General features: G+C 59.3%; 349 protein-coding genes, 2 tRNA genes, 1 other RNA gene, 6 pseudogenes and 2 riboswitches. Of the genes and pseudogenes, 192 read left to right on the forward strand and 166 right to left on the reverse strand.

Annotated features, from left to right (window positions below; all coding sequences use genetic code 11):
• Positions 1–174: 174 nt before the first annotated feature.
• Positions 175–1,524 (forward strand): (R)-1-hydroxy-2-aminoethylphosphonate ammonia-lyase, encoded by a 1,350-nt coding sequence (gene pbfA, locus ACR0LZ_RS01940; RefSeq protein WP_480748091.1) that lies wholly within the window; start codon positions 175–177, stop codon positions 1,522–1,524.
• A gap of 74 nt (positions 1,525–1,598) precedes the next feature.
• Here the strand turns inward: pbfA and ACR0LZ_RS01945 are convergent.
• Together ACR0LZ_RS01945 and ACR0LZ_RS01950 are read right to left on the reverse strand one after the other, a co-directional pair.
• Positions 1,599–1,688: transfer RNA gene (locus ACR0LZ_RS01945), tRNA-Ser, on the reverse strand.
• A 69-nt stretch (positions 1,689–1,757) separates the two neighbouring features.
• On the reverse strand, positions 1,758–2,441 hold the full coding sequence (locus ACR0LZ_RS01950; RefSeq protein ID WP_480748092.1) for a phosphoribosyltransferase: 684 nt from the start codon (positions 2,439–2,441) through the stop codon (positions 1,758–1,760).
• A 195-nt stretch (positions 2,442–2,636) separates the two neighbouring features.
• On the opposite strand from ACR0LZ_RS01950, the gene ACR0LZ_RS01955 reads away from it, so the two are divergent.
• From ACR0LZ_RS01955 to ACR0LZ_RS01965, 3 genes are read left to right on the forward strand one after another with little or no spacing between them, the layout of a single operon-like run.
• Positions 2,637–2,837: a YgaP family membrane protein gene (locus ACR0LZ_RS01955; RefSeq protein ID WP_480748093.1), complete on the forward strand. Its 201-nt coding sequence runs from the start codon at positions 2,637–2,639 to the stop codon at positions 2,835–2,837.
• A 51-nt stretch (positions 2,838–2,888) separates the two neighbouring features.
• Positions 2,889–3,869, forward strand: a complete 981-nt coding sequence (locus ACR0LZ_RS01960) for an efflux RND transporter periplasmic adaptor subunit (RefSeq protein WP_480748094.1) — start codon at positions 2,889–2,891, stop codon at positions 3,867–3,869.
• Positions 3,862–7,059, forward strand: a complete 3,198-nt coding sequence (locus ACR0LZ_RS01965) for an efflux RND transporter permease subunit (RefSeq protein WP_480748095.1) — start codon at positions 3,862–3,864, stop codon at positions 7,057–7,059. The genes ACR0LZ_RS01960 and ACR0LZ_RS01965 overlap by 8 nt, the downstream gene beginning before the upstream one ends.
• An 11-nt stretch (positions 7,060–7,070) precedes the next feature.
• On the opposite strand, the gene ACR0LZ_RS01970 is transcribed toward ACR0LZ_RS01965, so the two are convergent.
• The 18 genes from ACR0LZ_RS01970 to ACR0LZ_RS02055 form a co-directional block, all read right to left on the reverse strand.
• Positions 7,071–7,892 (reverse strand): alpha/beta hydrolase, encoded by an 822-nt coding sequence (locus ACR0LZ_RS01970; protein WP_480748096.1) that lies wholly within the window; start codon positions 7,890–7,892, stop codon positions 7,071–7,073.
• Positions 7,893–7,894: 2 nt separating this feature from the next.
• Positions 7,895–8,782 (reverse strand): tryptophan 2,3-dioxygenase, encoded by an 888-nt coding sequence (locus ACR0LZ_RS01975; protein ID WP_480748097.1) that lies wholly within the window; start codon positions 8,780–8,782, stop codon positions 7,895–7,897.
• A 40-nt stretch (positions 8,783–8,822) separates the two neighbouring features.
• A complete protein-coding gene (locus tag ACR0LZ_RS01980) occupies positions 8,823–9,230 on the reverse strand; it encodes a RidA family protein (protein WP_480748098.1) in 408 nt (135 codons plus the stop codon).
• Positions 9,227–9,634, reverse strand: coding sequence for an acyl-CoA thioesterase (locus ACR0LZ_RS01985; protein ID WP_480748099.1), 408 nt, complete (start codon positions 9,632–9,634; stop codon positions 9,227–9,229). Before ACR0LZ_RS01985 ends, ACR0LZ_RS01980 begins: the two co-directional genes overlap by 4 nt.
• A gap of 2 nt (positions 9,635–9,636) precedes the next feature.
• Positions 9,637–10,326, reverse strand: coding sequence for an ABC transporter ATP-binding protein (locus tag ACR0LZ_RS01990; RefSeq protein ID WP_480748100.1), 690 nt, complete (start codon positions 10,324–10,326; stop codon positions 9,637–9,639).
• Positions 10,323–11,072 (reverse strand): ABC transporter ATP-binding protein, encoded by a 750-nt coding sequence (locus ACR0LZ_RS01995; protein WP_480748101.1) that lies wholly within the window; start codon positions 11,070–11,072, stop codon positions 10,323–10,325. Before ACR0LZ_RS01995 ends, ACR0LZ_RS01990 begins: the two co-directional genes overlap by 4 nt.
• A complete protein-coding gene (locus ACR0LZ_RS02000) occupies positions 11,065–12,048 on the reverse strand; it encodes a branched-chain amino acid ABC transporter permease (RefSeq protein WP_480748102.1) in 984 nt (327 codons plus the stop codon). Before ACR0LZ_RS02000 ends, ACR0LZ_RS01995 begins: the two co-directional genes overlap by 8 nt.
• Positions 12,045–12,965: a branched-chain amino acid ABC transporter permease gene (locus ACR0LZ_RS02005; RefSeq protein ID WP_480748103.1), complete on the reverse strand. Its 921-nt coding sequence runs from the start codon at positions 12,963–12,965 to the stop codon at positions 12,045–12,047. Before ACR0LZ_RS02005 ends, ACR0LZ_RS02000 begins: the two co-directional genes overlap by 4 nt.
• A 51-nt stretch (positions 12,966–13,016) precedes the next feature.
• Entirely contained in the window at positions 13,017–14,156 is a 1,140-nt protein-coding gene (locus tag ACR0LZ_RS02010; protein ID WP_480748104.1) for an ABC transporter substrate-binding protein, read from the reverse strand.
• Positions 14,157–14,327: 171 nt separating this feature from the next.
• Positions 14,328–15,950, reverse strand: coding sequence for an AMP-binding protein (locus ACR0LZ_RS02015; protein ID WP_480748105.1), 1,623 nt, complete (start codon positions 15,948–15,950; stop codon positions 14,328–14,330).
• A gap of 1 nt (position 15,951) precedes the next feature.
• Positions 15,952–17,112 (reverse strand): acyl-CoA dehydrogenase family protein, encoded by a 1,161-nt coding sequence (locus ACR0LZ_RS02020; protein WP_480748106.1) that lies wholly within the window; start codon positions 17,110–17,112, stop codon positions 15,952–15,954.
• A gap of 3 nt (positions 17,113–17,115) precedes the next feature.
• Complete coding sequence (locus tag ACR0LZ_RS02025) at positions 17,116–17,916, reverse strand: enoyl-CoA hydratase family protein (RefSeq protein ID WP_480748429.1); 801 nt, start codon at positions 17,914–17,916, stop codon at positions 17,116–17,118.
• A 5-nt stretch (positions 17,917–17,921) separates the two neighbouring features.
• Positions 17,922–18,392, reverse strand: a complete 471-nt coding sequence (locus tag ACR0LZ_RS02030; RefSeq protein ID WP_480748107.1) for a MarR family winged helix-turn-helix transcriptional regulator — start codon at positions 18,390–18,392, stop codon at positions 17,922–17,924.
• Entirely contained in the window at positions 18,389–19,132 is a 744-nt protein-coding gene (locus ACR0LZ_RS02035; RefSeq protein WP_480748108.1) for an SDR family NAD(P)-dependent oxidoreductase, read from the reverse strand. The genes ACR0LZ_RS02030 and ACR0LZ_RS02035 overlap by 4 nt, the downstream gene beginning before the upstream one ends.
• A 218-nt stretch (positions 19,133–19,350) precedes the next feature.
• Positions 19,351–21,951: an adenylate/guanylate cyclase domain-containing protein gene (locus ACR0LZ_RS02040; RefSeq protein WP_480748109.1), complete on the reverse strand. Its 2,601-nt coding sequence runs from the start codon at positions 21,949–21,951 to the stop codon at positions 19,351–19,353.
• 43 nt (positions 21,952–21,994) lie between these two features.
• Entirely contained in the window at positions 21,995–23,272 is a 1,278-nt protein-coding gene (locus ACR0LZ_RS02045; protein ID WP_480748110.1) for a TfuA-like protein, read from the reverse strand.
• Positions 23,260–24,495: a YcaO-like family protein gene (locus ACR0LZ_RS02050; protein ID WP_480748111.1), complete on the reverse strand. Its 1,236-nt coding sequence runs from the start codon at positions 24,493–24,495 to the stop codon at positions 23,260–23,262. The genes ACR0LZ_RS02045 and ACR0LZ_RS02050 overlap by 13 nt, the downstream gene beginning before the upstream one ends.
• Positions 24,496–24,505: 10 nt before the next feature.
• Complete coding sequence (locus tag ACR0LZ_RS02055) at positions 24,506–24,709, reverse strand: hypothetical protein (protein WP_480748112.1); 204 nt, start codon at positions 24,707–24,709, stop codon at positions 24,506–24,508.
• Positions 24,710–24,866: 157 nt separating this feature from the next.
• Here ACR0LZ_RS02055 and ACR0LZ_RS02060 point away from each other — a divergent pair, with 157 nt between their 5' ends.
• Together ACR0LZ_RS02060 and ACR0LZ_RS02065 are read left to right on the forward strand one after the other, a co-directional pair.
• Positions 24,867–25,577, forward strand: a complete 711-nt coding sequence (locus tag ACR0LZ_RS02060; protein ID WP_480748113.1) for an iron-containing redox enzyme family protein — start codon at positions 24,867–24,869, stop codon at positions 25,575–25,577.
• A 52-nt stretch (positions 25,578–25,629) separates the two neighbouring features.
• On the forward strand, positions 25,630–27,861 hold the full coding sequence (locus ACR0LZ_RS02065; protein WP_480748114.1) for a S41 family peptidase: 2,232 nt from the start codon (positions 25,630–25,632) through the stop codon (positions 27,859–27,861).
• Between the two features lie 33 nt (positions 27,862–27,894).
• Here ACR0LZ_RS02065 and ACR0LZ_RS02070 read toward each other — a convergent pair whose 3' ends face one another.
• Entirely contained in the window at positions 27,895–28,656 is a 762-nt protein-coding gene (locus ACR0LZ_RS02070; RefSeq protein ID WP_480748115.1) for a DeoR/GlpR family DNA-binding transcription regulator, read from the reverse strand.
• 183 nt (positions 28,657–28,839) lie between these two features.
• On the opposite strand from ACR0LZ_RS02070, the gene glpD reads away from it, so the two are divergent.
• Positions 28,840–30,456, forward strand: coding sequence for a glycerol-3-phosphate dehydrogenase (gene glpD, locus ACR0LZ_RS02075; RefSeq protein WP_480748116.1), 1,617 nt, complete (start codon positions 28,840–28,842; stop codon positions 30,454–30,456).
• Between the two features lie 45 nt (positions 30,457–30,501).
• Here glpD and ACR0LZ_RS02080 read toward each other — a convergent pair whose 3' ends face one another.
• The 7 genes from ACR0LZ_RS02080 to ACR0LZ_RS02110 all read right to left on the reverse strand — a co-directional run bounded on the left by ACR0LZ_RS02080 (position 30,502) and on the right by ACR0LZ_RS02110 (position 40,698).
• Positions 30,502–33,648, reverse strand: coding sequence for an efflux RND transporter permease subunit (locus tag ACR0LZ_RS02080; RefSeq protein WP_480748117.1), 3,147 nt, complete (start codon positions 33,646–33,648; stop codon positions 30,502–30,504).
• 3 nt (positions 33,649–33,651) lie between these two features.
• Entirely contained in the window at positions 33,652–34,752 is a 1,101-nt protein-coding gene (locus ACR0LZ_RS02085; protein WP_480748118.1) for an efflux RND transporter periplasmic adaptor subunit, read from the reverse strand.
• Positions 34,753–35,068: 316 nt separating this feature from the next.
• Positions 35,069–36,787: a methionine--tRNA ligase gene (gene metG, locus ACR0LZ_RS02090; protein WP_480748119.1), complete on the reverse strand. Its 1,719-nt coding sequence runs from the start codon at positions 36,785–36,787 to the stop codon at positions 35,069–35,071.
• Positions 36,788–36,902: 115 nt separating this feature from the next.
• The gene (locus ACR0LZ_RS02095) at positions 36,903–38,126 is read right to left on the reverse strand and encodes an MFS transporter (protein ID WP_480748120.1); all 1,224 of its coding nucleotides are present in this window, start codon (positions 38,124–38,126) and stop codon (positions 36,903–36,905) included.
• An 81-nt stretch (positions 38,127–38,207) separates the two neighbouring features.
• Positions 38,208–38,807, reverse strand: a complete 600-nt coding sequence (locus ACR0LZ_RS02100) for a YceI family protein (RefSeq protein WP_480748121.1) — start codon at positions 38,805–38,807, stop codon at positions 38,208–38,210.
• A complete protein-coding gene (locus tag ACR0LZ_RS02105) occupies positions 38,804–40,018 on the reverse strand; it encodes an MFS transporter (RefSeq protein WP_480748122.1) in 1,215 nt (404 codons plus the stop codon). Before ACR0LZ_RS02105 ends, ACR0LZ_RS02100 begins: the two co-directional genes overlap by 4 nt.
• Before the next feature lie 59 nt (positions 40,019–40,077).
• The gene (locus tag ACR0LZ_RS02110; protein WP_480748123.1) at positions 40,078–40,698 is read right to left on the reverse strand and encodes an ImuA family protein; all 621 of its coding nucleotides are present in this window, start codon (positions 40,696–40,698) and stop codon (positions 40,078–40,080) included.
• Positions 40,699–40,889: 191 nt separating this feature from the next.
• Here ACR0LZ_RS02110 and ACR0LZ_RS02115 point away from each other — a divergent pair, with 191 nt between their 5' ends.
• The gene (locus ACR0LZ_RS02115; protein ID WP_480748124.1) at positions 40,890–41,813 is read left to right on the forward strand and encodes a sulfotransferase domain-containing protein; all 924 of its coding nucleotides are present in this window, start codon (positions 40,890–40,892) and stop codon (positions 41,811–41,813) included.
• Here ACR0LZ_RS02115 and ACR0LZ_RS02120 read toward each other — a convergent pair.
• Together ACR0LZ_RS02120 and ACR0LZ_RS02125 are read right to left on the reverse strand one after the other, a co-directional pair.
• Positions 41,789–42,553 (reverse strand): ArsR/SmtB family transcription factor, encoded by a 765-nt coding sequence (locus tag ACR0LZ_RS02120; RefSeq protein WP_480748125.1) that lies wholly within the window; start codon positions 42,551–42,553, stop codon positions 41,789–41,791. The two genes, ACR0LZ_RS02115 and ACR0LZ_RS02120, sit on opposite strands and share 25 nt — an antisense overlap.
• A gap of 446 nt (positions 42,554–42,999) precedes the next feature.
• Positions 43,000–43,398: a rhodanese-like domain-containing protein gene (locus ACR0LZ_RS02125; protein WP_480748126.1), complete on the reverse strand. Its 399-nt coding sequence runs from the start codon at positions 43,396–43,398 to the stop codon at positions 43,000–43,002.
• A gap of 113 nt (positions 43,399–43,511) precedes the next feature.
• Between ACR0LZ_RS02125 and ACR0LZ_RS02130 the strand changes: the two genes are divergently transcribed.
• A complete protein-coding gene (locus ACR0LZ_RS02130) occupies positions 43,512–44,558 on the forward strand; it encodes an aldo/keto reductase (protein WP_480748127.1) in 1,047 nt (348 codons plus the stop codon).
• 17 nt (positions 44,559–44,575) lie between these two features.
• Here ACR0LZ_RS02130 and ACR0LZ_RS02135 read toward each other — a convergent pair whose 3' ends face one another.
• The gene (locus ACR0LZ_RS02135) at positions 44,576–45,562 is read right to left on the reverse strand and encodes a GlxA family transcriptional regulator (RefSeq protein ID WP_480748128.1); all 987 of its coding nucleotides are present in this window, start codon (positions 45,560–45,562) and stop codon (positions 44,576–44,578) included.
• A 133-nt stretch (positions 45,563–45,695) separates the two neighbouring features.
• Between ACR0LZ_RS02135 and bcoG the strand changes: the two genes are divergently transcribed.
• The 3 genes from bcoG to ACR0LZ_RS02150 all read left to right on the forward strand — a co-directional run bounded on the left by bcoG (position 45,696) and on the right by ACR0LZ_RS02150 (position 48,920).
• Positions 45,696–46,613 (forward strand): 3-dehydrocarnitine:acetyl-CoA trimethylamine transferase BcoG, encoded by a 918-nt coding sequence (gene bcoG / locus ACR0LZ_RS02140; protein ID WP_480748430.1) that lies wholly within the window; start codon positions 45,696–45,698, stop codon positions 46,611–46,613.
• Between the two features lie 82 nt (positions 46,614–46,695).
• Positions 46,696–48,162, forward strand: coding sequence for a carnitine 3-dehydrogenase (locus tag ACR0LZ_RS02145; RefSeq protein ID WP_480748431.1), 1,467 nt, complete (start codon positions 46,696–46,698; stop codon positions 48,160–48,162).
• Positions 48,159–48,920 (forward strand): SDR family oxidoreductase, encoded by a 762-nt coding sequence (locus ACR0LZ_RS02150; protein WP_480748129.1) that lies wholly within the window; start codon positions 48,159–48,161, stop codon positions 48,918–48,920. Before ACR0LZ_RS02145 ends, ACR0LZ_RS02150 begins: the two co-directional genes overlap by 4 nt.
• A 58-nt stretch (positions 48,921–48,978) precedes the next feature.
• Here ACR0LZ_RS02150 and ACR0LZ_RS02155 read toward each other — a convergent pair whose 3' ends face one another.
• Both ACR0LZ_RS02155 and ACR0LZ_RS02160 read right to left on the reverse strand, forming a co-directional pair.
• Positions 48,979–49,161 carry a hypothetical protein gene (locus ACR0LZ_RS02155; RefSeq protein ID WP_480748130.1) on the reverse strand — a complete coding sequence of 61 codons (183 nt, stop codon included), beginning with the start codon at positions 49,159–49,161 and terminating at the stop codon, positions 48,979–48,981.
• Positions 49,162–49,270: 109 nt separating this feature from the next.
• The gene (locus ACR0LZ_RS02160) at positions 49,271–50,140 is read right to left on the reverse strand and encodes a helix-turn-helix domain-containing protein (protein WP_480748131.1); all 870 of its coding nucleotides are present in this window, start codon (positions 50,138–50,140) and stop codon (positions 49,271–49,273) included.
• Between the two features lie 105 nt (positions 50,141–50,245).
• Here ACR0LZ_RS02160 and ACR0LZ_RS02165 point away from each other — a divergent pair, with 105 nt between their 5' ends.
• Genes ACR0LZ_RS02165 through ACR0LZ_RS02175 form a run of 3 tightly spaced genes read left to right on the forward strand, consistent with a single transcriptional unit; the run spans position 50,246 to position 52,271 of the window.
• The gene (locus ACR0LZ_RS02165) at positions 50,246–50,449 is read left to right on the forward strand and encodes a DUF2061 domain-containing protein (protein WP_480748132.1); all 204 of its coding nucleotides are present in this window, start codon (positions 50,246–50,248) and stop codon (positions 50,447–50,449) included.
• Positions 50,442–51,347, forward strand: coding sequence for a fatty acid desaturase (locus ACR0LZ_RS02170; protein ID WP_480748133.1), 906 nt, complete (start codon positions 50,442–50,444; stop codon positions 51,345–51,347). Before ACR0LZ_RS02165 ends, ACR0LZ_RS02170 begins: the two co-directional genes overlap by 8 nt.
• A 21-nt stretch (positions 51,348–51,368) precedes the next feature.
• Positions 51,369–52,271, forward strand: a complete 903-nt coding sequence (locus ACR0LZ_RS02175; protein ID WP_480748134.1) for an EamA family transporter — start codon at positions 51,369–51,371, stop codon at positions 52,269–52,271.
• A 75-nt stretch (positions 52,272–52,346) separates the two neighbouring features.
• Here the strand turns inward: ACR0LZ_RS02175 and ACR0LZ_RS02180 are convergent, their stop codons facing one another.
• The 3 genes from ACR0LZ_RS02180 to ACR0LZ_RS02190 form a co-directional block, all read right to left on the reverse strand.
• A complete protein-coding gene (locus tag ACR0LZ_RS02180) occupies positions 52,347–53,693 on the reverse strand; it encodes a DEAD/DEAH box helicase (RefSeq protein WP_480748135.1) in 1,347 nt (448 codons plus the stop codon).
• A gap of 183 nt (positions 53,694–53,876) precedes the next feature.
• On the reverse strand, positions 53,877–54,818 hold the full coding sequence (locus tag ACR0LZ_RS02185; protein WP_480748136.1) for a glycosyltransferase family 2 protein: 942 nt from the start codon (positions 54,816–54,818) through the stop codon (positions 53,877–53,879).
• 61 nt (positions 54,819–54,879) lie between these two features.
• Complete coding sequence (locus ACR0LZ_RS02190; RefSeq protein WP_480748137.1) at positions 54,880–56,484, reverse strand: peptide chain release factor 3; 1,605 nt, start codon at positions 56,482–56,484, stop codon at positions 54,880–54,882.
• 109 nt (positions 56,485–56,593) lie between these two features.
• Between ACR0LZ_RS02190 and ACR0LZ_RS02195 the strand changes: the two genes are divergently transcribed.
• The 8 genes from ACR0LZ_RS02195 (at position 56,594) to ACR0LZ_RS02230 (ending at position 64,047) form a co-directional block, all read left to right on the forward strand.
• On the forward strand, positions 56,594–56,956 hold the full coding sequence (locus ACR0LZ_RS02195; RefSeq protein WP_480748138.1) for a nuclear transport factor 2 family protein: 363 nt from the start codon (positions 56,594–56,596) through the stop codon (positions 56,954–56,956).
• A 73-nt stretch (positions 56,957–57,029) separates the two neighbouring features.
• Positions 57,030–57,809, forward strand: coding sequence for an SDR family oxidoreductase (locus ACR0LZ_RS02200; protein ID WP_480748139.1), 780 nt, complete (start codon positions 57,030–57,032; stop codon positions 57,807–57,809).
• Positions 57,810–57,811: 2 nt separating this feature from the next.
• The gene (locus tag ACR0LZ_RS02205) at positions 57,812–58,924 is read left to right on the forward strand and encodes a hypothetical protein (RefSeq protein WP_480748140.1); all 1,113 of its coding nucleotides are present in this window, start codon (positions 57,812–57,814) and stop codon (positions 58,922–58,924) included.
• Positions 58,925–59,029: 105 nt separating this feature from the next.
• Positions 59,030–60,076 (forward strand): methyltransferase domain-containing protein, encoded by a 1,047-nt coding sequence (locus ACR0LZ_RS02210; RefSeq protein ID WP_480748141.1) that lies wholly within the window; start codon positions 59,030–59,032, stop codon positions 60,074–60,076.
• 146 nt (positions 60,077–60,222) lie between these two features.
• Complete coding sequence (locus tag ACR0LZ_RS02215) at positions 60,223–61,242, forward strand: ABC transporter ATP-binding protein (RefSeq protein ID WP_480748432.1); 1,020 nt, start codon at positions 60,223–60,225, stop codon at positions 61,240–61,242.
• A gap of 143 nt (positions 61,243–61,385) precedes the next feature.
• The gene (gene surE / locus ACR0LZ_RS02220) at positions 61,386–62,168 is read left to right on the forward strand and encodes a 5'/3'-nucleotidase SurE (RefSeq protein WP_480748142.1); all 783 of its coding nucleotides are present in this window, start codon (positions 61,386–61,388) and stop codon (positions 62,166–62,168) included.
• On the forward strand, positions 62,165–62,815 hold the full coding sequence (locus tag ACR0LZ_RS02225) for a protein-L-isoaspartate(D-aspartate) O-methyltransferase (RefSeq protein WP_480748143.1): 651 nt from the start codon (positions 62,165–62,167) through the stop codon (positions 62,813–62,815). The genes surE and ACR0LZ_RS02225 overlap by 4 nt, the downstream gene beginning before the upstream one ends.
• 62 nt (positions 62,816–62,877) lie before the next feature.
• Positions 62,878–64,047: a peptidoglycan DD-metalloendopeptidase family protein gene (locus tag ACR0LZ_RS02230; protein ID WP_480748144.1), complete on the forward strand. Its 1,170-nt coding sequence runs from the start codon at positions 62,878–62,880 to the stop codon at positions 64,045–64,047.
• Positions 64,048–64,056: 9 nt separating this feature from the next.
• Here ACR0LZ_RS02230 and ACR0LZ_RS02235 read toward each other — a convergent pair whose 3' ends face one another.
• Together ACR0LZ_RS02235 and ACR0LZ_RS02240 are read right to left on the reverse strand one after the other, a co-directional pair.
• Positions 64,057–64,722: a helix-turn-helix transcriptional regulator gene (locus ACR0LZ_RS02235; RefSeq protein WP_480748145.1), complete on the reverse strand. Its 666-nt coding sequence runs from the start codon at positions 64,720–64,722 to the stop codon at positions 64,057–64,059.
• Between the two features lie 33 nt (positions 64,723–64,755).
• On the reverse strand, positions 64,756–65,061 hold the full coding sequence (locus ACR0LZ_RS02240) for a hypothetical protein (RefSeq protein ID WP_480748146.1): 306 nt from the start codon (positions 65,059–65,061) through the stop codon (positions 64,756–64,758).
• Positions 65,062–65,284: 223 nt separating this feature from the next.
• On the opposite strand from ACR0LZ_RS02240, the gene ACR0LZ_RS02245 reads away from it, so the two are divergent.
• From ACR0LZ_RS02245 to ACR0LZ_RS02260, 4 genes are all read left to right on the forward strand, one after another.
• Positions 65,285–65,500: a twin-arginine translocase TatA/TatE family subunit gene (locus ACR0LZ_RS02245; protein ID WP_480748147.1), complete on the forward strand. Its 216-nt coding sequence runs from the start codon at positions 65,285–65,287 to the stop codon at positions 65,498–65,500.
• 6 nt (positions 65,501–65,506) lie between these two features.
• On the forward strand, positions 65,507–65,980 hold the full coding sequence (gene tatB, locus ACR0LZ_RS02250; RefSeq protein ID WP_480748148.1) for a Sec-independent protein translocase protein TatB: 474 nt from the start codon (positions 65,507–65,509) through the stop codon (positions 65,978–65,980).
• Positions 65,977–66,897, forward strand: a complete 921-nt coding sequence (gene tatC, locus ACR0LZ_RS02255; RefSeq protein WP_480748149.1) for a twin-arginine translocase subunit TatC — start codon at positions 65,977–65,979, stop codon at positions 66,895–66,897. Before tatB ends, tatC begins: the two co-directional genes overlap by 4 nt.
• 117 nt (positions 66,898–67,014) lie before the next feature.
• Positions 67,015–67,857, forward strand: a complete 843-nt coding sequence (locus ACR0LZ_RS02260; protein WP_480748150.1) for an ATP-binding protein — start codon at positions 67,015–67,017, stop codon at positions 67,855–67,857.
• A 68-nt stretch (positions 67,858–67,925) separates the two neighbouring features.
• Here ACR0LZ_RS02260 and ACR0LZ_RS02265 read toward each other — a convergent pair whose 3' ends face one another.
• The 11 genes from ACR0LZ_RS02265 to ACR0LZ_RS02315 all read right to left on the reverse strand — a co-directional run bounded on the left by ACR0LZ_RS02265 (position 67,926) and on the right by ACR0LZ_RS02315 (position 77,186).
• On the reverse strand, positions 67,926–68,570 hold the full coding sequence (locus ACR0LZ_RS02265; RefSeq protein WP_480748151.1) for an SDR family NAD(P)-dependent oxidoreductase: 645 nt from the start codon (positions 68,568–68,570) through the stop codon (positions 67,926–67,928).
• Positions 68,571–68,612: 42 nt separating this feature from the next.
• Entirely contained in the window at positions 68,613–68,858 is a 246-nt protein-coding gene (locus ACR0LZ_RS02270; RefSeq protein WP_480748152.1) for a hypothetical protein, read from the reverse strand.
• Between the two features lie 155 nt (positions 68,859–69,013).
• The gene (gene purF / locus ACR0LZ_RS02275; protein ID WP_480748433.1) at positions 69,014–70,474 is read right to left on the reverse strand and encodes an amidophosphoribosyltransferase; all 1,461 of its coding nucleotides are present in this window, start codon (positions 70,472–70,474) and stop codon (positions 69,014–69,016) included.
• Between the two features lie 179 nt (positions 70,475–70,653).
• Positions 70,654–71,217, reverse strand: a complete 564-nt coding sequence (locus ACR0LZ_RS02280; RefSeq protein ID WP_480748153.1) for a CvpA family protein — start codon at positions 71,215–71,217, stop codon at positions 70,654–70,656.
• A 36-nt stretch (positions 71,218–71,253) separates the two neighbouring features.
• A complete protein-coding gene (gene radA / locus ACR0LZ_RS02285) occupies positions 71,254–72,618 on the reverse strand; it encodes a DNA repair protein RadA (RefSeq protein ID WP_480748434.1) in 1,365 nt (454 codons plus the stop codon).
• A gap of 40 nt (positions 72,619–72,658) precedes the next feature.
• A complete protein-coding gene (locus ACR0LZ_RS02290; RefSeq protein ID WP_480748154.1) occupies positions 72,659–73,093 on the reverse strand; it encodes a paraquat-inducible protein A in 435 nt (144 codons plus the stop codon).
• Between the two features lie 178 nt (positions 73,094–73,271).
• Positions 73,272–73,634, reverse strand: coding sequence for a hypothetical protein (locus tag ACR0LZ_RS02295; RefSeq protein WP_480748155.1), 363 nt, complete (start codon positions 73,632–73,634; stop codon positions 73,272–73,274).
• Between the two features lie 8 nt (positions 73,635–73,642).
• Positions 73,643–74,389: an ABC transporter ATP-binding protein gene (locus ACR0LZ_RS02300; RefSeq protein WP_480748156.1), complete on the reverse strand. Its 747-nt coding sequence runs from the start codon at positions 74,387–74,389 to the stop codon at positions 73,643–73,645.
• On the reverse strand, positions 74,386–75,168 hold the full coding sequence (locus ACR0LZ_RS02305) for an MlaE family ABC transporter permease (RefSeq protein ID WP_480748157.1): 783 nt from the start codon (positions 75,166–75,168) through the stop codon (positions 74,386–74,388). The genes ACR0LZ_RS02300 and ACR0LZ_RS02305 overlap by 4 nt, the downstream gene beginning before the upstream one ends.
• Entirely contained in the window at positions 75,165–76,199 is a 1,035-nt protein-coding gene (gene alr, locus ACR0LZ_RS02310) for an alanine racemase (RefSeq protein WP_480748158.1), read from the reverse strand. The genes ACR0LZ_RS02305 and alr overlap by 4 nt, the downstream gene beginning before the upstream one ends.
• Positions 76,200–76,247: 48 nt before the next feature.
• A complete protein-coding gene (locus ACR0LZ_RS02315) occupies positions 76,248–77,186 on the reverse strand; it encodes an isopenicillin N synthase family dioxygenase (protein ID WP_480748159.1) in 939 nt (312 codons plus the stop codon).
• Positions 77,187–77,440: 254 nt separating this feature from the next.
• Here ACR0LZ_RS02315 and ACR0LZ_RS02320 point away from each other — a divergent pair, with 254 nt between their 5' ends.
• Positions 77,441–77,683: a hypothetical protein gene (locus ACR0LZ_RS02320; protein ID WP_480748160.1), complete on the forward strand. Its 243-nt coding sequence runs from the start codon at positions 77,441–77,443 to the stop codon at positions 77,681–77,683.
• Positions 77,680–79,149, forward strand: a complete 1,470-nt coding sequence (locus ACR0LZ_RS02325; RefSeq protein ID WP_480748161.1) for a flavin-containing monooxygenase — start codon at positions 77,680–77,682, stop codon at positions 79,147–79,149. Before ACR0LZ_RS02320 ends, ACR0LZ_RS02325 begins: the two co-directional genes overlap by 4 nt.
• A 65-nt stretch (positions 79,150–79,214) precedes the next feature.
• Here the strand turns inward: ACR0LZ_RS02325 and ACR0LZ_RS02330 are convergent, their stop codons facing one another.
• From ACR0LZ_RS02330 to pyrC, 3 genes are all read right to left on the reverse strand, one after another.
• Positions 79,215–80,705, reverse strand: coding sequence for a replicative DNA helicase (locus ACR0LZ_RS02330; RefSeq protein ID WP_480748162.1), 1,491 nt, complete (start codon positions 80,703–80,705; stop codon positions 79,215–79,217).
• Between the two features lie 225 nt (positions 80,706–80,930).
• Positions 80,931–81,611: an orotate phosphoribosyltransferase gene (locus tag ACR0LZ_RS02335; RefSeq protein WP_480748163.1), complete on the reverse strand. Its 681-nt coding sequence runs from the start codon at positions 81,609–81,611 to the stop codon at positions 80,931–80,933.
• Positions 81,612–81,681: 70 nt separating this feature from the next.
• Entirely contained in the window at positions 81,682–82,719 is a 1,038-nt protein-coding gene (pyrC, locus tag ACR0LZ_RS02340) for a dihydroorotase (RefSeq protein ID WP_480748164.1), read from the reverse strand.
• Between the two features lie 117 nt (positions 82,720–82,836).
• Between pyrC and ACR0LZ_RS02345 the strand changes: the two genes are divergently transcribed.
• From ACR0LZ_RS02345 to ACR0LZ_RS02355, 3 genes are all read left to right on the forward strand, one after another.
• Positions 82,837–83,274 (forward strand): hypothetical protein, encoded by a 438-nt coding sequence (locus tag ACR0LZ_RS02345; protein ID WP_480748165.1) that lies wholly within the window; start codon positions 82,837–82,839, stop codon positions 83,272–83,274.
• A gap of 106 nt (positions 83,275–83,380) precedes the next feature.
• A complete protein-coding gene (locus ACR0LZ_RS02350; protein WP_480748166.1) occupies positions 83,381–84,289 on the forward strand; it encodes an AAA family ATPase in 909 nt (302 codons plus the stop codon).
• A 46-nt stretch (positions 84,290–84,335) separates the two neighbouring features.
• Entirely contained in the window at positions 84,336–85,592 is a 1,257-nt protein-coding gene (locus tag ACR0LZ_RS02355) for a vWA domain-containing protein (RefSeq protein ID WP_480748167.1), read from the forward strand.
• Between the two features lie 50 nt (positions 85,593–85,642).
• Here ACR0LZ_RS02355 and ACR0LZ_RS02360 read toward each other — a convergent pair whose 3' ends face one another.
• The 11 genes from ACR0LZ_RS02360 to secG all read right to left on the reverse strand — a co-directional run bounded on the left by ACR0LZ_RS02360 (position 85,643) and on the right by secG (position 94,200).
• Entirely contained in the window at positions 85,643–86,449 is an 807-nt protein-coding gene (locus tag ACR0LZ_RS02360; RefSeq protein ID WP_480748168.1) for an ABC transporter permease, read from the reverse strand.
• Positions 86,446–87,333 carry an ABC transporter permease gene (locus ACR0LZ_RS02365; protein WP_480748169.1) on the reverse strand — a complete coding sequence of 296 codons (888 nt, stop codon included), beginning with the start codon at positions 87,331–87,333 and terminating at the stop codon, positions 86,446–86,448. The genes ACR0LZ_RS02360 and ACR0LZ_RS02365 overlap by 4 nt, the downstream gene beginning before the upstream one ends.
• An 83-nt stretch (positions 87,334–87,416) precedes the next feature.
• Complete coding sequence (locus ACR0LZ_RS02370) at positions 87,417–88,163, reverse strand: transporter substrate-binding domain-containing protein (protein ID WP_480748170.1); 747 nt, start codon at positions 88,161–88,163, stop codon at positions 87,417–87,419.
• 32 nt (positions 88,164–88,195) lie between these two features.
• On the reverse strand, positions 88,196–88,972 hold the full coding sequence (locus ACR0LZ_RS02375) for an ABC transporter ATP-binding protein (protein ID WP_480748171.1): 777 nt from the start codon (positions 88,970–88,972) through the stop codon (positions 88,196–88,198).
• A gap of 128 nt (positions 88,973–89,100) precedes the next feature.
• Positions 89,101–89,853, reverse strand: coding sequence for a phosphate/phosphite/phosphonate ABC transporter substrate-binding protein (locus tag ACR0LZ_RS02380; RefSeq protein ID WP_480748172.1), 753 nt, complete (start codon positions 89,851–89,853; stop codon positions 89,101–89,103).
• Positions 89,850–90,287, reverse strand: a complete 438-nt coding sequence (locus ACR0LZ_RS02385) for a tellurite resistance TerB family protein (RefSeq protein ID WP_480748173.1) — start codon at positions 90,285–90,287, stop codon at positions 89,850–89,852. Before ACR0LZ_RS02385 ends, ACR0LZ_RS02380 begins: the two co-directional genes overlap by 4 nt.
• A gap of 20 nt (positions 90,288–90,307) precedes the next feature.
• A complete protein-coding gene (locus ACR0LZ_RS02390) occupies positions 90,308–90,757 on the reverse strand; it encodes a tellurite resistance TerB family protein (protein WP_480748174.1) in 450 nt (149 codons plus the stop codon).
• A gap of 42 nt (positions 90,758–90,799) precedes the next feature.
• Complete coding sequence (locus ACR0LZ_RS02395; RefSeq protein WP_480748175.1) at positions 90,800–91,093, reverse strand: DUF1330 domain-containing protein; 294 nt, start codon at positions 91,091–91,093, stop codon at positions 90,800–90,802.
• Positions 91,094–91,169: 76 nt separating this feature from the next.
• Positions 91,170–91,940, reverse strand: coding sequence for an isocitrate lyase/PEP mutase family protein (locus ACR0LZ_RS02400; RefSeq protein WP_480748176.1), 771 nt, complete (start codon positions 91,938–91,940; stop codon positions 91,170–91,172).
• A 93-nt stretch (positions 91,941–92,033) separates the two neighbouring features.
• Complete coding sequence (locus ACR0LZ_RS02405; protein ID WP_480748177.1) at positions 92,034–93,677, reverse strand: CTP synthase; 1,644 nt, start codon at positions 93,675–93,677, stop codon at positions 92,034–92,036.
• 157 nt (positions 93,678–93,834) lie between these two features.
• Positions 93,835–94,200, reverse strand: coding sequence for a preprotein translocase subunit SecG (secG, locus tag ACR0LZ_RS02410; RefSeq protein WP_480748178.1), 366 nt, complete (start codon positions 94,198–94,200; stop codon positions 93,835–93,837).
• Between the two features lie 149 nt (positions 94,201–94,349).
• Here secG and nthA point away from each other — a divergent pair, with 149 nt between their 5' ends.
• The 5 genes from nthA (at position 94,350) to ACR0LZ_RS02435 (ending at position 97,671) form a co-directional block, all read left to right on the forward strand.
• Complete coding sequence (nthA, locus tag ACR0LZ_RS02415; RefSeq protein ID WP_480748179.1) at positions 94,350–94,964, forward strand: nitrile hydratase subunit alpha; 615 nt, start codon at positions 94,350–94,352, stop codon at positions 94,962–94,964.
• Positions 94,961–95,638: a nitrile hydratase subunit beta gene (gene nthB / locus ACR0LZ_RS02420; RefSeq protein ID WP_480748180.1), complete on the forward strand. Its 678-nt coding sequence runs from the start codon at positions 94,961–94,963 to the stop codon at positions 95,636–95,638. The genes nthA and nthB overlap by 4 nt, the downstream gene beginning before the upstream one ends.
• The gene (locus tag ACR0LZ_RS02425; RefSeq protein ID WP_480748181.1) at positions 95,635–95,970 is read left to right on the forward strand and encodes a nitrile hydratase accessory protein; all 336 of its coding nucleotides are present in this window, start codon (positions 95,635–95,637) and stop codon (positions 95,968–95,970) included. The genes nthB and ACR0LZ_RS02425 overlap by 4 nt, the downstream gene beginning before the upstream one ends.
• 163 nt (positions 95,971–96,133) lie before the next feature.
• Positions 96,134–97,429, forward strand: a complete 1,296-nt coding sequence (locus ACR0LZ_RS02430) for an adenylosuccinate synthase (RefSeq protein WP_480748182.1) — start codon at positions 96,134–96,136, stop codon at positions 97,427–97,429.
• Entirely contained in the window at positions 97,429–97,671 is a 243-nt protein-coding gene (locus ACR0LZ_RS02435; RefSeq protein ID WP_480748183.1) for a DUF2842 domain-containing protein, read from the forward strand. The genes ACR0LZ_RS02430 and ACR0LZ_RS02435 overlap by 1 nt, the downstream gene beginning before the upstream one ends.
• A 76-nt stretch (positions 97,672–97,747) precedes the next feature.
• Here the strand turns inward: ACR0LZ_RS02435 and ACR0LZ_RS02440 are convergent, their stop codons facing one another.
• Complete coding sequence (locus tag ACR0LZ_RS02440; protein WP_480748184.1) at positions 97,748–99,658, reverse strand: hypothetical protein; 1,911 nt, start codon at positions 99,656–99,658, stop codon at positions 97,748–97,750.
• On the opposite strand from ACR0LZ_RS02440, the gene ACR0LZ_RS02445 reads away from it, so the two are divergent.
• Complete coding sequence (locus tag ACR0LZ_RS02445) at positions 99,616–100,488, forward strand: thiamine diphosphokinase (RefSeq protein WP_480748185.1); 873 nt, start codon at positions 99,616–99,618, stop codon at positions 100,486–100,488. The genes ACR0LZ_RS02440 and ACR0LZ_RS02445 overlap by 43 nt on opposite strands.
• On the opposite strand, the gene ACR0LZ_RS02450 is transcribed toward ACR0LZ_RS02445, so the two are convergent.
• The 4 genes from ACR0LZ_RS02450 to ACR0LZ_RS02465 all read right to left on the reverse strand — a co-directional run bounded on the left by ACR0LZ_RS02450 (position 100,433) and on the right by ACR0LZ_RS02465 (position 104,378).
• On the reverse strand, positions 100,433–101,350 hold the full coding sequence (locus ACR0LZ_RS02450; RefSeq protein WP_480748186.1) for a DMT family transporter: 918 nt from the start codon (positions 101,348–101,350) through the stop codon (positions 100,433–100,435). The two genes, ACR0LZ_RS02445 and ACR0LZ_RS02450, sit on opposite strands and share 56 nt — an antisense overlap.
• A 76-nt stretch (positions 101,351–101,426) precedes the next feature.
• On the reverse strand, positions 101,427–102,800 hold the full coding sequence (locus tag ACR0LZ_RS02455; protein WP_480748187.1) for an L-serine ammonia-lyase: 1,374 nt from the start codon (positions 102,798–102,800) through the stop codon (positions 101,427–101,429).
• Positions 102,800–103,501, reverse strand: a complete 702-nt coding sequence (locus tag ACR0LZ_RS02460) for a glutathione S-transferase family protein (protein ID WP_480748188.1) — start codon at positions 103,499–103,501, stop codon at positions 102,800–102,802. The genes ACR0LZ_RS02455 and ACR0LZ_RS02460 overlap by 1 nt, the downstream gene beginning before the upstream one ends.
• Positions 103,502–103,589: 88 nt before the next feature.
• A complete protein-coding gene (locus tag ACR0LZ_RS02465; protein WP_480748189.1) occupies positions 103,590–104,378 on the reverse strand; it encodes a methyltransferase domain-containing protein in 789 nt (262 codons plus the stop codon).
• Positions 104,379–104,504: 126 nt separating this feature from the next.
• On the opposite strand from ACR0LZ_RS02465, the gene rpiA reads away from it, so the two are divergent.
• The 7 genes from rpiA (at position 104,505) to ACR0LZ_RS02500 (ending at position 110,835) form a co-directional block, all read left to right on the forward strand.
• A complete protein-coding gene (gene rpiA / locus ACR0LZ_RS02470; RefSeq protein ID WP_480748190.1) occupies positions 104,505–105,293 on the forward strand; it encodes a ribose-5-phosphate isomerase RpiA in 789 nt (262 codons plus the stop codon).
• Between the two features lie 14 nt (positions 105,294–105,307).
• On the forward strand, positions 105,308–105,523 hold the full coding sequence (locus tag ACR0LZ_RS02475) for a hypothetical protein (protein WP_480748191.1): 216 nt from the start codon (positions 105,308–105,310) through the stop codon (positions 105,521–105,523).
• Positions 105,520–106,878 (forward strand): glutathione-disulfide reductase, encoded by a 1,359-nt coding sequence (gene gor, locus ACR0LZ_RS02480; RefSeq protein WP_480748192.1) that lies wholly within the window; start codon positions 105,520–105,522, stop codon positions 106,876–106,878. The genes ACR0LZ_RS02475 and gor overlap by 4 nt, the downstream gene beginning before the upstream one ends.
• A 72-nt stretch (positions 106,879–106,950) precedes the next feature.
• Positions 106,951–108,099, forward strand: coding sequence for an FtsH protease activity modulator HflK (gene hflK / locus ACR0LZ_RS02485; protein WP_480748193.1), 1,149 nt, complete (start codon positions 106,951–106,953; stop codon positions 108,097–108,099).
• 3 nt (positions 108,100–108,102) lie between these two features.
• Positions 108,103–108,981 (forward strand): protease modulator HflC, encoded by an 879-nt coding sequence (hflC, locus tag ACR0LZ_RS02490; RefSeq protein ID WP_480748194.1) that lies wholly within the window; start codon positions 108,103–108,105, stop codon positions 108,979–108,981.
• Positions 108,981–109,175, forward strand: coding sequence for a DUF2065 domain-containing protein (locus tag ACR0LZ_RS02495; protein WP_480748195.1), 195 nt, complete (start codon positions 108,981–108,983; stop codon positions 109,173–109,175). Before hflC ends, ACR0LZ_RS02495 begins: the two co-directional genes overlap by 1 nt.
• 229 nt (positions 109,176–109,404) lie before the next feature.
• On the forward strand, positions 109,405–110,835 hold the full coding sequence (locus tag ACR0LZ_RS02500; RefSeq protein ID WP_480748435.1) for a Do family serine endopeptidase: 1,431 nt from the start codon (positions 109,405–109,407) through the stop codon (positions 110,833–110,835).
• Between the two features lie 238 nt (positions 110,836–111,073).
• Here the strand turns inward: ACR0LZ_RS02500 and ACR0LZ_RS02505 are convergent, their stop codons facing one another.
• The 6 genes from ACR0LZ_RS02505 to ACR0LZ_RS02530 all read right to left on the reverse strand — a co-directional run bounded on the left by ACR0LZ_RS02505 (position 111,074) and on the right by ACR0LZ_RS02530 (position 116,238).
• Complete coding sequence (locus ACR0LZ_RS02505) at positions 111,074–111,742, reverse strand: Crp/Fnr family transcriptional regulator (protein WP_480748196.1); 669 nt, start codon at positions 111,740–111,742, stop codon at positions 111,074–111,076.
• 130 nt (positions 111,743–111,872) lie between these two features.
• Positions 111,873–112,478: an inner membrane-spanning protein YciB gene (locus ACR0LZ_RS02510; protein WP_480748197.1), complete on the reverse strand. Its 606-nt coding sequence runs from the start codon at positions 112,476–112,478 to the stop codon at positions 111,873–111,875.
• Between the two features lie 15 nt (positions 112,479–112,493).
• On the reverse strand, positions 112,494–113,396 hold the full coding sequence (locus tag ACR0LZ_RS02515; protein WP_480748198.1) for an EamA family transporter: 903 nt from the start codon (positions 113,394–113,396) through the stop codon (positions 112,494–112,496).
• Positions 113,397–113,475: 79 nt separating this feature from the next.
• Positions 113,476–114,621 (reverse strand): signal recognition particle-docking protein FtsY, encoded by a 1,146-nt coding sequence (gene ftsY, locus ACR0LZ_RS02520; RefSeq protein WP_480748199.1) that lies wholly within the window; start codon positions 114,619–114,621, stop codon positions 113,476–113,478.
• 58 nt (positions 114,622–114,679) lie between these two features.
• On the reverse strand, positions 114,680–115,318 hold the full coding sequence (locus tag ACR0LZ_RS02525; RefSeq protein WP_480748200.1) for a lysoplasmalogenase family protein: 639 nt from the start codon (positions 115,316–115,318) through the stop codon (positions 114,680–114,682).
• A 320-nt stretch (positions 115,319–115,638) separates the two neighbouring features.
• The gene (locus ACR0LZ_RS02530) at positions 115,639–116,238 is read right to left on the reverse strand and encodes a TetR/AcrR family transcriptional regulator (RefSeq protein WP_480748201.1); all 600 of its coding nucleotides are present in this window, start codon (positions 116,236–116,238) and stop codon (positions 115,639–115,641) included.
• Positions 116,239–116,369: 131 nt separating this feature from the next.
• Here ACR0LZ_RS02530 and ACR0LZ_RS02535 point away from each other — a divergent pair, with 131 nt between their 5' ends.
• On the forward strand, positions 116,370–116,726 hold the full coding sequence (locus ACR0LZ_RS02535; RefSeq protein ID WP_480748202.1) for a CidA/LrgA family protein: 357 nt from the start codon (positions 116,370–116,372) through the stop codon (positions 116,724–116,726).
• Positions 116,723–117,433, forward strand: a complete 711-nt coding sequence (locus ACR0LZ_RS02540; protein WP_480748203.1) for an LrgB family protein — start codon at positions 116,723–116,725, stop codon at positions 117,431–117,433. The genes ACR0LZ_RS02535 and ACR0LZ_RS02540 overlap by 4 nt, the downstream gene beginning before the upstream one ends.
• Before the next feature lie 112 nt (positions 117,434–117,545).
• Here ACR0LZ_RS02540 and ACR0LZ_RS02545 read toward each other — a convergent pair whose 3' ends face one another.
• Positions 117,546–117,917, reverse strand: coding sequence for an OB-fold nucleic acid binding domain-containing protein (locus ACR0LZ_RS02545; RefSeq protein ID WP_480748204.1), 372 nt, complete (start codon positions 117,915–117,917; stop codon positions 117,546–117,548).
• A gap of 127 nt (positions 117,918–118,044) precedes the next feature.
• Between ACR0LZ_RS02545 and ACR0LZ_RS02550 the strand changes: the two genes are divergently transcribed.
• The 3 genes from ACR0LZ_RS02550 to ACR0LZ_RS02560 all read left to right on the forward strand — a co-directional run bounded on the left by ACR0LZ_RS02550 (position 118,045) and on the right by ACR0LZ_RS02560 (position 119,948).
• Positions 118,045–118,368, forward strand: a complete 324-nt coding sequence (locus ACR0LZ_RS02550) for a 2Fe-2S iron-sulfur cluster-binding protein (protein WP_480748205.1) — start codon at positions 118,045–118,047, stop codon at positions 118,366–118,368.
• Positions 118,368–119,114 (forward strand): FG-GAP repeat domain-containing protein, encoded by a 747-nt coding sequence (locus ACR0LZ_RS02555; protein ID WP_480748206.1) that lies wholly within the window; start codon positions 118,368–118,370, stop codon positions 119,112–119,114. Before ACR0LZ_RS02550 ends, ACR0LZ_RS02555 begins: the two co-directional genes overlap by 1 nt.
• Before the next feature lie 201 nt (positions 119,115–119,315).
• Complete coding sequence (locus ACR0LZ_RS02560) at positions 119,316–119,948, forward strand: cytochrome P460 family protein (RefSeq protein WP_480748207.1); 633 nt, start codon at positions 119,316–119,318, stop codon at positions 119,946–119,948.
• Between the two features lie 69 nt (positions 119,949–120,017).
• Here the strand turns inward: ACR0LZ_RS02560 and purD are convergent, their stop codons facing one another.
• A complete protein-coding gene (gene purD, locus ACR0LZ_RS02565; protein ID WP_480748208.1) occupies positions 120,018–121,280 on the reverse strand; it encodes a phosphoribosylamine--glycine ligase in 1,263 nt (420 codons plus the stop codon).
• Positions 121,281–121,557: 277 nt separating this feature from the next.
• Between purD and ACR0LZ_RS02570 the strand changes: the two genes are divergently transcribed.
• The 3 genes from ACR0LZ_RS02570 (at position 121,558) to ACR0LZ_RS02580 (ending at position 124,286) form a co-directional block, all read left to right on the forward strand.
• Positions 121,558–121,944 (forward strand): lysozyme inhibitor LprI family protein, encoded by a 387-nt coding sequence (locus ACR0LZ_RS02570; protein ID WP_480748209.1) that lies wholly within the window; start codon positions 121,558–121,560, stop codon positions 121,942–121,944.
• 211 nt (positions 121,945–122,155) lie between these two features.
• Positions 122,156–123,640: an exodeoxyribonuclease VII large subunit gene (gene xseA / locus ACR0LZ_RS02575; protein ID WP_480748210.1), complete on the forward strand. Its 1,485-nt coding sequence runs from the start codon at positions 122,156–122,158 to the stop codon at positions 123,638–123,640.
• Positions 123,641–123,644: 4 nt separating this feature from the next.
• A complete protein-coding gene (locus ACR0LZ_RS02580; protein WP_480748211.1) occupies positions 123,645–124,286 on the forward strand; it encodes a glutathione S-transferase family protein in 642 nt (213 codons plus the stop codon).
• Between the two features lie 9 nt (positions 124,287–124,295).
• Here ACR0LZ_RS02580 and ACR0LZ_RS02585 read toward each other — a convergent pair whose 3' ends face one another.
• Together ACR0LZ_RS02585 and ACR0LZ_RS02590 are read right to left on the reverse strand one after the other, a co-directional pair.
• Positions 124,296–124,691: a hypothetical protein gene (locus ACR0LZ_RS02585; protein ID WP_480748212.1), complete on the reverse strand. Its 396-nt coding sequence runs from the start codon at positions 124,689–124,691 to the stop codon at positions 124,296–124,298.
• A gap of 60 nt (positions 124,692–124,751) precedes the next feature.
• Positions 124,752–125,450 (reverse strand): annotated as a pseudogene (locus ACR0LZ_RS02590) (glutathione S-transferase N-terminal domain-containing protein).
• Between the two features lie 136 nt (positions 125,451–125,586).
• Positions 125,587–125,664, forward strand: a riboswitch (SAM riboswitch).
• Positions 125,665–125,725: 61 nt separating this feature from the next.
• On the opposite strand from ACR0LZ_RS02590, the gene metZ reads away from it, so the two are divergent.
• Positions 125,726–126,913, forward strand: coding sequence for an O-succinylhomoserine sulfhydrylase (gene metZ, locus ACR0LZ_RS02595; RefSeq protein WP_480748213.1), 1,188 nt, complete (start codon positions 125,726–125,728; stop codon positions 126,911–126,913).
• Positions 126,914–126,973: 60 nt separating this feature from the next.
• Here the strand turns inward: metZ and ACR0LZ_RS02600 are convergent, their stop codons facing one another.
• Positions 126,974–128,740, reverse strand: coding sequence for an adenylate/guanylate cyclase domain-containing protein (locus ACR0LZ_RS02600; RefSeq protein WP_480748214.1), 1,767 nt, complete (start codon positions 128,738–128,740; stop codon positions 126,974–126,976).
• 84 nt (positions 128,741–128,824) lie between these two features.
• On the reverse strand, positions 128,825–129,610 hold the full coding sequence (locus tag ACR0LZ_RS02605; protein ID WP_480748215.1) for a HalD/BesD family halogenase: 786 nt from the start codon (positions 129,608–129,610) through the stop codon (positions 128,825–128,827).
• Between the two features lie 98 nt (positions 129,611–129,708).
• Here ACR0LZ_RS02605 and ACR0LZ_RS02610 point away from each other — a divergent pair, with 98 nt between their 5' ends.
• From ACR0LZ_RS02610 to ACR0LZ_RS02630, 5 genes are all read left to right on the forward strand, one after another.
• Positions 129,709–130,563, forward strand: a complete 855-nt coding sequence (locus ACR0LZ_RS02610) for a LysR substrate-binding domain-containing protein (RefSeq protein WP_480748216.1) — start codon at positions 129,709–129,711, stop codon at positions 130,561–130,563.
• Between the two features lie 148 nt (positions 130,564–130,711).
• On the forward strand, positions 130,712–131,815 hold the full coding sequence (gene folE2 / locus ACR0LZ_RS02615) for a GTP cyclohydrolase FolE2 (RefSeq protein ID WP_480748217.1): 1,104 nt from the start codon (positions 130,712–130,714) through the stop codon (positions 131,813–131,815).
• Positions 131,816–132,099: 284 nt separating this feature from the next.
• Positions 132,100–132,891, forward strand: a complete 792-nt coding sequence (locus ACR0LZ_RS02620; protein ID WP_480748218.1) for a hypothetical protein — start codon at positions 132,100–132,102, stop codon at positions 132,889–132,891.
• A 52-nt stretch (positions 132,892–132,943) separates the two neighbouring features.
• The gene (locus ACR0LZ_RS02625) at positions 132,944–134,392 is read left to right on the forward strand and encodes a TrkH family potassium uptake protein (protein WP_480748219.1); all 1,449 of its coding nucleotides are present in this window, start codon (positions 132,944–132,946) and stop codon (positions 134,390–134,392) included.
• Positions 134,392–135,966 carry a 5-guanidino-2-oxopentanoate decarboxylase gene (locus ACR0LZ_RS02630; RefSeq protein ID WP_480748220.1) on the forward strand — a complete coding sequence of 525 codons (1,575 nt, stop codon included), beginning with the start codon at positions 134,392–134,394 and terminating at the stop codon, positions 135,964–135,966. Before ACR0LZ_RS02625 ends, ACR0LZ_RS02630 begins: the two co-directional genes overlap by 1 nt.
• Positions 135,967–136,036: 70 nt before the next feature.
• Here the strand turns inward: ACR0LZ_RS02630 and ACR0LZ_RS02635 are convergent, their stop codons facing one another.
• A complete protein-coding gene (locus ACR0LZ_RS02635; protein WP_480748221.1) occupies positions 136,037–137,779 on the reverse strand; it encodes a serine protease in 1,743 nt (580 codons plus the stop codon).
• A 214-nt stretch (positions 137,780–137,993) separates the two neighbouring features.
• On the opposite strand from ACR0LZ_RS02635, the gene ACR0LZ_RS02640 reads away from it, so the two are divergent.
• Entirely contained in the window at positions 137,994–138,923 is a 930-nt protein-coding gene (locus tag ACR0LZ_RS02640) for a glycine--tRNA ligase subunit alpha (RefSeq protein WP_480748222.1), read from the forward strand.
• A gap of 14 nt (positions 138,924–138,937) precedes the next feature.
• Here the strand turns inward: ACR0LZ_RS02640 and ACR0LZ_RS02645 are convergent, their stop codons facing one another.
• The gene (locus tag ACR0LZ_RS02645; protein ID WP_480748223.1) at positions 138,938–139,570 is read right to left on the reverse strand and encodes a MarC family protein; all 633 of its coding nucleotides are present in this window, start codon (positions 139,568–139,570) and stop codon (positions 138,938–138,940) included.
• Positions 139,571–139,661: 91 nt separating this feature from the next.
• On the opposite strand from ACR0LZ_RS02645, the gene ACR0LZ_RS02650 reads away from it, so the two are divergent.
• The 9 genes from ACR0LZ_RS02650 (at position 139,662) to glmM (ending at position 151,913) form a co-directional block, all read left to right on the forward strand.
• Positions 139,662–140,186 carry a DUF6446 family protein gene (locus tag ACR0LZ_RS02650; protein WP_480748224.1) on the forward strand — a complete coding sequence of 175 codons (525 nt, stop codon included), beginning with the start codon at positions 139,662–139,664 and terminating at the stop codon, positions 140,184–140,186.
• 9 nt (positions 140,187–140,195) lie between these two features.
• Positions 140,196–141,392, forward strand: coding sequence for a sodium/glutamate symporter (gltS, locus tag ACR0LZ_RS02655; RefSeq protein ID WP_480748225.1), 1,197 nt, complete (start codon positions 140,196–140,198; stop codon positions 141,390–141,392).
• A 9-nt stretch (positions 141,393–141,401) separates the two neighbouring features.
• Positions 141,402–143,609, forward strand: a complete 2,208-nt coding sequence (gene glyS, locus ACR0LZ_RS02660) for a glycine--tRNA ligase subunit beta (RefSeq protein ID WP_480748226.1) — start codon at positions 141,402–141,404, stop codon at positions 143,607–143,609.
• 87 nt (positions 143,610–143,696) lie between these two features.
• A complete protein-coding gene (locus ACR0LZ_RS02665) occupies positions 143,697–146,237 on the forward strand; it encodes a putative PEP-binding protein (RefSeq protein WP_480748227.1) in 2,541 nt (846 codons plus the stop codon).
• Between the two features lie 187 nt (positions 146,238–146,424).
• Positions 146,425–147,066: a cell wall hydrolase gene (locus ACR0LZ_RS02670; protein ID WP_480748228.1), complete on the forward strand. Its 642-nt coding sequence runs from the start codon at positions 146,425–146,427 to the stop codon at positions 147,064–147,066.
• Between the two features lie 73 nt (positions 147,067–147,139).
• Positions 147,140–148,516, forward strand: a complete 1,377-nt coding sequence (locus ACR0LZ_RS02675; RefSeq protein WP_480748229.1) for a multicopper oxidase family protein — start codon at positions 147,140–147,142, stop codon at positions 148,514–148,516.
• A 103-nt stretch (positions 148,517–148,619) separates the two neighbouring features.
• The gene (locus ACR0LZ_RS02680; RefSeq protein WP_480748230.1) at positions 148,620–149,540 is read left to right on the forward strand and encodes a dihydroneopterin aldolase; all 921 of its coding nucleotides are present in this window, start codon (positions 148,620–148,622) and stop codon (positions 149,538–149,540) included.
• Complete coding sequence (folP, locus tag ACR0LZ_RS02685) at positions 149,537–150,535, forward strand: dihydropteroate synthase (RefSeq protein WP_480748231.1); 999 nt, start codon at positions 149,537–149,539, stop codon at positions 150,533–150,535. Before ACR0LZ_RS02680 ends, folP begins: the two co-directional genes overlap by 4 nt.
• A 31-nt stretch (positions 150,536–150,566) precedes the next feature.
• Positions 150,567–151,913: a phosphoglucosamine mutase gene (gene glmM / locus ACR0LZ_RS02690; protein WP_480748232.1), complete on the forward strand. Its 1,347-nt coding sequence runs from the start codon at positions 150,567–150,569 to the stop codon at positions 151,911–151,913.
• On the opposite strand, the gene ACR0LZ_RS02695 is transcribed toward glmM, so the two are convergent.
• Both ACR0LZ_RS02695 and ilvC read right to left on the reverse strand, forming a co-directional pair.
• A complete protein-coding gene (locus ACR0LZ_RS02695; RefSeq protein WP_480748233.1) occupies positions 151,905–152,828 on the reverse strand; it encodes a DMT family transporter in 924 nt (307 codons plus the stop codon). The two genes, glmM and ACR0LZ_RS02695, sit on opposite strands and share 9 nt — an antisense overlap.
• Before the next feature lie 122 nt (positions 152,829–152,950).
• Positions 152,951–153,973: a ketol-acid reductoisomerase gene (gene ilvC, locus ACR0LZ_RS02700; protein WP_480748234.1), complete on the reverse strand. Its 1,023-nt coding sequence runs from the start codon at positions 153,971–153,973 to the stop codon at positions 152,951–152,953.
• 131 nt (positions 153,974–154,104) lie between these two features.
• Between ilvC and ACR0LZ_RS02705 the strand changes: the two genes are divergently transcribed.
• Positions 154,105–154,560 (forward strand): Lrp/AsnC family transcriptional regulator, encoded by a 456-nt coding sequence (locus ACR0LZ_RS02705; protein WP_480748235.1) that lies wholly within the window; start codon positions 154,105–154,107, stop codon positions 154,558–154,560.
• Complete coding sequence (locus ACR0LZ_RS02710; protein WP_480748236.1) at positions 154,557–155,015, forward strand: Lrp/AsnC family transcriptional regulator; 459 nt, start codon at positions 154,557–154,559, stop codon at positions 155,013–155,015. Before ACR0LZ_RS02705 ends, ACR0LZ_RS02710 begins: the two co-directional genes overlap by 4 nt.
• Positions 155,016–155,021: 6 nt before the next feature.
• Here the strand turns inward: ACR0LZ_RS02710 and ACR0LZ_RS02715 are convergent, their stop codons facing one another.
• Positions 155,022–155,723: a GntR family transcriptional regulator gene (locus tag ACR0LZ_RS02715; RefSeq protein WP_480748237.1), complete on the reverse strand. Its 702-nt coding sequence runs from the start codon at positions 155,721–155,723 to the stop codon at positions 155,022–155,024.
• Positions 155,724–155,989: 266 nt separating this feature from the next.
• Between ACR0LZ_RS02715 and ACR0LZ_RS02720 the strand changes: the two genes are divergently transcribed.
• Positions 155,990–157,117: an aminotransferase class V-fold PLP-dependent enzyme gene (locus ACR0LZ_RS02720; RefSeq protein ID WP_480748238.1), complete on the forward strand. Its 1,128-nt coding sequence runs from the start codon at positions 155,990–155,992 to the stop codon at positions 157,115–157,117.
• 30 nt (positions 157,118–157,147) lie between these two features.
• Here the strand turns inward: ACR0LZ_RS02720 and ACR0LZ_RS02725 are convergent, their stop codons facing one another.
• Both ACR0LZ_RS02725 and ACR0LZ_RS02730 read right to left on the reverse strand, forming a co-directional pair.
• Positions 157,148–158,344 (reverse strand): UbiH/UbiF family hydroxylase, encoded by a 1,197-nt coding sequence (locus ACR0LZ_RS02725; RefSeq protein WP_480748239.1) that lies wholly within the window; start codon positions 158,342–158,344, stop codon positions 157,148–157,150.
• A gap of 79 nt (positions 158,345–158,423) precedes the next feature.
• On the reverse strand, positions 158,424–159,068 hold the full coding sequence (locus ACR0LZ_RS02730) for a pyrimidine 5'-nucleotidase (RefSeq protein ID WP_480748240.1): 645 nt from the start codon (positions 159,066–159,068) through the stop codon (positions 158,424–158,426).
• Positions 159,069–159,163: 95 nt separating this feature from the next.
• On the opposite strand from ACR0LZ_RS02730, the gene ACR0LZ_RS02735 reads away from it, so the two are divergent.
• Entirely contained in the window at positions 159,164–159,814 is a 651-nt protein-coding gene (locus ACR0LZ_RS02735; protein WP_480748241.1) for a GntR family transcriptional regulator, read from the forward strand.
• Positions 159,815–159,817: 3 nt separating this feature from the next.
• Here ACR0LZ_RS02735 and ACR0LZ_RS02740 read toward each other — a convergent pair whose 3' ends face one another.
• Together ACR0LZ_RS02740 and carA are read right to left on the reverse strand one after the other, a co-directional pair.
• Positions 159,818–161,704 (reverse strand): glycosyltransferase, encoded by a 1,887-nt coding sequence (locus ACR0LZ_RS02740; protein WP_480748242.1) that lies wholly within the window; start codon positions 161,702–161,704, stop codon positions 159,818–159,820.
• 81 nt (positions 161,705–161,785) lie between these two features.
• Positions 161,786–162,952: a glutamine-hydrolyzing carbamoyl-phosphate synthase small subunit gene (carA, locus tag ACR0LZ_RS02745; RefSeq protein ID WP_480748243.1), complete on the reverse strand. Its 1,167-nt coding sequence runs from the start codon at positions 162,950–162,952 to the stop codon at positions 161,786–161,788.
• 183 nt (positions 162,953–163,135) lie between these two features.
• Here carA and ACR0LZ_RS02750 point away from each other — a divergent pair, with 183 nt between their 5' ends.
• Complete coding sequence (locus tag ACR0LZ_RS02750) at positions 163,136–163,618, forward strand: GatB/YqeY domain-containing protein (RefSeq protein ID WP_480748244.1); 483 nt, start codon at positions 163,136–163,138, stop codon at positions 163,616–163,618.
• 24 nt (positions 163,619–163,642) lie between these two features.
• On the opposite strand, the gene ACR0LZ_RS02755 is transcribed toward ACR0LZ_RS02750, so the two are convergent.
• Entirely contained in the window at positions 163,643–164,131 is a 489-nt protein-coding gene (locus ACR0LZ_RS02755; protein ID WP_480748245.1) for a DUF2244 domain-containing protein, read from the reverse strand.
• A gap of 56 nt (positions 164,132–164,187) precedes the next feature.
• Positions 164,188–164,787, reverse strand: coding sequence for a DsbA family protein (locus tag ACR0LZ_RS02760; protein WP_480748246.1), 600 nt, complete (start codon positions 164,785–164,787; stop codon positions 164,188–164,190).
• 474 nt (positions 164,788–165,261) lie between these two features.
• Between ACR0LZ_RS02760 and ACR0LZ_RS02765 the strand changes: the two genes are divergently transcribed.
• Both ACR0LZ_RS02765 and ACR0LZ_RS02770 read left to right on the forward strand, forming a co-directional pair.
• Positions 165,262–165,678, forward strand: a complete 417-nt coding sequence (locus ACR0LZ_RS02765; protein WP_480748247.1) for a universal stress protein — start codon at positions 165,262–165,264, stop codon at positions 165,676–165,678.
• A gap of 46 nt (positions 165,679–165,724) precedes the next feature.
• Positions 165,725–167,380 carry a BCCT family transporter gene (locus ACR0LZ_RS02770; protein ID WP_480748248.1) on the forward strand — a complete coding sequence of 552 codons (1,656 nt, stop codon included), beginning with the start codon at positions 165,725–165,727 and terminating at the stop codon, positions 167,378–167,380.
• A gap of 154 nt (positions 167,381–167,534) precedes the next feature.
• Here ACR0LZ_RS02770 and ACR0LZ_RS02775 read toward each other — a convergent pair whose 3' ends face one another.
• On the reverse strand, positions 167,535–168,458 hold the full coding sequence (locus tag ACR0LZ_RS02775) for a LysR substrate-binding domain-containing protein (RefSeq protein ID WP_480748249.1): 924 nt from the start codon (positions 168,456–168,458) through the stop codon (positions 167,535–167,537).
• 113 nt (positions 168,459–168,571) lie between these two features.
• On the opposite strand from ACR0LZ_RS02775, the gene ACR0LZ_RS02780 reads away from it, so the two are divergent.
• Positions 168,572–169,507, forward strand: coding sequence for a DMT family transporter (locus ACR0LZ_RS02780; protein ID WP_480748250.1), 936 nt, complete (start codon positions 168,572–168,574; stop codon positions 169,505–169,507).
• 674 nt (positions 169,508–170,181) lie between these two features.
• On the opposite strand, the gene ACR0LZ_RS02785 is transcribed toward ACR0LZ_RS02780, so the two are convergent.
• A complete protein-coding gene (locus ACR0LZ_RS02785; protein ID WP_480748251.1) occupies positions 170,182–170,823 on the reverse strand; it encodes a TetR/AcrR family transcriptional regulator in 642 nt (213 codons plus the stop codon).
• Positions 170,824–170,981: 158 nt separating this feature from the next.
• Between ACR0LZ_RS02785 and ACR0LZ_RS02790 the strand changes: the two genes are divergently transcribed.
• From ACR0LZ_RS02790 to ACR0LZ_RS02820, 7 genes are all read left to right on the forward strand, one after another.
• Positions 170,982–172,394, forward strand: coding sequence for an aminotransferase (locus tag ACR0LZ_RS02790; protein WP_480748252.1), 1,413 nt, complete (start codon positions 170,982–170,984; stop codon positions 172,392–172,394).
• A 52-nt stretch (positions 172,395–172,446) separates the two neighbouring features.
• Positions 172,447–173,538 (forward strand): extracellular solute-binding protein, encoded by a 1,092-nt coding sequence (locus tag ACR0LZ_RS02795; RefSeq protein ID WP_480748253.1) that lies wholly within the window; start codon positions 172,447–172,449, stop codon positions 173,536–173,538.
• Between the two features lie 124 nt (positions 173,539–173,662).
• A complete protein-coding gene (locus ACR0LZ_RS02800; protein ID WP_480748254.1) occupies positions 173,663–174,829 on the forward strand; it encodes an ABC transporter ATP-binding protein in 1,167 nt (388 codons plus the stop codon).
• A 10-nt stretch (positions 174,830–174,839) separates the two neighbouring features.
• Complete coding sequence (locus ACR0LZ_RS02805) at positions 174,840–175,736, forward strand: ABC transporter permease subunit (RefSeq protein WP_480748255.1); 897 nt, start codon at positions 174,840–174,842, stop codon at positions 175,734–175,736.
• Complete coding sequence (locus ACR0LZ_RS02810; RefSeq protein WP_480748256.1) at positions 175,733–176,554, forward strand: ABC transporter permease subunit; 822 nt, start codon at positions 175,733–175,735, stop codon at positions 176,552–176,554. Before ACR0LZ_RS02805 ends, ACR0LZ_RS02810 begins: the two co-directional genes overlap by 4 nt.
• 41 nt (positions 176,555–176,595) lie before the next feature.
• Entirely contained in the window at positions 176,596–178,011 is a 1,416-nt protein-coding gene (locus tag ACR0LZ_RS02815; protein WP_480748257.1) for an aldehyde dehydrogenase family protein, read from the forward strand.
• Between the two features lie 27 nt (positions 178,012–178,038).
• Positions 178,039–179,391, forward strand: a complete 1,353-nt coding sequence (locus ACR0LZ_RS02820; protein WP_480748258.1) for an NAD(P)/FAD-dependent oxidoreductase — start codon at positions 178,039–178,041, stop codon at positions 179,389–179,391.
• Between the two features lie 581 nt (positions 179,392–179,972).
• Here the strand turns inward: ACR0LZ_RS02820 and ACR0LZ_RS02825 are convergent.
• A pseudogene (locus tag ACR0LZ_RS02825) lies at positions 179,973–180,991 on the reverse strand (IS110 family RNA-guided transposase).
• Between the two features lie 684 nt (positions 180,992–181,675).
• On the opposite strand from ACR0LZ_RS02825, the gene ACR0LZ_RS02830 reads away from it, so the two are divergent.
• A protein-coding gene (locus tag ACR0LZ_RS02830; protein WP_480748259.1) for an IS630 family transposase occupies positions 181,676–182,634 on the forward strand; the annotation gives its coding sequence in 2 pieces (ribosomal slippage) (positions 181,676–182,017 and positions 182,020–182,634; 957 coding nt in all).
• 177 nt (positions 182,635–182,811) lie between these two features.
• Here ACR0LZ_RS02830 and ACR0LZ_RS02835 read toward each other — a convergent pair.
• The gene (locus tag ACR0LZ_RS02835) at positions 182,812–183,429 is read right to left on the reverse strand and encodes a helix-turn-helix domain-containing protein (RefSeq protein ID WP_480748260.1); all 618 of its coding nucleotides are present in this window, start codon (positions 183,427–183,429) and stop codon (positions 182,812–182,814) included.
• Positions 183,430–183,531: 102 nt separating this feature from the next.
• On the opposite strand from ACR0LZ_RS02835, the gene ACR0LZ_RS02840 reads away from it, so the two are divergent.
• From ACR0LZ_RS02840 to ACR0LZ_RS02860, 5 genes are read left to right on the forward strand one after another with little or no spacing between them, the layout of a single operon-like run.
• A complete protein-coding gene (locus ACR0LZ_RS02840) occupies positions 183,532–184,722 on the forward strand; it encodes an LLM class flavin-dependent oxidoreductase (RefSeq protein WP_480748261.1) in 1,191 nt (396 codons plus the stop codon).
• A complete protein-coding gene (locus ACR0LZ_RS02845; RefSeq protein WP_480748262.1) occupies positions 184,715–185,392 on the forward strand; it encodes a glutathione S-transferase family protein in 678 nt (225 codons plus the stop codon). Before ACR0LZ_RS02840 ends, ACR0LZ_RS02845 begins: the two co-directional genes overlap by 8 nt.
• Entirely contained in the window at positions 185,392–185,874 is a 483-nt protein-coding gene (locus tag ACR0LZ_RS02850) for a flavin reductase family protein (RefSeq protein ID WP_480748263.1), read from the forward strand. The genes ACR0LZ_RS02845 and ACR0LZ_RS02850 overlap by 1 nt, the downstream gene beginning before the upstream one ends.
• Positions 185,871–186,767, forward strand: coding sequence for an alpha/beta hydrolase (locus ACR0LZ_RS02855; protein ID WP_480748264.1), 897 nt, complete (start codon positions 185,871–185,873; stop codon positions 186,765–186,767). The genes ACR0LZ_RS02850 and ACR0LZ_RS02855 overlap by 4 nt, the downstream gene beginning before the upstream one ends.
• Positions 186,764–187,138 (forward strand): nuclear transport factor 2 family protein, encoded by a 375-nt coding sequence (locus tag ACR0LZ_RS02860; RefSeq protein WP_480748265.1) that lies wholly within the window; start codon positions 186,764–186,766, stop codon positions 187,136–187,138. Before ACR0LZ_RS02855 ends, ACR0LZ_RS02860 begins: the two co-directional genes overlap by 4 nt.
• A gap of 84 nt (positions 187,139–187,222) precedes the next feature.
• On the opposite strand, the pseudogene ACR0LZ_RS02865 reads toward ACR0LZ_RS02860, so the two are convergent.
• Positions 187,223–187,588: pseudogene (locus ACR0LZ_RS02865) on the reverse strand (sulfatase-like hydrolase/transferase); the annotation flags it as partial.
• A gap of 21 nt (positions 187,589–187,609) precedes the next feature.
• The gene (locus tag ACR0LZ_RS02870; RefSeq protein ID WP_480748266.1) at positions 187,610–187,831 is read right to left on the reverse strand and encodes a hypothetical protein; all 222 of its coding nucleotides are present in this window, start codon (positions 187,829–187,831) and stop codon (positions 187,610–187,612) included.
• 158 nt (positions 187,832–187,989) lie between these two features.
• Here ACR0LZ_RS02870 and ACR0LZ_RS02875 point away from each other — a divergent pair, with 158 nt between their 5' ends.
• The gene (locus ACR0LZ_RS02875) at positions 187,990–188,673 is read left to right on the forward strand and encodes a TetR/AcrR family transcriptional regulator (protein WP_480748267.1); all 684 of its coding nucleotides are present in this window, start codon (positions 187,990–187,992) and stop codon (positions 188,671–188,673) included.
• Between the two features lie 558 nt (positions 188,674–189,231).
• Positions 189,232–189,954, forward strand: coding sequence for an ankyrin repeat domain-containing protein (locus tag ACR0LZ_RS02880; protein WP_480748268.1), 723 nt, complete (start codon positions 189,232–189,234; stop codon positions 189,952–189,954).
• A gap of 458 nt (positions 189,955–190,412) precedes the next feature.
• Here ACR0LZ_RS02880 and ctaD read toward each other — a convergent pair whose 3' ends face one another.
• Both ctaD and ACR0LZ_RS02890 read right to left on the reverse strand, forming a co-directional pair.
• Entirely contained in the window at positions 190,413–192,071 is a 1,659-nt protein-coding gene (ctaD, locus tag ACR0LZ_RS02885; RefSeq protein WP_480748269.1) for a cytochrome c oxidase subunit I, read from the reverse strand.
• 375 nt (positions 192,072–192,446) lie between these two features.
• Positions 192,447–194,333 (reverse strand): adenylate/guanylate cyclase domain-containing protein, encoded by a 1,887-nt coding sequence (locus ACR0LZ_RS02890; RefSeq protein ID WP_480748270.1) that lies wholly within the window; start codon positions 194,331–194,333, stop codon positions 192,447–192,449.
• 513 nt (positions 194,334–194,846) lie between these two features.
• Here ACR0LZ_RS02890 and ACR0LZ_RS02895 point away from each other — a divergent pair.
• Entirely contained in the window at positions 194,847–195,263 is a 417-nt protein-coding gene (locus ACR0LZ_RS02895; RefSeq protein ID WP_480748271.1) for an HIT family protein, read from the forward strand.
• A gap of 80 nt (positions 195,264–195,343) precedes the next feature.
• Positions 195,344–196,264 carry a cation diffusion facilitator family transporter gene (locus ACR0LZ_RS02900; RefSeq protein ID WP_480748272.1) on the forward strand — a complete coding sequence of 307 codons (921 nt, stop codon included), beginning with the start codon at positions 195,344–195,346 and terminating at the stop codon, positions 196,262–196,264.
• Between the two features lie 352 nt (positions 196,265–196,616).
• Here the strand turns inward: ACR0LZ_RS02900 and lipB are convergent, their stop codons facing one another.
• Both lipB and ACR0LZ_RS02910 read right to left on the reverse strand, forming a co-directional pair.
• Positions 196,617–197,300: a lipoyl(octanoyl) transferase LipB gene (lipB, locus tag ACR0LZ_RS02905; RefSeq protein WP_480748273.1), complete on the reverse strand. Its 684-nt coding sequence runs from the start codon at positions 197,298–197,300 to the stop codon at positions 196,617–196,619.
• Positions 197,301–197,345: 45 nt separating this feature from the next.
• Positions 197,346–198,002 carry a DsbA family oxidoreductase gene (locus ACR0LZ_RS02910; protein WP_480748436.1) on the reverse strand — a complete coding sequence of 219 codons (657 nt, stop codon included), beginning with the start codon at positions 198,000–198,002 and terminating at the stop codon, positions 197,346–197,348.
• 142 nt (positions 198,003–198,144) lie between these two features.
• On the opposite strand from ACR0LZ_RS02910, the gene ACR0LZ_RS02915 reads away from it, so the two are divergent.
• The 3 genes from ACR0LZ_RS02915 to tig all read left to right on the forward strand — a co-directional run bounded on the left by ACR0LZ_RS02915 (position 198,145) and on the right by tig (position 201,307).
• Positions 198,145–198,231 (forward strand) — tRNA-Leu (locus ACR0LZ_RS02915).
• 453 nt (positions 198,232–198,684) lie between these two features.
• Positions 198,685–199,785 carry a porin gene (locus ACR0LZ_RS02920; RefSeq protein WP_480748274.1) on the forward strand — a complete coding sequence of 367 codons (1,101 nt, stop codon included), beginning with the start codon at positions 198,685–198,687 and terminating at the stop codon, positions 199,783–199,785.
• Between the two features lie 190 nt (positions 199,786–199,975).
• Positions 199,976–201,307, forward strand: a complete 1,332-nt coding sequence (gene tig, locus ACR0LZ_RS02925; protein WP_480748275.1) for a trigger factor — start codon at positions 199,976–199,978, stop codon at positions 201,305–201,307.
• Positions 201,308–201,693: 386 nt separating this feature from the next.
• Here the strand turns inward: tig and ACR0LZ_RS02930 are convergent, their stop codons facing one another.
• From ACR0LZ_RS02930 to rpsF, 6 genes are all read right to left on the reverse strand, one after another.
• Positions 201,694–202,557 carry an acyl-homoserine-lactone synthase gene (locus ACR0LZ_RS02930; RefSeq protein WP_480748276.1) on the reverse strand — a complete coding sequence of 288 codons (864 nt, stop codon included), beginning with the start codon at positions 202,555–202,557 and terminating at the stop codon, positions 201,694–201,696.
• A 95-nt stretch (positions 202,558–202,652) separates the two neighbouring features.
• Entirely contained in the window at positions 202,653–203,354 is a 702-nt protein-coding gene (locus ACR0LZ_RS02935) for a helix-turn-helix transcriptional regulator (RefSeq protein ID WP_480748277.1), read from the reverse strand.
• Between the two features lie 268 nt (positions 203,355–203,622).
• Complete coding sequence (locus tag ACR0LZ_RS02940) at positions 203,623–204,114, reverse strand: transglycosylase SLT domain-containing protein (RefSeq protein ID WP_480748278.1); 492 nt, start codon at positions 204,112–204,114, stop codon at positions 203,623–203,625.
• A gap of 162 nt (positions 204,115–204,276) precedes the next feature.
• Positions 204,277–204,888, reverse strand: a complete 612-nt coding sequence (gene rplI, locus ACR0LZ_RS02945; RefSeq protein ID WP_480748279.1) for a 50S ribosomal protein L9 — start codon at positions 204,886–204,888, stop codon at positions 204,277–204,279.
• Between the two features lie 13 nt (positions 204,889–204,901).
• Entirely contained in the window at positions 204,902–205,129 is a 228-nt protein-coding gene (gene rpsR, locus ACR0LZ_RS02950; protein ID WP_005608650.1) for a 30S ribosomal protein S18, read from the reverse strand.
• A gap of 28 nt (positions 205,130–205,157) precedes the next feature.
• Positions 205,158–205,511 carry a 30S ribosomal protein S6 gene (rpsF, locus tag ACR0LZ_RS02955; RefSeq protein ID WP_480748280.1) on the reverse strand — a complete coding sequence of 118 codons (354 nt, stop codon included), beginning with the start codon at positions 205,509–205,511 and terminating at the stop codon, positions 205,158–205,160.
• Positions 205,512–205,783: 272 nt separating this feature from the next.
• On the opposite strand from rpsF, the gene ACR0LZ_RS02960 reads away from it, so the two are divergent.
• Both ACR0LZ_RS02960 and ACR0LZ_RS02965 read left to right on the forward strand, forming a co-directional pair.
• The gene (locus ACR0LZ_RS02960; protein ID WP_480748281.1) at positions 205,784–206,302 is read left to right on the forward strand and encodes a hypothetical protein; all 519 of its coding nucleotides are present in this window, start codon (positions 205,784–205,786) and stop codon (positions 206,300–206,302) included.
• A gap of 127 nt (positions 206,303–206,429) precedes the next feature.
• Entirely contained in the window at positions 206,430–207,002 is a 573-nt protein-coding gene (locus tag ACR0LZ_RS02965; protein ID WP_480748282.1) for a YceI family protein, read from the forward strand.
• 81 nt (positions 207,003–207,083) lie between these two features.
• Here ACR0LZ_RS02965 and ACR0LZ_RS02970 read toward each other — a convergent pair whose 3' ends face one another.
• Positions 207,084–208,301, reverse strand: a complete 1,218-nt coding sequence (locus ACR0LZ_RS02970; RefSeq protein ID WP_480748283.1) for a cytochrome b/b6 domain-containing protein — start codon at positions 208,299–208,301, stop codon at positions 207,084–207,086.
• Positions 208,302–208,459: 158 nt separating this feature from the next.
• On the opposite strand from ACR0LZ_RS02970, the gene fabD reads away from it, so the two are divergent.
• The 16 genes and pseudogenes from fabD to ACR0LZ_RS03050 all read left to right on the forward strand — a co-directional run bounded on the left by fabD (position 208,460) and on the right by ACR0LZ_RS03050 (position 226,969).
• A complete protein-coding gene (gene fabD / locus ACR0LZ_RS02975) occupies positions 208,460–209,398 on the forward strand; it encodes an ACP S-malonyltransferase (protein ID WP_480748284.1) in 939 nt (312 codons plus the stop codon).
• Positions 209,399–209,455: 57 nt separating this feature from the next.
• A complete protein-coding gene (gene fabG / locus ACR0LZ_RS02980; protein WP_480748285.1) occupies positions 209,456–210,193 on the forward strand; it encodes a 3-oxoacyl-[acyl-carrier-protein] reductase in 738 nt (245 codons plus the stop codon).
• Positions 210,194–210,398: 205 nt separating this feature from the next.
• Positions 210,399–210,632 carry an acyl carrier protein gene (locus ACR0LZ_RS02985; RefSeq protein WP_480748286.1) on the forward strand — a complete coding sequence of 78 codons (234 nt, stop codon included), beginning with the start codon at positions 210,399–210,401 and terminating at the stop codon, positions 210,630–210,632.
• Positions 210,633–210,775: 143 nt separating this feature from the next.
• Positions 210,776–211,315, forward strand: a complete 540-nt coding sequence (locus tag ACR0LZ_RS02990; RefSeq protein ID WP_480748287.1) for a GNAT family N-acetyltransferase — start codon at positions 210,776–210,778, stop codon at positions 211,313–211,315.
• Between the two features lie 123 nt (positions 211,316–211,438).
• Positions 211,439–212,182, forward strand: coding sequence for a 1-(5-phosphoribosyl)-5-[(5-phosphoribosylamino)methylideneamino]imidazole-4-carboxamide isomerase (locus ACR0LZ_RS02995; protein ID WP_480748288.1), 744 nt, complete (start codon positions 211,439–211,441; stop codon positions 212,180–212,182).
• Positions 212,183–212,518: 336 nt separating this feature from the next.
• The gene (fabF, locus tag ACR0LZ_RS03000; protein WP_480748289.1) at positions 212,519–213,784 is read left to right on the forward strand and encodes a beta-ketoacyl-ACP synthase II; all 1,266 of its coding nucleotides are present in this window, start codon (positions 212,519–212,521) and stop codon (positions 213,782–213,784) included.
• Positions 213,785–214,945: an endolytic transglycosylase MltG gene (gene mltG / locus ACR0LZ_RS03005; protein ID WP_480748290.1), complete on the forward strand. Its 1,161-nt coding sequence runs from the start codon at positions 213,785–213,787 to the stop codon at positions 214,943–214,945. It abuts the gene before it with no gap.
• Between the two features lie 316 nt (positions 214,946–215,261).
• Complete coding sequence (iadA, locus tag ACR0LZ_RS03010; protein WP_480748291.1) at positions 215,262–216,428, forward strand: beta-aspartyl-peptidase; 1,167 nt, start codon at positions 215,262–215,264, stop codon at positions 216,426–216,428.
• Positions 216,429–216,482: 54 nt separating this feature from the next.
• On the forward strand, positions 216,483–217,370 hold the full coding sequence (locus tag ACR0LZ_RS03015; protein ID WP_480748292.1) for a cyanophycinase: 888 nt from the start codon (positions 216,483–216,485) through the stop codon (positions 217,368–217,370).
• Between the two features lie 23 nt (positions 217,371–217,393).
• The gene (gene cphA / locus ACR0LZ_RS03020) at positions 217,394–220,198 is read left to right on the forward strand and encodes a cyanophycin synthetase (RefSeq protein ID WP_480748293.1); all 2,805 of its coding nucleotides are present in this window, start codon (positions 217,394–217,396) and stop codon (positions 220,196–220,198) included.
• Between the two features lie 9 nt (positions 220,199–220,207).
• Complete coding sequence (locus ACR0LZ_RS03025; protein WP_480748294.1) at positions 220,208–221,944, forward strand: Mur ligase family protein; 1,737 nt, start codon at positions 220,208–220,210, stop codon at positions 221,942–221,944.
• Positions 221,945–221,986: 42 nt separating this feature from the next.
• Positions 221,987–222,179: riboswitch (cobalamin riboswitch) on the forward strand.
• A gap of 149 nt (positions 222,180–222,328) precedes the next feature.
• On the forward strand, positions 222,329–223,339 hold the full coding sequence (locus ACR0LZ_RS03030; RefSeq protein WP_480748295.1) for an ABC transporter substrate-binding protein: 1,011 nt from the start codon (positions 222,329–222,331) through the stop codon (positions 223,337–223,339).
• Positions 223,336–224,385, forward strand: a complete 1,050-nt coding sequence (locus tag ACR0LZ_RS03035; RefSeq protein ID WP_480748296.1) for a FecCD family ABC transporter permease — start codon at positions 223,336–223,338, stop codon at positions 224,383–224,385. The genes ACR0LZ_RS03030 and ACR0LZ_RS03035 overlap by 4 nt, the downstream gene beginning before the upstream one ends.
• Positions 224,382–224,892 (forward strand): annotated as a pseudogene (locus ACR0LZ_RS03040) (ABC transporter ATP-binding protein); the annotation flags it as partial. The gene ACR0LZ_RS03035 and the pseudogene ACR0LZ_RS03040, both read left to right, overlap by 4 nt.
• Before the next feature lie 453 nt (positions 224,893–225,345).
• Entirely contained in the window at positions 225,346–225,690 is a 345-nt protein-coding gene (locus ACR0LZ_RS03045; RefSeq protein ID WP_480748297.1) for a hypothetical protein, read from the forward strand.
• On the forward strand, positions 225,599–226,969 hold the full coding sequence (locus ACR0LZ_RS03050; protein ID WP_480748298.1) for a DNA-packaging protein: 1,371 nt from the start codon (positions 225,599–225,601) through the stop codon (positions 226,967–226,969). Before ACR0LZ_RS03045 ends, ACR0LZ_RS03050 begins: the two co-directional genes overlap by 92 nt.
• A 37-nt stretch (positions 226,970–227,006) precedes the next feature.
• On the opposite strand, the gene ACR0LZ_RS03055 is transcribed toward ACR0LZ_RS03050, so the two are convergent.
• The 9 genes from ACR0LZ_RS03055 to ACR0LZ_RS03095 form a co-directional block, all read right to left on the reverse strand.
• Entirely contained in the window at positions 227,007–228,869 is a 1,863-nt protein-coding gene (locus tag ACR0LZ_RS03055) for an adenylate/guanylate cyclase domain-containing protein (RefSeq protein WP_480748299.1), read from the reverse strand.
• A 168-nt stretch (positions 228,870–229,037) separates the two neighbouring features.
• The gene (locus ACR0LZ_RS03060; protein WP_480748300.1) at positions 229,038–230,672 is read right to left on the reverse strand and encodes an acyl-CoA synthetase; all 1,635 of its coding nucleotides are present in this window, start codon (positions 230,670–230,672) and stop codon (positions 229,038–229,040) included.
• 4 nt (positions 230,673–230,676) lie between these two features.
• Positions 230,677–231,462 (reverse strand): enoyl-CoA hydratase, encoded by a 786-nt coding sequence (locus ACR0LZ_RS03065; RefSeq protein ID WP_480748301.1) that lies wholly within the window; start codon positions 231,460–231,462, stop codon positions 230,677–230,679.
• Positions 231,449–231,949 (reverse strand): OsmC family protein, encoded by a 501-nt coding sequence (locus ACR0LZ_RS03070; RefSeq protein ID WP_480748302.1) that lies wholly within the window; start codon positions 231,947–231,949, stop codon positions 231,449–231,451. Before ACR0LZ_RS03070 ends, ACR0LZ_RS03065 begins: the two co-directional genes overlap by 14 nt.
• 24 nt (positions 231,950–231,973) lie before the next feature.
• Positions 231,974–233,116 carry a glycine cleavage T C-terminal barrel domain-containing protein gene (locus ACR0LZ_RS03075; protein WP_480748303.1) on the reverse strand — a complete coding sequence of 381 codons (1,143 nt, stop codon included), beginning with the start codon at positions 233,114–233,116 and terminating at the stop codon, positions 231,974–231,976.
• Positions 233,117–233,263: 147 nt separating this feature from the next.
• Positions 233,264–233,770: an Lrp/AsnC family transcriptional regulator gene (locus tag ACR0LZ_RS03080; protein ID WP_480748304.1), complete on the reverse strand. Its 507-nt coding sequence runs from the start codon at positions 233,768–233,770 to the stop codon at positions 233,264–233,266.
• A gap of 78 nt (positions 233,771–233,848) precedes the next feature.
• Positions 233,849–233,992, reverse strand: a complete 144-nt coding sequence (locus ACR0LZ_RS03085) for a hypothetical protein (protein ID WP_480748305.1) — start codon at positions 233,990–233,992, stop codon at positions 233,849–233,851.
• Positions 233,993–234,056: 64 nt separating this feature from the next.
• Positions 234,057–235,391, reverse strand: a complete 1,335-nt coding sequence (locus tag ACR0LZ_RS03090; RefSeq protein ID WP_480748306.1) for an adenylate/guanylate cyclase domain-containing protein — start codon at positions 235,389–235,391, stop codon at positions 234,057–234,059.
• Between the two features lie 184 nt (positions 235,392–235,575).
• Entirely contained in the window at positions 235,576–235,869 is a 294-nt protein-coding gene (locus tag ACR0LZ_RS03095; RefSeq protein ID WP_480748307.1) for a hypothetical protein, read from the reverse strand.
• Between the two features lie 208 nt (positions 235,870–236,077).
• Between ACR0LZ_RS03095 and ACR0LZ_RS03100 the strand changes: the two genes are divergently transcribed.
• From ACR0LZ_RS03100 to ACR0LZ_RS03175, 16 genes and pseudogenes are all read left to right on the forward strand, one after another.
• Positions 236,078–237,250, forward strand: coding sequence for a phage portal protein (locus ACR0LZ_RS03100; RefSeq protein ID WP_480748308.1), 1,173 nt, complete (start codon positions 236,078–236,080; stop codon positions 237,248–237,250).
• Positions 237,243–237,461, forward strand: a complete 219-nt coding sequence (locus tag ACR0LZ_RS03105; RefSeq protein ID WP_480748309.1) for a GTA head formation protein, RCAP_rcc01685 family — start codon at positions 237,243–237,245, stop codon at positions 237,459–237,461. The genes ACR0LZ_RS03100 and ACR0LZ_RS03105 overlap by 8 nt, the downstream gene beginning before the upstream one ends.
• 26 nt (positions 237,462–237,487) lie before the next feature.
• A complete protein-coding gene (locus ACR0LZ_RS03110; RefSeq protein ID WP_480748310.1) occupies positions 237,488–238,033 on the forward strand; it encodes an HK97 family phage prohead protease in 546 nt (181 codons plus the stop codon).
• A gap of 34 nt (positions 238,034–238,067) precedes the next feature.
• A complete protein-coding gene (locus tag ACR0LZ_RS03115; protein WP_480748311.1) occupies positions 238,068–239,246 on the forward strand; it encodes a phage major capsid protein in 1,179 nt (392 codons plus the stop codon).
• A gap of 170 nt (positions 239,247–239,416) precedes the next feature.
• Positions 239,417–240,016, forward strand: coding sequence for a head-tail connector protein (locus tag ACR0LZ_RS03120; RefSeq protein WP_480748312.1), 600 nt, complete (start codon positions 239,417–239,419; stop codon positions 240,014–240,016).
• A complete protein-coding gene (locus ACR0LZ_RS03125) occupies positions 240,013–240,351 on the forward strand; it encodes a head-tail adaptor protein (RefSeq protein ID WP_480748313.1) in 339 nt (112 codons plus the stop codon). The genes ACR0LZ_RS03120 and ACR0LZ_RS03125 overlap by 4 nt, the downstream gene beginning before the upstream one ends.
• On the forward strand, positions 240,348–240,761 hold the full coding sequence (locus ACR0LZ_RS03130; RefSeq protein ID WP_480748314.1) for a DUF3168 domain-containing protein: 414 nt from the start codon (positions 240,348–240,350) through the stop codon (positions 240,759–240,761). Before ACR0LZ_RS03125 ends, ACR0LZ_RS03130 begins: the two co-directional genes overlap by 4 nt.
• A 25-nt stretch (positions 240,762–240,786) precedes the next feature.
• Positions 240,787–241,200, forward strand: coding sequence for a phage major tail protein, TP901-1 family (locus ACR0LZ_RS03135; RefSeq protein WP_480748315.1), 414 nt, complete (start codon positions 240,787–240,789; stop codon positions 241,198–241,200).
• 4 nt (positions 241,201–241,204) lie between these two features.
• A complete protein-coding gene (locus ACR0LZ_RS03140; protein ID WP_480748316.1) occupies positions 241,205–241,525 on the forward strand; it encodes a gene transfer agent family protein in 321 nt (106 codons plus the stop codon).
• Positions 241,522–241,731: a rcc01693 family protein gene (locus ACR0LZ_RS03145; protein WP_480748317.1), complete on the forward strand. Its 210-nt coding sequence runs from the start codon at positions 241,522–241,524 to the stop codon at positions 241,729–241,731. Before ACR0LZ_RS03140 ends, ACR0LZ_RS03145 begins: the two co-directional genes overlap by 4 nt.
• Complete coding sequence (locus ACR0LZ_RS03150; RefSeq protein ID WP_480748318.1) at positions 241,718–242,380, forward strand: phage tail tape measure protein; 663 nt, start codon at positions 241,718–241,720, stop codon at positions 242,378–242,380. The genes ACR0LZ_RS03145 and ACR0LZ_RS03150 overlap by 14 nt, the downstream gene beginning before the upstream one ends.
• A 16-nt stretch (positions 242,381–242,396) precedes the next feature.
• The gene (locus ACR0LZ_RS03155; RefSeq protein WP_480748319.1) at positions 242,397–243,029 is read left to right on the forward strand and encodes a phage distal tail protein, Rcc01695 family; all 633 of its coding nucleotides are present in this window, start codon (positions 242,397–242,399) and stop codon (positions 243,027–243,029) included.
• Positions 243,029–243,916, forward strand: a complete 888-nt coding sequence (locus ACR0LZ_RS03160) for a DUF2163 domain-containing protein (RefSeq protein ID WP_480748320.1) — start codon at positions 243,029–243,031, stop codon at positions 243,914–243,916. The genes ACR0LZ_RS03155 and ACR0LZ_RS03160 overlap by 1 nt, the downstream gene beginning before the upstream one ends.
• Entirely contained in the window at positions 243,913–244,359 is a 447-nt protein-coding gene (locus tag ACR0LZ_RS03165) for an NlpC/P60 family protein (protein WP_480748321.1), read from the forward strand. The genes ACR0LZ_RS03160 and ACR0LZ_RS03165 overlap by 4 nt, the downstream gene beginning before the upstream one ends.
• Positions 244,360–248,300: pseudogene (locus ACR0LZ_RS03170) on the forward strand (baseplate multidomain protein megatron).
• A gap of 5 nt (positions 248,301–248,305) precedes the next feature.
• On the forward strand, positions 248,306–248,602 hold the full coding sequence (locus tag ACR0LZ_RS03175) for a DUF7742 family protein (protein WP_480748322.1): 297 nt from the start codon (positions 248,306–248,308) through the stop codon (positions 248,600–248,602).
• Here ACR0LZ_RS03175 and ACR0LZ_RS03180 read toward each other — a convergent pair.
• Entirely contained in the window at positions 248,583–248,921 is a 339-nt protein-coding gene (locus ACR0LZ_RS03180) for a TraR/DksA family transcriptional regulator (RefSeq protein WP_480748323.1), read from the reverse strand. The two genes, ACR0LZ_RS03175 and ACR0LZ_RS03180, sit on opposite strands and share 20 nt — an antisense overlap.
• 85 nt (positions 248,922–249,006) lie before the next feature.
• Here ACR0LZ_RS03180 and cysE point away from each other — a divergent pair, with 85 nt between their 5' ends.
• The gene (gene cysE, locus ACR0LZ_RS03185) at positions 249,007–249,816 is read left to right on the forward strand and encodes a serine O-acetyltransferase (RefSeq protein WP_480748324.1); all 810 of its coding nucleotides are present in this window, start codon (positions 249,007–249,009) and stop codon (positions 249,814–249,816) included.
• 50 nt (positions 249,817–249,866) lie between these two features.
• Here cysE and ACR0LZ_RS03190 read toward each other — a convergent pair whose 3' ends face one another.
• A complete protein-coding gene (locus ACR0LZ_RS03190; protein WP_480748325.1) occupies positions 249,867–250,673 on the reverse strand; it encodes a methyltransferase domain-containing protein in 807 nt (268 codons plus the stop codon).
• Between the two features lie 96 nt (positions 250,674–250,769).
• On the opposite strand from ACR0LZ_RS03190, the gene ACR0LZ_RS03195 reads away from it, so the two are divergent.
• Complete coding sequence (locus ACR0LZ_RS03195) at positions 250,770–251,459, forward strand: winged helix-turn-helix transcriptional regulator (RefSeq protein ID WP_480748326.1); 690 nt, start codon at positions 250,770–250,772, stop codon at positions 251,457–251,459.
• Between the two features lie 44 nt (positions 251,460–251,503).
• Here ACR0LZ_RS03195 and ACR0LZ_RS03200 read toward each other — a convergent pair whose 3' ends face one another.
• The 5 genes from ACR0LZ_RS03200 to ACR0LZ_RS03220 all read right to left on the reverse strand — a co-directional run bounded on the left by ACR0LZ_RS03200 (position 251,504) and on the right by ACR0LZ_RS03220 (position 257,031).
• Positions 251,504–252,817 carry a pyruvate dehydrogenase complex dihydrolipoamide acetyltransferase gene (locus ACR0LZ_RS03200; RefSeq protein WP_480748327.1) on the reverse strand — a complete coding sequence of 438 codons (1,314 nt, stop codon included), beginning with the start codon at positions 252,815–252,817 and terminating at the stop codon, positions 251,504–251,506.
• Between the two features lie 14 nt (positions 252,818–252,831).
• Positions 252,832–254,205: a pyruvate dehydrogenase complex E1 component subunit beta gene (locus ACR0LZ_RS03205; protein ID WP_480748328.1), complete on the reverse strand. Its 1,374-nt coding sequence runs from the start codon at positions 254,203–254,205 to the stop codon at positions 252,832–252,834.
• 15 nt (positions 254,206–254,220) lie between these two features.
• Positions 254,221–255,210, reverse strand: a complete 990-nt coding sequence (gene pdhA, locus ACR0LZ_RS03210; protein ID WP_480748329.1) for a pyruvate dehydrogenase (acetyl-transferring) E1 component subunit alpha — start codon at positions 255,208–255,210, stop codon at positions 254,221–254,223.
• A 180-nt stretch (positions 255,211–255,390) separates the two neighbouring features.
• Positions 255,391–255,690 carry an FtsB family cell division protein gene (locus ACR0LZ_RS03215; protein ID WP_480748330.1) on the reverse strand — a complete coding sequence of 100 codons (300 nt, stop codon included), beginning with the start codon at positions 255,688–255,690 and terminating at the stop codon, positions 255,391–255,393.
• 144 nt (positions 255,691–255,834) lie between these two features.
• On the reverse strand, positions 255,835–257,031 hold the full coding sequence (locus ACR0LZ_RS03220) for a phosphoglycerate kinase (RefSeq protein WP_480748331.1): 1,197 nt from the start codon (positions 257,029–257,031) through the stop codon (positions 255,835–255,837).
• Positions 257,032–257,164: 133 nt separating this feature from the next.
• On the opposite strand from ACR0LZ_RS03220, the gene ACR0LZ_RS03225 reads away from it, so the two are divergent.
• The 3 genes from ACR0LZ_RS03225 (at position 257,165) to ACR0LZ_RS03235 (ending at position 259,296) form a co-directional block, all read left to right on the forward strand.
• Positions 257,165–257,671 (forward strand): peptidylprolyl isomerase, encoded by a 507-nt coding sequence (locus ACR0LZ_RS03225; protein WP_480748332.1) that lies wholly within the window; start codon positions 257,165–257,167, stop codon positions 257,669–257,671.
• A complete protein-coding gene (locus ACR0LZ_RS03230) occupies positions 257,664–258,209 on the forward strand; it encodes a peptidylprolyl isomerase (protein WP_480748333.1) in 546 nt (181 codons plus the stop codon). The genes ACR0LZ_RS03225 and ACR0LZ_RS03230 overlap by 8 nt, the downstream gene beginning before the upstream one ends.
• 124 nt (positions 258,210–258,333) lie before the next feature.
• Positions 258,334–259,296, forward strand: a complete 963-nt coding sequence (locus ACR0LZ_RS03235) for a DUF3179 domain-containing protein (protein ID WP_480748334.1) — start codon at positions 258,334–258,336, stop codon at positions 259,294–259,296.
• 12 nt (positions 259,297–259,308) lie between these two features.
• On the opposite strand, the gene ACR0LZ_RS03240 is transcribed toward ACR0LZ_RS03235, so the two are convergent.
• The 6 genes from ACR0LZ_RS03240 to ACR0LZ_RS03265 form a co-directional block, all read right to left on the reverse strand.
• Positions 259,309–259,665: a hypothetical protein gene (locus ACR0LZ_RS03240; protein WP_480748335.1), complete on the reverse strand. Its 357-nt coding sequence runs from the start codon at positions 259,663–259,665 to the stop codon at positions 259,309–259,311.
• A 179-nt stretch (positions 259,666–259,844) separates the two neighbouring features.
• Complete coding sequence (gene aqpZ / locus ACR0LZ_RS03245) at positions 259,845–260,534, reverse strand: aquaporin Z (RefSeq protein WP_480748336.1); 690 nt, start codon at positions 260,532–260,534, stop codon at positions 259,845–259,847.
• Positions 260,535–260,692: 158 nt separating this feature from the next.
• Positions 260,693–261,202 carry a bactofilin family protein gene (locus ACR0LZ_RS03250; protein ID WP_480748337.1) on the reverse strand — a complete coding sequence of 170 codons (510 nt, stop codon included), beginning with the start codon at positions 261,200–261,202 and terminating at the stop codon, positions 260,693–260,695.
• On the reverse strand, positions 261,192–262,520 hold the full coding sequence (locus ACR0LZ_RS03255) for a DUF5930 domain-containing protein (RefSeq protein ID WP_480748338.1): 1,329 nt from the start codon (positions 262,518–262,520) through the stop codon (positions 261,192–261,194). The genes ACR0LZ_RS03250 and ACR0LZ_RS03255 overlap by 11 nt, the downstream gene beginning before the upstream one ends.
• Positions 262,521–262,703: 183 nt before the next feature.
• The gene (locus tag ACR0LZ_RS03260; RefSeq protein ID WP_480748339.1) at positions 262,704–263,558 is read right to left on the reverse strand and encodes a ferritin-like domain-containing protein; all 855 of its coding nucleotides are present in this window, start codon (positions 263,556–263,558) and stop codon (positions 262,704–262,706) included.
• A 21-nt stretch (positions 263,559–263,579) separates the two neighbouring features.
• Entirely contained in the window at positions 263,580–264,044 is a 465-nt protein-coding gene (locus tag ACR0LZ_RS03265; protein WP_480748340.1) for a peroxiredoxin, read from the reverse strand.
• Positions 264,045–264,209: 165 nt separating this feature from the next.
• Between ACR0LZ_RS03265 and ACR0LZ_RS03270 the strand changes: the two genes are divergently transcribed.
• The 4 genes from ACR0LZ_RS03270 (at position 264,210) to ACR0LZ_RS03285 (ending at position 270,668) form a co-directional block, all read left to right on the forward strand.
• The gene (locus ACR0LZ_RS03270) at positions 264,210–267,509 is read left to right on the forward strand and encodes a YhdP family protein (RefSeq protein WP_480748341.1); all 3,300 of its coding nucleotides are present in this window, start codon (positions 264,210–264,212) and stop codon (positions 267,507–267,509) included.
• A 44-nt stretch (positions 267,510–267,553) separates the two neighbouring features.
• The gene (queA, locus tag ACR0LZ_RS03275) at positions 267,554–268,600 is read left to right on the forward strand and encodes a tRNA preQ1(34) S-adenosylmethionine ribosyltransferase-isomerase QueA (protein ID WP_480748342.1); all 1,047 of its coding nucleotides are present in this window, start codon (positions 267,554–267,556) and stop codon (positions 268,598–268,600) included.
• Positions 268,601–268,708: 108 nt separating this feature from the next.
• On the forward strand, positions 268,709–269,980 hold the full coding sequence (locus tag ACR0LZ_RS03280) for an MFS transporter (RefSeq protein ID WP_480748343.1): 1,272 nt from the start codon (positions 268,709–268,711) through the stop codon (positions 269,978–269,980).
• A gap of 109 nt (positions 269,981–270,089) precedes the next feature.
• Positions 270,090–270,668 (forward strand): DUF924 family protein, encoded by a 579-nt coding sequence (locus ACR0LZ_RS03285; RefSeq protein WP_480748344.1) that lies wholly within the window; start codon positions 270,090–270,092, stop codon positions 270,666–270,668.
• Here the strand turns inward: ACR0LZ_RS03285 and ACR0LZ_RS03290 are convergent.
• A complete protein-coding gene (locus ACR0LZ_RS03290; protein ID WP_480748345.1) occupies positions 270,665–271,099 on the reverse strand; it encodes a hypothetical protein in 435 nt (144 codons plus the stop codon). The two genes, ACR0LZ_RS03285 and ACR0LZ_RS03290, sit on opposite strands and share 4 nt — an antisense overlap.
• A gap of 216 nt (positions 271,100–271,315) precedes the next feature.
• Between ACR0LZ_RS03290 and lpdA the strand changes: the two genes are divergently transcribed.
• The 3 genes from lpdA to ACR0LZ_RS03305 all read left to right on the forward strand — a co-directional run bounded on the left by lpdA (position 271,316) and on the right by ACR0LZ_RS03305 (position 276,603).
• Positions 271,316–272,710, forward strand: a complete 1,395-nt coding sequence (gene lpdA, locus ACR0LZ_RS03295; RefSeq protein ID WP_480748346.1) for a dihydrolipoyl dehydrogenase — start codon at positions 271,316–271,318, stop codon at positions 272,708–272,710.
• A 372-nt stretch (positions 272,711–273,082) separates the two neighbouring features.
• Positions 273,083–275,941, forward strand: coding sequence for an excinuclease ABC subunit UvrA (gene uvrA, locus ACR0LZ_RS03300; RefSeq protein WP_480748347.1), 2,859 nt, complete (start codon positions 273,083–273,085; stop codon positions 275,939–275,941).
• 77 nt (positions 275,942–276,018) lie between these two features.
• Entirely contained in the window at positions 276,019–276,603 is a 585-nt protein-coding gene (locus tag ACR0LZ_RS03305; protein WP_480748348.1) for a VOC family protein, read from the forward strand.
• A gap of 2 nt (positions 276,604–276,605) precedes the next feature.
• Here the strand turns inward: ACR0LZ_RS03305 and ACR0LZ_RS03310 are convergent, their stop codons facing one another.
• From ACR0LZ_RS03310 to ACR0LZ_RS03330, 5 genes are all read right to left on the reverse strand, one after another.
• Positions 276,606–277,031, reverse strand: coding sequence for a hypothetical protein (locus ACR0LZ_RS03310; RefSeq protein ID WP_480748349.1), 426 nt, complete (start codon positions 277,029–277,031; stop codon positions 276,606–276,608).
• Between the two features lie 103 nt (positions 277,032–277,134).
• Positions 277,135–278,007: a 3-hydroxyisobutyrate dehydrogenase gene (gene mmsB / locus ACR0LZ_RS03315; protein ID WP_480748350.1), complete on the reverse strand. Its 873-nt coding sequence runs from the start codon at positions 278,005–278,007 to the stop codon at positions 277,135–277,137.
• 3 nt (positions 278,008–278,010) lie between these two features.
• Positions 278,011–279,051 (reverse strand): enoyl-CoA hydratase/isomerase family protein, encoded by a 1,041-nt coding sequence (locus ACR0LZ_RS03320; protein WP_480748351.1) that lies wholly within the window; start codon positions 279,049–279,051, stop codon positions 278,011–278,013.
• A gap of 8 nt (positions 279,052–279,059) precedes the next feature.
• Complete coding sequence (locus tag ACR0LZ_RS03325) at positions 279,060–280,202, reverse strand: acyl-CoA dehydrogenase family protein (RefSeq protein ID WP_480748352.1); 1,143 nt, start codon at positions 280,200–280,202, stop codon at positions 279,060–279,062.
• A 122-nt stretch (positions 280,203–280,324) separates the two neighbouring features.
• Positions 280,325–281,440 carry a carboxylate-amine ligase gene (locus ACR0LZ_RS03330; RefSeq protein WP_480748353.1) on the reverse strand — a complete coding sequence of 372 codons (1,116 nt, stop codon included), beginning with the start codon at positions 281,438–281,440 and terminating at the stop codon, positions 280,325–280,327.
• Positions 281,441–281,611: 171 nt separating this feature from the next.
• On the opposite strand from ACR0LZ_RS03330, the gene ACR0LZ_RS03335 reads away from it, so the two are divergent.
• Positions 281,612–282,448, forward strand: coding sequence for a class I SAM-dependent methyltransferase (locus ACR0LZ_RS03335; protein WP_480748354.1), 837 nt, complete (start codon positions 281,612–281,614; stop codon positions 282,446–282,448).
• Positions 282,449–282,498: 50 nt separating this feature from the next.
• Positions 282,499–282,990 carry a fasciclin domain-containing protein gene (locus ACR0LZ_RS03340; RefSeq protein ID WP_480748355.1) on the forward strand — a complete coding sequence of 164 codons (492 nt, stop codon included), beginning with the start codon at positions 282,499–282,501 and terminating at the stop codon, positions 282,988–282,990.
• Between the two features lie 56 nt (positions 282,991–283,046).
• Here the strand turns inward: ACR0LZ_RS03340 and ACR0LZ_RS03345 are convergent, their stop codons facing one another.
• Positions 283,047–283,643 carry a L,D-transpeptidase gene (locus ACR0LZ_RS03345; RefSeq protein ID WP_480748356.1) on the reverse strand — a complete coding sequence of 199 codons (597 nt, stop codon included), beginning with the start codon at positions 283,641–283,643 and terminating at the stop codon, positions 283,047–283,049.
• Between the two features lie 194 nt (positions 283,644–283,837).
• Positions 283,838–285,337 carry a CoA-acylating methylmalonate-semialdehyde dehydrogenase gene (locus tag ACR0LZ_RS03350; RefSeq protein ID WP_480748357.1) on the reverse strand — a complete coding sequence of 500 codons (1,500 nt, stop codon included), beginning with the start codon at positions 285,335–285,337 and terminating at the stop codon, positions 283,838–283,840.
• Between the two features lie 100 nt (positions 285,338–285,437).
• On the opposite strand from ACR0LZ_RS03350, the gene ACR0LZ_RS03355 reads away from it, so the two are divergent.
• The 3 genes from ACR0LZ_RS03355 to coaD all read left to right on the forward strand — a co-directional run bounded on the left by ACR0LZ_RS03355 (position 285,438) and on the right by coaD (position 287,437).
• Positions 285,438–286,340 (forward strand): LysR family transcriptional regulator, encoded by a 903-nt coding sequence (locus tag ACR0LZ_RS03355; RefSeq protein ID WP_480748358.1) that lies wholly within the window; start codon positions 285,438–285,440, stop codon positions 286,338–286,340.
• A gap of 61 nt (positions 286,341–286,401) precedes the next feature.
• Positions 286,402–286,839 (forward strand): CBS domain-containing protein, encoded by a 438-nt coding sequence (locus tag ACR0LZ_RS03360; RefSeq protein ID WP_480748359.1) that lies wholly within the window; start codon positions 286,402–286,404, stop codon positions 286,837–286,839.
• 106 nt (positions 286,840–286,945) lie between these two features.
• Positions 286,946–287,437, forward strand: coding sequence for a pantetheine-phosphate adenylyltransferase (gene coaD / locus ACR0LZ_RS03365; RefSeq protein WP_480748360.1), 492 nt, complete (start codon positions 286,946–286,948; stop codon positions 287,435–287,437).
• On the opposite strand, the gene gap (ACR0LZ_RS03370) is transcribed toward coaD, so the two are convergent.
• The 3 genes from gap (ACR0LZ_RS03370) to gap (ACR0LZ_RS03380) all read right to left on the reverse strand — a co-directional run bounded on the left by gap (ACR0LZ_RS03370) (position 287,369) and on the right by gap (ACR0LZ_RS03380) (position 289,752).
• A complete protein-coding gene (gap, locus tag ACR0LZ_RS03370; RefSeq protein WP_480748361.1) occupies positions 287,369–288,448 on the reverse strand; it encodes a type I glyceraldehyde-3-phosphate dehydrogenase in 1,080 nt (359 codons plus the stop codon). The genes coaD and gap (ACR0LZ_RS03370) overlap by 69 nt on opposite strands.
• A gap of 82 nt (positions 288,449–288,530) precedes the next feature.
• Complete coding sequence (locus tag ACR0LZ_RS03375) at positions 288,531–288,674, reverse strand: hypothetical protein (RefSeq protein WP_480748362.1); 144 nt, start codon at positions 288,672–288,674, stop codon at positions 288,531–288,533.
• 76 nt (positions 288,675–288,750) lie between these two features.
• The gene (gap, locus tag ACR0LZ_RS03380) at positions 288,751–289,752 is read right to left on the reverse strand and encodes a type I glyceraldehyde-3-phosphate dehydrogenase (protein ID WP_480748363.1); all 1,002 of its coding nucleotides are present in this window, start codon (positions 289,750–289,752) and stop codon (positions 288,751–288,753) included.
• A 183-nt stretch (positions 289,753–289,935) separates the two neighbouring features.
• Between gap (ACR0LZ_RS03380) and ACR0LZ_RS03385 the strand changes: the two genes are divergently transcribed.
• Together ACR0LZ_RS03385 and ACR0LZ_RS03390 are read left to right on the forward strand one after the other, a co-directional pair.
• Positions 289,936–290,886 (forward strand): DUF808 domain-containing protein, encoded by a 951-nt coding sequence (locus ACR0LZ_RS03385; RefSeq protein ID WP_480748364.1) that lies wholly within the window; start codon positions 289,936–289,938, stop codon positions 290,884–290,886.
• Between the two features lie 631 nt (positions 290,887–291,517).
• Complete coding sequence (locus tag ACR0LZ_RS03390; RefSeq protein ID WP_480748365.1) at positions 291,518–292,105, forward strand: hypothetical protein; 588 nt, start codon at positions 291,518–291,520, stop codon at positions 292,103–292,105.
• A 99-nt stretch (positions 292,106–292,204) separates the two neighbouring features.
• Here ACR0LZ_RS03390 and tkt read toward each other — a convergent pair whose 3' ends face one another.
• Positions 292,205–294,226: a transketolase gene (gene tkt, locus ACR0LZ_RS03395; RefSeq protein ID WP_480748366.1), complete on the reverse strand. Its 2,022-nt coding sequence runs from the start codon at positions 294,224–294,226 to the stop codon at positions 292,205–292,207.
• Between the two features lie 235 nt (positions 294,227–294,461).
• Between tkt and ACR0LZ_RS03400 the strand changes: the two genes are divergently transcribed.
• From ACR0LZ_RS03400 to ACR0LZ_RS03410, 3 genes are read left to right on the forward strand one after another with little or no spacing between them, the layout of a single operon-like run.
• Positions 294,462–295,136, forward strand: a complete 675-nt coding sequence (locus ACR0LZ_RS03400) for a hypothetical protein (protein ID WP_480748367.1) — start codon at positions 294,462–294,464, stop codon at positions 295,134–295,136.
• The gene (locus tag ACR0LZ_RS03405; protein ID WP_480748368.1) at positions 295,136–295,531 is read left to right on the forward strand and encodes a cell division protein ZapA; all 396 of its coding nucleotides are present in this window, start codon (positions 295,136–295,138) and stop codon (positions 295,529–295,531) included. The genes ACR0LZ_RS03400 and ACR0LZ_RS03405 overlap by 1 nt, the downstream gene beginning before the upstream one ends.
• Positions 295,528–295,878 carry an MliC family protein gene (locus ACR0LZ_RS03410; RefSeq protein ID WP_480748369.1) on the forward strand — a complete coding sequence of 117 codons (351 nt, stop codon included), beginning with the start codon at positions 295,528–295,530 and terminating at the stop codon, positions 295,876–295,878. The genes ACR0LZ_RS03405 and ACR0LZ_RS03410 overlap by 4 nt, the downstream gene beginning before the upstream one ends.
• Positions 295,879–295,959: 81 nt before the next feature.
• On the opposite strand, the gene grxD is transcribed toward ACR0LZ_RS03410, so the two are convergent.
• The 7 genes from grxD to ACR0LZ_RS03445 all read right to left on the reverse strand — a co-directional run bounded on the left by grxD (position 295,960) and on the right by ACR0LZ_RS03445 (position 304,071).
• Positions 295,960–296,322 carry a Grx4 family monothiol glutaredoxin gene (gene grxD, locus ACR0LZ_RS03415; protein WP_480748370.1) on the reverse strand — a complete coding sequence of 121 codons (363 nt, stop codon included), beginning with the start codon at positions 296,320–296,322 and terminating at the stop codon, positions 295,960–295,962.
• A 33-nt stretch (positions 296,323–296,355) separates the two neighbouring features.
• Entirely contained in the window at positions 296,356–296,589 is a 234-nt protein-coding gene (locus ACR0LZ_RS03420; protein ID WP_480748371.1) for a hypothetical protein, read from the reverse strand.
• Positions 296,590–296,830: 241 nt separating this feature from the next.
• Positions 296,831–297,067, reverse strand: coding sequence for a BolA/IbaG family iron-sulfur metabolism protein (locus tag ACR0LZ_RS03425; protein WP_480748372.1), 237 nt, complete (start codon positions 297,065–297,067; stop codon positions 296,831–296,833).
• 148 nt (positions 297,068–297,215) lie between these two features.
• Positions 297,216–299,375, reverse strand: coding sequence for a phosphoribosylformylglycinamidine synthase subunit PurL (gene purL / locus ACR0LZ_RS03430; RefSeq protein WP_480748373.1), 2,160 nt, complete (start codon positions 299,373–299,375; stop codon positions 297,216–297,218).
• Between the two features lie 88 nt (positions 299,376–299,463).
• Positions 299,464–300,558 carry a BamA/TamA family outer membrane protein gene (locus tag ACR0LZ_RS03435; RefSeq protein ID WP_480748374.1) on the reverse strand — a complete coding sequence of 365 codons (1,095 nt, stop codon included), beginning with the start codon at positions 300,556–300,558 and terminating at the stop codon, positions 299,464–299,466.
• A 61-nt stretch (positions 300,559–300,619) separates the two neighbouring features.
• A complete protein-coding gene (locus ACR0LZ_RS03440; protein ID WP_480748375.1) occupies positions 300,620–302,890 on the reverse strand; it encodes a mechanosensitive ion channel family protein in 2,271 nt (756 codons plus the stop codon).
• A gap of 272 nt (positions 302,891–303,162) precedes the next feature.
• The gene (locus tag ACR0LZ_RS03445) at positions 303,163–304,071 is read right to left on the reverse strand and encodes a LysR family transcriptional regulator (RefSeq protein WP_480748376.1); all 909 of its coding nucleotides are present in this window, start codon (positions 304,069–304,071) and stop codon (positions 303,163–303,165) included.
• Between the two features lie 169 nt (positions 304,072–304,240).
• On the opposite strand from ACR0LZ_RS03445, the gene ACR0LZ_RS03450 reads away from it, so the two are divergent.
• The 11 genes from ACR0LZ_RS03450 (at position 304,241) to ACR0LZ_RS03500 (ending at position 317,256) form a co-directional block, all read left to right on the forward strand.
• Entirely contained in the window at positions 304,241–307,660 is a 3,420-nt protein-coding gene (locus ACR0LZ_RS03450; RefSeq protein ID WP_480748377.1) for an indolepyruvate ferredoxin oxidoreductase family protein, read from the forward strand.
• A 78-nt stretch (positions 307,661–307,738) separates the two neighbouring features.
• Positions 307,739–308,617 carry a lysophospholipid acyltransferase family protein gene (locus ACR0LZ_RS03455; RefSeq protein WP_480748378.1) on the forward strand — a complete coding sequence of 293 codons (879 nt, stop codon included), beginning with the start codon at positions 307,739–307,741 and terminating at the stop codon, positions 308,615–308,617.
• A 7-nt stretch (positions 308,618–308,624) separates the two neighbouring features.
• Positions 308,625–309,434 carry a glutamate racemase gene (locus ACR0LZ_RS03460; RefSeq protein WP_480748379.1) on the forward strand — a complete coding sequence of 270 codons (810 nt, stop codon included), beginning with the start codon at positions 308,625–308,627 and terminating at the stop codon, positions 309,432–309,434.
• A 93-nt stretch (positions 309,435–309,527) separates the two neighbouring features.
• Positions 309,528–310,556 (forward strand): N-acetyl-gamma-glutamyl-phosphate reductase, encoded by a 1,029-nt coding sequence (gene argC, locus ACR0LZ_RS03465; RefSeq protein WP_480748380.1) that lies wholly within the window; start codon positions 309,528–309,530, stop codon positions 310,554–310,556.
• A 7-nt stretch (positions 310,557–310,563) separates the two neighbouring features.
• Complete coding sequence (ccmE, locus tag ACR0LZ_RS03470) at positions 310,564–311,010, forward strand: cytochrome c maturation protein CcmE (RefSeq protein WP_480748381.1); 447 nt, start codon at positions 310,564–310,566, stop codon at positions 311,008–311,010.
• Between the two features lie 120 nt (positions 311,011–311,130).
• Positions 311,131–311,742 carry a holin-associated N-acetylmuramidase gene (locus tag ACR0LZ_RS03475; protein WP_480748382.1) on the forward strand — a complete coding sequence of 204 codons (612 nt, stop codon included), beginning with the start codon at positions 311,131–311,133 and terminating at the stop codon, positions 311,740–311,742.
• Entirely contained in the window at positions 311,733–312,311 is a 579-nt protein-coding gene (locus ACR0LZ_RS03480; RefSeq protein ID WP_480748383.1) for a holin family protein, read from the forward strand. The genes ACR0LZ_RS03475 and ACR0LZ_RS03480 overlap by 10 nt, the downstream gene beginning before the upstream one ends.
• A 75-nt stretch (positions 312,312–312,386) precedes the next feature.
• The gene (locus tag ACR0LZ_RS03485) at positions 312,387–314,351 is read left to right on the forward strand and encodes a heme lyase CcmF/NrfE family subunit (protein WP_480748384.1); all 1,965 of its coding nucleotides are present in this window, start codon (positions 312,387–312,389) and stop codon (positions 314,349–314,351) included.
• Complete coding sequence (locus ACR0LZ_RS03490; protein ID WP_480748385.1) at positions 314,348–314,803, forward strand: cytochrome c-type biogenesis protein; 456 nt, start codon at positions 314,348–314,350, stop codon at positions 314,801–314,803. Before ACR0LZ_RS03485 ends, ACR0LZ_RS03490 begins: the two co-directional genes overlap by 4 nt.
• A gap of 75 nt (positions 314,804–314,878) precedes the next feature.
• On the forward strand, positions 314,879–315,655 hold the full coding sequence (locus tag ACR0LZ_RS03495; protein ID WP_480748386.1) for an enoyl-CoA hydratase-related protein: 777 nt from the start codon (positions 314,879–314,881) through the stop codon (positions 315,653–315,655).
• A gap of 41 nt (positions 315,656–315,696) precedes the next feature.
• Positions 315,697–317,256 (forward strand): trypsin-like peptidase domain-containing protein, encoded by a 1,560-nt coding sequence (locus ACR0LZ_RS03500; RefSeq protein WP_480748387.1) that lies wholly within the window; start codon positions 315,697–315,699, stop codon positions 317,254–317,256.
• Here the strand turns inward: ACR0LZ_RS03500 and bmt are convergent, their stop codons facing one another.
• Positions 317,257–318,273 (reverse strand): betaine--homocysteine S-methyltransferase, encoded by a 1,017-nt coding sequence (bmt, locus tag ACR0LZ_RS03505; protein ID WP_480748388.1) that lies wholly within the window; start codon positions 318,271–318,273, stop codon positions 317,257–317,259.
• A gap of 143 nt (positions 318,274–318,416) precedes the next feature.
• Positions 318,417–318,737 (reverse strand): DUF1476 domain-containing protein, encoded by a 321-nt coding sequence (locus tag ACR0LZ_RS03510; RefSeq protein WP_480748389.1) that lies wholly within the window; start codon positions 318,735–318,737, stop codon positions 318,417–318,419.
• Between the two features lie 161 nt (positions 318,738–318,898).
• On the opposite strand from ACR0LZ_RS03510, the gene purC reads away from it, so the two are divergent.
• The 6 genes from purC (at position 318,899) to ACR0LZ_RS03540 (ending at position 324,863) form a co-directional block, all read left to right on the forward strand.
• Entirely contained in the window at positions 318,899–319,654 is a 756-nt protein-coding gene (purC, locus tag ACR0LZ_RS03515; RefSeq protein ID WP_480748390.1) for a phosphoribosylaminoimidazolesuccinocarboxamide synthase, read from the forward strand.
• 89 nt (positions 319,655–319,743) lie between these two features.
• Positions 319,744–319,974 (forward strand): phosphoribosylformylglycinamidine synthase subunit PurS, encoded by a 231-nt coding sequence (purS, locus tag ACR0LZ_RS03520; RefSeq protein WP_480748391.1) that lies wholly within the window; start codon positions 319,744–319,746, stop codon positions 319,972–319,974.
• A gap of 3 nt (positions 319,975–319,977) precedes the next feature.
• The gene (locus ACR0LZ_RS03525) at positions 319,978–321,021 is read left to right on the forward strand and encodes a zinc-dependent alcohol dehydrogenase family protein (RefSeq protein WP_480748392.1); all 1,044 of its coding nucleotides are present in this window, start codon (positions 319,978–319,980) and stop codon (positions 321,019–321,021) included.
• Positions 321,022–321,032: 11 nt separating this feature from the next.
• A complete protein-coding gene (purQ, locus tag ACR0LZ_RS03530) occupies positions 321,033–321,701 on the forward strand; it encodes a phosphoribosylformylglycinamidine synthase subunit PurQ (protein ID WP_480748393.1) in 669 nt (222 codons plus the stop codon).
• Between the two features lie 36 nt (positions 321,702–321,737).
• Complete coding sequence (locus ACR0LZ_RS03535; protein WP_480748394.1) at positions 321,738–323,516, forward strand: sensor histidine kinase; 1,779 nt, start codon at positions 321,738–321,740, stop codon at positions 323,514–323,516.
• Between the two features lie 12 nt (positions 323,517–323,528).
• On the forward strand, positions 323,529–324,863 hold the full coding sequence (locus tag ACR0LZ_RS03540; RefSeq protein ID WP_480748395.1) for a sigma-54-dependent transcriptional regulator: 1,335 nt from the start codon (positions 323,529–323,531) through the stop codon (positions 324,861–324,863).
• 7 nt (positions 324,864–324,870) lie between these two features.
• Here ACR0LZ_RS03540 and ACR0LZ_RS03545 read toward each other — a convergent pair whose 3' ends face one another.
• Entirely contained in the window at positions 324,871–325,608 is a 738-nt protein-coding gene (locus tag ACR0LZ_RS03545) for an alpha/beta hydrolase (RefSeq protein WP_480748396.1), read from the reverse strand.
• A 465-nt stretch (positions 325,609–326,073) separates the two neighbouring features.
• Between ACR0LZ_RS03545 and ACR0LZ_RS03550 the strand changes: the two genes are divergently transcribed.
• Positions 326,074–328,824 carry an Rne/Rng family ribonuclease gene (locus ACR0LZ_RS03550; protein WP_480748397.1) on the forward strand — a complete coding sequence of 917 codons (2,751 nt, stop codon included), beginning with the start codon at positions 326,074–326,076 and terminating at the stop codon, positions 328,822–328,824.
• Between the two features lie 38 nt (positions 328,825–328,862).
• On the opposite strand, the gene ACR0LZ_RS03555 is transcribed toward ACR0LZ_RS03550, so the two are convergent.
• The gene (locus ACR0LZ_RS03555; RefSeq protein ID WP_480748398.1) at positions 328,863–329,096 is read right to left on the reverse strand and encodes a sulfurtransferase TusA family protein; all 234 of its coding nucleotides are present in this window, start codon (positions 329,094–329,096) and stop codon (positions 328,863–328,865) included.
• Between the two features lie 106 nt (positions 329,097–329,202).
• Here ACR0LZ_RS03555 and ACR0LZ_RS03560 point away from each other — a divergent pair, with 106 nt between their 5' ends.
• The 4 genes from ACR0LZ_RS03560 (at position 329,203) to ACR0LZ_RS03575 (ending at position 333,555) form a co-directional block, all read left to right on the forward strand.
• Positions 329,203–329,955 (forward strand): cytochrome c biogenesis CcdA family protein, encoded by a 753-nt coding sequence (locus ACR0LZ_RS03560; RefSeq protein ID WP_480748399.1) that lies wholly within the window; start codon positions 329,203–329,205, stop codon positions 329,953–329,955.
• Between the two features lie 86 nt (positions 329,956–330,041).
• Positions 330,042–331,256, forward strand: a complete 1,215-nt coding sequence (locus ACR0LZ_RS03565) for a hypothetical protein (protein WP_480748400.1) — start codon at positions 330,042–330,044, stop codon at positions 331,254–331,256.
• Positions 331,253–332,602 carry a cytochrome P450 gene (locus tag ACR0LZ_RS03570; RefSeq protein WP_480748401.1) on the forward strand — a complete coding sequence of 450 codons (1,350 nt, stop codon included), beginning with the start codon at positions 331,253–331,255 and terminating at the stop codon, positions 332,600–332,602. The genes ACR0LZ_RS03565 and ACR0LZ_RS03570 overlap by 4 nt, the downstream gene beginning before the upstream one ends.
• 71 nt (positions 332,603–332,673) lie before the next feature.
• Positions 332,674–333,555 (forward strand): fructose bisphosphate aldolase, encoded by an 882-nt coding sequence (locus ACR0LZ_RS03575; protein WP_480748402.1) that lies wholly within the window; start codon positions 332,674–332,676, stop codon positions 333,553–333,555.
• Between the two features lie 27 nt (positions 333,556–333,582).
• Here the strand turns inward: ACR0LZ_RS03575 and ACR0LZ_RS03580 are convergent, their stop codons facing one another.
• The 4 genes from ACR0LZ_RS03580 to fumC are packed head-to-tail and all read right to left on the reverse strand — an operon-like array spanning position 333,583 to position 336,033.
• On the reverse strand, positions 333,583–334,185 hold the full coding sequence (locus ACR0LZ_RS03580; RefSeq protein WP_480748403.1) for a DNA-3-methyladenine glycosylase I: 603 nt from the start codon (positions 334,183–334,185) through the stop codon (positions 333,583–333,585).
• A gap of 59 nt (positions 334,186–334,244) precedes the next feature.
• Positions 334,245–334,466: a ribbon-helix-helix domain-containing protein gene (locus tag ACR0LZ_RS03585; RefSeq protein WP_267364385.1), complete on the reverse strand. Its 222-nt coding sequence runs from the start codon at positions 334,464–334,466 to the stop codon at positions 334,245–334,247.
• Positions 334,463–334,639, reverse strand: coding sequence for a DUF4169 family protein (locus ACR0LZ_RS03590; protein WP_480748404.1), 177 nt, complete (start codon positions 334,637–334,639; stop codon positions 334,463–334,465). Before ACR0LZ_RS03590 ends, ACR0LZ_RS03585 begins: the two co-directional genes overlap by 4 nt.
• A complete protein-coding gene (gene fumC / locus ACR0LZ_RS03595; RefSeq protein ID WP_480748405.1) occupies positions 334,639–336,033 on the reverse strand; it encodes a class II fumarate hydratase in 1,395 nt (464 codons plus the stop codon). The genes ACR0LZ_RS03590 and fumC overlap by 1 nt, the downstream gene beginning before the upstream one ends.
• A 208-nt stretch (positions 336,034–336,241) precedes the next feature.
• Here fumC and ACR0LZ_RS03600 point away from each other — a divergent pair, with 208 nt between their 5' ends.
• Positions 336,242–336,805, forward strand: coding sequence for a hypothetical protein (locus tag ACR0LZ_RS03600; RefSeq protein ID WP_480748406.1), 564 nt, complete (start codon positions 336,242–336,244; stop codon positions 336,803–336,805).
• Positions 336,806–336,850: 45 nt separating this feature from the next.
• Here the strand turns inward: ACR0LZ_RS03600 and ACR0LZ_RS03605 are convergent, their stop codons facing one another.
• The 8 genes from ACR0LZ_RS03605 to ACR0LZ_RS03640 form a co-directional block, all read right to left on the reverse strand.
• Positions 336,851–337,315, reverse strand: a complete 465-nt coding sequence (locus ACR0LZ_RS03605; RefSeq protein ID WP_480748407.1) for an SspB family protein — start codon at positions 337,313–337,315, stop codon at positions 336,851–336,853.
• 76 nt (positions 337,316–337,391) lie between these two features.
• Positions 337,392–338,642, reverse strand: a complete 1,251-nt coding sequence (gene chrA, locus ACR0LZ_RS03610; RefSeq protein WP_480748408.1) for a chromate efflux transporter — start codon at positions 338,640–338,642, stop codon at positions 337,392–337,394.
• Positions 338,639–339,454: a chromate resistance protein ChrB domain-containing protein gene (locus ACR0LZ_RS03615; RefSeq protein ID WP_480748409.1), complete on the reverse strand. Its 816-nt coding sequence runs from the start codon at positions 339,452–339,454 to the stop codon at positions 338,639–338,641. Before ACR0LZ_RS03615 ends, chrA begins: the two co-directional genes overlap by 4 nt.
• 128 nt (positions 339,455–339,582) lie before the next feature.
• Positions 339,583–340,014 carry an ester cyclase gene (locus ACR0LZ_RS03620; protein WP_480748410.1) on the reverse strand — a complete coding sequence of 144 codons (432 nt, stop codon included), beginning with the start codon at positions 340,012–340,014 and terminating at the stop codon, positions 339,583–339,585.
• A gap of 99 nt (positions 340,015–340,113) precedes the next feature.
• Positions 340,114–340,462, reverse strand: a transfer-messenger RNA (tmRNA) gene (ssrA, locus tag ACR0LZ_RS03625).
• Between the two features lie 54 nt (positions 340,463–340,516).
• Complete coding sequence (locus ACR0LZ_RS03630) at positions 340,517–341,167, reverse strand: hypothetical protein (RefSeq protein WP_480748411.1); 651 nt, start codon at positions 341,165–341,167, stop codon at positions 340,517–340,519.
• A gap of 13 nt (positions 341,168–341,180) precedes the next feature.
• The gene (locus ACR0LZ_RS03635) at positions 341,181–342,581 is read right to left on the reverse strand and encodes a selenium-binding protein SBP56-related protein (RefSeq protein WP_480748412.1); all 1,401 of its coding nucleotides are present in this window, start codon (positions 342,579–342,581) and stop codon (positions 341,181–341,183) included.
• Between the two features lie 130 nt (positions 342,582–342,711).
• Complete coding sequence (locus ACR0LZ_RS03640) at positions 342,712–343,446, reverse strand: FadR/GntR family transcriptional regulator (RefSeq protein WP_480748413.1); 735 nt, start codon at positions 343,444–343,446, stop codon at positions 342,712–342,714.
• Between the two features lie 110 nt (positions 343,447–343,556).
• Between ACR0LZ_RS03640 and ACR0LZ_RS03645 the strand changes: the two genes are divergently transcribed.
• The 16 genes from ACR0LZ_RS03645 to lpxB all read left to right on the forward strand — a co-directional run bounded on the left by ACR0LZ_RS03645 (position 343,557) and on the right by lpxB (position 359,050).
• Positions 343,557–344,294, forward strand: a complete 738-nt coding sequence (locus ACR0LZ_RS03645) for a DUF2182 domain-containing protein (protein WP_480748437.1) — start codon at positions 343,557–343,559, stop codon at positions 344,292–344,294.
• A gap of 12 nt (positions 344,295–344,306) precedes the next feature.
• On the forward strand, positions 344,307–344,993 hold the full coding sequence (locus ACR0LZ_RS03650) for a DUF1326 domain-containing protein (RefSeq protein ID WP_480748414.1): 687 nt from the start codon (positions 344,307–344,309) through the stop codon (positions 344,991–344,993).
• Positions 344,993–345,499: a DinB family protein gene (locus tag ACR0LZ_RS03655; protein ID WP_480748415.1), complete on the forward strand. Its 507-nt coding sequence runs from the start codon at positions 344,993–344,995 to the stop codon at positions 345,497–345,499. Before ACR0LZ_RS03650 ends, ACR0LZ_RS03655 begins: the two co-directional genes overlap by 1 nt.
• A gap of 1 nt (position 345,500) precedes the next feature.
• Complete coding sequence (locus tag ACR0LZ_RS03660) at positions 345,501–346,595, forward strand: dimethylsulfoniopropionate demethylase (protein ID WP_480748416.1); 1,095 nt, start codon at positions 345,501–345,503, stop codon at positions 346,593–346,595.
• A 72-nt stretch (positions 346,596–346,667) separates the two neighbouring features.
• Positions 346,668–347,663, forward strand: a complete 996-nt coding sequence (gene acuI, locus ACR0LZ_RS03665) for an acryloyl-CoA reductase (RefSeq protein WP_480748417.1) — start codon at positions 346,668–346,670, stop codon at positions 347,661–347,663.
• Between the two features lie 181 nt (positions 347,664–347,844).
• Positions 347,845–348,411 carry a ribosome recycling factor gene (gene frr / locus ACR0LZ_RS03670; RefSeq protein WP_480748418.1) on the forward strand — a complete coding sequence of 189 codons (567 nt, stop codon included), beginning with the start codon at positions 347,845–347,847 and terminating at the stop codon, positions 348,409–348,411.
• Positions 348,412–348,419: 8 nt separating this feature from the next.
• Positions 348,420–349,151: an isoprenyl transferase gene (locus ACR0LZ_RS03675; RefSeq protein WP_480748419.1), complete on the forward strand. Its 732-nt coding sequence runs from the start codon at positions 348,420–348,422 to the stop codon at positions 349,149–349,151.
• Positions 349,148–349,930 carry a phosphatidate cytidylyltransferase gene (locus tag ACR0LZ_RS03680; protein ID WP_480748420.1) on the forward strand — a complete coding sequence of 261 codons (783 nt, stop codon included), beginning with the start codon at positions 349,148–349,150 and terminating at the stop codon, positions 349,928–349,930. The genes ACR0LZ_RS03675 and ACR0LZ_RS03680 overlap by 4 nt, the downstream gene beginning before the upstream one ends.
• Positions 349,930–351,102 (forward strand): 1-deoxy-D-xylulose-5-phosphate reductoisomerase, encoded by a 1,173-nt coding sequence (gene dxr, locus ACR0LZ_RS03685; protein WP_480748421.1) that lies wholly within the window; start codon positions 349,930–349,932, stop codon positions 351,100–351,102. The genes ACR0LZ_RS03680 and dxr overlap by 1 nt, the downstream gene beginning before the upstream one ends.
• A 4-nt stretch (positions 351,103–351,106) precedes the next feature.
• Complete coding sequence (gene rseP, locus ACR0LZ_RS03690; RefSeq protein ID WP_480748422.1) at positions 351,107–352,459, forward strand: RIP metalloprotease RseP; 1,353 nt, start codon at positions 351,107–351,109, stop codon at positions 352,457–352,459.
• Positions 352,460–352,813: 354 nt separating this feature from the next.
• Entirely contained in the window at positions 352,814–355,174 is a 2,361-nt protein-coding gene (bamA, locus tag ACR0LZ_RS03695; protein WP_480748423.1) for an outer membrane protein assembly factor BamA, read from the forward strand.
• Between the two features lie 6 nt (positions 355,175–355,180).
• Positions 355,181–355,768: an OmpH/Skp family outer membrane protein gene (locus ACR0LZ_RS03700; RefSeq protein ID WP_480748424.1), complete on the forward strand. Its 588-nt coding sequence runs from the start codon at positions 355,181–355,183 to the stop codon at positions 355,766–355,768.
• A 70-nt stretch (positions 355,769–355,838) separates the two neighbouring features.
• On the forward strand, positions 355,839–356,312 hold the full coding sequence (fabZ, locus tag ACR0LZ_RS03705; RefSeq protein WP_480748425.1) for a 3-hydroxyacyl-ACP dehydratase FabZ: 474 nt from the start codon (positions 355,839–355,841) through the stop codon (positions 356,310–356,312).
• Positions 356,309–357,094 (forward strand): acyl-ACP--UDP-N-acetylglucosamine O-acyltransferase, encoded by a 786-nt coding sequence (gene lpxA, locus ACR0LZ_RS03710; RefSeq protein ID WP_480748426.1) that lies wholly within the window; start codon positions 356,309–356,311, stop codon positions 357,092–357,094. Before fabZ ends, lpxA begins: the two co-directional genes overlap by 4 nt.
• 4 nt (positions 357,095–357,098) lie before the next feature.
• A complete protein-coding gene (locus tag ACR0LZ_RS03715) occupies positions 357,099–357,893 on the forward strand; it encodes an LpxI family protein (protein WP_480748427.1) in 795 nt (264 codons plus the stop codon).
• Positions 357,893–359,050 carry a lipid-A-disaccharide synthase gene (gene lpxB, locus ACR0LZ_RS03720; protein WP_480748428.1) on the forward strand — a complete coding sequence of 386 codons (1,158 nt, stop codon included), beginning with the start codon at positions 357,893–357,895 and terminating at the stop codon, positions 359,048–359,050. Before ACR0LZ_RS03715 ends, lpxB begins: the two co-directional genes overlap by 1 nt.
• Before the next feature lie 128 nt (positions 359,051–359,178).
• Here lpxB and ACR0LZ_RS03725 read toward each other — a convergent pair.
• Positions 359,179–359,538: pseudogene (locus tag ACR0LZ_RS03725) on the reverse strand (DDE-type integrase/transposase/recombinase); the annotation flags it as partial.
• Between the last annotated feature and the right edge of the window lie 211 nt (positions 359,539–359,749).

Consider the following 359,749-nt stretch of genomic DNA (forward strand, 5'->3'; position numbering starts at 1 on the left):
GCGGCATCAAGGACAGCGGAAACGGCGTAAAAGAAGGCGTCATCGAAGCCATGAAGTTCTTCACAAACGTCAAAACATACTCCCTGCCATGGCCAACATGATAAACTGGGAGGTTTAGATTTCCATATTTCCCGGACAGGGAACACTGCAGCATCCAACCAGGCGAGACCCGACATGATCGTTCACACCGAAGGCGAATCGAACCGATCCGACGCGCGAAGGACCTGGTTGGAGAAATCCAATGGCCCGGCCTCTGAATCGCTGTTGCGTAGAGATGCCGAGGTTTTCCTGCACCAAAGCTTGTCCAGCCCCTGCGTCAGTACCATTGTCAAGGCCGAAGGGATCTGGATTGAAGATCTCGAAGCCCGACGCTATATGGATTTCCACGGTAACTCGGTTCACCATATCGGGTACGGTCACCCCCGCTTGGTCGAGGCAATTAAGGCTCAACTGGACGAACTGCCGTTCGCACCGCGACGGTTTACCAATGAGCCGGCCGTGCAACTGGCCGAAAAGCTGGCAGAAATCAGCCCCGGAGATTTGGGAAAGGTTCTGTTTACAACAGGCGGGTCGGACGCAAACGAGGTAGCGCTGAAGATAGCGCGGGCCGCGACGGGCCGATTCAAGACCATCTCGTTTTGGGATGCTTTTCACGGAGCGGGTTTTGGTGCGGCATCGGTTGGTGGCGAAGCCACATTTCGTAGTCATATCGCCGGGCCGTTGCTGTCGGGAGCCGAACACGTCGCCCCATTCGCTTGCTATCGCTGTCCTTACAATCACAGCGGTCCGGACACTTGCGGGTTGGCTTGCGCGCGAATGGTGGAATTCGTTCTGGAACGCGAAGGCGATATCGCTGCGGTTATTGCTGAACCCATGCGCGCTGTTCCCTATGTGCCGCCCGTCGGGTTTTGGAAGGCTGTTCGTGATGCCTGCAACCGCCACGGCGCGCTCTTGATCATGGACGAGATCCCAACCGGTCTTGGGAAAACCGGCAAAATGTTTGCTTTCGAACATGACGAGATCATTCCGGACATCGTCACTTTGGGGAAAGCCCTGGGTGGGGGGATTCTCCCCATCGCGGCCTGTATCGCGCGCCAGGATCTGGATGTTTGTGGTGATTTCGCGATTGGTCATTACACGCATGAGAAGAACCCGGTTACCGCCCGCGCCGCCCTGACCACCATCGAGATTATCGAGGACGAGGGGTTGGTCGAGCGATCGGAAGAGTTGGGAGACTATGCCATCAACCGGCTCAACGAAGAACTGGCCGGTAATCCGATCGTCGGTGATGTCAGGGGGCGTGGCCTGATGTTCGGGATTGAAATCGTTGAGGACAGGACCAGCAAACAACCCGGCAATGCCAAGGCGGAACAGATTTACTATTCCTGTCTGGAAAACGGTGTCAGTTTCAAGATCAGTCAGGGGTGTGTGCTGACGCTGTCGCCGCCATTAGTCATCAGTCGGATTGAGTTGGATCAGGCGCTTGATACCGTATGTCGCGCCATTCGGGCTGTAACCGAATGATAGCAGGCGACGTCGATAGTGCATCGTGACATGGGCTTCAAAGTCTTGGAGTGGTTGGCACTTTGAAAAAAATGTGGCGGAAGCGGTGGGATTCGAACCCACGGTACGCTCTCACGTACGCCGGTTTTCAAGACCGGTAGTTTCAACCACTCACTCACGCTTCCGAACAGGCGTCAGGTAACATGGCCCCGCGGCCTCTTCAAGAACCAGAAGCATCCCGATTGCAGTGTTTTTTACGGTCGTCCGGGCGGTCGTTTTCTGGCTTGGTCCGAGATCAGGCTCGCCTCAATCAGCAGGCGTGTCACTTCTTCATCTGTTGTTTGCTGAAAATCGGAATAGTGCGCGCCCACGGCCCAGAACGGGACAGGAGTGGCAAGACAGACAATATCGTCCACCTTCGAACGCAGGGTGTTGATCACTTCGACGGGCGCGACCGGGACTGCAAGGATGATCGCTTTAGGGGAACGGCGTCGCAATGCCTTGATCGCGACCCTGACAGTTGCGCCGGTCGCGATACCGTCGTCCACAATGATGGCTGTCCGTCCGTCGATCGGAACTTGTTGCCTGCCATCGAGATACTTGGCGCGGCGTCGCCTTATCTCCTCAAGCCGTGCATTGGCCATTTGTTCAACGTCTTCCGGCGTAAGTCCTAGTGCGCGCGCGACTTCGATATTCGTTTCGAATTCGGGGTGATCTCCGTTGACCACTGCTCCAACCGCCAGTTCGGGTTGATCGGGTGCGCCGATCTTGCGCACCATCAGCAGGTCCAGCGGTGCGTGCAATTCTCGCGTGACTTCGATGGCCACCGGTACTCCGCCCCGGGGCAGTGCCAAGATCACCGGATCTGCATAGCCTTTTGCGGCAATTGCCGCGGCAAGGACTTTTCCAGCTTCCGCTCTGTTTTGAAAGCGCTGCACGGCTTTCCCCGCTTAGCGACAAGAAAATGGGTTGCCAGTTCAGTCTACCATGTCAATTGGCTTCTCCGCCATCCTGGTAATTTATTGAGACGTGCCAAAATAAACATTCTCCTTATTGAATGTGATGATGCATTCAATTATGTGAAAGTGATGGACAGGCATGATGCCAATGTCAATTTCAAAGGAATTCACGTCATGACACTCGATCGCACTGTAATGTTGTTCGCCGGACTGATGGTTCTGCTGAGCGTCGTGCTCACGGTTTTCGTATCGCCCTTGTGGATGTGGTTTACCGTATTTATCGGAATAAACATGATCCAGTCCTCGTTTACCGGATTCTGCCCCGCAGCCATGCTGTTCAAGAAGCTGGGCCTAAAGGCTGGTTCGGCGTTCTAGTTGAAATCCACTTAGTTGCGACCGGCCAATAGCAACCAAATGAGGTGCGTAATGAACTTCAAGACCCTCACTGCGTTGTGTCTGACGGCAATTCCTGCCGCGGCCTTTGCCGATGATTCCTTTCCGGTTAAGGCTTTGCCGATTGTTGAATGGAAGGCCGTATTCGGCCAGATCGAAGCCCGCGACCAGATATCTGCGCGGTCCCGCCTGGGCGGCACGATCACACAGCTTTCAGTCAGCGAAGGGGATAGCGTCACCAGCGGACAACAGATCGGTCTGATTGAAGATGAGAAGCTCGCTTTCCGGATACAGACGGTCAGCGGGCGCATCGAAGCGCTGACCGCGCAGCTGGCAAACGCAAATGCCGAGTTGAAACGCGGAGAGGAACTGTTTGAACGCGGCGTTATGTCAAGCCAACAGGTTGATCTGTTACGGACCAGAGTCAGCGTTATGGAAAACGAAATCTCGGCGACGCGTGCCGAAAAGCAGGTGCTGGAACAGCAGACACAAGAAGGCGCGGTGCTTGTTCCGCTCAATGGCGTAGTTCTTGCCGTACCTGTGACCGAAGGGTCGGTCGTTCTGCCTGGGGAAGAGGTAGCCAGGATCGGAGGCGGCGGGCTTTATCTGCGACTGTCCGTCCCAGAACGCCACGCGACTTCGCTGACTGAAGGTGACAAAATTCGCATCGAAGAAAGGGGCAACAGTGTCGGCGGTACGATCGTCAAACTCTATCCCGAAATCGAAAACGGAAGGGTGACCGCTGACGTGGACGTGGAGGGCCTCGAAAGCCGCTACGTCAATGCGCGAGTTCTCGTTCGTCTTCCCGTAGGGGAGAGAATGGGACTCCTGATCCCTGAAGAAGCTGTCAATAACCGCCGTGGATTGGATTTCGTTCGGATCCGGCTGGACGTTGAAGAAGAGATTGACAGAACGGTTGTGATCGGCCGCAAGATATCGATTGATGGCAGGCACATGGCCGAGGTTCTGACTGGCCTGTCAGAAGGCGACATAGTGGTGGTCGGACATGAGTGAGTTCGGCAAGGTGCCGCTCGGGGTTGCGGGCGGATTGACAAGGGCCTTCATTCAGTCGGCCCTGACGCCGCTGATGATCATCGTAGCACTCGTGATGGGGTTTGTGGCGCTTGGGGCTTTGCCGCGCGAGGAAGAGCCGCAAATCTCGGTTCCGCTTGTGGACATTCACGTACAGGCCCCGGGCCTCAAGGCTGATGATGCCGTCAAGCTGATTACCGAACCGTTGGAAACGATTGTCAAAGGCATCAATGACGTCGAACATGTATATTCGACCACCTATGATGATCTCGCGATTGTCTCCGCCAGATTTCTCGTCGGAACCCCAGCAGATGCGGCCATTCTGCGTGTTCATGAAAAGGTACGCGCCAATCTGGACCGCATTCCCTACGGTATTTCCGACCCGTTGATTGTAGGGCGCGGGATCGACGATGTTGCGATCATGACGCTGACACTGACGCCCTCGGAAAGCGGGCAGGGTGTCACGGCAAGTGATCTGACACGTGTTGCTCGTGAATTGAAGGTGGAACTTGCCAAGATCGAAGACGTGGGCCTGACCTATGTCGTCGGCGAAGCTACGGATGCGATCCGGATCGCGCCTGACCCTGACAGGCTTGCCCTCTATGGGGTCACTCTCCAGCAATTGTCCCAAAAAGTGCAGGCCGCTAACCGGTCTTTCCCAACAGGCAATCTGCGGGATCGGGGACAGCAGATAGGATTTGTGGCTGGTCAAACCCTGCAAGCCCCCAAGGACATCTCGGACCTTCTGCTGACCACACGCGACAATCGCCCTGTTTATGTTCGCGATGTCGCCGACGTCAGCTATGTTCCCGATACAACAGACCGGATCGTGGCCAACGTTTCTCGCGGTGCAAACGGGGAAATAACCCGCACGCCTGCCGTGACGCTCGCACTTGCCAAACGCGCCGGGGCAAATGCGGTGGTTGTGGGCGAGGCGATCCTGCACCGGGTGCACCAGCTTGAAGGTGATCTGATCCCAAACAGTGTGCATGTCGAGGTCACGCGCGACTATGGCGATACCGCCAACGAAAAGGCCAACGAGTTATTGTTTCACCTTGGTCTTGCAACGGTATCCATCGTCGGCCTTGTGCTGATCGCGATTGGCTGGCGGGAAAGCATGGTTGTGGCCATCGTGATCCCCGTGACCATTCTGTTGACGCTGTTTTCGGCTTGGATCATGGGCTACACGCTCAACCGGGTGTCTCTTTTCGCGCTCATCTTTTCGATCGGGATCCTGGTCGATGACGCCATTGTCGTGATCGAAAACATCGCGCGCCACTGGGCTATGCCGGATAAGGAAACGCGAGTTTCCAAGGCCATCCGTGCGGTGGCCGAGGTTGGCAACCCCACGATCATCGCAACGTTGACCGTTGTAGCCGCCTTGCTGCCGATGCTGTTCGTTTCGGGTCTGATGGGCCCGTATATGAGCCCGATCCCCGCCAATGCCTCGGCTGCAATGATCTTTTCCTTTTTCGTCGCGGTGATCATAACCCCGTGGTTGATGGTCAAGATCGCCGGCCACGCCCCGGCGCATGCAGGTGAGGAACGCGGCGGTCGGTTGGGGCGTCTTTACGAATCCGTCGCGCGCCCGCTGCTGAAAACCAAAACTCGTGCGGGTTTGTTTCTGCTGGCGACCGCCATCTTGTCTTTCGGATCGCTTGGATTGATCTACACCAAGGACGTGACAGTCAAGCTTTTGCCATTCGACAACAAGTCGGAGCTTTCGGTTGTCATCGACTTGCCGGAAGGCACATCGGTTGAAGCCACGGATGCAGTGGCGCAGGATGTGGCCCGCGCAGTTCTCGAAGTACCTGAGGTCGTCGCGGTCCAGACCCATGCGGCCGATGCCGCGCCGTTCAATTTCAACGGGTTGGTTCGGCACTATTATCTGCGCAAGTCTGCGCATCTTGGCGATGTTCAGATCAACCTGTTGCCGAAACACGACCGTACGCGAACCAGCCATGAGATCGCGCTGGATATCCGTGAACGGATTGCGCAACTGGATGTACCCGTCGGAACCAGTCTGAAAACGGTCGAACCGCCTCCGGGGCCGCCGGTGTTGTCGACGATGCTTGCCGAAATCTATGGCCCTGACGGCCAGACGCGCCGTGCGGTTGCTCAGAAAGTGCGAGATGCTTTCGAAGAGGTTCCGTTTGTCGTCGATGTCGATGACAGTTTCGGAACCCAACCGCGCCGCCTGCGTGCCGTTTTGTCGACCGATCAACTGGAATATTTCGGTGTGCAGGAGCAGGACGTCTTTGACACGCTTGCCATACTCGGCTCCAGCAATACAGTGGGCTATTCGCATCGTGGCGAAGGTCGACCGCCTTTGCCCATCGTGATCGAGCGTGACAAGGCCCACCGGGTCATGGATGAACGTTTCCTGTCCACGCCAGTGCCTGCCAACACATTGCCGGGATCACGCGGGGTGATCGAATTGGGTGACGTGGTGGACATTGTCGACGAACAGGCCTCGTTCCCGATATTTCGGCGCAACGGACGCGCGGCAGAAATGGTTCAGGCCGAATTGGCCGGTGCGTTCGAGGCTCCGATTTATGGTATGTTGGCGGTTGCCGATCTGATCGAGGGGATGGAGTGGGACGAAGGGACAAAGCCGGAAATCCGTTTCAACGGCCAACCCGAAGATGACACACATCCAACCCTGTTGTGGGACGGCGAATGGGAGGTCACCTATGTCACCTTCCGCGACATGGGCGCGGCATTTGCCGTGGCCTTGCTGGGTATTTACATCCTCGTGGTCGGGCAGTTCGGGTCGTTCAAGTTGCCGCTGGTGATCCTGACACCGATCCCGCTGACCTTTGTCGGGATCATGCTGGGGCATTGGTGGTGGAATGCACCGTTCTCTGCCCCGTCAATGATCGGTTTCATTGCACTGGCCGGGATCATTGTACGCAACTCGATCCTGTTGGTGGATTTCATCCGACATGCGGACCCCGAGGGCAAATCGAAGATCGATATTCTTATCGAAGCCGGGTCGATACGCTTTAAACCTATCCTTCTGACAGCCCTGGCCGCGATGATTGGCGCAGTCGTGATCTTGGCCGATCCGATCTTTCAGGGCCTCGCCTTGTCGTTGCTCTTTGGCTTACTGTCCTCGACGCTTTTGACGGTCCTCGTGATCCCCGCGATATACCGCGTCTTTCGGAGTTGAGAGATTGTGCACTACCGCGCCAAAAAGGTTCCCGAATGCAAAATGATATCGAAATGGTGCATCCCCTTTTGCAGGTCAAAACTGACAGAGTGTCCGGCTTTGCGCAAAGCCTCGGCATAGTCGCGGCTTTGACGGATGAACTCGGGTGTGTCACGTTCAGCAACCGTCACCCGGTAATGCGGCCCGATAAGGGGCAGGTTTTGCATTGGTGACAACGCCTGAATTTCTTTATCGGTCAGTTGCAGCGGGTCATTGACGGGGGTCAGCGCAATGGGCTCCAGGTCGAAAACGCCACTAACCAAGATTACGTTTTGAATCATCATACCCGCATTGGCCAAGTCCGCGGCTGCGGATGCCATAACCATCGCCGCCAGATGCCCGCCGGCGCTGTGGCCCGATAGCGTGACGCGCGCAGGGTCAAACCCCAATGGTTCGGAATTCTGTGCCAGCCACATCAACGCCGTACGGCATTCCAAAATCATATCACCCAGTCGGGCGACCGGCGCGAGCGTATAGTTCAGCGTGGCAAAGGCGTGACCCGTTTCGATCAGGGCAGGGGCCATCATCGAAGATTCGTGTTGGCTGAGCGCCTGCCAATAGCCTCCGTGAATGAATATATGCAAAGGAGAGTTGGCTTCTCGTCCGGGAAAATAGTCTAGGACATGGCTTGGCTCTTTCCCATAATCCAGGTTATCCCGAACTGTCAGATCAGCACGGGCCTCGGCACTCAGGGCTGCATAACTGGCCAGATAGGGTGTGATATCCCCGCCGACCATGGCGCTGGGTGAATATTCAAGCGCCAGTTCCTCGCGAGAGAAGCCACGATACAGCACATTCAGGCTCCCTGCCGGTACATCAGTTCTGTCCGCATGTCATAGAGGTCATGGAAGAACTTGAGCTCAAGAGCCTTTCTCAGGAATGCCACGCCACTTGATCCGCCTGTACCCGGCTGCATTCCGATCACCCTCTCAACCGCAGTCGCATGATCGAACCGCCACCTCTGAAACAGCGACTCCACATCCATCAGCTTTTCGGCCAAGGCATAAAGATCCCAGTATTTCTCGGTATTTCGGAATACTTCGACCCAAATCTTCACGATGCGAGGATCACCGGAATAGGGCTGAGAATAGTCCCGATCCAACAGCTCTTGCGGAACGTCGAACCCCTGTCTCGCCAGCATGTGAAGAACTTCGTCATATAGCGAGGGTTTCGTCAGTGCTGCGTACAGCATCTCCATGACGTCCGGGTCATGTTCGTGAACCTTCAGTGTCGAGACGTCCTTGTTGCCAAGAATGAACTCGATCTGGCGGTATCCGTAGCTCTGAAACCCCGAAGAGTTCCCCAACGCGTTCCGGAAGGTCATGTAATCGGCTGGCGTCATGGTCAGCAGGGTATCCCATGCCGAGATCAGTTGTCGCTGGATGGCCTTGATCCTGTCGAGGTTCTTCATTGCCGGGCCAAAGTCGTCCTGTTGCAGGAACCTGCGCACCTCGACCAGCTGATGATGCATGAGTTTGAGCCACAGCTCGCTGACCTGGTGGATGATGATGAACAGCATCTCGTCAGGTTGCGCGGGGTCCTGAAAGGTCTTCTGGATACTCAGCAGCGTCTTGAGTTGAAGAAAGTCGCCATAACTCTTGCGGTGGGTATTGGCAAAGTCGGTGACCAACGTATCTTCGATCCCGCGTTTGAGCAGGCGGTCCTTGTTATCCTCTTGTGCCATCGCAGGCTCTCCTGAATACGGATGCGCGTTTCTTGAATATCTAGTGTTTTTTTGGCGCTAGTTTTGCTGTCGCTTCGATTTCGAGCAGCGCACCATCCTCAACCAGCCCGGCAACGACAACCATTGTCATAGCCGGGAAATGCCGACCCATTATCTTGCGATAGGCTTCACCTACTTCGCGTTGGCGGGCAAGGTACTCCCTTTTGTCCGTCACATACCAGGTGAGCCGGGTAATGTCGGTAACCGCTCCACCAGCGGCGTGCACCACGTCCGCAATGTTTCGCAAAGTCTGTTCCATCTGACCGATGAAATCGTCCGTCTCAAAAACCTGTTCGGCCGTCCATCCGACCTGGCCTCCGACATAGAGTGTGCCGTCGTCGGCCAACGTACCGTTCGCATAGCCCTTGGCGGGCAACCAGCCCTCGGGATGTATCACCTGATTGCTCATGCTGTGCCTCCAATCATCTGGGAAAGCCTGTCACGTACCGCTTGGGGCCATGGGGCCGACTTGTGACCTTGCACATGGACCAACGTTGCTTTTACGCTCATCCGCGCTTCTCCATTGCAGGTTGCGGTCATTGCAAAGCCGAAACTGCTGCGCCCGACCGACACGGGCTGCAATGAAAAATCCAGCATGTCGCCGTGATAACTGGGCGCGTGAAACGTCGATTCGATCTGGACAGTTGGCACACCGGCGTCGAGTTTGTGAAACCCCTCGAACGGATAGTCCAACGCGTCGTAAAAGAACGCCTCGACACAATCGTTGATCATTTCGACGTAGCGGGGATAGAACACGATCCCCGCCGGGTCGCAGTGTTTGAACAGAACCTTTTGTTTCCACTGATACGCCATGGTCACACTCCCAGGTATTTGTCGGTGACATCCGGGGTCAGCGCGCCCATCGCGCCATGCCAGACAGTTTCACCACGTTGCAGGATAACAGCTTCGTCGGCCACTTCCGTTAGTTCCTTCAGCGATTTGTCGATGACCAAGATTGCCAGCCCCGTTTCCCGCTTCAAAGTCGCGATGGCGGCCCAGATTTCCTGTCGCACGATCGGGGCCAGACCTTCGGTCGCTTCGTCGAGGATCAGCAGGCGCGGGTTGGTCATCAGGGCGCGGCCAATTGCAAGCATTTGCTGCTCGCCGCCTGAAAGCGAAGCCGCGGATTGCGACCGCCGCTCCTGCAATCGTGGAAACAGGGCGGATATTCGTTTCATGTCCCAATGACCCGGGCGGGCGGCGGCCGTCAGGTTTTCTTCGACGCTCAGGTTCGGAAAGCACCGCCGACCTTCGGGTACGAGGCCCAGGCCGAGTCTTGCGGCCTTGTGGCTGGGCAAACGGCGCAGGTCGTGGCCGTCGAACATCAACTCGCCGCCAGCAACCGGCAGCATCCGCAGGATCGTTTTGACCGTGGTCGTTTTGCCCATCCCGTTGCGGCCCATCAGTGATATGACTGCACCTTCATTCACCCGTAGGTTGACCTTGAACAGCGCTTGCGACGCACCATAAAAAGCCGAGACATTGGTAAGGCTCAGCAGGCTCATGCATCCTCTCCCAGATACGCGCGGCGCACCTCGGGATGAGCGCGGATTTCGTCGACCGTTCCGGTGGCGATCACTTCGCCATAGACCAGCACGCTGATCCGGTCGGCCAGGGCAAAAACGGCGTCCATATCATGTTCGACCAGCAAAATGGGCGCTTCATGCCGCAACTCGTTTAGAAATCCGGTCAGATGTTTCGATCCACTGGCGCCAAGCCCGGCCATGGGTTCATCCATGATGAAGGCGCGCGGATTGAGGGTTAGAGCCACGGCAACCTCCAACTGCCGGCGCTGCCCATGCGACAGGTCCGAAGTGCGAATGGCCGCATGATCGGACAGGCCGACACGATCCAATGCATGCTCGGCGATGCCACGAAGGGACTTGTCCCTGAGGACCGGGCGAAAGAACCGATAGGGCCTGCCGCTGGCCCCGAGCGCCCCCAGCAGGGCGTTTTGCAGAACCGTGTCCTGCATCGCCAGCGCGGATATCTGAAATGTGCGTCCCAAACCCATTCGCGCGCGCTGAACCGTGCTCAACGCCGTCACATTCTGCCCGAGAAAATGAACCTCTCCGCTATCCGGCTTCAGTCCGCCGGCTATCTGTTTGATCAGGGTGGATTTACCGGCGCCGTTCGGGCCGATCAGGGCGTGGATTTCACCGGGACGCAGATCAAGGCTCACGTCGTCCGATGCCTTGAGCGCCCCAAAGCTCTTGGTGATGCTGCGAACGGACAGGACTGGTTCAGCCATGCTGCGCCTCCTGTCCGGTCAAAGTGCCGATGATGCCGCCGCGCGCGAAAAGAACAACAGTCAGCAAAAGCAGGCCCAGATAGACGTGCCAGAATTCGGACAATCCGCCAAGAACGTGTTCCAGCGCAATGAACAAAGCAGCGCCTGCCACCGGGCCGAACAGCCGGGCCGTGCCGCCAAGTATGATAAAGATCATGATCTCGCCTGAGGTCTGCCAACTGAACATGGTGGGACTGACAAAGCGATTGAGATCGGCAAATAGGGCACCCGCAAGTCCGGTAATCATGCCTGAGATCACAAAAGCGGTCAGACGCAAACGATAGGGCGTTATCCCGATGGTTTCGACTCTTTCCGCCGTTTGACGCGCCGCATTCAATGCCAGACCAAACGGCGATTTCGCAAGCCTTGCAGACAGAAAGAGTGCCGCCGCCAGGATCACATATGCGATCAAAAAGAACTGGATCGGATCCAACGTATTGAGACCGGGGAAATCGTTGCGGACATAGATCGACAACCCGTCTTCGCCGCCATAAGCGGGCCAGCTTATCGCGAAATAGAACAGCATCTGGCCAAAGGCGAGGGTGATCATGATGAAATAGACACCTGTGGTACGCAGGCTAAGAGCGCCGATAACCAGCGCGGCCAGCGCCGAGGCAAACAGCGCCGTCAACCAGATAACTGGCATCGACTTGGTTCCCTCTATCAAAAACGGTGTCTGCATCAGGGGCGAATAGCTTTGGGCATGACTGGCAAGGATGCCCATTGCATACCCGCCGATTCCAAAGAACGCCGCGTGCCCAAGGCTGACCAAGCCCCCCAGCCCCAACGCGATGTTGAGGCCAACACCCGCCAACGCAAGAATGGCCACCCGCGTGGACAGCGTGATCATGAACGGTTCATCCGACACATATGCCCACAGCGGAAACAGCAACAGACCGAGTGCCAGAACTGCGTTGAAGATACTTTCGCGGCTCATGCGCGTGCTCCGTACAGTCCGGTAGGTTTCGCGATCAACACGACCGCCATCAGGATGTAGATCAACATCGATGCCAGTGCCGACCCCACCGAGGTGGCCGAGGCCGGGTCCATGAAAAGCTTGAACGTTGCCGGCAGCAGTACTCCCCCAAGCGTGTCGGTTACGCCGACGAGGATCGAACCGACCAGCGCCCCCTTGATCGACCCGATACCGCCGATGACGATCACGACAAAGGCAAGGATCAACACCGGCTCGCCCATGCCGACCTGAACAGACTGGATTGCTCCGACCAATGCGCCGGCCAATCCGGCCAGCGCCGCACCAAGGGCAAAAACGATGGTGTAAAGCCGGGTGATATCGATGCCAAGTGCCGCGATCATCTCGCGGTCGCTCTCACCGGCACGGATCTGAACGCCAAGCCGCGTGCGCGAGATCAACAGGAACAGGCCGGCCGCAACGATCAGGCCGACGGCGATGATCGTCAGCCGGTAAAGCGGATACTGAATGCCTCCGGGCAGGGTGATCGGGCCGGACAAGGTATCCGGGATGTTGAGGAAAAGGGGAAACGAACCGAACACCCACCGGGTTCCTTCAGAGAAAATCAGGATCAGGGCAAAAGTCGCCAGAACCTGATCGAGGTGATCGCGATTGTACAGCTGCCGGATCACCAGCACCTCCACCAATGCACCGGCAGCTGCGGCCGCAGCAAGGCTGGCCGCCAGTGCGAGCGCAAAACTCCCTGTTGCGGCAGCCGTTGCTGCGGCGGCAAAAGCGCCAATCATGAACAGCGAGCCATGGGCGAGGTTGATAAGCCCCATCACCCCGAACACCAGCGTCAGACCGGCGGCGGTCAGAAAGAGCATCACCCCGAACTGCAAACCATTCAGGATTTGTTCAATCAGCAGAATGAAGGACATTTCGCTATCCTAGAGGGCGGCGCAAGCACAATGCCTTGCGCCGCCGGGATCTTACATTTCGCATTCGGCCGCATAAACGTCGGCGTGATCTTCCAGCGCGACACCCAGGATCTTGTTGGTGAAGACATCACCTTCCTGCACGACTTCGCGAACATAGATGTCCTGAATCGGGTGGTGGTTCGGCCCGAACTTGAAATCGCCGCGCACCGAGTCGAACTCTGCGTCTTCAAGCGCCGCACGGAACGCGTCCTGATCGTTCACGTCCGCTTTGGCCATGGCCGAAAGGATCAGGTTTGCGGTGTCGAACCCCTGCGACGCATAGAGCGAAGGCAGGCGACTATATTCAGCCTGGAAGCTTTCGACAAAGGCTTTGTTGGCGGCATTGTCGATATCCTTGTTCCACTGGCTGGTGTTCTTCACGCCAAGCGCCGCAGCTCCCACCGCCTGAAGGATGCCCTGATCAAAGCTGAAGGCAGGTCCGACGACAGGCAGGTCGACGCCACTGTCAGCGTATTGCTTGAGGAAGGATATTCCCATACCCCCCGGCAGAAAGAAGAACACGCTATCCGCGCCTGATGCCCGGATTTGGGCGATTTCTGCGGCATAGTCGGTTTGACCTAGCTGGGTGTAAACCTCGCCGGCCAGATCGCCACCATACTTGCGCTTGTAGCCCGCCAGCGCATCCTGACCCGCCGGATAGTTGGGCGCAAGGATAAAGCTGTTCTTGTAACCTGTTGATTTTGCATAAGCACCGGCTGCTTCATGCAGGTTGTCGTTTTGCCATGCGACGTTGAAATAGTTCTGGTGACAGCCTTTTCCCGCCAAGGCCGAAGGTCCGGCATTTGGCGACAAATAGAACTTGCCCTGCGCGGTCGCCGACGGCACAACCGCCATCGCCAGGTTCGACCAGATGATTCCGGTCAGGATATCCACCTTGTCGGATTGGATCATCCGGTCGGCCAGTTGCACGGCGATATCCGGCTTTCTCTGGTCATCCTCGATAACGACTTCAATGTCGGAATTGCCGGATTGCTTGACTGCCAGCATGAAACCGTCGCGCACGTCGATACCCAATCCGGCACCGCCGCCGGACAAAGTGGTGATCATTCCGACCTTTACGGGTTCGGCAAAGGCCATGCCAACTGTCAGAGCGGCAGTTGCCGCCGCCAAAAGCAAAGATTTGGTTTTCATTGTCTTCTCCCTGTAAAACAACGTCTCTTGAAGGTGTTGTTGGACGCTTCCTGTTCGGGCTCCCCCGAGTTCCCGCCGCCCCCTTCCAAATGCCGCGGGTTGTTCGTTTGCTTGATCTTCAGCGTCTGGGCCGAAGGCTATCCGGTTTCTCCCAAGGTGCAAGCACGCAGATCATTTTCCGCCCTCACGCAACTGGAATCGCTGAATTTTCCCGGTCGCCGTCTTGGGTAGCGCACCCGTGAATACGATGCTGCGCGGATACTTGTACGGTGCAATCGTCGTCTTGACGTGATCCTGCAACGCCTTGATCGTTGCCTCATCGGGGGCATGGCCTTCGTTCAGAACCACATGCGCCTGAACGATGTTGCCGCGCGCCTCGTCCGGTTTTGCCACCACCGCGCATTCGGATACCGCGGGATGTGATAACAACGCGGCCTCGACCTCGGGACCTGAAATGTTGTAGCCCGAGCTTTGAATCATGTCGTCGTTTCGGGCGGCAAAATGCAGATACCCTTCCGCATCCATGGTAAAGCTGTCGCCGGTAATGTTCCAGCCATCCAGCACATAGTCACTCTGTCGCTCGTCATCGAGATAACGGCAACCGGTCGGGCCGCGCACGGCAAGGCGACCGACTGTTCCGGGTGGAAGTTCGGCCCCGTCATCGTCAATGACTTTCGCTTCGTATCCCGTGACCGGTTTGCCCGTGCAGGCGGGGCGGTGGTCGGAAAACCGATTGGTGACAAAGATATGCAACATCTCGGTCGCGCCGATGCCGTCCAGCATCGGCTTGCCGGTCTTTGCCATCCAGTCGTCGTAAATTGGGGCGGGCAGGGTTTCCCCCGCCGACACCGCCGCTCGCAGGCAGGACAAGTCGGCCCCTTCTTCCATCGCCGCCAACATCGTTCGATAGGCCGTCGGCGCCGTGAAACAGACTGTTGCCTTATAGGTTTGAATGATTTCGATGAGATTCGGGGGCGAGGCGTTTTCCAGCAAGGCCGCCGCCGCACCGAACCGAAGCGGAAAGATCGCCAGCCCTCCGAGACCAAAAGTGAATGCCAATGGAGGAGAGCCGACAAACACGTCTTCTGGCGTGACCTTCAAAACCTCCTTGGCATAGCCGTCCGCGATAATCAGTAAATCGCGATGGAAATGCATCGTGGCCTTGGGCGAGCCGGTGGTTCCAGAAGTGAACCCCAAAAGCGCGACATCGTCCTGGCTGGTCTTGACGGCGTCAAAGTGCACAGGCTTTTCCAACGCCAGCCGGTCCAGTTCGGCGTCGTGATTGGCAGTGCCGTCAAAGCCGACAACGGTTTTCAGATACTTCGATGCCTTGGCGCAAGCGACCAATTCGTCCTTGAGGCGCGTATCGCACAACGCATGCGTGATTTCCGCCTTGTCCACGATTTTTGTCAACTCACCTGTGCGCAACATTGGCATCGTGTTAACGACGACCGCACCGGCCTTGGTCGCGGCCAGCCAGCAGGCCACCATTGCCGGGTTGTTTGCGGAACGGATCAGGATGCGGTTGCCCGGCACAACACCCAGATTCTCGACCAGAACATGAGCGATGCGATTGCTCCAGTCCGTCAACTCCTTGTACGTGCGGCGGCGCCCGTTCCCGATCAGTGCAGTGTGGTCGCCAAACCCCTTTTCCACCATCTGGTCCGTCAACTCGACCGCGGCATTCAGTCGATCCGGATAGTCGAACGCGTCAAGCAGCAGGTCCGGCCATTGATCTGCCGGTGGCAAGTTGTCCCGCGCGAAGGTGTCAATATGGGCAGATGGTCTCAGCATGTCATCCTCCCTGATGCGCGCCAAGGGTTTGCCGCGCGATTACCACGCGCTGCACATCCGATGCGCCCTCATAGATGCGCAGCGCCCGGATTTCGCGGTACAGCTTTTCGACGATTTCCCCCGATTTCACCCCGTCGCCGCCAAAAAGCTGCACGGCCCGGTCGATGACCTGCTGGGCGCGGTCGGTTGAAAACAGCTTGGCCATGGCTGCCTCGCGCGTGATGCGCGGCGCTCCGGAATCCTTGGTCCACGCGGCGCGGTAAACAAGCAGGGCTGCGGCATCCACATCCACGGCCATATCGGCAATGTGGCCTTGCACCATCTGTAAATCCGACAAGGGCGCGCCGCCGATTCTGCGCGCCTGCACTCGGGTCAGGGCTTCGTCGAGTGCGCGGCGGGAAAACCCTAGCGCGGCTGCCGCCACGGTGGAGCGAAACACATCCAAAACCGACATGGCGATCCGGAATCCGTCTCCGGGCGCACCGATCATGGCAGCGGCGGGAATGCGGCATTCCGAAAAGCGCAGAGTAGCAAGGGGATGTGGTGCAATCGTGTGCAGCCGCTCGGACACTTCAAAACCGGGCAGACCGGCGGGCACGACAAAGGCCGACAGTCCTTTGGCACCGGGGGTCTCTCCGGTACGGGCGAACACCGTGTAGACATCGGCGATGCCGCCATTTGAAATCCAGGTTTTTTCTCCGTTCAGAACAAAGTCATTACCGTCACGAGTCGCCGTCATCGTGGAATTGGCGACATCTGACCCCGATTGCGGCTCGGTCAGGGCAAAGGCCGATATCGCCTTGCCCGCTGTTGTCAGTGGCAGCCATTCGGCTTTTTGCTTGGCAGTGCCGAAAAGTGAAATTGCACCTGTTCCCAGCCCTTGCATGGCAAAGGCAAAATCCGCCAGACCATCGTGCCGGGCCAGCGTTTCCCGGATCAAGCACAGGGTTCTGACGTCAAGCGCATCGCCCCCTTGATCTGACGCGGTGTGTTTTAACCAGCCATCCTGACCAAGTGAGGCAACAAGGCTACAGCAGGCTGCATCAGTGTCGAAATGGTCGATCCTCACAAGTTCCTGACCGGCCCACATTTCCAGCGCATCGGCAAGCTTCCGATGCCTCTGGTCAAAAAAAGGCCAGTTCAGAAAGGATCGATCCACCATGACTCAATCCCCCTCGAACACCGGTTTTTCCTTGGCGACGAACGCGGTATAGGCGCGTTCAAAATCGCCGGTTTGCATGCAGATTGCTTGTGCTTGCGCCTCGGCTTCGATGGCCTGTTCAACGGACATCGACCACTCCTGCGCGAGCATTGTCTTGGTCATCATATGCGCAAAATTCGGACCTGCGGCCAAACGGGCCGCCAGGTCCTGTGCCTCTGCCTCCAAATTTCCTGCAGGCACAAGACGATTGAAAAACCCCCAGCGCTCGCCTTCTTCGGCGCTCATGGAACGGCCGGTATACAGCAACTCGGCGGCGCGCCCTTGGCCAATGATCCGGGGCAGGATGGCGCAGGCACCCATGTCGCATCCGGCTAGGCCCACACGGGTAAACAGAAAAGCAGTTTTTGCGTCGGGTGTTCCAATGCGCAGATCGCTTGCCATGGCAATGATGGCACCGGCACCGACACAAATCCCGTCGACGGCGGCAATTACCGGCTTGCCGCAATTCACCATCGCCTTGACCAGATCCCCGGTCATCCGGGTGAATGCCAGCAATTCCTTCATCTTCATCCGGGTTAGCGGCCCAATGATGTCATGGACATCGCCGCCAGAACTGAAATTACCGCCGTTCGACGCAAAGACCACCGCCTTGACGTCATCGGAGTAGGCCAGGTCGCGAAACCAGTCGCGCAATTCGGCATAGCTGTCAAAGGTCAGCGGGTTCTTCCGGTCAGGCCTGTTCAGGGCAACCGTCGCGATGCCATCGGAGATATCACAAAGGAAATGTCTGGTGTCACTTCGCATGTTTGTCATTTGCCCTCGTCCAACGATTTCACCAACGTCTCCAGCTTGGTGCTGAATACCATGGCTTCTTCCGCATCGAGCGTCCCAAGCAGCTCGTCGATCCATCCTTCGTGGGCCGCCGCCTGCGTCGCAAACTCGGCCTCGCCCTTGCGTGTCAGCCGCACCAGTGAGGCGCGCCGGTCGCCCTCGACCGCCACCCGCATGACCAGTCCCTCGTCGACCAGGCGATCCACGATGCCGGTGACGTTGCCGTTCGACACCCGCAACACGCCTGAAAGCTCGCTCATCTTGAGGCCGTTCTTGTGTCTTGACAGAGCAGCCATCACATCGAACCGCGGCAGGGTTGAGTTGAACTCACTGCGCAGTTTTGCGCGCAGATGTGCCTCGACCCCACGTGACATCTTGAGCAAGCGCAACCAAAGTCGCAGGCGTTCCTTGCTTGGCGCTTCGATGGTTCTTGAGGCGGGGCGGGTCATATTTCACCTCCGGATATGGTCATCGTGTGACCGTTGACGCCGCGCGCCGCCTCTGAACACAGCCACAAGGCGGCGGCGGCGACCTCGTCAGTGTTGATGAAACGGTTTTGCGGATTGGAACGTTTCAGGGCGGCTTCGGCCTGTACCCGATCCGCACCGGTTTTTTCCATGATGGTGGCTATTGAACGCTCCAGCAAAGGAGTTGCGACAAACCCGGGGCAGATAGCGTTCGCGGTAATCCCCGATGGTGCAAGTTCCAGAGCCAGAGCACGGGTCAACCCCACGACACCATGCTTGGCCGCGCAATACGCCGAGACATAGGGATATCCTTTCAGGCCAGCGGTCGAAGCTATGGCGATCAAGCGCCCATACCCGGCCTCCTGCATGTCCGGTAGGGCAGCCTGATAGCAGTGGAAAACTCCAGACAGGTTCACATCCAGCACCTGCTGAAAATCGCTACTGGACATCTTCGAAAATGGCTTGCTAGGCGCCGCACCCGCATTGGCTACGACGATCGTGACCTTGCCTTGTTCCTGCCGAGCCACTGCGAACGCCGCCTCGACATCCCCGGGCCGCGTCACGTCGCAGATCTGATAGAAAAGGTTCTGTGCTTTCAGCCTGTCCTCGTTGCGTCCGAGGATCGTCACTTTCGCTCCGGCATCAGCGAACTGACGGGCGCATTCTGCACCAACTCCGGTTCCTCCACCGGTTACGACAACATGAGAGCCAGAGATATGCATTGCGAACCCCAGTTACAGGGTACTTTAGCAACCGGTATTTATTTCAACAATAAAAATTTTGAACTTAAAGTAAAATGATGAAAACAGATAATAAATCAATTCTTTACCCCGGAAATTTGAATTCGCGGTTATCGAGGATTGACCCAGAGGTTCGACAGAACCGTTACGTGATCATCTCCCGGCAATAGCAATTTGCCGGGAGAATCGTCAGCGGTCCATCAACCGTCGTTGCCGGAAGAGCGCGCTTCTTCGCGAATGTTCACCCAGGGAGTGGCAGCACCGGCTTTGGCATACTCGTCATATTTCTCGCGCCCCAGCGCTTCGACAGCTTGCGCAATATAGCCATCAATGTCGGCCTTGTCCGTCGGTTCAAACTTTGCGCCGATCTTGGCCATGTTTGCCTCGACGGCTCCAAGCAGACGCGCCGCCTTCTCGGCGTTTCCATGTTTCATTGCAACGCCTCCATATGCGGCGACGCAAAGGTTGATTACGGGCGGATAATCGAAATCCCGCCCCAGATCGAACGCCTCGCCCAAAAGTGCCAGCGCCTCGTCGGTTTTGCCTTCGGCGATCCGGAAATGCGCGACGTTCTGTTTCAATAGCCCGGGCCAGAATGTGTTTCGTTCCAACGTCAAAAGCTCCAGCGCCTGACCATAGCATTCTTCGGCAGCATCTTTCATGCCTTCCATGCGCGCGCCTTCGCCCATGATAAGCAAACCGAGCGCAGTGAAATAATTGTCGCCTTTGGCCTGCATGTGCTGGATGCAGCCCATGATTGTTTCACTCGGATCTTCGATGTTGCCGGTCGCAGCCCCGCAGATCGCGTGGATCATGGCGGCTTTCTTCGTGGCATCTTCGTCGTTCAATTCAGTAAAGATACGCTCGGCCTTCTGACCGTGAAGGTAAGCCCCTTCGTAATCGCCCGCCATGGCCTTGGTATAGGCAGCGGCCAAATTGATTTTCGCAGCGGCAGCGCTGTCACCCAACTTGGAGGCGAGTTCATCCGTTTTTTTGATCCAGTCAAGGCTTTCCGTAAACTGACCCTGAGATATCCAGTACCAATAGAGTGCGTCTATGAAACGCGCGCAGGTCTCGATGTCCTGACGCCCGAGGGCAATGCGCAAAGCGGCACGAATATTGTCAGCCTCGTCACTCAGCCGTGTGACATGGCGTTTTTGTTCGTGGGTCAGAACATACGCGCCGCAGGTTTTGCAAAGCCGTGCGAACTGATCGATGAACGCAGTTTGCGCCTGTTCCAAGTCACCGTTTTTCTCCAACAACTCCGTGGCGAACTCGCGCACCATATCAAACATTCCGAATCGAGGGGCGCCGTTGGCGACACGTCGATAGAGCAGGTTCTTGGATGTCAGCGATGCCACGGCCTCAAGGACGTCCGCATCAAAATCTGATATTTCCAACAAAGTGTCCTCTGCATCGTCGATGCGGAAGCCACCCGAAAAAACGGATAGGGCCAAAAAGGTCTGCCGTTCCTCCTCGTTCAACAGGCTTTCACTCCATTCGATGGCATTGCGAAGCGTCCGATGACGCCCGGAATCCTGTTGCGAACTGCGCAAAAGCTTCAGTTTCTTGTCCAGCCGCTCCAGAAGCTGTTGCGGCGACAACAAAGACATGCGTGCGGCTGCCAGATTGAGCGCAAGCGGTATTCCTTCAAGTCGGGTAACGATTTTTGCCACCGTCGCCCGGTTGTCGGCGGTAATCTGAAAGTCCGACGTTTCCGCTTGCACCGCCTCTACAAACAGCCGCATGGCACCGCTTGTTTCGGGGGTGGGGTCGCTGGCCTTGGGCAGGCTGAGCGGATCAATGGCATAGATCTTTTCCATTCTCACTCGCAACTCAGCCCGGCTGGTGACGAGAAGGCGCAGATTGGGGCAATCGTCCAACAGATCTGACACGGCGACGGCCGCATCAATGACGTGCTCGAAGGTGTCGAGCACCAAAAGCATGCGGCTGGTGCCGATGAAGGATGCGATATCGAGGCTGATTGGGCGGCCGGGATAGTCACGCACGCCCAGTGCCTGAGCGATACTGGGCAACACCAGTCCCGGGGTATCGAGACCGCTGAAATCGACAAAATACGCGCCGTCTTCGGTGTCGCGCAGCCAAAGCGCGGCAACGCGTTGCGCCAAAGTCGTCTTACCCGTGCCCCCCATGCCCGTAACCGTAACAAGACGATCCGAGGAGTCGTTCAGCAAGCCCATGATCTCGGAAGTTTCCCGATCGCGGCCAACGATCGGGCCGCAGGGTTGAGTGATGTTGGTACGACGTACGTCCAGAGTGCGGAGCGGTGGAAAGTCGATGCAAATCTGCGGATCGACAATGTCAAAAAGTGTTTCGGGATATCGGATCGCTTTCAACCGATGAACACCCAGCGGTCGAACTTTTACGTCCCAGGCCGCGAAATCATCTTGTTCCAGCAATTGATAGACGTTTCGCGACAATACGATCTGTCCACCGTGTCCGGTATCTCCGATGCGCGCGGCCAGATGCAGGTCATAGCCGACAAGTTGTTTTCCCAGCTGCTGTATCGGTCCTTCGTGCAGTCCGATTCTGACACGCAGGTCGATGCCGCGTGGCCACTGTTCCGTTTTTAGTCTGCGCTGAATTTCAATAGCCGCGCCCAAGGCCTGGCGCGGGGTGTCGAACAAGACCAGAAACGAGTCACCCTGCGTACCATCCTCATCGCCGCCAAACGGGGCATAGCATTCCCGAACGATATCCTGGTGGCGCCTGAGAACGGCAGGGTATTCATCGCCAAGCGCCTGCAGCAAAGCCGTTGATGCTTCGATGTCTGTGAACATCATCGTTCTGCTGACGGCATCAGTTCTGTGCTCAGCTTTTTGTTCAATCGCCGCTTGATTCATCGTCGGTTCCGTTCGTCTTGATTTTTCTTTCAACCGCGGCCTTGGCCTGTGCCCATTGCCTTGCCAAGTCCGATACCAAATCGCCAACCGTTGGGGATGCACGGGCCATCAGACAATTCCAATCCTCCGCCCTGTGTTCGGCGGCGATCCGGTATTGCAACAACCTGTGTTCCTCGTCACCCAGCGCACCATCCTCAACCGCTCTCAGAAATTCTGAGACCGCCTTGAAACGGAAACGCTCTGCGTCAATGTCGCCGGAACGGGACACCTGGTCAATCAGGAAACCGGAAAAAGCCATTGCTTGATCAATATGTTTGCATTTGACGTGACGCCAATCGAGTTGCTCAAGGTACTTGGTCCATTTGTCTGGCAGGATTGGGTCAATACTGTGCAATTCTTCAAGCGCATTCCGGTTTTTTCCAAGCCACCGGTTTGCGCGACCGGTCATCAGCAACCACAAAACGAATCCTGCGTCATGTTCGCCAACATCTGGTCCAAGCGCAGACCCCGGCAGGCTGGTTCGCAGATCGTCCAGATCCCTGAACGGAACGCGTGTCGCACGTGGGCGCGTAGCCCAACCGGGGTCCCGTTTCATCAGTCGCGCCACCAGCTTCAACGCGCTGCGGGCATCCTCGCGCTTCGGGTCTTGATCCCTGAGCCAGTCGGACATCCCGGTAGACGGTTCTTGGTTCTGGCTGGCGGCAAAAATGGCGCGCCACGTGCGTTCGGAATAGTGCAGGTTTTGTGCGGCTTGGCAAAGTGCGTTGGCCTCTTGCAGCGAAATGAGGTTCCGGCGAACGGCTCGGCGCAGGGCGATCCGCACGCCGGCCAGTGGCAAGGTCAGAGATGGATAAGGGCGCTCGGGATTGAAGGTCACGGCGACCTCGTCCTCACTGTCGATCAACCCGCGTCGGAACATGCGGAAAATCCGGCCCATGCCGATGGCCCCCAAAGGGACGCAATCCACCGCGCGCAGCGCTCCCATGCTTGCTGCACCAACGACAACTGCTCCGTCCCGCAAAACATCGGCAACTTCGCGCGGCGATACCGCGTCGTTTTGCGAAAACACGCCATCAAGGATGACCATAACAGAGTAGCGTAACATGCGGGCCAAGTGCAGATCACCGCGACGCACAGGCGGTCGCAGCTCGGCATTCGGCAGGATGCGCCGGACTTCCTCAGCGGGGATCGACGGGCCGACAAAGACCAGCGGAGGGGCCGCGGGGGTCGTGAAGTCAGGTGTATCTATACCAGCCATCTCAGATCCCGTCGCGAGACGCGGCTTTGGTCCACCAGAAAAACGCTCAGCCCCGGAACGCAGACCCGAACAACCGCCGCCTGCAAATCACTGCGGGTCAGGTCTGCAAACAAAGCTTGCGAAAACCCGGCAACCTGCAATGCGCCGAGAATGTGAGCCAGATCATCAACCAGATCGTGGCTTTCAAAATTGGGAACGCTGCTCCATGTGCTGAATTCCATAGCCTCAGGGTGAAACGGAAAGGGGCGTTTGCTTTGCGGCATTCTGTTGAAACTGTCTCGCGCGCCTTGAATGCGGGCCAGACGCGACTGAACGGCCTCGGTCAAGGCCCGGGACAGGGCCACACCGGCGTTCGGCGCACAGCCAAGGCCGGGAAACTTCTTTTTTTGCGGTCCCGAAGGCGTCGGATACGACCCATCGATAATGGTGGCGCGAAAAACGGGGATGCGGATGTCCTGAGTAATTTCCTCAAGCTCAACCGACAGCCCTTCTTCCTCGATTTCGCCGATCAGATTCCGACAGGTTTGCGGCAGGTCAGCCTCGGCGGCAATTCTCCGGCACGTCGGCGCCGTGTCTTCTGCTTCGCCATAGAGTTCAAAAAACAGCAGTTGACTGATTGCATCGCGCTCGACCAACTCGCACAGCCCGTGCACGACCGCTTCGAGGAGGGTGTTGCCCGAGGCGAGCCCGTTCGTGTCCGGCAGGTGCAAAAGGCCGTCAACCGGCGGGCAGACCATCATGTCCACAGGAACCAGGACATCACGTGCCGTTTTCAGATCGGTTGCCGCGAGCCAGGTAATTTCACGATCGGGGTCAAATCGGGTGCCAGGTGGAAGAGTAAGAAGCCGAGGGTCCAACGCGTTGGAATTGCATTCCGACAGCTTGGAAAAGCTGGCCCGAATGGCTCCTTGGGGAATCGTTTCCGCTGTGACCCTTTCGCACGCTTCCATGATGGCGCTTGCTTTTGCCGCCGCCTTGCTGCGCCCTTTTCCCATATGCGTGGTCAAATCGCGGGCGAGAGGGGTGACAGCACAATAGACCGGTAACCCAAGGCGATCCAAAGGCGTCAGATCGGCCACCCGTGTTATCGGCAGCGCGGACCTGATCCTGTCACATTTCTCGAGTGTCTGTTCGGCGGTCAAGGTCCTTGGGAAATCAAGCGAGACCTTGACCGAGTTTTCGTGGCCAAAAAGGTGCCGTACGGTCTTGGCGATAGACGGCACTCAAGTAACCTTAAAGCGCGGCCATGCCGCCATCTTCATCACCGTCGGACGAAAACGGCATACCGGTGATCTTGTCCTTGAGTTTGATAATCGCGTCGATTTCTTCTTTCGAGAATTCCTCGTTCAAAATGCGCTTGTGGTCATCTGAAATGTGGCTTGCGTCCTGAACGGCTCCTGCGTTGACCAAGCGATCCAAATTCGAAGATTCGGCCATGACTTCATTCCCCCTCTGTAGGTTTCCGGCGGAATGCCGAAAATTATTAACAAACTCTATGCACGACAAATTATGCCAGCGTGTCAACGAATATTGTTGAATTTCTGCCCTTTCCAGCCGAAACTTAACCAAATGTTTAGAAATTTTGAGGCGAGCAATGAATGAGAATGCTTCTGTCGTAGGCAAACTTTCCAACAGCCAGATCGTTCGCACAAAGATGAAGCTGACCTGCTCTGCCGCGAATGAGGCATTCGCCAGATTCTGGGCGCGGCCAGACCTGCCAGACCTAATTCCGGGTTTTCTTGTCACGCTTCAACAAATCATGCGTGCCACCGTCCCATTGATGGAGGCCGCGCGGGATCGTGCGGCGGAAATGGCCGAGCGTGACGCCTTGTGCCGCCATTTGCGCGACTATTTTGCCAAGCATGTAGGCGAAGAACGTGACCATGATTTATGGGCGCTCGACGATCTCGAAGCGGCGGGGTTTGCACGGGCAGACGTCCTTGACGTTCTGCCGCTTGGCGATGTGGCCTCGATGATGGGGGCGCAATACTATTGGATCCACCATTATCATCCGGTCATGCTGTTGGGTTGCATCGCGCTTTTGGAATCCGCACCCCCCAGTGACCAGTTGATTGACAAGCTTGAACGCGAAAGCGGTTTGCCGAAAGAAGCCTTTCGAACCTATCATTTCCACGGCCGCGTCGATCCGCATCATCGCGACGATCTGGATGAAGCGCTGGATCAGATGCCGCTCAGCCGCCGCCATCTAGGTCTGATAGGTATCAGCGCGACGCATACTGCGAACACGCTTGCGTCGATCGCAGGCCGAATTTCTCCCTCCGACGCCCCTGATCGACGGATCTGAGACGGCATCGCGATTTCGGGGGATCGCGATCCGCAAAATACAGGAGATCACAGTGACCAAGCGCAGCAGTGCGCCGCTTCGAAACCCGATGGTTTTGCGCGGCAGTCCCTATGCCGACGACGCAACGGACCGCGTCGCACAAATCGAAGTTCCGGCGTTGGCGCAAGCTTTGAAAAGCGTTGGCAAAACCTACGCAGTGGGCGAAGCGTTGGCGATGCCGGAAACCGAGCCCCTTTCCACCCGTGACCGGCGCAAGATCATCGATCAGTCCATTCTTGTTCTCAGCGAGCTCTATGTTCATCGGGAACTTAAACGAACCAGGCATGCGGTCGATCCGGTGACGGCTCTGCGTCAGCTCAAACGACGCTGCGACAAGCTGGACGGATACGAATTTCACCTTCACATAATGAAGATATTCAAGGGGTTGCGGGATATTCACACAGCCTATGTGATGCCTCCGCCCTTTTCAAACATGGTGGCGTTCCTGCCATTCCTGCTGGATGCTCACGTCATCGACAGCGACGCACCTGTGCATGGCAAGGTGTGTGAAGTCGAAGACCTCAGCGAAGACAGTTTCGACCCGGATGCCGAGCGTACGGTCATCGTTTCAGGGCTGCTCGCGGATTTCAAACATCCTTATTTCAAGCCCGGCGTCGAAATCCTGAGTTGGAACGGAATGCCGATCCACGAGGCGATCCGACGCATCGGCGAGGAAGAGCAGGGCTCGAACATCTATGCACAATTCGCTCTGGGTCTGCGTCTGATGACGGTCAGGTGGTTCGGTGGCTCGCTTCCGCCCAGCGAGTACTATGTTACGATCGCGTACCGCTATTGGGATGAAGAAGACAAAGAGGTCATTCGCGAAATCCGTTTTCCCTGGCGTGTCATTCTGGACAACGAAGACAAGGGCAGGGTGGCCTCGGTTCAGGCCATGTGGGAATTGAAGAAGAACTTTCAGAACAACTCCACGTCGGACCCCTCGATGGAACACCGCTCGATGTATGAATCGACCGTGCGGAATACTCTGTTCCAACGGCCCAGCGAGATCGACCGCAAGGAACGCATCATCAAGATTCCCGCCGAAATCGAAGGCCTGCCACCCGGCGTGTTCGAAGTGCACAATATCAAGGTCGACCATGGGCCTGACGGGTTCAAGTTCGGCCTTGTCAGGATCGTGCACTTTGATTGCAGCCCAAAGAAATTCGTCGAAGGCTTTCTCAAGATTCTGTTCAGCATTCCACAGACCGGGCTATTGATTGACGTTCGATCAAATCCGGGCGGACAGGTGGTCGCCGCCGAACGGGTCCTGCAATTCCTGACACCACGTGTCATCACGCCGTTGCCTTTTCAGTTTCTGGCAACAACGCTGGTGGAACAGATCGTATGGTCCAGCAAAAGCAAGGCAAAACCTCTCCGGGATTGGCGCAACAGGGTGTCTCCGGCCGTGGACGTCGGCAATATGTTTTCGGGGCAGGAAACGCTGACAGACCCGCAATCTGCCAACGATATCGGGCAGGTCTATTACGGGCCGATTGCGCTGGTCACCAACGCGATTACCTACAGTTCGGGCGACATCTTCGCGGCCAGTTTTCAGGATCACGAAATCGGGCCCGTCATCGGCGTCGACCCCAGCACAGGAGGGGGCGGGGCCAATATGTGGCCGCATCGCCATTGCGTCGATCTGGTTACCCCCGGCGAAACGCTCGACTACCTGCCGCCCGGAAAGGCGCCAGTCGAACCCAAACCGCATTACGCGGTGCGACGCTGCACGAGGGTGGGCAAAAACCAGGGCCTTCCCATTGAAGAGGATGGCGTTCGTCGCGATCATTTCCACAACCTGACTCGCGACGACCTGCTGGGCGGTGACGTCGATCTGATCCGCCATGCCGCCAAGCTGTTGAGCGGGCTGCCTAAGCAGGATTTCGATGTGGGTTTGCGGGTGGATGGTCGGCCCATCGCGCTTGATTCAATCATTCTGGATGTACCGGTCGTTACCGACCAGGTTCAGGTGGAACTCGACGTGGATGTGGGCGAGCGGTACGGAGGGCTGCAGTTCATTCTGTCCGTGGATGGTCGGCCCATAGGGCTACAACTCCCAACGAGCAACCGGACCCGAATGAAGTTCAAGCTTGACACAAACAAAATGGCGGATGTTCGGCTGGATGCCCATGACTTTGACATCGTAAGCGGTCATAGCTCAGGGGTGGCTGCTTCCTTCCGGCGTCGGATCCTCTTTAGGCGGCTGTCGGATGATGTCGACGGTGCGGCGTTGCAAAGCGCCTGACCTGCCCGGGGCTGCCGCCCCGGTCTTGCCGTTCTACCCGCAAATCTCGACCTCAGTCTCCCAGTCCTGGCATTTCTCGGCCAGGGTGGGGGGCAAGGCCTGATCGGTGTAAAACCTGTCGATACACTCCATCGACGCAATGCGCGCAGGGGCAGAGCGTTGGAACTTGGAATGGTCCGCAACCAGAAAGCTCTTTCGCGCCTGCGTAAGGATGGTCTGGCTGACCTTGACCTCCTGAAAGTCGAAATCCAGCAGGTCCCCGTCCATATCCAGAGCCGAGCAGCCAATAACCGCATAGTCGAACTTGAATTGTTCGATCACGGCCACCGTCAGGTTGCCGATCAATCCTCCGTCCGCCCGGCGCAGAACTCCGCCAGCGACGATGATCTGACAATCTGGATTGGCAACCAGAATATTGGCCACGTTCATATTGTTCGTAACCACCATCAGGTTCTTATGGGCCAGCAGCGCCCGCGCGACCGCCTCGGTCGACGTGCCGATATTCAGAAAAATCGACGCGCCGTCCGGAATATCCCGTGCGCATCTTTCGGCAATTCTGGTTTTCGCGTCCTCGTTCAAACCGCGCCGGTCTTCGTATCCGATATTTGACACGCCCGAGTGCAGAACCGCCCCGCCGTGCACGCGGTCAATCTTTCCGGCCTCCGACAACTCGCCAAGGTCGCGACGAATGGTCTGGACCGTAACCCCAAAGCGTTCCGCCAGATCCTCGACCGTAACCCGGCCTTCGGTCCGGGCAATTTCAAGAATATCCGATTGTCTGAACGAAAGGGACATGCTGGGATTCTCGGCTGTTTCCGAACGCACCGTTGAAGGGGGTTGGACTATTCTTGGTGTTTTTGCGTGAACGCATGCGAAAGTCAATCAAGCCAAAACGAAATAAAACGAAAATTAATGTTGACGAAACGAATAACTGGCGCATAGATGCGCGCAAAACCCAGAGCGTGGAGCCACTCCAAAATGCCCGGTCAAAAACCCGAGATTTGTGATCTTTTCATCATCGGTGGCGGTATCAACGGATGCGGCATTGCGCGCGACGCCGCTGGTCGGGGCCTATCGGTCGTGCTTGCGGAAATGAACGATCTGGCCTCCGCTACCTCGTCAGCATCGACCAAGCTGTTTCATGGCGGTTTGCGCTATCTGGAGTATTTCGAAGTGCGCCTTGTGCGCGAGGCCCTGATCGAGCGTGAGACCTTGCTGTCGGCCATGCCTCATATCAGTTGGCCAATGCGCTTTGTCCTGCCGTACCATCCCGATATGCGCTTTGACGCGGAAACTCCGACTTCGCGCATTCTGAATACGGTCATGCCGTGGATGCGCGGCCGGCGGCCAGCCTGGCTGATCCGGCTGGGTCTTTTTCTTTACGATCATCTGGGCGGTCGCAAGGTACTGCCCGGCACACGGCGGCTGGATCTGCGGAATACCCCTGAAGGCCTGCCATTGCAGAAAAAGTTCCGGCACGCCTTTGAATACTCTGATTGTTGGGTCGAAGATGCCCGCCTCGTCGTCCTGAACGCGCGCGACGCCGCGGCGCGTGGCGCGCAAATTCTTGTCCGAAACGAGGTGGTCGCGGCAAGGCGTGACGGCGATTTTTGGACAATCTCGGTCAGAGACAGTAATACGGGAGGCACACGATCATTTCAGGCACGTATGCTGGTCAACGCGGGCGGACCGTGGGTTGGCGATATCATTCAGAATCGCGTCCACACGCAATCGCGTGATGGCGTGCGTCTGGTGCGCGGCAGCCATATCGTGACCCACAGGCTTTACGACCACGACAAATGTTATTTCTTTCAGGGCGAAGACGGGCGCATCATCTTTGCGATCCCGTATGAGACTGACTTCACGCTGATCGGAACCACCGATCAAGACCATGCGGTCCTTTCGGAAAAACCCGTCTGCACCGAAGAAGAGCAGGACTACCTTTGCGCTTTTGCCTCGAAATACTTCAAAACGCCGCTGTCTCGTAAGGATGTCGTCTGGACCTATTCCGGTGTTCGCCCGCTGCATGACGACGGGGCCAGCAGCGCTACGGCGGCGACCCGCGACTATACTCTCAAGGTGGATGACGACGGCGGCGCACCCCTTCTGAACGTGTTCGGGGGCAAGATCACCACCTATCGACGTCTGGCAGAAGGCGCCCTGGAAAAGATCGGCCGCTACTTCCCTGACCTGCCCGGTCCCTGGACAGCCGGGATCGCCCTGCCGGGAGGGGATTTCGCCGTGGGCGGCTTCGATGACCTCGTCGCGCGCCTGTCCTCCGAGTTCAACTTTCTGGATGCATTCTGGGCACGCAGGTTGGTCAGGGCCTACGGCACCGAGGCATGGGACGTACTGGCAGGCGCAACATCGCGTGACGAACTGGGGCAGGACTTTGGTGCGACACTGACCGAACGCGAAGCCGTCTGGTTGATGGACCGCGAATTCGCGCGCAGGGCCGAAGATATCGTGTGGCGCCGCAACAAGCTGGGCCTGCGACTGAACGCGGAACAGATTGCCGTGTTGGACGCATGGATGCTGCAGCGGTGGGGCGTAACCGGAGCAGCGCCAGCCAACCACGTTCCTTCAGCCGGTTGAAGGCGAACGGCGGCAAGGGTGCAACCCCTGCCGTCGCCTCAATGATCAGGCCGTCGGAGGCGTCGCCTCGTCTCCGGGATTGGTGTCTTTCGTGCCTTTGACCCATTCACGCAGGCCCTGCATCACCGCATAAAGCACCGGCACCAAAATCACACCGACGATTGTGGCGGCCAGCATCCCGCCGAAAACCGCAACGCCGATGGCCTTCTGACTGGCGGCTCCGGCGCCATTTGCGGCCAGCAACGGAACGACCCCCAGCAGGAACGACAGCGCCGTCATCATAACCGCGCGGAAACGCTGATGAGCGGCCTCTGCCGCGGCTTCACGGATCGACAGGCCCTTGGCCCGCTGCTCCATCGCGAACTCCACGATCAGAATGCCGTTTTTCGAGGCCAGCCCCACCAGCATGATCATCCCGATCTGCGTATAAAGATTGATGTCGCTGCCCACGATGGCGACCGCCGCCACCGCCCCGAACAATGCCACGATAACGGATAACAGGATTGAGACGGGCATCGTCCAGCTCTCGTACTGTCCCACCAGGAACAGATAGCCGAACAGTACCGCAAGCCCCAGAATGATCACCACCAGATTGCCAGACGCCAATTGCTGTTGCGCCGTTCCCGTCCATTCGAACGCATAGCCCGAGGGCAGGGCGGTCGCCGACTCCTCGGTCATGACCCGGATAGCGTCGCCCGAAGACAATCCCGGCGCCGGCACGGCGGTCACTGTTGCCGAACGGAACAGGTTGTGCCGTTTCAACAGGACAGGCCCCAGGACGTTTTCGACATCAACCAGCGTTCCCAGCGGAACCATCTCTCCTTTGGTCGACCGCACAAAAAGGTTCGAGATATCCTCGACCTTGTCGCGATAGCTTCCTTCGGCCTGGATCATCACCCGATAGACGCGGCCATAAAGGTTGAAATCGTTGACATAGTAGGAACCCAGCTGCGCCTGCATGGTCTGAAATATCTCGGCGACCGAGACCTGCAATGTCTTGGCCTTTTCCCGATCCAGATCGACGAAAAGCTGGGGCACGTTGGCTCGGAACGTGGTGTAGGATTGCGCGATTTCGGGCCGCTGGTTCGCTGAATAAACGAACGACCCGACCGCCGAGGCCAGATCCTGCGCGCTGCCGCCGCCGGTCTGCTGCACCTCCATCTCGACCCCGGCAGACATGCCAAGGCCCTGGATCGGCGGCGGGTTGAAGGCCACGATCGAGGCAGCGGATTCCTGGTTCGCGATGCCCAGGATTTTCCGCAGGATCGCGTTGGCGCTCAGATCCTCCTCCTGCCGGTCGTTCCAGTTGTCGAGGTTCACGATGATCATCGCGCCATTGGCGGTGAGCCCGTTGAGCAACGAAAACCCGTTGACCAGAACAGTGTTGGCCACCCCGTCAAGCTGGCGGAACTGGTCGTTCACACGCGCAGTGACCGTTTCCGTCCGCTCCAGCGTCGCCGCGTCGGGCAGTTGGATATCGACAAACAGATAGCCGTTGTCCTCAAGCGGAATGAACCCTTTCGAGGTGTTCCCCATGATTGCACCCGCACCCAGCGCAATGGCGGCAATGATGCCCAGCGAAATCACGGGAATGCGCAGCAGGCGCCGAACGATGGCGGTATAGCCGCCCCGCATGCCGCCAATGAACCTTTCGAACACCGCCAGCAATCCCGTCGGCGGGCCCGAGCGCGCTTTCAGAACCAACCCGCAGAGGGCAGGGGACAGGGTCAAAGCGTTGATCGACGAAATCACAACAGCGGTCGAAATCGTCACGGCAAACTGCGAATATAGCCGCCCCGATATGCCAGGCATGAACGTCACCGGCACGAATACCGCCAACAAAACCAGTGTGGTGGCGATCACCGGTCCGGTGATCTGGCCCATCGCCTTGCGGGTGGCCTCGGGCGGGCTCAGTCCTTCTTCGGCTATGATGCGTTCGACATTTTCGACCACGACGATGGCATCATCCACGACGATCCCGATGGCCAGAACCAGCGCAAAAAGCGAGATCGTGTTGAGCGACATGCCAAACGCCAGCAGAAACGCAAACGTTCCGATCAGTGAAACCGGGATGGCCACCGCCGGAATGATCGTTGCCCTGAATGAGCCGAGAAAGATGAAAACGACTGAAATCACCAGAATGAAGGTCAGGATCAGGGTCGACACCACGTCGTTCAGAGATTGCTCGACGAAATCCGTCGTCTTGAACGGAATCTCGTATTCCAGATCAGCCGGAAAGGCGCGGGACAGGCGTTCCAGTTCCGCCTCCACCCGTTCCGCGACGGCCAGGGCATTTGCACCGGGGGCCTGATAGATGCCCAGAACGGTCGCGGGAAGCCCCTGATAGTATCCCGACGCGCTGTAGAATTGTGCCCCCAGCTCAACGCGGGCGATGTCCCTGACGCGCACAATGGCACCGGCTTCACCAGTTCTGACAACGATGTTGCCGAACTCTTCGGGGGTGCTCAGCCGCCCCTTCGACTTGATCGTGTATTGAAAGGTCTGCCCCTCCGGGACGGGGGGCGAGCCGATGGAACCGGCCGAGACTTCGATGTTCTGTTCCCGGATTGCGGCAATAAGATCTCCGGGCGTGATCGAAAGCGCCGCCATCTTGTCCGGGTTCATCCACATGCGCATGGCGTATTCAAGATTGGTCAGAACATCGGCCTTGCCCACGCCCTGAATCCGCGCCAGCGCGTCCTTGAGGTTGATCGAGGCATAGTTTGACAGAAACACGCTGTCATAGGTTTCGTTGGGCGATGTCAGCGTGACCGCCATCAGCATGTTGGTCGAGGCCTTTTGCGTGACAACGCCCGACGATGTCACTTCGGCCGGCAACGAGGCGATGGCCTGTGCCACCCGGTTTTGCACGTTGACCGAGGCGATGTCGGGGTCGGTGCCAACTTCGAAAGTGACGTTCAGGGAATATGATCCGTTGTCCGCCGAGGTCGACGTCATATAGATCATGTCGTCCACCCCGTTGACCTGCGCCTCGATCGGCGCCGCAACGGCGTTTTCGACGGTTTCCGCGTTTGCGCCTGTATAGTTGGCGGATACACTCACGACCGGGGGGGTGATGTCGGGAAACTGCGCAACCGGCAGAACCATGTACCCGATGCCCCCCATGATCGTCAGCACCAGCGAAATGACAAGCGCCAGCTTGGGCCGGCTTATGAACAAGGCTGAGAACATCGCTTATTCCCCGCCCGACTCGGATGCCACCACGGCATCGACCGCAACGCCCGGGCGCACCCGCTGCAGGCCTTCGACAATCACGCTTTCGCCTTCGCGCAGGCCATCCAGAACGATGATCGCGCTGCCCACGGTGTCACCGGTGGTGATATAGCGCTGTTCGACCATCTGCTTGTCGTTGACCACCAGAACGAAATCGCCACGCTGGTCCCGTTGCAGGGCCGCCTGTGGAATGAGAGTGCGCAATGTAGGTTCCAGCGCCTGAATACGCACATTCAGGTAAGCGCCATCCACGATCAGGCGAGACGAATTTTCGAATTCCGCGCGAACCAGCACCGCGCCTGTCAGGGGATCGATCCTGTTGTCGATGAAAACGATCCGCCCGGTCTCATCCAGTTCGGACCCGTTTGGAAGATCGACATGGACTTCGGGGCTTTTGGGGTTTTCGCTCAACGTGCCACTGGATTCGTCGAACTTTTCAAGGACATCGACCAGTTGCTTTTCATTCAAAGAGAAGCTGACGTAAATCGGGGCTTCGCGGACCAAGGTGACCAATGGAGGGTTGTTTGGGCCCACGACATCACCCACGCTTGTTGTTACGCGGCCCAGTCGACCGGGAAATGGGGCGCTGATCTTGGTATAACTCAGATCAAGTTCGGCTTGCTGGATCGCTGCCTTGGCCGCCTTGACGGCCGCCTCTGCGACCAGCTCGTTCGCTTTGGCGATGTCGACCTCGGATTCCGGAACAGCCTCGCGCTTCAACAACTCCGATTTCCGTGCCAGATCGACCCTTGCCAGTTCCAGATTGGCATCGGCCTTGTCCAGATCGGCCTTGCGCGACCGCAATGTCGCCTCGTAAAGATCCGGTTCGATTTCGAACAGCAACTCGCCTTTCTCGACCGCCGAACCGTCTTCCACCAACTGCTTTTGCAAAAAGCCGTTAACCCGGGCAACGATGTCGACCTTGTCGATGGCTTCGCCCCGGCCAATGAACTCCGCCTCATCGACGATCTCCTCGCTGTAAGCCGCCGCGATGGAAACTTTTGGTGCTTGTGCCTGTTCGTCCTGTTGCGACAGGGCCGACCCGGCTAGCGCACAAGTCATCAAGGCACCAATCCAAAGGCCTCGTGACGCAGGGCCGCCGTTGGTGAAAGAAAGTGGCGAAGCAAATGGCATTCCGGGGCCTCGTTGTCTGTTCGTTAAAAGTGATAGGATTGCCTGGCACGAGGCCAAGCCGAATAGAATCCATGTCAGGATGACGGCATTCTCGCGATTTCTCAAGTCAACCTTGCCGGACTGATCATTGAAACGTCAGGGAAAACCGGAATCTTGAGGATGACGGCACAAAAAAAGGCCCCGGCACAACGCCGGGGCTCTTATCTCGTTCAGATATGTCGAATGAGACCTTCTGCTAGGCCCGTCAGTCGCGCTGGCCCGAAAAACGGGTCTGCCAATCTTCGCGTTGCTCGTCGGTGATCTTGGCGAACAGAACGTCAGGGACAGCGAACTCGTGGCCTGCAGGTAACGCGGTCAATGCCTGCGCCACGTCTTCGGGCCATGCGGTATCCAGCGTGTTCATGGCCGACAGCATCTTGGCGGCGCTGTGCGGAATGAACGGCGCGCTCAGAACCGCGTAGAGGCGGATCAGGTTCAGCCCCATACGCACCTGCGCGGCCGCCTGTTCCGGGTCCTCCTTGAAGGTCGACCAGGGGGCGGCGGCTTGCAGGTATTCGTTGCCTGCCACCCAGATTGCGCGCAATTCCTGCGCCGACTTGCGGACCTCCATCGCTTCCATATGGCCCTCATAGGCCCGCACGCGCACGGTCAGGTCCGCAATCAACGCCTGTTCGCGCTCGCCATACGCGCCACCTGATGGTACCTCTTCGCCAAATTTCGAGCGGCAGAACTTGGTGATGCGGCTGACGAAATTGCCCAGAACATCCGCCAGATCCTTGTTCACCGACGCCTGAAAGTTCTCCCAGGTGAACTCGCTGTCGCTGCTTTCGGGCGCGTGACTCAACAGCCACCAGCGCCAGTAGTCGGCCGGCAGGATCTCCAGCGCCTGATCCATGAATACACCGCGCCCCTGGCTGGTCGAGAACTGACCACCGTCATAGTTCAGATAGTTAAACGATTTCAGGTGATCGACCAGTTTCCACGGCTCGCCACTCCCGAGGATGGTTGCCGGAAAGCTGAGTGTGTGGAAGGGCACGTTGTCCTTGCCCATGAACTGAACATAGCGCACGTCGTCGGCGCCCTTGTCGGTGCGCCACCAGCGCTCCCAGTCGGCATCCGCCCTGCCATTGGCCTCGGCCCATTCACCCGCACAGGCGATATATTCGATGGGCGCGTCGAACCAGACGTAAAAGACCTTGCCCTCCATGCCCGGCCAGTCCGCATCGCCCTTCCTGACCGGAATACCCCAGTCCAGATCGCGGGTGATGCCGCGATCCTGCAGCCCGTCGCCATCATGCAGCCATTTCTTGGCGATCGAGGTGGTCAGCACCGGCCAGTCGGTTTTGCCGTCGATCCACGCGTCCAGCTGATCCTTCATCGCCGACTGGCGCAGATACAGGTGCTTGGTCTCCCGCACCTCCAGATCGGTCGAGCCGGAAATCGCACTGCGCGGTTCGATCAGATCGGTCGGGTCCAGCTGCTTGGTACAGTTCTCGCACTGGTCGCCGCGTGCGCGCTCATATCCGCAATTGGGGCAGGTGCCCTCGATATAGCGATCAGGCAGGAACCGGCCATCGGCATTGGAATAGACCTGTTTTTCGGTCACCTCGCGGATCAGCCCCGCCTCCGCCAGCTTGCCGGCGAAATGCTGGGTCAGCTTGTGGTTCTGCGGGCTGGAGGAGCGGCCGAAATGATCAAAGCTCAGGCCAAAGCGCTGGGCGATGTCGGATTGAACACCATGCATCTCGGCGCAATACTCCGCAACCGGCTGTCCGGCCTTTGCAGCGGCCAGTTCGGCCGGGGTGCCGTGTTCATCCGTGGCGCACAGGAACATGACCTCATTGCCCCGGCCGCGCTGATAGCGCGCGTAAAGATCGGCAGGCAGTTGCGAGCCGATCAGATTGCCGAGGTGCTTGATCCCGTTGATATAGGGGATCGCCGAGGTGATGAGAATCCGTGCCATAAGTCGTACCCGCGTATCTGTCTGCGCGACCGTCTAACCCATGTAGCCGCCCAGCAAAAGCCCGCATGGCGCAATGGGCGCGTTTCCTGCCCCCGGCACGGCAACCGGCCTGCAGTCATCCGTCTTCGCGTGACCGTTTCAGCAGGCGACCGACCGTAAATGAGGTGCGCGGAGAATAGACATAGTGCGTGCGGTCCTCGGGCGTCGGGCGGGCCCGCATCCGGGTCAGTCCAAATGCAATCAGGAACGCATGACCCAGGGCGACAAATGCAAACAAGGCGCTGGGGCCATAGGCCTCGATCAATGACGACGCCACATAGGGCGCGGCGATTGCCCCCAGAGCATAAAAGAACATCAGCGCAGCCGACAATTCGACACGTTGCTCGGATGTCGCAAAGTCATTCGCGTGCGCGGCCGAAACGGAGAATATCGGAAACGTCGTAAAGCCAAACAAACCGGCGGCAAGCATGACACCCACGGTGCCTGTATCGCTGGCCGCCATCGTGATGCCGCAACTGAAAACGGCGGCGACCGAAAGCCAGATCAGAACCCAACGGCGATCGTATTTGTCGGCAAGCCAGCCCATCGGGTATTGCGCCAGCGCTCCACCAAGGACGAACGAGGCCAGAAAAAAGGCGATCTGGTCGACGCCCAGGCCAACGCCCTGACCGTAAACCGGGCCGACCATCCGGAACGAGGCCGAGCTCAGCGCGGCCACGATCACCCCTGCCACCGCCAATGGCGAACAGTGCCAGGCCAGCTTGGGCCGCAAACGCGGCGCGTCCGGCGTTTCGGGTTGGGTGGCCTTGGTCAATGTCAGTGGCAACAATGCCGCGCAGCACAGGATCGCCAACAGGTTGTACGAAACATAGGACGCCGGCGGCAACACCGCGATGATCAACTGGGCGCTGAGCGACGCGCTCATATCGACAATGCGATAGATGCCGGTGGCGCGTCCACGCGTTTCGTTGGTGACCTTTGCATTCAGCCAGGCCTCGATCACCGTATAGCTGCCTGCAACACACATGCCCGAGGCGATCCGGAGCATGGCCCAGACATTCGGGTTTTGCGTCAGGGTATGCCCCAGTAACCCCATTGCGCCCATTGCGGTAAAGGCAGCGAAGGCGCGGGAATGGCCGACGCTTCCCATCAGGCGCGGCGCCCACCAGCAGCCAATGAAGAACCCAAAGAAATGGGCCGAACCCAAGAGACCGATTTGCTCGGTCGTGAAGTCAAGCGTCAGCCCGGAAATCGCATCAAGCGGGCCGACACCTCCGGTAGAGAGCTGCAACAGGATGACGGACAGAAAAAGGGCGGCAAAAGAAATGATCGTACGCATGGCCCCCCCAACATGACCACTCGGTTTTGCATTGCACGAAGTTTCTCGACTTTATGGTGTCGGTTTTGAACGATGGGAAGACTAGTTCGCGCGCTTGATTGTCGCTTTTATGTCCAGACTCACAATATCCGTCACCAGTTCAGGAAATCCGTCCGCCCCGAATGCGCTGCGGCTGAGTTGCCCAAGCAACTGGATGCTCAATTCGTCCAGATCGTCGGGTGAACTTCCCGCCTGACGATAAAGGTTTGCCTGCAAGGTCACCGGGCGTGTGACGCCGCGCAGGGTCAGGTTGCCCGTGACCCGCGCCCCGTCCGACAGTCTGCCGCCTTTGCCCAGTTCGATCCTTGTCGAAACGAAACGAATGTCTGGATGTTCGGCCGCATTCAGAACCTGTGTGCTCAGCATGGCATTGCGGGCAAATCCGAACATCGTCTTTGCGCCGGTGACATCGACCGTCACGTCAACCTGGCTGCGTGCGAGATTCTGCAGGTCGATCCGGATGTCGGCGGACCGAACCGGCATGGTTCCGAACTGGTTGGTCCCGGCCATGGTGAAATAGAACCCGACCTCCGATTGGCTTGGTTCCAGATCGTATCGTGTCTGGGCTGCAAAGGCGGCGGTGGGTATCATCAGGGCAGATACTGTGAGCAGAAAACTGCGTCGCGAAAGACGCGGTTTCATGCCAGAACCTCTTGCCGCCGTGGGCGCGAGCGCATCAGCAGCATGATCATGATCACGATGTTCAGCCCGTTCCACGCGATTCCGTTGACAAAGGCCAACTGATAGCTTCCGGTCAGATCGTAGATCCAGCCGGACATCCAGCCGCCCAACGCCATGCCCAGGATCGTGACCATCATCACGAAACCCACGCGCGCGCCCGCTTCGCGCGGCGGCATGTATTCGCGCACGATGAGGGCGTAGCTGGGAACGATGCCGCCCTGCGACAGGCCGAACAACGCGCTGACCAGATAAAGCGAAACCAGCCCGTCGTAGGGCAGGAACAGGAACAGGGCGGTGCATTGCAGGACCGATCCAATCAATAACGTTCGGACGCCGCCCAGCTTGTCGGCGACAAGCCCCGAGATGACGCGGCTGACGACGCCGCCCAACAGCATCAGCGACAGCATCTCGGCACCCACGGCCGGGCCATAGCCCAGCCCGACGCAATAGGCGACGATGTGAACCTGCGGCATCGACATGGCAACGCAGCAGCCGATCCCGGCCAACCCCAGCACATATTGCAGCGCCCGTGGCGACAGCCCCGCGCTCTTGGCGTTGAGGCTTGCGGCACTGGCCGCCGTGTCATGGGCATCCAGCGGCAGCGGTTTGCGCAGCAAAAGCGACAGCGGGATCACCACCACCAACGTGATCCCCGCGAGGTTCAGATAAACCTGCTGCCAGCCGTGCTCGGCCAGGGTGCCGGCCAGCAGGGTGGGCCAGATTGCACCCGACAGATAGTTGCCGCTTGCCACCAGCGCCACCGCAATCCCACGCCGCCGGATGAACCAGTGCGATATATCGGCGATCAGGGGGCCAAACCCGATGGCTGTGCCCAACCCCAACAGCACATGCACCAGGGCCAGAATCGTCATCGAAGACGCCAGGGTGGCCAGACCATAGCTGATCGCGCTGAGGATGGCGGCTCCGATCAACGCGCGGGTGACGCCCAGCCTGTCGACCAGTTGCCCCAGCCACATATTGCCCAGCGCAAATCCGATCATGGTCAGCGTGTAAGGCAGCGAGGCTTCGGCCCGCCCGGCGCCGAACTGCGCCTCGATATCCGGCATCACCACGATGACGGCCCACATGCCGACATTGGCCACCGTGGCGATGGCCAGCGTGATCAGCAGTCGGAGCCAGGAATACCGGCTGTCGTGGATCGGGTGTGTCATGCGCGCACGCTAAGGAGCACGTGATCGTTTGACCAGTCACAAGTTTTGTTACCGAACGCTCAACCTGTCGGGGGCTCGGCTCCGATGCGCTCAAGCTTCAGCTCCGCACGCGGTCCGGTCTGCGTGGCCAGCCATGAGACCGGAAGCAGGGCGCGGGCGCGGCGGCGGGTCAGGGTCCAGCGCCGGGTTGTGCCCTGATGTGCGGGGGCCATGTGCCAGCGCGTCTCGATCCCCTGCGCACCGCCCTCGCCGGGGGTCAGCAACAGCCCCAAAGGCGCCCGCCCCATGGCGCCGCCCTGTTCGGCGGCCAGATGCATCCGCCGCACCGGCGTCAGCCCCGGCGCTTCAGGCAGATCGCCGATGACCAGCGGCACCGCGCCACTGCGCAGCGCCTCTTCCATGCACCACAGCAGGTCATCGGCGCGCCCGGGCCGCACGAACAGGAACCGTGCCGGATCGGCGAAGGGCATCATCCCGTCGGGGTTCAGCTGATCGCTCTCCCACGCGGGCGAGATCCATAAAACCGGCCCCTGCATCCGCCCCGCCAGCCACAGGGCAAAGCTGCGCCGGGCCGGGCCGCAGGCCTCGTGCACGCGCGCCAGCGGCAGGGTGATCTGGGGATGCAGGCAAAGCCCCGGCACATCGCGCGCAGGCCTGCGGCTGAGAAGGTGAGTCGGCATGGGAACAGTTTACAGTGTTCCTTGTTTGTTCTCAATCGGGATGATCGTCCCAAAGCGACCTTTTGTTTGCCGGGTACTCAAGCGCGTGTAATCTGGCCCTGTTCCCGGCCAGATTTTCGCATCCCAAAGCGTCAGGAGCGGCAAGATGATGCCAGCACAATCGGATGGCCCGCCGACAGAGAGGTCAAAGAATGAAAGATCCCAGCGACAATGCCACCTCCCCGCGCGGAAACCCGTGGATAGACCACGAAATCCAGAAAAGGATCGCCTGGCGCGACGGGGACGTCGTGATTTCGGTGCCGCCGAAAAGCGGAACCACCTGGACAATGAACATTGTCTATCAGCTGTTCACCGGAGGCACGGCGGAGTTTCGGGACATCTACGAAGAAGTTCCGTGGATCGAACTGCTGGGATATCCCGGCCAGCCACATCAGGAGGTTCTGGAGCGTATCGACGCAATGCCAACCACGCGCCGCCGTGCATTCAAAACGCATTCCGCGCCGCCCAATATCCCCTTCATCGCTCAGGCGGCGGGACGCGACGTGAAATACATCGTGGTCTTTCGCAACCCTGAAGAGGCGCTGGTATCCTTCCGACCGTTCCTCGAAAAATTCTCGGACGACTGGCTCGACCTCTGGCAGCACCCAAGGGGCGCGGTATCCCGCCCGGACTTTCCGTCATTCTATTCCCAGATCATCGACCCGCGCGGAACACAAGGGGCCTTCTTTGGAACACTCGCAGCCTGGTGGCCACTCAGAAACGAGCGCAATGTCCTGCTCATCCACTTTTCCGACATGAAACGGGATCACGAAGGCTCGATCCGAAAAATTTCGGACTTTCTGGGCATCCATCCGAACGAAGATCAATGGTCAGGCATCATGGAATACACATCCTTCGCCTGGATGAAAAAGCACGAGGACAAGTTCGAAGCGCACACCGCTGGCAGGATTCCCATTCTCAAATCAGGTGCCATGATGCGAAAGGGCGAGGTGGGCAAAGCCCGGTCCGATGGCATGACCGATGAAATTTCCGCCCACCTGCGCGCCGTGGGAAACCGCATCTGCCCCGACGCCGCCGCCGTCAACTGGCTTTACAAAGGCGGCGGCATTCCCTGACCGGCAACCTTGGCAGCAGAACCCCGGATCTCGCCCGCAGGCCAAGCCGTTGCCCGCAGGCTCAGGCCGAATTCTACTCTGAACCCGTTACTGCCTTTTGGGGTGATGCTGGTTTTCCCTTGCGCAACATCGCGGCGTATCCAGTCACGCGCGATGAAACTTCGCATGAGTTCAGCACCAAGTGCGCCGCCGAGATGAGGTAGGTTTTCAACCCAATCGGGGCAAAAACTGACACTTCTGCGTGGCCCCCCAAGTACGGCTTGTGCATTCAGCCCAAATTCCACCATCCATTTGATTCCAGCGTCTTCCACCACAGGGCCCGACCCGGACAGCGCCACAAAACCACGCTGCATCAGATTTGCCGCGATGCCACATCCCAAACGCCCCGCGATGTGATCCATGCAAGGCCGGGCATGGACATGAACTTCACGCCAGTCGGGCACGCTCGGTCGGTTTGTCTCGGCGGCACGAACCAGCCCTTCGACGCTCTCCAGCATTTCGGCAACGGTTTCGCTGGCCAACCGAAAAAGGCGGGTTCTGCCTTTCTTGGTGACAGTGACAAGACCCGCCTCCACCAGTTTGGAAAGATGCTCACTGGCCGTGCTGTTCGCGACGCCGGCGATCAAGGCCAATTCTCCGGCGGAAATCGCTTCGTCCGCCTTCAGGGCATACATAAAATTCGCGCGGGCAGGTTCACCCAACAGCGAGCAGATTTCGGCAATCCGGTTAACACCATTCATATTTCGGTCATAACCGAAATATCGTGCCGCAACAAGCTGTATGAATTGGGTGGAACTGAAAGGACCGGACAATGCATTTTGACGATATGGACCTTAAATCGACCTATGGAATGAGCCTTCGACCTCGCGGCCACACGCAAAACCTCAGGCATTCAATTGCTCTGCAGACTTATATTCGAAAGCGCCGCGTTCTTGCTGGCTCAGTGCAAACCGACAGGGCAGATGCCGAAATTCGCCACACAACGAGACTTCGGAAACACCTTGGGCAAGCGGTTCAGCCGCTTTCGAAAATCTTCGGCTTTCGCGCCCTTGGATATCAAAATCCGCACGTCGAAAAGCCATGACTCAGCCTTTCCCGAGTTTGCCTCCTTCTCTTGCGGATAGTCGGCCCAGTACCAATAATTGGCGTTGGGAGTGAGAACCCTGCAATCATTTCCCGTGAGGCCTCACTCTCTGTTTTCGATTGCGCCGCCCTGTTTCACCCATTCGCTGAATCCGCCTTCCAGATGCATCACGGGGTTCAGCCCCATTTCCTGTGCAACCTTGGCGCTGAGCGCAGATCGCCAGGCGCTGGCGCAATAAAAGACATAGGTCTTGTCCTGATTGAAAACCTCCTTGTGATAGGGGCTTTCCGGGTCGATCCAGAATTCCAGCATCCCGCGTGGGCACGAAAACGCGCCGGGGATCTGACCCAGCCGCTGCAACTCGCGGATATCGCGCAGATCGACAAAGACATAGGCCGGATCGTCGTACAGCTCCTTGGCTTGCGCCACCGGCATCGTTTCCACGACCGCATTGGCTTCGGCCAGCAGGGTCTTGATCCCCTTGGTGATATTCTGCGTCATCTCATCCTCCTGCACACCGGCAAAAGCTGGCGGAAATCCGGATCAACCTCAAGGGGCTTGCCCCTCGTGATCGGTCGGTTAGGTTTGCCCGGTGCGAGCAGAGAGGTATCCGGATGAAAATGAACCCGTTGGGCCGTTCTGGGATAAAGGTCAGCGACCTGTGCCTCGGCACCATGACCTTTGGAACCCAGACCCCCGAGGCCGAAGCACATGCGCAAATCGACATGGCCCTGGCCGCAGGTGTGAATTTCATAGACACCGCCGAGATGTATCCAGTCAATCCTGTCACCAAGGAAACCGTTGGCGGCAGCGAGGCGATCATCGGAAACTGGAATGCCGCAAACCCCGGACGCCGAGGAGACTATATTCTGGCCACCAAGCATTCGGGGGCCGGTTTCATGCATGCGCGCGGCGGCGCACCGATCTCGGGACAGACCATTCCCGAGGCGGTCGAAGGCTCGTTGCGACGGCTCAGAACAGACTATATCGACATCTATCAGTTTCACTGGCCGAACCGGGGCAGCTACATGTTCCGGCAGAACTGGAACTACGACCCCTCGCAACAGGATCGCGCATCCACGGTCGCCAACATGGAGGATTGCCTGGAGGCGCTGCAGCGGCAGGTGGACAAGGGCAACATCCGCGCCTTTGGCCTGTCGAACGAAAGCGCGTGGGGCACCGCGCAGTGGCTCAGGATCGCTGCAGAGCGCGGATTGCCCCGCGTCGCATCTGTACAAAATGAATACTCACTGCTCTGCAGGTTGTACGATACGGACATGTCGGAGCTGAGCGTGAACGAAGACGTGGGCCTGATGGCGTTCTCTCCGCTCGGCGCCGGCTTCCTGACCGGCAAGTACCAGGACGGAGTTGTACCATCCGGATCGCGCATGTCGCTCGTTCCTGAGATGGGCGGCAGAAAATCTCCACGCGTACTCGAAGCCGTGGCGGCCTATCTGAACATCGCGAACCGGCACGGCCTCGATCCGGTTCACATGGCGCTGGCGTGGTGCCGGACAAGGCCTTTCATGATGTCGGCGATTTTCGGCGCCACGACGCTGGCGCAACTCGAACACATTCTGAGCGGCGCTGATCTGATATTGCCTGACGACATTTTGGCCGAGATTTCAATGGCTCACCGGGCGAATCCGATGCCTTATTAGCCTCGGCCAACCTGCATTCAGTGATGTGTCGGCTGCGCGCGTTCCTGCCGAAGGTCCCGCGCCGACAGCCCGTGCGCAGTGCGAAAGGCGCGGGCAAAGCTGGATTGCGAAGTGAACCCGGTCGCCAGGGCCACGTCCAGCAGAGACATATCGGTATCCGTTACAAGGCGGCGCGCCTCGGCCAGCCGCAAATGCAGATAGTGATCCTGCGGCGTGGTATCGAGACGCAGGCGGAACTGCTGTTGCAACGTGCGCGGACTTGTACCAAGCGTCGTGGCAATCTCGGCCAGCGCCATAGGTTCGTCCAACGCCGCCTCCATCAACGCATTAGCCTTGGCCGTCAGTGCGTTGTGACGGTGCGGTGTTCCGATTCGACTTTGCGGGCGCGAGGGGCCCGAGGTGCCGTCATAAAGGAACAGGCCAGCGACGCGGGAGGCAAATCGCGCGCCATGGCGTGCGGCAATGATGTGCAGCATCATCTCGATCGCCGGAATGGCCCCGCCCGAGGTCATCCGGTTGCCGGAAATCGCAAAACGATCCGGCAGGACATCGATTTCGGGAAACCGCGATGCGAAGTTCTCGAGGTCTTCCCAGTGGGTCGTAGCGGTGTGGCCGTTCAGCAGGCCGGCCTCGGCCAACAGCCACGGCCCGCCATCGATCCCTGCCATCGCCGCACCGGTCGAGGCGATCCTGCGTAGACCCGCCAAAAGGCTGGGCGTGGCGTGGCGGGCAAGCTGGAATCCGGCCACGACGACCAACAGGTCACACCCCTCAAGGCGCGCCAATGGGATGCCAGGCACCGATAGCGCGCTGGTCAATTGTGCCGGGGCTGGTGTGGCGGTGACATAGTCCCAGTCAAACGCTGGGCGGTCGGCAAGGCGATTGGCCGCCCGCATCGGATCGACGGCGGCGGCAAAGCTGAGCGTGTTGCAGTCATCCAGCACAAGCACCGCCGTCTTCAAAGCGCGATGTTCGGGCTGCAGTATGTTTTTTGCGGATTTCATCAAGTTCGATTCGCATCTTGGCAAGTTGTTTGCACAAGGCTGCGCCAGAGTCGCCTTCGAAAGCAAATCGGAATCCGGGGACAAGCCTGGGGACAACCCGTGGCACAAGCCGGTAAAACTTGGGGAAAACGCAATGCCGCTGGAAATGAACCGCGAAGTCTTCATCACGTGTGCCATCACGGGCTCGGGCGGAACACAGGATCGCAGCCCGCATGTGCCACGTTCACCCAAGCAGATTGCCGACAGCGCGATTGCCGCTGCCAAGGCCGGGGCAGCAGTGGTTCATTGCCACGTGCGCGACCCGGAAACCGGCGCGCCGAGCCGCAAGCTTGAGTTTTACCGTGAGGTCACCGACCGCGTCCGCGACGCCGAGGTTGATGTGGTGCTGAACCTGACCGCCGGCATGGGGGGCGATATCGTCTTTGGCGATGTCGAAAACCCGTTTCCCGTGAACGATTCCGGAACCGATCTGATCGGTGCCAGCGCCCGCGTCGCCCATGTTGCCGAATGCCTGCCCGAGATTTGTACGCTGGATTGCGGTACCATGAACTTTGCCGAGGCAGATTATGTCATGACCAACACGCCCGGCGCGTTGCGTGCGATGGGCAAGATGATGACCGACCTGGGCGTGAAGCCCGAGATCGAGGCCTTTGACACCGGCCATCTTTGGTTTGCCAAGCAACTGGTCAAAGAGGGGGTTCTGGAACCCAACGCTCTGGTCCAACTATGCATGGGCGTACCGTGGGGGGCGCCGGATGATCTGAACACGTTCATGGCGATGGTCAACAATGTGCCGGATGACTGGACATTCTCGGCATTCTCGCTGGGGCGCAACGAGATGGCATATGTTGCAGCAGCCGTTCTGGCAGGCGGCAATGTGCGGGTGGGGCTTGAGGACAACCTGTGGCTGGATAAGGGCGTATTGGCCGAGAACTGGCAGTTGGTCGAGCGCGCTGGTTCGATCATCGAAAATATGGGCGCGCGGGTGATCGGGCCGCAGGAAGTGCGCGAGAAACTGGGGCTGACCAAGCGGGCACCAGTGGCAAAGTAGGCGCTACGTCGGCTTGGGGGCCAGCTCCCAAGCCCCGGAGTATTTTGAAAAAGATGAAGTATGCGTGTTTGGCAGGCAGGAAATCATGAAAACAGCAGCAATCATCGGTGGCGGTGTAATTGGCGGCGGATGGGCCGCGCGGTTTCTGCTCAATGGCTGGAATGTGCGGGTGTTCGATCCGGATCCCGAGGCGGAACGCAAGATTGGTGAGGTCCTGGATAATGCCCGCCGCTCGCTGCCGGGGCTGAGTGATGTACCGCTTCCGCCTGAGGGCAAGCTGAGCTTCCACTCGGACATGGTCGAGGCCGTGCAGGGAGCCAGCTGGATTCAGGAAAGCGTGCCGGAGCGATTGGATCTGAAGCTGAAGGTTTACAAGGGCTTGCAGGAATCCTGCGACCCGGATGCGATCATCGGGTCCTCGACCAGCGGGTTCAAGCCTTCGGAGTTGCAGGAAGATGCAATGCGCCCCGAGCAGATCGTGGTGACGCATCCGTTCAACCCGGTCTACCTGCTGCCACTGATCGAGTTGGTTCCCAGTCCGAAAAACGCACCGGGGCTGATTGCGAAGGCGCAGGACACTTTGCGTTCCGTCGGGTTCTTTCCGCTTCATGTCAAAAAGGAAATAGACGCGCATATCGCTGACCGTTTCCTTGAAGCTGTCTGGCGCGAGGCGTTGTGGCTGGTCAAGGATGGCATCGCCACCACCGAGGAGATCGACGAGGCGATCCGCATGGGGTTCGGTATCCGCTGGGCGCAGATGGGGCTGTTCGAGACCTATCGTGTGGCGGGCGGCGAGGCGGGGATGAAGCATTTCATGGCCCAGTTCGGCCCTTGCCTCAGCTGGCCTTGGACCAAGCTGATGGATGTACCCGAATTCACCGACGAACTGGTCGATCTAATCGCGGGTCAATCCGACGCACAATCGGGCATGCACTCCATTCGCGAACTTGAGCGTATCCGCGACAACAACCTTGTCGGCATGATGCGTGCGCTCAAGGCGCAGAACTGGGGCGCGGGCGCGGTGCTGAACCAACATGACGCGGCACTAAAGCCGGGCGCATTGCCGACACTGGATCAGGCAGATATCAGCCAGCCGATCCTGACATTGGCGCGCGCGGTGCCGCTGGACTGGACCGACTACAACGGGCACATGAACGAAGCACGATACCTGGATGCGTTCAGCGCGGCCTCGGACCGGTTCATGGAGATCATCGGGTGCGATGCCGACTACATCTCTTCAGGTGGTAGCTATTTCACAGCTGAGAGCCACGTCCGTTATCTGGGCGAGGCCCATGCCGGTTCAAAAATCAAGGTGCGCACGCAAATGCTGCTGGGAGCGGGCAAGAAGCTGCACCTGTTCCACAGCATGTATGAGGGCGACATGTTGCTGGCCACGGGTGAAACCTTCCTGCTGCATGTCAGTCTCGAAACCCGGAGGCCCTGTGCGCCTTCGGCCGAGATCGAGGCGGCAATGGCGCGCATCGCGCAGGCGCAAGCCGGGCTGCCCTTTCCGGAAGGGGCGGGGGCCGCAATCCGAGAACCTGTATGAACCAACGTGTCCTGATCACTGCCGGCGCATCGGGAGTTGGGCGCGCGATGGCGGACGCCTTTGCTGGCTCGGGCGCAGAAGTTTGGGTGGCGGACGTGGATGAATCGGCGCTTGCGAAATGTCCCGAAACCTGGCGGCGTACACGGGTCGATGTTTCGGACGAGGCGGAAGTAGCCGCCTTGTTTCGAGCAATCGACACAAAATGGGGTGGGCTGGACGTGCTCTGCGCCAATGCGGGCATCGCCGGACCAACGGCCTTGATTGAAGATGTGCGGCTGGAGGAGTGGCGGGACTGCATGGCCGTCAATCTAGAGGGCGCGTTCCTTTGCGCCAAATATGCGGCTCCCATCCTGAAGCGGCAAGGCAACGGTGTCATTCTGATCACCTCTTCGACAGCCGGACAATACGGTTACCCCAATCGCGCGCCGTATGCGGCGGCAAAATGGGGCGTCATAGGGCTTGGCAAGACACTTGCAATGGAACTGGGGCCATATGGGGCAAGATGTAACGTGATCTGCCCGGGCGCTGTTGAGGGGCCGCGCATGGAAGGCGTTCTGGAGCGCGAGGCGATGGCCAAGGGAATGACACGTGATCAGGTTTATCGTGGCTACGCCTCGGGTACCTCAATGGGCCGTTTCGTCGAAGGGCTTGATGTCGCCAATATGGCTGTATTCCTGGCTTCGGACGCGGCTCGTCTGGTGTCTGGGCAGGTGATCGCGGTTGACGGGCACACCGTTAACCCCGATCCCAAATTGTAGGGCGACATGCTCGACCGGCCCGCGGAGCGGGACGGTCCTTGCTTGACAACTTGGGTGGTCAGCTCTGATTTGGTCCCCGGATCTGCCGGATGGCCTGTCGGACGGCCTCCCAATCCTTGGCCTCGCCCGTTTTTCCTGCTTGCTCACAGGCGCGCATCTTTTGTGCCGCTTCGGCTTCGGCCTTGTCGCCATGCGCCGCGTACAGCGCCCGTGCGTATTCGGCAGTTTGTATTGCGTCCATTCGTCGAATCCTCCGCTTTTTTATCGACCGGTGGGATTTCCATCAGGTTCGCGCCAAGCAAGTATAAGCGAGACCAGAGCATTTTGCACCCAGCAGGAGATCTGAGGCGTTATTGGGAGGCCGAGGCGGCCTGTCGCAACCGCAGTAAATGTGCCGGAAGGTCACGGGCGGTGAGATCTGCCTCACGCACTAATGTGTCGAAATGCCGGGTAAAAAGCTCGATCCGATCTCGGTCACGAAAGGCCATATAGTGACTTCCTGCATAAAAAACGCATAATAACGGCCCGAAAATCGTGACTGGTGCCGAATATAGGCGTTTGGCGTCAAAGAGATAGATGCGCAGTCGCGGGTAAAGCTGCTCGCACAAATCCAAAAGGTGGTCAATCTGTTCCAGTCTGACATCCGCCGGCAATCCGCGATAGTACCCGGTGGCGCGGGCAAAACTGTCAATTTCAAACAGCGGCATCGCGATTTCATAGTCCGACTGCGCGCTGCGCATCCAGGTAAGACGGTCAGCAGAAGCTCCGATTGCCTGATCGGCCGTTCGCCCCAAATGCGGGGCATATTCCCATTCCAGCACGGCACGCGTTTTCAGCATGTCGGGCAATGTGGCGGGGACATACCGAATTTTGTAACCCGCCGCCTGTTGATGCCATTCGAATATCCGTTCGTCGACCAGCGCGCGTGGCGCTTCGGTCATTGATAGTGAGCTGGCCAGCAACTCGGCAGCGCTTTCAGGACGGTCCGACAAGCTGAGCAGCCAGTCTGCTGAAACGCCCAGTGTTTCTGCGCAACTGCCGATGACATGCGCATTCGGCAGGCGTGCGCCGTCATCCGTCAAAAGCTGAGAGACTGTTGATCGATCTACGCCGATGCGTCGGGCCAATCCGCTTTGCGTGACCTGTCTTTCTTCCATGGCCTTGGCCAGCCTCAGCCGAAATTGCGAGGCGCGGTCCCGTTTGTCCATTTTGTCATACATGTGTTGAGAAATATCATAATTGCTGAATTTTGTTAATCATATCCCGAATTCTCATCATGCCCATCCGTAAGTAACAATTCTGTGAAGAAAAAATTGGGGTACGAAATGGAGACGCGAAAGAGATCGGTCGTAAAGGCCGTGATCTGGAATGTGATGGGCTTGGCGACCATGACATTGGTCGGATTGGCCGCAACGGGATCCGCAGCGGTCGGCGGCACTTTGGCAGTGGTGAATACCGCAATCGGCCTGACTATGTATATCCTGTACGAGCGTGTCTGGGCAGGCATCGGGTGGGGGCGCAATGTCTGATTTGCGACCCTCGAACGACGCACCAGAATGGGGAACGTTCTTGTTGATCGTTGCCTGCTATGCGGCATGGTTGGCTGCAGTCTTTTGGCTGGCGAATATCAGTCTTGGGATTGCGATTCCGGTTATGGGGTTGGTCGCGGCGCTGCATTCGTCGCTGACCCATGAAGTCCTTCACGGACATCCTTTCCGTTCTAAGTGGTTGAACGAGGCATTGATGGCTTTGCCACTGACTCTTTGTATTCCCTACAACCGGTTTCGTGACTTGCACTTGGCGCATCACCGTGATTCAAACCTGACCGATCCCTACGACGATCCGGAATCCAACTATCTTGACCCAAAAGTCTGGAACACGCTGCCGACTTGGAAGCGGACTCTTTATTCGGCAAACAACACTCTTTTGGGCAGAATGGTTCTGGGGCCGGCCATCGGCCAGGCCGCGTTTCTTGCGGAGGAATGGCGTGGGGCCATAGGAGGCAACCGGGCGATCTGGATTGCCTGGGGGCTACATCTTCCCGGAGCCGTTGCAGTGCTTTGGATCGCGCTCCTGTCGCCCATGCCGGTGTGGGCCTATCTGATATCGGCCTATATCGGGCTTGGCTTGCTGAAGATACGGACATTTCTGGAACACAGGGCCTATGAAAAGGTTCGTGGCCGTACAGTCGTCATCGAAGATCGTGGGCCGCTGTCATTTCTGTTCCTGAACAACAACCTGCACGTCGTACATCACATGAACCCGAACGCGGCCTGGTATCGGTTACCTGCCCTGTATCACGAGGGAAAAGAACGTTATCTCGCGTGCAACGACAGCTATGTCTATCGGTCGTACGGCGAGGTATTTCGGCGTTATTTCTGGCACGCAAAAGACCCGGTGCCACATCCTCTCTGGCCAAAGCACTGATTTCGTTCCACAAGGGAAGCCATGAGTTTGTGGGTTCCCGTCACGATCGCAGCCGCGCTGTTCCAAACAGTGCGGTTCATGCTGCAAAAATCGTTAAGTACAGTCCGGCTCTCGGTGGCAGGCGCAACCTTTGCCCGGTTCGCCTATTCGGCGCCTTTGGCGGTGCTGGCTTTGATATTGGTTCTTCTCAACACTCCGGCGGAACTGCCACCCCTCGCGGTGCGGTTCTGGATGTTCGTTGCGATTGGAGGGACGGCGCAAATTCTGGCTACGATCTGTGTCGTGGCCCTGTTCAAGCAGCGCAATTTCGCGGTCGGAATCACCTTCAAAAAGACCGAGGTGATCCAGACGGCAATTGTCGGCTTCATCATTCTAGGAGAAGGTGTCTCGGTCGGTGCGCTTGGTGCGATTGCGCTTGGATTGGCAGCTGTTCTGCTGCTGTCCAAGACGCCTGGCGGCGATGGTGCGTGGTGGCGTCATCTGACCAATCGGGCCTCGCAACTTGGGTTAGGCTCCGGGGTGCTGTTTGCCTTCTCCGCAGTCAGCTATCGTGGGGCTTCTTTGCAGTTGGGCGATATTGATCCGTGGTTTCGCGCACTGGTGACCTTGGCAGCCGTGACGTCGTTTCAGATGGTGTCGATGGGGGCTTGGTTGTTTTGGCGCAATCGGGGGGACTTGTTGGCCGTCTGGCAAACCCGCCGGACCGCGGTTTTTGTAGGCTTGACGAGTCTGGGCGGGTCGTTTTGCTGGTTTCTGGCCTTCACCTTGCAGAATGCCGCCTATGTTAAGGCGCTGGGGCAGGTGGAGTTGATATTCAGCCTCTTGGCCTCAAGTCTTTTCTTTCGGGAATCAATCACGTTCAGAGAGATCGCAGGCATCGTATTGCTTTGCCTGTCGATCCTGGTGCTTGTGCTGGTTATCTGATTGCCAGGGAACAGCAGCTTGCAAGTGGTTCAATCAATTGCAAGGCGTTCACAAAACGCCTTGTTACAAATGATCTCACCCTGCGCGGCGTTCCTCAAAGCTCAGTGCGATAAAGCTGGGCAGGTGATCGCCCATCCCGACGACCGCCCGATCGCCGCCTTCGCCGCGATCCCGGCCACGTCCCTTGGGTTCTTTTCCCTTCTTGGGCTCGGTGGGTTTGTCAGCTTTCGCCTTTTTCGGTTCGGATTTGGCGGGTTCCGGCTTGGGTTCGTCCTTCAGCGGGTTCTCCAGGCGCGGAATTTCCTTCTGGATTAACCTTTCGACCGCATCCAAAGCTTTCGCGTCCCGTGGCCCACAAATCGTTACCGCCTTGCCCGCGCGGCCCGCGCGGCCGGTGCGGCCGATACGATGGACGTAATCTTCGGCATGTCCCGGCACGTCGAAATTGAACACATGACTGACAGACGGAATATCAAGCCCGCGTGCTGCCACATCCGATGCGACGAGCAATCGTAGCGAACCATCCCTGAACCCATCCAGTGTTTTGGTACGCTGGGATTGATCCAGGTCGCCGTGGATTGCAGCGGCGTCATAACCGTATTTCTTGAGCGATTTCGCGCAGATGTCGACATCAGTCTTGCGGTTGCAGAAGATGATGGCGTTGGTGCACTTGTCGCCCTCGGCATCGATCAATTTGCGCAGAACCTTGCGTTTTTCACTCGCTTCGCGGTCACGGCGACTGCCTTTGAACATCACCACGCTCTGTTCGATAGTCTCCGACGCCGTAGCCTGCCGGGCAACCTCAACTCGGGTCGGGGCCGACAGGAAGGTATCGGTGATCCGCTCAATCTCGGGCGCCATGGTGGCAGAGAAGAACAATGTCTGGCGGGTAAAAGGGGTTAGCGAAAAGATACGCTCGATGTCCGGGATGAAGCCCATGTCGAGCATCCGGTCGGCCTCGTCCACCACCATGATCTGGACGCCGGTCAAAAGCAGTTTGCCGCGCTCGAAATGATCGAGCAGTCGGCCTGGCGTGGCGATCAGCACATCGACACCACGGTCGATGAGCGCATCCTGTTCCTTGAAGCTGACGCCGCCGATCAGCAGCGCCTTGGTCAACTTCAGGTGCTTGGCGTAGGTGTCGAAGTTTTCGGCCACCTGTGCCGCCAATTCACGCGTCGGGCAAAGTACCAGCGAGCGCGGCATTCGCGCCCGTGCGCGCCCCCGCGCCAAAAGCGTTATCATTGGCAACACGAACCCGGCGGTCTTGCCGGTTCCCGTCTGCGCAATCCCCAACACGTCGCGCCCTTCGAGGGCCGCCGGAATTGCACCGGCTTGAATCGGGGTGGGAGTTTCGTATCCGGCTTCCTCAACAGCTTTGAGGACCTTCGGGTTCAGGTTTAGTTCGTTGAATTTTGTCATATATGTCCGGTTCATGCGGACACTGACCTGGCCCGCGCGTCTGAATACAGCCGGGCCCGGATGGCCATGCGCCCCATGCGCGTTTCGGCATGCGCGGGGACATAACAAAAACGTGGGGCAGGGTCAAATGAAGACGAAGTTAATTGGGTTTTGTCGTATGGAACGCGTTTTTCATTCAACAATTTAGCAGTTGGAAGAAAAGTGTTTCGTGACCTTTTTTTCCAAATCCAATGGGCGGTACTTCAAAAGTCCGCGGGCTTTCAGCCGCTCACGGACGGTTGGATCAGCACCGCTCAATTCATCGAAAAACGCGCGCAAGCCTGGCTCTCCACTTGTGTTTTCGACGGAAGACAGAAGATCATGCATGCTCATACCACCTTGTGATCTGGGAACATTTGGGGACAGTTCCGGCCTGTAAGCACCGCTAGCGAGCCGGTACGGATACCGAGCAATCCATTTTTCCCAAGACCAGGCGTGTTGGTGGCAGAGGTCTATACCGCCCAGTTCTGCCGGGCATACCACACGCTCGCCGTTTTGCAGAAGGTTGTGAATTCTGAATTCGATGTCCTCCAGACCGGTGCGGGCAAAAATCTTTCCTGCAACATGGCTCATGAACCCGCCTTTCACAAAGGCACCGAATTCGGGATAGATCTCGTCGACGAGCCTCTCACGATCCGGTCCCGGCGGAATGAAGGCCTTGTACAAATCTCCGCCACCTGCCAGTGCCTCAACCGGACGCACGCGCGCGCATTGTGTTCCCGAAGGCAGCGCGTCCAACAGATCGTTGATCCTGTTTTCGGCCCAAAGAAACTCATCCACGTCGATATGTGCCAGCCAATCCACATCAGCGCGACGATAAGCGTGAGTAGCGTTCACCGTCTGGCGCACCTGATGCTTCTTCGGTCGGCGGTGTTTGAACTTGGACCAGTGCTTGTCGCCGCAAGAGGTAACGCGCACCTTTGGATGTGCTTTGAGGCGAGAAAAGACTGCGGATTCGGGTGAATCCAGATAGATGAACAGCCGATGAGCGCCCAACTCCAGATGGTGCGCAGCAAAGCGCAGGATGTCTTCCTCATCGGCTTTGATCGTGGAAACAATGCCCCAAGTGATTTCATCCCGAGGCATACCGGCTCCTAAAGAATCTGATGATGCTGCTCATCAATGGCAGGTTAGGACAGGGGCGGACTCAGGTCATCATTTCTTTGGTGGCCGTCAGTTTGACCCCTGGATAGTCGCGCACAACCCGGTCGATGTCCCATTGCAGACGCGTAAGATAAACAATGTCGCCGTCATGGTCATGCGCGATGTGCTGCTTGTTCGCGGCGACCAGCTTTTCGACGGCAGCCTTTTCACCCGACACCCAGCGCGCCGAGGTGAACTGCGATACTTCGAAACGGACCGGCAGGCCGTATTCCAACTCAATCCGGCTGGCCAGGACCTCGAACTGCAGCGCACCGACGACGCCAACGATGAACCCGGACCCGATGGAGGGCTTGAACACCTTGGCGGCACCTTCTTCGGCAAATTGCATCAGCGCCTTTTCCAAATGCTTGGCCTTCATAGGGTCACCCGCCCGCACGCCTTGCAGCAGTTCCGGCGCGAAAGAGGGGATGCCTGTCACCCGGATCGCCTCGCCCTCGGTCAGTGTGTCTCCAATACGCAGCTGGCCGTGGTTCGGGATTCCGATAATGTCGCCTGCCCAGGCCTCCTCGGCGAGCTCCCGGTCTGAGGCCAGGAACAGAACGGGATTTGACACCGCCATCGGCTTCTTTGTGCGCACATGGGTCAGCTTCATGCCGCGCTTGAAATGGCCCGAAGCCATGCGCACAAATGCGACCCGGTCGCGGTGCTTGGGGTCCATATTCGCCTGAACCTTGAAGACAAAACCAGCGACCTTCTTTTCGTCCGGGGACACTTGCCGGGGTTCCGCGGATTGTGGCTGTGGCTCGGGGCCGTAGGAACCAATCCCTTCCATCAACTCTTTGACACCGAACGAGTTTATGGCCGAACCGAACCAGATCGGGGTCATATGCCCTTCAAGCACCGCCTGAGGATCAAGCGCGGGTAGCAATTCGCGCGCCATCTCAACCTCTTCCAGCAACTTTTCAAGCAGATGTGCAGGAACATGTTCCGACAGTTTCGGGTCATCAAGCCCGTTAATTTCAATGCTCTCGGCCACCTTGTTGCGGTCGGCGCGGTCCATCAACTCCAACCGGTCGCGCAGCATGTCGTAACAGCCGATGAAGTCACGCCCCATGCCAATGGGCCAACTGGCCGGAGTGACGTCGATTGCCAGCATTTCCTGAATTTCGTCGATGATTTCGAACGTGTCTCGGCTTTCCCGGTCCATCTTGTTGCAGAAGGTCAGGATGGGCAGATCGCGCAGGCGACAAACCTCGAACAGCTTTTGCGTCTGGCTTTCGACGCCCTTTGCCCCGTCGATCACCATGACCGCCGCGTCCACCGCAGTCAGGGTGCGATATGTATCTTCTGAAAAATCGCTGTGGCCGGGCGTGTCGACCAGGTTGAACCTGAACTTGCCATAGTCAAAGGACATGGCAGAGGCCGAGACGGAAATACCCCGGTCCTTTTCCATCTGCATGAAGTCCGAGCGTGTCCGCCGTGCCTCGCCCTTGGCGCGCACCTGACCGGCCATCTGAATGGCACCCCCGTAAAGCAGGAACTTTTCAGTCAGCGTCGTCTTGCCCGCATCCGGGTGCGAGATGATGGCGAATGTCCGGCGACGGGCAATCTCGGGCGGCAGGGCAGGTTGGTTCGAGGTATCAAGCATGACCGCGCGTATAGGCGGGGAATCCTGCCGAAGCAAGACAAAGGGGCTGGTTCGAATCACTGGCTTGTGGCTATAAGAACATATAGTGAACAAATGACGGAGTATTTCGATGGATTTGAAAGAGATTGCCAATGAATTGGTGGCCGGCTGCCGTGAGAACCGCGCCAAGGAAAATCTTGAGAAATTGTATACGCCGGACGCAGTTTCTGTTGAAGCGGTCGATTACTCAGGCATGGGGCGCGAAATAAAGGGGCGTGACGCGATCCGAGGCAAGCATGAATGGTGGGAAGGCGCGCATGAAGTTTCGGGCGCTTCGGTCAGCGACCCGTTTGTGCACGGCGAAGACCGCTTTGCCGTGATCTTCGAGGTGCAAGGCAAAGTGAAAGAAACTGGCGAGAGCTTTGATATGAAAGAGATTGGTATCTATCACGTCGCCAACGGGAAGATCGTTCGCGAAGAGTTCTTTTACTGATCATTGAACCGTTTCTGGTCTTCTCTTGCTGGCCGGTGCTAGACATGCGGAAATGGCTGATAGGGAGAACCTCATGGATCTGGGAATTCGCGGTAAACGGGCGCTGGTCTGCGCCAGTAGCAAAGGCTTGGGTCTGGGTTGCGCCGAGGCGCTTGCCGCAGCAGGCGTCGAACTGGTCATGAACGCGCGCGGCGCCGAGGCGCTAGAGGCTTCTGCTGCGCGCGTCCGTGCCGAGTTTGGAGTGCAAGTGCGGACCATTGCCTGCGACGTGACCAGACCAGAAGGTCAGAAACAGGTCATCGAATTGGCGCGCGGTGTTGATATTCTTGTCACCAATGCGGGTGGCCCGCCGCCTGGCCTTTGGTCGGATTGGGATCGCGACGATTTTATCAAGGCGTTGGATGCCAACATGCTGGCTCCGATTGCCTTCATGAAGGCGCTTTTGCCGGGGATGATCGAAAACGGATGGGGTAGAGTGGTCAACATCACATCGCAATCTGTGCGCGCACCCATCGCGGTTCTCGGACTGTCGAACGCGGCCCGGACCGGCCTGACTGGTTACGTGGCCGGTACATCCCGGCAAGTTGCGCCACACGGAGTAACCATCAACAATCTGTTGCCCGGCATTCACGCGACAGATCGTGCGGACTCTTTAGATGGCGGCGTCGCGAGCCAGAAAGGGATCAGCGTCGAAGAAGCCCGAGCCGAACGCGCTGCGACCATCCCTGCCCGCCGTTATGGTACGCGGTCAGAGTTCGGCGCGGCCTGCGCGTTTTTGTGTTCGCAGCATGCCGGGTTTATCGTGGGGCAGAATATCCTGCTGGATGGTGGCGCCACCAATCTGACAATGTGAAGATGGCGCAGGGATTTTCGCTCAAGGATCAGCTTTTCAATCTGGAAAAGACCCGCTATCTGGCGGGCCTTTTCGCCCAAGCGGATCTGGATTTTGACGCCTACGCGTTCGAGGCGCGGGTCATGGAGCGATTGCGCGAACTCGAACTCAAGGACCGTATGCACTGGATTGCAGACTGCTTGCGGCATTCGATTCCCGGGAAACTGCCGGCGGTCGCACCGACAATTCTGCGCGCCTTGCCGGCGCCGCTTGATCCGGCCTTGGTAGACGACGATTTCGGCGATTTCATTTTCGCGCCCTTGGGCGAGTGGGTGGCCATGATCGGGATGGAATACCCGGAACAGGCGCTCGATGTTCTGGAAGAGGTGACACAACGGTTTTCGATGGAGTGGGCAATCCGACCATTCCTGAATCGCTGGCCGGACCTTGTTCTGGATCGGGCGTCAGATTGGTGTGATCATTACAGCTATCACGTGCGCCGACTGGCCAGCGAAGGTACGCGTCCGCGACTGCCGTGGGGAGCGGGTATACCGCTGAACCCACGGGATACCTTACCCTTGCTTGACCGCTTGCACTTCGACAGCACGCGCTATGTCACTCGGTCGGTGGCCAACCATCTCAACGACATCGCCCGCACCCACCCGGATCTGGCGATCGCGAGATTGGAACAATGGAGCTCCGAAGAGCGGCAAACACCCGAAGAACTGCGTTGGATGACCTCCCATGCCCTGCGCGGTCTGATCAAAGCGGGGCATCGCGGCGCGATGATGCAACTGGGTTTTGATCCGGAAATACCTCTCGATGTCACGATCAAGGCTCCGACCGCAGCGAAGATCGGGGGAAGCCTTGATTTTTCGGTGCTGATTGATGGCCCCGAAAACCAGCCGGTTCTGGTCGACTATGTCATTCATTTTCTCAGGCCTTCAGGGAAACGCTCCTCCAAGGTTTTCAAGTTGAAACAGGCAGAAATTGGCTCCGGAACTCTGCATTTGAGCAAGTCGCATAAACTCAAGCGGGATGCGACGACCTTCAAGCTGATGCCAGGACTGCACGTGCTGCAAGTGCAGGTCAATGGCAGGATATGCGACGAGGTCGAGTTCGCCCTGATGGCATGATGCACCAGAGTCATTCTCACGGTTGCGTCAGCGGGCCGTTGGTCGGATTGAACCTTTACCGTCACTGAACTAGCTGAGTGCTGAAATCACCATTGGGAGGCAACGATGAAGCACGAGGCGGTTCAGAACTATTACGGCGATGTCCTGAAAGGAAGCGCTGACCTTCAGACAAACGCCTGTTGTACGCCTGACATTGTGCCTGCACATCTCAAGCCAATACTGTCGAAGATCCATGACGAAGTTTTGGCGCGGTACTATGGCTGCGGCCTGATTGCGCCGCTGGACCTTGACGGCATGCGCATCCTGGATCTGGGATGCGGGGCGGGGCGCGATGTCTATGCGTTGTCCGCAATGGTTGGCGAAACCGGGCGCGTGGTTGGTGTGGATATGACGCCCGCTCAGTTGGAGGTGGCCCGGGCACATCAGGATTATCATGCCGAGGCCTTTGGTTATTCAGCCAGCAATGTCGAATTTCATCACGGATATATCGAAAAACTGGACGATCTCGATCTGGCTCCCGGCTCTTTTGACATCATCGTTTCAAATTGCGTGATCAATCTTGCGACCGACAAGGCAGCGGTTCTGCGCGGAGCGCACCGGTTGTTGAAAAACGGGGGCGAGATGTATTTCTCGGATGTCTATGCAGACCGCCGTGTTCCAAGGTCGATGGTAGAAGACGAAGTCCTTTATGGCGAGTGCCTGTCAGGCGCGCTTTATTTGAACGATTTTCTGTCGATGGCAAAGGATGCGGGCTTTGACGATCCGCGCCGTGTCACTCATCGCCCGCTCGCGATTGAAAATTCAGCGCTCGAGGCTCGGGTGGCTCCATTGAAATTCATCTCTGCCACTTATCGCCTGTTCAAACTGCCGGATCTGGAACCGGCCTGCGAAGATTATGGGCAGGCCGTCATCTATAAGGGAACGATCCCGGATGCGCCGCATGAGTTTGCACTCGACGATCATCATCTGATTGAAACGGGTAAGGTCTTTCCCGTGTGCGGCAACACTTGGAAGATGTTGCAAGACACCCGTTTTGCCCGCCACTTCACCTTTATCGGAGATTTCTCGACCCACTACGGCATCTTTGCAGGATGCGGCGGCGACAGCCCGTTCGTGACCGAAGGGCAACCGGCCTCAACCGGGTGCTGCTGATCTCTTGCACCTGAAGGGCGGGGTTGTTATCCCCGCCCGAGCCCGATGAAATTGATCGGGAAAGGCAATGGGGTCCATCGGTGACGGTCAAGGCAGTTCCTCCACGTCTGGAAATCCGCAATATCAAGCGTGCCTTCGGCGGGCGTATGGTGGTGGATGACGTCTCGTTACGTATCAATGCGGGGCAGGTGACCTGTCTCCTCGGGCCTTCGGGATGCGGCAAGTCCACGACATTGCGCATGATCGCCGGGGTCGAGATGCAGGATTCGGGCGAGATCTACGTCGATGGCAAGCTGATCTGTGACACCGTGTTCCGTGTTCCACCCGAGCGGCGCGAGATTGGCCTGATGTTTCAGGATTTTGCGCTGTTCCCGCATTTAAGTGTCGCTGAAAATGTTGCCTTTGGCCTTAAAGGGACAAAAGAGAGAAAACGCGCCCGGGTTGAGGAATTGCTGGCGAAGGTTGATCTGCTGCGGTTTATCGATGGCTTTCCCCATCAACTGTCAGGAGGAGAACAGCAACGCGTCGCGCTTGCACGGGCTTTGGCGCCGCGGCCTCGGATTATGTTGATGGACGAGCCGTTTTCCGGCCTCGACAACCGGTTGCGCGATGGCATTCGAGACGAAACACTCGCCATTCTGAAGGACGAGGACGCAGCAGTGCTGCTGGTCACGCACGAACCGGAAGAGGCGATGCGCATGGCCGATGAAATTGCGCTTATGCGCGGTGGAAAGATTGTTCAGCAAGGCGCCCCGTACAACGTCTATACTCGCCCGATTGACAAAGCTGCCGTATCTTTTTTCAGCGATATCAATGTTCTGAGGGCGCAAGTTAACGGTGCTTTAGCGCAAACGCCTTTCGGTCAGTTCCTTGCCCCCGGCATCCCGGACGGCACCAATGTCGAGATCGTCTTCAGGCCCCAGCACGTCAAGCTTGACTTTGATCGTGGGGGTAAAGGGCCGGTTCCGACCCCCAGCGACGGTGTGGCCGCGCGAGGTGTAGTAGAACGTGCGCGGTTTCTGGGCAACGAAAGCCTTGTCGAGTTTCGGATGGATTATAGCGGGTCTATCCTCAAGGCGACGGTTCCGAACGTGTTTGTACCGCAAATCGGACGTGTGATGTGGCTAACGATCCGGCGTGACCGTTGTTTTGTTTTCCCCGCCTGACGCCGGGCCAACCCAATAGCCTGTTTTGAAACCAGTAGTTTCCGTCCAAGTGGTGCGCTAATGCCGCAGATTGCGACCTGGGATTGCTTGCCGCAATCTGGCACCGCGTCTATCAAGGGCGAAATCGGTTAAGAGATGGCAGGATGCGTATTCTTCTTACAAACGACGACGGCATCAACGCGCCGGGGCTGAGGGTGCTCGAAGCGATCGCTGCGGACTTGGCCGGGGCTTCGGGCGAGGTTTGGGTCGTCGCACCGGCGTTCGAACAATCCGGTGTAGCCCATTGCATCAGCTATACCCATCCGATGATGATTGCCAAAATGGGTGAACGACGCTTTGCGGCAGAGGGGTCTCCGGCAGATTGCGTGCTGGCAGGCCTGCATGACGTGATGAAGGATAGCCCGCCAGATCTGGTTCTGTCGGGTGTGAACAGAGGAAATAATTCGGCTGAAAACGTGCTGTATTCCGGGACTTTGGGCGGTGCGATGGAGGCGGCTTTGCAGGGACTTCCCGCAATTGCCCTGTCGCAATACTTCGGCCCCCGCAATCTGGGGTTGGAAAACACCTTTGAAGTCGCCGAACGTTTTGGTGCCGATATTGTTCGCCGTATTCTGGATGCCTCGCCGGACGAGGATGACGACTACCGACTTTTCTACAACGTAAACTTCCCGCCGGTGCCGGCGAGCGAGGTTTTGGGGTATCGCGTAGTTCGGCAAGGATTTCGCAAGGGAACGAACTTCAGCGTTGAACCCCACAGTTCCCCGTCAGGCAGGCGGTTTTTGTGGATCAAGGGCGGGTATCAGCACAACCCGACAACCCCCGATACCGATGCGGCGGTCAATCTGGAAGGTTATGTTTCGATCACACCCATGCGAGCGGATCTGACTGCGCACGACGCTTTGGAGGCGCTGAAGGCAATCGAATGAGCGGCCCTGATCCAGAAACAAAGATGCAGTTTCTTTTCGCCCTGCGTTCCAAGGGCGTGACGGATGCACGCGTTCTGAATGCCATGGAATCGGTGGATCGAGGGTTGTTTGTCAAAGGGCTGTTCGCGGAACGCGCTTACGACGACACACCGCTGCCGATTACCTGTGGGCAGACTATCAGCCAGCCCTCGGTCGTAGGCCTGATGACGCAGGCCCTGCAGGTGCGCCCACGCGACACGGTTCTCGAAGTCGGCACTGGCTCTGGCTACCAGGCGGCTATTCTCGCCAGGTTGGCGCGCCGGGTGTACACGGTGGAGCGTCACAAACGCCTTGTGGCAGAGGCGGTTGATCTTTTTCGGGACATGGGCCTGTCCAATATTACCGCCATCCTGTCGGATGGATCATTCGGTTTGCCCGAACAGGGACCGTTCGATCGCATTATAGTAACCGCTGCGGCGGAAGACCCGCCCGGCCCGCTCTTGGCGCAGCTCAAGATCGGCGGTATCATGGTGGTGCCGGTGGGACAGTCGGATACGGTTCAAACGCTGATCAAGGTGACCCGCACCGAAACCGGTATGGAATATGACGAATTGCGGCCCGTCCGATTTGTACCTCTGCTTGAGGGGCTTGGCAGGGATGGGGTGTGAAAAAGAGATTTGACAAAACGCCAGACCCCCGGCCAACAGGGGGCGGCATTGAGGATGGCAAGATGAGTGCAGTATTTCGATCGGTCACCGGGCGTCATTTGGCGGCAGCAGCGGCCATGGCAGTACTGGCGGGTTGTGAAGGCCCGCTGGACTATGACCTGAGAGGCCAGGTCGGCGGGTTTAGTACCACACCGGCCGCCCAATCCGTCGGCACTGCCAACCGGCCGGCGCCTGATGCGCGCGGGGTCATCACCTATCCGACTTATCAGGTTGCAGTTGCTCAGCGTGGTGACAGTGTCAGCGAAATCGCGTCGCGGGTAGGCTTGCCTGCTGAGGAACTGGCCCGGTTCAACGGGCTTCAACCTGGTGATACGCTGAGAGAGGGCGAAGTGATCGCGCTGCCCCGAGCGGTTGGTGCTGCACCGGGCGCCGGTGTTGATATCGAAAGCATCGCCGGCAGTGCCATCGACTCCGCGCCAGGCAGTGACACGGTCGAAACCACCACGCTTGCCCCGGCCAAACCCGCACCCGCTGAACCGGTTGCATCAGGCCCTGAGCCCGTGCGCCACAAGGTGAAGCGAGGCGAGACAGCCTATACCATCTCACGGCTCTATCAGGTGCCGGTCGAGGCCTTGGCCGAATGGAACGGGCTTGGCCCCGATTTTGTGGTGCGTGAAGGGCAGTTCCTTCTGATCCCGGTCAAGGATCAACCCGCGCCGAAACGGGCAGCAGAAACCTCGACGACTGCAGTGACGCAACCGGGGCAGGGCTCGCCAACGCCGACACCGCCCAGTGCGACTAAGCCATTGCCGGACGAAGTCGTGGCGCCAAAGACACCTGCCGAACCTGCGGTTCAGACACCGGCACCAAGTGCCGCAAGCAACTCAGCGCTGGCTTTGCCGGTGACCGGGAAGATCATACGCCCCTATAGCAAGGGCAAGAACGAAGGCATCGACATCGCTGCGACGCCGGGCACGGCAGTGACTGCCGCAGAGGCCGGCACCGTGGCTGCGATCACCGCAGATGCTGATCAGGTTCCAATTATCGTGATCCGACACCAAGGGGATTTGCTGACTGTTTACGCCAATGTCGAAGGGATCAGCGTCAAGAAGGGGGATCAGGTAAAACGTGGCCAGAAAATCGCCGCTCTGCGCGGCGGAGACGATGCCTATGTGCATTTCGAGGTGCGCAAAGGTTTCGACTCGGTCGATCCGGACCCATACTTTAAGTAACCGAGCTGCTTACGGTTGAAAATCGCTCAACCGTTTCCCCGGTTCGTCCGAGAAGAGCTCCGGCAACGGGGTGACGCTTTCGATCAGGTCGACGCGAAAGACACGGAAAGCCGAGCGCATCTCGCACCATGCGGTCAGCGTCCAGACGCGTCCCCAGTACTCCATGTGCAGGGGCCGGATGACCCGGTCTGTCAGGGTGTCGTCGATACGGCGATAAGACAGACGCAGTTTTTGCCGCGCCTTGATGGCAGCCCGGATCGGAGTCATTTGCGCCAGCCCCCTTGCCGCATCGGCAAAAGGATAGACTGCAAATTTCCAGGCATCTGCCTCGGCAATGGTCTGGGTTGGCAAAACCGCGTCGATTTTCTCGGCCAGTGATTCTGCCGCAGCTTTCAAGTCGGCATCGGCGGCCTCGGCGACGATTGCCATCCCCAGATTCAATGCTTCCAATTCTGCAGGGGTCAGGTTGAGCGGTGGCAGGGTAATCTGTTCGCGCACTATGTAACCGACTCCGCGCTCGCCTTCGACCGGGATACCCGAGGCGGCCAGCGTGTCCATGTCGCGATAGATCGTGCGGACCGACACTTCCAGTCGGTCCGCGATATCCTGGGCGCGGTACAGTTTTCCGTCGCGCAAGATTTGGATGATATCGAAAAGACGATCAGTGCGGCGCATGAACTTACCCTTGGCGCGCCATGACCTAGATCGTCAAGCGCTCATGTCCCAAAGCACCGTTTCGTGCCGCATCTCGATGGTATCTGGACGAATGGCGGCCATTAGTGCGACGGCGAAATCCTGCTGGGGGAATCTCCTGGCCGCAGTTTGGGCCGATTGAATGTCCTGCCAGACCACATAGTCGGTCCAGCGCCCATCCTCGCCCTGGCTCAATTGACGATGCTTGAATCCGGCTGACGCCCGGACAAAGGCTTCTGAAGATTTGCTAAGGTTTATGAACGCCTCTTCGCTAACCCCATTGGCCAGCGTGAAGGTGACAATTTCAGCGACATGGGTCATGTTAATCTCCTATTTGTTACTGTCGGTAAGGTGGGCCTAGCATCAGGCAACTGACATAAACCTGTCAGTAGATTTCCAGACCTGAACGAAACAGTCATTTTTTTCGTGAAAAGGCGTGTCACCAAGGCTGTCTGTGCTTTCTGTGCGTCGGACACAGGCGTAAAACACCAATCGAAATCATGACGACCGGTGCTCTGGAAACCGGTGAAAGAGGAGTAAGACTATGCTTAACAATATCGGCCTTCCCGGCCTTCTGCTGATCGCGGTTGTGGTGCTGGTGCTGTTTGGCCGTGGCAAGATCAGCTCGCTGATGGGCGAAGTCGGTAAAGGGATCACCGCCTTCAAGAAAGGGGTCAAGGACGGTACCGAAGAGATCGAACAGGACGCCGCCACCGCTGCCAAGGATGTCACGCCCGAGACCGACAAAGACAAGGCATAAGCAACCATGTTTGATCTGGGCTGGACCGAGCTTCTGGTTATCGGCATCGTGGCGCTGATCGTAGTAGGGCCCAAAGACCTGCCTGTCCTGTTCCGCAATGTGGGGCAGTGGGTTGGTAAGGCTCGAGGCATGGCGCGTGAGTTCAGCCGTGCAATGAACGAGGCGGCCGACGAGGCTGGCGTGAGTGAGATATCCAAGGGGATCAAGGCTGCGACCAACCCCGTGAACACGGCGATGGACGGGGTCAAGAAGGCGGCGCAGGACATGGCCTCGGATATTACCTCGGGCATTGATCCGACCAAGTTCGATCCTGACAGCGAGACCGGAAAGCTGGCCGCCGAGCGGGCCGAGCAGGCCAAGAAGATTCAGGCCGCGACCGCCCGTGCCGCAGCCGATCGCAAGGCGCGCGAGGCCGCCGATGCACTGGCCAAGGCCGAAGAAGCCGAGGCGGCGCTCAACACCGAGACAGACAAGACATGAGCAAATCCGACGAGATCGACGACACCTCCGCGCCGCTGATCGAACACCTGACCGAACTGCGCACGCGGCTGATACGTTCCGTTCTGGCCTTTGTGGTCGGCATTATCGTCGCCTTTGCGGTGGCCGAGCCGATCCTGCAGTTTCTGTTGCAGCCGATCGAGGCGACCCTTCGCGAACTTGGCGATCCTTCCCCGACGTTGCAGTACACGTCGCCACAGGAATACCTGTTCACCCTGTTTAGAATATCCATGGTATTCGGGTTCGCCCTGGCATTCCCGGTGATCTCCTACCAGATGTGGCGGTTCGTGGCGCCAGGGTTGTACCGATCGGAAAAAGGCGCATTCCTTCCCTTCCTTGTCGCGTCACCTTTCATGTTCCTGCTCGGGGCAGCCTTTGCCCAATTCGTGGTGACACCACTGGCGATGCAGTTCTTCCTCGGCTTTGCCGATGTCAGTTCGATCTTTGCCAACTTGCTGTCTTCGGCGACGGGTGAAGTGCCGACCGAAGTCGCCGTGGTACCCGAGACATCAGACGGCGTGAAAATCACGTTCTTTGGCAAGGTCAATGAATCCCTCGACATCACGCTGAAGTTTATCCTCGCCTTCGGGCTTTGCTTTCAACTGCCGGTCCTTTTGACGTTAATGGGTAAAGCAGGTCTTGTCAGCGCCGAGGGGCTGGGTGCCGTCCGGAAATACGCGATGATTGGTATTCTGATCCTTGCGGCCTTGGTCACGCCTCCAGATGTGATTACCCAACTGATCCTGTTCACGGTGGTTTACGGCCTGTACGAAGTCTCGATTTTCCTTGTCGCGCGTGTCGAAAAGAAGCGCGAGGCGCAGCTGCGTGCGGACGGCTATTACGACGACGAGGAAGAGGACGATCCCCTGATGGCCGAGTTTGAAGAGGACGGCAAGTAAGCCTCGCTCACTCGACTGGAATGGCGTGCGGGGCAACCCGCGCGCCTTTTTCGGTTCAGATGGCTTGTCGCACTTGCCGGAACATGTTTGAAGCGCCTGATCAGACCGGAGGACCATATGGACAGCCAAGCCCTGAACCGCATTGCCGAAGCCCTGGAACGGATGGCACCCGCACCGCTCGCCGCACCGGACTTCAATGCGGCATCGGCATTTGTCTGGCATGTTGATCCCGATCGGCTGGAACCTGTACCGCATGTCAACAGAGTGGATCTCGACCTGCTTGTTGGCATAAACCGCTCACGCGATACGCTGCTCGACAACACGCGGCGGTTCGCAAAAGGTTTCAAGGCGAACAACGCGCTTTTATGGGGCGCGCGCGGTATGGGCAAATCGAGCCTGGTCAAGGCCGTACACGGCACTTTGCAAGACGATCATCCAGATTTGAAACTGGTCGAACTCCAAAGGGAAGACATGGGTTCGGTCGCACGCCTGCTCAACCACCTGCGCGCCGCGCCGCACCGGTTCATTCTGTTTTGCGATGACTTGTCATTCAGTCATGACGACCAGCACTATAAATCCCTCAAGGCCGTGCTGGATGGTGGTATCGAGGGGCGCCCGGAGAATGTCGTGTTCTATGCTACATCGAACCGCCGCCACCTAATGCCGCGCGACATGATCGAAAACGAACGCTCCAGCGCCATCAACCCGTCAGAGGCAGTCGAGGAAAAGGTGTCGCTCTCGGATCGTTTCGGCCTTTGGCTGGGCTTCCATCCATGCAGTCAGGACGAATACCTTGCCATGATCGACCGCTATTGCAGCGCCTATGGTGTCAGTGTCGGGGCGGAAACACTTCGGGCCGAAGCTATTGAGTGGCAAGCCACACGCGGTGCCCGTTCGGGCCGAGTTGCGTGGCAGTTCTTCGTCGATCTGGCGGGACGTCAGGGCGTCCACATCGCATGACAGGTCGTCTTGGTCCTCACAAGTCTACTCCGGCAACAGCCGGGAATGTGACCCGGAACGAGCCACACTTAGAGCAGAGCCAACAACCGAGTGGCTTCGTCGGAGGGCGATGCCAAGACCGAACGATCTTCTCCGGGAAAAAAACGCGCCCGTAAAGCAGTGGCCATCGGTGCCGGTTCCAAGATCGTCACTTGTGGTCCGGTATTGACGGTTTCTGCGGCCCAGCTGCGCGCCAGGGCAATTTGCGCCGCCTTGGTTGCCCCATAGCTGCCAAAAAACTTCTCGCCTGCACGGCGATCGTCAAAGAATACTGCCTGTCCTGTCTCGCCCAATAGCGGCGCAATATAAGGGATCAGAACCGAAGTGGCCGTGGCGTTGATTGAAACGGATTTGGTCCAGTCCTTGGGATCGACGAAGGGGGCAGGCGTCAGCGGCGCTGCATGGATCGCTGTGTGCAGCCACAAATCCAGCTTGCCCCAACGGTCGTATATCCCCCGGCACAAGGTCGCCATCGCATTCGGATCAGCGATATCCATCGGCGCAAGTGTCGCCGCACCGCCTTTGGCTTGAATTCGATCGTCCAGCTCTTCCAACCCGCCTGTGGTGCGGGCTACGGCGACTATGTGATAGTCCTCGCTGAGCGCTTCGGCAAGTGCGGCTCCCAGTCCGCGCGAAGCCCCGGTGACAAGGGCGATTTTGGTCTTATCGGTCATGTGGGTGGTTTGAACCTCCATGCGGGTATCGTCAAGTCAGGATTAGCTTCCGGGGATGTCGATCCTGCGGGTCTGGCCGCTTTGCCGCAGTACCAGCCCAGAGTTGTCAATGGCGATGACCGTGCCGGTTCCAATCCGGCTGCCGGGTTTGACTTCCTTGGTGCGGCCTGTCGAAAGGCGAACCAGGGCGTGCAGGTTATTGGCGGGGCCGAATACTCCCAGCACGGAAATATCATTCCGTGTTAACGCACCTTTCTGCGTTGCGGCGCTGTCTACCTTGTTGCTCATGGAGTCGGCCCGGTCAGTGAGTGACCGGGGCTGGGTAGTGATTTGGCCACCAAAGCGAAAGAGCCAAGCGTTCGGACTAGCAAAAAAATGCTACTCGCGTGAGCATGAAAAGAAAGGAGCGCAAGCGCTCCTTTACGTTTCTATCCCAGACAAGATCATTCCGCTGCGGGTTGCATCTTGAACCCCTGTTCGATCATGTCCGCGGGGCTCACAGGGTACTCGCCAGAGAAACAGGCGTCGCAATACTGCGGGCATGCCTTGTCGCGTCCACCCGACTGCCCAACGGCTCGGTAAAGACCGTCCAGTGAAATGAACTTGAGGCTGTCGACCGCCAGATGCTTGGTCATTTCCTCTTCGGTCATGGTCGCTGCCAGCAGCTTTTCACGCTGTGGTGTGTCGACACCGTAAAAACAAGGCCAGGCTGTTGGCGGGCTGGCGATCCGGAAATGCACTTCCTTGGCGCCCGCATCCAGGATCATTTCCTTGATCTTGCGGCTGGTCGTGCCACGAACCACCGAGTCGTCCACCAGAATCACCCGTTTGCCCTCGATCAGCGCGCGATTGACGTTCAGCTTGAGCCGCACGCCCATATTTCGGATCTGCTCGGTCGGCTCAATAAAGGTGCGACCCATATATTGGTTGCGAATGATTCCCATTGCATAGGGGATGCCCGATTCCAGCGAAAAGCCGATTGCGGCAGGCGTGCCACTGTCGGGCACCGGGCAAACCAGATCGGCTTCGACCGGACTTTCCTTTGCCAATTCCCGACCGATGGCTTCGCGGGTTTCATAGACCGACCGGCCACCAAGAATGGAATCAGGGCGCGAGAAATAGACGTGCTCGAAAATGCAGAACTTTGGCGGTTGTCGCCGGAATGGAAAGTTGCTTTGGACACCCTTTTCGGCGGTGATCACAACCATCTCGCCCGGTTCGATCTCACGAATGAATTCCGCGCCGATGATGTCCAGTGCACAGGTTTCCGATGCCAGGCACCAGCCGTCACCGATCTTGCCCAGCACCAACGGCCGAACGCCCATCGGATCGCGCACGCCGATCAGCTTGGTCCGTGTCATTGCCACCACTGAAAATGCACCTTCGACCCGGCGCAGGGCGTCTTCCATCCGCTCGGGAATGTTGCGCTGCAGGGAACGCGCCATCAGGTGAATGATGCATTCACTGTCGGACGAAGATTGAAAGATAGAACCGCGTTCAATCAGTTCGCGGCGCAATGCGTTGGCGTTGGTGATGTTACCATTATGGGCAATCGCAGCACCGCCCATGGAAAACTCACCAAAAAACGGCTGCACGTCGCGGATCGCGGTCTGCCCCTTGGACCCGGCCGTCGAATAGCGCACGTGGCCGATCCCCAGTGGTCCGGGCAGGGCTTCCATGATGTCGGCGGATGTGAAGTTGTCGCGGACATACCCGAATCGGCGGACCGAGTTGAAGCCCTGTTCAGGATCGTGGGTGACAATGCCGCCCGCCTCCTGACCGCGATGCTGCAGGGCGTGCAGACCGAGAGCTATGAAGTTGGCAGCATCCTGAACACCGACGACGCCGAATATCCCGCATTCCTCGCGGAGCTTGTCATCGTCAAATGGGTGGGCGGGGGGCATCTGCGGGCTTTGCAAGGCGGGCAGCTCCGATTCCTGTTCCGAGTTGGCCTTCACATAATGCCTCAGACGCCCTGTGTCACCAAAGGATCACGTCCGCGATTTGCCGCAGGTGAAGAAATGAGCGGCCAAAACAAAAAAACCCGGGACTTGCCCGGGCATTTTCAGGAATGGCGGATGAATTACTGCTGCGGGTTGCTGCAGGCCCCGACCAGGTCTTCATATTGCTGGGTGACCCATCCGAGCGCCTGTTCGGGGTTTTGTTCTTCGATCTTGGCGCTGAACTGCGCAAAAACCTCGGCCGAGCGGCTTTCATCGACAATGGTGAAGTTCTGACCGGTCATTACAGTGTCGTAGACAAAGAACGCGATGGCCACCAGGACGATGCCCCGCGCCACGCCAAAGAAGAACCCCAACGCCTGATCCAGCCCGCCCAGAGCCGAACGTTGAACCAGCGAGGAAAAGAGTGGTGTGAATACGCTGACCACGATCAGGGCTACGGCAAAAACCGCTGCGAAAGCGGTAATGACGGACAACTCGCAACTGTCCCGCAGGAATTCGCCCAAAACGGGCACTTCTTTGATCAGCGGCATCGCCTTTGGCGCAAACAGGAAAGCCAGAACAGCAGCTGCGACCCAGCCGACGATGGCGAGCGTTTCGCGCACCAATCCCCGGGAATAGGCCAGCAGCGCTGACAGCACGATGATCAGGGCAACGACCCCGTCGATGATGGTGAAACCTTCCATGGTGTTAGCCTGCTCTTTTCTGCCTCGGGCGCGATACTAGCCTGCTCCGAAGGTTTCGCCAACAAACCCCACCAGATCAGATGGTCGGGTGAGTGTCAGTCCTGCCACAGTGGCCGTTTTGCCACCTGCCGGAGCAATTGCTGACGTGAAACCAAGTTTTTGCGCTTCTTTCAACCTGTTTTCGGTTTGCGGGGCCGGTCTTAGTGCACCTGACAAAGAAATTTCGCCAAAAACGACGGTGTCGGCTGGCAGGGCAGCGTCTTCGCGCGCACTCATCAGCGCTGCGGCAACCGCCAGATCGGCGGCGGGTTCGGAAATCTTCAGCCCGCCCGCGACGTTAAGATAGACATCGAGCCCTGCAAAGGGGATGCCGCAACGCGCCTCAAGCACGGCCAGAATCATCGCCAAACGCCCGCTGTCCCATCCAACAACCGTGCGACGAGGCTGAGAATGGGGCGAAGGGGCGACCAGCGCCTGCAACTCGACCAATACGGGGCGTGTGCCTTCGATCCCGGCAAATACTGCCGAGCCGGGGCTGGGTTTGCCGCGTTCGGACAAAAACAGGGCCGATGGGTTTCTGACCTCGGCCAGCCCCCTGCCTGTCATCTCGAAAACCCCAATCTCGTCCGCTGGACCAAACCGGTTCTTGACCGCACGCAGGATACGGAACTGATGCCCGCGCTCGCCTTCAAAATACAAAACCGTATCGACCATGTGTTCGACCACGCGGGGGCCGGCGATCTGGCCTTCCTTGGTGACGTGACCCACCATGATGATCGATACGCCGTGCCGCTTGGCGAAAGAGGTCAACTCATGCGCTGCCGCGCGGACCTGGCTGACCGAACCGGGGGCGCTGTCGACGTTGTCGGCCCACATGGTCTGGATCGAATCGATGATGGCAAGGCCGGGTTTTTCCGCCTCGAGCGTTGTCAGGATGTCGCGCAGATTGGTCTCAGCGGCCAGTTGCACCGGCGCATCGGCAAGGCCAAGCCGGCGTGCACGCATGCGCACCTGTGCGCTGGCTTCCTCCCCCGAGACATAGATGGTTTTCAAACCCGTTCGGGCGAATCGTGCCGCCGCCTGCAAAAGCAGGGTGGATTTGCCTATTCCTGGATCACCCCCCACCAATATGGCCGAGGCGGGGACCAATCCACCACCCAGAACGCGGTCCAGCTCATCGACGCCACAGATGGTGCGGGGCGGCGGCGTTTCCTCTGCCGCCAGATCGCTCAGCGTGATGGCCCGCCCACGTTTGCCGCCCAACGATTTCGACGCGGGACCGGCGGACAGCGGTACCTCCTGCGCGATGGTGTTCCACTCGCCGCAGGCGTCACAACGGCCCGACCACCGCGAATGGGCCGCGCCGCAACTTGTACAGGTGAAGGTTTTCGTCTTTGCCATGCCGCCCTTGGTGCCCGAGGACGCGCGCCGCATCAAGCCCTCAGGTTGCGCGGCGCTCGGTCAGAAAGCCTAGCACCATCGACGCCAGGATGCAGCCAGTGAACAGGTAAAGCCCCCAGGCCGTTTCTATGGTGGCGTAGGAGATTCCCTTGGCCAGCGTTATGTAAAGCGCGATGAGGAAGATATCGGCCATCGCCAGCTTGCCGAGGATGTTCAGCGCGGGCTGTAGGCGAGGGTCCAGCAGGTTCCACTGGATCAGCGCGGTGCCGATGGTTTTGATGTAGGGGGCTAAGAGAGCGAAGACGGTAACGACGAGGGCCAGAAAAATGTCGGATGTCCACAGCGATTGCAGCCCGGTGATCACGCTGATCTCGCTGAGGCCGAAGATCGGCAGTAGCCCTGCGCGCATCAGTGGAGCGAACCACGCGATGGGGTAGAGGAGCAGGAGCGAAAGGGTGGCGAGGCGGATGAGCATGGCGGCTTGTTTTTGTTGGTTCGCCTAGACTTGCGCGTTTCCTATCAAATTTGAAAGAGGGAAAGGTAACTTGAGCGCATCAGTCGGTCGCAGGGTGAATCGTGTTTTGCACCCGGTAGGAGTATTGGCAAAAAGAAATGGGCTAGCGGCCCTTTTGGACTCGCCCAATACGGATTGATCAAAGAAAGATGACTGCAAACATGACATACCCCGCAACAGCACAAAGCAGCGCTGAAATAGCTGCGTGTAGGCGAAACGAGCTTTGGATAAATGCTTGGAAAATTAGAACCTCGACAGCAATAAATGCGCCTAGTGTCACCAAGTGAAGATGCCACGACATGTGCCGTCGCAGATCGGAACCGCTGGCATTTACGAAGATCAGCAGAGCAAGCCAAAGGAATGTCATGGATGGCAGTGTAGCCAACAATACTCCTGCTTTTCGACTGTCCGGCTCGAGTTGCAATTTCATGCCCAGCCACACTGTTACGGCTGCAGCCACAAAGGGTGAAGCCAATAGAAACAGCGCGATAGAACCTTCCAACGGTCCTATCAACGCACCGCCTCAATCGGCCCTTCCGCCCGCCCGTAAATGAACTGATCCAGATAGGGATCGCCGCTCGTGTCCATCTCGCTCACAGGCCCGGTCCACTGGATCAGCCCGTCATGCAGCATCGCCACGTTGTCGGCAATCGCGCGGACGGAACTCATGTCGTGGGTGATGGTCATCGCGGTGGCGCCCATCTCGGTCACGATCTCACGGATCAGGTCGTTGATGACGCCGGACATGATAGGGTCAAGGCCGGTGGTGGGTTCGTCGAAAAAGATGATCTCGGGCTCTGCCGCAATCGCGCGCGCCAGCCCCACGCGTTTCTGCATGCCGCCTGACAGTTCCGCCGGAAGCCGGTCGGCGACGTCGGATTTCAGGCCCACTCGGCGCAGCTTTTCGATAGCGATTTCGCGCGCCTCGTCCGCCGGGCGTTTCAGCGACCCGCGCAGCAGGCGAAAGGCCACGTTCTGCCAGACGGGCAGAGAATCGAACAAAGCGCCGCCCTGAAACAGCATGCCAAACCTCGCCAGAAACGCATCACGGTCGCCTTCGGTCGCATCGCGCCCATCGACGAAGATCTTGCCGCTGTCGGGCGCAATCAGCCCTAGAATGCATTTCAGCGCCACGGATTTTCCGGTGCCCGATCCGCCGATGATCACCATCGAGGTGCCCTTTGGAATCTCAAGGTTCATTCCTTGTAGAACCCGATTGTCGCCAAAGGCCTTATGAACGTTCTCCATCCGGATCATATCGAGAAAAACACCCCTGTCAGAACGAAGTTGGCGGCAAGGATCAGCACGGCAGCGGCCTCGACCGACCCCTTGGTGGCGCGGCCCACGCCCTGCGCCCCACGGCCCGAGTTCATGCCGTAGTAGCATCCCATCAGCGCCGCGATGACGCCAAAGGCCGCCCCCTTGACCAATGACGAAACAATGTCGCGGGTTTCAAGAAAATCCACGGTATTCTGCAAATAGGCGGCGGCATTGAAGCCCAGATTTTGCGTCGCCACAACATAACCACCAGCGATTCCAATGATGTCTCCGACGCCGACCAGAACTGGCACTGTAATCAGCGCGGCCAACACGCGTGGGGCGGTCAGGTACTTCATCGGATGCGTCGACAGGGTGACCAGCGCATCGATCTGCTCGGTCACTTTCATCGTGGCGATTTCGGCGGCAATCGACGACGTCACGCGAGCCGCGATCATCAGGCCGACCAGAACCGGTCCAAGCTCTCGCACCATGCCGATTGCGACGATCTGGGGTACCACGGCCTCGGCGTTGAAACGTGCACCGCCTGCATAGATCTGCAACGCCAGCGCGCCACCGGTGAAAATCGCGGTCAGGCCGACGACTGGCAGCGACAGCCAGCCGATATTCAGCAGAGCCACACCAAATTCGCGCGGATAATAGGGCGGGCGGAAAATATGCGATATCGCATCAAACGCGAACAGGCCGACCCGCCCGAATGCAGCAAGGACGGTCAAAACTGTTCGACCAAGTCCGGCCAGAAGAGCGAGAGGGTTCATTCCACGTATTTCCGTGCATATCGCGCGCCAAGCGAGGTGAGGATTTCGTAACCGATTGTTCCGGCGATTTTTGCCAGATCATCCACGGTCTGCTGCGCATTCAATATCTGCAGCGCCTCGGGGACGTGGCCTGCGTCGGTGACGTCGATTGTAATCAGGTCCATCGAGATGCGCCCGACGACCGGACAAGGCGTTCCGCAGGCATAGGCCTTGATCCCCCCGCCTGTGGCCCGATGCAGGCCGTCAGCATACCCGGCAGCGACAGTTGCGATCCGCGACGGACGCGTGGCGGTCCAGGCGTTGGCATAGCCCACGGTCTCACCGGGCTGTAAGTGCCGAACCTGCACGACTGGAAGATCGACGGTGACGACTGGTTTTGCCTCGGCAAAGGGCTGGCCACCATATAGACCGACGCCGGGTCGGCAGAAATCGAAATGATAGTCTGACCCCAATAGCAATCCGCCCGTCGCCGCAAGCGACTTGGGAACATTAATTCCTTCCGTCATCTCTCTGAAAACGTGTAATTGCTGCGTGTTCATCGGATGATCTGGCTCATCTGCACAGGCCAGATGCGACATGATCAGAACGGGGTTTCTGGACAGTGCCGTTTCGCGCAACTCAGCCCAATCGGCAGGCTCAAGACCCAGCCGGTTCATGCCGCTGTCCAGTTGGATGCCAAAGGGGTGACCCGACAACGTTTCCATGTGACGCTGGAATTGTTCGGCAGAGTTGAGCATCGGCACAAGATCATAGTCGCGCAGGATATCAGTATCGCCCAGCATATGTCCCGAAAACACGGCAATCAGCGGTCCCGGTCCAAGTGCCTCACGCACCGCCACGCCTTCACCTGCGACGGCGACAAAGAACTTTCGAGCACCGGCCTTGGCCAGCGCGGGTGCAACACGCCGAACACCCAGGCCGTAGGCATCCGCCTTGACCACAGCCGCGGTCTCAACGGTGTTTCTTGCGTCAAGCGCCCGCCAATTATCGGCGAGCGCGGACAGGTCAATGGTCAGACGTGCAGTACTCATGGGCTCCGTTCATGACATCGGGCGCCCGCAGGTCAAGAGGGAAAAGAACTAACTTTGCGCTGGTTTGTGGGCGTCATAGGCCGCTTCCAGTTCCCCGCGCAGAAAATCCGCAAAAAGAAGCGGTTTGTACCGGGGGGTACCGGTCCCCGGCAGGGGTTCGATCACGGTATTGACATGCGGGTCGAAGAAAAACGGGCAGCTGTACCGTTCGCGACCCGAGCGGTTGATCACCCGGTGCGGTGTCGAGAGCAGTCGCCCATTACTCATCCGGTGCAGCATGTCACCGACGTTGACCACAAACGTGCCGGGCCGTGTTGGCACATCCACCCAGTTTCCTGCGGGAGTCATGACTTGCAGGCCGCCCACGTTGTCCTGCGCCAGAAGGGTTAGACAGCCAAAATCCGTATGTGGAGCCGAGCCGAAAAGGTCATCAGGGCTGGCGTCAGGTTGCGGTGGATAGTGCAACAGGCGCAACCAGATGGTCGGGGTTGAAAACGCGTCAAGTATTGAGGTGTCTGTCACACCAGATGCTTGTAGTGCGATCTTCATCAGTCGCCCCCCAAGGGTGGACATGGTGTTGGCATAAGAATTCAAGGTTTCGCGGAATCCTGGCAAATCCGGCCAACGGTTTGGGCCGGATAAATAAACATCGGGGTCGGCAGCCATATCCTCGCGCATCATCATGAAGCTCGCGGATTGATTCGGCTTGGTCACGACGGCCAGCGTCGAATTGACGTCCGTCGACGTATTGATCGGGATATAACCGCGGTGGCTCTGGTCGACCGCAATGGCCATCTTGGCTTCGATCGGCAGCGCGTGAAATTGGCGCGATGCTTCAAAGACTGCTTCAACCAGAGCCGGGTCGACTCCGTGCTCTTCGACATAACCGAAGCCGGTGACGCCATAGGCGGCACGAAAATCGGCAGCGATCTCTGAATCGGGTCGGTCGCCCAGCCGGATGACGGGGATTTCAGTAAATTCTGTCATGGTGTTCTCGCTTTGAGTTTGGATGGAAACAGGGGCGGCGGTGCCCCCGATCTATCCGGCAAAGCGTTTACGGCGGTGTCCGAAGTGGCGCGCCAAGATCTCACGGCGCGGCAAGTTGGGGTATACCTTGGTCATACGCCAATCTGTGAACCATTCTCGGCCCTGAGGTCAAGCGTCGTGTCGTCCGTAACTCGTCTGTACATCAGAAATAGGTTTTATGTTATATTGCTCGTAGGGACATCATGGGGGGCACCATGTCCGCGTTTTTTTGGGCGGGAACCTTTTTGGGGGCCGTCATCGGTTTTTTTCACCTGTTCATCATCGTCTCAGCCCGGTCAAGGTTGGCCGATCCTCAGCCGCTGAAATCTGTCTGGCAGGGGCTTTGGGTCTGGGCGCTGTGGACGATATTTGGCGCGTATATTCTTGCGCTTTGGGTGTTGGGCGCGCTCCTTCTTCTTGGATCACGCATATTCGGTATAGGGCGGGCCGAGCGATGAACCCGGGCAACATCAAAGAAGCGCTGATCATCGGGGCCGGAGTTTCGGGTCTGGCAACGGCCAAATGCCTACAGGAAAAGGGTATTAAATGTACGATCCTTGATCGAAACCCGGAGTTGGGCGGTGTGTGGGCTGATGGGTACTACGATTTCGGAGTACAGGTCCAAAAGGACCTCTATGAGTTTCCGGATTTTCCCTTGTCCGAGTCCGCCTCTCCGTTCACGCCCGGTCCGGAATTTCAGAAATACCTGAGAGACTATTGCGCGCATTACGACATCACGGACCGCCTGCGGCTGGGCACGCGAGTTACGTCTGTTCGCCAGTCTGGTGAGGTGTGGGAGGTCGACACCGACCAGAACGGTCTGTCAAAGACCAGGACGGCAGATCTTTTGGTCATCGCCACCGGCCTCTATTCCGAACAACCGCACATGCCGGTGATCGAAGGGCAGGACGGGTTCAGTGGGGAAATTCTTCATAGTAGCCAGGTCAAGACACTCGACGTGCTCAAAGGCAAACGCGTGGCCGTGGTTGGATATGGCAAAAGCGCAACCGATATCGCAGGATCGGCCACCGACGTTGCTGACAAGGTGCATCTGGTTTTTCGCACAGCACATTGGCCGGTGCCCAGAAATCTGCTGGGGTTGCTGCCATTCAAATGGGGAATGCTGACGCGGCTGGTTGCGGCCCTGATCCCACCCTATGTTCGACCGACGCCAATGGTACGGGCCTTGCATAATGTGGGCTACCCGCTGCCCTGGCTGTTCTGGCGCGTGGTCGAGGTTCTGCTGCGGACACAGCAGGGTTTGGGTATGCGGATTTCAAACGGCAAAAACCTGGTGCCGGATCACCCGGTGGAACTGGATGCGTTCAGCGAAGTCACGATGGTCCCGCGACCCGGCCTTCTGAAAAAAATTCGCAGTGGCGGGATTTCGGCTCACCGCAGCGCGATAGCTCGGTTTGACAGCAATAAACTCGTTCTTGCAGACGGCGAGGCGCTTGACGTCGATTGCGTGGTGTTCGGTACAGGGTGGCGAACAGGGCTGGATCAATTGCCGGATGATCTTCGTACGAGACTTGGGGAAGGGACGGATGGCATTTATCTGTACCGGCATATCCTGCACCCCGATGTTCCAAACTTGGCCTTCGTCGGTCGCGCCTCGTCGTTCATGAGTGTAACCACATTTGCGCTGCAGGCCCGTTGGCTGGCCGAGGTCGCCGCCGGCAATGTCGAACTTCCTTCGTCCCAAGCGATGCAGGGCGCGATCGACGGCCTGCGGCGCTGGAAGCAATCATGGATGCCCGACGGGCCCGCACGCTCGGCAACCTTGCTTTTGTATATGGCCCACTACCATGATGAACTCTTGAACGACCTGGGGCATGATCCGTTGAGGAAAACCGGTTTATTCGCACCGCTCAAAGAACTTCTGGTTCCATATTGCGCCCAAGATTATCGAGACGTCACCTGAGCTTGGAACAGGCGCTCCGTCGTCGGAAAACTGCATTGGAACCGACTACCACATTGTGGGTTGACTCAGTACCCTTCGATCTCTCCGCCCTGCTGCCAGGGTTTGACCAGATTGCCGAAGCGGGTGAATTGTGCTTCGAATGACAGCTCGACTGTGCCAATTGGGCCATGGCGCTGCTTGCCAACAATCAACTCGGCCTTTCCGTGCAGCCGCTCCATCGCGTTTTTCCACTCTTCCATCTTGTCCAACTCGTGATCGCCGGGCTTTTCGCGTTCTTTGTAGTACTCCTCGCGGAAAACGAACATCACGACATCGGCATCCTGCTCGATCGAGCCCGATTCCCGCAGGTCGGACAGTTGCGGGCGTTTGTCGTCCCGGTTTTCCACCTGACGCGAAAGCTGGGACAGCGCGATGACGGGAATGTTCAACTCTTTGGCAATCGCTTTCATGCCCATTGAGATTTCTGCAATCTCGTTCACGCGGTTGTCCGACATGCCCCGGCATAATTGCAGATAGTCGATGACCAGCAGGTCCAGTCCGTGTGTCCGCTTGAGGCGACGCGCGCGCGCCGCCAACTGGGAAATTGGCAATGCAGGTGTGTCATCGATGAAAAGTGGGCAGGCTTCCAGCTCTTTGGCGGCATCCACGAACCGGCGGAATTCGGCCTCGGTCATATCGCCCTGACGTATCTTGTGCGACGAGATCTCGGAGGCCTCGGCCAGAACCCGGCCCGCCAATTGCTCGGCGCTCATTTCCAGTGAAAAGAACCCGACGACGCCGCCATCGACCGCGCCTTGGGAGCCGTCCGACCTGGTTCCGCGCCGATAGGCCTTTGCCACATTGAACGCGATATTGGTTGCCAACGAGGTCTTGCCCATCGAGGGGCGTCCGGCAAGAATGATCAGGTCCGACGGATGCAACCCGCCCAACTGCTTGTCCAGATCGACCAGGCCGGTCGAAATTCCTGCCATTCCGCCACCGCGCTGATAGGCCTCGTTGGTGACGTTGACTGCTTCGGTCACGGCCTTGAGAAAGGACTGGAACCCCTGTTCCGTCTGCCCCTGTTCCGAAAGCTGGTAAAGCGCCTGCTCGGCTTCGACGATCTGTTCTTTCGGCTCGCTCGCCACGTCGACCCGCGCCGCCTTATCCGAGATGTCCCGCCCCAGCCGGATCAACTCACGCCGGATAGCCAGATCATAGATCATCTGCGCATAGTCGCGCACAGCAAAGGCGCTGATCGAGGCACCGGCCAGCTTGACCAGATAGGCTGGTCCGCCCAGTTCCTTGAGGCCCTCATCCTCGGCCATAAAGGATTTCAGTGTCACCGGAGAGGCAAGCGCGTTCTTGGCTATACGTGCTGCGGCCACTTCATAGATGCGTGTGTGCACCGGATCAAAGAAATGCTCGGCCCCGATGATCGAGGCGATGCGGTCATATAGGTCGTTGTTTGTCAGGATCGCGCCCAGCAACTGCTGCTCGGCTTCGATCGAATGCGGCATGGTTTCGGCATTCTGAATCTGTGCCGTTGCCTGCCCGATACTGCTGATCTCGTTCATTCTTGTCCCCGTCGCCTTACCGCCCTGTCTACACGTATGCGCGAGGACTGCGCCATCTGGAAATCCCTGTGGTTAACTCACCGGGAGACCGTGGGATAACTTCGTACAGCAGGGCTTGGTTGTTATTGGGATGGTACATCATGTGGCGCATTAAAGAAAGTACCACAATATTTTGTCCGAGGTAGTACGATTCGGCTTTAATTATCCACATACGGTTCCACCGAGTTACGTCGGTTTGTTGGCCTCCTGCCAGCCGCGCGGGTCATTCAGAAACGCTTCAACTCCGTCCAGAGTTTCGGAATCAAACGCGCCTTGCACCTTGGCTTCAGCCAGCACATCCCACCAAGTGCAAAGGTGATGCAACTTAACGCCATGTTCGCCCAGTGTCTTCTCCGTTTCGGGGAAGATGCCGTAATAGAAAATAACCGCCGTGTGGCCGCAGGTGGCTCCGGTTGCGCGGATCGCGTCGACAAAGCTGAGTTTTGATCCGCCATCGGTGGTCAGATCTTCGACCAGCAACACTCGCTGGCCCTCGCTCATCACACCTTCTATCCGGGCATTGCGACCGTATCCTTTGGGTTTTTTGCGAACATAGGTCATCGGCAGCGCCATACGCTCAGCCACCATGGCTGAAAAGGGAATGCCTGCGGTTTCACCGCCCGCGATGTTGTCAAAGGCCTCGAATCCCGCGTTGCGCATCACGGTAACGGTCAGAAAATCCATCAGCGTAGAGCGAATGCGCGGGTACGAGATCAGCTTGCGGCAATCGATGTAGGTCGGACTTGGCAGGCCACTGGCCAGCGTGAACGGTTCGCGCGCATTGAAATGCACGGCCTTGATCTCCAAAAGCATCCGTGCGGTCAGACGGGCGATTTCGGTGGCGTCGGGAAAGCTAGACGGGATCATACTGTTCAATCCTTGGATCTGGTCAGAGAGGCTGTCCGCCTCCGGCGGGAGCATTTGGGAAAAGATGCAGTCAGTGAACGTGCCAATGCAAAGGAAACCCGGGATCAAACACCGTCACTGGCCCTTCACCGGTTTCGATCTTTGTGGGATAGGCCACCGGCTTCCCCTTGATCAGGGTGATCGTTCCTGTGTTCACCGGCAACCGATAGAAGGCAGGCCCATTCAACGAGGTGAACGCCTCCAGCTTGTCCAATGCGCCTTCGCGATCGAACATCTCGGCCACCAGTGACATCGTGTTGGTGGCGGTGAAGCATCCCGCGCAACCGCAGGCCATTTCTTTGTTTGCATCGGTATGCGGCGCGCTGTCGGTACCCAGAAAAAACCTCTCATCGCCAGATGTGGCGGCGGCGAGCAGGGCAATGCGGTGCTCCTCGCGCTTTGCGACCGGCAGGCAATAGTAGTGCGGCTTGATGCCACCCACGAGAATATGGTTGCGGTTGATGATCAAGTGGTGGGCCGTGATTGTTGCGCCCAGATCCTTTGCGTTTGCCTTGACGTAGTCCACGCCATTCGACGTTGTGATATGCTCCATCACCACGCGTAGTCCGGGCGTCGCCCTACGAATCGGGTCAAGAACGTTTTCGATGAACACCGCCTCTCGGTCGAAAATATCGATCTGTGTGTCCGTGACTTCGCCATGGACGCATAATGGCAAGCCGATCTCGGCCATCCTCTCCAGCACATTGCGGACCTTGTCAAAGTCGCGCACGCCCGAAGCCGAGTTCGTTGTCGCCCCGGCAGGATACAGTTTGACGGCCTTGATCAATCCGTTGGCATAAGCGCTGGTCACGTCCTCTGGGTTGGTATCCTCGGTCAGATAGAGCGTCATCAGAGGCTCGAACGAGATCCCCTCGGGTAGGGCCGCCAGGATTCGGTCGCGATAAGCGGCTGCCTGATTACCAGTTACCACCGGTGGCACAAGGTTGGGCATGATGATCGCACGGGCGAAATGGCGGGCGGTTTCCGGCAGTACGGCCCGCAACATCGCGCCATCGCGCAGGTGGAGATGCCAATCGTCGGGGCGGCGGATCGTGAGGCTTTGTGTCATGGCGCACCCGCTAGCACAGGCGGGGCGGTCGGGAAAGCCCCAGCGGTGAGGGGCGAGGCAATTTGCGCGCTTCTCAGACCGCTGTAGCCCATGCAGGCTAAGGCATCGGGAGTCATCATGAAAAAGACGTTGACGTTCAGACATGTCTATCCGACCGACCCGGATCGGTTGTTCGAACTGGTCACCGACCTCGACACGCTCGAGGCAGTGACCCGGCCGTGGATGCGCTTCGATCATTTGCCATCGGGGCCAGTGCACGAAGGGCAGGTGATCGATGTCGACCTGTCGCTGTTTGGCCTTCTGCCTGCTCGGCCCTATAGGATGGTGGTCACCAAGTGCACGGATGCCGGGCATCAGATGACATCGGACGAAACCGGGATGGGAACGCATCTTGTGCACCGGCTCGAAGTGCATCCCTGCGCCCAAGGCGCGGAGCTTGTGGACATTATCGAGGTGGAAAGCGGATGGGCAGCCCCCATTGTGACGCTCTGGTTGTGTTTGACACATCACTGGAGGCACCACATTCGCATGCGGCTTGTAAGGAGTTCGAAATGAGTGCGCCCCGATTGCCGATCAGCGAAGTTGACATATGTCCTGAAAAACGCGCGACTTGACGCGCCGGACCTGTCGTGACCTGTTGGGCACAATCGGGGGAGAGTGGATGAACAAGCCAGAAACAATCGGTGCGGTGCAGGAATTGCTGGCTGCTCAAGGATATGTCTGTGGGCGGCCGTTGGCTACGGTCGTTTTCCTGGCGCTCAAGCTGGGCCGCCCCTTGTTTTTGGAGGGCGAGGCTGGCGTCGGCAAGACCGAGATTGCCAAGGCGCTCGCCGCAGGGCTGAACCGCCGCCTGATCCGGCTGCAATGTTACGAAGGGTTGGACGCTTCGTCAGCAGTCTATGAGTGGAACTTCCCCGCCCAAATGGTCGCAATCCGAACTGCCGAGGCTTCGGGAGGGGCCGACCGAACGGCCTTGCAAACCGAGTTGTTTTCGGACGAGTTTCTGATCGAACGTCCCCTTCTGCAAGCCATGCGTCCGGATGAACTCGGTTCTCCGGTGTTGCTAATCGACGAATTGGACCGCACAGACGAACCGTTCGAGGCTTTCCTGCTGGAAGCACTGAGCGATTTCCAGGTGACGATTCCGGAACTTGGAACCGTCAAGGCTCCTGAATCGCCTATCGTTATCCTGACATCGAACCGCACCCGCGAAGTTCATGACGCGCTGAAGCGCCGATGCCTATATCACTGGGTGGACTACCCGAGTTTTGAACGCGAAGTCGAGATTTTGCATGCCCGCGCGCCGGAGGCTGCGGAAAACCTGAGTCGTCAGATCGTCGCCTACGTCCAGCAGTTGCGCACCGAAGACCTGTTCAAGAAACCCGGCGTTGCGGAAACGATTGACTGGGCCAAATGCCTTTTGGCGCTGGATGTCCTTGATCTGAGTCCCGAAGTGATCGGTGACACCGTTGGGGCAATATTGAAATATCAGGACGATATCCAGAAACTGCAGGGATCCGAAGCCAAGCGCATTCTCGATCAGGCCAAGGCATCGCTGGAACCGGTCTGATGCCCGACCGGTCAAAACATATCCCGCAAGGCATTGCTGAACGCTGATGGCCGAACAACTTCCGCTGGATATTCCCGACAAGCCGAAGCTGGCGCAGAACATCACGCATTTCGCCCGTGCTCTGCGCAAGGCCGGGCTGCCCATAGGACCTGGCCGAGTGGTTGATGCCATTCGTGCGGTCGAAGCGGCGGGATTTTCGGAAAAGGAAGATTTCTTCTGGACGCTGCACGCCTGCTTCGTAAACCGACCGGAACACCGGGCCGTGTTTGCGCAGGTGTTCCGGCTTTATTGGCGCGATCCGCGATACCTTGAACACATGATGGCGATGATGCTGCCAGCGCTACGCGGCGTGCAGGAGGAACGCAAGGCGGATGCGGGCGCGAAACGCGCTGCCGAGGCCTTGCTGGAAGGTGTGCAGCGCGACCTGCCCGAATCTCAACAAGAGGAAGAGGCGACCGAGATAGAAGTTGACGCCTCGCGCACGGCTTCCAGAGAGGAACGTCTTCGCACATTGGATTTCGAACAGATGAGCACCGAGGAAATCGCTCTGGCCAAGCGCATGCTGGCGCGGCTTTCACTTCCGGTCAAACCCATCTTGTCACGACGGGGGCGGGCCAGCCATTCGGGCAATCGCATCGACCGTGCCCGCACTTTGCGCACAGCCATGCGTCAGGGCGGTGAGTTGCGTGATATTGCACGCCTCAAACCACGTCCGCGTTGGCCCAACCTCGTCGCCCTCTGCGACATTTCCGGATCGATGAGCCAATACAGCCGCATGATCCTGCACTTTCTGCATGCTGTTTCGAACACGCGTGGCGCGGGTTGGGCGCGCGTGCACGCCTTCACATTCGGAACGCGGCTGACCAATATCACTCGTCACCTGCATCAACGCGACGTAGACGCGGCTTTGATGGCAGCGGGCGCAGAGGCGCAGGATTGGGAAGGGGGAACTCGGATCGGAGAATGCCTGCACATATTCAATCGCGACTGGTCGCGCCGGGTCATGGGGCAGGGCGCGGTTGTTCTATTGATAACCGACGGCCTTGACCGCGGTGATCCGGAGCGTCTGGCGCACGAGATGGAGCGCCTCCACCTCTCTTCGCGCCGCTTTATCTGGCTCAACCCGCTTTTGCGCTGGGACGGTTTCGCGCCCAAAGCTCGCGGCGTCGCAGCGATGCTGCCGCATGTGGACAGTTTCCGGGCCGGGCATTCCATAGCGTCGCTGGAAGACCTCGCAACCGCAATTTCGACACCTGAGGACGTAGGAGAAAAAGATCGCCTCTTGACGTCACTGCATGTCTGAAGCCGTTCGCCCAGAAGACCGTTACCCTATTTGACGGCCTTAGAGCACTCCTATCGCGCGAGGTTCAGACGGAACCGCATCTTGGCGCGTTGCCCGTTCGGGAGGTGCCGGTTCAGGCGCTTGTTCACCAGACTGAATGCCCACGATATCAACAGCGTCAGCAAGATGAAATAGAAAGCCAGGATCGGGTAGGCCACGAAGGGGTTGAAAGTTTTGTCGGCAAAATAGCTGGCGTAGTAAAGCGCGTCGCCGCGCTGCTGCCAGGCTGGGAAGGCCGAGAAAAAAACAAGTGTGGTGGCGTGGAACAAAAAGATCGCCTCGTTGGTGTAGGCGGGCCAAGCCAGCCGCAGCATAGTCGGCCACACGATGCGGCGGAAGCGCGGCCAACCGGACATGCCATAGGCATCGGCGGCTTCCAGATCGCCTTTTGGTATCGAGCGCAAAGCGCCGTAGAAGATTTCACCCGAATAAGCTGCGGTGTTCAGAAACAGAACGATCAGCGCCCCCAACCAAGCCGAAGTGAAGTCGTCAAACATCGGATAGCTTTTCTTCAGCGACAGGAAGAAGAAATAGGCAAAGAAGAATTGGATAAAGAGCGGCGAGCCGCGGAACGCGAATATGAACCATTCCGACGGTTTGCGCACCCAGCGGTTGACCGAGCTTTTTCCGACTGCCAGAGCGGTCGCGAGGAAAAAGCCGGTGGTCAGCGCCATAAGGCCGAAATAGATGTTCCAGATCATGCCCGAGCCGATCAAAGTGAAATGCTCACACAGCGTAAAATCACTTTTGGGCAAAAGCCGTTCACCGATACCGATCGACCGCAGGCCATAGTCGTGGATGGTTTGCAGGCAACTCATGCGGTGGTCTCCTTGCGCAGCAGCTCACCGCCGGATGTCGCCTGCCCGTGGGACAGTTTGCGCATCAGCTTTTCGAGGCCGATCTCAGAGACCCGGGTCATACCGAGATAGAAGACCAGCAGGAACAGGAAGTACCACATTCGCCAGTCGCCGTGGGGGTACTGGGTGAATTTTGAGGTCTTTGTGCCGCCGATCTCTCGCGCCCAATAGACGATATCTTCAATCCCCAGCAGAAATAACAGCGGCGTGGCTTTGATCAACACCATCCACAGGTTGCTGAGGCCAGGAAGGGCATAGACCCACATCTGTGGCACCAGAATGCGCCAGAAGGTCTGGCTGCGGCTCATCCCATAGGCCGCAGCGGTTTCCAACTGGGCGTGGGGCACGGCGCGCATACCGCCGAACAGGACATTGGCCGCGAAGGCTCCGAACACAATGGCGAAGGTGATAACGGCCAGAAAAAATCCGTAGGTTTGATGAACCCATTCCGGAGCGGTTCCAAGCGGCAATTTGGCGGCGGGGCAGACCAGAAAATCGTTGCCCTGTCGGATCGCATCGGTCCATTCGGGGCAAAGTATCTGATGGCGTGTCCATTCGAACGCTTGATCCAGCGCGATTACGAAAAACAGGAAGAAGGCGATGTCGGGTACGCCACGTACGACAGCTATGTATCCTTTACCCAGCCAGCTAAGCGGCAGTAGATGCGACCGCGCGGACATAGCGCCGACAAAGCCGAAACTCAGCGCCACGGGCGCGGTGACGGCCAAGAGAGCCAGAACCTTCACGAACGACATATAGAACGACAGGTGCACGCCGTTTGTGAGGTAGCAGGAAAACCAGCGGAACGTGCTGAGCGTTTCGGGATCAGCGCAATAGGAAAACATGAGGCGTCTTTCGATCGTCAAGCCCGGCCAGAAACCGGTGCCGGTTCGGCGCGCCAGGCGCGCCGAACCGTTTGCCGGACGTATTAGTTGGTGACGGTCGTGCCGTCAGTGCCGTAGACAGCGGCGTCTTCGCCGAACCACTTCTTGATCATGGTGTTCAGCGTGCCGTCTTCCTTCATCGAAGTAATCGCCGCGTCAAATTTGCCGCGCAACTCGCCGTCGGATTCACGAAGGCCCATGCCGACGCCTCCGCCCAGCGGAACATCGTCGCCGACGAACATCAGCTCACCGCCTGATTCCTCGACCAGTGGCACCAGATAGTCCTTGTCGGCAAAGACGGCATCGGCCTCGCCGTTGCGGACGGCGGCGATGGTTTCTTCGGGGGTTGCGAACTCGACCAGGGTGGCGCCGCTTTCAGCGACATAACCGGCTTGGATCGTCGCGGTCTGCGCCGCGATCACGCCCGTCAGATCAGCACCTTCGGAGGCAGCGGCAAAGGCCGATGCCGCCGGTGGGATGTAGTTTTGGGTAAAGTCGATAACTTCGTCACGTTCGTCGGTGATCGACATGCCGGCGATAATGGTATCGTAGTTGCCCGAAACAAGGTTCGGGATGATCGAATCCCAGTCGTTCTTGACCCATTCACAGTCCAACTCGGCGCGTTTGCAGAGCTCGTCGCCCAACTCGCGCTCAAATCCGTCAACCTCACCGGCGTCATTGATGAAGTTGTACGGAGGATAGGCACCCTCGGTGCCCATTCGCACTGTGTCGGCCATTGCCATGCCTGCACCCAGAGCTAGGGCTGCGGTGGTCAGAATCAGGTTCTTCATTGGTTACTCCCCAGTTTGTTACTGATTTGAATTTATGCCGCCTGAGTGGCGGAAAGGAAGCCCTGAAGTCGCTCCGATTCAGGGGCTGTAAAGATATCTTCGGGTGAGCCCTCTTCCTCGATAAGGCCCTGATGAAGAAAGACGACATGGCTGGAGATGTCTGCGGCCATCTTCATGTCGTGGGTTACGATGATCATGGTGCGGCCCTCGGCGGCCAGATCCTTGATGACCTTAATGACTTCCTGTTCCAGCTCGGGGTCCAGTGCCGAAGTGGGTTCATCGAACAAAAGCGCCTGCGGCTCCATGCACAACCCACGTGCTATGGCGGCGCGCTGCTGCTGGCCACCTGACAGCTGTGCCGGATAATTGTCGCACTTGTCGCCGATGCCCACTTTGTCAAGATATTTCCGGGCACTGTCCTCGACCTCGTGCCGGTCGCGCCCCAGCACGGTCAGCGGGGCCTCCATCACGTTTTGCAGTATGGTCATATGTGCCCAAAGATTGAATTGCTGGAACACCATGGAAAGATTGGTGCGAATACGCAGCACCTGTTTGGGGTCGGCAGGGCGGCGAGTGTTGCCATTGCCGGTCCAGCGCACCGGTTCGCCGTTGAAGATGATCTCGCCCTCTTGGCTGTCTTCGAGCAGGTTGCAACAACGCAGAAGCGTGGATTTTCCCGATCCCGACGATCCGATCAGTGAAACGACGTCGCCGCGATGCGCGGTGATGTCGACCCCTTTCAGCACTTCGAGTTGTCCAAAGCTTTTGTGAAGGTTCCTGATTTCGATGACGGGGGCTGTACTGGTCACTGTCTGTCCGGTTTTTGTGAGTGGTGTTGGTCCGGTACTAGGGCCGAAATTCCTGAGCATTGCAATGCGCAAATGTAGCAAATGGGGGGGTGATTGCCCGTTTTGATCATAGATAATGCTCGAAACGGTCAGGGTGACCTAGCGAAAACTTCTGGACCCGGAGGTGTTGGAATCGCCAGATATGCCTGGGCCGGGATGTTCACCATCTGCCGCAAATGCAGCAGTTGGCGGTCCGTGTCGGACAGATCGGAGATCGCTGAGCGCACGGCGCGAGCAATGGCTGAAGCGTCTTCTTGATCGGATGTAATGTAGGGCAGCGTTGGGGTTGGCTCCGTGCGATCGACCTCGCGGAGCCTGTACCTGAGGTCGGTGTGCTGTTTCAGCAGTTCCCAGGTCAAGGCATCGAGTGATGCGAAATCTGCTTTTCCTTCGGCGACAGCTTGAGCCGAGCGGGCGTGACCTCCGCTTTCCAAGAGCATTCTGGGGGCCAGACCGAGTTCCGCCAAGTGGGTGACCGCTGCAGCCCAGCCGGATTGCGACAGTGCTTCGTTATAGGCAAAGGTTCCGGTGGTCAGCTGTTCCAGGCTACGTGGGTCATCCTTGCGGGCGACGAACACCGAACAGTAGTGACCAGGGGGGCAACCGGGCAGACCATAATCGGGTGTGCCAACGATCTGCACCCTTCCATGCAACCGGGTTCGATAGGGCATGCCGCAAGTCTGCGAAAATACCATCTCGGGGTCGAGCCAGATATCCCAGAAAACCCGGTCGCGTGTCAGCGTATCGGGGCCTCGGCCAAGGTGTTGGCGAATGAGCGACCAAAACCTGTCATTTGCGGGTTGCAGCGCGGGCAAGTCGTACATGCCCAGCATTGCGGTCATGAACGTTGTGCCTTTTGCCGCGCCAATGCCGAATCAACATCACTAACGCCAAGCAGGCTGGTGACCAGCCGTAACAGCGAGTCTTCTTCGCCGGTGCGCGTTCCGTCTGCCAGAACCACCGACCACATCGCTTCGACCACCGCCTTGCGGTCGTCATAGGGCACGGCTTCCTTGATGGCGCGGGTAAAGCGCACGGTGTCGGGGGCTTGTGCCTCCAGATCCTCTCCCTGGGCGCGCAGGGCAGCGGCCTCGAACGGGGACAGGCCATAGCGACGCGCGGTGATGCGGTCGATCCGGGCCATTTCGGTATCTGCATAGTCGTGGTCGGACCGTGCGATGCGCACCAGCAGGGCCGTCAGCGCCAGACGGGCGTCTTCGGCACCCAGCGGGTCGGGTTGTGGTTGTGTCAGTCGGGAAAGAAAATTGCCAAACATGAGTCGGTTATAGGGTGGGTTTACTGCGGGTCCAAGCGGCTTTGAACGCGCGCGCGGGCCGCCTTGCTGTCATTGAAGCTGAGCCCCATTGCTGCGCGGGCTTCTTCGACGATCTTGATCTCACCTTCCTGGGTCTCGCCATCTGCGAGCACGACTTCCCAAAGCGCGTCCAGGGCGGCCATACGCTCTTGCAGATCGGTGGTTTCACGGATCAGCTTGCCGAATGTGTCTGTATCCGGCGCGGCGGCATGCAGCTTCTCGCAGGTCGCGCGCACCTTTGCGGCCTCGATCGCGTTGTGCTGGTACAGGCGCGCAAGAATTTTATCAATCAACCGGATTTCTTCGACCTGATAGTCGCGGTCCGCTTGTGCCACGCGCACCAGCAAAGCCCCCAGCGCCAGTTCGGCGTCGGGATCGGGCAGCGCCGAGTGTTGGGGGGGGCGAAACGCCTGAAACAACTTCTTCAGCATGGGGGCAGACTATTCCGGTTTGAGAAGGTCGCCAAGCAGGAACTAGACATCATATCCCTTGATGATCACCAGATCGCCGGTCGACACCGGGTCACGCAAAGCCTTGGCATCCTGGTAGCCGACGCTGTCATAGCAGGCCAAAGCATCTTCGTAGGTCGGAAATTCGATAACCACGGTCCTGGCGCGCGCCTGACCTTCGCGCACTTGCCGCTCACCGCCGCGCACCAGAAAACGGGCGCCATATTCGGCAAACGGTGCGGCGTTTGCGGCGATATAGGTCTTGTATGTCTCCATGTCGTCCACATCCACATGGGCGACCCAATATCCCTTGGTCATGGGATTTCCTCCTGCGGTTCACGAGGCAAAGTGCGAAGGAAACCGCAGATTTGCAATACCCTAACGCGGATCAACCCTATGGCCGCAGTGCCGCGCTCGCATTCTCTTGCAGCCAGGCAATCATCTGTCGATAGGGCACCGGACCATAGCTGACACGTGCAACACCTAGTTTCGCCAGTGTCGGCGTATCTGGCGTGCCGGGCAGGGCGATGATGTTGACGGGCAGGTCGATGGTATCACAAAGTCGGGCAATCAGTGCTTCATCCTTCAGGCCGGGGGCAAAGAACCCGCTGGCCCCGGCATCAGCATAGGCTTTGGCGCGTGCAACGGCATCATCCAGCATTGCATTATCATGGTTGTCCGGATGAGCCTTCAGAAAGATATCCGTGCGCGCATTAATGAAGGCAGGAATGCCGGACGCCTCACAGCCTTGGCGCATTGCGGCAACCCGACCCACTTGCGTTTCAATGTCGTACAGGTTTTTTGTTCCGATGATCTGATCTTCGAAATTGAAGCCGATCACGCCGGATTGCAACGCTGCACGAACATTGGTCGTGATCGTTGCCGGATCTTCCGCATATCCGCCTTCGAAATCCAGCGTGACCGGCAGATCGACGGCGTTGACAATGCGGCGGGCATTATCCAGCGCGTCATCCATCGGCACGTTCTGACCGTCGGAAAAACCTTGCGCCATGGCAACCGGAGCACTGCCCGTTGCAATTGCCTTGGCCCCGGCGTCGCGTACTGCAGCAGCGCTGCCCGCGTCCCAGATGTTGTAGAGAATCACCGGGTCGCCCTTGCGATGCAAGGCCGCAAACTGTTCTGCGCGGGTAATCTGAGAGTTCATGACCGATCTCCTGTCTCGTGTCCACAGACAGTGAACCTTGAGACGGGGTATGTCGAACAGGAAAGTCCGACCCGCCCCACACTTTGCGGTGATTTATACCAGCCGTGATGTTTCCTTGGCGGCGCGGACAAAATCCTTGAACAGGGGATGCGGGTCGAAAGGTTTGGATTTCAGTTCGGGATGATACTGAACACCGATGAACCACGGATGATCCGACCATTCGACGATCTCCGGCAGGCGCCCGTCGGGGCTCATTCCCGAGAAATTCAGGCCCGATTTTTCCAACTTTTCCCGATACTTGATGTCCACCTCATAGCGGTGGCGATGGCGTTCCTCGATATTGCGCGCACCATAGACTTCGGCCACCTTGGAGCCTTCTGCCAGAACCGCGTCATAAGCGCCCAGTCGCATTGTACCGCCCTTGTCGTCGCCGACCTTGCGCTCGACCCGGTGATTGCCCTGAACCCACTCCTTGAGGTGATAGACGACGGGTTCGAAACGCTTTTTCCCGGCTTCGTGGTCGAACTCCTCGGACCCGGCCTCGGCAATGCCGGCGACGTTTCGAGCGGCTTCGATCACCGCCATTTGCATGCCCAGGCAGATACCCAGATAAGGTACTTTGTGCTCGCGTGCATATTGTGCGGCTTTGATCTTGCCCTCGGTCCCGCGTTCGCCAAAGCCACCAGGGACGAGGATCGCGTGGAAACCTTCGAGATGGGGTGCTGGGTCTTCGGTGTCGAAAATCTCGGCATCGACCCATTCGATCTTCACCTTCACCCGGTTGGCCATGCCGCCATGGGTCAGCGCCTCGGCAATCGACTTATAGGCGTCTTCGAGCTGAGTGTATTTGCCGACGATGGCGACCTTCACTTCGCCTTCGGCGTTGTGGATGCGGTCGCTGACGTCTTCCCATTTGGCCAGATCGGGTTTCGGGGCCGGGCTGATCTGGAAAGCATCCAGAACCGCCTGATCCAGACCTTCCTTGTGATAGGCCAGCGGTGCGTCATAGATGGTGGACAGGTCCTGCGCCGCAATAACGCTGTCCGGGCGGACGTTGCAGAACAGGGCCAGTTTCTCACGTTCTTTCTGTGGAATCGGCCCTTCCGAGCGGCAGACCAGAATGTCGGGAGCCAGACCGATTGACCGCAGTTCCTTGACCGAGTGCTGGGTCGGCTTGGTTTTCAACTCACCCGACGCTTTAATATAGGGTAGCAGTGTGAGGTGCATAAAGATGCATTGACCGCGCGGTTTGTCCTGGCTGAACTGGCGGATAGCTTCGAAAAATGGCAACCCTTCGATGTCGCCTACGGTGCCGCCGATCTCGCAGAGCATGAAATCGACCTCATCTTCGCCGATGGCGATGAAATCCTTGATCTCGTTGGTGACGTGCGGGATCACTTGAATGGTCTTGCCCAGATAGTCTCCGCGGCGTTCCTTCTCCAGCACGTTGGAATAGATGCGGCCAGAGCTCACTGAATCCGTCTTGCGTGCCGCCACACCAGTGAAACGTTCATAGTGGCCAAGATCCAGATCGGTCTCGGCCCCGTCATCGGTGACGAAAACCTCGCCATGTTCAAATGGCGACATGGTTCCGGGATCGACGTTCAGGTAAGGATCCAGCTTGCGCAAACGCACCGAGTATCCCCGTGCCTGAAGCAAAGCGCCAAGTGCCGCCGACGCCAGGCCCTTGCCGAGCGAAGACACAACACCGCCAGTAATGAAAATAAATCGTGCCATGTTTTTCGGCTGCTCCCGTGTGACGTATTATCAACTGCCCGGCGGTCAAAAAAAACCGCAGCACCACGGGACTTCACATATAAGAGATTCGCGCGCAAAGCGCAAGAGAACCGCAAGATGCTGTGCCGTTCTCTATCGGATTTCTAGGTTTTGTGGATCAGTCGGCTTGCGGGATCAGCGGCGCGTTGTCGCCCTGTGCCGGCGGCAACAGGTCTTCGCCTGCCGGAAGCTCCGGTGTGCTGGGCTGCGATTCTTCCTGCGTAGGAACACCCAGCCGGTCGATGACAGAACTGCCCGAAGATTTCTTGGCCGCGATGATCGTCAGCGTGATCGACGTGACGATAAAGCAGATCGCCAGAATCCATGTCAGCTTGCCCAAGGCAGTTGCCGCCGCGCGGCCCGACATGACGCCGCCACCGCCGCCGCCCATGCCAAGCCCGCCACCTTCGGACCGCTGCATCAAAACGACGGCGATCAGGCCCAAAGCCAAAAGAAGGTGAATGATGAGGACAACGTTTTCCATGGTCTTCCTGTGCGGCGTGGCGTGTATCGCGTGGTATCTATGCAAGTTTGCCCGGAGGGGCAAGGGAGGAGTTTCCATCACGTCCGGTGATGTCGGATATCACACCAAAAGGACTGGACAGAGGCCCTTGCCTCGCGCAGGCTCGGATTATGCCGCATGACGACCACGACCACCCACATGCTCTTTTGCCGCCTGAGCCCGCACTGCGAGTCAAGGCATTGGAAACGATTCTGACCCGCAAGGGGCTGATCGACCCGGCAGCACTCGATGAGATCATAGATACCTATCAGAATCGCATCGGGCCGAAGAACGGCGCGCATGTGGTGGCAAAGGCCTGGAGCGATCCCGTATTCAAGGCTGCGCTGCTTAAGGATGCAACACCGGTCGTTGCCGACCTGGGCTATTTCGGTCGACAGGGCGAGCACATGGTGGTGGTCGAAAATACGCCCACCCGGCACAACATGGTCGTTTGCACCCTGTGCAGTTGCTATCCTTGGCCGCTGCTTGGCATCCCACCGGGATGGTACAAATCCGATGCCTATCGGGCTCGCGCGGTGCGTGAGCCGCGCAAGGTGCTGGCAGATTTCGGTGTAACCCTGCCGCCGGAAACCACCGTCAGGGTTTGGGATTCGACGGCGGAGGTACGCTATCTCGTGCTGCCGATGCGGCCCAAGGGGACTGAGGGGATGGGCGAAGAGGAACTCGCTGCGTTGGTCACTCGTGACAGTATGATCGGCACCGGCCTGGCCAAGGTGCCGTCATGACCCGCGTACATGACATGGGCGGGAGGTTCGGCGACGGCCCAGTAAGACCGGAGGCCGAGGACGCCCCTGTTTTCGCCGAGGATTGGCACGCTCGCGCCTTGGCTGTGACCTTGGCTGCCGGGGCGCTGGGTCAGTGGAACATAGACGTTTCACGCCACGCGCGCGAGAGGTTGTCGCCCAAGGATTACACGCGATTTTCCTACTATGAGAAATGGATCTCTGCGCTGGCCGATCTGCTGGTCGAATCCGGGGTGCTGACCGAGGGCGATCTGCGCGGCGAAGAAAGAGACGCGCCCCACCCGCTGGCAGCCAAGGCATTGAAAGCGCAAGCTGTGGCTGGTGTTCTGGCCAAGGGCGGCCCCGCCGACCGCCCGACCGGGCCTTTGCCAAGGTTCTCGGCAGGTCAGGCGGTACGGGTGCGCATGCCGACCGATAATGCGCTGGTTGCCAGCGGGCACACCCGGTTGCCCAAATACGTGGCCGGGGCGCATGGTTATATCCGAAACGTTCACGGCAATCACGTTCTACCCGACAGCAACGCGCACGGGTTGGGCGAGGCGCCCGAGCCGCTTTATGCCGTGCGCTTTTTTTCCCGCGAGTTGTGGGCGCATCCGGAACACCCCGACGATGAAGTGGTTCTGGACCTGTGGCAAAGCTATCTGGTGCCAGGATGAACGACTGCCCCTCGCATACCGCGCCCGAGCCGGTTTTTGAGGCACCCTGGCACGCGCAGGTCTTTGCGTTGACTGTCGTCATGAACGAGGCCGGACGATTCGCCTGGACCGAGTGGGTAGAGCGCTTTGCGGCTACCCTGAAAAGGCGAGGGTTGACGCAGGAGCTTGACGGCGGTGAAGACTATTTTCGCGCCTGGCTTGAAACGCTTGAGATGTTTCTGGCCGACAGCGGCGTCGCGCAGTTCAGCGAGGTCGCCCGGATGCACACCGCCTGGGAGCAGGCGTACCTGACGACGCCCCACGGCGAACCTGTGCATTTGCCTGTAGAGTGACAAGAGGGGCGTTGCCCCCCGTCGCAGCAAGCCGCGACTCCTCCGGAGTATTTTTGAAAAGGTGAAGAGGTGGCCTGTCCGGTGCGTCGAATTTGCGGTTTCCCTGATCCACGCGCCCCGGTATATGAGCCGGGTTTGGTAGTTCAGCGCAAAAGGACCGGATATGGCCAACGTGGTGGTTGTCGGCGCCCAATGGGGTGACGAGGGTAAAGGCAAAATCGTTGACTGGCTCAGCGAGCGGGCGGACTTGATTGCGCGTTTTCAGGGCGGGCACAATGCTGGTCATACCCTGGTCATTGACGGCAAAGTCTATAAACTGAACGCTTTGCCCTCGGGCGTCGTGCGCGGTGGCAAGCTGAGCGTGATCGGCAATGGCGTGGTGCTGGACCCTTGGCATCTGGTCAAGGAAATCGAGTCGATCCGGGCGCAGGGCGTCGACATCAGCCCCGAGACTCTGATGATCGCCGAAAACACGCCGCTTATCCTGCCAATTCATGGCGAACTGGACCGGGCGCGGGAAGAAGCGGCCTCCAAAGGGACCAAGATTGGCACCACCGGGCGAGGCATCGGGCCTGCCTATGAAGACAAGGTGGGGCGCCGTTCCGTTCGGGTCGCTGATCTGGCTGATGATGCCACGCTTGAAGCGCGGATCGACCGGGCATTGCAACATCACGACCCACTGCGCAAGGGGTTGGGAATAGAACCGGTGGACAGAGACGCGCTGGTCGCGCAGCTCAAAGAGATCGCGCCACAAATACTGCAATACGCCGGTCCGGTGTGGAAGATCATGAACGAACAACGCAAGGCTGGAAAGCGCATCCTGTTCGAAGGTGCGCAAGGTGCGCTGCTTGACATCGATTTCGGCACCTATCCGTTCGTGACTTCGTCGAACGTGATCGCCGGGCAGGCCGCCACGGGTGTGGGCATCGGGCCGGGATCGATCGATTTTGTTCTGGGTATTGTAAAGGCCTATACCACCCGCGTGGGCGAGGGGCCATTCCCGACCGAGCTGGATGACGAGGACGGCAACCGTCTGGGCACCCGGGGGCATGAGTTTGGCACCGTCACCGGGCGAAAGCGTCGCTGTGGCTGGTTCGACGCGGTGCTGGTGCGCCAGACCTGCGCCACCAGCGGCGTCAACGGTATTTCGCTAACGAAGCTGGACGTGCTGGACGGGTTTGAGACGCTGAAGATCTGCGTGGGTTACGAACTGGATGGTGCGCGGCTGGATTATCTGCCGACGGCGGCGGATCAACAGGCGCGCTGTAAGCCGATCTACGAGGAAATGCCGGGCTGGAGCGAATCCACCGAGGGCGCACGCAGCTGGAACGACCTGCCTGCCAATGCCATCAAATACGTCAAACGGGTGGAAGAGCTGATCGAATGCCCTGTGGCGCTGCTTTCAACCAGCCCGGAGCGGGAGGATACCATTCTGGTCACCGACCCGTTTGCCGACTGATGGGTGGGGCCAAGAAGCCGGGCCTCAGCTACAAGGCCCGTCGCCGCTGGTCTTTGATCATCCTGCTGTTGGGCTTGCCGCTTTATATTGTGGCTGTGGTGACAGTGCTGAATTTGTTGGATCGTCCGCCAATCTGGCTGGAACTGTTGGTTTATGTCGGTCTGGGCGTTTTGTGGGCGCTGCCCTTCAAATATGTCTTTCGTGGCGTTGGCCAAGCCGACCCGGACAAGGACAAGCGCTGACAATCGGCCTTTGCCGAACAAACAAAAAAAGGCCGATCAGATGATCGGCCTTTTTGCATTCCTGTTGTTTCAATAGTCAGCCTGCAGCACGCTCATCGCCGGGGCGGAAACCAATCTGGCTGGAGGCAGAGAACCGTCCTCCGCCCGCCTTTTCGATCTTGCCGTCTCGTAACAGCTGACCAAACGAACGCAGGCTGTCTTCGCGATCAAAGGTCGGCAGGTCAAGGGCGCGGACCTTGTTCATCAATTGCGGGCGCGAGAACTGCTCTTGCCCCTCAACAAATGACAGATAGGCCGCAGCCGCTTCAAGCAGTTCGGGCATGGATTGGGCGCCTTGCGCTTCTGCAAAGGCCTTGAATCCTTCACTTTCTTCCCTCTCGAAAGCTTGGGAGGCTATGCTCGATGCGACGTCTTCTGGGGCAAGGTCAATCCGCTGTTCCGCGACCAGTCGCAGCACGCCTGACTCAGCGGACTCCATATTGGCGGACTCCTGCCCGCCGGAGAGGCTCATTTTTTGCTCGGCGGTAGCCAGCAGCCGTGACAGCTCTTCATCCTTGTCGTCGACGTATTCTACCGCGAGTTCGGCGCTTTCTTCGGATAACTCGATGATTCCATCGAAATCGTCCTCCACCGATTGCGCGACCGGAGCTTCACTGGGCGTATTTGTGGTTTCTTCATCGATCGTCGGCGCCACATCGTCAAAACCCAAATCGAGTCCGACCTGTGGTTTGGAGAACAGAAAGCCGTCGATCGGATCGTTCGTCTCTTTCACACCCAGAATTTTGTACCCGGCACTGTTTTCCTGTGCCTCTTTGTGGGCGTCTTCTTCGATCTTTGCCCTGGCGAAGGCTGCGGATATCGCATCGACCGTATTCAAAGCCTCGAGTGGCTTGAATTCGGTGTTTTCGTCCTCGGCGAGATGCCCAGTTTCGGCATCGTGGCGTGAGACCACAGCGCGGATGCGCTGGAGCTTGGCTACGATGCTGTCGGCAACGGGGATGCTCTCTGGCTCATCGGCCGTGGATACGGCATCAGGCCCGGAATGCGTCGCCCGCAGTTCGGGTGCGGGCAAATCTGCGTCATCCGCCACTTCTTCGGTATGATCGAACGATACCGGTGCCTCTGTTTTGGCGGTCTCGTCATCGACTTCTTCCGGTTCAACCGTCAACTCGTTCAAAGCGTCTGCCTCTTCTGACGGGATGACTTCACTAACTTGGTCAACCTGCGACACGGAAACGTCACTTGAAGCGGTTTCGGTTTCCTCTTCAAAAGCAACAGTTGCATCCTGAAGGTCGGTCATATGCTCATCGACCTCGTCCTCGAAGGATACACTCTCATCGACTTCATCCGACCAGGGTTCGATGGCGTCTTGCGCATCCGCCGTCTCCTCAACTTCGTCGGAAAGGGCAGTTTTCTCTTCGGTCACCTCTTCCGGAGACGCCTCCAGCGGGGTCCCTTGGAATTGACCCCAAACCGGCATGTCCTGCGGTTGCTCGTCGGGTCCCTCGACATCAACATGCTCGGGAACATCTTCCAGCGGCGCGGCGCTATGCGCGTCTTCGAAATCGGTATTGTCGGTTGCTTCTCCGACAGGTGCCAATTCTTCGCTTTGCACCTCGTCAATTGTGTTTTCGTCTGACGCTACATCCTGCCGGTCGACGATCCGGTCGTTGCCGAAGGGTGCCTCGTCTTCGCGCGAGGATGTCTCTGCAGACGGCGCAGGTGCGGCCACGCCCGACGCGCGGAGCAGGATGCCGCCGGAATCCTGATGGGCCTCAATATGACGGGCCTTATCGCGTCGCGCGATTTGTGTCAGCATCTCTGGGTCGGGTTGCGGAGGTTCGGACCCGAAATAGCGGTCATCCGCCGCAAGATCCCGAAAGTACTCTGCGATTGCTTTCATGGTCTCAAAGGAATCTTCAAATCCTTCAAGGGTGCATGAGAATGTCCCGTAAGATACGGTTAACACTTTGTTGCTCTGTACCATGCGACGCTCGTCCTCTACATACCAGTTGTCTAGCTTATGTTGCGCCCAGAGCCATTTTCGGCGCAAAACTGTGTAACTCAAGGTATCATTTTGTGGCCGGAATGTGTCGAAAAATCAAAAATAAATCCAGTGGTCACAAAAATGCCGCATTTATCCAAAGTTGCGCGCCGGTTGGTCTTGTAGGAGGGGGCGAAATCGGGGCAAAGGATTTTGCTCTGATGGCTCAAAACGTGGTGCTGGTGGCGGCTGCGGACGGTGGCGCACAAGCGGTAATTGCGAATGACCGGATGCCTGACGCGGTCATAGGCGATTTTGATTCGCTGACACAGTCCGAACTTGGCCGCTTTCCTGCCGATAGATTGTTTCCGGTTCGGGAGCAGGAGAGCACGGATTTTGACAAGGCGCTACGCAACATCGATGCACCTCTGGTTTTGGGAATCGGCTTCCTCGGCGGTAGGGTCGATCACCAGCTTGCGGTTTTCAATACGTTGATTCGAAATGCAGAAAAGCGTTGTATTCTGATCGGCAAACATGAGGTCATCTTTCACGCGCCACCATCGATCCGACTAAAAATCGAACCGGGCAGTATCGTGTCATTGTTTCCTTTACGACAGGTAATGGGGCGCAGCCGGGGTTTGGAATGGCCTATCGGAGGGCTGGTTTTCGAACCGGATGGTAAGATCGGAACCTCCAACAGAGCGTTGTCCGATTTGGTGTTGGAGTTCGACGGCCCGGGCATGCTGATCATGGTGCCGCGTGATTCGCTGGATCAGGTCATGCAGGCGTTTCAGTCGGAGCTGACCGGGCGCTGGCCCGCTCGCGCAGAATGACATAAAGACCTGCGCCGATGGTGATGCAGATTCCGACCGCTGCCAGCCCGTTTGGCAGATCGTGGAAGATGAGCCATCCGATCACCGTCGCAACAGGAATTTCCAGATACTGCATCGGAGCAAGAGTTGCGGACGGGGCATAGCGCAATGACCACGTCATCAGCAGATGCGCCAAAGTTCCCAAAAGCCCGATGGCGATAAGAAGCCATGCGGTTGCAACTGTCGGAGGAAGGGTAAAGGACAATTGTGGCAGTTCAGCAATCGTGCCCGCGATCAATACCGGAGCGACCGCAACTGTCGCCAGCACGCCGGATACTGCTTGTAGTGAAACCGGGTCGGTTTCCTTTGCGATTTGCCGGGTAACAAGCATGAAGAGCGCAAATACCACAGCAACGACAAGCGGCAGAAGGGCGGGCAGGCCAACTGCGGCAAAGCTGGGTTGAATGACGAGAAGTGTGCCGACAAAGCCGACGAAGCAGGCCGCGATCCGGCGCAGGCCAACCTCCTCGTTCAGAACCAATTTTCCCAAGATCAACATGATGAACGGCATTACAAAGGCAATCGCCACAGTCTCTGCCAGAGGCATGAATTGCAGTGCCGTGAACATGGCGGCAATTCCGATGATGTGCAGGCCCGTGCGCATCACGATCAGGCGAAAGACGCGCGCTCGCATGCGCCACGGGCGCCGGGTGGCTACGATTAGTGGTATTAAAACCGCCGCCTGAATCGCAAAGCGGACCAGCAAAAGTTGGCCTATGGGCATCGTCTCTCCCAGCAGTTTGGCAATTGCGTCGCCCATCGGCGCAAGAACGCAGAAACCAAGCATCAGGAGAATGCCAAGAACGGGGCGATCCTGAGTCATGCCGTGCACGCTAGGTCAGGTTTCGGGATTTCAAAAGGGCCAAAAGCCGCCCAATCGGTTTTGGCCCGGCGGCAGCTCAGCAGTTCGGCACGTTGACTGCCAGACCACCCAGCGAGGTCTCCTTGTATTTCTCGTGCATGTCGTGGCCGGTCTGGCGCATGGTTTCGATCGCTGAATCAAGCGGCACAAAGTGCTTGCCATCCCCGCGCAGCGCCAGCGAGGCGGCGGAAACTGCCTTGATCGCCGCTAACCCGTTGCGCTCGATGCAAGGCACCTGCACCAATCCCTTGACCGGATCGCAGGTCATGCCAAGGTGATGTTCGAGGGCGATCTCGGCAGCATTTTCAACCTGCTCAGGCGTACCGCCCATCACGGCGCACAGGCCTGCAGCGGCCATGGCAGAGGCGCTGCCAACCTCTGCCTGACACCCGGCCTCGGCACCTGAGATCGAGGCGTTGTACTTGATCAGCCCGCCGATGGCGGCGGCCGTCAGCAGGAAATCCTCGATATGGGATTCAGAGGCGCCGGGAACGTGATCGAGGTAATAGCGCAGAACGGCGGGCATGGTGCCGGCCGCCCCATTGGTGGGGGCGGTGACGACCTGACCTCCAGCGGCGTTTTCCTCGTTCACCGCCATGGCATAGACGCTCATCCAGTCGTTGATCGTGTGCGGCGCGTTCAGGTTCATACCGCGTTCGGCAATCAGGGCGTCATGGATACCCTTGGCGCGCCGCCGCACGTTCAGGCCGCCCGGCAGGATGCCATCGGTGGCCAACCCGCGCTCTATACAGTTGTTCATCACTTCCCAAAGTCGGGCAGTACCCTTGGCGAAGGAAATCGCACAACCGCGCGCAATTTCGTTGTCGCGCTTCATCTGGGCAATGGTTTTGCCCGACGAGGCAGCCATTTCCAACATTTCAGCTGCGGATTTGAACGGAAATGGCACCGGTGGGCCGTCATTGGTGTCTTTGCCTTGAGCCAGCTCTTCCTCAGTCAGGACAAAGCCGCCGCCGACCGAATAGTAGATCTGCTTCAGGATCACGTCCCCCTGAGCATCGGTCGCCATCAAGATCATGGCGTTGGCGTGGCCCGGCAGGTTGTGGTCATAGTCAAAGACCAGATCGTGCTTGGGGTCGAATTTGAGGGTCGGCAGGCCTTCGGGCGTCACCGAATGGGTTTCGTTGATGGTGGACAGCGCGGCTTCGGCCTTGTCGTTGTCATAAGTATCGGGCACGAACCCGGCCAGCCCCAGAATGGTGGCGCGGTCAGTGGCGTGGCCGACGCCGGTAAAGGCCAACGAGCCGTGCAAAGAGGCCTTGAGGCCCGCGAACTCGAACGGTGAGGCGCGCATCAGGTCCAGAAAGCGCGCGGCGGCGACCATCGGACCCATCGTGTGAGAGGAGGACGGGCCAATGCCCACTTTGAACATGTCGAAGACAGAAAGAAACATCAGGTTGCAGAGCCTTCTGGAGGGGTGGCGTGAACAGGAGAGGTAAAAGGCGTGGCGCCCAATCCCTCGGCCGCGACGGCGGCGCGGGTGGCGGGGCGGATTTCAAGCCCCTGCAGGATACGTTGCAGATGCGGAGTATCAGCAAGGTTGAACCAGCTCTTGTCGCTGCCCTGCGGATACAGGTCCATCCAGCGTAGCAGACAGGCAAGATAATAAGTCAGAACAGAAGGTGTGTCGGGATTCAGCCAGCCAGGTTTGGATCGGGCTTCTGCGTCCAGAATGGCAAGGTGGCGGCGCAGGCGCGGGCGGATGCCCGCGCGCAGGGTCTCAGATGCCGCAGTATCGATATAGGCGTCGGGGTAGAACAGCATGCGCAGGTCGGCATGCAGCGTATTCGACGTAAAGAACAGCCATTTCAGGAACGATGCGCGGTCATCGGCGCCCATCGCCGGGGCAAGCTGGTCGTGCGTTTCCGCAAGCCATAGTAGAATGGCGGCGGTTTCGAACATCGGCCCTTGCGGCGTTTCCAGCACCGGAATCAACCCATTGGGATTCATCGCGCGATAGGCGGCGCTGTCCTGTTCGCGCTGTGCGCGATCTACAAGAACGGTCTCGTAGGGCTGGCCCATCTCTTCCAATACCAGGCGAATGATCAGCGAGGCATTGTCGGGGGCATAGTGCAGGCGATAAGGCATCTTCATCGACGGCAACTTACAGGCGCACGAGGCCGGAGAAACAGCTGATTCCGACGTTTCCCATCGGAAACGCGCATTTCGGCGACATCTTTTGTCAATCGGACCGGGCCGACTTGTGTGCGACACAGACAAAATGCGTGATCGCAAAGAAAAACCGCCCCTGTTCGGCAAGGTTTTCCTGTTCCCGGGCCCAGGCAAGGGCACGGTTTTCCGGCATCGCTCCGGTCTGGGTCGCATAGGCCGTCATCAGTCGAATCATCATGTTCGCCAACCCATCAGGTCTCAGGTCGGTGTCGCAGATCGTGTGGGGCCGTATGACATCGACGGCAAAACCGCATTCCCTCAATTGTGGCGGCAGATGAGCGGGCACATCCAGCCGTGCCAGATGCCCGTCCCAGATGCGGGTCATACGGCCCATCCGTTCAGGATCGTCGCTATGCCAGGCAAGCGTGTCCCAATGCATGTCTCCGATCACCAAACGCCCACCCGGTCGCAACACGCGGTGAAGCTCTCGCAGGGCAGGACGCATATCGGTGAGGTATTCGAAGACCTGAACCGAGACCGCCTTGTCGAACTGCCCATCGCCAAACGGCAGCGCTTCGGCGGCGCCTTCGATGAGGTCCACATTGTCCAGTCCGGCGCAACGGTCGCGCGCGGAACTCAACATATCCTGGCTCTGATCCAGGCCGGTAACGTTTCCGTTTGGCCCAACCGCCCGGGAAAGTTCCATCGTCATCAAACCGTTACCGCAACCGAGATCGAGGATGCGGTCATCGGGTTTCGGTGACACGGCGTCAAAGCTCTCACGCCGCCTGCGAGAAACATCAGCCCCAAGATAGGCGTCATCCAGAATTCGGGCCGTGGCCTCGTCAAATTGCAACATGCGCGTTTCCCCAAGGGTAACCTAGCAAAAATTAGGGCTCCGAGCGAGCAAAGCAGGACAAGCCCCCTCGCACCGCCGCAACTCTTTGCCTATAAGGGCGCAAATTACGCTTTTGGAGTTGCTGCCATGACCAGTGAATTGCCGCCCATCGACAAGGCCAAACTCGTCGCTGCAAGGCGCGCCGCCGAGATGGTCGAGGATGGAATGCGCGTTGGGTTGGGAACCGGATCAACCGCCGCCTGGCTGGTGCGTTGCCTGGGCGAAATGGTGCGCGAGGAAGGTTTGCGGATCAAGGGCGTGCCGACCTCGACCCGGACGGCGCAGCTGGCCCGCGAGGTGGGGATCGAGGTGGTTTCGCTGGATCAGGCCGGTTGGCTGGATCTGACCATCGACGGGGCAGATGAATTCGATGGCGACCTGAATCTGATCAAGGGCGGCGGCGGCGCGCTGCTGCAGGAAAAGATCGTGGCCACGGCCAGCGACCAGATGGTGGTGATCGCCGATGCTGGCAAAGAGGTCGAGGCGCTGGGCGCGTTTCCCCTGCCGGTCGAGGTCATCCCGTTTGGATGGCAGACAACCCGCTCGCTGATCGAGGAAACCTTGGTGGCAATGGATGTTCTGGGTCGTTCGACCTCGCTGCGAATGACCGGCGAGGCGCCGTTCATCACGGACGAAGGCAACCACATTCTGGACCTGCATCTGCAGCGTATCGGAAATGCACGGCAATTGGCGCTGGTTCTGAACCAAATCCCGGGCGTGGTTGAAAACGGGCTTTTCATTGATATCTGTGACAGGGTCGTGATCGGCTATGGCGATGGCCGGGTCGATGTGCGTGACATCAATGAAGGCACGATTGAGCGGGATCGGATGGACTTTGCAGAGACTGAAAACCTGTTTTCCGATCTTGCGGATTGAGCGTAGGAAGAAAAATGGGAAAGTTTCGGATTGTGGGTGCGGCGATTGGTTCCTTGATTGGATTTGCAATTGGAGCAGGAACCGGTTTGGTTGGTGGGGTTTTCACAGCAATTTTCGGCGGTATCGGTGGAATTTTTTTCTTCCCAGCCCTTCTGGGAATACTTGGTCTTTTGGCGGGACCCGATCTTGCGAGTATTGCCGATAAGTTCAAGCTAAGGAAATCAAAATGAGTTTTGACTATGACCTGTTCGTCATCGGCGGCGGCTCGGGCGGGGTGCGTGCGGCACGCGTGGCGGCGGGCGAGACCGGGGCCAGAGTGGCACTGGCCGAGGAAGACCGTTACGGCGGCACCTGCGTGATCCGGGGCTGTGTACCCAAGAAACTGATGGTCTTTGCCAGCGAATACTCCTCCATGGTTGAAGATGCGCAATCCTATGGCTGGAACATTCAGGCCGGTGCCTTTGACTGGAACGCCTTTCACAACAAGCTGGTGGCCGAACTGGATCGGCTGGAAGGCGTCTATCGCAACATTCTGAAGAACAACGGCGTCGAAAGCTTCGATCAGCGTGCCCGCCTGATCGACCCGCACACGGTCGAACTGGCCGACGGCACCCGCAAGACTGCCAAGCATATCCTGATCGCCACGGGCGGTCGCCCGGTGGTGCCCGAATTTCCGGGCTCGGATCTGGCAATCACATCAAACGAGATTTTCCATCTGGAAAAACTGCCGGAAAGCATCCTGATCGTTGGTGGTGGTTATATCGCCTGCGAGTTTGCCGGGATCATGAACGGGATGGGGGTCAAGACAACGCAATTCTATCGCGGTGCACAGATTTTGCGCGGGTTCGACGACGAAGCGCGCGGGCTGATCTGCGAAGAAATGTGTCAGAACGGTGTTGACGTTCACTTGGGCACCAATGTGATCGAGATGGCGAAGGATGGCGATGGGATCCGGGTCAAAGCCACCAATGGCACCGAACAGACCTTCGATGTGGTGATGTACGCTACGGGCCGCGCGCCCAATGCCGATGATCTGGGCCTCGAAGCGTTGGGTGTCGAACGCGGCCGCAAGGGCGAGATCGTGGTCGACGAATATAGTCAGACGGCGGTTCCTTCGATCTATGCCATCGGGGACGTGACTGACCGGGTCAACCTGACTCCGGTGGCGATCCGCGAGGGCATGGCCTTTGTCGAAACCGTGTTCAAGGGTAATCCCACGCCGGTCGATCATGAACTGATTCCGACCGCGATCTTCACCCAGCCCGAGATGGGCACCGTGGGCCTGAGCGAGGAAGAGGCGGCGGCGCAGGAGCCGATTGAGGTCTATGCAACATCGTTCAAGCCGATGCAGCAATCCTTTGCCGGGCGATCGCAGCGGGTTCTGATGAAACTCATCGTGTCCAAGGCAACGCGAAAAGTTCTGGGCTGTCATATCGTGGCTCCGGGCGCGGGCGAGATGATCCAGCTTGCGGGGATCGCCGTAAAGATGGGCGCGACAAAAGAAGATTTCGACCGGACCGTGGCCGTTCACCCGGTCATGGCCGAGGAACTGGTCACGATGCGGCATCCTGTGCGCAGTGCTTGATTTGCACGCGCGCGCATACACGTTACAAGGGACGCCGTGATCACACGGGCCAAAACAAGGGAAAGATAACATATGGCGGGCAACAGCGGTGGCCCCTGGGGGGGCGGAGGCTCCTCGGGTGGCGGAGGAAATCGAGGCAACAACGGTGGCGGGCGACGCCCGCCCGAAGGCGATGGCCCGCAGATCCCCGAGATCGACGAGCTGATGAAAAAAGGCCAGGAGCAGCTGCGCGTGTTGATGGGCGGGCGCGGCGGCGGTGGCCGTGGCGGCAGCGGCAAGGGCGGTGGCGGTGGCGGTGGTCCCGCCCTGACCAAGGGAACGGTTCTGCTGGGCGCTCTTGTGGCGCTTGGCCTATGGGGATTTGCAAGCGCCTATACGGTCAAGCCCGAAGAACAGTCGGTCGAGTTGCTGTTTGGCAAGTTTTCGGGCATCGGCACCGAAGGTCTGAACTTTGCGCCATGGCCGGTGGTCACGGCCGAGGTGATCCCTGTCAAGGTGGAACAGACCGAAACCATCGGCTCGGGCGGTCGCGGCATCGAAGCGGGTCTGATGCTTACCGGGGATGAAAACATCGTCGATATCGATTTTCAGGTGGTCTGGAACATCAACGACCCGGCCGCTTATCTGTTCAATCTGCGCGATCCCCGCCAGACCATTCAGGCGGTGTCTGAATCGGCCATGCGCGAGATCATCGCACAATCCGATCTGGCGCCGATTCTCAACCGTGACCGTGCGATCATCGCCGAACGGTTGGAGGAACTGATTCAGTTGACCCTCGACAGTTACAATTCTGGCATCAATATCGTCCGCGTGAACTTTGACGGCGCCGATCCGCCAGAGCCGGTGAAGGACGCCTTCCGCGAAGTGCAATCGGCGGGGCAGGAGCGTGACCGGCTTGAGAAACAGGCCGATGCCTATGCCAACCGGGTTCTGGCCGGTGCGCGCGGTGAAGCCGCCCAGGTGCTGGAAGAAGCCGAAGGGTATCGCGCCCGCGTCGTCAACGAGGCGCAGGGTGAGGCCAGCCGCTTCAGCGCGGTTTTGGAGGAATACGCCAAGGCACCCGATGTGACCCGAAAGCGCCTCTATCTGGAGCGGATGGAGCAGGTTCTGGGTGATGTGGACAAGATCATCCTCGACGAGAATATAAGCGGACAGGGGCAGGGAGTTGTGCCTTACCTGCCGCTCAACGAGCTGCGTCGCAGCACCGGCGAGGGGAATTAAGTGATGCGAAAATCAACCTTCATACTTCCCGTTCTGGTGATCGCTGTCGTTCTGGTTCTGTCTTCGATCTTCATCGTGGACGAGCGCCAAAAGGCGCTGGTGCTGCAATTCGGTCGAGTGATCGATGTCAAGGAAGAACCGGGGCTGGCCTTCAAGATCCCGCTCATTCAGGAAGTTGTTCGCTATGACGACCGGATCCTGAGCCGCGAGGTCGGACCGCTTGAAGTCACGCCGCTCGACGACCGTCGCCTGGTGGTCGATGCCTTTGCCAGGTATCGCATTGCTGATGTGCGCCAATTCCGTCAGGCGGTTGGTGCCGGCGGCATTGCCACTGCGGAATCGCGTCTCGATTCGATCCTGCGGGCCAAGACGCGCGAGGTTCTGGGTTCGGTCAGTTCGAACGATATCCTGAGTTCAGACCGTGCCGCACTGATGCTACGCATTCGAAACGGTGCCATTTTTGAGGCGCAGGATCTGGGTCTCGAAGTGATCGACGTGCGTTTGAAACGCACCGACTTGCCACAGGCCAACCTGGAAGCCACCTTTGCCCGGATGCGCGCCGAGCGTGAACGCGAAGCTGCCGATGAAGTGGCGCGCGGTGAAGAAGCAGCGCAGCGTATTCGCGCGCAGGCAGATCGGACTGTGGTGGAACTGGTCTCGGATGCGCGCCGCGAATCTGAAATCATCCGTGGTGAGGCCGACGCCGAGCGCAACGGCATTTTTGCCGAAGCTTATGGAAAGGACCCGGAATTCTTCGAGTTTTACCGCTCCCTGTCGGCCTATGAACGCGCCCTGCAAGGTGGCAACAGCTCGATGGTTCTGAGTCCGGATTCAGAGTTCTTCAACTATCTGAAATCGCCCACCGGTAAGGCCGTTCAGTAATGGGCATGGTCCTTCTGGCCCTTGGGCTGGTGTTGATTGTCGAGGGGCTGGCCTATGCGCTGGCCCCTTCGCTTATCGAGCGAATGCTAGAGATGCTGCGCACGTTGCCGGAAAGCGCACGCCGAAATGTCGGTCTGCTATGTGTCGTTACGGGGTTCATTCTGCTGTGGGCCGCGCAACAGATCGGGTACTGAGACCCGCCCAACCTGGGTAAAGGTGAACGGTTGGCTGATAATGGCTCAACTGGCGGTGATTTCCTTGCTTTCCCGAGTTGCGGGCGGAAACAAACTGACTACATTGGACAGTAAGAACGGGCTGCCCATGGGGCGGCCGGATAAAGCGGTGACAAGGAGACCTCCAGTGCAGGCGAAAGCACGCAGTATTTCCCTTAGGAAAGACGATACCCTGATCAAGGTCAGACTCATGTGGCTGGCGTTCCTGGCGACGCTCCTTGTGCTGGCGCAGGCGGTATCGGCGCTGGCAAAACAGGAAAGCCTGGCACCACTGGCCGATCTGGTGAGCCCGGCGGTGGTCAACATCACCACCACCACCCTGATCGAAAGTCAGACCGGCCCGCAGGGCATCGTGCCCGAAGGCTCTCCTTTCGAGGATTTCTTTCGTGAGTTCCAGGACCGCAATGGCGACAACGGCAACCGCCCCCGCCGCAGCAATGCGCTGGGATCTGGGTTCGTGATCTCCGAGGATGGCTATATTGTCACCAACAACCACGTAATTGCCGAGGCCGACGAGATTCTGATCGAGTTCTTTCCCGGCGATGGTCAGCCGCCGCAGGACCTTCCTGCAAAGGTGATTGGAACAGACGAGAAAACCGATATCGCCTTGTTGAAGGTCGAGGCGAAAGGCCCCTTGAAGTTTGTCAAGTTCGGTGACAGCGACACCGCCCGCGTAGGTGATTGGGTGGTGGCGATGGGTAATCCGCTGGGGCAGGGCTTTTCCGTGTCCGCGGGGATTGTCTCGGCCCGAAACCGGGCGCTCAGCGGTTCCTATGACGACTACATCCAGACCGATGCGGCGATCAACCGTGGCAATTCGGGTGGGCCGCTCTTCAACATGGACGGCGAGGTGATCGGCGTGAACACTGCGATCCTGTCGCCCAATGGTGGTTCAATCGGGATTGGGTTTTCCATGGCGTCCAACGTGGTGGTCAAGGTGGTCGACCAGTTGCGCGAATTCGGTGAAACCCGGCGCGGCTGGCTGGGCGTGCGCATTCAGGACGTGACCGAGGACATGGCGGAAGCGATGGGGCTGGACAAGCCCGGCGGCGCGCTGATCAGCGATGTGCCGGACGGTCCCGCGAAAGAAGCCGGGTTGCTGGCAGGGGACGTGATCGTCAATTTCGATGGCGTCGAGGTCGAGGATACTCGGGCGCTGGTTCGGCAGGTAGGCGAAACGACTGTTGGAAAATCCGTTCGCGTTGTGGTGTATCGCGATGGTGCGACCCAGACTGTTCTGGTGACGCTCGGCCGCCGCGAGGATGCCGAACGTCAGGAAAACGGAGAGTCTTCATCCTCCGAAGCGCCGTCGTCTGTCGAGGAGAAAGATATTCTCGGGCTAACCGTGATGCCCTTGACGGACAAGATGCGTGAGGATCTGGGACTTGATGCGGACGCATCAGGGCTTGTCGTGACCAATGTCGACGAAGCGTCGGAAGCCTTTGAAAAAGGATTGCGAGCGGGTGACCTGATCACCGAGGCCGGACAGCAGAAAGTCACGTCGCTTGGCGATCTCGACGCGCGGATCGACGAAGCAAAAGAGGCGGGGCGCAAGTCCCTGCTGCTTCTGGTGCGTCGTGGTGGTGAGCCCAGATTCGTGGCGCTGAGCCTCGCCGACTGATCGCTTTATAGTTTAGAAAACGGCCGGGTTTTGCCCGGCCCTTTTTGTGTCGTCTCCCGATCTGGGAAAAGCGCAAAAGGAAAGAGCCATATGCCGAAGCATATGGCTCTGTTACAGGGAGAGACCGGTACGGACAGACATTGGGGATGATCTTCCGGTCTCGGTACGGTAACCATAATCTGTATATGCTGGGCATGATTTTCCGTATGTGAACCGGATCACACCGTACGGCGAAAAATCAAATCAGATCGGATTCCGCCAGATCGCCAAGCGCCTCGAAATCCCGGATGCGCAATCCGCCGCGGGTTGCCTCGACAATGCCTTCTTTCTTCCAGCTGGACAGAGTTTTTGAGACCGCCTCGCGCGTGGCGCCCACGAATTCGGCCAACTCGCTTTGCGACAGGGCGAGCATTTTGTTGGGGTCGTTCTGCAGATGGGCGAGATGCTGCAGTTTGCGGGCCAGTCGGATAGGCATCGGCAAGAACACCTGTTCGTTCAGCTGAGAATTCATCCAACGCATGCGAAGACCCGCAAGACGGATCATGTCCACCGCAAGTTCGGGATGTGTCTTGATTTGATCCAGCACATCGCTGCTGCGCACGCGCAGAACACGCGACGGTTCAGCCGCCGACACGGTCGCTGTGCGAGGGCCGGGATCGAACAGGGCTATCTCGCCGAACACCTCGCCTGGCCGCATAAGATCCAGGGTCAGCTTGCGCCCGTTCATCGACAGATAGGAAACTTCGAGTGTACCAGAGAGAATGGCGTAAAGTGCATCGCCGTCGTCGCCCTGCTCGAACAGAATATCGCCCCGGTCAAGAACGATTTCCGATGCCTGGGCCGAAAGCATCGCCTTGAGCCGATCAGACGCGTCGGACAGAAACCCGGTGTCAGGAAATGCTGTCATGAAAGGGACTTGCCCCCTGTGTGAGTGAGTGTGGTCAGCTATTTTTCACAGGTTTGGCCGTAAACCAAGTGTTTTATCCGACGGGGAGGTGTTCCTCACCATCGCGTGATGACGCAGTACGGGTGGCGCCTCAATTGCTGTCCGGGTCGTCCATGTAGTTCTGCAACAGGTTGAACTGCATCATCAGAAACGCCATCAGGGCCAGCGGAAAGCCAAAGGTTTCGATCTTTACCCAAAGATCGGTCGACATGGTGCGCCAGACCAGTTCGTTGGCAATGGCCAGACCGGCAAAACCTGCACACAGACGGCGGGTCAGGATCATCCAGCCTTCGGTGCGCATGGGTATCATCTCGTTGAGGATATAGGCAAGGTAGGATTTTCCCTGCAAAAGACCGATGCCCAGCGTGGCCGAGAAAAAACCGTAGACCAGTGTCGTCTTCATTTTGAAGAATCGCTCGTCATTGAACCAAGCGGTCAGCCCGCCAAAGAAAATCACCATGAAAGCGGTAAATATCTGCATCCGGCTGAGCTTGCCGGTGAGATACCAAAGTACACCCATTGCGGCCAACATCAGCGGCACGAACAGTATGGTGGCAACGATAAAGCCGGAATACTCGGTCCCGCCGATCAGGAAACTGTCATCCCGCAGGCGTAGATAGATGAAAAAGAACGCCAGAGGCGGCCCTAGTTCCAGCACCTGTTTCAAAAGCGGGTTGATGTCTTTTTTCTCTGCCATTGCCTGTCCTGTTGCTCAGCCACCCATCTCAACTATCACAGCGCCCGCGGCAATCAATGCCATCAGGGCAATTCGACGAGGCCCAACCGTCTCTTTCAGGACCAGCCAGCCGATCAACGCTGCAAAAACAGTGGAAGTCTCCCGCAATACCGCCGCCTCGCCCACCTTATCGAGCCGGGTGGCCAGCATGATCGCTCCGAATGACAAAAACGCGATGATACCGCCTGCAAAGCCGCGCAGCATCAAGGGGCCGGGGGCGGGGCGGTGGATCATCGCGCGCCACCTGAGAAAGGAGTAGATCGGCATGGTGCATCCGTCGATCATGAAGAACCAGGCCAGGAAAGTGAACGGGTCGGCGGTCGCGCGGATGCCATAGGCGTCGTAGGTGGTGTAAAGCGCCACGAAAAGACCTGTAGTAACCGCCAGAGCCAGTGCCACGGCCAACGTCTCGCGGTTGGTCTCAAGATAGCGCAGGTTATAGCCGGCAAGCCCGAAGATGCCCGAAAGCAGCACCGCGACTCCCAGCCATTGCAGCGGCGAAAACACTTCGCCGAACAACAAATAGGCACCGATCACCGTAAACAGCGGCCCGGTGCCCCGCACCACCGGGTAGACCACAGTATAAGATCCCTTGGTATAGGCCATCGCCTGAAAGATCTTGTAGAGAATGTGGATGAACCAGGCCGTGGCAAAGATCGGCCACATGTGCGGCTCGGGCCAGGGCACGACGAAAAACGCAAATGGTGCCGCCATGAGGCAATAGGAGGCGTCGATCGCCCCACGTGACAGCCACGGGTCGTGGCGGCCTTTTTGAAGCGCGCCGAACACCGCATGCAAAAAGGCAGCCATCAGCGCCAGCCCAAGGGCCAGTTGATGACCGGCTTCGGTGCCTTCGAGTGAGATGAGCCAATCGCTCAAACGTTGACCTTTCGCAGGGCGGTATGGCCGGGGGCTGCCTGCCCCCGGACCCTCGGGAGTATTTTCAAAAAGATGAAGTTCAGGTCCGGGCGAGGCCGGTTAGGGCGGCGGCGAAATCTTCGGGGTCAAACGGCGAGAGGTCGTCGATCTGTTCTCCGACCCCGATGGCGTGGATTGGAAGGCCAAACTTGTCGGCCAGCGCCACCAGAACGCCGCCCTTGGCGGTGCCGTCGAGCTTGGTCATCACCAGCCCCGAGACATCCGCGAGTTTCTGGAAGGTTTCGACCTGGCTCAACGCATTCTGGCCGGTGGTGGCGTCAAGCACCAGCAGCGTATTGTGAGGGGCGGTGTCGTCCTTTTTGCGGATCACTCGAACGATCTTGGCCAGTTCCTCCATCAGGTCGGCGCGGTTCTGCAACCGGCCCGCGGTGTCGATCATCAGAAGGTCGGCGCCGTCCTCCTGTGCCTTTGTCATCGCGTCGAAGGCGAGGCTGGCAGGGTCGGAGCCTTCGGGCGCGGTCAGGACCGGCACACCGGCGCGTTCGCCCCAAACCTGGAGCTGTTCCACGGCGGCGGCGCGGAAAGTGTCGCCGGCGGCGATCACCACCTTCTTTCCGGCGGATTTGAACTGGCTGGCGAGCTTGCCTATGGTGGTGGTCTTGCCCGATCCGTTGACGCCCACCACCAGAACCACCTGCGGGCGTTTCGGATAGATCGGCATGGGTCGCGCCACCGGCTCCATGATGCGGGTAACCTCTTGGGCAAGCAGCATCTTGATTTCATGGGTCGAAAGCTTTTTCCCGAACCGCCCTTCGGCCATATTGGCGGTGACGCGCAGGGCGGTATCGACGCCCATATCCGAAGCGATCAACAGCTCTTCGAGCTGTTCCAGCATGTCGTCGTCAAGTGTGCGGCGTACCACCGTGCGGTCTGATCCGCGCGAAAAAAGACGGCCCAGCAGCCCTTTTTGCGTCTCGGGCGCCGGGTCCTCGGGCGGCGGCGGCGCGGGGACAGGATCGGCGGGCATCGGCGCGGGCGTTTCGACCGGTTGCGGTATGGGGGCAGGTTCCGGCACTTCGGGAACCGGTTGCTGCTCAGGCTCAGGCTCGGGGATCACCGGGTCGGGCGTTTCTTCGCCGCCGTCCTCGACAATCGCGTCCAGCCCCTGTTCGAGCCGCGAGGAGGATTTGAACAGCCGGTCCTTGAGCTTGGATAAAAACGCCATCTTTGGTCTCCGCAGGTGTTCCTTTCACCTAATGCGGATTGGCGGCGGTTGCAAAGGGTCAGACGAAGGCTGTGACAAATCCGGCCTGTGCCCCCCAGTAGAGCGGCCAGACCAGATAGGGCGTTGCCTTCAGCGCCGGGTGATCCTTGGGCAGCAGGAACTTTTCCGTGGCCAGAATGAGGTCCGAGGCGATGAAGGCCAGCGCGGCGGGCAGGGCCAGGCGCAGGGCACCGGTGTCAGGCAGGGCCAGAACGGTGATGCCCATGCCGAGGATGATCGGGATATAGGCCAGAACCGGACCCTTCAGGTCACCTGCACGGGGGGCAAGCAGGGTGGCCATTACGATACCCAGCAGGACCAGCGTCCAGACGATGCCGGGGCTGTTCATGATCCGGGCCACGTCGGTTGCAGGATGGGTCAGGAAAAGCGCGATATAGGCCAGATGCCCGGCTGCAAAAGCGCCGATACCGGTCATGAAGGTCGCATCCGTTTCGCGCGACAGCAAGGCATCACCCAGTGCACAAAGCGCAAGCGCCGCGATCAGCAGCTGAGGTGCGCCAAGGATCAGGGCCAACAGTGCCAGCCCCGCCACCGAGGCGGTCTTGAGGACGGTTCGGGCACCGCTCGCGGGGTTGGTTGTCATCGGCAGATAGACCAACGCGCAGGCGGCGGCGATCCAGAACAGGAGGTGCGGCATGTATGTGTTCCTCGTCGTTCCGGTCAGAGAGGCAAATCCCGGTGCGCGGTTCAACCGGAAAGAGCGGGGGTGACGCGAAGTTATTCGGGTCGATCAGTGTCGATTTTGCGCAGTGTGCCGCGTCGTGAAGGGTTATCAGCGGTAAATTGGTGCAACGGTTTATGTTTGTGCAACGAAGTCTGACTTGGACTGTTTTGAGCCCATTTTGACAGATGCTGCGCGCCGCTCCAATGAACGCTTTCAGTCCGTCGGGTACTTGGCAATCAGGTGATTGACCGTGTCTGATTTCGCAATCCAGGTCACTTCATGCGCGGTGCTTTTCAGTTCCCTGTCAGGGCGCAACGACCTGTGCCTTGGTCGAGAGAGATGGCGTGTGCCGAGTCTTCGGCAATATCGATCCAGTTCTGCTCTCCATGAATCAGGCGCATGACCATTGCTCCCTCAAAGAGAACGACCAGTGTAGCGGCAAGCTTCTCGGGATTCGGATCGCCGACCCTGGACAATGCCTTGGTCAGGGAGTTCTGCAAAATGTTTTTTTGCGCGATCGCGGCTTGCCTGACGGGGTGTCCAGGCGCCCACGCGAGTTCCATCGCCGCGCGGCTGAAGCCCGACCCTCTCCAATCCGGAGAGCTCGACCATTTGCGCAGTTCACCGAATATGGTGCGGATCACGTCCTTTGTTGTCTTGGGCTTGGACCGGAACCATCGCTGGATGTTTCGTTCCGCAAGCTCAACTTGTGCCAACATCACCTCGGCAATCAAATCGTCTTTCGACGGAAAGTGATTGTAAAGAGTTCGCTTCGTGACCCCTGCCGCCTTCGCAATAGCGTCGACACTCGATCGTTCATAGCCTTCACGATAGAAGGCGGCAAATGCGTACTTCAGGATACGTTCGCGGGTTTCAAAGGAGTCTCTGGGCATGCTCCAAAGTATACCGATGAGTAAACCTAAAACACCAACAATTCTGGCATCCTCAAGTTATCGCGAGGCGGCTCTCCCAGGTTCAGTCATGGATGGTCCTTAGAACCGCCTATTGAAGCAAGGTTCTTTCAATGGTCCGTTCAGCCGCAATCATCATCTGTCTTCTTGTTCTTGGTGACGTGATTTCCGAGCAATATTCTCTTCCTTTTCCCGGAGCGGCCCTCGGGTTGGCCATGCTCACGATGATATTCACCGTGCGGGGCGGGCCGGACCCAGGATCCGAAGAGCTGTTTGACTTTGCCGCTCCGTACTTTCCCCTGTTCTTTGTGCCCGCGGCTGTCGGTGTGGTGGCAAGCCTCGATATGCTGTTCGCGTCATGGGTCTACATTGCCATCGCAATCGTTGCCGGAACGGCGGCGACACTTGTTGCAACTGGAATTGTCTTCCAATGTCTTCTCAGACGTGTCGTCGGGGAGGCACGCGTATGACCGAGCTTCTGGACCTGGCCCTTGCTCAACCGCTGTTTGCAATCGGCATTACAATCGCTGCATACGGTGCCGCCGACGCGCTTTGGCAAGTTTCTGGGCGCTCGGCGTTTCTGAACCCGGTTCTGGTCGCCACATGCCTCGTCGCGGCAGTCCTGCTCGTGCTTGAAATACCCTACGGCAACTACCTCCAGAAAGCGGAGCCAATAGATGCGACTCTCTCGCTCCTGATCGTCCTTCTGGCGGTTCCGCTCTTTCGCCAGTTTGGTCTGATCCGGCAGGCTGGTTTGCCTATAGGTATAGCGCTGTTGACGGGTTCGCTCGTCGCTCTTGGAAGCGCTCTGATCTACCCGTTCTTCGACGATGCAGGAGGTATATTACTCGCGACCTTGGCCCCCAAGTCCGCGACGACGGCGGTCGCTGTCGAGATCGTCGTCAAACAAGGCGGCATTCCCGGTCTCACTGCGGTCATTGTGATCTCGACAGGTATCTTCGGCGCTGCGTTCGGACCATCTATTCTGGATGCCTGCCGGATCACCGACGACCGTGCGAAAGGCTTCGCGCTTGGGGTAGCTTCGCATGCAATCGGCACAGCGCGTGCTTTCCAGATGTCCGAAACGGCCGGGGCATTTGCAAGTCTTGGTATGATCCTGAACGCCCTTCTTACCATGCTGTTCGTCCCGCTTGCGCTGGAGATTGCAGCACAATAGGTAATGACGCTATCGCATCACCCACGACATCATTCACACGGGTCTGTCGTGGGTCAGGAAGCCGACACTCGTACTGCCGCAGCGAAAGTTCACTTCGTCCGGCAAAACGAACCTACCCATCCCCTCGCACCAATAGATCCAGCATGCCCGAGATATCCTCGACCTCCTCGGCGATCACGTGGGTTACCGAATGCGCCCGTTGCATCCGGCCCGTCACCCGCAGCAGCCGCCCCGAGATGACCGCGCGGCGGAACTGTTCATAGATCTTGCGCCAGACCACTATATTCACCACGCCGGTCTCGTCCTCGAGCGTAACAAAGATGACGCCCTTGGCCGTGCCCGGTCGCTGCCGCAGGATCACCAGCCCCGCCACCGTCACCCGCGCGCCTTCGGGCGGGTCGTCCAGCCGGGCAGCGGGCAGACAGGCAGGCGGGCGTGGCCAGTCATGGGCAGGGGACGCCTTGGAAGCGGATGAAACGACCATGAGAACAAAAATAGAACATGCGCAAGGAAAGTCCAGACGCGCCGCGAGGGGTCGCAAATGAGGGTGGAAACGTCTAAAGGGCTTGACTAAGGAAGGTTCGGAACATCGCAGAAGGAAGACGCGAGCAATGGCAAAGATCACCTATATCGAGCATGGCGGCACCGAGCACACCGTCGAGGTCGCCAACGGGCTGACCGTGATGGAAGGCGCCCGCGACAACAATATCCCGGGCATCGAAGCCGATTGCGGCGGCGCCTGCGCCTGTTCGACCTGTCACGTCTATGTTCATCCCGACTGGATCGAGAAGATTCCGGCCAAGGACGACATGGAAGAGGACATGCTGGATTTTGCCTATGAACCCGATCCGGCCCGTTCGCGCCTGACCTGCCAGATCAAGGTCACCGACGCGCTGGACGGTCTGGTCGTGCAGATGCCGGAAAAGCAGATCTGATGCGCATTTCGGCCGCAGCAGCGATTCTGGCGCTGTGGCCGTTTTTGCCTGCACAGGCGCAGGTCATCTCGGACGCCACGTATACCCTGCCTACCACGGCCTATCCGCACGGTGTTCTGGGCGACAACCAGGAATGGGGCGCCATTCAAGTCACGGTCAAGCGACAGCGAGGATCCGAAGGATCGCTCCTGACCGGCCATCTGAGCGTGACATACGAAATCGATGCTCAGCCGGAAACGGTTTTCGAAGATATCGAACCGCGCCTTTGGGACGTGACCGGCGATGGTGAACCCGAAGTGGTCGTCGTCGAAAGCCATCAGAACTACGGCGCGCGCCTGCTGATCATAGGGCTGAGCAACGGAAAACCCGACTATCTGGCGGCAACGCCAAATATCGGTACCCGCTTTCGCTGGCTCGCCCCAATCGGCGCCGCCGACCTGGACGGCGACGGCCATGTCGAGATCGCCTATATCGACCGTCCTCACCTGGCCAAAACCCTGCGCATCTGGCGTTATCGCGACGGTATGCTGGAAGAGGTCGCCAGCCTGCCAGGCCTCACCAATCACCGCATCGGCGAGGATTTCATTTCAGGCGGGTTGCGCGATTGCGGGTCTGGCCCAGAGATGATCCTGGCCGATGCAGGCTGGCAGCGAATTATCTCGGTCCGCCACGATGGTGATTGGGTGCGCGATGATCTTGCTCCCTTCAGCAAGGCCAATATCGACCGCGCAATAAGCTGCAAGTAACCCAATTCACAGTCTCCGACCTTGTGTTGCACTATCGTTTCGGCAACCGTGGGGCAGGTCAGATGCCAATTGCTCCCGGCAAATGGGTCACGTGCGCATTTCTGTCGACAGGAAGGAAAACCCGATGCCGGCGAAACTCTCACGATAGTGAAGACACGTTACAGTGGCTTATGTTACCTTTTGCTTGGTTGGATCGTCAGAATGAAAAAAAGCGCCAGACATCCATATGTAAGTTTCAGTTCGATCTGCCTGATTTCCGGGTTGGCGATTTCTACTGCCATTGCGCAGTCTGAAAGTCAGGATGCCCATCTCGCAATCGAAAACCCGGCAGAGCTGTCCAAGGACGAGGCGGAACAGGTTTATCTGGGCCTCATGAAGCGCATGGAAATGGGATACGGCGCTTCGCGACTCGACATTATCGAGAACTATCAGAGGTGGCCCAAATACAATGACGCACCCTTCATGTCCGCGACACATGGACAACGGTTTGTAAACAGCTACGCCAACGAGATCGCGGGCGACTACGGGACGCTGAAAAGCGGTGAGGCGCTGCCTGCCGGGTCGGTTCTGGCTAAAGACAGCATGACCGTCACCACCGAAGACCGCATTTTCCCCGGTGCGCTGTTCGTCATGGAAAAACTGCCCAAAGGCGAAAGCCCTGCGACAGGGGACTGGAGATATGTCATGGTGATGCCGGATGGATCGCTGTTTGGCGACACCACGGGTGACCGCAGTGCCGCTGTGGCTTACTGCCACGATTGCCACATATCGGTGGCGGATCGCGATTTCACCTTCTTTGTTCCAGAAGAATACCGGGTTGGAAATCAACCCTGACCGCTAGGCCCAAGGCCTATGGCGCATCTTTGATACGACGTCAGGGCGCGCGAGCCTGCCGCTGGCGGCTCAGAGCGCCCGCCAGCCGATATCGCGTCGATAAAACCCTTCGGGCCAGTCAATCGCCCCTGCCATGGCATAAGCACGGTCTCGGGCTTCCTGCAGCGACGACCCGCGCGCGGTCACGTTCAACACACGACCCCCGGTTGCCGTAACGGCGCCATCCTTTTCGGTCGTTCCGGCGTGAAAAACCATGTTCATGCTGTCTTCGGGCAGATCCTCCAACCCTCGGATCACCGTGCCTTTCTCGTAAGAACCCGGATAGCCTTCGGCCGCCAACACTATGGTGAGCGCGTGATCGTCTCCCCAGTTCACCCGAGCCTGGGCCAATCGTCCCTCGGCGGCCGCGTGCATCAGGTCCATCGCCTGCGCCCCCAGCCGCATCATCAGCACCTGGCATTCCGGGTCGCCAAAGCGGACGTTGTATTCCACCAGTTTCGGCTGGCCGTCCTTGATCATCAAACCGGCATAGAGAATACCCTGAAACGGCATGCCCCGGCGGGCCATTTCGGCCATGGTCGGGCGCACGATCTCTTCCATCGCACGGGCCTCGACCTCGGCACTCAGGACCGGAGCAGGGGAATATGCACCCATGCCGCCGGTGTTCGGGCCGGTATCACCGTCGCCGACGCGCTTGTGATCCTGCGCGGTGCCGATGGACAGGATGTCGGCGCCGTCGCACAGCACAAAGAGCGAGGCTTCCTCGCCCTCCATGAACTCTTCGATCACCACTTCGGCGCCGGCGCCGCCAAAGGCGCCGCCCAGCATGTCCTCGACCGCCGCGACAGCCGTATCCTCATCCATCGCCACGATCACGCCCTTGCCGGCGGCCAGCCCGTCGGCCTTGACCACGATCGGCGCGCCCTGCTGGTGGATATAGGCAACGGCAGGTTCAACCTGCGTGAACCGGGCATAGCCTGCGGTGGGCGCGCCCGCCGCGTCGCAGATCTCCTTGGTAAAGCTTTTCGACGCCTCCAGTCGCGCCGCCGCCTCGGAAGGGCCAAAGACCAGAATGCCCGCCTCGCGCAGCCGGTCGGCAACACCCACGGCCAGCGGTGCCTCGGGACCCACTATGACGAAATCGATGGCGTTCTCCTCGGCAAAGCTCACCACCGCACCGCCATCCAAGATGTCCAGCGTGGCACAATCGGCGATCTTCGCGATCCCCGCATTGCCGGGCGCCACGATCAGCTTGTCGCATTTGGGGTTTTGCATCACCGCCCAGGCCAGCGCATGTTCGCGCCCGCCGCTGCCAAGAATGAGGATGTTCATAAGACGCGCTCCGCTCTGCCTGACCCTGTCCCGCGCCTTCTAGGGCGAACCTTCGTGCGAAACAACCCGGACCGAAGCGCACACCCGCTCGCTCGGGACGCGCCAGCGCCAAAGACGGCGGCAACGTCACACGATCCCGGAGATGAGCACCCGCAGGGTGGGCAGTCTGCCCACCGCACCTCTCCTGTTTCCCCGGTGTCCATCGTCGCCCCATGACCCCAAGACAGCAGGCCCTTAACCCGCTAACTTGGACCCAGGCACACATAGAGGACCCACCATGCAGAAACTCGCCGCACCGATCGTTCTGGTATATTTTCTTTCATCTTTCGCCTCTGCCGATCCCGCCACTGAATGCGGCGGCGGCAGCCAGGTCGAGACCGGCGCCTGCGTGGCGGACACGCTGGACCGGGTCGATGCGAGTGTCGAGCTCTATCTCGGCTTCGCCATGGCCGCCGCGCAAGAGCTGGACGATGTGACCGGCCGCAAGGTCGCCACCCCGGCACTGACCGCCTCGCAAGACGCCTGGGCGAGCTATCGCGATGCCCATTGCGCATATGTCGGCGCAACCTTCGGCGGTGGCTCGGGGACCGGCATCGGGATCAACTCCTGCCGGATCGAACTTGGCCGCGACCGTGCCAGCGACCTGATGCGCTACACCCAATAACCCCAGAGGACAGGCCCCGTAGGGTGGGCAGTCTGCCCACCTCCGATCCTTCCGATATCGCCACCATCGCCGCCAGCAACTGACGTACAAAACGGTCAATCCCCCTCCGCACCCCAGTACAAAACGGTCAAAGCGCCTCTGTCTCGGGATCCGCTTGGCCTTCTCCGCCGACCCGTCTAATCTGACCTGACAGGCAAATCAGGACACTGACATGGACCTTCTCGACGACCCCCAACCGGGCCAGAACATGCCCGAATTCACCGTCTCCGAGATCTCGGGCGAGGTGAAGCGCGCGCTGGAAAGCAGCTTTGGCCGCATCCGGGTACGGGGCGAGGTCGGGCGCGTATTTCAGGCCCGCTCGGGGCATCTTTATTACGACATCAAGGACGACCGCAACGTACTGGCCTGCACCACATGGAAAGGGCAGGTTGCCAGCCTTTCGGTGGTCCCCGAAGAGGGTCTCGAGGTTGTCGTGACCGGCCGCCTGACCGCCTTTGGCGCCCAGTCGAAATACAACCTCAACGTCGACGAGGTCGCCGTCGCGGGCCAGGGCGCGCTGATGGCACTTTTGGAAAAGCGCAAGAAAACCCTTGAATCCGAAGGGCTGTTCGCACCCGAGCGCAAGAAGCCGCTGCCCTATCTGCCGAACATCATCGGGGTGATCACTTCGCCGCAGGGGGCGGTGATCCGCGACATTCTGCACCGGCTGCGGGATCGGTTTCCGCGCAAGGTGCTGATTTGGCCGGTCGCCGTACAAGGGGCCAACTGCGCCCCCGAGGTTGCCCGCGCCATCAAGGGGTTCAACCAACTGGCGCCCGGCGGCGCGTTGCCTCGGCCCGATCTTATCATTGTGGCTCGTGGTGGTGGATCGATCGAAGACCTTTGGGGCTTCAACGAGGAGATCGTCGCCCGCGCCGCCGCTGCGTCGGACATCCCGCTGATCTCGGCGGTTGGGCATGAAACCGACACCACCCTGATCGACTATGTTTCGGATCGCCGCGCGCCGACCCCGACCGCAGCCGCCGAATTGGCGGTTCCCGTGCGGATGGAGCTTTTGGCCTGGACTGGCGAGCAGGGCGCCCGCCTGTCGCGGGCGACAACGGACGGGGTACAGCGCCGCGCTCAAAGGCTGCGGGACCTGTCGCGCGCACTACCGCGTGCGGATACGTTGCTGGACACCCCCCGCCAACGGCTGGATCAGGTATCGGAACGCCTGCCCAATGCCCTGATCCGGGGGGTTCAGAACCGGCGCGTCAAGCTGCTGGACATGTCGGCGCACCTGCGGCCATCCACGCTGCGCAATTTCGTCTCGTCACGCCGTGACCGGTGGCACAACCTTGCATCGCGCCTGTCGCTGCGCCCCATCGAACGCGAACTCAAAAGCCGCCGCGATGACCTGACTCGCTTGTCCGACCGCCTGAACACGGCGCAGAAAACCCGCATCGATCGGTTGCGCCAAACGCTCGACGCCACTGACCGGCTACGCGAAACACTCAGCTACAAGGCCACGCTCGGGCGCGGATATGCGGTCGTACGCGCCGATGGGGACGTGGTCACAACCCAGGCCGAGGCCGCAAGGCACAGCGTTCTGGAAATCGAATTTGCGGATGGCCGCATGACAACCGGAGCGTCGCCTGTCAAACCGTCGGCGCGAAAACCCAAGCCGGACGCGCCCGATCAGGGCAGCTTGTTCTAGTCTGATGTTGACGATCTGGGGCCGCAGGACTTCTTCGAACGTGCAGGCCCTGATGTGGTGTGTGGGCGAACTTGGCCTTACTTTTGAACGTCATGATCTCGGGCACCGGTTCGGCGGCCTCGACGCCGACAGTTTCACTGCACTGAATCCAAACCGCACCATCCCGGTACTGAAGGATGGCGAAGGTATGCCGATCTGGGAAACCGGAGCGATCCTCCGTTATCTTGCCGCCAAATACGGGAACGAGACCTTCTGGCCCAGTGACCCGTTGCGCAGAGCGACCATCGACCAATGGGCCGAATGGGCCAAAATCAACGTCGCGATGGCGTTTACCGTTCCTGTTTTCTGGCGCGTCGTACGCACGAACAGGAACGACCGAGACCCGGACGCCATTCAGACCGCTGTCCGAACCGTCGAAAAGAAACTGGTCATCGCCGAACATCAGTTGGCCAGCAACGCGTTTCTCGGCGGCGAATCCCTGACACTGGCGGATATCCAGTTCGGCCATGTCCTTTACCGCTACTACGATATTGAAATTGACCGCGCTGATTTACCAAATCTAAAGCGCTACTATCGCGATCTGACGTTGCGGCCTGCCTATCGCGAGCATGTAATGATCAGCTACGACGACTTGCGCGCAACTTGACAAGGCGCGTCAAACCCCGACATCCGGCCCGTAACAGATCATTTCCTCGCCGATATCCTCGGCTTCATACAGTTCGGTCGCCTCGGGATCGCCTTCGAACCGGGCGATCAGGCCGCCGGAGGATTGAGAGAATTCCCAACATTGCGGGTCCAGGCGGTCTTCGTAAACGAAACAGATCTGGCGGCCCTGTTCGTACCAGATGCCTTCCTTGCAATTGCCATCAAGAAACGACCAGATGACGCGGCGATTGGGCAAATACTCCTCGACCCCGTAAGCCACGCCGTCAAAGCCATAAAACAGCGTCTTGCCGCGGGTATAGGCGTCGAATTCCTCGGCGGACATCGGCTCCGCCGCCGGGGCTACTTGACCAAAGACCAGCAAGGGAATCACGAAACGCAACAGCATGACCGAATTGTGTCAGATCGCGTAGGTGATCGCTACTTGCAAAGGCGTGGGGTGGGCGGGCTATCGCCTGAACAGAACACTTTGCGCCTGCTTGTCGCGATGATCGGTGCGCAATTCGATATGCAAGTCCCGGCCCGCCTGCACAGCGGGCCGCGCGCCCACGGTTTCCAGCCAACGGGCGAAATGGGGCTTGTCTTCCAACGTCTGCTGCTGACCTTCCCACAGGCTCGCCCAGCCCCAGATGGACATGTCGGCGATGGAATAGAAATCGCCCGCCACGAATTCATTCCTGGCCAGACGCCGGTCCAGCACGCCATAAAGCCGCGCGACCTCGGCTCGGTAGCGGTCCTTGGCATAGGGCAGGTCCTGCGGCGGATCGAGATAGGGGGCGTATTTCAGGAAGTGATGCGCCTGACCCGCCATCGGGCCAACGCCGCCCATCTGCCACATCAGCCACTCCTCGACCGTGATCCGGTCGCGCTGTATCCTTCCATAGAATCGCCCGGTCTTGCGCGCCAGGTACATCAGGATCGCACCGCTTTCGAAGATCGACACCGGTTCGCCATCCGGCCCATCCGGATCGGTGATCGCGGGCATCCGGTTGTTGGGCGCGATTTTTAGAAATTAAGGGTCGAACTGGCCGCCCGCGCGGATGTCGATCAAGTTGACATTGTATGGCAGCCCCATCTCTTCCAGCGCGATGGAGATTTTCCAGCCGTTGGGCGTGGGCCAATAGTATAGCTCGATCGGGTCCGCCATCCGTCTCCTCCGGGTTAACGGGAGGATGATGAGCTTTTGCCGAAGAACGGCAAGTGGCAAAAGAACAGGTGACAGGACCGTGAGCGCAGTCCGCATCGGACTTGACGCATGGGCAGATCAGGCGTTATGGCATCGCATCGAACAACGTGGCGATTTGTTACCGGATTGCGGGCCACGCTAAACAACACCGCTAAAAGGTCAGGATGAAAGACCCCTTTCGCTTGGCCGCGTCTGGGGTTTTTTGTTTGCCTCTGCCCGAGGCTGAAAGGAATGAGATGAGCGAGAGCTGGAACAAACGCACCCAAGCCGTGCATGGCGGTATTCGCCGCAGTCAGTACAACGAAGTGAGCGAGGCGATCTTCCTCACACAAGGCTTCGTTTATGAGAACGCCGAACAGGCCGAGGCCCGGTTCATCGAATGCGGACCTGACGAGTTCATCTATGCCCGCTACGGCAACCCTACAGTGTCGATGTTCGAACAGCGCATCGCGGCGCTGGAAGGGGCCGAGGATGCCTTTGCCACCGCCTCGGGCATGGCTGCGGTCAACGGTGCGCTGACCTCGATGCTGAAGGCCGGGGATCACATAGTTTCGGCCAAGGCGCTCTTTGGGTCGTGTCTCTATATCGTCGAGAATATTCTGACCCGCTTCGGTGTCGAGGTCAGCTTTGTAGACGGCACCGATCTGGAGCAGTGGAAAGCGGCGATCCGTCCTGACACCAAGGCGGTGTTCTTCGAATCCATGTCGAACCCGACGCTCGAGGTGATCGATATCGCCGGCGTGGCCAAACTGGCTCATGCGGCCGGTGCGGTCGTGATCGTCGACAACGTATTCTCGACCCCGGTTTATTCCCGCGCCATCGAGCAGGGCGCGGATGTCGTCATCTATTCCGCAACCAAGCACATCGACGGGCAGGGGCGGGCGCTGGGCGGTGTGATCATCGGCACCCGCGAGTTCATACGCGGCACGGTCGAACCTTATCTGAAACATACCGGTGGAGCGCTCAGCCCGTTCAATGCGTGGATCATGCTCAAGGGGCTGGAGACCATGGCGCTGCGGGTGAACGCACAGGCCGAGACTGCGCAGAAACTGGCCGAGGCGCTGGAAGGGCACCCGGCGCTGGAACGGACGCTTTATCCTGGCCTGAAAACCCACGCGCAAAACGCACTGGTCCAAAGCCAGTTGGGCGGCAAGGGCGGCACCGTCCTCTCGCTCGACATCAAGGGCGGCAAGGCTGCGGCGTTCCGGTTCCTCAACGCGTTGACCATCCCGGTGATCTCGAACAATCTGGGCGACGCCAAATCCATTGCCACCCACCCGGCGACAACGACGCACCAGAGGTTGAGCGACGCGCAGCGCGACGAGTTGGGCATCACCCCCGGCCTGATCCGTTTTTCGGTTGGGTTGGAGGACGCCGACGATTTGCTGGCGGATCTGCAACAGGCGCTCGACGCTGCGCAATAGCGGGCGGGTCACGGTGACAGAATTATCGCGGGTCGCGCACGGGACCTGTTTGGCCTTGGATCAGGTCTCGCCGGCCCCGGGTTCTTGATCGGGTGATTCCGGGATTCCGGCCTGGCGAAGATAGTCGGACATCAGCTCCAGCAAACCTGTGTTGAAGCTGGGCAGCATCGCTCGGAACTCGGTGATGGAATAGCTCGGCCGCACCCGGATCAATTCTTGCGCAGCGCGCGCCGCCTCGTCTGCCCGACCAGCGGCTGCGTACGCGACGGTCTGGGCGAAATGTGTCCAATGAACCTTGGCATTGGCTCGAACCGCCATTCTTGCGGCGACTATTGCGTCTTCGGGTCTTGCCATCTGGATAAGACAAACGGTTTTCAGCATCAGCGGCATCCAGACGAAAGGGTCCTGCGGGTTCAGGCGCAGTGCCGCCTCGACATACGGCAACGCCTCAGACGCCCGACCCATGGCATTCAACACCTGACCCAGGTTGTAATGGGCAAAGGCCAGGTTCGGGTTCAGTTCGATCGCCCGCTCCAGCGAGGCAATGGCCAGGTCGGGTTGCCCGGACATGCTGAGCAGACGACCGAGCGCCAGATGCGCCATTGCGTCCTGTTCGTCCAACGTGAGCGCGTCCCGGGCCAGTCGAATTCCACGTTCCAGGGTGGCTTCCGGTTCTTCGGAGAACCCCATGGCGATATCGGTGATGCAGACCAATGCCAGTCCCGCGCAGGCCAGCGCAAAATCCGGGTCGTCGTCCAGCGCCCGTTCCAGAAATTTGCGCGCTTCGATGTTGCCGGTACGGGTGGATTGATAGAACAGGTTCATACCACGCTGGTAATTGGTCCAACTGTCCAGGCTGGAGGGCGGTCTTCGCGCTGATCGCGACACTTCCGCCTGACGCACCTGAACATCGACGGTCGAAACGATCATGGCTGAAATCTCATCTTGCAGATCGAACAGGTCTTCCATCGTCCGTTCAAATCGGTCGGCCCAGACGTAAATGCCGGTTTCGGCTTCGATCAGCTGCGCCGTGATCCGCAGGCGATTGCCCGCACGCCGAACCGACCCTTCGACCACGTATCGCACATCCAGTTCCCGTGCGATTTTTCGCACATCCTTATGGGTGCCCTTGTAGGCGAAGGTCGAGTTGCGGGCGATGACGAAAAGCGAACGGAAGCGGCTGAGTTCGGTGATCACATCCTCGACGATACCGTCGGCCAGGAACTCCTGATCGGGATCCGTGGACATGTTGTCGAAGGGTAGGACAGCGATCGAAGGCCGTGTAGTGGCGGCCTTCGCGGCTGGTGCGCTCCCAGTGTTCTCTACCCGCCAGACTTCGACCGGTTCGGGAATGTTCTTGACGGTTTGCGGGCCAAGCGCCGTCAGTTCCGCTTCGATCTTGCCGCGCACTTGGTCATGAACGCTTCGGGAAATGCAAAGACCACCGGGCGGTGCAAGACTTTCCAGACGGGCGGCAATGTTGACGCCATCGCCTAGAATATCGTCCCCGTCGCTCACCACATCGCCCAGATTGATTCCGACCCGAAACCGCATGCGTTTCTCGTCGGGTTGGTCGGCCTCATGCGCGGCAAGCTGGCCCAGCATGTCCATCATGGTACGAACCGCAGACACAGGCGACGGAAATTCGGCCAAAAGACCGTCACCCATGGTCTTGATCAGTCGTCCGCCACCGGCTGACAGTCCAGGCAGGATGATCCTGTCGAACAGGTTGCGCAGCCGCGTCAGCGTGCCTTCTTCGTCCGCGGATATCAGCCGCGAATACCCCGCCAGATCGGCGGCGACGATGGTGGTCAGGCGACGTTGCACGGCTCCTCCGGTCAATCAGGGGCAGGAACCAAGTATGCCTACAACTCGCGTTTCGGCAAGAACACGCGTGATCACGCCGACGGTTCAGCCCACCCGCCCGTAAAAACCGGCGCGCTCGGTTTCGGTAAAAGTCACGCCTGGGCGTTCATAATACGAAAAGACCGCGATGATCCGTTCCCTGTCTCCGCGCACCGGCGTCACGCGATGGGCGGTGTTCTTGCCCTTGAATACGTTCAGTGTTCCGGGACTCAGAGAAATCTCCTTGCTGTCCGGGTCTTCCCCCCGCAACAGCCGCGCGACGCCATCATAGTTGGGGTCGCCCTCGCTGCGCAGGTCGGTGCGGTATTCAAACCCGCCACCCGCCCTTGGGGCCTGTAACAGCAAGGTGGTGGTGAACTCCGAGCGGTCGAAATGCCAGTTGAGCGCCTGACCCTCGCCATAGGACATCACGTTCACCCGCGCCAACGGATCGTCCATCACATGCAGCTCGGGCTTGTCCATCGTCGCGGCCAGGAACAGGGCGAATTCCGGCCATTCATAAAGGCGCAACAGGGGTGAGCCCCCGATCTGATCGGCGCAAAGCGTGCGGTTCGAAGTCTTGAATTGCCGCAACGCGGGATGACCCTCGGGCAGATCCTCGATTGGCTTGAAATAGATGTTGTGCATCCGCTCGTGCAGAAAGGCTTCGCTGGCAAAACGCGGGGTCATCGCATCGACTGCCTGCGCGGCAATCTCCGGTCGCATCAGGCCGTCAAGGTTGAACATACCGTTCGCGGCAAGATCCGCGCGGCAGCGGTCCACCAGCCGTTGCCAGGCCGGGCTATCGGGTTGATCGATGGGAAAGCGGTCCAGATCCAGGATGTCGCGCATGTTCGGTCTCCGGTGATTTCGTGCCAGATTGCCTTGGCCTTGCTTGCTTAGCCACTATAAAATATCTTGGTCAGCATTAGATTTTCTGTAGGCATATCGTGAAACTCCCCCCGTTGAACGCACTCAGGGCCTTTGAATGCGCCGCACGGACCGGCAGCTTTGCCGCTGCGGGCAACGAGCTTGGCGTAACCCCCGCAGCCGTCAGCCTGCAGGTCAGGAACCTCGAAGACTGGCTGGGCCGACAATTGTTTGCCCGCAAGGCGAACCAGATTCGGCTGACGGATGCCGGACGGGACTATTATGCAAACGCCGCCTCGGCCCTGACCGACATTTCGCGCTTCACCGAAGCCCTGACCGAAAGCGATCCCCGGCGGCCACTCACAATTAGCGCCACCCCGGCCTTGGCGGAATTGTGGTTGCCGTCACGGCTCGCCCGGTTTGCCACGCAGCGCCCGGATGTGCCCGTCGCCTTGCGGGTCGAGGCCGAGGAGGTCGATCTGGATCAGCATGGGATCGATGCCCGGCTGAGCTATGGTGGCGAGTTGCCGGACTATAAGATCACACCGCTTTTCTACGATCATTTGATTCCGGTGGCGCGCACGGCATGCGACCCGGCCACCAGCCGCCGCGTGACGGTCAACTGGGGCAGCACCATCGGGTCAGTTCCGGGCTGGTCTGCCTGGTTTTCCGCGGCTGGCCTGTCAACCGGGGCGCAGGCGGGCATCTCTGCGCCCTCTGTCCCTGCCGCGCTGGCACTGGTCGTGGCGGGGGCCGGGGTTGCGCTTTTACCCGAACGAATAATCGACGTGGCGCTGAAAGCAGGGCAGGTCCTGCGCTGCCCGGGACCGGCCCTGGCGATGCCGCGCCCTTACGTGGCGATCACCGCGCACCACAAATCACGCTCGCGCCGCTTGTCGGAATTGCTGACGATCCTGACCCGGGAATCCGGCTGAATCCTGTTCGCAGGACGGTTTCAGTCGCGAAGAGGCGGTTTTTGCACGATTTCCGGTGCGGATCTTGGTAGATCAGCGGGAAAGCACTAGATTGGAACTTGTGGGAAAGTCGTCTATATACTTGACGACCTGACCAGGAAACGCGCCGATGAACATCCACCCTCGCGACATTGACGAGAACCCCAATCGTGAACAGGCCGCCGAAGCGCTGGCACTGTTGCGGAAATGGGTGAAAACCGCCAACGCGGCCGAGATCAGCCAGCTGGACCCGGCGGTTGCCCGTCTGGTGCCCGGTCTGGTGCCGGTGAACTATCCGGCGCTGTCGCGTGACTACCCCGAGGAATTCGCGGTCGACGACGCCTACAAGGCGACGCTGCCCGATCTACAGAACGGGCCGGCCAGCCTGATCCGGGGCGCGAAACAACAGATTCAGCATGTGGGCATCTCGAATTTCCGCCTGCCGATTCGCTTTCACCGCAAGCATGGCGAGGATCTGACGCTGGAAACTTCGGTGACCGGCACCGTCAGCCTTGAGGCCGAGAAAAAGGGCATCAACATGTCCCGGATCATGCGGTCCTTCTACAAGCATGCCGAGCGTACCTTCAGTTTCGAGGTGATCGAGGCGGCTCTGAGCGACTACATGACCGATCTGGACAGCTTCGATGCCCGTATCCAGATGCGGTTTTCCTATCCCGACCGGATCGAAAGCCTGCGTTCGGGCCTGTCGGGTTACCAGTATTACGACATCGCGCTGGAATTGGTCGAACAGGGCGGCGTGCGGCAAAAGATCATCCATCTGGATTACGTCTATTCCTCGACCTGCCCCTGTTCGCTGGAACTCAGTGAACACGCGCGTGCGATGCGCGGGCAACTGGCCACGCCGCATTCGCAGCGCTCGGTGGCGCGGATTTCGGCGGTGGTGGACCCGGACGCCGATTGCCTGTGGTTCGAGGATCTGATTGCGCTGTGCCGTCGTGCGGTGCCGACCGAGACGCAGGTCATGGTCAAGCGCGAGGACGAACAAGCCTTTGCCGAGCTGAACGCCGCCAACCCGATTTTTGTCGAGGATGCCGCGCGCCTTTTTTGCGCCGAACTGCAGGCCGACCACCATATCGGTGATTTTCGGGTGATCGCCAGCCATCAGGAAAGCCTGCACAGTCATGACGCGGTCTCGATCCTGACCGAAGGCTCGACCTTTGCCGCATCCAGCCTCGACCCCAAGCTGTTCAACACTCTCTTCCACGTCGGCTGACCCCGATTGTCCGCATAGCGCGCAACCGGTGATTTTCCGCCGAGTTTCACCCGTTACGCTGCGTCGCGGCAATTAATGCTGCGCATGCGGAAGAAATTGACCTAAGGTCATCCCGTAAGCAACTGCCGTCCCTGTCGGCGGGTTGGTCAAAAGCGGACTAGGCCTTTGATGTACAATACCTTTGTTGGCAAGGCGCGTCACCGCCAGATACCTGTTAACCAGTGGCCTGATTCTCTTTCTTCACCTGCTCCTGCTTGCTTTTTCCTTATAGGAGACACTCTTCAATGAATCCGATTTCCCAACCGTTCGAATATCAAGCCGCCGCGATGCGCTTGGCGGGCTATGTTCTGACAAACAATCTGCGGATCATGCAGATCATGACACGCTCGGCCCTTGATGCACCAATGGCGCAAGTGCGCGCGCTTCAGGCCGCCTCTTCGGTACCATCTTGCCAGGCTCGCACAGAACGCGATGTTCAACCAGAGCCAAAGGCAACTGCCAAAACCTATAGTACCGAAGCCAAACCGACGTTCCAGACAAAACAAGCCGCGCCGATCAACACACAGAAAACACGGAAAGTTTCCGAAGTCGTCCCCAAGACAACAGCGCCAACGCAAGCACCGAAACCAGAGCACGCTTCGGCCCAAAAGGCTCAGGAAGGCGGCGCGCAGGCAGCGGTGGCGCCTGAAACTAGCGTAAAACCCGCAACACCCGATCAGCCGACTGGGCAAGTGCAGAAACCGGTTCAGAAAGAGGCCAAAACAGCTCCGAAATCGATGGTCGCAGATAAGAATCCCGTGGCAACGACACCAGAACCACAGCCTTCACGGGATGAGGCAGCGAATGCCGGTATAGATGGCAAGCCGACGCTGCCGGGTAAAAGCCCCATGGTGTCAGAGGCCAACAGGGCGGACGTAACGACCAAACCCGTGGCGCCCGAGGTATCACCGCCCAAATCTCCACCGGTTCGTTCGGCCTCCACCAAAAAGTCCGCGTCAAAGGCATCGCCCCGCAGAACGCGGAAACCATCACGGCCGCCGACAATGCCGGGACCAAAGCCCAAAACCGACGGTTAGACAGCGGCCTTTGCCTTGACAGTGCCGGAATGACGCGCCAACGCTGCGCGTCATGATTGACCTACGCCCTGTCGGATACGTGATCGGCCTTCTGGTCGCCATTCTTGGCGCGACCATGCTGTTTCCGATGCTTGCCGACCTGATCGAGGGGCGCGGTGAGTGGCATGTGTTTCTCGAAAGCGGGGTCATCACACTGCTTTCGGGCACCGTGCTGGCGCTCAGCTGCGCCAACGGCGTGCGCGAGGGTCTGACGATCCGGCAGACATTTCTGGTCACAACAACCGTCTGGGTCGCCCTGCCGTTCTTCGGGGCGCTGCCGCTGATGTTCGGGGCCACGGAACTGCGTTTCGTGGACGCGTTCTTCGAGGCGATGTCGGGTCTCACCACAACCGGCTCGACAGTAATCGCCGGTCTTGATGATTTGCCGCGCGGAATTCTTTTGTGGCGCGGTATCCTGCAGTGGCTTGGCGGGATCGGGATCATCGTCGTGGCAATGGTGTTCCTGCCCGAACTGCGCGTCGGCGGCATGCAGATCTTCCGTTCGGAAGGGTTTGAAACCATGGGGAAAATCTTGCCGCGCGCGCAAGAGATCGCGGGGCAGATTGCCTATATCTACATTGCTCTGACGGCCATTTGCGCCTTGGTCTACACCACTTTGGGGATGAGCTTTTTTGATGCGCTGGTGCACGCGATGACAACGATTGCCACCGGAGGGTTTTCCAACTACGACGCGTCGTTCGGTACCTTCTCGGGTCCGGCGGAATACGCGGCATCGATCTTCATGATCGTCGCGGCGCTTCCCTTTGTCCGCTACGTCCAACTGGTGAACGGTTCCGCTCAACCCCTTTGGCGCGACAGCCAGATCCGGGCCTTCCTGGCGACCATTGCCGTTCTTGTCATCATCACCACCATTGTCCTGACTAACATCTTCCCCCGTCACATCGAACAGGCCTTCCGCGAGGCGCTGTTCAACATCACCTCGATCATTTCGGGAACGGGATATGCCAGCGTCGATTACATGAACTGGGGCAGTTTCCTGATCGCCGTCTTTTTCTTCATCGGCCTGATCGGCGGCTGCGCCGGATCAACCGCCTGTTCGATCAAGATCTTCCGCTATCAGCTGCTGTTCGCCTCGATCAAGACCCAGATTCAGCGTACCCGGTCGCCCCACGGTATATTCACCCCCCGATATGATGGACGCCCCGTCGGCCCCGATGTCCTCAGCTCGGTCATGAGCTTTTTCGTGTTCTTCGTGGTGTCGATGGGAATCCTGTCCTGGGGGCTGGCACTGACCGGGCTCGACTTCATCACCGCTGTGTCCGGTGCCGCCGCCGCACTGGCCAATATCGGCCCCGGCCTCGGTCCGCAAATCGGCCCCTCGGGCAATTTCGCGGGGCTGAACGACACCGCGAAATGGATGTTGTCCGCCGGGATGCTGATCGGGCGGCTGGAACTTCTGGCCGTTTACGTGATCTTCACCCGCAAATTCTGGAGAAACTGATGAAAAGGCCACTCGGCGCGCAGATATCGCACATGCTCAGGGATCGTGGGGTTGATGTCATCTTTGGTATTCCCGGTGTTCATAATCAGGAAATGTACCGGGGCATCGAAGAGGCCGGCATCACCCATATCCTGACCCGCCACGAACAAGGTGCAGGGTTCATGGCCGACGGCTATGCGCGGGCGACGGGCAGACCGGGGGTGGCTTACGTGATCACCGGGCCGGGCCTGTGCAACATCATGACGCCGATGGGGCAGGGGTATTCGGATTCGGTTCCGATGCTGGTTATCTCCTCCTGCCTTGACGAGGTTTCGGCACGTCGCGGGCAACTGCACCAGATGAAGGATCAAGAGGCGGCGGCGGCCACGGTTTGCGACTGGTCCCATTGCGCCAACTCTCCCCAGGCCGCCTATGGCCTGATCGAACGCGCCTTTGAAGAGTTCGAGATCAATCGCCCGCGGCCCAAGCACATTCAGGTGCCGATCGCCCAGCTGCAGGGTGATGCCGAACCCGCGCCGTTCCCGTTCCAGCCCGCGCTGCGCACCAAGGCGCTCAAGCCCGATGTCGCCCCAGTCATTTCCATGCTGAACACCGCGCGGCGACCCCTGTTCATTCTGGGTGGCGGGACGAAATCGAACCTGTGGCGGCAGATCCTGACACAGCTGGGTGCGGCCTGCTTCACCACATATACCGGACGTGGGTTGGCGGGGGTGGGATATGCGCTCGATTTCGGCGCGACGCTGGCCCGCCCGGGCAGCGCCGAGGTGATCGCATCCGCCGATCTGGTGGTGGCGGTCGGAACCGAACTTGCCGAGGTCGACCTGTGGCGCACCGATCTGGGCCACAAGGCACCGCTGATCCGCGTCGATATCGACACCGAAGTCCTGGCCGACGGCCACCGCGCGGCGGTCAAGCTGCAGGCAGATGGCGAAAGTTTCGCCCGCGCGCTCTGGTCCGAATCCGAGACCCTGAAAACGGCAACCGGTTGGAACGCCCAAGAGGTAGCCGAGACAAAGGCGCGCTGGCGGGCCGAGGTTGACGCCGAACGCCCGGGCATCGTTCGTGTCGCGGATGCGCTCAAGGCCGCCATGCCGGCGGAAACGATGATCTATTCCGACATGACCCAGTTTGCCTATGTGGCCAAGGAAGTGTGGGACATGCCCTATCCCTATCACTGGCACCACCCCACAGGGTTTGGCACATTGGGTTATGCCCTGCCTGCCGGGATCGGCGGCGCGGTCGGTCGGCGCGGCAAGCCGACGGTGGTGATCGCCGGCGACTACGGGTTTCACTATACGATGCAGGAATTGGGCGTGGCGGTCGAACTCGGCCTGCCGCTGCCGATCATCCTGTGGGACAACGGCAAACTGAAAGAGATCGAGGACAGCATGGTGCGGAGTCAGATCGCGCCAAATGCGGTCATCGCCCGCAACCCTGATTTCTGCAAACTGGCCGAAGCCTTTGGCGCTGCTGCGGCCGCCCCCCAAACATTGGACGAGATGCAAACGGCGGTGCGTACCGCGTTCAGGGCCAACGGGCCAACCCTGATCCGTGTGACCCCGGATATCGCCTGATCCACGCAGACAAACTGAAAAAGCCCGCAGCGTGCAAGGCTGCGGGCTTTTGCGTTTCGAAACAAGTGTATCAGTCCCAGCAGCTGACCAGAACCGTCATTCCCAGCGCCCGACGCAGCAACTCGTTCGGCGTGACGCTCTCTGCACCGCTCGCCGCTTGCGGGCTCAGCCCCTTGTCGGCCAGCGCGGTTTCCAGCGCTACGGACGCTGCCGCCAGGCTGACATCGACCGGCAGCGTCTGCCCGGTCTTGGGATCGGGCAGAAGCATGCCCAGAACCGCGCCAGTCTGGTCGAATACCGGCCCTCCGGCATCGCCACTTTGCGCCTCAAGCTCCAGCCGGGACGTTCTAGCGTTGCCATCAAGCCCCCGGATATCGGCCAGCTTGCCATAGGTCAGCGTGGGCGAGCCCAACGCGCCCTCATAGGAAAAGCCCGCCACCGCAACCTCGGATTGCAGGCGCGGCGTGGCGGTCACGAACTGTGCCACCGACATCGGTGCAAGCGTCTCGGTCGGGCGCAGCAGGGCCACGCCAAGACTTGTATCGCCGCCGATGACTTCGGCGACATGATCGTCGTTCAGGGTGATCCGGGCGCAGCCCTCGGTCACTTCGCTCACCGTGGCGACCGTGCCGCTGGCATCGACGAAAAAGCCCGACCGCGACAGCCGGGGCTTGCGGATGTTGAGACCGGCCATCAGGTCGATGCTTTGCCCGTCATCTACGCCCGCGCTGTCCGCAAGCACTCCGCCCAGTCGGGTGAAACTGGCCTTCATGCTTGCCAGAACCCGCGCGCGACGGGCTTCATCCCCGTCAGGCCAGACCAGAGTAAAGCCCTTGATCTGTCCATCCTGCAACCCGGCCTGGGTATAGCTGACGATCCCCTTGCCGCGCCCCTCCAGCGTAAAGCTGTCGCGGCTGAACTCGCGCGGGCCGTCCAGCGGCACGATCTCCAGCGACTGCATGACATCGAATAGGCCGCGCAGTGTCGCCTGATCGCCCTGCTGGCTGATCAGCAAAACCCGCACCCCCAGATCCGAGGCGCTGTCGAAATGCGCAAACGGCGCCTCATAGCGGGAAAATGCAACCGCCTCCAACGGCAGGTCCATCTCGATCCCGGCATCGCGGTCGGCATGGCGCTTCATCCCCACGCTGATCAGCGGCGCATTATAGTCGTCCATCAGGATCTTGCGCTGCTTCGTGGTCAGAACGCCGGTTTCCTGAAACCCGTTACCATATTGCCAGTCCGCCATCGAGCGGCGTGTCCCGGCCCCAAAAGCCCCGTCAATCGCCGAGTTGTAGAACCCGGCGGCCTGCAGGGCGATCTGCAAACCCTTGCGCTCTTCCGCGGTCAAAAGCCGCTCGCTCTGGCGCGCTTCGGCCACGGTTTCATCCGGCAGATCGCTTAGCGACTGCACCGCTGTCTGTGTCTGTTCCGGGCTTTCCACAGGCGCGGTTTGCGTGGCAGGTGCCTGTGCAGAGGCGCCAATCGGCCAGAACTGCTGGCCCAATGCGCCGGGCAGGGCGATGAAACTGTCCTGCGGGATTTGCCCTTCGATGCGATAGACGCGCAGCACCTGTTCTGCGTCGGACCGGGCATAAGGCCCAAGCACGATCGCGTACCAGCCCTGACGCAGCTGGAACCCGTTCACGTCGGCCAGATAGTCCGTATAAACCTGTGCGCGATCCTGCGCCTCGCGCAGGGATGGCAGCGCTTCGATCTGAACCCAGACCGCGTCGTCCTGGCCTTGCTGCGCCACCGCAGCGCCCAATCCAAAGAAAATAAAAACGACCAAAGTCGCGAATGCTCGTATCATTTGTTGTCCCGTGTTCCGTGGGCTTATCGTTGTCAAAGCTTATGCAGGATTTTCCATCAAATGCCATGCCTGCCGCCATTGATCGCCCGGGTGTGGCGGTCGGGCGACAGCACGGGCCGGGTCGGGCGACAAAGGGCCGTTGACGCCCCCCGACCCCTTGCATAGGAAAGGCAAAACCCATTGGAACCGGGTGGACGCACCCAGAAGGACCGCCATGACCGACAAGCCCAACGCGCCGCGCTCTTTTCAGGAGATCATCCTGCGTCTGCAATCCTATTGGGCGTCAAAGGGATGCGCCATCCTGCAACCCTATGACATGGAGGTCGGCGCCGGTACCTTCCACCCGGCCACCACTCTGCGCGCTTTGGGGTCCAAACCCTGGGCTGCTGCCTACGTGCAGCCATCCCGCCGCCCTACTGACGGGCGCTATGGCGAAAACCCGAACCGTTTGCAGCATTACTATCAGTATCAGGTGCTGATCAAACCCAGCCCGCCAAACCTGCAAGAGCTCTATCTCGGTTCTCTGGAAGCCATCGGAATCGACATGGGCCTGCACGACATCCGTTTTGTCGAAGATGACTGGGAAAGCCCCACGCTGGGCGCATGGGGTCTGGGATGGGAGGTCTGGTGCGACGGCATGGAGGTCAGCCAGTTCACCTATTTCCAGCAGGTCGGCGGCCATGACTGCACTCCGGTCTCGGGCGAGCTGACTTATGGTCTGGAACGTCTGGCCATGTACGTGCTGGGCATCGACCACGTGATGGACATGCCCTTCAATGACCCCGACGCGCCCAGCCCGCTCAGCTATGGCGACATCTTCAAACAGACCGAAGAGGAATACGCCCGCTGGAACTTCGACGTGGCCAACACCGAGGTGCTGCTCAGGCATTTCCAAGAGGCCGAGGCCGAATGCGCCGCGATCCTCGCGCAGGACCATGACGATCCCAAAACCGGCAAGCGCATCGTGATGGCGCACCCCGCGTACGACCAGTGCATCAAGGCCAGCCACATCTTCAACCTGCTCGACGCGCGCGGGGTGATCTCGGTCACGGAACGCCAGGCCTATATTGGCCGGGTGCGTGCCCTGGCCAAACAATGCGCCGATGCCTTCGTGCAGACGGAGGCGGGCGGGCAGGCGGCCTGATGGGGTTGCTTCACTCAGGCCAGTCCCGGCAGCAACGCCTTGAGCCCGTCGGTGATCATGCCTATCGCGATGGCGGCAAGGATCATCCCCATGAACCGGCTCATGATCACACGGGCGGTGGTGGACAGGCGTTGCGACAGTGCCGCCGCATTCCAGAACGTCACCGCCAGCAAGGCCACAGCCAACAGAAAGACTGCGACATATCCGATCAGATGCGCGGTGCCCGTGATCTTGTGGGCATAGATGATCAGCGTGGTGATGGTGCCGGGACCGACCAGAATGGGAAAGGCCAGCGGATAAAAGGCCACCGTCTCGGCGTCGGGATAGTCCTGTTTTTCCCCTTTTGTGCCGTGGTGCGAACTGGTTTCGCTTCCGTGCAGCATGTTGAACGCGATATAAAGAACCACCAGACCGCCCGCGACACGGAAATCATCGACGCTGATCCCGAACAGCTTCAGCACCTGCGCCCCAACGGCGGCAAAGCCCGCGCCCAGAATGATGCAATACAGCGCCGTTTTCAGCGCGATCTTGCGCTGATCCGCCACCGAGGCGCCACTGGTCACACTCAGGAAAACCGGCAGGTTGGTGACCGGGTTCATGATGGCAAAAAGCGCACCGAAAAATCCGACGGCAAAACTGGTATCCATGTCCGGCGCTCCCCTCTTATCTGCCGCCGGTCCAAACCTGACCGATTTTTGACTGCCCTGAAAGGGGCGGCCTGACCCAAGGAGTCCGACTATGACGGGAAAGATACTGGTTGCGATCCTTCTGGCGTGCTGTGTCGCGGCGGGTGCGGCGATGTATTATCTGCAGGTCTACGGGTTCTACTACGACGTGGCCGCCCGTCCGGGTCAGGACGTGGAACTGCTGGCCAGTGCCGACGGAATTCCCGTGGCGATCGAGTATACGGATTTCAGCGCGATCGACGCTGACAGCTCTCCGATCCGCTACCGCGCCTGTTTCCGGACAAATCTCAGCCTCGAGGACCTCTCGACGAAATATGCCGCCGTGGACGCCGCCGAACCCCTGACCGCGCCGGGCTGGTTCGACTGTTTCGACGCGGTAGAGATCGGCGTGGCGTTGAAAGACGGCACCGCGCGCGCCTATCTCGGGGCCAAGAACATCCATTTCGGCGTCGACCGCATCGTGGCCATCACCGAAACCGGACAGGGCTATGTCTGGCATGTTCTCAACAATTGTGGGCAAAAGGCCTATGATGGCACGGTGGTGGGCGAAGAATGCCCGTCGCGGCCCGAAGGATAGACGGCGCGCATGGACATACCGGCCTTCATCACCGTCACCCTTGGTTTTGCGGTCTATCTGAGCGGGGCCGCCATCAACGCGCGCTTGGCCGTTCTGCGACGCTACAACATCCCGGAACCGGTGACCGGCGGCCTGCTGGCCTCCGCCCTTTTGCTGGCGCTCTATCTGGCGTCGGGGGTCGAGCTCGGGTTCGATCTGCGCCCGCGCGACTTTCTGTTGGTGCTGTTCTTTGCCGGGATCGGCCTGAATGCGCGGTTTTCCGATCTGGTGGCCGGGGGCAAACCACTGCTTTTTCTGCTGATCATCACCCTCATCTGCATGATCGCGCAGAACCTGATCGGCGTCGCCGGGGCGTGGCTTTTCGGTTTTCCCGCCCGGGCGGGCGTGCTGTTCGGCTCGGCCTCGCTGATCGGCGGGCATGGCACCGCCATCGCATGGGCACCACAGGTGGCCGACCTGACCGGTTTTCAGGGCGCGACCGAACTGGGCGTCGCCGTCGCCACGCTGGGGCTCGTTCTGGCCGCCATCGTTGGCGGCCCGGTGGCAAAATACCTGGTCGAGAAAAACAGTCTGACCTCCTCCGACCCCGATCAGGAACTGACCATCGGCGTATCCGACGAGGGGGGCAGCCATGGCAGGATCGACCACCACGCAATCATGCGGGTTTTGCTGCATCTCAACATCTCCATCGTCCTTGGTTTCTTCGCGCATCAGGCTGTTCAGGCCGCAGGCGTCATGCTGCCGCTTTTCGTGCCTTGCCTGATCATGGCCATCGTCGTGGGAAACCTGCGTACCGCGCTGTTTCCAGACGCACCCCCGGTCACCCGGACGGCTGCCCTTGGCCTGATCTCGGAATTCTCGCTTGGTGCGTTCCTGGCCATGTCGCTGATGAGCCTGCAACTCTGGACCATTGCGGGACAGGGCCTCGCCATCGCCACCATCATGCTGGCCCAGACCGCATTTACCATCGCTTTCGTCATATTTGGCCTCTTCGTCATCATGGGGCGCAGCTATATGGCGGCGGTGCTCGCCTCGGGCTTTGCCGGGTTCTCGCTGGGGGCCACTCCCACCGCGATTGCCAATATGACCGCCGTGACCAAGCAATATGGCCCGTCACCTCTTGCCTTTATCGTGCTCCCCCTTGTATCCGCCTTCTTCGTGGATATCGCCAATGCCATCGTCATCCAGACGATCGTCAATTTCTAAGGACCGACCATGCCCGACCTGCTGATCGAACTGTTTTCCGAGGAAATCCCCGCGCGCATGCAGGCGCGCGCAGGTGAGGATCTGAAAAAGCGGATCACCGATGGTCTGGTCGAGGCCGGTCTGACCTATGCCCATGCCGCAGCGCTGACCACGCCGCGCCGCCTGACATTGGCGGTCGAAGGGCTGTTGACGCAAAGCCCCACTATCCGGGAAGAACGCAAAGGCCCCAAGGTCGGCGCACCCGACAAGGCCGTCGAAGGTTTCCTGCGCGGTGCCGGTATCACCCGCGACCAGCTTGAGGAGCGTGACACCCCCAAGGGCGCGATCTATTTCGCTACCATCGAAAAGCCGGGCCGTCCGGCGGCCGAGATCGTGGCCGAAGTGCTCGAAGCCGCGATCCGCAATTTCCCCTGGCCCAAATCCATGCGCTGGGGCAGTTCCACCCTTCGCTGGGTGCGTCCTCTGCATTCGATCCTGTGCATCCTGACCGACGAGACCGACGCTCAAGTGGTGCCGCTTGAGGTCGAAGGCATCGCATCCGGCAACAGCACCGAAGGTCATCGTTTCATGGCGCCGGGCCGGTTTTCGGTCACTTCCTTCGACGACTATGCCGCCAAGCTCAAGCGCGCCTATGTGATGCTGTCGCCCAGCGAGCGGGCCGAGCATATCTGGAACGACGCCCAGAACCTCGCCTTCGCCGCCGGGCTGGATGTGGTCGAGGACAAGGGCCTGCTGGCCGAGGTCGCGGGGCTGGTCGAATGGCCCGTTGTCCTGATGGGGCAGATCGACGCCGAATTCCTCGACCTGCCACCCGAGGTGCTGCAGACCTCGATGAAAGAACATCAGAAATTCTTCTCGGTCCGCAATCCGAAAACAGGCCGGATTGAACGGTTCATCACCGTCGCCAACCGCGAAACCGCCGACAATGGCGCGACCATTCTGGCGGGCAATCAGAAAGTGCTGTCGGCGCGGCTGGCCGATGCCAAATTCTTCTGGGACAACGACCTGCGCGTGGCCCGGGCGGGCATGGACGAATGGAGCGATGCGCTGGAAAACGTGACCTTCCACAACAAGCTGGGCAGTCAGGGCGACCGCATCCGCCGCATTGCCGCACTGGCCCGCGAGTTGGCGCCCGTGACTGGTGCGGATGCCGATCAGGCCGAAACAGCGGCCAAGCTTGCCAAGGCCGATCTGAGCTCTGAAATGGTCTATGAATTCCCGGAACTTCAAGGGCTTATGGGGCGGTATTACATCGAAGCCGCGGGTCAGGACGCTGCCATCGCCGCCGTGGCGCAGGAGCATTACTCACCGCTCGGCCCCTCGGATGACGTGCCCACCGCACCGCTCTCGGTCACTGTCGCACTGGCAGACAAGCTGGACACGCTGACCGGCTTCTGGGCGATTGACGAAAAGCCCACCGGATCGAAAGACCCGTTTGCCCTGCGCCGGGCGGCGCTGGGGGTTATTCGGTTGGTGCTTGCCAATGATCTTCGCGTTTCGCTGGATCGACATGTCGACGCTCAACTGCTCCGCCACAAATACCACGCCCACGGCGGCGAGACCGCGCTGCGCGACCTGATCGACGAAATCGCCGATCATGGGGTTTTTGGTGCCGCCTTCCAGGCCGTTAAGGAAAAGCTGGGCGACAATGATATCCTGGATCAGGTCGGACGCGAGGTTCCCGATCTGTCTGCGGACCTTCTGTCATTCATCCACGATCGCCTCAAGGTCTTCCTCCGTGATGAGGGCATCCGCCACGACATCATCGACGCCTGTATCGCGATGGACGGCAACGATGACCTCAACCTGCTGGTCAAACGCGCCCGTGCGCTGAACGCGGTGATCGCGACCGAGGATGGCGAGAACCTTGTGCAGGGCTTCAAGCGCGCCAACAATATCCTGACCCAGGCCGAGGAACAGGACGGCGTGGAATATTCCTATGGCGCCGATATCAAGTTCGCCGAGGCCGACAGCGAAAAGGCGCTTTTTGCCGCGCTGACCGGGGCCGAGGCGAAAATCGCCCCCGCCCTCAAGGCCGAGGATTTCCCGGCGGCGATGGCGGCGATGGCGGCCCTGCGCGCGCCGATCGACGCCTTTTTCGAAGAGGTCCAGGTCAACACCGACAACGCGGTCGTTCGCCGCAACCGGCTGAACCTGCTGAACCAGATCCGCCAGGTCTGTTCTTCGGTTGCCGATTTGACCCGGATCGAAGGCTAAGTGACCGGGCGCGCGCCAAGCGCCCGATATCACCCTTGCACCACGGGCAAAGCCGCTTATGCTGCAGGCAAGCGAAAGGATGCCGCAGTGCAGAATAATCCGGACACGACCCTCATCACCCCAGACGCGCCGGTGGCGACAACAACCCATGGTGGACGGGCGAAATGCCTTCAGCGCCTTGTGCGCCTTGATCTGCCGGTGCCGCGCACCGTGGCGTTGTCCTTTGACGCGGTGCACCACATCGCCGAAGGCGAAATGCCCGACATCGCCGCCATTCTGGGACAATTCGACCCGGCGGCGCTGCTGTGCGTCCGACCCAGTTCCGAAGATCCAGACTGGGGCGGGCCGGGGGCCATACTGAACATCGGCATGAACGATGCCCGCTATGTCGATCTGTCCGACACGATGGGGGGCGAGGCGGCGGCCGCGCTTTACCTGCGCTTTGTGCAAAGCTACGCGATCCACGTGGCGCGGCTCGACCCGGACGAGTTCGACAATATCGAGGTCGATGGCCGCGAGGGGCTGCGCCAGTCGTTGCGCGCCTACGAGGAGGAAACCGACGAAAACTTCCCGCAGGACCGGGGCGAGCAACTGGCCGCCGTGCTGCGCTCGATGGCGCGGGCCTGGGATGGCACCACGGCCCGCCTGTTGCGACAGGCCAAGGGTGCGCCGGCGGATGCGGGTCTTGGGCTTGTGGTTCAGGAAATGATCCCCGGCGTCGGTCAGGGTGAATGCGGCTCAGGCGTGTTGCAGCTGATCGATCCGGTGACCGGCCTGTCGCAGATCACCGGCCGCTACCTCAGCCAGTCCCAGGGCCGCGACGCGTTGGGCGAGGGGGTCTCGGCGCTTTATCTCGAAAAGGACCCGCGCGGCCAGTCGCTCCAGGATGTCGCGCCCGAGGCATTTGCCGAGCTGAAAGACCACGCCGCCCTGATGCGCCGGAAACTGCGCGAGGAAATGCAGGTCGAGTTTGTGATCGAGAACGGCCATGTCCACATTCTCGATGGCGTCCGCGTCCAGCGCGGCGCGCGGGCGGCGGTACGCATCGCGGTGCATCTGGCCGAAGACGGCATCATCACCCCGCAAGAGGCGGTGATGCGGATCGATCCGCACTCGGTCAACGAGTTGCTGCACCGGCAGGTCCATCCCGAAACCAAGCGTGATGTGCTGGCAAGCGGCATTGGCGCCAGCCCAGGCGCGGCAACGGGCCGGATCGTCTTCACGGCAACCGAGGCGCAGGCCAGCGCGTCACGGCGCGAACCCTGTATTCTGGTACGCAGCGAAACCTCACCCGAAGACGTGCGCGGCATGCACGCGGCGGTCGCCGTTCTGACCGAAAAGGGTGGCATGACCAGCCACGCGGCGGTGATCGGGCGGGGCATGGGCCTGCCTTGCATCGTCGGGGCCTCAGAGATGCGGTTCCGGATGAAGGAAAAGCAGCTCGTCGCCCCGGACGGGCGCATCTTCAAGACCGGCGATATCCTGACCATCGACGGCAGTTCCGGCCAGGTTCTGGCGGGCGAGCCGGAAATGCTGGAGGCCGAGCAGGACGACTGTTTCCAGACCCTGATGGCCTGGGCCGACACCGAACGTGACATCGGTATCCGGGCCAATGCCGACACACCGCAGGATGCCCAGACCGCGCGCAATTTCAACGCGCAGGGCATCGGCCTGTGCCGGACCGAGCACATGTTCTTTGATCCGGGCCGCCTGACGGTGATGCGCGAAATGATCTTTGCCCAGACCCCGTCAGGGCGTGCGGCAGTGCTGGAACGTCTGCTGCCCATGCAACGTGATGATTTCGTACAGCTTTTCCGTATCATGGAAGGGCAACCGGTGTGTATCCGCCTGTTCGATCCGCCCTTGCACGAGTTTCTGCCCACCACCCGCAGCGGTCAGCGCGAACTGGCCGACGCGCTGGATCTGCCGGTCTCGGACGTCGAACGCCGGGTTGCGGCGATGACCGAATACAATCCCATGCTGGGCCTGCGCGGCGTGCGCCTGGGCGTCACCGTGCCGGAAATCTATGACATGCAGGCCCGCGCCATCTTCGAGGCGACGCTGGAGGCCAGCATGGAGGGTGCGCCGGTGGTACCCGAGGTGATGATCCCGCTGGTCTCTGCCAAGCGCGAGGTGGAACTGGTCAAGGCGCGCATCGATGCCGTGGCTGCGGCCGTGGCCTCGGAACGGGATCAGGAGTTCGACTATCGACTCGGCGTGATGGTGGAAACCCCGCGCGCCTGTCTGCGTGCCGAAGAAATCGCTCCGCATGTCGCGTTTCTGAGCTTCGGCACCAACGATCTGACGCAGATGACCTATGGTTTGTCGCGCGATGACGCGGGCCGGTTCATGTCGGCCTATGTGCGCCAGGGTGTTTTTGTCGAGGACCCGTTTCATGTCCTTGATACGGATGGGGTTGGCGAGCTGCTGCAACTGGGCGCTGAACGCGGTCGCAAAGCGCAACCGGACGTGACGCTTTCGGTCTGTGGTGAACACGGCGGGAACCCCGAATCAATCGCGTTTTGCCGGGCAGCGGGGTTCGACTATGTGTCATGCTCACCCTTCCGGGTGCCGGTCGCTCGGCTGGCTGCCGCTCAACTGGCGATATCCTCCAAACTTGGGGGTTGACAGGCGCATAATACACCAGGTTTAGTGGGGAAAACGTGGACTCTGGGTCACAGAATTTTGCTTGAATGGGCAAGATTCCACTTGCGTTTTTCCCTGAACTGGACCTTCGCCATCAAGTGGGTTATGAGCCTCCTCGCGCCCGCCGGGGGAGGGTATGGCGCTTAAGTGCCTGTGCGAGGTTTTCTGAATGATACGTTTTGTTGCTGCTGCGGCGGTCATGACCGCCTTTTTGTTGCCTACGACATCCAATGCGGAACGTGAGCCGGTCTATTCCGGTGGGTCCGAGGTGGTGAGCCGGAACGAACAACCGGGTCAGAGTTTTCGCGACTATCTGAAGTTTCTGAAGCCGAAAAAGGAAGCGGACCCGATCGAGGTCAGCTATACCCGCGACTGGCTCGACCAGCGACCCAAGGCGACAGGTGGTGAAAGATGGCAGTGCTTGGCCGAGGCTCTGTACTTCGAAGCCCGTGGCGAAAGCGTCAAGGGTCAGTTTGCCGTCGCCGAGGTCATCCTGAACCGCGTGGCGAACGAGCGGTTTCCCGATACGGTGTGTGGCGTCATTCGCCAGGGGACAGGTCGAAAGTACCAGTGCCAGTTCACCTATACATGCGACGGCCACAAGGAAGTGATCGCGGAAAAAGAAGCCTATGAACGTGTGGCCAAGGTCGCCCGTCTGGCGATTGACGGTGTGGCCGATGACATCACCGATGGTGCCACCCACTATCACACCAAGGCGGTCCGCCCGTCCTGGTCGCGCGTCTTCAAGGAAACCGCGCGCGTCGGAGTGCACATTTTCTACCGGCCCAACTACCGCACTGCCAGCAACTGATTGACGCACCCGCGCCGGAACCCTGATGGCAGGGTGCGCGCAAATGCCTATATTGCGGTTCAGGAGGACCGCGATGAAACTCACCCGGCGGCAGGTACTGGCAGCTTCGGCTGCAATGGCGGCGTTTCCCGTTCGCGCAAGGGCGGCTTTGCCCGTTCTCGAAGCGCGCGAGGCAATTCAGCAGATCGCGCCCGACAGCTATGATCCCACGCAGATCTGGGGCTTTGACGGCACCGCGCCGGGGCCGGAAATCCGGGTCAGGCAGGGGGGCCGCGTACAGCGGCGTATCCTCAACTCGTTGCCGCAACCGACCTCGGTTCACTGGCATGGTATCCACATCGACAACGCCATGGATGGGGTGCCGGGCCTGACACAGGACCCCATTCGGCCCGGCGAAAGCTTCGATTACGACTTTACCGTGCCCGACGCCGGAACCTACTGGTATCACGCGCACAATCAGACAGTCGAGCAGGTGGCCAGGGGGCTGCACGGACCGCTGATCGTCGACGAACCGGTTGCCCCGGATATCGACCGGGACCTGACACTGGCGCTGGACGACTGGCGCCTGTCGCCCGAAACCGCGCAGATTACCGAAGATTTCGACAACGGGCATGACCTCAGCCATGCCGGGCGCCTCGGTAACCTTCTGACTGTCAACGGCCGTTTCGATCCGGGTTTCGACATTTCCACCAATGACCGGCTGCGGCTGCGGCTTATCAACGTGGCCAATGCGCGCGTGTTCGATCTTGGGCTCGACGGGCTGGATGGCTGGATCGTGGCGCTTGATGGTATGCCGCTGGATCAGCCGCAACGGGTCAACGGCTCCTTCCCGCTGGCCCCGGCGCAGCGTGTCGACCTGCTTGTCGATGTCACAGCCGAACCCGGCTTGACGGCCAGTCTCGTCAGCATCGAAAGGGACGGGGGTTTTGGTCTGGCCCGGTTCGACGTGCGTGGTCAGAACACTCAGAACCGCCGCAACACACCGGCTCCGCTGCCGCCCAATTCGGTCGGGCAGGGGCTGAGCCTTGACGACGCACCGCTGCACCGGATGGCGATGCAGGGCGGCGCAATGCGCTGGCTGGATCACGCGCAGATCGACGGCGTTGATCTGACAGGTCAGGAACTGGCCGAACTGGGCCGGTTCTGGGCGCTGAACGGACAGGCGGCAAGGCCAGCCGACCCGTTCCTCGACGCCTCGCGCGGCAGTTCGCACCGGATCGAGTTCGTGAACGACACCGCGTTTTTCCATGCCATGCATCTGCATGGCCACCATTTCCGCCTGATCCAGCCCGATGGTTCTTTGGGTCCGTGGCGCGATACGGTTCTGGTTGCGCCCGGCGAAACCCGTCAGGTCGCGCTGATGGCGGACAATCCGGGCGACTGGCTGTTGCATTGCCACATGCTTGGGCACGCGGCTTCTGGTATGATGAGCTGGTTCAGGGTCTCCTGACGACGTATTCTGTCGCTGGTGTGGCGTTTGTGAAGCTGTTATAGGCTGCCGCAACGTCTATCTAGGGCGGACCCGTCCATCGAGCCGAAAAAAGGCCAGATCTATGAGTTCTGAAATCCGCCTCGCATTTGCGCACCCGTCCGAACGCTCCGAAGCCACCGCGCCGCGCGGGCCGCTGGACCGTATCTCGTTGCGTGACCACATCGTCGAGGTCGAGATTGGCGCCTTTCAGGCCGAGCGCGGCACCACCCAGCGCATCTGTTTCAATATCGTGGTCGAGGTCAAACCCCTGACCGGGCCGATTGATGACGATGTCGACCGCATCCTGTCCTATGACCGGGTGACCGAGGCCATCGCACATGAGCTGTCCGCAGAACGCCTAAACCTGCTGGAAACACTGGCCGAGCGTGTAGCGGAACGCATTCTGCTTGAACCTCAGGCCGTAAGGGCCTTTGTCCGCATCGAAAAACTTGATCGTGGCCCCGGCGCATTGGGGGTCGAGATCGTGCGCGGCAAAGACAAGCTCCATCATGACGTCGCCGCCGAGGAACGCCCCCATCCCCGCCTCGTCTTCCTGTCGAACGAGGCGATTTCGTCGCCCAACCTGACGGCATGGATCGACCAGCTGGAACATCGCAGGCGCCCGCTGATCCTGTGCGTCGGGGCCTCGCCACTTGCGGTGCCACAGACCGGGCACGCAATGACCCAGCGCCGGATCGATCTTCTGGCCATCGAACAGAACGCCTGGGTTCTGGCAGCGCGCGATCACCGCTGCGTTGTCGTCTCGACCCGGACCGAACTGGACTGGGCCATGAAGAACGGCCAGATCTGCGTCTGGGCGCCGTCCAAGATCGTGCTCGACGCGGTGGACGGCCCCTCGGCCAAACGCGCTGATGCCGTGGCGCTGTCGGCCTGGTTTGCGGCAACCTTCGAAGCCAGTGAAATGCTGGTGATCGGCGGCAATCTGCCGGAAGAGGCCAGCGTGCCCCTGCGCCAGATTCCGGTGGAGAAGGCCCAACTGTGAGCGACTTCTACCGCCCACTGGTGCAACAGGGCCAGACGCAGCCCGATGGGGCCGTCCCGCTGGCCGGGACGGATATGTGGTTCACCCATGCCGAAAGACTTGACCGAAACGCCCCCGCGTCCGTCATCGAGGCGCGCGCGATCCCGGCGCAGGCACTCGACCGGCTGATCGCGCCCCGTGCCCCGGTCGCCGGTCTGGGTATGGGCCAGCCGCAGATCATGGGGGTCATCAACACCACGCCGGACAGTTTTTCCGATGGAGGGCGGCACGACACCGTCGAAACCGCCCGCGCGGCAGCGCTCGAAATGGTGGCGCATGGGGCAACGCTTCTGGATATTGGCGGCGAATCCACCCGGCCCGGTTCGCAGACCGTGGCCATCGCCGAGGAAATCGCACGCACCGTTCCCATAATCACGGCCATCCGCGCCGAAACGGATACGGCAATCTCGATCGACACCCGCAAGACGGCTGTGGCGCAGGCCGCTGTTGCGGCGGGGGCCACCCTCGTCAATGACGTTTCGGGTTTCGTGTTCGATCCCGATCTCGCGCCCTATTGCGCCGCGCATCAGCTGCCGGTCTGTGTCATGCACATGCAGGGCGATCCGGCGACAATGCAGAACAAGCCACACTATGACAACGTGCTGCTCGACGTGTACGATTTTCTTGAATCTCAGGTCTCCCGACTTGAGGCTCAGGGCCTTTCACGGTCGAACATCGTGGTCGATCCGGGGATCGGCTTTGGCAAGACCGAGGCGCACAACCTGACCCTGCTGCGCAATCTCAGCCTGTTTCACGGTCTGGGCTGCCCGATCCTGTTGGGCGTGTCCCGCAAGGGCTTCATCGGGCGGATCGGCAAGGAACCACGCGCCGACGCCCGCGCACCGGGTTCTATCGCAGTAGCGCTGGCCGGGTTGGCGCAGGGGGTTCAGATAATCCGCGTGCATGACGTCAGGGAAACCGCGCAGGCCTTGCGCCTTTGGGCCGCAGTCCGGTAATCCTGTCGCCAGCAGCTAACGGAGGCACATGATGCGCAAGTTGTTCGGCACCGACGGGGTGCGGGGAACTGCCAATACCTATCCGATGACGGCGGAACTGGCCTTGCGCATGGGCGCGGCGGTGGGGCGGTATTTCCGCCGCGACGCCTCGGGTGTGCACCGGGTCGTGATTGGCAAGGATACCCGCCTGTCGGGTTACATGTTCGAAAACGCGCTGACCGCGGGGCTGACCTCGACCGGCATGAACGTGCTGCTGCTGGGGCCGGTGCCGACACCCGCCGTCGGGCTGATGACCCGCTCGATGCGGGCCGATCTGGGCGTGATGATCTCGGCCAGCCACAACCCGGCCCAGGACAACGGGATCAAGTTTTTCGGCCCCGATGGCTTCAAGCTTTCCGATCAGGCTGAAATCGAAATCGAACGGCTGATCGAAGAAGGTGTGAGGCCGGCGCAGGCGCACAACATCGGCCGCGCGCGCCGGGTCGATGACGCCCGGTTCCGCTATGGCGAGCGGGTGAAATCCTCGCTGCCGCGGGATCTGCGGCTCGACGGCCTGAAAGTGGTGATCGACTGCGCCAACGGCGCGGCTCACCGCACCGCGCCCGAAGTGTTGTGGGAACTTGGGGCCGATGTCATCCCGGTGGGCGTTGCGCCCGACGGCAAGAACATCAACCTGGGCTGCGGCTCCACCCAGCCTCGCGTCGCCGCCGAAACGGTGGTCGCACATGGTGCCGACGTCGGCATTTGTCTTGATGGCGATGCCGACCGTGTTGTCGTCATTGACGAAACTGGCGCGGTGGCCGATGGCGATCAGCTGATGGCGCTGCTCGCCACACGCTGGGCCGCCGAGGGCCAACTCAGCGGCGGCGCGCTTGTGGCGACCGTCATGTCCAACCTTGGCCTCGAACGCCACCTTGGCAGTCAGGGCTTGCGGCTGGAGCGCACCGCCGTGGGCGACCGCTATGTGGTCGAGCGGATGCGCGAAGGCGGCTTCAACCTGGGCGGCGAGCAATCTGGCCATATCGTCATGAGCGATTATGCCACCACCGGCGACGGGTTGATGGCGGGGCTGCATTTCCTGGCCGAAATGGTGGCGTCGGGCCGTCGCGCGTCGGAACTGGCACGTCAGTTCACACCGGTGCCGCAGCTTCTGAAAAACGTGCGCTTTGACGCGGGCCAGACACCCCTGGACCTGCCCGAAGTGCAGCGTGCAATTGCCGATGCCGAAGGGGCGCTGAACGGCAAGGGGCGCCTCTTGATCCGTAAATCCGGCACCGAACCGCTGATCCGCGTGATGGCGGAATGCGAAGACGAGGGCCTGCTGGAGCAAACGGTGGATTCGGTGGTGAACGCGGTTTCGGGGGCGGTCTCAGCCTGACCGCCCGAACAGCCGCCTCAGCGCGCCATACTGGCTGAGGCCGACCCCCGACAGGATCAGCAACAGTGCCCAAATCAGGGTCGGGGGCATTGGCTCCCCCAGAAATACGGCCCCCAGAACAACAGCCCAGACCGGCACCTGATAGTTCGTCAGGCTCATGAAAACCGGCCCGGCGGTGCGCACCACAGTCACCCGCAGGATATTGGCCGCCGCCGTCGGCACCAAACCCAGAAACGCCGCCAGCCACAGCGTGCGCTGATCCGGCAGCACGGGTGGCCCGTCCACCGCCCAGGCCATCGGCACGATCGCCACCGCGCCAATCAGCAACAGAACCGTGGACAGGCCGATCGGATCGACCGGCGGCAACCGCCGCAGCAGGATCGAGGCCACCGCATAACAGGCCGCAGCCGTCAGGCAGGCCAGCCGCCCCGGCAACTCGCGCACATCGCCCGAGCTTTCGAACGCCTGCGACCCGATCAACAGCGCCACCCCGGCAAAACCGATAACAAAGCCCAAGCTGCGCCGCAGGGTCATCCGTTCGCCGGGGACAAAGAAATGCGCCAGCGGGACCACCATCAGCGCGATCGAGGCCATCGAAACCCCGGTAAAGCCCGAGGTGACATATTGCTGCCCCCACGAGATCAATGAAAACGGAATGGCCGAATTGAGCAGGGCGATGCCAATCAGGGAAATCAGGCCCTCCCTGCCCAGCGGTTCGCGGAACAGCCTGCCGCCCAGGGCCTGCCAGACCGTAAGGCTCAGCACCGCGCCAAAACCGATGCGAAAGGCCGCCAGCCAGAATGGCGTCATCTGTTCCAGCACCAGCTCGATGATCAGGAACGTCCCGCCCCAGACAAAACCCAGCGTGGCGACCATCAACCAGCTTTTCGTCGTGATCTCAGGTCGTTGGTCCATAGGCCCCTCAATACTCGAGCGAAACCAGACAGGCGCCGCAATCCCATGTCAACGGATTTCATCTCGCCCGGAAACAAAAAAGGGCGCCGCTGGGCGCCCTTTGTCTTGCGTCGGAACCGTGATCAGTTCTTCGACTTGTCGACCATCTTGCCGGCCGAGATCCACGGCATCATGCCGCGCAGCTTTTCGCCGACCTGTTCGATCTGATGCTCGTCATTGGCCCGGCGCGATGCCTTGATCGTCGGCTGGCCAACCGCATTCTCCAGCATGAAATCGCGGACGAACTTGCCCTGCTGGATGTCGTTCAGAACTTCTTTCATGGCCTTCTTGGTCTGCTCATAGGGCAGGATGCGCGGGCCGGTGACATACTGGCCGTATTCGGCGGTGTTCGAGATCGAGTAATCCATGTTGGCAATGCCGCCTTCATAGATCAGGTCGACGATCAGCTTCACTTCGTGCAGACATTCGAAATAGGCCATCTCGGGGGCATAGCCCGCCTCGACCAGCGTCTCGAAACCGCAGCGGATCAGTTCGACCAGACCACCGCACAGAACCGCCTGTTCGCCGAACAGGTCGGTTTCGCATTCCTCGCGGAAGTTTGTCTCGATGATGCCCGAGCGGCCGCCGCCGATGGCGGAGCAATAGGACAGGCCGGTTTCCAGCGCCTTGCCGGTGGCGTCGGTGTGAACCGCAACCAGACAGGGCACGCCGCCGCCCTTGACATATTCGCCGCGCACGGTGTGGCCGGGGCCCTTGGGCGCCATCATGATGACGTCCACGCCCTCTTTCGGCTCGATCAGGCCGAAATGCACGTTCAGGCCGTGGGCAAACGCGATGGCGGCACCCGGACGGATGTTGTCATGCACGTATTTCTTGTAGGTCTCGGCCTGCAGTTCGTCGGGCATGGTGAACATGATGACGTCGCACCAGGCCGCCGCTTCGGCGATGCCCATCACCTGCAGACCTTCGGCTTCGGCCTTCTTGGCGGATGCCGAGCCTTCGCGCAGCGCGACGACCAGGTTCTTGGCGCCCGAGTCGCGCAGGTTCAGCGCATGGGCGTGGCCCTGGCTGCCATAGCCCAGGATGGCCACTTTCTTGTCCTTGATCAGGTTGATGTCGCAATCGCGATCGTAATAGACGCGCATGATGCCGGTCCTTTCTGTTTCGATTGCTGCGCTTTTACCGCCAGTTTCGGGTATTGGCGAGAGCGCTGGGATTGAGTAATTGTGAAAAAGGCGAAGAACTATTCGTCAAAATACGAGATTGCGAAAGATACATGCTTGACGATATCGACCGCCGGATTCTGCGCCATTATCAGGCCGATCCAAGCCTCTCGACCGCCGAACTGGCCGAGCGCAGCCGCATCACTTCGGGCGTGTGCTGGCGGCGGATCGAAAAGATGCAGGCGGCGGGGATCATCGAGGGGCAGGAGGCGGTGATCGACTGGCGGGCGCTGGGCTATGCGGTCGAGGTCAGCTTGCGCGTCACGCTCGACAAGACCCAGCCACGCGCCTTTGACGAGTTCATCGCAGCGGCGCGGCAGGTACCCGAGGCGATCGAGATCCAGACCTTTCTGGGCCGGGTCGATGTGCGCCTGTCAGTGATCGCCCGCGACATGCCCCATTATCAGCAACTCTATCGCGACCGCATCCTGACCCTGCCGCATATCGCCGATATCGAGGCGCTGATGCATATCGCTCGGGTAAAGCGTGACGAGGTGCTGCCGGTATGATCGAGCTGGACGAAATCGACCGCAAGCTGCTGCGGGCGCTGGCCCAGGACGCCACCCAAAGTGCTGGCGCGCTGGGCCGCCGCCTTGGCCTGTCGCAACCCGCCACATGGCGGCGGATCAGGCGGCTGGAAGAAGCGGGGGTGATCAAGGGCCGCCGTCTGCGCCTGAACGCCGAGGCGCTGGGATTCGGCGTGACGGTGTTTCTGGGTGTCAAACTGGCGCGCAAGGGGCAGGTCAGCCTGGAAGATTTCGAACGCGCCGTCAGCGCCATCCCCGAAGTGCAGACCGTGGAGCATGTGCTGGGGCTCTACGACTATCGTCTGCGCGTCGTGGCGCGGGACCTGTCGGATTTCGAACGCGTCCTGCGGCGGCGGATCATGACGCTGCCCGGCGCCGGCGATGTCGAGGCCAACGTCCTGCTGAGCGAGGAGCGGCTGCCCGGACCGATCGGATAGATGGCCTCAATACTGGCTGCTGATCCTGAACCCTGGATGATGGGTCATCCGGGCAAAGGTCACCGGCGTGCCGTTCAGCCAGGTCATGCGCTCGGTCTGCAGCACCGGTGCGCCGGGCGTGGTGCCCATGAATTCGGCAAGGCGCCCGTCGGTTCCGATGGCGGAAAAGGTGACAGTCGCCTCGGCGAACGGGGCGGCGTTCAGCAGCCACTCATGCGGGCCGGAGCGGCTGAAGTCGGCCTGTTCCACATCGGGCACCGCCGCGATGTTGATCCAGCGTTCTTCCAGTTGAAACGGGCGGTTGTCGGCGTAATGCATGCACAACAGGTGCAGCACCGGGGCATCATTGGGCAAGCCCAGTTGCGAGGCCAGCCAGGCGGGGCTGGTCAGCACTTTCCTCTCCACCAGCGCATATCGGTATTGGGAATTTCGATCTTCGACCGTCTGGCGGGCCAGCGCGATTTCCAGCCGGGCCTGTTTCGCGGGTGATCGCTTGACCCTTGTGCCGCTTTTTCGCTTGCGCTCGACAAACCCCAGTTCGGCCAGTTCCCGCAATGCGCGGTTGACGGTTGCCCGGGCGCAGCCGAACTCTTCGGCCAGTTCCGCTTCCGTCGGCAGGATCGCCCCCTGCGGCCAAATGCGATATTCAATCCTGCGTTTAACTTCATCTCTAATAAGTTGAAAACTAATGCGTTTTTGCGCCGTCACTGGTAACTCCGTACATTCATGTTCTGGCTGCATACATCTGTTCAGAAACACGTCTAAGTGTAAAGGCATGGTGACACTGTATGGTGCCATTTCTGTAATCTCTCGTTATCAAACGTTAATATTTCTTTGCCATCAGGCGGTTATCAAATTGTGGTGACCGTGAAATCGCCCCAGGTGTCGATAATCGCGGTTTTCTGACGAATTCCTGCTTTACCTGTCGTCAGGCCGAGGTCAGAAAAGGGGGACCGCGTCAGAAAGGACAGAACATGCCCGCGCTGCTTGATACCGTTGACCCCGAAGGTCTCGAAGAATTCTCCGTGGTTTTCACCGACCGCTCCCTGAATCACATGTCCGCGACCTTTCAGCAGGTCATGCGGGACATTTCGGCCATGCTGCGCGACGTCTACAATGCCGATGCCGTCGCGGTGATCCCCGGCGGCGGCACCTATGGGATGGAGGCGGTGGCCCGGCAGTTCGCGCGCGGTGCCAACGTTCTGGTGGTGCGCAACGGCTGGTTCTCCTATCGCTGGAGCCAGATTTTCGAAACCGGTGGCCTCACCGCCAGCACGACGGTGATGAAGGCGCGTCAGACCGGCAACGCCACACCGTCTCCCTTTGCCCCCGCACCGATTGAAGAGGTCGTGGCCACCATCCGCGAGCAAAAGCCGGATATCGTCTTTGCCCCGCATGTGGAAACCGCCGCCGGGGTGATTCTTCCGGATGACTACATCACCGCCATGGCGGCCGCGGCGCACGAGGTCGGCGCGCTGATGGTGCTGGATTGCATCGCCTCGGGCTGCGTCTGGGTCGACATGAAGGCTACCGGCGTCGATGTCCTGATCTCGGCCCCGCAAAAGGGCTGGAGCGCCTCGCCCTGTGCCGGTCTCGTGATGCTGTCGGAACGGGCCGAGACCCGGTTGGCCGAGACCACCTCGGACAGTTTCGCCATCGACCTCAGGAAATGGCGCGACATCATGAAAGCCTACGAGGGCGGCGGGCATGCCTATCACGCCACCATGCCCACGGATGCGTTGCGCGCCTTCCGCGACACCATGGCCGAAACCCGCGAATACGGTTTCGACAGGCTGCGCGATGCGCAATGGGCGCTGGGCAACGGCGTGCGGGCGATGCTGAAGGACAAGGGCATCACGTCCGTGGCCGCCGAAGGCTTTGGCGCGCCGGGCGTGGTGGTCAGCTATACCAGCGATCCCGAGGTGCAGAACGGCAGGAAATTCGCCGCGCTGGGCATGCAGATCGCCGCCGGGGTGCCGCTGCAATGTGATGAACCGCAGGGGTTCAGCACCTTCCGCCTCGGCCTGTTCGGCCTCGACAAGCTTTATGACGTCGATGGCACGATCGGTCGGTTGAAACGGGTTCTGGATCAGGTGCTCTGAACGGCTGGCGGGCTTCGACCCGCCCGCGCGTCACCGCACGCCAAGCCCCATCTGCATCAGCGTCTTGCGCACCGGGGCCAGCGAGTAAAGCGCGCTCAGCCCCAGCGCCCGCGCATCCCGCAAGGGGCGCACTTCCATCATCGAGGCGCGGTTCAGCAGGTCGATCCCCCTGACCCTCACCGCGATCTCGTTGTGCCGCGCCTTGTGATAGGCCTCCAGCATGTCCGCGTCGCCCAATCCCTCGGGCCGCGCCTGCGCCAGATCCAGCAGCGACCGCAGATCGCCCAGCGACATGTTCAGCCCCTGCGCTCCGATGGGCGGCACCACATGCGCGGCTTCGGCCATCAGCGCCACCCGCTCACCCGCCAGCCGCTCTGCCGACTGGCTGATGATGGGCCAGATGGTGCGGCGCGAGGCCAGTTTCAGCGGTCCGAACAATCCGCACGACCGCTCGGTCATCGCCGCCTCGAACGCCTCGGGCTTCATCTGCATCAGGTCCAGCGCTTTTGGTCCCCGTTCCATCCAGACGATCGCCGATGACGGCTGGCTCTGCCAGTCCGGCAGCGGCACCAGCGTGAACGGCCCGCCCGAGCGGTGGATCTCGGTCGAGACATTGTCGTGCGGGATAGTGTGGGTCACCGCAAAGGCCAGCGCCTTCTGACCATAGCGGGTGGTGTGAGCGCCAATGCCCGCCGCCTCGCGCATGGGCGAGTTGCGCCCGTCTGCCGCAAGCACCAGCTTGCATGTCACGCGGGCGCCATCGCTCAGGCCGACACGGGCCTCAGCCATCCGGGTGAACAGGCTGGTGGTTGCGGTTCCGGGGCGGAAATCGACATTTGGCAATTCGGTCAACCGGGCCAACATCTCGCGCCTGAGCAGCCAGTTGGGCAGGTTCCACCCGAATGGCTGGTCCGAGATGTCGGCAGCATTGAAATCCCGGACCACGCGGGGTTCGGGCACCTCGCCGCCGGCGTCGACGATGCGCATGATTTGCAGCGGCGCGGCATGCTCGGCCAGTCGCGCCCAAAGCCCGCATTGCTCCAGCAGGCCGCGCGCGGGCTGCAGAAACGCCGTGGTGCGCAGGTCCGACCCTTCGGCGTCGCGCTCTGTCACCGGCAGGGCAGGGTCGACGCAGACCACATCGAATCCGGCGGCACCAAATGCGGCCGCCGCCGTCAGCCCGGCGATGCCGCCACCGGAAATCAGGATGTCACAGCTGGTCTTCATGGCAAAATCTCCGTTCCGGCCGGACCCTAGGCGGTTTCGCAACCCGGTGCCAAGTGACATCCTGTCCCGTGCGCGTGTCTCAGACCAGCCGCGACAGGAACGCGGTCAGATCGTCGGTGTGATGATGGATATGATCTGCCGGATGATGCTCGGGCGCCACATGTACCGTGCGCATCCCCATCTCGTGCGGCGCGGCCAGGTTTCGGGCGTCATCCTCGAACATCGCGGCCTGCGCGGCGTCGATGCCGTCACGGGCGAATATCGCCTCGAACGCCGCCCGCTCGGGCTTGGGCCGGTATCCGGCATGTTCGACGCCATAGATCGCGTCGAACAGCCCGCTCAGCCCGCGCGCCGCCAGCACCCGTTCGGCATAGGGCGCGCTGCCGTTGGTATAGACGATCCGGCGCCCCGGCAGCGACCGGATATGGTTTGCAAGGGCGGTATCCGCCTCCATATGGCTCATGTCGACCTGATGCACCGCAACCAGATAAGGATCGGGGTCCAGGTCATGTTCCGCCATCAGACCGGCCAGCGTGGTGCCGTATTGCCGCCAGTATTGCGACCGCAGCCGGTCTGCCTCGGCCCGGTCCACCCTCAGCGCATCCATGACATATTGCGTCATCAGCACCTCGATCTGGTCGAACAGGCGCATGTGCGGCGGATAAAGGGTGTTGTCCAGATCGAACACCCATTGCGTGACATGAAAGAATGCAGGCTTCACCATGCGTGCCGGTTTAGGCCGGACATGGTCGGATTTCAATCTTGATTGCAGGCACACCCGGCGGATAGACAGGTCCGAACAGGGAGCCAGATGACACCATGAGCCAGAGCCGCCAGTCCAACACCGACGCCTACAGCCTGATCCTCGAAGCGATCGACGTAGGCATCTACAAACCCGGTGACCGTCTGGTCGAAAGCGAACTGGCCGATCGGTTCGGTGTGTCACGCACGCCCATTCGCGAAGCCCTGCAACGGCTGGAAACCCAATCGCTACTGGAACGCGACGGGCGCTCGCTGATCGTGGCCTCGCTGGATCACAATCAGATGGCCGAGCTTTACGTGGTGCGCCGCGAGCTCGAGGGGCTGGCCGCGCGCCTTGCCGCCAAGCATGCCACCGACGAAGAGATCCGGGTACTGCGCGACATGGTTCAGGAGGATGACGCGCTGGTCAACGACCCTTCGGCGCTGTCACGGGCGAACCGGAGGTTTCACGAACAGATCCACCTGGCATCGCACAATCGCTATCTGGTGCAGCAACTGGACCTGGTGCATCGCACCATGGCGTTGATGGCCACCACGTCGCTGGCCGCGCAAGGGCGCGGCGAGGTGGCGCAAAGCGAACACAAGGGCATTGTCGAGGCGATTGCCGCGCGCGACGAGGATGCGGCGCAGCTGGCGCTCAAGGAACATATCTCCATCGCCTTCATGACCCGGCTCAAGCAGGACGCCGACAAGCGCGAGCGTCAATAGGTCTCAACCGGGCACGCATTCCTCTCCGGCTTGTCCGTGCTGGGTCTTGTCCCAGAAATAGGGCTTGATCGCCAGTTCCCACAGCGCCTTGTATGCGGCGATGACGCCGAACGGGAAATACAACACCATCGTCGGTACCCACGGCATCAGGAACCGTCGGCGCTCGGATGACACGGCGGTCAGTCCGACAATCAGGTTGACGGCTTCGGCAAAGATGAAGAACCCGATCATGGCGGTGATGATGCCTGCGGGAAACACCCCGGCCAGCGGATGCGGCAGCCCGAACAGCATCAGCCAGAACGACCACAGAACCGGCGCCAGCAGGAACTGACCCACCGTGCCCAGAAAAAACGCCTGAACCCCCAGAAACCGTTTCAACCCCAGCTCGCCCAACAGCTTGCGCGGCGCGCGCATGTGCACAAGATAGGTCACCATGAACCCTTTCAGCCAGCGCGAGCGTTGGCGAACCCACGGCCAGAGGCGGAAGTTGGCCTCTTCATAGGTCACCGTGTCGAACACTTCGGTCCGGTATCCGGCGCGGCACAGCCGGACGCCCAGATCGGCATCCTCGGTCACGTTATGCGCGTCCCAGCCGCCCAGCGCCTCCAGTGCCTTGCGGCGAAAAAACAGCGTGGTGCCGCCCAGTGGGATCACCAGCCCAAATCGCGCCATGCCAGGCAGGACAACCCGGAACCAGCTGCAATACTCGATGGTGAAACAGCGCGACCGCCAATTGGTGCGCGGATTATAGTAATCCAGTATCCCCTGCAGGCACACCACATCCTCGGGCGCCTGCGCAAAGCGGGCGACCACATGCTCGATCTGGTCCGCGACCGGCGCGTCCTCGGCATCCCAGACCCCCACGATATCGCCTCGGCAGAAATCCAGCGCATAATTCATCGCGCGCGGCTTGGTGGTCAGGCCGTGGCTGTCGGGCACCTCGATCACCCGCATCCACGGCGGCAGCTGTGCCTGTGCCAGTGTGTCCCGGGTGATCCGGTCCTTTTCCTCCAGCACCAGAATGACATCCAGCAGGGTCTTGGGATAGGTCAGCCGGTTCAGGCGCGGGATCAGGTCGCCGACGATTTCACGCTCCTTGTACAGCGGCACCAGAACCGACACGCGCGGCAGCCGGGATTCGGGGCCGGGCCTGTGGCCTGTAGGCTCCGGCGCGTTCACCAGCGCATGCCCGGCCAATTGCCCCAGAATACCTACCACGCGCAGCGCGGTGAACAGGGCCAGCGTCACAACCGCCGCCACTGTCAAGGCGGCGAATGCGGGCAGCGGCGACGCCACCATGACGGCGACCAGCAAAAGCGCGACCAGGACAGATGGCAATCTCGAAACGGCATCCCAGTTGCGGCAGCTTTGCGCAGGTTCGACGCGCGTTTCCGCCGCCTTGGCCAGACTGTCCGCGAACTGGCGCGCAATGGCGCGGTCGATCTCATCTCTCCAGGCCAGAACCGGGATCGCCGTCACACCCGCCGCCGCCAGCCGGGCGCGTGGCGCGTCAAACAGGTCCGGGCGCGCCGTCGCGACCAGTACCAGCGGACCCAGCCGCATCCACGGAACCAGATTGTATTCCAGCCAGAACTCGGTGGGCATCAGCGCACAAAGCGCAGCAGTGGGGGCGGGCGCATCCAGCGCTGCGACCTGCAGACCATATTGCGTTGACAGCGCCGCCAGAACATCGCGCGTTTCCGCAAAACCCTCGGCAATCAGGATTTCCCCGATGGGGGCGTCCAGCCGTTCCTGAAGCGTCAGGGCATGAACAAGCTGGCTTTCGGTGATTGCGCCGCCTTCGACCAGATACCGGCCCAGCGGCTGCCTTGCCCGCGTCCCGGCGACGGGAAGCGCCTCCGACAATCTTTGCAGGTTCTGTTCACTCATTCCTCAACCCCGATGCAGGCGTCAGGCATCAGGGTTGAAGGAACAAGGTTAATGCGCGGTTAAGCTTGTTTTCGCTCGCGCTTATTCTGCGGTCTTGCGGGCAGTCATGGCGGTGGCGAAGCGCTCGAACAGGTAAAAACTGTCCTGCGGACCGGGCGAGGCTTCGGGGTGGTACTGCACCGAATAAACAGGCCGCTCCGCCATGCGGATACCGCAGTTCGAACCGTCGAACAGCGACCGATGGGTTTCGACCACGCCCTCGGGCAGGGTCTGCGCATCCACCGCAAAGCCGTGGTTCATCGAGGTGATCTCGACCTTGCCCGTTTCCAGATCCTTGACCGGATGGTTGGCGCCGTGATGGCCGTGGTTCATCTTGATGGTCTGACCGCCCAGCGCCAGCGCCAGCATCTGATGGCCCAGACAGATGCCGAACACCGGCAGATCGGTGGTGTCCAGGATCTGCTTGATCATCGGCACCGCGTATTCGCCGGTCGCTGCCGGGTCGCCGGGGCCGTTCGACAGGAACACGCCGTCTGGATCATGCGCCAGAACCTCCGCCGCGGTGGCGGTGGCGGGCAGAACGGTGACGTCGCACCCGGCCGAGGCCAGACAGCGCAGGATATTGCGCTTTGCACCGTAATCCAGCGCCACGACCTTGTGCTTGGGCGCTTCCTGACGGGAATAGCCATCGGGCCAGGCCCAGCGCATCTCGTCCCAGCGATAGCTTTGGGCGCAGGTGACCTTCCTGGCCAGGTCCATGCCTTCCAGCCCGGCAAAACCGCGCGCGGCAGCGATCAGCGCCGAGATATCGAACTGACCGTCGGGATCATGCGCCAGCGCCACATGCGGCGCGCCCTGCTGGCGGATCGCGCGGGTCAGGCGGCGGGTGTCGACGCCACCGATGGCGATCCGGCCCCGGCGCTCCAGCCATGTCTTGAGCTCTTCCGCCGCGCGCCAGTTCGACGCCTCGGTCGGGTCCCATTTCACCACCATCCCTTCGGCCACCGGATCGCCGGTCTCGTCATCCTCGGAGTTCACGCCGACATTGCCGATATGCGGAAAGGTAAAGGTCACGATCTGCCCGGCATAAGACGGGTCGGTCATGATCTCCTGATAGCCGGTCATCGCGGTGTTGAAGCACAGCTCGGCCACGGTCTGGCCTGTCGCTCCGAACCCGTGCCCGTAAAACAGCGTTCCATCGGCCAGTGCCAGACATGCGGTGGGCTTGGACGTGGCGTTCTGGGCCATGGCGCGACTCTCCTGCTGGGTAAATCGGCGCATACCTAAGGGTGTTGCGTCGTCGGGTCAAGTCCGTTCAATTTTTGCGGTATTCATAGATTTCAATGGCTTAGCTGTATTCACCCCCTGTTGTCTCATTCATTCTGTTTCTATATGGTCAGAGTTTCGGATCCATGGGGATGGGCAGAACATATGGATATGCGATCAAGGGTGAACACGGCCCTTAAGCAGGCAATGAAGGACAAGGCGACCGACCGATTGTCGACGCTTCGTCTGATCAACGCGGCAATCAAGGACAGGGATATCGCCACGCGCGGCTCGGGCAATGACGAGGCGCAGGGATGTGGTGACGCGGACGTGCTTGAAATCCTTGGGAAAATGACCAAGCAGCGCAAGGAAAGCGCGCGCGCCTATGAAGAGGGCGGGCGACTGGATCTGGCCGAGCGCGAGCGCCAGGAAATCGAGGTGATCGAAGAATTCCTGCCCAAGCAGCTGGACGATGACGAGGTGACACAGGCCATCAATGCCGCGATCACCGCCACCGGCGCGGGTTCGATCCGCGACATGGGCAAGGTCATGGGCGAGCTCAAGGCGCGCTATACCGGCCAGATGGATTTCGGCAAGGTCGGCCCCATGGTCAAGGACCAGCTCTGCGCCTCGAACGGCGATTGCTGACGACCGGCTTGTTCCGGGGCAGGCTCAGCCCCGGTCGCTGCTCAGTTTCACCAGCAGATCGTCGTACAGCGCGACGCGTTCGTCCTCGGACAGAAACGCGCCGATTTCCACCTCGCGCCCGCCGCCTTTCAGGGTGACATAGTTCGGCACCGGTCCGCCGTGCCGGTGCATCTCGGGGCGCGCCCAATAGCGGTTGCAATGCCATTCCTGCGCCCGCCCGCGCGGATTGTGCCGCACCAGCCGGGCCAGGCTGGGCGTCAGGGTCAGCACTTCCAGCATGCGCCGCTGCCGATAGTTCACTTCCAGCGCCAGCCACAGCCCCAGCACCACCAACAGCGTGAACGGCAGCAATCCCCACAACAGAACCGACCCCAGAACCGCCAGCAAAGGGATCAGCCCCATCGCAAAGATGCTCAGGACGATCGCGATCGCACCGCGCGGCGGCAGTGAATTATGCGGCCACAGATGCAGCTCCTGCACCGATTCCGAGTTCTGTTTCCAGCGATAAGGCATACATAAGAAATAGCATTTCAAGCCCGCCAGTCGAGAGCATTCCAGCGCGCCGGGGATCAGGTCACGTGACCCACCCGCGCCCAGGAAAACGCGTCGTCCAGACGGTCGTCGCCCCAGAACAGCTCACCCCGCACAACAAAGCTTGGCGCGCCGAACACGCCGTGCGAAACGGCTGTCTCGGTTTCCCGGTCCAGCGCCGCGACCGCCTCCGGTGCGCGCGCTCGCGCCAGAACCGGCATCGGGTCCTGATCGCAACGGTACAGCGCCTCCGACAGCGCGGCCTCGCTTCCCGCCTCCACGCCGTCCTCGAACCAGATGCGATAGAGGTTTTCGGTGAACCGCTCGCCCCAGCCCTCGGACATGCCCAAAAGCGCGACCTGATTGGCCAGCGCCAGATCCGAGATCGGGTAGGGGGCGGGCAGGTGCGCATGCAGGCCGTACTTGGCGGTCCTGCGCTCGATATCGCGCCACATATAGGCCGATTTGGCCGGTTTACCCGCAAAAGGCACGTTCTGCTGATCGGTCATGACCTTGCGCACATTGAACGGACGCCATCGAACCGTGGCATCGTGTTCCCGGCACCACTCCGGCAGGCGGGTCACCGTCAGAAATGTGTATGTACTTCCAATGGAATACCAAAAATCAATCTCGGGCATGAGCAAACCTCCTGAACGAAGCATGCGGCCAAGGGCAGAATACCCGATTTTCGCCTCTCTGGCTATTTCATGTGCGCCTGCCAAAACCCTGCGCACAGCGAAACCCCGTAGGACGGCATCGCGGTTTTCTGCCGTCACGACCAGCCTGCGCAGGACTGATAGCGACAGAGAGCAAACAAAGGGTTTACACAATCAGCCGGCGACCCGGATGTAAGCCTGATCCCGGCCCGACCGGGAAACGCGAATATATTGTCGCGATATCAATCAGGTATCCGGCGTATCGGCTCGCACAAACAGCCCGTCCATGTCTGCCTTGAACCCGGCTCGGGGGCCGGTTTTTGTCAGACCCGCCCAAGTTGTTCTATGCTTGGGGAATCGGTGGGCCACAAAACCGCCGAATTTGGCAGATGACGCGCGGGCGCCGTTTTCAAAAGCCAAGGTCTCACCCGACCCGCGCAGAAGGGAGAGGAAGACTTGTTCAAGCGAATTATGGCGCCGGTGGATCTGGCGCATATCGAGGGGTTGGCGCCCGCACTGGATTGTGCCGCTGATCTCGCCAAACATTACAACGTGCCCATTTCTTATGTCGGCGTGACGTCCTCGGCGCCAAGCTCTGTTGCGCATAATCCCGCAGAGTTCGGGCAAAAGCTGACAGCCTTTGCGCAAGGCCAGGCCGACAGGCACGGCATCGCCGTCGCCGCGCACCCGGTTGTTTCGCATGATCCTGCCATCGACGTGGATGACGCACTGATCCGGGCCATCGACGACACGGGGTCCGACCTTGTCGTCATGGCCAGCCACGTGCCGAACGTCATCGACTATATCTGGCCGTCGAACGGCGGAAAGCTTGCCGAGCACGCAAAATGCTCCGTGATGGTCATACGCGCTTGAGCGGCATGACCCGGTCACGAAACGAAAGGAACATGGGAGGTCGCACATGACCGACGAAAGCGCCAATCAAGGGATTCCCGCACCCGAAGGGTCATCCCACATCATCGAGACCGATTATGAAATCGGTCAGGACAACATTGAAACGACAATCGGGCCGATCGGGCTCGACATTCACAACCCGGTATTCCTGATTTCGGGCCTGTCCATCGTGGCCTTCGTGGCCTACGCATTGGTGGCACCGACCCAGGCGGGCGACTTTTTCGGCTGGCTGCGGCCTGCGCTGACCTCGACCTTCGATTGGTTTTTCCTGTGGTCGGCCAATATCTTCGTGCTGTTCTGCCTGATGCTGATCGTGACGCCTTATGGCTCGGTCCGCCTTGGCGGCAAGGACGCAACACCGGATTATGGCTATCCGGGCTGGTTCGCGATGCTCTTTGCCGCCGGCATGGGGATCGGCCTGATGTTCTTCGGAGTGCTGGAGCCGGTCTATTATTTCGGCACCCCCTGGGGTGACGAACCGCTTGGGGTCGTGCGCCCCTTCGACGAAAATGGCGTCCTGATCCCGGAAAATGTCGAGGCCGCGCGACGCATGGCGCTTGCGGCGACCTCCTATCACTGGGCGCTGCACCCCTGGGCGATCTACGCGGTGGTTGCACTTGCGCTGGCGCTGTTCACCTATAACAAGGGCCTGCCGCTGACGATCCGGTCGGCCTTCTATCCGATCTTCGGAGAACGCGTCTGGGGCTGGGTGGGGCATATCATCGACACGCTTGCGGTGTTTGCCACGCTCTTTGGTCTCGCCACATCCCTCGGCTTCGGCGCGCAACAGGCCAATGCCGGGCTCGAATACGTGTTCGGTTTCCCCAACAGCGTGACGGTTCAGGTGATCCTGATCATCGTGATCACGCTCGTCGCCCTTGGCTCGGTGCTTCGCGGCCTCGACGGCGGCGTCAAGGTGCTCTCCGAGATCAACATGGTCATCGCGCTTCTGCTGTTGCTGTTCGTGCTGTTCGCCGCCGGAGTGGGGTCGATCGTGTCCGAGTTCGGCAAGGGCGTCGTGGCCTATTTTCAGGAGGTCATCCCGCTGTCGAACCCGCACGGGCGTGAGGACACCGGATACCTGCAGGGCTGGACAGCCTTCTACTGGGCATGGTGGATTTCGTGGTCGCCGTTTGTCGGCATGTTCATCGCCCGCGTCAGCCGTGGCCGCACGGTACGCGAATTCGTGATCTGCGTGCTGCTGATCCCGTCCTTTGTCTGCATGTTCTGGATGGCGGTATTCGGCGGCGCGGCCATCGAACAGGTCATCGCCGACCCGGCCGGCAGCGCCGTCAAGGCCCAGGTGATCGACAGCTATAACCCGCCGTTGTCACTGTTCGCGATGCTGGGAAGCCTGCCGATGGCGGGGATCACCTCGGTCATTGGCATCGTGCTGGTCATCGTGTTCTTTGTCACCTCGTCCGATTCCGGCTCGCTGGTGATCGACACGATCACCGCTGGCGGCAAGATCGACGCCCCGATCCCCCAACGGGTGTTCTGGTGCACGTTCGAGGGCCTGGTTGCCATCGCGCTGCTGATCGGCGGCGGTCTGGGGGCCTTGCAGGCCATGGTCATCTCGACCGGTCTGCCCTTTACCGTCATCCTGCTTCTGATCTGCTGGGCAATCTTCAAGGGGCTGGTGCAAGAGCGACAGTCGCTCTGACGCTGGCACCGCACGCGACAAATTAAGGAAGGCCGCCCGCAAAGGCCGGCCTTTCAGCGCGGGCAGAACCGCGACCGTGTTCCGGAGATCACCAGCCTGACAAAGCAGAGCCCGGATATTGTGGACATGCACGAGGCGCATATTTGATCGGTTGCTACGGTGCGCTCCAAAGTGATGCCGCCACTTCCGCCATCAGCCATTCACGCAAGGCAGAGAGCCCTTGATCATCCTCTTCGCCTTGCCGATGCACAAGGTCGTAACCTCTCCCGGCCGGCAAGCTGATTTGTGGGAACAGTTCCACCAGCCGGCCGGCAGAGACGTCCTCGGCAACCAGCACGCTCCGCCCAAGTGCGACCCCCTCGCCACGCAGCGCCGCCTCAATGGTGAGGCTGCCGTGACTCAATGTCGGTCCCCGACCACGAGCGCCCTCGACCCCGGCGGCGGCAAACCAACGTTCCCAATTTGGCAGACTGCTATCGTCGTGCAGAACGCGGCTCTCGTTCAGCAACGTGCAACCGAGCAGATCCGCCGGGATCGAAAGCCCGCCCATGCGCGCCCGATAGTCGGGGCTGCAGACCGGGCTCATGGTCTCGTCGAGAATCCTCTCTGTCGCGGTGCCCGGATAGTTTCCGGTGCCATAGCGCAGCGCGGCATCCACACGGCCGTCGGACAGATCGATATTCACGTCGCTGACTTCAAGCCGGATATCAACATCCGGCAGCCGCGCCATCAGCCGGTGCAGGCGCGGGGCGAACCACTTGCTGGCAAAAGAGACACTCGTGCTAATCGTCAGCCGCGGGGCGTCGTCCCGTGTGCGCAAGCGTTCTGCTTCGCGGATAAGGTCCGCCAGCGCCCGGCTGACCACCTGATGGAACGCCGCTCCTTCCTCGGTCAAAGCGATGCGCCGCGTCATGCGCCGGAACAGCGCGACGTTCAGATCGTCTTCCAACGACTGGATCTGTCGGCTGATCGCGCCGGGAGTAAGGTTCAACTCCTGCGCCGCCAGCGCCATGCTCAACAGACGACCTGCGGCTTCAAAGGCACGCAGGGTCTGCAAGGGTGGGGGTCGGACGGGCATGGCGGTCTCATGATTGCATTTCCTTCAATCATAGACGTCAAACAATTCGTTTGTCAGCATCAGCCGTCGCATTCAATAAGTGATCTGAGAGCAATCTTTTTCAAGAAACTAACATGACGATCGCCACCCCGGAAACGCCCGCACTGCCGCTTGCGTCCCTCGTCGACCGTCTTTCGCCCCTCAGCGTCGGGGGGATGTTGCTTCTGGCGGTGCTCTGGGGCCTGTCGATCCCGATCACCAAGCTGGGCCTCGACACCATGCCGCCAATAGCGTTCACCGCATTGCGCTTCGCCTTCGCCGTACCATTCCTGTTTCTCTTCGCCATCGGGCGGCACAGGATTCCGCTCACCGCCCTGCCGAAAGTCGCGGCGCTCGGGTTCGTCGGGATCGGGATCGGCAACCTGTCGCAATCCTTCGGCGTCGACGGAACCTCTGCTTCGGTCAGCACCATCGTTTCTGCTACCATCCCGGTCTTTGTCGTTATCCTCGCGGCACTGCGGCTTGGCCAGCCGGTCAACATGGTGCAGCAGTTCGGGCTGGTAGCAGCCTTCGCGGGTGTCGCACTGGTGGCGTTCGGTCAAAATGACGGTGTGGGTGCTGCGGCGCAAACGACCATGACAGGCGTGGCGCTCGTTCTGCTGTCGGCAGTGGCCATAGCCCTGTACTATGTCTGGAGCGTCGAATTGGCGGCGCGCCACGGCACCGTCACGGTCGTGATCTGGAGCACGCTGGCCGGGTTCCTCGCCCTCCTGCCATTCACGGCGTGGGAAGTTGCGACCACCCCCTTCAACGTGACAGCTGTCTCCATCGCCGCGGCAATCTATCTTGGCCTGCTCGTGTCGGCTGTCGGCCTGTTTCTCTGGCTATGGCTCCTGCGCACCGTTCCGGCCCGTGTGGCGGCCAGTGTGCAATTCCTGCAACCGGTATTCGGCGTCGGCGCCTCGGCAGTCATGTTTGGCGACCGTATGGGCCCCTTGTTCATGACCGGGGTCATATTGGTTCTGTCGGGGGTCGGGCTGTCAATCGTCACCGGGCGAAGGACGCGCTAGGGTCATAGCCTCGGGTCGACCCTTTGACCCTTCATTGGGGATTTGGGTCCTGGGCTGCCAACCGCCAAATTGCACTACCAGGCCACACCCAGCAAAGAAAAACCCCGCCGGAGAACCGGCGGGATTTTCTGTCTGTTTCACCTGAAAGGGATCAGTGCGCGTGGCCCTTGTCCCGGTCTGCCTGCTTGGGCAGGATCTCGAACGTGCATTCGGGAAGGGCGGATCCGCGGACAGACCTGCCGGTCGGTCTTCACACTCAAGAGGCTGGTATATGCGGTTTGCGACCGTGTCGCACATCGACTGAGTCGGCGGCTGAGGATTTGCTGTGGGTGGGAACAAGACCATGAGATTGGCTCGAAACCGGCCCTTCAAGCAGGAAGTAACCGACTGAAAGACTCAGATGACGGCAGGGAGCCCAAATTACCGAATGCTGCGCGAGATAGGAAAGGATAGGAAGCGCGAAAAGCCGCTATTGGCCGAAGTGGCTTCGGCCAAACTGGGCATCCAACGCCCACGGGGTTTCGGCGGTGCGACTTCGCCAATGCGGACATTTTGAAGTTTTGGATGATGGAGTTTTGGCGTTAAGATAGGCGTTTGGATATCCATATTGCAGCTCATAATCTCGCTTGTACTGCCCCCTTTTGCAAAAAAGGCGGCCCGCCCGCGCTTTCTGTTCAGAAGTATCCGGGAAAGAATGCGCGGGCAGTGGTCCGGCAGATTTCTACCGCATTTTCCCTGCTGAACTCGTCGGGGTGGGCGTGAAAGTCGGTCCATAACCCTTCCAGTAGCGACATGATGGCCATGGCGACCTTCTCGGGATCGCCTTGGGTGCCGCATATTTCGCACAGAACCTTGCAGCAACTGCGCACATGGTCGTGCAGGTCAGTTCCGCGGGTGTCGGTATAGCCGGTTCCAGGCGCTTGCAAATCAGGTTCGGCGCGAAAGGCAAAGGTCAGCCGGGCACTGCGTCTGTTCAAAACCGCTTCGGAAAAGTCCGTCGCAAACAGCGCCTGCAGACGGGCTGCTGCATCTTCCGGCGTACTGACCTCTTGCGGTGTTTGGCTGGTAAAACTCTGCCAAGCGTCATTGTACTCCTGAGTCATATGAATGGCGAGCGCGCGAATCAGGTTGTCCTTGGACTGGAAGTGCAGGTTGATCATGCCGCGCGACAGGCCTGATTCTTCCTGGATACGGCTGATTGTGGTGCCGCTGACCCCATACTTCAGGATTACGTTAGCGGTTGCATCAAGCAGCACCTCCCGGTGCAGGTCCTTGTCGACCTTCCGCTTTTTCTTTGTTTCTTCTGCATTTGCCATCTGCCTGCCCCTCTTTCGCTGCCGGCTGGCCCGCCGCCGTTCCGGCACTTTGCACGGAATTGCATCAAATTTCCATCGACAATGAACGATCATTCACTTATGCCCTTACTGTATGAACGTTCATTCAAAATGTGTAGCTATTCCGGACAGAGAGCAAGATGACCAAACTTGGAAACGACTTCGAAAACTTCAAAACCTGGGACAAGGAGAATTACTTCCATCCATGGGAAGGGCTGGAAGTCCACGGTCCCGGAAAAGCCGACAGGACGTTCAGCGAGTATGCCGAAGGCATCTATGTCTATGACGAGCACGGCAACAAGGTGATCGACGGGCCGGGCGGCATGTGGTGCATGCAGCTGGGCTACGGCAACACCGAGATCGCTGATGCGATGGCGGCGCAGGCCCGCAAGATGGCCTATTGCTCCCCCTTCTCCGAGGCCACGTCGGTAAGCGCCGAGTTTGCCCACGCAATTGCCGAACGGGCGCCGGGCGATCTCAACCGGGTCTATTTCACCACCGGCGGCTCCACCGCGGTGGATACCGCCATCCGCTTTGTCCACTTCCGCAACAACCTGCTGGGCAAACCGTTAAAGAAGCGGATCATCACCCGGGCGCATGCCTATCACGGCGGCACCTATCTGACAGCCTCGCTCAGCGGCAAGCCGAGCGAGCGCCAGTGGTTCGACACCGACCAGATCATTCCCCATTTCCTGCCAGACGTGAACGCCTTCCGCCGCCCCGCAGGTATGAGCATCGAAGCCTTCCTGGATGAAAAGGTTGCGGATCTGGAAAACGCCATTCTGGAGCTCGGCGCGGACAATGTCGCCGCCTTCATTGCCGAGCCGCTGCTGGGCTCCGGCGGCGTGATCGTGCCGCCCGCGGGTTACCATGGCCGCTGTCTGGAACTCTGCCGCAAATATGACGTGCTCTATATCTCCGACGAGGTCGTCACCGGCTTTGGCCGCCTGGGCCACTGGTTCGCATCGGAGGACCTGTTCGGCATCACCCCCGATATCATCACCTGCGCCAAGGGGTTGACCTCTGGCTATGCGCCGATGGGGGCCGCGATCTTCTCCGACCGGCTGTTCAAGGACATCGAGGGCGATGTGTCCAAGGACGTCTATTTCACCAGCGGCTACACCTATTCCGGCCACCCGGTCTGTGCCGCCGCGGGCCTCAAGAACATCGAGATCTTCGAGCGCGACGGCATCCTGGAACACGTCCGCAAGGTGACCCCGCATTTCCAGAAACGCCTGCAGAAGCTGCTGGAGCTGCCGCTGATCGTGGATGTGCGCGGCATGGGGCTGGTAGGCTGCATCGAATGCACCCTGACTCGCAATGGCAAACCCAGCCCCGAAATCGACGCCACCATCGGTTCAGTGATTGATGCCCGCTGCCAGGAACTGGGCCTGATGGTCCGCCCCTATGGCAACATGGCGATCTTCTCGCCGCCGCTGGTGATCACCGAGGCGCAGATCGACGACATGTTCGACATTCTTACCGAAGGCGTTGAACGCGCGACCCGGGAGCTGCTGGGCCAAGGCCTGGAGCTGGAGACAATGCGGGCCTGAGGCCCGTGCCCCCCAAAAAGAAACGGACAGAACCCCAACACAGGAGGGAACCATGAAGACCAAGCTGACAATCAGCCTGCTGGCCGCAACGGCTGCAATCTGGGGTGCCGCCGCGGCGGCAGAGGGCGAACTGGTGATCTATAACTGGAGCGACTACCTGGATCCGGCGATCATCGAAGCCTTTGAAGCGGAAACCGGCATCGATGTCACCTATGACACCTATGATTCCAACGCCATGCTGGAGACCAAAGTACTGGCGGGCAGCTCCGGCTACGACATCATCGTTCCATCCTCCACCGGCACCGCGCGGCTGATCTCGGCCGGCGTGCTGCAGAAGATCGACAAGTCCAAGATCCCCAACCTGCAGCACGTCTGGCCCAAGATCGCCGGGCTGATCGAGACCTTCGACCCCGGCAACGAATACCTGGTGCCCTACAACTGGTGGACCTTCGGCATCGCCTATAACACCGGCAAGCTGGAGGAGCGGTTGGGCGCCGGCTTTCCCAAGTCCTGGGACCTGCTGTTCGATCCGGAGATTTCCAGCAAGCTGGCCGATTGCAGCGTGATGATCGCAGACTCGCCCACCGACGTGATCGGCGCCGCGCTTATCGACATGGGCGAAGACCCGAATACCAGCGACAAGGACCGGATCACCGCCGCTGGGGAGCATATCGGTGCGATCCGCGGCAATATCGCCCAGATTTCCACCGACGGCATGATCGGCGCCCTGTCCGACGGCGACGCCTGCCTCGGGTTGACCTGGAGCGGCGATGCCTATTGGGCGGCAGACGGCGCCAAAGAAGCCGGCAATGGCGTCACCCTGGAATACATCATCCCGGAGGAAGGCACGCTGCTGGACTTTGACGGCCTTGCCATCCTGGCCGATGCCAAGAACGTGGATGAGGCCCATGCCTTCCTGAACTACCTGATGCAGCCAGCGGTCTCGGCGCAGAACGCCAACTTCATCCGCTACGGCAGCGCCAACCTCACCGCTCAGGCTGAGATCGACCCTGAGCTGATCAGCAACCCCGCCGTCTATCCGACTGAGGCGACGATGGAGATGCTGACAACTCCGTTGCTGCAGGACCGCAAGACCGAGCGTCTCTACACGCGCACCTGGTCAAAGGTCCGCACAGGCCAGTAAGCCCCGGCGCGGCTTCCGAGCCGCGCCATTCCAGCCCTGCTGCGGCCTGGGCCGCGCATCAATTGCCCTGCCGCAGCAAACACTCACATCGCGGCAGGGACTTGCAACAGGGGAACTTGCACCAATGAATTCCCATCATCCGGCCAGTGCCGCCGCCGCGCGGGTCGAACCCACCAGTCCGCAGGCACCCACCCGCCCGCCGCTGATCCGCTTCGAGAATGTAACCAAGACCTTTGGCAGCTTCACCGCAATCTCGGATCTGAACCTGGACATTCATGAGCGCGAGTTCTTCTCTCTCCTCGGTCCTTCCGGATGCGGCAAGACCACGATGATGCGGCTGCTGGCCGGGTTTGAGGAAGTGACCTCAGGCCGCATCCTTTTGGACGGGCAGGACCTGACCGGTATTCCTGCGAACCGTCGCCCGATCAACATGATGTTCCAGTCCTACGCGCTGTTTCCGCATATGTCGGTGGCGAAGAACATCGGGTTCGGCCTGAAACAGGAGCGCTGGAAGAAACGCGACATCCAGGACCGGGTCGACGAGATGCTGGCACTCGTACAGCTCGAAGGCTATGCCGACCGCAGACCGCATCAGCTGTCCGGCGGCCAAATGCAGCGGGTGGCGCTGGCGCGCTCGCTGGCCAAGAAACCCAAGGTGCTGCTGCTGGACGAGCCGCTGGGCGCGCTCGACAAAAAGCTGCGCGAGGAAACCCAGTTCCAGCTGATGGACGTGCAGGACCGGCTGGGTCTCACCTTTATCATCGTCACCCACGATCAGGACGAGGCGATGACCGTATCCTCGCGTATCGCAGTGATGAAGGCGGGTAAGTTGTTGCAAACCGATACCCCCGCACGGATTTACGAGCATCCGGTGTCCAGCTATGTTGCTGATTTCATTGGCAACGTGAACCTGATTGATATCGAATTGGCGGGCATGGAGGGCGAACTGGCGCTGGCCCGCTGGGATGGCGGCACCCGGCTGGCGATCCGCCCGCAGCCCGAGGATGTGCTGATCCCCGGCACCCGCAAGACGCTGGTGCTGCGCCCGGAGAAGATTCACGTTACCAAGGACCAGCCTGCGCAAGCCTTCAATGTGAACATGGTTGAGGGCACGGTGGAAGAGATCTCCTATATCGGCAGCGCCTCTACCTTCCTGGTGCGGCTGGACGGAGGGATGCTGATCCGCGCGCAGGAGGCCAACCGGCTGCTGACCTCGCGCCGCGGCATCGACTGGAACGACCGGGTCTGGCTCAGCTGGCGCGCAGGCGCCTGCGTGCTGGTGGATGAATGAGGGGCCGGCCATGAACACCCCCCGCAAGCTTCTGATCCTGACGCCCTATCTGTGGCTGGGCCTGTTCTTTCTGGTGCCCTTCCTGATTGTCATCAAGATTGCTTTGTCGGACTCGGTCACCGCCAGCCCGCCCTATGCCCCGACGTTCAGCCTCGATGAGGGGCTTGCCGGCCTGCGCGCGTCCTTCGCGGCGCTGGACTTCGAGAATTTCGTCTGGCTGGCCGAGGATGGCATCTATCTCAAGGCCTATCTCAACAGCGTGAAGGTCGCTGCCATCGCAACGCTGCTCACCCTTACAATCGGCTATCCGGTGGCCTATGCCATGGCCAAGGCGCCGCAGGACTGGCGCAAGACGTTGCTGCTGCTGGTCATCTTGCCGTTCTGGACCAGCTTCCTGATCCGCATCTATGCCTGGATCGGCATCCTGAAGAACGAGGGCTTCCTGAATCTTGCGCTGATGAAGCTTGGCATCATCAGCCAGCCGCTGGCGATCATGCACACCGAAATCGCGGTCTATATCGGCATTGTCTATTCCTACCTGCCGTTCATGATCCTGCCGCTTTACGCCTCGCTGGAACGGATCGACGGACGGCTGCTGGAGGCAGCCGAGGATCTGGGCTGCGGCGCCTTTGCGGCCTTCCGCCAGATCACCTTGCCGCTGTCGCTGCCTGGGGTGGTTGCCGGCTGCTTCCTGGTCTTCATCCCGGCGATTGGCGAATTCGTGATCCCCGACCTTCTGGGCGGCTCCGGCACGCTGATGATCGGCAAGACCCTGTGGCTCGAGTTTTTCTCCAACCGCGACTGGGGCGTTGCGGCGGCGGTGGCCATTGTGCTGCTGACCATCCTGATCGTGCCCATCGTGCTGTTCCAGCGCCACCAGCAGAAACATCAGGAGGACCTGGGATGATCCGCCGTTTCAACGTGTTCAACCTGACCTCTCTGACCTTCGGCCTGGCCTTCCTGTACCTGCCGCTCCTGCTGGTGGTGATCTATTCCTTCAACGACTCCCGCCTGGTCACTGTCTGGGGCGGCTTCAGCACCAGATGGTACGGCATCGTTCTGAACAACGACGCCTATCTGGAGGCCGCCTGGATCACCCTGCGCATCGCCTTTGTGTCGGCCACGCTGGCCACGGTGCTGGGTACGCTGAGCGCGGTTGTCATGGTGCGTGCGGGATCTTTTCCGGGCCGCACGCTGTTTTCGGGCATGATCTTTGCGCCGCTGGTGATGCCGGAGGTGGTGACCGGCCTGTCACTCCTCTTGCTGTTCGTCGCCGTCGGCCTCGACCGCGGCTTCTGGACCATCACCATCGCCCATGCGACCTTTGCCATGTGCTATGCCTCGGTGGTGGTCTCGTCCCGGCTGGCCAGCTTCGACCGGTCGCTGGAGGATGCGGCGCTGGACCTCGGCTGCACCCCGATCTCGGCCTTCCGCCAGGTGACTCTGCCGGTGATCGCGCCTGCGGTGATCTCGGCCTGGCTGCTTTCGTTCACCCTGTCGCTTGACGACCTGGTGATTGCCACCTTCACCTCCGGCCCCGGCTCCACCACCCTGCCGATGAAGCTCTATTCCTCCGTACGGCTGGGGGTCTCGCCGGAGATCAACGCGCTCTCCTCCATGCTGATCGGCATCGTCACCCTGGGTGTCATCACCGCCTCGCTGGTCAACCGCCGGCAGGAACGCCGCCAGCAGCAGGAACACCGCGCGGCAACCGCCGCCGCGTGACACGCACTCAAACAAAATTGGATACGGCAATGCAGTACAACATGTCCCAGTTCTATATCGGCGGCAGCTGGACCGCCCCCGCCGGCAGTGGCGCGGTTGACGTGATCAACCCCGCCACCGAACAGTCCCTTGGCCAACTCGCGCTTGGCAGCGAAGATGACGTTGATGCCGCCGTGGCCGCAGCCAAGGCTGCGCTGCCCGGCTTTGCCGCCACCAGCCGCGAGGACCGCATTGCGCTCCTCGAACGGGTGCTGGAGGTCTACACCGCCCGCGTTGATGAATTCGCAGAAGCCATCTCGTTGGAGATGGGCGCCCCGATCACCATGTCGCGCGAGATGCAGGCGCAGGTCGGCATTGACCACCTGGAGGCCATCATCGCCGATCTGAAGACGCTCGATTTCGAGGAAACCCTGCCCAACGGCGACACGCTGGTGCGGATGCCGGCTGGCGTCTGCGGGCTGATCACGCCCTGGAACTGGCCAATCAACCAGATCGTGCTGAAAGTGGGGCCTGCACTGGCCGCAGGCTGCACCATGGTGCTGAAACCCTCCGAGCTGACACCGCTGTCGGCGATTCTCTATGCCGAGGTGCTGCACGACGCCGGCGTGCCCGCGGGCGTCTTCAACCTGGTCCACGGCGAAGGCCCGGTGGTGGGCGCCGCGCTGTCACGCCACCCGGATATCGCCATGATGTCCTTCACCGGCTCCACCCGTGGCGGTGTCGCGGTGACACGGGATGCGGCGGAAACCGTCAAGAAGGTGGCGTTGGAGCTGGGCGGAAAATCCCCCAATCTGGTGTTTGCCGACTGCGATCTGGAAACCGCCATAGCCGAAGGGGTGGAGGCCTGTTTCATCAACACAGGCCAAAGTTGCGACGCCGCCACCCGGATGCTGGTGGAGCGCAGCGTCTATGGTCGCGCGGTGGAGTTGGCGCAGGCCAAGGCGGCAACGATGTCCGTGGGCACCCCGACGGAGCCGGGCGATCACATGGGCCCACTGTCCAGCGCGCAGCAATACGCCCGCGTGCAGGAGATGATCGAGGCAGGCGTCGCCGAAGGCGCGCGGTTAGTGGCCGGCGGCCCCGGCAAGCCGGAAGGCTTCGAGACCGGTTACTACGCCCAACCCACGGTTTTGGCTGACGTGAACAACACAATGCGCATTGCGCAGGAAGAGATTTTTGGTCCGGTGCTGGTGATGATCCCCTTCGACAGCGAGGAAGAAGCCATCGCCATCGCCAATGACACACCCTACGGCCTGTCGGCCTATGTGCAGACCGGTGACAGCGCCCGCGCAGGCCGCGTTGCCCGTGCCCTGCAGTCCGGCATGGTGAACGTGAACGGCGCTTTCCTTGGCGCAGGCTCCCCCTTCGGCGGGGTCAAAATGTCGGGGATCGGGCGCGAGGGCGGCCGCGAAGGCATCCTCGAATTCCTCGAAACCAAGGTGATCGCCGCTCCTTGACTGGGGCCGCAAGAACGGACCAGCGCCATGAAGAACCTCCGCCGCATCTACGACGCCCACGCCTACGACACCGAAGTCCCGGTCGACAGCTACTGGGAGGCCACGCTGCCCGCCGCCCCTGCCTGTCCCGCGCTGGACGGCGACCGGCGCGTGGGTGTCGCGATAATTGGTGCCGGCTACACTGGCCTCAGCGCGGCACTGCATCTGGCCCGCGGCCATAGCGACGCGCCGCTGGTGATCGACGCAGCCCAGCCCGGCTGGGGCGCCTCGGGGCGCAATGCCGGCTTCTGCGGCTTCGGCGGTGCCATGCTGGGCAACAGCGCCATCATCCGCCGCTTCGGCGAGGGCGGCCTGCGCGCCTTTTACAGCGCCCAGAAGGAGGCGGTTGCGCTGGTCCGCGATCTCACCTCGTCCAGCGGCATCGAGGCGGAGGCGCAGGAGGACGGTGAATACTGCCTGGCCCACAGCCCCCGCGCGGCGCGCGCCCTGCCGGAAATGGCCGCGGGCCTCAGCCGCTATGCCGGGGTGGACTGCCCGGTTCTGTCTGCCGAAGAGATGCGCCAGGAAGGCCTGCACGGCGATGGGTTCTACGGCGGGTTTTTGCTGCCCCATGGTTTCGGCCTGAATCCGGGTAAATACGTGGGCGGACTGGCCCGCCTGGCGCAGCAGGCCGGCACCGTGATCCACGGTGACACCCCGGCGCTCTCGGTACGGGAGGAGCCCGACGGCACTTACATTATTGAAACGCCATCAGGCCGGGTCCAGGCCGACAAGCTGATCATCGCCAGCAACGGCTACAGCAGCGACAACCTGCCGGACTGGCTGCGCGGGCGCTACCTGCCGGTGGTTTCGCACATCATGGTGACGCGCCCCCTCACCGAAGCCGAGAAACAGGCACAGGGCTGGACCACCCGGCGTATCGCCTATGACACTCGCAACCTGCTGCACTACTTCCGCCTGCTGCCGGACAACAGGGTGCTATTCGGGATGCGCGGCACCAGCAACATCACCCCCGGCTCCACGCTGCAGATGAAGCGCCAGATTCGCCGGGATTTTGAGGCGATGTTCCCGGCCCTGGCCACAGCGGAAACCGAATACCACTGGAGCGGCCTGGTTTGCCTGACCCGCGGCCTGACACCTTATGTCGGTCAGATCGGAGACTGGCAGCGCGCCTGGACCGGTTTCGGCTATCACGGCGGTGGCGTGGCCATGGCGACCTATACCGGTCGGCTGCTTGCGGGGTTTGCGGCCGGCAAACCCTGCAGTTCCCCCTTGCCGCAGCTAATGCAGGCAGAACCTGCAACCTTCCCCCTCCCGGGGTTCCGCCGCCTTATCCTGCCCCTAGCGTACACCTGCTACGGCGTCATGGATCTTCATTAGGGATTCTCATTTCCGTCGACCGACAATGCTCCCCATCCCTTGATGGGAATGATCCAAGTGAGACCTGCTCTCAATTCATTTTTCGCTTCAAAAATTGTTAAGCCTGTCGAACACTGGCTTCAGGAGCAATGGTGCGGATAGCTGCATGAGTTCTTGCCTGCACAGAGCATCGCAACCAGTGCTAACTACGAATGTCCACTCCGGCAGTCGTCCACCATTGCATTTGCAACTAGAGTGAACGACCGCCGCCCTCCCTTTCAACGGATCGCCGCAGGCAATATGGGCAGTTTGCTGCCTTTGAAGCCGCTCGCAGCGAATTTTCACTTTGTCCTGTGTGGATGGCTCCTGCAAAGCGAGACATTTTTGAGGTGATTTGCATTTTGCCAGAAGCGGTCTTGTCTTCGGCCTTTAGACGCGGTGCACGTGACCGCTGGCCCTGATGGTTTCCGCGACCCAAGTCCCCATCCTCGCAAACGGACATGGATTGTCCTGGACAAAGCCCGGGGTATCTTGGGATTGCGGCTGACTCGTTTGCCATCACTTCATTGGTCTTGCTGTCTCAGTTTCTGTTCCTTTCGATGTCAGACTGTCCTGATCCTGTAGGGTTCGTTGCGCGTGAGCACCGCCCAGATTATCCGCGCCGTTTTGTTTGCCATCGCCACAGCTGCAAGCTTGGCAGGTTTTCGTTCCAGAAGGTCTGCGAACCAGGGATCAAATCGCTCCGGCGCGCTCTTGATCTGTTTCATACGGGAAGTCATGCCAACGACCATCAGGTGGCGAATGTAGCGGTCGCCCATCTTCGATATGCGGCCCAACCGCTCTTTGGCTCCGGTCGAACGGTTGATCGGCGTCAGGCCCAACCATGCCGAGAAGTCCCTGCCACACCTGAACTGTGCCGCGCTGCCAACCGTCGCGACAATGGCCGACGCTGTGATTGGCCCAATACCGGGGATCGTCTGAAGCAAAGCGATCCGCGGCTCCGACTTCGCAGCTAGTGTCAGCTTGCGACCGCACCAGAGCACCCGCCCATGCAGGGCCAAGAGTTGTTCACCGAGATCGATGATGGTGTCCAGCGCAACTGGCGGAAGATCCAGGGCTTGCCCTTGGACTGTGCATTTCGCGAACCGGACGGCGTGACCAACGCCCTGGGCAAAGACGATGCCGAACTCCGCCAGCAGCCCACGGAGCATGTTGATCGTCTGGGTCCTTTGCCGGACAACCAGACTGCGCGCTCTGTGCAGAGAAAGAATGGCCTGCTGTTCAGGCGACTTCACCTCGACGAACCGCATGGTCGGACGGGTGACGGCTTCGCAGATCGCCTCCGCATCAGCCGCATCTGATTTGCCGCGCTTGACGCAGGGCTTCACATAGACAGGTGCGATCAACCTGACTTCATGGCCCAGCTTGGTCAGTTCTCGCGCCCAATAGTGGCTCGCGCCGCAAGCTTCCATGCCGATCAGACAGGGCTCCAGACGCTCAAAGAAAGACAACATCTGCGGCGACGCAAAGACCGGCTGAACCCCACAGCACCATCTGGCGTGACGCCATGAACATAAAAAACGTTCTTGGCCAAATCGAGGCCGACTGTTGTAATCTGCATTGGGTGGCTCCTCTCCAAGCAGTTCATGACAACTGCACTATGGCGCATCGCGACGCCGATGGAGCAGGAGCCATCCACCCCATCCCGCACTGCCGACCTTCGCCCTCCGAAAATGCTGCACAGTGCGCCGACTGCCGCTTCGGTGAAGCTGCGATGCGGCAGAGCGGCACCCAGGGAACGGTCGAAGTCGCCCCGCGCCATCATAGGCTATGTCCGCATACCGCGCATTGCGCCAGTTCGAGTGGAGCGCAGCAATCGTCGCGATGGGGCTCAAAGCCACCAACCGCCAAATTGCATCGCCAGGCCACACCCCGCAAAGAAAAACCCCGCCGAAACCGGCGGGGTTTTCTGTCTGTTTCACCCGACAGGGATCAGTGCGCGTGGCCCTTGTCCCGGTCTTCCTGCTTGGGCAGGATCTCGAACGTGCATTCGGGAAGGGCGGCTCCGCGGGACAAAACCGTCATTCGATTTTCGCGCTTCGCTGGCGCAGCATTCCCTCGCGCCTGCGGCACACTCGAAGTTGCAGCGCGGCGCAAGTCGCCGATCCGGCCGTTCGCGGGAGTCGATTTTGCGTGAACCGAAACTACACTTTCGCTGCGGCTGGAGTTTCCGCCCCAAAACCTGAATCGCAAGGGATTCCCTTGAAGGCTGATCTGTGATTCATTCTGTTTGGGAGGATGGATCATGTCAGCACCTTTACCGAATGCGCTGCGGGCGCGGTTTCAGAAACTGGTTGAAGAAGGGTTAAGCGGGCGTGCGGCGGCGTTGCGCCTGAAACTTTCGCCCGCGACCGGGGCGCGTTGGGGGCTTGCGATCCGGCGAACCGGACAAGCAAGGGCCGCGCCTCAGGGCCGTCCTCGCGGCAAGGGCAAGCTTGATCCGCATCGGTCGCTTCTGATCGAACTGATTGAACAGGACGGCGACATGACCATGCCTGAACTTGCCGGCGCTCTTGCAGATGCGACCGGCGTGCAGGCGCACCCCGACGCGATTGGCCGGTTCCTGCGCAAGCTCGGCTTCACGTATAAAAAAAGACGCTGGTCGCGACCGAGCGACGTCGCGCAAGGGTAGGAAAGCAGCGCGACGATTGGGTCAAGCATCGCCTGCCAGCCGTCGCCACCCAGCCTGATCGTGTTGTCTTCATTGATGAAACCTCTGTCAAAACCAACCTGGCCCGCCAGCGTGGCTGGTCACAGCGGGGCGAGCGGCTGGTGATGGATGCACCCTTTGGATCATGGGGCATGCAGACCTTCATCGCAGGCCTCAGCGCCGACGCATTGATGGCACCGTGGGTCATCAAGGGGGCGATGGATGGCGAAGCCTTTGCGGCTTATGTCGAGCAGGTGCTGGTGCCGGAACTGGAGCCAGGTACCGTCGTGATCCTGGACAACCTCGCGACGCACAAGAATGCCGCTGCGGCCAAAGCCATGCGCAAAGCCGGATGCTGGTTCTTGTTCTTGCCGCCGTACAGCCCTGACCTGAACCCGATTGAGATGGCATTCTCGAAACTCAAAGCACACCTGCGAAGGATCGGCGCTCGAACCTTCACCGACATGTTCAACGCCCTCACTGAAGTCTGCGAACTCTTCTCACCGGAAGAGTGCTGGAACTACTTCAAGGCTGCCGGGTATGTCTCAGGTTAAAGGTCGGGTGCATTAGGATGGACCGTCGAGACGTGGACAAAGCCAACAATCGTCTCAATTGGCCAAATGACTGGTTTTGGCCCAAGCAGTTAGGTCGGATCCTTGGGTTTTCGAAATGCCGTCATTCGTTGCTTTGTAATAAGAGCAGTTTTCGCGATAATGACAGCTGGCCAACAATCACCAAGTAATCCGTATTGGCGACATCGCCCAGACCATTATGGCCTCTACATCTGTTCTGTTGCGAAACCGGTGCGCGATCATTGAGGGATAGGAAAAACTGTCGCCTTCGCGCAAGACGATAATTTCATCGCCAAGGCGCAGTTCGACTTCACCGCTCAGGACAATTGCATGTTGTTCCCCTTCAAAGGAATAGCCTTCCAGTGGTTCAGGGGGGGTGCCAGCACCAGGACGAAATCGGGACAGTATCAGGTAGCATTGGCCGGATAGCGTGCTCGAAAGTAGTTCATCCTCGAACCCCAACTCGTCTGTCGAGCGCGTATACATGGCCGACAGGGCCCGGCGATTCTCGCCTCGGACAACATGTTTGCGCTCTAACGGGCCATTGCCGGTTTGCTTGGGAAAGAACCAATTGGGATCGACCGAAAGCGCAGTACTGATTTCCTGCAATAGCTCGGCCGATACTTTGGCCGACCCCAACTCAATACGGCTGAGGTAGGCCTTGGAACAGGACACCACCTCTGAGAGATCTTTTAACGTAAGCCCTCGAGCCTTGCGCACTTCGCGAATTTCACTGCCAAGCCGTTGGGCTTCGGTCTGAGATAGATCGTTATTCATGCATTCGGGATAAATGATTGATGTTGACTTTTCGAGTGAAAATCAACTTAGTTGAAAAAATGGGAGATAATCAACTGATTTTCGACCGACTGGGAGGATGCTATGCGCTTTGATTTGATTGCCAATTTTAGCCCTGGCGAGACGATTCCCTGGGCGCGCACGCTGGATATGATCCTCGAACAGTGTTCACTGGCCGAGCAGGCGGGTTTCACAACCGCATGGTTCACCGAGCATCACTTTGCCCATAACGGATATATGAATGCGCCGCCCAACCCGATCCAGATGGGCACCCATGTGGCCGCGCATTGCAAGAAACTGCGGGTGGGCACGGCGCCAATCATCCTGCCGGACTGGCATCCTTTGCGCGTGGCCGAAGATGCCGCGATGCTTGATAACATGACGCAGGGGCGTTTCGATTTCGGCGTTGCCAAGGGTATCAACGAACGCTCGACCATCCAGTTCAACAAGGATGCGGACCGGCGCGAAAATTCCAAGGTCATGCGGCTCTATCAGGAAAGCCTTGAGATTATCCTGAAGGCCTGGACCAACGAGGCGTTCACCCATCACGGCGAGTTCTATCAATTCCCGGTTCCCGGCTGGAAAGAGACCAACCGGTTCTTTGACCCTCTGGACCCGCGTTATCACGGCGAGGATGGTGAATACAAAGCGATGTATGTGCATCCACGCCCCTATTCCAACCCTCATCCGCCGGTCTGGCTGATGTCAAATGCCCCGCCCACGTTCAAACTGGCTGGTGAGCGCGGTTGGGGTGTGATCTCTATGGCGGCGGGCGCCAAGGCGACACTGGCCTGTTGGGAGCCTTACCGCGAGGCCCTGTCGCAACGCGAAGCGCGCGAGGTGAAGCTTGGCGAAGGTGTCGGTGTCTGCACGGCTTTTTATGTGGGTGAAAGCATGGAAGAGGCTGTGAATACCATTCGTGGCCCGATCAATGCCTATTACGAATTCCTCGGCGGGTCGCGTCCCAAGGGTGAATGGACCAAAGCCGGTTATCTGGATGTCGGCGAAGAGATGACCCCCGAAGATGAGGACATGGACTGGTTCGATTTCCTCAACAAACGCGGGATCATCGTGGTGGGCGATGCCGAATATGTCGCGGACCGGTTTGCAGAGCGGCAGGAAACCATCGGCCTCGATCACCTTATGCTGATGCAGCAATACACCGGTGTGCCCTACGAGAAAATTCTGGCCAGCTGGCATCGCCTGTTCGAGCGCGTCGTTCCCAAATTCGGCACGCAGTCTATCGCGCAGAAAAGGATGTTGGAACATGCTTGAGATTTGGGGGCGACCCTATTCGTCGAACGTCATCCCGGTCATCTGGACAGCGAATGAGCTTGGGCTGGACTACACCCTGCAACTTGCCGGGGGCAGCTTTGGTAAACTCGATACTGAACTTTACGCACAGATCAATCCCAACCGGATGATTCCGGCGATCCGCGACGGTGATTTTGCGCTATGGGAAAGCCTGGCCATCGTGCGGTATCTCTGTGACCGGTACGGTGCGGGAACGCTAAGCCCTTCCGACATTCAGACCCGTGCAATTGCGGATCAATGGATGGAGTGGTCGGCCAGCCGCGCCTTTGGGCCAGTGATCTACCTGTTCTTCGCAACCGTGCGCACGCAACCCGATCAGCGCGACCCGAAGAAAATAGCCAAACTGCGCGACGAAGCGCATGAGGCGCTGACCATTCTTGATCAGCACCTTGCGGACAAAGCCTATGTCTGCGGCGACAGCTTTACCATGGCGGATATTCCGTTGGGCTGCGTGGCCTATCGTTACTTCAACGTCGAGGTCGACCGCCCGCCCTTGCCCAATGTCGAGGCCTGGTATCAGCGGCTGGCGGAACGTCCCGCCTATCGGGATCACGTCATGCGCCCTTTCGGGACAAACCCTGATGAATGGGCTGCGCTGGAAAAAGCTTGCGCCAGCGAAGGGGTGCTATAGTGGACGTCCGGGACTATCGCCGCGCACTTGGTGCCTTTCCGACGGGGGTGACCATCGTAGCCACCTATGACGCAGACGGGGAACCGTGGGGCCTGACCGCCAATTCATTTACGTCGGTCTCACTGCAGCCGCCGGTGATCTCGGTCTGTGTCGCGAAATCTGGCCGGGTCTTTCCGACGCTGTCGCAATCGGATCATTTCGCGGTCAACATCCTGTCGGCCGAGCAGAAAGACCTTGCGATGCACTTCGCCAGTGATGTCGAAAACCGGTTTACCGACACCGAATGGACTGCTGGAACCGCCACGCCCTTGATCCCCGGTGCCTCGGCGCAATTGGAGTGCACGGTTCACAGCAGGGTCGATGCAGACGATCATGAGATCCTTCTGGGCCGCGTCGTCAACTACGCCCACGCGCCCGTTCCGCCACTTGTCTTTTGCCGCGGCGCGTTCTTCTCCGCGCCGCAACCCGAGGTTTCTTCATGAGCGATCACCTGACATATCACACCCGCTTCAGCCCCGATGAGTTCGACGCGCAATACAATCTGCGGGCCGGGCGACCGGACTATGAAGCCACTGTCATTCCCGCCTGGAACCGCGATAGCGAGGCCGCGCGCGCCGCATCTGATTGCAGCCTCGATATCCGGTATGGGGAAGGCGAAAAACAAAAACTGGATGTCTTCCGCTGTCCGGACGCGACTGCGCCGACGTTGGTGTATGTGCATGGCGGTTATTGGCAGCGCGGCGACAAATCGATCTACAGCTTCATTGCGCCGCCCTTTGTTACGGCGGGGTTCAATGTTGTTGTCGTCGGCTACGATCTTTGCCCATCGGTGACCATCACCCGTATTTCCGAAGAAATCCGCGAAGCGATGGCATATATTTGGCGCAATGCGGGCGATCTTGGCATCAATCCAGACCGGATCACCGTGATGGGCCACTCGGCTGGCGGCCATATCACTCAGATGATGCTGGGGACCAACTGGCCGGCTTTCGGCGACGATCTTCCTGCGGACCTGATCAAATCCGGCATCCCGGTGTCACCGCTCAGTTACCTCGAGCCGGTGCGCCTGACTGAGGCGCTCAATTCCGGTATCCGGATGACCCCGGAAGAAGCCGAGGCCGAAAGCCCGATGACCAACCATCCCCCGGTTACAAATGCGCCGCAATTGATCGTTGTCGGCGGCGCGGAGACGGACGAATTCCACCGTCAAGCGCGCATGTATGTCGAAAAATACGAAACCCCAAACCGTCAGATGAGCCTCTATTTCGTGCCGGACGTCGATCACTTTGATGAACTGAATGTGCTGGTCGACCCGGCAAGCCCCTTCTTCAAACACACTTGCGATATGCTTCAAGGAAAAGGACCGCAATCATGACCGCTGTGACCCGAGCCCTCGTCGACTCTGTCGGCAACGCGTTCAATGCCAACGACATCGACGCTGTGATGAAGCACTTCGCTGAGGATGCAACATTTGATCATGCCGTGGGCCCCGAGGAACACGGCGTGCGCCTTGAGGGCGCCCAGACCATTCGCAGCGCCTTTGCCGCCTTGTTTGACAAGGTCGAGAACGTGCATTGGGAAACGCTCGACTGCACCATTTCCGGAAACAAGGCCTATTGCGAATATCGCCGTACAGCCATGCACAAAGATGGCGCGAAAGAAGAGTTTCTAAGCGTCGATATTTTGACCTACCGAGACGGGCTGATTGTTCATAAAGACACATATTACAAGCAACGAACAAGCTGATCCGACAGCCATTGACACAGCCAGGCACGCAGCAGTTTTGTTGGATGGAACCCAAATCGCTTTGACAAACCGCTGCGCTGTCAATCAAACTTCGTTCCGCGCAATCCGGTTTCGCGCAAACAAGATACGAAAGCCCGCTAAGGGCTTTGCTTGAACGATTTGCGGCGTCTCCACCACCTCGGGGTCGAAGCCGAACTGGCTGGTATACTGCGACTCGTCGGTGGTGTTCGGGATGCCGTACCAGACGTCGAAGCCCTGATCGGTCGGAAAGCGTCCCGGCTGATCGCCGAGATGCCATTTGCCGAACATGCCCGTCCGATAGCCTGCCTGCGAGAACAGCTCCGCAATCGTTACTTCCCATCCAACCATGCCATAGGGCAGCCCCCAGACCACCTTGGTCGTGCCTGATCTGATCGGATGTCGTCCGGTCATGAAGGCTGAGCGGGACGGCGTGCATTGGGGCTCGACATTCTAGTTGAGAAGCTTCAATCCTTCTTCGGCCAGCCCGTCGAGCCGAGGTGTTTGGGCGCCGCGCAGGATACCGCCGCCATAGGTCCCGATCTCACCCCAACCGAGGTTGTCGGTCATCATGACAACGACGTTGGGCTTCTGTGTCTCTTGAGCACCTAACGCCGTTGCCGTAAGCACTGCTGCAGCCGCAACGCCCAACACCCGCAATGAAAGTAAGTGCATTGTCTCCTCCCCGGTCTCGTTTTGCCCGTCGAATGGCAAGTCCTGCATGCGTGATCGACGGCGGCTTTTAATACAGAAAGCAAATTTTTAGGACGATCGTACTATTTGATTGCTATGGTTGTAGAAGCTCGTGGACAGCCGAGGCAGAGGACTGAACTGTGAAGTTGGAGAACCGGATCGCTACTTTCGTTCCCGATAGGACGACGAAACTCCTTCAGGATCTGGTCGCCCAGCGCCCTATCGCGCTTGCTGATCCATCGGAGGCGAAGGGGATCAGGACACAGCGCCGGATACTCGACGGCGCCTTCAAGCTGTTCATCAGCGTGCCGCTGGAGAAATTCACGATGCGCAACCTTGCCTCAGAGGTCGGCATAAAGCTGGGCAACCTGACGTATTACTACCCTTCCAAGTCCGATCTCGTTGAGTCCATGGTGCGCGACCGGATGGCGGACTACGCGCAAGAGATTCTCTCGCTCCTGCAGATTTCCGAGGGCTCCCCGCAGGACGCGCTCGAAAGGACCATCGTCATGCTGGTGCAGGACTTGCGACGGCCGGAGATCGCATTCTTTCCGCAGCTCTGGGCGATGTCCCTGCACGATCCAGACATCGCGATCTGGACCGACAAACTCCATGAGATGGAGCGCCAGTTGATAGAGGGCCTGATCGGCGCCACGCGGCGCGATTGGGATCCCGATGCCTGCTCGGCTCTGGCCCTTCACATCACGGCATCGATCGAAGGCCTGACCCTGTTCATTGGTCAAGACCGAAGAAGTGCCGGTATCTACAGGGCACCAGAGGAGGAGATCATCAGACTTCTGCGCGACAGCTTGCTTGTAGAGTGACATCGATCGCAGATGTCGCCGCCGATCATGCGACTTGCCGGATCCGAAGGCCGGTCAAAGGATCGACCAAGGCCCCAGCGGTGTCCAGGACGAATGGCTTTGATGGCGTATCGAAGGCAGTTGAGGTCAAGATGATCCAGGTCCGCTTCGTCCGCAATCTGTGATTTGGTCCCCTTCGATTTGCCGCGCCTTGCATGAACGGCGCCTTTTTGCATCGCGGCGCGCACACCTGTTCACGCAGTCGCAGCAAAATTCGTGCCGCGTGCGCACGCGGCGAAAAAAAATTCACGGGTTGGACTCAAAGCCACCAACCGCCAAATTGCATCACCAGGCCACACCCCGCATAGAAAAACCCCGCCGGAACCGGCGGGGTTTTCTGCCTGTTTCACCTGACAGGGATCAGTGCGCATGGCCCTTGTCCCGGTCTTCCTGCTTGGGCAACATCGTGACCGTTTGTTCGGGGGATGGCAGGGTGGACGAAGCCGAAGTTGGCCAACTGAGCTTTTGAAGCAGAAGATCGATGCCTTTTTTTGTCAAATCTGGTACTATCAACTGGTAATGGCTGAAAAACGCGTATTCGTGGGAAAACCGCTGTCGGTGGCCCTGATTGCCTTGATCGCTGGTGTTGAACATGTCGCGGCCGGTCCAATCCATGACGCGGCCAAATCAGGTGATATCACTGCGTTGACCGCACTTGCCGATGCAGGCACTGACATTGATGAGACCAGCCCTACAGGGACTGCGCTCGCTGTGGCCGTTCGGGCACAGCAGCTTTCAGCTGTCGAGTTTCTGATCTCTCGCGGGGCCGACCCGAACATTGCGGGAATTCTGGGTACGCCGCTACAGATTGCCTCAACAAAAGGAGCGGCCGACGTCGTACGCATGCTTCTGGACGCTGGTGCCGATCCGGACCTTGGCGAGAAGCGGACGCCACTGTTCATTTCGGCGAACCGGGGGCAAGCCGACATTGCGCTGTCGCTTCTGAAAGGGGGTGCGGACCCAGACCTGACGGCAGGGTCCGAACGGGAAACCGCCCTTCACGAAGCCGCGCGTCTGGGACATCAGGACGTGGTCCGGATCCTTGTCGAAGGTGGTGCAGATCCGAACGCGCTGACATTCCGAATGCAGCACGCATACCACCTCGCGCTCTTGAATGAACGTGACGCTGTCGCCGACTACCTTGGTCCTCTGACCTTGCCGGATTTCAACCCCGCTCCGGTGACGGACTTGATTCAAAACGTCGATATGCAGGCCGCTGAGGAGCTCTCGCGCGACAAGTGAGGCACCTGTCACCAACTTGGCAACGTCACGGGCGAGTTAACCTCTTATCCTTCACCAAGATTGTGGTCTCTGGAAGGTCTGCCAAAGGGAGTATCAGACCCGGAATTTGCCTATTCCCAGGGCATGCATGAAAGCGATAAATCTTGGTCCGAAGACGAGCTCAACAGGTTCATTGCTGCGGCACCGATCGTCGTGCCCGGGACGAAAATGGACCATGCGCCAACATATGCGCCGATGAAAGATCCATCCAAGCGAGCCAGCGTAATCGCGTTTCTCAGAACGCTGGGTCCACCGCCGGATCAGTAGCTGATTTCGTCCACGACCACTCCGCTCGTAGTACAACCGACCGCTTTGGACACAAGGCAGCCAAACCGCGAGTGGCATAGCCGCCCAATAATCTGCAAAGAAAAAACCCGCCGGAACCGGCGGGGTTTTCTGTCTGTTTCACCTGACAGGGATCAGTGCGCGTGGCCCTTGTCCCAGTCTTCCTGCTTGGGCAGGATCTCGAACGTGTGTTCCGGCGGCGGCGAGGGCAGGGTCCACTCCAGCGTATCGGCGTACTCGTTCCAATAGTTGTTCTGGGTCACCCGTGCGCCGCGCTTGAGCGCATAGAACACGATGCCGAAGAACAGCAGGAACGAGGCAAACGAGATGAACGCGCCCCAGGACGAGACCAGGTTCCATTTCGCAAACGCTTCGGGATAGTCGATATAGCGGCGCGGCATGCCCTGACGGCCCAGGAAGTGCTGCGGGAAGAAGGTCAGGTTGGCGCCGATGAAGAACAGCCAGAAATGAATCTTCGCCCAGAACTCGGAATACTGCCGCCCGGTCATCTTGCCGAAGTAGAAGTAGACCCCGGCAAAGATCGCGAACACCGCACCCAGGCTCATCACATAGTGGAAATGCGCCACCACGTAATAGGTGTCATGATAGGCCCGGTCCACGCCCGCCTGGCTCAGCACCACGCCGGTCACGCCGCCTACGGTGAACAGGAACAGGAACCCCATCGCGAACATCATCGGGGCCTTGAACTCGATCGAACCGCCCCACATGGTCGCGATCCACGAGAACACCTTGACGCCAGTGGGCACCGCGATGACCATCGTGGCCAGCATGAAATAGGCCTGCTGACGCAGCGACATGCCGACGGTGTACATGTGGTGCGCCCACACGACAAAGCCCAGCACGCCGATCGCGATGATCGCCCAGACCATCGGCAGATAGCCAAAGATCGGCTTGCGCGAGAAGGTGGCGATGACATGGCTGATGATGCCGAACCCGGGCAGGATCACGATATACACTTCCGGGTGGCCAAAGAACCACAGGATGTGCTGATACAGGATCGGATCGCCGCCACCGGCCGGATCAAAGAAGGTAAAGCCGAAATTGCGGTCCATCAACAGCATGGTGATCGCGCCCGCCAGCACCGGCAGGCTCAGCAGGATCAGCCACGAGGTGACAAAGATCGACCAGGAAAACAGCGGCACCTTGAACAGGGTCATGCCCGGCGCGCGCATGTTCAGGAAGGTGGTGATCATGTTGATCGCGCCGAGGATCGAGGAGGCGCCCGATACGTGCACGGCAAAGATCGCCAAATCCATCGACATGCCGCCCTCGGTCGTCGACAGCGGCGGGTACAGAACCCAGCCCACACCAGACCCAAGCTGGTCATTGCCACCCGGAGACAGCAGCGACGCAACACCCATCGAGGTGCCCGCAACGTAAAGCCAGAGGCTCAGGTTGTTCATCCGCGGGAACGCCATATCCGGTGCGCCGATCTGCAACGGCATGAAATAGTTGCCGAAACCACCAAACAGCGCCGGGATGACCACAAAGAACATCATCAGCACGCCGTGATAGGTGATCATCACGTTCCAGACATGCCCGTTGGGGGTGCAGGGGTCGGCCATGAAGCCTTCCAGGCACATGTACTGAACGCCCGGATGCATCAGCTCAAGCCGCATGTAGACGGTCATCATGACCGAGATCAGACCGGCGATCGCCGAGAATATCAGGTACAGAATCCCGATATCCTTGTGGTTGGTCGACATGAACCACCGGGTAAAGAACCCGCGCTGGTCTTCATGATCATGACCGTGAATGGCTGCGTCTGCCATTTAGGTGCCTCCTGTTGCAACTTAACCGCGCAGCCGAAACGCTCCGGCGCGCGGGGATTCCTGCCGGTTTTAGAATGCGAAGGCCCTGCCTTCAATGGCGGAGTTTGATCTGGATCAAGATAAATGGCCGCACCCCCTTGATTGTGGACGGTGAAGAGGCCGAGGTCTGGGCATATCTAAGCTGGGGTGCAGCGTATTCTGGCAACTGTATTCAGGCCGCTCTCAAATGGGATCGGCTACACAAGCTGACCGGTCAGCCATGAACCCTTGCCTCCAGCCCAATTCGCTGGATCGAGATTGGTGAAGGGCTGCTTTGAGCCCGAAGTGGACGTCGGTTGAGACCTTATAACCTAACCAATTTCCAGCCTTGGTTGGTTACTGAATATCGGGGGGTATTTCCATGCCTGCCTTCTCAAGGCCGTCCATGGCAGATGCAATCAGGTCCTCAGGAAGCCCGCGTGTGCGGAACGGGAGGCGCGGATCGTTGGGGCATGGCGGCTCGATTTTCGCGATGTGGTCAAGTGTCGCTCTTCCGTTGACCGTGTCGCCCACCTTTCCGTAGGCTGCGGCTTTCGACCATTGGATGAAACAGTGATTGGGTAACGTGATTTTCACGACTTCCGCCAATGCCTCGGGGAACCGGTCATTTCGGAAATGATCAAGGAAGAACACGAAATGCGCCCACGAGGGATAACGCGGGTTGATCTGCATCATCCGACCTACCAGTTCTTTACCGCGTTCATGATCGCCTGAGTAATACGAAAAATTGCCGAGATCGCCGATGACATCAGCGTCATTTGGATTCAATGCCAGCGCTTTATCTGCTAATTCCTTGAAGGCTGCATATCCCTCTCCGCGCAACTGGCTAATCACGGCTCGCCGGTAATAAGCTTCTGCGTTGGCGTTATCGAGTTCGGTCGCACGCTTTGCCGCGGCATCCGCGCGATCTAGAAGCGCTTGTGCTTCTGTTTCTGAAAAAGCTTCGTTTTTATAGGTCTCGATCAATATGCCCGCCAGATGCGACCAGGCGGTCGCGTAGCCCGGGTCCAGTTCAACGGCCTGTTCGAGGCACGCGCGCACCCTCGATCGGTCTGAGCGCGACACGTTTATCCCATGATAATCGTATAACGCGACGCACTCGTAAGCGGTCAGATTTTCGGTCCGCGTGGCGCGGACACGTCCAGCTTCCTGCAATCTGACCACGCCCGAGCGAGTACCGACTGTCGCCACAACACCAGCAGTGATTTCGTCCAGAACATCGAAGATGTTGCCTGCCGTCAGATCGCCGTCGTATGTCTCGGACCACACCAGCCGCGCGTCTTGCGCATCGATAAGCTGCGTAGTGACCCTCAGCTTACTGTCGGTTCGCCACAAGTTGCCCTGCAGCAAATAATCAGCACCAAGTTCTTCGAAAAGCTGCCGCGGTTCAAAATCGGTGCCTTGATATGGCCGCGTCGCGTTCAGAGACAATACGAACAGGTCAGTGAACTTGGACATATCGTTTGAAATCGATTCTGAAAGTCCCGTAGCCAACTGAGTACTTTCGGCGTCTTCGCTAAGACTTTCGAGCGGAACAATCGCGATTTTCGGGCCCGACGGCAGAGGTGGCAAAGCCTCTGTTTCGGTTGGGCGTAGCCACGTGCTGGCGAAACCAACGACGACCACGATCACGAAAGCGGTCGCCGCAAGCGTCATGTGCAAGTTGCGCTTGAGTTTCTTAGGGACGCGAATTTGATTTTCCGTCCAGCCATAGACCGGAACTGAAACGGTAACATTTTTAAGTTTGCGTGTGCCTCTGTCTTCGAACATCCCTTTTTGGTTTGAGGCCAACTGTTGATAGGCTGTCTGCGAAATCAACACACCGCCAGGTTCGGCTTCTCCCTGCAATCGGGACGCCAGATTCACTCCTTCGCCGTATCGGTCGTCATCTTCTACAATGACATCGCCCAAATTTACGCCGATGCGCAGCATGATCTGTCTGCTTTCGTCGTAATCCTTATTGTAGTCGCGCAACCCATTTTGAAGAGCGATGGCACAATCAACGGCATCAACGACACTGTCGAACTCGATCAGAAAACCGTCACCCATTATCTTGAAAATGCGACCTCTATGCTCACTGACGATCAGATCAAGAAGCGAATTTCGCAGGTCTGTAAGCCGTTCATAGGTATCGGCCTCATCGTTTTCCATAAGGCGCGTGTACCCGACCACGTCTGCGGCGAGGATCGCGGCAAGGCGGCGTTCTCGGCGTTCGTCCTGCATTCATCCTCCTACGCAATAGTTGGAATCGAGCGAGTTGTTCGACTTATGATAACCTGCAAGCCTGCATCAGGCGAATTTTCAGTTCAAACCCACTTCTGGAGCTAACCCAATTGCAGCCGCAACTTTGCCAAAGTGGGTGACATGACAGTTTGGTCTTGTTGTCGGATCGTTGAAAAACGCTGTGCGAAAACCTTTTTCGAATGTCGGCTTGGTCCGCACAGTGCGCCTTAGACTTGAGCTGGATGAAGTTCTCAAAAACTCAACCAGTTCTAGCCGAGTTAAGAAATGTGAAACCTTTGCTCTGCTGCGCAAACAGACACCCGACGGTCAGGAACGCCCCACATTTGTCTCTGTCGATGCTATTTCACCCCAAGACCGGGTGTGCAAAACGAACAACCACCCCTCGAAAACCGGTACAATTCGTACTGTTTGCTGTACAAACCTGCGGCTTGACCCGGCGGGGTGGGTGGACCACAACTCTGGCAACAGCCCCACACAGAACGGATGGCCCACATGGATTATGATCCCGACAACATCTTCGCCAAGATCCTGCGCGGTGAAATTCCTTCGTCAAAGGTTTACGAAGATGACGACACGCTGGCCTTCATGGACATCATGCCGCGCGCCGACGGGCATTTGCTGGTGATCCCCAAAACCCCCTGCCGCAATGTTCTGGACGCCTCGCCCGCGCAGTTGTCCGCCGTCATGCAGACGGTTCAAAAGATGGGTCATGCCGTCATGAAAGCCTTTGATGCTCAAGGGGTTACGGTTCAGCAGTTCAACGAGGCCGCGGGCGGGCAAGAGGTGTTTCATCTGCATTTCCACGTCCTGCCACGTCACGAGGGCGACCGTTTGCGGCCACCGGGAAACATGGGGGACATGGCCGAGATTGCCGGTCACGCGGAAAGAATCCGGGCGGCGATTGGTTAATTTTTGCCGCCCCTCTTGAAGCTCCAGTTACTGGAGCAATTAGGTGGAACTGCGACACATCACAAAAGGGGCGCCGCCGCATGCCGCACGATCACTCGCACAAACACCACCACATAGACCCCCAAACCGGCGACACCCGAGTCGCCTGGGCCATCGCCGTCAACATGATCCTGACCCTGGCCCAGGTCATCGGGGGCATTCTGTCGGGATCGCTGGCGTTGATCGCCGACGCGCTGCACAATTTCTCGGACGCCATCGCGTTGATCATTGCCTTCTTCGCCCGCAAGATCGCTCGCCGACCAGCGGACGCGCGGATGAGTTTCGGCTATGGTCGCGCCGAGGTGATCGCCGCGCTGGTCAACTATACGACGCTTGTTGCTCTGTCATTTTACCTTATTTATGAAGGTATTATGCGGTTCTTTGAGCCTGAACCGATCAACGGTTGGATGGTGGTCTGGATTGCAGTTTTTGCATTGGTGGTTGATCTGATCACTGCGGCTTTGACCTATACCATGTCCAGGCAAAGCATGAACATCCGCGCGGCATTCATTCACAACGTGGCCGATGCCCTGGGGTCTGTGGCGGTCATCGTGGCCGGCATCGCGGTTATCGTGTTCGGCTGGACATGGGTCGACCCCGCCGTGACGCTCCTGATCGCCATCTACATCTTGTGGCACGTAAAGGCCGAAATCGGAGACACCATCCGCGTTCTGATGCTGGGAACACCCCCCGATCTGAACCCGGAACAGGTGGCCGAGGCCATCGAAGCCTCAGACGGAGTGCAGAGCGTACACCACATCCACCTGTGGAGCATGCAGGAAAACGAAGCAGCGCTAACAGCTCATGTGGTCGTGGAGCAGGGTCATTGGGGGCGGGCCGACAGTATCAAAAGCCAAATTAAAGTGACTCTTCATGACCGGTTCAGCATCGAGCATGCGACGCTTGAAGTGGAATGCGCCCATCACGCCTGCATTGAACCCAATCGGTTCGGACACGGCTAAGTTTTGAGTCGAAAATTAATTGCCGCTCCGATTTGGGTCGGAGCGGCGGACTCGTACTAATCACACTGAACGGTCAACTCGGACGGTCATCCAGGTATCCCGGTTTAACATCCCACTCACTCTTCGAATGGTGATTCCACTCTAAGGTATTTTGAGAACGTCCGCACCGGGATTCTGAAAAAATGGATTAAAACTCGCGTTAGATGACAATATCAAAGGAAAATTTTCTCCAGGTCGCGAAACATAGCCGTCAAATTTTGCAGATTGTTTTCCAGACCGGAGTTTTCGGTGCGAATTGGGCAATACCTCAACCTGAGTCGAACCAGTGCCGAACGTTGTCGTCAATTGGCTTTTACAGACCGGCGTCCGCTTTTAATACGTGGATCGGACGCTCGCCAAAAACGTCATCGAACGTCCTTATCAGCGCGTTGTCCACGTCTGCCATCGTGACCGGCAGGCCCAAATCCACCAACGACGTCACTCCATATTCGCTAATGCCGCAAGGGACGATTCCCGAGAAATGCTCCAAGTCCGGCTCCACATTGATCGATATGCCATGAAAGCTGACCCATTTGCGCAACCGGATCCCGATGGCCGCGATCTTGTCTTCAGCGTTTTGGCCAGTAGCGGTCAATGGCTTGTCACTCCGGCGAACCCAGACACCGACCCGTCCGTCGCGAATCTCGCCGGTTACATTGAACTCGGCCAGTGCCGAGATGACCCAGTTTTCAAGCTGCTTCACGAACTGTCGCACGTCATGACCGCGTTTGCCGACATCCAGCATGACATAGACGACTCTCTGGCCAGGTCCGTGATAAGTGTACTGGCCGCCCCGTTTGCTTTCATAGACCGGAAAACGGTTCGGGTCGGTAAGATCCTCGCGCCTTGCCGAGGTGCCCGCCGTGTAGAGAGGCGGGTGTTGCAACAGCCAGATGCATTCATTTGCTTCGCCCATCGCAATGGCCGACGAGCGTTGCTCCATGAACTCGACCGCCTCTCGGTAGTCGGTCAAACCGTCTGAGATCTTCCATTCCATGGCCGATCAATACCCCGATGTGGCCGCGGGTAAAAGGGGCAGTGATCAGGCCGCTTCGGTCAGGCAGCGCTGTATGATCCGACCATAGTTTTCTACACCTTGCGCGCCTGTCATCAGGTATTTTCCTCCGAACACCATTGCGGGCACGCCTGAAATACCCCTGCTGGACCAGAAACGCTGCTTTTCGCGAACCCGGGCCTTGTGTCCGCCTGATTCCAAAGCATCTTGGGCGGCTTGACTGTTCAAACCAGCAGCTTGTGCAGTAGCGATCAGGATGGTCAGTTCGGATACGTCCTTTTGGTCGGTGAAATATGCATTGAACAACGCCATTTTCAAAGCATGCTGCTGACCATCGCCTTCTGCCCAATCCAGCAACTGGTGCGCCTTGAAGGTATTCACGATCCGGCTTTCTTCATTGAAATTGAAGGTGAACCCAAGTTCAGCCCCTAGCTCGGCAAGTCTGTCGCGCGCCTGTTGGCTCTGCTCAGCGGTCGAGCCGTATTTTTCCATGATATGTTCCCTCAGGTTCTGGCCTTCGGGTCCCATATCGGGGTTCAATTCGAACGGGTGCCATCGCAGACGGGCAATGGCACCCGACTGGGCAAGCGCTTTCTCAAGTTGTTTGAACCCGACAATGCACCACGGGCAGACGACATCCGAAACAATATCGATCTGAATGACTGGACGGTCTTCTGCAGTTATCAATCGACGCTCCTTTGTCGGTCGTATGAATACAGGTTTCTTACCAGATATGTGAAGGTGCCAAGAAATCAAACTGAAGTGTTTTTGCCTCTTCACATCGCTGGCATGAGCGTCTATACGCCCCTCACCAAGTCACAGGCGTGCGGTCGTGGCGGAATTGGTAGACGCGCAGCGTTGAGGTCGCTGTGGGGTAACTCCCGTGGAAGTTCGAGTCTTCTCGACCGCACCATTGGCAATACTGCCTGAATGTGTGAAGGCGGACATTCAAAGGCCTGCTGATTTGCAGGCTCACGCAAAGCCTACACTTCTTTCAATACGTGTTCTGCATTGTCGCCGCCGCAATCTCAGGTGTTGGCTCAATTCTAGTTGGAAGTCAAAATCTCGGCGGGATTTCGCCAGTTTGTGTGCAACTATGCAGACCTGGTATTTGCTCAATGCATGTGTAATACGGCACAATTTTCTTGGGGTCGTTTTCGATGCACATGAATTTTTCTACCAAGCGCCTTAAAACACGAGAGACTCATATGCAAATGTCTGCAGGAATGTGACCGATTTGCCATTCTCAAACAGCCTCTCCGGGCGCGCTCTGGTTTTTTCTGCAGCTGCACACAAGTGAATGACACAAAGGAACCAAAAACGCTGGATGGTGAAGGTTATGCTAGATATTTCAAGAAATACATCATTGGCTGCGCTCGTTGCTGCAACTGCAGCATTTCCGGCTGCGGCCGAACTGAAATACGAGAACGGCTCGGGCGGCTATGTTCTGTTGTATGGACAACTGCACCCTGCCATCATTTCCGTTGATGACGGGCAAGAGACGGATACCCGCTTGCTGGACAACGATCTGTCGAACAGTCGTGTAGGCTTGCGTGTTTTCCAACCATTCGGGGCTAACGACTTTCAGTTCCGGTTTGAATCGGCCTTGGGTTTTCCGAACTCGACCGAGTGGAGCCAATTGGGTACGGATTTCGGTGGATGGACCCGCACTGATATCCGGTTTGTCGACTTTTCGCTCAAAGGCGACTGGGGCAGGGCGTCTGCAGGTCAAGGCAGCATGGCTTCGGATGGCGCCGCCGAGGTTGACCTCTCATATGTCGGAACGGCACTATATTCCTTTACGAACGACGAGAACTCAGGCTTTTTCTATCGCGAATTGGGCGGTGCGCTGAGCGGTATCACGATTGGCGACACCAGTGATGATTTTGACGGCTCCCGCCGCGGCCGCATTCGCTATGACACTCCGGATTTCAACGGGTTTTCAGCCAGTGTCGCCTGGGGGCAGAACATTCTGTCGTCCAGCGACGATGACGATTACTACGACGTCGCGGTCTACTATGAAAACACCTTTGCTGGTGGTGTCGAGTTTTCCGCCGGCGTCGCCTATGCCGTACGCGAACGGGACGACAATTCGGGCGACCGGAAAGATACGATCGGGTCTGCATCCGTTCTGTTACCAAGCGGGCTGAGCTTCACCGCTGCGGCAGGCACACGGGATGACGAAAGCGCCGGTGCGAGCGATCCCAGTTATTGGTATGGCAAGATTGCCTATGAAGGGGACTGGGTGTCCTGGGGTAAAACCGGTGTTGGCGTCGACTATTATAGCGGGGCCGATTTCGTAAATGACGGCTCGGACACCAAAGCTTGGGGCGTGGCCGTGGTTCAGAAGGTCGAAAGCATCAACACCGATGTGTACCTGAAATACCGCAATCACGACTTCGACGACGGCACCACCGGATTCCAGAAGAACGAAACGTGGGTTTTAGGCGCTCTTTGGAAGTTCTGATTTAGCAGCCTGACAATGCAGGTTTTTAGCGCCCCGGCCCAGGTTGGGGCGTTTTTGTTGGTAGAAATCGTGCCGAAACCGGATCGTTTCGGGATATGACCCTTGCACGCGGGCGGCGGGCAAAATAGAAGGCATCAAATTTTCCTGGCGCGCGGTTTCGTGCGCCCCGAATCCTATGGGGACTACCATAATGCAGGTTACCGAGACGCTGAACGAAGGTCTGAAACGCGGCTACAACATCGTCGTCACCGCTTCCGAGCTGGACGATAAGGTCAACGAAAAGCTGACAGAAGCGCAGCCGGAAATCGAGATGAAGGGCTTCCGCAAGGGTAAGGTGCCGATGGCGCTGCTGAAAAAGCAGTTCGGCCAGCGTCTGCTGGGCGAAGCGATGCAGGAAACCATTGACGGCGCGATGAACAAGCATTTTGAGGACAGCGGTGACCGCCCCGCGCTGCAGCCAGAGGTCAAGATGACCAACGAGGACTGGAAAGAAGGCGATGACGTTCATGTCGAAATGTCCTATGAAGCGCTTCCGAATATCCCCGAAGTCGATTTGAAGTCGATTGCGCTGGAAAAGCTGGTGGTCAAGGCGGACGATACGGCAATTGACGAGGCGCTGGCCAACCTGGCGGAAACCGCACAGAACTTCAAATCACGCCGCAAGGGCTCCAAAGCCAAGGACGGTGATCAGGTTGTCATCGATTTCGTGGGCAAGGTTGATGGCGAGGCATTCGAAGGCGGCTCGGCCGAGGATTACCCGTTGGTTCTCGGTTCCAACAGCTTTATTCCCGGTTTCGAAGAACAGCTGGTTGGCGTGAAGGCCGAAGAGGAAAAAGACGTCAACGTCACCTTCCCCGAAGAATACGGCGCCGAGCACCTGGCTGGAAAAGAAGCGGTATTTACCTGCACGATCAAAGAGGTGAAAGAACCGGTAGCCGCGGAGATTGATGACGAACTGGCCAAGAAATTCGGCGCCGAGGATCTGGTTGCCCTCAAAGGTCAGATCGCGACACGTCTGGAGGCAGAATATGCTGGTGCTGCCCGCGCAGTGATGAAGCGCGGCCTGCTGGATGCACTGGACGATGTCGTCTCTTTCGATCTGCCGCCTTCACTGGTCGATTCAGAAGCCAAGCAGATCGCTCATCAGTTGTGGCACGAAGAAAACCCCGATGTGCACGACCACAACCACGGTGAGATTGAAGCAACCGACGAACATGTGAAGCTGGCTGTGCGTCGCGTACGTCTGGGCCTGTTGCTGGCGGATTTGGGACAGAAGGCCGAGGTCGAGGTGACCGACGCCGAAATGACCCAGGCGATTATGCAGCAGGCGCGCCAATATCCGGGCCAGGAGCGCCAATTCTTTGAATTCATCCAGAAAAACGCCCAGATGCAACAACAGCTGCGCGCGCCAATCTTCGAAGACAAAGTTGTGGACTATGTCTTTGAACTGGCCAACGTCAGCGACAAGGAAGTCAGCAAGGACGATCTGCAAAAGGCCGTAGAGGCGCTGGAAGAGGAATAATCCTCTTCCGGGCACTCGTGAAAACTAAAAAACGGAGCTGCCGGGAAACTGGCAGCTCCGTTTTTTTTAGCTTCCGCAGGCCGAGGTGAGGGGGTCGGTCCTCGTTCGCGGAAGCGCGGGGAAATTGGGCGGAGCCGTCGAAAAACAGACGGCTCCGCATGAGTGGCTTCTGATCCCGCGAGGCGAGGGGGGAGCCTCACAGGCAAAAGCACCGGGGAATTTGGGCGGAACCGCCGGTAATTCGACGGTTCCGCTTGGGTGGCTTCTGATATGCAAGATGAGGGGGTCAGGTCTTGCCAACAAAAGCACGGGGGGTTTGGGACGGAGCCGCCGGGTATAGAAGGCAGCTCCGCCTGAGTGGCTTTCTGTCTCAAAAGGTGAGGGGGTCAGGCCTTTTGAGCAAAAGCACGGGGTGTTCGTCGCAGCGCCTCCTTCTGCGCCGGTCTGAACTTGTCCGAAAGCTCCTCAATGAGCTTGAGCACTGCCTGGACTTCACTTTCGGTTCGGGCCGAGTTCATTTGTTCGACGAAATACCTTTCCAGAACGCTGAGCGGTTGGTGATCACGGTTCGCCGGATGCTGTTTGGTAACATCTTTCGATGTTGCACCATGGAACAGGGTAAGTGCCTCTTCTTCTTCTAGGAAGACGTCGTGGTCTATACCAGCATACTCCCTAATGCTGTTGATCCGTTCGTCGGAGCAGTCCATCAAGGCGGCCATAGCCGTGACTTTTCCCATTGGTTTCGGTGTTCCGAGATAGTCGCATGGAGCATTCCCGGATCGCTTTAGGACGCGGTTGATAACCGGATCGATCACAGCGACAGCGTCCAGAACGCCTGCTTTTTGTGCGTATTCAAAAGACCCGATCATAACTTCGCTCGTGACATATGAAATAGTATTCTTGCCACGTCCATGACCCAACTTGTTGGTGTCGACGCAAAAGCGGGTCGCTTCCCAGATTTGCGCGCTTCGCAGGGGCGGCTCACCATCAAGGATGTCGTTGAAGACGTCCGCCAGCATGTGTGGCCCGGTCGTTTGAAGCAATCTCATACATCCAACGACTTCCCCATCATCGTTGATGCTTACAACATGTGCAGGATGCAGGTTGTCGAACTTATCCCGCTCTTTCCCATCTTCGACTTTCACGTCCCAACCCAGGCGATCCTGGAAGACGCGAGCGCGCAATTTGAACATTTCGTCCAAAACACAGCTGAACTTTGGTGCGTTCAGCCCATCAATGACAATGATCATGTCATCCCCCTCTAATCTCTATTGTCCGTAACAATTAGGTTAAGAGAGACTTGACTATGAAATCTATTGGGGGATTCCCGTAGATTTCAATTTTTTTACCCGGGGTAGATTAAGCCCAGACTTATCGCGCGCCCGACAGCCTGCGCAGTGGTCAACGCACCAAGTTTGTCCCGGCCCGAACGCATGTGAACCTCGACCGTTCGGTGCGAGATGCTGAGAATATCACCGATATCTTGCTGGGATTTGCCCTCGGCGACCCATTGCAGGATTTCCTTCTCCCGCGATGACAGCGGTGGCAGGTACAGTGCCTTTGCCAGAAGTCCCGAACGCATCACAGTGTCATGAATATGTACGGCGGCCATCTGCAGCTCTCCCATGACATCCTTGATCTGGGATTCCCACTCTCTGTCAGAACAGTCGCGCGTCACGCTGAGCAAACCGCATTCGCCATAGGGGCCGCGGATTGGAACAGTCAGGCCGCGATCTGTAATGCCGAAATCACTCGCGTCGCGAAATACCGTGTTGAATTTGTCGTCGTGATTGAAACGCCCCCAATCAACGGGAGCCACGCTCAATGCCGCTTGATAGAGTGTGGGATCCAAATGGTGAAAGCCTTGCCGGGCATAGTGATGCTTCCATTCTTCGGGATAGTTTGCGTACCCCTGAACATCACCATGAATCGGATTCATGGTCGCATAAGAGGCAAAGTCAAAACCAAGCAAATCACAGACGGAGTCTATGATTTCACTTGCGGTCGTTTCTTTTTGATCGACCGCTGCTAAGTCAATTAACTTCACCTTGCACACCTCGGCTGCGGACGGTGCATCTGTCCGTTCAAGTTGCGGCTATTACCATATCCACGCCCGCACGTTGCGTCAAATGGCGTCATATAGACAAGTACGTTGATCATAATCAGGAATTAAGCGCGCTTGATCGGCAACACTTTGTCCATTTTGTGACAGGAGTGTCCCGAAACACCTAATACCAATAGACTTAAGGAGTCCAAATAGTCAGTTAGGCTGGTCGCACCAAGTCAATTTCTTGAATGCCTTATGCGACACCCCTTCATGTATTTGGTTTGGCCAGCCCTGTTTCCACCAACATCTCACGCCTTTTCGCCTCATAGTAGTAGCCTTTGGCATAAAGCTGTATTGCCCGGTGTTGATCGCCATCTGCCAACAGCCAGGCGCCACGCAGGTATTTTCCCGCATACTTCAAATTTGTATCGGCATCCAAAAGCCCGTTTGGTGGCCCCTGATAGCCCATCGTACGGGCCGTGGCCGGATAGATTTGCAGCAAGCCGTAATAGGGCCTGTTGACCGCCCAAGGACGGTGGGTGCTTTCGCGGATCGCAAGCTTGTGGACCAACTCGCGCGGCAATTCATAATGGTCGGCCCATTTATTGATCAGGCCCCGTAATTCCGGCGTTTCGTTCGGATAAAGCGGAGGGTTCAATTGCTGGTTTCGGGTGCTCAGCCGATCATCTGAACCGGAACAGGCAGTTAATGCAGTTGAGCATAACGCAAACAGGATTGTCCGGCGTGTCAGGTTTGTCATCGGGCACCTCCGTATCGGAAACCGTATAAGCGGAGGACTTTGTCGCTGCAAACCTCTGTGATTTTGTGTGCTGTTTCCCGCCGACGTCGTCCTTTTTCCGCCGATATAGAAAAAGAAAAGCCGCGCATAAATGCGCGGCCCTCAGGTTTTTTGAGTTCAGTCTCAGGAAGCGTCGGAAGAAGTTTCTTCGTCGGCGGAAAGACCTTCATCCTCGGATGCGGCCGAGCCGATGTCGTCGAACAATTCCGAGATCTCGAATTCGGCGGCAGCCTCTTCCTCAGCGGCCAATTCCTGAATCGACTTGCCCGAAGCCTGCAATTCGGCCTCTTCAGCCGAACGCGCTACGTTGAGCTTAATTGCCACTTCAACCTCCGGGTGCAGGATGACCGCGACGGTGTGAAGACCCAGCTCCTTGATCGGAGCGACCAGGGCAACCTGTTTCTTGTCCAGCGAGAAACCTGCTTCGGTGGCAGCGTCCGCCGCGTCACGCGGCGTAACAGAGCCATAAAGCGCACCGGCATCCGATGCGGAGCGAATCACTACGAACTGCTGGCCGTCGAGCTTTTCAGCCAGCGTTTCGGCTTCTTTCTTTGTTTCAAGGTTGCGGGCTTCCAGTTGCGCTTTCTGGGATTCGAAAGAAGCAACGTTTGCTTCGGACGCGGTCAGCGCCTTGCCTTGCGGCAGCAGGAAGTTGCGGGCAAAGCCGGGCTTGACGTCAACGACGTCGCCCATCTGGCCCAGTTTCGCAACGCGTTCGAGAAGGATAACTTGCATGATCCTGTTCTCCTTACTTCACGGCGTAGGGCAGCAGGGCGAGGAAGCGGGCGCGCTTGATGGCGCGAGCCAGTTCACGCTGCTTCTTGGCCGAAACGGCGGTGATGCGGGACGGGACGATCTTGCCGCGCTCGGAAATGTAGCGCTGAAGCAGACGGGTGTCCTTGTAGTCGATCTTGGGCGCGTTCTCACCCGAGAACGGGCAGACCTTGCGGCGGCGGAAAAACGGTTTTGCGGCCATGGTTTTATGTCCTTTCCTCAGGCGTTGATCAACGGCGTTCGCGGCGATCGCCGCGTTCGTCGCGCTTCTGCATCTGAACCGACGGGCCGTCTTCGTGACCGTCGACCTTGATGGTCAGAACGCGCATGACGTCGTCATGAAGGCGCATCAGGCGCTCCATTTCCTGGACCGCTCCAGCGGGGGCATCGGTCTTGAGGAAGGCATAGTGCCCCTTGCGGTTCTTGTTGATCTTGTAGGCCATCGTCTTGACGCCCCAGTACTCGCTGTCGACGATCTTGCCGCCGTTGTCCGCGAGGACGGTGCCGAAATGTTCGACGAGGCTTTCCGCCTGCGCGTTGGAAAGGTCCTGACGCGCAATCATGACATGCTCATAGAACGGCATGTGTGCTCCTGTTTATATCAAGGCGCATTTCATAGGCGGGGCCATTTCCCTTTCGCGACCCTGCCACGAGAGGCTGCGCGGTTCACAAATCACTGCGAAAGGATGGCCCCATATACACGTTTGAGCGTCAGGGACAAGTCCCGAATAATGTCACCACCCCGCCGCCCAAATACCCTGCGTGCGCCCAATTGCTGACGCTTTTTCAGTCGAAATTCTGACTACCGCGAGTTGAACCGCATAAGAGTAACCGCATTGTAAGGACCTTGAGACCGATGACCGCGACCCAGACCAACACATTCTCGCAGCCGATGACCGTGTCGGCCTTTGACAAAGCCGTGCCGGTCAAGATCACATTCGCTCCGAACTGGCCTGCGCGCATTGTGCTGCTCAAGGCGATCGGTTTGCTGATGATCGTCAGTGTTCTAGCCCTTTGGTTTATGCCGGGTTCGACTTTCGATGCCGACATGTTGCCCTTCAAGGCGGTTCCATCGATGCTGGTTCTGGCAATGGGAACAGCCTTGCTGACCCTTAAGCATGTGAACGATCGCCCCGACGCATATTTCGACCCGATCCGTCGCGAAGTGCGGGTTCTGCAGAAAAACGAAAACGGCCGTCCGCACACCGTGCTGCGTCGCGGTTATGAAACACTGGGCGGCGCCCGCTTTTCGGACAAGCAGGTGGAGTTGTTCGATCTCGATGGTAGCCTTTTGATGAAACTTCCATTGGCGTCGAAAGAAGTCGCGAATGCGCTCAAGGGACAGTTGAGCGGATCCATTGCAATCGCTGCGTGAGTCTGCCTCTGTTCATTCTCTAACAGGTTCTGTGAAAATTCGAAGATTGTGTGCCGCCCTGGGGCGGCACATTTTCGTTTGATGGGCGGCCCGATTGGTCGCATCGTCTTAACGTGGAGCAGACTTTATGAAAACGACCCTTCTTGCCGCCGTCTTGGCGTTGACCGCGACATCGGCGCTGGCGACTGCCGACAAATATGTTCTGGATGCAAGCCACAGCCAGGTGGTTTTCACTTACAACCACCTGGGGTTCTCGACCACGACCGGCATGTTCTCGGGGTTCGAGGGCGAGATCTTGTTCGACCCCGAAAACCCCGCAACATCAAGTGTTTCGGTCTCGATGCCGGTCCTGTCCATGTTTACTGGATGGGAAAAACGCGAAGAACATTTCATGTCGGGCGATTTCTTTGGCGCCAAGGAGGGTGACATGATTGCCTTCAACTCGACAGGGATTGAAATCACTGGCGAGAATTCGGCCAAGATTGTGGGCGAGCTGACTATGAACGGGGTCACCAAACCGGTCGAACTGGATGCCACGCTGAACCAGCTGGGTGAGCATCCGGTGGCTGGCAAGCCCTGGGCCGGGTTCGATGCAACCACAACAGTTGTGCGCTCGGATTTCAACCTGGGTATGTTCGCGCCCTACGTGAGCGATGAAGTCGAGATCAAAATTTCGGTCGAGGCGCAGAAGGTCGAGTAAGGATCTACCCTTTCCAAAAAAAAGACGGCGGCCTGCATGGCCGCCGTTTTTTAGGTAACCAATCTTGGCTCAGCCGTGTTGTCACTGCGAACGGTGTGCGGTCAATTCAATGTCTACATCAACCTCGAATTTCAGGGACGCTTCATCTTTGATGTTCGAACCGACCCCGTACTGCATGCGGTCAAGCGCCAGTTTCCCGGACATGGTCGCCTGGTCGCCCTTTAGATCAAGTGTGAACGGCAATACTACGTCGTGAGTCTGGTCACGGATTGTCAGAGGTCCGCGCGCCTCATAGCCAGTCTCTGTCTTGAACAATTCGGCTTGGAATGTCGCGGTCGGGAAGTTGGCGGCGTCAAAGAAATCGGGGCCTTTTGCCTGGTCGGTAACCGAACCGATGGTCACGGACGCGATCGAGACCGTCACGTTGACGGTCCCCGCCGGGCCAGACTGCGCCGGATCTTCAAATGTGATGGATGCGTTCCAGTCGGCGAACCCGCCTTTGATGGCATTTCCCATCTGTGTGATCGTGAACCCGAGTGTCCCGCTTTCGACCTGCCAGTCCGATTGCACCTGGGCGAGGTTCGAGGCGGGCGTCGGTTCAGCGGCTTGACCACCACTCCAGACGCCATATCCCAGTGCGGTCGCCCAAAGGACTACAGCAGTAGCGGCAGGCAGCAGGCTGTGCGATTGTTGTGGCGGTTCGGGGGCGATGGGCCGACCGGGCAACATGCGCCGCAATGTGCCGTCCCGGTCGATCACGTGGTGCTTGAAAGCGCCAAGCACATGCAGCCCCACGGCAACAACCAGAACCCACTGAAATATCCAATGCAGCCGGCCAGTCAAGCTGGAAAGCCATTCGGATTTGGGCACAAATGGCAGGTTTTGCCCAAACGGCCAGACGATCGGGGCAAAACCTTCGGTGGCGGCGTGGTGCATCCAGCCGGTCAACGGGACCAGAACCAAAGCCCCATAAAGTACCCAATGCACGAGTTCCGCTACGTAAGCTTCGGGTTTGTTATCCGCGTTCAGCAAGCCCGGCTTGGTTTGGGTCAAGGCCCAGAAGATTCGCGCGAGCGCCAGGAACAAGATTGAAACGCCCAGCGTTTTGTGGATGGAAAACACGGTTACGGTACGGCTAATGTCCTCGATCGTGGTTTGAACGGACGGATCATAGACGTCCTTGGCCATTTCGCTTGCGACCCATCCCAAGGGAATGGCGGTCAGAATCATCAACGCGATCAACCAGTGGAAAGTTTTGGCAATACTTCCATATTGGCTCGACGAGTTGGTAAAAGGCACTGTGCGGCTCTCCTGCTAGTCTTGTGGAAAACCTATGTGACGCGTCTCGAGGTGCAACTGTTTAGAGCGCACAGGTTCCGTGTCTTTATGCAGAGCTTGTGCCGCGCGCCTGTGCAGTTTACACCGCGCGGCAACCCAACGTCAGGTAAGAGGTCGCAATGACAATCGCATTCGTTTTTCCGGGGCAGGGCGCCCAGACGATCGGAATGGGCAAGGCGCTGGCTGATGCCTATCCGGCTGCAAGGGCCGTCTTTGATGAAGTGGACGAGGCTTTGGGAGAAAAGCTGAGCACGCTGATCTGGGAAGGCGATATTGACGAACTGACACTGACGCAGAATGCACAGCCCGCGCTGATGGCCACATCGATGGCAGCCATGCGCGCGTTGGAGGCCGAAGGAGTCCCGGTATCAAAAGCGTCCTTTGTCGCCGGTCATTCGTTGGGTGAATACTCGGCGCTGGCCGCGGCAGGAGCCTTGAGCTTATCCGATACGGCGCGCCTTCTGCGTACGCGCGGGCTGGCGATGCAAAGTGCCGTGCCGGTAGGCCAAGGAGCGATGGCGGCCATTCTTGGGCTGGATCTGGATGCGGTGCGCGAGGTTGCCGATGAGGCCGCCCAGGGCGAGGTCTGTCAAGCGGCAAACGACAATGACCCGACACAGGTCGTGGTGTCCGGCGCCAAGGCGGCCGTTGAACGCGCCGCCGAGATTGCCAAGGAAATGGGCGCGAAGCGCGCGATCATGCTGCCTGTCAGCGCCCCGTTCCATTGCGCCTTGATGCAGCCTGCGGCGGATGTGATGGCCCAAGCCCTGGCCGATGTGGAAATCAAGGCGCCCACCGTCCCGCTGGTGTCCAATGTGCGGGCCGAGGCTGTGACTGATCCCGACCTGATCCGCCAGCTCTTGGTCGCACAGGTCACAGGATCTGTGCGTTGGCGGGAAAGCGTACAATACATGGCGGCGAATGGTGTTACCGTACTATGGGAAATCGGGGCGGGCAAAGCCCTGTCGGGGATGATCCGCAAAATCGACCGGGTACTTGCGACCAATGCAGTCGGAACACCCGATGACGTGAACAAAATCACAGCGGGCGACACCTGACAGTTTTAGGAACGAAAGCTGTATGAAAAAGACATGCAGTCTAATAAGGGGATGATCATGTTTGATTTGACGGGCAAAAACGCTCTGATCACAGGAGCTTCGGGCGGTATCGGTGGGGAAATCGCCCGCGCATTGCACAACGCGGGCGCAACAGTGGCGCTATCAGGTACTCGCGTCGAGCCCTTGCAAGCCTTGGCTGACGAACTTGGCGAACGCGCCCATGTTCTGCCTTGCAATCTCGGAGATTCTGACGCCGTGGTTGCGTTGCCGAAACAGGCAGCCGAGATCATGGGGTCGGTCGACATACTCGTCAACAACGCCGGAATAACCAAGGACAACCTTTTCATGAGAATGTCGGATGCTGAATGGGACAGCGTCATTGATGTCAATCTTAACGCGACCATGCGTTTGTGCCGAGGTGTTCTTCGCGGCATGATGAAGGCGCGCTGGGGCCGGATCATCAACATTTCGTCGATTGTCGGGTCCATCGGGAATCCCGGGCAGGCCAACTATGCTGCGTCCAAGGCCGGTATGGTCGGGCTTGCCAAGGCGATTGCCCATGAGGTTGCATCACGGGGAATCACCGTGAACACCGTTGCCCCCGGGTTCATTACCACCGCGATGACGGAAAAACTGACAGAAGACCAGAAAGCAGGCCTGTTACAGCAGGTTCCGATGGGCAGAATGGGCGAGGCGGGAGAAATCGCTGCGGCAGTTCTATACTTGGCCAGCCCCGAAGCGGCTTATGTAACAGGAAGCACCTTGCATGTGAACGGCGGTATGGCCATGTTGTAGGCGCAGGCGGTGGCAGGCGGAAAGCGTTTGCCTCCTGCGTTGTCTGTGCTATAGGCGGCGCGTATCTGTTAGGGCTGATCCGATGGTCGGTCCTCGAATCCCCGGGGTTTCCGGGACCCAAACCGCCCGGAACGGGCATATCAAAGCCGCCCGATCGGGCAAGGGCAGAACCGGGCAAAGCGCCCTGAAGGAATGAGGAATAGACATGAGCGACGTCGCAGATCGCGTAAAAAAGATCGTTGTTGAACACCTGGGTGTTGAAGAGGACAAAGTCATCGAGAACGCGTCGTTCATTGACGATCTGGGTGCAGACAGCCTTGACACCGTGGAACTGGTGATGGCTTTCGAAGAGGAATTCGGTATCGAAATCCCGGATGATGCGGCCGAAACCATCCAGACTTTCGGCGACGCCGTAAAATTCATCACCGAAGCTTCCTAAGCTTTTCGAGTGACCCCAAAAAAACGGCGCTTCCGTGCAACGGAGGCGCCGTTTTTTGTTGACCGATGCAGATTCCGTCTTGCGTAACGCCTGCACCGCCAGCAATTTTCGTTCCTGAGGCAAAAAAACAGAACGGGCAGGACATGAAACGATCCATCCCGATGATAAATACGGCACGTTTGACGCTGTGTGCGATGCGACCTGAGGATTTTCAGCGGTTTGCGGAAATCTGGAGCGATCCCACGGTCGTCCGCTTTATCGGTGGCGAGGTGCGAACGCGCGGCGAGTCCTGGGATGCGTTTCTGCGCAATGCTGGTCACTGGCAGATGACTGGTTTCGGACAATGGGCGGTTGTTTCGCAAGCATCCCGCAGGATGATCGGGCAGACAGGCTTTTTCTACAGCAATCGTTGCCTTGGCGAAGATTTCGACCGGTTCCCCGAAGCAGGTTGGGTTTTGTCCCAAGAAGCTCAAGGCCAGGGGTTGGGATACGAGGCCGCGCAGGCCGCTCATGACTGGTTTGACAGGGTGATCCCCGGCCCGCTGGTTGCATTGGTGGACGTCGCCAACGAAGTATCCCGCAACTTGGTAGAAAAACTGGGTTACAAGCCGCTGCGCGAAACCGAGTATAGCGGAACGCTGGTGAATCTGTTTCGCCGCAATGGGCCGCCAGCCGTGATGTGAAACGCATTTTTCGCCCGTGCGCCGCAAATGGCGCAAACGATGCCGATCCTGTGAGATGACTGCGATTCTCTCTGCGATATGCTATGCTCGATTTCCACGACGACTGAGCAGAGGAACAGGCTCATGATCATTTATCCCACGATGGAACTGCAAAAAGGGCGCTGCGTGACGCTCGAAAAGGGGCGGCTGGATTCGGCGATGCTGTGGCATGTCGATCCGGTCGAGACCGCGCGCAGCTGGGCTCAGGCCGGTGCGGAATGGATTCACGTGACCGATTTCGATGCGATTGAAGGCAGTCACGAGAATGCCGAACTGATCGAAGAGATCATTCGCGCGGTCGGCGTTCCGGTTCAGCTGGGCGGTGGCATGCGGACCCGCGAGAATGTTGACCATTGGATCGACAAAGGCGTGGGGCGCGTTGTTCTTGGTACGTTTGCGGCGCGCGATCCACACACGGTCAAGGATCTGGCAATCCGCCATCCTGACCAGATCGTTCTGGCGGTCGATGTGTGGCAGGGCTATGTGATGACCGAAGGTTGGCGCAGTCAGAGTGTCTGGACGCCGGAAGCCTTTATCCAAGCGTTCACTGATACGCCGTTTGCAGCGATCCTGGTGACCGATATCAATAGCGACATGGTCGACGTCGAGGCGCAGCTGGGCCTGATTTCCGGTCTGGCGTCCGAGGCAAAGACGCCCGTCATCGCCAGCGGCGTCGTACGTTCGGTCGACGATATCTCGCGTCTTGCGTATATTCACAATATCGCAGGCGCGATGGTCGGTAGAGCGTTGTTCCGCAAAACACTGGATCTGTCCGAAGCGCTGGCTGTCGCCCAGTCTGCGCATGAACCGGTTGCTGATTTCCAATAAGAAACTTCCGCGCCATCCCGAAATTGCTGCCACGCAGCATTCCGGGTTGGCGTTCCTTTGGCATTGAGCGAAATTCGGTCGTCATTTGGAAGACGACCTGTCGGATTGGTATTGATGAGGCGGGTCCTCAGATCGAACCTGTTTTGAGGTGAGCACGTCTTGTTCCGTTCAGCGAAGTCGCTTGCTCTGGTGCGTGTTGAGGTAAGTTCATCAGAGCTCTGCGATTGCCAAGTGGCTGAAAAACGCTGATTGTAAAGGAATGCTCGCTCTTGCCCCCATCCCCTTGGCCGGGGTATGAGCGGTTTTCAAACAGGAAGCAGGCAAGAGGCATAGTCTATGCGCAGAGTCGTTGTAACCGGTCTTGGTTTGGTCACACCTTTGGCCAGCGGGGTCGAGGAATCCTGGTCGCGGCTGCTGGCCGGAGAGTCAGGTGCCGGCCCGATCACCTTATTCGACGCCGAGGCAAGCGGAGTCGCCACGACCTATGCCTGCGAAGTACCTCGCGGTGATGGCACGAACGGAACATTCAATCCCGACGATTGGATGCCACCCAAGGAACAGCGCAAGATCCAGGACTTTATCCTGTATTCGATCGCTGCAGCCGAAATGGCGTGCAAGGACGCCGACTGGCTGCCCGAGGATGAGGATGCACGCCTGCGTACCGGTGTCATGATCGGGTCGGGCATCGGTGGGCTCGGATCGATTGCGGAAACCGCCAACCTGATCAAGGACCGCGGCCCACGCCGTGTGTCGCCGTTCTTCATCCCCGGTGCGCTGATCAATCTAGCGTCGGGTCAGGTGTCGATCCGCTTTGGATTCAAGGGACCGAACCATTCGGTCGTGACGGCGTGCTCGACCGGTGCTCATGCCATCGGAGACGCCAGCCGGCTGATCCGTCTTGGCGATGCGGATGTGATGGTTGCGGGCGGCGGCGAAGGCTGCATCTGCGAAATCGGAATCGCGGGTTTCAACGCGTGCAAGGCGCTGTCGACCAAGTATGCGGACAACCCCAAAGCTGCCAGCCGTCCTTATGACGTTGATCGCGACGGGTTTGTCATGGGCGAGGGCGCGGGTGTTGTGGTGCTGGAGGAATATGAGCACGCAAAGGCACGCGGCGCCAAGATTTATGCCGAGGTGCTTGGTTACGGCATGTCTGGCGACGCTTATCACATCACGGCGCCTAGCGAAGACGGTGATGGTGCCGAACGTTCGATGCGCGCTGCGTTGAAGAGCGCCGGGCTGGAGCCTTCGGCCATCGACTATATCAATGCGCATGGCACTTCGACCATGGCGGACACGATCGAACTTGGAGCGGTGGAGCGTCTGCTGGGGGATCACGCGGCAAAGGCGACCATGTCGTCGACCAAATCGGCCACTGGGCATTTGCTGGGCGCGGCAGGGGCGATCGAGGCGATTTTCTCGATCCTCGCGATCCGCGATCAGGTCGCACCTCCGACGATCAACCTGGAAAACCCGGCCGTTGAAACACCGCTTGATCTGGCGCCGAACGCCAAGCGCGAGCGCAAGATCGATGTTGCCTTGTCGAACTCGTTCGGGTTCGGTGGCACAAATGCGAGTGTGATCTTCGGAAAGGCCAACTAAATGTGGCGGGGTCTGGCTTCGAACATGCTGACTGTTCTGGCGGTGGGCATGTTCCTGGCCGCTGGGGTCGTGCTGTGGGGCAAGTCGCAGTATACCGCTGAAGGACCTTTGGATACGGCCATCTGCCTGCGGGTTGCCAGTGGGTCGAACATGACCCGTGTGAGCCGTGATCTGGAACAGCAGGGCGCGGTGACCAGTGGCACAATCTTCCGCTTGGGGTCAGATTATTCCGATAAATCTCAACACCTTAAGGCGGGAAGTTTTCTGATCCGCGAAGGTGCGTCGATGGAACAGATTGTCGAGGAGATCACGCGCAGCGGGGCCAGCACATGCGGGACCGAAATCGTGTATCGGATTGGCGTGACGCGGACCCAGACCGAGGTGCGGGAACTGGACCCGGCCACGCTGGAGTTTGTCGAGATTGCCGAGTTCGATCCCGCTGAAGGTCAAGTACCTGAAGAATATACAGAAAAACGCGCCGAGAGGGATACCCGCTATCGCATTGCGATGGCCGAGGGCGTGACGTCATGGCAGGTTGTCGAGGCCCTCAAGGCGATGGACGTGCTGGACGGCGAGGTCGGGGAACTGCCGGCCGAAGGGATGTTGGCACCGGACAGTTATGAGGTGACGCCTGGGACGAACCGCGCCGAGGTTCTTGCTAAAATGGTGGAAAAACAGCAGCTTAGGGTGAACGCGGTTTGGGAGGCCCGGCAAGATGGGTTGCCTATCGAGACGCCGGAAGAAATGCTGATCCTTGCTTCGATCATCGAAAAGGAAACCGGCGTTCCGGAAGAGCGGGGGCAGGTGGCGAGTGTGTTCGTCAACCGCCTGGAACAAGGCATGAAACTGCAGACGGACCCGACCGTGATCTATGGGATCACCAAGGGTCAGGGCAGCCTGGGGCGCGGGTTGCGACAAAGCGAGCTTCGCCGCGTAACACCTTGGAATACATACCTTATAGATGGCCTTCCACCGACGCCTATTGCCAATCCGGGGTTGGCGAGTCTTGAGGCCGCAGTGGCGCCGGAGAAGACGGAATACGTGTTCTTCGTGGCTGACGGAACGGGTGGTCATGCCTTTGCCGAAACACTGCAGGAACACAACCGCAACGTCGCCAAATGGCGCGAGATCGAGGCTCAGCGGAAGAGCGAGGGCGACTGACCCGCTTGTCCGACTTGTCCGAAATGTACAGGTTTTCGGGGGCGTGTTGTGCGAAATGTACAAGTCCCAGGCAGTCTGATGGATCGATTTCGACGGGGCAGCGTCTTTGCCCGTCTGCGTTGCGTCGCGCCACTGGAGACCGGCGGAGCCGGATCCGGGGGATGCAACCTTGCCAATGCGGTCGGTTGCATCAGGACTTTTCAAAATCTGATCATCAATGGGCGGGTCACTTTGCTTTAACGTTTCCCAAAACCCAATCGAACTGTCAGAGGTGACGCAGAGTTTTTGCTGCCACCCTCATCAAGGAACCTGACCTGTGCTGACCGTCATCAAGAACGCCCTGATCCACAGTCCCGAGCCGGTTGGCATCGGCAACATCGTCATCGCCGGAGAGCGCATCGTCTATCTGGGAGCGGGTCTGCCCGACATACCGGAAGCTTTGACGGCCGAGGTGATGGATGCCGAGGGCGCGCCGGTTGTGCCGGGGCTGATCGATGCGCATGCGCATATCACCGGGGGTGGCGGCGAAACCGGGCCGGCCAGCCGGGTGCCGCCGATGATGCTGTCGGCCTTTACCCGTGCCGGGGTGACCTCGGTTGTCGGGGTTCTGGGTACGGATGACCTGACGCGGAATACGCAGACGCTGGTGCAGCAGGCCTATGGGTTGCGCGAAGAAGGGCTTTCTGCCTGGTGTCATACCGGGGGGTATCATGTGCCGCTGACCACGCTGACCGGGTCGGCGCGTGGCGACATCGTGTTTCTTGATCCGGTGATCGGGGTGGGGGAGCTGGCGATCAGCGATCACCGCTCGAGCCAGCCGACGCTGGACGAGGTGCTGCGCATCGCCAGCGAGGCGCATGTGGCCGGGCTGATGACCGGCAAGGCGGGGATCGTGCATTGCCACATGGGCGATGGGGAGCGGGGGCTGTCGATGCTGGAACAGGCGATTGCCACGTCCGAAATCCCTGCGCGGGTGTTCAACCCGACCCATGTCAACCGCAACAAACCGCTGTTCGAGCAGGCCGTGGCGCTGGCCCGGCATGGCTGTTACATTGATGCCACCGCCTTTCCCGATGATCATGTCGAGCCCGGAATTTCGGCTGCGGAGGCTTTTGTGCGGTTTCGCGACGCGGGCGGTCGGATGGAGCGGTTCTCCATCAGCTCGGATGGCGGCGGATGCCTGCCTGCCTTTGACCGCGAAGGGAACCTGACCCGTTTTGGCATCGGCCTGTCGGATACCTTGCCGGAAACGCTGGCCGCGCTGGTGGGAATGGGGGTGCCGCTGGCCGAGGCGCTGGCGCCGTTCACCTCGAATGTCGCCGATTTGCTGAAACTGCGCCGCAAGGGACGGTTGGGCGTGCATATGGACGCTGATCTGGTGGTTCTTGACGAAAACCTTGGGGTGCGGCATGTGATGGCACGGGGGGAATGGCATGTCCGCAACGGCCAGATAGCCCGGCGCGGCATGTATGAACAGGTATAAGCGTCCGCGCGGCTCTGGCGGCTGCCCGCTTCAGGACTGGAAGGTTTTTTCGACATGTGCCCAGCACCCGTTGCTGCAGACACCCCGCGCGGGTTCATCATCCCCATCGGTGGCGGCGAAGACCGCGTGAAGGAAATGCAGATCCACCGCAGGTTCGTGGAGATGTCGGGTGGACCGAAGGCGGATATCGTGGTGATCCCCACCGCCTCGATGCTGGAAGAGACGGGGCCGGATTACAACCGCATCTTTTCCGAGCTTGGCGCGGGCAAGGTCGAGTTCCTGCCGATCTCGCGCCGGGCCGATTGCGACAACCCGGATTTTGCCGGGATGCTGGACCGGGCGACCGGGATTTTCATGACCGGCGGCAACCAGTTGCGGCTGTCGGCGATTCTGGGCGGCACGCTGGTGGCGCAGAAGATCCGGCGGCGGAATGCGGCGGGGGTGCCTGTTGCGGGCACCTCGGCGGGGGCATCCATCATGTCGGAACACATGGTCGCCGGAGGCAGTAGCAACGCGGCCCCCGCGCAGGGCAATATCACGCTGGCGCCGGGAATGGGGCTGACCAACGCCGTCATCATCGATCAGCATTTCACCCAGCGCAACCGGCTGGGGCGGTTGCTAACCGCCTCATCCTTCAACCCTTTTCTGATCGGATTGGGTATTGACGAGGACACGGCGGCCTTCATCGGACCCGACAACGTGCTGGAAGTGGTGGGCAGCGGATCGGTCACGGTGGTCGATGCCAGCCATCTCACCCATTCGTCAATGTGGGATGCGCGCGCCGGGGAGGCGCTGAGCCTGCTTGGACTTCGGCTTGACGTTCTGGGCGAAGGGTGCCGTTATGACCTGACGGCTCGTCAGGCGTTTCCGCCGGATGAGCATCTGGCGTTCTGCACCCTGCCGGAAGTGTCCGGGGATAAGGCCGCCGCCGGGGGGGAATAAAAATCTGATAAACGGGGAGCCTCATGAAAATCATCTCGACCAATGTCTTTGTGGGCCCGAATGTCTGGGCGAGTTTTCCGGTCATTCGGCATGTCATTGATCTGGGAATATTGGAAGAGTGGCCATCGGCCCGTATCGGGCCTGCGTTTATCGACGCCCTGATTGCGGCGCTGCCCGGCCTGGCCGAGCACGGCTGTTCCTATCGCGAACCCGGCGGGTTCATCCGCCGCCTGCGCGAGGATGAGGGCACCTGGCTGGGCCATGTGCTGGAGCATTGCGCCATCGAGGTGCAGAACGTGGCGGGCTCGGACGTGACCTTTGGCCGGACTCGCGGCACCGGTCAGCCGGGCCAGTACAACATGGTCTATGAATACCGCCAGCGCGACGTGGGGCTGGCCGCCGGAAAGCTGGCGATGCGGTTGTTGATGCATCTGCTGCCGCAGGAGCTGAAAGAGCAGCTGGAGTACGATTTCGATCCCGAGTTCGATTGGGACGACGAGTTGCGCAGCTTTGTCCTGCGGGCGCAGCGCAAGGAATTCGGCCCCTCGACCGGATCATTGGTCAGGGCGGCGGAGGAGCGCGACATTCCCTGGATCCGCCTGAACGAAGGCTCGCTGGTGCAGTTCGGGCATGGCAAGTTCCAGAAACGCATTCAGGCCACCATCACCTCGGAAACCAAGCATATCGCGGTGGAGATTTCCTGTGACAAGGAAGACACCCACAACCTGCTGAACGATCTGGGCCTGCCGGTGCCGCAACAGCGCATGGTCTATGCCGCGCGCGAGGCGGCCAAGGCGGCGGCGCGGATCGGGTTTCCGGTGGTGGTCAAGCCGCTGGATGCCAATCACGGGCGCGGCGTGTCGATCAACCTGAATTCGGAATCCGAGGTCGAGACCGCCTTTGCCGAGGCCAAGGAGCATTCGCGCAGCCGCGCCATTCTGGTCGAAAGCTTCATCACCGGGTTCGATCACCGGATGCTGGTGGTCAACAACAAGCTGGTTGCGGTGGCCAAGCGGGTGCCGGGCCATGTGGTGGGCGACGGCAAGCACACGATTGCCGAGCTGGTCGACATCGTGAACCTGGACCCGCGCCGGGGCATCGGGCACGAGAAGGTGCTGACCATGCTGGAGATCGACACTCAGGCCAGGCGCCTGATGGAGAATGCGGGCGTGACCGAAGAAACGGTGCTGCCCGAGGGCGAGATTTTCTATCTGCGCTCGACGGCGAATCTGTCGACCGGCGGCACCGCCATCGACCTGACGGATGTGGTGCATCCCGACAATCGCGACATGGCCGAGCGCGCGATCATGGCGGTGGGGCTGGATGTGGGCGGCGTCGATTTCCTGATCGACGATATCACCAAATCCTACAAGAAGATCGGCGGCGCGATCGTCGAGGTGAACGCGGCGCCCGGTTTCCGCATGCACGTGGCCCCGTCCGAGGGCCAGCCGCGCGACGTTGCGGGACGGGTGATCGACATGCTGTTCCCGGCCAGCCAGCAGACCCGCATCCCGATTGCCGCGATCACCGGAACCAACGGCAAGACCACGACGTCGCGGATGCTGGCCCATATCATGAAGGCCAGCGGCAAGATTGTCGGGATGACTTCGACGGACGGCGTTTATGTGGATGGCAAGCTGAGCGTCAAGGGTGACATGACGGGGCCGAAATCGGCGCAGATCGTGCTGCGCGATCCGATGGTGGATTTCGCGGTGATGGAGACAGCGCGCGGCGGGCTTGTCCGGTCGGGTTTGGGCTATCAGCGCTCGAATGTGGCGGCGTGTCTCAACGTTTCGGCCGACCATCTGGGGCTGGGCGGCATCGACACGGTCGAGCAGTTGGCGGTGGTCAAGCGCGTGGTGGTGGAAAGCGCCACCGACACGGCGGTGCTGAATGCCGATGACATCAACTGTCTGAAAATGGCCGATTATGCGCCGGCCAAGACCATTTTTTACGTGACGACCAATCCGGGCCACAGCCTGGTGAAGGAGCATATTCAGGCGGGCGGCAAGGCCATCGTGCTGGAACAGGGCATGAATGGCGACATGTTGACCATCTATGACAACGGGCTGCATATCCCGATCCTGTGGTCGCATCTGATTCCGGCAGCACTTGAGGGCAAGGCGATCTTCAACGTGCAGAACGCCATGTTCGCGGCAGCCATGGCCTATAGTTTCGGGGTCGATCTGGACAATATTCGGCACGGGTTGCGCACCTTCGACACCAGCTATTTCCAGGCACCGGGGCGGATGAACGTGTTTGACGAGCATCCCTTCAAGGTGATCCTGGACTATGCGCACAACCCGGCGGCGCTGGCGGCGATGAGCGCGATGTCCGACCGGATGGATGTCAAGGGCAGGCGGCTGTGCGTCGTCTCGATGCCCGGTGACCGGCGTGATCAGGACGTGGCGGACGCGGCGAAGGCGCTGGCGGGGCATTTCGATCATTTCATCTGCAAGGCCGATGACAACCGCCGCGGGCGCGGCCATGACGAAATCCCGCAGATGCTGAAATCGGGCCTGATGTCGGGCGGAGTTGCCGAGGAGGCGATCAGCGTCATTCCCGACGAGGTCGAGGCGATCAACGCGGCGCTGGACATGGCGGCACCAGGCGACGTGCTGGTGATCTTTGGTGATGACACGGCGCGGTGCTGGAAGCAGATCATCTATTTCAATTCGGATGAGGATGCCGAGTCTGCCGAGGCGAGTGCGGCGGCGCCTGCCCCCGTTCCCGGCGCGTTCGAGGAGCTGTTTGACAGCGATCAGGCGCTGATCCGGGATGAACGCGGCGTGCGGCTGCCGCGGGATGTTGGTGAGGACTCCGACTGAGGGGGCGACATGGACAGGATAGAGGCGCTTGAAACCGCGCTGACCATCACCTGCGCGCAAAGCGATCTGTTTCGTGTGGATGACGCGCGCCGACTGACCGGGCCGGGCCTGATGTGGGACAGTCCGGGGGCGGTTGTCGATGTGTTTTTCGACGGTGATCTGGCGCAGCGTGTCACCGGCTTGTGGCAGGTGCATGCGCGCCGCGTGCTGGATGCGCTGGGCTGGCAGGATGAGGCGCTGGCGTGGCGGGCGTTCACCGGCGGCGTGAACCTGGCGATTTCCGCGCCGATGGATCAGCTGTATTCGGCGGTTTTTGCGGCCCAGACCGCCTGGCATTTCTGCGCGGCGGAGTTGACGGGGGCGGCCTCGGGAAATTTCGAGGCGATGGTTGCCGACCTCAGGGGCGTCATGGAGCGTGAGGCCAACCCGGCCCTGATCGCGCTGATCAAGGCGGCGGAGAAGCACGGCGTCGATATCCTGTGCGACGATGACGAGATCTCGCTGGGTCACGGCGCGGGCAGCCGGACATGGGCCTGGGATGCGTTGCCCTCGCCCGACGCGGTGGATTGGGGCGCGTTGCACAACATTCCCGTCGCTTTCATCACCGGCACCAACGGCAAGACCACGACGACCCGTCTGCTGGAGGCGATTGCCCGTGCGTCGGGCCGGGTGGCGGGGCTGACCTCGACCGAGTTCGTGCGGGTGGGGGACGATATCCTGGACCGGGGCGACTATTCCGGGCCGGGCGGTGCACGGATGCTGTTGCGGGACCGTCGGCTTGAGATCGCCTGTCTTGAGGTGGCGCGCGGCGGCATCCTGCGCCGGGGGCTGCCGACCCGCGCGGCCTCGGCCGCGGTGGTGACGAATGTGGCCAACGATCATCTGGGCCAGTACGGCGTCAACACGGTGCCGGAACTGGCGCAGGCGAAGTTTGCCGTGCGCCGCGCCCTGAAGAAGGGCGGTGTTCTGGTCCTGAACGCGGATGATCCCTTTGTGCGGGACGAGGCGGAAACCACGCCGGGTGTGATCTGGTGGTTCTCGCTGGACCCGGAAAACGATCTGATCCGCCGCGCCCGCGAGCGGGGAGAGTGCTGTTCGTTCCTGCGTGGAGAAGAGATCGTGTTCTTCGATGGGCAGGCCGAGCAGGTCATTCAATCGGTTCGCGATGTGCCGCTGACCATGGGGGGTGCGGCGCGCTATAACATCCTGAACGCGATGGCGGCGCTGTGCCTTGCGCGTGCGATGGAGATCCCGGTTGAGGCCATTCGCGCCGGGCTGGCCGGGTTCAGGCCCGATGCCCGTGACAATCCGGGCCGGTGCAACGAGTTCGCCTTTAACGGCGCGCGGGTGTTTGTCGATTTTGCCCACAATCCACATTCGATTGCGGCCGTGTGCGAGGCGCTGGGCGGGCTGTCGGCAAAGCGGCGCTTCATCGTGCTGAGCCATGCGGGCGATCGGTCGGACCAGGATATCCGGGAGGTCACCAGAACGGCGCTGGGGTTTCAACCGGATGTGGTGGTCGCTGCCGAGTTGGAAGGGTATCTGCGGGGGCGTGAGCTGGGCGAGATTCCGGCACTGATCCGGCAGACCGCCACGGAATGCGGGCTGCGGGAGGATCAGGTTCTGCGCGCGGCCTCGCCGGTCGAGGCCAGCAGGATGATCCTGGATCGGGTCGAGCCCGGTGATCTGGCGCTGTTGCTGGTTCTGTCAGAGCGCGATGCGGTGCTGAACCTTTTGCAGAGCTAGCCCGGGCGCGCGCAGAATTTTCTTGCCGCACCGTAAGGATTGCACTAAGCGCGCGGTACCGGTCCCGAAAGGGCTAAGAGGGAATCCGAGGTGCCGCGCGGCATCAACCGGAACTGCCCCCGCAACTGTAGGCGGCGAGCGCTGTCCGTTCGTGTCACTGGGCCTTTCAGGTCTGGGAAGACAGGACAGGCGACGACCCGTCAGTCAGGAGACCTGCCGGTAAAAACCGAAACACACCGGACGGGGTTGTCCGGGGAGGTTGCCAAAGGATCCTGCCGGGGGCCGTGCGCCGCCCTGCACCGACAGAAGGCGAAATGCGACTGTCGCTTTGGTCAATGCCCTTTCACCCGTTCTCCGGTCATTGACATATGGAGATCGATCATCATGGTTTTGCGTACCGGCCTTGTGGGCCTTTCCCTGTCTCTGTCGGCGGCAAGTGTGGCCGCCAGCGAAGATTTTCCGCTGACCATCGAAAACTGCGGCCATTCGGTGACGTTCGAGGCGCCAGTGGCGTCGGCGGTCACGGTCGGTCAGGCCGCGACCGAGGTGCTTTATGCGCTGGGGCTGGGCGAGCAGGTTCTGGGAACCTCGGTCTGGTTCAACGAGGTTCTGCCTGAATTTGCCGAGGTGAACGCCAAGGTGGAGCGTCTGGCCGACAACGACCCCAGCTTTGAAAGCGTGGTTGCCAGGCGGCCCGGTCTGGTGGCGGCGCAATATGAATGGCATGTCGGCCCCGAAGGCATCGTTGCCACGCGAGAACAGTTTCACGAACTGGGCATTCCGACCTATGTGATGCCTGCCGATTGCGTCGGCAAGGACAACTCGGTCGGCAGTGACGGGACGCGGATCGAGATGTTCTCGACCGATACGCTGTATCAGGGGATCGAGGAACTGGCCGCTGTCTTTGGGGCGTCCGAGAAGGGTGCGGAACTGGTGGCGGACTACAGGGCGCGCGAGGCCGCAGCCATTGCCAGGGCGAAGGCGGTGGAACTTGACGACGTGTCCGCCGTGTTCTGGTTCTCGTCCCCGGAGATGGAAAGCGATCCGTTCGTGGCCGGGCAGAAAGGCGCGCCGGGATATATGATGAACGCGCTGGGCATCCGCAACGTCATCGAAACGGATGAGGAATGGCCGACGGTGGGCTGGGAAACCATTGCCAAGGCCAATCCGACTGTCATCGTGATCGCCAAGATGGACCGTCGCCGCTTTGCCGCCGATGACTATGAGAAAAAGCTGGAGTTTCTGCGCAACGACCCGGTGGCCAGCCGGATGGATGCGGTCAGGAACGACCGCATCGTCATCATGGACGCGCAGGCCATGGACGCCACCATACGCGCAATTCCGGCGCTGGAGGATCTGGCCGAGGAGTTGAGCAGCGGCGGTAACAGCCAGTGAGCGAGATCGCCGCAATCGCCCGGCACGTACTGGGGGCCGTGTGCCTTGCCGTGCCGGTGCTGGTTGCGGCGGTTCTGGCGGGCGCGATGATCGGGGAAACCGCGCTTGCGCCCGAGCTCGTGTTTTCAGTGCTGGCCAACAAGCTGGCCGGGGCGGGTCTGGCCGTCGATCCGATCGATCAGGGGATCGTGTGGAGTTACCGGTTGCCACGGGCGCTGGTCGCCGCGGCCTGCGGCGCGGGACTGGCCGTGGCGGGTGTGGTGCTGCAGGCGCTGCTGCGCAACGCGCTGGCCGATCCGTATATTCTGGGCATCTCTGCCGGGGCCTCGACCGGGGCGGTGGCGGTGACCATCGCCGGATTGGGCGGCGGCGCGTTGTCGCTGTCCTTTGGCGCGTTCAACGGTGCGCTGCTGGCTTTTGGGTTCGTTGCCATCCTGGCCCGTGCGGCGGGTGCGGGTGGCGGACGGGCGGCAACGGCGCAGATCGTTCTGGCGGGGATTGCGGGATCGCAGCTGTTCAACGCGATGACGGCCTTCATCATCGCCAAATCCGCAAATGCCGATCAGGCGCGCGGAATCATGTTCTGGCTGATGGGCAACCTGAGCGGGGTGCGCTGGCCGGATGTGTATCTTGCGATACCTGTGGCTTTTGCCGGCTGGCTGATCTGCCGTTTTCACGCCCGCGCGCTGGATGCCTTTACCTTTGGTTCGGATTCCGCGGCGTCACTGGGCATACCCGTCCGGCGGGTTCAGGCGGTGCTGATCCTTGCCACCGCGCTGACGACGGCGGTCATGGTATCGATCGTGGGGTCCATCGGCTTTGTCGGGCTGGTGATCCCGCATGCCGCGCGATTTCTGGTGGGGCCGGGGCATCGCCGCCTGATCCCGACCGCCGCCCTGATCGGTGCCGTGTTCCTGATTGGAGCGGATATCGTGTCGCGCATCATCATCCCCGGTCAGGTCCTGCCCATCGGGGTGGTGACTGCGTTGATAGGTGCGCCAGCCTTTGCCGTCATTCTGGTGCGCGGACAAAGGAGCGCGCGATGAGGATCGAGGCCCGAGACCTGAGTTACGCCGTGCGCGGCAAGCGCCTGTTGTCAGGTGTGTCCTTTGACGTGGACCCCGGTGAGACGCTGGCGCTGGTCGGTCCCAACGGGTCGGGCAAGTCGACCCTGATGCGCCTGCTGGCGGGATTGGTGCGCCCGAGTTCGGGGCAGGTCGAGTTGGCCGGTGATCCCCTGTCGGCGCTTGGGCGGCGGCAGATCGCCCGGCGTGTCGCCATTGTCGAGCAACAGGCCGACACGACCGAGCGGGTGAGTGCGCGGTCGGTGGTGGAGCTGGGCCGCACGCCGTGGTTGTCGGCGCTGCGGCCTTGGCAGGCGGAAGACACGTGGCAGGTCGACAAGGCGCTGCGGACCGTGGACATGGCCGGGATGGCGCACAGGGAGTGGGCAACCCTGTCGGGTGGAGAGCGCCAGCGGCTGCATATTGCCCGCGCGCTGGCGCAGCAGCCGGGGCTGCTGCTGCTGGATGAGCCGACCAACCATCTGGACATTCACCACCAGCTGTCGATCCTGAGCTGTGTCCGCGCGCTTAAAGTGACGACAGTGATGGCGCTGCACGATCTGAACCAGGCGATGACCTGTGACAGGGTGGCGGTACTGTCCGGGGGGCGGCTGGTCGCCTTTGGCGCGCCCGCCGAAGCGCTGTCCCTGGAGACGGTTTCCGAGGTTTTCGGGGTGCGGGCGAGATGGAGCCACAATGGCGAGGGGACGGAGAGGTTCCTGTCCTATCATTTGCCGTGACCGGGGCTGCCGTTAGTGTTTCCTTAACCCGCGTCGTACGCAACCCGTTGCAGCTGTTGCGAAAACTCTTGACTCTGCGACCTTTCTCTCGTATAGGTTGTGTCATGCTAGAAGAAGTGGGCGGCGGCCTCCGGATCTGATCCGGTGGCCGTTTTTCGTTTCTCTCGTGCGGAACAACTCACGCATGAGGTCAGACGCACATATGACGATGATTACCCCGGAAGAGAGGATCGCCCGGACGGCTGATTTGTTGCAGTCGCTCGAAACGTCCATTCGCGGTCTGCGGCAAGCGGCGGAAGACCTGCGCAAGCAGATCGTCACCGGGGAGGAAGCAGATCTTGCTGGCACAGCCAAGCAGCTTGGTCAGGTCGACGGCCTGATCCGGAACTGTCAGAAAGTGGAGACGAGTTTTGTCGAACACCATCACAGACAACAAGGAATTGCCCAGGGGGGCTATGCGCTCGACCTTGAGCAGGCCCGATCTGAGATCGGGTGCAGGCTGGCTCGCCTCCGCCGATGCTGCGGTGCGGGAGAGGTTTCTGAGTGAGATCGGGGAGGGAGGGCTGTGTGCCCTCCCTTTCCTGTTCGAGTTCTGGGCGATGCCGCATCAGTTGCCGCCCGAGGGGGATTGGCGCACATGGGTCATCATGGGCGGGCGCGGCGCGGGCAAGACGCGGGCCGGGGCCGAGTGGGTTCGCTCGATGGTCGAGGGGGCCAAGCCGCTGGACAAGGGCGTGGCGCGGCGTGTGGCGCTGGTGGGCGAGACCCGGGATCAGGTGCGCGAAGTGATGATTTTCGGCGATAGCGGGATCTTGCAGTGTTCACCGCCGGATCGTCGGCCCGCTTGGAAAGCGTCGGAGCGCAAGCTGGTCTGGCCCAACGGGGCCGAGGCGCAGGTATTTTCGGCGCATGATCCGGACAGTTTGCGGGGGCCGCAGTTCGATGCCGCCTGGGTGGACGAGCTGGCCAAGTGGCCGAAGCCGAGCGAGACCTGGGACATGTTGCAATTTGCGTTGCGGCTGGGGGATCAGCCCCAGGCCTGTGTGACCACGACGCCGCGGAACGTGAAGGTTTTGAAGGATTTGCTGGCGGCACCGTCCACGGTGGTGACCCATGCGCCGACCGAGGCGAACCGGGCCAACCTGGCAGCATCGTTTCTGGAAGAAGTGCGGGCGCGCTATGCGGGGACGCGGCTGGGGCGGCAGGAGCTGGACGGGGTGCTGCTGGCCGATGCCGAGGGCGCGCTGTGGACCGGATCGATGCTGGAGGCGGCGCGAGTGGAGCGTGTGCCGGATCTGGATCGGATTGTTGTGGCGCTGGACCCGGCGGTGAGTGGCGGGGTGGATGCGGATGCCTGCGGGATCGTGGTGGTCGGTGCACGGCTGCAGGGGGCGCCCGAGGACTGGCGCGCCTTTGTGCTGGCTGACCGGACGGTGCAGGGCGTTGGTCCGGCGGGCTGGGCGCGGGCGGCGATAGCCGCGATGGACGAGTTCGGGGCCGAGAGGCTGGTGGCAGAGGTCAATCAGGGCGGGCAGCTGGTGGAAGAGGTCGTGCGGCAGGTCGACCCGCTGGTGCCGTTCCGGGCGGTGCGGGCGTCACGCGGGAAGGTGGCGCGGGCGGAGCCGGTGGCGGCGCTCTACGAGCAGGGGCGGGTGTCCCATGTGGCCGGGCTGGACGCTTTGGAGGAGCAGATGTGCCAGTTGACCACGCGCGGGTTTGAAGGGCAGGGTTCGCCCGACCGGGTTGATGCGCTGGTCTGGGCATTGCACGAGTTGCTGGTGGCACCTGCGGCGCAGTATCGGCGCCCCCGGCTGCGGGTCTTGTGAGGGGAAGGGGTAGGAGTTCCGTGGAGGCGCATTGGCGCTAGTCGGGAACACCTGCCTTGCGCAGCCCGTCGATGTAGAAGTTCATCGCCGGTTCCACGAACGGGAGGTGGCCACGAACCGATTTGGAGATCGAGAAATTTGGTGCAATCCGCATCAGCTCGTCCACGGTGTTCGCGGCGTCGTCCGGCAGGTCCATCTGGGCGTAGGTCGGCGCCAGATACATGTAACAGGGACGATACCGGGGCGTGCGGATAACGCAGGTTCTCAGTTCGACCATCGCCTCTTCGTACCGCTTGCTGAAATAGTAGGCCCGACCGAGATACATGTTGTCCCGGGCGGGATAGAACGGATCCAGCCGGATCGCCGTTTGCATAAGGTCAATGGCTTCTTCCGGCCGGTTGGCGAATGTCAGAACGTCGGCCAGGGCTGCGTAGTGAAAGGATCGGTTGGGATTGAGGTCAATCGCCTTTTGCAGCGACAGGATGGCCTCGTTGTGCTTGTTCTGACGCAGGAATACGCGACCGAGCAATTCGTAGGATTGCGACGATCTCGGGTCCAGCTCTACCGCCTTGCGCGCCAGGTCATAGGCCTTGTCGAGCGCTTCGGGTCCTTCCCATTGAAGAATATACGCGCTGTTGTAGGTGTCGCCGAGAACGGCATAGGCGGGTGCATAGTTCGGGTCCAGCGCGATGGCTTTTTCCGCCAGTTCGCGCGCTTCGAGCTTGGCTTCCTTGCCGGGGGTGTCCCAGAGCGCGCGGGCGCGCAGCACGTAGTCGTAGGCGGTCAGGTCGCTTGGCCGCTTTTGGCGCGTCCGGTCGAGGTCTGCCTTGCGCATGTTGACCAGAAGGCTGCCCGCGATTTCGCGGGTGAGGTCGTCCTGAACGTCGAATATACCGGAGACGGGTTCATCATATTGTTTTGCCCAGACATGCGTATCCCTGGAGGCATCTATGAGCTGAGCCGTGATCCGGATCTTGTCGTCGATGCGGCGGATCGACCCTTCGAGAACGTAGCGGACACCAAGATCGGCGGCTATGTCGCGGATATTCGCAGGGCGCGTCTTGTAGGCAGATGTCGAATTGCGGGAGATGACGAACAGGTCTTTCGACTGGGCAAGGTTGCTGGTCAGGTCTTCGGTGAAGCCCTCGGCAAAGTATTCCTGTTCTGCGTCACCTGATAGATTTGCAAAGGGCAAGATGGCGATTGATGGTTTATCGGGGAGTGCCAGCGGTGGTCGGTTTTCGCTGCCCGCCTGGGGGGCGGACTGATTGAAGGTCCACCACCCGGCCATCCCGAAAACAAGAAGAAGGACAATTGCTGCAATTGCCATTGTGCGGCTTGGTTGGAGCCTTTTGGGGGGATTGCCTGTGGCGTCGCCCTTTTGGGGATCGGTAAGAACCCTGTACGCCCGGATCGGTCTTTCGATATTCTTGACCTGAAGCTCGCCCATCGACACATAGCCGACCTTGACGGCAGAGCGCATGTGGTCGTAGGCGGTGCCGGAGATGCAGATGCCGCCCGGTTCGGCCAGCTGTTCCAGTCTGGCCGCCACGTTCACGCCGTCGCCGTAGATATCGTCACCATCGACGATGATGTCTCCCAGGTTGATCCCGACGCGATAGGCGATCCGTCGATCGGGTGCGGTGTCCTGCTCGCGCTGGGGCATGGTGCGCTGGATTTCGACGGCGCATTGGACGGCATCGACAACCGACGGAAACTCGACCAGCAAGCCATCGCCCATTTCCTTGACGATGCGCCCCCGGAATTTGTCGATGGCAGGGTCGATGAGGTTTGAACGATGAGCTTTCTGGCGCTCAAGTGTGCCGATTTCATCGGCTTCCATAAGCCGCGAATAGCCGACCATATCGGCAGCCAGGATAGCGCTCAGGCGGCGTTCCATCGGCTGGACCTCCTCAGTCAAAGACTAGCAAGTTTTCTTTTTCAGACAATGAAAAGTGGTGGTCTTGCGCTTTCGGCGGTCTGGTGCGAGCGAAGGCCGGGATACGTGTTCGGTCGTTCTGGTTGAGGCCGCCGGGCATCCCGGTGTCGGGGATGCCCGGTGGTGTTTTCAGGCGGTAAACATGCGCGCCTGTTCGCGAAGGGTGAATTTCTGGATTTTCCCGGTCGATGTTCTGGGCAGGTCCTGAAAAACGATCCGTTTTGGTGCCTTGAACCCGGCCAGGCTTTGCCGGCAGAAGCCGATCAGCGCTGTTTCTTCGACCGCTGCGTTCGTCTTCAGTTCGACAAAGGCGCAGGGCACTTCGCCCCATTTTTCGTGCGGCATGGCGACGACGGCGGCAACTGCGACGTCGGGGTGACGATAAAGCGCCTCTTCGACTTCGATCGACGAGATGTTCTCGCCGCCCGAGATGATGATATCCTTTGATCTGTCCTTGAGCTGGATATAGCCATCGGGATGCATCACACCCAGATCGCCCGAATGGAACCAGCCACCGGCAAAGGCCTCTTGCGTCGCTTCGGGGTTGCGGAAATAGCCTTTCATCACGACGTTGCCGCGAAACATGACTTCTCCCATGGTCCGGCCATCGCGCGGAACGGGCTGCATGGTGTCGGGATCGACAACGTCGAGCCCTTCGAGCGGCAGGTAGCGCACGCCCTGGCGGGCCTTGAGTGCGGCCTGCTGCGCCGGAGGCAGGGCGGACCAGTCGTGATGCCAGTCGTTGACCACGGCGGGTCCGTAGGTTTCGGTCAGCCCGTAGAGATGGGTGACGTCGAAACCGGCCTCTTTCATGTCTGCCAGAACCGATTCCGGCGGTGGCGCGGCGGCGGTGAAGAACTGCACGGGCCGGTCGAGATCGCGTTTGACGTCGTCCGGGGCTGAAATCAGCAGCGACATCACGATGGGCGCACCGCACAGGTGGGTGACGCCTTCGTCGGCGAGGGCATTCCAGATCGGTTCGGCCCGGACCTGCCGCAGGCAGACATGGGTGCCGATGATCGCTGACATCGTCCAGGGAAAGCACCAGCCGTTGCAGTGGAACATCGGCAAGGTCCACAGATAGACCGCGTGTTTTGCCATTGATGAGGTCAGCGCGTTGCCTTGCGCCAGCAGATATGCGCCCCGGTGATGCGAGACAACGCCCTTGGGATTGCCTGTGGTGCCGGAGGTGTAGTTGATCGAGATTGCATCCCATTCGTCCTCGGGCATCAGCCATGCGAAATCCGGGTTGCCGCGGGTCAGGAACACCTCGTAATCGGCGGCCTCGAATTCGGTCCGCGGGCCGTCATATTCCGGGTCGTCATATTGGATCAGCGTCGGCTTTACCGCGGCAAGCGCTAGCGCCTCCTGCATCAGCGGCATCAGTTCCCGGTCCACGATCACCAGCTTTGACATCGCGTGGTCAAGCTGGAAGGCGATGATGGCGGCGTCCAGCCTTGTGTTGATCGAATGCAGAACCGCCCCGCACATCGGCACACCGTAATGGCATTCCAGCATCGCTGGCGTGTTGAACAGCAGCGCCGACACCGTATCGCCGCGCCCGATCCCGTTCTTGGCCAGGGCAGAGGCCAGCCGGCGCGACCGTGCATAGAACTCGGCATAGCAGCGGCGCAGGGGGCCGTGCACGATCGCCGTATGATCGGGAAAGACGGTTGCGGCGCGTTCCAGAAAGCTGAGCGGTGTCAGGGGCTGGTAATTCGCCGGGTTGCGGTCCAGGCCGGAGTTATAGGGGTTTTTGTCCATCGGTTCAGGCGTCCTGCCATTGGGGCTTGCGTTTCTCGATGAAGGCACCGATGCCTTCCTCGGCGTCACGGGCGAGCATATTGTCGACCATCACCTGCGTGGCATAGTCGTATGCCTTTGCCAGGGGCAGTTCGCGCTGGGCATAGAAGGCCCGTTTGCCGGTGGCCAGCGTCATGCTGGATTTCGAGGCGATCTTGGCGGCCATCTCTGTCGTGGCATCCCGCAGCGCCTCGGGGGGTACCACGCGGTTGATCAGCCCGAATTCGACCGCCCGGGCGGCGGATATCATGTCGCCGGTCAACAGCATTTCCATCGCGTGCTTGCCGGCAACGTTGCGCGACAGCGCGACCATCGGTGTTGAACAGAACAGCCCGATATGTACACCCGGCGTGCTGAATTGCGCGGTATCCGCTGCGATGGCCAGATCGCAGCTGGCGACAAGCTGACACCCGGCCGCCGTGGCGATACCCGCGACCTCGGCAATCACGGGCTTGGGGCAGTTCACGATCGCCTGCATGGTGGCCGAGCACATCGTCATGATTTTGGTGAAATACGCCCGGCCCCGATCCGGATTCGCGCGTCCGGCGGTCATTTCCCTGAGGTCATGACCGGCGCAGAAGGCGGGCCCGTTCGCGGCGAGGACAATCACCCGAACTTCCGGGTTGGTTCCCGCCTCGGCAAAGGCGGTGCCAAGGGCGAGCAGCATTGCCTCGGACAAAGGATTGCGCCGCGCGCCATCGTCCAGCGTCAGGCGCAGGATGCCCCGGTTGTCCAGATCACGCAGCAACATCGTTCTCTCCGTCACGGAAGTGGATGACATTCGGGGCATGCAGGATGTTCACTTCGACACTGTCGGCCAGCGTGTTGGCGATGAAGCAGTAGCGATGGGCGCGGTCCTGCATCTGTTCCATGTCCGCGTCGCCGACCTGAAAGCCGGTGTCGAACCGCACCACCGGATGCAGGTCGATGTGTGTCACCGACATCTGGCCGCGCGCGTTCTTGCCCAGATGCGCAACGGCGTGATCGTGATAGCTGGCCACCGGCCAGCCTGCCTTGGCGGCCAACGCGAGAAAGGTCATCATGTGGCAGCTTGACAGGGCCGAGGCCAGCGCCTGTTCAGGGTTGGTGTTGGCGGGATCGCCACCCCAATCCGGGGCGGCGTCCATCTGGACGTCATACTGGTTATTGTATTGCACCACATGTTCTGCGGAATAAGCCCCCGGCTTGAACTCGGGGGTCGTGCGGTGCCAGTGCAGCTGGATCGAAAGGTCCGACATTTTTTGAGCTCCCGGGCCTGTCCGTTACGCGGCGGCGAGTGATTTCTTGGGGTCGTAGAACGGGATATCCACGATGGTGGCGCGAGTCGGCCCCGAGGTCGTGATCACCTCGACCTCTGTGCCAATCACCGCGGCATCGACGGACACCATCGCCAGGGCGATGTTCTGCTTGAGGCGCGGTGAGTAGACGGCCGAGGTCACCTTGCCGATGCTTTCGCCCACCGCGTTGATCGCCCAGAAGGTCGTGTTCGGCCCTTTCAGCGGCGCGCCGTCGATGACCAGCCCCACCTGTTTGCGGCTGACACCCGTTTCCTTGAAGCGGCGCAGCGCGGCCTTGCCGATGAATTCGGCCTCGATGTCGAGGTTCACAAGGCGGTCGAAGCCCAGCTCGAACGGGTTGGTGTGGATGTCGGCATCGGCGTGATAGGACAGCATGCCGCCCTCGATCCGGCGGATGGACGAGGTGTGCCCGGGTTTGAGACCAAAGGGCATGCCTGCCGCCATGATCCGCTCCCACAGGGCATCGCCAAAGGTGCTGTCGCGCAGGTAAAGCTCGTAGCCCAGTTCGCTGGACCAGCCGGTGCGCGATACGATCAACGGAATACCGTCGAGTTCGACTTCGCGCAGCCAATAGTATTTCAGGTCCATGATGGTGTCGCCAAAGAGCGTGCGCATGATCTCGCCCGATTTCGGGCCCTGCAGCTGCAGCGGCGACACGTCGGGTTCGCAAATCCTGACGTCCAGGCCGGAATGCACCGCCACGCCCTGCGCCCATAGCAGGATGTCGCTGTCAGCGAGCGAAATCCAGAAGTGGTTTTCCGCAAGGCGCAGCAGGATCGGGTCGTTCAGGATGCCGCCGTCGGCGTTGGTGATCAGCACGTATTTGCACTGGCCCACGGCCATTTTCGACAGATCGCGCGGGGTCAGCATCTGCACGAAGCGCGCGGCATCAGGACCGGTGATTTCGACCTGTCGTTCGACCGCCACGTCACAGAGGATCGCGTCGTTGACGAGGTTCCAGAAGTTCTGTTCCGGGTCGCCGAAATCGCGCGGGATATACATGTGGTTGTAAACCGAGAACCCCTTTGCGCCCCAGCGAACGGTTGCGTCGAAATAGGGGGATTTCCGGATCTGCGTGCCGAAACCGAAATCGTCTGATTGCGTCATGTCTTTCACCCTTTTTCACCACCGGCCAATCTGCGGTGGATGATTTGAACTGGGCGAGTGATTAGCGTGGGATGGCGCGCGGTTGCGGTCTGAAAACGAGGCCCGGAAAGGCCAAACAGGCTTTTTATCCGGCGTGGGAAAGACCGTTCAGTCTGTGACCTTTGGCCGGGCGGTGCCGGCCGCCAGTTCCGCAAGATTCGGCTGTGCGGATTTGACCTTGCGCGTGACGATATAGGTCATGTACCGACCGACGCCCAGCTCTTCGGCAAGCAGGGTTTCCATCAGGTCCTGAAAGCGGGCGAGCGATGGGGTGACGATTTTGAGCACATAATCCATGCCGCCGCCGGTCGCGACGCATTCCGTGACCTCGTCGAGTTTCTTGATGCATTCCTCAAACCGGTTGAAATCGGCCTTGCGGTGCTGCGTCAGCGAGACGGTCACGATGACCTGGGTGTAGTCGACGATGCGCTCAAGCGCGATATCGGCGTGGTACCCCCGGACATACCCGGCCGCTTTCAGCTTGGTCAAACGGTCCCAGCACGGTGTCGGGGACAAGTTCACGAGCTCGGCCAGCTTGGTTTTGCTTAGCTGGCCATGGCTCTGAATTGCGCTGAGAATGCGAATATCGGTCGCATCCAGGCCAAGCTTTTTCATTTGTTCGGAACCCTCTTTGGATCGTGCCGCAATATTTATCACCAATTTCGCGGGCGCAACTTATTCCTTTTGGAAGTTTCATTTTCCGGATGGTTCTGCCGGTCCTGGTCCGCTGGTTGCCATCGGCTCGAACGCCGACAACACGTGTGTGTTCAAGGCTTCGTTGATGACAGGGTATTTCAGCATCCGGTCGCGCAGGCGCGATTGCAGCAGGTCGCCCATGCGCACTTTGTTTTGTGCGGATCAAATCGGGACAGGTATCCCGGCGGTTCGAAATGCGTTCGGTTCAGGCGGGGCTGACCGCGTGCAGGCGCCATTTGTCGGGGACGCCTTTCAGTTCATGTTCGCCGCAGTCCTGAAAGCGGAACGGCGCGCCAAGCATGAGCTGGCGGGTGAGATCGGAGGCGAGGACCTGGCCGCCTTGCGCCCGGTCCATCACCCTTGCGGCCACGACCACGCCCAGACCGCTGATGTCGTCGCCGCGAATGACGATCTCGCCCGTATGGGCGCCAAAGCGGGTTCTGAGATCGATCGCCGACAGGGCGTCGCGCACCGAGTTGGCGCAGGTCAGGGCGTTGGTGGGAGAGCCGAACGTCGCCAGCACGCCGTCGCCGGTGAACTTCACCAGATGGCCGCCGTGGCGGGCAATCTGCGACGAGCAGATGCTGTCGTGGCGGTTCATCAGGTCGCGCCAGCCTTCGTCGCCGATACTGGCCTGTTGCGAGGTCGAGTCCACCAGATCGGAGAACAGGACGGTGGCGAGCGTACGCGTGGGTTGCAGCGTCACCGGTGCTGCGCCGGTGACGAATTCGACGATTGCCGAGGCATAGCGGTCGACGTCGCCTTCCCACGGTACATGTTCGTGGCCCGGCACGGTTCGGTATTCGGTCGCGGGCATCAGGCGCAGGAAATCCTGAGCGCAGTCGCGGCCGTTGGGTTCTTCGGTATCGCGGTGAATGACCAGCGTGGGTTGTGAGATGGAGGGCAGCAATTCCCGGATGTCGATATGGGCGGCAAGTTCGAACAGGTTGGCGACGGTGATGGGGGTGGCGCTCATTCTTTGGAAATGCGCCCAGGCTTCCTGACCTTCGGCGTCATCCCTGGCGGGGCCGAAATCGGAAAAGGGATGCGGTTTGTTGGGCTTTCCCCAGTTCTCGTGGAATTGCTTCAGCGCCTGTTCAAGGCTTTCCTGATCCAGATAGCCGCGGGTCAGGCGGCCCTGCGCATAGCCGCCGCACAGGGCGAGCCGTTCGACCCGCTCGGGGCGCATGGCCGCGTAGACGCAGGCAAGCGCGGCACCCTCGGAAAAGCCGATGACAGTGGCCGAGGCCATGTCGGCGGCATCCATCACCGCCTCGATATCCATCGTGCGCTCTTCCAGCGTGGGCGTGCCCTGGATGCGGTCGGACATGCCATTGCCGCGCTTGTCGAAGGTGGCCAGCCGCCCGATGGAGCTGAGGGCGTTCATCCATTGCAGATAACCGGGGTTTTCCAGCGACGCCTCGAGATGTGAAATCATTCCCGGCACCAGCACGAGGTTGCGCGGCCCGTTACCCCAGACCTGATAGGCGATGGACAACCCCTCGCTTTCGGTAAAGCTGGTTTCGACGTTGACGGTCATGTTTCCCCCACAATCGCAGGCCGGTTGCTCTTCCGAATTGGATCCGGGATGAGGCCGATGCATGTTCATCATGAGCGGTGATGGGGATTTTGGTCAATGTTTGGTTTGAGGATGTATCTGGGTGTGAAGGATCAAACGGCAGGGTTCTCCCGACCGGGTGGATACATCCTGATGCCTGCGAGTATTACTTTGGAATAAATTCAAGGTAGCCGAGATTGCCCGCTACGAAGAGATACCCTAGGAACAAACCTAGTGCGATGGCCCAGTGGATGAGTGTTTTAAGGCGCTTTCCCTCTTTTGGAAACCAACGAAACTTTCTTAACCATCCGATGATAATATCCATGAACATAAGAACAAACATCATATGCCGAAAGAATAGGTAGATGAAAAAGACTGCGAGTATCACACCCGCAATCGTGTTCGTTGGAATGATCTCCCACTCACTGCGGTTACTTGAAGCCGTTAAAGTTGTTTCCATTGGCCTGCCTTTCAACTTTTCCAAAGTTTCTAGACGCCGCATGGTCTGGGTTCAATACTAAAGGGTAATGATGGAAGAGGATGTAATGGTGGCTAATTCCATCCCGTTGCCCGACCCCCGTACGCCCCTTTCCAAGACCTAAACTTCTTTCCGTCATAACTCCTTTCAACAAGCCGGGCAGTGCGGCGGCAGAAAGGAGCATCAACTGATGGTATTCGATTTCTTGCGTCGTGGATCGGCTGGGCGCGCGCCGGAGGCGAAGGCGAGCGCGGCGGGGCCTGTGGTGGCGTGGCAGACCGGCGGGCGCGTGGCGTGGAGCCCGCGCGACACCGTCTCGCTGACGCGGACGGGGTTTTCCGGCAATCCGGTGGGGTTTCGGTCGGTCAAGCTGATCGCTGAATCGGCGGCGGCGCTGCCGCTGGTGCTGCAGGATCAGGCGCAGCGTTACGAGACACATCCGATGCTGGCCCTGATGCGGCGTCCGAATGCGGCGCAGGGGCGGGCGGAGATGATGGAGGCCTTGTTCGGGCAATTGCTGTTGTCGGGAAACGCCTATGTCGAGGCGGTACAGACCGAGGACGGGCTGCCGGTTGAGCTGCACGTTCTGCGTTCCGACCGGATGAGCGTGGTGCCGGGGGCGGATGGGTGGCCCAGGGCGTATGATTACAGCGTGGGCGGCAAGACGCACCGGTTCGCGGCAGATGTCATCTGTCACATCAAGGCGTTTCATCCCCAGGATGATCATTACGGGTTTTCGCCGTTGCAGGCGGCGGCGATGGCGATTGATGTGCATAACAGCGCCTCGCGCTGGTCGAAATCGCTGCTGGACAATGCGGCGCGGCCTTCGGGGGCGCTGGTCTGGAAAGGGGGCGATGGTCACGGCGTGATGGCCGAGGATCAGTTCCGCCGTCTTTCAGATGAAATCGAGCAGAACTATCGCGGGGCGCGCAATGCTGGCCGCCCGATGGTTCTGGAAGGGGGCCTGGATTGGAAGCCGATGGGCTTTTCCCCCTCGGACATGGAGTTTCAGAAGACCAAGGAAGCCGCCGCCCGCGAGATCGCGCTGGCCTTTGGGGTCCCGCCGATGCTGCTGGGGATACAGGGCGACGCGACCTATTCGAACTATCAGGAGGCCAACCGGGCGTTTTACCGCCTGACCGTGCTGCCCCTGGTGACGCGGGTGGCGGCGGCGGTGTCGGAGTGGCTGTCGGGCTTTACCGGCGAGGATCTGATGCTGAAGCCCGATCTGGATCAGGTGCCCGCACTGGCCGCCGAGCGCGATGCGCAATGGGCGCGCGTGAGCAGCGCCGATTTTCTGACCGACGCGGAAAAGCGGTCTTTGCTGGGACTGCCGCTGTTGGTGGAGGATGCGGATGGCTGAGGGATATTCGCCATTCGACTGCGCGCCGGGCTTGCGGCTGGCGGCGCATGAAAGGGTCGCGGCGATCCAGCACGAGCACCTGTGTCGCAGGCTGGACCGGATCGAAGAGATGATGGAGCGGCTGGAAAAGCGGCTGTGGCTGACCGTTTACGGCGTGGCGGCGGTGATCCTGGCGCAGGCGGTGCAATCGTTTCTGGTGGCAGCGCCATGAAATCAGAGGCTTACGAGGAGGTGTTCATGGAATTGGAACACAAATTCGCGCGGTTCGGCGAAGGGTTTTCGGTGACCGGAGATGCGGTGATCGAGGGCTATGCCAGCTTGTTCGGGCAGGTGGATCAAGGCGGCGATGTGGTGCAGAAGGGCGCCTATTGCGCCTCGCTTGCGGCGTTGGCGGCGGCGGGTCGGCGGGTCAAGATGCTGTGGCAGCACGACCCCGCGCAACCGATCGGCGTCTGGGACGAGGTGCGCGAGGATGCGCAGGGACTGCGGGTCAAGGGGCGGCTGCTGGAGAGCACACAGAAGGGACGCGAGACAGCGGAACTGATCCGTGCGGGCGCAATCGACGGCCTGTCGATCGGCTATCGAACCAAGCGGGCCGCGAAAGATGACAAGGGTCAGCGGCTTTTGACCGAGCTGGAGCTGTGGGAGGTGTCGCTGGTGACCTTTCCGATGTTGCCCAGCGCGCGGGTTGCCGCCAAGGGAGCGGACCCCGAGGCCGGGGATACCTGGCGCGAGATTGCCGAGGTGTTCCGTGATGCCCGGCTGGAGCTGGCGCGACCCTAGCGCCGTAAAACCACCCCCAGAAAAGGAAGTGCTGATGAGCAAGACCGAAACCCCGGCCTTGGCCGGAGAGGGTGTGCCCCTGGTTCAGGAGGTGAAGCAGGCGATGGCTGGCTTCGTGAGTGAATTCAAGGGGCTGAAGGCTGAAGTTCAAACGAGATTGCAACAGACAGAAGAGCGACTGACCATGCTGGATCGAAAATCAAACAAGGCGGCGCGCCCGCATTTGGCGGCCTTTGGCGACGAAGGAGCGCCGCATCAAAAAGCCTTTGACGTCTATGTGCGGTCGGGCGACGATGACGGGCTGCGCGGCCTTGAGATGGAGGCGAAATCTCTGTCCACCGCCGTTAACAGCGATGGTGGTTATCTGATCGATCCGCAAACCGCCGAGATCATCAAGTCGGTACTGAAATCCACCGCCTCGATCCGGTCGATCGCGTCGGTGGTGAATGTCGAGGCGAATTCGTTCGACGTGCTGATCGATCATACCGATCTGGGTGCGGGTTGGGCCGATGAAAGCGCGGTCACCTCCGAGACCGGGACGCCGTCGATCGAACGCATCTCGATCCCGCTGAACGAACTGAGTGCGCTGCCCAAGGCGTCGCAGCGTTTGCTGGATGACAGCGCGTTCGATGTCGAGGGTTGGCTGGCGGGGCGGATTGCCGACAAGTTCGCCCGGGCCGAGGCGTCGGCCTTTATCAATGGGGATGGCGCGGACAAGCCCACGGGCATCCTGAACCATCCGGCGGTCGACAATGACGTCTGGGCCTGGGGCAAAATTGGTTATGTGCCGACCGGGATCGCGGGCGGTGTCGACGCCGATGCGATTGTCGACGTGGTTTATGCGCTGGGTGCGCAATACCGGGTCAATGGTACATTCGTGATGAACTCCAAAACCGCGGGCCTGATCCGCAAGCTGAAGGATGCCGATGGCCGATTCCTGTGGTCGGATGGTCTGGCCGCGGGCGAACCTGCGCGTCTGATGGGGTATCCGGTGCTGATCGCCGAGGATATGCCGGATGCGGGCCCTGACAGCTTTTCGATCGCCTTCGGTGATTTTCAGGCAGGCTACACCATTGCCGAACGCCCTGATCTGCGCGTGCTGCGCGATCCGTTCAGCGCCAAGCCGCATGTGCTGTTTTACGCGACCAAACGCGTCGGCGGCGATGTAAGCGACTTTGCCGCGATCAAGCTGGTGAAATTCGGCGCCGCGTAACCGCGTCGAAGCCGGGGCGGGGTGACCTGCCTCGGGTGGCGGGCGCGGGCCGGGGTGAGATCCCTCGCGTTGTCTAGCTGCTCCCCTCCGTCCGAGCAACGTGGGGCGGCGCGTGCCCGTCATTTTCCTGACTGAGGCCCCGGTGGGGTCCGAGATTGCGGAGTGAATGGATGATGTTGATCGAAGAAACCGCCATCGCGGATGCGGCGCTGCCGGTGGATCAGTTCAAGGCGCATCTGCGGCTGGGCACCGGGTTTGCCGAGGGCGACGTGCAGGACGAGGTGCTGAAAGGTTTTCTGCGTGCGGCCATTGCCGCAATTGAGGCACGCACCGGCAAGGTGCTGATCGCGCGCCAGTTTTCCTGGACGCTGACCGGCTGGCGGGATCGGAACCGCGAAGTATTGCCAACCGCGCCGGTGCAATCGGTCGAAGCGGTGGTGCTGATCGATGCGGCGGGTGTCGAGACGGTGGTGGACGCCGCACGGTACCGTTTGGTGCAGGACACTCAGAGGCCGCTATTGTGCCCGGTGGGGGCGTATCTGCCCGTTGTCGCAACCGGAGGGTCGGTCCGGATCACCTTTACCGCCGGGATGGCCCCGGATTGGGGTGAACTGCCTGCCGATCTGGTGCAGGCGATACTGATGCTGGCGGCGCATTACTATGAATACCGCCATGAGACCGCGTTGGGTGACGGGTGCATGCCCTTTGGGGTCACCAGCCTGATCCAGCGCTATCGCATGGTCCGGTTTGGCGCGGGGGTGCTGCAATGAGGCTGCCGCATCTGAACCGAAGGCTGGTGTTGGAGGCGCCGCTGCGCAGCCCGGATGGCGCGGGCGGGTTTACGGAGCGCTGGATCGCGCAGGGCACGGTCTGGGCCGAGGTGACTGCCCGCACCGGGGCCGAACGCCCGGTGGGTGGGGCCGCGATATCGCGCGTCGGCTACCGCATCGTGGTGCGGGCCGCGCCGCAGGGGTCAAGCATGCGACCGGCGCCCGACCAGCGGTTCCGCGATGGCGCGCGGTTGTTCGTGATCCGGGCGGTGGCCGAACATGACGCGCAGGGGCGTTTTCTGAATTGTTTCGTAGATGAGGAGGTGGCGGCATGAGTTATGGAATGGCAGCCCCGCTGCAGGCGGCGGTGTATCAGCATCTGCTGGCGGACGTGGGCGTTGCGGCATTGGTTGGAAGCGCGATCTTCGACGTGGTGCCGTCGGGGACGGTGCCCGAGACCTATGTGACGCTGGGACCGGAAGAGGTGCGCGAGGCGTCGGACAAATCCGGCGCGGGAGCGCTGCACCGCCTGACGATTTCGGTGGTGTCCGAGGCATCTGGATTTGCAACGGGCAAGGCTGTGGCCGGGGCAATCTGCGATGCGCTTGAGGCGCCGCCGCTGAGCCTGAGCCGGGGGCGGCTGGTGGGACTGTGGTTCGAAAAGGCCTCGGCCCGGCGCACCGGAACGGGTGGCGCGATGCGCCAGATCGATCTGAGATTCCGCGCCCGCGTGGAAGACAACTGAGCAATCAAACTTTTGGAGAGAGCATATGGGTGCCCAGAACGGAAAAGACCTGTTGGTCAAGGTGGACATGAACGGCACGGGCCTGTTCGAGACGATTGCGGGGCTGCGTGCCACGCGGATCAGCTTCAACGCGGAAAGCGTGGATGTGACCAGCCTGGAAAGCCAAGGTGGCTGGCGTGAATTGCTGTCGGGAGCGGGGGTGAAGTCTGCCGCGATCTCGGGCTCGGGCGTGTTCAGGGATGCCGGCACGGACGAGCGTGCGCGGCAATTGTTCTTTGACGGCGAGATACCTGCCTTTCAGGTGATCATACCCGATTTCGGCATTGTCGAGGGACCGTTCCAGGTGACCGGGATCGAGTATGCGGGTTCGCACAATGGCGAGGCGACATACGAGATGAGCCTGGCAAGTGCCGGGGCGCTGACCTTTACGGCGCTGTAACGCGATGGCCAATCCGTGGACGGGTGAGGTGGCATTGACCATCGACGGGCAGCGGCGGGTGCTGAAGCTGACGCTGGGCGCTTTGGCCGAGTTGGAGCAGGCGCTTGAGGCCGGATCGCTGGTGGATCTGGTGCAGCGGTTCGAAGGCGGCAGTTATTCCAGCCGCGACGTGCTGGCGCTGGTGGTTGCCGGATTGCGCGGCGGCGGTGCGGATGTGAGCCGCACCGACCTGCTGCGGGCCGAGATCGAGGGTGGGCCGATGGCGGCGGCGAGGGTTGCGGCTGAGTTGCTGGCGCGGGCCTTCATGCTGCCGGGCGAGGCATGAGCCGGTTCGACTGGTCCGCGCTGATGCGGGCCGGGCTTTCGGGCCTGCGGCTGACGCCGGAGCAGTTCTGGCGTCTGACCCCGGCTGAGTTGCGGCTGATGCTGGGGCAGGGTGCGGGGCAGTCGCCGATGAACCGCAAGGGTCTGGAGGCGCTGTTGGCGGCCTTTCCGGACAAGACACAAGGAGTAAGCGATGACGGAGAGTGACGGGTTCGACGATCTGGAAACGCGCAGCGAGGCGCTGGGAGATGCGCTGGGCGACGCGGCTGCCATGGCCGCAGGGTTCGACAGCGAGCTGCAGCGCGTGCGTTCGGCGCTGGCGGAAACGGGCAAGGATGTGGCGACGCTGGAACGGGGATTGTCCAAGGGGCTGCGGCGGGCGTTCGATGGCGTGGTGTTTGACGGGATGAAGCTGTCGGACGCGCTGGAAACGGTGGCGCAGTCGATGATCCAGACCACCTATTCGGCCGCGATCAAGCCGGTGACGGATCATTTCGGCGGCTTGCTGGCCTCGGGTGTGAACAGTCTGGTCGAGGGCATTCTGCCCTTTGCCAAAGGTGCCGGGTTTGCGCAGGGGCGGGTGATGCCTTTTGCCAATGGTGGTGTCGTCAGCGGCCCGACATCCTTTCCGATGCGGGGCGGATTTGGCCTGATGGGCGAAGCTGGGCCCGAGGCGATCATGCCGCTGGCGCGGGGCGCCGACGGCAAGCTTGGGGTGCGCAGCGCTGGGGGCGGCCAACCGATCAATGTGGTGATGAACGTGACAACCCCGGATGTGCAGGGGTTCCGCCGCAGCCAGGGGCAGATCGCGGCGCAGATGAGCCGCGCGCTGGGCCGCGGCAATCGCAATCGTTGAGGCCGGGAGGACAGAGATGAATTTTCACGAGGTGAGGTTTCCCGCCAATCTGAGTTTCGGCTCGGTCGGCGGGCCCGAGCGGCGCACGGATGTGGTGACGCTGGCCAACGGGTTCGAGGAGCGCAACACGCCCTGGGCCCATTCGCGGCGGCGCTATGATGCCGGTCTGGGCATGCGCTCGCTTGACGATATCGAGGTGCTGATCTCGTTTTTCGAAGCGCGGCGCGGGCAGCTTTACGGCTTTCGATGGAAGGACTGGTCGGATTTCAAATCGGGGTTGGCCTCGGCCGGGACTGCGTTCGGGGATCAGGTGATTGCGCGCGGCGATGGGGAAACCACGGTGTTCCAGCTGCTCAAGACCTATCGCTCGGGCGGGTTCGAGTATGCGCGCCCGATCCTCAAACCGGTTCTGGGCACGGTGCGGATCGGCATCGAACAGGACGAGATGAAGGAGGGGGTTGATTTCGACGTTGATCCCGCAACAGGTCTGGTGACATTCGCGGTGCCGCCTTCGGAAGAGGCGCAGATATCGGCAGGGTTCGAGTTTGACGTTCCCGTGCGGTTTGACACCGACCGTATCCAGACGAGCGTGGCGAGCTTCCAGGCAGGCGACGTGCCCAATGTGCCGGTGGTGGAGGTGCGGGTCTGATGGCGAGCATGTCCAAGAGTTTTCAGGCGCATGTGGCGGGGGGATTGACCACGCTTTGCCGGTGCTGGGCCGTGACGCGCAGCGACGGCGTGGAATACGGGTTCACCGATCACGATCGTGGACTGAGCTTTGAAGGGGTGGACTTTCAGGCTGACAGCGGCCTGACGGCGGCGGCACTGGAGCAATCGACCGGTTTGTCCATCGACAACAGCGAGGCGATGGGCGTGTTGTCGGATGCCGCCATCCGGGACGAGGATATCGAGGCCGGGCGTTTTGATGGTGCCGAGGTGCGGGTTTGGCTGGTGAACTGGGCCGACCCGCGCGACCGCTGGCTGCAGTTTCGTGGCTCGATTGGCGAGATCCGTCGCGCGGGCGGCGCGTTTTACGCCGAGATGCGCGGGTTGACGGATGGCCTGAACCGTCCGCTGGGGCGTATCTATCAGAAGCCATGCGCGGCGGTTCTGGGAGATCGCGATTGTAGGTTTGACGCCGGGCAGCCGGGATATTCGGTCGAGTTGAGCATCGAAGCCATGGAAGACGCCCGCGTGTTCCGCTGGGCCGATCTGAGCGGGTTCGAGCCGGGATGGTTCCAGCGCGGGCGAATGACGGTGCTTGACGGCCCGGCTTTGGGACTGTGGGGCACGATCAAGCGCGACGAGATCGAAGAGGGCCACAGGGTCATCGAGTTGTGGGAGCCTATCCGCGCGGGTCTTGTGGCCGGCGATCGGGTAAGGCTGGTGGCGGGCTGCGACAAACGGTTCGAAACCTGCCGGCTCAAGTTCAACAACCTCTGGAACTTTCAAGGTTTTCCGGACCTGCCCAATGAGGATTGGGTCCTGGCGGTGCCGAAATCGAGCGCCGCCAATACCGGAGGCAGCCGGAGATGACGGCAGGAAGGCAGGATGTGGTCGAGGCCGCACGGGGCTGGGTGGGAACGCCCTATCTGCATCAGGCGTCCTGGCGCGGTGCTGGAACGGATTGTCTGGGGCTGTTGCGTGGGGTCTGGCGCGAGCTTTACGGGGCCGAGCCCGAGACGGTTCCCGCATACAGCATGGACTGGTCGGAGCCGCAGGGCGAGGAACGTTTGTGGCAGGCGGCGCGCCGACATCTGATCGAGAGTCCCTTGTCGGAGTTGGAGCCGGGCGACGTGATCCTGTTCAGGATGCGCAGCGCCTCGGTTGCCAAGCATGTCGGGCTGATCAGCGAGACCGGTCCGCATCCGAAATTCATCCACGCTTATTCCGGGCGAGGTGTTGTCGAAAATCCATTGAGCGAGCCGTGGCGGAACCGTATCGCGGCCCGGTTTCAATTTCCGCTGAAGGAGCAGTAAATGGCGACCATTCTACTTTCTGCCGCAGGTGCGGCCATTGGCGGGTCGATCGGCGGAACCGTCGCGGGCCTCTCCACCGCCATCATCGGGCGCGCTGTTGGGGCGACGCTGGGCCGGGTGATCGACCAGCGCCTGTTGGGGGGCGGCAGCGAGGCGGTTGAAACCGGCAAGGTTGATCGCTTTCGCCTGACCAGTTCCGGTGAGGGGGCGCCGGTGGCTTCGGTATTTGGCCGGATGCGTGTCGGGGGGCAGGTCATCTGGGCGTCGGATTTCCTGTCCACGACGCAAAGCCATACATCCGGCGGCGGCAAGGGCGCTGCGCCGAAACCCGAGGTGACGACGACCGAGCACAGCTATTCAGTGTCGCTGGCCATTTCCGTAGGTGCGGGCGAGATTGCGGGGATCACCCGTGTCTGGGCTGACGGCGAAGAGATCGCGCATGCAGACCTGGACATGCGCGTCTATCGGGGTACCCAAGATCAGCTACCGGATCCGCTGCTGGAAGCCATCGAGGGGGCGGGCAAGGTGCCCGCCTATCGCGGTACGGCTTACGTGGTGATCGAGAACCTGCAACTGGCGCCCTATGGTATGGCAACCGGGTGCCGCAATTCTCGTTCGAGGTGGTGCGGCAGGAACAGCCGGACATGCCGGGGTATGACGACCGGCTGGCCGCGATCGTGCGGGGCGTCGCGTTGATGCCGGGAACCGGTGAATATGCGCTGTCGACGCGGCAAGTCAATTATACTGACGGGCCGGGTAGTTACTGGGCGGCCAACACCAATTCGCCGTCGGGCCGGACGGACATGCTGACTTCGCTGGCGGTACTGGACTCTGAGTTGCCGGGATGTGAGGCGGCTTCACTGATCGTGTCCTGGTTCGGCAATGACCTGCGGTGCGGGGATTGTGAGATCCGGCCCAAGGTGGAACGTCGGGACTATGATGGGGCGAATATGCCGTGGCGCGTGTCGGGTGTTTCACGCGCTGGCGCACAGGAAATACCGCGCGCGGATGGCGAGCCGGTATATGGTGGCACCCCGGCGGATGCGTCGGTGATCGAGGCCATCCGTCACCTGAACGTCAGCGGCAAGCGCGTGATGTTCTATCCGTTTATCCTGATGGATCAATTGGCCGGAAACGGTTTACCCGATCCGTGGACAGGGAACGAAGATCAGCCGCACCTGCCGTGGCGCGGAAGGATCACCCTGGACGTAGCGCCGGGGCGACCGGGGTCATCGGATGGAACCTTTGCGGCAGATGCCCAGGTGGCACAGTTCTTTGGCACGGTGTCGGCGGCAGATTTCGTGATCGGCGACGGAACCGTTTCCTATACCGGTGCCGATGAATGGGGGCTGCGCCGGTTCATCCTGCACAATGCCGCGCTTTGCGCTGCGGCAGGTGGGGTGCATGCGTTCTGCATCGGATCGGAAATGCGTGGATTGACGCAAATTCGCGGCGCCTCGGGCTTTCCGGCGGTAGCGGAGTTGAAACAGCTTGCCGCTGAGGTGCGTGCCATTCTGGGTCCGGATGTCCGTATCGGATATGCCGCCGACTGGTCGGAATATTTCGGGTATCAGCCGCAGGACGGCAGCAACGACCGGTATTTCCACCTTGACCCACTTTGGGCCGATGACAACATCGATTTCATCGGTATCGACAACTATATGCCGATCTCGGACTGGCGCGAGGGTGAGGAACATCTGGACGCGCTGGGCGGGGTGCGGTCGATCTATGATCTGAGCTATCTGCAGGGCAATATCGAAGGCGGCGAGGGTTATGACTGGTACTACCACTCGCCCGAGGCGGAAGAGGCGCAGATCCGCACGCCGATCACCGATGGCGAACATGGCGAACCGTGGGTCTGGCGATACAAGGATCTGCGCAACTGGTGGGCCAATCCGCATCACGAGCGCATCGGTGGAGAGCGTATGGAAACGCCGACCGCGTGGGAGCCGCGGTCGAAGCCGATATGGTTCACCGAACTGGGTTGTGCTGCCATCGACAAGGGGACCAATCAGCCGAACAAGTTTCTGGACCCCAAATCGTCGGAATCCCACCTGCCGAAGTATTCCAGCGGCGCTCGGGATGATCTGATCCAGGTTCAGTACCTCAAGGCGGTGCTGGGGTATTGGGACAAGCCCGAGAACAATCCGGTTTCGCCGCTGTACGAGGGCCGGATGATTGACATGACCAATGCCTATGTCTGGGCCTGGGACCTGCGCCCGTTTCCGGTTTTTCCCAATCGGGTGAGCCTGTGGAGCGATGGCGGGAACTATCCGCGCGGTCACTGGCTGAACGGGCGGTCGGGAAGCCGCACACTGGCTTCGGTGGTGGGTGAGATCTGTCATCGCTCGGGAGTGCGCGAAATTGATGTGTCGGAGCTGTGGGGCATCGTGCGTGGGTATGTGGCCGAAGAGGTCAGCGATGCGCGCGGTCTTCTGCAACCTCTGATGTTGCGCTATGGCTTTGATGCGATCGAGCGGGACGGCGTGCTGACGTTCCGGATGCGGGACGGGTTGCGCCCTGTTGATCTGATCGAAGACCAGTTGGCAATGTCGTCGGAGGTAGATGGCACGATTGAGTTTCGCCGCGAGGCAGATGTGGAAATGTCAGGCCGGGTACGGCTGAAATTCGTGCAATCGGATGCAGATCACGATGTTGTATCGGAAGAGGCGGTTTTGCCGGACGAGGCCACCCATTCCGTTGCCGCCAGCGAGATGCCGTTGTCGATGACCCGTTCCGAGGGGCGGCAGACGGTCGAAAGATGGTTGGCAGAAGCGCGGGCGTCGCGTGAAACAGTCAAGTTCGCGCTGCCGCCGTCTCAGATTGAGGTGGGAGCAGGCGACATCGTGCGCCTGCCTGGTGCCAATGGCGAGGCAGGCGTGCTGTTCCGTATCGACCGGGTGGAGCAGACCGAATTGCAATTGGTCGAGGCCGTGCGGATCGAGCCGAACGTGTATCGTCCAAGCAATATCGACGACGTGCTGCCAAGTGGGCAGGCGTTTTTACCGCCGTTGCCGGTTCTGCCGGTCTTTTTGGATCTGCCGCTGATCACTGGCGACGAGGTTGCCCATGCGCCGCACCTGGCGGTTACCGCAAGTCCGTGGCCGGGATCGGTTGCGGTCTATGCCTCGACAAGTGACGAGGACTATGCCTTGTCCGAAATCGTTGCCCGTCGCGCCGTGATCGGGTTCACCGAGACCGGACTGTTGCGCAGCGACGCCGGTCGCTGGGACGAAGGCGACGCGTTGCAGGTTAAGCTGACAGCCGGGGCGCTGGAGTCGCGATCCGCCTTGACGGTACTGAACGGCGCCAATCTTGCGGCTATCGGGGACGGCAGCAACGGCAATTGGGAACTGTTCCAGTTTCGCGATGCCGAGCTGATTGCGGAACGAACCTACCTGCTGCGTGGGCGCCTGCGCGGCCAGTTGGGCAGTGACGCACTGATGCCCGAGGTCTGGCCTGCGGGGTCGAACTTTGTGTTGATGAACGGGGCTGCGACGCAGATCGGGCTGAAGCGATCGGAGCGCCGGTTGGCCAAACACTATCGCATCGGATCGGCCCGCCGGGGATACGACGATCCGTCCTACACGCATCGGATCGAGTCGTTCGATGGAAACGGCCTGCGCCCCTATTCGCCGGTGCATTTGCGAGCTGTTGAGCAAGGGGGAGATCTGGTGCTGTCCTGGATCCGTCGTACACGGATTGACGGTGACAGCTGGGACGGGTTCGAGGTGCCGCTGGGCGAAGAAAGCGAGGCCTATCTGGTTCGTGTCCGCAAGGATGGGGCGATTGTCCGCGAGACGGTGACCGAGGCACCGCTTTGGACGTATGGCGCGGGTGCGCAAGCGGCGGATGGGGTCACGATGCCCTACGAGATCGAAGTGGCACAGGTATCGGTGATTTACGGCCCCGGCCCGTTCACCGGCTTGCGGCTGGAGTAGCGTGGTTGCGTCCGGTTCTGCATGGGGACGTCAGTTCGGCGGCGCGGGCGCTGTTGCGGGCCGCGCCCGGCCTGCGTGAACGTCTGTGCCGCCGATTGATCCTGGAGGCGGAACTGGCCGACCGTCATGTGCGCAGAACCGGGCGGCTGCATCCGGTTTTCGGGAACGGGTCGCTGATGTCGGCGGCTCGCAAGCGGGTGCTGGCGGACGAGCCGGGTTTCGATGATCTGGAATATTGCAGTTGCTTTGAAACCGTGTTGCGGCACCTCGTTCGCCGTGGGATCAGCCAGAGGCGCAGCTGACGCATTTACTGGCCGCCGGATCGAGCTTGAGCCGCCCTGGCGTGATGTCGTCGCCGCAATCTTCGCAATAACCGAACTCTCCTTCTTCGATGCGTTGCAAGGCCGATCGTAGACGTCTTGTTTCAACATCACGCCGGGCTTGCTGTGCCTTGGCCATCGCCTGATTCTGCAATGCATCCATGCGGCTGAGGCGCCCAACTGCCTGTTGATCGAGTTCCACGACCGATTGTGCATCGCGCCCGGCAACAGACCCTTGTTCCAGTTCCGCCAGTTTTTCGTGGATCAGGCATTCGAATTTGTGCAGTTCGGTCTCATTCATTTCTGTTATGTCGCACTTCAAGGGTTTGCGTTTGGCGTTTTCCGCCTTAGATGGGTATTCTAGTCGGAGCAGAGGACGAAAAGCCATGGTCGAGACACGCAGAAAACTGACGCCCATCGATCCGGTCTGGAGCCGGATCACCACCGAAGCCCTTGGGGCAGTCGACAAGGAGCCGTTGATGGGCGGGCTGGTTCATGCCTGTATCCTGCATCACAAGAGCCTTGAGCGTGCGCTGTCCTATCGCGTATCGGCCAAGCTCTGCTCGAACGAGATGTCGATGATGGTTCTGCGTGAGATCGTGGACGAGGCCTATGAGGATGATCCCAGCCTGCTTGAGGCGGCACGCGCCGACCTGATGGCGGTTTTCGAGCGGGATCCGGCCTGCCACCGCCTGTTGCAACCGATTCTGTATTTCAAGGGCTATCAGGCCATGCAGGCCTACCGAGTCGCGCATTGGCTGTGGCGAAAGGGGCGCTTTGATCTGGCCTATTTCTTCCAGATGCGGTCATCCGAGATTTTCGGCATCGACATTCACCCGGCCGCAAAGATCGGCAAGGGGATCATGATCGACCACGCCCATTCCATCGTGATCGGGGAAACCGCGGTGGTCGGCGACAACGTGTCGATGTTGCACTCGGTGACGTTGGGCGGTACCGGCAAGGAAGAGGAAGACCGCCATCCCAAGATCGGTGATGGTGTTCTGATCGGGGCCGGGGCCAAGGTTCTGGGCAACATCAAGGTCGGTCGTTGCAGCCGCATCGCCGCCGGTTCTGTCGTGTTGCAAGAAGTGCCTCCTTGCACCACGGTGGCCGGTATCCCTGCCAAGATCGTGGGAGAGGCGGGGTGCGATCAGCCTTCGGTCAATATGGACCATATGCTGGGCAAAGATCAGTAACTCTGGCCATCTAAAAAGACAAAGCCGCCTGATGTGGGCGGCTTTTTTTACTAAGGGCGCTCCCACACCGCGATGTGCGCGGGCGCGGGAAAAACGACCGTACCATCCGGACCGGCGAATTGGCCGAGGCCGCCCTCGGCGGCTGCAACCAGCGCCTCGAAACCCTCATCGTCGATGAAATCGGCCAAGGTCCAGCCGCGAACGTCCATTCGAACCCATTCACGGATTGACGCGAAACGAGCGGTGCCGGATTCGGTAATGACATTCGCCGCCTGCATCCCGCCAACATCGAGCGCTTTTTGAAACTCGTCGAGGTTGCCGAGGATGAACGGGGAGCGCAGGGCATCGGCGGCCTGTGTTCCGAACATCGACTCGATCAGTCGGATCATGCCGTCATAACCGGGCGAGTTCTCGGTCCGGTCCCAGACAGACAGGGCAACCCGGCCTCCGGGGCGGACCACGCGCCGCATCTCGCCCAAGGCTTTCACGCGGTCTTCAAAAAACATGAGGCCGAACTGGCACAGTACGGTATCAAACGTTGCGTCTGGAAAGGGAAGCGACTCGGCTAGACCGGATACCCAGTCGATTTGTCCTGCTCGGCTTGTCGCCACGGAGAGCATGCCATCATTTCGGTCCAGCCCCGTCACCCGGCCTCCGGGAGAAGCGCGCCGCGCCGCTTCGCGCGTCGTGGCGCCGGTTCCACAAGCGACATCCAGCACTGCCTGGCCCGGTGAAACATCGGCCCTTTTACACAAGGGGCCGGCCCATGCACCAAATAGCGCCGGCACAAAAAATTCATCATAGACCTCAGCGGCAGCAGTCGAGACCTGACCCGCCCGGGCAGCTTGCGTCGTCATATGGTTGCCTCCGTTTGTTGCTCAGTTGTGCCAGGGTGATCTTTCACGGGCCGTGAGGTATAGTTCTAAATCTGTAGCAGGGCGAAAGGTGACGCCATGAAATCTTATGGTCAGTTCTGTCCGGTTGCCAAGGCGGCCGAACTATTCTGTGAAAGATGGAATGCGCTGATCGTGCGGGATCTTGCCACCGGTCCGCGCCGGTTCGCGGCATTACAACGGGGGGTTCCGCTGATGTCGCCGTCGCTTTTGTCGTCGCGGCTCAAATGGCTGATCAGCGAAGGTGTGATCGCGCGCTGCGAAATGGAGGGCCAGCATAAGGGATACGTGTTGACCGAGGCGGGGCGCGAATTCGTTCCGCTTGTCGAGGCTTTGGGAATCTGGGGCCAGCGGTGGACTCGCCGTGAACTCAGCGACCAGGAACTGGATGTGGGTCTGCTGGTGTGGAGCCTTGAAAGCTCGTGTGATCCCGGCGCGTTCGGGGGGAAAAGATGTCTGATCCGGCTGGAACTGACGGATCAGATTCCGTCGAAACGATTCTGGTGGTTTCTGAATCACGAGGAGAAATGCGAGCTTTGCGTGGATGACCCCGGGGGCGAGGTGAACCTGTATCTGGCGTGCAGCCTGGCCGACGCAATCTATGTCGTGCGGGGTGATCTGCGTCCAGAGGTGGCGGTCGGCACGCAGCGTCTGGAAATTCTGGGCGATGGATGGGCGCGCAGGTCGTTATTGCACTGGCTGAACCTAAGCCCGTTGGCCAAGGTTGGCTCGCGCCGCGTCGCAGGATAGGCACAAAGCCGACCGAGGGTCGGCTTTGTGGGGGGCGTGCTGGCTCACGCCAGCATGACCATCGGGTTTTCCAGATTGTCGACGATGGCTTGCAGTAGCTGCGCGCCAAGCGCGCCGTCGATGACGCGGTGATCGACGGACATGGTGACCGACATCACGGTGGCCACGGTCAGCTCGCCATCATCCCCGACAACCGGTTTCTTGATGCCGGTGCCGACGGCCAGAATACCGGCATGGGGCGGGTTCACGATGGCGTCGAAATTGTCGATGCCGAACATGCCCAGGTTCGAGATGGCAAAGGTGCCGCCCTGATATTCATGCGGTGCCAGCTTGCGTTCGCGTGCGCGGGCGGCGAGGTCTTTCATCTCGGTCGAAAGGGCCGACAGGGATTTCATGTCAGCATCCTGCAGGACCGGCGTGAACAACCCGCCTTCGATTGCGACGGCAACAGCCACATCTGACGGTTTCAGTTGCAGCACCCGGTCACCTGCCCAGACGGCGTTACAGGCGGGAACCTGTTGCAACGCATTGGCCACGGCTTTGATGATGAAGTCGTTGACGCTCAGCTTGACGCCGCGGCCTTCGAGTTGCTTGTTCAGCTGCCCGCGGAATTTCAGCAGCGCATCCAGCTTGATATCGCGGCGCAGGTAGAAATGCGGGATGGTCTGTTTGGCCTCGCCCAGGCGTGCGGCAATGGTTTTGCGCATGCCGTCGAGCTTGATTTCCTCGTACTCGCGGCCTTCGTACATACGCGCGACCATATCCGCCGATGGACCAGACGGAGCTGCTGGGGCAGCTGCGGGCGCGGCGGCGGCGGGAGCAGTGGCAGGGGCTGCCGCAGGTGCGGTAGCAGTTGCGCCTTCGACATCAACCTTGACAATGCGACCATGCGGGCCAGAACCGGCAATCTGCGTCAGGTCGAGACCTTTTTGCGCGGCAATCCGGCGGGCCAGAGGCGAGGCAAAAATCCGACCGCCATCTGCCTTGGCCGGAGCGGCCGGGGCAGGGGCGGGCGCCTCGGGTGCCGCTGGCGCGGCAGCCTCGTTGCCCGCGACGGCTGCGGGCGCAGCCGCCGGGGCCGCAGCCGGAGCCGTGCCAATGTCATCGGCGCTTTCGCCGTCTTCCAGCAGAACCGCGATGGCCGTGTTGACCTTGACCCCTTCGGTGCCCTCGGGGATCAGGATCTTGCCAATGGTGCCTTCGTCAACGGCCTCGAACTCCATCGTGGCCTTGTCGGTTTCGATCTCGGCCAGCAGGTCACCGGAGGAGACGGTGTCGCCTTCCTTGACCAGCCATTTGGCAAGCGTGCCTTCCTCCATCGTCGGGGACAGGGCGGGCATCAGAATTTCTGTAGGCATCTGTCTGTCGCTCCTTACCGGTAGGTCACTTGTTTGACGGCGGCGATCACCTCATCCGTGGTGATCAGGGCCAGCTTTTCGAGGTTCGCGGCGTAGGGCATCGGAACGTCCTTGCCGGTGCAATTGATGACCGGCGCGTCGAGGTAATCAAACGCCTCCTGCATCACGACCGAGCTGATATAGCTGCCGACGGATCCCTGCGGCCAGCCTTCTTCCACTGTCACCAGACGGTTGGTCTTCATCACCGAGTTGATGATGGCGCCAGTGTCCATCGGGCGGATGGTGCGCAGGTCGATCACTTCGGCGCTGATGCCGTCTTCGGCCAGCTTGTCAGCAGCTTCCAGCGCGTATTGCATGCCGATGCCAAAGCTGACGATGGTCACGTCCGAGCCTTCGCGCCAGATGCGGGCCTTGCCCAGCGGAATGGTCAGGTCATCCACCTGCGGCACCTCAAAAGAGCGGCCGTAGAGGATTTCGTTTTCCAGGAACACGACCGGGTTGGGGTCGCGGATGGCCGATTTCAGCAGACCTTTGGCATCAGCCGCCGAATAGGGCATGACGACCTTCAGGCCGGGGATTTGCATGTACCATGCGGCATAGTCCTGGCTGTGCTGCGCGGCCACGCGGGCAGCGGCCCCGTTGGGACCCCGGAACACGATGGGGCAACCCATCTGGCCGCCGGACATATAGAGCGTTTTGGCCGCAGAGTTGATGATCTGGTCAATCGCCTGCATGGCGAAGTTGAAGGTCATGAATTCGACAATTGGTTTCAGACTGCCAAAGGCCGAACCCACCGCGATACCGGCAAACCCATGTTCCGTGATCGGGGTATCGATCACGCGTTTGGAGCCAAACTCGTCCAGCAGACCCTGCGAGATTTTATAGGCCCCCTGATACTCGGCGACTTCCTCGCCCATCAGATAGACGTCTTCGTCGCCGCGCATTTCTTCGGCCATCGCGTCACGTAGAGCTTCGCGAACGGTCTGGGCTTTCATCGAGGTATCCGCGGGCCAGTCTGGCGACAGATCGACGACCGGCGCAGCCGGGGCCGATGCGGCAGGAGCGGGGGCAGGAGCTGCCGCTGGGGCGGCCTCGGTAACCGAGGCTGCTTCAGGGGCTGCCGACGGAAGGGCGGAAGCATCTTCGCCTTCTTCAACCAGAATTGCAATGGGGGTGTTGACCTTGACCCCTTCGGTGCCCTCTTCAATCAGAATTTTGCCGACGATGCCTTCATCGACCGCCTCGAATTCCATCGTCGCCTTGTCGGTTTCGATTTCGGCCATGATATCGCCCGAGGATACGGTGTCGCCTTCCTTGACCAGCCATTTGGCCAGCGTGCCCTCTTCCATCGTGGGCGAAAGGGCGGGCATGAGAATTTCGGTTGCCATGTCTTATGCGTCCTCTCAGGCGTAAATGTCGGTCCAGAGTTCGTCCACGGACGGCTCGGGGCTTTCTTTCGAGAATTCGGCGGCCTGATTTACGATCTCCTTGATTTCCTTGTCGATCGCCTTCAGGTCGTCCTCGGTCGCGTGCTTGCCGGTCAGCAGCAGTTCGCGCACATGTTCGATGGGGTCGCTTTGTTCGCGGACCTTCTGAACCTCTTCGCGGGTGCGATATTTGGCCGGGTCCGACATCGAGTGGCCGCGATAGCGGTAGGTTTTGACCTCAAGAATATAGGGGCCCTTGCCGGCGCGGCAGTGGGCGACAGCCTTTTCGCCCGCTTCCTTGACAGCCAGCACATCCATGCCGTTGACGATTTCACCGGGGATGCCAAACGCCTCGCCGCGATGGAAGATGTCCTTGGTCGAGGTCGAACGGGACTGTGCCGTACCCATGGCGTATTGGTTGTTCTCGATCACGAAGATCACCGGCAGGTTCCAGATGGCAGCCATGTTGAACGTCTCGTAAACCTGACCCTGGTTTGCCGCGCCATCACCAAAATAGGTAAAGGTCACGCGACCGTTGCCTTTGTATTTGTCGGCAAATGCCAGGCCCGCGCCCAGCGGCACTTGAGCACCGACGATGCCGTGGCCACCATAAAAATGTTTCTCTTTCGAGAACATGTGCATCGAGCCGCCCTTGCCTTTGGAAAGACCACCCTCGCGCCCGGTCAATTCGGCCATCACGCCGCCCGGATCCATACCGCAAGCCAGCATGTGGCCGTGGTCGCGATAGGAGGTGATCCGCTTGTCGCCGTCTTCGGCCGCGGCTTCGAGACCGACAACAACGGCCTCTTGTCCGATGTATAGGTGGCAGAACCCGCCGATCAAACCCATGCCATAAAGCTGACCCGCCTTTTCCTCGAATCGGCGGATCAGCAGCATCTCGCGGTAATAGGTTTTGAGCTCTTCTGCTGAAACATTTGATTTCTTTGTGGTTTTTCGCGCAGCCATCGTGGCGACCTCTCCCTTTCGGCAAGATAGTTTAGCGTTAAACTATTTCATAAAGCATTTCTCTCCCCCTGGCGAGGGGAAATGTGACGCAGCGTCCGGTCAAGTCTTGTTCTGCCGATTTCTTGACAAAAGTACGGTCACGTGCGCGTTTTTCGAGGTTTTTTCCTGCGGAGACCGATTTCAGTGAATGACGATTTCGTCCGCGCGCAGCAAACCCAGCACCGAGCGCGCCTGCTGATCCAGCAGATCGAGGTCAAGATAGGTATCCGACAAGCGCAGGGTCAGGTTTTCCATTTCGGTAATCTGATCCTCAAGCATCGTCAGATCGCGTGACAAGGCGTCCCGTTCCGCCGCAATTTCGACCCGTCGGAATAGCCCGTAATCACCTTGTACCGCCGCAAAGGTGAAATAAACACCCAACGCGAAGGCCACCGCGAAGAACAAAACTGTACCTAAACTGGGTCGACTGGAACGGGACACTCTGTTTTGCCGTATGATTTCTGCCTCAGGAAACGCGCCCTTTGCGAGCGTCTGCACTCAATATGTCACAGGTGATTCGGCTTGTGAATCCCAAAAATGCATTGAGATTCACGATTTGATTCCAAAGGGTAAGCCAAACGAAGATCAGTTATCCTGTTCCAGCGCAGCGACACCGGGCAGGGTTTTGCCTTCCATCCATTCAAGGAACGCACCGCCTGCGGTGGAGATATACGAGAAATCCCCGGCGGCCCCGGATGCGTTCAGCGCCGCGACAGTGTCACCGCCCCCCGCAACCGACGTCAGCTTGCCCGCACGGGTCAGGGCGGCCGCCTTCAGGGCCGCTGCGTTGGTTGCAGCGTCAAACGGTTCCAATTCGAAAGCGCCCAGCGGGCCGTTCCAGATCACCGTTTGACTTTGGTTGAAAATATCGATGATCGTGGCGACGCTGTCGGGTCCCGCATCCAGGATCAACCCGTCTTCGGGGCATTGATCGGCGGGAAGAACTTCATGCGGTGCGTGGGATTCGAACTTCTTGGCCACGACGATGTCACTGGGCAGGACAATCTTGCAGCCAGACGCCTCGGCCTTGGCAAGAATTTCAGCGGCGGTGTCTTTCATGATCCGTTCGGCCAGAGATTTTCCGACGTGATGGCCCTTGGCGACGAGGAAGGTATTGGCCATGCCGCCACCGATCACCAGATAATCCACCTTATCGATCAGGTTGCCTAGCAATTCCAGCTTGGTCGACACCTTGGCGCCGCCGACAACTGCCGTGACCGGGCGTTTTGGAGCACCCAGCGCACTTTCCAGTGCCTGCAACTCTGCCTGCATAAGGCGGCCTGCACAGGCGGGCAGCAGGCGGGCGATGGCCTCGGTCGAGGAATGGGCGCGGTGGGCCGCGGAAAACGCGTCGTTGCAATAGACGTCGCCCAGCCGTGCCATACCTGCGGCAAGGTCCGGGTCGTTCTTGGTTTCAGTTGCATGAAACCGGGTGTTTTCCAACAGCAGAACCTCTCCCGGTTGCAAGGATTCAGCGGCAAGCTCGGCAGCCGGGCCGATGCAATCGGCAGCGAAACGGACCTTGGTTTCAAAGGCGCGTTCCAGTGTCGGGACCAGTTGTTTCAGCGACAGGTTCTCGCGCCGTTCGCCGCCGGGGCGACCGAAATGGGCCAGCAGGATCGGACGGCCACCGGCGGCAAGGATGTCGCGCACGGTCGGAGCGATGCGGCGGATGCGAGTGGAGTCGGTCACCACGCCATCCACGATCGGTACGTTGATATCGACCCGCACCAGCACGCGCTTGCCGCTCAGATTCATGTCGTCGAGTGTCTTCCAGCCCATTTTGCCGCTCCGCTGATTGCATCCGGTTTGGGCGGTTCTTTTCCTGCATTTCACGTCAAGGTCAATGCATCACTTGGCATTCGCGCGCGTGGGGCTTAGGTATTCGCGCAATATCCATCGACAGGAGGGCCCAATGGCCGAGATCAAGGATCCCGAAAACACCATCATCATCGAGTTGAAGAACGGCAATGTGGTTATCGAACTGCTGCCTGATGTCGCCCCGCAACACAGCGGGCGGATGAAGGAACTGGCGCGCGCCGGAGAATATGACAACGTGTGCTTTCACCGGGTAATCGACGGATTCATGGCCCAGACAGGCGACGTTCAGCATGGCGATATGGAAGACGGGTTCAACATCCGCATGGCGGGAACGGGTGGGTCCTCTCTGCCGGATTTGCCGGCGGAGTTTTCCAAGCTGCCGCATGATCGCGGAACGCTGGGTGCGGCGCGTTCGGCCAACCCGAATTCGGCCAATTCGCAGTTTTTTATAAACTTCAAGGACAATCATTTCCTGAACGGCCAATACACGGTTTATGGTCGTGTGGTTGCCGGGATGGAGCATGTGGATGCAATCGTGCGTGGCGAGCCGCCCGCAAGCCCCGATCGCATGATCAGCGTCAAGGTGGCCGCCGATGCGTAAACTGACAGCCGTATTTGCCCTGTTGGCCAGCCCGGCCCTGGCCACCGGGCTTGAGATCGAGATCGAAGGTGAGGCCAAGGGCACAATCACCATTGATCTGTTCGAGGACGTCGCTCCCAAGCACGTCGAACAGATCGCGGCACTGGCGGCAGACGGTCAATATGACGGGGTTGTGTTCCACCGCGTGATCGAGGGTTTCATGGCGCAGACCGGCGATGTGCAGCATGGCAAACTGGGCAGCGACATGCGCCGCGCGGGCACTGGTGCGTCGGACCGGCCGGACCTTGCGGCCGAGTTTTCGGACATCACTTATGATCGGGGCATTGTTGGTATGGCGCGGGCGCAGGATCCGAACAGCGCCAATTCGCAGTTCTTCATCATGTTCGCGCCGGGTCCGTTCCTGGACGGCCAGTACACCGTCGTGGGTAAAGTCACGGATGGCATGGATGTGGTCGATGCCATCAAGCGCGGCGAAGGCCCCAATGGCGCCGTGATCGGGCAGCCCGATGTCATGAAAAAGGTCACCGTCACCGAGTGACGGCGCGCCCGGCGCGGAAAACCTCTGCGCCGGGCTCCCGCACATTGCATCACGTCTGTGTGCGCTGGGGTGGCTTTGCGAACGTGTCGCGCTCAGTATTGAGCATCTGGCGGGAGCAAGCCGCATGCGTGTTCTTTCGATCGCAATCGCCGTTTTCCTGGCCGCACAAGTGTGGGCCAGTCCCGAGTTCTGGCGGACTGAATGGCCCGAAACCGACTTCAACCGTACAAGCGTGCGAAACTGGTCCGAGATTCAGTCAGGCGGCCCGCCCAAGGACGGGATACCGGCGATTGACGAACCTGCGTTTAAGGTCGTCAGCGAGGAAACCCGGATCAGTTCCCGCGAGCCGGTAATCACGGTCGAGATCGACGGCCAAGGGCCTAGGGCCTACCCGATCCGCTATCTGATCTGGCATGAGATCGTGAATGACCGGATCGGAAGTGTTCCGGTCGCGATTACCTATTGTCCGCTTTGCAACTCGGCGATTACCTTTGATCGCAGGACGGCAAGTGGCGAGCTGAGTTTTGGTGTCAGCGGCAAACTGCGGTTCTCGGACATGGTGATGTATGACCGGCAAACCCAAAGCTGGTGGCAACAGGCGGTGGGTGAGGCGATCGTGGGGCAACTGACCGGGACCCGGCTGAAAACCCTGCCATCCTGGATGGAAAGCTGGCAGGACTTTTCCACCCGCAACCCGGATGGGTTGGTCATGGCCGAGCCGGAATACAGCCGGTCATATGGGCGCAATCCTTATCGTGGCTATGACGGGTCGCGCAAACCGTTCCTGTATTCCGGCGAGATGCCACCGCATGGCATCCACCCTCTGGAACGCGTCGTGCGGGTTGGAAATCTAGCCTGGCCCATGAAGCGGCTCAGCGAGGAGGCTGACGTGAAAGAGGCGGGTGTGCGCATAACATGGAAGGCCGGTCAGGCCTCGGCACTGGATACGGGCCTCATTCGCAATGGGCGTGATGTGGGATCGATCCGCGTTCGCGACGGGCAGGGACGTGATGTGCCCCATGATGTCATGTTCGCCTTTGCCTTCCATGCTTTCTGGCCGAACGGGCAATGGATGCTAGGGCGATGAACCGCGCAGTGTTCAGGCCGCAAGCGCGACAAGTTCCGCCAACCCGGTCAGCCCGATAAGGAAGGCCGAAATCATTTTGAGCATCGGCATGTTCCGGGATTTGATCCCCTTGCCCATATTCGTCTCGGCCATGTCCGGAGAGAGGTCGGCGATCAGGTTGATGATATCGTCCAGCGCAGTACCGCCAGCGAGGATGCCATAAGCCGTAGTTACGATCACCAGCATGGCCAGCGCAGGCGAAAAGCCCTGTGGCCCGAAATCAATGATCGCCGCCAATGCAATGAACGAGAATATGGTCGTTTGCATGATCCTGAAATAATGGGTCTGTCGTGCCAGGGAATAGGTGGCGCGCAATTCCGGTGTCATCATGATTTCCCCCTCCAAAATACAATGCTGAAACCCGGGCATGATATCACGCGGGAACCTGAATCGGAAATGTGTTCGAGAGTTCGGCGTACGGAACTGACCCATATACCAGGGGCGGGCCGGAGACGTTCATGAAAAACGCCGCCCGATGAGGCGGCGTTTGTAAGGTGTCGCGCAATCTTTCAGTCGTCGGTTGAGACAGCTTTCCAGATCAGGCCGCCGATTGCGCCTCCGATTAGCGGAGCTACCCAGAACATCCAGAGTTGGGCCAGCGCTGGTCCGTCGGCAAACAGCGCCACACCGGTCGACCGCGCCGGGTTGACCGAAGTGTTGGTGACGGGAATTGAAACCAGATGAATCAGCGTCAGGCCGAGACCGATGGCGATCGGCGCAAACCCGGCTGGGGCGCCCTTGGACGTTGCCCCTAGAATGATGAACAGGAAAAAGGCGGTCATCACGACCTCGGTCACAAATCCGGACATCATCGAATATCCACCGGGCGAAGCACTGCCATAGCCATTTGACGCAAATCCGCCGACGCCGGTGAAATCGGGCGCGCCAGAGACAATCACATACAGAACGACCGCCGCAACGATTGCACCCACGACCTGGGCAATCCAGTAGGGGATCAGGTCTTTCGCCTCGAACCGGCCCGCGATCATCAGGCCAAGGCTGACGGCAGGGTTGAAATGCCCACCTGAGATATGGCCGACGGCAAAGGCCATGGTCAGTACGGTCAGGCCAAAGGCCAGCGCCACGCCCAGCCAGCCGATGCCAACGTCTGCGACACCTGCTGCAAGAACTGCGCTGCCGCACCCGCCCAGAACCAGCCAGAACGTGCCAAAAAATTCCGCTAAAAGCTTTGAAGACATCCAACGTTCCTCCCAAAGTTGAATGCATGATAGTAGGCAGGCATTTGTTTCAATTGGAAGAAAAATGTTCAGCAATCCGCTTGCAGCGTGAAGCCGTCTTTCAACTAAAAACGCCCCGGGGCTTCCCGAGGCGCTCAAAGGTCGTAATTTCAGCCGAATTACTGGCTGACTTCAGCTGTTGCCGCGGCTGGATTGCCGGCGCCCTTGTTGCCGGAACGACCGGGGTTCAGCGGGTCGTCCTGACGCTGCACCGAGCCCTCGAAATGGGCACCGCTTTCGATTGCGATTGTCTTGTGAATGATGTCGCCTTCGACCCGTGCGGTCGAGGTCAGGCGCACTTTCAGTCCACGGACGCGGCCCACGATGCGGCCATTGACCACGACATCGTCAGCCGTGACTTCACCCTTGATTGTGGCCGTTTCGCCAATGGTCAACAGGTGGGCGCGAATGTCGCCTTCGACCGTGCCTTCGACCTGAATGTCGCCGGTGGTCTTGATGTTGCCGGTGATATGAAGATCCGACGACAGCACCGATGCGGGCGGCTTTGGCTTGGGCGCGCTTGCCTTGGTTTCTGCAGGTGCCGGGCTTGGCGGTGTCGATGGAGTTGCGGGCTTGGCCGCTTCGGGTGCCTTGGATGCCGGCTCGTTGATTTTGCTCTTAGAAAACATTTCTCGCAGCCTTGATGTAAGTCATTGGATTCACGGGTTTCCCGTTCACGCGCACCTCATAGTGCAGATGTGTGCCGGTCGACCGTCCGGTGCTACCCATATCAGCTATATGATCCCCGCGCGAGACCCTTTGTCCGACCTTGACGCGGATAGACGTGTTATGAGCGTAAAGTGTCTCGATTCCGAAAGCGTGTTTGATCTTCACAAGCCGTCCAAAACCTGATTGCCAGCCAGCATGAGTGACAACGCCATCCGCGGTGGCAAAGATATCGGTGCCGTGTGAGCCTGCGAAATCCGACCCGTTATGCATGCGCTTACCGCCGGATTTCGGATCCCGGCGATAGCCATAGCCGCTGGTATACCGAACTGCGGAATGAACCGGACTGGCGAAAGGCGCCTTTTCGGCCGCGATGCGGTAAAGATTGAGCTGGTCCATCTGCTCTAGCAAATTGTTGGCGCGAATCTCGTCGGCGGTCGGTTCTTCACCGCGCGTGCTGAACGACAAAGGGGTCAGCGGACCGCCCATACCGCTATAGCCGCGTCGAACCTCTTCGAGGATGCGGTCAGTGGGCATACCCGCCTGCCGGAACATCTTGTCCAGCGGTTCGACCGAGATGGCCATTGCCTCTTCGAGTTGACGGAAAATCTGGTCGCTGCGTTCGCGCATAAGCTGAATTTCCAGTTCCAGATCGTCGCGTTGATCCAAAGCCGACTGTGCGTTGGCCTCAATCAGATCGCGCTCCTGCGCGGTTCGCAACAAAGCTTCGGACATGAACGCCATCTGAACAGGGGCCGACGCGGCCAGCTTTGCACTGGCCGCGTCTTCGCCTGTATTCTGCTCGAGATTTGCCAGCGCCAAACGGGCCACTTCGCGCTGCTTCATGGTTTCACGCAAAGTGGTCTGGATCACTTCGATCCCGGTTTCCAACTCGCGCCGCCGGTTTTCGGATTTCAGCAGTTCCGATTGCATTGCTGAAACCTGTTCGAGGGCCGCGTTGAACCGTTGGTGCGCTGCCAGGGCTTCTTCGGCGCGCATATCCCGTTCTTGTGACAGGATGTTGAGCCTTTCCTGGTATGTCGCCTGGTCTCTTTTTGCCTGCTCTCGGAAATTGCCTGATCCGATGCTGTCCATCAGGATGATGGCCGTGGCCACGATGGTCCAGGCAAGCGTCAGGGTGACGCCGGAAAATGCGACGATCTGAGTTTCCGGCCGCAACCGGATGAAGCGCGTATCGTTGTCCGATTTGAGGAACACTCTGCGCTCGGGAAAATGTTTCTCAAGCAGAGCGTGAATTCTGATCGTCAGACGTGTCCGCACGCGCCTTTCCTCTTTTCATCCCCTGTGAAGGAACAGATCGAGAGTGGATGCGACCGTCCCTTGGGGCGCTTGCATAGCGAGGTGAGGCGATTGGGGCAAGTTTGTTAACCAGTCGGTCGAAAAACGAAGAAGAAACACGCTTGGGATGAGCGGGTTCTTGCCGATCTCGGGTGTCCGAAAGGTCTAGATGATCGTCTTTCCCGGGGGCGGCAGTTCATCTGCCAAGGGCCAGTAGAAATCGGGTGGCAGCCCCGCCTCGGCGCGTTTTTCTTCGTTGAAAGGGGGTTTTAGCGCCCCGTGGAAATAGCGCCGCACGAGCTGGTGGAACACCTCTTTGGGATCGGTGTTTTGCCGCCCGCAAAGAAAATGGAACCATTTTGACCCATAGGCCACATGGCCGACCTCTTCGGCATAGATCACTTCCAGCGCATCAATGGCTTTCTGCACCCTGGCTTTGCGGAAAATGTCAATCATTCCGGGGGTTACATCCAGACCGCGGGCTTCGAGCACCATCGGAACCACGGCCAGACGCCCCATCATATCTTCTGCCGTGTCCTCGGCCGCGCGCCACATCCCGGCATGTGCGGGCAAAGCGCCATAGTGGCTGCCCATCGAGTCCAGACATTCGCAAACCAGCTCAAAGTGGCGTGATTCCTCGGCGGCGCATTTTACCCAGTCGTCATAAAATCCGACTGGCATCGGGATGTGCCCGAAGCGGGCAATGATATCCCAATGCAGGTCCACTGCGTTAAGCTCGATATGCGCAACGGCATGCAAAAGCGCGATCCGACCAGCCTCGGATCCGGGTCTCCGCTTGGGAACATCTCGCGGCGACAGAAGCTCCGGGCGATCAGGACGGGCCGGATGCAGCGGAGGAGACGCCGTGCCGATATCGATTGCCGGAGCGTTCCCGGCGCGAAAGGCGAACCACGCCGCAGCATGTTTCTGCGACAGGGCGGTCTTGGCGTGCCCATCCGCTGTGGTCAGAACCTGGGTTGCCATTTCAGTCAGAGTCAGGGGCACGTCTTTTTGCTCCATTCGCAATGCGCAAGGATTGGCTCAAGTCAGGTTGCGGACAGCTTGCAGCACTTCTTCGACATGGCCGGGCACCTTCACCTTTCGCCAGATTTGCGCGATTTGCCCTTGCGGATCGATCAGAAATGTCGAGCGTTCGATGCCCATGGATTTTTTACCGTACATGTTCTTTTCCACCCAGACGCCATAATCCTCGCATACGGTCGATCCTTCATCAGATAAAAGCGGGGTGGTCAGGCTGTGCTTGGCGACAAACTTGTCATGTTTGGCCACGCTATCGCGGGAAATCCCGAACACTTTTGCGCCCGCATCGGCAAACTCCTGCAAAAGCTCGGAAAATCCAATGGATTCCTTGGTGCAGCCCGGAGTATCATCACGGGGGTAGAAAAACAGAACCACGGCAGTGCCACGCAGGGCTGACAACGTGACTTCTCCGCCGCCGTCACGGGGCAGGGTGAATTCGGGAGCGGGATCGGATATTTCGGGCATGAGTATTCTCCGGCGGAAATCAGTGCATGTTGCTCAACATATTAGGCCGGGACGGGCAAGTTGAAAGACGCCGAGGTACACAAAGGCGAATCCGAAAAACCGGAAGGCGGGAGTAACAAGCCCGCTCGTCACCGTTCACACAGGCGCAAGGCCGCAGTGTGGGCAATGCGTGGAAGCTTCGTTCTGGTCGTTCTGGCCGTGATCTCGGCGCTTATGGTTGTCGGACAGACAATGCACGCGCCGCAATGGCTGCGGGACCGCGTCGAGCAACGTCTGGAACAGGTCACCGGCGGTCTGCAGATCAAGTTCGGGGATGTAAGTTTCATCATTCACGAGGGCTGGCGACCGCGTCTGAGGCTGCGGGATGTGACCCTGAGCGACAGTGAGGGGCACCAAATCGCGCAACTGTCCGACATGCGTGCGAGCCTCGCGATGCGCCCGTTGTTGCGCGGGGAAATTCGCCCCAAACGCATTATGATGAGTGGAGCGAATATCGTTCTGCAACGCGAAAAGAGCGGCCAATTGTCCTTGATCGTTGGTCAAAACAGCGCCCCCGTGGAACGAGCGCCCAGTATCAGGGAGCTGATCGAAGAAGCCGACACCCTGTTTCTGTCACCGACATTGTCCGCGCTGACCTCGTTCGAATTGGACGCGATTACGCTGCACTACAGCGATCTTCGCCAGAACAGATCGTGGACATTGGACGGCGGGCGCATCCAGATCACGCGCGGCGCCGATGAAATCCGCATCGCGACCGGCTTTTCGCTTTTGGGCGGGCGTGATTATGCAAGTACCGTCGAGCTCAACTATACCAGCAAGCTGGGTTCGCCCGAGGCAAGTTTCGGTGTCAGCGTCACCGATCTGCCGGCCGAAGACATTGCGGTGCAAAGCCCGGTCCTGGCCTGGCTGCAAGTATTGCGCGCGCCGCTGTCTGGCGCGTTGCGTGGCAGCGTCGGGGCAGACGGAACATTGGACCCGGTCTTTGCGACGTTGCAGATCGCCAAGGGCGTCCTGCAGCCCAATCCCGAAGTGCGTCCCATTCCATTCGACACCGCCCGGACATATTTCTCTTATGACCCCAAACGGCAGTTTCTGGATTTCAGCGAGATTTCCATTGCCTCGCCGTGGGGGTCTGCCATGATCGACGGCCGTGCGGATCTTGAGGGCGTGGAATCCGGCCAACTGCACAGCCTTACCGCACAGTTCCGGTCGTCGGGGATCAAGGCCAACCCGGCCGGAGTATATGCCGAAGCACTGGAATTGTCAGGCGCGGCGATCGATTTTCAATTGAAACTTGCGCCTTTCGAATTGCGGATCGGGCAACTGGTTGTCGAGGACAAGGACCGCCGTTTGCAAGCCTTCGGGAACCTGAAAGGATTGCCGAATGGATGGGGCGTGGATCTGGATGCGCAACTGGATCATCTGACGCCCGCACAATTGTTGCAATACTGGCCGGAAAAAGCCGCTATCAAGCCTCGCGAATGGGTGTCGGAAAACCTGTTGGATGGGCGGTTGGAAGATCTCGATCTTGCCGTCAGGCTAAAGCCCGGATCGCCCCCGGACCTTTATGCCGATTTCGACTACAAGGACGCCACGATCAAATTTGCCAAGACCCTTCCGCCTATCGTCGATGCCCAGGGGCAGGCCAGTTTGGTGGGGCGCAGGTTTACGGTTACCGCCCAGCGGGGGCGGGTGGTTCCGGATCAGGGCGGTGCGATCGATGCGGCAGGTACGTCCTTTATCATTCCGGACATCGGCATCAAGAAAGCTGCGCCGGGTATTGCTCGAATTCGCGCTCACGGCAGCGCCACGGCGGCGCTTTCATTGTTGGACCTCCCACCATTGGAAGTCATGACCAAAGCCGACCTGCCTGTGGATCTGGCGCAAGGTCTGGTGGATTTGGAGGGAACGCTGGCCCTGCCTTTGCGGGACGGCGTCGAGCTGGAGGATATGGAATTTCACTATACCGGTGATCTGGGTAATGTGAGCAGCGACAAGCTTGTTCCCGGTATCAAGGTGCGCGCTGACCGTCTCGACCTTGCTGGGGATCAGACGCAAGTCTCGATCTCGGGGGAGGGGTATTTCGGGTCGGTTCCGATGCGGGGTCGCTGGACACAGCCCATTGGCGGTTCCACGCCGGAACAAAGCCAGTTGGTGGGCCAGATCGAGTTGTCGCCACGGTTGATGGCCGAAATCAAGGCGGGGCTTCCGGACGGGATGTTAACTGGCAAAGGCAACGCGGAGGTGACCGTTGACCTGGGAGGTGGTGAAGCTCCGAGGCTGACGGCACAGTCTGATCTGGTCGGGGTAGGGCTTGCAATTCCGGAACTGGGCTGGCGCAAGGCTCCGGACACTTCCGGGGCGCTTTCCATGAAAGCTGTCTTGGGTGCGGGGATGAACGTGGACGAATTAAAAGTCGATGCGGCGGGGTTGCAGACGACCGGAACCATTTCGTTCACCAATCAGTCTCAGATGGATCGCGTGCGGCTTTCTTCCTTTGAAATAGACGACTGGTTGTCGATCCCTGTGGAGTTGGTGAGCCGAGGAAATCAGGCGCCCGACATTCGCATTCTTGGAGGTCGAATGGATATGAGAACCGCCACTTTCGGCTCTGGTGGTACTGGTGGAACGGCCGCTGTGGGCGGTAGTGGCCCGGATCTGGAAGTACGGCTCGACAGGTTGCAGATTACCGACACGATTGCCTTGACTGGGTTTCAGGGCGGCTTCAGCACGTCTGGAGGGCTTGGCGGAACTTTCACAGCGCAAGTCAATGGCGGAACATCGGTTTCGGGGCAATTGGTGCCCCGCGCAGATCGCAGCAGTATCATTCTGCAGTCGGCGGATGCCGGCGGGGTCATGCGGTCTTCGGAAATTCTGACGCAGGCGCATGGGGGCAACTTTCGCCTTACTCTCGAACCGGTTCAGGCCTCTGGACACTATGATGCCGTACTGAGAATTACAGATACCCGGGTCAAGGACGCCCCGGCTATGGCGGCTTTGCTTAATGCAATCAGCCTGGTTGGTCTCTTGGATGAAATGACGGGGCAGGGAATATATTTCACTGGCATCGACAGTCAGATGCGGATTTCACCGTCCGAGGTCACGGTGCTGAGCGGTAGTGCGGTTGGCCCGTCCATCGGGCTTTCATTTGACGGAAAGGTGGATACAGAGCGCCGCTGGCTGGATTTGCAGGGGGCAGTGACGCCGGTTTACCTGCTGAATGCGATCGGCAGTGTTCTGACCCGCAAGGGCGAGGGTGTGTTCGCATTCAACTATACACTGAGCGGCCCGCTATCCGATCCGAAAGTGGGCGTAAATCCCTTGTCCGGACTGGCTCCTGTCTTTTTGCGAAACCTTTTGCGCACACCGCCACCAGCCTTGCCGGATGACGCGAGTGAACTGTTGACCCCCGAGAACGAGGCGGCAGAGAAGCCAACGAAACGCTTGCAAGGCAGCGATCGATGAAGTGGGTGATGGTCGAATCCTTTTGGGCAAGATAAAGCGCGCGCATGAAACTGAGCGACTTTGATTTCCACCTGCCCGAAGACCTGATCGCCACCCGCCCTGCCAGCCCGCGTTCTTCTGCGCGTTTGCTGGTGGCAGAGGCCGATCGGATCACGGATTCCACAGCCATTCATCTGCCGGACTGGTTGCGACCGGGAGACCGGTTGGTGCTGAATGACACGCGGGTTATCCCGGCTCGGCTCAGCGGGCGTCGGCACAGGCAAAGCTCGCAAGGCCCGGTTTCGGCCGCGATAGAGGCGACGTTGCTCGACCCTCAGGCCGAGGGCACATGGGCAGCGCTGATTAAGCCACTGAAGAAAGTGAAACTCGGTGAGGAGATAGTCTTTTCCGACAGACTCAGCGCCATTCTGGAGCGAGTAGACGAGGGGCAGGCTTTTTTGCGCTTCAACCTCGCGGGAGAAAACTTTGACTGCGCGTTGGAAGAGGCGGGTGCAATGCCCTTGCCGCCCTATATCGCCGCGAAACGGCCCGCAGACGAGCAGGACAAGACGGACTACCAAACCATCTGGGCCCGGCATTCCGGAGCGGTGGCGGCCCCGACAGCCTCGCTGCATTTCGACGATGCGCTGATGCAGGCGCTAAGAGACAAGGGGATAGCGTTCACTCATGTCACTTTGCATGTGGGGGCCGGAACCTTTTTGCCGGTGAAAGTCGAGGATGTGACCACCCACAGGATGCACGCGGAATGGGGGCGGGTCAGTGCGCAGGCGGTCGACGAGATCCGGGCCACCAAGGCGGCGGGCGGTCGGGTCATTCCGGTTGGCACAACCGCGCTGCGACTCATCGAAAGTGCCGCGCGAAGCGGAGAAATCGAACCCTGGGAAGGTGAGACGGACATCTTCATCTACCCTGGATTCGAATTTCACGTCGCAGATGCCTTGATGACCAATTTTCACCTGCCCAAATCGACTTTGCTGATGTTGGTTTCAGCCCTGATGGGGCGTGATCGAATGCAGCGTGTTTACGCCCACGCAATCGAAACGAAATACCGGTTCTTTTCCTACGGGGATGCGTCGCTTTTGTTCCCCTGAATGGCGTGTTCCAAAGCGCAATTTCGGCAAATGTTGTCGAAAAGCGCCTACAAATGATATCTGCGTGGACACTAACGCGAAACGCGGCAGAAATAGACAGAGGCTCCGATGATTCAGGTACTTTCCAGCGCGTGGGCGCTTTTGCTGGGCATGGGCCTTTTGATGGTTGGCAATGGTCTGCAAGGTACATTGCTGGGCGTTCGGGGCGAGATCGAGGGGTTTACGACCCTTGAGATGTCCTTTGTCATGTCCGCCTATTTCCTGGGCTTTCTTGGTGGGTCGCGGCTCGCGCCCGAGATGATCCGTCGGGTTGGTCATGTACGTGTGTTTGCGGCGCTGGCCTCGTTCATTTCTGCCGTGATGATCATGTATCCCATGCTGGCCAACACGGTCGCATGGTCGCTTGGTCGCGTGATCATCGGGTTTTGCTTTTCCGGGGTCTATGTCACCGCTGAAAGCTGGCTGAACAACGCGGCAAGTAATGAAAACCGTGGGCAGGCACTGTCGCTGTACATGATCGTACAGATGGCCGGGATCATTACCGCCCAGGGCCTGCTTTTGCTTGGCGATCCTGCGGGGTATGAGACCTTTGTCATCGCGTCGATCCTGGTGTCGATTTCGTTCGGTCCGATTCTTCTGTCGATCTCGCCGACACCTGCGTTCGACACCACAAAACCGATGACGCTGAAACAGTTGATGAACATCTCGCCGCTGGGATGTGTAGGGATGTTCCTGCTAGGCGGTGTCTTTTCCGCACAGTTCGGCATGTCTGCGGTTTATGGCGCGCGGGCAGGCTTGAGCCTTGTGGAAATCTCGACCTTTGTTGCGGCTTTCTATGTAGGAGCAGTGGTATTGCAGTATCCGCTGGGGTGGTTCTCGGATCGCATGGATCGGCGCGTTCTGATCATGCTGGCCGCCGCCGTTGGCGGTGGAACCGCACTAATTGCGATGATTTTCGGCAACAGTTTCCATGTTCTTCTTACTGCGGCATTCGTGATCGGGGGCATGACCAACCCGCTGTATTCCCTGCTCATCGCTTATACGAACGACTATCTTGAGCACGAAGACATGGCCGCCGCCTCGGGTGGGCTGGTCTTTATCAACGGTCTCGGCGCAATTGCCGGCCCAGTGATCGTTGGGTGGATGATGGGGGACAGTGTCTTTGGTCCGTCCGGTTTTTTTCTGTTTTTCTCGGGACTTCTGTTCGTGATGACACTTTACGCTCTTTACCGGATGACGCAGCGTGCCTCGACCCCGATAGACGAGACAAGCGCGATGACCACGCTCTATCCGACAGCATCGCCCGTCGTGCTGGAGGTTGCACAAGAGGTTGCGATCGAAGCCGGGCAGGAAGAGCGCGACGCACAGGATGTAGCTTAGTGGTTGGAAATGTGTCGCGAATGTTGCAATATTTTATTGTAACAAGTTGGTAAAAGTCATTTTAATACAAGTAGTGCCCCTGGGGGGGAACATTAGTGGAGCAAGGGCAATGGTAAGTCCTGAAGAAGTATTGAGTTTTTGGTTAGATGAAGTTGGGCCCGAAGGGTGGTACAAGCAGGATGAAGCGCTGGACGCGCTTGTTCGCGACAAGTTTCTCGAAAGCTGGAATGGTGCATGTCAGGGCAAGTTTGCGCTGTGGCTGACCTATCCAAGCGGGACGTTGGCATACATCATCCTGATGGATCAATTTCCGAGGAACATGTTCCGGGGCGAGGGGCGCGCGTTCGCATCAGACCGCGCGGCTCTGTCCGCCGCGAAATGCGCGATCGACAGGGGCTGGGATCTGAGGATCGATGAGCCGGCACGGCAGTTTTTCTATATGCCGTTGATGCATTCGGAAAACCTGTGCGATCAGGAACGCTGCGTTCGTCTGCTGCATCAGCGTATGCCGCAATCAGGTGCCGGCAATCTGTTGCACGCACAAGCGCATCGCGAGATCATCCGCAAGTTCGGGCGTTTTCCGTATCGCAACGAAGCTCTCCATCGCGAGATGACACCGCAGGAAGCTGATTATGTCAGCAGTGGTGGATACGGTCAGACCGTGCGGGAACTGCAAGCCGCGATCTAAGACGCTGGGGTGCAACTTCTGATGTCGTTTATGCTGTTGGCTATGGCCGCAGCGGACGCGTCGATGGCGTGATCGATCAGTTTCTCTGGGGCATCCGCCAGATCCGCCAATTGAGACTGAGTTTTTTCAAGCCTCTGCTCAATCGCATTTGTTCGGGCCAGCACTCCCAGAATTCTCTGGGCCACGGCTGGCGAAATCTCCCCGTTATTCTCACCAAGTTCCTTCAGATCATTTCTAAGTCCCTTCAGCTCGCCCGTGATGTCTTGTGTCTGCGTGCGCAGCGGCTGTAGCAGCTCGAGCCTTTGGGCGAAATCTTCCTTGAAACCGTCGAGGGTCGACAGCAGTTTCCATCCCAGAAACAGGCACAACGCCAAAAGGATCAATGTCGCGTTGAGCATCGCGAGAAGCAAGTCTTTGAGTGTCCTGACCATATCTGATCCCTCTGAACCCGGATGTGAAATTGTGCTATGCCAATCAGTACGCCTTCTTTTCTAGCCAAACGGTGTGGTCGCGTATAGGCTGGAAACCGCTTGTCACATACTGTTTGACCTCGCGTCGCATTTGTCGCGGGGAAGTGTTGTTGATGTGCTTGGAAAATTAGTTTAATGGTAAACTAGTTTTGAAACGACCGGCGCCGAGAGGGAAACATGGCTGCACAATCCTTTGATCTGATCGTAATCGGCGCAGGCCCCGGCGGCTATGTCGCCGCCATTCGTGGAGCGCAGCTGGGCCTGAAAACCGCTGTTGTTGAACGTGAACATTTGGGCGGCATCTGTTTGAATTGGGGGTGCATTCCGACCAAAGCTCTGTTGCGCTCTTCGGAAGTGTTCCACTTGATGGAGCGGGCCAAGGATTTCGGGTTGAAGGCTGAAAATATCGGTTACGATCTGGATGCGGTGGTCAAACGTTCGCGCGGGGTGGCGGCGCAGTTGTCGGGTGGTATCGGCCACCTGTTGAGAAAAAACAAAGTCACCGTTGTAATGGGGGAGGCGACGATCCCCGCCAAGGGCAAGGTCAGCGTCAAGACCGACAAGGGCACCGAGGAACTGACCGCAAATAACATCATCCTTGCTACCGGTGCACGCGCCCGGGAATTGCCGGGACTGGAGGCAGATGGCGATCTGGTCTGGACCTACAAGCACGCGCTGCAGCCACCGCGCATGCCAAAGAAGCTTCTGGTCATCGGTTCGGGCGCGATCGGCATCGAATTCGCGAGCTTTTACAATACTCTGGGCGCAGATACGACCGTGGTCGAAGTGCTGGATCGTGTCTTGCCTGTCGAAGATGCCGAAATCAGCGCTTTTGCCAAGAAAGCCTTTACCAAACAGGGCATGACCATCATGGAAAAGGCGATGGTCAAGCAACTTGATCGCGGCAAGGGCAAGGTCACCGCCCATATCGAGGTCAAGGGCAAGATCGAAAAGCACGAGTTCGACACGGTGATTTCCGCCGTGGGTATTGTTGGCAACGTGGAAAGCCTCGGGCTCGAAGCCCTGGGGGTCAAGATCGATCGCACCCATGTGGTGACGGATGAATTCTGCCGTACCGGGGTCGAGGGGCTTTATGCCATCGGCGATATTGCGGGTGCGCCGTGGTTGGCGCACAAGGCAAGCCACGAGGGTGTCATGGTGGCGGACCTGATCGCGGGCAAGCACGCGCACCCCGTCAAACCTGAAAGCATTGCAGGCTGCACCTATTGCCACCCGCAGGTGGCATCAGTGGGGTATTCCGAAGCCAAGGCCAAGGAACTGGGGTATGAAGTCAAGGTGGGCCGTTTTCCCTTCATTGGTAACGGCAAGGCGATTGCGCTGGGAGAACCCGAAGGGCTGGTCAAAACCGTGTTCGACGCCAAGACCGGTGAATTGCTGGGTGCACACATGATCGGTGCCGAGGTCACTGAAATGATACAAGGTTATGTGGTGGGCCGCCAATTGGAGACCACGGAAGAAGATTTGATGAACACCGTCTTCCCGCATCCCACGCTCAGCGAAATGATGCATGAAAGCGTGCTGGACGCTTACGGGCGGGTGATCCACATGTGATCCCGAAAAACAATTGGATTCTCAAAAGGTCGCGCCTCTGGCGCGGCTTTTTTTGTTGGGCTTTCTGGCGAAAGCCAGTGCCTCCGGCGGGGATATTTGAGGCCAGATGAACACGGGGTCCGCGCCCCGAACCGGTCGGGGCGCTTCACCTGGCGCGGTCATCGGCGTCCCCGCCTGCACCGCGGGGTCACTCTGCCGAAAACGGGTTAAGGATCCGTTACTTCATCTGGCCTCAAATATCCCGGGGTCTGGGGCAGAGCCCCAGCCGGCCTTTCCATGGCACCGCATGAATGTTCTTTGTATGTTCTTATTTTTTGGTTGGAGACTCAGGCTGTCTCAACTATCTATTAGGAATTGTTGCCGAGGTAGGTCATGGCGGAACTGAAGAATATCGAAGTGCGTGGCGCGCGTGAGCACAATCTCAAGGGAATCGACGTGGATATTCCGCGCGACCAGTTGGTGGTGATCACTGGGCTGTCGGGTTCGGGCAAGTCCTCGCTGGCCTTCGATACGATTTATGCCGAAGGGCAGCGGCGCTATGTCGAAAGCCTGTCGGCCTATGCCCGCCAGTTCCTCGATATGATGGAAAAGCCGGATGTGGATCACATCAGCGGCCTGTCCCCCGCAATTTCCATCGAACAGAAGACGACCTCGAAAAACCCGCGCTCGACCGTTGGCACGGTAACCGAGATCTACGATTATCTACGTCTGCTGTTTGCCCGCGCAGGCACTCCCTTCAGCCCGGCCACCGGCCTGCCCATTGAGGCGCAGCAGGTGCAGGACATGGTTGACCGGATTATGGCGATGGAGGAGGGCACGCGCGGCTATTTGCTTGCGCCGATCGTGCGCGATCGGAAGGGCGAGTACAAAAAGGAGTTTCTGGAGCTGCGCAAGCAGGGTTTCCAGCGGGTCAAGGTCGATGGTCAGTTCTATGAGTTGGACGAGCCTCCGGTGCTGGACAAGAAATTCCGCCACGATATCGATGTGGTGGTGGATCGTCTGGTGGTCCGCGAAGGGATGGAGACTCGTCTGGCCGACAGCCTGCGAACCGCGCTTGATCTGGCCGATGGCATCGCCATTCTGGAGACCGCACCGCGCGACGGTGATCCGGAGCGGATCACGTTTTCCGAGAATTTTGCCTGCCCTGTCAGTGGTTTCACCATCCCTGAGATCGAACCGCGCCTGTTTTCATTCAACGCGCCATTCGGGGCTTGCCCGGATTGCGACGGTCTGGGGGTCGAGCTGTTTTTTGACGAACGCCTCGTGGTGCCTGACCAGACGCTCAAGGTCTACGACGGGGCGCTGGCGCCTTGGCGAAAGGGCAAGTCGCCTTATTTCCTGCAGACAATCGAGGCCATTGCGCGCCACTACGAGTTTGACAAGAACACCCCTTGGAAGGATCTGCCCGAGAAGGTGCAGCAAGTGTTCCTGTATGGCTCTGGCGACGAAGAAATTCCCTTCCGCTACGACGAGGGTGGGCGGGTTTATCAAGTCACCCGCACCTTTGAGGGCGTAATCCCGAATATGGAGCGCCGCTATCGCGAGACGGATTCGAATTGGATTCGCGAGGAATTTGAGCGCTATCAAAACAACCGACCCTGCGGAACATGTCGTGGCCATCGCCTGCGCGAAGAAGCGCTGGCGGTGAAAATCGCGGGCCAGCATGTGGGTAACGTGGTGCAGATGTCGATCCGCGAAGCTTTGGCCTGGATCGAGGACGCGCCGAACCATCTGAGCATGCAGAAGAACGAAATCGCGCGCGCCATTCTCAAGGAAATCCGCGAACGATTGGGGTTCCTGAACAATGTGGGATTGGAATATCTTACGTTGTCGCGTTCAAGTGGGACCTTGTCGGGCGGCGAGAGCCAGCGCATCCGTCTGGCCAGCCAGATCGGTTCGGGTCTGACCGGGGTGCTTTATGTGCTGGATGAACCATCGATTGGTCTGCACCAGCGCGACAACGACCGGCTTCTGGGCACGCTCAAGAACCTGCGCGATCAGGGCAATACGGTGATTGTGGTCGAACATGACGAAGAAGCGATCCGCGAGGCGGACTACGTTTTCGACATCGGCCCAGGCGCTGGGGTGCATGGCGGGCAAGTGGTCAGCCATGGAACGCCCGAACACATCGCGGCGGACGCTGCTTCGATCACCGGCCAATACCTGTCCGGCATGCGCGAGATCGCGATTCCGGCGGATCGTCGCGTCGGCAACGGCAAGAAGGTCACTGTGGTAAAGGCCACCGGAAATAACCTCAAGGAGGTGACCGCCGTTTTCCCACTCGGAAAATTCGTCTGTGTGACCGGCGTTTCGGGTGGGGGCAAGTCAACGTTGACCATTGAAACGCTGTTCAAGACCGCCTCGATGAGGTTGAATGGCGCGCGGCAAACCCCAGCGCCATGCGAAACGATCAAGGGGCTTGAGTTTCTGGATAAAGTCATCGACATCGACCAGCGCCCCATCGGGCGCACACCGCGGTCGAACCCGGCGACATACACGGGGGCGTTCACCCCGATCCGCGATTGGTTTGCCGGTCTGCCCGAGGCCAAGGCGCGCGGCTACAAGCCCGGTCGGTTCAGCTTTAACGTCAAGGGCGGGCGGTGCGAGGCCTGTCAGGGTGACGGTGTCATCAAGATCGAAATGCACTTTCTGCCCGATGTCTATGTCACCTGCGAAACCTGCAAGGGCGCACGCTACAACCGCGAAACGCTTGAAATCAAGTTCAAGGGCAAATCCATCGCAGATGTGCTGGACATGACGGTCGAGGATGCGCAGGAGTTTTTCAAGGCGGTGCCGTCGATCCGCGAAAAGATGGATGCTTTGGCGCGGGTGGGTCTGGGCTATATCAAGGTCGGTCAGCAGGCCACAACGCTTTCCGGCGGTGAGGCGCAACGGGTGAAGCTGTCAAAGGAACTCAGCAAGCGTTCGACAGGTCGCACTCTTTATATTCTGGATGAACCCACCACAGGTCTGCATTTTGAAGACGTGCGCAAGCTGTTGGAAGTTTTGCATGAATTGGTTGAACAGGGCAATACTGTCGTGGTGATCGAGCACAATCTGGACGTGGTGAAAACCGCCGACCACATCATCGATATCGGCCCCGAAGGCGGTGATGGCGGTGGACGGATCGTTGCCGAAGGCACCCCAGAGGACGTGGCCGAATGCGAACGCAGCCATACCGGGCGGTATCTGAAGCCGATGTTGAATCCCGAACGGGTTGCGGCCGAGTAGGGCATCGACCAAATCATTTCCGGGCTGCAACGCGTGCCAGACTGTGGCACCCTCTTTGTAACAAGGGAGGAGAGAAGATGCGCAAGTTGCAGACCCAAGGGGTGCATCACATCACGTTAACCGGAGCGGACCGGCAAACCAGCCTTGATTTTTGGGAGGGCGTGCTGGGCATGCCCTTTGTGTTCGACCAGCCCAACCTTGATAATCCGGACGAAGGTCATCTGTATTTCGACCCCGGTGACGGGCGGCTGATCACGGTATTCACCAATGAAAATCGACAAGGCAGTCGCGAACGTACACCGACCGATCCGGGCTGCGTGCACCATCTGGCCTTCAATGTGTCTCAAGCGACGTTCTGGCAGGCCGTCGAGCGGCTTGAGGAACGGGGGATCGGCCATTCCGGCCCCAAGGATCGGGGGTTCATGGATTCGATCTATTTCAAGGACCCGCTGGGATTGCTGATCGAACTGGCAAGCTATCGGTTCGATCCGCCGACAGGCTGTACTCACGCAGATGTTCTGATCCGGGCACACCGGTTGCGGGTCGAAAGAGGCGACTACAACATCGACCGCATCCATTTGGCGGATGCAATCGGAGATTTGGTGCAAAGCAGGCAAGACAGCCTGTCACAGGACCGCTCGCCAAAGAACCCGTATCGCTGAAGTCAGTTCAGGATATCGGCAACCGCGCCGATCAGGTTCAACACCTTATGGGTATCACGGTCGACGCTGTAGACGTAGTCGCCAGCGCGGACATAGTAACCATCGCGCCTCAGACCATAGCGATAGGGATCGTCGATCCGGATGTAGTCGCGATAGATGTAGTCCCCGGTGTAGTAGCGATTCTTGACCTGACCGGGCGGAACACAAGGCACCGCCTTTTTGGCAAGGCCAGGTGGGCAATGACCGACAGAACCGTAGTACCGGCGATCATCGCGGCCATAATCTGGCGATACGCGCTCAATCTTCACACGGTTGTTGTTGTTGTTGTTTCCCTTGCCTTTTCCTTTGCCGTTCCCATTGCCAGCCATAGCAACTGCCGGGCTAAGGGCCAGCGCAAGAATCGCGGCGGTAAAGGCTAGCATTTTCATCGATCATGCTCCTATGCGGTAACGCTGAGGCTGTTGAACTAGCGTTACCTCATCAGATGGGGAATTGCGCCCGCTTTTCAAACCACTGGGCGAAAACCTGCCGTCAGTCACGACTCCGCTTTTCGAACCGGGGTAGCATGGCGCTGAAATCCATGCCCTTGCCATCTTCGTTTTCGACAAAAGCTTCATAAAGCGCGGTGGCGGCCTTGCCCATTGGAGTATCCGCATCGGCGCTTTCGGCGGCTTGCTGGCTGAGACGCAGGTCTTTGAGCATCAGTTCAGCTGCAAATCCCGGCTTGTAGTCATTGTCCGCAGGACTTTGCGGACCGACGCCCGGAGCGGGACAATAGGCGTTCATGGTCCAGCTGTAGCCGGAAGAAGTTGAAACCACGTCGAACATCTTTTGCCGGTCCAGGCCCAGCTTGTCGGCCAGCGCAAAGGCTTCGCATGTGGCGATCATGGTGACGCCGAGGATCATGTTGTTACAGATCTTGGCCGCCTGTCCGGCTCCGGCTTCGCCACAATGTACGGCTTTTTGCCCCATGATCTCAAACAGTGGTGCCGCCTTGGCAAACGCTTCGGCCGAGCCGCCAGCCATGAATGTGAGCGTCCCGGCTGCCGCGCCGCCGATGCCGCCCGAAACAGGGGCGTCGACCGACAGCAACCCTGCCGCTTTTGCCTGTTCGGCCACCGCGCGGGCACTGTCCACGTCCACGGTGGAACAGTCGACCAGCGCCGCGCCCCTGGACATGGCGGGGATCACCTCACCAGCCACCGACCGCAGGATCTGACCGTTGGGGAGCATCGTGATGACCACTTCGGCATCCGTTGAAGCCATTGCCGCACTGTCGGTCATCCGGACACCGTCGATCGACACGTCGGCCATATCAAAGCCAACAACCTCGTGCCCGGCCTTGGCCAGATTGGCGGCCATCGGCGCGCCCATGTTGCCCAGACCAATGAACCCGATTTTCATCTTTCATTCCTCCTTGAATGTCAGTGCGTCTGCGCCAAGTGGTTGCAGCATTTTGGAAACGGCCACGGCGGGAACGTTCATGTCGGCATATTGCCACTTGGGATTGCGATCCTTGTCGATGATCTGTGCACGGATACCTTCAAGGAAATCGCCGTGTTCCGCCGACCGATAGGTGAACCGGTATTCCATCTCCAACGCTTTGCGGATCGTCAGGGACGGGCCGCGAAGCCGATGGAGCATTTCAACCGTGCATGCCATGGAAATCGGACAGTTGCGTCCAAGCGCCTTGAGCGTGCCTTTGGCAAAATCGGTATCTTCGGTCCGCAGGGATGTCAGGATATCGCCCAATGACTCGCCGCCAAAGTGGCGGTCGATGTCCGTCTGAGCTGGGCGCAGGGTACCTTCGGGCGCGGGTTCTGAATGGGTTGCGACGTGTTCGGCATCGCCCGAGGCTTCGAGCATTTCGATCAGGCCGCCCCACTTTTCCTGCGGGATATAGTGGTCTGCGAAGCCCGCAAAAATGGCGTCGTCCGGCCCCATGCGCCCGGCGGTCAATCCCAGATATTCACCCACCCGGCCCGGCGCCAGTGAAAGCTTCAGCGTCCCACCCACATCGGGGATCAGGCCAATGCCGCATTCCGGCATGGCGATTTTGGAGCTTTCGCCAACAACCCGGTGGGTGCCATGACACCCGATGCCGACACCGCCGCCCATGGTAAAGCCCTGCATGAAGCTCACGACCGGCTTGGGGTACTCGAAAATCATCGCGTTCATGCGGTATTCGTCACGCCAGAACGTGCGGCCATAGCCGAAATCGCCCTTGATCCCGGTTTCATAAAGCTCGGCAATATCACCGCCGGCGCAAAAAGCCTTTTCGCCTTCGGCATCCAGGATCACCAGATTGACATCATCATCCTCGCGCCAATTGCGCAGGGCGGTATCGATTGCCATGCACATCTCATAACTCATCGCATTCAACGCATGCGGACGGGTCAGGGTGATCCGGCCGGCTCGTCCGGTCACTCGGATGTCGATGTCAGCCATGGAATCCCTCAGCGGTTGGCAAGCATGTGTCGGGCCACGATGACGCGCATGATCTCGTTTGTTCCCTCGAGGATCTGATGCACGCGCAGGTCACGGACAAGTTTTTCAATCCCGTAATCAGCAAGATAACCGTATCCGCCGTGCAATTGCAGGCATTGATCCACGACTTTCGATCCGGTCTCGGTTACAAACTTTTTGGCCATCGCACAGAATTTCGTGGCATCCGGCGTGCCCTGATCCAGTTTCCATGCGGCCTGGCGCAGAAAGGTGCGTGCCGCCTGCAGCTCGATCTCCATATCCGCCAGCCGGAATTGCAGCGCCTGGAACTGATCGATGGATTTGCCGAAAGCCTTGCGCTCGGACATGTACTGCAGCGTCATGTTGATTGCAGTCTGCGCGGCCCCAAGTGAGCAGGACGAGATGTTCAGGCGCCCGCCATCCAGGCCCATCATCGCGTATTTGAAACCATCGCCTTCGGTTCCCACCAGATTACCGGAGGGAATCTTGCAATCATCGAATTGGACCTGCGCTGTCGGCTGGCTTTTCCAGCCCATCTTTTGTTCCAGCGCGCCAAAGCTGAGGCCGGGGGTGCCATCCTCGACATAAACGGTTGAAATCCCCCTGGGACCGTCTTCACCGGTGCGCACCATGCAGACATAGGCGTCGGAATATCCGCCACCCGAGATGAACGCCTTGGTGCCGTTGAGCGTGTAACCTTCGTTGGTGCGTTCGGCACGGGTCTTCAGGGCTGCCGCATCCGACCCCGAGCCGGGTTCGGTCAGGCAATAGCTGAGCACGGTGTTGAGGCTCAACACGTCCGGCATGATGCGCGCCTTCAGCTCGTCGCTGGCGAAGCTGTCAAGCATCTTGGCGCACATATTGTGGATCGATAGAAAGGCCGCGACCGAGGGGCAGGCCATCGACAGGGCTTCGAAGACTAGCGTCGCGTCGAGCCGGGTCAGACCCGAGCCGCCACTTTCTTCCGAGACATAAAGGCCGCCAAACCCAAGTTCGCCAACCTGTGGCCACAGCTCTTTTGGGATCGTGCCCTCGGCCTCCCATTGACGGGCAAAGGGGGCGATGTTTTCCTGCCCAAAGGCGTGGGCCATGTCAAAAATGGCTGTCTGTTCCTCGGTCAGTGCGAAATCCATGGCCTGTCTCCCTTGCGCGCGATGAATTGAACGACTGTTTATTTCTGAATTCTTACAGAAGTTTTTCAACGACAGAAAGAGCCATTGCTGTTTGATGCGGCCTGACTTGGCTTGTCGACAGACTAGAGGTCCGCGTGGAATTCTTCGATCAGGTGTCTAACGACTGCCTGACCGCCATCTTCGTCTCTGGAAATGGCTTCAGCATGGACCCGGCGCTGGCGGGTCGCGGAGGTGCCGGTATTGGCAATCTGGCGCAGACGAGCAATCTCAGGCAGCGTTCCGAGAGCTTCGGCATCCTCGGCCAACATGCCTATCAATTCGTCCATCAACTCGATCATCGGCTTGATCGACCGGTCACCGAAGTCGATCAGGCCTTCGCCTACACCATAGCGTTGCGCGCGCCAGCGGTTCTCTCCGATCAGGAAACGATCATAGTGGCGCCACCGCAGGTTGCGGTCCTTGAGGCGGCACAGCATGCGCACAAGCGCCTGGTTCATTGCGGCCAGCGACAGCGTATGTTCCAGTCTCGGCTGAACATCCATGATCCGGGTCTCAAGGGTCGGAAACCGATGCGATGGCCGCAAATCCCACCAGATTTTTGTCGTGTCCTCGATTACGCCGAGTTCAACCAGAATACCGGTGGTACGCTGGTATTCCGCCCAACTGCCAAAACTCGGCGGCAATCCGGTTCGCGGCAGGTTGTCAAAGACTGTCAGGCGATATGAGGACAGGCCTGTGTCCTCGCCATTCCAGAAGGGTGACGAGGTCGACAAGGCAAGAAGATGAGGCAGGAAATAGCACAACTGGGGCATCAGATCGGCGCGCAGGGATGCGTCTTCGATGCCGACATGAACGTGCATTCCGCAAATCAGCATGCGTCGGGCAACGCCGCCCAGGGCATGCTGCAATGCGTCATAGCGTTCCTTGCGGGTGTGATGCTGATCTTTCCAGTTGGCGAAGGGATGGCATGACACGGCGATCGGCGCCAGATTGTGCTCTGCGGCGCGTTGGGACACGCAGGACCGCAGACGCTTGAGGTCGTCGCGTGCGCCGGCAATCGTGGCGTGGGGGCGGGTGCCGACCTCGATCTGGCATTGCAGGAACTCCGGACTGACCTGACCTTCGAAATCACTCTGGCACGCTTCCATCAATGCCGCAGGTGCTTCGGAAAGTTGCAGGGAATCCTTGTCGACCAGCAGGTATTCTTCCTCGATACCCAGCGTAAACTCCTGCTGCATGTCGTGCCTCCCGTTCGAAATTTCGTCTAGTGAATACGGAAATCCCCTTTTTGCCAAGGGTTTGGGCGCAGGTTCTTGCGAAAGGCGCTGTGGGCCGGGTATTGAGGCGCGAAGCCGCAATGAAAAAGGACCGCTCAGGTGAAGCCCAGAAAGTTCCCCCGGATAAACGCGATGCTGGATTCATTCGGGGTAAAACTGATCGACAAGACCAGAGAATTGGACGAGCGCGCGAGGCTTGAAGCCTTTGAACGGGCAGGAGGCCTGGATCGCCCCGCATATACATTGTCGCCGGGGATGCAGGATTTCGATATCACCAGCCTGGTCGAAGACTATGAGGCCCACGGCAATGCACTTGCAGCGTTGAAGGACCCATCCAAAAACCAGACAGGATACCGCACTGAAAACGGCTATTTCGACAGTCCAGATGCGGACGCGCTTTACCTAATGGTCCGACGGTATCAGCCAAAGCGCGTGATCGAGGTTGGATGCGGCAATTCTACCAGGGTAACACGTCAGGCCAGCATCGACGGCGGGCTGGATACCCGGATTACCGCGATCGACCCGTATCCAAGGGCCGACATCGCGCATGTGGTGGATCGGTTTGAACAGAAGCGCCTTGAAGACGTGGAGCCGGAGCTGTTTGCCGAGCTCGAAGCGGATGACATCCTGTTCATCGACTCCAGCCATGTCGTAAGGATGAGCAACGACGTGGCGCATCTGTTCTGCCGCATCATCCCGCAATTGAAGCCTGGTGTGGTCATCCACGTGCATGACGTGTTCCTACCCTATGAATACCCGAAACGGTTTTTTTATGATTGCCCGGGATGGGCCGAACAGTACGTGTTGCACGCCCTGCTTCAGTCCGGTGGATTCGAGATGCTTTGGCCCGGTTATTACTTGCAGCAAGCCCGCCCGGATGCAGTAGAGGAATTGCCATTTCTCAAGGCTGGCAGGGCCCAAAGCCTCTGGGTTCAGAAAATTACTCAAATTAATTTTGATCCGATCTGAAAAAGGCTGCGTATCTCCTTTCATCACAAGCGGGAGAGGAGATTTCCGATATGTTTCGAAGAGGGTTTTTGGGAGCCGTAGCTGCGGCAAGCGTTGCATTCGCGGGCGCGGTGCCGTTGCAGGCCAAAGCAGAAATGGACATTGTCGACACAGCGGTCGCAGCAGGTTCTTTCAACACTCTGGTTGCGGCGGTTCAGGCTGCGGACCTTGTGGGAACGCTGAAAAGCAAAGGGCCATTCACGGTATTCGCCCCAACGGATGAAGCCTTCGCGGCACTTCCCGAGGGAACGGTGGAAAATCTGTTGAAGCCGGAAAACAAGGATCAACTGGTCGCCATCCTGACCTATCACGTCGTGCCGGCCGAGATCATGTCGGGTGATATTGCCGGTAAACGCGCGCAAGTTCTGACCGTGCAGGGCGACCGGCTGAGCGTAAACGCTCGCAATGGCGTAAAGGTAGACAAAGCCAAGGTTGTTCAGGCCGATATCGAAGCGTCGAACGGAGTGATTCACGTCATAGATACGGTCCTGCTGCCTGAGTGAGCACCCCTGTGTTCAGGCAGACTGCCCCGGCCCTTGGTGGCCGGGGCTTTTTGTTATTAAACCAGCCGGACCTGGGTGCCGACCTGCACCAGTTGATACAGTTCCTCGACGTGGCGGTTGTAAAGGCCAATGCAACCGGATGAGCTTTGACGCCCGATCTTTCGGGTGTCGTGCGTGCCATGAACCAGATATGCGGGCCAGGTCAGATACATGGCGCGGGAGCCAAGCGGATTTCCTGGGTCGCCGCCATCGATACGAACAGGCAGGGTCGGGTCCCGCTCGCGCATCGACGCCGTCGGGGTCCAGCTTGGGTTCTCGGTTTTGCGCACAACTTCAGTATAGCCGCGCTTTGTCAGTTCTTCGCTCATCGGTACCGAGGACGGGTACAGGCGATACGTCTGCCCATCGCCACCCCAATAGTGCACCGCGCGGCTGGTGATGTCCGCCAGCAGGCAACCGACACCCAGTTGGTCAAAATGGTCCTGCCAGCTTTGTTGCGAGAAAGACGAGATATTGCGACGTACGGGCACCTGCGTCTCGATCGGAGGTTCCTCTGCCGGAAAAGCGCTCTGCGCGCGAACGAGGGCAGGGGTGGCCAAAGTAGTGGCGGCACCCAATAGAATGCTGCGGCGTGATATTTTGGGCTGGGACAAGATTGCCTCCGGAATGTCGCTGCTCGATATGTATTTGCGCGGGAAATTATGCGCTGCGCGTTCACTTTTAAAGATGGAATTTTCGAAATTTGCGTGAGCGTGATGCGAAATCAGGTTGTGTCCGGCAAAGAACTGCCTGAACAAAAGACCCCGACCGTTTGGCCGGGGTCGTCAAGACGGTTGTTGCAGGTCGATCAATCCATGGCCTTGAAGTTGAACTCGCCGCCTTCCTTGATGCCGGACGGCCAGCGGGCGGTCACGGTCTTGGTGCGGGTGTAGAACTTGAAGCTGTCGGGGCCGTGCTGGTTCAGGTCGCCGAACATGGATTTCTTCCAGCCGCCAAAGGTGTGATAGGCCAGCGGAACCGGGATCGGAACATTGATACCGACCATGCCGATGTTGATGCGGCTGGCGAAATCACGGGCGGTGTCGCCATCACGGGTATAAATCGCGGTGCCGTTTCCATATTCGTGGCTCATCGCCAAACCTATGGCTTCTTCGTAAGATCCGGCGCGCACAGTGGACAGGACCGGGCCGAAAATCTCGGTTTTGTAGATGTCCATGTCGGGGGTGACGCGGTCAAACAGGTGCGGGCCGACAAAGAAGCCGTCTTCGTAACCCTGCAATGAGAAGTTGCGGTTATCGACAACCAGCTCCGCACCCTGATCGACACCGGACTGGATCAAGCCCATGATCCGTTCTTTTGCCTCACGAGTCACGACGGGGCCCATGTCGACGTCGTCACCGGCAGTGTAAGGGCCAACTTTCAGCTTTTCGATGCGCGGAACCAGCTTTTCGATCAGACGATCGGCAGTTTCCTCGCCCACCGGCACGGCGACCGATACGGCCATGCAGCGTTCGCCTGCCGCGCCGAAGCCGGCGCCGACCAGAGCGTCTGCCGCCTGATCCATGTCGGCATCGGGCATCACGATCATGTGGTTTTTGGCGCCGCCGAAACACTGGGCCCGTTTGCCATTCGCGGTGGCGCGGGCATAGATGTACTGCGCGATCGGGGTGGAGCCCACGAAAGACACGCCTTGAATGATGTCGCTGTCGAGAAGGGTATCAACCGCTTCCTTGTCGCCGTTGACGACCTGGAAGACGCCTTCGGGCAGTCCCGCCTCGACGAACAGTTCCGCCAACATCAGCGGCACCGATGGGTCGCGTTCAGAGGGCTTCAGCACCACGGCGTTGCCGCAAGCCAGTGCAGGGCCCACGTGCCACAGCGGCATCATGGCGGGAAAGTTGAACGGCATGATCGAGGCCACCACGCCCAACGGCTGGCGCATCGAATACATGTCGATGCCGGGGCCGGCGCTGTCGGTGAATTCGCCTTTCAGCATCTGCGGCGCGCCGATGCAGTATTCGATCACCTCGAGACCGCGCTGCAGGTCACCTTTGGCGTCGGGCAGGGTCTTGCCATGCTCTCGGCTCAGCGCCTCGGCCAGCTTGTCCATGTCGCGGTTCATCAAACCGACCATGGCCATCATTACGCGAGCGCGGCGCTGGGGGTTGAAGGCGGCCCATTGTGGCTGTGCGGCAGCTGCCTGTTCGATGGCGGCCGTGGTTTCGGCTGCGCTGGCCATCGGGCACTGATATTGCACTTCGCCAGTTGCGGGGTTGAAGACATCGGCAGTACGGCCGGACGTGCCAGCGACGTGTTTGCCATTGATGAAGTGATAAAGTTCTTGCATGTGAAACTCCTCCGGTGACGTTGCGCGCACCATAGGCTTGCATAAATCAACTGAACAGAGGCAATATTCCAAAGCAGTTTTGCAAATTTGTAGGTGCGGAATGGAGCCGAACTGGGACGACATGAAGGTGTTTCTTGCCGTAGCGCGGGAGGAAAGCCTGTCAGGTGCCGGAAAGCAGCTTAAACTGGACCCGGCAACTGTCGGTCGCAGGATATCGCGCCTTGAAACCGCTCTCGGTGCTCCGCTTTTCACGAAATCGCCACAGGGCTATGTGCTGACGCCCGCCGGGGAACGGTTGCTGAAACATGGTGAACAGGCCGAAGAGGCGATGCGTCTGGCAGCAGGGGCAATGGCTGGACCGGCTGAAAAACTGTCAGGCCAGATCCGCATCGGGGCACCGGACGGGAGCGCCAACTATCTGTTGCCACAAGTCTGCGCCAGGATCAGCGACGCGAATCCCGATCTCGACATCCAGATTCTTGCATTGCCTCGGATCATCAATCTGTCTCGCCGCGAGGCGGATATGGCGGTGACAGTGAGCGCGCCCACGGCGGGGCAATTGCTGGTGCAGAGGATCAGTGACTACAAACTGCACTTGGTTGCCACGCAAGATTACCTCGCCTCCCATCCCCGGATCAATTCGGTTGAGGACCTCAAGGGCCATCGCATGATCGGTTACATCCCCGATATGATCTTTGACCGGGAACTGGATTACCTGAACGACATTGGTATCGAACGGGTTCCACTCGCGTCCAATTCGGTCTCTGTCCAATTGCGCCAGGTGACGTTGGGAACCGGGGTTTGCGTGGCCCATGATTTCACTTTGCCATTCCATCCGCAGCTCAGGAAAATCCTGACCGATCAGATCAGTCTGACCCGAGGGTTTCATCTGGTGCGGCATTTGGGCGACAAGCGCAACGAGCGTCTGAACCGGTTCGCCGAGGCGCTCAGCCGCGGCATACGCGACGAGGTAGCGCGGCTGGAGGCGGCAGCTTCATCTTGACAGGGCCATGCAATGCAGCAACGCTTTGTAATACGGCAATTATATTTCGGAGGTATTGCATATGCTCGTACAGGCCATTCTGAAATCCAAGGCGACCTCGGGCGTGGTCACCGTTGGATCCTCCGCGACTGTGTCGGAGGTTGCGAAAATCCTCGCGGAAAAGCGCATCGGGACGGTCGTGGTGTCGGATGATGACGGGCAGACAGCCGTCGGGATTCTATCCGAACGCGACATCGTACGAGAGCTTGCCGCAAGCGGGAGTGGATGCCTGACACAGGCCGTCAGCGAATACATGACATCCGATCTTGTGACCTGCACAAGTCAGGCCAGCGTTCAGGATATTCTTTCACAGATGACTGAAAGGCGGTTCCGCCATATGCCTGTGGTCGAAGAAGGTAAGCTGATCGGCATCGTGACCCTGGGTGACGCGGTCAAGGCGCAACTTGCTGAACTGGCAATGGAAAAGGATGCCCTGGAAGGTATGATCATGGGTCACTGATTCACTGCGGGTTGAAGCATGGGTGCGCCGTGGGCGGCGTGCCCTCTTGCACCTGCAGCGAAGTTGTGTTTGCTTCCGCAGAAACAATCTTGCGCAGGAGAGCGACATGCGGGTTGGATTGTATCCCGGTACCTTCGATCCGATTACCTTGGGTCATATAGACATTATCCGCCGTGCCGCAGCATTGGTGGACAAACTGGTGATCGGCGTTGCGATCAACCGGGACAAGGGTCCGTTGTTCAATCTGGAAGAGCGTGTGGCGATGATCGAGGCCGAATGCGCGCAGTTGAGTGAACAAACCGGAACTGAGATCGTTGCGCACCCGTTTGAGAACCTTCTGATCGATTGCGCAAATGACGTAGGCGCGCAAATCATCATTCGTGGTCTGCGCGCGGTCGCGGATTTCGAGTACGAATTCCAGATGGTCGGCATGAACCGGGCATTGGACAGTTCCGTCGAAACCGTATTCCTGATGGCCGAGGCGCGGCACCAGGCCATCGCCTCGAAACTGGTCAAGGAAATTGCCCGCTTAGGCGGGGACGTGTCGAAGTTCGTCACGCCCCGAGTTCGCGACGCCTTGGTGGACCGGCTTCACTGAAGATCGCGAACCAATCGCTCCCATCACCGCAGCCGTATCCAGCATCCGGTTTGAAAAGCCCCATTCGTTGTCATACCAGGCCAGAACCCGAACCAGAGTGCCATCGGTAACGGTGGTTTCGGACAGGGAAACTGTGGAACTATGCGGATCGTGGTTGAAGTCGACCGAAACGAGGGGACGGTCCTCCGCCGCAAGAACCTGCGGTATTCTGGCAGCAGCCTCGCACAGCATCCGGTTGACTTCCTCAACCGTGGTGGGGCGCGACACTTCGACAACCAGATCGACAACCGAGACATTCGGGGTAGGCACCCGGATTGCCTGCCCGCTGAGCTTTCCGGCTAATTGCGGCAGGACAAGACCGACCGCCGCAGCGGCGCCAGTTGTGCTGGGAATCATCGACAAGGCTGCAGCGCGCGAGCGATAGGGGTCCTTGGTCGCCGTATCGTGGACGGGTTGGCTGACGGTATAGGCATGCACCGTCGTCATCGAGCCGTGCTTGATACCAACACCTGCATCCAACGCGGCAGCGACAGGAGCCAGGCAGTTCGTCGTGCAGGAGGCGTTTGACACGATCCGATGCTCATCGGTGAGTTCATGATCGTTGACGCCAAAAACAACGGTTTTGACCGGAGTATCCCCTCGGGCCGGTGCGGAAATCAGAACTTTGCCTGCGCCGTTCTTCAGGTGGCGCGCGGCGCCTTCGTGGGTTCGGAATACTCCGGTACAGTCCAGAACAACGTCCACGTCAGACCAATTCAGATCTTCAGGAGCTTGAATGCCGGTCAACCGGATCGGCCCGGCCCCAACATCCAGATGCGTGTCGGTCAGTTTCACGGGCTTCGAATATCGGCCATGGACGCTGTCGAATTCAAAGAGATGCGCATTGATCTGTGGCGAAGACAAGTCGTTGATCGCGACGATTTGCACGTCCTTGCGCCCGCTTTCCATGGACGCACGAAGTATCCCCCGACCGATGCGGCCAAATCCATTTATGGCAAGGTTGATTGTCATATTCGCTCCGAAAGTTCGCTTCCTCAAGGAAAGTTAGCGCTAACATCACGAATTGACGCCAAATGTCAAGACTTGGCGCTCGTTATCGCCAAAAGGCGACCCAATCCAGAAAATCGTAAAGTTTCTTGCCAAGGAAAAGCAGGTGCTCGGTGCCGAACAGGCTGTAATCAAGCATGACGGCTCCCAGCAGCAGAACCAAAAACCAGACGGCGATTCTGTTGGTCATGTGGGCCCCGGTGCAATTGAAAACGCCCGCCCAGATAACCTGAGCGGGCGTTTCATCTCAAGGTGTTAAGTCAAATTCAGCCGAGTTTTCCCATGGCTACGGCAACGTCCGCCATTCGAACCGAGAAACCCCACTCGTTGTCGTACCAAGCCAGCACGCGCACCATGCGGTCATCGACTACGCGGGTCTGATCGGGCGCAAAGATCGAGCTTTCTTCGGTGTGGTTGAAGTCTGTCGACACCAGCGGCGCGGGTTCATACCCCAACACGCCCTTCATCGGGCCATCGGCGGCGGCCTTGACCAATGCGTTGATTTCTTCAGCGGTCACGTCGCGGCCTGCGCGGAAAGTCAGGTCAACGGCTGACACGTTCGGGGTGGGCACCCGGATGGCCGAGCCGTCCAGACGCCCCTTGAGACGCGGCAGGACCTCACCCAAAGCCTTGGCGGCGCCGGTCGTGGTCGGGATCATCGACATGGCTGCAGCGCGGGCGCGATACAGATCCTTGTGGCGGCGGTCCAGCGTCGGCTGATCGCCGGTATAGGCGTGGATGGTGGTCATGATTCCATGCTCGATACCGACGCCCTCGTCCAGAACCTTGGCCAGAGGTGCCAGGCAATTGGTCGTGCAGGAGCCATTCGAGATCATCTTGTCGCCGGCTTCCAGCTGGTCGTCATTGACGCCAAAGACGATGGTCTTGTCGACGTTCTTGCCGGGCGCGGATAGCAGCACCTTCTTGGCGCCACGTTCCAGATGCGCCTTGGCCTTTTCGCCGTCGTTGAACTTGCCGGTGCATTCCAGAACCACGTCGCAGCCCGACCAGTCCAGCTCGTTCATGTCGTAGGTCGAGAACATCTGCATATCGCCACGACCCAGGTTCATGGTGCCGTTGCCGATGGTCACATCGCCGGGAAAGCGGCCATGCACGCTGTCATACTTGATCAGGTGGGCGGCGGTTTCCAGTGGGCCGGTCGCGTTGACCTTGATCACCTCGATATCATCGCGGCCCGAAGCGGCGATGTGGGACAGGGTGCAGCGACCGATGCGGCCAAAACCGTTGATGCCAACCTTGATGGTCATATTGCGACTCCGAATGACGTGAAACTTGCAGGCCATATAGACGCGCCAGACCTGTACAGAAAGATCAAAAGCGGCGTAAATTGAATATGTTAGCGCAAAACTTGAGCGGTTGCGCTAACGCTTGCGCTAAGCCTTGGATCAGGTAGGGTTCCAAAGCGGCAGGATGAGCGAAAGGACGCGGGAATGAGTGGTCTTCTGGCTTTGCTGGATGATGTGGCGGGAATTGCCAAGGTCGCGGCGGCATCAGTCGATGACGTGGCGGCAGCTGCGGGGAAGGCTGGCGCCAAAACCGCAGGCGTGATCATCGACGATGCGGCGGTGACGCCGAAATTCGTGCAGGGTTTCGCTCCGGCGCGGGAACTGCCGATCATCTGGAAAATTGCGCGTGGCTCGCTGTTCAACAAGCTGATCCTGCTTTTGCCGGTGGCGATGTTGCTGGCGAATTTCGCGCCCTGGTTGATCACACCGCTTCTGATGATTGGCGGCGCCTATCTGTGTTTCGAAGGCGCGGAAAAGATCTTTCACGTGCTTTTCCCGCATGGCAGTCATGCCATCGACGAGGACATGAGCATCAAGGATCCCGGCCACCTGGAAGCGCAGAAGGTCAAGGGGGCGATCAAGACAGATTTCATCCTGTCGGCGGAAATCATGACGATTGCTCTGGCGGCCATCGAGGTGCCCAATGTCTGGATGCAGGCGGCAACGCTGGCCGTGGTCGGTGTTGGCGTGACTGTCGCGGTCTATGGCTCGGTCGGGCTGATTGTGAAAATGGACGACGTGGGCCTTTTCCTGGCGCAAAACGCGCCGACGCCTGTGGGCCGTGGCCTGGGGCGCGGGCTGGTCAAGTTCATGCCGGTGCTGATGAAGATCCTGTCGGTGGTCGGCACCGCGGCGATGCTGTGGGTCGGCGGCTCCATCATCATCCACGGGCTGGAGGTGCTGGGCTTTGGCTGGCTGAGCCATCTGATCCACGACTGGGCCTATGCCGTCGGTCATTCCGTGCCCGCCGGCTGGGCCGGCTTTGCTGAGTGGACAGCCAAGGCGGCGATGGACGGGGTGTTCGGGGTGGCGCTGGGGCTGCTGTTGATCCCGCTGGCAACCAAGGTTGTGGGGCCAGTATTTTTTAAGACTTGAAGTATAATAAGCCAAGGACCATACGTTCAAAACGAAACCCTGCCTCTGTGGTTAGGCAATTAAACAACCTTTTGTTTCTAGGAGTAAAACTGTTGAATCGCATATCGAAGCGAGCCATCGCCGTACTGGCTGTTTCCGTCTCTCTTCTTTCGGCTTGTTCTGCTTCACACCAGACAACAAGAACGCCCGCGCCAACCTACTCAGACCCTAGCCTTGTTAGCTCGTATGTAGTTATTAAAATGCCGACCGAACAGCAGAAGTTGCGCTACATAAGCGCCTCGGTTTCTAAAAGACCAAACGACGGTCCACACGCGGGTTATCCAGTAAGTGTTAGACTCATAGTTTCGGAAGGAACCTCCTACTCTAAGTCCAACATCTTTTTGTCACCGCTGAATCGTGAGACCGCCGAAAGATTTGCTGCGGCTTACGGCACCGATGAGAACGCGAGTAACGCCTTCAAGATGGGACAGGACATTGCGCTTCAAACGGTGTGTCAGGGGCGGAAGGTGACGAGGAATTCGTTTGGACGACAATACTCAGTTCCGCCCGGCACTGTTCCCGTTCTTGGCCAACCGGTACCGACCGGGGCCATCGGAAAATCCATTCCCGCAGCCGAGTATTCGAGATTTGGATGGAGCGTAAACCTCTGGTGCCGCTGACGAAAACCCTTATCCTTGTAGTCCTTTCTGGTTCGATCTGTGGTTGTTCAAGTGGTTTGACCCCTAGAGAGTTTCAAGAAAAGCTTAAGATAGATCAGGCCCGATGGTCTGCTGAGATTGAAAAGTATCCCTCTGCAACCTTTTCAGTTGCAGGAATGCGTGAACGATATTCAGGTGCGACATATCTGGACTACAATGTCCAGCACGGAACTCAGGTTGAATATCTCGACCCAGAAGGTCGAGCCTTTTTGTGGTATCCAGGAAATACGGATGTGGTAGTGGGGGAATGGACTGTTAAAGCACCTGTTCGTGGATCGAAATATGCGCAGCTCTGTTGGAAGTACGAACCCCAGACAATTAATCCGGTAACTGGGGGGAGGGGTGGAGAGTATAGTTGCATCAAAGCAAATCAACACATCTTGGCTGAAGAGGAATACACTCGTGGCGATCCCTTTGGATTGGCAATGAGCGGAATTCCTTTTCCGCTAAAAAAGAACAGGCAATACTCGATGAAAGAGCTGGCCAGGCGCAGTGGCGTGTCTGTGGTTTTGCTGCAGTAGGTACATCGGTCAGATTCGAATTCCGATGACTTTGAGTGAATAGTCGAAAGTAAGAGGGAGCCCGAGGGCTCCTGTTTTTTTCTTGGATCGCGGTTTGGGCTAAGTTAGCAACTCTTTCACCTTGGCAACCGTTGCGTCTGCCGTGATGCGAAAGTGTTTGTACAGCTCATCCGCCGGGGCCGACGCGCCAAAGCTCGACATGCCGATAAAGGCGGCCTTGGCCTCGCGGCCACGTTCGCCCAGCAACCAGCGATCCCAGCCGCCCGCCCGCACGGCAGCCTCGATGCCGACGCGAACCGGGCCTGCGGGAAGAACCTTTTTGCGATAGGCTTCGTCCTGTTCGGCAAAAAGTTCCATGCAAGGCATCGATACGACGCGGGTTCCGATGCCCTCTGCCTCCAGCTTGGCCTTGGCTTCCATTGCAACGGAAACTTCCGAGCCCGTGGCGATCAGGATGGCCTGACGCTTGCCTTCTGCCTCGGCCAGAACATACGCGCCTTGCGAGGTCAGGTTGCGGGTCTTGTGATCGGTGCGCACGGTCGGAACGCCCTGACGGGTCAGCGACAGCACTGATGGGCTATTCTTGAACGTCAGCGCCATTTCCCAGCTTTCAGCGGTCTCCACCGTGTCGGCGGGGCGGAAGACATAGGTGTTGGGCGTCGCGCGAGAAATTGCCAGATGCTCGACCGGCTGATGGGTGGGGCCGTCTTCGCCCAATCCGATTGAGTCATGGGTCATGACGAAAACCGTCGGAATTTTCATAAGCGCGGCCAAACGCATTGCCGGGCGGGCATAGTCGGTAAAGCACATGAAGGTTCCGCCATAGGGGCGGATACCGCCGTGCAGCGCCATGCCGTTCATCGCTGCCGCCATGCCGTGTTCGCGAATGCCCCAATAGATGTACCGGCCCTTGCGGTTTTCCGGATCGAACACGCCCAGATCGCCGGTCTTGGTGTTGTTCGAGCCGGTCAGATCGGCCGAGCCGCCCACCGTTTCGGTCATCACCGGGTTGACCACGCTCAGCACCTTTTCCGATGCAGCGCGGGTTGCCAGTTTGGGCTGGTCTTCCGAGACCTGCTTTTTCAGCGCCCGGATGACGCTGCCCAGCTTTTTGGGTGCTTCAAAGGCATAGGCGCGGTTGAACTCGGCCTGCTTGCGGTCCGAAAGGGCGGCAAAGCGCTCCTCCCAGGCTGCCCGTTCGGTCGCGCCACGCGCCCCGATAGCTTCCCACGCCGCCTTGACGTCGGCAGGAACCTCGAAGGCGCCCAACGGTGCTCCATAGGCTGCTTTCGCGGCTTTCAGCTGCTCGGCATCCGTCAGCGCGCCATGGCCTTTCGAAGTGTCCTGCGCCGCGTGACCAAGCGCGATATGGGTTTTGCAGGCGATCATCGACGGTTTCTTCGATTTCTTGGCCTGCTCTATGGCGGCGTCAATGGCTTTGGGGTCATGACCGTCGATTTCGATAACATGCCAGCCCGAGGCGGTGAAACGGCGCACCTGATCGGTGCGGTCCGACAATTCGACGGTGCCATCGATGGTGATGTTGTTGTTGTCCCAGAACACGATCAGCTTGCTCAGTTCGTGACGCCCCGCCAAACCTATCGCTTCCTGGCTGACGCCTTCCATCAGACAGCCGTCGCCTGCAATCACGTACGTATAGTGATCGACAACTTTCCCGCCGTAGTGCGCACGCTGAATTTCCTCGGCCATGGCAAAGCCCACGGCATTGGAAATACCCTGACCCAGCGGGCCGGTGGTGGTTTCGATGCCGCTTGCCAGGAAATTCTCCGGATGGCCCGCGGTTTTGGCGCCCAACTGGCGGAAGTTCTTGATCTCGTCCAGCGTGATTTCAGCGCTGCCGGTCAGATAGAGCAGCGAATAGATCAGCATCGAACCGTGGCCAGCAGACAGGATGAACCGGTCACGATCCGGCCATGTCGGATTTGCGGCATCGAACTTCAGATGCTTTTCGAACAAAACCGTCGCCACATCGGCCATGCCCATCGGCATGCCGGAATGGCCGGAATTGGCAGTGGCCACAGCGTCGAGGGTCAGAGAGCGGATGGCCGAGGCCTTGGCCCAGTGTTCGGGGTTGGCATTGCGCAGCGCAGTCAGGTCCACGGGACTTGTTCCTTTGAATTACGGGCGAATTGCGCGCTCAATAGCATCCAACCCTCAAAGTGCAAGCAGAACCCGGCACGAAACGGGGCGGGGACCTCAACTGTGGCCTGCAAGTCGTTGAAAGCAAAAGGGGGGTATTTTCCGCCCCGTTTCGTTAGACTAGTGCTATCGCCAGCCCCCTCCGATTCGTGGCGGCAGGCAAAACAATGAACCTTGGATCAAAGGTGAAACAGGCATGAGCCAGATCGAACAATTGCACCACCGCATCCTGTCCGCAATGGAGCGGATCAGTGCCGGTGTCGACGCACTGGAAGGAAAGGCCTCGACTGACGGCGGTCAGGAACCGGGGCTGAGCGAAGCCTTGCAGGAAGAACGGCTGGCAAACGCGCAACTTGAAGAGCGTCTCAATACGCTGAGAGATCGCCATTCTGCCGAGATTGCGGCGCTGCGAGATGAGTTGAGCGGCGGCGAAATGGCCGATGCGTTGCGGTCTGAACTGGCCGAGGCCAAAGCCGCCCTGGACGCGGTAGAGGAAGTGGGTCCGCTCAAGGCCGAGATTGCGGCGCTCAAGGCAGAACTGGCCAATTCCGAGCGTGTGGCGGAGTTGAGTGCGGAACTGGAAATGCTTCGTGCTGAACGGGTCAGCCACGCAGAGGCGATGGTCCGGCTGGACGGCGATCTTCGACGTTTGCGGAAATCCAATGACGAGCTGCGCGACACGATCGCCAAGCTCAAGGCGGCGGCCGAAGCCGGATTGACCGATCATGAACTGCTCAACGAAGCGGCCGAACAGGAACTGGAAGCCTTGCGCGCGGTACGGGCGACCGATGCCGCCGAGGCGCGAGCGGTGCTAGCCCGGCTTGAACCGCTTTTGGCCAATGCCAACCTGGCAGAAGGAGAGGTGGAGTAATGCCGGACGTGACCATTCATATCGGCGGGCGCGGTTTCGACGTGTCCTGTCAGGAGGGTGAGGAATCCTATCTGCACGCAGCCGCCAAGATGCTCGATGACGAGGCGCAGGTTCTGTCCGACCAGATCGGGCGGATGCCCGAAGCCCGCATGCTGCTGATGGCCGGGCTGATGCTTGCAGACAAGGCCGCGGCAGCCGAGGACCGGATCAAGGCGGTTGAGGCGAAACTTGCCGAACGCGAGGCGCAGTTGGTGGCGTTACGCAACGCACCAATGCCGGAACCCGAAAGGATCGAGGTTGCGGTCATCCCGCCTTCGGTGACGGACACGCTGGCCGAAATGGCGGCGCGGGCCGAGTCTCTTGCTGCGGCTATTGAAGAGAAGGCAGGCAAATGAGGGGTGCGCGTTTATTTGCCTGCGGCGTGGCATTGTCAGTTCTTGCCGCGAGTGCCGTGGCTGAGATCGACATTCTTTCTGTCAGCTTCACTTGTGAAGGCGGTACTCAGATCCCGGTGTCCTATTTCAATGCAACAGACGGAACGTCGGCGGCGGCCATGGTTGTTGACGGGGTGCTCGTATCGATGCGGCAAGCCCCCAGCGGTTCGGGCATCCGCTATGAATCGGTTGATGCGGTTGGCACCTATGTCCTGCGCTCGAAAGGCTGGGATGCGACGATCACTCATCAGGCGACGGGATCAACAGCCCCTGAACGGATCTTGTACAGGAACTGTTCCAGTCGCTAAAGCATGACAGGCAAGCGGTGACGCCGGCCTATTGGAATGCCAAAGCGCGCAGCCCGATGACCACCCGCTCTGACCGTCAGATCAAGCGTTGGCTTCGCGGATCTTGTCGGCGGCTTCCTTGTTATAGCTCACGCCGTTCTCGTCGAACATCGAGTCCAGTTCGCCCGACAGGGTCATCTCGGTGATGATGTCGCAGCCACCGACAAACTCGCCCTTGACGTAAAGCTGCGGAATGGTCGGCCAGTCGGAATAGTCCTTGATGCCTTGGCGGATTTCGTCATCCGCCAGAACGTTGACGTCGGTATAATCAACACCCATGTAGTTCAGCACACCGGCGACGCGGCTGGAAAAGCCGCATTGAGGCATCTCCTTGGTGCCTTTCATGTAGAGCACGACATCATTGGCTTTGACGGTTTCGTCGATCCGGGTTTTTGCATCGCTCATCTTGCGTGTCCTTGTATCTGCCCAACGGGCGGTTCATTTCGTCATCCGGCGGCTAAGCCACCAGTTTCCTTTTTCCAACCTTTGGTTCTCGTCATGCACCTTTGACACCCCATCGGCCTCCCACGGGCGGCGTTTGAGGGTTTCGGGGTCAGGGCGCATGTCCGACAACCGGCGTCTGATGTTGCGTTTGAGATAAGCCTCAATCACAGCGGCGGCAACCACCAAGGCGACAATTCCGCAACCGATCCAGATCAGCCACCCGCTCATTTTCGCGGCGCCATCGCCCTGGCGTATTCTTGAGGGTCGCGAGAAACTACGATTGTTGTTCCATGCCCACCACCGGTCCCGTTCGATGCCCCAGCACCTCCAGAAACCAGACTACCGCCTTGGCCAGGAAGGGTTCCGGGTTTGTTGGTTGTCGATTTCGCGGAAAATGAAGATCGGACCGCGGCATAAATTCCGACAACTACCAGGAATGCCAAGCAAAGATATCCCCAGCCGACAAAAGTCATTCTGGCGCTTTTGTCGTCAATGCCAGTGCGTGCAACTCTCCGTCCGGGCCGTCCATCTTGCCTTTGAGTGCCGCATAGACCGCACGCTGTTGCTGAACCCGGTTCTTGCCGCGAAAGCTTTCATCCACCACCATGGCGGACATGTGAACGCCATCATTGCCACCGACCTGAATGTCCGCATCCGGAAAGGCTTGGCGCAGCAGCTTTTCGATTTCGTAAGCGCTCATCGGCATGTAGGTAACTCCAATAGGTCTTTCCCAAGATGTAGAGCGATGCGCAGAGGGGCGCAAGTGCGTCACGGCTGCGCGCAGATGCAAAGCCTGCGCCATTGTCAGAGCACAGGATTTGCCGCTATTTCAGACAGAAAGTACAGCCGGACGATCAGGCCACGGCGGCGGCAAAGCTGGAGCGGAATATCTCGCTCAACTCCGCCAGCGAGGCTTCGGAACTACCGATGCGTACACTGTCGCCGGTGAAGCGGCCGACGGATACCAGCGGCACGCCCGCCTGACCAGCGGCGATCATCAGCGCTTCGGCCTGATCGAAGTTGCAGGCAACCAGATAGCGGGCCTGATCTTCGCCGAACAGGAATTCGGTCGGTGCGTCATCCAGATGAACGCCCACGCCCGCCGCTTCGGCCAACTCGAACGCCGCCAGTGCAAGGCCGCCGTCGCCGAGGTCGGTGCAGGCTTTGATCATGCCGCGATTGGCTCGGATGAAATCGCCATTGCGCTTTTCGGCCTCAAGATCGACATGCGGCGCGTCGCCGTCTTCGCGGTGGAACACTTCGGCCAAAAGCGCAGACTGGCCAAGGTGGCCTGCTGTCTCACCGATCACCAGCGCCACATGACCCTCGCGTACTTCGTTGCCGATGATCTCGTCGGTCGAGGTCAGCAAGCCAACTGCGCCGATTGTCGGGGTTGGCAAGATCGCCTGACCATCTGTCTCATTATACAAGGACACGTTGCCCGATACGATCGGCATGTCCAGTGCGGCCACGGCCGCGCCGATACCTTTGAGTGCACCAACGAACTGCCCCATGATTTCCGGCTTTTCCGGATTGCCGAAATTCAGGTTGTCAGTGGACGCCAGTGGTTTCGCGCCAACGGCCGTCAGATTGCGATAGGCCTCGGCCACTGCCTGTTTGCCGCCTTCTTCGGGGTTGGCACGTACATATCGGGGGGTCACATCGCTGGTAAAGGCCAACACCTTGCCGGTGCCGTGCACCCGGATCATGCCTGCGCCCAGACCGGGCGTGCGGCTGCTGTCGGCCATGACCATGGTGTCATATTGCTCATAGACCCACTGCTTCGCCGCATAGTTGGGCGAAGAGAGCAGGGCGCGCAGGCCGTCCACCGGATCGATCTGCGGTACATCGGCCACAGGTTCCGCCGCAGGTGTGGGCACCCAGGGGCGGTCATATTCCGGCGCGGTGGATGACAGCTTTGACAAAACGAGATCGGCCTTGATCTCGCCATTGTGCTCGATCAGGAAACGGTCTTCGGCAATAGTTTCCCCGACAATAGCGAAATCCAGATCCCATTTCTCGAAAACTGCACGGGCCTCGGCCTCTTTCTCGGGCTTCAGGACCATCAGCATGCGTTCCTGAGATTCGCTGAGCATCATCTCATACGCGGTCATGTTCTCTTCGCGTTGCGGTACTGCATCGAGGTCCAACTTGATGCCCAGACCGCCCTTGTCGCCCATTTCCACCGCCGAACAGGTCAGGCCCGCCGCGCCCATGTCCTGAATCGAAATGACGGCGCCGGTCTGCATCAATTCCAGACAGGCCTCCATCAGGCGTTTTTCGGTAAAGGGGTCGCCGACCTGAACGGTGGGACGCTTCTCCTCGATCGTGTCGTCGAATTCGGCGCTGGCCATGGTGGCGCCGCCGACACCATCGCGACCGGTCTTGGCGCCCAGGTAAACCACCGGCATGCCGACGCCCGAGGCGGCAGAATAGAAAATCTTGTCGCTGTCAGCCAGACCCGCAGCAAAGGCGTTCACAAGGCAGTTTCCGTTGTAAGCCGGGTGGAACCGGACTTCACCACCAACGCAAGGTACGCCAAAACAGTTGCCATAGCCGCCGATGCCCTCGACGACTCCATTAACCAGCTGGCGGGTCTTGTGGTGGCCGGGCTCTCCAAAGCTCAGCGCGTTCATCGAGGCGATAGGGCGCGCGCCCATGGTGAATACATCGCGCAGGATGCCGCCGACACCAGTTGCAGCACCTTGGTACGGCTCGATGTAGGACGGGTGGTTGTGGCTTTCCATCTTGAAAACCACCGCCTGACCATCGCCGATATCGACGACGCCCGCGTTCTCGCCCGGACCACAGATCACTTGCGGACCCGAGGTGGGCAGCGTGCGAAGCCATTTCTTGGAGGATTTGTAAGAGCAGTGCTCGTTCCACATCGCTGAGAAAATTCCAAGCTCGGTAAAGGTCGGCTCGCGCCCGATGATTTCAAGGATCATGTCGTATTCATCGGGTTTCAGCCCATGGGCTGCGATCAGTTCCGGTGTGATGGCGGGCTCTTGCATCGTCTGTCCTGTCCCCAAGCTGGCCGATATTGCGGGCCTTTTAGGGCAAGGGCGTGCCGGGGGAAAGTGCCAAGAACGCGCAGATGGATCAGAAACGCTGGCCGACGTATATATAGAGCGTGTTTTCGTGCTGGTCATTCCGGCTGGCATCGACGGAAAAGTCCAGCGGAAATTTTTTTGACACCCTGTAGCGCGCGCCGATGCCAAAGGCTGCGTGCGTTCCGTCGGCGTCGAGATCCTGAAAGTGAGGGCCTACTTGCCCGACGCCCCCGAACGCGACCAACCCGATGCGGTCGGAAAGGCGCTGACGAAACTCGACCTGAAGCGAAGCCGAACGCAGATCGAGGAACTGGGTGGCGGAAAAACCGCGGAACGCATCCACGGTGCCAAGCCCGCATTGATCAAAGAATGGCGTCTCTGAGGATGACGCGCATAACGACAACCTGCTGGCTATGACCGAGCGGTCCCAGGGGCTGAGATAGAAAGTGTAGTTCACATAGGATTTGGAGTAATCCTGAATCAGCCCGCTGAGGCCATAACCGCGAAATGCCTCGAAATGCAGCGCGTGGCCGCGAGTGGGATAGATCGTGTCGTCGCGTGTGTCCCAGTCGGATACAACGCCGACATTGCCGATCTCCGCCCTCAGAAACTGATCGAATGGTGGAGGAATTGGCGGCAACCCCGCAAAGGCGGGGGTGATGGTTGTATCCAGATAGCGGAATGAGGCCCCAAATGACAGATCCGGCGTCACCCCATAGGATACGCTCAGTTTGCCCAGCGTTCCGTCTTGCCGGATCGGAATGATCCCCGTGCCGGTATACAGATCATATCGAAGGTCAGCTTTGCCATAGAGCGCCTTGATGATCCACCGGTTGTCATCAAGTTTCAGGCTGATTGCCGCGGCGCCTGCCTTGCTGCCATTGTCCGAACGAAGCCCCCCTCCACCGATGAAGGACGGGTCGGAACCTTCGTCGAGTTGAAACAAATACCCGGCTCCCAGCACCAGCCCCGAGCCAATCGTAGGGTTGGAAAATGGGATAGGGGCCACCACGAATGAACCGCGCCTGAACCCGTATTTCTCATCCTCGCTGGCATGTTCCAGGCCGCCGACATTGGTATCGACCACCCCGCGCGCATTTTGGGCGGAAACACTTCCTGCCATTAGCAGCAGTAACGCCGTCACAATGCTCGCCGCACTTCGAACCAAATCTACTCCTCGTCGGGGACACCTTGCATCCAAAGCCTCACTTTTTCTGCTCCTGCTGCGCGACTTGCTGGTTCACCGCCTCTCCGGCGGCCGCTCCGACCGCAGCTTTCTGTTCGTCGGTCAGGTGTTCGGCTTCTTCCAGTCCCGGAATCGCGACGCGAACTTCGCGGCGGGCAAAGTCGATACCGTTTTCCTTGAATGCGGATTTGACCCTGTTGAAAATCTCCTTGCGCAAGGTGAACTGCTTGCCCGGCTTTGCCATGAACTTGCCCCGGATGATCATGCCCACGTCATCGAAATCGAACACACCCTGCGACTTGAAGGGTTGCAGGAACCCTTCCTTGTGGAGCGGATCTTCCATCATTTCGGCACCGATTTTCTTGAAGATCTTCTTGACCTTGTTCGGATCAGTGTCGAAGGGCACCGTGAACTTGAGCTTCATGATCACCCAGTCGCGGCTGTAGTTCGTCAGTTTCTGGATTTCGCCATACGGGATGGTGTGAACCGGGCCGCGATGGTGGCGCAATTGCATCGAACGGATCGAGATTTTTTCAACGGTCCCGGTGGTGCCACCAACATCGACATATTCACCGACGCGGAATGCATCGTCGATCAGGAAGAAGATGCCGCCGACTATGTCCGAGACCAGCTTTTGCGCGCCAAAACCGATGGCCAATCCCATGATCCCGGCCCCTGCCAGCAAGGGCGTAATGTCAAGGCCCAGCGCTCCAAGAGCCAAGAGGCCGAATATCACGGCAATCGCGACCTGAGCCGTCACCCGAAGCAAGGGCAGCACCGTTGCCAGTCTTGAACCGCCGGCACCGCCGCCTTCGCCGGCTTCTTCGTCCGGGCTCTGTTCCGACGCGGTCTGCTCCCTGGCCAGACGCCGGTTGATCCACAAAGAGACGATTTCGTTCAGAATATAGCCAATGGCCGCGATGATGAAGAACTGGATCACCTTGCCACCGGCATCCGTGCCGACACCGGCAATTTCCTGCAAGTCCAGATCCCATGCATTTGCGATCATCAGGACAACAAAAACCCCGGCAAGAACGCGCCCGATCCGGATGTAGCTGCGTTTTGTCGACTTGTATGCGCGCTCGGCAATCGGCCCGCCTCCGATCATCGGAGGTTGCAGGTGGCGCACCAGCCCGCGGATCAGGGTGTCGATGGCCGGCACGATCAAAAGCCAGAACATGGTCGTGAAATGGGCGCCTTCCGCCAAAGTGGCCAGAACCTCCGGATTGCGGATTGCTGACAGGTACTCGACGACGAACCACATCACGACCGATACGCCGATGGCGAAGTAAGGATAAAGTTCCGCCACGCGTTCATCGAATTGGGTGCGGTCCGGATCCGTCCCGCGCATCATATCGCTCAGGCCGTCGCGGGCGGTCCAGGCAATCAGCGCGATATAGATGTGAATAGAGGTGTTCAGCCAGAACCCAAGGCGGGTTTCGGCCATCGATACACCATTTTCGACGTTGAATACGATGATGAACAAGGTGAAACCGATCAGCAGGAAAAGGCCGATCAAGTTGCGGTGCAGGTACTTCGCCCAGTGATCGTTGACATTGACCAATCGCAGCGAAGATTTTTCGGGGGCCAGAACAAAGCGCGAGATCGCAGCACCAAGTCTTGGAAACCAGATCAGATAAAAGACGAATGGCGCCACATGGGCGATCTGTTGTTCGTCAAGCAACCTCCGTCCGACGAACACCAAGACATAATAGAACACGACCAGGCCCAGCAGTTCCCGACAGAAACGGCGGAACAGGAAAGTCACTGCCCCACGGAGGTCGGCGGACGCATCGCCGGGAACGGCTCTGGTCCATCTCCTTGTCCACAGGCCTACGGCCTTTTCGGCAGCATATCCGATTGCCAGTGCCAGCAAGGTGTATCCGAAAAGCGAAAGCAGCCTTCCTGACCCGAAAGTGGTGGCAAAATTGGTAATCGCTTCAAGTTGTTTGGAAAAGAGAGATGGCAATTTCCTGATCACGTCTACCCAGGATGCAGCCATCGCATTGACGGTATCTGTGATGGAAGTGACGAGGCCTTTTTTCGGGCTGCCGGAGTCAGATTGCTTTTTCGCCACCGCATCAAGGCGTTCCAGCAAGAGCGCCCTGACCTGGTCGTCCGACATTCGCGCCACAAGATCGTCCACCTGATCTGGTGTCAGATCTTCGGGAACGACGGGTGTTGTTGCGGAACTGGCCGACGAATTGCTGCCAGGTACCTGCGCGATCGACACAGTTCCCAGGATGGCAAAAAGAAAGGCTGCCACAACCAAGCGGAAGAAGCGGAACATATAAGACCCTCGGTAACGAAATTGTGTTTGTTTTCCGCGATCATATGCTGTTGCCACATATTTTCCAGAGAAATCCATAGAATCCGGCGGGTCGGGGAAAAAGCAAAAAAAAGGCCGAGCTCTAAGCTCGGCCAAAGTCCAACAGGGAGGTATGAAGGAAGTAAGCGTTGCAGCATCACCGCCTTCGAGATGTCATTTAGTAATGAGTTACCGACCGTTCAAGAGAAACTAGGGTGCAAGCGCCTCATGTCCGATATGATCAGCGTGCATAGCTACAGTTTTCCGAGTTGCCTCAGATGCTTGCGGTGCGCGATGATCTCATCCTGCACGAAATCGCGAAACGCCGCGATGCGCTGTGAATGTCTCAGTTCTTCGGGATAGGCAAGATACACCGGAACATCCGCGCTTTCGATATCAGGCAGAACCCGAACGAGATCCGGGAAATCTTCGGTTACGTAGTCAGGCAGGACGCCAATTCCGAGATTGTGCAGAACGCCCTGCAACACCCCAAAATAATTGTTCACGGTCAACAACGAGCCGGGATTGTACGTCATCAGATGTTGGACAAGTGACGCGCTGGCACCGACCTGTGCGGCGGACGGATTCTGGCAGATCAGGCGGTGGTTTACCATGTCGCTCAGGGATTGCGGCATTCCGTTGTGACTGTCGAGATAGCCATTTGTGGCGTAAAGCTGCATCTGCACGGTCATCAGACGTTTTCTGACAAGATCAGCCTGACTGGGCTCTTTCATCCGGATCGCCACGTCTGCTTCGCGCATCGGCAGGTCCAGCACACGCTCCTCCAGCATCAGATCGATGTTCAGATCGGGGTATTTCTCATAAAGCTTGGGCAGGCGTGGCGCCAGCCACAAAGTTCCGAACCCAAAGGTCGTGGTGACGCGTAATTCGCCGAATACCTCGTCTTCGCTGTCTCGAATACGCGCTGCGGCGGCGTCCAGCCGCTTGGACATGGCGGATGTGGCGTCAAACAGCAATTCGCCTTGTTCGGTGAGAATCAGCCCGCGTGCATGGCGATGAAACAGGGTCGAATTGAGTGATTCTTCCAGTGCTCGGATCTGTCGGCTGACCGCAGATTGCGACAGATTCAGTTTGTCCCCGGCATGTGTCAGGCTGCCCGCATCGGCAACCGCGTGAAATATTCTGAGCTTGTCCCAATCCATCGCAGCAACTTTCGTTATGAGCCAGCAGCCCTATATGAAAGAGGTAACAATTTCCACATTCAAACGATGACGTTGTAACGGAAACAAGAAAATTACCTATACAGGTCAGAAATTATGACCTAATATTGAGGCAACGTGTAGCACGCTGTTTGGCGAGGGGAGACGTCGGATGAGTCAGCAAAAGATTTCGCTCAATGACCGGTTCGATCTGGAAAAGAGCCCGGTCCTTTTGAACGGAACGCAGGCGCTGGTGCGCCTGATGCTCATGCAAAAGGAACGAGACCGTCAGGCGGGCCTGAATACCGCAGGGCTTGTCACCGGCTATCGCGGATCACCACTGGGGGCAGTCGACCTCCAGATGAGCCGCGCGCAAAAGCAATTGGCGCAGAATGACGTCGTGTTTCAGTATGGCTTGAACGAGGATCTGGCCGCGACTGCCCTGTGGGGCAGTCAGCAGGCGGGGTTGCGCGGCGATGGCAAATACGACGGCGTGTTCGGCCTTTGGTACGGCAAGGGGCCGGGGGTCGATCGCTCAGGCGACGTGATGCGACACGCCAACATGTCTGGAACCGGCGCGCATGGCGGTGTGCTGATGGCCATGGGGGACGACCACACCGGCGAAAGCTCGACCGTGCTGCACCAATCGGAATGGTCGCTGGTCGATATGTACATGCCCGTGGTCAGCCCGGCGGGCGTGCAGGAAATCCTCGATTACGGTATCTACGGCTTTGCACTCAGCCGGTTCGCCGGCGTTTGGGTCGGTCTCAAGACCATGAAGGACACCATCGAAGTGACATCGGTCGTGGATGGCAGACCCGACCGCATGAACCTGGTGGTGCCCGAGTTCAACATGCCCGAAGGCGGCCTGAACATCCGATTGGGGGATACTCCGCACCTGCAAGAGGGGCGTATCATCGACTTCAAACGGTTTGCCGCCGAAACCTTTTCTCATGCGAACAAGATGGACAAGCGCATGTGGGGCAAACCCGGCGCCAAGATCGGCATCGCGGCGGCTGGCAAGAACTGGCTCGATCTCGTGCATGCAATGTCGCTGCTGCACATTGACGAGAAAGAAGCCGAGAGGCTGGGGATCACCACATACAAGATCGGCCAGACCTTCCCGCTGGACATGCAGGGATTCCATGACTGGGCCGAGGGCCTGGATCTGATCATCATCGTCGAGGAAAAACGCAAGCTGATCGAGGTGCAGGTCAAGGAGGCGATCTTTGACGACCGCCGTGGTCGTCGCGTCTATGGCTGGTACAAGGGTGGGGCAGGAACCATGCACCGCGACGAACTGTTCCCGACCCGCGGCGCGCTTGATCCGGTGATGATTGCCGAAAAGATCGGACACATCCTGATCGAAGAGGGGCACGATACCGACGGCATTCGCGCGGGGTTGAGCAAACTTGACGATGCCCGCCGCGCCGACAATGCACAGGAAATCGCATCCCGCCTGCCGTATTTCTGTTCGGGCTGCCCGCATAACACCTCGACCAAGGTGCCGGACGGCAGCCGGGCCTATGCCGGGATCGGTTGCCATTACATGGTGCAATGGATGGATCGGAGCACGACCGGCTTCACCCAGATGGGCGGCGAGGGTGCGAACTGGATCGGCGAGGCGCCGTTTTCGACCACCAAACACGTGTTCCAGAACCTGGGCGACGGAACCTACAACCATTCCGGCGTTCAGGCGATCCGGGCCGCTCTGGCTGCGGGCACGAACATCACATTCAAGATCCTGTTCAATGATGCGGTCGCCATGACCGGCGGCCAGCACAACGAAGGCGATCTGACCGCCGACCGGATCGTGCGTGAAGTGCATGCAATGGGTGTTCGGCACATTGCGGTAGTCTACGACGAAAAAGAGGATGTGGACTTCAAGACCCTGCCGTCGGGCGTGAAAACCTTCGAGCGCGCGGATTTGCCGAATGTCCAGAAAACGTTCCGCGACATCGAAGGCGTTTCCGTTATCGTCTATATCCAGACCTGCGCAGCCGAGAAGCGCCGTCGCCGCAAACGCGGCAGCTTTCCTGACCCGGACAAGCGGGTGTTCATCAATACCGACATCTGCGAAGGCTGCGGCGATTGCGGCGTGCAATCGAACTGCGTCTCGATCGTGCCCAAGGAAACCGAACTGGGCCGAAAGCGGGCCATCGATCAGTCAAGCTGCAACAAGGATTTCTCCTGCCTCAACGGCTTCTGCCCGTCCTTCGTGACCGTGGAAGGGGCCAGGATCCGCAAAGAGGCAACGACCGAAATCGACATTCCGCACCTGCCGATGCCGACGCTGCCGGAAATTGACGGCACCCATAACGTCGTGATCACCGGTGTCGGTGGCACCGGCGTCGTGACCATCGGCGCGGTACTGGCGCAAGCTGCGCAGATCGACGGCAAGGGCGCTGGAATGATGGAGATGGCCGGCCTCGCCCAAAAAGGCGGTGCGGTTCAAATCAACTGCCGGCTGGCGAACAAGCCCGAAGATATCAGCGCGATCCGTGTCGCCACGGGCGAGGCACACACTCTGATCGGTGGCGATCTGGTGGTATCTGCCGGGGCCAAGACGCTTGGCCTGACGCAGACCGGAAAAACCGGCGCCGTGGTCAACAGCCACGAGATCATCACCGGTGATTTCACCCGCAATACCGAATTCCAGATTCCGGCGGATCGCCTGACGCTGGCATTGCAGGCGCGGCTGAAGGACAAGCTCGACTTGTTCGACGCTTCGGAACTGGCACGCGCCGTTATGGGGGATTCGATCTATTCCAACATGATGATCTTTGGCGCTGCCTGGCAGCGGGGCCTGTTGCCGATCAGCCATGATGCGATCCTGGAAGCGATCGACCTGAACGGTGCTGCCGTGGAACGCAACAAGCGAGCGTTCGAAATCGGGCGCTGGGCGGTTCTGCATCCCGATGAAGTGGCGAACATAGTTCAACCCAACGTTGTCGATCTGCCAAAGACACTTGATGAAAAGATCGACTACCGCGCCGATCTTCTGGTCGACTATCAGGGCAAACGGTTGGCCAAGCGCTATCGCAAGATGCTGGATGGTATTGACGACACCGGTCTCAAAGAAGCGCTGGCCGAAGGGTACCACAAGCTTTTGGCCTACAAGGACGAATACGAAGTTGCCCGGATGTTGCTGAGCAGTCGCGAAAAAGCGGCGGAAGAGTTCGACGGCGACCTGAAGATGACGCTCCACCTTGCTCCGCCGATCTTTGGCGGAATGGGGCCGGGCGGACGCCCGAAAAAACGCGAATACGGCGAATGGATGCTGGGGCCGCTCAAGCTCCTGTCGCGGATGAAGGCGCTGCGTGGGACGCCGCTTGACCCCTTCGGCTTCAGTGCCGAACGAAGGATGGAGCGCGCGCTGATCCGGCAATACGAAAAGGACATGAAAGAGGTCCTGCCCAAGCTGACGCCGCAAACCCGCGAAGCGATCATTGCGCTGGCGCGTCTGCCTTTGGATATCCGGGGATTTGGGCCAGTGAAAGTGGCATACGAAGCCAAGGCCGCGAAACGGCGCGAAGAGCTTCTGGCAGTGATCCGTCAAGGCGGGCCAGAGGTCAGGAACGCCGCCGAATAAACCGTCACACTCCGGTTACAGAGGCTATGCAAAAACGGTGTCCGCCCTTATCTAGCGGGCATCGAATCGGAGTGTGCCATGCCTTCGCACCGTCATATCGCACGCGACATCACCTACGCGCATTCCGCCGCCACGCGGGGCGGGCGAGCGGTGATCCGGCTGATGGAAAACACAACCGGGCGGCTGCGCCTGATCAAGCGGGCGGACGGGTACGAAAACGAGGTCGCCGCCGGGCGCGATTTCTGGGCCGTCATGGTCGAGCGTTACGGACTGACGCTGGATGTCGTGGGCGGTTCGCTGTCGAATATTCCCAATCAAGGCCCGCTGATTCTGATTGCGAACCATCCCTACGGAATTCTCGACGGTCTGATGATGGGGCACATCCTGTCGCAGACTCGGGGCGATTTCCGGATTTTGGCCAATCGGGTATTCCGCAAGGCAGAGGATCTGGATCGGGTTGTTCTGCCCGTGTCATTCGATGACACCAAGGAGGCGGTCAAGACGAACCTTGATACCCGGCGCGTGTCGCTTGATTACCTCAGCGAGGGTGGGGCGATTGGCATCTTTCCCGGCGGCACCGTCAGCACCTCTGCCCGGCTGTTCTCGCACCCCATGGACCCGGGTTGGCGCGGGTTCACCGCGCGTATGATCGGAAAATCCAACGCGGTCGTTGTGCCCCTGTTCTTCGACGGCCATACCTCGCGCCTGTTCCAGATCGCCAGCCACCTGCACAGCACGTTGCGCATGGGGCTGCTGATCAAGGAGTTCAGGAAACGCGTCGATACACCCGTGCGTGTGGTGGTCGGAAACCCCATCGGACGCGACATTCTGGACCCGTTGTCGCGCGACACGCGCAAGATGATGGATTTTCTTCGCAAAGCCACGTATGAGCTGTCTCCGGAGCCGTTGAAATCGTATGACTACGGCTATGAATTCGAGGAACGGCATCGCGCCTGAAGGTCAAATGGCAGTAGGTATCTTTGATTCCGGATTGGGCGGTCTGACCGTTCTAAACGCCGCGCAGAAACGTCTGCCGGACGTCGATTTCCTGTACTATGCCGACAGCGCCCATGCGCCCTATGGCGTTCGGGACGCCGAGGATATCTATCAACTGACCCGCAGCGCGGTGTATGACCTCTGGGGTCGGGGCTGCAACCTTGTGATTCTGGCCTGCAACACCGCCAGCGCCGCCGCTCTGCGGCGGATGCAGGAGGCGGGGGTGCCCAAAGGCAAGCGCGTGCTGGGCGTCTTCGTTCCCTTGATCGAGGCCCTGACCGAACGGCAATGGGGCGACAACTCACCGCCGCGCGAGGTGGAAACCAAGCATGTCGCGCTGTTTGCAACCCCTGCGACTGTGGCCAGCCGCGCCTTCCAGCGTGAACTGGCTTTCCGCGCCATCGGCGTGGATGTCGAGGCGCAAAGCTGTGGCGGCGTCGTCGACGCCATAGAAGAGGGCGACCTGATCCTGGCCGAAGCGCTCGTGCGCAGCCATGTTGATGCGCTCAGACGCAAGATGCCGCATCCGCAGGCCGCCATTCTGGGTTGTACGCACTATCCGTTGATGGAAACCACGTTCCAGGAAGCGCTGGGGCCGGACGTCAAGGTGTTCAGTCAGGGCACGCTGGTGGCCGACAGTCTGGCCGATTACCTTGAACGGCACCCCAACATGCTTGGCGAGGGGGCGGGCGGGTATCTGACCACCGGCAAACCGGGTTTTGTCAGCGACCGGGCGACGCAGTTCCTCCGACGACGGATCACCTTCGAGGCCGCCTGACTTCGGTCAAGGACGGTATTGATCCAATTTCCTATTTCCGTGACCGTCACATCGGCGGTCAACACATGTGACACCCAAGAGAAGAGGTCTGACATGACCCACAAGATCGCAATTCTGGGCGCATCCGGTTACACCGGCGCCGAACTGGTGCGGCTGATCGCCGAGCACCCGAACATGGACATCGTGGCACTCGCCGCCGAGCGCAAGGCGGGCCAGAGCATGGCCGAAGTCTTTCCGCATCTGCGGCATCTCGACCTGCCGGTGTTGTGCAGGATCGACGAGATCGATTTCGACCAGATCGACCTGTGTTTCTGCGCGCTTCCCCACAAGACCAGCCAGGAGATCATTCGCGATCTGCCCAAGACGCTGAAAATCGTGGACCTTTCCGCCGATTTCAGGCTGCGCAACCCGGCCGAATACCAGAAGTGGTACGGCAATCCGCATGCCGCCTTGGAGTGCCAGGCCGAGGCCGTCTATGGCCTGACCGAGTTCTACCGCGACGAAATCAAAGACGCGCGGCTGGTGGCGGGCACCGGATGTAACGCCGCAACAGGTCAATATGTTCTGCGACCCCTGATTTCAGCAGGGGTTATCGATCTGGATGACATCATTCTCGATCTGAAATGCGCGGTTTCCGGGGCAGGGCGGGCGTTGAAGGAAAACCTCCTGCACGCAGAGCTGAGCGAAGGCTACAACGCCTATGCCATCGGCGGCACCCACCGGCATTTAGGCGAATTCGATCAGGAATTCTCCAGGATCGCCGGGCGTACCGTGCATGTGCAGTTCACGCCGCATCTGATCCCGGCCAATCGGGGCATTCTGGCCACCACTTACGTGCATGGTGACCCCCACAGCGTCTATGAAACCCTGTGCGATGCCTATGAAAACGAACCCTTTATCCAGATGCTGCCTTTTGGCGAGGCACCTTCGACCCATCACGTAAGGGGTTCGAACTTCTGCCATATCGGGGTGACCGCCGACCGGATCGAACGGCGCGCCATCGTGATCGGTGCGCTGGATAACCTGACAAAAGGTAGCAGTGGCCAAGCCTTGCAGAACGCCAACCTGATGTTAGGTGAGCCTGAAACGACGGGCCTGATGATGGCCCCGCTATTCCCGTGAGGACGACATGAAATCGCTCAAGAAACGACGCCGCGTACAAGTTATTCTGCTGGCCGTGGTGGCCCTCGCGTTGGCGACCGGTTTGATTGGGTACGCGATGCGCGACGGCATCAACTTTTTCCGCGCGCCCAGCCAGATCATCGCCGAACCGCCGGAACCGACCGAAGTGTTCAGGATGGGCGGGCTGGTCGAAGAAGGCACATTGGTGCGTGGGCAGGGCGAGACGGTGCAGTTCTCGGTGACTGATGGCGGCGAAAGCGTGCCAGTGGTCTTTACCGGCGTTCTACCTGACTTGTTTGCCGAGAATCAGGGCATGATCGGCACGGGCCGTTACGTGAACGGTGTCTTTGAAGCGACTGAAATTCTTGCAAAACACGACGAAACCTACATGCCGAAAGAGGTAATGGACGCACTCAAGGATCAAGGCGTCTACAAGGAGCCCGGCGAAAGCTGATCTTGCCACCGCTTCATTCCGAACTGTTCCATCAGGGCGTTGCATATGCAACGCCCTGTTTGCTTGCGCAGGGTAAACCCTTTGTGGCGCAGCGTCTGGCCGGACTTGCGGAGGGTTGGCATGCAGACGGTAAGACAGATCGCCGAAGAAATCGTTGCGCGCGAGGGTGGTTTCGTAAACGACCCGGACGATCCGGGTGGGGCAACGAAATATGGGGTCACAATCCACACGATGCGCCGCTTGGGGCTGGATCTGGACAAGGACGGCACAATCGGTGTTTCGGATGTCCGGCAACTGACGCGCGGACAGGCCGTCGAGGTCTTTCTTGTGCACTATTTCCGAAAACCCCGGATCGGCGAGATGCCGGAGTCATTGCAGGCGCCCTTGTTCGACATGTACGTCAATGCAGGATCACAGGCGGTGCGCATCTTGCAAACCTTGCTGCGCGACATGGGATTCGATCTGGCCGTGGATGGCCTGATCGGGCCACAATCCGTTCGCTCAGCATTCGAGGCTTCGCGCCCGAATGCCCTGATTTTGCGGGACGCCTACGGCATCGCGCGCCGCAACTACTACTTCCGCCTTGCCGATCAACGACCGGCGTCACGCAAATACGTGCGCACCAGAAGCGCAGGCAAGGGAGGTTGGATCAAACGGGCCGAGGCTTTCATCTCGCCCCGCTATCATCTGAATGAAAAGGATTTTCTGGAAAGGATCGCGTCATGGGGTTGATTTCGGGCATCCTGGGTTTCCTGTTCGGTAACGGCCGCAACCTGGTCGCCGAAACTGCCGAAGTGTTCCGCGAGAATGCCGAGGCAGAGGCCGGGCGTCAGCTGACCCTGCAAACCCAGGCCATGGGACAGTTCGGCGCCGAATTCTCGGTGCCGCGAAAAGGCGGGTTCGACCGGTTCGTGGATGGGCTGAACCGCTTGCCACGCCCCGCGCTGGCCTTCGGTACACTGGGCCTGTTTGTTGCCGCAATGGTTGATCCGCTGTGGTTCGCCGAACGGATGCAGGGCATTGCATTGGTGCCCGAACCCCTTTGGTGGTTGCTCGGGGTGATCGTGTCTTTCTATTTCGGCGCGCGGCATCAGGCCAAGTCACAGGATTTTCAGCGTGAAATCGCCGGGGTCGTCGAACGGGTCCCGCAGGTCACCCGGAATATCGCCGCACTTCGCGAGATGCGGGCTGACAGCCCCGGCGCGGCTGATCCGGACGGCGACGCGGCGCTGACGGTTTCCACGGTGGAGGCACAGGAAAACCCCGCCCTTGAGGACTGGCGCAAGCAGCGCAGGGGCTGAGCCGCGACACTTTGTGCGGGTCCGCGGGGCGAAAGTGATTGGAACCTCCCCGGGCCTCGCAGTATATACCGGGCCATGATTACAGAGCTTGGCCATTTCGCCCTGATCCTCGCCTTTCTGGTTGCCATCGTGCAATCGGTTGTCCCGCTCGTCGGAGCACACAAACGCTGGTCCGGGTGGATGGCGATGGCCGAACCCGCCGCGATGGTGCAGTTTTTGCTGACCTCCTTTGCGTTTGGCGCACTGGTCTGGGCCTTCGTTACCTCGGACTTCTCGCTCAGGGTCGTCGTGCAGAACAGCCACTCGGCCAAGCCGATGATCTACAAGATCAGCGGCACCTGGGGGAACCACGAAGGCTCGATGCTGTTGTGGGTGCTGATCGTGACCCTGTTCGGGGCCATGGCGGCCTGGTTCGGCGGCGGCCTGCCGCCCACTCTGAAAGCGCGCGTGCTGGCGGTGCAATCGGCCATCGCGGTTGCATTCTTCGGCTTCATCCTGTTCACCTCGAACCCGTTCGAACGCCTGATCGTGGCGCCCTTTGACGGGCAGGACCTGAACCCTTTGCTGCAAGACCCGGGTTTGGCCTTCCACCCGCCGTTCCTCTACCTTGGATATGTCGGCCTCAGCATGGCCTTCAGCTTCGCCGTGGCCGCCCTGATCGAAGGCCGCGTGGACGCCGCGTGGGGCCGCTGGGTAAGGCCGTGGACGCTGGCTGCGTGGATTTTCCTGACCATCGGCATCGCGCTGGGGTCGTGGTGGGCTTATTACGAACTGGGCTGGGGCGGTTTCTGGTTCTGGGACCCGGTCGAAAACGCGTCTTTCATGCCGTGGCTTCTGGCGGCGGCGTTGCTGCACTCGGCCATCGTTGTCGAGAAACGCGAAGCGCTGAAAAGCTGGACGATCCTGCTGGCGATCATCGCCTTCGGGTTCTCGCTGATCGGCACGTTCATCGTGCGTTCGGGTCTCCTGACCTCGGTGCACGCCTTTGCCAATGACCCGGAACGTGGCGTGTTCATCCTGTTCATCATGGCATTCTTCATCGGCGGCGCGCTGACCTTGTTCGCGGCGCGCGCGCAGGCGATGGAGGCCAAGGGCGTGTTCGGCATGGTCAGCCGCGAAAGCGCACTGGTGCTGAACAACATCCTGCTTGCCGTTGCGTGTTTCGTGGTCTTCTTCGGCACTCTCTGGCCGATCGTGGCCGAGATGGCCTTTGACCGTAAACTGTCGGTCGGCGCTCCTTTCTTCAACGCAGCCTTCACCCCGTTCATGGTCGCCCTGGGCATCATCCTGCCGCTTGGCTCCATGCTGCCCTGGAAACGCGGCAAGCTGGGCAAGGCGGCCTGGTCCCTGCGCTACGCGTTTGGCCTTGCCGTCGCGCTGGCGTTGCTGGTCTGGGTCATGCAGACGGGGCGCAGCGCCCTTGGGCCGGTCGGCCTGTTCCTGGGCGCCTGGATCACCTTTGGGGCCGCCGTCGATCTTTGGGGCCGGACCGGCCGCAAGGGCAGCTTAAGCCGCATGATGCGCCTGCCGCGCGCCGATTGGGGCAAGGCGGTCGCACATTCCGGGCTGGGCATCACCATGTTCGCCATCGCGGGACTCATGGCCTGGGAGGTCGAGGATATTCGCGTGGCGCAAATGGGCGAGCCTTTCGAGGTCGGCGGTTTCACCCTGACGCTTCAGGACGTACGGCGCGTTGACGGGCCGAACTATGTCTCGACCATGGGCACCGTGAAGATCGAGAAAAACGGCCGCGTCATCACCATGCTCAACCCTGAGAAACGGGACTACCCGGTGTCCCGGATGCCGACGACCGAGGCCGCCATCGACTACCGCTTCCTGCGCGATCTCTATGTGGTCATCGGCGATCGTCAACTGGACGGCAGCTGGACCATGCGGACCTATATCAAACCATTTGCCAACTGGATCTGGGGCGGCTCGATCCTGATGGCGCTTGGCGGGTTGCTGTCCCTGACGGACCGGCGTTTCCGCGTCGCCGCCGGCGCGCGCAGATCCCCCCAGGCCGGAGTGCCCGCAGAATGAAACGGCTGATCCTGATCCTGATGCTGTTGGCCAGCCCCGTTCTGGCCGTGCAACCCGACGAAGTGCTGGATGACCCGGTGCTGGAAGGGCGCGCGCGCGAACTCAGCCAGGGCTTGCGCTGCCTCGTCTGCCGCAATGAAAGCATCGACGAAAGCAACGCGGAACTGGCCCGTGACCTGCGCATTCTGGTGCGCGAACGTCTGGTGGCGGGAGACACGGATGAAGAGGCGATCGACTTCATCGTCGACCGCTATGGCGAATACGTCCTGCTCAAACCAACGGCCAGTGGCGCGAACTGGCTTTTGTGGCTGGCCGGGCCAATCATGTTGCTGGTCGCGGCAATCATGGGCTGGAATTTCGTTCGCAACAGATCCAGCAGGAAAACGGTGCCGTCCGAGGCCGACCTCAGCGATCAGGAAAAGGAACGGCTGCGCCAAATTCTCGAAGAGTGACGCGCGGTTCCGCTTTCCCATAACGTCAGGTTGCGCCAGTTTGCGTTCAAACGGAACGCAGGCGAGGGGCATCCCATGCAGTATGACACCATCACGTTCGAGATTGCCGATAACCTGGCGGTCCTGACGCTGAACCGGCCCGAGAAGATGAACGCGCTGACAAGCCAGATGCGGGCCGAGATCACCTATGCAATGCACGAAGGCGCAAAGCACGCGCGTGCCATTGTCCTGACCGGGGCGGGCGGGGCGTTCTGCACCGGGCAGGACCTGGGCGATGCCTCCAGCACCGGCAAGATCGATCTGGAACGCGCCTTGCGCGACGAATACGAACCGATGCTGCAATCGGTCTATGACTGCCCGGTGCCCACCATTGCCGCCGTGAACGGCCCTGCCGCCGGGGCGGGCGCAAACCTGGCCTTGTGTGCGGACGTCGTCATCGCTGCCAAGAGCGCCTATTTTCTGCAGGCTTTTGCGCGGATCGGCCTGATGCCGGATGCGGGCGGCACATGGTTCATGCCGCGCCAGATGGGGTTCGCCAAGGCGATGGGTGCGGCCCTTTTCGCCGACAAGATCAGCGCGCGTCAGGCCGAAGACTGGGGACTGATCTGGGAAGCGGTCGCCGACGATGACTTCGAGGCGCATTGGCGCAAGCGCGCGGCCTATCTGGCCAGTGGTCCGACTGCGGGGTTCGCCGCGATCAAAAGGGCAATCCGTGGCAGCTATGACCGGACGTTGCCCGAACAGCTGGCGGTCGAGGCGCATCTGCAGGGCGAATGCGGCCGCACCCGCGATTTCGCCGAAGGCGTCGTGGCGTTTCTGGAAAAGCGTCCGCCAAGGTTCGAGGGCCGCTAAGCCATTGACAGACAGGGGCAGCAGGGCGTCATGATCGGTATATGACTGCACCGACCCCCAGCCCCTGCGCGGCGGTCCTTGAACATCTGACCGGCAAGAACCGCGGCCATTACTCTTGGATCACCGCCGATGCGATGGACATCTGGCTGGATCAGTCCGGCGGTCTTCGTGTTTTGCCGCCCGGAGCGCAGCTGCCTGATGGGACGTTCGCCGCCCGCGTGCTGAGGGATTGCGAAACCTTTTCGGTCGAGGCATCGGGCGGTGTCGACATCTGGGTCAACCGGCGTGCGGTGCAAAAGGCCGAGTTGAAACAGGGCGACATGATCGAGTTCGGGGAAACCGGCCCCTTGTCCCGGCTCCGGATATACGATGACCTGACCCGCCCCAAGCCGACATTCGCCGAAATTCTGGACGACGCGATGTGCTATCTGCGCAGCAGCCGCAAACCGTTCTTCCGACGCTTGAGCCGCGCGGTTCTTGGAACGCTCCGAAGAACCGCCACCGACACCAGCTTGCTGTTTCGCGCCGGCGTCCTGCTTGCCTTGGCCGTGCTGACGCTCGCCGTGGTGCTGCAATATCGCGAAGACCGGACCCTTAGGGCACAAATGGAAAGCGGCCAGTTTCAGGTCGATTCCCTCGCCGCAGCCTTGTCCGAGGCACAGCGCGATGCGCTGCACCCCGGTGATCTCGCGGCGCTCGAGGAAGATTTCCGCAACCGGCTATCCGTGAATACCGAACGCCTTCAGTCGCTCGAGGCACAGTCCCAGGCCGCGATGCGCGTTGTCGGACAGGCGGCGGCATCGGTGGCGTTCCTTCAGGGCGGCTATGGGCTGCGGCACCGGGAAAGCGGGCAAATGCTGCGGCAGGTCGTGGATGCAGGCGGCGTACCGATCCGCTTGCCCAACGGGCAGCCGATGCTGTCGCTCGACGGCAATGGTCCGGTGGCCGAGGTTCAGTTCAACGGAACCGGTTTCGTTCTGTCGGATCGCCCGGTGATCGTGACCAACCGGCATGTGGCCGTACCCTGGGATGACGAACCCGGTGTCCGCTTGGGCGGCGAAGTGATGGAGCCGGTGATGACACGCTTTGTGGGGTACTTCCCGGGTGGGATCGGGCCGATTGATCTGGCACCGGGCACCGTCAGCGAAACGGCGGACCTGGCGTTGCTTGCGCCAGTATCGCAAACCGACCTGCCGCCGGGCATTCCGCTGGCCGATGCCGCGCCGGTTCCAGGGCAAGAGGTGCTGGTCATGGGTTATCCGACCGGCTTGATGTCGCTGCTGACGCAATCGGGCGAAGAATTCGTGCAGGCGCTGCGGGAACGTGGCGAAACCGGGTTCTGGGACGTCGCCGCGCGGCTGTCCGAAGCAGGCCTGATGTCACCGCTATCCAGCCGCGGCATCGTGGGGCAGGCAACGACCGCTGCAATCGTCTATGACGCGGAAACCACGCATGGCGGCAGTGGCGGGCCGGTCCTGAACCTGCGCGGCGAAGTGGTGGCGGTCAACGCCGCCATCATCCCCGAGTTCGGTGGATCGAATTTCGGTGTCCCGGCCGCTCAGGTCCGGGCGCTGCTGCAGGCGCCCGGTGCAAGCCAGTGATCAGGCGCGGCGACGGCGGCGCGCCCGGCGCTCCGGACCTGCGGCGTCATCGCCGGTGCCGTCCGAGGCCGAGGTGAACGACCCAAGGGCCGCAGTTATCTGATCCAGCGTCGGACGCTCACCGCGGGGACGCGTATCCAGCGCCTCGCGCATCTTGCGCAGGTGTTCGGGCATGGTGCCGCAGCAGCCACCGATGATCTTCGCCCCGGCATCCCGCGCCATCGCCGCATAGTCACCCATCAGGTCGGGCGTTCCGTCATAGTGAATGTGACCATCCACGTATTTGGGAATTCCGGCATTGCCCTTCGAGATCAGCGGGCGCTCGGTGCCTTGTGCGGCGAACCCCAGAACCGTGCGCAGGATATCCGACGCGCCGGTGCCGCAGTTTGCGCCGAAGGCCAGCGGCGGATTGGGCAGGGTTTCCACCAGCTGCGCCAGATCCGACGATGTCACGCCCATCATGGTGCGCCCGGCAGTGTCGAAACTCATGGTGCCGCACCAGGGCATATCGGCCAGGGCAAAGGCCTCGGCCGCGGCGCGAAACTCCTCGGGCGCGCTGATGGTTTCCAGCCACAGCACGTCAACGCCGCCTTCCTTCAAGCCCTCGGCCTGTTCGTGAAACATCTCGACCGCGGCGGCATGCGACAGGCTGCCGACCGGCTCCATGATCTCGCCCGTCGGGCCAACCGATCCCGCCACGATCACCGTGCGACCGGCCTTGTCGGCCACCTCGCGGCCCAGTTCGGCCCCGATCCGGTTCAACTCGCGCACCCGGTCCTGCGCATCGTGCAGCTTCAGCCGGGCAGCGGTGCCGCCGAATGTGTTTGTCAGAAACAGATCGCTCCCGGCCTCGACCGACCCCCGATAAAGCGCCCGGATCTTGTCGGGCGCCTCGACATTCCACAACTCCGGCGCATCGCCCGATTGCAGGCCCATATTGAACAGGTTGGTGCCGGTGGCCCCATCCGCAAGGAGGGCATCCGAACTTGCCAGAAGGTCAGCAAATGCGTTGGTCATGGTCGCGATCCATATGTGGTATTTTGCAGTCACCAAAATGTGAGACGCCCCGTGTCTCATGAACGGGGCGTCAAATCAAACTCATAAATCTCATGAAGATCATGAGGCGTGTACCAGATATCCGGAACTATCGACCGGAAAGGTCAGATTTCCGATTCCGTGAGAACCTGTTCCTTGGCTTCGACCAGCAGTTCGGACATTTTTAGGCGCACGGTCTGCTCGTCCGTCAGATCGCCGAGATAGCTCAGAACCGCGTTGACCACATCGTCCTCGCTGACGTGCTGAATGTCGGTGTGAACCAGTTCCTGACCGTATTGCTTGGCATGTTCAACGGTTTCGCCCTTCAGGGCCGATGCCCACACGGCCATGAACCGGTTGCGGCGCATCCGGGCCAGAAACTGCATCTGCTCGTCATGGGCGAATTTGGCTTCAAACGCGGCTTCGCGTTCGTCGAATGTGGTCATGGGATGCGTCCCCTTGAATATTTCTTCCTCAAATTACGTATGACGCCGCTATGCCGCATCCGCAAGAGGGTGCGGCCAGCTTGCGACACAAGAGCGCTTGGCTTAAGAGGGCGCAAACGCAGAGGGACTCACGTCCTCGCCCCAATCCGGAAGGGTCGCACATGGCGCGTCGCAAGAAGATTTACGAAGGCAAGGCCAAGATCCTGTATGAAGGCCCCGAACCGGGAACCATCGTGCAGTATTTCAAGGATGACGCAACCGCGTTCAATGCCGAAAAGAAGGACGTCATCGAAGGCAAGGGCGTGTTGAACAACCGCCTGAGCGAGTTCTTCATGACCGGATTGAACCAGATCGGCGTGCCGACGCATTTCATCCGCCGCCTGAACATGCGCGAACAGCTGGTACGCTCGTGCGAGATCATCCCGCTCGAGGTGATCGTGCGCAACTATGCCGCCGGTTCCATGAGCAAACGCCTGGGCATCGCCGAAGGCACGCAGCTGCCGCGCCCGATCGTCGAATACTGCTACAAGGACGACGCCCTGGGCGATCCGATGGTGACCGAAGAGCATATTGCCGCCTTCGGCTGGGCCAGCCAGCAGGACATGGACGATATCCTCAGCCTGGCGTTGCGGGTCAACGATTTCATGAGCGGCCTGATGCTGGCCGTCGGTATCCGCCTGATCGATTTCAAGATCGAAATCGGCCGCGTCTATGATGGCGATTTCCAGCGGCTCGTCGTGGCCGACGAAATCAGCCCCGACAGCTGCCGCCTGTGGGATATCGAGACCGGCCAGAAACTGGACAAGGACGTGTTCCGGCGCGATCTGGGCAGCCTGACCGATGCCTATTCCGAAGTGGCGCGCCGTCTGGGCGTTCTGCCGAAAAGCCAGGTGGCCAAGCCAACCCTGATCAACTGACCGCACCGCCCGTGATGGGCGGCGCATTCGAGTATTTGTGGAAAGATGAAGCCTCAGGGGTTTCTCAAGCAAGCCGAGGGACGGACAAGATGAAGGCACGGGTGCATGTGATGCTTAAGAACGGGGTTCTGGACCCGCAGGGCGAAGCGGTGCGTCATGCATTGGGCGCGATGGGCTTCGACAAGGTCGAGGGCGTGCGTCAGGGCAAGGTGATCGACCTGGAACTGGCCGAAGGCGCCACCGAGGCCGATGTCGCCGAGATGTGCGAAAAGCTTCTCGCCAACACCGTGATCGAACGTTACGAGATCGAACTGGCCTGACGCATGCGGGCCGCGCGTCTGACAGCCTACCGACAGCCGCTGGAGCTGACGACCGTGCCGGATCCGACCCCGGATGCCGATGGCGTGGTCGTGCGCGTTCTGGCCTGCGGCGTCTGCCGGTCGGACTGGCACGCCTGGTCCGGTTCTGACCCGGATGTGGTGTTGCCGATGACGCCCGGCCACGAATTCTGCGGCGAGGTTGTCGCTGTCGGCGCAAACGTGACACGGTGGCGCGTCGGCGACCGTGTGATTGCCCCGTTCATTCTGGCGTGCGGAAAATGCGGCGATTGCTCGGCCGGAAACCAGACCATCTGCGCCGATCAGGTGGTGCCGGGCTTTACCTGCGACGGCGCCTTTGCCGAATATGTCGCCGTGGCCCATGCAGACGCAAACCTGACGGCGCTGCCAGACACTCTTGCGCCCGAGATTGCTGCGGCCCTTGGATGCCGCGTGACGACCGCCTGGCAGGCGCTGGTGGGTCGCGCCGCGATTCAGCCCGGCGAATGGCTGGCCGTGTTTGGTGGCGGTGGGGTCGGCATCTCGGCCCTCCTGCTGGGCCGTGCGCTGGGGGCCCGTGTCGCTGTCGTCGATATCAGCGACGACAAGCTTGATTATGCCCGCAAGCTGGGCGCGGACGCCGTCGTGAACGCCGCGACCTGTGATGCACCCCAGATGGTGCGCGAACTGACCGGCGGCGGCGCCCATGTCGGGGTCGAGGCGCTCGGCATCGAGGCGACGACCGTGGCCACCATGCGGTCGCTGCGAAAACTGGGCCGGATGGTCCAGATCGGCATGCCCGCAGGCGCACATACGCAGATGTCGCTGCCGATGGATGTGCTCTATTCCGGGCAGCTTGCCGTCTATGGCACGCGTGGCATGCCCAGCTGGCGCTATCCGTCCCTGTTGAACCTGATCGCAGGCGGACAGGTCGACCTTGCTCCGCTCGTGACCCGAACCATCGCCCTGAGCCAGGCAAGCGACAAGCTTGCCGCGTTCGACCGGCCTGCGCCCCCCGGTGTGGCCGTCATCACCGAATTTGTGACCTAGGAGGACCTGCCATGCGCGCAGCCGTAGTCGTATTCCCCGGATCGAACTGTGACCGTGATCTCGCCGTGGCCTTCGAGCAGGCGGGCTTTCAGGTCGACATGGTCTGGCACAAGGATGCAACCCTGCCGTCTGGCGTCGATATCGTTGGCGTTCCCGGCGGGTTTTCCTATGGCGACTATCTGCGCTGCGGCGCCATCGCCGCGCAGTCGCCGATCTGCAAGGCAGTGGTCGAGCATACCAATCGCGGCGGCTATGCCCTGGGTGTCTGCAATGGCTTTCAGATCCTGACCGAAACCGGCGTCCTGCCGGGTGCGCTGCTGCGCAATGCCGGCCTGAAATACATCTGCCGCACCGTCGGTCTCAAGGTCCAGACCAGCGCCAGCGCCTTCACGCAAGGCTACAACACCGGTGACGTGATCGGCATTCCGATCGCCCACCACGACGGCAATTATTTTGCCGATGACGAAACCCTTGCCGCACTGCGCGATCAGGACCGGGTCGCATTTACCTATACCGAGAATCCGAACGGCTCGCGCGATGACATTGCCGGAATTCTTTCGGAAAACCGGAGAGTTCTGGGAATGATGCCGCATCCCGAACGCGCGGTTGATCAGGGCCACGGCGGCACCGATGGAACGGCGCTCTTTCGCGCATTGGCCGGGGTCCTGACGCCAGCTTGACTTGTGATGGCGCGCGAGGCGGCGTAGCCTTGGGGAATGAGTTCCGACGGTAAGATTTCCGACAAGGACCGCACTTCGTGGGTCCAGACCAGTTCGCTGGGCTGGCGTTTGCGCACGGTCGTTCTGTCCTTGCTGTTTCTTGCGGTCATCACCGTCTGGGTCACCAATACGCTGCTGACGCAACGATTCACGGAAAGCACGCGCAACCGGGCCGAACTGCGGTTGGCGCTGTATTCGGGCAACCTGCTCAGCGAATTGCGCCGGAACGCCATCGTTCCTCAGCTTCTGGCCCGAGACCCGACCTTGATTGCGGCGTTGCAGTCGAACGATTTTTCGTTGTCCACGCAGCGCCTGATCTCGTTCGTGGAAGAGATCGGCGCCGCCTCCCTGATGTTGCTGGACCGGGATGGCCGGTCGGTTGCCGCCACGGATCGGAACCGTCTGGGGGAAACTCATCGGGGCATGACCTATTTCGTGGATGCCCTGCGCTCCAATGCAACGATATTTTCGGTCATCCAGACGGAAGCGGGCGGCTACAGGTTCTTCTATTCCCGGCGTATCGAAAGCGGCTCCGAGGTTCTTGGCGTTATCGCTGTCGAGGTCGACTTGCAGAAGTTCGAACGCGCGTGGGCGGGAATTTCCGACGCGGTCATGGTTACCGACAGCACCGGAACAATCATCCTGTCCACCGAACCCCGCTGGCGCGGGCTGAACGAGAACGAAGCGTTGCAACGCCAGACGCCGCAAACCGCCATTCAGCGCGCGATACGGGCAACGACGGATTGGAGCGGCCTGCCCGCGGATGCCTATCTGCAGGGTGAGGCGGTGATGCGGATGGAATCCCGCATCCCGTTCCGGGGCTGGCAGATGACGTCCTTTACCACTTACGCCTCGATCCGCGAGCGGGTGAACAGCGTTTTGGCGCTGGAAATCATGGGCTTCGCGATTCTGTTGGCGCTGGCCTTCTATGCCCTCAGCCGGCGAACCGCGTTGCGCATGGCGCTGTTCCAGCGCGAGTCGGCGGAGCTTCGCGCACTGAACGCCAGGCTGCAGCGGGAAATTGCTGAACGCGAACGGGTTGAAAAGACGCTGGAAGTGGCGGAACAGACCCTTGCGCAAAGCTCGAAACTCGCCGCCCTGGGCGAGATGTCGGCCGCGGTCAGTCACGAGTTGAATCAACCGCTGGCAGCCATGAAGACCTATCTTGCCGGTGCGCGCCTTTTGCTGCGCCGCAACCGCCCCGAAGAGGCGCTGGCCAGCTTTGGCCGGATCGACGGCCTGATCGAACGTATGGGCGCGATCACACGCCAGCTCAAATCCTATGCGCGCAAGGGCGCGGATGCGTTTTCCCCCGTAAATCTTGGCGATGCGCTGGCCTCGTCCCTCTCGATGATGGAACCGCAGCTCAGGCAGCGGCACGTCAAGATCACCCAGATCCTGCCGGAAGACCCGGTTCTTGTGATGGGGGATCGGATGCGGATCGAACAGGTCATGGTGAACCTCTTGCGAAACGCGTTGGACGCCACCAAATCCGTATCCGAGCCGGATGTCGAAATCATCCTGGCCGCAGGTGACATGGCCGTCCTGACGGTGCGCGACAACGGGCATGGAATCGAGAATATCGAAAACCTGTTCGAGCCGTTCTATACGACCAAGCAACCGGGGGACGGTGTCGGTCTGGGGCTTGCCATCTCCTCCGGGATCGTGAACGACCATGGCGGAAGGCTTACGGCGCGAAATGCGCAGAATGGCGGCGCGGTGTTCGAGATGCAGTTGCCAATTTTGGACAAGGACGGCCTGGAGGCCGCTGAATAACGAGGAATGACTATGGCACAGGCCATGAAAATCGCCATCGTGGACGACGAACAGGATATGCGCCAATCGATCAGCCAGTGGCTGGCGTTGTCCGGGTACGACACGGAAACATTCGCAAGTGCCGAAGAGGCGCTCAAGGTGCTGGGGCCGGATTATCCGGGGATCGTGATTTCCGATATCAAGATGCCTGGGATGGATGGCATTCAGTTTCTCAAGAAACTGATGGGATCGGACAGCACCCTGCCGGTCATCATGATCACCGGTCATGGCGACGTGCCGATGGCGGTCGAAGCCATGCGTGTCGGCGCCTTCGATTTTCTGGAAAAGCCGTTCAACCCCGACCGCATGTCGGAACTGGCCAAACGCGCCAGCAATGCCCGCCGCCTGACACTCGACAACCGGGCACTGCGCCGCGAATTGTCGGGGGGCACCCAGATCATGAAAAAGCTGATCGGTGCCAGCCCGGTCATGGAACGCCTGCGCGAGGATATACTGGATCTGGGGCAGGCCGATGGTCATGTGCTGATCGACGGTGAAACCGGAACCGGCAAGACGCTCTGCGCTCATGCGCTGCACGCCGTTGGCAGCCGCGCGGGCAAGAAGTTCGTGCTGGTATCCTGCGCCGCCTTGGGAGAGGAGGCATTGTCCAAACGCCTCTTCGGCCCGATGCAGCCCGAAGACAGCCAGTTGCCCGCCATCGAAGAAGCGCGCGGTGGTACGCTGGTGCTGGAAGGTATCGAGGCCCTGAGCGACACGTTGCAAGCCCGACTTCTGAGCGTAGTGAACGAACAGGGGACACCTGCGGAAACCCGCATCGTGGCCATCTCGAACCTGCAGGAGGCCGGTAAGACAAGCGAGGACGTGCTGCGCCCCGACCTGTTCTATCGTCTCGCAGCCCTGCGGATCACGATGCCGCCGCTGCGCCAGCGCGGCGAAGACATCCTGACGCTGTTCACCCGTCTGAGCGAACAGTTCGCCGAAGAATACGGGTGCGACGCACCACAAGTGAGCGCGCAGGAAGCCGCGCAACTGCTGCAGGCGCCGTGGCCCGGAAACGTGCGACAGCTGATCAACATCGCCGAACGTGCCGTTCTGCAATCGCGTCGCGGCTCGGGTACTATTGCCTCGCTCCTGATGTCCGATCACGAAGAGATGCAGCCGGTGATGACGACCGAGGGCAAGCCGCTCAAGGAATATGTCGAAGCGTTCGAAAGGATGCTGATCGACAACACCATGCGCCGCCACAAGGGCTCGATCGCCTCGGTGATGGATGAACTGTGCCTGCCGCGCCGGACTTTGAACGAGAAGATGGCCAAGTATGGCCTGCAGCGTTCGGATTACCTCTGACGCATCCTCACTTCGGCAGTGACTCCGCAATATCCAGAAGCGCCGTGGCAATCGCTGCGGCGTTTTGCGTTATGTCGTGAGTTCCGGACAGTTCGACGTGCTGCCAGCCGCTTGCCGCTCGGGCGTCACGGGCCAGAGAGCGCAATGGGCTGTCGGTCATGGTGATCGCCACGCGGGGGATATCTCTTGGCAGCGGCCCATGGGTCAACTTGACCGCTCCGGTCAGCGACGCGAGGCTGACAGGGCGGGTCTGATCGCCATATCTTTCGACCAGCACCGGTGGCGGAGGCCACATTCCCAGATCGACGATATCCGGCGCGTTGATGACCAGCCATTGCAGGGTGCGGGTGTCGGCGGGGATGACTTCGGGTTCCGAATGTGTCGGCAGCACGCCTTCGATGAACACCACGGCCGCTATTTTGTCCCGACTGATATCCCAGGCAACGGTGGCCGGCCGCGTTCCGGCACTGTGCGCCACAAGGATCACGGGGCCGGACAAGGCATCGATAACTTCAGAAGTGTATGTGCCCTGATCGCCGACAGTGGTGGTGGCGCCGGTCATCGGAAGGTTCACGGCGGTCACATCTGCGCCGCCATCCTTCAGTACATCTGCGATGGGCCTCCAGTACATTTCGCTCACCCACGCCCCGTGGACCAGTACAAAATGAACACTTTCCTGGGCAACAGCCAAGGATGCGATGCCAAGGTGCAGCGTGAAGAACCCGAGGAAAAACCAGCTTTTCATCGTTTGATGGTTGGTCGAAGCCACAGAACCGTCAAGCCATTCCGGTCAGACGCATTCACTTTGCCCATTGTGTTTTCCGCAGGACTGCTTTTATTGTGACGGGACGGGCAGGGTGCATTCAGCGTCTATAAGCCCCGAATCATTGAGTTTCGCTGCTTTGCCGCAACTTTCGGACCACTTCCGGATGGCAACGCAGGCCGATTGTGCCTCTGATCAGAGGCAATGGAGTGCCTTCGCCCGGGACAATCGGGTGAAAGGAATAATGGGCAGGCGCAGGCTGGACCGCGTCTGTCGGAGAAGAACCGCGATGACGCGCGCGCGACCATTGAGTGAACGGGCAGGGGGCGATAGCGCCGGACCCTGCCTTGCGCCGTCTCACATCGCCCAGACAAGACACCACCCCAAAAGCGCCCATCCGCCCGGACAGGGTAGGACAACGCATTTGGCGCGGTGCACCAAGGAAACATGGCTAAGAAAATGCTTATCGATGCCACCCACGCGGAGGAAACCCGCGTCGTGGTGGTGGACGGCAACAAGGTCGAGGAGTTCGACTTTGAATCCGAAAACAAACGCCAGCTAGCTGGCAACATCTATCTTGCAAAAGTAACGCGAGTGGAGCCGTCGCTTCAGGCGGCCTTTGTCGATTACGGCGGGAACCGTCATGGTTTTCTGGCGTTTTCCGAGATCCATCCCGACTACTACCAGATCCCCGTCGCCGACCGCGAGGCGCTGATGGAGGAAGAGCGCGCCTATGCCGAAGCGATGAAGGATCGCGACGAAACTGACGAGGGAAAACCGAAAAAACGCCGCTCACGCTCGCGCGCCAAAGCCGAAGACTTCAAGTCAAACGACCCGGTAGAGACCAAGGATGTGGCCTCGGAACCCACGGGCATGGAAACGATCGACTTGGATGACGATGACGAACCCGGTGATTCAGAGGTGCCCGAAGGGACCTCGCCGATGGAGCGTGTGGCGGAAACCCCGGTGGAGGAACCTTCGGACGGGGAAGATGCTGACGGCTCTGATACCGGTTCTGATGGCGCATCCGAAGAAACGCCTCGGGACACAGCTGTTGAAGAGGCGGAAAAACAAGCCGATGACGATGGCGACAATGGCGATGATGACGAAATCGGCGGTGTGGACGCAAGCGACAAGGATGACAGCATCGAATCCGTGGCCGAAGAGGATGACAGCGAGGATATTCGCCCACATCGCAAGCCGCGCCCGCGCCGATACAAGATTCAGGAAGTCATAAAGGTTCGCCAGGTTCTGCTGGTTCAAGTCGTCAAAGAAGAACGCGGCAACAAAGGTGCTGCGCTGACCACCTATCTGTCTCTGGCCGGTCGCTATTGCGTATTGATGCCGAATACCGCCCGTGGCGGCGGCATCAGCCGCAAGATTACCAATGCGGCCGACCGCAAAAAGCTGAAAGAAATCGCTTCGGAAATCGATGTCCCGACCGGTGCGGGCCTGATCATCCGGACTGCCGGCGCCAGGCGCACCAAATCCGAGATAAAACGCGACTATGAATACCTGCAGCGCCTTTGGGAACAGATCCGCGAACTGACCCTGAAATCGATTGCGCCGGCGAAGATTTATGAAGAAGGTGACCTGATCAAGCGGTCGATCCGTGATCTGTACAACCGCGATATCGACGAGGTGTTGGTCGAGGGCGAGGGCGGATATCGCATCGCCAAGGACTTCATGAAAATGATAATGCCGTCTCACGCCAAGAACGTGAAACGGTACGAAGATACGCTGCCATTGTTCGCGCGCTATCAGGTGGAAAGCTACCTGAGCTCGATGTTCAACCCGGCGGTGCAGTTGAAGTCGGGTGGCTATATCGTGATCGGCGTGACAGAGGCGCTTGTTGCCATCGATGTCAATTCGGGCCGTGCGACCAAAGAAGGTTCGATCGAGGAAACCGCGCTCAAGACCAACCTGGAAGCGGCCGAGGAAGTGGCGCGGCAGCTGCGTTTGCGCGACTTGGCCGGGTTGATCGTGATCGATTTCATCGACATGGACGAGCGCAAGAACAATGCAGCCGTCGAAAAGCGCTTGAAAGACAAGCTTAAGACCGACCGCGCCCGCATTCAGGTTGGGCGTATTTCGGGGTTTGGTTTGCTGGAGATGAGCCGTCAGCGGCTGCGCCCCGGTATGCTTGAAGCGACAACGCAGCCTTGCCCGTCGTGCCATGGCACTGGTTTGATCCGGTCGGATGACAATATGGCTTTGTCGATTCTGCGTCAGATCGAAGAGGAGGGCACCCGCCGCCGCTCGCGCGAGGTTCTGGTGCGCTGCCCGGTGGGGATCGCGAACTTCCTGATGAACCAGAAGCGCGAACATATCGCTCAGATCGAGGCGCGATATGGATTGTCGGTCCGGATAGAAGGCGACGTTCATCTGGTCAGTCCGGATTTCTCGATGGAGAAGTTCAAGACCGCAAGCCGCATTGTGCCTGAACCTTTGGCCCCTGTTGTCTCGGTAAACGCATCCCTGATGGATCAGGTAGATGCGGATGAAAGCGACGACGAAGAAGAAGATACAGTTCAGGTCGAGGAAGAGCAAAAACCCAAGCGTAAGCGCCGCCGCCGCCGCCGCAAAAAGAGCGGTGGAAATGGTGATGCTGCCGATTCTGGTGAAACTCAGCCATCAGAGTTTACCCCGGAAGAGGGAAGCGTCGAGGCAAAAGAAAAACCAAGTCAACCTTCGTCTGATGAAGCGACAGAAGAGGCCCAGCAGGACGACGCACCCAAGCCGAAGAAACGCCGCGCACCTCGTCGGAAGAAAAAGGAAGAGGCTACCGTAGTTGAAGAAGCTGCTCCGAACTCGGAAGCCGTGAACGAACCAGTAGCTTTGGAAAATGACGCAGGCGACGCGTCCGAAACCAACGAGACAGAGAACTCTGCGGCGGACCAGCCGACGGAGCCTGGCGTAGAGGAAAGTCAGCTCGAAGTGGTGGAAAGCGCTGCGTCGGAGCCGGAAGCAGAGGCACAAGTGGAATCTGAGGCCGTTCTGGAAACTACGTCGGTCGCAGAAGAGAGCGCTTCAGCTGTCGAGGAAACTCAACAGTCTGATGCTGAATCTGAGAATCCCGACGAGTCGGACGAACAAACCGACACAGAGCCAACGTTGGAAACCGTGTCGGAAGAGCCACCACAGCCAGCTGAGCCCCCCAAGCCAAAGCGGCGTGGATGGTGGTCTGCGGGAAATTGATGTTTCAAAAAGGCGGGTCCGATTGACCCGCCTTTTTTCTATCCGCCCTTTCGGATCAGATAGAACTGGTGATCACCGTCTTCGCCAGTTGAAAGCAACGCATGTCCTGATTCTGCGCAGAAGTGAGGAACGTCGACTATAGCTGCAGGATCATCTGCCAGAATGCGCAGAGTTGCACCGTCTGGCATGGACTTCAGCCGTTTCCTGGCCTTTAGGACGGGCAGGGGGCACAGCAAGCCCAAAGCGTCCAGAGTTTCGGTTATCTCGGTCATATATGCCAGATATTGCCCAACGCCGATCCTGTCCAGCGGTCAGACCACGGGGATGTGACCGCATGGCCTCGTGACGTCCGCGCATTCATGACATATGTGCAGTTACATGTTCGGAATCGATATCATCGACGCGGGCCTGCTGCCTGCCATGTTCATCGCCATGCTTGGCGGCGTCATCAGCTTTCTGTCGCCTTGTGTCCTGCCCATCGTGCCGCCGTACCTGGCGTATATGAGCGGCGTGACAATCAACGAAATGCAGGATCAGGCGCGGGCACGGCGAAAGGCGACTCTGGCGGCGCTGTTTTTCGTTTTGGGCCTGTCCACGGTCTTTCTGTTGCTTGGGTTCACTGCTTCGGCTTTCGGAGCCTTTGTTCTGTCGAACCAGGAGCTTTTTGCCAAGCTCTCCGGGGCTGTCGTCATTGTTTTCGGGCTTCATTTTTTGAACGTGTTTCGTATTCCACTACTTGACCGTGAAGCACGTATGGAAACTGGTGACTCCGGAGGATCGGTATTCGGTGCCTATATCCTCGGTCTGGCGTTCGCTTTTGGCTGGACGCCCTGCATCGGTCCGCAACTTGGTGCAATTCTCTCGCTGGCGGCGTCCGAGGCTTCGGTGGCGCGAGGAACGTTGTTGCTGGGGGTCTATGCGGCGGGTTTAGGTATACCATTCTTGCTGGCGGCGATGTTCCTGAACCGGTCCATGTCGGTAATGAACCGGATCAAGCCCTATATGGGAACGATCGAGAAGGTTATGGGCGGACTGCTGTTGTTCGTGGGTATCATGCTGGTCACCGGGCTTTTTACGGCTTTCAGTTGGTGGTTGCTGGAAACATTTCCGGGGCTCGCGACGCTGGGTTGACGTGTTAAAACTTGCCTGAAATCGAAGGTGGCGGGTCTTACGCTTGCCGAAATTCCGCTATAGGTTTTGGCCATGAGGTCGAGATCGTGAGCAGTCAATCGTTGCACAGACAGGTGCGCACGCGCCGGGTGTTTTACCTGCCCGGATACGATCCCGTGCACGCACGCAGATACAGAGAGTTGTATCGCAAGGAGGGGGCGGAACAGGCGCGGATTTCAGGGTATGACATCGCACTTCGTCCGAAAACCGGCGTCGAACGCTATGGCTGGCATGTGACATCCCTGCAGGATGGAAGACAAGTAGAGGCCGAGTTTGATGTTTTGGTCTGGTCTGATCTTGTGCGGGACAGCATGGCTGGCTCGATCGCCAAAACCTATATGCAAACGGTTCGTATGGCCTGGATCTATGTCGCGACCGGCACCCTGCGCCGCGTGATGAGGTTGCGCAAAGGGCCGGTGATCGCCGCACTCTACCCGGTCGGCATGCTGGTCTTGCAGTTGATACTTGCAGCGTTTCTGGGCGTGGCGGTCACTCTGGTATCAAAACCGCTTCTGGGTTTGTTTGGTTATGCTTTGGCGATTGCCACCAGCGCCGGTGCTTTGCAGTGGTTTCGAAAACTGGATAACAAGCTCCTCGTTTACTACCTGCTGCACAACTACATCTATTCCTCCAGATCTCACGGCAGAACACCTCAGGAATTGGATGTGCGGCTAGCCGAATTCACGGCGCTGATCAGCGACGCAATGCGTGGCGATGTCGATGAAGTTCTGCTCGTGGGTCATAGTTCCGGCGCCCACTTGGGGGTTTCGGTTCTGGCAGACCTGATCCGGTCCGGTGGTGTCCGTGATGACGGTCCAGCTTTGGGGTTTCTGACATTGGGTCAGGTGACGCCGATGGTTTCGTTCCTGCCCGAAGCTCACAGATTGCGTGCCGATCTGCGTTTTCTTGGAACAAGCGACAGGATCACCTGGATTGACGTGTCGGCCCCCGGCGACGGTTGCGCCTTTGCCCTATGCGATGCGGTTGCTGTAAGTGGGGTTGCGACTGAGAACAAGCGTTGGCCGCTTGTCGTTTCTGCGGCCTTTACGCAAACCCTTTCTCCGGCACGATGGAAGGCGCTGCGCTGGCGTTTCTTTCGATTGCATTTTCAGTATCTTTGCGCATTTGACCGACCGCGCGACTACGATTACTTTCGCATCACTGCTGGGCCACTGACCTTGGCTGAACGTTTTAGTGGGCGAAAGTCTTCGAAATCCAGGATCGATAAGTCGGTGTCGAAATACACGTCGGTGGCCGCATGATCCCCCCCAAACCCGCGTCGCGGACAGACAAAGTTTCGCTTTGGCATTATGTCAAAATGTTCCGTCAGGACCTGCTTTCGGCCCAGCCGCACCGTTTGTATCGTGCGTGGATGGCAGAATTTCGCACGCCTTTTTTTCGATCCTTTCTGGTCAATCAGCCGGACCTGGTTGACGTTGTCTTGAAACGGCGCCCGGATGATTTTCCGAAATCTGACCGAATACGCGAGGGTCTCAAGCCGCTTTTGGGGAACTCGGTGTTTCTGACCAATGGTGAGACCTGGAAACGGCAGCGGCGGATTATTGATCCGGCATTTGAAGGGGGCAGGCTGCGCGACACGTTTCCGGCCATGCTTTCAGCATCTCAAGCGAGTGTTGACCGCTTGAGATCGCATGTGGGGCAAAATGTCGAGTTTGAGGAGATTACCAGCCATGCGGCGGCAGACGTGATTTTTCGAACACTTTTTTCAATTCCCATAGATCACGACATAGCTTCGCAAGTATTTGAAAGGTTTCGCGCCTACCAGCGGGCGCAGCCCTTGTTGAACCTGGCGGCTTTCCTGCCGATGCCACGGTGGATTCCGCGGTTTCATTCGCGTCAGACACGGGAGAACGCTGCAGCAGTGCGTCGGTTGATCAAAGAACTGACGGTTCAGCGAATGGCCGAGATTGAGGCGGGCACCGCGCCCGACGATCTGGCAACCAAGATCATGACAACCGTCGACCCGGTAACAGGTGAGCGGTTCAGTACCGAAGAGATGGTGGATCAGGTGGCCATCTTTTTTCTTGCTGGACACGAGACCAGTGCATCCGCCCTGGCTTGGACGCTATATCTGATGGCGCTGTTTCCGGACTGGCAGGAAAAGGTTGCTGCCGAGGCTGCGGCGTTGGAGGATCACAGCTTTGCGGTCATGTCCCGTCTCAAGTTAAGTCGTGATGTGTTTCGCGAGGCGTTGCGCTTGTACCCTCCGGTGCCGATGATGGTGCGGGAAACTATCTGTCCAAACCGGTTTCGGAACAGGCCAGTTCCGAAAGGCGCGCAGATAGTTCTGAGCCCCTGGCACCTGCACCGGCATGAACGCTTGTGGCAAAGGCCGGATGAATTCGATCCGGCGCGATGGGGGACTGAGAACGGTCGAAAATGCCAGCGCGAGGCATATATGCCATTTTCTGCTGGTCCGCGCGTGTGTACGGGCGCAGGATTTGCCATGGTCGAAGGTCCGCTGATCCTGTCCCTGTTTCTGCGCCATTTCCGATTCGAACGGGTTGAGGGGCGCGATCCGGTTCCAGTCGCTCATCTGACGGTCAGGGCAAAGGACGGCATTTGGCTGCGCGTCCTTGAGCGCTAACAATCTACCATCCGTCAAAACCTTGCTGTATGCGGAAGGCAAAGTGGAATCAGATTGAACGGGAAAGTGTTATGTCCAAGGCAGATCAGCGCGAACAAATGACCAACGGGGCGGGGTTTATCGCAGCTCTGGATCAAAGTGGCGGCTCTACCCCCAAGGCGCTGGCGCTTTATGGCGTGGATGCCTCGCAGTACGGCTCGGAAGAAGAGATGTTCGACGAGATCCAGAAGATGCGGGCGCGGATCATCCTTGCGGATGGCTTTACCAGCGACAAGGTGATCGGTGCGATCTTGTTTGAACGTACCCTGGGCGAGGAAATCGACGGCAAGCCTGTTGCCGACTACCTCTGGCAAAAAAAGGGCATCGTACCGTTCCTCAAGATCGATAAAGGCCTGGCTGAGCAGGAAAACGGCGTTCAGATGATGAAGCCGATTCCGGGCCTTGCCGAATCTCTGGCCAAATATCCCAATGTTTTTGGGACCAAGGAACGTTCGGTAATCCACGAGGCCAATGCCCAAGGCATTGCGGCGGTCGTTACCCAGCAATTCGACGTTGCGCGTGACGTGATCGCTGCAGGAATGGTCCCGATCGTGGAGCCAGAGGTGAACATCCATTCCGAAACCAAGGCCGAGGCTGAGGATATTCTGAAAGCAGAAATCCTCAAAAACCTGGACAAGCTGAGCGATGGGCAGGAAGTGATGCTCAAACTCACCATTCCGAGCAAGGCCAACCTTTACGACGCGTTAGCGGATCATCCGCGTGTCCTGCGTGTTGTTGCGTTGTCGGGTGGATACTCTACCGAAGAGGCGTGCGACCTGTTGGCCAAGAACGGCAAGATGATCGCTTCATTCTCGCGTGCTTTGACCGAAGGCCTGTCCAAGCAGCAGTCGGATGAAGAGTTCAATGCTGCAGTTGGTAGCAATATCGACAAGATATATCGCGCGTCGGTGTGATGCCTAAAGCGCCCTTCGGGGCGCTTTTTAATTGGGCTTGTCGAATTCTTTTCTGAGCTGTGCAGCCTTATCGCGCATCACGCAGCCCTCGGCATGGTCATTGACCAGCCCCATGGCCTGCATGAACGCAAACACTGTCGTGGGGCCAACAAACTTCCAGCCCCGTTTCTTGAGGTCCTTCGACATTGCCACCGACTCGGGCGATGTGGATGCTGATTGCGGGGGCGGCGGGGTTTCCGCCTCATACCGCCAGACATAAGCCGCCAGCGATCCTTCTGACGCCACCAGTTCCTGCGCGCGGCGGGCGTTGTTGATCACCGCCTCGATCTTGCCCCGGTGGCGAATGATCCCATCATTTTGCAGCAGACGTTCAACATCGGCTTCAGAGAACTCGGCCATCTTGTTGAAATCAAACCCGTAAAACGCTTCTCGGAAAGCCTCGCGCTTGTTCAGGATCGTGCGCCAGCTAAGACCCGACTGAAAGCTTTCCAGGCACAGTTTCTCGAACAGTCGCTGATCATCCGAGACCGGAAAGCCCCATTCGGTGTCATGATAGTCAAAGAATTCCGGCGCCGCCTGGCACCAGGAACACCGAGGTTGACCGTCAGGTCCCAATACCGTGTTTCCCATGAGTGTACCCCTTTTGTTCCTTGGGGGCGTTACACCCAACAGCCAAGATCTGACAAGCGTTAAACCTTGTCTCGGTACCAGTTCAGAATAAACACGCGAATAGCCGAGGCCAATCCGGTTTCCGGGTCGCGGTCAACATCAATTTGCGCGGCCAGTGCATTGATTGGCTGATCTTTTTCTTTCGCAATATCGCGAAATGCCCGCCAGAACTCATCTTCAAGCGAGACAGATGTCCGGTGTCCCTTGAGGGTCAATGAACGTTTTATCGGTCGGCCGCTCATTCATCCAGCTCGTGATTGTCAAGGTCACGCTTCTGCTTGTCCTGCTGAAGCTTGACGATTGCTTTTTCGGACTTGGTGCGCCCAAAGGCGACGGCATTCTGATCTGCGCGGGCCTTCTTTTCGACCCGCGCCTTTTCTTTTCGATACCGGTTCAGGTTGACCGGCTTGCCCATCAGTCTTTCGGGCCGATCATCTGTTCGGGGCGCACAACGGCATCAAAGGTTGCCTCGTCCACAAACCCCAGCGCAATGGCTTCTTCCTTGAGGGTTGTGCCGTTCTTATGCGCGGTCTTGGCGACCGTGGTGGCGTTGTCATAGCCGATGGTCGGGGCCAGCGCCGTCACCAGCATCAGCGATTCCTTCATCAGCTTGTCGATGCGCGGCTCATTGGCCTTGATGCCCAGCAACATCCTCTCGGTAAAGCTGTCGGCCGCGTCGCCCAGCAGCTGGATCGATTGCAACAGGTTGTAGGACATCATCGGGTTGTAAACGTTCAGCTCGAAATGGCCCTGACTGCCGGCAAAATTCATCGCGGCGTTGTTGCCCATTACATGCGCAGCAACCTGTGTCAGCGCCTCGGCCTGGGTCGGGTTCACCTTGCCGGGCATGATGGAGGAACCGGGCTCGTTCTCGGGCAGGATCAGTTCGCCAAGCCCCGAACGCGGGCCAGAGCCCAGGAAACGGATGTCGTTGGCAATCTTGTAACAGCTGCCCGCGATGGTCGCCAAAGCCCCGGACATAAAGACCATGGCGTCATGGGCAGCAAGCGCTTCGAACTTGTTCGGCGCGGTCACGAAGGGCAGGCCGGTGATCTGCGCCATATGGCTCGCAACCGCTTCGCCCCAACCGTTTTGGGTGTTCAGGCCTGTGCCAACGGCGGTGCCGCCCTGCGCCAGTTCGTAGATGCCGGGTAGCGCCGCGTGAACGCGTGCAATCCCCTGACGGATCTGGTGGGCATAACCGCTGAATTCCTGCCCCAGGGTCAGAGGTGTCGCATCCTGCGTATGGGTCCGGCCGATTTTGATGATGTCCTTGAACTCATCAGCCTTCTGCTCAAGACCACAGGCCAGCTTTTCAAGCCCCGGCAGAAGGACGTCACGAACACTCATCGCCGTGGCGATGTGCATCGCGGTGGGAAAGGTATCATTCGACGACTGACCCATGTTGCAATGATCGTTTGGATGCACGGGGTCTTTTGAACCAATGATACCGCCCAGAATTTCGATGGCTCGGTTCGCGATGACCTCGTTCGAATTCATGTTCGACTGGGTGCCAGAACCCGTCTGCCAGACGACCAGCGGAAAGTTGTCGTCAAACTTGCCTTCGATCACTTCAGCCGCGGCCTGAATGATGGCATCGGCAATCCTGGCATCCAGTTTGCCAGTCGCTTTGTTTTCCATCGCGCAGGCTTGCTTGATCACGCCCAGCGCACGCACAATGGCGATGGGTTGTTTTTCCCAACCGATCGGGAAGTTCATGATCGAACGCTGCGTTTGCGCGCCCCAATACTTGTCGGCAGGAACCTCGAGCGGGCCAAAGCTGTCGGATTCGGTGCGGGTCTGAGACATCTGTCACTCCGTCTGGTATGCTGTTGTATGCCGTTTAGCCGCAGCTAAGCCGTGACGCAATCGGCCAGTTGGGCGCACCTTATGCGCAAGGCTTTTGCAGGTACAGACTTTCTGGCGCGTCAATTTTTCGTGCCCGTGCGGAACTGTATCGTTGTTTGCCTTGGGCTCGGCTGTAAGATGGTTTTCATTACCAGAGTGGAGAATCCGGATGCTTGAACTGTTCCGAGAGCGTTTGTTCCGTGTGATGCGGTATGGGTTAACGGGTTTTTTGATCTTCTTGTCGGTATCCGGTTCCGGTTACGCGGCGGAAGTCTCGTCATACGTGGGAGTCTATCACGGCTCGGCCAACTTGGTGGATACAGAAGGAACAGAAACACCTCGGGATATGAGCGTCGCAATCGCCGAAACCAAGGACGGGTTTAACGTGAGTTGGAGCACGACGACTTATAGACAAGACGGGCGTGTGAAGGAACAGGAATACTCGGTCGATTTCTTGCCGACAGACAGGGCGGATGTCTATTCAGCTGCCATGCGCCGGAACGTATTCGGACACGAGGTTCAGTTGGACCCAATGAAGGGTGAACCATTTGTTTGGGGTCGAATTACCGGCGATACGATGACGATCTATTCCCTGTTCATTGACGATGCCGGAGGGTACGAATTGCAGCAATTCGACAGGACACTGGCCAAAGGTGGTCTTCATCTATCGTTCACACGGTTTCGAAACGGAACGAAATCCAGATCCGTTGAAACATTTCTGACCAAGGAATAAGGCCCGCGAATTGCGGGTCCGGGCGGCTTTTTGATTTCGAATGGATTATTTGCGGAAGCTATCCAGTGACACCACATCGGCATCGTGCCGTGGCTGTTCGGGTGCGTCTTCGAAGACCTCTGGCGTAGCATCCAGGGGCTCTTCTTCGTCTTCTCCATCGGCAGTTTCGAACCGAAGGCCGAATTCAACCGAAGGATCAACGAAAGTCTTTATGGCTGAGTACGGGATATAAAGCGGTTCCGGCGAGTCGCCGAAATTCAATGTGATCGAAAAACCATCATTGGTTACAATGAGGTTTTCGAACCAATGCTGCATGACAATGGTCATTTCTTCGGGGTACCGGTCACACAGCCAATCGGCGAGTTCGACCCCGGCATGGCGGGTGTCGAAAGTGATGAAAAAGTGGTGCGCCCCCGGAAGACCGCTCGCGGCGACGTCTGCCAGAACTGTCCTGATCAGCCCCCGCATCGCAGAGTGCATGAGGTTTCCGTAGTCAATGTCGCGCGACATGGTATTTCCTCGATAAATATTGGTTTCAGCATACGGGATTCGCTTGGAAACAAAAGTGCTTCTATCGGATTCTTGGTCAGATGAAATGCCCGATTGTTCCAGTGACCGCCAAAATCACCAAGGTCGTCTCAATGCGAAATTTGACCCCGAACACCAGGACCCCTGCAAATGTGGTCAACAATAGGGCTTCGACATTCAGTTGACTGGGATCTGGCAAAGAAAAAGACATTGGTCCAAATGATACCGACGATAGTGCTCCAAACAGCACGTTGAGCGCAAACCAGACCGATAGATTCAGGATAACACCGACCACTGCCGCAGAAATCGCAGCCAGTGCAGCAGCCAGTCGGGGGCGCGTAGAGATCTGCTCCAAATACGGCGCGGCAAGAAATATCCATAAAAAGCAAGGAACGAATGTAGCCCACAAAGCGACGAGGCCGGCGGCGATAGAGAAGGCGAAACCGCCCTGGATATGACCGCTGAGCATCGCCACGAACTGGGTGACGAGTATCAGCGGGCCAGGCGTTGTCTCTGCAAGGCCCAGGGCGTCAATCATCTGGTCTGTCGAAATCCAGTGATATTGGTCCACCACAGTCTGTGTCATGTAGGCGAGAACCGCATATGCACCGCCAAATGTCACAACCGCCATTCGGGCGAAAAACCAGCCCAGATCGCTAAGTAACTGGTGACCTGAGGCGGTCACAACGAAGAGGGGAAGCAGCCAAAGCGTCAGCCATATCGCAGCCGTTTTTACTGGATTATCACTAGGCCGCTTGATGGACGAAGGGACAGTCGTGGGCGTAGATGAGGTCATCAGCCCCCAGGTGGCAGCGAGTGCAATAATGAGTGGAAAAGGTAAGTTGAATACGAAGATGGCTATGAATGCCAGAACCGAGATTGACCTTGCCACGCCCGATACAAGCGCCCTGCGCGATAAACTCAGAAGCGCTTGGAGAACAATGATGATTACTGCCGCCTTGATGCCCAAAAAAGCGGATTGCACCAAGGGCAGCGCGCCGTATGCGGCATAGAGTGTAGTCAGGACGGCGATAACAATTGCGCCCGGGATAACGAACAACCCGCCCGCCAGCAATCCGCCAGAAACGCCCTTGAGCCGCCAGCCGGAATAGGTTGCCAACTGCATCGCCTCAGGGCCGGGCAAAAGCATGCACAGGGACAAGGCGCGCAGAAACGTCTGATCGTCGAGCCAGGGTCTTTTTTCAACGAGTTCCTGATGCATCAACGAGATTTGCGCCGCCGGACCTCCAAACGACATGACTCCGATCCGTCCAAAAACGCGCGCCAGATCGCCAAGTGTCGGGGTCATTTCTTGCGATCCGCCGGCCAGTCGTGTCCTTCTTCATACCCGTCACGCGCCCAACGGTATAACGCGTCATACAATTGAACCCCGGCCGTAAGCTGCTCGTGATCGTCCCGGTATTGGCGTGACAGACCGACGGAAATAGCAAGCAGGCCTGCCGCCTCAGGCGCCAGATCGTGCCGGTTGGTATCCGCCCCTCGCACAACTTTCGAAAGGTGATCAAGAGCAGTGGATCTAAGCTGGAATTCGTCAAGCATTGTGTCAAAGGTGCATTTTTCGCCCCGGTGACTCCAGAACGTGTCTTCGACATCAAATGGGGTTGCTGCATATCGTTCGGCGACCCCCGATACTTCTGCCGGTGCAACGAAGAGAAATCGTGCTTTGGGATCGACAAATCGCCGGATGAGCCAGGGACAGGCGATCCGGTCTATTTTGGGGCGATGACGCGTGACCCAAAGTGTACTACCGCCGACCGCCGCAGGAATATTGGCAGATGGAATCCGCATGGCTTCGGGATGCTCTCGCCAAGCGTACATTCCACCTTCCAGGAACTCGGCGCGAAAGCCATCATTTTGCAGCCAGGCCACCAAGCCCTGACTGAGCTTTTGGCCTTTTTGGCAGGCAATTACACAGGGCCTGTCACCAATTCGCTGGCAAAGCCCTTCGACGTCGGTGTGGGGGTGCCGGAACGACCCCGGAATCATAAAAGGATCGACCTGAAAATCTTCGACAGTTGATACGTCGACGATAGTGGGGCTTGACGGAGTGCCGATCAGACGGATGAGTTGAGGGACTGTTATTGCGTTCGGAGCAACCATGGCATGTGTCCTTTTCCATTGGAAACATGCGAACCTTGGGCTGGCGCCTCACGGGGCGTTCGCAATCCAGCCCCATGCAACATTGCTAGCGCTTGATCTCGGTTGCCGTCAATACTCGGGATTGAACACTAGGCGAAATCCAAGCGCTGACCGGTCATGCAGACCGGCAGTGTATCTTGTGGAAACTGACCAAGTTGTTCAAAAAACGAGATGAAATCGAACTGATTGTAAGTTTCCACCATGACGCCATCGCGAAACCGCGCCATGACCTGACCGGAAACTTCGATGGGTGCGCCATTGTCCGCGCGTGAGGTGCGGACATGCAATATGGCCGACAGCCAATCATCGTCCTCGATAATCTTTGGTATATCGACCCGGATTTCACCAAGAATGTGCCTAAAAGCTGTTACCAGATCTCGAAAATCGTCCGGGCCGACCTGCATTTCCGGAATCAAGCCGTCGGCCAATGTATCCGGAGCAAAGAAGCGGGGAATGGCATCAACATTGCCTTGCTCCCAGACTTCCTTGTACCAAGCTTTCAAGGCGTCGGATTTCGTCATCTCGCATCTCCGTCGTTGTCTGGTCACGATGGGAGAAAAAGGTGTACAATACCTGAATCCGACCCAGCAATTTCGATAAAGTCTGATCTTTTTCAGGAAAATGCAGGTTTCTGTTGCCAGGTACCTGCGGACCCCGCCTTACGCGGCTAGGCGCAAGGGCTTAAGTTTCGGTCTTGTTACTGCTTACGCAGCAACTGCAACCGGAGCACGATTGTCGTTTGCAATTGTACTGTTCGGACCGGTAACGGTGGTACCTCACCGAGACAAAGCCAACCCCTTTAGACGTCCGTCGATCCTATTTCGGCCCCATGATCCCCAAACGAAGGATTTTGGTGGAGCCGCCGGGTACCGCCCCCGGGTCCGATCCGCTTATTACGAGCGCGTTTATGTCCATAGTCCCCAAAGGGACACTACAGATATAAGTGGGAAGTTGACCGATGCAAAGAGGCGAAACACGATCCAGTATGCATTTAACAAAAAAGAATATCCGAGGAAGCGCCCCTCAAATCGCCGCCCAGAGACTGAGGCCACCGACAGCAACAAGACTCATTGCCCACACCAATTCCAGATCGAACCAGCTGCGTGACAGGAACCGAAGGCCCAGCCATCGATAGACCGCGACCGAAAGAACCGCGCCGACCGCAATCATCGCAACCGTGTGAAGTGTTGCTACCAGCAAAGTCAATCCTACATTCGCACCCATCAATTCACCGGCCGCCTGATGGCCGGTGCTTTCCTCATCCAGCTTACAAAGCCCCAAATAGATTGGAACGAGCATCAACGCTGCTCCATGCGCCAGAGCGACAAGGAATGACCACAGCACAAGGCGGGCAGGCGGAACGCGGGACAAGAAGCGTGGATGCCTTCGGGTTGCCAGAAGATAGAGACCCATTGCTGTCACCAGAACCGATGCACCAATACGAATCTCGAGCTGCCACTCCACGAGCGTGGTCAGCATCGCGAAAGGCAGCAGGATGGCGAGCATGGCCAGAAAATGCCCCGCCGCCAATGCGCCCAGCGCGCGCAACAGAGCAGAATGTTTCTGCTCCATAAGCGCTGCGGAAACAGCCAGAGGCCACCCCATTCCCGGGTTAATCCCGTGATAAAGGCCGCTCAGAAAAACGGCCAGCCAAAGGCCGGCCGTTGTTGTCATCAGAGTGTCCAAGTCAGACCGAAGGATAGCAGAAACTGTCGGTTGAGCAGTCTCCGCCCTCAAGACGTATCTGGTGTGTGCGGTATCCGTCAGGGAATTCGACCCAGAACTCAGGATCCAAGGTTAACCCACCATTCTCGCCTACATCCGCTTTCACCATGGCCGCGCCCCGATCACCTGGGTAAAACTGGTCATCCCAGGTAGAATACAGCGAATTGGTCCAATAGACACGTTTGCCGTCGCGGCTGATCTCGACCATCTGCGGGCCATAGCCGAAATCCTTGCCATTGAGATGCTTGGTTTTCTTGACGATCCCGCCGATGTCGACCTTTCCGGCCAAAACGGGGTTCATCGGATCGGATACGTCGTATTGATGCATCTCGCCAATGCCCCAGCACGAGACATAGAGGTATTTGTCATCAAGACTGAGATCAATGTCGGTGACGAGCGGTGGTACGGCGGCAAAGCCTTTTAGAAGCTCTGGCAGGTCGTCGGGGTCCGCTGGTTGTGGGTCTATCGTGATGGTTTTTTGGGCCTCAAATGTGCCATCTGGCTTACGCCACCAAGTAAAGATACAGCCTTGCAGATTGGTTGTATCCACCACCACACCGCAGAATCCATGCTGTTTGACCGGATCATGCGCCGGGCGGATTTCCAAGGCCATCTGATGGTTCTCGCCCAGATCGATGGTTTGAACGTTTGTGCGGCTTCTCAAATTCCAAAAGTGAATCCGGTGCCCGTATTTGTTGGACAACAAATCTTCGGGAACAAGGCCATTTTCGAACTGAGGCGGCAGGCCCCATTCCGAACTGACCATATAGTCGCGAGGCAGGTTCCACCAGAAATCATACTGCTTGTCCTGCACTCCGCGTTCGATTTCGTATCGGCCGATGATGTCGAATGTCTGACAGTCAAGAATGAAGATACCCGGAGGCCCATCAGTGCCGTCGGGCCCACCGCCGCCCAGCGTGCTGACATAGATGCCTTCGGGTCCGCAGTGGATCGTATGCGGGCGTGAATAGCCAGTCTTTGCAAAGACCTCCTCGGGTTCGATGATCTTGTGGATCTTGGCAGCCAAGGGATCTTTGACATCGATGACATAAATCCTGCTGGACCGAATACCCGGAATGATGAGGTAGCGCCGTTCAAGAAAGGCATGGCCCGTGAGTGGTGAAAGTGAAGAGGAGCAGGCATTCCATCCAAAGTGATGAAACTCATCGCCTTTTTCCGGCATGATCACAGAATGAACGATCTTGCCATAATCCTTCGACTTCGGATCGACATTGACCACTGCCAAACCGTCGGGTTGAGAGAAATCCGGGCTTAGCATAAGGGTAAAGGCCAAGGTTTCAGCCGGTGCTTCCATCGCTATCTTGGGGGATGGATAAAAGGTTGGGTCCGGTCTAAGATTCATAACTTCCTCCCGTAAATCGTTGATATATATTATTATAGGGAAAACCGGTCTTGATGCCGGGCGCCACGCTGCCTGCCCGAGTGTCATGTTGCGACACACCGCGCGTCAAGCCCAGAGTTAAGGAATTGGATTATTCCGGCCGTTTCCGGCGTCGTTCGACGACGTCTTGCGCCAATTGCCGTGTGTAGGATTCCAGTTCTGCCAACGCCTTATCCGCGGCCGGAGCGTCGCATGCATCAAGTGCATCCGCGATACGGGTGTGCAGAGCAATGATTGCTTCGCGCGATCGGGCCGTGAAGGTGATCATGTTCATCAGAGGCTGCATCGCCTCGACGGCTCCGGCGAGCTGATAGGACAGAACCGGATTTCCGGCGCCATCAACCAACGCCCGATGAAACGCCACGTCCGAGGCGCAAAACGCCTCGTCGGTCAAACCGGGCTGTGATTGGCGAAAAATCTCGGCCCGCATTGTCGCCAGTTGGTCAGCCGTCCGACGCGTCGCCGACAACGGCGCACAAGCACGCTCCAGCGCATAACGGGCTTCGCAGGCAGTATCGAAGCTGACGGCGTTCATCGACAGCAACAGCGTAGAAGTGGTAATCTGTTGGGAATAGGCGTCTTCAAAACTCAGACGGTTTACGAAAGCCCCCCCGGTTGCCCCACGTTGAGTTCGGATCAGGGATTGTGCCGCGAGCCGTTTTAGTGCCTCTCGTACGGTGGGTCGCGACACCTGAAATTGATCCGCCAGTTCCGCTTCGGACGGCAACCGCGCGTCGACAATCAATGCACCGGAGACGATGGCGTCTTTGATGGCCTGGGCGATCTGGGCTGACAGATCGGCGGGGTTTTGCGGATCAATTTTCATGTGCACGTCATTTTTTATTTGTCTGACATTTAAAAGTCTGACATTTGAATTGCAAGAACTGAGTCGGGAGTGAGGAGGGGATAGCCGTGCTGTCGAGTCGCATTCGCGCCATGTCCGCGCCTCACTGGTTGGGGTTGTTTGCGGTGATCGTAACCGCATGGACGTTGCTGTATCTTATGGCCGTTCCGTCCGAAATACGCCAGTTTGCATCTGTCTATGGCGGCGAATTCTGGGCCAGCTTGTGCATCGTAACACCGGATACAGCCGGATTTGCGCGTTTGATCGCCATGTGGGTCTTGATGTCTGCGGCGATGATGGCACCTACCGTTTTGCCCGCCTTGGCAACTTACGAAGAACTCGGTCAGACCGGTGCTCCGGTGCGGATGCCGCGGTTGCTGGGCGGATATCTGTCGGTCTGGATTGGGTTCTCCGTTGCTGCTGCGTTGCTGCAGTTTGGTCTCTATCAAGTCGGATTGCTTGATCCGTTGGGACAAAGCGGCAGTGTCTGGTTGTCCGCCAGTCTGCTGGCCATCGCGGGCCTTTATCAGTTTTCGCCGATCAAAGATGCCTGCCTGGAAAAATGTCGCTCGCCCATGATGTTCTTTTTGGCGCATTGGGATGAAGGGCCGTGGCGCAACGGGATCAGGTTGGGGTTGGTGTGTCTGGGTTGCTGCTGGGCGCTCATGCTGTTGGCGTTTGTCGGAGGTGTCATGAACCTGGCGTTCATGGGATTGGCGACCGCGATCATGATTTTCGAGAAAATGCCCGATCTCGGGCGCTGGATTACCCGACCGTTGGGCGCGCTGCTTCTTGCGACCGCCGCGGCGATCGGTTTCGGATTGATCTAAGGAGGAATACTCATGGCAAATGACCGTTTGGAAGTGGTTGAAAAAATCGACAGCCGTCATCCTGCCGCGGAACGCAAGGATCCCGGCCTGACGCCTTGGACGATCAAGGGTGAACTGGTGTTGAACTGCAATTGCACGGTGTTTTGCCCCTGCGTGGTATCGTTGGGCAAGCATCCACCGACCGAAGGACATTGCCAGACCTGGGGCGGTGTTCGGATCGACAGCGGTCACTATGGGGGCGAGGATTTGTCCGGCCTCAACATCGGACTTTTGATTGAAATACCGGGCATGATGTCGCGCGGCAACTGGAAGGCCGCCGTGTTCATCGATGATCGCGCAAGCCACGCTGCGTTCGAGGGGTTGGTCAAAATCTTTTCTGGGCAGGCGAAGGGAACGACCGGCCTGTTCTCGGTTTTGGTGGGTGAGTTTCTTGGGGCCGAACGGCAGCCGGTTACGTATGTCAACGAAGGCAAGAACCGCCACATCACGGTGGGCCGAAAAATCCAGGGCACTGTCTTCCCGGTCCAGGGCAAGGACAAGGATACGGATATCGTGATCTCGAACACGGAATACTGGATGGGGCCGGACATCACAGTCGCCACGGCCTCGAAGGGCAAGGTGCGGGCCTTTGGCCGGGTCTGGGATTTTGACGGGCGTTCCGCTGAAATCTGCCAGATCGACTGGCACGGACCAAAGTGATGATCTCGGCTGCGTATGCGCGCGAATTGGCCCGCTATAATTGCTGGCAAAACAGCCAGTTGGTGAGCTTTTTTGATGCGTTGAGCGCCGATGAACTGACCCGAGATCGGGGAGCGTTCTTTGGCTCGATCCTTGGAACGGCGAACCACCTGCTCTGGGGGGATACAATCTGGATGTCGCGCTTTGATGGCGGTCCGGGACCCGAAGGTGGTATTCCTCACAGTGCTGCGCTGCATAGCGAATTGGCCACATGGTTGCCCGCGCGGCGTGAGATGGATGATCGGATCGTCAAATGGGCGGACAGATTGAACGATCAAGCTCTGGCAGGGAAAATCACGTGGTACTCGGGAGTCGCGAAGCGCGAGATCAGCAAGCCCATGGCGATGGTGATCATCCATTTTTTCAACCATCAGACCCATCATAGGGGGCAAATTCACAAAATGCTGACAGAGACCGGTTCCAAGGCACCGGTCAGCGATCTGATCTTCATGCCGACGGAGTTCTGATATGGCCGTTATTTTTCCTAACCGTCGTGTCCGAAAGACGCCGTTCACACCTGGGGTCGAAGCCCAAGGTGTCGGCGGCTACACGGTCTACAACCACATGTTGCTGCCGACTTTCTTTGAAAGCGTCGAGGCGGACTGCGCACATCTCAAGCAACATGTACAGGTTTGGGATGTCGCCTGTGAGAGGCAGGTCGAGATAAAGGGGCCGGATGCTCTGCGGCTGATGAAGATGCTCAGCCCGCGCGACATGGGCAGTATGGCGGCGGATCAATGCTATTACGTTCCGACGGTTGATCACAACGGTGGCATGTTGAACGATCCTGTGGCCGTGAAACTGGCAGAAGATCACTATTGGCTGTCGGTCGCTGACGGTGATCTGTGGCAATTTGCTTTGGGCATCACCGTTGCACTGGGTTTGGATGTGGAGGTTGACGAACCGGATGTGTCTCCTCTGGCGGTTCAAGGCCCCAAGGCCGATGAGTTGATGGCGCGTGTCTTTGGCGACGCCGTGCGGGATATCCGTTTCTTCCGCTACAAAAAGCTCCGGTTCGAGGATCGTGAGTTCGTGGTCGCACGGTCAGGTTGGTCCAAACAAGGCGGATTCGAGGTTTATGTCGAAGGCGAAGAATACGGCATGCCGTTGTGGAACGCCCTGTTTGCGGCCGGACGTGACTTGCAGGTGCGTGCCGGATGTCCCAACGGAATAGAAAGGGTCGAAAGCGGGCTATTGAGCTTTGGCTCGGACATGCGGCGCGAGAATACCCCGTATGAATGTGGGTTGGGACGATTCTGCAACTCTCCCGAGGACTACATCGGCAAGGCCGCTTTGGCCGAGCAGGCGCGTAACGGACCGCCGCGACAGATCCGGCCCCTGGTGATCGAGGGCGAGATTGGACCCTGCACAGGGTCCTGGCCGTTGGTGGCCAACGGTGGCAGTGTGGGACAGGTCGCGTCGGCTGTGTTCTCGCCTGAATTTCAGGTGAATGTGGCAATAGGCATGGTTGATCGCGCCTGTTGGGAACCGGGAACTCGTATCGAGGTTTTAACGGAACACGGTATGCGATGGGCTGTCGTGCAGGACCGGTTTTGGCGTTAAAATAGGGTACGTCAATTTCTTGGAGAGAAAGAAGAGCGGACTGTAACCCGGAAATGAAAAGGGAAGATTGAGATGTTCAATGCGTTGGTTGTGGAAAAAGACGAGCAAAGCGGAAAGACCAGTGCGTCCGTAAAGCAGATCGCTGTGGATGATCTGCCGAATGGCGAGGTTCTGGTAGCTGTCGATTTCTCTACTGTGAACTACAAGGACGGGTTGTGCATCGGACCGGGCGGGGGGCTTGTTCGCAAGTACCCGCATGTTCCGGGAATCGATTTTGCGGGGACGGTCGAGCAAAGTTCCGATGATCGTTACAAACCCGGTGACAAAGTGGTTCTGACCGGTTGGCGCGTGGGTGAGGCGCATTGGGGCGGGTACGGGCAAAAAGCTCGGGTGTTGGCTGATTGGTTGGTTCCATTGCCTGCGGGGTTGGATACGCGCCAGGCGATGGCGGTCGGAACCGCAGGACTTACGTCGATGCTTGCTGTCATGGCGTTGGAGGATCACGGTCTGCAAAAGGATCACGGGCCGGTTCTGGTTACCGGGGCGGCAGGAGGCGTCGGCAGTGTGGCAACCGCCATTCTGGCCAATCTCGGCTATGAAGTCGCGGCTGTGACTGGTCGTCCGGAGCAAGAAGCGTATCTCAGGGGGTTGGGTGCGACCCAGGTTGTCGGACGGGATGAATTCAGTGAAACCACGCGCAAGCCATTGGAAAGCGAAACCTGGGCCGGCTGCGTCGATGCCGTTGCCGGTGTGATGCTGGGGCGGGTCTTAAAGCAGATGAAATATGGCGCATCCGTTGCCGCCATTGGTCTGGCTGGAGGAGCGGTAATCGAGGGCGCGTTAATCACGCCATTCATACTGCGCGGCGTGAACCTGCTCGGTATCGACAGTGTGATGCAACCTTATGCCAACCGCGTACGAGCATGGAATCGCATCGCCTCTGACCTGCCCATGGATAAGCTTGAGGAAATGATCCAGCCTGCGACACTCGGAGATCTGCCAAAACTGGGCGGAGACATCCTGAAAGGTCAGGTCAAAGGTCGCGTCGTAGTGGATGTGAACGCTTAGGTTCGTCCTAATTTGGTGACCCGTCGACCAAAAAGGGTCGGGCGGGTCACGTCCCTTGTTATTGTGAAATTCGGCGAGTCCTCTCGCAATTGCGAGAATTCCCGGCCATGATTGCTATACATCCCATTTGTGATGGCTTATCACCCATCCCAACAGCACCTGAATTCGGGGAGTGAGCAGCATGTCTGATGATTTTGAACTGGATACCAAAGATCTGCAGCGCCGCATGGACGGCGCGATGGCCAACCTGCGTACAGAATTCGCCTCGCTGCGAACGGGGCGTGCGTCCGCCTCGATGTTGGAGCCGATCATGGTCGATGCCTATGGCGCGTTGACCCCGATCAACCAGGTTGGCACCGTGAATGTCCCTGAGCCGCGAATGGTTACCGTAAATGTCTGGGACAAATCGTTGGTTGGAAAAGTGGAAAAAGCCATTCGTGAAAGTGGATTGGGAATCAATCCGCAACTCAATGGCACCATCATAATGTTGCCGATCCCCGAGCTGAACGAAGAGCGTCGTCGTGAGTTGGGCAAGGTTGCGGGGCAATATGCGGAACATGCCCGCGTTGCCATTCGAAACGTGCGCCGAGACGGGATGGACCAGATCAAGAAAGCTAAGAACGACAATGCGGTCTCGGAAGATGACCAGAAGTTCTGGGAAGCCGAAGTGCAGGAACTGACCGACAAGATGATCAAGACCGTGGACGACGCGTTGGAGCATAAACAAGCGGAAATCATGCAGGTCTGAGCGGCACCATGCCAAAAGATCCCATAAGCGAACCGGCCGTGGGGCCACGTCATGTCGCCATCATAATGGATGGCAATGGGCGTTGGGCGCAGGCCAGGGGGCGACCAAGGCTGTTTGGTCACCATGCGGGTGCAAAACGTGTCCGTGAAGTGGTTGAGGCGTGCCCTGATCTTGGCATCAAGTATTTGACGATTTTTGCTTTCTCAACCGAAAACTGGAAGCGTACGCAGGCGGAAGTCGCCGGGTTGATGAGTCTTTTTCGTCGTTATATTGCCAAGGAAACAATGGCGCTGGATGCGAAAGGCGTTCGGGTTCGTTTTATTGGCGATCGGGTTCGATTGGATGAAAAGCTGATTTTGCTAATGGACACGCTGGAGGAAAGAACCAGGGAAAACAAAGGCGTGAACCTTACAATTGCGCTCAACTATGGTGGCCGGGATGAGGTGTCGCGGGCTACGAAGCGTCTGGCACAAGACGTCGCCGATGGTCGGTTGAAACCCGATGACGTCGACGAAGAGACGCTGCCCAAATACCTGGATACACATGTTTTACCGGACCCGGATCTGGTGATCCGAACCAGCGGTGAGGCGCGAATTTCCAATTTCCTTCTCTGGCAGTCCGCCTATGCCGAGTATGAGTTTATCGATACATTGTGGCCGGATTTTACGGCCAGCGAACTTGAGCGCCTGTGCCGGAGTTATGGTGCACGCGACCGCCGTTTTGGGGCCGTTAAGGTATGAATGATGGGCGTTGGTCGGATCTGACGGCTCGCGTTATTTCGGCCATGGTTCTGGTTACTGTCGGGGCGGTCGAAGTGTGGCTTGGTGGGCTATGGTTCGAGTCCTTTATCGCGGCGGCGTCGGCACTTATGATTTGGGAGCTTGCTCGGATGATCTCTCCCGATCATCGTGGGGTTGCGCTTCAACTCGCGCTTGTGACTGGCTTAGCGGTTTTCATAAGCTACCACCTTCCGCCCGTTTTCCGCCTGCCGGTTCTGTTGGCCCCTGCTCTGGTCGGAGCAGGACAGGTCGGTCGTGAGAAGGGCATTTATTTAGTATTCGCGTTCTGGATCGCCGCGTCGGGATTGGGCTTCATCCTCATCCGCGAAGGCTTGGGGTTCGGCTGGATTCTTTGGTTGATCGCCGTTGTAGTGGCTACCGATGTGGCCGGGTATTTTGCTGGGAAGGCTATTGGAGGCCCCAAGTTCTGGCCTCGTGTCAGTCCCAAAAAAACCTGGTCCGGAACCGCCGGCGGATGGATCGCAGCTGGGCTTGTTGGCGCAGTATTCTCTGTTTATGCGGGGATTGGTCCTGGTTTGATTGTCATGTCTGTCATGACGTCCATGGCCAGCCAGTTCGGGGATATTGCCGAAAGCGCTTTGAAGCGCAGGCTGGGTGTCAAGGACAGCTCCAATCTAATTCCGGGGCATGGCGGTTTTCTGGATCGCTTTGATGGTATGATGGGTGCGGCCGTATTTGTCTTGTTGGCAGGGCTCATTTATGAGCCCGGAGTGATGTAATGCGAAAGGTCACGATTTTCGGCGCCACCGGGTCGATTGGTCAAAGCACCATCGATTTGATTGATCGTGATGTGGACGCTTATGACATCGTCGCTCTGACCGGCGGTGCCAATGTTAAGCGTTTGGCTGAAGACGCCCAGCGTTTGCGCGCGGACGTCGCGATTACTGCCTACGAAGAATGCCTGCCCGAACTCCGCCACGCTTTGGCCGGCACCGGTGTCGAAGCGGCGGCGGGGCAGGCAGCGTTGGACGAGGCCGCGTCCAGGCCGGCTGACTGGGTCATGTCAGCGATCGTCGGTGCCGCGGGGCTGGCACCGGGACTCGAGGCGCTGAAACAAGGTGCTACGCTGGCACTCGCCAACAAGGAAACGCTGGTTTGTGCCGGTAAATTGGTGTTGGAAACTGCCAAAGCTCACAATGCAAGTCTGCTGCCGGTCGACAGCGAACACTCGGCGGTGTTTCAGGCGTTGGTTGGCGAGGATATTGAAGCGGTCGAACGAGTCATTATTACGGCAAGTGGTGGAGCGTTTCGAGACTGGTCGATGGAAGACCTGAAGCAGGCGACAGTGGAACAGGCTTCACGGCATCCGAACTGGAATATGGGTCAGCGGATTACCATTGATAGCGCGTCCATGTTCAACAAGGCGCTTGAACTTATCGAAACAAGAGAGTTTTTCGGTGTTGACCCATCGCAGATCGAAGTCGTCGTCCATCCCGAATCCATGGTGCACGCTTTGGTTGGGTTTCGTGACGGCGCATTGATGGCGCACTTGGGAGCGCCTGACATGCGCCACGCCATCGGTTATGCACTGCATTGGCCGGAACGACGCGAATTGCCAGTTGATCGTCTGGATCTGACAAAACTTGAGCGGTTGCATTTTCGTCAACCGGACGAAACGCGGTATCCCGCACTTCGACTGGCGCGCGAAGTGATGGAACGAGGGGGCTTGGCAGGCGCTGTTTTCAATGCGGCTAAAGAGCGAGCCTTGGATCTCTTCATAGCGCGTAAAGTCGGGTTTCTGGAGATGGCTGCCATCGTTGAAAGCGTTCTTGACAGATTTGAGGGCGCTTCAGGTCTTATTGACGCCCCAATGACCCTTGATAACGTTCAGCAAACAGACCATCTGGCACGTAGGTGGACAGATGACGCGATGCTGAAACGAGCAGGATAAAAACTTGGATATCATCTCTCTGATCCCGCAATTTGGCGGACTTTTGTATACGATTCTGGCCTTTGTCGTGGCGCTGTCTGTTATTGTGGCCGTGCACGAATATGGCCACTATATCGTTGGCCGTTGGACTGGCATACACGCCGAAGTGTTTTCACTGGGTTTCGGGCCGGTCTTGTGGAGTCGGATGGACAAGCATGGCACGCGTTGGCAGATCGCCGCTCTGCCATTTGGCGGTTATGTCAAATTCCTGGGGGATGCCAACGCGGCATCGGGCAAGGATGGCGAGTCAATGGCCGAGATCTATCGCAAAAATCCGGATGATATCCGCCACACCATGCACGGCGCACCGCTTTGGGCGCGTACGGCAACTGTTGCCGCTGGGCCGGTCTTTAATTTTATTATGTCGATAATCGTATTCGGTTTGATATTCATGTTTCAGGGGCAGGCCAAAAGCCCCCTGACTGTGGGGGAATTGTTCCCGTTGCCGAACACGGTTCAAGAGTTGCGGATCGGCGACGAAATCAGGGCAATCAATGGAGTAGATACACCGGATTTCGACCAAAGCGCCCAATGGTCCGGATTTGTCGACAGCCTGCCTGAGTCCGCGTCTTTGGACTACACGGTTCTACGGGATGGACAAGAACTGGTTGTCAAAGGTCCTTGGCTGTTTCCACCTTTGATTCAACAAGTTGCCCCGCGCAGCGCGGCTATGGACATTGAGTTGGAACCGGGGGACGTTATTCTGTCCGTTGATGGCGATCCGATCTTTGCCTTTTCTCAATTGAAAGAGCGCGTCGAAACATCCGATGGACGCGTATTGCTGTTGGATGTCTGGCGGGACGGGCAAACGCACGAATTCGCGTTGGCACCCAGACGTACGGATGAGCCGCAACCCGAAGGCGGGTTTGTCACGCACTGGCGGATTGGGATTGTTGGCGGGATGATGCTGGAACCTGCCACCGAACCAACCGGTTTTCTGACAGCACTCGGCGATGGCGCTGCACAGACGATGAGAATTGTCGAAGGGTCATTGTCTGGCATATGGCACATGATCACTGGTGCGATCAGTACTTGCAATATTTCCGGACCTATCGGTATTGCGGAAACATCCGGCGCCATGGCCAGCCAGGGGGCGCAAAGTTTCATTTGGTTCATCGCTGTTCTGTCGACCGCAGTTGGAATGCTGAATCTGTTCCCGATCCCGGCGTTGGATGGGGGGCATCTGGTGTTTTATGCCTACGAAGCCATTGCCGGACGCCCACCCAGTGATGCGGCGTTGAAGGTGTTGATGGGGGTCGGGATCACGTTGATCCTGTCATTGATGGTGTTTTCCCTTAGCAATGACTTGTTCTGCTGAGTAAATGGAACAGCGGCGATACGCCTCAATTCCGCCTCAGTAATGCCTCATTCCAAAGCTAGGCTGGCTCAACTGAACCACATCATTCTGTCGATCAAACCATGATTCATTCTTTGCAAACTTCGTATCGCGGCATCAGCCTCATCATGTCTTTGAACTGGGATAGGTTTCTCAGTTTTGGAGCGATTGCGCTGGCACTAGCAGCAGGAGCGTATGTGCTGAACCTCTGATTCTTTGCTATGAGCAATCTCGAACCGCGCGACCTTTTGGTCGCGCTTTGCTTTTGTGGTTTTGACAACATGCAGATATCCCGGTAGTGACCATTCTAGGGCCACAAAAACTTGGATTGATAACATGAGTGACGGCAGAGGCGCGCGCACATCCTGCGATCGAAACACGGTGCATAGCTATATCTTGTTGCGCGCTGTACTTTCTATTTTTCTGGTCTTTGCTGCGGCCAGTTTCTCTACAACCGGGGCCGCACTGGCGCAAACATACACTTTCAACTCGATCCAGGTCGAAGGCAATCAGCGTATTGATGACACAACCGTTGTTTCGCGTGCCGGCATAGAGCGGGGGCAGGAAGTGACCGCTGGACAGTTGAATGACGCCTTTCAGCGTCTGCTTGACAGTGGTGTTTTTGAGACAGTCGAACTCACGCCTCGTGGCAATACCTTGGTTATTTCGGTCAAAGAAAACCCGACGATCAACAAGATCAGTTTCGAAGGCAATCGACGCATCAACGACGACCGTTTGCAGGAAGTGATCCAGTCCGAGTCGCGCAGGGTGTTCACACCCGAACAGGCTGAAAAAGACGCAAATTTGATTGCCGAGATTTACTCGGCACAGGGGCGGGTCGCGGCAACTGTCGTTCCAAGGATCATCAGGCGCAGCGATAACCGCGTCGATCTGGTTTTCGAAATCGCCGAGGGCGATACGATCGAGATCGAAAGAGTTAGCTTTGTTGGCAACCGCGTTTATTCCGACCGCCGCTTGCGCAGGGTCTTGGAAACCAAGCAGGCCGGTCTTTTACGGGCCTTTTTCCGCTCGGATACCTTCATTGCGGATCGCATTGAGTTCGACAAACAAGTGCTTCGCGATTTCTACCTGTCGCGCGGATATGTTGATTTCCGCGTCAACAGCGCCAACGTGGAATTCACCCGTGAACGCGATGCGTTCTTTCTGGTCATGAACGTGACAGAGGGCCAGCAGTTCAAGTTCGGCAATGTTTCGGTGGTTAGCGAAATCCCTGGTGTTGATGCGGCACCATATCAGGCTGCGCTGAAGATCAAGCCGGGTGTGATTTATTCACCATCGCATGTGGAGAACTCGTTAGTTCGGTTGGAGAGGCTTGGTCTGAAGCAGGGAGTGGACTTTCTGCGTGTCGAGCCTCGCGTGAATCGGAACGATAGAAATTTGACGCTGGATGTCACCTTCGCACTGGTCAAAGGACCGCGCATCTTTGTCGAGCGGATCGACATTGAGGGGAATACCACAACACTTGATCGCGTGATCCGCCGGCAGTTCGACACCGTGGAAGGTGATCCATTCAACCCGCGTGAAATCCGTCAAAGCGCAGAACGAATTCGCGCTTTGGGTTTCTTTTCGACCGCTGACGTTGAGACCCGCGAAGGAACGTCACCAAGTCAGGTAATTGTTGACGTGGACGTTGAAGAACAGCCAACTGGTTCGCTCAACCTTGGTGGCAGCTACTCGATTTCGGATGGTTTTGGTGTTGCGGTCGGCCTTCAGGAAACCAACTTCCTTGGGCGCGGTCAAACACTTGGCCTGACCTTGTCGACCGCACAGGACTCTGAGCAATATGCAATCAATTTCTCGGAACCATATCTGTTGGGCCGTCGTTTGCGGTTCGACCTGGGTTTGGGTTTGGCCAGGCAAAACTCGAGCTTTGCGAACTATGACACCAAGCGTGTTTTCTTCAATCCGTCCCTGAGTTATGCGATCGGCGAGCTTTCTACGCTTACCCTGCGCTACAGTTGGGATGATAGCGAAATGATCTCGCGGGAAGATCAGGCTGTCGGTAGTGTTATTCAGTCGGAAATCAATCAGGGTGAATTGACTTCGAGCTCATTGGGCCTGTCATACACCTATGACAGCCGTATTGGCGGTTTGAACCCGAATGCCGGTGTGCTGTTCCAGGTTGGTGTAGATGCAGCCGGTTTGGGTGGTGACAATGAATACATCAAAACCACTGCCAGGGCTGTTGCTCAGCAAAGGGTTCTGAATGAAGAAGTGACGCTGCGCGCCGACTTGGAAGTAGGGGCTCTTTCCTGGAGCGGGGACAACTTTAGCCGTACTATCGACCGCTTCATCCTGGGGCCCAACACGTTCCGTGGTTTTGAACCAGCCGGGATCGGGCCGCGCGATCTGTCCAACGGCCAGGATGACGCCATTGGAGGCAACTATTACTGGGTCGCGCGTTTCGAGGCGGATTTCCCGTTGGGATTGCCGGAGGAGCTTGGGCTGCGTGGCGGTGTGTTTTATGACGTGGGGAACCTCTACAATCTGGACAACGTGAATACCGCTGGCGGCAATATCGTCGGGGCGGATGGCTCGGTTCGCCATGTGATCGGGTTGTCATTCCTTTGGACTACAGGTTTCGGGCCGCTACGCTTCAACTTCTCAAAGGCACTCAAAAAGGAAGACTTCGACAAGGAGCAGAGCTTTGACCTGACAATTCAGGCACGGTTCTGAGGCCGAATGAACACCTATGTTCGCCAGTTTCTGACACAAGGCCCGATTTGGGCCTTGTGTTTGTTTCTGGTTCACTACTCTCCCTTCCCAGTCAATGCGCAACAGCTCGGTTTGCCCGAGAAAGACATCCTTACGATATCCAGTGAAAAACTCTTTTCTGAATCGGCTTTCGGGCGGCGGGTTATCGAGGAGATTGAGGCTGAAGGAGCGATGCTCGCCGCCGAGAACGAACGGATCATCGCCGACCTGAGCCGCGAAGAAAAAGAATTGACCGAACTGCGTCGTGACATGGAACCCGATGCGTTTCGCGAACTGGCGGATGCATTTGACAATAAGGTCCAATCACACCGGGATGGGCAAAAGGCGAAACTGGATGCGCTTACAGCGAGAACGGATCGAGCGCGGGCCATGTTTCGAGAGTTGGTAAGACCTGTTCTTGCCCGCCTCATGCAGGATACCGGGGCAGGAGTGATCCTGGAACGCTCGAATGTGTTTTTAAGCTCGGACGCAACGGATATCACCGATTTGGCAATCGCCCGTATCAATGCCGCGATTGGTGACGGGCGAGAGTTGGAAAACCGCGATACGGAGTAGGTACGCTTGCCCTAACCGAACTGTATTGCTAACCACGCATGAAAGACATCCAGAACAGGAAAATCGCGCCATGACCACGGAAACCAAGAGTGCAGACATCCAGCTGATTCAGCGTATTCTGCCGCATCGCTATCCGTTTCTGCTGGTCGACAAGGTTGTCGATATCAAGGGCTACCACTCAGCAGTGGGCATCAAGAACGTCACAATGAACGAGCCGCATTTTCAGGGACATTTCCCCGGAACCCCGATTATGCCCGGCGTGACGATTGTCGAGGCGATGGCACAGACGGCAGGGGTAATGCTGGGGGTCGGCATGAATGTCATCGACAGCGAACTGCTGATTTATTTCATGAATATCGACAAGTGCAAATTCCGGCGCAAGGTTGTGCCAGGCGACGTATTGGAAATGCATGTCGAAACCGTGCGCGGCAAGGTTGGTGGCAAGATTTTCAAGTTCAGCGGACGCGCAACCGTGGATGGAGAAGTGGCTGCCGAAGCCGAGTTTTCGGCTTATGTCGATTGGGATATGGAAAAAACGACATGAGCCGTGTTCACCCCAGCGCTATTGTTGAAGACGGCGCAGCCATCGGTCGGGACTGTGTGATTGGTCCTTTTTGCTATGTTGGGCCGCAGGTCAACTTGGCTGATCGGGTAGAGTTAAAATCCCATGTCGTTGTCACCGGTGAAACCTCGGTCGGAGAAGATACAGTCATCTTCAATTTCGCGGTGATTGGTGAAATCCCACAGGATTTGAAGTTCCAGGGCGAAAATACGCGGCTGGAAATCGGCAAACGAAACCGCATCCGCGAGCATGTCACTGTCAATTCCGGTACCGTGGGTGGCGGCGGTGTTACCAGGATCGGCGATGATTGTTTGTTGATGGCGGGTGTCCACGTGGCTCACGACGTGCAGATCGGCAACCGTGTCATCATGGTCAATCACGCAGGTGCGGCTGGTCACTGTATCATCGAAGATGACGTGATCGTGGGCGGTATCTCGGGATTGCATCAATGGGTGCGCGTCGGTCGGGGCGCGATTATCGGAGCGCTTACAATGGTTCCCAATGACGTGATCCCTTACGGATTGGTTCAGGGGCCTCGTGGGGTACTTGATGGTCTCAATCTGGTTGGGCTCAAGCGACGTGGCGTTCCACGCGAGGATATTTCCGCGCTGCGTGCAGCGTTTCGTGAGCTTTCCGAAGGTGGAGGGACGTTCATGGAGCGCGCCAAACGCGTTGGAGAGACGAGTCACAGCGAATACGTGCAAAGGATCGTTGATTTCGTGACCGGCGATACCGACCGCTCCTTCCTGACGCCGGGAAAATGACCTCATGTTGGCACTGATAGCAGGAACTGGTGCCTTGCCGGACGAGTTGGTGGCCAGATTGCCCGAGCGCCCTCTGATTTGCGCGTTGGAGGGGTTCGAACCTGACCAAATGCCGGTCGACAAGTTGTTCCCTCTAGAGCAGTTGGGAAGTTTTATTGCCGATCTCTTGGCCCAGGGCGTGACCGAGGTTTGTATGGCGGGTACAGTACGCCGACCGGTAATCGATCCCAAGCGGATCGATGCGCAAACTCTTCCGCTTGTGCCGGTTCTTCAGCGAGCGATCATGTCCGGCGATGACGGTGCATTGCGGGCAGTTATCGGTATCTTCGAGGATTCAGGGTTGCAGGTGCGGGCCGCGCACGAGCTTGCCCCGGATATTCTGCCGCCTTTGGGGTGTTTGACGGATGCGTTACCATCCGATGAAGATTTGGCGGATGCCGATCGGGGTGCGGGCATTCTGAGGGCAATGAGTGCAGCGGATATCGGCCAGGCCTGCGTCGTTCTGCATGGGCAAGCATTGGCAATAGAAGGCGTGTTTGGCACAAACTGGATGCTGGAGTCGTTGACGCAACGTCCTGATGCGGGTGGTGGTGTCCTGTTCAAGGCACCGAAACCGGATCAGGACCGGCGGGTCGATTTGCCTGTCATTGGCCCTGACACTGTAACCGCTGCTGTTGTGGCTGGACTGTCTGGTATCGTGATTGAAAAAGGCGGGGTTATGGTTCTGGATCGTAAAACCGTGGTCGAAGAATGCAACCGCCTTGGCCTGTTCCTGCTGGTGCGGGAGCGTGCGGTCTGATGCGGGTCTTCCTGCTGGCTGGTGAACCATCCGGTGACCGGTTGGGCGGGGCCCTGATGGAGGGCCTGAAAACTCTCGACCCTGGGATGGCGTTCGATGGGATTGGCGGCCCCCTAATGGAGGCGAATGGCCTGGTCAGTCGGTTTCCCATGGCGGAACTCAGTGTCATGGGCTTGGTAGAGGTTCTTCCGAAGTTCTTTCATCTCAAACGTCGTATCGCCGAGACTGCACAGGCGGTATTGGACACCAAGCCGGACGTCATGATCACCATCGACAGCCCGGATTTTTCGCTGCGTGTGGCAAAACGGGTCAAAGCAGAAAGCGACATTCGCACAGTTCACTATGTGGCCCCCAGCGTCTGGGCCTGGCGGCCTGGACGGGCAGGCAAGATGGCAAAGGTCATTGACCACGTTCTGGCTTTGTTACCGTTCGAGCCGCCCTTCATGGAGCGTGCAGGGATGGAGTGCGATTTCGTCGGGCATCCGGTCGTCAGCGAACCTGTCGCCACTGCTGAAGACGTTGCCGAATTTCGAGCCGCCTATGATCTGGGCGAAGCTCCGCTTCTGCTGGTGCTGCCTGGTTCACGTCGCGGCGAAATAGATAGGCTGGCTCCCATATTCGGCGAAGCGCAACGGTTGTTTCTGAAAGATAAGCCGGAAATGCGTGTAGTGGTCCCGGTGGTGGCCCACATGGCCGAGCACGTAGCCACCCAAATAACGGACTGGCCAGGAAAGCCGGTCATTTTGGATCCACGTAAAACCGACGCGGTTCAGGCCGGGGCCTATAAACGCGCGAGTTTTGCTGCCGCCGAACTGGCGTTGGCCGCATCTGGGACCGTTTCGTTAGAGTTGGCCGCTCAGGCCACACCGATGGTAATTGCATATAAACTCAGTTGGCTGACACAGAAATTGGCCGAAAGAATGGTCAATCTTGATACTGTTACGTTGGTCAATCTGGTGAGTGAAAGTCGCACGGTTCCGGAATGTCTGGGACCGGCCTGCCAGCCGTCGGAAATCGCCGACCAATTGCGACAGGTGCATTCCAATCCGCGATCTCAGGCCGACGCGATGAGAGTCACGATGGAACGTCTGGGACGAGGTGGCGAAGCGCCGGGTCTCCGGGCGGCACGGGCCGTTCTGGAGCGAATGAAGAGGTAAGGGTTCGGTTTGCCTTTTGAATCAGCCTCTGTAGTCTTCAACCAGATTCTAGCCACGTTGGAGGACTTCGCCGCGGATCTGTCGCAAACTTTTCGGTGGTTCAAAGCCAACGCTCAAGTTGGGTTTATTCATCCTGTGAGCTCCGCAAATTGACGGAATCCGTTTGTCGAAGGTCCGAGTTGACCGTTTCGGATCATGTTGGCCACCTCGATGCCCGCGCGTGTTGCTGATGCTGAGATGAAGCATTTGAACCCGAGCACAGGTCTCGTGAGCCGCTTTATGAAACGATGATCCCGCTCGACGATGGTGTTGAGGTACTTCGATCTGACGGTGTCGATCTTGACAGGTATCTGCAACCGCCTGAAAATCTTGTTCACTCCCTTGAACCCGGCGGTGTTACTACGACTTTCGTCAATTGTGGTCCGTTTTTTTTTGGCGCCATTATGAAACAGGGCGTTGGCGAAGAATTTCATTGCAGCTTTCGTGTCGCGCTTTTGTTGACAGCATTAAATCAAGGGTTTGACCGTTACCGTCGACGGCCCGGCACAAATAAACCCATTCACCACGAACTTACACGTAGACCTCATCTGGCGTGCCCCCATCGGGTGGTCCGGTTTGATGGTTAGTGCATTGTCGGCCTTTGGTCTATCGGAACGATGCTTTCTGGTGCTGGCGGACGATATGCCAAAGCGCTGTGCG

It is taken from the genome of Ruegeria sp. CI1 (assembly GCF_056536925.1).

Excerpts from the sequence above, each read along its gene's own strand:
- ACR0LZ_RS02650 (WP_480748224.1), top strand. The coding sequence starts at position 139,662 with ATGACGGGAAAGATACTGGTTGCGATCCTTCTGGCGTGCTGTGTCGCG.
- mltG (WP_480748290.1), top strand. The coding sequence starts at position 213,785 with ATGTGGCGGGGTCTGGCTTCGAACATGCTGACTGTTCTGGCGGTGGGC.
- carA (WP_480748243.1), bottom strand. The coding sequence starts at position 162,952 with ATGGCCCAGAACGCCACGTCCAAGCCCACCGCATGTCTGGCACTGGCC.
- ACR0LZ_RS02360 (WP_480748168.1), bottom strand. The coding sequence starts at position 86,449 with ATGAGTTGCCTGCAAACCATCCACGACTATGGCCTGCGGTCGATCGGT.
- ftsY (WP_480748199.1), bottom strand. The coding sequence starts at position 114,621 with ATGGCGTTTTTATCCAAGCTCAAGGACCGGCTGTTCAAATCCTCCTCG.
- hflK (WP_480748193.1), top strand. The coding sequence starts at position 106,951 with ATGGCGGGCAACAGCGGTGGCCCCTGGGGGGGCGGAGGCTCCTCGGGT.
- ACR0LZ_RS03075 (WP_480748303.1), bottom strand. The coding sequence starts at position 233,116 with ATGACGCAATCAGACGATTTCGGTTTCGGCACGCAGATCCGGAAATCC.
- xseA (WP_480748210.1), top strand. The coding sequence starts at position 122,156 with ATGGACCTTCTCGACGACCCCCAACCGGGCCAGAACATGCCCGAATTC.
- ACR0LZ_RS02985 (WP_480748286.1), top strand. The coding sequence starts at position 210,399 with ATGAGCGACGTCGCAGATCGCGTAAAAAAGATCGTTGTTGAACACCTG.
- frr (WP_480748418.1), top strand. The coding sequence starts at position 347,845 with ATGTCTGATGATTTTGAACTGGATACCAAAGATCTGCAGCGCCGCATG.
- ACR0LZ_RS02670 (WP_480748228.1), top strand. The coding sequence starts at position 146,425 with ATGATACGTTTTGTTGCTGCTGCGGCGGTCATGACCGCCTTTTTGTTG.
- lpxA (WP_480748426.1), top strand. The coding sequence starts at position 356,309 with ATGAGCCGTGTTCACCCCAGCGCTATTGTTGAAGACGGCGCAGCCATC.
- ACR0LZ_RS03590 (WP_480748404.1), bottom strand. The coding sequence starts at position 334,639 with ATGGGCAAGCCGGTCAACCTGAACCGGTATCGAAAAGAAAAGGCGCGG.
- ACR0LZ_RS01960 (WP_480748094.1), top strand. The coding sequence starts at position 2,889 with ATGAACTTCAAGACCCTCACTGCGTTGTGTCTGACGGCAATTCCTGCC.
- ACR0LZ_RS03220 (WP_480748331.1), bottom strand. The coding sequence starts at position 257,031 with ATGGGCTGGAAGACACTCGACGACATGAATCTGAGCGGCAAGCGCGTG.
- ACR0LZ_RS02345 (WP_480748165.1), top strand. The coding sequence starts at position 82,837 with ATGAAAAAGACGTTGACGTTCAGACATGTCTATCCGACCGACCCGGAT.
- rpiA (WP_480748190.1), top strand. The coding sequence starts at position 104,505 with ATGACCAGTGAATTGCCGCCCATCGACAAGGCCAAACTCGTCGCTGCA.
- ACR0LZ_RS03540 (WP_480748395.1), top strand. The coding sequence starts at position 323,529 with ATGGCACAGGCCATGAAAATCGCCATCGTGGACGACGAACAGGATATG.
- ACR0LZ_RS03635 (WP_480748412.1), bottom strand. The coding sequence starts at position 342,581 with ATGAATCTTAGACCGGACCCAACCTTTTATCCATCCCCCAAGATAGCG.
- ACR0LZ_RS03140 (WP_480748316.1), top strand. The coding sequence starts at position 241,205 with ATGGCCAATCCGTGGACGGGTGAGGTGGCATTGACCATCGACGGGCAG.
- purF (WP_480748433.1), bottom strand. The coding sequence starts at position 70,474 with ATGCCCCCCGCCCACCCATTTGACGATGACAAGCTCCGCGAGGAATGC.
- ACR0LZ_RS03180 (WP_480748323.1), bottom strand. The coding sequence starts at position 248,921 with ATGAATGAGACCGAACTGCACAAATTCGAATGCCTGATCCACGAAAAA.
- purS (WP_480748391.1), top strand. The coding sequence starts at position 319,744 with ATGAAGGCACGGGTGCATGTGATGCTTAAGAACGGGGTTCTGGACCCG.
- ACR0LZ_RS03050 (WP_480748298.1), top strand. The coding sequence starts at position 225,599 with ATGCGCTCGACCTTGAGCAGGCCCGATCTGAGATCGGGTGCAGGCTGG.
- tatB (WP_480748148.1), top strand. The coding sequence starts at position 65,507 with ATGTTTGATCTGGGCTGGACCGAGCTTCTGGTTATCGGCATCGTGGCG.
- ACR0LZ_RS02085 (WP_480748118.1), bottom strand. The coding sequence starts at position 34,752 with ATGACTTGTGCGCTAGCCGGGTCGGCCCTGTCGCAACAGGACGAACAG.
- ACR0LZ_RS02205 (WP_480748140.1), top strand. The coding sequence starts at position 57,812 with ATGGCGCAGGGATTTTCGCTCAAGGATCAGCTTTTCAATCTGGAAAAG.
- ACR0LZ_RS03070 (WP_480748302.1), bottom strand. The coding sequence starts at position 231,949 with ATGTCGGACCTTTCGATCCAGCTGCACTGGCACCGCACGACCCCCGAG.
- ACR0LZ_RS03310 (WP_480748349.1), bottom strand. The coding sequence starts at position 277,031 with ATGAAAATGCTAGCCTTTACCGCCGCGATTCTTGCGCTGGCCCTTAGC.
- ACR0LZ_RS02465 (WP_480748189.1), bottom strand. The coding sequence starts at position 104,378 with ATGTTGCAATTTGACGAGGCCACGGCCCGAATTCTGGATGACGCCTAT.
- ACR0LZ_RS03460 (WP_480748379.1), top strand. The coding sequence starts at position 308,625 with ATGGCAGTAGGTATCTTTGATTCCGGATTGGGCGGTCTGACCGTTCTA.
- ACR0LZ_RS02040 (WP_480748109.1), bottom strand. The coding sequence starts at position 21,951 with ATGTTCACAGACATCGAAGCATCAACGGCTTTGCTGCAGGCGCTTGGC.
- ACR0LZ_RS03335 (WP_480748354.1), top strand. The coding sequence starts at position 281,612 with ATGCTGGATTCATTCGGGGTAAAACTGATCGACAAGACCAGAGAATTG.
- ACR0LZ_RS02795 (WP_480748253.1), top strand. The coding sequence starts at position 172,447 with ATGAAGACCAAGCTGACAATCAGCCTGCTGGCCGCAACGGCTGCAATC.
- ACR0LZ_RS02015 (WP_480748105.1), bottom strand. The coding sequence starts at position 15,950 with ATGCTGAGACCATCTGCCCATATTGACACCTTCGCGCGGGACAACTTG.
- ACR0LZ_RS02890 (WP_480748270.1), bottom strand. The coding sequence starts at position 194,333 with ATGCAGGACGAACGCCGAGAACGCCGCCTTGCCGCGATCCTCGCCGCA.
- ACR0LZ_RS02230 (WP_480748144.1), top strand. The coding sequence starts at position 62,878 with ATGAGTGCAGTATTTCGATCGGTCACCGGGCGTCATTTGGCGGCAGCA.
- ACR0LZ_RS02030 (WP_480748107.1), bottom strand. The coding sequence starts at position 18,392 with ATGACCCGCCCCGCCTCAAGAACCATCGAAGCGCCAAGCAAGGAACGC.
- ACR0LZ_RS03615 (WP_480748409.1), bottom strand. The coding sequence starts at position 339,454 with ATGGTTGCTCCGAACGCAATAACAGTCCCTCAACTCATCCGTCTGATC.
- ACR0LZ_RS03495 (WP_480748386.1), top strand. The coding sequence starts at position 314,879 with ATGCAGTATGACACCATCACGTTCGAGATTGCCGATAACCTGGCGGTC.
- ACR0LZ_RS03015 (WP_480748292.1), top strand. The coding sequence starts at position 216,483 with ATGTGCCCAGCACCCGTTGCTGCAGACACCCCGCGCGGGTTCATCATC.
- ACR0LZ_RS03390 (WP_480748365.1), top strand. The coding sequence starts at position 291,518 with ATGGAGCGTAAACCTCTGGTGCCGCTGACGAAAACCCTTATCCTTGTA.
- ACR0LZ_RS03640 (WP_480748413.1), bottom strand. The coding sequence starts at position 343,446 with ATGAAAATTGATCCGCAAAACCCCGCCGATCTGTCAGCCCAGATCGCC.
- ACR0LZ_RS02170 (WP_480748133.1), top strand. The coding sequence starts at position 50,442 with ATGTCTGATTTGCGACCCTCGAACGACGCACCAGAATGGGGAACGTTC.
- metZ (WP_480748213.1), top strand. The coding sequence starts at position 125,726 with ATGAGCGAGAGCTGGAACAAACGCACCCAAGCCGTGCATGGCGGTATT.
- ACR0LZ_RS02180 (WP_480748135.1), bottom strand. The coding sequence starts at position 53,693 with ATGACAAAATTCAACGAACTAAACCTGAACCCGAAGGTCCTCAAAGCT.
- ACR0LZ_RS02000 (WP_480748102.1), bottom strand. The coding sequence starts at position 12,048 with ATGAGCCGCGAAAGTATCTTCAACGCAGTTCTGGCACTCGGTCTGTTG.
- ACR0LZ_RS03645 (WP_480748437.1), top strand. The coding sequence starts at position 343,557 with ATGTCCGCGCCTCACTGGTTGGGGTTGTTTGCGGTGATCGTAACCGCA.
- ACR0LZ_RS03545 (WP_480748396.1), bottom strand. The coding sequence starts at position 325,608 with ATGAAAAGCTGGTTTTTCCTCGGGTTCTTCACGCTGCACCTTGGCATC.
- ACR0LZ_RS02815 (WP_480748257.1), top strand. The coding sequence starts at position 176,596 with ATGTCCCAGTTCTATATCGGCGGCAGCTGGACCGCCCCCGCCGGCAGT.
- ACR0LZ_RS03575 (WP_480748402.1), top strand. The coding sequence starts at position 332,674 with ATGTCCAAGGCAGATCAGCGCGAACAAATGACCAACGGGGCGGGGTTT.
- ACR0LZ_RS02045 (WP_480748110.1), bottom strand. The coding sequence starts at position 23,272 with ATGGCTGGTATAGATACACCTGACTTCACGACCCCCGCGGCCCCTCCG.
- mmsB (WP_480748350.1), bottom strand. The coding sequence starts at position 278,007 with ATGAAAATCGGGTTCATTGGTCTGGGCAACATGGGCGCGCCGATGGCC.
- ACR0LZ_RS03535 (WP_480748394.1), top strand. The coding sequence starts at position 321,738 with ATGAGTTCCGACGGTAAGATTTCCGACAAGGACCGCACTTCGTGGGTC.
- ACR0LZ_RS03580 (WP_480748403.1), bottom strand. The coding sequence starts at position 334,185 with ATGGGAAACACGGTATTGGGACCTGACGGTCAACCTCGGTGTTCCTGG.
- ACR0LZ_RS02270 (WP_480748152.1), bottom strand. The coding sequence starts at position 68,858 with ATGAGCAACAAGGTAGACAGCGCCGCAACGCAGAAAGGTGCGTTAACA.
- ACR0LZ_RS02495 (WP_480748195.1), top strand. The coding sequence starts at position 108,981 with ATGGGCATGGTCCTTCTGGCCCTTGGGCTGGTGTTGATTGTCGAGGGG.
- purC (WP_480748390.1), top strand. The coding sequence starts at position 318,899 with ATGGCGCGTCGCAAGAAGATTTACGAAGGCAAGGCCAAGATCCTGTAT.
- ACR0LZ_RS03560 (WP_480748399.1), top strand. The coding sequence starts at position 329,203 with ATGTTCGGAATCGATATCATCGACGCGGGCCTGCTGCCTGCCATGTTC.
- ACR0LZ_RS02280 (WP_480748153.1), bottom strand. The coding sequence starts at position 71,217 with ATGGAAGGTTTCACCATCATCGACGGGGTCGTTGCCCTGATCATCGTG.
- ACR0LZ_RS03680 (WP_480748420.1), top strand. The coding sequence starts at position 349,148 with ATGAATGATGGGCGTTGGTCGGATCTGACGGCTCGCGTTATTTCGGCC.
- ACR0LZ_RS02325 (WP_480748161.1), top strand. The coding sequence starts at position 77,680 with ATGAACCCGGGCAACATCAAAGAAGCGCTGATCATCGGGGCCGGAGTT.
- ACR0LZ_RS02100 (WP_480748121.1), bottom strand. The coding sequence starts at position 38,807 with ATGAAACCGCGTCTTTCGCGACGCAGTTTTCTGCTCACAGTATCTGCC.
- ACR0LZ_RS02635 (WP_480748221.1), bottom strand. The coding sequence starts at position 137,779 with ATGATACGAGCATTCGCGACTTTGGTCGTTTTTATTTTCTTTGGATTG.
- glpD (WP_480748116.1), top strand. The coding sequence starts at position 28,840 with ATGCCCGGTCAAAAACCCGAGATTTGTGATCTTTTCATCATCGGTGGC.
- ACR0LZ_RS02225 (WP_480748143.1), top strand. The coding sequence starts at position 62,165 with ATGAGCGGCCCTGATCCAGAAACAAAGATGCAGTTTCTTTTCGCCCTG.
- ACR0LZ_RS03120 (WP_480748312.1), top strand. The coding sequence starts at position 239,417 with ATGATGTTGATCGAAGAAACCGCCATCGCGGATGCGGCGCTGCCGGTG.
- ACR0LZ_RS03135 (WP_480748315.1), top strand. The coding sequence starts at position 240,787 with ATGGGTGCCCAGAACGGAAAAGACCTGTTGGTCAAGGTGGACATGAAC.
- dxr (WP_480748421.1), top strand. The coding sequence starts at position 349,930 with ATGCGAAAGGTCACGATTTTCGGCGCCACCGGGTCGATTGGTCAAAGC.
- ACR0LZ_RS01995 (WP_480748101.1), bottom strand. The coding sequence starts at position 11,072 with ATGGCTGAACCAGTCCTGTCCGTTCGCAGCATCACCAAGAGCTTTGGG.
- ACR0LZ_RS03570 (WP_480748401.1), top strand. The coding sequence starts at position 331,253 with ATGATCCCCCCCAAACCCGCGTCGCGGACAGACAAAGTTTCGCTTTGG.
- ACR0LZ_RS02035 (WP_480748108.1), bottom strand. The coding sequence starts at position 19,132 with ATGCATATCTCTGGCTCTCATGTTGTCGTAACCGGTGGAGGAACCGGA.
- ACR0LZ_RS02300 (WP_480748156.1), bottom strand. The coding sequence starts at position 74,389 with ATGATCCGGATGGAGAACGTTCATAAGGCCTTTGGCGACAATCGGGTT.
- ACR0LZ_RS03265 (WP_480748340.1), bottom strand. The coding sequence starts at position 264,044 with ATGCCCGAAATATCCGATCCCGCTCCCGAATTCACCCTGCCCCGTGAC.
- ACR0LZ_RS03250 (WP_480748337.1), bottom strand. The coding sequence starts at position 261,202 with ATGTTTTCTAAGAGCAAAATCAACGAGCCGGCATCCAAGGCACCCGAA.
- ACR0LZ_RS03340 (WP_480748355.1), top strand. The coding sequence starts at position 282,499 with ATGTTTCGAAGAGGGTTTTTGGGAGCCGTAGCTGCGGCAAGCGTTGCA.
- cphA (WP_480748293.1), top strand. The coding sequence starts at position 217,394 with ATGAAAATCATCTCGACCAATGTCTTTGTGGGCCCGAATGTCTGGGCG.
- ACR0LZ_RS03600 (WP_480748406.1), top strand. The coding sequence starts at position 336,242 with ATGCTTGAACTGTTCCGAGAGCGTTTGTTCCGTGTGATGCGGTATGGG.
- ACR0LZ_RS03270 (WP_480748341.1), top strand. The coding sequence starts at position 264,210 with ATGCGTGGAAGCTTCGTTCTGGTCGTTCTGGCCGTGATCTCGGCGCTT.
- metG (WP_480748119.1), bottom strand. The coding sequence starts at position 36,787 with ATGGCACGGATTCTCATCACCTCGGCGATCCCCTATATCAACGGGATC.
- ACR0LZ_RS02965 (WP_480748282.1), top strand. The coding sequence starts at position 206,430 with ATGAAAACGACCCTTCTTGCCGCCGTCTTGGCGTTGACCGCGACATCG.
- ACR0LZ_RS03525 (WP_480748392.1), top strand. The coding sequence starts at position 319,978 with ATGCGGGCCGCGCGTCTGACAGCCTACCGACAGCCGCTGGAGCTGACG.
- ACR0LZ_RS02005 (WP_480748103.1), bottom strand. The coding sequence starts at position 12,965 with ATGTCCTTCATTCTGCTGATTGAACAAATCCTGAATGGTTTGCAGTTC.
- lipB (WP_480748273.1), bottom strand. The coding sequence starts at position 197,300 with ATGGAATGGAAGATCTCAGACGGTTTGACCGACTACCGAGAGGCGGTC.
- glyS (WP_480748226.1), top strand. The coding sequence starts at position 141,402 with ATGCCCGACCTGCTGATCGAACTGTTTTCCGAGGAAATCCCCGCGCGC.
- ACR0LZ_RS02755 (WP_480748245.1), bottom strand. The coding sequence starts at position 164,131 with ATGCCTTATCGCTGGAAACAGAACTCGGAATCGGTGCAGGAGCTGCAT.
- ACR0LZ_RS02510 (WP_480748197.1), bottom strand. The coding sequence starts at position 112,478 with ATGGCAGAGAAAAAAGACATCAACCCGCTTTTGAAACAGGTGCTGGAA.
- ACR0LZ_RS02585 (WP_480748212.1), bottom strand. The coding sequence starts at position 124,691 with ATGCTGTTGCGTTTCGTGATTCCCTTGCTGGTCTTTGGTCAAGTAGCC.
- ACR0LZ_RS03555 (WP_480748398.1), bottom strand. The coding sequence starts at position 329,096 with ATGACCGAGATAACCGAAACTCTGGACGCTTTGGGCTTGCTGTGCCCC.
- ACR0LZ_RS02355 (WP_480748167.1), top strand. The coding sequence starts at position 84,336 with ATGGCCGAACAACTTCCGCTGGATATTCCCGACAAGCCGAAGCTGGCG.
- ACR0LZ_RS02115 (WP_480748124.1), top strand. The coding sequence starts at position 40,890 with ATGAAAGATCCCAGCGACAATGCCACCTCCCCGCGCGGAAACCCGTGG.
- ACR0LZ_RS03620 (WP_480748410.1), bottom strand. The coding sequence starts at position 340,014 with ATGACGAAATCCGACGCCTTGAAAGCTTGGTACAAGGAAGTCTGGGAG.
- ACR0LZ_RS02155 (WP_480748130.1), bottom strand. The coding sequence starts at position 49,161 with ATGGACGCAATACAAACTGCCGAATACGCACGGGCGCTGTACGCGGCG.
- ACR0LZ_RS03650 (WP_480748414.1), top strand. The coding sequence starts at position 344,307 with ATGGCAAATGACCGTTTGGAAGTGGTTGAAAAAATCGACAGCCGTCAT.
- folE2 (WP_480748217.1), top strand. The coding sequence starts at position 130,712 with ATGAACATCCACCCTCGCGACATTGACGAGAACCCCAATCGTGAACAG.
- ACR0LZ_RS02550 (WP_480748205.1), top strand. The coding sequence starts at position 118,045 with ATGGCAAAGATCACCTATATCGAGCATGGCGGCACCGAGCACACCGTC.
- ACR0LZ_RS02750 (WP_480748244.1), top strand. The coding sequence starts at position 163,136 with ATGGATATGCGATCAAGGGTGAACACGGCCCTTAAGCAGGCAATGAAG.
- ACR0LZ_RS03550 (WP_480748397.1), top strand. The coding sequence starts at position 326,074 with ATGGCTAAGAAAATGCTTATCGATGCCACCCACGCGGAGGAAACCCGC.
- ACR0LZ_RS02640 (WP_480748222.1), top strand. The coding sequence starts at position 137,994 with ATGACCGACAAGCCCAACGCGCCGCGCTCTTTTCAGGAGATCATCCTG.
- ACR0LZ_RS02540 (WP_480748203.1), top strand. The coding sequence starts at position 116,723 with ATGACCGAGCTTCTGGACCTGGCCCTTGCTCAACCGCTGTTTGCAATC.
- ACR0LZ_RS03510 (WP_480748389.1), bottom strand. The coding sequence starts at position 318,737 with ATGACCACATTCGACGAACGCGAAGCCGCGTTTGAAGCCAAATTCGCC.
- ACR0LZ_RS02840 (WP_480748261.1), top strand. The coding sequence starts at position 183,532 with ATGCGCTTTGATTTGATTGCCAATTTTAGCCCTGGCGAGACGATTCCC.
- ACR0LZ_RS02380 (WP_480748172.1), bottom strand. The coding sequence starts at position 89,853 with ATGACCGCAATGCTGGGCATGTACGACTTGCCCGCGCTGCAACCCGCA.
- ACR0LZ_RS03715 (WP_480748427.1), top strand. The coding sequence starts at position 357,099 with ATGTTGGCACTGATAGCAGGAACTGGTGCCTTGCCGGACGAGTTGGTG.
- ACR0LZ_RS02870 (WP_480748266.1), bottom strand. The coding sequence starts at position 187,831 with ATGCACTTACTTTCATTGCGGGTGTTGGGCGTTGCGGCTGCAGCAGTG.
- ACR0LZ_RS03205 (WP_480748328.1), bottom strand. The coding sequence starts at position 254,205 with ATGGCAACCGAAATTCTCATGCCCGCCCTTTCGCCCACGATGGAAGAG.
- fumC (WP_480748405.1), bottom strand. The coding sequence starts at position 336,033 with ATGTCTCAGACCCGCACCGAATCCGACAGCTTTGGCCCGCTCGAGGTT.
- ACR0LZ_RS02675 (WP_480748229.1), top strand. The coding sequence starts at position 147,140 with ATGAAACTCACCCGGCGGCAGGTACTGGCAGCTTCGGCTGCAATGGCG.
- ACR0LZ_RS02790 (WP_480748252.1), top strand. The coding sequence starts at position 170,982 with ATGACCAAACTTGGAAACGACTTCGAAAACTTCAAAACCTGGGACAAG.
- ACR0LZ_RS02705 (WP_480748235.1), top strand. The coding sequence starts at position 154,105 with ATGCTTGACGATATCGACCGCCGGATTCTGCGCCATTATCAGGCCGAT.
- ACR0LZ_RS02810 (WP_480748256.1), top strand. The coding sequence starts at position 175,733 with ATGATCCGCCGTTTCAACGTGTTCAACCTGACCTCTCTGACCTTCGGC.
- ACR0LZ_RS02535 (WP_480748202.1), top strand. The coding sequence starts at position 116,370 with ATGGTCCGTTCAGCCGCAATCATCATCTGTCTTCTTGTTCTTGGTGAC.
- grxD (WP_480748370.1), bottom strand. The coding sequence starts at position 296,322 with ATGAGCGATGCAAAAACCCGGATCGACGAAACCGTCAAAGCCAATGAT.
- ACR0LZ_RS02390 (WP_480748174.1), bottom strand. The coding sequence starts at position 90,757 with ATGCTGAAGAAGTTGTTTCAGGCGTTTCGCCCCCCCCAACACTCGGCG.
- ACR0LZ_RS02990 (WP_480748287.1), top strand. The coding sequence starts at position 210,776 with ATGAAACGATCCATCCCGATGATAAATACGGCACGTTTGACGCTGTGT.
- ACR0LZ_RS02305 (WP_480748157.1), bottom strand. The coding sequence starts at position 75,168 with ATGAACCCTCTCGCTCTTCTGGCCGGACTTGGTCGAACAGTTTTGACC.
- ACR0LZ_RS02500 (WP_480748435.1), top strand. The coding sequence starts at position 109,405 with ATGTGGCTGGCGTTCCTGGCGACGCTCCTTGTGCTGGCGCAGGCGGTA.
- ACR0LZ_RS03500 (WP_480748387.1), top strand. The coding sequence starts at position 315,697 with ATGACTGCACCGACCCCCAGCCCCTGCGCGGCGGTCCTTGAACATCTG.
- ACR0LZ_RS03130 (WP_480748314.1), top strand. The coding sequence starts at position 240,348 with ATGAGTTATGGAATGGCAGCCCCGCTGCAGGCGGCGGTGTATCAGCAT.
- ACR0LZ_RS02450 (WP_480748186.1), bottom strand. The coding sequence starts at position 101,350 with ATGACTCAGGATCGCCCCGTTCTTGGCATTCTCCTGATGCTTGGTTTC.
- ACR0LZ_RS03305 (WP_480748348.1), top strand. The coding sequence starts at position 276,019 with ATGCGCAAGTTGCAGACCCAAGGGGTGCATCACATCACGTTAACCGGA.
- ACR0LZ_RS02630 (WP_480748220.1), top strand. The coding sequence starts at position 134,392 with ATGAAAAGGCCACTCGGCGCGCAGATATCGCACATGCTCAGGGATCGT.
- lpxB (WP_480748428.1), top strand. The coding sequence starts at position 357,893 with ATGCGGGTCTTCCTGCTGGCTGGTGAACCATCCGGTGACCGGTTGGGC.
- gltS (WP_480748225.1), top strand. The coding sequence starts at position 140,196 with ATGGACATACCGGCCTTCATCACCGTCACCCTTGGTTTTGCGGTCTAT.
- ACR0LZ_RS02435 (WP_480748183.1), top strand. The coding sequence starts at position 97,429 with ATGGGTGGGGCCAAGAAGCCGGGCCTCAGCTACAAGGCCCGTCGCCGC.
- ACR0LZ_RS02020 (WP_480748106.1), bottom strand. The coding sequence starts at position 17,112 with ATGGTGGATCGATCCTTTCTGAACTGGCCTTTTTTTGACCAGAGGCAT.
- ACR0LZ_RS02385 (WP_480748173.1), bottom strand. The coding sequence starts at position 90,287 with ATGTTTGGCAATTTTCTTTCCCGACTGACACAACCACAACCCGACCCG.
- ACR0LZ_RS02560 (WP_480748207.1), top strand. The coding sequence starts at position 119,316 with ATGAAAAAAAGCGCCAGACATCCATATGTAAGTTTCAGTTCGATCTGC.
- ACR0LZ_RS03630 (WP_480748411.1), bottom strand. The coding sequence starts at position 341,167 with ATGACAACAACGGCCGGCCTTTGGCTGGCCGTTTTTCTGAGCGGCCTT.
- ACR0LZ_RS01990 (WP_480748100.1), bottom strand. The coding sequence starts at position 10,326 with ATGAGCCTGCTGAGCCTTACCAATGTCTCGGCTTTTTATGGTGCGTCG.
- ACR0LZ_RS03100 (WP_480748308.1), top strand. The coding sequence starts at position 236,078 with ATGGTATTCGATTTCTTGCGTCGTGGATCGGCTGGGCGCGCGCCGGAG.
- ACR0LZ_RS02555 (WP_480748206.1), top strand. The coding sequence starts at position 118,368 with ATGCGCATTTCGGCCGCAGCAGCGATTCTGGCGCTGTGGCCGTTTTTG.
- ACR0LZ_RS02720 (WP_480748238.1), top strand. The coding sequence starts at position 155,990 with ATGCCCGCGCTGCTTGATACCGTTGACCCCGAAGGTCTCGAAGAATTC.
- ACR0LZ_RS02125 (WP_480748126.1), bottom strand. The coding sequence starts at position 43,398 with ATGACGCAGAATATCACCAAGGGGATCAAGACCCTGCTGGCCGAAGCC.
- ACR0LZ_RS02580 (WP_480748211.1), top strand. The coding sequence starts at position 123,645 with ATGTTGACGATCTGGGGCCGCAGGACTTCTTCGAACGTGCAGGCCCTG.
- ACR0LZ_RS03060 (WP_480748300.1), bottom strand. The coding sequence starts at position 230,672 with ATGGACAAAAACCCCTATAACTCCGGCCTGGACCGCAACCCGGCGAAT.
- ACR0LZ_RS02525 (WP_480748200.1), bottom strand. The coding sequence starts at position 115,318 with ATGCCGCACCTCCTGTTCTGGATCGCCGCCGCCTGCGCGTTGGTCTAT.
- gap (WP_480748361.1), bottom strand. The coding sequence starts at position 288,448 with ATGACAATCAACCTTGCCATAAATGGATTTGGCCGCATCGGTCGGGGG.
- ACR0LZ_RS03400 (WP_480748367.1), top strand. The coding sequence starts at position 294,462 with ATGAGCCAGATCGAACAATTGCACCACCGCATCCTGTCCGCAATGGAG.
- ACR0LZ_RS02240 (WP_480748146.1), bottom strand. The coding sequence starts at position 65,061 with ATGACCCATGTCGCTGAAATTGTCACCTTCACGCTGGCCAATGGGGTT.
- ACR0LZ_RS03110 (WP_480748310.1), top strand. The coding sequence starts at position 237,488 with ATGGAATTGGAACACAAATTCGCGCGGTTCGGCGAAGGGTTTTCGGTG.
- ACR0LZ_RS03700 (WP_480748424.1), top strand. The coding sequence starts at position 355,181 with ATGAACACCTATGTTCGCCAGTTTCTGACACAAGGCCCGATTTGGGCC.
- ACR0LZ_RS02135 (WP_480748128.1), bottom strand. The coding sequence starts at position 45,562 with ATGAAATCCGCAAAAAACATACTGCAGCCCGAACATCGCGCTTTGAAG.
- ACR0LZ_RS03045 (WP_480748297.1), top strand. The coding sequence starts at position 225,346 with ATGACGATGATTACCCCGGAAGAGAGGATCGCCCGGACGGCTGATTTG.
- ACR0LZ_RS02805 (WP_480748255.1), top strand. The coding sequence starts at position 174,840 with ATGAACACCCCCCGCAAGCTTCTGATCCTGACGCCCTATCTGTGGCTG.
- ACR0LZ_RS03150 (WP_480748318.1), top strand. The coding sequence starts at position 241,718 with ATGACGGAGAGTGACGGGTTCGACGATCTGGAAACGCGCAGCGAGGCG.
- ACR0LZ_RS03090 (WP_480748306.1), bottom strand. The coding sequence starts at position 235,391 with ATGACCGTCAACGTCGAAACCAGCTTTACCGAAAGCGAGGGGTTGTCC.
- ACR0LZ_RS03030 (WP_480748295.1), top strand. The coding sequence starts at position 222,329 with ATGGTTTTGCGTACCGGCCTTGTGGGCCTTTCCCTGTCTCTGTCGGCG.
- ACR0LZ_RS03440 (WP_480748375.1), bottom strand. The coding sequence starts at position 302,890 with ATGTTCCGCTTCTTCCGCTTGGTTGTGGCAGCCTTTCTTTTTGCCATC.
- ACR0LZ_RS03410 (WP_480748369.1), top strand. The coding sequence starts at position 295,528 with ATGAGGGGTGCGCGTTTATTTGCCTGCGGCGTGGCATTGTCAGTTCTT.
- ACR0LZ_RS03125 (WP_480748313.1), top strand. The coding sequence starts at position 240,013 with ATGAGGCTGCCGCATCTGAACCGAAGGCTGGTGTTGGAGGCGCCGCTG.
- ACR0LZ_RS02055 (WP_480748112.1), bottom strand. The coding sequence starts at position 24,709 with ATGGCCGAATCTTCGAATTTGGATCGCTTGGTCAACGCAGGAGCCGTT.
- ACR0LZ_RS02740 (WP_480748242.1), bottom strand. The coding sequence starts at position 161,704 with ATGAGTGAACAGAACCTGCAAAGATTGTCGGAGGCGCTTCCCGTCGCC.
- ACR0LZ_RS02645 (WP_480748223.1), bottom strand. The coding sequence starts at position 139,570 with ATGGATACCAGTTTTGCCGTCGGATTTTTCGGTGCGCTTTTTGCCATC.
- ACR0LZ_RS02120 (WP_480748125.1), bottom strand. The coding sequence starts at position 42,553 with ATGAATGGTGTTAACCGGATTGCCGAAATCTGCTCGCTGTTGGGTGAA.
- ACR0LZ_RS01980 (WP_480748098.1), bottom strand. The coding sequence starts at position 9,230 with ATGAGCAATCAGGTGATACATCCCGAGGGCTGGTTGCCCGCCAAGGGC.
- ACR0LZ_RS02320 (WP_480748160.1), top strand. The coding sequence starts at position 77,441 with ATGTCCGCGTTTTTTTGGGCGGGAACCTTTTTGGGGGCCGTCATCGGT.
- ACR0LZ_RS02835 (WP_480748260.1), bottom strand. The coding sequence starts at position 183,429 with ATGAATAACGATCTATCTCAGACCGAAGCCCAACGGCTTGGCAGTGAA.
- ACR0LZ_RS02330 (WP_480748162.1), bottom strand. The coding sequence starts at position 80,705 with ATGAACGAGATCAGCAGTATCGGGCAGGCAACGGCACAGATTCAGAAT.
- ACR0LZ_RS03145 (WP_480748317.1), top strand. The coding sequence starts at position 241,522 with ATGAGCCGGTTCGACTGGTCCGCGCTGATGCGGGCCGGGCTTTCGGGC.
- ACR0LZ_RS02190 (WP_480748137.1), bottom strand. The coding sequence starts at position 56,484 with ATGCTTGATACCTCGAACCAACCTGCCCTGCCGCCCGAGATTGCCCGT.
- purL (WP_480748373.1), bottom strand. The coding sequence starts at position 299,375 with ATGCAAGAGCCCGCCATCACACCGGAACTGATCGCAGCCCATGGGCTG.
- ACR0LZ_RS03025 (WP_480748294.1), top strand. The coding sequence starts at position 220,208 with ATGGACAGGATAGAGGCGCTTGAAACCGCGCTGACCATCACCTGCGCG.
- ACR0LZ_RS02460 (WP_480748188.1), bottom strand. The coding sequence starts at position 103,501 with ATGAAGATGCCTTATCGCCTGCACTATGCCCCCGACAATGCCTCGCTG.
- ACR0LZ_RS02995 (WP_480748288.1), top strand. The coding sequence starts at position 211,439 with ATGATCATTTATCCCACGATGGAACTGCAAAAAGGGCGCTGCGTGACG.
- ACR0LZ_RS02215 (WP_480748432.1), top strand. The coding sequence starts at position 60,223 with ATGGTGGTGGATGACGTCTCGTTACGTATCAATGCGGGGCAGGTGACC.
- ACR0LZ_RS03350 (WP_480748357.1), bottom strand. The coding sequence starts at position 285,337 with ATGCAAGAACTTTATCACTTCATCAATGGCAAACACGTCGCTGGCACG.
- ACR0LZ_RS03385 (WP_480748364.1), top strand. The coding sequence starts at position 289,936 with ATGAGTGGTCTTCTGGCTTTGCTGGATGATGTGGCGGGAATTGCCAAG.
- ACR0LZ_RS02070 (WP_480748115.1), bottom strand. The coding sequence starts at position 28,656 with ATGTCCCTTTCGTTCAGACAATCGGATATTCTTGAAATTGCCCGGACC.
- ACR0LZ_RS02455 (WP_480748187.1), bottom strand. The coding sequence starts at position 102,800 with ATGTTTCTTTCTGTCTTCGACATGTTCAAAGTGGGCATTGGCCCGTCC.
- ACR0LZ_RS03405 (WP_480748368.1), top strand. The coding sequence starts at position 295,136 with ATGCCGGACGTGACCATTCATATCGGCGGGCGCGGTTTCGACGTGTCC.
- ACR0LZ_RS03485 (WP_480748384.1), top strand. The coding sequence starts at position 312,387 with ATGATTACAGAGCTTGGCCATTTCGCCCTGATCCTCGCCTTTCTGGTT.
- ACR0LZ_RS01955 (WP_480748093.1), top strand. The coding sequence starts at position 2,637 with ATGACACTCGATCGCACTGTAATGTTGTTCGCCGGACTGATGGTTCTG.
- queA (WP_480748342.1), top strand. The coding sequence starts at position 267,554 with ATGAAACTGAGCGACTTTGATTTCCACCTGCCCGAAGACCTGATCGCC.
- ACR0LZ_RS02445 (WP_480748185.1), top strand. The coding sequence starts at position 99,616 with ATGTCCCGTAAGATACGGTTAACACTTTGTTGCTCTGTACCATGCGAC.
- ACR0LZ_RS02290 (WP_480748154.1), bottom strand. The coding sequence starts at position 73,093 with ATGCTCATCCGCCTCGCCACCCTTTCGCTCCTGCTCCTCTACCCCATC.
- ctaD (WP_480748269.1), bottom strand. The coding sequence starts at position 192,071 with ATGGCAGACGCAGCCATTCACGGTCATGATCATGAAGACCAGCGCGGG.
- ACR0LZ_RS02820 (WP_480748258.1), top strand. The coding sequence starts at position 178,039 with ATGAAGAACCTCCGCCGCATCTACGACGCCCACGCCTACGACACCGAA.
- ACR0LZ_RS02860 (WP_480748265.1), top strand. The coding sequence starts at position 186,764 with ATGACCGCTGTGACCCGAGCCCTCGTCGACTCTGTCGGCAACGCGTTC.
- fabD (WP_480748284.1), top strand. The coding sequence starts at position 208,460 with ATGACAATCGCATTCGTTTTTCCGGGGCAGGGCGCCCAGACGATCGGA.
- ACR0LZ_RS02195 (WP_480748138.1), top strand. The coding sequence starts at position 56,594 with ATGGATTTGAAAGAGATTGCCAATGAATTGGTGGCCGGCTGCCGTGAG.
- ACR0LZ_RS02080 (WP_480748117.1), bottom strand. The coding sequence starts at position 33,648 with ATGTTCTCAGCCTTGTTCATAAGCCGGCCCAAGCTGGCGCTTGTCATT.
- surE (WP_480748142.1), top strand. The coding sequence starts at position 61,386 with ATGCGTATTCTTCTTACAAACGACGACGGCATCAACGCGCCGGGGCTG.
- ACR0LZ_RS03320 (WP_480748351.1), bottom strand. The coding sequence starts at position 279,051 with ATGGCTGACATCGACATCCGAGTGACCGGACGAGCCGGCCGGATCACC.
- ACR0LZ_RS02710 (WP_480748236.1), top strand. The coding sequence starts at position 154,557 with ATGATCGAGCTGGACGAAATCGACCGCAAGCTGCTGCGGGCGCTGGCC.
- ACR0LZ_RS03475 (WP_480748382.1), top strand. The coding sequence starts at position 311,131 with ATGCAGACGGTAAGACAGATCGCCGAAGAAATCGTTGCGCGCGAGGGT.
- ACR0LZ_RS02895 (WP_480748271.1), top strand. The coding sequence starts at position 194,847 with ATGGATTATGATCCCGACAACATCTTCGCCAAGATCCTGCGCGGTGAA.
- ACR0LZ_RS03095 (WP_480748307.1), bottom strand. The coding sequence starts at position 235,869 with ATGGAAACAACTTTAACGGCTTCAAGTAACCGCAGTGAGTGGGAGATC.
- hflC (WP_480748194.1), top strand. The coding sequence starts at position 108,103 with ATGCGAAAATCAACCTTCATACTTCCCGTTCTGGTGATCGCTGTCGTT.
- ACR0LZ_RS02395 (WP_480748175.1), bottom strand. The coding sequence starts at position 91,093 with ATGACCAAGGGATATTGGGTCGCCCATGTGGATGTGGACGACATGGAG.
- ACR0LZ_RS02105 (WP_480748122.1), bottom strand. The coding sequence starts at position 40,018 with ATGACACACCCGATCCACGACAGCCGGTATTCCTGGCTCCGACTGCTG.
- ACR0LZ_RS02730 (WP_480748240.1), bottom strand. The coding sequence starts at position 159,068 with ATGGTGAAGCCTGCATTCTTTCATGTCACGCAATGGGTGTTCGATCTG.
- ACR0LZ_RS02605 (WP_480748215.1), bottom strand. The coding sequence starts at position 129,610 with ATGCGCGACATCCTGGATCTGGACCGCTTTCCCATCGATCAACCCGAT.
- purQ (WP_480748393.1), top strand. The coding sequence starts at position 321,033 with ATGCGCGCAGCCGTAGTCGTATTCCCCGGATCGAACTGTGACCGTGAT.
- ilvC (WP_480748234.1), bottom strand. The coding sequence starts at position 153,973 with ATGCGCGTCTATTACGATCGCGATTGCGACATCAACCTGATCAAGGAC.
- alr (WP_480748158.1), bottom strand. The coding sequence starts at position 76,199 with ATGAGTACTGCACGTCTGACCATTGACCTGTCCGCGCTCGCCGATAAT.
- ACR0LZ_RS03605 (WP_480748407.1), bottom strand. The coding sequence starts at position 337,315 with ATGTCGCGCGACATTGACTACGGAAACCTCATGCACTCTGCGATGCGG.
- ACR0LZ_RS03105 (WP_480748309.1), top strand. The coding sequence starts at position 237,243 with ATGGCTGAGGGATATTCGCCATTCGACTGCGCGCCGGGCTTGCGGCTG.
- ACR0LZ_RS02735 (WP_480748241.1), top strand. The coding sequence starts at position 159,164 with ATGAGCCAGAGCCGCCAGTCCAACACCGACGCCTACAGCCTGATCCTC.
- ACR0LZ_RS03450 (WP_480748377.1), top strand. The coding sequence starts at position 304,241 with ATGAGTCAGCAAAAGATTTCGCTCAATGACCGGTTCGATCTGGAAAAG.
- ACR0LZ_RS02530 (WP_480748201.1), bottom strand. The coding sequence starts at position 116,238 with ATGCCCAGAGACTCCTTTGAAACCCGCGAACGTATCCTGAAGTACGCA.
- ACR0LZ_RS02060 (WP_480748113.1), top strand. The coding sequence starts at position 24,867 with ATGAATGAGAATGCTTCTGTCGTAGGCAAACTTTCCAACAGCCAGATC.
- purD (WP_480748208.1), bottom strand. The coding sequence starts at position 121,280 with ATGAACATCCTCATTCTTGGCAGCGGCGGGCGCGAACATGCGCTGGCC.
- ACR0LZ_RS02845 (WP_480748262.1), top strand. The coding sequence starts at position 184,715 with ATGCTTGAGATTTGGGGGCGACCCTATTCGTCGAACGTCATCCCGGTC.
- ACR0LZ_RS02210 (WP_480748141.1), top strand. The coding sequence starts at position 59,030 with ATGAAGCACGAGGCGGTTCAGAACTATTACGGCGATGTCCTGAAAGGA.
- aqpZ (WP_480748336.1), bottom strand. The coding sequence starts at position 260,534 with ATGTCTTCAAAGCTTTTAGCGGAATTTTTTGGCACGTTCTGGCTGGTT.
- ACR0LZ_RS02265 (WP_480748151.1), bottom strand. The coding sequence starts at position 68,570 with ATGACCGATAAGACCAAAATCGCCCTTGTCACCGGGGCTTCGCGCGGA.
- ccmE (WP_480748381.1), top strand. The coding sequence starts at position 310,564 with ATGAAATCGCTCAAGAAACGACGCCGCGTACAAGTTATTCTGCTGGCC.
- ACR0LZ_RS02200 (WP_480748139.1), top strand. The coding sequence starts at position 57,030 with ATGGATCTGGGAATTCGCGGTAAACGGGCGCTGGTCTGCGCCAGTAGC.
- cysE (WP_480748324.1), top strand. The coding sequence starts at position 249,007 with ATGGTCGAGACACGCAGAAAACTGACGCCCATCGATCCGGTCTGGAGC.
- pyrC (WP_480748164.1), bottom strand. The coding sequence starts at position 82,719 with ATGACACAAAGCCTCACGATCCGCCGCCCCGACGATTGGCATCTCCAC.
- rpsR (WP_005608650.1), bottom strand. The coding sequence starts at position 205,129 with ATGGCCGCAAAACCGTTTTTCCGCCGCCGCAAGGTCTGCCCGTTCTCG.
- ACR0LZ_RS02760 (WP_480748246.1), bottom strand. The coding sequence starts at position 164,787 with ATGCCCGAGATTGATTTTTGGTATTCCATTGGAAGTACATACACATTT.
- ACR0LZ_RS03230 (WP_480748333.1), top strand. The coding sequence starts at position 257,664 with ATGCGTAAACTGACAGCCGTATTTGCCCTGTTGGCCAGCCCGGCCCTG.
- acuI (WP_480748417.1), top strand. The coding sequence starts at position 346,668 with ATGTTCAATGCGTTGGTTGTGGAAAAAGACGAGCAAAGCGGAAAGACC.
- ACR0LZ_RS02785 (WP_480748251.1), bottom strand. The coding sequence starts at position 170,823 with ATGGCAAATGCAGAAGAAACAAAGAAAAAGCGGAAGGTCGACAAGGAC.
- ACR0LZ_RS02780 (WP_480748250.1), top strand. The coding sequence starts at position 168,572 with ATGACGATCGCCACCCCGGAAACGCCCGCACTGCCGCTTGCGTCCCTC.
- fabG (WP_480748285.1), top strand. The coding sequence starts at position 209,456 with ATGTTTGATTTGACGGGCAAAAACGCTCTGATCACAGGAGCTTCGGGC.
- ACR0LZ_RS03490 (WP_480748385.1), top strand. The coding sequence starts at position 314,348 with ATGAAACGGCTGATCCTGATCCTGATGCTGTTGGCCAGCCCCGTTCTG.
- ACR0LZ_RS03325 (WP_480748352.1), bottom strand. The coding sequence starts at position 280,202 with ATGGATTTCGCACTGACCGAGGAACAGACAGCCATTTTTGACATGGCC.
- ACR0LZ_RS02335 (WP_480748163.1), bottom strand. The coding sequence starts at position 81,611 with ATGATCCCGTCTAGCTTTCCCGACGCCACCGAAATCGCCCGTCTGACC.
- ACR0LZ_RS02775 (WP_480748249.1), bottom strand. The coding sequence starts at position 168,458 with ATGCCCGTCCGACCCCCACCCTTGCAGACCCTGCGTGCCTTTGAAGCC.
- ACR0LZ_RS03360 (WP_480748359.1), top strand. The coding sequence starts at position 286,402 with ATGCTCGTACAGGCCATTCTGAAATCCAAGGCGACCTCGGGCGTGGTC.
- ACR0LZ_RS02900 (WP_480748272.1), top strand. The coding sequence starts at position 195,344 with ATGCCGCACGATCACTCGCACAAACACCACCACATAGACCCCCAAACC.
- ACR0LZ_RS02855 (WP_480748264.1), top strand. The coding sequence starts at position 185,871 with ATGAGCGATCACCTGACATATCACACCCGCTTCAGCCCCGATGAGTTC.
- ACR0LZ_RS02625 (WP_480748219.1), top strand. The coding sequence starts at position 132,944 with ATGATTGACCTACGCCCTGTCGGATACGTGATCGGCCTTCTGGTCGCC.
- bcoG (WP_480748430.1), top strand. The coding sequence starts at position 45,696 with ATGCCGCTGGAAATGAACCGCGAAGTCTTCATCACGTGTGCCATCACG.
- ACR0LZ_RS03585 (WP_267364385.1), bottom strand. The coding sequence starts at position 334,466 with ATGAGCGGCCGACCGATAAAACGTTCATTGACCCTCAAGGGACACCGG.
- ACR0LZ_RS02130 (WP_480748127.1), top strand. The coding sequence starts at position 43,512 with ATGAAAATGAACCCGTTGGGCCGTTCTGGGATAAAGGTCAGCGACCTG.
- ACR0LZ_RS03115 (WP_480748311.1), top strand. The coding sequence starts at position 238,068 with ATGAGCAAGACCGAAACCCCGGCCTTGGCCGGAGAGGGTGTGCCCCTG.
- chrA (WP_480748408.1), bottom strand. The coding sequence starts at position 338,642 with ATGACCCCGACACTTGGCGATCTGGCGCGCGTTTTTGGACGGATCGGA.
- ACR0LZ_RS02405 (WP_480748177.1), bottom strand. The coding sequence starts at position 93,677 with ATGGCACGATTTATTTTCATTACTGGCGGTGTTGTGTCTTCGCTCGGC.
- ACR0LZ_RS02160 (WP_480748131.1), bottom strand. The coding sequence starts at position 50,140 with ATGTATGACAAAATGGACAAACGGGACCGCGCCTCGCAATTTCGGCTG.
- ACR0LZ_RS02165 (WP_480748132.1), top strand. The coding sequence starts at position 50,246 with ATGGAGACGCGAAAGAGATCGGTCGTAAAGGCCGTGATCTGGAATGTG.
- ACR0LZ_RS03455 (WP_480748378.1), top strand. The coding sequence starts at position 307,739 with ATGCCTTCGCACCGTCATATCGCACGCGACATCACCTACGCGCATTCC.
- ACR0LZ_RS02880 (WP_480748268.1), top strand. The coding sequence starts at position 189,232 with ATGGCTGAAAAACGCGTATTCGTGGGAAAACCGCTGTCGGTGGCCCTG.
- ACR0LZ_RS03260 (WP_480748339.1), bottom strand. The coding sequence starts at position 263,558 with ATGGAGCAAAAAGACGTGCCCCTGACTCTGACTGAAATGGCAACCCAG.
- ACR0LZ_RS02800 (WP_480748254.1), top strand. The coding sequence starts at position 173,663 with ATGAATTCCCATCATCCGGCCAGTGCCGCCGCCGCGCGGGTCGAACCC.
- ACR0LZ_RS02570 (WP_480748209.1), top strand. The coding sequence starts at position 121,558 with ATGCAGAAACTCGCCGCACCGATCGTTCTGGTATATTTTCTTTCATCT.
- pdhA (WP_480748329.1), bottom strand. The coding sequence starts at position 255,210 with ATGGCTGCGCGAAAAACCACAAAGAAATCAAATGTTTCAGCAGAAGAG.
- ACR0LZ_RS02960 (WP_480748281.1), top strand. The coding sequence starts at position 205,784 with ATGACCGCGACCCAGACCAACACATTCTCGCAGCCGATGACCGTGTCG.
- ACR0LZ_RS03055 (WP_480748299.1), bottom strand. The coding sequence starts at position 228,869 with ATGGAACGCCGCCTGAGCGCTATCCTGGCTGCCGATATGGTCGGCTAT.
- ACR0LZ_RS03290 (WP_480748345.1), bottom strand. The coding sequence starts at position 271,099 with ATGGTCAGGACACTCAAAGACTTGCTTCTCGCGATGCTCAACGCGACA.
- gap (WP_480748363.1), bottom strand. The coding sequence starts at position 289,752 with ATGACCATCAAGGTTGGCATCAACGGTTTTGGCCGCATCGGTCGCTGC.
- fabZ (WP_480748425.1), top strand. The coding sequence starts at position 355,839 with ATGACCACGGAAACCAAGAGTGCAGACATCCAGCTGATTCAGCGTATT.
- ACR0LZ_RS03285 (WP_480748344.1), top strand. The coding sequence starts at position 270,090 with ATGGTAAGTCCTGAAGAAGTATTGAGTTTTTGGTTAGATGAAGTTGGG.
- ACR0LZ_RS02545 (WP_480748204.1), bottom strand. The coding sequence starts at position 117,917 with ATGGTCGTTTCATCCGCTTCCAAGGCGTCCCCTGCCCATGACTGGCCA.
- tatC (WP_480748149.1), top strand. The coding sequence starts at position 65,977 with ATGAGCAAATCCGACGAGATCGACGACACCTCCGCGCCGCTGATCGAA.
- ACR0LZ_RS02365 (WP_480748169.1), bottom strand. The coding sequence starts at position 87,333 with ATGTTTTCCTATTGCGCTGATCCCGAAACGCTCAGCACGTTCCGCTGG.
- nthB (WP_480748180.1), top strand. The coding sequence starts at position 94,961 with ATGACCCGCGTACATGACATGGGCGGGAGGTTCGGCGACGGCCCAGTA.
- rplI (WP_480748279.1), bottom strand. The coding sequence starts at position 204,888 with ATGCAAGTTATCCTTCTCGAACGCGTTGCGAAACTGGGCCAGATGGGC.
- ACR0LZ_RS03160 (WP_480748320.1), top strand. The coding sequence starts at position 243,029 with ATGGCGAGCATGTCCAAGAGTTTTCAGGCGCATGTGGCGGGGGGATTG.
- ACR0LZ_RS02695 (WP_480748233.1), bottom strand. The coding sequence starts at position 152,828 with ATGGACCAACGACCTGAGATCACGACGAAAAGCTGGTTGATGGTCGCC.
- ACR0LZ_RS03065 (WP_480748301.1), bottom strand. The coding sequence starts at position 231,462 with ATGTTGCTGCGTGATCTGGACAACCGGGGCATCCTGCGCCTGACGCTG.
- ACR0LZ_RS03195 (WP_480748326.1), top strand. The coding sequence starts at position 250,770 with ATGAAATCTTATGGTCAGTTCTGTCCGGTTGCCAAGGCGGCCGAACTA.
- ACR0LZ_RS03480 (WP_480748383.1), top strand. The coding sequence starts at position 311,733 with ATGGGGTTGATTTCGGGCATCCTGGGTTTCCTGTTCGGTAACGGCCGC.
- ACR0LZ_RS03155 (WP_480748319.1), top strand. The coding sequence starts at position 242,397 with ATGAATTTTCACGAGGTGAGGTTTCCCGCCAATCTGAGTTTCGGCTCG.
- ACR0LZ_RS03225 (WP_480748332.1), top strand. The coding sequence starts at position 257,165 with ATGGCCGAGATCAAGGATCCCGAAAACACCATCATCATCGAGTTGAAG.
- nthA (WP_480748179.1), top strand. The coding sequence starts at position 94,350 with ATGCCGCATGACGACCACGACCACCCACATGCTCTTTTGCCGCCTGAG.
- tig (WP_480748275.1), top strand. The coding sequence starts at position 199,976 with ATGCAGGTTACCGAGACGCTGAACGAAGGTCTGAAACGCGGCTACAAC.
- ACR0LZ_RS03375 (WP_480748362.1), bottom strand. The coding sequence starts at position 288,674 with ATGACCAACAGAATCGCCGTCTGGTTTTTGGTTCTGCTGCTGGGAGCC.
- ACR0LZ_RS02930 (WP_480748276.1), bottom strand. The coding sequence starts at position 202,557 with ATGATCATTGTCATTGATGGGCTGAACGCACCAAAGTTCAGCTGTGTT.
- ACR0LZ_RS03675 (WP_480748419.1), top strand. The coding sequence starts at position 348,420 with ATGCCAAAAGATCCCATAAGCGAACCGGCCGTGGGGCCACGTCATGTC.
- ACR0LZ_RS03355 (WP_480748358.1), top strand. The coding sequence starts at position 285,438 with ATGGAGCCGAACTGGGACGACATGAAGGTGTTTCTTGCCGTAGCGCGG.
- ACR0LZ_RS02400 (WP_480748176.1), bottom strand. The coding sequence starts at position 91,940 with ATGAACTCTCAGATTACCCGCGCAGAACAGTTTGCGGCCTTGCATCGC.
- ACR0LZ_RS01985 (WP_480748099.1), bottom strand. The coding sequence starts at position 9,634 with ATGGCGTATCAGTGGAAACAAAAGGTTCTGTTCAAACACTGCGACCCG.
- coaD (WP_480748360.1), top strand. The coding sequence starts at position 286,946 with ATGCGGGTTGGATTGTATCCCGGTACCTTCGATCCGATTACCTTGGGT.
- ACR0LZ_RS03660 (WP_480748416.1), top strand. The coding sequence starts at position 345,501 with ATGGCCGTTATTTTTCCTAACCGTCGTGTCCGAAAGACGCCGTTCACA.
- ACR0LZ_RS02260 (WP_480748150.1), top strand. The coding sequence starts at position 67,015 with ATGGACAGCCAAGCCCTGAACCGCATTGCCGAAGCCCTGGAACGGATG.
- ACR0LZ_RS03080 (WP_480748304.1), bottom strand. The coding sequence starts at position 233,770 with ATGAAAAAGCTTGGCCTGGATGCGACCGATATTCGCATTCTCAGCGCA.
- secG (WP_480748178.1), bottom strand. The coding sequence starts at position 94,200 with ATGGAAAACGTTGTCCTCATCATTCACCTTCTTTTGGCTTTGGGCCTG.
- ACR0LZ_RS03425 (WP_480748372.1), bottom strand. The coding sequence starts at position 297,067 with ATGCCGATGAGCGCTTACGAAATCGAAAAGCTGCTGCGCCAAGCCTTT.
- ACR0LZ_RS03445 (WP_480748376.1), bottom strand. The coding sequence starts at position 304,071 with ATGGATTGGGACAAGCTCAGAATATTTCACGCGGTTGCCGATGCGGGC.
- argC (WP_480748380.1), top strand. The coding sequence starts at position 309,528 with ATGACCCACAAGATCGCAATTCTGGGCGCATCCGGTTACACCGGCGCC.
- uvrA (WP_480748347.1), top strand. The coding sequence starts at position 273,083 with ATGGCGGAACTGAAGAATATCGAAGTGCGTGGCGCGCGTGAGCACAAT.
- ACR0LZ_RS03655 (WP_480748415.1), top strand. The coding sequence starts at position 344,993 with ATGATCTCGGCTGCGTATGCGCGCGAATTGGCCCGCTATAATTGCTGG.
- ACR0LZ_RS02505 (WP_480748196.1), bottom strand. The coding sequence starts at position 111,742 with ATGACAGCATTTCCTGACACCGGGTTTCTGTCCGACGCGTCTGATCGG.
- ACR0LZ_RS03165 (WP_480748321.1), top strand. The coding sequence starts at position 243,913 with ATGACGGCAGGAAGGCAGGATGTGGTCGAGGCCGCACGGGGCTGGGTG.
- ACR0LZ_RS03235 (WP_480748334.1), top strand. The coding sequence starts at position 258,334 with ATGCGTGTTCTTTCGATCGCAATCGCCGTTTTCCTGGCCGCACAAGTG.
- rpsF (WP_480748280.1), bottom strand. The coding sequence starts at position 205,511 with ATGCCGTTCTATGAGCATGTCATGATTGCGCGTCAGGACCTTTCCAAC.
- ACR0LZ_RS02370 (WP_480748170.1), bottom strand. The coding sequence starts at position 88,163 with ATGAAGAACCTGATTCTGACCACCGCAGCCCTAGCTCTGGGTGCAGGC.
- ACR0LZ_RS02095 (WP_480748120.1), bottom strand. The coding sequence starts at position 38,126 with ATGCGTACGATCATTTCTTTTGCCGCCCTTTTTCTGTCCGTCATCCTG.
- ACR0LZ_RS02110 (WP_480748123.1), bottom strand. The coding sequence starts at position 40,698 with ATGCCGACTCACCTTCTCAGCCGCAGGCCTGCGCGCGATGTGCCGGGG.
- ACR0LZ_RS02770 (WP_480748248.1), top strand. The coding sequence starts at position 165,725 with ATGACCGACGAAAGCGCCAATCAAGGGATTCCCGCACCCGAAGGGTCA.
- ACR0LZ_RS02235 (WP_480748145.1), bottom strand. The coding sequence starts at position 64,722 with ATGCGCCGCACTGATCGTCTTTTCGATATCATCCAAATCTTGCGCGAC.
- ACR0LZ_RS02440 (WP_480748184.1), bottom strand. The coding sequence starts at position 99,658 with ATGGTACAGAGCAACAAAGTGTTAACCGTATCTTACGGGACATTCTCA.
- ACR0LZ_RS02430 (WP_480748182.1), top strand. The coding sequence starts at position 96,134 with ATGGCCAACGTGGTGGTTGTCGGCGCCCAATGGGGTGACGAGGGTAAA.
- ACR0LZ_RS03240 (WP_480748335.1), bottom strand. The coding sequence starts at position 259,665 with ATGATGACACCGGAATTGCGCGCCACCTATTCCCTGGCACGACAGACC.
- ACR0LZ_RS02475 (WP_480748191.1), top strand. The coding sequence starts at position 105,308 with ATGGGAAAGTTTCGGATTGTGGGTGCGGCGATTGGTTCCTTGATTGGA.
- pbfA (WP_480748091.1), top strand. The coding sequence starts at position 175 with ATGATCGTTCACACCGAAGGCGAATCGAACCGATCCGACGCGCGAAGG.
- ACR0LZ_RS03330 (WP_480748353.1), bottom strand. The coding sequence starts at position 281,440 with ATGCAGCAGGAGTTTACGCTGGGTATCGAGGAAGAATACCTGCTGGTC.
- ACR0LZ_RS02185 (WP_480748136.1), bottom strand. The coding sequence starts at position 54,818 with ATGCCTCGGGATGAAATCACTTGGGGCATTGTTTCCACGATCAAAGCC.
- ACR0LZ_RS02425 (WP_480748181.1), top strand. The coding sequence starts at position 95,635 with ATGAACGACTGCCCCTCGCATACCGCGCCCGAGCCGGTTTTTGAGGCA.
- fabF (WP_480748289.1), top strand. The coding sequence starts at position 212,519 with ATGCGCAGAGTCGTTGTAACCGGTCTTGGTTTGGTCACACCTTTGGCC.
- ACR0LZ_RS02725 (WP_480748239.1), bottom strand. The coding sequence starts at position 158,344 with ATGAAGACCAGCTGTGACATCCTGATTTCCGGTGGCGGCATCGCCGGG.
- ACR0LZ_RS01975 (WP_480748097.1), bottom strand. The coding sequence starts at position 8,782 with ATGGCACAAGAGGATAACAAGGACCGCCTGCTCAAACGCGGGATCGAA.
- radA (WP_480748434.1), bottom strand. The coding sequence starts at position 72,618 with ATGGCAAAGACGAAAACCTTCACCTGTACAAGTTGCGGCGCGGCCCAT.
- glmM (WP_480748232.1), top strand. The coding sequence starts at position 150,567 with ATGCGCAAGTTGTTCGGCACCGACGGGGTGCGGGGAACTGCCAATACC.
- gor (WP_480748192.1), top strand. The coding sequence starts at position 105,520 with ATGAGTTTTGACTATGACCTGTTCGTCATCGGCGGCGGCTCGGGCGGG.
- ACR0LZ_RS02350 (WP_480748166.1), top strand. The coding sequence starts at position 83,381 with ATGAACAAGCCAGAAACAATCGGTGCGGTGCAGGAATTGCTGGCTGCT.
- ACR0LZ_RS02175 (WP_480748134.1), top strand. The coding sequence starts at position 51,369 with ATGAGTTTGTGGGTTCCCGTCACGATCGCAGCCGCGCTGTTCCAAACA.
- ACR0LZ_RS02680 (WP_480748230.1), top strand. The coding sequence starts at position 148,620 with ATGAGTTCTGAAATCCGCCTCGCATTTGCGCACCCGTCCGAACGCTCC.
- bmt (WP_480748388.1), bottom strand. The coding sequence starts at position 318,273 with ATGACCAACGCATTTGCTGACCTTCTGGCAAGTTCGGATGCCCTCCTT.
- ACR0LZ_RS02245 (WP_480748147.1), top strand. The coding sequence starts at position 65,285 with ATGCTTAACAATATCGGCCTTCCCGGCCTTCTGCTGATCGCGGTTGTG.
- ACR0LZ_RS03085 (WP_480748305.1), bottom strand. The coding sequence starts at position 233,992 with ATGGGCGACCTGCTGCAATCGCGCCTGCGCGACCGGATGCTGAAATAC.
- ACR0LZ_RS03280 (WP_480748343.1), top strand. The coding sequence starts at position 268,709 with ATGATTCAGGTACTTTCCAGCGCGTGGGCGCTTTTGCTGGGCATGGGC.
- lpdA (WP_480748346.1), top strand. The coding sequence starts at position 271,316 with ATGGCTGCACAATCCTTTGATCTGATCGTAATCGGCGCAGGCCCCGGC.
- ACR0LZ_RS02315 (WP_480748159.1), bottom strand. The coding sequence starts at position 77,186 with ATGACAGAATTTACTGAAATCCCCGTCATCCGGCTGGGCGACCGACCC.
- ACR0LZ_RS02940 (WP_480748278.1), bottom strand. The coding sequence starts at position 204,114 with ATGACAAACCTGACACGCCGGACAATCCTGTTTGCGTTATGCTCAACT.
- ACR0LZ_RS03200 (WP_480748327.1), bottom strand. The coding sequence starts at position 252,817 with ATGCCTACAGAAATTCTGATGCCCGCCCTGTCCCCGACGATGGAGGAA.
- ACR0LZ_RS02620 (WP_480748218.1), top strand. The coding sequence starts at position 132,100 with ATGAATCCGATTTCCCAACCGTTCGAATATCAAGCCGCCGCGATGCGC.
- ACR0LZ_RS02025 (WP_480748429.1), bottom strand. The coding sequence starts at position 17,916 with ATGCGAAGTGACACCAGACATTTCCTTTGTGATATCTCCGATGGCATC.
- bamA (WP_480748423.1), top strand. The coding sequence starts at position 352,814 with ATGAGTGACGGCAGAGGCGCGCGCACATCCTGCGATCGAAACACGGTG.
- ACR0LZ_RS02150 (WP_480748129.1), top strand. The coding sequence starts at position 48,159 with ATGAACCAACGTGTCCTGATCACTGCCGGCGCATCGGGAGTTGGGCGC.
- ACR0LZ_RS03190 (WP_480748325.1), bottom strand. The coding sequence starts at position 250,673 with ATGACGACGCAAGCTGCCCGGGCGGGTCAGGTCTCGACTGCTGCCGCT.
- ACR0LZ_RS02010 (WP_480748104.1), bottom strand. The coding sequence starts at position 14,156 with ATGAAAACCAAATCTTTGCTTTTGGCGGCGGCAACTGCCGCTCTGACA.
- ACR0LZ_RS01965 (WP_480748095.1), top strand. The coding sequence starts at position 3,862 with ATGAGTGAGTTCGGCAAGGTGCCGCTCGGGGTTGCGGGCGGATTGACA.
- ACR0LZ_RS03420 (WP_480748371.1), bottom strand. The coding sequence starts at position 296,589 with ATGAGCGGGTGGCTGATCTGGATCGGTTGCGGAATTGTCGCCTTGGTG.